This is a genomic window from Leucobacter tardus (genome assembly GCF_017583045.1).
In the GTDB taxonomy this organism is placed as follows: Bacteria; Actinomycetota; Actinomycetes; order Actinomycetales; family Microbacteriaceae; genus Leucobacter; species Leucobacter tardus.
In genome coordinates this window covers 228684-690056 of the sequence record NZ_JAGFBF010000005.1, presented here as the reverse complement: position 1 = coordinate 690056, position 461373 = coordinate 228684, and the positions used below count along the sequence as shown (strand labels likewise).

Below are 461373 nucleotides of genomic sequence, written 5' to 3'. Positions count from 1 at the left end.
GCCGGTGGTGGGGGACCCCGGCGCATCCGGCGCATCCACTTCCACCTCGACGACGTCGCCCGGGAGCACCACGGATGATCCGGCCGGCGTGCCCGTGAGGATCACATCCCCGGTCTCGAGCGTCAGGTGCTGGGAGAGGTCGGCGACCAGGCGACCGAAGGGGAAGAGCAGGGTGTCGGAGGTGTCGTCCTGGACGAGCTCACCGTTGACCCACGTGCGCACCCGCCACGCGTCCTCGCCGATGCCATCGGTCGGGATCGCGACCGGACCGATCGGGGTGTACCCGTCTCCGCCCTTGTTCCGCACATTCGAACCCTTGTCGGCGGCCCGCAAATCGTAGAGACCGAAGTCGTTCGCTGCGGTCACCCGGGCGACGTGCGCCCACCCGTCTTCGGGGGAGACCCGCTTCGCCGGAGCACCGATGACGATCGCGATCTCGCCTTCGAACGCGAGCAGTTCAGTCCCGGCGGGACGCTCGATGGTGCTGCCGGTCGGTGCGAGCGACGACGCCGGCTTGAAGAAATACGACGGTTGTGCCGGAGTGCGGCCGCGCTGCGCGGCGCGCGACGGGTAGTTCAGGTGCACGGCGATGATCTTGCCTGGCGTCTCGATGCCGATGGTCATGTCTGCGATTCCTTCGCGGTCGTGGTGCAGTGCGGGGGTCGGGATCAGTAGGACGAGCGCGGGGCAGTGTCCGCGTTCGGAGGCGCGTCACCCGATGCGGCACTGCGCGGTGCCGTAAAGCGGTCGGCGAGCGCCTCGGTCTGCCTGGCGAGGATCGCGACATCGGCACCCACCGCGACGAAATCCGCGCCGGCATCGAGGTACCGCTCGGCGTCCTCGGGGACGAAGGCGTTGACCCCGACGGGAACGTCCGCGGCGTTCGCCGCTCGGATCGCGGTCAGCACCGCCTCGACCACGTCGGGGTGTCCCTGCTCGCCGAGGTGACCCATGGACGCGGCGAGATCCGACGGGCCCACGAAGATGGCGTCGACGCCGTCGACGGCGACGATGCGCTCCACGTTCGCAACCGCCGCCGCTGACTCGATCTGCACCGTCAGACTGATGGTGTCATCGGCGCGGCCGAGGTAGCCGTCGACCCGGTTCCAGCGCGCTGAGCGCGCGAGCGCCGAGCCGACGCCGCGCACCCCACCGCGCGCCCCGCCCGGGTAGCGGACGGCGCGCACGATCTCTGCGGCGTGCTCGGCAGAGTCGACCATCGGGATGAGGAGGTTCTGCGCTCCGAGGTCGAGCACCTGCTTGATGGTGACCGGGTCTCCGAACGGCGGCCTGACCACCGGGGCTACGGGATACGCCGACATGGCGTGCAACTGGGCGAGGATCGACTCGAGACCGTTGGGGGAGTGTTCCGCGTCCAGGAGCACCCAGTCGATGCCGCTGCCGGCGACGATCTCTGCGGCGACCGGGCTGCCCGAGCAGACCCACAGTCCGGCCAGGGGGCGATCGGCGGCGCGGATCCGGGTCACGAAGGGGTCGGGGAGGGTCAGACGAACCGGCATGACACCGCTCCCAACGTTCCGTAGTCGGCGTGGATAGTGTCGCCGCGCTCGACCCACATCGGCCGGGTGAAGGAGCCGGCGAGGATGATCTCGCCGGCGTCGAGCGACTGCCCGTGCTGGGCGAGCTTGTTCGCGAGCCAGGCGACGCCCATCGCCGGGTGGCCGAGTACGGCGCCCGCGACACCCGACTCCTCGATCGTCTCGTTCCGGGAGAGGAGCGCCGATGCCCACCGCAGGTCCACTGCGTCCGGTCTCACCGGACGCCCTCCGATGACCATGGCACCCATGGCGGCGTTGTCGCTGATGGTGTCGACGATGGTGCGCCCCTCCATCTCGAGGTGCGAGTTCAGCACCTCGAGCGCGGGAACGACGTAGTCCGTCGCGTTCAGGACATCGAAGATGGTGACGCCGGGGCCCGCGAGCGGATGCGCCAGGACGAACGCGAGCTCGACCTCGATGCGCACGTTCGAGAAGCGGTCGAATTCGAGCGCTGTTCCCGATTCGACCACCATGTCATCGTGGATCACGCCGTAGTCCGGCTCGGTGATGCCCGTCGCGACCTGCATGACTTTCGAGGTGAGTCCGATCTTGTGACCGACGAGGCGCGCGCCGTTCGCGATCCGACGATCGGACCAGAGCTTCTGGATCGCGTACGAGTCGTCGATCGTCATGTCGGGGTACCGCTGCGTCAGGCGCGGCAGGACCGTCCGTTCGCGATCGGCTCGGACCAGCTCATCGGCGATGGTCTCGATCTGCGCTTCGGTGAGCACGTGCCCTCCGTCTCCTCGATGAATACGTATCTGAGATCGTATATGATTTTTCTGGAATTGACCAGCGGTATTCGGTCCGTCGCAGGAAGCCCCTATACTCGTCCGCAACGGAAGGGGTTCCATGGGATCGACCGCGCTCGATGACCTGAGCGAGCGGCTGGGAGCCGCCGTGCTCACCGACCCGGAGGCGATCGCTCCCTATGCGCGCGACACCTCCCGTGCGGCGCCCGAGGGCGAGCCGATCGCGGTGGTACTCGCGGCGTCCACCGAGGACGTGTCGGCAGCGCTCGCCTGGGCGTCCGCGCAGGGGGTGCGCGTCTCCGTGCGCGGAGCGGGCACCGGACTCGCCGGTGGAGCGGTCGGGTACCCGGGCGGCCTCGTCATTTCGCTCGCAGGCATGAACCAGATCATCACGATCGACCCCGCGAACCGTCTTGCCGAAGTCGAAGCCGGCGTGATCACAGCCGACCTCGATCGCGCCGCGCAGGAGCACGGACTGTTCTTCCCGCCCGATCCCGCGAGCGCGAGAATCTCCACCGTCGGCGGCAACATCGCCACGAACGCGGGCGGTCTGCGCTGCGTCGCCCACGGCGTCACCACCGACTCTGTGGCCGGTCTCGAGATCGTGCTCGCCGACGGTCGCATCATGCGCACCGGCGGTCGCACGATCAAAGACGTGACCGGGCTCGACCTCACGAGCCTCTTCACCGGATCCGAGGGCACCCTCGGAGTCATCACACGCGCCACCGTGCGTTTGAAGCCCGTGCCCGAGGGGGCGCCGCGCACATTCCGTGCGAGCTTCGCGAAGATCGAGGACGCCGGGGCTGCCGTCGCCGCCATCGTGTCAGGACCCGCGAAACCCGAAGTACTGGAGTTGCTCGACGCGTTGAGCGTCGAGATCATCGAGTCGTTCCATCCGAGCGGGCTGCCCGTCGGCGATGCGGCGATCCTCGTCGGGCAGACGGTGGGGCCGCGCGCCGAAGCGGACGCGGCCGCGATTCTCGAGGTGTGCGCGGCGCACGGAAGCGTCGCATCGGAGATTTCCGAGACCGATACGCTGCTCGAAGCACGTCGGCTCTCCAACCCCGCGCTCAACGCGCGGGGCCTGCGCGTCTCCTGTGACGTCGGGGTGCCGATCGCGGCGCTCGCCGAGATGTTCCTGGGAGTCGAGGCCGTGGCCCGCGATCACGGCCGACGCGTGTCGACGGTGGCGCACGCCGGCGACGGCAACCTGCACTGCACCGTCGAAGCCGGGGAGTCAGCCGACGAGTACGCGGCAGCGGAAACCGTGATCGACGACATCACCCGCCTCGCGCTCTCCTTGCACGGCACCGTCACCGGCGAGCACGGCATCGGCTCCGTGAAACGGCACGAGCTCGCGTGGCAACTCGACCAGACGGCGATCGACGTGCAGCGCGCCATCAAGCACGCGCTCGACCCCTCCGGGATCCTCACCCCCGACCGCGGCATCTGAGGCGGGGGGCCCTGCGCGGTGCCCCGCAGCGCCCCGTGCCGGGCCTCCGCCGTGCCGAGTCCCCGCCGTGCCGGGCCCCCGCCGCTCCGCGTCCGTCCCGTCCCGTCCCGCGCCCGCCATCTCGCCGAGAGCGCAGTTTCGCTGGCTTCAAGGGACGCGAAGCCAGCGTTCGGGGGATCTCGGCGTGCGGGCCGGCGGGGCGGGCCGGGCGCACGGGCGCACGCGGCGGCGGCCGGCGGGCCCGCCCCGCCCCGCTACTCGCGGAGGTACACGCGTCGCCCGGCGAACCAGGTTTCGGTGACCGTGGTGGACGCGAGGGCGTCGGCGGGGTGGGCGAAGGGATCGCGATCGAGCAGGATGAAGTCGGCCGACTTGCCGATGGTGAGCGACCCGGTCTCCTGCTCGAGACCGAGCGCCGTGGCTGCACCGATCGTGAAGGCAGTGATCGCTTCATCGAGGGTCATCGCCTGTTCGGGCCAGAGCACGCCGGGGAACTGACCACTGGGGTCGGCGCGCGTGACGAGGCCGTGGATCCCTTCCCAGGCGTTCGGGGAGACGGACACCGGCCAGTCGGACCCGCCCGCGATGATCGCCCCCGCGTCGAGGAGGTCGCGGTTCGGGTGCATGCGGTCGGCCCGGTCGGGCGGCAGGACCGCGCGGATCGCTTCGACGATCGGTCCGGGCACCCAGATGAAGGGCGAGATCTCTGCGACGACGTCGAGTTTCGCGAAACGGGGAATGTCGTCCGGATCGACGAACTGTCCGTGAGCGATGTGGATGCGCGCCTCGGTGAACCCCTCGCCGCGGAGCGTCTCGGTCGCATTCAGCACCGCGTGCACCGACGCGTCGCCGGTGCAGTGGATCTTCGCCGACAGGCCGTGCCCGGCGATGCGACGCAACCAGTCGGTGAGCGCGTCGTGCGGCAGCAGGGTGTCGCCGTGGTGATGGGCGCCGTGCACGTCGTCCGGCAGGTACGGTTCGATGAACGCTCCGGTGCGGGTGGGCGGGATGCCATCGAGGAAGATCTTCACGAAGTCGGGGCGGTGATGCTCGGTGCGGAAGCGCTCGCCGTCGAAGACGAGTTCTTCGCCGATGGGGGTGTAACCGAATATCTCGTCGTTGATGAGCATCGACGACATGACCCACGCGGGGAGGTCGCCGTCGGCGTCGAGCGACCGGAGCGCCTCGAGGGTGGGGGTCGAGACGGCGGCGTCCTGGAAGGCGGTGATGCCGAACGAGTGCAGCATCTCGATGCCGCGCCGGGAAGCGAGGCGATCCTGTTCGGGGGTCAGCGCCCCGGCGGCGCGATGCGCGCGGGCGACGGGGATCCCCGCGGCCTCGAAGAGCACTCCGGTCGGACGGCCATCGGCGTCGACGGCCACGCCGTCACCCGCGGTGATGTCGGCGACCTCGAGGGCGCGCGAACTCACCCAACGATTGTGGTGCGAGTCGTCGGTGAGCATCACGGGGCGTCCGCCGGCGGCCTCATCCAACTGGGCGAGGGCGTCGGCGGTGCTGAGTTCGCCCAGCCGATCGCTCGCCCAGGGCCCGCCGACGATCCACGCGTCTTCCGGAAGGTCCGCCGCGTGCTCGCGGACCGCCCGCACGATTCCGTCCAGGTTCGCATTGATCGGCAGGGGCACGTGGAAGAGGTCTTCTTCGCCGGCGATCGCGTGGTGGGTGTGCGCATCGATCAGGCCGGGCATGACGAATGCCCCACCGAGATCTCTGATCTCCGTGTCAACACCGGCGAGGCGGGCGAGTTCGGCACTGCTCCCGAGCGCGGAGATGCGGCCGGCCGTGACCGCGATGGCGGCAGCGGAGGGGTGCGCCGAATCCGCGGTGTACACGGTTCCGCCGGTCAGGATGAGGTCGGGGTGCGTCATCGGTGGCTCCGTTCGGGGGTGTCGACGCTGAAGCGCTCGAGATCGTTCGACAGACTGGCGTACACGTCCGGACGACGGGCGCGCAGGTACGCGGCGTAGATCAATCCGCCGACGAGGGCGACGAGCAGGAGCAGGGGCAGCAGATTGACCGCCAGCGCCTCGGAACCGGCCACGATGTCGAAGTTGGCGAATGCGAGCACCGCGATGCAGAGGAGCCCGAGGAAGCCGATGCCGGGTGCGACGAGCGTCGACATGATGCGAGGATCGCGTTGCCTGCGGAACGCGACGACCACCGAGAGCGCGGCGAGTCCCTGCAGCACGATGAGACTCAGCGTACCGAACCCGAGCATCGCCGGAACGAGCGTCGAGATCGGATCGACGCCCGCGAGCGCGAACAGCAGGGCGACCACTGCCGCGAATCCTGCCTGGATGACGCCCGCGAGCTGCGGTGCGCCGTTCTCACGGGTGCGCGCGAGAGCTGAGGGCAGGATCCGCGCCCGACCGAGGGCGAACAGGTAGCGCGTCGCGGCGTTGTGGAACGCGAGCATCGCCGCGAACAGGCTGACGAGCAGGAGCAGCTGCATGACGATCACCGCGGGGCCCCCGAGATACTGCTGCGCCAGCGCGAAGATGAGGTCCCCGCCTTCGAGGTGCGCGAGTGCTTCGTCCTGAGCCTGAGCGACGCCGGTGGCGCTGACGACCGACCAGGTGGTCCACGCGAGAATCACCCCGATGAGGATGATGGCGGCGTAGGTCGCGCGTGGGATGGTGCGCTGCGGATCGCGCGCCTCCTCGCCGAAGAGCGCGGTGGCTTCGAACCCGAGGAAACCGGTTGCAGCGAGCAGGAGGCCGATGGGAAGCGATCCGGCGAAGACGGCCGACGGTGAGAAAGCCGCGACGTCATATCCGGTCTGTACCAGGACCGAGATGTTGAAGACCACGAGCATCAGCACCTCGAGCACGAGCGCGACGCCGAGGATCTTCGAGCTGAAGTCGATCCCGCGTCGGCCCATGAGGAACGACACGACGATGGACGCGAGTCCCCATACGGCCCAGTGCAGGTTCACACCCGTGAGGTCGGCGATGACGATCTGCATGAAGAAGCCGCTCGTGCCGATCGTGCCCACGACGAAGAAGTTGTAGCCGAGGGTGGCGATGAGTCCGGCGACGAGTCCGCCGGGACGACCGAGGCCCTTCACGACGAAGGCGTAGAAGCCGCCGGCGTTGACGAGCTGCTTCGACATCTGCGCGTAGCCGACGGCGAACAGCAGCAGGATGACGGCGACGATGAGGAAGGACATGGGCGTGCCGCCGCCGTTGCCCAGCGCGATGGCGAGTCCGGCGACCACGATGGTGCCGGTGAGCGGCGCGACTGCGGCGAGCACGAGGAACACGATGCCGGCGACGCCGAGCGCGTTCTTCCGCAGGGCGGTGTTGACGTGGGATTCTGACATGGAGGGCTCCTTTGCCGACCGGGGGTGAACCGGGTGTTGCAGCGATTATGTCCCCGCCGGGCTTGACCATGGGGGCAGGCGACTATGACGTCAGCGAGTGGATCGACCGGTACGGGTCGTGCAGCGCGCAGACTGGCGTCACGGTGGGCGATGAGGCCACCCGATGCGGAGCGAGAGGCGGATCATGGTCGCGAGGGACGAGTCAGTGCGGGGACGTGTCGTCGCGGTCACCGGTGGCGGCACGGGGATCGGCGCCGCGATCGCCGAACGGTTCGCGGATGACGGCGCGACCGTGATCGTGCTCGGTCGCCGGTTGGCCCCGCTCGAAGAGGTTGCGGATCGGATCGGGGGTGACGCTGTTGTCGCAGACGCGTCCGATACGGCGTCGGCCCGCGCGGCGATCGAGACGATCCTCGCGCGGCACGAACGGCTCGACGTGCTCGTGGCGAATGCCGGCGGGCACGGCTTTTCGGCCGTGGGGGAGACCTCCGATGACGACTGGCAGGCCGCGATGACGGTGAACCTCTCCACGGCGTTCGTCATGGCACGGGAGGCGCTGCCGTCGCTCGCGGCCCACGGCGGCGGCGAGATCGTGATCGTCTCGTCGCTCGCCGGCCTGTTCGCCGGCCCCTCGGTTGCGGGGTACACCGTCGGTAAGCACGCCCTCATCGGCCTCACGAAGAGTCTCGCGCGCGACTACGGTCGTCGCGGGGTGCGGGTGAACGCCATTTGCCCCGGGTGGGTCCGCACGCCGATGGCCGACGCAGAGATGGCGGAGTTCGCGCGCCACGCGCCCGGTATCGAGAGCCCGGATGACGGGTACGCGGCCGTGACGGCGGACGTGCCGCTCGGACGGCCGGCGGATCCCGAGGAGATCGCGGCGATCGCCCGCTTCCTCGGTTCACGTCAGTCGTCGTACATGACGGGAGCCGTGCTCGTCGCCGACGGAGGCGCGCACATCGTCGACCTGCCGACGCTCGCGTTCGCGCACGCGGGGATGTGAGTCAGCCGTGCCGCAGATCGCTCGGGGAGACGCCGTAGGCCGACTTGAAGACGCGACTGAAGTGCGCGGCATCCGTGAAACCCCACCTGGCGCCGATCGCCGCGACCGTGCGCTCGTGCAGCACGGGATCGACGAGGTCGGCGCGGCAGCGCTCGAGTCGGCGCTCGCGGATCCATCGCGACACCGTGGTGTCACCGCGTTGGAACAGCGCGTGCAGATGCCGGGTCGAGATGTAGTGCACGGCGGCGATGGTGCCGGGCGACAGGTCGGGCGACGCGAGGTGCTGATCGATGTAGCCGGTGATCTTCTGCAGCAGGACCTGATGCGGGTCGCGCTGCCCGGGCGTCGCATCGAGGATGCTCGAGAACAGCGTGCCCATGAGGTCGAGACTCGTGTGGCCGAGTTTGGCGCGGACCGGTCGGGTGAGGTGGGTGAGCTGACTCGGGAACTGCGACAGGAACGCCGTGAGCACCGGGGCGATGCCCTGGTGCTCCTGACTGAGCGACACCGCGGTCAGTTGATCGGTGAAGGCGCCGGGCAGCTCGAGTCGATCCTTCGGGAACATCATGATGAGGTTCCGGAAGTCCTCGCCGAAGAGCAAGGAATAGGGTCGGGAGGTGTCGTAGACGGAGAGGTCGCCGGGACGCATGATGAGCTCTTTCCCGTCCTGCACGAGGATGCTGCTCCCGGAGAGCAGCAAGCTCACCTTGTAGTAGCCGCTGCCCCCGCTCGCGATGGTCTCGGTCGTCCGCTCCACGAGGTGCGGCCGGGCGGTCACCTCGGTGAAGACGACGTCCTCGGCGTCCGCCGAGGTCAGCCGCGCCATGAACGGACCATGATGGTCTGAGCTGATCTCCAGGGGAACGAACGCGTTCGAGACCATGCGGCGGAACGCGCCGATGCTGTCGACACGGGTCGGGCGTGCGTCGTCCCGAGACACATTCCGCTGATCGGCAGTGGGCATGTCGTCTCCCTCTCTTCATGATGCAACGACGTTGATGCAGCATCTGACCCGAGGATAGCCGCTCGAACCGGGTCAGTGCCCGGGCGGCACCGTTGCCGCGTCCAGCGATGCGGCGAGCGCATCCAGCAGGATCGGCAGTTCATCGGGGCCGAAGGCGAGCGGGGGGCGCACCTTGAGCACGCTCTCGTCGCGTCCGATCCGGGAGATGAGCACGTTGCGCCGTTTCATCTCCTCGACCACGCGCCGCGCAGCAACAGGATCAGGAACCCCATCGATCGCGAAGTCGAGTCCGAGGAACATGCCGGCGCTCTTCGCCGAGCGGACGACATCGTACTGCTCGACGAACGCGTCGAAGCGCGCCCGCGCGGTCTCGCCCAGGGAGCGTGCGCGCGCCATGAGGTCGTGCTCCTCCATCTCGAGCAGCACGGCTTCGCCGACGGCCGCGGAGACCGGATTGCCGGCGAACGTGTTGAAGAACTCGTTGCGCGACCCGAAGGCGTCGAGCACCGCCTCGCTCGTCACGACGCCGGACATCGGGTGCCCGTTGCCCATCGGCTTGCCCAGGGTGACGATGTCGGGCCGCATACCCGCGTATTCGTGTCCCCACATGTGCGTGCCGGTGCGCCCGAATCCGCTCTGCACCTCATCGGCGATCACGAGTCCTCCCGCCGCGCGCACACGGTCGGCGATTCCTGCGAGGAGCCCGGAAGGAACGCGCGGCATGCCCTCCGTGGAGAAGAGCGGGTCGAAGAGACTCGCCGCGACGCCGTAGCCCGCGTCGTGCAGTGAGACGATCGCCGCATCGATGTCCGCGAGCGTCTCACTCAGCACGTCGGCTTCGGGCCGAGGGTCGGCATCGAGATCGGGGATCCGTATGGAGCGCACGTGCGCGCCGAGCGGTTCGCGCGTTCTGAGCCCGGTGGTGAGTTCGGCGAGCGCGATCGTCGTTCCGTGGTAGCTGTAGTCGGAGACGATGACGCCGGTGGAGCCGGTCAGCTGCCGGGAAATGCGCAGTGCGAGCTCGTTGGCCTCGGAGCCGGAGTTGCCGTAGAGCACACGGTCGAGTTCGGGGGCGAAGGTCGCGAGCAGGCGCTCGGAGTAATCGATCACCCGTTCGTTGAGGTAGCGGGTGTGGATGTTGAGCGTGCCCGCCTGTGCGCAGAGCGCGGCGACGACCCGTTCGTTGGCGTGACCCACGTGCGGCACGTTGTTGTAGCCGTCGAGGTAGCGTTCGCCGTTCGCCTCGGTCAGCCAGACGCCCCGAGCGGACACGAAGTGCAACGGCTCGGCGTAGAAGAGCGGAGAGTACGGTCCGATGGTCGCGTTGCGGCGGGCGATGAGATCGGTGTGGGCGGTCATGCGCGTGCTCCTGAGGAGGTCGGGGTGGTGGACGCGGTGTTCACGGCGCGCGCGAGGCGAACGGTGTGGGGCAGTACGTCGGAGACGAGCCACTCGGCGGTCGGTTCGCCGCGACGGTCGGCCGCCCACCCCAGGTATGTGAGACTGCGGGCGAGGAGCATCGCGGGGAACACGGCGTAGTCGCGGTCGTCGAGCGGGCGCACCGAGGCGTACCCGGCGAACAGCGCGTCCCGGTACTCGGCGAACCGCGGATGCGGTGCGTAGAAGTGGAGAGCCGTCGCGAGGTCGAAGAGGTGCCACCCCGCTGCGAAGTCGTCGAAGTCGATGAGCACGAGCCCGTGGTCGGTGCGCAGAACGTTCTCGGGCGTGAGATCGGCGTGGATCGGCCCGAATCTGTCGTCGGGTGTTCCGTACGCCTCGAGCTGTTCGCGCAGGCGGGGGAGCGCCGCGACGATGTCGTCCCGACCCCGACCCGTGAGCTCGGCGATCCGCAGCGGGTCGCCCCAGGCCGGTGAGGCTCCCACGAGACCCTCGGTGTCCCAGTCGGCGCGGGGTACCGCCATACGGTATCCGCAGCGCACCGTGGCATCGTGCGCCTGCGCGACGAGTCGTCCGAGGTCGGCGAAGTCGGCGGGGTCGATGCGCGCCGTTCCATCGACGCCGGTCTCCTCGCTGCCGAAGGTGCCGTGATTGTCGAGGAATCGCTGCACGTCGACCTGATGGGGCTCATCACGGTGGTCGCTGCCGACCACTGCGAATCCGCGTCCATCGTTCGCGGCGAGGAAGTCGGGCACGGCCACTCCCGCATCCCGCAGTGCGCGCACGAACGCCACCTCGCACGCGAGCTCGGCATCGGAGTGGTATCCGCGGCGGTGCACGCGGGCGACATACCTGCGGCCGTCCGCGGTGAAGGCGAAGACCGAGTTCTCGCGCTGCTTCAGCAGGCTCAGCTGCGGGTCTGCGGCGAAGCCGAAGCGCGGCAGCGCCTCACGGACGAGGCGGATGACTGCGGCGCTCGGATCAGCGGTGACCATGGCGCTCCTCTCGGGTCGGGCGGCGATGCGCGGAGGGATCGGGGCACACGCTAACACGGGAGTCGGTCGAAAACTATACTCAGAGTCCAGTATCTGCACTCATGGTCTACTTCGGGTGCGTGCAGGTCCTAGACTGACGATGTGACCACGATCGACAACGACGGCCCGCCCACGCTCCGGCAACGCCGCCGCGAACGCACACGCCGCGAGATTGCCGCAGCAGCGCTCGACGTGATCGCCGATGGGGGCGTCGAGCTCACCACGATCGACCGCGTCGCCGAGACCGCCGGCGTCGCACGCGGCACCATCTACGCGCACTTCCCCGAGGGCCGGGACGAACTCCTGCGCGCCGCATACGCGGAACTCGGCAGCAGAGTGGCGGACCGCACGCGCGCCGCAGCGGATGACGCGGAGACCTGGTCGGAGCGCATCGCCGCCCACGCCGAACCGCTCTTCGCGCTCGCCGCGGACGCGCACCTCGGTCGTTTCTACCATGTGTCGGGTCCCGCGATCGTGCACGGCCGACCGGAGCAGGGCATCGGCTCCGGGGCGAGTGCCATGTTGATCCGCGACGCGCTCGACACTGCCCGGGATGCCGGAGCGGTTCCCGCGGACACCGATTCGGGGCTCGTCGCCGCGATGCTCATCGGGGCGCTGCGCGAGGCCGCGATCGGGGTCGCCGCGGGTCAGTTGGATCAGGATCGTGCCCGCACGGCGTTCGCGCGCCTCGTCTCGGGGCTCGCGGCGAGCTGAGACGCGGGGAGCGTCAGCGGTAGTTCTGCGCGATGCGATCCGCGGTGCGCCGCACCTGCTCGGCGACCGCAGGCACGTCCTCCGGGGTGCTGAAGTGGACGACGGCGACGGCCGCGGGGGGTTCCCCGGCGATGGTGAGGGGGACCGCGATCGCCACGACTCCGTCGATCACCTCGCTCCGGGTGATGGCGTATCCGGTGCGCTGCGCTTCAGCGGCCGCGGCACCGAGTTCGGCGGTGCCGAAGAGCCGCACGTGCTCGTCACGCGGCAGGGCGGCCTCGATCGCGTGGCCCGGGGCGCCTCGTCCGATCGGGTGCCGCACCCCCGGGCTGCGCGAGATCGTCGCGGGCACGCTCGCGGGCTCCGCTGAACCGAGCGTGATCACCTCGTCCGCGTCGAGCACGGTGATGAATGCGGTCATGCCGACGGTCTCGGCGAGTTCGGCGAGCGGGTGCTGGGCTGCGGTGGTGAGCGAGGGGGCGACACCGCGAGCGAGCGCGGTCAGTTTCGGTCCCAGTCGAATCAGTCCGCCCGCATCGCGCACGGCGAACCGGTGCTCCTCGAGCGCGCGGAGCAAGCGGTACGCGCTCGAGCGATGGACCTCGAGGGCGCGGGCGAGGGCATCGATGGAGAGCGGTCCGGGTGCGTCGGCGAGGATCTCGATGGCGCGCAGCCCGCGCGACAGCGTCTGCGAGCCGCCGGCGTTCGCGGGTGCGGATGATGTGCTCGTCATCGTTGTGGTCCTTCTCCGGTTGTCGCGCCGCTGCGTCAGGCGCCCCGGCTGCTCGTCAGTACGGGGTGCTTGTCAGTACGGGGCACTTGTCAGTTCGGGGCGCACCGCATAGTCTGAGTGCGCACTATTCGAATATAGAATTCAAATAGTGAACATGCAACAAGGGAGATGCAGTGCAGTTTCACCACCACGGGTACGTGTCCACCGATCCTCGGATCGCGCCGGCCGCCGGCGTCGGCCTCGATCGGCCCGACGAGCTGCCGAGCGAGATCGACGTGCTCATCGTCGGTTCGGGCCCGGCAGGTATCGTTGCAGCGGCACAGCTCGCGCAGTTCCCCGGAGTCGTGACCCGCATCGTCGAGCGCCGCCCCGAACGGCTCGCCATCGGTCAGGCGGACGGGATCCAGGCGCGCAGCGTGGAGACGTTCCAGGCGTTCGGGTTCGCGCAGCAGATCATCCAGGAGGCCTATCAGATCACCGAGATGGCGTTCTGGAAGCCGAGCGTGGATGAGCCTGGCCGCATCACCCGCACCGCGATCGCGCCCGACGACCCGGCGGGGATCAGCGAGTTCCCGCACCTCATCGTGAATCAGGCACGCGTGATCGACTACTTCGCGGAGTACGCCAGGCGTTCGCCCGCCCGCGGCGACATCGACTACGGGTACGAGTTCGTCGATCTCGTCGTCGAGGAGTCGGGGGAGTACCGCGTGCGGGTCACGCTCCGCCGCACCTCGGGGCCTGAGGCGGGCACCGATGTCACGGTGCGCGCCAAGTACGTGGTCGGCGCGGATGGCGCGCGTTCCGGGGTGCGCCGTGCCATCGGGGGCACCCTGGCCGGGGACCAGGCGTTCCACGCGTGGGGGGTCATGGACACCCTGGCCGTCACCGACTTCCCCGACATCCGGAAGAAGTGCGCGATCCAATCCCACGACGGCGGCAATATCCTGCACATCCCGCGCGAAGGAAACCATCTGTTCCGCATGTACGTGGATCTCGGCGAGGTCGATGAGACGGACGGCGGACGCGTGCGCGACACCCCGCTCGAGGCGATCATCGCTCGGGCTCAGGCGATCCTGCACCCCTACACGCTCGACGTGAAGCACGTCGCGTGGCACAGCGTGTACGAGGTCGCGCATCGGCTCACCGATCGCTTCGACGACGCCGAGACCTCCCCGGACGGTACCCCGCGTGTCTTCCTGCTCGGCGACGCCTGCCACACGCACAGCGCCAAAGCCGGACAGGGCATGAACGTGTCGATGCAGGACGGGTGGAACCTCGCATGGAAACTCGGGTACGTGCTCGAAGGCCGCAGCGCGGAGTCGCTGCTGCGGACGTATTCCGACGAGCGTCAGGTGGTGGCGCGGAACCTCATCGACTTCGACCGGGAATGGTCGACGATGATGGCGAAGCGCCCCGAAGAGTTCAGCTCGCCCTCCGAGCTCGAAGACTTCTACGTCGCCACCGCAGAGTTCCCCGCGGGATTCATGACGGAGTACACGCCGTCGATGATCACGGGCGACGCCGCGCATCAGGAGTTGGCGACGGGCTTCCCGGTGGGGAAGCGGTTCAAGTCGGCACCGACGGTGCGGGTCGCCGACGCCGTCTCGATCCACCTCGGCCACCATCACCGCGCCGACGGCCGGTACCGGGTGTACGCCTTCGCGGATGCCGCGGGAACCGCGATGGAGCGGTGGGCGGCCTGGGTCGACGAGGACGACGCGTCGCCGGTGCGACGCTGCACGCCGGAGGGCGCCGATCTCGACGCCCTCGTCGACGTGAAAGCGGTGTACCCGCAGGAGCATCACGAGATCGACGTCACGCGCGTCCCGCAGATCTTCCTGCCCCGGAGCGGACCCTTCGGCCTCATCGACTACGAGAAGGTCTACGCCACCGGGGGCGGGCACGACATCTTCGCCGAACGCGGCATCGGAGCCGACGGCGCGGTCGTCGTCGTGCGACCGGATCAGTACGTCGCGGCCGTCCTGCCGCTCAGTGCGCCGGAGGCGCTCGGCGAGGTGCTCGATCGCGTGCTCCTCGCGCACTGACCCGGCGTGTCGCCATGTCGGAAATCGCGGACCTGCGGTGATGGGCGTAAGCTTGTATGATGACCTCTTCTGAGCACGCACCGCACACTCCGTCCGGCGACCCTGAACACACGACGCCGGACGAGACCGCCGAGACGGTCGACGCGGGCGATCAGAACGCCGCGAAGGCGGAGGGCCAGCTCACCTTCTCGGACCTCGACCTGAGTGCTGACGTGCTCAAGGGTCTGAAGGATGTGGGATACGAGACGCCGTCCGCGATCCAGGCGGCGACGATTCCCGTCCTGCTCGAGGGTCGCGACGTCGTCGGCCTCGCGCAGACCGGAACCGGCAAGACGGCGGCGTTCGCCCTGCCGATCCTCTCGCGTCTTGATGTCTCGCAGAAGACGCCGCCGCAGGCCCTCGTACTGGCACCGACACGCGAGCTCGCGCTGCAGGTGTGCGAGGCATTCGAGAGCTACGCCGCGCGCATGAAGAACGTGCACGTCCTCCCCGTCTACGGCGGACAGGGCTACGGCGTTCAGCTGTCGGCCCTGCGTCGTGGCGTGCACGTCGTCGTCGGCACCCCGGGTCGCATCATGGACCACCTCGACAAGGGAACGCTCGACCTCTCGGAACTCAAGTACCTCGTGCTCGACGAGGCCGACGAGATGCTGAAGATGGGCTTCGCCGAAGACGTCGAGACGATCCTCGCCGACACTCCCGACGATAAGCAGGTGGCGCTGTTCTCGGCGACCATGCCGGCGCAGATCCGCCGCATCTCGCAGCAGCACCTCAATGATCCTGCAGAGATCAAGATCGCGGGTAAGACGCAGACGAGCGCGAACACCACGCAGCGCTACGTCGTCGTCTCGTACATGCAGAAGCTCGACGCGCTCACCCGCATCCTCGAGGTTGAGAACTTCGACGGTTTGATCGTCTTCACCCGCACGCGCAACGACACCGAGCAGGTTGCCGAGAAGCTGCGTGCGCGCGGTTACTCCGCCGCCGCGATCAACGGCGACGTGGCCCAGGCGCAGCGCGAACGCACCGTCAACCAGCTGAAGTCGGGCAAGCTCGACATCCTCGTCGCGACCGATGTCGCCGCACGCGGGCTCGACGTGGAGCGCATCACCCACGTCGTCAACTACGACCTGCCGATCGACACCGAGTCGTACGTGCACCGCATCGGTCGTACCGGCCGCGCCGGCCGCTCGGGCGACGCCATCAGCTTCGTCACGCCGCGCGAGCGTCGCATGCTGAAGTCGATCGAGAAGGCGACGCGGCAGCCGCTCACCCCGATGCCGCTCCCCGGCGTCGAAGAGGTCAACGCGACGCGTCTTTCCCGCTTCGACGACGCCATCACCACGGCGCTCTCCGAGACGGATCGTGTCGAGCGCTTCCGCGACATCATCGCCCACTACGTGCGTCACCACGATGTTCCCGAGACCGACGTCGCCGCGGCGCTCGCGGTCGTCGCGCAGGGCGAGACCCCGCTGCTGCTCGACGAGAACGACGACAAGAAGTTCGCGAGGGATCGTGCGCAGGCCGCTCGCTTCCTCGAGGAGGGCGATGGCAACCGTGACCGTCGCGACGACCGCGAGCGCGGCGAGCGTCGCAGCCGGCCGAGCGGATCCCTGAGCACCTACCGCATCGAGGTCGGCAAGCGCCACAAGGTGGATCCGCGCCAGATCGTCGGCGCGCTCGCGAACGAGGGCGGCCTGAACCGCGACGACTTCGGCAAGATCACGATCCGACCCGACTTCTCGCTCGTCGAGCTGCCGGCGGATCTGTCCGACGATCTGCTCGGCCGTCTCTCCGACACCCGCGTGAGCGGTCAGCCGATCCAGATCAAACGCGACAACGGTCCGCGCCGCGGACGCGACGACGACCGCGGTGGCTCGCGAGGCTACGGTCGTGACCGCGACGGTAGCCGGGACGGCGGCCGGGATCGCGACGGCGGCCGCGGACGCTACGATCGTGACGACCGCGGCGGCAACCGCCAGGATCGCCGCGGACGGGACTTCGGCGGCGACCGCCGCGGCGGCGGCTCCGAGCGGGGCGGACGTTCGTGGGATCGCGACGACCGGGGCGGCTCGGGTCGGGGCGGCCAGTTCCGCGGCGACCGCGACGATCGCGGCGGACGGGATGATCGCGGCGGTCGGGACGACCGTCGAGGCCGCGATGATCGTGGCCAGTCGGACGGCAAGCGCAAGCCGCGCTGGTAAGGCGGCTCGCGGCGCTTCCGCCCGACGGGTGGGAGTGGCAGACTGTTCTGCATCGTGAGCACCGGGACGAGGGCGTGCCGGGCGATGAAGAGGAGTCGCTATGGCGCTGCACCCGCTGGATTCACTGACCGCAGCAGAACTGACCGCCACCTCGTCGACCCTCGCGCGTGAGCGCGGCGTCGACGGGGGCTGGCGGTACGCGTCGATCGTGCTGCGCGAGCCCCCGAAGACTGAGGTGCGCGCCTGGCGGGAGGGCGACGCGGTCGAGCGCCGATCCTTCGCCGTGCTCTGGGAGAAGCGTTCGAACGCGGTCTTCGAAGCCGTGGTGAACCTCACCGAGAACGTCGTCGAATCGTGGACCGAGAAGCCCGGTGTGACATCGAACTTCACCGTCGACGAGTACCACGAGTGCGATGAGGCGCTGCGCCGAGATCCGGCCGTCCGTGCCGCCATCGAGCAGCGCGGCGTGAACATCGACCTGGTGCTCTTCGACCTCTGGACGTACGGGCGCGCGGTCATGCCGCCGCAGTGGCGCGATCGCCGTCTGGGCTGGGTCGACATCTGGGTGCGCGCGACACCGCAGGGAAACCCGTACGCGCACCCGCTCAGCGGCATGAAGATCATCGTCGACGTGAACACCATGGCGGTGCTCGAGATCGACGAGGGGCACGATCGCGGATTCCCCGCCGTGGATGCGGAGTACGTGCCAGAGCTCCGCAATGAGGCCCCCCGCACCGATCTCGCGCCGCTCGAGATCACCCAACCCGACGGCGTCTCGTTCAATCTCGACGGTGCACGGCTGCGCTGGCAGGACTGGGAGTTCCGGATCGGATTCACCTACCGCGAGGGCCCTGTGCTGCACCAGGTGCGGTTCAAGGACGGCGACGAGTATCGCGACATCGCCTACCGCATGTCGCTCGCCGAGATGATCGTGCCGTATCGCGACTCCAGCTTCGATCACTACCGCCGAACCGCGTTCGACATCGGCGAGTGGGGGCTCGGGTACATGTGCACCTCCCTCGAGCTCGGCTGCGACTGCCTCGGCGAGATCCGATATCTCGACGGTGTGCTGCCCGACACCGCGGGGCATCCCAGGGTCACGAAGAATGCCATCTGCCTGCACGAGGAGGACGACGCCGTGCTCTGGAAGCACGTCGATCCCGATGCCGGCACGGAGGTGCGCCGCATGCGACGCTTCGTGGTCTCGGTGCACGCCACCGTCGCGAACTACGAGTACCTGGTGTACTGGAGGTTCTATCCCGACGGGAACATCGAGTGCGAGATCCGGGCGACCGGCATCATGGTGTCGACGCCGATGGAGGACGAGACCGCGATTCACCCGACCGGGACCGTCGTCGATCGCCGCACTTACGCGCCGTTCCACCAGCACTTCCTCGTCGCCAGACTCGATCTCGACATCGACGGTGACGGCAACACGGTCGTCGAGTCGGACTCGATGGCGGCTCCCATCAGCGACGCGAACCCGTTCGGGCTCGACCTGCACACCCGAGGCACGGTGGTCGCCTCGGAGGCGGAGTCGGGCCGCGACTACGACTGGTCGCTGCAGCGGTCGTGGAAGGTGCAGAACCCGAACCGGTTGAACGCCTGGGGCGCGCCGACGGCGTACAAGCTCGTGCCATCGGCATCGTTCCCCGCGATGTTCGATGAGGCCTCGCCGATTCTGCAGCGCAACCCCGTCATCGGGAAGACGCTGTGGGTGACACGGCACCACGATGACGAGCTGTGGCCGGCCGGAGACTATCCGACGCAGTCCGCCGACGACCGCGACACCGGGATGAGCGCCTGGATCGCGGACGACGAGAACCTCATCGACACCGACGTGGTGCTCTGGCATGTGTTCGGCATCCACCACATCACGCGCACCGAGGACTGGCCGATCATGCCGGTCGATACGGTCGCCTTCACCCTGAAGCCGTTCGGGTTCTTCGACAGCAACCCGTCGCTCGACGCGCCGCGTTCGACCCCGTACGGGGTCGCTGGCGGGGGCGGGGCGTGCGCTGGCGGGGGCGGAGGTGCGGGTGCTGCGGCTGGTGCTGCCGGTGGTGCTGGTGCGGGTGCTGGTGCGGGTGCGGGCTGCACCTGCGAGCACTGATGCCACCCGCCGCGCCCGGTTCGCCCGCTTCGCCCGCTTCGCGCGCTTCGCGCGGTTGAGTGCGGGATTCCGTGCTTTATCGTGCTCCATAGAACACAGAATTCCGCACAGAAGCGGATGCCGGGACACCGGGACGCCGGGACACCGGACGCCGGACGCCGGACGCCGGGACGCCGGGACGCCGGGACGCCAGGCGGCGTGGGAGCGTGCGCCGGCGAACGCGCTCAGCCGCGGGGGAGGACCCGGTGCGCGAGCGCGCCCCCCAGTGCCGTCGCGAGGCCGAACGCCGCGAAGAGCAGTGCGGGCCCCCACGAGCCGCCACTCGACCAGCCGAGCGACGCCTGCGCGGCGAGCGGCAGGAACCCGCCGACCACAGCCGCGAGGTTGTAACCGAGGCTCACGCCCGAGTAGCGCAGCTCGGTCGGGAAGAGCCCAGCGAGCGCGGATCCGGCGACGCCGTAGGCGAGGATGACCGCCGAGAGTCCGAGGCTCAGCGCCGCGATCGCGGCGACCGGGTGCTGGGTGTCGACCAGCCAGAAGACGGGGAAGGCGACGACGGCGGTCGCGAGTCCACCCCACAGGGTGACGCGGCCGGGGCCGAATCGGGTGGCGAGGCGCCCGGACCAGAGCGTGACCCCGGCCTGCACGACTGCGGCGACGAGCATGGCGTTGACCATGATCTGTCGGTCGATGCCGCGCTCGTTGGCCCCGAAGTTCACGAGGAAGGTGTTCATGAAGTAGAACCCGCCGACTCCGAGCATGGAGACCAGGATCGCGATCCCCAGGCGGCCGGGTGCGCGCCGGAAGAGCGCGACGAACGGGACGCGGGGTCGTGTTCCGGCTTCGGCGATGCGCGCGAACTCGGGGGACTCCTCGATCTTGGACCGCATGATGAGGGCGATGATGAGCATCGGGAGCGCGGCGATGAAGGGGAGTCGCCATCCCCAGGCGTCGAACGACTCTTCGGGGAGCAGCAGCACCAGCGTGAACGCGCCGCTCGAGAGCAGGGTGGCGATGGGGGATGAGAGCTGCACGAGGGCGGCGAGCTTGCTGCGCTGGTCGGCGGGGGCGTGTTCGACGGCGATCGTCATGGCGCCGCTCCACTCGCCGCCGACTGCCACACCCTGCACGAGGCGGAGGAGCACCAGGAACACCGGCGCCGCGACGCCGATGGCGGCGAAATCCGGGAGCAGGCCCATGCAGACGGTTGCGGCACCGATGAGTGTGACGCTCAGCAGGAGGGCGGGCCGGCGGCCGATGCGGTCGCCGATCGAACCGAAGAGGATCGCGCCCAGCGGGCGCGCCACGAACCCGACGCCGAACGTGGCGAACGCGGCGAGGGACGCCGCTCGTGGGTCGAGTGTCGTGAAGTAGAGCCGGTTGAAGACGAGCGCGGCGGCGAGGCCGAAGAGATAGTAGTCGTACCACTCCATCGCGGTTCCGGCGAGCGCCGCGTACGCCACGCGGCGCGCGGATTTCGCGGAGTTCTGCGGAACCCGAGTCGTGGTCTCGGCGTCTCGGATCATCGTTCGCTTCTCGGTTTCTCGCTCGGGGACATCCGAGATCATCGTAATCCGTCGGCCGGTGTCGCGTGCGCCACCGCGGACCTCCGGCGACGGCGAGCGCCGCGGTCACTGCTCAGGCGTCAGGGGAGTCAGCTTCGCAGCCTCCGCACTCGTCGTGCGCCTCGTCCGAGCCGGCCGGCTCCCGGTCCGGGGTCTCGGTCGTGAAACCGGAGAGTTTGTGCGTCCCGTCGCACCAGGGTTTGATCGCGGACATGCCGCATCGACACAGCGCAGCGGTCGCGCGGGGCTGCTCCACGGAGGCGCCGTGCTCATCGACGAATCGGACCCGTCCGCGAACGATGAGCGGTCCGTTCGGGTACGCGGTGATCGTTGCGGGTGCGTCATCGTTGCGCATGCAGGTCCTTCCTCAAACGGGCGAGTGGGTGCGCGGCGGTGATGCGCGCATCGTGGGAGCCGACGCCTCCGGTGAGGCGTGCGTATGCGTCATCGTGCCGCACGCAGCGAGCTCTCGCCCCGCTCCCACGAGCCGAGGATGTGGTCGCCGACCCGTCCGTCGACCTCCAGGCAGGCGAGCGCGCCGAACAGGATGTCGTGCAGCAGCTCGGGATGCTCCTCGGCGAGTGCTCCGGCGAGATCCCGACCCGCGATCTGCTCGTGCACCGCGTCGGCTTCGACGTGCTCATCGAAGTACCGGGTGACGTCGTCGTCGAATCCGTGCCGGCGGAACCCGTCGCCGTACTGTCGGTTCGGAATCGACGACGTCATCTCGAACGCCGCGAGGTGCCCGACGATGGCGCCGCGGAGTCGTCGATTGAGTCCGAACATCGACATCATGTTCTGCGAGGCCAACGTGACCGCGGGAACCCGGTCGAGGTACGCACCGTAGGTGTCGTCCAGTCCCGCACCGCGCAGGGTGCGGCCGAAGATCGCGGCGTGCATCCGCTCGGGGTTGCCGCCGCCGTACTCGTCGGCCTGGATCTCCACGAGCGCGGCCTTCGGGCGGCCAGTGAGGCGGGGGATGGCCCAGGAGTGCGGGTCGGCTTCGCGCAGCGTGTAGATGCTGCGCTGCATGAGGAACTCGTGAAGCTGTTCGAGCGTCGCGGTCTTCGCGACGAAACGGGCGAGGCTGGGCCCGGCGGTCGGCGCCGTCGCGGCGAACAACCACTCCGCGACCGCTTCGGCGTTCGGGGTCGGCGGGCGGTCGACGGTGATCGCCGAGCGGAGCTCGTGCTCGAACGCTCGCTCGATCGACGCACGCGCGCGAAGTGTTTCCGGGTCCCATTCCCACGATTCGTGCAACCAGGGCAGAGCGCCGGTGTGCAGACCGTACATGAGGAACAGGGAGAGCTGCAGGTCGTCGTCGCCGGCGACGTCCGAGGTATCCGCGATGGCGCGGGCCGTGAGGGATCGCAGCTCTGCGTCGACATCGTCCCCACTCGGAGACTCCTGCGGTGTCGCGTGCTGTGTGCACAGGTACGCACTCAACGGGCCTCTCGGCTCGACGGGCGTCTCAGTGCGGGCCGCGCCTGCGCGGTCCGATCGTGTCGTTTCCAGACTGTGTCCCTTCGGCGGGGTGCGCGCGCTCGGTTCCCGAGCGTCGTGCGGCTCGGGTTCCGGAGGGCGGCTCGACCGTGCCGAGCCACTGCAGACTACGGATGCGCGGTGCGGTTCGTCGAGTCGGTTGACCCGTCTCCCGCTCCGATGCTAAGTGCGCGGGGATCCGTGGTCCCGTCGGCGTCGTCCGCATCGCCGGTTTCGTCTGAGTCGGACGCGGAATGCCGGGCAGTGGGCGTGAGCGCCCTACCCGGAGAAGACGCGGATGGCCCGCACCACGAGAAAGCTCACGTTGGTGATGAGGCCGAGGGAGGCGAGCACGAGTCCGAGGATCGCCGCCCACAGCAGCGGTCCGCGGTGACGGACGGCCCGCTGGCCGAAGACCAAGGCGATCAGCGCGATGCCGACCATGACGGCGTACGTGACGACGCCTCCGGGCAGGAGGAAGAGGACGACGACGGCGCACAGACCGAGCGCGAGTGCGGAGATGTGGCGCGCGCGGTGCTGGCCGGGGTGTTCAGTCACAACGTCGAGCATACTGGCGACACGAGACGCACCCCCGGCACGCACGAGGGGTCGGGATCCCGCAGGACCCCGGCCCCCTGAAAGCGCACGAGACGCGCGTCGGTGATCAGCCGGCGAAGCGGAACAGCTTCTTGTTCGCGAACTCCTCCATGCCGCCGCGGCCGAGTTCACGGCCGTAGCCGGAGCGCTTCACGCCGCCGAAGGGAACGTCGGCACCCTCGAGCCCGGCACCGTTGATGAAGACCATGCCCACGTCGAGCTGGTTGCCGATCTGCTCGGCGCGCTCGAGGTCCTCGCAGATGACGATCGAGCCGAGGCCGTAGGGCGTCGCGTTGGCGAGCTCGATGGCTTCGGCGTCGCTCGAGACGCGGTACAGCTGGGCGACGGGGCCGAAGAGCTCCTCGGTGTAGACGTCCATCGACGGCGTGACGCCGGTGATGACGGAGGGGGTGTAGAAGTTGCCCTCGGGGTCGTTGTCGCCGACGAGGATCTCGGCACCCTGCTTCACGGCGCCGGAGACCTGCTTCGTCAGCGTCTCGGTGGCCTTGGAGGAGGAGAGCGGACCGAAGTCGTCGTTGTCCGCGGACAGCCCGCTGACCGCCTGCTTGAACTTCTCGGCGAACTCGTCGAAGTACTGGTCCATGACGATGATGCGCTTCGAGCCGTTGCAGGCCTGACCCGAGTTCTCCATGCGACCGGTGACGGCGTGCTGCACGGCCGAGTCGATGTCGCTCGTGTCGAGCACGAGGAAGGGGTCGGAACCGCCGAGCTCGAGCACGCACTTCTTGAGGTGCTTGCCGGCGTGCGCGGCGACGATGGCGCCGGCGCGCTCGGAGCCGGTGAGAGAGACGCCCTGCACGCGGTCGTCGGCGATGATCGTCTCGATCTGGTCGTGCGAGGCGAAGACGTTCACGTAGGCGCCCTCGGGGAACCCGGCATCGCGGAAGATCTGCTCGATCGCCAGCGCCGACTCGGGGCACTGCTCGGCGTGCTTCAGCACGATGGTGTTGCCGAGCACCAGGTTCGGCGACGCGAAGCGCGCGACCTGGTAGTACGGGAAGTTCCACGGCATGATGCCGAGGATCACGCCGATGCCCTGCTTGCGGACGAAGGTGCGGAGGCCGTCGTCGACCTGCAGCTCCTCGTCGGCGAGCCACTCGGGAGCCATCTCGCCGAACTTCGCGGTGATCTCACCGGCGAACTCGGCCTCGCCGATGGAGTCGGCGAGCGGCTTGCCCATCTCGCGCTGAATGATCTTGCCGAGCTCTTCCTTGCGCTCGATGAAGAGTTCACCGGCCTTCTGGGCGAGCGCGCATCGCTCGGCGAGCGTGGTCTGACGCGACCACTCCTGATAGGCCTTCTGGGCTGAGGCGATGGCCTCTTCCACCTGCGCGTCGGTCGCGGTCGGGTACTCGGCGACGACCTCCCCTGTTGCCGGGTTGGTCACTGCATAACTCGTCATGATGAGATTTCCTCCTGGAACTGCATCGGTGGTGATCACGTGTCAGTCTGACACATGCGACCCGGCAGCATTGGGGAGCTGCACAGGTTCGGTATCGGGGATCGGTGTGGCGTTGCGCCCCTGGAGATCGGGGATGATCCGCATGCACGAGGCGGAGAGAATGACGGTCGCCATGAGGAACACGATCGACACGATGATCGCGCCGATCGGACCGTACTGGTCGATCGCAACGCCGGCGAAGGCGGACCCGAGTGCGACGCCGACGAGCTGTCCGGTGCCGACCCAGCCGTACGATTCTGCGGTCTCCGAGAACTTCACCGTCGCGCTCACCGTCGTCGAGAGCGCGGCGAACATCGGGGCCGTACCGAGTCCGCCGAGGAACAGCACGACGGAGAGCCACCAGGCTTCGAAACTGAACAGGCAGAGCGCCGTGCCGATGAGGACGACGAGCGAGCGCAGCAGCATCGACCACGGCCGCATCTGGCGGTGCCCGATGAGGAGGCCGCCGAGCAGGGAGCCGCCCGCGAAGACGGCGAGCACGACACCCGCCTCGAGTGCCCCGTGCCCGAAGATCGCGACGATACCCGCCTCGAGCGCGGCGAACGAGGCGACGAACAGGAAACCGGCGACGGTCGCGATGACGACGGTGGGATGCCGGAGGACGGCACCGAACCTGCGGCGCGCCTGCGGGATCCGTACCCGGCCGACGGCCTTCGTCGCGATGAACCACAGCCCGCCGAAGAGCATGAAGGTCGCAGCGACCATCAACCCCCACTCGGTACCGAACTGCGACGACACGAAGACCGCGACGACCGGGCCGAAGACCCAGATGATCTCTTGCGCCGAGGCGTCGAGCGAGAACAGTCCGGACAGCTGGTGGCCGGGCACCATCTTCGGGTAGATGGTGCGGACGGCGGGGGTGACGGGCGGGGTGGCGATCCCCATCGCGAAGGCCATGGCCGCCACGACGGCGAGCGGCAGATGGACCCAGGCGATCGCGATGAGCAGCGCGGAACAGACGAGCGTGGTGATGGAGAGCACCGGACGCATGCCGAAGACGCCCATCAGGCGTCCCATGAGCGGTCCGGCGATGGCCTGTCCGAAGCTCTGGCAGGCCAGCACGATACCGGCGTAGGTGTACAGCCCGTACGCCTGCTCGATGTGCAGCAGCAGGATGATCGAGAGCATCCCGAACGGGAAGCGCGCAGTGAGCTGTGCGAAGAGGATGCCGAAGACCCCAGGGCTGCGACCGAGATCACGATAAATGCCCATCAGAGGAGTATACGGGCGAAATGGTCGCCGTTTCTAGAGGAATGCGACGGAATTCGACGCGAAACCGGGCGAAGGGTGGGGGATCAGCGGGCGGCCAGTCGCGCGGCGCCCACAATTCCGGCGTTATTGCGGAAGTGGGCGGGGATCACCTCGGCGCGCACGCTCGCGAACGGCAGGTACTCGTCGCTCGACTTGCTGATGCTGCCGCCGATCACGATGCGGTCGGGCCAGAAGAGCTGCTCGATGTGGACGATGTAGGCGCGCACGCGTTCCGCCCATTCGCCGAGCGAGATGCCCTCCCGCTCGATGTTCTTCGGAGAGGCGTACCGCTCGTAGTTCCGGTGCTCGCCGAGGTCGAGGTGTCCGAGCTCGAAGTTCGGGACGAGGACGCCGTCGTGGATGAGCGCGGCACCGATGCCCGTGCCGAACGTGAAGACGAGCGTCACGCCCGAGAGGCCCGCGACGGCGCCGAACGCGCTCTCGGCGATACCCGCCGCATCGGCGTCGTTCACCACGTACGCCGGCGCTCCGATCGCATCGGTCATGAGCGCGACGGCGTCGAGATCGATCCAGCTCTGATCGATGTTGGCCGCGGTGCGCATGATGCCGTGCTGCACCACGCCGGGGAGGGTGACGCCGATCTTCGGCGTCACCGATCGCGCAAGCAGACCGGTGTCGTCGAGCTCGTCGCGGATCGCGTCCACCATCTCGGCGACGCTCGCTGCGACGGGCCCGGGCAGCCCGCCTTCGGGGGTGAGCGACTTGTGCCGCTTCGTCAGCTTCTCACCGGTGTCGAGGTCGACCGCCGCGCCCTTGATCCCCGTGCCACCGACGTCGATGCCGATCGCGAGGCGCGGCGATTCACCCGTGTGCTGTTCCATGGCGTCAGCATAGCGAGGTCGCCGAGGGTCATGCGAGTGCCCGTTGGATGCGGGAGAGGGAGGCGGGTTCGGCGGTCCGCAACTGCTGCGCGAACAGGCTGACCCGGAGCTCTTCGATGAGCCAGCGCGCTCGCGTCAGACGTTCAGCGGCATCGTGCGGGAGCGGGATCTCGCCCCCGGCATCGGTGAAGGCCGCGAGCGCCCGGTCGACGTCGTTCTGCCTGACCCGGTCACGTCCGGCGTCGCCGCTCAGCGCCTCCATGCGCAGGCGCACCGCTTCGAGGTAGACCGGCAGGCGCTCGAGCTGCGCGAGCCCCGTGCGCGAGACGAAGCCGGGGAAGACGAGTCCGTCGACCTGCTGCGCGGCGCCGGCGACCTGACCGAGTACCTGCAGCGACTTCGCCCCGTCGACCGCCTTGCGGGCGCGCCGCGCGGCATCGAGGACGCGGGCGGTGAGGGCGATCGCCCGGTAGATCTCATCGATGAGCGATCGTGCGTAGTCATCGGCGAGTGCCTGGAAGGCGCGCTCCGTCCGGATGAGCCCGTCGGGGGCGTGCCTGAGGATGACCGCGTCGGCCACTGCGAGCGAGACGTCGGCGATGGTGTCATCGAGACCGCGGTAGGGGCCGGCGCCGAGGAGTAGCTTCTCCTGATTGGACAGGTGGTCCCGCACGTAACTCGCGGGCGAGGGGGAGCTGAGCGCTACCAGTCGCCGCAGGCCGCGCCGGCTCAGGCGCGCCTGCTCTCCGGCGTCGGCGACGAGTGCAAGATCGACGTGCGTCCGACGATCCACGAGCGCCGGATAGGCGCGCACCACGCCGCTTCCGGTACCCCGCTTGCCTTTCGCGTACGCGGAGTCCACGTGCTGCGGGATATCGCCGAACACCCACGTCGTCGCGCCGCTCTGCTCGAGGTCGCTCTTCGGCATGGCGGCAGCGGCGACGCGCGCCACACCGGCGGTGGCTCGCGACTGATGCGTGCGCTGCAGTTCGCCGAGGTCCTTGCCGGTGCCGATCGTCCGGCCGCGGCCGTCGATGACGCGGAACGTCGGGGTGAGGTGCGCGGGCAGCCGAGCGGGATCGAAGTCGTCGGCGGACACGCGGATGCTCGTGCGCCGCTGGATCTCGGATGCGAGGAGCGCGGTGAGGCCGGCTGCGGGATCCTGACCGGCGCCGCCGCCGGGACGTGCGGCGTCCAGCTGCGGTCCGACGGCCTCGAGCAAGGTGCGGCCCCAGTCGGCTGCGGGGACGACGTGCTTGCGGATCGCCTTCGGCAGCGTCTTGATGAGCGCGGTGACGAGCTCGTGCCGCAGGCCGGGGACGAGCCGCTCGAACTCGGCGCCGTTCAAGCGCGGGAGCAGGGGAAGCGGCACGGTCACCGTGACGCCGTCATCCGCTGCAGTCGGATCGAAGCGGTACTTGAGGCGCAGCGTCTGGTCGCCCGATCGCCACTCGCGCGGGAACTCGCTCTCGTCGACCGGCGTCTCCGCGTCGGCGAGCAGGTCGTCGCGGCGCAGCTTCAGCAGGTTCGGCGTCGTGCGCTGCGCCTCTTTCCACCACCCCTCGAACGATCGGGTGCTCGTGACGTGCGCCGGAATCCGGGCGTCGTAGAAGGCGTAGATCGCGTCGTCATCGGTGACGAGGTCGCGTCGCCGCGTCCGCTCTTCCAGCTGCTCCAACTCGGTGCGCAGTTGCCGGTTGGCACGGTCGAACGCCTGCTGGGAGTCCCAGTCGCCGTCGACGAGCGCGTGGCGGATGAAGAGTTCGCGCGCGTGCGCCTCATCGAAGCGCGACAGCTGCACGCGTCGCTGCGAGACGATCGGCACCCCGTAGAGCGTGACCCGTTCGTAGGCGACGGCGGCGCCCTGCGACTTCTCCCATCGCGGTTCGCTGATCTGTCGCTTCGCGAGCGGCCCGGCGAGCTCCTCGGCCCATTCGGGCGTCACGACGGCGTTGCTGCGGGCGAAGAGTCGGCTCGTCTCGACGAGCTCGACGCTCATCACGACTTCGGGCGGCTGCTTCGCCAGCACCGAACCCGGGTAGAGCACGAAGCGGGTGCCGCGCGACCCCAGGTACTCCTGGGCGGGACGACGCTTGGGTGCGCCGCGGCCGCCGGCGCCGCGCGGCGCTCCGCGATCCTGCCGCTCGTCGCGCACGCCGAGCTGCGAGAGGAGACCGGCCAGCACCGAGCGGTGCACGGCCTCGCCGGTACCGCCACCGGACGCCGTCTCCGGCGGGCGCGACCCGCGGGCGCCCCGTGCGATCCGCTCCAGCTGCCGTACGAGATCCATCCACTCCCGCACACGCAGAAAGTTCAGATACTCCGCTTTGCACATCCGGCGGAACGCGCTCGAGGAGCGTTCGCGCTGCTGCTCCTGCAGATAGTTCCAGAGGTTGAGAAGGGTGATGAGATCGCCCTGCGGATCGGCGAACCGGCCGTGCAGTTCGTCGGCCCGTCCGCGCACCTCGGCCGGACGCTCGCGCACGTCCTGGACGGTGAGTCCCGCGACGATCGCCAGCACCTCGGGCACCACGCCGTGGCGGCGCGCCTCGACGACCATGCGGGCGAACCGCGGCTCGATGGGCAGGCGCGACAGCTCGCGTCCGACCTTCGTGATGCGGTGGCGGGCCGGTTGGCCCCGCCGACCGCGTCCGGTGGCCGTGCCGACCGGTGCGACGGCGCCGAGTTCGGTGAGCAGGCCGATGCCATCGGCCACTCCGCGCGGGTCCGGCGGGGTGAGGAACGGGAAGTCGGCGACCTCGCCCAGGTCGAGCGAGAGCATCTGCAGGATCACCGACGCGAGGCCGGTCCGCGTGATCTCGGGGTCGGTGTAGACGGGGCGGGCGAGGTAGTCGTCCTCCGCGTAGAGCCGGATCGCGATGCCGGGACTCGTGCGCCCCGAACGACCGGAGCGCTGGTTCGCGCTCGCCTGCGAGATGGCCTCGATCGGAAGGCGCTGCACCTTCGACCGCGAGCTGTACCGTGAGATCCGTGCGGTGCCGGCATCGACGACGTAGCGGATGCCCGGCACCGTGAGCGAGGTCTCGGCGACGTTCGTGGCGAGAACGACGCGGCGGTGACCCGGGGTGCCGGGTTCGAAGACGCGATGCTGCTCGGCGGCCGACAGGCGTCCGTACAGGGGAAGGATCTCGGTGCGGCTGCCGCGCAGACGCGTCCCCAGCGCATCGGCGGCATCGCGAATCTCTGCCTCGCCCGACAGGAAGACGAGGATATCGCCCGGTTCTTCGCGCGTCAGTTCGGCGACCGCATCGCCGATGCCCTCGAAGAGGTCCCGCTCCTCGGTCACCGTCTCAGTGGTCCCGTTCTTGCGCTGCACGTCGCGTTCCCGGGTGAGCGGACGGTAGCGGAGCTCGACCGGGTACGTGCGCCCGGACACCTCGATGACCGGCGCGGGTTCCCCGGTCTCGGGGTTCGCGAAGTGCCGCGCGAACGAGGCGGGATCGATCGTCGCCGAAGTGATGATGACTTTGAGGTCGGGGCGGCGCGGGAGCAGCGTTCTCAAGTACCCCAGTAGGAAGTCGATGTTCAGGCTGCGTTCGTGCGCCTCGTCGATGATGATGGTGTCGTAGGCGGAGAGGTCGCGATCCCGATGAATCGCGTTCAGCAGGATCCCGTCCGTCATGAGCCGGATCCGCGTCTCCTCGGAGACGCGGTCGGTGAAGCGCACCTGATAGCCGACGAGCCCGCCGAGTTCGGAACCCAGCTCCGCGGCGACGCGCTCGGCGATGGTGCGAGCCGCGATGCGGCGGGGCTGCGTGTGCGCGATGCGCTCGCGGCCGAGGGAGAGGGCGATCTTCGGCAGCTGCGTCGTCTTTCCGGACCCGGTCTCGCCGGCGACGATCACGACCTGGTGCTCGGAGATCGCTTCGGCGATCTCCTCCCGCATCTGACTGACGGGCAGCTCACCCGGGAACTCGATGCTCATGATGCCCCATTATCCTCCGATCGTGCCGCGCGCCCCAATACGGGGCACGGGGCCGCCGTCCGCGTACACTTGCCCCAGCAGGCACGCGAGCATCGCATCCGCCTGCCACCATCGATTCGGAGGGATCAGCGAAGACATGACAGTGATACCAGCACCCCGCATCCAGCTGAACGACGGCCAGAGCATTCCCCAGCTCGGACTGGGCGTCTTCAAGGTCGAGGCCGGCGAAGCCGAGCGCGTGACGAGCGATGCGCTCGAGGTCGGATACCGACACATCGACACGGCATCCTTCTACGGGAACGAGGCCGAGGTCGGCCGCGCCATCGCCGCCTCGGGGGTCGCGCGCGACGAGATCACGGTCACCACGAAGCTCTGGAACACCGATCAGACGCGCGCTCATGAGGCGTTCGATGAGAGTCTCGAGCGCCTCGGGCTCGAGTCGGTCGACCTCTACCTCATCCACTGGCCGCAGCCCATGTACGGGGAGGCGCTCGGCGCCTGGCGATCGCTGATCGAAATCGTCGGTTCCGGTCGCGCGAGCTCCATCGGCGTCTCGAACTTCGAGATCGAGCACCTGCAGCAGCTCCTCGAAGAGACGGGTGTCGTCCCCGCAGTCAACCAGATCGAGCTGCACCCCATGCATCAGCGGCGCGAGCTCGTGCAGTTCTGCCGCGAGCACGACATCGCCGTGGAGGCGTGGGGGCCCCTCTCGCAGGGGAAGTCGGATCTCCTCGAGCGCGACGCGGTCGTCGAGGCCGCGGCGGCGCACGGGAAGACTCCCGCCCAGGTCGTCATCCGCTGGCACGTGCAGCACGGGACCATCGTGTTCCCGAAGACGTCGAAGCGGGAACGCATGGTCGAGAACGCCGATGTCTTCGACTTCGCGCTCACGGACGCGGAGATGGCGGCCCTCGACGCCTACGAGACGGGGCGCGGCTTCGGCGCCGACCCCCGGACCTTCGACCTGCGCTGAGCGGAGAACCGATGAACGACACCAGTCACGCTCCCGTTACCGTCACGCTCACCGGCGCCGGCGGGCAGATCGGGTACGCTGCACTGTTCCGGATCGCCGCGGGCGACATGCTCGGCCCGGACCAGCGGGTCCGCCTGCGCCTGCTCGAGATTCCGCAGGGCATGCGGTCGGCCGAGGGCACCGCACTCGAGCTCGCGGACTGCGCCTTCCCGTTGCTCGACAGCGTCGAGCTGACCGACGACGCGAGTATCGGGTTCGACGGGACCAATATCGCGCTCCTGATCGGATCGCGCCCGCGCACCGCGGGTATGGAGCGGGGCGACCTGCTCGAGGCGAACGGCGCGATCTTCGGGCCGCAGGGTCGGGCGATCGGTGCGGCGGCGGCGGACGACGTCCGCGTCGTCGTCGTCGGCAACCCCGCGAACACGAACGCCCTCATCGCCCAGCAGCACGCCGGGGGAGTCCCGGCCGAGCGCTTCACCGCGCTCACCCGGCTGGATCACAACCGCGCGGTCGGGCTGCTCGCGGCCGAGGCCGGTGTCGCCGTGCCCGAGGTCGCGGGCATCACCATCTGGGGCAACCACTCGGCGACCCAGTACCCCGACGTCAGCGGTGCGACCATCGGCGACCGGCCCGCACTCGACGTGGTCGACGCCGAGTGGGCGCGCGGCGCGTACATCGACCGCGTGGCCAAACGCGGAGCCGAGATCATCGAGGTGCGCGGGGGATCATCGGTCGGATCCGCGGCGAACGCCGCGATCGAGCACGTGCGCGACTGGGTGCTCGGCACCGGAGAGCGCCGCACGAGCGCAGCCGTCGTGTCGCGCGGCGAGTACGGCGTGCCCGAGGGCCTCATCTCGTCGTTCCCCGTGCGCGCCGTGGACGGCGCCTGGAACGTGGTCGAAGATCTCGAGATCGACGCGTTCTCGCGGGAGCGGATCGATCGGTCGGTGGCCGAACTGGTGTCGGAGCGCGACGCCGTCAGGGGCCTCGGACTCATCGGCTGAACGCCGCATGGCCGCCATCCCACGGGGCGGCGGGCATGCGGTCCGAGTGCTCCCGCGTCACCCCTAGGATAGAGAGCATGTCCAAGGTTCTTTCATCTCTTCCCGTGGGCGAGCGCGTCGGCATCGCCTTCTCCGGCGGTCTCGACACCTCGTGCGCGGTCGCGTGGATGCGCGAGAAGGGCGCGGTGCCCTGCACCTACACCGCAGATATCGGTCAGTACGACGAGCCCGACATCGACGGAGTCGCCGATCGCGCCAAGGAGTACGGCGCCGAGATCGCGCGCCACGTCGATGCCAAGCGTCCGCTCGTCGAGGAGGGGTTCGTCGCGCTGCAGTGCGGTGCGTTCAACGTCCGCTCGGGCGGCAAGACCTACTTCAACACGACGCCGCTCGGGCGCGCGGTGACCGGCACGCTCCTCGTCCGCGCCATGAAGGAGGACGGCGTCGACATCTGGGGCGACGGCTCCACCTACAAGGGCAACGACATCGAGCGGTTCTACCGGTACGGTCTCATGGCGAACCCGGCGCTCCGCATCTACAAGCCCTGGCTCGATGCGGACTTCGTGACCGAGCTCGGCGGACGCCACGAGATGAGCGAGTGGCTCGTCGCTCACGGATTCCCGTATCGCGACGCGACCGAGAAGGCCTACTCGACCGACGCCAACATTTGGGGCGCGACGCACGAGGCGAAGAAGCTCGAGTTCCTCGACGCCGGTCTCGACATCGTCGAGCCGATCATGGGCGTCGCCGCCTGGCGCGAAGACGTGACGGTGGAGACGGAGGAGGTGTCGGTGCGGTTCGAGGCCGGCCGTCCGGTCGCGATCAACGGCGTCGAGTACAGCGATCCGGTCGCACTCGTCTTCGAGGCGAACGCCATCGGAGGTCGCCACGGCCTCGGCGTCTCCGACCAGATCGAGAACCGCATCATCGAGGCGAAGTCGCGCGGCATCTACGAGGCGCCGGGCATGGCCCTGCTGCATATCGCCTACGAGCGGCTGGTGAACGCGATCCACAACGAGAACACGCTCGCCTCGTACCACGCCGACGGCCGCAAGCTCGGTCGCCTCATGTACGAAGGCCGCTGGCTCGACCCCGAGGCCCTCATGCTGCGGGAGGCGCTGCAGCGGTGGGTCGGCTCAGCCATCACGGGCGAGGTCACCCTGCGTCTCCGTCGCGGCGACGACTACACGATCCTGAACACCACGGGCGACAACCTCAGCTACCACCCCGAGAAGCTCTCGATGGAGCGCACGGTCGGTGCGGCGTTCGGTCCCGAGGATCGGATCGGTCAGCTCACGATGCGGAACCTGGACATCGCGGATTCGCGTCAACGACTCGAGCAGTACGCGCAGCTTGGGCTGGTCGGCGGCCAGACCGCTGAGCTGGTCGGCGAACTCGAGGCCGGTGGTGCCGAACAGATCGCCGACGCGGTCTCCGGCATCGACGAGGAGGGCGATGCGCTCGGGCTCTCCGCCGCGTTCGACGCCGGCACAGACTAGGCCGTCAGCGCCGCGTGCCTGCGCCCCCCTCGCGAGGGTGGAGGCACGCGGGCGGCAGCCGATGAGCGCATGGGCATGACGAAGGCCCCGGGAGCACTCCCGGGGCCTTCCGTCTCAGCGTCGCGCGATGCGACTCAGGAGGCGCGGCGCGCGCGAGCGGCGCGACGCTTCAACGCCCGGCGCTCGTCCTCGCTCAGACCGCCCCAGACGCCCGAATCCTGACCGGTGTCCATGGCGTACTGCAGGCACATCTCGGTGACGGTGCACCGTGCGCATACCGACTTCGCGCGCTCGATCTGGTCGACGGCCGGTCCGGTGTTGCCGACCGGGAAAAAGAGCTCCGGGTCAACCGTGAGGCAAGCTGCCTGCTCGCGCCAATCCATACTGTGTCCTCCTCATGTGCATTGCACGCACGCGAAGATACCAGTGGCTGGGTAGCCTGATCTCGCGCCGTAACTGTTCAACGTGGCTGAGTATGCTCACGTCGGCGTGCGCGAAACTCGACTGCATATATGGTTTCACGGAACATCAGTCAAATCAATAGTGAATTTTTGAAATGTGAGACCATGCTGGGGGTGCGCCGCACGGGTGCGCCAGGGAGGAATCATCCATGCAGCAGGGGCCGGAGCGTCACGACGGTGCAGAGGTGTGCTCGCGCACGGCGTGGCGGGTGCTCGTCGCGGTGCTGATCGTCGAGGCCGTTGGAGGCGTCGCGCTCATGTGGCCGGTGGTGCAGGCGGTGTTCGCGCCGACGCACGACACGCTCGGAGCGCGCGTGAGCGTGCTGCTCGCCGTGGTGCTCGCCTGGGCATGGGTCTGCGTGACGCTGGCGGGTGCGGTCGTCAAGCGGGCGCCATGGGCGCGCGGTTCGGCGATCACGATCCACGTGCTCATGTTCGCGGCCGGAACCGGTGTGCTCCAGGGAATTCTCGGCACCCCGCTGCTCGGCTGGGCGCTCGTGCTGCTCGCGTTCCTCGGCTTCTTCTCGGCGCTCCTGGCGCGGCCCACCGTGTCGGATGCGGCAGGATCGCTCGGCGCGACCGAGCACCGCTGAGCGCCGGCGGATCGCTGCGGCCTAGGCTCCGAGCAGCTTGCGCACGCGTGCGACGTGGCCGGTCGCCTTCACATTGGTGAGCGCGTGCTCGATGCGGCCGTCGGGGTCGATGACGAAGGTCGATCGGATGACCCCGTTCACCACCTTCCCGTAGAGCTTCTTCTCGCCGTACGCGCCGTAGGCGTGGTGCACTGCGTAGTCGGGATCGCTCAGCAGCGGGTAGGGGAGCCCGTCGCGCTCGGCGAAGCGCTTCTGCTTCTCCGGGTCGTCGTGCGAGATGCCGAGCACCCGGATCCCTGCGGCGAGCAGCGGTTCCACGGCGTCGCGGAAATCGCACGCTTCCGTCGTGCAACCGGGGGTCATCGCCTGCGGGTAGAAGAAGACGACGACGCGCTGCCCGCGGAGATCGGACAGCGCGACCGTGCCGCCGTCCTGGTCGGTCAGGGAGAAGTCGGGGGCGGTGTCACCGGTGTCGAGCATCACGCGATCAGTCATGGGACCAGCCTACCCAGGGTCCGCGCGACCGCGCACCGCAGGGGACGCGCGCGACGACTCAGCGCTCGCTCGAGCGCTCGGACGACCGGTCGTGCAGGAGTCTTCTGAGCGACTCGACGCGCTCGGCGCCGACGGCGTCGAGTCGTCCGTCGGCGATCGCCGCGTCGAGCTCGCAGTCGGGAGCGTCGGCGAGGTGGGTGCATCCGCGCGGACAGGCATCGATGAGCGGGGCGAGGTCGTGGAAGCTGCGGAGAATGGCATCCGCTTCGACGTGACCTAGGCCGAAGGAGCGCACCCCGGGGGTGTCGACGACCCAGCCGGGAACGGCATCGAGGCCTACGAGCGCGGGATCGGTGCGCAGCGCGATCGACGACGACGACGTGTGACGGCCCCGGCCGGTGACCTCGTTCACGTGCCCGGTGGCGCGATCGGCGTCGGGCACCAGCGCGTTGATGAGCGTCGACTTGCCGACACCGGAGTGTCCGACGAAGACGGTGGTGCGCCCGGCGAGCGCGTCGTGGATCTCGGCCAGCGGTTCGGCTCCGACGCGCGAGCGGAACACCGGGATCTCGAGCGATGCGAACGTCTCGAGAAACGGCCCGGGGTCGGCGAGGTCGGTCTTCGTCATGACCAGGAGCGGGGTAATACCGGCGTCGTACGCCGCGGCCAGGTAGCGGTCGACCAGCCGGACCCGCGGCTCGGGATTCGCCGCGGCGATGACGATGAGCATCTGGTCCGCGTTCGCGACGATCACGCGCTCGACCCGATCGGTGTCGTCCGCGCTGCGTCTCAGGAGGGTGCGCCGGTCGCCGAGACTGACGATCCGCGCGAGCGTCCCCTCGTCACCGCTGACGTCGCCGACGAGCTGGACGCGGTCACCCGTGACGATGGCCTCGCGCCGCAGTTCTCGTGCGCGGCTCGCGACGATGGTGCGTTCGCGCGCGTCATCGGGGTCTGCGCCGGTCGCGATCAGTACGGCGTATCTGCCGCGGTCGACGCCGGTGACCATGCCGCCGACCGCATCGGCGTGCTCGGGCCGGCGCTTGGTGCGCGGCCGGTTCGCCTTCGGATTCGGGCGCGCGCGGACCGTGTGGTCGGCGTACTCGCCGTACGGCTCGTCGCCGTCATCGTCGTCGAAGTTCAACCAGCTCATCGCGTCGCGTGCCCGTCACAGTCCGAGCATCGAGAACGGGGAGCCGAACGGATCGGGTGAGGGCTCGGCGTCGGTGCGGGCCGGTTCATCGACGCCGAGCATCCGGTGCCAGAGTTCGGAGAACTGGGGCAGGGTCTTGCTCGTGCTCTCGATGTCGTCGACGGTGACTCCGGGCACGCGCAAACCGATGAGCGCACCCGTGGTCGCCATCCGGTGGTCGGCGTAGCTGCGCCACAGGTCGCCGCGCAACTCGGCCGGTTCGATGGCGATGCCGTCGTCGAGCTCGCGCGCCCGGCCGCCGAGCCGGTTGATCTCGGCGACGAGGCCGGCGATGCGGTCGGTCTCGTGGTGCCGGATATGACCGATGCCGGTGATCTCGCTCGGGCTCTCGGCGAGCGCGGCGAGGCCCACGAGTGTCGGTGCGAGCTCCCCGGCTTCGGGGACGTGCAACCGGACCCCGCGCACCGCACCGTCGCCCGAGACCGTCAGAACATCGCCGGTGAGCGCGACGTCGGCGCCGAACTCGGGCAGCAGCGCGCGCAGGTGATCGCCCACCTGCGTCGTGTCCGCCGGCCAGTGCGGCACACTGACCCGTCCGCCTGCGACGAGCGCTGCCGCGAGGAACGGGGCGGCGTTCGAGAGATCGGGTTCGATGATGAGGTCGCGCGCGCCGATCGGACCGGGGGCCACGCGCCACTCGTTCGGCGCGGGCGACGTCGCGTCGACGCCGCGCGCCCGAAGGGCCGCGAGCGTCATCTCGATGTGCGGCAGGCTCGGAACACGATCGCCGACGTGCACGAGGTGCACCCCTTCGACGAACCGGGGCGCCGAGAGCAGCAGGCCGGAGACGAACTGGCTCGACAGCGAGGCGTCGAGCTCGACGCGGCCGCCGCGCAGCCCGCCCGACCCGTGGACCGTGAACGGGAGGACCCCGCGCCCCTCGTCCGAGATGTCCGCGCCGAGAACGCGCAGCGCTTCGAGGATCGCTCGCATCGGACGCTTCCGGGCGTAGGTGTCGCCGTCGAACGCCGTGGGGCCGAGCGCGAGTGCCGCGACGGGCGGCACGAACCGCATGACGGTCCCGGCGAGACCGCACGCGATGCTCGTCGAACCGGTGAGCTCATCGGCGGGACGGATGCGGAGGTCGTCGCCGAACGGCTGGTCGGTCGGGATCTCGGTGATCTCGGTGCCGAGGTTGCGCAGCGCGTCGATCATGAGCGCGGTGTCGCGGGAGTGGAGCGGCGCGCGCAGACGGCCGACCTCGTCGGCGAGTGCGGCGAGAACCAACTCGCGACCCGTCAGAGACTTCGACCCGGGGAGCGGTACGCGGGCGTCGAGTCGACCCGGCGCAGTGGGCGCGTCCCAGGGCGGCGGGGCGTCGTCGGCGGTCTCTCCGCCCCGTACCTCGTCGCCGTCTTTTCCGGGGTTCATCTTTCCAACCAGCATCGTGTTCGAGTGTAGCGGGGGAATACCGCGTCCCACCGACGGGTTGCACTCGGCGAGCAGGTCCGGGCGGCGGACCGCGATCGACCGCGGAGGTGGCTGTGTCAGCAGTGGGGCTCTTGGAGCGCCTAGGATCGGGGAGTGTGAGCGGACCCGATGACACCCCGATGGCGCCGAGCGCGCGTTTCGAGCGCGATGCCCTCCCGCTGCTGGACCAGCTGTACGGAGCCGCGATGAAGATGACGCGGAACCCTCAGGATGCGCAGGATCTGGTGCAGGAGACGTATCTCAAGGCCTACGCCGCCTTCGACAGCTTCACGGAGGGAACGAATCTCAAGGCGTGGCTGTATCGGATCATGACGAACTCGTACATCAACGGCTACCGCAAGAAGCAGCGGGAGCCGTTCCTCGGTGCCGTGGACGACCTCGAGGACTGGCAGATGGGCGGCGCCGAGTCGACCACCGCCATGTCTTCGCGGTCGGCCGAAGCCGAGGCGATCGATCGCGCCCCCGACTCCGTCGTGACGACGGCGCTGAACGCGCTGCCTGAGGACTTCCGGATGGCCGTGTACCTCGCCGACGTGGAGGGCTTCAGCTACCAGGAGATCGCCGACATCATCGGCGTCCCCATCGGAACCGTGATGAGCCGCCTGCACCGCGGCCGCGGTCGCCTCCGGACCGCGCTGCGCGAGTACGCGATGGAGCAGGGCGTGAGCGTCGAGCGCACGGGCCGCGCGGGCGCGCGGTCGCGCGGCGCGGCGACGGGAAGCGGCAGTGCCGAGAGCGAAGGAGGAGCGGAATGACCGAGAACGAGTGCGCGCAGGCGCGGGCGAACATCGAGGAGCTCATCCGGGGCGAGCAGTGCGCCGGTCAGCGCGAGGCGCTGATGCGTCACCTCGACGAGTGCGATGACTGCCGGTCGGAGGAGCAGGTGTGCCAGCGACTCACGGAGGCGGTGAAGCGGGCCTGCGCCGAATCGGCCCCGCAGTCGCTGCGCGAGGCGATCCGGATCGGTCTGCGCGACTTGCACCGCGCCTAGCGCCCGACGCTGATCCCTTCGAGCGGGATGCGGGAGTTGGTGTTGCACTCCGGGAATCCGGTGACGTGCGATGCGACGACGTTCGTCGGCGTGTAGTTGTACAGCCACTTCGCCGGTGCGTCCTCCGCCACCCGCTGCGCGGCCTCGGCGAGCAGGCGTTCGGTTTCGGCGCCGTCCTCCGCAGCGATGGCGTCGGCGTAGAGGTCCTGCACCCGTGAGCTGTCGTACCCGAGATAGGAAGTCGGGTCGGCGTAGCGCTGAATGTCGCGCGCATCGGCGTGATCGACGTAGCTCAACTGGAAGTCGCGATTGGTGTACACCTCGTCGAGCCAGGCCGAGAACGGGATGCGCTTGACGCGCACGCTCACCCCGACATCGGCGAGCTGCGTGGTGATGAGATCGAGCGGTGCCGAATCGTAGAACTCGGGTGCCGTGAGCGTGAGGCTCAGATTCGTCTGGCCGGCTTCGGCGAGCAGTGAGCGTGCCGCCGTCGGGTCGTACGCGTTCACCGAAGTGAGGTCTTCGTACCCCGGCTCGGGCTCGGGGATCGGGCCGCCGAGCGGTTTCCCGTCGCCGTTCTGGGACGCGATGATCGCATCGGGGTCGATGGCGCGGCTCAGCGCCTCGCGCACCCTCGGGTCGTCGAGCGGCGGTCGATCACTGTTGAACGCGAGCGTGAAGACATCGCTGCCCTCGGCGCGCACCATCCGGAACGTCGAGTCCTCCTCGAACTCGGGCCGCAGCGACGGCAGCAGCGCGGTGTGGACGTCGACGTCGCCGTCGCGGAGCGCGGCGACCGCGTCCCGTCCGTCGACGAGGAAGCGGAATGTGGCGCGGCGAATCTCGGGCTCGGCGCCCCAGTAGTCGTCGACGCGGGTGAGCGTGAGATGCTCGCCGCGCACCCAATCATGGAAGCGGTAGGGGCCGGTCCCGTTGGTGTCCTGGGTGAGGTCGGTGTGATCTCCACTCTCGAAGATCAGTCCCTCGCGTCCGGCGAGGGTCCAGAGCAGCGTGTTGTCGGGCTGATCGAGCGTGATCGTGACGTTGCGTCCCTCACCGGTGACCTCGGCCCAGTTCTCGGCGCCGAGCGTGCCGTCGTTGAGCGTCGTCTCGAGGGATTCGGTGACGTCTGCGACCGAGAGCTCGGCTCCGGATGCGAACCGCACCCCGTTGCGCAGTTCGAACGCGTACTCCCGGCCATCGGCGCTCACCTCGGGCAACGCCGTCGCCAGTACCGGACGGTAGGCATCGATCGACCCGACGTCGAGCCCGATGAGACCCTGGTAGACGTTGTCGATGAGGATCTGATCGAGCGGCGTCCCCGGCGTGCTGCGAATGTCGAGATTCTGCGGCTCCGCGATGAGTCCGATCGAGATCCGATCGCCCACGGCCTTCGCGATAAACGCCCACACGACCGAGGCGATCAGGGCGATCACGAGCACGGCGGCGATCGTGAGCACGGTGCGTCGTCGCGGCCGACGTCGCGGCGCGGACGACGTCGCCGCGGCTGCGGCGGTGGGTGACTCCGACACGGTGAGGGCTCCTCCGGGGACGTGCGCGGATTCCTTGGGGCGCGCAATACAGGGGTACGGTGCTGTTTCACGCGCGCCGGTGCACGATCATCGGTAGCCGACATTACGCCCCGCGCCGGGGTTCCCGTGCCCAGAAACCGGGTTTGTTGCGGTGTTGTTATGCGCCGATCACATCGCGGACGTGAGGGCTGCGAGGATCCGGAGCACCGTCGGCTGGTCGTCCGCTGCGGTGGAGGCACTGGACGGGGCGAACTCGGTGATGTCCGCGCCGCACAGAGGCAGCGTGCCGACGGCCGCGCGGATCGCCGCGGTCAGCTCGGTGACGGTGGCACCGAACGGCAGTTGCGCGTGGACCGAGGAGAACTCCGCGGGGTCGATCACTCCGAGACCGACGTGGACGTAGACGTGCGTGGCACCCGTCTCCGCCAGTCTCGAGCTGACACGCTCGGCGAGCGCATCAGCACCGTCGACGCCGTCCGGTCCGATGTCGATGGTCGCGAGCCCGCGCTGCTCGATCTCGGCGAGTTCGTCGGCGTCGAGATCACGCGCACCGACGAGCGTCACCGCAGCGGACGAGACCGGGTGCGCAAATGCGAGGTCGGCGATGCCGTCGCCCAGAGCGTGGCGCAGCGTCATACAGGCAGCGGCACCCGTGGCAGACGTGCTCGGGTGCTCGAGCCCGGCGTCGGCATCGCACCAGAGGACGGCGAGTCGATCGCCGTGGGCCCGAACCGCGGCGTCGAGACCCGCGAGGCTCGTGGACGTATCCCCGCCCACGATGATCGCCGGTTCCGCGACGGCGGCGAGCACATCGAGCGCGGCGTCGCGCGCCGCGAGCACGCTGCTCAGGCGCGCGACGGGCGTACCGAGCGCATCACCCGCCTTGTCGGGCACCGCGACGTCGTGCCGCGCACGGCTCGGCAGGTCCTCGCCGAGCGCCTGCGCCCCGTCCATGAGTTGCATGGCACGAGAGGACGGTGACCCCTGCCACTGTGGCATCCAGAGATAGACCGGCTTCGACATACCCTCATCGTACGCTCGGCGCGGCCGCTTTTCAGCCGGTCTGCGGGACGGTGACGAAGTCGATGAGGTGCTCCACCCGTCCGATGAGCTCCGGCTCCAGATCGCGCACGGTACGGACCCGACCGCGGATGCGCGACCACGCCTCGGCGATGTCCGCGGGTTCGTCGCCCGGCCACCCGAGCGCGCGGCAGATGCCGGACTTCCACTCGATGCTGCGCGGAATCTCGGGCCACCGTTCGAGCCCGACGCGAGCCGGTTTCACTGCCTGCCAAATGTCGACGAACGGGTGGCCGACGATCAGGACGTGGTCCTTCCACGGCCCCCGCTCGATGGCAGATGCGATACGGGTCTCCTTGCTGCCCCTGACCAAGTGGTCGAGCAGGACCCCCGCGCGTCGGTCGGGCCCCGGCCCGAAGTCTGCGAGTACGTCCTCGAGATTGTCCGCGCCCTCCAGCAGTTCGACGACAACGCCCTCCACGCGCAGGTCGTCGCCCCAGATCTGCTCGACGAGCTCGGCATCGTGCTTGCCCTCGACGAAGATGCGACTCGGCATCGCGACCTTCGCGCGCTGCTCGGCGACGGCGACGGACCCTGATGCCGTGCGACGTGGCCCACGGGGCGCCGCCTGCGGCATCTGCAGCGTCACCGGCTTTCCCTCGATCATGAAGCCGTCGCGCAGTGAGAACGCACGCACCTTGCCCCGACCGTTCTCGAGCTCGACCATGCCCTGTCTGACGCCGACGACGGCGCCGCACCACTCGGTCTCGGAGTGCTCGACGATCAGGCCGCGCTTCAGCGTCACCAGGGCCCGCTGCACGGGCCCGCGCTGCGGTTTCATATCGGCCAGCACATCGCGGTCGTAACGGGGGTCGTGCATGCGGACGAGCCTATCGCGCGGGCGGTGATACGGTGCTCGAGTGAGCTCAGGGGATCCGACGGATGCGCAGCCCGGCGCGCGTCGAACCGGACGACTCACGGGTCTCCTCGTCGATATCAGTCCGCTCAGGCAGAGCCCGGCCTTCGCGCGCCTCTGGATCGGCACCTCGGTCGCGCAGATCGGCGCGCAGCTGACCGTCGTGGCGGTCGGACTCCACGTCTATGCGCTCACGCACTCCACGCTCGCCGTCGCGCTCGTCGCGCTCTGGGCGCTGGGCCCGATGATCCTCGCCGGCTTTCTCGGCGGATCCCTGGCCGACACCTACGACCGCAGGCTCGTGGCGCTCGGCACCTCGGTGGTCGCCTGGGTCGCGATCGGCACTATGACGACCATCGCGTTCCTCGGAGTGACCGCGACGTGGCCGTACTACGCGCTCGCGGCTGTGAATGCGGCGTCCGCGACGATGATGGGCACCGCGCGCGGCGCGATCCTGCCCCGGATCCTGCCCGCTCAGCTGCTCCCCGCGGCCGCGGCCCTGAACGGCATCATGATGGGAATCGCGGTCACAGTCGGTCCCGCGCTCGCCGGCGTCTTCGTCGCCTCCTTCGGATTCGCCTGGACGTATCTCGTCGATGCGGTGCTGTTCACCGCCGCGTTCATCGGCATCCTCAGCCTGCCGTCCGTGAAGCCCGAGCGCGGCGCCCATGCGTCGCGCGGGCTGGGGTTCTCCGCGGTGACTGCGAGCCTGCGCTTCCTGCGGCACGCCCCCAACGTGCGGGCCACCTTCATCTTCGATCTCATCGCGATGACCTTCGGGCAGCCCCGCGTCGTGTTTCCGGCGGCCGGCGCGCTCGTGCTCGGGGGCGAGGCCGTGACAGTGGGAGCGCTCACGGCCTCCTTCGCGGCGGGCGCACTGCTGAGCGGCCTCGTCTCCGGCCCCCTCGGCCGGGTCAGACGGCAGGGACGCGCCGTGACCGGCGCGATCCTCTCGTACGGCATCTGCACCGCGCTGTTCGGCGTCGTGCTCCTCGTCACGGAAGCCGTGCAGACCGGCACCGCCACCCCGGAGGACCCGCGCGATGTCGTGTGGCCCGCCCTGATCCTCGCGTGCGTCGCGCTCGCCGGCGCCGGGGCGAGCGACAACGTGAGCGCCGTGTTCCGCACCACCATCCTGCAGGCTGCCGCACCCGACGACGTGCGCGGACGCATGCAGGGGCTCTTCTACGTCGTCGTCGCCGGGGGGCCGCGCGTGGGCGACCTGTTCGCGGGAGCGCTCGCCGCGGTACTGGCGCTCTGGGCGCCCGCACTCATCGGGGGTCTCGTCATCGTCGCGCTCATGGTGGTGATGTTCCGCGTGTACCGTGGGTTCCAGCAGTACGACGCGGCCGCACCGGTTCCGTGAGCGCGGTGCGCGACGGGAACCCGCAGGTTGGCGCGCCCACCGAGCCGAAGGAGAACCCGTGACCGAACCCACCGCCGCTTCGACCGCTACGGCGCCCACCGTGCTGACGCGTCTGGCCGGATCGGCCCTGCACGTCACGCTGAACCGGCCGCGGGCGATCAACGCGCTCACGCTCGAGATGTTCCGGCTGCTCGACGGTGCACTGACCGAGGCGGTGGACGGCGGGGCGCGCCTGATCCTGCTGGACGGGGCAGGAGAACGCGGCTTCTGCGGCGGCGGAGACATCAAGGCGATGTCCGCCGACGGGGCGCGCGATGCTCACGAGATCCTCTCCACCGAGTACGACGTCGACCACCGCATCGCGACCTCGGCCGTTCCGGTCGTCGGCATCATGGACGGTGTCACCATGGGCGGTGGACTCGGCCTCACCGCGCACGCCGCGCTGCGCGTCGTGACCGAGCGCAGCCTGCTCGCGATGCCCGAGGCGCGCATCGGAATCGTTCCGGATGTCGGCGGCAACGTGCTGTTCGCACGCGCACCCGGCCGCATCGGCGAACTGCTCGCGATCACGGCTGGCACCATGGACGCGGGCGATGCGATCGCTCTCGGGTTCGCCGACGCGTTCGTGCGATCCGAACGGCTGCCAGACCTGTACGCCGCGCTTGAGGCGATCCCCGACGCGGGTGACGCGCTCGTCGCCGCGCGAGCCGCGGTGCAGCGCTTCGCCGAGCCGGCACCGGAGTCCGCGCTGCTCGCCGCACGCACCTGGTTCGATCCGCTCGCCGACGCCGCGCTCGGCGACGCCGTACCGTCGGCGTCGGCGACGATCGCGTCCGCGCGGGCACTCATCACGGCGCTCGAGGCGTCGGCTGACGCGCGAGCGACGGAGACCGCTGCGACGGTCCGGGCGATGAACCCGGTGTCGGTGGCGGTGGCCATCGCGCGCATCGCGGCGACCCGTGCGCTCGATGCGGGGACGGGCGGGGAGCAGGACGATCCGGCGCGCACCGTCCTGCGACGCGTGCTCGACGAGGATCTGCGCGTGCTCACCGCGCTCGCGACGCACCCGAACTTCGCGGAGGGGGTGCGGGCGCAGGTCATCGACAAGGATCGCCGACCGCGCTGGCAACCGACGCGCATCGAGGAGCTCGGTCCGGACGACCTCGCCGTTCTGGGATCGACGGATGCGGAGTCGCCGCTACGATCGAGGGGTGACAGCGCCCTGGAATCCTGAGGACGCCGCCACCGTCTACCTCGGCGACAATCTGCCGATCCTGCGCGCACTGCCGAGCGCGGCCGTCACCGTCGCCTACCTGGATCCGCCCTTCAACACCGGGCGCATGCGGCAGGCAGAGCGCGTGCGCGGCGTTCCGCTCGACGAGGGCGGCAATCGTCTGGGCTTCCGCGGACTGGGGTACCGGGTCACTCGCCAGATGACCTTGGCGTACGACGACCGCTTCGGGGCCTACTGGGACTTCCTGGAACCGCGACTGGCCGAGACCTGGCGGCTGCTCGCCCCCGATGGGACGCTCTACCTGCACCTCGACTACCGCGAAGTCCACTACGCGAAGGTGCTGCTCGACGCGCTGTTCGGTCCGGAGTGCTTCTTGAACGAGATCATCTGGGCCTACGACTACGGCGCTCGGGCGCGGAACCGTTGGCCCACGAAGCACGAGAACATTCTCGTCTACGTGAAGGATCCGGAACGGTACCACTTCGATGCCGAAGCCGTCGACCGGGAGCCGTACATGGCGCCCGGCCTGGTGACCCCGGAGAAAGCGGCCAGGGGCAAGCTGCCGACCGACACCTGGTGGCACACGATCGTGTCGCCCACGGGAGCGGAGCGCACCGGCTATCCGACGCAGAAGCCGGTGGGCATCGTGCGCCGCATGATCCAGGCGTCGTCGCGGCGCGGGGATGTCGTGCTCGACCCGTTCGCGGGCAGCGGCACGGCCGGGGCCGCGGCCCGCCAGCTCGGTCGGCGGGCGGTGCTCATCGATGACAACGCCGAGGCGTTCGAGGTCATGCGACAGCGGTTCGACGCCAGCGGGACGCGCTTCGTCCCGTGACGGAACCGCGCGCCTCGATCTGATCGAGGAGCATCCGATGCAGCGTGGGATCGCCGCTCACCTCGGGGTGGAAGGCCACTCCGGTGATCGGCAGCCGTCGCGCCTGCGCACCGACGATCGCGTTGCCGGAGCGGGCGAGCGGACGCGCCTCCGGGCCTACGGCCACGATCTCGGGGGCTCGGATCAAGGCGCCTCGCAGGCTCGGCGCCGACGCATCACCCGATCGCGAGGCGTCGAAATCGAGCCGGAACTCGGCCTCGTGCGAGGCGATCTGCGCGCCGAACGCATTCCGCCGCACCGCGACGTCGAGGACTCCGAGCGAGTGCTGACCCGGGGCGGGGTCCTCGATGCGATCGGCGAGCATGATCAGTCCGGCGCAGGTGCCGAGCGTCGGCACCCCCGCCCGGATCGTTTCGCGCAGCGGGTCCGCGAGCCCCAGTCGGCGGCTGAGCCGGTCGATCACGCCCGACTCGCCGCCGGGCAGGACGAGCGCATCGACTCTCGGCCCGTCCGGTCCGCTGACCTCTGCGGCTCGGCGCAGGAGCGTCACTCTGGCGCCCAGCGCTTCGATGACCCGCGCGTGCTCGGCCACGCCGCCCTGCAGCGCGAGCACGCCGACGACGGGGGTGTGCGGCCGTGTCACCAGCCGCGCTCCGCGAGACGGTGTGGCGCAGGCAGGTCGGCCACGTTGATGCCGACCATCGCCTCGCCGAGTCCGCGCGACGCATCGGCGACCGCTCGGGGGTCGTCGAACTGGGCCGTCGCGGCGACGATGGCGGCGGCTCGCCGTTCGGGTGCACCCGACTTGAAGATGCCCGATCCGACGAACACGCCATCCGCACCGAGCTGCATCATCATCGCGGCGTCGGCGGGAGTCGCGACCCCGCCCGCCGTGAACAGCACCACCGGCAGCGCGCCGGTCTCGGCGACCTCGCGGACGAGTTCGACGGGGGCCTGCAGTTCTTTCGCCGCGACGTAGAGCTCGTCGGGGGTGAGCGTGCGCAACCGGTTGATCTCGCCGCGGATGGTGCGGATGTGCTTCGTCGCCTCCGACACGTCGCCGGTGCCCGCCTCGCCCTTGGAGCGGATCATCGCCGCGCCTTCCGTGATGCGGCGGAGCGCTTCGCCGAGGTTCGTCGCCCCGCACACGAAGGGGACGGTGAACCCCTGCTTGTCGATGTGGTTGACGTAGTCGGCGGGGGAGAGGACCTCCGACTCGTCGATGTAGTCGACCTCCAGGGCCTCGAGCACCTGCGCCTCGACGAAGTGGCCGATGCGCGCCTTCGCCATGACCGGGATCGAGACGGCGGCCTTGATGCCGTCGATGAGATCGGGGTCGCTCATGCGTGCGACACCGCCCTGCGCGCGGATGTCGGCCGGGACGCGCTCCAGTGCCATGACGGCGACCGCGCCGGCGTCCTCGGCGATACGGGCTTGCTCGGGCGTGACGACGTCCATGATGACGCCGCCCTTCAGCATGTCGGCGAGGCCGCGCTTGACGAGGGGCGAACCGATGGCGGACGTGGGAACGGAGTGTGCAGTGGTCATGGCATCAGCTTGGCGGAGGAGCTTGGTCCACGACAAGATCCAATCGGGCGTAACTCAAGTGAACCACGCGCGGCGCACGTGGCAGAATGCTGTCGTGCGCAGAACCGGGGCCGGAGGGCCGAGCGAGATCCCCCTGCACCTGGACCGATCCGTCGAGACCACGCTTCCCGTCCAGCTCGCCGCCGGACTCCGCGACGCCATCGACCGCGATACGCTCCGCGGCGGCGAGAGCGTTCCGCCGACGCGAGAACTCGCCCGCCGAGTCGGCGTCGCCCGAGGCGTCGTCGTCGCCGCGTACGAGCAGCTCATCGCCGAGGGCTACCTCAGTGCGGGTCACGGGCGCGGTACCGTGGTCAATCCCGATCTGGGGCGATCGACGGCGCCCAAACGACCGGTCGATGAGACCGCGGGCCGCGACACCGCGACGACCCGCCTCCGACCTCCGCTCGCGCCGGGAGCACCGCTCTCCGACGCGACGATGCGCCCGGCGTGGCGAGCCGCCTGGCGCGATGCGGCGAGCCTCCCGCTCGGGGGATCCCCGCCCGACGGCGACGCGCGCCTCCGACACGAGATCGCGGAACATCTCAGGCTCATGCGCGGCACGGCGCGCTCGGCGGACGACGTGCTCGTCACGGCCGGCGCACGCGAGGGGCTCGGGCTGGTGCTCACCGCGCTCGGAACGACCCGCGGTCACGGGCTCGTCGTCGGAGTGGAGGATCCCGGCTACCCCTCCCTCCGCGGCGTCGCCGCGCGGCACGGCGCGCGGATCGTGCCCCTCCCGGTCGACCAGGACGGTCTGCGCACCGCCGACCTTCCGATCGGGCTCCTCGACGTCGTCATCGTCACCCCGAGCCACCAGTACCCCGCCGGCGGATCGCTGCCGCTGCAGCGCCGGCGCGAGCTCCTGGAGTGGGCCGGGCGCACCGGCGTCGTCATCGCCGAGGACGACTACGACTCCGAACTGCGGTACTCGGGCAGCCCGCTTCCGGCTCTCGCCGCGCTCGACGATCCGGTCTCCGGATCCGTGGTCACCCTCGGGACCTTCTCGAACACCGTGAGCCCCGCCCTGTCGGCAGGCTTCTTGCTCGCCCCGGCGAACCTCAGGGCGCTGCTCGCCCCCATCAGGGCGGACCTCGGCGCACCGGTCTCGAGCGTCGTGCAGGTTGCGCTCGCCGCCTATCTCGCGGCGGGGGAGCTCCGGCGCAACATCACCCGCGTGCGGCGCCGGACGAGCGCGAGACGAGACGACCTCTCGGAGACGCTGGCCGGCATCGACGGCATCCGGGTCCGCCCGATGAGCGGAGGGTTGAATGCGGTGCTCGAGTTCACCGGCGCGCCGGACGCCGGCGCAGAGCGACGTCTCGTCGCACGCGCGGCGGCACCGTCGCCGCGATTCCCCTCCGGACTCGGCGTCGCCGCGCTCGGGGACTACTGGCAGGATCACCGTGGTGCCGCGGGCGCGGGACTCGTCCTCGGGACCGGCGGGCCGGATGAGGAGGAGTTCCGCGCCGCGATCCAGCAACTCCGGACCCTCCTCGACGCTGAGTCCCGTAGCCTGGACTCGTGAGCGTCGACACCCTGACCCCGAGCATGCAGAACTACCTCAAAGTGATTTGGGGGCTGCAGGAGTGGAACGACGCCCCGGTGTCGAACTCGGCGATCGCCGAAAGCGCCGGCGTGCGGCTCTCGACGGTCTCCGACGCGCTGCGGAAGCTCGCGGAACAGGGGCTCATCGGGCACGCCAGGTACGGCGATGTGTCGCTGACGGCGGAGGGTCGTGAGTACGCGATCTCGATGACCAGACGGCACCGGTTGCTCGAGACCTACCTCGTGCGGAATCTCGGCTACCTGTGGGATGAGGTGCACGACGAGGCGGATCGGCTCGAGCATGCCGTCTCCGACGAGCTGGTGAACCGTATCGACCACGCACTCGGGTACCCGACACGCGACCCGCACGGCGACCCCATCCCGACGCGCGAGGGCGAGGTGCGCCGGCCCGACGCCGTGCTCCTGGGAGCGGTCGAGGCGCCCAGCCGCGTGCGGATCGAACGGATCTCGGACGCCGACAACGAGATGCTGCAGTACTTCGCGAGTCGCGGACTCATCGTGGACGCCGTGCTCGACATCGGGCCGAGCGCGCCCTACTCGGAAACAGTCGAGGTCACCGTCGACGGGGGAGACGCCGGCGCGTCCGACCCCGTCACCCTGGGTGCCGCGGCGGCCGGTGCGATCTGGGTGTCGCCGGTCGGTCCAGCGCCCGCAGCGTGAGCGTCGGGATCGCGCGGGGGTGCATCGCCCGCGAATTTGAGCCCGAGCACGCAGCCGACGATGCCGGCGAGGAAGACGATCTTCAGCACTGACACCGGTTCGGTGCCGAGCGCCATGGAGACCGTCACGGTGAGGGCGGCTCCGAGTCCGGTCCAGACGGCGTATGAGACGCTGACCGGGATCGCCCGCATCGCGTAGCCGAGGCCGAGCATGCTGAGCGGCAGGGCGATGGCGAAGACGATCGCGGGGCCGACAATCGTGAACCCTCGGGACTCGTCGAGCGCGATGGCCCACGTCGCCTCGAGCGCGGCGCTCAGGAGCAGGACGAGCCAGTGCCGGCCGCCTGCCGCGCGGGACTCTGACCGCGCCGCCACGCTCAGCTCACCACCTTGAGGCCGGCGACGCAGGCGATGAGCCCGAGCAGCAGACAGACCTTGAGCACCGTCGCGCGTTCCTGTCGCGTGATGAGCGCCCAGGCCGCGGTGAGCACAGCGCCGATGCCGACCCAGACCGCATACGCGGTGCCGACGGAGATCTCGAGCATCGCGACCGCGAGTCCGACCATGCTGGCCGCCAACGCGACCACGAAGATCAGGCTCGGCCAGAACCGGCGGAACCCGCGTGACGCGCCGAGCGCCGTGGCCCAGACGGCCTCGAGCATTCCGCTGACGATGAGGATCACCCAGGCGAGCGACACGTTGCACCTTCCGTGGCAGTCTTGTCGCTGAGCGGGTACTGCTCCCTCGTCCGCGCCCCGCCGTCGCGAAGCTGACGCCAGTCTCTCACACCGGGACGTGCGCGGTCAGCGTCCGGTAGGGGATAATCGACGGAGCAGAGGTCATCACGGAGGGAGCGCAGTGTTCAGCAGGTTCTTCAAGCGCGACCGCAAGCGCCGCGCTCCCCGTCGCCTGCCCCGCCGCGTGCTCGCTCCGGTCGAAGAGATCGTGGAGCAGGGGTTGCTGGTCGACGACGTCGCCGTCCGCATGAACGTCAAGAACGCCGTGATCATGAACGCGTTGAAGCGCGGCGTCGACTACGACGAGCAGCAGATCGCCGGTATGGTGCGCACCACCCTGACCGATCTCGCCGATGAGCGCGATCAGGACGCGCAGCACATCGGTCGCATGCTCGGCGAGATCCGCGACACCGGGTCGAGCGCTTCGAGCGACTCCGAGTACGGCAACGACGATAACCGCACGCTGCGGCACCGGCGCGAGGTCTATGAGACGATCGCGAGCGCGCTGCGCGATCGGGCTGCGGACGAGGAGTACGTCGCCCGGATCGTCGAGCGCGCGAGCGAGGCGGCGTGGTCGGAGATCAGCGACTCGTTGAAGGAGCGCGCGTCGCACCCGTACTACGCCGGAGGAGCGAGCCCGGAGTACCAGGCCGCGCGCGACGACCGCATTCAGCAGCTCATCGAGCGGGATCTCACCGCGCTCGTGCAGCAGCAGAGTCCGAAGAGCGGGAAGTCGCCGCGCAAGTGGGGCAAGAAGCGCGACGCCGACTGAGCGGACGACTCACGCCACGTCGGGGTGGTCCCTGAGGTACGCGGCGACGAACGGGCACGACGCCGCGATCGTGCGGCCGCGCGCCAGATCGCTCGTGACCGCGGCGTGCACGAGCCGCGACGCGATCCCCTGACCGCGCGATGCGGTCGGCACCCAGGTATGATCGAAGTCGATCCCGTCGTCGCCCAGCAGCCGATAGTGCGCTTCGCCGACGTGCGCCCCATCGCTCGCCCGCACCGCCGTGAAGCGATGCTGATCCGGTTCGTGCGTGAACTCGATGTCTGCGGCCATGCCGTCAGCCTAGCGATGCGACGCCGATCGGGATAGACTGCAACCTTTGCCTGAGAGGACCCCACCATGTCTGCCCCCGCCAACGCGCAGCCGTCCACCGGTCCGATCGACGTGCCTGAAGCATCGGACCCGCCGCAGTTCGGAGCCGCCGAGAAGCTCGCGATCTGGTTGCTGCTCGGCTCGGCATTCGTCGTGATCCTCAACGAGACGATCATGGGTGTGGCCCTGCCGCACCTCATGACCGACCTCGACATCACAGCCGCCGCGGCGCAGTGGCTGACGACGGTGTTCCTGCTCACGATGAGCGTCGTGATCCCGATCACCGGCATGCTCATTCAGCGCTACCGGACGCGGAGCCTCTTCATCACCGCGATGTCGCTGTTCACGCTGGGAACGCTGGTCGCGGCCATGGCGCCCGGCTTCGGCGTGCTCGTCATCGCGCGAGCGGTGCAGGCGAGCGGCACGGCGATCATGATGCCGCTGCTCATGACCACCGTCGTGACGCTCGTTCCCGAGCGTCAGCGCGGCAGGCTCATGGGTCGCATCGCGATCGTGATCTCGGTGGCGCCCGCGCTCGGCCCGACGATCTCAGGCCTCATCCTGCAGTGGCTGACCTGGCGTTGGATGTTCATCCTCGTGCTGCCGATCGCCGTCTTCGCCCTCGTCGCCGGCACCGTGCGGATGCCCAATGTCGGCACGCAGCGCCGGGCGCGCATCGACCTCATCTCGGTGGTGCTCTCGGTCGTCGCATTCGGCGGACTCGTCTACGGCCTGAGCCTGGTCGGCGAAGCGGCCAGCGCCGATGAGCTGGTGCCGCCGTGGGTGCCGGTGGTCGTCGGTGCCGCCGCGCTCGCACTGTTCATCTGGCGCCAGCTGCGCCTGCAGCGGGAGGATCGAGCGCTGCTCGACCTCCGCACCTTCCGGACGCGTCCGTTCGCGCTCTCGACGATCCTCTTCGGGTTCTGCTCGATCGCCCTGTTCGGCACCCTGATCCTGCTGCCCATCTACATGCAGAACGTGCTCGGGTACGCGACGCTCGAGACGGGGCTGATGCTGCTGCCCGGCGGGTTGCTCATGGGTCTGCTCGGCCCGGTCGTGGGTCGCGCCGTCGACGCGAGGGGCGCCCGCTCCATGCTGCTCCCCGGAACGGTGCTCACGGCGCTCGCCCTGTGGGCGATGACGCTGCTGGGCGACCAGACGTCGCTCTGGCAGGTGCTCGCGACGCACCTGCTGTTGAGCGTCGGACTGGCCGGCACGTTCACCCCGCTCTTCTCCGTCGCTCTCGGCTCATTGCCTCCGAAGCTCGCCTCCTACGGCAGCGCGACGATCTCGACGGTGCAGCAGGTCGGGGGCGCCGCGGGAACCGCGCTGTTCGTCACGATCATGACCCTGGTGTCCACGACCGCGGCGGGATCGCCCGAGGCCGTCGACCCGCACGCGCTCGCGGCGGGAACGCGCGCGGCGTTCATGGTGGGCGGGATCGCTGCCACCGCGTCGATCGTGTTGGCGTTCTTCATCCGCGAGGAGCCGCGCCGCGTCTCCTGATCTCAGCGCTCGGACGCGGCGAGCCGGCGCAGCGCCCCCTGCACGGCGTCGGTGACGTGACGCGTCGCCGTCGGGGGGAGCCTCGGGTTCGCCTCGCGCGGTGTGGCGAGCAGCAGCGTCCGGGTGAACACCGGGTCATCGATCGGAACGAGCGACACGCCAGGCGCTTCGGACTCGCGGGCGAGTCGGGAGACCAGGCCGATCACCATGCCGGCGGCGATCATGCCGAGCATGACCGAGAAGTCGTCGGTGCGCATCGAGACGTCGATGGTGCGTCCGGCTTCGGCGAACGCGTCGATGATGACGGTGTCCATGGGGTCTTGTCGCGTCGCCCCGAGAAGCCAGCGCTCGTCGGCCAGGCTCACGAGTTCGGCGCGATCGATCGCCGCGCGTCCCGCCAGCCGGTGCTGATCGGGAAGGGCGAGGTACAGCGGATCCTGCCAGAGCTCCACCGTCTCCACGCCCGGCCGGAGGGGGAGCTCATACCCCGGAACCGAATAGAGCAGCGCGGCGTCGAGTTCGCTCTGGTTGAGGTGCGCGACGAGCGGGGCCACCTCGGCGAGCGTGACGTCGAGGGTGAGGCCCTGGTCGCCGAGCGCGTGGACGACATCGGGGAGCAGCCGAGCGGCCGCGGTCGGGAAGGTGCCGAACCGCAGTCGCGCGTGTCCGGAGACGGCGTAGCTGCGGGCGTCCTCGAGCGCGCGCTCCGACAGAGCGAGGATCTCGAGCGAGCGCTCGAGCAGGAAGCCGCCGAGCGGCGTGAGGGTGCTGCCGCGCGACGTCCGGGTGAGCAGGGCTGCCCCGATGAGACGTTCGAGGTTCGCGAGGTGGTAGTCGACGGTCGGTTGACTCCACGACAGCGCGCGCGCCGCCCCGGCCACCGACCCTGCCGTGTCGACGGCTCGGAGGGCCTCGAGCTGTCTGAGGTCGATCATGGCGTCCTCCTGTGTCTGGTGCCTGGGTCGATCAGCACCGGTCTGCTTCAGAGAGTATATGTCGGGCGGGAGAGACTTTGGGGGTTCCGAGGGGTGCTCGGGTGCGGGACGATGGTCGCATGCTCGAAGCCGATGTTCCCGACGCTGCCCACACGCTCGCCGACACCCGTGACGCGCGGGTCTCCGAGGACGCTCCGGAACTGTCGCAGGAGGAGACGCCCTACGCCGATGCGCTGCAGGCGTTCGTCGATCAGCAGCCGGTCCACCTCATGGTGCCCGGGCACGGCGGCGACGCGGACGGCCTGAGCCGGAAGCTCGCCGACTTCATGGGGGAGCGCACGCTCAAGCTCGACGTGCCGATGCTCATCGAGGGGATCGACCTCGGAGAGGATCCGCCGCTGACCCGTTCCCTGCAGCTCGCGGCCGAAGCGTGGGGCGCACGGCGCACCTGGTTCCTGACCAACGGCGCCTCGCAGGCGAACCGCACCGCAGCCCTCGCCATCCGCGGCCTCGGCCGCAGCGTGCTCTCGCAGCGGAGCGCCCACTCGAGCTTCAGCGACGGCGTCCTCGTCTCCGGTCTCATCCCGTCGTTCGTGCAGCCGTCGGTGGATCACGTGAACGGGATGGCGCACGGGGTCTCGCCCGAGAGCCTCGACCGCGCGCTGCGGGAGGCCGACGAGCAGGGTCGCCCCGCGGCAGCGGTCTACGTGATCTCGCCGAGCTACTTCGGCTCGGTCTCCGACGTGCGCGGACTCGCCGAAGTGGCGCACGCGCACGGAGCCCCGCTCGTCGTCGACGGCGCCTGGGGTCCGCACTTCGGTTTTCATGCCGACCTGCCCGAATCGCCCGCGCGTCTCGGCGCGGACCTCGTCATCTCGAGCACGCACAAGCTCGGCGGGTCGCTGACGCAGTCGGCGATGCTCCACCTCGGACACGGGCCGTTCGCCGACCGCCTGGAGCCGCTCATCGAGCGCGCGTTCACGATGACCGCGTCGACCTCGACCAGCGCGCTGCTCAGCGGCTCGCTCGACATCGCCAGGCACGCGCTCGCGACGGGTGAGGCGGAGATCGGTCGATCGATCGAGGCCGCGCGCGCGTTCCGGCAGCGCCTGCGTGAGGATCCGCGATTCGGCGTCGTCAGCGACGTGTTCGATCAGTTCGACGACATCGTCGACACCGACCTGCTCCGCGTGCCGATCGACGTGTCGGCGAGCGGCGTGACGGGGCACTGGATGCGCCGGCAGATGGTCGCCGAGCACGACATCTACTTCGAGATGGCGACCGCGACGTCGGTGGTCGCGGTGATCGGCGCGGGTAAGGTGCCCGACTACGACCGCGTCTACCGCGCGCTGGTCGCTGCGGTCGAATCCGATGCCGCGGTCTTCGAGCGCGCCGCCAACGATGCGGAGGGCGCCTTCCCGGCGCTGCCCGTCCCGGGGGAGCTGCGCATGCTCCCGAGCGAGGGGTTCCTGGGGGAGACGGAGCTCGTCCCCGCGGCGGAGGCCGTCGGACGCGTCTCATCCGACACCCTCGCGGCGTACCCGCCCGGGATCCCGAACGTCATTCCCGGCGAAGAGATCACCGCCGAGACCGTCGCCTTCCTTCAGGCCGTCGCCGCCTCGCCGACCGGGTACGTCCGCGGCGCCGCCGACCCCGCGGTGTCACGGTTCCGCGTCGTCAAGAACGACCGCGTCTGACGCACTACGATGTTGTGGTCGCCGCCCGGCGGCCGCAACGACTCCTGCCGTTTTTCGGCTCCACGAGACAAGGAAGTCGCACCACATGACCACACCGAGCCCCACGGTGCCGCTGCGCCAGCAGCTGTTCCGAGTGAAACCCGTGCCGAAGCCGGGTGCCGAGGGAAGCGAGCTGAAGCGCAGCATCGGACTGTTCCAGTTGACGATGATCGGCGTGGGCGGCACCATCGGCACCGGAATTTTCTTTATCCTGTCCGAAGCGGTGCCGATCGCCGGCCCAGCGGTCATCTGGTCGTTCATCATCGCGGGCGTGGTGGCCGGGCTCTCGGTGCTCTGCTACGCCGAGCTCGCGGGGGCGGTGCCGGTGTCCGGATCCTCCTACTCGTACGCCTACACGACGCTCGGGGAGCTCCCCGCCATGGGTGTCGCGGCGTGCCTGCTGCTCGAGTACGGCGTCTCCACGGCGGCCGTCGCGGTGGGCTGGTCCCAGTACGTGAACCAGCTGCTCAACAACCTCTTCGGCGTGCAGCTGCCTCACGCCCTGTCCTACGCTCCCGAGGAGGGCGGTGTCGTCAACCTGCCCGCCATCGCACTCATCGCGATGTGCGCGTTCATCCTCATCCGCGGCACCTCGCACTCCGCGATCACGAACACGATCATGGTGGTCATCAAGATCGCGGTGCTCCTCTTCTTCATCGCCGTCGGCATGACCGGATGGAACGCCGATCACTTTGCGAACTTCGCGCCCTTCGGCTTCGCCGGGGTGATGACCGGTGCCGGCCTCATCTTCTTCTCCTTCGTCGGCTTGGATGCCGTCGCCACCGCGGGCGATGAGGCCAAGAATCCGCGTCGCAACCTGCCGATCGCCCTCATCTCGGCGCTCGTCATCGTGACCACCGTCTACGTGCTCGTCGCGCTCACGGGACTCGGCGCGCAGGAGACGGATAAATTCGCCGGCCAGTCCGCCGGGCTCTCCGCGATCCTCGAGAACATCGTCGGCGCGAGCTGGCCCGGCACGGTCGTCGCGGCCGGCGCGGTGATCTCCATCTTCAGCGTCACCCTTGTGGTGCTCTACGGGCAGACACGCATCCTCTTTGCGATGTCGCGCGACGGCATGGCGCCGAAGATCTTCCAGCGGGTCCACCCGCGCACCAAGACCCCGGTCGCGAACACCATCATCGTCGCGGCCATCGTCTCCGTGCTCGCCGGAGTCCTGCCGATCAACTTCCTGGCCGAGATGACGAGCATCGGCACCCTCGCCGCGTTCCTCGTCGTGTCGATCGCGGTGATCGTCCTGCGGCGGCGCGAACCCGACCTCGACCGATCGTTCCGCGTGCCGCTGTACCCCGTGATCCCGATCCTGTCGATCATCGGATGCCTCTGGATCATCAAGGATCTGCGTCCCATCACCATCATCGTCTTCGTCATCTGGACCGCGATCGTCCTCGTCTGGTACTTCTTCACCGGACGAAAGAACTCGGCGCTGGCGCACCGACCCATCGACACCCGAACGGAGGACGCGCTGTGAGTATCGTCGTCGGAGTCGCCCCGGGGCACTCGGCCAGCGCGCCCGTGCACCTCGGCGTCCTCCTCGCCCGGTCATACCGTCAGGAACTCGTCGTCGTATCGATCTGCGCCTCGACCTGGCCGCCGCGCATCGGTCGTCGAGACGCCGCGGTGCAGGAGGCGCTCGTCGCCGGAGCCGACGCCGTGCTCGACGAGGCCCGCGCCCTCGTGCCGGCCGACCTCACCGCGACGTACGAGACGCGCACCGCATCCTCGGCGCGCCGCGGGCTGCTCGACGCGGCTGCGGCGCACGGTGCCGTGCGACTCGTCGTCGGTGCCGCGGGTGTCGCGGTCGAGGGGGTCATCGCGGTCGGCTCGGTATCGACCGGTCTCCTGCAGAGCGCCGACGTGCCGGTCGCGATCGCCCCCCACGGCTTCACCGCAGGCCCGAAGGATCGCCTCGAGCGGGTCACCGCGGCCTACAGCGGCTCCGAGACCTCTGCCGAGCTCGTGCTCGGAGCGGCCGCCGTGGCTGCGGACGCCGGCGCAGACTTCCGCGTCGCCTCGTTCGCGACGCGTCCGCAGGCGGTCACCGAGGCGGCTATCGGGTTCACCGTCGAGGAGGACGTCATCGACGAGTGGGCCGAGGTGATCCGCGCCCACACCGAGGAGATCCTCGCCGACATCGCCGAGTTCGCCGAACGACCCCGATCCGTCGATGTCGTCGTCGGCGCCGGCGACACCTGGGCCGACGCGATCAGCGCGGTCGGCTGGCGCGCGGCTGAGGTACTGCTCGTCGGCTCGAGCAGCCTCGGCCCGCTCGCGCGCATCTCGCTTGGCTCGCACGCCATGAAGATCGTGCGGCACGCGCCCGTGCCCGTGGTCCTCGTGCCGCGACGAGCCGCCGAGGCCTACGCCGCCCGCGCCGGGACCCAGTGAGGCGACTGGCGTCCAGCCCCGGCGCTCCGCGCCGTTCCACATCGACACTCACGGAGGACACGTGACACCGGTACCCGCCCCCTCGCTCGATGCGCTGTGGTCGATCCTTCCCGAGAACGCCGCGATCGACGACGCGACGCCCGAGGTGCTCAGCATCGGCGGGGTGACCGTCACGGAGCTGGCCGAGCAGTACGGAACGCCGCTCTACGTCTACGACGAAGTCGGGTTGCGGCGGCAGATCCGCCGCTTCACCGAGGGACTGCGTGAACGATGGCCGAACTCCGAAGTGCTCTTCGCCTCGAAGTCCTTTCCGGCGGTCGGCATGTATCGTCTGGCGCAGGAGGAGGGCCTGTCGGTCGATGTGGCCGGCGGTGGAGAGCTGCAGATGGCGCTGGCCGCAGGCGTCGACCCGGCCCGCATCCACATGCACGGCAACGCGAAGACCGATGCGGAGCTCGCGATGGCGCTCGAGGCGGGCATCGACACCATCATCGTCGACAACGCCGACGAACTGGACCGGCTCGAGCGTCTGCTGCCGCAGCACACGGGTGCACGCGCATCGATGCCTCAGCAGCTGCTGTTGCGCGTGATCCCCGGCGTCGCGGCGAAGACGCACGCCTCGCAGGCGACTGGCGGGGCCGAGTCGAAGTTCGGGCTGCCGCTCGACCAGGCGGCCGAGGCGATCGCGCGCATGCGCGCCCACCCGCTCATGGACTTCGCGGGAGTGCACCTGCACATCGGCTCGCAGATCCTCGACGTCGCGCAGTTCGCCGAAGCCGTCTCGAAGCTCTCGAACGTGACGGACGACGTCTCGGGTGGAACGGCGTTCCGCACCTACGACGTGGGCGGTGGACTCGGCGTCAAGTACACCACCACCGACGACGCCCCCTCCGTCGACGCGTACCTCGATGCCATCGTCGCGGCCGCAAGGGAGCACCTGCACCCCGACGCGCGCCTCCTCATCGAGCCGGGACGATCGCTCGTCGCACGCGCCGGGGTGACGCTCTACCGGGTGACCTCGGTCAAACGGACCGGACGGACGTTCGTCGCCGTCGACGGCGGCCTCGCGGATCAGATGGACGCTGCACTCACCGGCCAGCGCTTCGAGGCGGTGCTCGCGAACCGGCTCGCGGACGACTGGTCCGAATCGGTGCAGCTGGTGGGCCGCCAGTGCGAGTCGGGCGACCTGCTGGTCGACGGTGCGCCGATGCCCGAGGCGAACGTCGGCGACCTCGTCGTACTCGCCACGACCGGAGCGTATGGATACACGCTCGCGAACAACTACAACGGTGCGCTCAAACCGGCGATCGTCTTCGTCGGTGACGGGGGATCGCGACTCGTCGCCCGCCGCGAGACCTACGCCGACCTGCTCGCCACCCACGAGCCGTCCATCGGTTCGACGGTCTGAGTCCGGCTCTCAGACGCGCAGAGCGCGGCAGCCCAGTGGGGCCGCCGCGCTCTGCGCGTTCCTGGAGCGTCTCCGACCGCGCGTCGGTGACCGCACGGTCGTGCCGGTCAGTCCTGCTTGTCGAACAGGCGGCCGACCACGATCGAGGTGGCGATCACGATCACCGCGAGGATGATGATGACCGCGAAGATGGCGCCGTACTGGAATGAGTCGTTCGCGCGGGAGAACATGCTGTCGAGATCGTTGCCGCCGTGTCCGCCTTCGGCCGCGAACGCCGGCGCTGCCACGAACAGCGAGAGCAGGGCGGTCGTCACTGCGGTGGCGATGCGGGTGCGGGTCTTCACGTCGGGTTCTCCTCGCGTGTGATTCGGGACCGCGGACGGCGGCCCATGTGTGCTGATCCTATTCTGCCGTCTCGGGGGTGCTCTGCGCCAACCGGCGCCCGATGTGTCGCTCGATTCGTCGTTCCAGCCCGACGCGCACCCCTGCCCACTCCGGGGCGGTGATCGAGAAGACGACGGTGTCCCGCAAGTATCCCGGCATGCGCAGATGCGCACGGAGCACCCCGTCCTGTCGCGCTCCGAGACGCTCGATCGCGGCGCGCGACTGCACATTGTGAAAGTCCGTGCGGAACTCGACCGCCGGGCACCCCCACGTGTCGAACGCGTGCTCCAGCATGAGCAGCTTCGCGTCGGGATTCGTGCCCGACCCCTGAGCGCTCACCGCGTTCCACGTCGAGCCGATCTCCACACGGGGAACCCCCGCATCGATGTTCATGAACGTCGTCATGCCGATGATCGCACCGGTGTCGTTGCGGCGGGACGTGAACGGGATCATCGACCCCGAATCTTGCAGGCTCAGACGGCGGTCGATCTCGGCGCCCATGCCATCGGGAGTCGGGACCGCGGTGTACCAGAGGTTCCACAACTCGCCGTCGCGCGCCGCATCCACGAGTCCGTCGTGGTGGGCGTGGCTGAGCGGCTCGAGCGTGACGAGTCGGCCCGTGAGGGTGCCGGGGAGCGGAAGCGCCATGCGCTCATCTTACGTCCGCGCGCGCCGGGCGCGTGCGTGCGTGCCCGGCGCGCGTGCGCCGTTGCGTGCCCGTGCCGCGCCCGACCCGTGCGCGTGCCCGCCGCGCGCCCACGCCCAACCCCCGCCGAGATTGCAGTTTCACGCCTTTCGCGTCGGCTGAAGCCCGCAAAAGTGCAATCTCGGCGCACGCGGCGGGGCGCACGCGGCGGGGTGCCCGCGCCGCGGGCTACGCGCCCGAGGAGCTCGTCGAGTAGACGGTGCCGCCCGAGCTCTGCGCGCGACGGCCCGAGCGACGGCGGCCGCCCTGGCCTTCGCCGCCTTGGCTCTGACCTTGACCGCGACCGCTCTGGCCCTGGCCGCCCTGTCCACGGGCGCCCTGGCCCTGGCCTCCGCGACCCTGGCCGCCCTGACCACCGCGACCCTGGCCGCCCTGGCCGCGCCCCTGACCCTCGCCCTGGCGCTGCTGACCCGAGCGCTGCTGACCCGAACCCTGGCCGTCGCCGCCCTGAGCCTGTCCGCGTCCGCGTCCGCCGCGTGAGCGCTTGCGCTTGGCGTTGGCGCCCTGGGACTTGCCCTGGCCGGGTGCGCTGGCGTTGCCGCCCGCTGCGCGTTGCTGCGCGGTCTGCGCTTCTGAGCGGCGGTGCTCGGTCACGCGGGGATCGACCCGCGGTGCGACGTCTCCGATGAGTGCGAGCACTTCGGGGTCGACCTCTCGCGCGTTCGGGTTGACTCGACGCGGCGTCACGCGGATCTTCGCGGCGCGCATCAGCTGCTTCATCTCGCCGCGCTGCTCCGGGAGCACGAGGGTGACCACGTCGCCTTCCGCGCCGGCGCGCGCCGTGCGGCCGGAGCGGTGCAGGTATGCCTTGTGCTCGACGGGCGGATCGATGTGCACGACCAGTTCGACGCCGTCGACGTGGACGCCGCGCGCGGCGACGTCGGTGGCGACGAGCACGCGCGCGTCGCCGTTCACGAACTCGGCGAGGTTGCGGTCACGCGCGTTCTGCGACAGGTTGCCCTGCAGTTCGACGGCGGGGATCCCCGCTGAGGTGAGCTTCTTCGCGAGGCGCTTGGCCTGGTGCTTCATGCGGGTGAACATGATGCGGCGACCGGTGCCGGAGGCGAGCGCCTCGATGAGCGCGTCCTTGTCATCCTTGTCACCGACCTCGAAGACGTGGTGGGTGAGCTGCGGCACCGGTGACTCGGCGGAGTCGACGGAGTGCAGGATCGGGTCGTGCAGGTACTTCTTGACGATTTTGTCGACCCCGTTGTCGAGGGTCGCGCTGAAGAGCAGGCGCTGTCCGACCTTCGGGGTCTTGTTGAGGATGCGGGTGACGACGGGCAGGAAGCCCATGTCGGCCATGTGGTCGGCCTCGTCCAGGACAGTGATCTCGACGCCGCTGAGGTCGACGAGTCCCTGCTTCATGAGGTCGTCGAGGCGTCCGGGTGCGGCGACGACGATGTCGACGCCGCGCTCGAGCACTTCTTCCTGTCGGCGCTGGGAGACGCCGCCGAAGATGGTGGTCACGCGGATCTTCACCGGATCGGCGAGCAGCTTCACCGTTTCGGCGATCTGAGTGACGAGTTCGCGGGTCGGGGCGAGCACGATGGCGCGCGGACGGTTACGGCGACGCTTCGCGTCCGCATCCTCGGTGAGGTTGGCGACGAGCGGGATCGCGAAGGCGATCGTCTTGCCCGAGCCGGTGCGTCCGCGCCCCAGGACATCCCGGCCCTGCAGGGTGTCGGGCAGCGTGTCGCGCTGGATGGGGAACGCTTCGGTCTTGCCGTTCTTCGCCAGCGCATCGGCGAGGGGAGCGGGAACGCCGAGGTCGGCGAAGGTGGGTGTGTTGTCAGTCACGTGTGATGCTTTCGGATCGGGCGCGAACGGGCGCGGCACACGCTCGGAGGCGGTGCGGGGCCGTCGCAGTGGTTCGGCGGGCGCGCTGTGCTGCGCACCAATTCGCCGCAGAAAACCTGGTGGCGCACGCGGGTTGCGGCTGCCGGAGATTCGCGACGCGATGGCGGTCGCTGGGGACCGCCGCACACCATCCTACAGGGCGAACGCCCGGTAGGCTCCGAAGATATGACCGAGATGCAGTGCCCGTGCGGGCGGGGAGTGTGGTTGGCAGCGTGCTGCGGGCCGATCCTGAGCGGTGAGACCGCGGCCTCGACCGCCGAGCGGTTGATGCGGTCGCGGTATACCGCGTTCGCGATCGGTGATTCGGAATACCTGTTGCGGTCCTGGCACCCGAGCACGCGTCCGGAGTCCGTGGAGATCGATGCGCGCACCGCGTGGCAGCGCCTGCTCATCGAGAGCACTGCAGCCGGCGGGCCGTTCGACGACCAGGGTCTGGTGACGTTCACCGCGATCGCCAGAGTCGACGGAGCGCGGTTCGTGCAGCGCGAGCGCAGCCGGTTCGCGCGCGTCGACAGGCGCTGGGTCTATGTCGATGGGGACCCGCTCGATCCCGAGGCGTGACGCGCGCGTACTCGGGACACCCGGCCTCGATGTCGGTGGGTGCCGGTAGCGTCTGAGTGACACCCGGAGAGAGGATTCTCGATTGTTCCTGCAGCAGGCACGGCTGGTGACGAGCGCCAGCGATCTCACCGCCGCCAGCGCATGCGAATTCGCGTTTCTGCGCCGCGTGGATGCGAAGCTCGGTCGCGATGTCGAGGTTCCACCGGATGACGACCCGATGCTCGCCCGCGCGGCCCGCCTGGGAGACGCGCATGAGGCGCGCGTGCTCGAAGAGTACCGGAGGGCGCGTCCGGGCGCGGTCGTCGAGATTCCTCGTCCCGAGTCGATGCGCGAACCCGATCTCGTCGAGGTCGCCGAGCAGACGGTGCACGCGCTGCATGCCGGCTCCGATGTGGTGTTCCAGGCGACCTTCTTCGAGCCGGTACAGCGCGCACCTCAGCACGCGGACGAACCCGAGATCGCATTCGTCGGGTTCGCCGACTTTCTCGTGCGAACCGCCGAAGGCCGGTACGAGGTGCAGGATACGAAGCTCGCTCGTCGCGCGAAGGTCACGGCGCTGATGCAGCTCGCGGCGTACGCCGAGCAACTCGAGCGAGTGGGGGTTCCCGTCGCCGCGAACGCTGCGCTGATCCTCGGCGACGGATCCCGATCCGAGCACCGGATCGCGGACATCGCGCCCGTGTTCCGTGCCCGGCGGGCCCGACTTCACGAGGTGCTGCTCGCTCGCGTCGCCGCGTCCGCGCCCATCGACTGGACGGAGCCGGGGATCACGCGGTGCGGCCGGTGCGAGGTCTGTGAACCCGAGATCGAACGGACGCGGGATCCGCTGCTCATCGCGGGCATCCGCGCGTCCCAACGCGACCGACTCGTCGCTGCCGGGTACGCGACGATCGACGAGGTCGCACAGTGGAGCGGAGGTCAGGTCGATGGTATGCCGACTGCTGCCGTCGCGAGGCTCGCGGCTCAGGCGACGGCCCAAGTGCGCACTGAGCGCGAGAGAGTGCTCGTCGTGGAGACTCACGACGCGTCGGCGCTCGCCGCGATCCCCGAGCCGGATCCGGGCGACCTGTTCTTCGACTTCGAGGGTGATCCGCTCTTCCGCGATCGCACGGGCAAGTGGGGCATCGACTACCTCTTCGGCATGGTCGATTCCGCTCAGCAGTTCACCCCCATCTGGGCGCACGATCTCGACGAGGAACGACGCGCCCTCGAGCGCTTTCTGCATCTCGTCGGCGAGCGACGCCGGCGATTTCCCGGCATGCACATCTACCACTACGCGGCCTACGAGCGCACCCACCTGCTCAGCATCGCCGCGCGGCACGGCGTCGGTGAGGCCGCGGTCGATCAGCTCCTGCGCGACCACGTGCTCGTCGATCTGTACCCGATCGTGCGCCGCGCACTCGGCGTCGGTTCGCGCTCGTACTCGATCAAAAAACTCGAACCGCTGTACATGGGGGCGGAGCTGCGCGACGAGAGCGGTGTGACGAGCGGCGCGCAATCCGTGGCGGAATACGCGGATGCGATGGCACTGCGCGCCTCGGCGAACCCCGAGGATCGCGCCGAGGGGCAGCGTCGGCTCGACGGCATCGGCGACTACAACCGCTACGACTGCGTCTCCACCCTGCGACTTCGGGACTGGCTGCGCGGCATCGCCGTCGACCACGGGGTCGTGCCGTACCCTCCGGAGGAATCGGCGGAGGACGGCCCCGAACTCGTGCTCAGCCGGATCGGCGCCCGACTGACCGAGCAGTCCGCTTCTGCGACGGACCCCGCGGACCGCCGTGCCACGGCACTCGCCGCCAGTGCGATCGACTATCACCAGCGCGAGCAGAAGTCGTTCTGGTGGGCGCACTTCGCGCGACTCATCGACCCGATCGAGGAGTGGGCGGACACGCGCGACGTGCTCGTCGTCGACGCGGCGCTGAGTCGGGTCGACGAAGGATGGCACGTGCCGCCGAGAGCGCGGGCCCAGCGACGCATCGTGAGACTCGGCGGGACCTTCGCGCCTGGCAGCACCGTCAAGGTCGGCGGGCGCGGCTTCCTGGTGTACGACCATCCCGGGCCGTTCCGTCAGCGCGGTGGCGCTCCGGGCGCTCGGGTCGCCCGCGAGGTGACCGTGGTGGAACGCCATGCGGATGGTGTCACGGTGATGGAGACGCTGCCGCCGGACACTCGCCCGTACGACCGGCTCCCGGTCGCACTCACACCCGGAACTCCGCCGCCGGCGGGAGCGCAGAAGAGCGCGATTGAAGAGTGGGGGAGCGCGTACTCCGCATCGCTCGATCTCGACGCCTCGGGCGGAGCGACTCGGGATCCGGTCGTCGACCTGCTGAGGCGGACGCCGCCGCGTCTCGTCGGCGGACGTCAGCTCATCGACGCCGCGACCGAGGAGGCGCTGCGATCGGCAGCAGGAGACGAGGAGGCGCGCACGGTCGCCGCGGTGACCGAGAGTGTGCGTCGGCTCGATCGTTCCGCGCTCGCCGTCCAGGGGCCGCCGGGCACCGGGAAGACCTACCTCGCCGCGCACGTCATCAGGCGTCTCGTGTCGGAGCACGGATGGCGTATCGGCGTCGTCGCGCAGTCGCACAAGGTCGTCGAGCACGTACTGGGCGCCGTGACGGCGGCCGGACTTCCGAAAGCGCAGGTCGGCAAAGTCCCGCAGGTCACTCCCGACGATCCGGACGACCTGCCGTTCACCGCGATCAGACGCGGGGGCCACGCCTCGTTCGTGACGGCGCACCTGCGGGCCGGTCGCGGATGCGTGATCGGCGGCACCGCTTGGGATTTCAGCAACGAAACCCGATTCGCACGACGCAGCCTCGACCTCCTCGTGATCGACGAGGCGGGTCAGTTCTCACTCGCACCGACCATCGCGGCCTCCGTCTCAGCGCAGCGCCTGCTCCTCCTGGGCGACCCCCAGCAGCTCCCGCAGGTCTCGCAGGGCAGTCATCCCGAGCCGGTCGACACGTCGGCACTCGGGTGGCTGCTCGACGACCACGGCACGATGCCGTCCGAGCTCGGCTACTTCCTCGCAGAGACCCGGCGCATGCGGCCCGAGCTCGCGACGGTGGTGTCCGAACTGGCCTACGACGGTCGGCTGGTCGCCCACCCGACCGCGACCCGACGCGAGGTCGTCGGGGCGGGCCCGCCCGGCCTGACCTGGCATCCGGTGGGGCACACGGGCAACGCGACGTCGTCGGTCGAAGAAGCCGCCGAAGTCGTGCGGATCGCGCGTCACGCCCTCGAGAGCGACGCGGTTGCGCCGCGCGACATCATCGTGGTGGCCGCGTACAACGCGCAGGTCGAGTGCCTCGTCGAGGCGTTGGAGCGGGCGGGACTGCCCGAGATCCCGGTCGGCACTGTCGACCGGTTCCAGGGCCAGGAGGCCGTCATCGCGATCGTGAGTCTCGCCGCGTCGAGTGCACAGGACGCCCCACGCGGTCTCGACTTTCTGCTCATGCGCAATCGCCTGAACGTCGCGATCAGTCGTGCGCAGTGGGCGACGCACCTCGTGGGATCCGCGACCCTCGGCGATGGCCTGCCGACCACGGCCGAGGGCGTCGCAGCGCTCTCCGGGTTCCTGCGCCTGACGGAAGCCGGATGAGCCGGTACCGTGGTGCCATGGACCCGTCGTCGACGCCGCACTCTGCCCCGCCCCCCGCTCCGTCGGATCGGTCGCGCATTCCCCCGTTCCAGGTCATGCGCATCACCGACGCCATCGCACGACGCCGGGCCGCTGGTCACGACGTCGTCTCCCTGTGCGCGGGGGAGCCGAGTGCGCGTCCGGTACCCGGATCGCTGCAGCCGGCCGGGTATACGGGGCCGCTCGGCACGGCGCCGTTGCGGGAGGCGATCGCCGGCCATTACCGGGGCTGGTACGGCGTCGCCGTCGATCCCGCCTCCGTCGCCGTGACCACGGGATCGTCCGGCGCATTCCAACTGGTCTTCCTCGCAGCGTTCAACCCGGGGGATCGGGTCGCGCTCGCGAGTCCCGGGTACCCGGCATACCGGAATATTCTCACCGCGCTCGGCGTGCAGGTGATCGAACTGCAGACCGGTCCCGAAACGCGGTATCAGCCCACCCCGGCTTTGCTCGACGCTGCCGAGGTCGAGTTCGGGGCCCTGCGCGGACTCGTGATCGCGTCGCCGGCCAACCCGACCGGCACCATGCTCGGCCGTGACGAGCTCACCGACCTCGTCTCCTGGTGCGGTGCGCGCGGCGTGAGACTCATCAGCGACGAGATCTATCACGGCATCACGTTCGGCGACCCTGCCGACCCCGATCGCCGCGGTGTCAGCGCCCGCGCGCTCGACCCGGGCGCCATCGTCATCAATTCCTTCTCGAAGTACTGGGGCATGACCGGCTGGCGGCTCGGGTGGGCGCTGCTCCCCGAAGATCTCATCGCGCCGATGGAGGCGCTCGCCTCGAACTTCGCGCTCTCCCCGCCGGCGCCCGCGCAAGAGATGGCGCTCACCGCCTTCACGCCGGAGACGTACGCCGAACGCGACGCGATCGTCGCCGACTTCGCCCGGGCGAGGCAGTTGATCCTCGATGCCGAACGCGACCTGGACTGGGGCGTCGCTGCGCCCGCGGACGGGGCCTTCTACTACTATTCCGACCTCGGACCCCAGCTGGAGCGGTTCGGGTCGGCAACGGGGTACGCGGCCGAACTTCTCGAACGCGCGGACGTCGCCGTGGTCCCCGGTCTCGACTTCGATCCGGTGGCGGGGGACCGTGCGGTGCGGCTCTCGTACGCGGCCGGAGAACCGGCGATCGTCGAAGCGCTCGAGCGCATCCTCCGCTTCCAACGGAGGTGACCGGGCGCACCTGATCGGACGGGCTCGGCCCGTCGGGTGCGGTCAGGCGGAGGCGAGGGTGACCGGCGTTCCGGCGCTCACCCCGGTGCGGCGCTGGAAGGCGTCATCGGTGACGAACTCGACGGCACCGTTCTCGGACTCGCGCGCGGTCGGGAAGAGCGTGGCGATCACATCGGGACCCTCATCGCCCACCGCGATGGTGATGCCGGTCACCGCTTCACCGAGCGGGCCCTCGAGTTCGGCGACGGCGCGCGAGATCGCGGAGCGCACGGTGTTCGCCAGGACGCCGCCGCTATCAGAGACCTGAGCGCGCGCGTAGGTCACGCCGTCGCCGGAGACGGCTTCAGCCACGAGGGCAGCCGGTTCGCGTCGCACCTGGATCTCGAGCACGCTGCTCGTCGACGACGGGCCGGTCGTGAACGGCAGGGGAATGCCCTGCGCTGCGGGGGCGCCGGTCGCGTGTCCGTGGTCGTGCGCGTCCCCGTCGCTCGAGCCGCCGTTGAAGGAGAACTTCAGATCCATACCCACCAGCCTACGCCCGTGCGGGAACGGGAGAAGCCCGCCCGGCCGAACTCTGTCGGCTGGACGGGCTTCTCCGGAAACGACGCGGATCGGCTACGCGTTCGCGGCGAGCACCTCGTCGACGGGTGAGTAGGCGAGCTCGGGGAATGCGTCGGCGACGCCGCGGTAGGTGAGGACGCCGTCGTGGGCGTTCAGGCCCTTGGCGAGCGAAGCGTCGTCCTGCAGCGCCTTGACCCAGCCCTTGTCCGCCACCGCGACCACGTAGGGAAGGGTCGCGTTGGTGAGCGCTGCAGTCGACGTCTCGGGAACAGCGCCCGGCATGTTCGCGACGCAGTAGTAGATCGAGTTGTGCACCGGGAACGTGGGGTCGTCGTGGGTGGTGGGGCGCGAGTGCTCGAAGCACCCGCCCTGGTCGATCGCGATGTCGACGAGCACCGAACCCGGCTTCATCTGCGACACCATCTCATCCGTGACGAGCTTCGGCGCCTTCTCGCCAGGGATCAGCACCGAACCGATGACCAGGTCGGCCTCCTTGAGGGCCTCGGTGATGTTGTGGGCGTTCGAGGTTCGGGTCTGGATGCGACCGGAGAACTCGTCCTCGAGCTGCTTGAGGCGGGGGATCGAGATATCGATGACCGTGACCTCGGCACCCATGCCGAAGGCGATGCGCGCCGCCTGCTCTCCGGCGGCGCCGCCGCCGATCACGACGACCTTGCCGCGACGCGTCGCGGTGACGCCGCCGAGCAGCACGCCACGGCCGCCGTTGGCCTTCATGAGGCTGTAGGCGCCGACCTGTGCGGACAGGCGCCCGGCGACCTCGGACATGGGGGCGAGCAGCGGCAGGCCGCGGTTCGGCAGCTGCACCGTCTCGTAGGCGATCGCGGTGGTGCCCGAGGAGAGTACGGCATCCGTGCAGTCGCGCGATGCCGCGAGGTGCAGGTAGGTGAAGAGCACCTGGTCCTTGCGCATCTGCGCGTACTCGGCGGCGATCGGCTCCTTGACCTTCAGGATCATCTCCGACTGCGCCCAGACCTCGTCCGCGCCCTCCACGATGGTCGCACCGGCGGAGACGTACTCCTCATCGGTGATGGCCGATCCCAGACCGGCTCCGGCCTGCACGAGCACGTCGTGCCCGCGTCGAGCGAGTTCGAAGACCCCCGCCTGCGTGATCGCGACGCGGTTCTCGTTGTTCTTGATCTCGGTGGGGATTCCGACGCGCATGCGTGCTCCTTTGAAACATATTCGACGCGGTTTGTACCATCCGATTGTGCAGCATATTCGGGTTTCACGCATGAAAGATGAATTCTGTGCGGTATGGAGTCGTAGACTGTGGTCTGTTGCGTCATACCGGGAAGGAAAACAGTGGACAATTCGAAGAATCTGCAGGGGCAGGTCGACCTCGATGAGATCGACCGGAACATCATCGCCGAACTGCAGGCGAACGGTCGGGTCACGAACGCCGAACTCGCCGAGCGAGTCGGGGTCGCGGCATCGACGTGCATCGCGCGCGTGCGCAGCCTGGTGAGCCGCAAGATCATCACGGGGTTCACGGCGACGGTCGATCCCCGCGCGCTCGGCATCGGGCTGCAGGTGCTGATCAGCGTCACGGTGCGCTCCGGCGCCCGGCAGGGCATCATGGCGCTCTCGGACGAGTTGCGCGCGCTTCCCGAGGTGATGGAGCTGTACTTCCTCGGCGGTGTCGAGGACTTCATCGTGCACCTCGCGGCCCGTGACTCCGATCATGTGCGCGACTTCGTCGTGGAGCACCTCTCCGCTCACCCCGCGGTCTCATCGACCCGCACCAGCATCGTCTTCCATCACTACCAGAACCCGGTGCGACCGACCTAGACTCGAGCACATGGTGCGGGCGTTGCTGATCGTGGATGTGCAGAACGATTTCACCGAGGGCGGCGCTCTCGGGGTCGACGGAGGCGGCGCGGTGGCTCGCCGGATCACGGATCTGCTGCGCGGACCCGAGGCGTACCGCTTGGTGGTGGCGTCGCGCGATTGGCACGAGGCGGAGAGTGACAACGGCGGGCACTTCGCCCCTCCGGGGGTCGATCCCGACTTCTCGACGACCTGGCCCGTGCACTGCGTGCGCGGAACGACCGGGGCCGACTATCACCCGGCGCTCGATGTCGATCGCGTGGACGTTCACGTCTGGAAAGGAACGGGAGAACCGGCGTACTCCGCGTTCGAGGGCGCCAGTACCGACGGCCTCCCAGTGCGCGCGGTGCTCGCGGAGGCGGGGGTCGACGCGCTCGACGTAGTCGGACTCGCGACGGATTACTGCGTCCGGGCGTCCGCGCTCGACGCCGTGGCCGCAGGCTACTCCGTGCGGGTGCGCACCGATCTCGTCGCCGGAGTCGCTCCCGAGTCCACGGTGGCGGCGTTGAAAGAGCTCGCGACTGCGGGGGTGGAGTTCATCTGAGCGCTGCTCAGTGCGACTCGGTCGGCGGCGTCAGCCGCGTCTCGTGCGCATCGAGCGCCACCTCTGCGGCCCGGAGCGTCTGGGAGCTGTAGCGGCCGATCGCCTGCTCCTCGATCAGGGTCTCGCGCTGCGCCTGCAGCACCGTTCGTGCGAGTCGCAGGTAGGCCTGAGCCGGGGTCTCCGCTGCAGAGTCGCCTGACGCGGTTGCGGAGGACGCCGAGAGAGCGAGCGGCGCGAGGGCGGCTTTGCTCGTCTGACGCACGCGATCGATGAGCGCCGGATCGAGGTCGCTCGATGCGCCCCCGGACTCGTCGCCGGACAGTTCGTCCTCGAGCGCGGTGTCGCCGGCCTCGAGCAGGTCGGTGCGCAGCGCCGCGAGTTCGCGAGCGGTGTGGGATCCGGCGTTCTGACCGGGCCACAGTCTGCGGATCATCATCGGCAGGGTGAGGCCGTGGAGCAGCAGGGTCGCGATAGCGACGATGAACGCGATCAGGACGACCTGCGCGCGGTAGGGGACTTCGGTCGGGATCGTCTGCGCAGCCGCGAGCGTCACCACGCCGCGCATGCCGCTCCACGAGAGCACCGCGCCGTCGCGCCAGCCGAGCGCCTGTTCCTGCTCGTGCGCGAGGTCGGCTTCCGAACGCTGACGCATGAGTTCGACGCGCTTCATCTTCGACGGGTCGACACGGTCGCTGCCTTTGGCTCGCGCGGCGAAGAGGCCGATGGTGCGACTGCGGTGCTCGAGGCGATCCGCGTCGCCGCGCATGCTCCACAGGAGCGGCGCGAGGAAGAGCGCACGGCAGAGGATCAGCACCAGCACCACGCCCAAGCCGATCAGCGTGAGGTGCTGAAACTTCCACGGACTGTCGCTGACCTGCTCGACGAGCGAGTGGAGCTGCAAACCCATGACGAGAAAGACGCCGTTCTCGACGACGAACTGCAGCGTTCGCCAGTTGAGGCGTTCGTTCACCCGGGCCGTGGCACTGAAGCGCTTGGCGGAGTGGTGACCGGTGTAGAGCCCGGTGACGACGACCGCGAGCACGCCGGACGCCCCGACGTACTCGGCGGGGATGAACGCGACGAACGGCACCGTGAACGAGATGACGGTGTCGTAGACGGGGTTTCGCAGGTGGGAGCGCAGCCAGACGGTGATGATCCCCATGACGAAACCGATGAGCACGGCCGCGGCAACCGCGAACGAGAAGTTGCCCACGGCGTCCCAGAAAACAAAGCTGCCTGCGGCGACGGCCGTTTTCAGCAGGACCAGTGAGGTGGCGTCGTTGACCAGGCTCTCGCCTTCGAGGATCGACACGAGCCGGGACGGCATGCCGAGCTTCTTGCCGATCGAGGTCGCCGCGACTGCGTCGGTGGGACTGACGACGGCGCCCAGCGCGATGCCGACGGGCAGCGGGATCGCTGGAATGATGAGGTGAAGCAGCACGCCGACGATGACGGCGGACAGGATGACGAGGACGACCGAGAGGCCGATGACCGGCTTGAAGTTGCGGCGGAAGTCGACGAACGGCACGTTGACCGCCGCAGCGTAGAGCAGTGGGGGCAGCACGCCGAGCAGGATGATCTCGGGGTCGATCTCGACCAGCGGTACGAACGGCAGGTAGCCGATCCCGATCCCGGCGACGACGAGGAGGAGGGGCGCGGCGACGCCGATCCTGCTCGACACGATCGCGACCGCGACGACCAGGACGATTCCGACGACAGCGACGAGCCCGATCTCCATGTGCCAAGTTTACGGGGCGGTGGCTGGGGTCGGATCCGGTCTCGCAAAGGCCCGCCACCGATCGACCGCCGCCGCGACGCCCGATTCGCTGAGGCGGTGGCCGGGGAACGGGGTCGTCTCGACGGGAGCGGAGGCGGTGGTCCCGCGTTTCCAGGTACCCACGACGCGACCGTCATGCACGACGGTGGCGAGAAACATCCCGTTCTTTCCCGGTACGATGCGGTCGAAATGCTCGGGATCGAGCTGGGCCCCGCGTCCCGCATATCCGAGCAGGTGCTCGTCGAAGGCCGGCAGGACCAGCCACGGGGCGATCCCGTCCGCGTCATCCAGCGCCTCCCCGGTCGCCCAATAGGTGGCGGGGTCGTCGTGCACCGCGACGGGAACGAGTGCGCCGGACTCGGTGGCGTGTGCGAGCGCCGATCGCGCCTCGCGCAGGGTGAGCCCGGTCCACCAGGAGAGATCCTTCGCCGTGATCGGGCCGCGGGCCGCGGTGTACCGCGTCGCGAGCTCGACGAGTGCCGCGTCCCCCGTCACCGAACGGGGGTGACGGATCCACTCATCGGCCAGCACGAGTTGCGGCTCTCGATCACCGCCGTCGACGGGGCCGAACGTGGTGATGCCGTTCTGGCACATCCACCACAGCACGTGATAGCGCCAAGCGCTCTCCCAGGCGATGCCGGCTGCTGTCCAGAGATCGGAGACCTCGGCTCGGCTCAACCGACCGCCCTCGCGCAGCGCCCCGACGGTCGTGTCGATGAGACGGTCGAGCGTGCGGTCGTCGAGACCGAGGAAGGCGCGCCGCTTCGGCGCACCGGGAAGCACGCGGTGATTGGTGGCCCGCTGCATCCAGCCGATGTCTGCAGCGGGAACCACGTGCAGCGTGCCGCGCATGGGCCAGGCACGCACCACGAGCCCCGCGTCGAAGGCGCGCAGCACATCAGTGTCGCGGGTTCCGGGAGCCCGGACGCCGAGCGCCCAGCGTGACGACCGCCAGTCCTGTCCCTGCACCGCGAACATGTAATGCGCCGCCTCGGCGATCCGGGCCGGACCATCGGCGGTCGAAGCCGTGCCGTTCGGGCCGGTCCGCGCAGCGACCGCATCGCGTGCGATGAGCCGCTGCGCGCGCATGCGCACGCGTCGCACGTCTGCGACGCTCAACGTGCCCGCACGCAACGGTTCGGTCATGCGAGCAGTGTACGTCGCACGACCGACACCATTGCGAGGGACAGGTTAGAACTGCGCCCTGGCGTACTGCCCCGGAACGAGCTCGTCCGCGTTCGGGGCTCGGAGTTCGTGCGCCCACGCGAGCGGGAGGTGCGGGTTGACGAGGAGGGGTCGCGCGAGCGAGACCACGTCGGCCTGCCCGGTCGCGAGGATGCCCTCCGCCTGCGCGGCCGACGTGATGAGGCCGACGGCACCGACCGGCAGCGGCCCGCGCCTGACCTGGGCGGCGAGCCCGACCTGGTACGACGGACCGATGCGCGGGGGCAGGGTCGGGGAGTTGCCGCCCGACGACACGTCGACGAGGTCGGCGTCGTCCTCGGCGAGCCACCCCGCGAGCGTCTCGGCCTCGTCGACGGAGAAGCCGCCCGCGACCCAGTCCTCGGCGGAGACGCGGACGACGATCGGCAGAGCGGGGTGCTCCGCCCGGATCGCCCGGACGATCTCGCGCACGATCCGTGCACGTCCCGCGAGGTCGCCGCCGTAGTCGTCGTCACGCCGATTCGAGAGCGGCGACAGGAACTCGTGCAGCAGGTAGCCGTGCGCCGCGTGCACCTGTACGACATCGATACCGGCGCGCACGGCGCGCGTCGCCGCGTCGACGAAGGCCGCGATGAGCGGCTCGAGCTCCGCCCTGTTGAGCGCGCGCGGCTCGTCGAAGCCCTCGAACGCCACGGCGGAGGGAGCGACCGTCTGCCAGCCGCCCGCGCCCACCGGTACGCTGCCGCGATCGAAGCCAGGCAGCGCCGGGAAGGTGGATGCCTTGCGGCCGGCGTGCGCGAGCTGCACTCCGATGCGGGCTCCGTGCGCGTGCACGGCGTCGGCGATGCGGGCGAACGCCGTCTCCTGCTCGTCGTTCCACAGGCCGAGGTCACGCGGTGAGATGCGACCCTCGGGCACCACGGCGGTCGCCTCCGTCATCACGAGCCCGGCGCCGCCGCGGCCGAGAGCCGACAAGTGGGCGAAGTGCCAGTCCACCGGGACGCCGTCTTCCGCGTCGGCCGAGTACTGGCACATCGGGGCGACCCAGAGTCGGTTGCGGATCTCGAGGTCGCGGAGGGTGAACGGCTGGAAGAGGAGGGGATTGGCCATAGCGCACCAGCGTACTCGCGTGACGTCAGCGGATGCGGGGTTCCGGCACCGCTGAGAGCGAACGGCGATCGGGAAGAATCCCGGCCGCGTAACGTTGAACCCCTCAGACCCTTCTGGAGGCCCTCGCACGTGAACACTCTGCTGCGCATTCTGCGGTTCACCCGCAGTCTCACCCCGTACTACATCGGCATCATGGTGGCCGCCGCCGTCGTGACCGCCGCGGGGCTGACGGTGCCGTTCATCACCGGTCGCGCGACCGACGTGATCGTCGATGCCGTCGGTGCGGCCACTGACGGGGGTGCCGGAGCCGACGATGTCGTCGGCTCCGCGATCCGGACCGTCGTGCTGCTCGCGCTCGCGCTGCTGGCCGCGAGTCTCGTGGAGTCGGTCGTGAGCAATGTCGGCGGGTACTGGGGCGATGTCATGAGCGCCAAGATGCGGCTCATCCTGTCGAATCGGTATTTCGCGCAGCTGCTGGCCCTGCCGCAGCGGTATTTCGATAGTGAGCTGACGGGCACGATCGTGGCGCGGTTGAACCGCTCGATCTCCGAGGTCACGAACTTCATGAAGACGTTCTCGAACATGTTCGTCACCATGATCATGACCACCGTCGCCGTGCTCGCGATCAGCGCGTGGCACTACTGGCCGCTCGCCGCACTGCTGCTGCTCGCGTACCCCATCTACCTCTGGTTGACGGCGCTCACGAGCAAGCGCTGGCAACGGCTCGAGGGCGAGAAGAACGATCACATCGATGTCGCCTCCGGTCGCTTCGCCGAGGTCGTCGGCCAGATCCGGGTGGTGAAATCGTTCGTGCGCGAGAAGCGCGAGCTCGATCACTTCGGCGATCACCTCGACGACACCGTCGAGATCACCGGCCGGCAATCGCGGCACTGGCATGTGATGGATGCGTTCCGGCGCGGCGTGCTCAACGTCATCTTCTTCGGCCTCTACCTCATGATCTTCATCCGCACCGTGACGGGAGATTTCAGTCCGGGGCAGATGGTGATGCTGATCCAGCTGATGGCGATGGCGCGTCAACCGGTCACGACGCTCAGTTGGATGGTGGACGCGGCGCAGCGCGCGATCGCCGGATCGAAGTCGTACTTCGAGGTGATGGATCTCGACCCCGCGCGCGTCGACGGAGGCGGCGGACGCCCCTCGGAACCGCGTGGGACCGCCGCGACGGATGCCACTGACACCCCGCGCACCGCGGTGTCCTTCCGCGACGTGCGATTCGGGTACGACGACGACCACGATGTGCTCTCGAACATCACGTTCGACGTCGCAGCGGGGGAGCGCATCGCGTTCGTCGGCGAATCCGGCGGCGGCAAGACGACGCTGACGAGTCTGCTCATGGGGCTCTACGGCACGCGATCGGGCGACATCGAGATCGTCGGCGCGGGTGATGACCTCGCGACGCTCCGGGAGAACATCGGTGTGGTGTTTCAAGACGCGGCGCTGTTCTCGGGCACGATCGCCGAGAACATCGCGTACGGCAACCCCGCGGCGACCCGGGACGACATCGTCGCGGTCGCGCAGCGCGCCGCCGTCGACCGGTTCGTCGAGAAGCTGCCACGCGGGTACGACACCGTCATCGGTGAACGGGGCATGAAGCTCTCGGGCGGGCAGAAGCAGCGCATCGCGGTCGCGCGAGCGATGCTGAAGGACGCCCCGATCCTTGTGCTCGACGAGGCGACGTCGGCGCTCGACACCCGATCCGAGCGCCTCGTTCAGGAAGGGCTCGAGGATCTCATGCGCGGCCGCACCACCTTCATCATCGCGCACCGGTTGTCGACGATCGCGGAGGTGGACCGCATCATCACGCTGCGCGACGGACGCATCGACGAGATTGGGTCCCCGGCCGAACTCGCGACATCAGGCGGCATCTACGCCGAACTCCTCGCACTGCAGCACGCGGACTCGAAGGCCGGCCGCAAACGTCTCAAAGACTTCGAGGTGGTCGGCTAGCCGGTCGCGCAGCGACCCCGATCACACGACCAGGATCGCCTTCCCCGGCGCGAGGGTGCGGTCTGCGTGGGCCCGATGCAGCGCGCTCGCCTCGCCGAGCGGCATGCGTGTGGTGGGCGCCGTGCGGAGACGGCCGTTCACGATCAGCGGCCAGACGGTGGCCTCGACGGCGCACACGATCTCGGCTTTCGAGCCGACCCCGTCGACGGGCCGCGCCCGGAGCGTCGTCGCCGAGATCGTGAGCCGGCGCTGCATCATCGCACCGAGGTGCACCTCGGCCTTCGGTCCGCCGAGCACCGAGATGACGGCGAGCCGGCCCCCGATGGCGAGGGAGCGCAGATTGTCGCTCAGATACGGGCCGCCGACCACATCGAGGACGAGATCGACCCCGGCGCTGTCGGTCTGCGCGTGCACGAAGTCGGCGAACGAACCTTGGTGGTAGTCATGCGCGGCGTCGGCACCCGCCGAGAGCGCGTGCGCGATGCCCTCGGACGTGCCCGCGGTCGCGAGCACCCGGCAGCCGAGCGCTGCGGCGAGACCGATGGCGAACGCCCCGAGCCCGCCGCTTCCGCCGTGCACGAGCACGGTCTGACCGGGTCCCGGAGGGCGGGGGGCGGCGAAGTTCGACAGGACGGTGCAGGCCGCTTCCGGGATGGCTGCGGCGTCGATGAGGGCGACGCCGGCCGGCACGTGCAGCACCTGCACTTCGGGAACGACGACGAACTCGGCGTAGCCGCCGCCCGCCAGCAGCGCGCACACCTCGTCGCCGAGCGCGAAGCGCTGGGCGCCCGCTCCGCGCGCGGCCACGGTGCCCGAGCACTCGAGACCCGGAAGGTCGGAGGCACCGGCCGGTGGTGGGTAGGTTCCCGCCCGCTGGGCGGCGTCGGCCCCGTTGAAACCCGTGGCGGCGACCTTGATCAGGATCTCGCCGGGCCCCGGCTGGGGCACCTCCCGTTCCGCGGTCACGAGCACTTCGGGCCCGCCGGCCTCGCGGATTTCGACGACGCGCATGTGCTCGGGAAGTTCGTGCGTGCTCATGCGTGCCACCCTACGCCTCGCCGCGAGGACGGACGCCGTGTCGGTGGTGTGTGCCAAGCTGGAAGCGTTCCGGCGGGCCGACACGCATGCCCGCCCCTGTCGCCGATCGTTCCGGGAGGGTCGATGCGCATTCTGCACACTTCCGACTGGCATCTGGGGCGCAGTTTCCACGGTGCCTCGACGGTGCCGCAACTGCGCGAGGTGCTGCTGGCGATCCCCGGCATCGTGCGTCAGCGGGCGATCGACACGGTCGTCGTCGCGGGCGATGTCTTCGATCACGCGGCTCCCGCAGCCGAGCTGTACGAGCTGCTGGCCGAGGTGATCCGCGGCATCCGCGAGGCCGGAGCAGTGGTGGTCATCACGAGCGGCAATCACGACAGTGCGGCTCGACTCGGGTTCCAGTCGGAGTGGGCGGCGATGGGCGGTGTGCACGTCATCACCCGTGCCGACGCGTTCCGCACGCCGCTGACGCTGCGCGACGATGCCGGAGACGTCGACTTCTACGGCATTCCCTACCTGGAACCCATGCTGCAGCGCGAGCTCTTCCCCGGGGAGCGGTTCCGCGCGCACGGCGAGCTGCTCACCCGGGTGCTCGGCGAGGTCGACGAGCTCCGCGCGGGGCGCGCCCGTCGCAGCGTCGTCGTCTCGCACTGCTTCGCGGTCAGCGGCGGCGGCCGTGCCGATGCGCTCGGCGCCGACGAACTCGGCGCCGACCTGGTCTGGGATCTGACGGCCGGGGGACTCGACCTGGTTCCGGCCGGGATCTTCGCGGGTGCAGACTATGCGGCGCTCGGTCATCTGCACGGACGCGGCAGCCCGCTGCCGAACGTGCGGTACAGCGGAGCCCCGTTGCACTTCTCTTTCAGTGAGGCGGCGAAGCCGCGCGGTGGCTGGATCGTCGATCTCGACGCCGACGGGCTCTCCGAAGTGGAGTGGTGTCCGTTCCCCGTGCCCCGTCCGCTCGTGCGCCTGCGCGGCACGATCGATGCGCTGCTCGACGACACCGCGTTCCGCGAGCATGAGCGCAGTTGGGTCGAGGCGGTGGTGACCGATCGGGTGCGGCCGATCGATGCGATGCGTCGGTTGCGCGAGCGCTTTCCGCACTGCGCGCACATCGAGTTCGATCCCGAGGGTGGCACGGGCCCCGAGAAGCGCAGCTACGCCTCGCGCGTGAGCCGCCGCAGCGACGTCGACGTGGTCGACGAGTTCCTGCGGCACGTGCGGTCGGGTGACGCCCTCGACGACGGCGAGTGGGCGCTCGTCCGCGAGGCGATCGCTGAGGCTGGAATCGCCGACGTGTCGCGCCGTGAACGGCGGAGTGGCTGACGATGCGGATCCTGGAACTCGAACTGGAGGCCTTCGGCCCGTTCCGCGACCGGCAGCGGGTCGACTTCGCGCGTGCCTCCGAGAGCGGACTCATGCTGATCGCCGGCCGAACCGGGTCCGGAAAATCGAGTCTCCTCGATGCGATCAGTTTCGCCCTGTACGGTTCGGTGCCGCGCTACGACGGCCGCGTCGGCCGGGTGCGCAGCGATCACGCCGACCCGTCCCAGGCGACCCGAGTCCGGCTCGACTTCGAGATGGGGGACGACCGGTACCGGGTGGAGCGGTTGCCCGAGTGGCAGCGACCGAAGCAGCGCGGCGAGGGAACGACCCTGCAGAAAGCCGAAGCGCGCCTGTGGGCATGGGACCGCACCGCCGGTTCCGACGGAGGCGGGGACTGGCGGGGGCTCGCGTCGCGTCCGGCCGACGTCGGGCCCGAACTGCACGCCATCATCGGCCTCTCCCTCGACCAGTTCCTGCAGGTGGTGCTGCTCGCGCAGGGCGGCTTCCAGCGGTTCCTCCACGCCGACGACCAAGAGCGGCAGGCGACCCTCCGAACCCTCTTCCGCACCGAACGCTTCGCCGACATCGAGCGGGTGCTCGTCGAACGGCGCAGCGCGCTCGGCGAACGCGTCGGACAGGCTCAGGCACGCATCGACGCGTTCCTCGAACAGGCCGAGTCGGCTGCGACCGATCCCGAGGGATCGGCACCGGATGCGTCCGAGGCGAAGGACGCCGCGACCGGCAGCAGTGCGACGGCGCGCCGCGAACGCGTGGCGGCATCGATCGCGCAGGAACGACTCGCCTGCGACCGCCTGCGTGCCGATGCCGCCGAGAGTGTCGCTGCCGCCGACCGCGCGGACCACGCGGCCCGCGAGGCGCGACGCATCGCCGAACGGCAACGGCGACTCTCAGCGGCGCGTGCGCGCGCCACCGAACTCGACGCCCGGGCGTCAGACATCGCTGCGGCACGCGAGCAACTGGCCGCAGCGGAGCGAGCCGAGCGCGCGCTCGATCGTGTGCGCCGAGCCGAGCAGGCGGAACTCCGTCGGACGGTTGCCAGCGCGTCGCTCGACGAACGTCGAGACCGGTTCGCCGCGGCGCGATCCGCTGCGGGACGAACCGCGGAGGACGCGGGATCCGCGTTGCGCGACAGCGTGGCAGGCACGCTCGCGCTGCTGGAGGAGCGGCGCGCGGATGAAGCAGCGCTCGAGGCGTCCGCTCAGCGCTGCGACGACCTCGAGCACCGGATCGAGACGCTCGCGACGGCGCACGCGCGCATCGAGACTCGGGCGCACGAGCTTCCGCAACTGCTCGTATCGGCCCAGGAGGCCGTCGCTGCAGCAGAGCGACGCGCCGCGCCGCTCGCCGAGCTGACCGTCGCACGCGATCGCGCCCTGACGGTGCGTGACGCAGCGAGACGGGTGCCCGAACTCGTCGATCAGCTGACGTCGGCGCAGCAGCGCTCCGCCGATTCCGCCCAGACGGCGGCGACGGCAGCGGCCACCGTTCGCGATCTGCTCGCGCGACGTCTCGGCGGCATGGCCGGCGAGCTCGCGCAGCAGCTCGCCGCGGGCGAACCGTGCGCCGTCTGCGGTTCGCGCGAGCATCCGGCGCCCGCCGTTCAAGACGACCCCGTTGCGCCCGAGGCGATCGACCGAGCCGAGCACGCCGCCGCCGATGCGCAGGCCCGGCTCGAGTCGGCGCGCGCCGCCGAGCGCGAGGTCGACACCGTTCTCGCCGAAACGCGCGCACGCGCCGAGCACGCGTCGCCGGACAGTGCCGAGGAGCGCGCGCACGCAGCCGAGACCGCCCTCGCCGACGCCGTCGCGTCGGCCGAGTCTCTCGCGAGCGTGCGCGACCGCGCGACCGAGCTCGATCGAGAGCTCGCCGGCGTCGCGGAGGAGACGCGTCGCACCGCAGAGCAGCTCGCGGAGGCCAGGCGAGAACTCACCACGGCGCAGGCGCAGCACGTCGATCGCACCGCGGCGGTCGAGCGCGCACGCGAGGGTTTCCCCTCCATCGCCGCGCGCATGGAGGCCGAACGGGCACTGCGCGACGCCATCGACGCCGTGATCACCGCTACGGCCGATCTGCGCGCGGCTGAGGCCGCCGCCGCGCAGGCCGGCGACGAGCAGACGGCGATCCTCACCGAACTCGGGTTCGCCGACGTCGCCGACGTCCGCGACGCGGCACGCTCCGCCGAGAAGCGGACCGCACTCCGCGACCGGATCTCCGAGCACGAGGTCGCGACCGAACGGAACGCCGGCGTGCTCGCCGATCCCGAACTCCAGGATCTGCCCGAGGCAGCGGTCGCGCTGGACGAGGCGGAGGCCGCCCTCGCGTCCGCTCGCGACACCGCGCGGCGACACGAAACCGCCGCCTCGACCGCCGAGCAGCGGGTCGCCGCACGTGAGGACGCGCTCGCCAGACTCGATGCGGCTCTCGAAGCGGGCGCCGCGGGCGAGGCGGAACTGCTCCATCTGCGCCGGCTCGCCGACACCGTGCAGGGCAAGGATCCGAACACGCGGCGCATGCGTCTCGAAGTCTTCGTGCTCGCCGCACGCTTGGAAGCGATCGTCGCCGCGGCGAACGGACGACTGCGACGCATGGTCGGCGGTCGATACACCCTCGAGCACGACGACGATGTGCGCAGCCGAGGCCGCCAGTCGGGGCTCGGGCTGCGCGTCATGGACGAGTACACCGGTCGCTCGCGGAGTGCGGCCTCGCTGTCGGGAGGCGAGACGTTCCTCACCTCGCTCGCACTGGCGCTCGGACTCGCCGACGTCGTGACGGCGGAGTCCGGAGGCATCACGCTCGATACGCTGTTCGTGGACGAGGGTTTCGGTTCGCTCGACCCCGGCGCACTCGACGAAGCCATGGCGACGCTCGACGGACTGCGCGAGGGTGGACGCACCGTCGCCCTCATCAGCCACGTCGCCGAGATGCAGGAGCGGATCCCCGCGAAGCTCGAAGTCGTGGTCGACGGACGCGGAGTCAGCAGTCTCCGCGGTGACGGGGTCGAACCATCGAGTGCCCCCCGTCGCACCGCGAGGCCGCCGTCGGAGCGTCGATGACCGCAGCAGAGAGGAGCACAGCGAGCACATGAGCCTGGGCAGCATACTCGACCGCACGATCGCCGGACCGGAGGCCGTCGCCGGGTCCGTCGTGGAACCCGACGAGAGCTTCACCGTCTTCGAACAGTGGGTCCGCGACGACCGCGGCCTCGACCTGTATCCGGCTCAGGAGGAGGCCCTGCTCGGCCTCGCGCTCGGCAGCAACGTGATTCTCGCCACCCCCACCGGGACCGGCAAATCGCTCGTCGCTCTCGGGGCGCACTTCATCGCGCTCGTCGAAGGACGACGCACCGTCTATACGGCCCCCATCAAAGCCCTCGTGAGCGAGAAGTTCTTCGACCTCGTCGACGTGTTCGGCGCCGACCGCGTCGGCATGGTCACGGGCGACACCTCGATCAATCCCGACGCGCCGATCCTCTGCTGCACCGCCGAGATCATGGCCAACCTCGCGCTGCGCGATGCCGACGCCGACAACCCGGACGCGGGCGGTATCACGCAGGTCGTGATGGACGAGTTTCACTTCTACGCCGAGAAGGATCGCGGGTGGGCCTGGCAGGTGCCGCTGCTCCTGATGCCGCGCGCACAGTTCCTCCTGATGTCGGCGACGCTCGGCGACGTGACCGAACTCGGCGCCGATCTCACCCGGCGAACCGGGCGCGACACGACGCTCGTCACCGGTGTCGAGCGCCCGGTGCCGCTCGCCTTCGGGTACGCCGTCGCCACGGCGCACGAGACGGTCGAAAGTCTGCTCACCGACGGCAAGTCGCCGGTGTACATCGTGCACTTCAATCAGTCGCACGCCGTCGAACAGGCACAGGCGCTCTCGAGTATCAAACTCGTCGACCGAGCGGGTCGCGACCGCATCGCCGAGGCCATCGGCGACTTCAAGTTCTCCACGGGCTTCGGCGCCACGCTCTCACGACTCGTGCGTTCGGGCATCGGCGTGCATCACGCCGGCATGCTCCCGCGGTACCGCCGTCTCGTCGAGCAGCTCGCGCAACAGGGTCTGCTGCGCGTGATCTGCGGAACCGACACGCTCGGTGTGGGGATCAACGTGCCGATCCGCACCGTGCTCATCACCGCGCTCACCAAATTCGACGGCGAGAAGATGCGGCGGCTCTCGGCGCGGGAGTTCCACCAGATCGCGGGCCGCGCCGGGCGAGCCGGGTACGACACCGAGGGCGATGTGCTCGCACTCGCCCCCGAGCACGAGGTCGAGAACGCGAAAGCGGCCGCGAAGGCCGCGGCGAAGGCGACGGGCGGCAAGAAGGCGAAACCCGCGAAGAAGAAGTCGGCGCCGCAGGGGTTCGTCTCCTGGAACGAGTCGACGCTCGAAAAGCTCGTCGGGTCGCAACCGGAACCGCTCGTGAGCCGAATGAGGATCACCCACGCCATGGTGCTCGGTGTCATCGGTCGCGGCGAAGCGCACGAGGGCGAGGCGCTCGCAACCATGCGCACCCTCGTGTTCGACAGCCACGAACCGCGACCTGCGCAGTTCGCACACGCCAGGCGGGCGCTCGAGATCTTCCGCACGCTGCGGCGCGGCGACATCGTCGAGGTCCACGAGAACACCGCAGGGGAACAGCTCCTGCGTCTGACCGTAGACCTTCAGGCGAACTTCGCGCTCAACCAGCCGCTGTCGCCGTTCGCGCTTGCGGCCATCGAGCTGCTCGACCCGGAATCGCCCGACTACGCCCTCGACGTCATCTCGGTCATCGAGGCGACACTTGAGGATCCGCGCCCGATCGTGCGCGCCCAGGAGCACCGCGCCCGCGGCGAGGCGGTCGCGGCCATGAAAGCCGAGGGCATCGAATACGAGGAGCGCATGGAGCTCCTCGAAGAGGTCACTCACCCGCAGCCGCTTCGGGAACTCCTGACCGAAGCCTTCGACGCCTACACGACCGAGGTACCCTGGGCTCGAGACTACGAGTTGCGCCCGAAATCGGTCATCCGCGACATGGTGGAGCGCGCCTTCGGGTTCCGCGATCTCGTCTCGTTCTACCAGCTCGGACGATCCGAGGGCGGGGTGCTGCGCTACCTCAGCGACGCCTACCGCGCCATCTCACGTACGGTGCCCGAGCAGGCCAAGACCGATGAACTCGAAGACCTCATCGAGTGGCTCGGCGAAGTGGTGCGCCAGGTCGACTCGAGCCTCCTCGACGAGTGGGAAGCGCTCGCGCATCCCGACATCGACGCCGATGGAGCCGAAGGTGCCGCCGCGCCCCAGGGTGCCGGCGGTCCGCCCAGTCGCGGACCGCTCAGCAGTCAGCGCGCTTTCCAGGTGATGCTGCGCAACGCACTCTTCCGGAGGGCGCAAGCCGCCGCGTTCGAGCGGTACGCCGAGTTGGCAGAGCTCGACGGGGCGCAAGGCTTCGGGGAGCAGCGTTGGCGCGAAGCGCTCGACGGCTACTTCATGGAGCACGACGAGATCCGGGTGGACGGCGACGCGCGATCCGCTGCCCTGGTCGAGCTCGACCGGTCGAACGCCGATGCCTGGAGATTCAGACAGGTGCTGCTCGACCCCGACGAGGATCGTGACTGGGGCATCGAGGGGCGCGTCGACATACCGGCGTCCGATGAGGCCGGAGAACCCGTGGTGATCGTCGAGCGCGTCGGCCCATTCATGGGCTGACGGCGAAGTGGACGGGTAGCTTCGGCGAGGTCCTGCTCATCCCGCCACCTCGCCGAGATTGCGCTTGTGCGGGTTTCGGGGCGCCTGAAGGGCGCGTTTGCGGGATCTCGGCGTGCACGCGGCGGGGGAAGAGCGCGCAAGCGGGATCTCGGCGTGCGCGAGGTGGCGGGGGCCCGCGAGGTGGCGGGGGCCCGCGCGGTGGCGGGGCCCGCGGAATCTGGCGGCCGCGCGCGACCGCAACGGGTTCGCCGAGCGGTGCTCCGCTACGATCGACGCATGACCGCAGCTTCGACTTCAGCCCAGACGCGCAATCCCGATGAGCTCACCGCCGAGCACTTCCTCGAGATCGCCGATCACACCCTGCTCGCGAGCGGGACCACGCCGGACGAGCTCGACGCGTTCCTCGCCGACGCCGCCGATCTCGGGGTGAAGCGGGTGTGCGTGAGTCCGTCGCTGCTGCCTGCGAAGGATCGCGGCCGCGAGATCGTGACCGTCGTCGGGTTCCCGTCGGGTGCGCACCACGCCGATGTGAAGGCGGCCGAGGCGACCCGTGCGATCGGCGATGGGGCGGAGGAGATCGACATGGTCGTGAACCTCGGCCTGGTGCGCGCCGGACGCTGGGACGACGTCGCCCTCGAGGTGCGCGCCGTGCGCGATGCTTGCCCGGGCCGGGTGCTGAAGGTCATCCTCGAGACCGCGTCGCTCACCGACGATCAGATCGTCGGCGCGTGCCGCGCGGCGGAGACCGGGGGAGCGGACTTTGTCAAGACCTCCACCGGGTTCCACGCGGACGGTGGTGCGAGCGTGCACGCCGTGCGACTGATGGCGGACACCGTCGGGGGCCGCCTCGGCGTGAAGGCGTCGGGCGGCGTGCGCACGGCGGCAGCCGTGCGGGAGCTCTGGAACGCCGGCGCGACGCGCTTCGGCGTTTCGGGTACCGCAGCGATCCTCGCCGGCTGGGACGCCGACGCCGATACCGGCGCGGATGTCAGCTCGGCGGGCCCGAGCGCGTACTAGTCGCGACGGACGGACGGACGCAGCGCAAGCGCCCGTAACGCTCAGGCGGTGCCAGATTTCGGCGGCAGCGCCTGCACGGCGTCGGCGAACATCTCGCGCGAGCGCTCCGGGTTCACGCCGAGTTCGCGCATACGAGCGGCGGCGTCGAGGGCGACGCGTCGGGCGGCCGCGCCGACCGGATCCTCGTCGAGAGACACAAAGGTTCCGGCTCTGCCGCGACCCTCGATGACGCCGGCGTCTTCGAGTGAGCGGTACGCGGCGGCGGCGGTGTTGACGGCCACGTCGACGTGTCCGGCGAGTGCTCGGATCGTGGGGAGCTTCTGTCCGGGCAGCAGGCGTCCGTCGGCGAGGGCGCGCATCACGGCGTCGTGCATCTGGCGGAACGGCGGTGATTCTGCAGTCGGGTCGATGGAGAAGACGTGGAGAGGATCGTGATCGTGCGCGGCATCGGGCATGCTCTCCAGGGTAGGTGATGGCGCACTAGACTCGTGCGCATGCGACTCGGCGTGATCGATGTGGGATCCAACACCGTCCATCTGCTCGTGGTGGACGCCCACCCCGGGGCCAGCCCGAACCCGTATCACTCGCAGCGCAGCACGGTGCGTCTGATGCGCTACCTCGATGCCGATGGTGCGATCACGGAGGAGGGCGTCCGCCTCATCATCGCGGCGATCACCGAGTCTCGGGTGAAGGCGCAGGAGATCGGCGTCGACGATCTCATCTCGACGGCCACGTCCGCGCTGCGCGAGGCCGCGAACGGCGAGGAGGTGCTGGCGCGGATCACGCGCGAGACCGGCATGGTGCTGCGGGTCCTCTCGGGCGAGGATGAGGCCCGGATCACGATGCTCGCGGTGCGGAGATGGCTCGGCTGGTCGGCGGGCGAGGTGCTGCTGTTCGACATCGGCGGCGGCTCCTTCGAGATCGCGCAGGGCGCCGACGAGTATCCCGATGTGCAGGTGTCGTTGCCGCTCGGTGCCGGCCGGTCGACGATCAATTTCCTCCGTGAGGATCCGCCCCAGCGCGAGGCCATTTCGGCTCTGCGCGCTCACGCACGCGCCGAGTTCACGCGGGTGCGCGACGAGATGTTCGCCGATCGGCCGAAGCCGAAGCGGGTGGTGGGCACGTCGAAGACGATCCGGTCGCTGGGACGTCTCATCGGCGGCCCGTCGGATCCGGTCACGGGGGATCTGTCGCAACTGCACTACACCGGTCTCCGCGAGTGGGAGCCGACGCTTCGTCAGATGCCGGGGGAGGTGCGCGAGTACCTGCCAGGCATCACTCCGGAGCGGGGATACCAGATTCTTGCGGGCGCGGTCGTGCTGCGGACGGCGATGAAGGTGTTCGGGGTGTCGACTCTGACCGTCTCACCGTGGGCACTGCGGGAGGGCATCGTGCTCAGGTACATCGACGCGCTCGACGGTCGCGGAGCGGACCCGGTGGCAGACCACGGCTGATCGTCGCGCCGTGTCCGTTTGTAGGAATGCGACGGACGCGTGTCCGTCGATGCCCCGGCCAGGTGTCAGATTGGCATCGGTTCTGCGTGCCGCTTTCGTCTGAGGAAACGCACCTGGAATGATGTTCGAGTAGCGCGGTGTGCGTACGTTCGATAGAAGACTTGCGAGGGAGCAGGGTGTTGAAAATCTCCAATACGACCAAGGTGCTGGGTGGCGTTGCCGCCGCAGGACTGGCCTTCGGCCTCGTCGGCTGCGGGCAGGCCCCCGAAGAGTCGGGTGGCGAGGCGTCGGCAGACGTCGTCGAGGGCTTCAAGCCCTGCATGGTGTCCGACGAGGGCGGGTTCGACGATCGCTCGTTCAACCAGCTCGGTTTCGAGGGGCTGACGAAGGCCGCTGACGAGCTCGGCATCGAGTACACCCAGACCGAGTCGCAGAACTCCAGCGACTACGCGGGCAACCTCGACGGTCTCGTGTCGGAGGGCTGCACTTTCATCGTGTCGGTCGGCTTCATGCTGAGCGCACCGACCGTCGAGTCGGCGAACGCGAACCCCGATGTCGAGTACGCGATCATCGACGACTGGGCAGACAACGACGGCGACGGCGAGACCGACGCGCCGAACATCAAGCCCCTCGTCTTCGACACGGCGCAGGCCGCGTTCCTCGGCGGGTATGCAGCGGCCTCCTACTCGGAGTCGGGTGTCGTGGGCACGTTCGGCGGCGCGAAGATTCCGCCGGTCACTATCTTCATGGACGGCTTCGCCAAGGGCGTCGACTACTACAACGAGGAGAAGGGTGAGGACGTTCGCGTCACCGGCTGGAACGTCGACTCGCAGGACGGCCAGTTCACCGATGAGTTCGCCGCGAACGATGTCGCGAAGCAGATGGCGCAGGGCCTCATCGACCAGGATGCCGATGTGCTGCTGCCCGTCGGCGGCCCGATCTACCAGTCGGCTGCCGAGGCGATCCGCGATTCGGGCGGCGATGTCGCGCTGATGGGCGTCGACGCCGACGTGTACGAGAGCGACCCGAACGTGTCGGATCTGCTGCTCGTCTCGATCCAGAAGTCGATGGATCAGGCCGTGTACGACGCGGTGATGATGGCCGCCACGGGCGACACCGACACCGAGGCGTACGTCGGAACGCTGGAGAACGAGGGCGTGGGCCTGTCCAGCTTCCATGACTTCGAGGACCAGGTCGACGCCGATCTGCAGGCCGAGCTCGACGATATCCGCGCGGGTATCATCGACGGGTCGATCGAAGCCGAGTCGGTCTCCTCACCGTAATCCGTGGACCGGCGGCCTGCGGGCCGCCGGTCGCACCCTGTCCATCCCACCCCTGATCCGCGAGAGCCACGTATGACACTCGAACTGCGCGGGATCACGAAACGTTTCGGATCCCTCGTCGCGAACGACCGCATCAACCTCGAAGTGCGCCCCGGAGAGATCCACGCGCTGCTCGGCGAGAACGGTGCCGGCAAGTCGACGCTGATGAACGTCCTGTACGGGCTGTACGACGCCGAAGAGGGGGAGATCCTCATCGACGGCGTGCCGCAGCGCTTCCGCGGACCCGGCGACGCCATGGCGGCGGGTATCGGCATGGTGCACCAGCACTTTATGCTCATCCCGGTCTTCACGGTGGCCGAGAACGTGATGCTCGGTCACGAGGAGACGCGGTTCGCGGGCGCGCTCGATCTGCCCGCGGCCCGGAAGCACGTACGTGCGGTCGCCGACCGGTTCGGGTTCCACGTCGACCCCGACGCGCTCGTCGAGGATCTGCCGGTCGGCGTGCAGCAGCGCGTCGAGATCATCAAGGCGCTCTCCCGCGACGCGAAGATCCTGATCTTCGATGAGCCGACGGCGGTGCTCACCCCGCAGGAGACCGATGAGCTGATGGGCATCATGCGCCAACTGCGCGACGAGGGCACCGCGATCGTGTTCATCACGCACAAGCTGCGCGAAGTGCGCGAGGTCGCCGACCGGATCACCGTGATCCGTCACGGCAAGATCGTGGCCGAGGCGCAGCCGGACTCCACGAACAGCGAGCTCGCCTCGCTGATGGTCGGGCGCGCGGTCGAATTGACGGTGCAGAAGGATCCGCCGCGCATCGTCGAGGGATCGGGTCTCGCGGTCACCGGACTGAGCGTGACCGACAGCACCGGTCACGTCGTGGTCGATGATGTGAGCTTCGAGGTGCAGCCGGGCGAGGTGCTCGCCATCGCCGGGGTGCAGGGCAACGGGCAGACCGAGGTCACCGAGGCGCTCATCGGCCTGCAGTCCGTCTCGCGCGGCAGCGCGAAGCTCGAGGGCAACGAGCTGCTCGGGCGCTCGGTCAAGCAGGTGATCGACGCCGGTGTCGGGTTCGTGCCCGAGGACCGCACCGTCGACGGTCTCGTCGGCGAGTTCACGGTCGCCGAGAACCTCATGCTCAACCGCTCGGGCGACGCGGCGTTCGTCTCGGGCGGCACCGTGCGCCGTGCGACGCTCCGCGAGTTCGCGCAGGAGAAGATCGACGAGTTCGACATTCGCACCCAGGGGCCGGATACGGCTGCCGGTCGCCTCTCGGGCGGCAACCAGCAGAAGGTCGTCATCGCGCGCGAGCTCAGCCGCGACCTGCGGCTGCTCATCGTCTCCCAGCCGACGCGCGGCGTCGACGTGGGGTCGATCGAGTTCATCCACAAGCGGATCATCGCGGCCCGCGACGCCGGAGTTCCGGTCGTGCTCGTCTCCACCGAGCTCGACGAGGTCTCGGCGCTCGCCGACCGTATCGCAGTCATGTACCGCGGCAGCATCATCGGGGTCGTCCCCGGCGATGCGTCGCGCGAGACGCTCGGCCTCATGATGGCGGGCGAGCGCATCGAGGAGGCCGCCGCGTGAGCGACACCACAGCCACGGCCGGACGCGGGTCGGGAACCCCGACGTCCGGCGCTCCGGTTTCCGAGACTCCGGAGGCCCCGCAGCAAAACAAGCTGCTCGCGCAGATCTTCAACGCGAGTGTGCTGACGACGGTCCTTGCGATCGTCCTGTCGATGATCATCGGCGGGATCCTGATCGCTGCGACCGACGAGGGGGTGCAGGACGCGCTCGGATACTTCTTCGCTCGTCCCGCCGACCTCTTCGTCGCTCTGTGGGACGCCATCGCCGGCGGGTACGCCGCGCTCTTCCGCGGTGCGATCTTCAACTACGATTCGCCGACGTTCATTCGCGCGATCAAGCCGCTGAGCGACACCCTGAACTACGCGACGCCGCTCATTGCCGCGGGTCTCGGCGTCGGGCTCGCCTTCCGCGTGGGACTCTTCAACATCGGTGGCCGCGGCCAGATGCTCATGGGTGCGGCGGCCGCAGGTGCCGTGGCGTTCACGGTGCAGGCGCCGTTCATCATCCACCTCCCGCTCACGATCCTCGCCGGTGTCATCGGTGGAGCGATCTGGGGCGGAATCGTCGGGATCCTGAAGGCGCGCACCGGTGCGCACGAGGTGATTCTCACGATCATGCTCAACTTCATCGCCCTCTACTTCGTCGCGTGGCTCCTGTCGACGCCCGGGCTGCTGCAGCGGCCGGGCGGCAACCAGCCGATCTCACCCGCGACCCCTGAGACGGCGCAGTTCCCCCTCCTGTTCCCGGCCCCGCTCACCACGAACTGGGGCTTCGTCGTCGCGATCGCGGCGACCGTGTTCGTGTGGTGGCTCATCGAGCGTTCGGCGCTCGGCTTCCGCATGCGAGCGGTGGGCGAGAACCCGCACGCCGCACGGGCGGCCGGCATCTCGGTCGGGCGCATCATCTTCTACGCCATGGCGTTCGCCGGGGGTCTCGCCGGTCTCGCCGGGGTGAACCAGATGGCGGGGACCATCACGAGCGGCTTCGCGAGCCACATCGACGCCGGTATCGGGTTCGACGCCATCACGGTGGCGCTGCTCGGTCGCAGCCGGGCCTGGGGCGTGTTCGCCGCCGGTCTGCTCTTCGGCGCACTGAAGGCGGGCAGCTTCACGATGCAGATCGCCGAGGGCATCCCCGTCGACATCGTGCTGGTCGTGCAGTCGCTCATCGTGCTCTTCATCGCCGCGCCCCCGCTCGTGCGCACGGTGTTCTTCATGAATGGAAAGCGGATGAAGCGCGCGCAGCGCCTCTTCGCCGCCAAGGAGGTGCAGGCATGAGCGCCCCCGCCATCGCCGTGAACCAGGACTTCGGCCAGCCCGTGGTCCGCACGCGCAGTCTGAAGGCACCGATCTCGTTCGGCATCGCGTCGGTCTTGATCCTGCTTCTCGCGTTCCCCGCGGGGCGCGAGGGTCACAGCAACTTCCGCCTCGCCGACCGCTCGTCCGACGTGCCGCTGCCCGATCTCGCGATGCCGACGGCGCCAACGGTCACGGTGTGCGCGCTCCTCATGGTGCTCGGGACGGCATTCGCGTTCCTGCAGTGGAGCAGGTACCGCCCCACGCCGCTCTGGTTCGTGTCGCTCTTCTCGGTGACGGGCGTCTTCGCGTTCCTGGTGTGGTCCTCGGCCGATGGGCTCGTTCCGGTGACCGGTCTGCTCTTCGGCGCCGTGTCGCTGTCGGTACCGCTCATCTTCGGCGCCCTCGGCGGCGTGATCGGCGAGCGGGCCGGTGTCGTGAACGTCGCGATCGAGGCGCAGTTCCTGTTCGCGGCGTTCTCGAGCGCGCTGATCGCGAGCCTCACCGGGAGCTACGTCGCCGGCCTCATCGGCGCCATGGTCGCCGGACTGCTCGTCGCTGCCGTGCTCGCGGCGTTCTCGATCAAGTACCTCGTGCAGCAGATCATCGTCGGCGTCGTGCTGAACGTGCTCATCACCGGCCTCACGAGCTTCCTGCACGGCGCGCTCATGGTGCCGAATGCGGCGCTGCTGAACTCGCCGCCGCGGTTCCCGCGCTGGTCGATCCCGCTCCTCAGCGACATCCCCGTCCTGGGCCCGGTGCTCTTCAACCAGACGCTGATCGTGTACCTCGCCTACATCGTCGTGCCGCTCGTCGCCTGGGGCATCTACCGCACGCGCTGGGGCCTGCGTCTCCGCGCGGTCGGCGAGCACCCGAAGGCCGCCGACACGGTGGGCATCCGGGTGAACCCGACCCGCTTCTGGAACGTGCTGCTCGCCGGTGCGATCGCCGGCATCGGCGGCGCCTACTTCACCCTCGGCGCGGTCGGCTCGTTCGACAAGGAGATGACCGGCGGTCTCGGCTTCATCGCTCTCGCCGCCATGATCTTCGGCGGCTGGGATCCGATCAAGGCGACGCTCGCGGCGCTGCTGTTCGGGTTCGCCAGCAACCTGCAGACGCTCCTCGTGAACCTCGGCTCGCCGATCCCCGGCGAGTTCATGTCGATGCTGCCGTACCTGGTGACGGTGCTCGCGGTCGTCGGGTTCACGGGTCGTTCCCGCCCGCCGGCGGCGAACGGCACCGCCTACGTGAAGGAGTGAGCGTGACCGACGCGAACCCCGTGGACTGGGATGCCCTGCGCGCTGCGGCCGCGGAGGCGGGCCGCCACGCCTACGTGCCCTATTCGCAGTATCCCGTCGGCGCCGCTGCGATCACGGACGATGGACGTCTCGTGACCGGTTGCAACGTCGAGAACGCCTCCTACGGCCTGACGCTCTGCGCCGAGTGCGGACTCGTCTCCGAGCTGCACCGCAGCGGCGGCGGACGTCTCACGGCGTTCGTCTGCGTCAACGGAGCGGGCGAGATCATCATGCCCTGCGGCCGATGCCGTCAGCTGCTCGTGGAGCACGCGGCGCCCGGCATGCAGTTCGAGACCGTGTCGGGGATCCGATCCCTCGACGAGGTGCTGCCTGACGCCTTCGGGCGCGGCGACATCGACGACTACCGAGACACTCAGAGGAGCCATTCGTGAGCCCAGAACCCTTCGACGCCGTCGATGTGATCCGAGCGAAGCGCGACGGGGGCGACGTGCCCGAGCCGGCGCTGCGCTGGATGGTGGACGCCTACACGCGCGGATACGTCTCCGATGCGCAGATGGCGTCGTTCGCGATGGCGGTCTTCCAGCGCGGCATGAGTCGCGAGGAGATCCGGGTGCTGACCGATGCGATGATCGCCTCGGGGGAGCGCCTGAGCTTCGCCGATCTCGGCAAGCGCACCGTCGACAAGCACTCGACCGGGGGCGTGGGCGACAAGATCACGCTGCCGCTCGCGCCGCTCGTCGCGTCGTTCGGCGTCGCGGTGCCGCAGCTGTCGGGTCGGGGCCTCGGTCACACCGGAGGCACCCTCGACAAGCTCGAGTCGATTCCGGGGTGGCGCGCCGCGCTCTCGAACGACGAGTTCTTCGCCCAGCTCGCCGGTGAGGTGGGCGCTGTGATCTGCGCCGCCGGGTCGGGGCTCGCTCCGGCGGACAAGAAGCTGTACGCGCTGCGCGACGTGACCGGGACGGTCGACGCGATCCCGTTGATCGCCTCGAGCATCATGTCGAAGAAGATCGCCGAGGGCACCGATGCGCTCGTGCTCGACGTGAAGTTCGGATCGGGCGCCTTCATGCAGCGGCTCGAGGACGCCCGCGAGCTCGCCGAGACGATGGTGGCGCTCGGCACCGACTCCGGTGTCACGACGACGGCGCTGCTCACCGACATGTCGACCCCGCTCGGTCTCGCGATCGGCAACGCGAACGAGGTGCGGGAATCCGTCGAGATCCTGGCCGGTGGCGGCCCCGCCGATGTGCGCGAGCTGACGGTGGCGCTCGCCCGCGAGATGCTCGCCGCGTCGGGCCAGCCCGACGCCGACGTGGAGGCCGCGCTCGACGACGGCCGCGCCATGGACACCTGGAACGCGATGATCCGCGCTCAGGGCGGGGATCCTTCGGCGGCGCTGCCCACGGCGCCCGAGACGCACACCGTCGTGGCGCCCACTTCGGGTGTTGTCACCCGGATCGAAGCGCTGCCGTTCGGCATTGGTGCGTGGCGTCTCGGCGCCGGGCGCGCTCGTGCCGAGGACGCCGTGGTGTTCTCCGCCGGCATCGATCTGCACGCGAAGCCGGGGGATCGGGTCGAAGCGGGTCAGCCGCTCTTCACCCTTTCGGCGGAGGATGCGGCGCGGTTCGACCGCGCCCTCGAAGCGGTCGACGGTGCGTGGGAGATCGGGGACGCCGCTCCCGAGCGCGGCTCGCTCGTCCGGGAGCGCATCACGGCGTAGGCGGACGATCCTCGCGGCGCCGCACCAGCGAGATCGGTGCGAGCGCTGCGCGGATCCGATGCGCCCGCGTGCTCGTCCGGGTGAGCTCCGTGGTGGCCGTCGCGCACTGCTGCGGCAGCGCGCTCGACGTGTCCGTATCGGTGCCGCCGGTCCCGTATCGCTCGGCGGTCACGGCAGCCGCCAGCGACCAGGCGGCGTCGATCGCCGAGCGGTCGATGAGCGCTCCGCTCGCGACGAGATGCTCGACCCAGGCCTCCGGCGTGCGCGCGCGTGGCCGTGCGGTGTCGTTCATTCGATGCGGATGCCCCGCACCGAGGTCTCGCGCCCGCGCGCGGAACTCGTGCCACGCGGCGGCAGCGGGGCCGCGAACGCCGCGCATCCGGGCCCGCCGCACTGCGCCGATCACCTGCCGAGCTCCCGCCGGGGCGAGCAGGACCAGGAGGAGCGCACCGAGCACCGCCGCACTCCACGCCGCCCACGGTGACCCGTCCGTCGCGGAGGACGCCGCGGTCGCTGCGTCGTCGTCCTCGGGTGCGGCGGTCTCCTCCTCCGCAGGCTCGTCGGTCTCCTCGGGGGTCGGCTGCGCGTCCGGCGTCGCCTCGCCACCCTCCTCCTGCGCGTCCTCGGTTCCCGGTGTCGCGGCGACGTCTTCACCCGTGTCGGCGCGGAACCCCGCTCCGCCCGGCGTCGGTTCGAACGGCACCCATCCCTCGTCCGAGACGTACACCTCGGGCCAGGCGTGCAGGTCGCGCCCGCGCACCGTGGTCTGCTCGGAGGACTCGGCGCGGGCCGCGTATCCTACAGCGACCCGCGTCGGCACCCCGAGTTCTCGCGCGAGGACGCCGAACGTCGAGGCGTAGTGCACGCAGAATCCGCTGCGCGAGTCGAGGAACGTCTCCATGATCGCGTAGGGGTCGTCCGCATCAGTTCCCGGTGCGACCGGCGCCGATTCGTCGTACGCGAACTCTCCCGAACGGAACCAGCGCTCGACGGTCTCGGCGATGACGAGACGGTCGTCCGTGCCGGCGTTCGACCGAAGCCGCTCCGCGGTGTCGCGGATGCTCTGCGGCACCTCGCCGGGCAGCTCGAGGTACTGCTGCACCTCGTCGGGGGCTGCTGCGGGATCGGTGTAGCGGGGCTCGCTCGTCGCGGGTGGCAGGGGGAGTGCGTTCGCCGCGTTCCGGCCGCCATCCGGCCGCGGCGACACGGGGAATCGGTCGAGCGGGGTGTACCGCGCCACGTACGCGTCACCGCGCTGCGTCGCGCTGCGATCCGATCGGGATGCCGCGGCCTCGTCGAGCCACAACCACTGCTCGGTCTCGAAGCTCTCGGCCCGCGCCGTGCCGACGACGGAGGTCGACTGCGGCAGCGGAAGCCACTCGCTCACGAGGCCGTCGATCGTGATGCGCACCGTGACCGCGTCATCGTCGGCGTCGGATTCGGCGAGCTGCGGGGGCACCTGCGCCGGATCGCGGGCTTCGCCGACATCGAGGCGGTCGTCGGTGAGGGCGTCCTGCGGCTGCCACCGCCCGCCGCTGAAGTCGGAGACCGTCGCGAGGGTGAAGCGGAGGGGTGCGCGGTCGTCGGCGACGAAGCTGAAGGCCGGGGTGTTGCTGCGTTCCCGGAGGTCGTCGGCGAGCGCGAGGCTCACGTCGGGGGTGTTGCTGCCGACGGGGGCGGTGAGGTTGGCCGAGTTCCAGACGCGGTCACGGGTGGGCGGTGCGAGGGCGACGGCGCCCGCCGCGACCGCGACGGCCACGCCGGCGGCGACGAGCCCGCTCCACCGGAGGGTCGGCGTCGCCGCCCAGACGACCACGGCGAGCAGCAGACCCGCGAGCGCGAGCGTGAGGGAGTCGATGCCGCGCGTGGTCACCAGCGGGGTGGCGAGCAGCAGGATCGCGACCAGGATCCCGCTCAACAGAAACGCGCGCAGGGCGAACAGCAGTGTCACGATCGCGGCGACGATGAGGACCGCCGTGCAGATGAGGTCGCCGAGCTCTGGCGAGGGCCGCACGGGGGCGGCGCCGACGGTGAGCTCGAGCGAGACCTGTTGCAGCAGCGCTCCCGGCAGCTCGAGCCAGACTCGAAGTCGGCCGCTCAGCACGATCGGCGTGGCCCAGATCGCGGTGCCGAGCATCACCCCGACGAGGGTCGAGATGATGGCTCCGCTGCGGCGCGAGGTCCCGTTCGTCACCAGTGCACGGATGCCCGCCGCTGCCAGCAGAGTTCCCGACGCGATACCGAGGGCGCGCGGCATCCAGGCATCCGCGGCGAAGACGGCGGTGCAGGCGACGATCGCGAGTGCGAACAGCGCGACCAGGGCTCCGCCGGTGATCAGGATCCGCGCGCGGTCGCGCGCAGCCGTCTCGCGGTCGGGTGCGCCCTGACCGGATGTCGGCCGAGGCGCCCTACCGATCGACATCAGTGCTCCCTGCAGCATCGATCCGGTAGACCGCGACGCCGGAGTCGGGAAGCGCCTTCCAGGAATCCGAGTTCGTCACACCGGTGACCACGGCGTCGATGCGGGGTCTGGGCCTCTCGTGGGTCGGGCTCTCGAAGACGGCTCGGGCGAGGAGCATCAGCGCGTCGTCCCGTGTCGCCACGGGTCGGGGGTCGCCGCTCCCGACGATCAACCGCACCGGGTGCCCGTCGCCGAGCCACTGCACCGCGAGGGTCGCCGCAGTGGAGACGGCCCGTTCGAACCGCTCGTCGCGCGCCGCAGCGACGCGCTCGTCTCCGTAGTGCGACGGATCCGTATCGAGCAGCAGGGTCCGTTCGGCGGCCTCGGCATCCTCGGGCAGGTTGACGAGCAACTGGCCTTGTCGCGCGCTCTGCTTCCAGTGCACCTGTCGGATCGCGTCACCCGTGCGGTACTCCCTGACCGACCCGCTCGGCTCACCCGAGACCTGCCCGACGCTGCGCCCCGCGGGCGCCGAGGACGCGCCGTGCGCGCTCACGCCGCCGAGCGGTTCGGGCACGTGCTGCAGCAGGGCGGGGAGCACGAGGACGTCGAGACCGGCACCGCTCGGGACGCGACGACGCGCGAGTGCGAGCGGGTCCTTCACGAGCAAAGCGCCCACCCCGACGGTGAGCGGCCCGCGCCGGTGCGCCGTGCACGTGACGGCGCGAGCCGAGGGATCACTGCGCGCGGCCAGGAGCCGGTGACGCCCCCCGCCGGACGCCCACTCGAGTTCGACCGGGATCGGGACGGGGAAGCGCTGGTGCACGCGGACCGTCACCGGGAAGCGGGCACCGACCATCGGAGTGGGATCGATGGTGCTGAGGGTGGGCGAGAGGCGCGCGGTCAGCGGCAGCACGAGCACGGTCACCACGGCGATCGCGACGAGCGCGAGCAGGAAGGCGGAGAGGTACCAGAGATCACGGATCCCGACCGCGAACCAGGCGGCGCCGATCGCTGCACCCGAGAGCAGTACGCCGATGCCGCGACGCGTGAGCAGCACCGGAGACCGCGCCCACCGGCGTCGGTGCCGTCCGCCCGCCGACCTGCGACGCGCTCGTCTCCCGCTCATGGTGCTGGACTCACGGCACCGGCGTGCGGGCGATGATCTCGGCGACGAACTGCGACGCCGCGTCCATCGATGCGGCGACGGACTCGAACCGCCCGCGCGGCACGAGGCGGTGCGGCAGCACGATGCCGGCGAGCGCGGCGACATCGTCGGGGGAGACGAAGTCTCGGCCGCGGATCGCCGCACGCGCTCGAGCCATGCGCGCCAGGTGCAGTGTCGCTCGGGGGCTGCCGCCGAGCGAGATGCCCTCGTGGCGTCGCGTGCCCCCGACGACGGCCACGAGATACTCCTGCACCGGATCCGACAGGTGCAGTCCGGCCACCTCCTGTCGCGCGCGCAGCACATCGGCGACGGTCGCGACGGGGGAGACGGCGTCGAGCGGGTCGGAGGCTCCGCGGTTCGCGAGCATCGCCCGTTCGGCGGCGGCGTCGGGGTAGCCGATCGAGATCTGGGTCATGAAGCGGTCCCGCTGCGCCTCGGGCAGCGGGAAGGTGCCGGCCATGTCCTGCGGGTTCTGCGTCGCGACGACCATGAAGAGGTCGGGCAGTCCGTGCGTACGACCGTCGACCGTCACGGACCGCTCGGCCATCGCTTCGAGCAGCGCGGACTGGGTGCGCGGGGTCGCGCGATTGACTTCGTCGCCGATGACGATGTTCGTGAAGATCGGACCCGGATGGAAGGTGAACGCGTGCGACTCCTGGTCGAAGATCGACAGTCCCGTGACGTCGGTGGGCAGCATGTCCGAGGTGAACTGGATGCGATGACTGTCGGCACTGATGGCGCGCGAGAGCACCGACGCGAGCGTCGTCTTGCCCACCCCCGGCACGTCCTCGATGAGCAGGTGCCCACCCGCGAGCAGGGTGAGGATCGCGGACTCCGCGGCTTCGGCCTTGCCGGTGACGACGCCGGAGATCGAGCGCGCGATGCGTTGAGCCAGCGCTCGCGTCGGGGTGTCCGGATCCGCCATCGTCGACCGCCCCTCGATTTGCTTGTCGGTTCCACCATACGGGGCGGCGGTCGCGGCATGCCAGGATTTGGTGTTCGTTCCGCTTCCCGGTAGAGTGATCTCTCGGTGCGAACGACGCGGAAGTAGTTGATCCGGGTCGATTGCCACTCCTTTGGGGTATGGTGTAATTGGCAACACGACGGTTTCTGGTACCGTTATTCTAGGTTCGAGTCCTGGTACCCCAGCCATCTGGCAGCCCTGATCTTCCGTGAAGGTCGGGGCTTTTGTCATGCCCGGCGTCGCCTGTCACTCGGAGGTGTGCTCAGAGCGATGTCGTCAGATACACGCTGTGCGGATCCTCGCGATACTCACCGAATGGAGCCGTGTCGATGAACCCGGCGCGGCGGTACAGTGCACGCGCCGCGGCGAAGAAGTCGCTGCTGCCGGTCTCGAGCGAGACCCGGGTCGTGCCGCGCCGTCGAGCGTCTTCGAGCGCGTGTGCGAGCAGCCGTGATCCAACGCCCTGACTGCGGTGCGTCGGTGCGGTGCGCATGCTCTTGAGCTCTGCATGACCGGGTGCCAGGTCCGCGAGCGCGACGGTGCCGACCAGCTCGTCGTCCGCGTGGGCGGTCCAGAGACGGACTCCGTCGCGCTGCAAGGCGCCGAGGTCGAGGGCGTGCCGGGATTCGGGCGGTGCCGTCGGTTCCATGTCCGCGAGATGCGCGGACAGAAATGTCGCGAGTGCCGGATCCCTGAAGTCGGCGCGTGCCAGAGTGATCATCAGTGCAACCTGTCAGCTTCTTGCGTCCGCGCCCCGCGGCGGCGCTGCTCGAGCGCCGAGATGAGGGTGCGCGCGTCAAAGCTGCCGAGGTGACGGCGTCCGTCGACGAAGAACGTCGGTGTGCCCCTGGCACCGCTCGCGTCGGCGCCCACGGCATCGCGCTCCACCCGAGCGGCCACGTCGGCGCGCTCGAGGTCGTCGATGAACTGCACGGCATCGAGACCGAGCTCTTCGGCGTAGCGCACGAGGTCCTGCAGCTCCAGAGCGTCCTGGCGGGGAAAGACGTAGTCGTGCCAGTCCCAGAACCGGTTCTGCCTGGCGGCCGCCTCCGCCGCGTGCGCCGCGAGCAGTGCGTGCGGGTGGACGCTTTCGAGCGGAAGGTGTCGCACGACGTAGCGCAGATCGTCACCGAAGTGGCGCTGCAGATCCGCCCACGACCCGGTCGTGTGCGCACAGAACGGGCACTCGAAGTCGATGTACTCGACCAGGGTGAGCTGCGCGTCCTCCGGACCGCGGATGTGATCGACCTCGGGGTCGACGGGTGGATCCAGCACCATCGGGAGGTCCGCGGTCTCCTCGCCCCACCGGCGAGCAGCCACTCTGAAGATGACCCATCCGAGTGCGGTCGCCACCACCATCGAGACCAGCACCCCGACGGTCGCTTCGCGCCCCAGGTCCGAGGTCGACCCGAACGCCAGGCCGATGATGAGCAGCGACACGGTGAACCCGATCCCGGAGAGCGCGGCCCCGCCGACGACGCTGCCCTGGCCGACGCCGTCGGGCAGTCGGCCGAACCCCAGACGCACCGCGATGAGGGTGACCACGCCGATGCCGAGCAGCTTGCCGACGACGAGCCCGATGATCACGCCCCACGTGACCGGAGAGGCGAACGCCTCACCCAGCAGCCCGCCCCGCAGATCGACTCCGGCGTTGGCGAGAGCGAAGACCGGCACGACGATGAGCGCTGTGGGCATGCGCAGCACCTCGTGCAGCCGTTCATTGACCGAGATGCCCCGTGCCAGGCCGCGATCCATGGCCCGAGCCGATGCGGCGCTCGGCGACTGCCAGAAGTCCCGGAACAGCGCCTTCGCCGCCACGACCTTCTGGCGCTGCGTCGCGAACGACGGGATGAGCAGTCCGGCCAGCATGCCGGCGAGCGACGCGTGCACACCGGATTCGAGCGTCGCGATCCAGAGGACCACGACGAGCACCACGTACGGGGCCGCGTGCCACTGCCGTGCGCGCCCGAGCAGCCACAGCCCGAACAGGCACGCCAGCGCGATGAGTATCGGCACGAGCCGGATCTGCTCGCTGTAGACGAATCCGATGATCGAGACCGCGAGAAAGTCGTCCACCACGGTCAGGGTGAGGAGGAAGACGCGCAACTGGCCCGACAGCCGCGGACCCACGACCGCGAGCGCACCGAGCATGAACGCGGTGTCCGTGCCGACGACGGCACCCCACCCACTGAGCCCCTCGCCACCCGAGGCACCCACCACCAGCACGTAGATCACGGCGGGCAATGCCACCCCCGCCACGCCCGCGATCACCGCGAGCCGGGTCCGGCTCCGATCGCGGAGCGATCCGTGAGCGAACTCCTGACGCACCTCCAGACCGATGACGAAGAAGAAGATCACCATGAGGCCGTCGTTCACCCAGTGGTGCAGGTCCATGTGCAGCCCGAAGGGGCCGAGATCGAATCCCACGCCCGCATGCCAGAGGTCGACGTAGGCCGCCGAGGCAGGGGAGTTCGCCCACACGAGCGCCACCGCCGTCACGCAGACGAGCAGCAGCGCGGATCCCGACTCCGTGCGCAGCCATCGGGTGAGCCTGGCCAGACCTCGAGCGGGCCGCGCGTTCTGCATGGAGGCATTCTAAGCCCGCGAAGCGGTCGATCCACGACCGGGAATAGCGCGCGTGCGGCCGCGGTTGCACCGTTCGTGACTGACACCATCCGCGTCGACATCTGGTCCGACATCGCCTGCCCCTGGTGCTACATCGGCAAGCGCCGCTTCGACGCAGGAGCCCAGCTCTTCGCCCAGCAGCACCCCGACGTCGCCCTCGAGGTCGAGACCCACAGCTACGAACTCGCCCCCGACGCCCCCGAAGACTTCGCGGGCGACGAGATCGACTTCCTCGTGAGACATAAAGGCATGCCGCGCGCCGACGTCGAGTCGATGCTCGGACAGATGACCGAGCTCGCCGCATCCGAGGGACTCGAGTACCACTTCGACCGACTGCAGCACGTCAACACGCGCCGCGCCCACCGCCTCCTCCACCTCGCCAAGAACCATGGCCTCCAAGCCGAGATGTCCGAGCGCCTCTTCGCCGCCTACTTCACGGAGGGCAAGAACCTCGCCGACCCCGACGTGCTGGCGGCGCTCGCCGCAGACGCGGGACTCGATGCAGACGACGCCCGCGCGGCGCTCACCGACGAGGCCTACGGTGACGCCGTCGATCGCGACACCACGCGTGCGCGCATGCTCGGCGTCACGGGAGTACCGTTCTTCCTGTTCGACCAGCAATACTCGATTCCGGGTGCCCAGTCGGCCGAGATCTTCGCCGACGCGCTCGGCCGCGTCCTGCAGCTGCGCGAACAGACCCCGACCGAGTGAACCGCACCGCACCATCGAGAGGACCCATCATGACCGACGAGCAGCAGCCGAAGACCGAGTCCGCGCCGAGTGAGCCGGGGTTCATGAGCGCCGCGGGGTTCGCCGACGCCGAATCGCGCGAGATCCTGAACCTGCTGGGTCAGGGCGACAGCGGAGGATCCTGCTGCGGCGGCTCCTGCTGCGCCTGAACCGCTGAAGGGGCCGGCCGGGCCCGAACAGCTCGCAGCACATCCACGGTTTGACGAGGGTTGCGTCCGCGTACGATGAGGAATCGATGAGCGATTCTCCGCAGTTCTACCGGCACGGGCTCCGCCGCATGCTGGCGCGGGATCCCGATGAACGACAGCGCTCAGCGAGCCCGCTCGAGCTGTTCTTCGACCTGACGTTCGTCGCCGCGTTCCTCACCATCGGTGAACAGGTCGCACTCGGCGTCGCCGATGGCCTGGTCTGGCCGGTGGTGCTCGGGTTCGTCATCGCGACACTGCCTGCTCTCTGGGCCTGGATGGAGTACACCTGGCTGGCGTCGGCGTTCGACAATGACGACTGGGTGTTCCGGGCGCTCACGCTGCTGCAGATGGCCGGCGTCATCATCTTGACGATCGGCATGCCCGCCCTCTTCGCCTCGCTGGTCGACGGCGGCGAGATCGACGGCAGGGTGCTGGTCGCCGGGTACGTGGTCATGCGGACCGCCATCACCCTGCAGTGGATGCGGGTCGCGCGACACGATCCCACTTGGCGTCGATTCGCCCTGGGACATGCCGTCGCGGTCGGGGTGGTGCAAGCGCTCTGGGTGGCGTGGATCGTCGTGCCACTGGCGTTCACCCCTGCGCTCGTGTTCCTCGCCATCGTCTGGGTGCTCGATCTCGCCGTGCCCACGACCGTCGCGCGCCTCAGCAAGCCGGGAGGGCCGGCTGCCCTCCCGTGGCACCCGTCGCACCTCGCGGAACGGTACGGGCTCATCACCATCATCGCCCTCGGAGAGACGGTGATCGGAACCGTGACCGCAGCGCGGCACATCACCGATACCGAGGGATGGAACGCGGACACGGTCGTGGCGGTCGGCATCGGCGTCGTCATCTCGTTCGCGCTCTGGTGGACGTACTTCCTGATGCCCTCGGCCCGGATCCTGGAGGTCAGACGCGACAAGATGATGCCCTGGGCGTACGGGCACCTGCCCATGCTCGCCTCGGTGGTCGCCGTCGGCGGCGGACTCCACGTGCTCGGGTATCTGCACGACAGCCGGTACCCGGCGAGCATCCTCACGGCGGTCGTCTCCGTCGCGATCCCGACGCTCCTGTTCCTCATCTGCGTGCACGGCATTCACGGGTGGCTCGTGTCCCGGCTCATGCGGAGTCCTGCGCACATCGTCGCGCTCGGCGCGCCGCTCGTCGCCATCGCGACCGCGGCGATCGGGTGGCCCGTCTGGCTGTGCCTGATCCTCGTGCTGTGCGGGCCGCTGACCATCGTGGTGTCCTACGAAGTGCGGGACCATCGGCGACTGGAATCTACGCTGCGCAGTGCGATCGCCCGAGCCGAGCGGGAACCCGCGGCCTGAGCATCCGACCGGTCGCCTGACGTTCATTCCCCGGCCACATTCGGCAACTTCGGGGACACTCGACCTCACTACGCTCCTGAACCGTGCGCGGCGAGTGCTTCGTCGCGCGCATTCGAGTTCGGACACCTGAGAGGGAACACCTTGCAGTTGAAGCAACACGCAGCACCGCTCCTCGCCGGCGGCTTCGCCATCGCACTGGCGGTCGGGGGGACCGCGGCCGCCGGCAGCGCGCCCGCGGTCGCAGCCGAGACGGAGACGTCACCGAAGAACGTCATCGTGCTGATCGGCGACGGGATGGGGTACAACCACATCGACTTCCTGAACGCTCAGACGACCGGTGAGACGCACTGGCAGGTGGAGCGCGGGGGAGACGACAAGGTGATCCCGTCGGGCCAGAACACCGATCCGACCGAGGGGTGGCAGTCGTGGAACCACCTCGGCATGTCGACGAACTGGCATGACGGCCCGGTGTACGATCCCGCGAAGTCGTGGAGCGATTTCGAGTGGAACAAGGACAACCCGACCGACTCCGCCGCTGCGGGCACGGCGATGGCGACGGGTGTGAAGACCTACAACGCCGGCATCGGCGTCGACATGGCCGGCGCCGAGGTCGAGAACCTGTCGGAGCGCGCGCAGCAGCTCGGCAAGAGCGCGGGTGTCGTCTCGTCGGTGCCGTTCTCGCACGCGACTCCCGCGGCGTATTCGAGCCACGATGAGAGCCGCAACAATTACCACAGCATCGCGAACCAGCAGGTGACCGGGGACCTCGATGTCGTGATCGGCGCGGGCCACCCGTTCTACGACGACAACCACCAGCCCATGACGCAGGGCGACTTCTCGTACATCTCGCAGGCGGACTGGGAGGCCGTGTCCACCGGACAGACCGACCGCGCCTTCCTCGAGTCGCGCGCCGATTTCGAAGCGCTCACCACGGGCGAGACGCCTGAGAAGGTCTTCGGAGTCCCGCAGGTGGGCTCGACGCTGCAGCAGGGACGCGACTCCGGCGCCCCGATGAACGACGTGCCGAACCTGGCAACGCTCGCGCAGGGCGCGATCAACACCCTCGACGCGAACGAGGAAGGGTTCTTCCTGATGGTCGAGGGCGGAGCGATCGACTGGACCGGGCACGCGAACGAGAGCGACCGCAACCTCGAAGAGGTCGCCGACTTCGATACGGCAGTCGACTCGGTGATCGACTGGGTCGAGACGAACTCGAACTGGGATGAGACGCTCGTCGTCGTCACCGCTGACCATGAGACCGGATACCTCTACGGTGAGCAGGAGGGCGACTTCAGCTCGATCATTCCGGCGGGTGCCGACGCAGAGGAAGGCACGCTGCCCACGCACACGTGGAACAGCGATAACCACACCAACCAGCTCGTGCCGTTCTTCACGAAGGGAGCGGGTACCGATCAGCTCAATGCCCTCGGCACCGGCCTCGACCTGGTCCGCGGACACTACCTCGACAACACGTCGATGGCCGCCTGGCTGCTCGACGACGCGTGGGCTGTTGCCGAGGAACCGGAGCCCCCGGCGGCAGACGCCGACGCCGATGCGGGCGGAGCAGCTGATGCGGCCGGCACGGCTGATGCCGGTGCTGCGGCCGATGCCGCGGGCGGCGCTGACGGCTCAGCCGGTGCGGGTGCCGATGGCGCGGCAGGTGTCGGCGGCGCGGCGGACGGCGGCGACACCGCCGCGGGCGCATCGGGCGGCGCCGACAGTGGCGGGCAGGTCGAGACGAGCGCCAAGGGTGGCAATCTTGCGCGCACGGGTGCGGAATCCCTGGCGTTGCCGATCGGACTCGCTGCCGGAGCGCTCGTGCTGGTGGGCGGCGTACTGCTTGCGTTGCGCGCGCGCAAGGGTGCATCGATCGAGTAGCACGCACATCGATCCTCGCTAGGCTCGGGCGTATGGCACGTAGCAGAACGCTCGAACAGCACATCGCCGTGTTCGGCGAGAGCGGCAGCGGCAAGACCGTGCTGCTCTCGTCGTTCTTCGGTGCCACGCAGGAGCCGCAGTACGTGCGCGACAGTCTGTACCACGTGGTCGCCGATCAGCAGAGCCAGGGCACCGCGCTCATGCGCAACTATCTGGGGATGCGGGATGGGGCGGAGGTGCCGATGGCGACGCGCTTCACGGCGACGAGCTACCCCTTCACCCTCCGGCTGAAGGACGCGGGGAGTCGGCGGTCGCATGATCGTCCGTTCGATGCGTTGCGCCTCGTCTGGCACGACTATCCGGGCGAGTGGTTCGAGCAGGACGCGTCCGGTCCCGAGGAGGCGTCGCGCCGGGTCGATACCTTCCGTTCCCTCTTGGGTTCCGATGTGGCGCTGGTCCTGGTCGACGGCCAGCGCCTCATCGACAACGCGGGGCAGGAGGAGCGCTACCTGCGGTCGCTGCTCACGAACTTCCGGAACGGGCTGCTCTCGATGAAGAACGAGTTGCTCGTGAAGGGCAAGCCGCTCGTTCGATTTCCGCGCATCTGGATGTTCGCGCTGTCGAAGGCCGACCTCTTGCCGCAGACCGATGTGTACGCGTTTCGCGATCTCGTGCTCGCGAAAGCCGGCGATGATGTCATTGAGCTCCGCAACGTCATCGCCGGCCTGATCGAGGGGCAGGACGCGCTCTCGGTCGGTGAGGACTTCATGCTGCTGTCGTCGGCGAAGTTCGATCCGGATCGCATCGAGGTGCACCGCCGCATCGGCGTCGAGCTGATTCTGCCGATCGCGTCGACGCTACCGCTGGAGCGGCACGTGCGCTGGGCGCAGATGCAGCAGTCGTCAGGGCGCGTGGCGGAGAATCTCGTGCGCAGCGCCGGCGGGCTCGGCGACGTCGTGGGTGCGATCACCGGGGTGCTGAGCAAGGTGCCGCTGCCCGGTCGGCTGGGCATGGCGAAGCGTCTGGCGGTGACCGTGCTGTCCGGGAAGGCGATCAAGCGGGTCGCCGATCTGAGCGGCGACAAGCTCGCCCGGATCAACGCGCAGGCGCTGGCGAAGCGCGACTACCTCACCGCAGTGCTGACGAGTTTTCGCATGTCGCTGGATCACGGCGAAGCCGCCCGGGTGCTGTTGAGGAGCCGTCGATGAACCCGGACGAGCTGATCTGGGCGACGCGCGGCAGAACGTGGGGCTTCCGCTTCCTCCGCGACGGGGGAGAACCCGACCCGCTGCCCGTGTACGAGTCGGCCTTTCGCGGCGTGGGCGGCGACTCCGAGGTGTGCCGCGCCGCGGGCGACCGGATCGCGGTCCGCTTCGCAGACCCCGAGGGGCGCATCGATCGCGCGGGCCGTGTGATCCCGCACGAGTTCGTGGTTCCCGGTGCGCAGGCCGAAGCGCTGACATCGATCGATGCCGCACGCGCACTCATCTGGCCGCTCGTCATGGACGAGTACGCGCGGGCATGGGACACTCAGGCATGATCGATCACCTGCTCGCCCAGTGCACCGTCACCGACCTGGATCGCGCGGAGCGCTGGTATCGCGATCTGTTCGAGCGCGGTCCCGACGCGCGCCCGATGTCCGGGCTGCTCGAGTGGCACCTGGGCCACGGGTTCGGGTTGCAGGTGTGGTCGGAACCCGAGCGGGCCGGGGGATCAACGGTGGTGCTGGGTGAGTCCGAGTTGGACGCCGCTGCGACACGACTCACGGCCGGAGGGTTCGTGCACGACGGTCCGCAACCGGGCGGCGGGGCGCGGATCCTGCAGCTGACCGATCCCGACGGGAACCGCGTGGTGCTCTTCGGGGCCTGACTGAGAGTCTGCCGGGCCCTGGGAACTGTGATTCCGCATTGACGTCGACTTCGATACTTGTCAATATAGAAATGTGTCGAATCAGACGGTAACGGTCTCGTCAGCTTCGGGTGTTCGCCTCTCGCCACTTGACCGCTGGCTTCCCGTGTGGATCGGTCTGGCGATGGGCGCGGGCATTCTGCTCGGTCAGTTCGTACCGGCGGTCTCCGTGCTTCTTGCGCGCCTCGAGGTCGGGGGTGTTTCGGTACCGATCGGGCTGGGTCTGCTCGTGATGATGTACCCGGTCCTCGCGAAAGTGCGTTACGACCGCGTCGCCGCCGTGACGGGTGACCGACGCCTCCTGCTCAGCTCGCTCCTGCTCAATTGGATCGTCGGGCCGGCCGTGATGTTCGTTCTCGCTTGGGTGTTCCTGCCCGACCTGCCGGAGTACCGCACCGGACTCATTATCGTGGGCCTTGCCCGTTGCATCGCGATGGTCGTCATCTGGAACGACCTCGCATGCGGTGATCGGGAGGCTGCGGCGGTACTCGTCGCGATGAACTCCGTGTTTCAGGTCATCGCATTCTCCCTGCTCGGCTGGTTCTACCTCACAGTTGTACCGGGGTGGCTCGGTCTCGATTCGCAGGGACTCGACGTGTCTATCGGGCAGATCGCTGTGAACGTGCTCGTCTTTCTCGGCATTCCTCTGCTCGCCGGGTTCGCCTCGCGGTGGATCGGCGAACGGGTCTGGGGTCGGCACCAGTACGAGGCACGGTTCCTGCCCCGCGTGGGCCCCTGGGCACTGTACGGACTGCTGTTCACGATCGTTCTGCTGTTCGCGTTGCAGGGAGAGGCGGTTGTCGCCCGTCCGGGCGATGTCGCGCGCATCGCGGTGCCCCTCCTCATCTACTTCGCGATCATGTGGTTCGCGGGGTTCGCACTCGGCCGCGCCATGCAGGTCGGATACGCGCGTTCCGCGACACTCGCCTTCACCGCCGCGGGCAACAACTTCGAGCTCGCGATCGCCGTCGCCATCGGCGCATTCGGGGCGACGTCCGGGCAGGCGCTCGCCGGGGTGGTCGGCCCACTCATCGAGGTGCCGGTGCTCGTGGGGCTTGTGTACGTGTCGCTCTGGTTGCGTGGCCGATGGTTCGGATGAGCGATCAGAGCGCAGCCGACCTCGCCTCGGTGTTCCGCGCTCTTGCCGATCCACTTCGACTGCGCATGCTCGCTCAGGTGGCGAGCGACCCGCGGGGCGAGTGCTGCGTCTGCGACCTTGCCGAGCTCGGTGCGGTTTCGCAGCCGACAGTCTCCCATCACCTCCGTGTGCTGCGCGAGGCGGGTCTGCTTCGCGCTGAACGACGGGGTACGTGGGTGTGGTACCGCGTCACCCCCGGCCGCGAGCCGCTCGTGGCGGCGCTGCTCAACGCGGTCGAGGGCGCGGGCGTCGGCCCGTCTTCGATCTCGACCACTCCTGAAAGGACCTCTGCATGATCGCATCGACACCATCGGTACTCTTCGTCTGCGTGCACAACGCCGGCCGGTCGCAGATGGCCGCCGCATACCTGCGGGCGTTCGCCGAGGGGCGTATCGAGGTCCGTTCGGCCGGGTCGATCCCTGCCGATGAGATCAACCCGGTCGCCGTCGCCGCGATGAGTGAGGACGGAATCGAGATGAGCGACGCGTCTCCACAGGTGCTGACCACGGACGCGGTGCAGCACTCCGACGTGGTCATCACGATGGGCTGCGGTGACGCGTGCCCCATCTTCCCGGGGAAGCGCTACGAGGACTGGCAGCTCGACGACCCGGCCGGCCAGGGGATCGCGGCGGTGCGACCGATTCGTGACGAGATCAAGCGGAGAGTGCGCGTGCTCGTCGACGAGCTGCTCGGCGACGAGCACACGCACTGACGCTTAATTCGGTCCTCAGTCGCGGTCCGTGTTCAGTACCTGCAGGTTCGTGCCCAGGTCGATGTCGATGTCGTCGCCGTAGCCCATGTCGACCGTCACCTCGTATGCGACTGATCCCGTGTCCGTCGAGATGGACTCGATCGTGCCGCCGCCTGCCTCGCCGAGCGCCGCATCGATGATGTCACCCATCTTGGATGTGTCGAGCAGCGGATCCTCGTCCGTGTCGGAGTCGCCCTCGCGCGCTGTAGCGGTACCGTCGAGTGCGACCCGCACCTCGAGTTCGCTGCCGTCGGCGAGCTGCACGTCGACGTCGTACCCGTCGCGTTCCACGTCGATGGCGGTGGCGCCCTCGCCGTTCGCCTCCGCGATCGCGGCGTCGATCGCCTCGGTCAGCGCCGTGGCGTCCGCGGGTACGGCGCCGGTACCGGCTCCGGCTCCGGCTCCGCTCTCGCTGTCGTCCTCCGCGTCGTCGTCTCCGGGGGCGGCCGACTGACCGGAATCGTCGGACTGCACGCCGGGGGAGCTCTCCGAGTTCGTCAGCGAGACCTGGTCATCCTCGTCGTCGTCGGACAGAGCGGCCCCGATGGCGATGCCGCCTCCGCCGAGCAGCAGGACCGCTGCGGCGGCTCCCGCGCCGATCAGGATGGGGCGCGCCTTGCGGCGACGCTCCTCGCGCTCCGCTGCAGCTGCAGTCGGGGCAGCCGGGGGAGTCGCAGCAGTCGGCGGGGTATGAGCGCCGGCATTCTCGGCGGCCGGGTGCGCGGCCGGGTGCGCGGCCGGGGCGGCCGGCGGCGTGGTCGGTGCGTCGGGGAGACGCGTGGTCTCCGCCTGGTCGGGGTTCTGGTCGGGGTCGCGGGGCTCGTTCGTGTTCATGCGGCAAGCATGCCGCGTCGGCACTGACTCCCATCTGAACGCACCTGAACCGGGTGTCAGGTGCGGGCACGGCTGTTGCGTGCGAGGCGGCTACTCGGCGCTCGCGGGCAGCACGATCACGAATCGTGCCCCACTCAGGGGAGCGGTTTCCACGCGCACGGTCCCGCCGTGCGCCCGGACGATCTCGGCGACGATCGCGAGGCCGAGCCCGCTGCCGCCGGCATCGCGCGATCGCGCGTCATCGAGTCGGGTGAAGCGTTCGAAGACGCGCTCGCGCTCCGTTTCGGGAACTCCCGACCCGTCATCGTCGACCCAGAGCATCGCGGCGCTCCCCGCGGTCGAGGTGCCGACCGAGATGGTGCTGCGCGCGTGGCGCACCGCGTTGTCCACGAGGTTGCGCACGGCACGGGCGAGCAGGCGTCCGTCACCGCTGACGCGCGCGGGTCCGATGCCACCGCCGTCGGTGGAGGCCGTGCCGAGAGCACGGATCCGGCTCACCTCCGCCAGTGCGAGATCGTCGAGGTCGACGTCGCCGCGGGCGCCCGACTGCGCGGATCCCTCATCGAGTTTCGCGAGCAGCAGGAGCCCTTCGACGATCTCCTGCATGCGGGCGCCCTCCCCGAGCACGACGTCGGCGAGTTCGTCGGGCGGGGCGCTGGTCGGGTGGGCGCGGGCGAGTTCGGCGTACTGCCGCATGGTCGCGAGCGGCGAGCGCAACTCGTGCGAGGCGTCGCTGACGAAGCGCTGGCGCGTGCGGTACCCCTCTTCGACGCGATCGAGCATGCGGTTCATGGTGGACGCCAGTCGGTCGATCTCGTCGTCGTTCCCCGTACGGGGCACGCGCTGGTCGAGCGTGTCGGCGCCGACCTGGTCGACCTGTCGTCGGATCCGGTCCACGGGTCCGAGCGCCCGCGCCGCCACACCCCACACGACGATGCCGATGAGCGCGACCGCGACCGGCACGGCGACCGCGAGCACCATGGTCGTGGCGCGCACGGCGTCGCCGACCTCCTCGGTGGAGCGGGCGATGACGAGCGTTCCGAGGTCGCCGCCGAGTTCTTCGGTCAGGATCAGGACCGGATCGTCGTCGACCTGCCCCTCGGTGCGGTCTCCGATGTCGTTCGGCGCAGGCAGGTCGATCGCGTCTTCGTCGTTCACGACGGTGCGTGCGCCGGTGTGCAGGGCGATGAGCACATCGTCGTCCTGATCACTGACCGCGGAGGCGCCGCCGGCTTCGACCGCGTCGGCGATCGCGTCGAGATCCTCATCGAGTTGGGCGGAGATCTGGTCGGTGAGCACGCGGTCGATGGTCCACACAGTGCCGACGGCACCGATCCCGAGCAAGGCGGCGACGACCGCGACGGCGACCACCGTGATGCGGGTGCGCACCGACCACGCTCGGCGTGGTCGCCGCTCAGCCACCGTCGGCCGCCAGACGGTACCCGGCGCCCCGCACGGTCTCGATGGCGTTGCGCGTGTACGGCCGGTCAACCTTGCGGCGCAGACGGCCGATGTAGACCTCGACGATGTTCGGATCGCCCTCGAAATCATCGGCCCACACGTTGTCGAGCACGTCGTACTTGGTGACGACCTCACCGCGGCGTCGCATCAGGAACTCGAGCACCGACATCTCGCGGGCGGTGAGGTCGAGTCGGGCGTCGCCCCGGTGCGCCGTGCGCGCGGCGGGATCGAAACGCAGGTCGCCCGCCTCGAGCACGGTCGGGCGCTCCCGTCCGCCGCGACGCACGAGCGCCCGAAGCCGGGCGAGCAGCACCGGGGGAGCGAACGGCTTCGTGAGCCAGTCGTCGCCGCCGGTGTCGAGCCCCTCGACCTCGTCCCACTCGCCGTCCTTGGCGGTGAGAAAGAGCACGGGCGTCCAGTCGCCCTCCGCGCGCAGGGTCTGGCAGACGAGGTATCCGCTCATGCCGGGCATCATGACATCGAGCACGATCACGTCGTATCGAAACTCCCGCGCCCGCCACAGCCCGTCGACCCCGTTGTGCGCGACATCGACGGCGCACCCCTCCGCCTCGAGGCCGCGCCGCACGCCTTCGGCGAGACGCACCTCATCGTCCACGAGCAACACACGCATGGACACAGTCTGCACGGAAGGCGCTGACGCTGGGCTGAACTCGCGGGTGCGCACCGAGCCGCTCGCGCCGTGCACACGCCCCTGCATTCTCAGTAAACTTTTTTGAGATTTCAGTAAAGCCGTGTTAGATTCCTCGCATGTCATCTCTCGATGTCAATGAAGCATCAGCGTCCCCCTCCGAGTCGGGCTCCACCGAGCCAGGCATCGGCGACCGTCTGCGCCGTCGTCGCAAGGCGCTCGGCCTGACCCTCCGCGACGTCGCCGAGGCGTCGGGGCTCACCCAGGGCTTCCTGTCGCAGATCGAACGCGGTCAGGCGAATGCCAGCGTCAAAGCACTGCAGAGCATCTGCTCGGTACTGAAGCTCGACGTGGGCGCCCTCTTCCGCCCCGTCGACGAGTACGGACGCGGTCGCGTGCAGCGCTTCGCCGACGCGCAGGGCTTCTCGTTCGGCGACGGGGCGACGAAGATCAAGCTCACGCCGTCGGCGTTCGACCACCTCGAAGTGCTCATGGGGCTCTTCGAACCGGGCGGCTCCACCGGGGTGGCGCCCTACACGCACGGTGCGTCGGAAGAGGTGCTGCTCGTGCTGGCCGGAACGGTCGAGGTCACGGTCGGTGATGACACCTACCGGCTCGGCGAATTCGACTCCCTGCACTACCACAGTGATGAACCGCACCGAGTGGCTGAGGCCACCGGCGAAGCCTCCGCCCGCGTCCTCTGGACGATGGCGCCCCCGACCTACTGAGCGCGCGGCTCGCGCCGCACGCGCCGCGTGAGCACCCGCACCACGACCCCCACCGAATACGACGGAGTACCCGATGCATGATTTCGTGAACGGCAGCATCTCGCACTGGATGACCCAGGCGAGTGCCGCGAACACGCCCGACCATCCGCACCGCCACGCGAGTCTGCCCGAGACGGAGCAGGATCTCGTCATCGTCGGCGGCGGACTGACCGGTCTGTGGACCGCCTACTACGCGATCACGCAGCACCCCGAGTGGAAGATCACCGTGCTCGAGGCGGAGCAGGTCGGGTACGGCGGCTCCGGTCGCAACGGCGGGTGGCTCTCGACCCTGATCCCGGGCAACCGCGCAGTGTACGCGCGTGACGCAGAACGGCAGGGACGTGACGGGTCGGCAGCGGTACGCGCGTTCCAGCGCGAGATGTCCGGCGCGATCGATGAGACCCTGCGCGTCGCCGATGTCGAGGGGATCGCCGCCGATCAGCATCGTGGTGGACAGTTGCAGGCGGCCACCACGCCCGCCGCGCTGAAGCGCATGCGCGGCACGTACGCCGCGAATCTGCGGAACGGCTACGCCGAGGACTCCCTCGAACTGCTGAGTGCGGACGAGCTGCAGCAGCGCATCAACATCGCGCCCGCACTCGGCGGCATGTTCTACCGGGACACGGTGCGCGTGGATCCCGCGAAACTCACCCTCGGGCTCGCGCAGGTCGTCGAAGCGAAGGGTGTGCAGATCTTCGAGCGCGCCGCGGTGAAATCGATCGCCCCGGGCACGGTTGTCGCGTCGCGCGGCGTGGTCCGCGCGCGCACGGTGCTCAGCTGCGTCGAGGCGTACACCAGCGAGATCGAGAGCGACGCTCCCGGGTTCGGCAGCCGCCAGCTGATTCCCGTCAACTCCTCGATGATCGTCACGGCTCCGCTGAGCGACGCCGACTGGGAGCGGATCGGCTGGAACGGTCTCGAGTGCCTGAACGACGGCGCGCACACCTTCGTCTACGCGCAGCGCACCGCCGACGGGCGGATCGCGATCGGCGGGCGCGGCACTCCGTACGCGTACAACTCGGGGACTCCGGGGCGCGGCGCGGTCGACGACGCCACGATCCAGACGCTCAAGGATCGCCTCGACTACTTCTTCCCCGGTACCCGCTTCACGATCGACCACGCCTGGCGCGGGGCGATCGGCGTGACCCGCGACTGGTGCGCCGGCATCTTCTTCGATCCCGAGACGCGCATCGGCACGGCGCGCGGCTACGCGGGCCACGGGCTCACGGCCACGAACCTCGCGGCGCGCACGCTGCTCGATCGCGTGAGCGGCGAGTGGACCGAGCTCACCGCCCTGCCGTGGAACGACCACGAGTCGGGCGTGTGGGAGCCGGAGCCCATCCGCTGGACCGGCGTGCACACCATGTACCGGCTGTTCGGCGTCGCCGACCGCTGGGAAGAGGCACGGCACTCGGAAGACACCTCACTTATCGCACGATTCGGATCACGACTGGCGGGACTGCACGAATGACCACTCACCCCTCGACGACGACGTCGATCGACACCGATCAAAGCGCTCCGCGTCGCGGTGGATTGCCGCGCGGCGTGTGGACGCTCGCGTTCACCGAACTCTGGGAGCGCTACTCCTTCTACGGCCTGCAGGGCATCCTGTCCTTCTACCTGCTCTACGCCCTCGTCGACGGCGGCCTCGAGGTCGCGCCCGCTGCGGCCGCCGGCATCGTAGGCGCCTACGGCGGCTCGGTCTATCTCGCGCAGATCCTGGGCGCGTGGCTCGGCGATCGACTCGTCACGCCGAAGAGCATGGTGCTCTGGGGTGCCGTCGTCATCACCGCCGGGCACATCGTGCTCGCGTTCGTGCCCGACTTCCTGGGACTCGCGATCGGGCTGATCCTCATCGTGCTCGGCACGGGAGCGTTGAAGACGAACATCACCTCGATCGTCGGTTTCATCGTGGAGGGCCGGTCACAGCAGACGCGCGACGTCAGCTTCTCCTACTTCTACATGTCGATCAACATCGGTGCGGTCGTCGGACCGTTGTCGACCGGGTTCGCGCAGAACGAGTGGGGATTCCACTTCGGCTTCGGGCTCGCCGCGATCGGCATGATCGCGGCCCTGATCCAGTATCTCGTCTCGATGAAGAACCTTCCCGAACGAGCGCGCATCGTGAACAACCCGCTGCCCTCGCGGCGCTTGCCGATGGTGATCGGGATCGGTATCGCCGCGGTCGCCGTCATCGTGATCGCGGCGCTCAGCGGGGTGCTGCGCGCCGAGAATCTGTCGACCACGACCACGATCCTCGCGCTCGTCGCCGCCGCGGCGTACTTCATCACGATGTCGACCTCGAAGCAGGTGACCGCCGACGAGCGGCGTCGCGTGCTCGCGTTCCTGCCGCTCTTCCTGGCTGCCGGCATCTACTTCGGTCTGCTGTTCCAGAAGTTCACGGCGATCTCGATCATGATCACGGAGCGCATCGACCTGTCGATCGGCGGCTGGACGTTCCCGGTCGCGTGGATCACGACGGCGAGCCCGCTCGCCGCGGTCCTCATCACGCCGCTGATCGCCCGACTCTGGAACCTCATGGGCGACCGTCAGCCGTCGCCCGTGACGAAGTTCGCGATCGGTCTCATCCAGATCGGGTGCGCCTACTTCTTCCTGCTGCTCGTCTCCGAGCTCGCGGGCGACGCGTTCATCCCGCTGGCCCTCATCATCCTGTTCATGGCGATGGCGGGGTCTTCGGAGGTCTTCGTCGGCCCGATCGGGCTCTCCGTCGCGACTCGCATCGGCCCGCAAGCCTTCAAGTCGCAGGTCGTCGGTCTGAACTTCTTGACCCTCGCGCTCGGGTCGTCGCTCTCGGGTCTGCTCGGGCAGCTGTTCACCCTCATCGATGAGCCCACCTACTACATCATCGTCGCCGTGACCGGTGCGGTGCTCGGGTTCGCGCTGTTCCTCACGAGGAAGCCGCTGTCGACCGCGCTGAACTCGGGGCTGTGAGTCGCCGACAGTGATCCGCGGACGGTCCTTCCCTGACTAGGCTGGTGCCCGAACAGGGAAGGGCCGGTGCGGAGATGATCTCGTTCGCCAGGTGGCGCAGCCCGGTCGCGAGCGGTGGCAACCGCTACGACGACGAGGTCGTCGGTGCGCTCGGCGGGCTGGGCCTCGAGGTGCGCGAGCGGTTCGTCGACGGTCCCTGGCCGGTGCCGGACCCTGAGGATCGCGCGGCCCTCGCCGAGCTCCTGCAGACCGAGCGCGTGTGGCTGATCGACAACATCCTCGCCGCCGCCGCGCCCGAGGCGATCTCAGCGGCGACGCAGCGGGGGATCCGGGTCACGGTGCTCGTCCACTACTTCCCATCCGACGACCCCGTGCATTCCGCGGACGAGCGCACGCGGTTGGCCGCGTCGGAGCGCACGGCGATCCTGGCCGCGTCGTCGGTCGTGGCCACGAGCGCCTGGACCGCCGACGAACTCGCTCGCCGGTACGGTCGCGCAGACGTCGTCGTCGCGGTGCCGGGGGTCGAGCCGGCGCCGCTCGCGACCGGTTCGACTGACCATCCGCACCTGCTCTGGCTCGGACGCGTCACCGCGACGAAGGATCCGCTGACCTGTGTCGAGGCGCTTCTTCGGGTGCGCGATCATGCGTGGTCCGCGCAGCTCATCGGGCCGGACGACCTGGACCCCGACCTGTCCGCAGCGGTCCGGCGACGCATCGCCGACGCCGGGATGAGTGATCGGATCAGACTCACGGGGCCGCAGCACGGCGAAGCGCTCGCGCGGACCTGGACGCGCACGGACCTGCTCGTCCACACCGCCCGCAGTGAGCCGTACGGCATGGTGGTCACCGAGGCGCTCGCGCGCGGCATTCCGGCGATCGTTCCGCAAGACACAGGTGCCGCGGAGGCGCAGCAGGGTGCCGGAGCCCAAGTGCCGGTGGAGGACTCCGCTGCGCTCGCGGATGCACTCGAGGACTGGCTGCTCCACGCCGCGACCCGCACCGCCTGGAGCACCGCGGCACGCTACCGTCGTGATCGCCTCCCGACCTGGGCCGACACCGCCGAGATTATCGCCGGACTTCTCTCGGACTCCGATGCGGGAGCCGGCTCGACCTAGCGCTGTCGACTCTCGTCGCCCCTGAGACCGCGTCTCACGCGACCTGGTGCAGCACGAACGCGGCGACGAAGCCGACCGAGGCCCAGACGCCGGTCATGAAGTGCTGGGTGCTGAACGCTTCGGGGATCACGGTGTTCGCCACCATCGCGAACAGTGCTCCCGCGGCCACCGTCGTGATGACGGCGATGAATTCGGGCGGGGCGTCGGCGAACAGCAGGAACCCGGCGACGGCCGCGATGATGCTCGCGACGGCGATGGATCCGAAGATGACGAAGGGCCGAAGAGCCCCGGAGCCCTGCCGCCGCATCGCGGCGGTCGATCCGAGGCCCTCGGGAATGTTGCTGATGGCCACAGCCACCACGACCGGGATGCTCAGCGCGCCGCCCTGCAGCACCGCGAGTCCCATGACGATCGACTCGGGGATCCCGTCGATGAGCGCGCCGATCGCGATGGCCGCGCCGCCGCTCCCGCCTGCCGCCTGCGTGCCGGACCCTGCGCGCGAGCGACCCCGTCGCGCAACGATGTTGGGGTCGCCCGGCCCGGCCCGGTGCGGCCGACTGACGAACCAATCGGCCATCACGTACAGGATCGCGCCTCCGAAGAATCCGGCCGCCGTCGCGAGCGTGCCCCCGGTGTCGGCGGCCTCGGCGACGAGTTCGAAGGCGAGCGTCGCGATGAGGACTCCGGCGCCCAGCGCCATGATCGCGGAGATCACGCGCTGCGGAATGTCGGCGAACCAGGCGATCGCGGTGCCGACGAGCAGCGAGCCGCCGCCCAGCAGTCCGCTGATCGCTGCGAGCCACACCCCGTTCATGCGCTCATGCTCTCACGGGTGCACTGTTTACTGCAGAGCGGGCCGCACTGGTCTCGGGAGTGCTCGGAGGGCAACGGCCTGGCTGACGGCGAAGAGTGCGATGTCGACGGCGACGGTGATGATCGCGACGACGATGAGCGCCGTCGCGGCGGTGACGGAGACCAGGCCGACCGCGAGCGCGGCCAGCAGGTTTGCCGTCATCACGAGTCGGAGCGCTCGGCGCAGCAGGATCCGTGACAGCATCCACAGGACCCCGCCGGCCCACACCACTACCGCGATGCCAATGGCCGCGACGAGCCAGGGCGCGAGCGCGATGCCCGCTGCGATGCGCTCCGCGAAGAGCGCGACGCCGAGCCCGAGCAGCACGCAGTACGCGGCGTCGAGTCGGAGACTCCAGCGTCCGAATTTCTCACCGTTGATGCGCCGCATGAGATCAGACTCCCGGGACGAGGTAGGACCGCACTTCGGCGATCTTCGCCGTTTTCGCAGTGCTGGCGAAGCGGAATGCGTGGCTGAAGTCCAGGCGTGCGTCTCCGGCTGTCACCGTTCCGTCGCAGGACGCCAATCGACCGTGGGTGATGACGGAGCGGATATCGACGTGCGCGACGGTGAAGGGCGGCACGACGGATTCGAGGTCGAGGGCGCCTTCGGCCGGTTTCTGACCGGCGATCGTCCAAGATGCCTCATCCGTCAGCCACTCGCCGAGATGCTCAGTGTCGCCACCGGCCCACCAGGTGATGAAGTCGGTGACGATGCCGATGCGCGGCGCGTTGCCGCAGTCGTTGGGTGCGGTGATCTTCATAGCGGTGCTCGGCTTTCGGGGGACGTGAACGGTCAGGCGACCTCGGGGTCACCGATCAGTCCAGCGGATCTTCGCGTTGCCGTCAACCTGCTCGGGCCGGTGCGTTCACCAGCGCGTCTGCTCGGGCGCGACGACGCGCAGCACGCGCTGTTCGACGAACTCGATGAGCGCGTAGGCGAGCAGAGAGACCACCGTGACAATGACCACGGTCGACCAGAGCGAGGTGTAGCGGCTCGTCGCCGCGTCGACGGCCATGAGGTTGCCGAGTCCCGTGCCGGTGGCGAGCCACTCGGCGACGGTCGCGGCGAGGATCGCCGAGGGAGCCGCGATCCTGGCCGCGGCGAAGAACGCGGGAGCCATCGCGGGAATCCGCCCGAGCAGCAGCACCTTCGTCGATGAGGTCGCGTAGGTCGCGAACACGTCGGAGACCTGCCCGGGCAGCTGCCGCAACCCGTACAGGCACGACACGAGGGTCGGGAAGAACGTCATGATCGCGACGACGACGGCGGTGCCGAATGCGCCGCGCCCGAGCGCGCCGACGAGGAGCGGAGCGATCGCGATGATCGGCACGCACCGCAGCGCCACGGCGACCGGGGTGAGGGTCTGCCGCACCCGGTTCGAGAGGGAGAACGCGGTCGCGAGCGCGAGCCCGAGCAGGAGTCCGGCGAAGTATCCCGGGATCGCGACGGCGACCGTCTGCCCCACGGCGTCGAAGATCTCGGCGCGGTGCACGCCGGCGTCGGAGGAGGTGATGAGCCAGTCCCAGACGTCCCAGGGGCGTTTCGCGAAGTAGGCGTTCAAGTCCAGTGCTTCAAAGATCAGGATCCACGCGCCCAACACGATCACCGTGGTGAGCGCGACGCCGCCGATCCCGCGCGCCCAGCGCTGCCAACCCGCCAGTCGTCGCGCCGAACCCGGAGGGGTCATCAGTACATCGGGTCGGTCGGGGGAAACGTGGCGCGCGATCCAGGAGATGATGCCGTATCCAATGAGAGAAACCACTGTGCTCAGAAGCATCAATGCCCAGAGGCCATTGGTGTCGAGGCTGCGCAGGGCGAGGATCGACAGCACGCCGAGACCCCGCTCGGCGCCGGTGAACTCGCCGACGAGCGCGCCGAGGAACGCGGCGGGCACTGACACCTGCAGTCCCGCCATGAGGTAGGGGAGCGCCGCCCGTGCTCGCACTGTGATGAGCGTCGTCCAGCGGCCGCGCCCGTAGGTGGCGGTGAGGTCGAGCCAGGTGCTCGGCAGGGCGCGGAGCCCAACGAGCAGCGGCACGAGCGTGAGGTAGAACACCGCGATCGCGGCGAGCGTGATCTGTGGACCGTCGGTGAAGCCGAACGTGAGGCGCAGCAGCGGACCGAGCGCAACGAGCGGCAGACAGTAAACGACGAGCGCGATGCGGAGCACCTGGCGCTCGAGGCCGGGCAGCAGCACGACGACCACCGCGAGGAAAGCTGCCGCGAGATTGCCGAAGAGGTAGCCGAGTGCGGCCTCGTTCGTTGTGAACATCAGACCGCGGCCGTATACCTCAGCGTTGTCGACGAGCTTCGCGACGATGCCCGACGGGGTGCCGATGAGATACCGGCCCTCGAGCAGCGTGCGACCAATGAGCTCCCAGAGCGCGACGATGACCACCCAGCCGAGGACGCCGCGGAGGATCGAGGCCCAGCGGTTTGACGCCCTGTGTGTTCGCGCCTTGCTTGCGGGGTCCGGCTCGCGCGTGCGAGCCGGCGCGTCGCTCTGGATCGCCACGGTCAGGATCCGTCGGTGGTGACCGGAGCGTCGACCCCGAGCAGGGTGCCGATCTCGTCGACGAGCTCGGTGAATCGGGGGCTGTGGAGGTGTTCCATCGTGCGCGGGCGTGCGAGGTCGACGGGGAGGTCGGCGACGATGGTGCCCGGGCGCGGCGACATGACGAGCACGCGGTCGGCGAGCAGCACGGCCTCGGAGATGGAGTGGGTGACGAGCAAGGTCGTCGTCTGCGCCCCCGACCAGAGCGGCGGCAGTTCGATGTTCAGGCGACGGCGGGTGAGTTCGTCGACGGCGCCGAACGGTTCGTCGAGCAGCAGCAGGCGGGGTTCGGTGATGAGACAGCGGGCGATGGCGGCGCGCTGACGCATGCCGCCGGAGAGCTGAGCGGGGCGTGCCTGCTCGAAGCCCTTGAGTCCGACGGTCTCGAGCAGCTCGGCGATGCGCGTCTGATCGACGGGCTGCTTCGCGAGCTTCTGCGCCAGCGCGACGTTGCCGGCAGTCGTCCGCCAGGGGAGCAGCGACGCGTCCTGGAACGCGATCGCGAGCTCGCCGCGTTTCCGCAGTTGCGCGGGAGAGTCACCACCCACCGTGACCGTGCCACCATCGTCCGGGGTCTCGAGACCGGCGATGATGCGCAGCAGGGTCGACTTGCCGCACCCGGACGGCCCGACGAGGGCCGTCACCGATCCGGCCGCGAGGGTCAGGTTCTGCGGTTCGAGCACCGTCAGCGGCCCGCTCGCGGCGGGGAAGGTCTTGCCGACAGTGCGGCAGACGACTTCGGGTGCTGGGGTCACGCGGTGGGTCCGTCGGCGTAGATCTCGTCGAGGATTGAGTGGTCCCACATCTCGGGGGTCGCGCCCTCAATGCCCAATCGGTCGAAGAGGTCGAGGCTCTCGAGTACCTGCTCGTCGGTGTACCAGGCGAAGCCGAACTGCTCAGTCGCGTCTGAGAACATGATGTCGAGCTGCACCTTGGCCTGTTCCTTCTGGGTGTCGAGGTCGAGCCCCGCGTCGGGGTATTCGTCGACGACGAGTTCGGCGGCGGCGATCGGATCCTGCTGGTACACCTGCCACCCTTGCGCGTCGCCGCGGATGAGGCGGACGATCTGGTCGCGGACGGCTTCGTCGTCGAGGCTCTCGCGGAGCACCGTGTACACCTGACTCATCGGGTTGTACCCGAAGTCGGCGAGCAGCATGGAGTAGGCGTCGACGCCCTGGACCCGCAGGGCTACCGGCAGGTCATTGTAGAAGCAGAAGAGTCCGTCGACCTGTCCGGCGGTGAGAACCGCGGGGTCGTACTGGCTCGGCACGTACTCGACGTCACCCTTCGCGATGCCGTTGATGTCGAGGAACGCGTCGAGTGCGGGAACGTTCGCCCCGGCGACGCCGATCTGCTTACCGACCATGTCTTCGGGCGACTCGAGCGGCGCGTCGCCGAGCGACAGGATCGTGTTCGCCGCGCGCTGGTACTGCGCACCGACGATCACGAGGTCGGCGCCTTCCGCGTTGGATCGCGCCACGCCGTCGCCGCCCGAGATGTTCATGAGCGCCTGCCCGCTGACGGTGTTGGTGTCACCGGCGACGTTCGGTCCGCCCGCCGCGAGTGCGACGGTGAGGTCGAGGGCGTCGAAGAACCCCTCGCTGTGCGCGAGATAGGTGCCGCCGAACTGCACCGAGTGCGTCCACGACAACTGGTACGTGACGTCAGCGGGCCCGCCGACGTCACCGCCACCGCGACTGCAGGCCGTCAACGTGCTGAGCGCGGCGGCTCCGAGGCCGGCGCCGAAGGTGCCGAGGAGGGCACGTCGGGAAAGTTGGGGAGTGGTCATGCGTTCGGGCCTTCCGTGTTCGCGCCGGTATTCCGTGGCTGCGCTGTCTCGAGGGAGATCGCATCGAGGGACTCCGGTGTCGCTGGGACTTTCGTCTAGCCTAGCGAGGGGGTGGCTTGTGCGCCGCGTGTTGACGCCGCTGGCGATAGCGACGCAGGCGAGTGCCCGTAGTAGAGGCTTTCTTCTCAGTTGTTCTTGGTTCGAGTCGTGCCTCGGAGTTCCGTTTAAGACTGCGTCAGTGGACGTGGAGGCAGACCAGGCCTCTAACACTGGATCCTTCGAAGCAAACCCGACTCGCCTCAGTGCCCGGCCCGCAGGAACCCCCCGGCTCGCCGCCCGGTCCAAGTTCCCGCCTCGACAACTCGCACCCCGTTGACGAACACGTCGCGCACGCCGGACGGACGCCGCATCGGGTCGGCGAAGGTGGCATGGTCGACGATGTCGCCCGGCGACAAGAGCACCAAGTCTGCGGCGTACCCTTCGAGCACCCGCCCGCGACCGGTCAGGCCGAACACCTCAGCCGGCAACGCCGTCATTCGGCGGATCGCCTCCTGCAGGGTGAGCACGCCCTCCTCGGCAACGTAGTGCTGCAGCACCCGCGGAAACGACCCGAACGCCCGCGGGTGCGGCCGTCCACCGGTGCCGGCGGGCAGGCCGTCGGTGCCGATCATGGTCCGCGGGTCGGCGAGTGCGGTGCGCACGTCCTCCTCCGCCATGGCGTGCACGATCATCGTTGCCTGCAGTTCTTCCTCGACGAGGATCCGCCCGACCGCCTCCACGGGCTGCAACCCGAGTCGGTTCGCGATCGACGCCAGCGACTCGCCCTCGAACCGGTGCGAGCCGGTACTCGCGATGACAACGTTCTCCCACCCCGCCTGTAGGGCATAGTTCTCGAAGTCGAGCGATGCATCGGCCACATCACGTGCAGCACGCTCGAGCTCGGCGGCCGACCCCAGCCGTCGCAACAGCGCCACGGACCCGCCATCGTGCATCCACGGTGGCAGCAGCGCAGACAGCATGGTGCTCGCGGCCGTGTACGGGTAGATGTCTTGCGTGATGCGCACGCCTGAGGCGCGACGATCCGCGAGATAGTCGAGCGCGGTACTCATTTCGCCCGCCCGACGGAGGTCTGCGAGCTTCAGATGCGACACATGGCAGCGCACCCCGGCAGCTTCGGCGACCTCCACGGTCTCCGCCAGGCTCCGCAGCAGGAAGCGGCTCTCGTTTCGCATGTGGCTCGAGTACACGGCGTCGCGGGGGAGTCGTCGCGCCAGCCGCACGACCTCCGGAGTCTCGCTGAAGACACCGGGCGGGTAGATGAGTCCCGTCGAGAGGCCCGCGACTCCGTGCTCGAGTGCCTGGTCGACGAGCTGTTCCATGGCTTGCAGCTCGGCCTCGTCGGGCTGACGGTTCTCGGTGCCCATCGCGGCGATCCGAATCGTGTTGTGCCCGAGCAGCGTCGCGAAGTTCGTGACGAACTCACCGCGCCGCAACTCCTGAAGGTACTCCGCGAAGCTTCTCCAGTCGTGGCGGAAGCTCGGGAAGATCCGGCGTACCAGCGACGCGTAGTCGCTCTCAAAATCGGTCGCGATCGGCGCGAGACTGAACCCGCAGTTGCCGTTCACCTCGGTGGTCACGCCCTGCATGATCTTCGAGGTGTCGTCCTCGGCCATGAGCGGTGTGTGATCGCTGTGCGCGTGGGTGTCGATGAAGCCCGGTGTCAGCAGCAGTCCAGCGGCGTCGACGCGCGGGATCGCGCCTAGATGATCGAACGAACCGGGTGGCGCGATCCGCTCGATGTGGCCATTCAACAAGAGGACGTCCTGGGGGTGATCACCGATGATCTCGCCATCGGCGATGATCGCTCCGGCAATGAGGGTGTGCGTCACTGCAGCTCCGCCTCGGTCGCGAACGAGGAGCTCAACGCGTCGCCGTCTTCGATGTACTGCGCTATTTCCTCCTCGGGAACCATGCTTCCACCGGTGAGCCACACGAGATGCGTGGTGGTCGGAGCATCGAGCGCGTCGCGCAATTCACCGGCCTGCACCCCCCGCGCGATCCGCCACGGCACCGTCAGCCCGGCGGTCGCCGAGGGTTCAACGGCAATACCCTCGGTGCGCGACAGCAGCCCCACCGCCGCGCGCATCACGTTGTCGTCCACGGTCGCGAACCCGTCGATGAGTTGGCCGATGCGTTCGCCCACGAACCGTGACGGGCGGGCGACGGCGAGTCCGTCGGCGGCGGTGCGGCCGGAGAGGCCGATGTCTTGCACGCAGATGTCGCTGTGCTTGCCGGTGCGCACGCCGAGCGTGACCGATGGCACGTCGACGGGTTCCGCGAAGACGCAGTGGACAGCGTCGCCGAACTCCTGCTTGAGCCCATACGTCACGCCTCCGGGCCCGCCGCCCACGCCGCAGGGGAGCGACACCACGAGCCGATGCTCAGCGTCGACCACGATGCCCGCATCGGCGAGCTGCTGACGCAGGCGCCGCGCGGCGACCGCGTACCCCGCGAACAGGCTGCGCGAGTCCTCGTCGTCGACGAAGTGGGTGCGGGCGTCGCCCTCGGCAGACTCGCGCCCGGCGGCCACTGCCTCATCGAACGGGCCCTCGTGCTCGATGACGGTGGCGCCGCGTTCGCGCAGCAAGTCCTTCTTCCAGGCTCGTGCATCGACCGACATGTGAACGTCGACGGCGAAACCGAGGGCGGCGCTCAGGATCCCGATCGACAGGCCGAGGTTGCCCGTCGACCCGACGACCACTCGGTGCGCACGGGCCAGCTCGAGAAACTCGGGGGAGTCGTAGGTGTGCCAGTCATCGGCGTCGAGTCCGGCTTCCGCGGCGACCTGTTCGGCGAACTCGAGTACCTCGTGGAATCCGCCTCGCGCTTTGATCGAACCGCTCACGGGAAGCGAGTCGTCCCGCTTCACCCACAGGGAACCCGACAGAGTCACACCCAGTGCGTTGACTTCGTCCCGCGCGCGATCGATGCGGACGACGGGTGACTCGATGATGCCCCCGTTCGATGCAGCCTCCGGGTAGTGCTCGGCAAACCACGGGGCGAACCGGGTGAATCGCTGATCCGCGTTGTCGACCAGGCGGTCATCGATCCTCGAAGCCTCGATCACCGCCTGGGATGCCGGGAGGTCGCTGCGCCACCAGGTGAGTGGTCGCCGACCGCTGAGAGCGCCGAGTACCGGATCCTCATTCCTGTCCGAGTGCTTCACGTTGCTGGACCTCCTTCGCCATGCGCTTGGGCAGAATCAACAGGCTGACCGCCGAGATCACGAGCAGGCCGACCATGGTGAGCAAACCGCCCTGGGTGCTCCCGGTGACCTCCTTCACGAATCCCATGATGGTCGGTGCGACGAATCCGCCGAGAATCCCAATGGTATTGATGAACGCGATGCTGCCAGCTGCGGCGACTCCGCCGAAGTGCTGCGCGGGCACGGCCCAGAAGACCGTGTACGCACCCCACACTGCGGCGATGGCGACGGTGAGCGCCACGAATGAGACCATGAAACTCGACGAGGTGAACGCGGCCACCGTGAGACCCACGAGCGCGATCACTGTTGGCACGAACGCGTGCCAGGTGCGCTCACCGAAGTGGTCGGAGCTCCGGGTCAGCAGGATCATGACGGGAATCGTGATCGCGTAGGGGATCGCCGAGACGAGCCCGTTCACGAAGTTGTCAGTGATGCCGTTCTCCTGCAGGATCGTCGGGAGCCAGAAGCTCACCGCGTAAATGCCGCACATGATGCCGAAGTAGGCGCCCGACATCACGTAGACCGTCGGGTTCTTCAGCGCGGTCGCGAAGCTGTTGGTGTGCTTCTGCGCCGCAGCGGCGTCGAGACGCTTCGCGAGCAGCGCGCGTTCGTCGGCGGTCAACCAACCTGCCTGGTTCGGGCGATCGGTCATGTAGCGCCAGAAGATAATGCCGAGCAGCACGCAGGGCAAGCCCTGTACCGCGAACATCCACTGCCACCCCGAGAGACCCGCGATCCCGTCGGTAGCCTCAATGATGAGGGCGGATCCGGCGGAACCGATGATCGAGCCGATCGGACCGGCGAGCATGTACACGCCCATGACCGCCGCCATGCGCTTCGCGGGGAACCAATACGTGAGATAGAGGATGATGCCCGGCGCGAACCCCGCCTCGAAGATGCCGAGGAGGATGCGCAGAACGTAGAACATGGCCTCGTTCTGCACGAACATCATCGCTGCCGAGGCGAAGCCCCAGAGCACCATGATGCGCGTGATCGTCTTGCGCGCACCGATGCGGTGCATGAGCAGATTGCTCGGAATCTCAAGGCCCGCGTACGCGAGGAAGAAGAGGCCGGCGCCGATGCCGAACACCACTTCCGTCAGGGCTGGGATCTCCGCCTGCATGTGCAGTTTGGCGTAGCCGATGTTCACCCGGTCCAGGTAGGCGAACGTATAGCAGAGCAGCAGGAACGGGAGCAGTCTCTTACTGATCTTGGTGAACAGCTCTTTCTCTTTCGGGTCTTCGAGATCGAGCCTGTTTGTACGAAACTTCGATGTCACGTGCAATCCTTCCGGTCGCGAGCCACGATAGTCAGCGAATGCGATGACGCCTGCGGATGCTGAAAACCACGCTTTCATCGACGTGCAAGCCGGAAAGCAATCGTCTCGCCGACTAGAATGCAGGAATCATGCACTCCGCTGTTGATGCCACCGATCTTGAACTCGTGGATGCGGTCCAACTGCAGCCACGTGCTCCGTGGAGTGCGATCGCCGAGAGATTGGGACTCACCGAGACCACCGTTGCACGGCGCTGGAAGCGTCTGCATCGAGAGCGTCTGGCCTGGACCGGAGTGGCATTGCACCCCGCGGCGTCGAAGGGCGCGTTCATCGAGATCCGCTGCCGCATCGAGAACGTCGACGCCCTCACCGAGGCGCTCTGTGCCATCCCCGACGTCATTACTGTGGGGCACACAACGGGTGACTTCAACCTGTACTGCATTGTGATCGGTGTCTCGCTGGACGGGGTGCTCGCGCGCGTGGAATCCGGCCTGCCCGACCTCGTGCGCTCGGAGCGGGTGCGAGTGAATCTGTTCCATCAGATTGCAGGTGGTGTGGACTGGCGTCAGGGCCTCTTACCGATTCCCGAGAATCCACCAGCGGATCGTCGCCAGGCGTCCATCGCACCGGGTGAGGACATGCGATCGCTCCTGCTCGCGCTGGGTGAGGATGCCCGGATAACGGTGCAGTCTGCTGCCGAACGACTCGGCACGTCGCCGGCGGCGCTCGCGCGTCGCATCTCACGGCTGGAGGATCAGCGGCAGATCGTGTTCCGATGCGATGTCGCGCGCCCGGCATTCGACTATCCGATCGCCATGCTCCTGTCGTTCCGCGTTCCGCCGCTGCTCGTCGAGCAGTTCGCGTTACAGGTGGGGTCGTGGCGCGAGGTCCGCTTCTGCGCATCCGTCGCGAGTACGGCGAACTTCATCGTCATCGCAGGCCTGCGCGACCTGCCCGACGGAGAACGCTTCATCGCTCGAGTTCTGCAGCTCGAGATCCCCGCTGAGCTGGTCGGTCGCGCCATCAATACGCGCATGTCGAAGGTCTACGGCCGCCTGCTTGATCGCGACGGGCGAGCACGAGCGTGCGTACCACCCGACCCATGGGCGGGCGCGGCAGTGACGCCATAGGGGAGTGCGCCGGGTGCGCGCGAAGGCTTCACCCGAAGTGCCGTTGCTGCACAAACCCGACGCACTTGTTCGGCCGCCTAGCCCGTCGTCTCCGACGCCTCCGCTGAAGCCACCCGACGCCGTCCCTCAGCTTCGTCTTCGGCGACGACATACTCGCCGGGTTCGATGACGCCCGACTCCCGGTCCTCCTGCTCAAGACGCCGCGCCTGTGGAATCACGAGCCACAGCGCCAAAAAGACCGCGAGCACGCCGCCGAAGAGTTTGCCGCCCATGAGGGCCGCGATCATCGACGGTTGGAAGTTCGCGGTGAAGGCGAGGTGGTCGCCGATGAGGAACGCGGCGCACACGGCGAAGGCGATCGTCAGCACTTTCTCTTTCGGTGGCATGACCCGGATGATGCGGAACAGTGCCAAAATGTTCGCCGACGCGGCGAGGAAGCCGCTCATGCCCTCGGGCGAGATTCCGATCTTGCTGCCGAGTGCACCGAGGGGCTTGGCGAGTCCCTTGCGGATCGCGTAGACCATCGGGAACGCACCGGCCAGCATGACGCCGATGTAGCCGGCGATCTCGAGCGCGCGGAACTGATCGTCTGCGTCCGCGATGAACGGGTCGAGCGGCCAGAACCCGAAGATGGTGGAGAAGATGCCGGTGAAGTACTCGACGATCGACACGGCGAGCGCCGCCGTCAATACGATCTCGAGTCCGCGACCGAGAATCAGGAACACCTTGATGGTGACACCCGTGAAGAAGCGGAGCGCGAGCGCGATGAGCAGCATCACGAGTGCGAGCGGCACGAGGTTGAGCACGATCTCGCCGAGTGGCAGATCGAACGGTCGTGTTCCCGCGCCGCTCGTGTTGATCTCTTCGCGCAGCAGCACTCCCGAGTTCAGCACGATGAGCGTCGCCACGAACACGCCGAACGGGATCGCGAGCAGACCCGACATGACCCCGAGTGCCAGGAACTTGTGGTCGCGACGATCAGTCATCGCGAGACCGACGGGAATGGAGAACACGATGGTCGACCCCGCCATGAAGCTCGCGATGAACGCCATGATCCAGGCACCGTGCGAGTCGGCGAGTTCGAACGCGAGGTTGTAGCCGCCCATGTCGCCGGCGATGAACGTGCCGGCGGCGAGCGCCGGGTCCGCGTGGAACCACGCGTACACGGGTGCGGCGGTGGCGTTGACGATCTGCACGAGCACCGGCACCAGGGTCATGACCCCGGCGACGGGCAAGAAGATGTGACCGATCGAGAGAATCCCTTCTTTGAATTCCCGACCGAGCGCAGACGTGGGTTTCGAGATGTACGCTCCGGCTCCGATGAGCACGAACGCCATCATGATGTAGATGATCACTTGGCCGACGACTTCCATGTCGTCTCCTTTCGCAGTGGCGGCAGCGGTGCCGCCGAGAGCAGGGTTACGCGAGCAACGCACGGGTGTGGTCGTTCAAGAAGACGCCGTGGGGATCGAACTCGCGGCGCACTGAGAGGAACTGATCGAACTGCGGGAACAGTCGCTCCATGCGCTCGCGAGTCATGAAGTGGATCTTGCCCCAGTGCACGCGCGCGTCGTACTCGGCCAGCAGGCCGTCGACGTCGCGCAGGTAGGGCCAGTAGTCCGATCCCGGGGCGCCCGAGACGGAGAGCACCATGGTGTCGCGGTGGCTGAACGGCGAGATATACCCCTCGTCTTGTTTCACCCAGCGTGTCTCGATCGGGTACTTCTGGTCGGTGTGAGTGTGCAGGATGAGATCCTGCAGCTGCTCGATGGCCTCCAGGCCGCGTTCCGCGGGCACGTAGTACTCGAGCTCGTGGAAGGGGAGCATGAAGCCGCCGGGGTAGATGCGGTACGAGCGATCCCGCCGTTGACCTTCGGTGTGGTCGACGCCGCGCTCGTCAGGGTCCATGTCGATCGCGTTGTAGCGCTTGGTGTAGCTGCGCCCCGACATCGCTTCGCCGGCGGGCGTCGGCAGTTCGTAGAGTGCAGCAGATTCTTCCGCCTGGCACCAGAGGAACGAGTAGTGCCGGTTCTCGGCAATGTCCTTGTCCCACGTGGCCTTCGTCTCCGCCCATGTCGGGTAGGTGATCTGCTCCTGCAGGTAGTACCGGTCGACCACCTGCAGCTCGACTTCGAGAAAGACGCCGAGGGTGCCGATGGCGGTCTGCGCCGCGCGGAGCTCGTGCAGACGATCCTCGCCGATCTCCACGATGTCGCCGCGGCCGTCGACGAGCCGCACCCAGCGCAGTGCCGAAGAGAAGCTTCCGAGATCTTTGCCCGACCCGTGGGTGCCGGTGGCAATCGCGCCCGAGATCGACTGCTTGTCGATGTCACCCTGGTTCACGAGGGCGAGGCCGTGCTCCCAGAGCGGATCGCCGATCTGGTGGATCGCGGTGCCGCCGCGCAAGCGCACCCGGCGTCGCGCGGTATCGACGCCGGTGATTCCGGTGATGGCCGAGAGGTCGAGCAGGATCCCGCCGGTCTGCACGACGGGAGTGAATGAGTGGCCGGCGCCGACGACGCGCACCTGCAGGCCCTCGCGAATCGCGAAGCGCACTGTGTCGACGACTTCATCGTCGGTGCGGGGGTGAACGGTGTAGGCCGGGGTCGCGGTCTGGTTGCCGCCCCAGTTGGTCCAGGGCTTGTGGGTGTCGAACGGTGCGGCCGGTCCGGCCGAGTGGGTGCTGTTCATGGCTGTTCCTTCAACGCTGAAGAGGTCAGGATCCGTGGTGCATCATGACGTGCTTGGTGCGGGAGAAGTCTTCGAGGGAGTAGAGCGAGAGGTCGCGGCCGTAGCCGGAACCCTTGAAGCCGCCCCAGGGCACCTCGCAGGCGAGCGTGAGGTGCGAGTTCACCCAGACGGTGCCGAAGTCGAGTTGGCGGGGCACGGTGAGGGATCGCGCGGCGTCTCGCGTCCACACCGAAGCGGCGAGCCCGTACGGCGTCTCGTTGGCGCGTTCGACGGCCTCCTCGCTCGTGGAGAACGTTTCGACCGAGATGACGGGTCCGAACACTTCGTGCTGGGTGATCCAGGATCCCGCGGGGACGTTGGTGACCACCGTGGGTTCGATGAAGTACCCGGTTTCGGCGACGGCGGAACCGCCGATGGCGATGTCGAGGCCCTCGTCGGCGACCCGACGCAGGACCTCCTGCACACGCCGGAAGTGGTTGCGAGAGATCATCGGACCGATCTCGGTGTCGTCTCCGGTTCCCGGCCCGCCGAGGGTCATGTCGGCGACCTCGCGCACGAGCAACTCCGTCAGTTCGTCGGCGACCGACTCGTGGACGAGGACCCGGCACGCGGCGCCGCACTCCTGCCCCGAGTTCCAGAAGCCCGCGTTCCGCACGCCCTGAGCGACGGCTTCGAGGTCGGCATCGTCGAACACGACGACGGGCGCTTTGCCGCCGAGTTCGAGGTGGACGCGCTTCAGCGTCGTTGCGGCTGCTGCGGCGACCTTGTGGCCGCTGCCCACGCTGCCGGTGAGTGCGACGAGGTCGACACCGGGATGCTCGGAGATCGCCTGGCCGACAACGGATCCGGTGCCGGTGACGACGTTGAAGACTCCTGCTGGCAGGATCTCCGCGATGAGTTCGGCGAGCTTGAGCGTGGTGAGCGGCGTATCCTCCGACGGCTTCAGCACGAGCGTGTTGCCCGCGGCGAGGATCGGGGCGATCTTCCACGCTGCCATCAGCAGGGGGTAGTTCCACGGAGTGATGACGCCGATCACGCCGACGGGCTCGCGCAGGATCATCGATGTGTGACCTTCGGCGTAGTCACCTGCGGCAAGTGACGTCAGGGTGCGCGCGGCTCCCGCGGAGAACCGGAAGGTATCGATGGCGCTTGCGATGTCGTCGGCAGACACGGGGTCCGGCTTGCCGGTGTTCGCGGCTTCGAGCTGTTCGAGCGTCTCGTGGTGTGCCTCGATGGTGTCGGCAATCCGGAGGAGCATGTCGGACCGGTGCTTCGGGGTCGTCGCAGCCCACGCCGGAAGTGCGTGGCGTGCGGCTGTGACCGCGGCGTCCACGTCTGCCGACGTGCCCGCGACGACTTCGGTGACGACCGTCTGCGTCGCAGGGTTCTCGACGCTCAGAGTCTCGGTGCCGGATCCGGCGGAGAATGCTCCGTCGATGAAATGCCCGAAAGGCGGCAGGTTCGGTGCGGGAAGCGGGGAGTGGGGGCGGCGAATGGCGGGTGTCCTGCGGGACATGGTGCTCCTCCTGTGCGGGTGCGCCCGATTCGGGGCGGGCCGTCATCGTCGATGGCCTGATCCCTACCTCAGCAACCCCGGCGCCAAAGATCAATAAAGTGTTTTTAAATCTTTTAGCGGAGGTGAAGGAGTCGCCACGGATCCTCCGGGGGTGCACCGTGCGCCACTGCGGTCGACGCGGCGATGTCGAGTGTGGTCTCCGGGAAGAGCGTGCCCGGAGGATGCTCGGCGGAAGTGGAGGCGATCACGCGGCCCGCTCCGTTGACGAGCACACGCGGGAGCGGAAGGGGCCCGGGGTGCTGGCCGCGGACGAGATACCGCTCGAACCGAGAGGCGATGACGTCGGCGCCGGCGACCCCGACGATCCGGCCGGCGACCTCGATGGGCACCGCGATCGTCAGCGTGTAGGCGTTGGTGCCGCCCATGTCGACGTAGGGGCCCGTGACGATGGTGCGCCGTTCGCTGATTGGGCGGGCGAACCAGGGGCGCGACTCGTAGTCGTAGAACACGTCTTGTTCAGGGTTCAGACTGTGGACCACGAACTCGACCCGTCCGCGTGGGCCCCGCCTCCACCACTCGAGCCAGTGCTCCGAATCCTGCAGGTACCCGGTCGCCGTGGCGATCCCGATCCCGTCCATCATCGCTGCCGAATCACGGAGAGCGCCCCGCAGAAACCCGCTGAGCTGTGTGAGATCGGCGCGCACCACGCCGGTGCTTCGGTGATGCACATCGCGAATCAGCGTCGTCACGTGATCGGTGAGGAGCACCAACTCGCTGGTGATCGCTGCGAGCCGCTCGGACAGAGCGTTCGCGATCGTCTCCAACTCGTCGACCGATGCGCTCACGACGGCACCTCCGTGCTCGGTGCGCTCATCAGACGCAGGTGCTGTTCGATGAGGGCGCGGCTCTCGGACTCCACCAGACGGTGGGCGGTGTCACGGGCGCTCGCCGCATCGCGACGCTCGATAGCCGCGAGCAGCGATCCGTACCCCGCGGTGTCGACCTCGAGCACGGACACCTGCGAGTTCCACAGTGGCGCGGCGATCTCACCGAGGAGTTGCGTGGTGGCCTGCGCGAGACGAGGGGATTGCGCCGCCACAGCGATCTCGATGTGCAGTCGGCAGTAGGCGCGTCGCCGACCATTCGCGTGATCGGCAGCCTCGAGCGCGTGAAGGATCCGCTGGAGTCGATGCGTTTCGCTCGGTGAGGCGCGGAAAGCGCCGAGCCACGCCGACCGGCTGACGATCGCCGAAAAGAGGTCACCGAGATCTCGGAGCTCGTCGGAGCTCATCGCGCGGAGCGTGCGTTCCGCTTGGGTCGCGTTCACGCTCTGACTGTCTCTGATGTAACTGCCACCGCTGCGCCCGCGACGCGTCTCGATGATGCCGCGGTCACGGAGCGTCGCGAGGGCTTGCCGCAGGGTGATGGTGGAGACGCCGAGCTGGTCGGCTAAGCGGGCCTCCGGGGGCAGCTTCTCGCCGTCGTGCAGGAGCCCGACCGTCAACGAGAGCTCGATGTGACGCACAACGCTGTTCGCGAGACCACCGAGGTCGCCGGAATCGCCGGAGACGAGTCCTCCTAAGCCGTGGGAGAAGAGTCCCTCGCCGATGCTTCGCATGTGCTCATTGAATCATTTGTCGCGGAGATTCGGCGTGCACGCGAATTCGACCCCGAGAAACACCTCAGGGGACGCATCCGGCCGCGGATGATCCGCGATGCGTCCCCTGGGGCGGTCTAGGTGAGGTTCAGAGCGAGCGGCGGAACTCCTGCGCTGCGGTGATGAGCTCGGTGACCCGGGCGGCGTCGACCTCGTTCTCGAAGACGCCGTCCTTCTTGAACGTGGTACCGACGATGGCGCCGTCGGCGATCGAGAGCTGCTCGGCGATGTTGTGGGAGCGCACACCGGTGTTGACGAAAACGGGAACGTCGCCCGCGGCGGACTTCGCGATCGCAAGCGTCTGGGTGTCGGTCGGGGCACCGGCCGTGAGTCCCGACACGCAGAGCGCATCGGGGAGCGTCGCGAACACCGTCGACCGGGTGAGCGACTCGAGGTCGCGCTCAGCGAGGTAGGTCGCCGATTCGGGCACGATGTTGAAGAAGAGCTTCACGTGATCGGCGCCGATGCGGTGCCGGTGCCGTGCGACCTCGCCGACATTGGTGTTCCACAGTCCGAAGTCGCTGGCGTAGACGCCCGTGAAGATCTCGCGCACGTACTGCGCGCCGGTCGCCATCGCGAGGTCGATCGAGGCGCGGCCGTCCCACAGCACGTTCACGCCGTAGGGGATTTCGATCTCGTCGACGAGCTCACCGATGATGCGTGCCATCGAGATCGCGGTGATCGGTTCCGTCTGCGTGAGGTAGGGGAGGCTGAACTCGTTGGAGATCAGCACACCGTCGACGCCGCCCTCCTGCAGCGCGTGCAGTTCGCGCCGCGCACGCTCGACGATCGCACGCATTCCGGCCGCGCTGTCGTAGAGCGTGTCTCCCGGCAACGCCGAGAGGTGCAGCATTGCGATCACGGGTTTCGGGTTGTCGAACGCGTCCTTGAGCCAACTCGCCATGTCGATCCTTTCAGAAGTGATAATTCCTCACATCATGATGCCATGAAAGCTGTGAAATGCGAACATTGGGGTGGTGGGCGCCTCCACCGTGTTCGGATCTCGCACTCCGCGGTCATCCGCGGTCCAGAGCGACATATTGCTCCAAAGCGCAGCTTTGTGCGCGAGTTTCTCGACGACGCGCGAGAAACATATTGACGTCAGCACCCGCGATACCCTTTACTTATTCTCATCATCAGCGAGAGGTTTTCTCACTCTAGCGGTGAGTGTGAGGAAAAGTGACACGAGGGAGTGTGTGTGAAATGAAGCGGAAGCTCATGCAGGGCGTCGGAGTCGGCGCTGTGGCAATGCTGGCACTGACCGGCTGCGGACAGGTCGGCGGCTCGGGTGGCGGTGGCTCCGAGGGCGAGTCGAGCGGCGATGACCTCTCGATGGTCACGGTGGTGAAGGTCTCGGGCGTCGGCTGGTTCGATCGCATGGAGGTCGGTGTCAACGAGTACGCCGAAGAGACGGGCTTCGACGTGCGCCAGGAGGGCGCCGACGATGCGAGCCCGGAGAAGCAGATCCAGATCGTCCAAGACATGATCGCGCAGGCTCCCGACGCCATCACGGTGGTGCCGAACTCGCCGGAGGCGCTCGAGAACGTTCTCGGTCAGGCGCGCGATCAGGGCATCGTGGTCGTGGCCCACGAGGCTGCCGGCATTGAGAACGCCGACATCGACATCGAGGCCTTCGACAACGCCTCGTACGGATCGCAGATCATGGACAACCTCGGCGAGTGCATGGAGGGCGAAGGCGAGTACGTCCAGTTCGTCGGCGGCCTCACCGCGAAGACGCACATGGAGTGGGTCGGCGGTGCGCTCGACCAGCAGGAGGCCGAGTTCCCCGACATGACGCGGGTTGAGGATCCCGTGGAGTCGAAGGAGGACGAGAACGTCGCCTACGAGCGCTCGAAGGAGCTCCTCGCGAAGCACCCCGACCTCAAGGGCATCCAGGGCTCGGCGGGCACCGATGTCGCAGGAGCCGCGCGCGCCGTGCAGGAGGCCGGCCTCGAGGATCAGGTGTGCGTGATGGGCACCAGCATCCCCTCCGTCGCGAAGCAGTACATCGAAGACGGCTCGATCGACAAGATCTTCTTCTGGGATCCGGCGCTCGCCGGCAAGGCGCAGCTGAAGATCGCCGAGCTCCTCGTGTCGGGTGAGGAGATCACCGCGGGCACGGACCTCGGCATCGAAGGCTACGACTCGCTGCAGCCGCTCGACGGCACCGACAACGTGTTCGTCGGAGACGCGGCGGTCATTGTCGACGCCGACAACGTGGACGAGTACGACTTCTGAGGCTCGCCGCTGCGGCGGTGCGGTGCAGACGCCGCACCGCCGCACGCGTACCCGGACACCCGACAGGGGATGGAGAGAAGATGACAGCGGACAGCGTTTCCGCGCCGAGCGCTCCGGTGCTCGAAGTGACAGGGATCAGGAAGACGTTCGGCGGCGTCGTCGCGCTTGACGGCGTCGGCATCGAGCTCCAGCCGGGGCGGGTGCACTGTCTCGCCGGTGAGAACGGGTGCGGCAAGTCCACGCTCATCAAGATCATCAGCGGCGTCGAGGCACCGGACTCGGGCGAGATCCGCATCGACGGCGAAGTCGTGACGAAGATGACGCCGACTCAGGCGCTCCGCGCCGGGATCCAGGTCATCTACCAGGATTTCTCGCTCTTCCCGAACCTCTCCGTCGCCGAGAACATCATGCTGCCCGCCGCGATCGCCGCGCGCAGTCGCCTCTATCGTGCGAAACGCCTCCGGCCAGAGGCCGAGCGCATCGTCGACGAGCTGGGCTTGCGTCTCGACCTCGACGCCGAGGTGGGCGGCCTCTCGGTCGCCGATCGGCAGCTCACCGCCATCTGCCGCGCCCTCGTGCAAGACGCGCGCGTCATCTTCATGGACGAGCCCACGACGGCGCTCACCCACACCGAGGTCGAGCGGCTCTTCGGCCTCGTGCGACGGCTGCAGGATCGCGGCGTCGCGCTCGTGTTCGTGAGCCACAAACTCGAAGAGGTGCTGGCGGTGTCGCAAGACGTCACGGTGCTGCGCAGCGGCAGGCTCGTGGCGACGGGGCCCGCGACCGAGTTCGATGTCGAATCGCTCACGGAGGCGATGACGGGGCGCGCGGTCGACAGTTCGCGCAACGTGGTCGAGGTCGATCCCGACCAGGCGCCGATCCTCGAGGTCGAACAGCTCTCGCTCGCGGGCGCCTTCGCCGACATCACGTTCGACCTCAGGCCGGGGGAAGTGCTCGGCATCACCGGCCTGCTCGGCTCGGGGCGCGGTGAGATCGCCGAGGCGCTCTTCGGCGTGCTGAAAGCCGATACGGGATCGGTGAAGCTCGACGGATCGACGGTGGCGCCGGGGAGCATTCCCGGTGCGGTCAAGGCCGGGTTCGGCTATGTGCCCGAGGATCGACTGACCCAGGGGCTCTTCCTCGACAAGCCCATCTCCGACAACATGGTCGCGAGCTCGCTGTGGACGCACACTCGAGCCAAGATCTTCCTGAGCGGACGCCGCATCGGCGCGACCGTCGCCGATCTCTTCGGACGGCTCCGCATCAAAGCGCCGAACGTCGAGGCGCCGGTCCGGTCCCTATCCGGCGGCAACGCGCAGCGGGTCGTGCTCGCCAAATGGCTCGACACGCACCCCCGCGTGCTGATCCTGAACGGCCCCACGGTCGGCGTCGACGTCGGGTCGAAGGAGGAGATCCTGTCGATTCTGCGCGCCGTCGCGCGTGACGGCACCGGCGTCATCATGATCTCCGACGACGTTCCCGAACTCGTGTCCATCTGCCACCGGGTGCTCGTCATCCGCCGAGGCCGGATCGTCGCCGAAGTGGTCGGCGACCAGATCGAACCGCAGCACATCCAGGAGGTGATGGCGGCATGACCGCGCTGACCCAGACGCCGACGTCCCGATCGCGGGCGAATCGTCCGAAAACGTTCCGCACGACCAGCGAGTGGGTGCTCGTGGGCATCATCGCGCTCCTCGTCCTGGTGATGAGCCTCGTGAACCCCGATTTCTTCTCGGTGCACACCCTGTTCTCGATCCTGCGCTCCGCGCTCGTGCCGACGGTGTTCGCGCTCGCGGTGCTGCTCATCATCATCTCGGGAGGCATCGACGTCTCGTTCCCGGCGATCGCGATCTTCGCCGCGTACACGACGATCTCGCTGTCGCAACGCGGCGGCATCGATCCCGGCGTCATCGGCGTACTCGTGATCGCGATCGTGATCGGTGCGACGCTGGGGCTCGTGAACGGGGCGGTAATCGCGCGATTCAAACTGCCGACGCTGATCGTGACACTCGCGACGCAGGGTATCTTCAAAGGCGCCCTGCTGGCGTACGTCGGTTCGACCTACATCGCCGGTCTGCCCGCCAGCGTCGCCCCGTACTCGACCGCGAACCTCATCGCCATCGAGTCGCCCCGCGCCAACCTCCCGCTCCTCATCGTGCCGGTCGCCCTGCTCGTGGTCGGCGTCTGGCTGCTGCTCAGCAAGACGATGTTCGGTCGCGGACTGTACGCCATCGGCGGAGACACGGAGAGCGCTCGGCGCGCGGGGTTCCCGGTCATGCGGTTCCAGGTGACGCTCTACGTGCTCGCCGGGGCGATCGCCGCGGTCGGCGGCCTCATCCACGTCGTTCTCGGGCGCAGCGCGAACCCGCAGGATCTCGTCGGCACCGAACTCGATGTGATCGCCGCCGTCGTGCTTGGCGGCGCGTCGATCTTCGGCGGACGCGGCAGCGTCATCGGCACGGTCCTCGGCGTGCTGCTCGTGCAGATCATCAACAACAGCCTCATCCTCATGGGCGTGCCGACCGCCTGGCAGCGTGCCTCCGTCGGCCTGCTGCTCGCGGTGGGCGTCGGCGTCCAAGCGGTGATGGCCAAGCGCGCTGCGAAACGCACGTTCGTGCTCGACACGGAGAAGGAGTGACCCATGCTCGCCCAGCTGAACAGTGACGTCGACCGGTCATTCCGGGGCGTACTCGGCCGCATCCACCTCGAACGCGGCATCGGCCGCATGGTGCTGCTGCTCATCATCGCGATCTCGTTCTTCGGAGTGCTGCGCGGCGACGTCTTCCTGAACCCCATCAACATCCAGAACATGATGGTCGCCTCTCCCGAGATCGGGGTGCTCGCGGTGGCCATGGCGCTCGCCATGCTCACGGGCGGCATCGATCTCTCGCTCGTCGCCATCGCGAACTTCACCGCCATCACGGTGAGCACCGTCTATTCCGCCGTCGCGGCGAACGACCCGTCCCAGGCGGAGGCGCTCGCGCCCCTCATCATCCTGCTCGGAATCCTCGTGGGCGTCGCCGGGGGAGCGGTGAACGCCTTCCTCATCTCGACGGTCGGCATCGCGCCGATCCTCGCAACGCTCGCGACGATGCAGATGTACAACGGCATCGCCATCGTGTGGACCGGCGGATCGACGCTCTACGGCGCTCCCGAGGTGCTGAGCGCGCTCGGCACGTCCACCGTCGCGACGATCCCGATGCTGTTCATCGTCTTCGTGCTCATCGCCGTGCTCGTCGGTGCGATGCTCAGCAAGACGCCGTTCGGCAAGAGCATCATGCTGCAGGGGGCGAACGTCGTGGCGGCGAAGTACTCGGGCATCCGCAGCGCGAGCGTGCTCTACGGGACCTACCTCACGACCGGTCTGCTCGGCAGCTTCGCCGGGCTGCTGATCCTCGCCAGGAACCCCACCGCGAGCGCCGACTACGGCGCCTCGTACGTGCTGCTCGTCATCGTGATCGCCGTGCTCGGCGGAACGAACCCGGCGGGCGGCTACGCCACCGTCACCGGTGTGGTGCTCGCGACGCTCGTGCTGCAGGTCGTCCAGTCCGGCTTCACCTCGCTCCGGCTCTCCGCCTACGAATACGCCATCGCACAGGGGGTGATCCTGATCGCGGTCATGGTCTTCGACCAGGTGCGCATCAAGCGCTGGAGGCGCAAGGTGCCCGACACCCAGACCCGTGCCGTCGCGGTCGCGGATCACGCCCCGGCCGACGAAAGGGCGTGACATGTCGCGGCTGCTCATCGGGGTCGACATCGGCACCTACGAGACGAAGGGAGTGCTCGTCGACGCGGCGGGCGTTGTCCGCGCGGAGGCGCGCCGTCGCCACGGGGTGAGCACGCCGAAGCCGGGCTGGGTCGAGCACGACGCCGAGACGGTGTGGTGGGCCGACCTCGTCGCCGTGACGCGTGAGCTGACCGCGCAGGTGCACGCCGATGATGAACTGATCGGATTCGGGTGCAGCGCCATCGGCCCGTGCGTGCTGCCCGTGGACGCCGAGCTGCGGCCGCTCAGGCCGGCGATCCTGTACGGGGTCGACACCCGGGCGACTGAGGAGATCGCGGAGATCGAGCAGCTGCTCGGTCACGACGAGATCCTGCGACGCTCAGGCAACGTGCTGACGAGCCAGTCGTCCGGCCCGAAGATGCGATGGGTCGAGCGCCAGGAGCCCGAGATCGCCGCGCGCACGCGCTGGTACCTGACGAGCCAGAGCTTCCTCGTCGCGCGCCTCACCGGGCGCGTCATCATGGACCACGCCACCGCGGGTTATGCGCACCCGTTCTACGACCTGTCCGAGCTGCGGTGGAACACTGAAGGGCTCGAATCACTGGTGCCCCCGGAGAAGCTGCCCGAGCTGGGCTGGTCGTCGGAGATCGCGGGCGGGGTCACGCCTGAGGCCGCCGCGCTCACCGGGCTCCCGGTCGGCCTGCCGGTCACCGTCGGCACCACCGACGCACCTGCCGAGGCGATCGGCTCCGCCGTGATCGAGACCGACGACCTGATGCTCATGATCGGATCGAGCGGGTTCCTGATCCGGGTGTGCGATCGGCCCGTGTCCGACCCGCGCCTGTGGTCGGCGCCCTGGGTGCTTCCGGGCAGGTATGTGCTCGCGGGAGGCACCTCGACGGCGGGAACGGCGACCCGGTGGATCGCCGAACAGCTCGGCCTCGACGAGTCGGCGGGGGATCCGGCCCTGTTCGCGGAGCTCATGGCGCTCGCCCGATCGGCTCGACCCGGTGCGGGAGGCGTGATCCACCTGCCGCACTTCAGCGGCGAGCGGACGCCGTTCCACGACCCGGACGCCCGGGGCGCGTTCCTCGGTCTGAGCCTGTCCACCGGTCGCGCCGAGCTGGCGCGCGCCGTCTCCGAGGGCGTCGGGCACTCCCTCGGACTCGCGCTGCAGACCTTCGCGGACGCCAGTGCGACCCGGCCACGGGTCTCCGCCGTCGGCGGGGGCACGCGCAACGAGATCATCACGGGGGTGGCGAGCGATGTCAGCGGCGTCGACCTCCTCGTCCCCGAAACACTCGGGGCCGCTTTCGGGGACGCCATGCTCGCCGGTATCGGCGTCGGGGCGCTCACGGAAACGGACGCCGCGGGCTGGGTGCGCCAGCGCGAGGTCGTGCGCGCCCGAGCGGCCGACGACCCCGAGGCGCAGCAGACGCGAGCGCAGCACCGCACCTTCCTCGCCGCCTATCGGGCGCTGCGAACGATGAGAGAGGACCAGACCGCATGAGTCGATGGCGCGAGCTCGCCCACCACCTCGCCGAGGTGAACGAGGTGGGTACAGGAACCCGGGTCAGCATCTTCGCGACCTCGGCATCGGTGCTCGATGCGGTCGCCGAGTTCGTCGACGAGGTCTACCGTCGCGGCGGAATGCCCCAGGTGCAGCTCGTCGAAGAGCGGTACGACCGCTCGGCACTCGCCTTCGCGGACCCCGAGACGCTGCGCGCTCCGGCGCCGATGGAGCTCGCCTCGATGCAGTGGGCGGACGTGCACGTCTCGTTCCGCGGCATGGAGGCGCCGGCCGCCGACCTCGACGGGACACGACTGGGATGGCAGCGCGAAGGGAAGGGCGTGGTCTCCACGGCCCGCTGGCAGGGAACTCGATGGACCCTGGTGCGCATCCCGAGCCCGGAGTGGGCCGATCTCATCGGAGTGCCGTTGGCGCAGCTCGAATCCGAGTTCTTCGCCGGGACGCTGGCCGACTGGGCGGCGCACCGCCGGCACCTCGACCGGCTCTGCACACGCCTGAACGATGTCGAAACGGTGCGCATCGTCGATCGCGACACCGACCTGACGCTCCGCTGCGCCGGGCGCACGTGGGTTCCCTTCGCGGGCGATGCGAACCTCCCCGACGGAGAGGTGGCGACCGCCCCGCACGATGACGGTGTGGACGGGCACATCGCGTTTCCGGGGAGCTTCTGGTTCGCGGGCACCGAGATCGCGGACCTGCGCCTGACGTTCGCCGGTGGCAAGGTCGTCGACGCTGCGGCGACCAGGGGTGCGGAGTTCGTGGGCCGCATGCTCGACGCGCCCGGTGCGCGTCGCGTCGGCGAACTCGGCATCGGCACGAACCCCCACGTGCGCACGATGACGGGCGATCTGCTCATCGACGAGAAGATCCTCGGCACCGTGCACATCGCGCTCGGGCGCTCGTACCCCGAGTGCGGGGGTACGAACGAGTCCACGATCCACTGGGACATCATCAAAGACCTGCGGCGAACCGGCCGTCTCGAAGCCGACGACCTCACGCTGATCGACGGCGAGACCATCGCGCCGATCCTCTCGGGTCGGGAACACTGAAGGAGCACCATGCGCAAGATCATCAACGCGGCCGACACGTTCGTCGACGAGGTGCTCGATGGGATTCTGCTCGCGCACCCCGATGAGCTGCGGGCGGTCACGGCCGACCGTCGCGCGCTCGCCCGAACCGATGTGCAGGGTTCGGGGCGCGTCGGCATCGTCACCGGCGGAGGATCGGGTCACCTCCCGTTCTTCCTCGGCTACGTCGGCCGCGGCCTCTGCTCCGCGGTCGCGGTGGGCAACGTCTTCTCGTCGCCCAGTGCCGCGCAGATCCACGCCGCCTCGCGGGCGGTGGACTCGGGTGCGGGACTGCTGTACCTCTACGGCAACTACGGCGGAGACGTCGTGAACTTCGACATCGCGGGCGAGCTCTGCGCGAGCGAGGGGATCGAGGTGCGCACCGTGCTCGGCACCGACGACCTCCAGTCGGCCCCGGCGGATCAGGCCGAGACGCGACGCGGCGTCGCGGGTCTCGTGCTCGTCTACAAGGCGGCGGGCGCCTGCGCCGAGCAGGGTGCGTCGCTCGACGAGGTCGAGCGCGTCGCGCGCAAGGCGGTCGCTGCCACACGCACCATGGGGGTCGGCCTGTCGCCGACGATCCTGCCGGCGGCGGGGGAGCCGACCTTCGCGCTCGACGACGGCGAGATGGAGATCGGCGTGGGGATCCACGGGGAACGCGGCACCCATCGCGGACCGTTGGAGAGCGCAGACCGCATCACCGACCGGTTCATCGCCGAGATCGAACAGGAGATCGACCTGACGGCCGGGTCGCGGGTCGCCGTGCTCGTGAACGGCCTGGGCGCCACCCCCCTCGAGGAGCTGTACGTCATCTACCGGCGCGTGCACCGCGTACTCGAGGAGCGCGGAGTGGAGATCGCGTATCGACTCGTCGGCGAATACGTGACGAGCCTCGAGATGGCCGGCGCCTCCGTGTCCATCATGGCGGTCGACGACGAACTCGCCGAATTGCTCCACGCGCCCGCGGGCTCACCCTTCTTCCGGCAGGGGGACGCGCCGGTGACGACCGCACCGTCCGCCGATGCCGCCACGGTTCTCGACGCGCCGGTCGCCGTGGACGCGGTGCTCGCCGACGGGCCGAGCGCACTGCGCGCAGCACTGGTCACGGCACTGCCGCGCATGGCCGGGCACCGCGAGGAACTGCGCGACCTCGATGCGGCGCTCGGCGACGGGGACCTCGGCATCACGGTGGCCGAGGGAAGCCGTGCGGCGGCCGAGGCGTTGACCGCACTGCCGGAGGCGGCGGACGCGCGCAGCGTCCTGCGTGCCGCTGGACTCGCGTTCTCGTCGGCGAACCCGTCGACGTTCGCCGCACTGGTCGGCGCCGGCGTCATGAGCGCGGCGGAGACCCTCGAACCGGGCACCCACGCCACGGCGACGCAGGCCGCCCCGCTGCTCCGCGCCGTCGCCGCGCAGATCGCCGAGCGCGGGGGAGCGCGGTTGGGCGACAAGACCCTGCTCGACGTCCTGGATCGGGTCAGCGCGGCGATCGAATCCGGATCAGGCGCGGACGAGCTGCAGCGCGTCGCGGCTGATGCGGTCGAGGAGACGGCGCAGTGGCAGTCGCGTCGCGGACGCGCCGCCTGGCAGCAGGAGCGGTCCATCGGCCAGCGGGATCCCGGTTCGGTGGCGGTGCAACGGTTCGTCGACGAGATCGGCGCCGACCTCGCGGGCCCGGCCCAGAGCTGATCGATCAAAGATGTGAGTTTTCAACAGTGAGGATCTAGGCTCGACAGCATGAACGCGAATGCACGCCGTGAGCGGATCGGAGAGATGCTGCTCCACCGGGGCGAGGTGTCCCTCGTCGACCTCGCCGAGGAATTCGGTGTGTCGGAGATGACGGTGCGCCGCGACCTCGACGTGCTGGAGGAGGACGGGGTCCTGCGCAAGGTGATGGGCGGGGCGATCTTCACCGGAGGCAAATCGACGGAGCCCTCATTCCACGCACGCGCGGCCGCGGCGGCCGAGGAGAAGAGTCACCTCGCCGCCATCGCGGTGAGCCTGTTGAAGCCGAGGCAGACCGTGATCCTCGACAGCGGCAGCACCATCCTCGCGGTCGCCAGGGAGATTCGCGGCAGGAAGCTCGGACTCACGGTGGTCACGCCGAGCGTGCTCGCGGCGCTCGAACTCGTCGACGAGCCGGACACCACCGTCCTCGTGACCGGAGGTCGACTCCGGCCGGGCGAGCTCTCACTGATCGGGTCTGAGGCGGAAGACGCGTTCCTGCGCTACAACTGCGATGTGTACCTGATGGGCGTCGCGGGTGTGGACGCGCAGCGGGGGGCCTCCGAGTACCACCGCGAAGAGGGCGCGGTGAAGCGGTACGCCGCCCGAGCGGCCGATCAGGTCATCGCCGTCGTCGATCAGAGCAAGCTCGCCAGGGTGCAGCTCATCAACGTGGTCGACACTCACGACATCGACGTCGTCGTCACCGATGCGCAGGATGACCACCCGACGGTCACCGAGCTGCGCGCCGCGGGCGTGACCGTGCACCGAACCGCGCCGCCGCGCTGACCGTCGGAGTCACGCAAACCATCTTTTTTCCGTACACCTGTCCGGAAAATCGCGTAGGATCAGATCATGCCTCGTGCCGACGACCCGCGCCCTGCTCGCACCCGGGCGGCGATCGCGACTGCGGTCGAGTCGCTGAGCCTGCGGGGTGCCGAAGTCACGGTCCCGGCTCTGGCTGATGCGGCGGGTATCAGCCGATCCACGTTCTATGCCCAGTACCGCGATCTGGACGCGCTCGCGGTGGCGATCCTCTCCGAAGCGTTCGCGGCGATCGAAGCCGAAGATCTCGAGATGCGCCAGAGCGATCGCGCCAGGAGCGCGGCTGCAGTGGCGACTCGACGGTTGGTCACCGAGTTCTCCCGGAGGCGGGCGCTGTACGCGGGTGTGCTCGGCAGCCGGGCGAGCGCGACGGCGATGCGAGCGGTGCAGTCCGCCTTCGCCGAGCAGGCGCTCGGCACGATCCGCCTCCTCGCCCCGGCGCATATCGATCACCGCATGGCCGCCGACCATCTGGCGGGAGGCACCCTCGCAGTCATCGCCGCGTGGTTGCTCGCCGATGACCCTCCCGACCCCGAATACCTGCAGCAGCAACTCCTGGCGCTGCTTCCCGCGTGGCTGATCGCCGACGACAGCCCAGACGAAAGGAATCCATCATGAGCCGCACCTACGTCGTGACCGGCACCGCATCCGGCATCGGGAAGATCACCGCCGAGAAGCTGCGCGCAGACGGTCACCGCGTCATCGGGGTCGACCTCCGCGACGCCGACATCGAGGTCGATCTGACGACCGCTGAAGGCCGCGAGGCGCTCGTCGCGCAGGCGACGGAACTCAGCGGTGGTGTCGTGGACGGCGTACTCGCGATCGCGGGACTCGTCGTCCCCGCCCCGGTCACCGTCGGCGTGAACTACTTCGGTGCGGTCGCGACGCTCGAAGGCCTCCGCCCCTTGCTCGCGGCCTCCCCGGCACCGCGCGCCGTCGTCGTCGCGTCCCTCGCCGCACTCGAAGACGTGAACGACGACCTGCTGCGCCACATCGAGAGCGGAGACGAAGCCACGGCCCTCGACTATGCGGACTCGCTGGGAGCCACTGCCAATGCAACGGGATCGAGCGTGCTCTACACCACGTCGAAGCTCGCGATCGCCCGTTGGGTCCGAGCGCACGCTGCGACTGACGAGTGGGCGCGGGCGGGTATTTCACTCAACGCGGTTGCCCCGGGGGTGATCCTCACCCCGATGACCGCCGCCGCTCTCGAGACTGAGGAAGGGCGCGCCGCGCTCGACGCCGGAGCGCCCGCGCCGTTCGGCGGTCCCGCGGCAGATCCCGGTGCCGTCGCGAACCTGCTCGCGTGGCTCACGAGCCCCGACAACCTCTACGTGACCGGACAGGTGATCTTCATCGACGGCGGAGCAGAGAGCATCAGGCGTCCCGAACTCGTGTGAGCGGGCGCACCGGGGGGATCGTCGGATCAGACGCGCGTCCCCCGGTGCTCGCGCGGCGTGCGCCCGTAGGTCGCCTTGAAGAGCTTGCTGAAGTGGCTGAGATCGGTGAACCCGACAGACTGCGCGATTCGCAGCACGGTGCGCTCATGCAGAGCCGGGTCCTCGAGCGCGATTCGACTCCGCTCAAGGCGCTGCGATCGAATGTACCCGGCGACGGTGAGCCCCTCTTCCTGAAACAGGTACTGCAGCTGCCGCGTCGAGATGTAGTGGGCGCGGGCAATGGCATCGGTGCTGAGGCGCGGGTCGGGGAGGTGTGTATCGATGTACATGCGGACCGATTCGAAGGCCACGCCCTGCTGCTCGTGCGCGGGATCTCTCTGCAGCTCGGCGGAGAGCAGCGCTGTGATGAGTTCGAACGCGCTGTGCATGATCCGTGCACCGTTCGCGCCCTCGAGCTGGTCCAGGTTCTCGGCCATGTGCTGCATGAACGGGCAGATCATGCGGCCGATACCCTCGTCGCCCGCAAGACGTTGAGCGGTCACGGTGTGGATCATGCTCGCCGAGAGCCCGAGCATCTCATGCGGGAACAGCATGACGAGGGAACGCATGGCCCCGTCGTACTCCAGCGTGTATGGCCGGGAGGTGTCGTAGATGGCGGCGTCGCCCGGGTTGAGGTGCGCGCTCCGACCGTCCTGCATGACCATGCCCGTACCCTCGAGCTGCAGGCTCAGTTTGAGATGGTCGCTCTGATCCCGGTGGATCGCGCGGGAGAGACGATGCACACTGTGCGACGACGCGCGGATGTCCGTGACGCAGATGCCGCCGATCGTGCGGCTGCGCAGGGTACCGGTGAAGGTCTCCGGATCACCCGTGGCGAGCGTGAGCGGCACGAAGCGGTTGCCGACGAGTCTCACCCACTCCTCGAACCCCACGGATTCGACTGACTCCACTGAGCGCCCGGGACTCTGCTCCGACATTCGTTCGCCTCCTCGCGATGATGAACCTCTTCGTCCGACACGACTCAGGATAGAGGGTGTTCCGGCCGATTGCGCGAACTGCCACCTGCACTGCGGGGACGCACAAGTCGGGACATCGACCCCTCCGGCAGACTGAGCAGCGGGCGCACTCGCCGTGCCCATCTGCGAAGGAGGAGATCTTGATCACTGACGACCTGTACGAGACCGGTCTGCGGCAGCGACGCGACATGTTCGGGCCGGATGGCGCCGAGAACCAGGTCGAGCACACCACTGACCTCAATCACAAGCTGCAGGAGTTCGTCACTCGAACCTGCTTCGGTGACATCTGGCAGCGCGATGGACTCGTACTCCAGGAGCGCAGCCGCATCACCTTCGCGATGCTCATCGCCCTCGGCAGCACGCATGAGCTCCGCATCCACGCGCGTGGCGCACTCGCCAACGGGGTGACGCCGGTCGAACTGCGCGAAATCGCGGTGCACTCGATCCTGTACTGCGGGATTCCCGCCGCCGTCGAGGGACTGCGGGCGCTCGAGGAGGTCTTCGCGGAGCGCGGCGTCTCGCTCGACCTTGACGGGGAGGCCGATCGTGCGTGACACCGCCCGTATCCGAGTCGGATTCATCGGGCTCGGCACCATGGGGGAGCCGATGGCGAAGCACATCGCCGCCTCCGACGCGTACGACCTCACCGTCTTCGATGCGAACACCGAGCAGACGACTGCGGCCGCCGAGCGGATCGGCGCACGGCCCGTCCCGGACATCGCCGATCTGGCGGACCGCGACATCATCGTCACCATGCTGCCGACGAGCGCCATCGTCCGCAGCGCCCTCCTCGATGACGCGGGCGCACCGCGCATACCGGCCGCACCCGGCACCGTATTCGTCGACATGAGTTCATCCGACCCCTCCGAGACCACCGAGACGGGTGCACGGCTCCGCGATGCGGGCTACGCCATGGTCGATGCTCCTGTCTCCGGCGCTCGTGAGCGCGCCATCGCCGGCACACTCGCGATCATGCTCGGTACCGACGACGACACCGCCGCGGAGAGAGCGATCCCGGTCATTGAGACCATGAGTGCGCAGATCTTCCGTACCGGCAGGCTCGGCACCGGCCACGCGATGAAGGCACTCAACAACTTCGTCGCCGCTGCCGCGTTCACGGCGGCTGCCGAGGCCCTCATCGCGGGCGCCGACTTCGGCCTCGACGCCGGCGTCATGGTCGATGTCTTCAACGCGTCGACGGGTCAGAGCTTCGTCACCACCCACGTGCTGCCTGACCACATTGTCGGCGGACAATACGCGAGCGGATTCGCGCTCCCGCTCTTCACGAAGGACGTCCGGGTGGCGCAGAGTGTGCAGCGCGCCGCCGGCCGCCCCTCTCCGGTATGCGATGCCGTGACCGGCGCGATGGGCGAGGCGCTCGAGGCGCTCGGGAACGTTGATCACACTCGGGCCGTCGAGTTCTGGCGGGAGCGGTCGGAAGAGGGTGTGCGCCATGACCCAGCCCGTCGCTGAGGTGTCGACCGCGGCATCCCCGAACACGACAGCCCGTTCGACATTCGACCGTGTGCTCCAGAAGTGCAGTGCTGCGCTCGGCGTCATCGCCGCGGGCAGCCTCGTGGTGCTCATGCTCGCGACCGTCGCCGATGTGCTCGTTCGCTGGATCACTCGGTCGAGCCTGCCGGGCATGATCGAAATCGCGGAGACGGCGCTCGTCACCTCCGTCTTCCTCGGGCTCGCCTGGACGTCGATCCAGGGCGGTCACGTCGCCGTAAGCATCGTCACCGATCGGCTCTCGCCGCGATCCGCCCGCGCCGTCTCGACGCTCGTCTGGGCGCTGAGCGCGGGGATCCTCGCGTGGATGTCCGTCGCCCTCTTCGTGCGCGCCGCCCAGTCGACCAGCGCGAGCGAGACCCGGTTCGGTCTGGTGCAGTGGCCGATCTGGCCGATGCGCTGGATCATCGCCGTCGGGGTCGTGCTCTGGACGGTCGTCGCGATCGTCAACCTCGTCCGCGCGCTGCGGGGCCGCACCCCGTACGGCGAAGCGACCGAGGCGGTGCTCGATGCCTGACACCCGGTCTCTGCTCGCCCCGTCACCCGGAGGGTTCCCATGCTCCTCACGATAATCGTCCTCACTATCGTTGTTCTGCTCCTCGTTCTCCTGATGATGCGGATGCCGGTGGCGCTGTCGCTCGCGCTCTCGGGCGCACTCGGACTCGGAATCCTCCAGGGCACCGACTACGCCTCGAACGTGATGGGCTCGGTGCCGTTCAGTGCGACCGCCAGCTTCTCGCTCACCATCATTCCGATGTTCATCCTCATGGGGATGTTCGCCATGCGTGCGAAGATCGCCGAGCACGTCTTCGCCGTCGCGAACCACATGGTCAGCCGGTTCCCCGGCGGTCTGGGAGTCGCAACGGTCATGGCCTGCGCCGGCTTCTCCGCAGTTTCCGGCTCGAGTATCGGCACCGCGGCCACGATGTCGAAGCTCTCCGTCGGGCAGATGCGGGCGTACGGGTACCCGGCCGCGCTCGCAACGGGGATCGTGGCAATCGCCGGTACGCTCGGCGTCGTGATCCCTCCGAGTACGTTTCTCGTGCTCTACGCCATCATGACGGGGGAATCGGTGGCGCAGATCCTTGCCGCGGGAATCATTCCGGGGTTCCTCTCCGCGCTGGGGTATATCGTCTTCATCCTCGTCATGGGGCATCGGCAGATCGTACGCCCCGAATCGACACTCGCCGAGACCGTCTCCGAGGCCCACGCCTCCGCGGCTACTCGCGCAGGCGGGTCGAGCCGCGTCGGCACGCGCACCACCGGATCGATCGACATCGGCGAGGGGAGCGCCGCGCCGCTGCCCGCAGGCACCCCGAACACGGAAGCGGTCCAGCAGGTCTACGGGCGCACGCTGCGGACGCTGCCATGGCGCGGCTTGATGCGCCTCTCGCTCATCTTCCTGATCATCCTGGGAGGGATGTTCTCGGGTATTTTCACCTCGACCGAATCGGCCGCTATCGCCGCGTTCGTCGCCCTGGTGATCCTGATCTGGGAATTCCGACGCGACGGGCTCAGCACCATCTGGAGCAACGTGAAGGGCGCTCTCCTCGACACCGCGCAGACGACGTCGATGGTGTTCATGATCCTGGTCGGGTCGACGGTATTCTCGACGTTCCTCATCGCGGCGCACGTTCCGGATACCGTCACGACGTGGGTGGCGGGACTCGACGTGCCTCCATTGCTGACGATCGGTCTGCTGCTGCTCTTCCTGCTCCCGCTCGGCACGGCGCTCGACGAGATCTCGGTGCTCATCATCACGATCCCGATCATCTACCCGATCGCGATGGAGCTCGGCTTCAACGGGATCTGGCTCGGCCTCATGATCGTGAAGCTGACCGCGATCGGCATGGTCACACCACCCGTCGGTATGACCTGCTTCGTGGTCGCCGGGGCGACCGGGGTGCGCACCGAGACCGTGTTCAAGGGGGTCCTGCCGCTCATGCTCATGGACCTCGTGGTCTCGGCGATCCTGTTCTTCTTCCCCGCCATCACACTCTTCCTGCCGTCACTCGTGGCGCAGGGAGCGGGATAGCCGGGGGCGTGCCACCGAATAGCCCCGGGGCGTGCGCGAACTGCTGACCGACGTGCGCCCTTCACCAACCACGTGGCCGTGAGGCTGCAGAACAATCAGAATCAGACGCCTCGACGCCGAGGTGAATCATCAGAAAGGACAACGATGTTCTCGACATCTCATCGCCGGACTCGCGGCGGCCTCCGCACGAGCGGACTCGCCGTCGTCGCCGTCGCCGGCCTGGCACTCACCGGCTGCGCCGGTATCAACAATTCGTCAGGATCAGGTGAGGGCGAAACCGTCACCTGGACGCTCGTCACGGGTGCGCAGGCAGACACCCCGAACGCCGCCGTGCAGGACTGGTTCATGGACCGCGTGGAGGAGGAGACCGACGGCCGTCTCTCTTTCGAGCGGACCGCCACCGAGTCGCTGTGCAAGGCGCCCGAGGTCGCCGACTGCGTGCGCGACGGACGCGCGCAGATCGGGGTGACGGTGCCCGACTACACGCCGCAGTACTTCCCGTCCACGAGTATGGTGAGCATCCCGTTCCTGAGCCAGAACGCGCAGGCGGCAATGCAGTCCATCTACGATCTGCACCAGAACTATGCGCCGGCACAGGAGATCATGGAGCGCAACGGGCTGCACCACGTCGCCACCTGGCCAGTGGGGCGCTTCCTCCTCGGCGGACACGATGCGATCACGAGCACCGACCAGTTCCAAGGCGCGCAGGTGCGTGTCTCGGGCCCGATCATCCAGCAGGCGATCGGCGACGAGGGGGCGAACATCGTGGCGGTCACCGCCCCAGAGACTTACGAGTCGGTCGAGCGCGGAGTCGTCTCCGCGATCGGCGGCGCCATCGACTTCCCCGTGAACTACGGACTGATGGAGCTGCTGCCCGAGTGGACCGACCCGGGCGTGGGGCAGTACTCCACGTTCGGCATGTGGGTGAACGCCGGAGCCTACGAGGATCTGCCAGACGACCTGCGCGAGGCGCTCGACCGCGTGACCGAGGAGCTCAACACAGGCGAGGGGATCGCCGCGTTCAACGAGGTCGCGGCGGGTCAGTGCGAGCAGATGCTCGAGGCGCCGACCGTGCGCTCGCTCAAGGCGTGGGACGAGGAGCAGACCGCCGAGTGGCGCGACTCTCTCGGCGACACCGGTGAGCAGATGTGGGTCGATCTCGCCACCGAGCAGGGTCTCGACGACGCGCAAGGGGTGCTCGACGAGTACAAGGCCGGGCTTGAGACCTACGACGATGTCGCATACGACGACGCCACCGTCGCCTGCGTGTCCTCGTTCGCCGACCGCTGAGCCGCGTTGGCGCGCCCCGTACCCGAGACCAGAGGATCAGGAACCATTGTCATGACGAACACAGAATCACCGACCACAGCAGCACCCACCGCGGCGCCATCGAGCAGCCCACTGCTCGACGCCATCACCGTCGACCCCGAACAGGGCCGGGCGATCCCGGACGCCGCGACCGGTGAGACGATCGGGTACGCCCCGGTCCACACGATCGTCGATCTCGACGCGGCGGTCGACGCCGCTCGTGCGGCGCAGACCGGCTGGGCCGCGCTCGGCCACGAGGAGCGCTCGCGCATCCTCCACCTCGCCGCAGACGAGATCGACGCCCACGCCGAGGAGCTCGCCCGCATCATCGCGAGCGAGCAGGGCAAACCCCTGAACGGCGCGGGGGCGCGCTTCGAAGCCGCCGGGTGCGCCGTGTGGGTGCGGAACGCCGCAGACACCATCATCGAACCCGAGCTGCTGTTCGAGGCCGAGGGCACCCGGTCCGAGCTCCACTACGTGCCGCTCGGCGTGGTCGCCGCAATCGGTCCGTGGAACTGGCCGGCACTCATCGGCATCTGGCAGATCGCACCGTCCCTGCGCATGGGGAACGCGGTGGTCGTGAAGCCGAGCAGCTCGACGCCGCTGAGTGTGCTCGCGGTCGTCGAGCTCATGAACCGTCATCTCCCGGACGGCGTGTTGACCGTCGTGTCGGGCAACCGAGAGGTCGGTGCGCGGATCGCCGGGCACCCCCGCATCGACAAGGTCATGTTCACCGGCTCCACCGAGACGGGGCGCGAGATCGTGCGGAGCTCCGCCGACAACCTCGCGCGCCTGACTCTGGAGCTCGGCGGCAACGACCCGGGCATCGTACTCCCCGGCGCGAACGCTTCGGAGATCGGCGAAGCGCTCTTCTGGGGCATCTTCATCAACACCGGGCAGACCTGCGCCGCCCTGAAGCGGCTCTACGTCCACGAGTCGGTCCACGACGAGGTGGTGGCCGCGCTGGCTTCTCTGGCCGAGTCGATCCCGATGGGGCCCGGTGCTGATGAGGAGAACCTGCTCGGCCCGCTGACGACCCCGCAGCAGTTCGACATCGTCAGCCGGCTCGTCGACGATGCGCGGCAACGCGGCGCGACCGTCGTCACCGGCGGCGAGGCGGCGCCCGAGCTCGGACCGCGCTTCTACCGCACCACCATCGTGACCGACATCAGCGACGGCGCCGACCTCGTCGAGCAGGAGCAGTTCGGCCCCGTCATCCCGGTGATCCGCTACACCGATCTCGACGACGCGGTGGCACGCGCGAACGCATCCGCCCAGGGGCTCGGCGCGTCGGTGTGGGGCGATCCCGCCGAAGCCCGTCGTGTCGCCGACCGCTTGGAGGCCGGCACCGTCTGGATCAACCAGCACGGCACGCTCAACCCCATGGTGCCGTTCGGGGGAGTCAAGGCGTCGGGGTACGGCCTCGAGTTCGGCGCGCACGGCCTGAAGTCGGTGGCGGCGCCGAAGGTGATCACGGTCTAAGCCGCGCCCCAGTCCAGTCCTCGCGCGAACCCGATGAGTGCTCGGGTGCGTGCGGGGACCGGGCGGTTCGGAGCCCAGATCATATCGATCGCCACCGGTGCGACCGGGGGATCGATGGGCTTCACGACGAGCGGAAGGCCTTCGTAACTGCGCGGGTTCGTCACCCGCGAGACGAGGATCCCGTAGCCGAGCCCGCGGGCGACGAGCGTGCGGACCACTTCGTAGCTCGAGGTACGGTGTCGCACGCGTGGAGTGAGCCCCTGCGCGTCGAACACCGAGAGGGTGTGCTCGCTCGACGGGGGAGCGTCGAGGAGGATGAGATCGTCGTCGACAAGGTCTGTCAGCCGCACCGTGTCGCGGTCGGCGAGCGCGTGGTCGGCGGCCAGTACCACGTGCGCGGGAAACGCAGCCAGCTGCACCCGCTCGGTCTCGGCCGGCACGAGCATGTCGTAGACGAATGCGACGTCGACTCGTCCGGCGGCGATGTCCTCGGCGAGCTGGTCCTGCGTCGCCTCTCGGATCGTGAGATCGACCTGCGGGTGCTGGGCACCGAACTCGCGGAGGAGGCGCGGCAGCACGATCGGCGCGAGGGTCGGGTAGCAGCCGATCACGATCGGCCCCGAGAGCGTGTCGGTGCCGCCGACGGCACGAGTGAGTTCATCGGCTTCGGCGAGCACGCGCCTCGCGTGCGCCACGATGCGTTCGCCGCTCGGGGTCAGCGTGAGTCCGTGGGCGCGCCGGCGGATGCACAGCTGTTCCTGGATCGCCGACTCGAGTTCGGTGATCGCGTCGGAGAGTGCCGAGGAGGACACGTTGAGCCGGGTGGCGGCCCCCGTGATGGTCCCGACCTCGACAGCGGCGACGAGGTAGGCCAGCTGCTTCAGGGTGAATGCGGGAACGACCCGGGCGGCGATGCTCATCGTCCCATTATCCGGTATTTCCGATGAAGTACTACGACTAATTCCGCTTTCGTAACTGTTCGCGCCGCTCCATACTCGAAGCAACACCGATGAAGTTGTGAGGACGACTACGATGAGTACCGAAGCACCGATCGCCGACTGGGTCACGATCCCCGATCTGTACCGGGATCCGTTCCCGATCTACGAGCGTCTCCGCGCCGAGGGAGGAGTGCACTGGGTGCCGAGCGTCAACCGGTATCTGGTGACTTCGTACGCCGCGGTGCACGCGACTGAGCTCGACCAAGTGGTCTACTCGGCCGACGAGGAGGACTCGCTGCAGATTCGGGCGATGGGTCACTCGATGCTTCGGCGCGATGACCCGGAGCACTACCTCGAGCGCAAGGCCTGGCAGCCCGCGCTGCGCCCCGGGGCCGTGCAGCGCGTCTGGAAGGCGAAGTTCCAGCGCAACGCCGAGCGGTATCTTGATGAGCTCATCGTGAAGGGCCCCGGAGCCGACCTCGTCTGGGACTTCGCCGCCCCCTTCGCGGCGGAGAGCCTGCGCGAGCTCATCGGCCTCCACAACGCGACCCAGGAGGACCTGCAGCGGTGGTCGCAGACCATGATCGATGCGACCGGCAACTACGCCGATGATCCCGAGGTGTGGGCACTCGGCAAGCAATCGTTCGACGAGGTCGATGTCGCCCTCGACGAGATGCTCGCCTGGCACGCAGCCAACCCCAACGAGTCGCTGCTGTCGCAGCTGCTGCAGATTCCGGACTACCGGATGCCGTTGGAGCGGATCCGGGCCAACGTCAAGATGACGATCGGCGGCGGCCTCAACGAACCCAGGGACGCCCTGGGCGTTGCCGCGTGGGGCTTGCTCTCGCACCCGGAGCAGCGAGCGGCGGTCGAAACCGATCCGGCGCTCTGGAACGCGGCGTTCGACGAGACGATCCGCTGGGTCGCCCCCATCGGGCTGTACTCGCGCCAGGTGAAGCACGACACCGTACTTGCCGGCGTTCGGTTGCCCGCCGGTGCACGACTCGGCATCTGCATCCTGTCGGCGAACCGGGATGAGCAGGTGTGGGACGAGCCGGATCGCTTCGATGTGCGCCGAGAAGCGAAACCGCACCTCGCGTTCGGCAAGGGCGTGCACGTGTGCCTGGGGGCCTGGGCGGCACGCGCCGAGGTCGCGGAGGTCGCGCTGCCGCTCCTGTTCTCGTCACTGGAGGGTCTCGCGCTCATCGATGAGGATCCGCCCGAGATCGGCGGCTGGGTGTTCCGCGGCATGACGAAGCTGCCGATCACGTGGACGGGGCGTCGCTCGACACCCATTGGAGAGCCGACAGGGCAGACGTCGCCTGCCCCACGCATCGCGGTGGTCGGGTCGGGGCCGTCCGGGTGCTTTTCAGCGCAAGCGCTCAAGCGCACGTTCCCCGAAGCGCCCATCGAAGTGTTCGACGAGCTTCCGACCCCCTACGGGCTGGTCCGCTACGGCGTCGCCGCCGACCACCAGGGCACCAAGGCGGTCGCCCGCCAGTTCGATCGGCTGTTCAGTGCTGAGGGCGTGCGATTCCGCGGCAATGTTCGCCTCGGAACGGACGTCACCCTGCGCGAACTGGAAGACGCGTACGACGTCGTCGTACTCGCGACCGGACTGCATGCCGACGCGCAGCTCCAGATTCCCGGTGCGGAACGGGGTCGTGTGCGAGGCGCGGGTGAGGTGACCCGCTTCCTGAACGGGTACCCGGACGCACCTGAGCCGGAACCACTCGGCGAGCGCGTCGTCGTCGTCGGGCACGGCAACGTCGCCATGGACCTCGCGCGCATCATCGCTCGCGACGCGGCCGGCTTCGTCGGATCAGATATCGATGACGCTGCGCACCACCGCTTCACCGAACGGGTGCGGACGATTCACTTGCTCGGTCGGAGTGCCCCGGCGGACGCGAAGTTCGATCCGGTGATGGTGCGTGAGCTCGCCGGGCTGTCGGGGGTGGCGCACCGCGTGCACGGCGCGGGCGCTCTCCCGGACGACGGCCGAGATGCCCGTATCGACGCCGTGCGGGCGTTGGCCGAGTCCGATCTCCCCGAGTCCCGCGTCACGATCCACTGGTGGTTCGGTGCGACACCCGCGGTGATCATGGGAACAGGCGCGGGCACCGACGCCGTCACAGCGGTCGAGGTGCGCGGCGCTGACGGTGAGGAGCTGCTCCCGGCCGACGACGTCATCACCGCGATCGGCTTCGCGGGTGACGTCGACGCCGCGCGCGAACTGCAGCCGGGGGCGCACCCTGATGGGAGGATCGCGGCGGGGCTGTACACGGCGGGCTGGTTGCGACGCGGCCCGCGCGGGACCATCCCCGATCAGCGCACCGATGCCAGGGAACTCGCGCAGAAGGTCGTCGCCGACCTGCGGTCGGGTGCGGTCACGACGACGGCTCCGGGACTGCCGGCGCTCGAAACCGAGATCGACTTCGAGGGGTGGCGGCGCATCGACCTGCGCGAACGCCTGACGGCGGCCCCCGGTCGTGAGCGGTCGAAGCTCCGGAGCCGCGCGGCGCAGTTGGAGGCCGCCGCGGACGCAACCCTGGAGCTGCCGCCGCTGCCCAGCGCCGACGGCGAGGCGCTCGACCCCGGCATCGGCACGACTGTGCTGTTCGGCACCGAGTCGGGCGGAGCGGAACTCGTTGCGGAAGATCTGCGTCAGCTTTTCAGCGACGACACCGACGTCGAGGTGCGCGACCTCGGCGAGACGGGCATCGATGACCTCGATCCTGACCGCCTGTACCTCCTCGTATGCGCAACCTACGGCGACGGGGAGGTGCCGACATCCGCCCGACCGTTCGTCGCGCAGCTGCTCGCGGAACGACCTGACCTGTCGGAACTCCGGTTCGCGGTGTTCGGCATGGGGGATCGGAGCTACGATCGCACCTATTCGCGTGGCAGTGAACTCATCACCGAGGCGCTGCGCGCGTGCGGCGCCCGTCAGATCGGGGAGTACGGGCGGCACGACGCGGGCGGCCCGATTCCCGCGACCGAAGCTGCTCGCGACTGGGCGACGGGGGTGTGCGCGGCGCTGCCGTCACCGGCCCGAGGCTGAACGGGGCGTGTCGAGGGACCACTCGTCGGCGGCCCGCCCGGAGGCGTCAGCCCAAGAACCGGCGCGCCAGGTGAAACGCGCGACGGCACAGGCCGGCATGTGGTCGATGGCGCCGCCTGAGCATCTGGAGGCGAGCTCGGAGAGTCCGGGATCGTGCGCCACGACCATCACGGACTCGGCCCCACAGGCGGCCGCGGTCGCCATCAGCGTCTCAGCCGTCGCAAGATACAGGTCGGGATCGAGTTCCGGCGCGAGGCCGAGCGTTTCGCCGAAGATCTCGGCGGTGGTGCGGGCGCGTACGGCGGTGCTCGACAGGAGCCGCTCGATCCCGACGCCCGACCCGGCGAGGCGCGCGGCCATGCGGGGCGCATCGCCGCGCCCCCGGTCGTTCAGTGTGCGCTCGTGATCGGCCAGACCGGGGTCGCCCCAGTCCGACTTGCCGTGACGCACCAGTACCAGCTCTGGCATGGTCTGCTCCTTCGAGTCTCGAACGGTGCCACGCTACTCGGTCAACTCGGGGCGGAGGTCACGCAGCTGAGCGACCGCTTCCCGGCCCGGAACGTCGTTGAGTGAGACGGCCCAGGCATCGCCGATGAATGCTTGCCAGAGTCGCGAGTCTCCGAGCGGCATGGATCCCTGCGGGGGGACGCCGAAGGCGATCATGTCCTCGTCCGGAAGTTCGTTGAACACGGAATCACGGAGTTCCGCGATCAGCTGATCACGTGACTCGCTCGGCAGGACGCCGATGAACACCGAACCGAACTCCGATCCATCAGACTTCAGCGTGGTGCACCACCGGTGGCTCTCCGTGTCGTCGAACGTTGCCACGGTGACCGGGCCGAATTCGGAGACGAAGCGCTCGCGGACATCCTCGGGCGATTCGACGGCGGACCAGTCCTCACCGAGGTACTCGGCGGCGAATTCAGGTCCGATGAGCTCCTCGCAGGCGGGGATCGAGCGATCAGGGGACTCGGTCACATCCGACGCGTCGGTCGGCGTGGGCGTGGGTGAGCTCGCAGGTTCCTCGACCGTGGGGTCGGGTGTCGGCGATGCCGCGGGCTCGGGTTCCGGGGCGCACCCGGAGAGGAGCGCGGCGATGATTGCCGCGCTGAACATGAGTCCGATGGTGCCCGTGCGTGTCTCCATCTCAGAAACGTATCGGACGCGAAACGGGGCACGCCCGGCGAGATTTGAGTCGAGAGGGGATCGTGATCAGAGGGTGCGTGCGAGTTCCTCGACCTCAGTGCGCAGGTTGACCCGCGCCCGCGCCTCCCACAGCTGCTGCGCAGCGGGGCTCCGGTAGATGTTCGGCTCGGCGAGATACTGGGTCAGGATGGCCCGGCGTCCACTCGCGAAGGCGGCGTCGGCGACGTGCGCGTACTCCTGCCGCACCGCCGTCGTGTATGCCACATAGCGCTCCGACGAGGCGGCGAAGATCGACAGGTCGGCGTCGAGCAGATGGATGAGGGACGGAACGGGTGCCGTCACCTCGTGACCCGGTGTCGTGGCGACGATGTGCTCTGCCACCGCGGTGACGAGGTCTGCCGGCGCGGCGACCGCGGTGAGTGCCCGGGTCGCGAATGCTGCCGACTCCTGCTCATCGGCGGCGGTGCCCCGGTAGACGGCGTCGTGGAACCAGGCCGCGAGCAGCGTGATCGGGGAGATCCGTTCCCCGCGCACGCCGAGGTGGTTGAGCGCGAGCAGCACGTCTTCGAGGTGCCGCTCGTCGTGATAGGCGCGATGCACCTCGTTCCAGCGCTCGATGAGGTCATCCCCGAGCGCGATCCACGCCGCACTCGCGAGTCCGAGGTCCGCGCCGAGATCGGCCCACGCGTCGCGCAGGTACGCGCGGCGCCGCACGGGTGCGAGCTTTGGCTTATCGACTTGGCGCACCCGCAGACCCGAGTCGCGCAGCCGATGCACGACCTCTTTCGCGGTGACCGCCTGAGCGCCGAGCGCGATCGCATCGTCGTAGCGCGCAGCGGGAACGTCGTAGTGGTCGAGGTCGAAGCTGCGGCGGGGCACCGCGAGACGCGCGGCGAACGCGTGCAGTTCGGCGTAGTCGCGGTCGGAGACGAGGTGGCTCCAGAGCGTGCCGTGCGCGGGCCACGCGGGCGGGTCGATGAGGATCGCCATCAGATTCGAGCGATCTCCTGCCGCGGCCGCACGGCGACATCGGTGAGGTGCACGTCGGCAGGGGCGTCGATCACGAAGCGGACGGTCGCCGCCACCGACGCGGGCTGGATGTAGCGCTCCGGCTGGTACTGATCCTCGGGAATCATGCTGCGGAGCATGTCGGTGTCGGTCTGGCCCGGTGCGACGGTCGCCACGCGCACGCGGTGCGGCTCCTCGTCGATGCGCAGCACGTCGGCGACGGCTCTCAGCGCGTGCTTCGAGGCGGCGTAGACGACGCTTCCCGGCACGGGTCGCGTTCCCGCACCCGAACCGATGAAGACGACGGTCCCAACGGAGGCGCGGAGGAGGGGCAGTGCGTGCCGGGTCAGCACCGAGGGTGCCGTGACGTTCACGGCGAGGGTGCGGTTCCAGTCGTCCGCACTCGCCTCGGCGACGGAGCGCTTCGGTGCGACCGCCGCGGCGTGCACCAGCACGTCGAGCCGATGCAGGGCCCCGATGCGCGTGCCGATCTCGGCCTCGTCGGTGCTCACGTCGAGCTGCCAGGTCTCCGCGCCGGTCTCCTGCGCGACAGCGTCGAGACGCTCCGCGTTCCGACCCAGGGCGATCACGCGGTGCGTGCGCGCGAGGTCGCGCGCGATCTCGCGGCCCATACCGCTGGAGGCTCCGGTCACGAGTGCGACGGGTCGGGCGTCAGGCATGGAGGGCTCCTTCGAGATCGTTCGGAGCCGGCGCACCGGCATCCTCGTGTGCGGCCGCGGCGATGCGCAGCGCACTCCGCGCGACGCGATCGGTCTCGCGGAGCATCGGCGGGTCGGTGCCGGGCATCGGGCTGATGATCATGCCGTGCAGTTGCTCGTCGATCGGGATCCCGGCGACGTGGATCGCCGCGTCCCGATCGCCGTCCGCCCCGATGAGTAGACCCGTCTCCGGGTCGATGGCGAAGCCGCCGGTCGGGATCACGGCATCGCTCTCGCGCATCGCCACAGTGAAGACCCGAGCCCGGCCCGACGCGAGCAGGCCAGCGGCGAGCGAGTCGGCCGTCTCCGACAGGTCGTGGAAGTGCATCCACGCGTCGATGAGCACGCGAGTGTGCAGCGCCGAACCCGAAACCGCGAGCGACTCCGCGCGGAAGCCGGACTCGTCGACCTCGACCTGCGCGCGCGGTCCGATGAAGTGCACGAGTCCGGCGTCGACGAGCGCGAGCAGCTGCCGATTGCGGAACGCGGGCGGGCCCGATCCGGCCATGCCGCCCACCGACATGAGCGTGGCGAACCCGGTGCGCCGCGACTCGGCGTCGAACCCGCCGTTCGCGCCGATGGCCCCGGCGGCGCCGCGTGCCGCGCTGATCGACCAGAGGCCGGCTTTCACGGCGCTGTCCCAGCCGAGTTCGGCCTCACGCAGGTCGGCGGCGGTGCGCGCCGCGACCCAGGCGTCGAATGCGGCGGGCGAGTCGAATTCCTCGTGCACGGGCTGCATCTCGCCCGGCAAACCGAAACGATCGGCGGGATCCGCGAGATACACCGCGACGGCGTCCTCGATGCGCATCGCGGTGGCCGCGAGGTCGTTGCCCGCGCGGAGGCGCTCGCCAGCGTCCTCAGTTCCCAGCAGCTCGGCGAGCGCCTGCTCGATCGCGGTGCGCACCTCGTCGAGGGCTACGCCGTCGAACGCCTCGGGTCGGGTGCGGTGCAGCACGGTGGCGTGGTCGAGGTACGCATCGGCCACGATCCGCGGCCAGACCTCGCGGTTGAAGTCGATCGGACGCCGGCGTGCCGCCCAGTCCTCGCCGCGCAGGAAGCGCTGCTCGGGCGCGGGTGGGAGTGAGCCGTACAGCGTCTTGGCGCGGAACGGCACGCCGCGGTGCGATGTCGCGTGGAGCACCGGCTCGGCGCCCGAGGCGATGTAGCGCAGGCCGGAGGCGGCGTCCGGATCCGGAACGAACCGGCCGCCCCGCTCGATCGTGAGCAGCGACATCGTGTCGAAGAACCCCATGCCGAGGCCGCGGATGATGACGTGCTCACCCGCTCCTACCCCGGAGAGATCCTGGTCCACGGGACTTGCGGGCCGCACCCAGGTGAGCTCGGGACGGTCGACGATCGTCCGCGAGAAGACCGCCTCGATCGGTGTCTCGGTGCGGGGCATCCAGCCGGTGGCGAGGATCACGGTGTCGACGTCGACGTGACGCCCGTCGGCGAGGGCGATCCGTTCGCGCGTCCGGTCGGACCGGGCGTTCGTCCGCTCGATGCCGACCGCGCGCGTCCGGTGCCGGACGAGGTGCACGCCCGCGGGCAGGTGCGACACCGCCCGGTCGTAGCACCACGCGAGGTATTCGCCGTAGAGTGCGCGACTCGGGTGCGATTCCGGGCGCGTGGTCTCGAGCTCGGTGCGGTAGTCGGCGGCGAGACCGGCGCGCACCGGGAAGGCGTGGAACGCGTGCGCCCGCACCTCGGGAATCTCCGCGACGACAGCGGCCGACGCGGGGGAGGGGAAGGCGTCGTGCAGCGCGAGCAGGCTCCACTCGTACAGCGTGGGGCCCTCCACGACCGGGCCCGTCACCGTGCTCGACGGTTCCGTGAAGAGCGTCACGGCATCGGAGAGCGTGTTCATGCAGAGTTCGCGCGTCTGGTCGGTGCGCCAGATCGCACCCGCGCCGTCCGGGGCGTCGTCGACCACGTGGAGATCGAATGTCGCGTCCGCCGGGGCGTTGGCACCGATCCGCTCGATGAGTGACGCGCCGCGAGGTCCGGCGCCGATCAGCGCGATCGCGGGTCGAGGTGCAGCGAGCATCTCTCCGTTATAGGCCGAAGAGGAGGCAGGGGTGAAGTCTGAAGACTGAATGTGACGCTCCCGGTGAGGATGGGCGGGTGTGAAGCCGTATGACGCACAGGATTTCACAAAGCCTTATGCGAGGTATAAGAATATCCTGAGTGCATCTGGAACGCACGCAGCGCCTACCGAGGAGAACCCCATGAAGAAACGCCGGCTTGCCTGGATCGGTGCCATTGCGGCGACAGCGATCGCGCTCACCGGGTGCTCGGGGGGCGGCGGCTCGGAGGGTGACGGCGAGGACGGTACCCTGACCTACCTCGAGCCGCAGACCTGGATCACGCTGTACCCGCCGGCCGGCGGGTTCTACCCCAACGGCGGCGTGATCAACCAGATCACGGACCGGCTGCTCTACCAGAACCCGGAGACCCTCGAGCTCGAGCCCTGGATCGCCGAGGAGCTGCCCGAGGTGAACGAGGACGCGACGGAGTACACCTTCACGCTGCGCGAGGGCGTCACCTACTCCGACGGGACGCCGCTCGACGCGGAGAACGTCGTGAAGAACTTCGACCTGTTCGGTAAGGGCGATCCCGATCGCGCGCTGCCGGTGTCGGAGGCGATCAACAACTACGACCGCGGCGAGGTCATCGACGAGCGCACCGTGAAGTTCACCTTCAACGACTCGTCTCCGGGCTTCGCGCAGGCGGTCTCGACGATCAACTCCGGCCTCGTCTCGAACGACACCCTCGACCGCACGAGCGAGGAGTTCGGCCCGGGCAACGCCGCGGAGATCATCGGATCGGGACCGTTCGTGGTCGCCGATGAGGAGATCGGCAGCGAGCTCAACCTCACCACGCGCGAGGACTACGACTGGGCGCCGCCGACGCGCGAGCACCAGGGCGCGGCCCAGATCGACGGCGTCGACTTCATCGTCGCGGGTGAGGCGAGCGTGCGCGTCGGCACCGTGACCTCGGGTCAGGCCGACATCGCGCGGACGATCCCCGCCCCGGATGAAGGGCAATTCGACGCCGACGGCCTCGAGCTCGTCGCCGCGGCGACCAACGGTGTGAACAACGGCCTGAACCTCCGCTTCGGCCACCCGCTACTGCAGGACATCAAGGTGCGTCAGGCGATCATTGCCGGCGTCGACCGGCAGGAGATCATCGACACGCTGTTCACCGACAGCTACCCGCTCGCGACGGGCGTCCTCGCGAAGACCGCTCTCGGGTACACCGACACCTCGTCGGCGTACGCGTACGATCCCGACCGTGCCAACGAACTGCTCGATGATGCCGGTTGGGAGACGGGATCGGACGGCATCCGAGAGAAGGACGGCGAACGTCTCGTCCTCACCTTCAACGAGGCGCTGCCGCAGCCCCGCTCGAAGGAGGTCGTGACGCTCATCCAGGAGCAGCTGGCCGAGGTCGGCATCGGCGTGGAGATCTTCCCGGGCGACCAGGTGGCCCAGGATGAAGCGCAGCGCAGTCTCGACACGATCCAGGTGTTCCACTCCATGGTCGGTCGCGCCGACTTCGACGTGCTCAAGTCGCAGTACTTCTCGGGCAACCGCAACGCGCTCGTCAATCTGAACCCCGACACCGATGAGATCTTCGATCAGGAACTCGACGACCAGCTCGCCGAGATCGCCTCGGTGCCGACGACCGAGGAGCGCGAAGCGGCATCCGCCGCGGCGCAGCAGCGTCTCACGGATCAGGCGTACGTGCTTCCGCTCTTCGAGGAGCCCCAGGTGTTCGGACTGCGCAGCGAGGTGCAGGGCTTCATGACCGAGTCGATCGGTCGTCCGTCGTTCTACGAAGTCACCCTCGCGCAGTGAGTCCACTCGCCTTGTTGCGACGTGTGGGCCAGGCAGTCCTCGTACTGTTCCTGGCCTACACGGCTGCGTACATCCTGCTCGCGGCGCTGCCCGGCGACGCGATCTTGGCGCGGTACGGGGCGCCCGAACTGGGGCTCACGAACGAGCAGATCGCCGAGATCCGTGCGTCGTACGGGGTCGACCGCCCGCTCGTGCTCCGGTATCTCGACTCGATCTGGGCGTTCGTGCGCGGGGATTTCGGCTACTCCGTGCAGAGCGGTGCGAAGGTCTCCGATCTGCTCGCCGAGTCGCTGCCCTCGAGCCTCACGCTGGCGGCGGTGGCACTGGTCGGCTCGGTGTTCCTCGCCGTCGTGATCGCCTTCACCGCGAGCTACGGCAAGGGCGTGTGGCTGCGCCGACTGTTCCGCAACATCCCGCCGTTCTTCATCTCGCTCCCGGTGTTCTGGGTCGGCATCATGCTCATCCAGGTCATCTCGTTCCAGCTCGGGTTGATCCCCGTCATCGGTGCGAGTGAGGCCGAGTCGCTGGTTCTCCCGGCGCTCACGCTCATGGTGCCGATCGCGGCGCCGCTCGCGCAGGTCTTCCTGCGCAGCATCGACGAGGTGCGCGAGCAACCGTTCGTCGCGGTCGCCCGAGCCAGGGGAGCGAGCACCAGCTGGTTGCTCTGGCGCAACGTCGCGCCGAACGCGCTGCTGCCGGTGATGACGATGGCCGGCCTGCTCTTTGGCGAACTGATCGGCGGCGCGATCGTCACCGAGGCCGTGTTCGGTCGCACGGGCGTCGGCAACCTCACCGCCCAAGCGGTCGCGAACCGCGATACGCCGGTCCTGCTCGCGGTGGTCGTCATCGCGACGGTCATGTTCGTGACCATCAACCTCATCGTCGACCTGCTGTACCCGGTGCTCGACGCCCGCCTGCGTCAGCGCGGCGGCAGGGGATCCGGATCCGCGGTCCCCGTCATCGCCACCGCGGCGGAGGCGACGTCGCTGACCGAGCACGCTTCCGCCGACGGTGCGGACCACCGGACGAGTCCCGAGGAGGACCCCCGATGACCGCCGTCGATCTCACCCGAGAGCCGCGCGACGCGGGTGACCGTGGCGAATCGCGTCTGCTGCGCATCTGGCGCGCGGTGCGGCGGTCCGGCGTGCTCGTGCCGCTGCTGATCCTCGTCGTGGCGCTGCTCTGGGCGGTCGCCCCGGGCCTCTTCACCTCGATGAGCCCGACCGAGACCGTCGGTCCCGCACTGCAGGGTCCGAGCGGACAGTTCTGGTTCGGCACCGACGCGACGGGTCGCGATCTGTACGCTCGCGTGGTCTACGGGGCATCCGAGTCGATCTCGGCTGCGCTGCTCGCCGTGCTCGTCGGCCTGGTGTTCGGTTCGCTCATCGGCGTGATCGCCGGAGCGGTCGGCGGCGGTATCGACGAGGCACTCATGCGGTTCGTCGACGTGCTGCTCGCGATCCCGACGCTGCTGCTCTCCCTGAGCATCGTGATTCTGCTCGGCTTCGGCACCGCCAACGCGGCGATCGCCGTCGGAGTGACCTCGGTCGCGGTCTTCGCGCGTCTCTCGCGATCCCAGGTCGTGAGCGTGCGCGCCAGTGAGTACGTCGAGGCGGCGTACGGGTCGGGCGGGACGTTCTGGTCCGTGCTCGGCCGTCACGTGCTGCCGAACTCGCTCACACCGGTGATCGCCCTCGCGGCGCTGCAGCTCGGATCCGCGATCCTGCAGATCTCGACCCTCGGATTCCTCGGCTACGGTGCCCCGCCGCCCACGCCCGAGTGGGGGCTGCTCATCGCCGAGGGGCGCAATTACGTCGCGACCGCGTGGTGGCTGACGACGCTCCCCGGCCTGGTCGTGGTGTGCATCGTGCTCTCCACGAACCGCCTGAGCCAGGCCATCGGATCGGACACCCGCAACGGAGGCACGCGATGAACGCCGGCACCACCGGAGCATCCACGCCGCTCCTCAGCATCCGCGACCTCGCGGTCCAGTACCGCACGGGGCGCGGCCTCGTCGACGCCGTGCGCGGGGTGAGCTTCGACGTCGCACCGGGTGAAGTGACGGCGGTCGTCGGTGAATCGGGATCGGGCAAGACCACGATCGCGCAGTCCGCGATCGGCCTGCTCGCCGCGAACGGCGTCATCCCCCGGGGAAGCATCACCCTCAACGAGCGACGCCTTGGCACCACCGAGCTCGTCGGACTGCCCGAGCGTCGCTGGCGCGATCTCCGGGGACTCTGCATCGGCCTGATTCCTCAGGATCCGGGCAACTCGCTGAACCCCGTCCAGTCGGTCGGCAAGTCGATCAGCGAGTCCCTGCGCATCCACGGTCGTCCGAGCCGCGACGAGGTGCGCGATCGGGTGCATGCGCTGCTCGAGCAGGTCGGCATCGACAATCCGATCACGCGAGCGAAGCAGTACCCTCATGAGTTCTCGGGCGGCATGCGCCAGCGCGTGCTCATCGCGGCGGCCATCGCGAACAGTCCCGAGCTCATCATCGCCGACGAGCCCACGTCGGCGCTCGATGTAACGGTGCAGCGCACCGTGCTCGACCTGCTCGACCGTCTGCGGGAGGAGACGGGCACCAGCATCCTCTTCATCACCCACGACCTCGCGGTCGCCGCCGACCGTGCCGACTCGGTCGTGGTCATGCGCGACGGCGAGGTGCAGGAGAGCGGGCCGAGCGCCCGGGTGCTGGCGCGCCCCGAGTCGACCTACACCCGGCAGCTCATGCAGGACGCGCCGTCGTTCGCGCAGACGACGGTGCGAGACCGCGCGTCGAGCCGGACGCCCGAGTCTCCCGCCGCGTCTGCTCCTGCGCTCCCGGGTTCCGCGCCGCTGCTCGAGGTCCGTGGCCTGCGTCAGGAGTTCGGTCGCGGCTCCGATCCGTTCGTGGCGGTCGACGACGTCTCGTTCGTGGTGCCGCGCGGAACGACGCACGCGATCGTCGGGGAGTCGGGATCGGGCAAGACGACGACCGGACGCGCGATCGCCGGTTTCGCCCGTCCGACAGCGGGATCGATCCGGGTCGATGACCTCGAGGTGACCGGTCTGCGCGGTCGTCAGCTCCGCGAGTTCCGAGGGCAGACGCAGATGGTCTATCAGAACCCGTACGGTTCGCTCGACCCGCGCCAGACCTTGGGTCAGGCGCTCGCCGAGCCGCTCCGCAACTTCGGCATCGGGTCGCGGAGCGAGCGTTCGTCGCGCGTCGCCGAGGTGCTCGATCGCGTGGCCCTGCCGGTCGACTACGCGCACCGGCGTCCGCGCGAGCTGTCCGGCGGGCAGCGCCAGCGCATCGCGATCGCTCGTGCGCTGATCATCGAGCCCGAGCTCGTCGTCCTCGATGAGGCCGTCTCGGCGCTCGATGTGACGGTGCAGGCGCAGATCCTCCGCCTGCTCGCCGACCTGCAGTCCGAGCTCGGACTCACCTACGTGTTCATCTCGCACGATCTCGCGGTGGTGCGCCAGATCTCCGACACCGTGTCCGTGCTGCAGCGCGGCCAGCAGGTCGAGCACGGCGTGACCGAGCAGGTCTTCACCGCGGCCGCGCACCCGTACACGCAGCGACTCATCGACGCCATCCCCGGACGCTCACTGGCCTCGGGAAACTGGATCATCTGAGCGCTCGAGCCTCCGCACGAACCGTTCACCGACAAGGAGTACGACATGACCAGCACGGACGCCGCACCGGCCGGCACCACGACCGCCGACATCATCGACGCCCTGGCCGATATCAGCGGGGGTGATGCGCTCGATGCGGCACGTCGACGCCGTCATGATGCTCGTGAGCACGCTCAGGGATCGTTTGCCGCATTCTTCGTGCCCGACGATGTCACTCAGGTCTCGCTCGCCGAGCGCGCTGCCGTCGCGCTCTTCGTCGCGCGCTTGCACGAGCAGGAGGCGGCGATCGCCTTCTACGGGGCGCTGCTGCGCGAGACCGGACGCGATCTCGGAGCGGGCGCCGGCGAGGCGCTCGAGCCGTTCATCGTCGCTGAAGCGGCGCGCGCCTCGGGTCAGGGGCCGTTCGGCGCGTTCCGTGCCGAGAACGTGTCGGAGAGTACGACGGGGCCGGAGTACCGCGTGTCGTCGGTCGACGCCGCGTACGCGCTCGGCGACCGGCTCGCGGCTGCGCTCGAGCACGCGCACCTCCTGGTCCTGCATCCCCGTGACGGGAGTCGTGGAGCGCTGGGGACGCTCCTCGACGCCGGATGGAGCACGACCGGGGTCGTCACCATTTCCCAGCTCATCTCGTTCCTCACGTTCCAGTTGCGCGTCGTGCACGGCCTCGGTGCCGTACGCGGCTCGGTCGTCGCGCCGGGAGTGGCGCTGGAGCCGGGCCGCTCGGAGGCGCTGGCCGAGCTCGCCGGCTCAGTCGCGCGTGCCGCCGAAGCGCGGGTCGCCGCCGCCGGCGGATCCGTGACGACGCTTCCCGAGCACGCCACCGAAACACTGCCGGCCGCTCCGAGCGTGCATGAGCCGCCGCGGTTCACGCAGGATCAACTCGGCTGGAAGTCGTGGATCGAGCCCCTGCCCGCTGCGGATTTCACGGAGCGGCACTACGCAGCACTGGTCGAGCGCGACCGCGTGCACATGCCGTACTTCCGTCTGCTGGCCCGGGATCCCGAGGCGCTGCGCGAGCGCACGCTGACCGACCTCGACATCTTCCACAACCCCGATGCGGGCCTGCCGCGCGCTGAGCGCGAGCTCGCCGCAGCCGCGGCGTCGCGGTTCAACGGGTGCGTGTTCTGCGCGTCCGTGCACGCGCGCGCCGCAAGCGAGAACGGTCTTGCGTGGGACGACGTGCAACGCGTGCTCGACGAGGGGGTCTCGGCACGTGTCTCGACCCGACTCGACGCGGTCATCGACGCGACCGTCGCGCTGACGGCGACACCGATCCGGTTCGGTGCGGCGCACCTCGACGCGCTGCGCGATGCCGGGCTCGATGAACTGTCTCAGCTCGACGCGATCCAGGCCGGGTCATTCTTCAACTGGGCGAACCGGCTCATGCTGTCACTGGGGGAGCCGAGCGTCTAGGGCGCGTTCGCGCCCTCAGCGTCGCGGCACGTATCGGGTCGCGACCGCACCCGAGGTGAACGCGGTGCGGTCGGTGGGCTCGAGATCCAGTGGCTCGGGCAGGCCCGCGAACAGCGTCGGCCCGTGCCCGGCGAGGCGCGGGTGGACGATGAACTCGAACTCGTCGATGAGACCGGCAGCGGCGAGGAGCGTCGGCAGGGTGACGCCGCCCACGTAGATGCCGTTACCCGGTTCGGCTTTCAGTGCGCGGACCGCATTGATGATGTGGGACTCGTCGCCCGAGATGAGGCTGGCGTTCCAGTCGACACCGTCGAGCGTGTTCGAGACCACGTGCTTCCGCGCGCGATCGATGGTGCGTGCGAACGGTTGCGTCCAACCGGGCATCGTATCTGATGCGGGCGGGCGCCACGCGCGCTCCATCAACTGGTAGGTCACCCGGCCGAAGAGCAACGCGTCGGCGCGAGCGATCGTCGCCTCTGCGTGCTCGTGCATGTCGGTGTTTGGCTCGATCGCGGTGTGGTCGACGCACCCGTCCAGCGTCACGTTGATGGAGTACCTGAGGGGGCGCATGCGGGTATCGTAAGCCTGCGGCGCCGCCGTGGCCAGCCCCGCGCAACGAGTATCTAGAGGAAGATGCCGTCGATCGCGGGGATACCGATTCCGGTGGCGCCGTCTCGGAAGAAGTGAAGTAACAGGCGTGGAACTTCTCGAAATCACTCGAACAGAGATTCGAGATGTGAGATCATTGAGGCATGCAGCAACACCTCGATTCGCCCCCTCGAGTCGCTCGCCACGGCGCGCAGATCGAGCGTGACGAATCGACTAAGTCTGTACGTTCGGGTGATCCGAGTGCGCTCGATGCGTCGACCGCGATGACCGATTCACTCGAGACGATCGAGCTCGTGGCGCGAGCGCGTCCCGGCAGTGCGTCCTACCTCCCGTTCTCGTGCGAAACGGCGCAGGCGGCGCTCGGTCAGCTGGTGGAAGAGTTGCAAGCGGTCCGTGCCGCCCGGAATCGCCTCGACGCCGAAGAGGCGGCGCTCTTCGAGTGGGCGAGCCGCTTGGCTGAGGCGGAAGCCGCGAAGATGCCGAACGGCAGTGAGCGTGCGATCGCGCATCGCGCCGCCAACGCCGAACTCGGTGCCGCGATCCAGGTGAGTGACCGCACGGTCGAACGGCACGTTGCACAGGCGGTGAGTCTCGTGCGTGACTTCCATGGGGTGCACGACGCACTCGCGCACGGACGTATCGATCGGGCCAGAGCGGTCGCCATCTGCGAGGCGGGGGTGATCGTGCGCGATGAGGTGAAGCGCGCACGGTACGCGGTTCAGGCGCTGGAGTTCGCCGAGTCCGAGTCGGTCAATCGGGTGAGGCCCTTCGTCGCGCAACTCGCCGAGAGATTCGCCGATCGAACCATCGATGAGCGCCATCGCGAAGCTCTTGAGGAGCGTCGAGTGTCCGTGGCTCCGCTCGCCGACGGCATGGCACTGCTGCAAGCCGTGCTCTCGGCGCGCGACGCGAAGCTCGTGCACGCCCGACTCACTCAGTGCGCGCTCGAGTGTCAGGCAAACGGGGAAGCCGGCGCGAACGGAGGTTCCGGCGCGAGCGACGCCCCCGACTCTCGCACGATGGACCAGCGTCGCGCAGATGCGCTCGTCGACGTCGTCACCCACACGGATCCCGGCCACGCGCTTGCGAACGCAGAACCGCCGTTCCGGGCCAAGGTGCAAGTCACGGTTCCCGTTTCGACGTTGCTCCGCGCTCGCGGAGAGCGGAGCGCCGCCGGCTCACTCGAGAACGCGGACGCCGCGATGCTCGCCGGGCACGGGGTGATCGACACCGAGAGTGCGCACTGGTTCGCGGCGATCACCGAGCACTGGGACATCCTGGCGATCGACGAGTCGAATGGGAACGTGCTCGAGGTTGATCGGTATCGCCCGTCCGAGCGGATGCGTCGCAGACTGGCTGCACGCGATCAGCACTGCCGGTTTCCGGGGTGCCGCATCCCGGCCGTGGCGTGCGACCTCGACCATACGATCGACGCGGCACTCGGTGGACCCACCGCGACCGACAATCTCGCGCACCTGTGCCGCTGGCATCACACACTGAAGCATCACTCTCCGTGGCGCGTGGAGCAGCGCCCCGGGGGAGACCTCGACTGGACCAGCCCGACGGGACGCACCTACCGGGATCGACCCGCAAGTCGCGTGAGATTCAAGTGGACAGGGGAATCAGCCGAGCCTCATAGGTCCGACCGAGGCGCCGAGCGCGCGCGGGGGCCGGGTGGAGTCCCGCGCCACCCGTTCTGACCCGGATCGCACCCCTTCCCGACCCGGACTCGATTCATTCGCTGTAACAATGGGTCACATTGGTTGAGGTTCGGTGTCGTCGGATGATTGCCTGGCGTGATGATTCTCACCGGCCTGCTCCTCGGAACCGTGCTCGGCTTCGTCTTCCAGCGCGGACGATTCTGCGTCACCGGCGCGTTCCGCGACATCTTCACGCTGCGCAGCACCCGCTGGCTCACCGCGTTCATGGTGGTGGTCGCCGTGCAGTCGGTCGGCGTCTTCGCGCTCGACCTCTTCGGCGCGATCTCCCTGCAAAGCGGAACCTTCCCGTGGCTCGGGACGATCCTCGGCGGATTCATCTTCGGGTTCGCCATCGTCCTCGCGGGCGGCTGCGCCACCGGCACCTACTACCGCGCCGGCGAGGGACTCGTCGGATCCTGGCTCGCTCTCATCTTCTACATCGCCGGGGCGGCCGCGTTTCGTTTCGGGCCACTCGCGGGAACCACCGAAGCCGTGCGGTCCGTCGAAGCGACGAACGGCAGCTTCCACGAGACGCTCGGTGTGAACCCCTGGATCCTCGTACTCCTGCTCGTCGTCGGCGTGGGCATCGCTGTCATGCGACACCTCGCACGGGAGCGGCGCGTGACCAAGGTCCGGCTTCCGGCGTCGAAGACGGGCATCGCCCATGTGCTGACCGAGAAAGCCTGGCACCCCTTCGTCACGGCGGTCATCATCGGACTCATCGCGATCGCGGCATGGCCACTCTCGTGGGCGACCGGCCGGGAATCGGGGCTCGGCATCACCGGGCCCTCGGCGAACATCGGGGTGTTCCTGGGCAATGGCGACCTGCAACTCGTGGACTGGGGCGTCATGCTCGTCCTCGGGCTCCTCATCGGCTCCTTCATCGCCGCGAAGACGTCGGGCGAGTTCAAGATCCGCGTGCCCGACGCTCGCACCGCGGTACGGTCAATCGTCGGCGGAACCCTCATGGGGTGGGGTGCCGCCTGGGCCGGTGGGTGCACCATCGGCAACGCCATGGTGAACACCGCGACGTTCAGCTTCCAGGGTTGGACCGCGCTCGTCTGCATGATCCTCGGTACCGGCGTCGCCACGCGCATCTTCATCATGAACCACCAGCGCGCGGGCGGCAGCGCACGCCCCGTCGTCAGCCCGGCGTCCGCGAGCCCGGCGCCCGCGTCCGCCACGCGCTGAACACCCGCTCAACCGCGAACTGAACACATGCTCTACCGCGCACTGAACCGCACGTTCATCCGCACGACCCGAAAGGAACTCGCACCATGACCAAGCACGTTCTCGAAACCGTCGGCCAGGTCTGCCCCTTCCCGCTCGTGGAGGCGAGGCGCGCCATCGCCGAGATCCCGGTCGGCGATGAACTCGTCATCGACTTCGATTGCACCCAGGCCACGGACTCGTTGCCGCAGTGGGCGGCGGAGAACGGATACCCGGTCACGGAGTTCGTGAAGCGTGGGCCGGCCGAGTGGTCGATCACGGTCCAGAAGGTCTGAGCACGCGGCTCAGTCGACGAGCGCACCACCGGTCCGCCAGTACCCGAGAAACGCGACGCGATCCTTCGGGATCCCCGCTTCACCGGTAAGCATGCGACGGATCCGGGTCGTCGACCCCGCCTCCCCGGCGATCCAGGCGAAGAAGCGCGGATCTTTGGCAGCACGGGCCCCGTTCCGAGCCGTCCACGCGCGCGCCGCTCGTTCCACACCGGACTCCTCGAGTGCGCCGCGCTGCGCCACCGCGACGCGCGCACCTGCGGGTGCCGACCGGGAGAGGATTTCATCGGCCGCGTCATCGACCTCGATCAGCAGGTCGATGTCGGCGTCGGCGGGGAGCGTCGCCAGAATGTTGCGCGCCGCCGGGTACGCCGTCTCATCCGCCACGAGGAGGAAGCGTCGCGCGTCACCCGGCTTCCAGTGCAGACCGTACCCGGTGTAGCCCATGCGCACGTCGGGCCCGGTCAGGACGAGTGATTCCCCGATCGTGGCGTCGATCGCCCAGGCGGAGGCGGGCCCTGCAGGGGTGTGCAGGAAGAAGTCGACGTCGATCTCCCGGGCCTCCGGGCGGATCGCGGCGGGCGTGTAGGTCCGCAGCACGTTGCGCGCGTCCTCGGGCAGCGCGCGCCACCTGGCGTACCACTCGGAGGGGTGCGGCGTCGGATCGTCGAGCAGGCCGAACTCCGGGACGGAGCCGTCGGCCATCGGCAGGAAGAGTTTGATCCGTTGATCAGCGCCCCAGGGGGCGAAGTGCCGCAGATCGGGCCCGCCGAACGTCAGTCGGAGAAACCGCGGGCTCAGCTGACGTCGGGCGCGCACCTCGACGCGGAAGGCGCTGTAGGCCCAGGGACGTGGAGTGGTCATGATCGCTCCTCTCGGTGCGAGACTCCTCCGAGCGGGACGACCAGGGGTCCTCCCGTCACGGGGTCGGGAATGACGACGTTGTCGAGGCCGAACACCTCGCGCACGCGGTCGCTCGTCACGACCTCGGACGGAGGGCCCTCGGCGATGATACTGCCGTCGCGCATCGCGATCACGTGACTCGCATAGCGTGCGGCCTGGTTGAGATCGTGCAGCACCGCGACGACGGTGCGTCCCGCCGCGTTGAGCGACGCGAAGAGTTCCATGAGTTCGACCTGGTGGGTGACATCGAGGAAGGTCGTTGGCTCGTCGAGCAGGAGCAGGTCCGTCTGCTGGGCGAGCACCATGGCCACCCAGACCCGCTGCCGCTGACCGCCGGAGAGCGCGTCGACGGGTCGTGCGGAGAGCTCTCGCGTTCCGGTGGCCTCGAGTGCTTCGATCACCGCCTGCTCGTCCGCATCGGTCCAGCGCCGAATGAGATGCTGATGCGGAAACCGTCCGCGCGACACGAGGTCGGCGACGGTGATCCCGTCGGGCGCGATCGCGCTCTGCGGCAGCAGGCCCAGACGACGGGCTACCTCTTTCGCCGAGTAGGCGCTGATCGCGCGCCCGTCGAGCACGACGGAACCGCGGGCAGGCGTCATGAGTCGCGAGAGCCCGCGCAGCAGCGTCGACTTGCCGCAGGCGTTCGGGCCGATGATGACGGTGAACGAACCGGGAGGGACCGCGACCGAGAGGTCGCCGATGACCTCGGTGCGGTCGTACGTCAGGGTGAGCCGCTCAGCCCAAAGGCGCGGTCCGTCGGTGAGGGTGAGGTCAGACACGGCGGCGGATCTCCAGAATGATCATGAGGACGAGGTACGTGCCGCCGACGGACACCGTGACGACGCCGACGGGCAGCGAGGCGGGCAGCACATGCTGGGCGACGAGGTCCGAGGCGGCGAGCAGGACGGCGCCCGTGAGCGCCGAGAGTGCGAGGGAGAGGTGCGGTGTCGCGGCGCACCGGCGAGCGATCTGCGGCGCCGCGAGCGCGATGAACGCGACCGGGCCGACGACCGTGGTCGCGGCGGAGACGAGGGCGACGCCGCAGAGCAGAGCCAGCGTGCGCACGACGTGCGCGCGCACCCCGGTCGCCGCCGCGACGTCGTCGCCGAGGTCGAGCTGCCGCAGACGCGGGGCGAGTATCGCCGCTCCCACGACGAATGGCGCGGCGCAGACGAGCGCACCCGCAAGGGGACCGGCGGTCACTCCGTTGAGCGATCCGGCGCCCCACGCGGAGGCGAACATCGCCGTCTCGAGTTCGACCTGCAGCAGCAGCCAGGTGTTCAGCGAGGCGAACATCGCCGACACCCCGATGCCCACGATGATGAGCCGGAAGCCCTGAATGCCGCCTCGGACGGACAGTACCCAGATGAGTGCGGCGGTCAGTGCCCCGCCCGCGAGCGCCCCGAGTGTTCGCGCCTGCCAGCTCGCCGACACCAGGGCGAGCGTGAGCAGCATTCCGCTGAACGCTCCATTCGAGAGGCCGAGCACATCGGGGCTCGCGAGCGGGTTGCGGGTCGCCGTCTGGAATAGTGCGCCGGCGATGGCGAGCAGGGCGCCCATCGAGATCGCCGCGATCGCGCGCGGCAACCGCCAGTCCCAGACCACGGTGCGATCCATGGCGTCGCCGCCGCCGCGCAGCACCTCGATGACGGTGCCGGGTGCGACCGGGTACGTTCCGAAACCCAGGGAGCACACGGCGACGGCGGCGATGAGGATCACGAGCGCGACGCCGCACACGACGCTGCGGAGACGCCAGGACCACACGGCCCGGCCCACGCGGACCGTGCAGCGTCGGTAGCCGACGTCGAGGCCGTGGCCGAGGTGGGGAACGGGGAGGCCGCTCACAGCGCGCTCGCCCGTCTGCGCCGCGCCAGCACGATCAGGATCGGCGCGCCGACGAACGCCGTGACGATACCCACCGGCACCTCGGCCGGCGCGATGATGACGCGCCCCAGCATGTCGGAGAGCAGCACGAGCACGGGGGCGAGAAGCGCGGAGAACACGATGATGAGGCGCTGGTCCACGCCGAAGATCCAGCGCACGATGTGGGGCACCATGAGGCCGACGAACGCGATGGGACCCGCGAGTGCGGTGGCGGATCCCGCGAGCAGGGTGACGGCCGCGATCACGCCCCATCGAATCCCGAGGACCCGCGCGCCCTGGGCCCGCGCGACATCGTCCCCGAGCGCCAGCGCATTGAGTCCGGGAGCGAGCACGAACGCGAGCAGGAGCCCGATCACGATGAAGGGGGCGACCGTTCCGGTGACCTCCAATCCGCGTCCGAGCACGGATCCGGCGTTCCAGCTGCGCATCGAGTCGAAGGCGTCGGGATCGCTGAGGGTCATGCCCGTCGTGATGCCCGAGAACACGGCGCCGAGGGCGACTCCCGCGAGTGTGAGGCGCAGCGGGTCGGCGGCACCGCGCCCGGAAGAACCGATCAGATACACGGCGACGGTGACGCAGAGCGCCCCCGCGAACGCCGGCCACACGAAGGCGGAGGCGTCGCGCAGACCGAAGACGGCGACGCCGAGCGCGATCGCGAGCGCGGCCCCGGAGTTGACGCCGAGGATCCCCGGGTCCGCGAGCGGGTTGCGCGTGAACGCCTGGATGAGGGCGCCGGCGACACCGAGCGCCGCCCCGGCGACGACGGCGGCGACGGTCCGCGGGATCCGGAGATCAAGCACGATGTAGGCGGTTTCCGTCGTGCCGGATCCCCGCAGGGCGTCGCGCACCTGGTCCCAGCCGAGCGGGTTCGCCCCGATCATGAGCGAGAGCGCACCGGCACCGACCAGCGCGATCAGCAGTGCGCCGGCGCCGATCATCGTACGCCTGGCCGACGCGGCACGCGGCACGCGCTCGCGGGCCGGAGCGGGTGCCGCGTCGGGGCCTGGAGCGAGGCCAGGAGCAGCAGCGGCGGTCACTGCCGCGCGTCGAGGAAGGCCTCGATGTCGTCGAGCACCGCGTGCGCACCCTTCGGGCCGACGCCGGCGACCCACGTGCTCGTGTCCACCAGTGTGACGTCGGGGAAGGCGTCGTCGTTCTGCGTGATCGCGCTCGGGACCGTGGACGCGTCGGAGACGTCGTCCGTCGTGACGAACACCTCATCGGCGCGCGCGTCTGCGATGTTCTCGGGTGAGATGTCGGCCTGGAGGCCGTCCTCCCAGACCTGGTCGGGGATCGTGTAACCGGCGCACTGCAGCAGGCTGCCCGCGAACGAGGTGGGTCCGTAGAGGCTCAGCGTGGTCTCGTCTCGGGGTCGGATGAGGTTCGCCGTCTCGCCTTCCACATCGTGCGTCTCGGCGATCGTCGCGCAGCGCTCATCGACCTCGTCGAGCAGGGACGCGACGGCGTCCGGTTGTCCGAGGGCCTCGCCGATGACCGCCGCATTGTCGCGCCACGCATCGGCGTGATTCTCGATGAACACCGTCGGGGCGATAGCGTCGAGCTGGTCGTAGAGGGCGGAGTGCCGGGACTCGGTGCCCAGGATCAGGTCGGGTTCGAGCGCGGCGATGGCCTCCAAGTCGGGTTCGGGGACGGTGCCGACCGGTTCCACTCCGGAGACCTCGAGGTACGCGGGCACATCGGCGACATTGCTCGCGACCGCTGTGCCGACGGGAGTGACGCCGAGCGCGACCGCCGTGTCGAGTTCCAGCGGTTCGAGAGTCACGACGCGCTCCGGAGCGACGGGCACGGACGCGGTGCCTCTCGCGTGTGCGACCTCGTGCGTTTCGGCGCTGTCGTCCGCGGCGCCTCCCGATGCCGGAGCGGATCCGCTGCACCCCGCGAGGAGAAGCGCGCCGACGGCGATCGCGGCGGGAGCGAGGAGGGAACGGCGGAGAGCAGCAGCGGACATCGTCACCTTTTCGTCGAGTGCACCGGGCGATCCGGTGACCAAGGGCAGCCTAACTAACATCGGATGATAAGCTCAAGTGGATCCGACCGGAACGCGCGTACCGAGGTACGCTGAAGCATGGCGCGCACCGGGAACGAGCACGAGCAGCGGATCGACACCGTCGTCATCGGGGCGGGGGTCGCAGGACTCACCGCCGCGAGACTCCTGGCCCGAGCGGGGCAGCGGGTGGTGGTCCTCGAGGCTCGGGATCGCGTCGGCGGACGCGTCCACACGGAGCGCACCCACGGCCGGGCGACGGATCTCGGGGCGTCATGGATCCACGGCGTCGACGGAAACCCGCTCGCCGACGCCGCACAGGCGTTCGGCATGCCGACGGTCGAGTTCACGGTCGGAAGCTACCAGCCGGGAGGCAGGCCGATGGTCTACTTCGGACCGGGCGGCAAACGTCTCAACAGGTCCGCAACCAAGGCATTCGTCACGGATGTGCAGTCGTTCGACGTGGTCCTCGCGAGAACGATCGCCGCGTCGGCGCATGGCGCCTCGTACGCCGACGCCGTGGACGCGGCGCTGCGCGAGCTCGCCTGGGGTGCGGATCGTGCGGAGCGCGTGCGCGAGTTCGTGCGCCATCGATCGGAGGAGCAGTACGGGGTGAGCGCCGATCTGCTGGACGCGCACGGACTCGACGATGACACGATCGAGGGGGACGAGGTCGTGTTCCCACTGGGCTACGATGCACTCGCACAGCACCTCGTGAAGGGCCTCGATGTCCGGCTCGCGCGCGCGGTGCGACGCGTGGACTGGGGCGCCGACGGGGTCATCGCGCACACCGATGACGGCGACGTCTCGGCAGCGCGCGCGATCGCGACCGTGCCGGTCGGCGTGCTCCGATCGGACGGTTTCGTTCTCGCGCCTCCGCTGCCCGAGACGCACGCCGCGGCACTGGCGGGTCTCGAGATGAACGCGTTCGAGAAGATCTTCCTGCAGTTCCCCAGCCGGTTCTGGGACCGTGACGTCTCGGTGATCCGGCGCCAGGGGCCGGCGGCGGACTGGTGGCACTCCTGGTACGACCTCACCGAGGTGCACGGCGCGCCGACGCTGCTCACCTTCGCGGCCGGGCCGTGCGCCATCGCCACTCGGGACTGGTCGGATGCGCAACTCCAGGAGTCCGTGCTGGAGGCGCTGCGCGAGATCTACGGGGACGCGGTCGAGGATCCGGACGCGATCACCGTCACTCGCTGGCAGGACGATCCGTTCGCACGGGGATCCTATGCCTACAAGTCCGTCGGCGCGCGCACGGAGGATCGCGAGACCCTCGCGGAACCGCTGGGCGCCGGCGCCCTGCACCTCGCGGGTGAGGCGACCTGGGCGGAGGACCCCGCCACCGTCACCGGGGCGCTCTGCTCGGGGCACCGGGTCGCTGAACGGGTGCTCGGCCGGGCGGTGCGCGTCGCCGAGCTCTGGGAGTGAGCGAGCGATCCGACTCTGGGCTCCGGATCCGTCGGGGGAAGGACGCCTATGCTGGGCTCATGATCATCGCCGGACTGGTGCTCACGGGGCTTGCCGCCCTGGTGCACGTCTACATCTTCTTCCTCGAGTCGTTCGCCTGGACCTCGCCGCGCGGCCGCGCGACGTTCGGCACCTCCGAGAGCGAGGCCGAGGCCACGCGCGAGCTGGCGTTCAACCAGGGGTTCTACAACCTGTTCCTCGCGGTGACGGTCTTCGTCGGGATCATCGCATTCGCCGTCGGGAGTGCTCCCGTGGGCGCCGCGCTCGTGTTCGTCGGCGCGGGGTCGATGGTCGCCGCGAGCCTCGTCCTGCTGCTGTCGAGCCCCGAGAAGCGCGGTGCGGCGTTGAAGCAAGGGGTCGTTCCCGCGCTCGGGATCATCGCCCTCGTGATCGGCATCGCCGTCTGATCGTACGCGAGCGCCCGGGGTCCGCGTGCAGCGGATCACCCGGGCGCTCGGTCGCCGGAATTCCTCGGCTTATGCGCTGACGCGCGCGACGAGGTCGATCTCGACCAGGATGTTCGCGAGCTGCGACCCGACGGTCGTGCGCACCGGGTACGGCTCCGAGAAGAACTCGCGGTACGCTGTGTTGAACTCGTCGAAGTTCGCGAGATCCGACAGGTGCACCGTCACCTTGAGAGCGTCGTCGAGGGTCGCACCGTGCTGGGCGAGGACCGCCTGCACGTTGCGGAGGGTCTGACGGGTCTGATCGGCGACGTTGTCGGCCTTCTCACCCGTCTGCGGGTCCTGCGGGCCGAAACCGGCGGTGAAGAGCAGGTCTCCGCTCAGGATCCCCTGACTGTAGGGGCCGGCCGGCTGGGGCGCGTCGCTCGTCTGAATGGCTTGCTTGGTCACGTGGGTCATGTGTTCTCCCTCTCGATGGTGGTGGTGGTGATGGTCGTTCACGTCAGTTCAGGGATCGCCGGTGGCTCGCGTCCGCTCGGATCCCGCCGCCCGGTCGCGCTCCGGTGAGCCGTCCGTTCATGAGCACCGGGCGGCCGGCGACGAGCACGTCATCGATGCCCACGGCGAGTTCCGTCGGCTCCGCGTAGGTCGCGGTGTCGCGCACGCGCTCGGGGTCCACGATCGCAATGTCGGCGATGCTGCCGGGTCGGAGTCTACCGCGAGCGCCCAGCTGGAACCGGTCCGCCGGGCGCGTGGAGAGGTGGCTGACGGCTTCGGCCCAGTCGAGGTAGGCGTGGTCCCTGACGTAGGTCGCGAGGTACGTCGCGAAGGTGCCCCTGGCCCGCGGATGCGGATGCGCGCCGATGAAGATCCCGTCGGATCCGCCGATGTGCGCTGGGTGCGCGATCAGGCGTCCGAGATCGGCGACGGGGCGCTGATTGCGCACCGCCATGACGACGTTCGCGTTCAGGCGTGCGGCGGCGAGGACGTCGAGTGCGGCGTCGATGGGATCGGTGCCGCGAGCGTCGCCGATCTCGGCGAGGGTGCGGCCGTGGGCCCATGCCCAGTCCTCGGCGGCCGTGTGCGCGAGCGTGACGAGGTCGGGCCACTCCGGCCCGAGGCTCGGGTTGCGCGCAACGCGGGGGAACCAGTCGCGACGCAGATGCTCCCGTACGTCGGGGTCCCCGAGTGCGGCGACGGTCTCGGCGACCGGAGCGGCGTTCATCTCGGGCGGAAGCATCGTCATGCCGAGGATCGAGGAGCCGCGGGTGTAGGGGTACGCGTCGAAGGTGGCGCTCACACCCTCCGCCGCGAGCCGGTCCATGAGGCGCCATGCCTCGTCCGCAGGGGTGTGGAAGTGGGAGATGTGCACCGGCACCCCGGCTGCACGACCGATGCGCGCGACCTCGTCGACACCGAATTCGGCGTTGTCCTCGTACCCGCCGCGCATGTGGGTGACGTAGGGGAGTCCCGCGTCCGCCAGGGGCGCGCAGAGCGCTGCGATCTCATCGGCATCGGCGAAGATGCCGGGCACGTAGTCGAGGCCCGTGGAGAGCCCGACCGCGCCGTCGTCGAGCGCCTCGCGGACCAGGGTGACCATTCGCGCGCGCTCATCGGGCGTCGCCTGCCGCTGATCGGCTCCCATCACCTCGTGGCGGACGGTTCCGGCGGGGACCACGTAGGCGACGCCGAGGGGGATCTCGCCGTCGTACGTGCGCAGCAGGTCGGCGACGCGACTTCCGCGGTACGTCGGATGCGGGCCGTTGATCGCCGCGAAGTACTCGGAGGCGTAGCGGCCGTCGCCGGGGGCGTACGAGACGCCGTCCTGGCCGCCGATCACGGTGGTGATGCCCTGCCGCAACAGTGCGAGCTGCACCTCGGGATCGAACACGGCACCCTCTGCGTGCGCGTGGGCGTCGATGAACCCCGGCAGCACCAATCGATCGGTGGCGTCGATGACCGTGTCGTCGGGGCCCACGGTCAGATGCTGCACGGAGACCGCGACGATCCGGTCGCCCTCGATGAGGACATCGGCCCGCACGGGGGCGGCGGACTCGCCGTCGACGACGAGCCCACCGCTGATGAGGACCCGCGTCACTTGCTGTCCAGCTTCAGTTCGTGGATGCGGCCCGCGTCTTCGGTGGCCGGGCGGATCGTCGCCGCCGCGGTGGTCACCGCGCCGATGAGGCAGATCACGCCGGCGTACACGGCGACGGGCCAGAAGGATCCGCTCGCCCAGCCGACCAGCGCCGTCGCGATGAGCGGCGCCAGACCGCCGCCGAGGGTGTTCGAGAGCTGGTAGCCGATGTTCACGCCGGTGATGCGCTGCTCGACATCGAACATTTCCGTGAGCATCGTGTGGAGCGTCCCCTGCATCGCGACGCCGGGGATCACGAAGCCGATGATCATGCCGAGCCAGATGAGCCACTGGTTGTGGGTCTCGTAGAGCAGGAACGTCGGCCAGATCAGAATCGCGAAGCCGATGCAGCCTGCGATGTAGACCGTTCGACGCCCAAGTTTGTCGGAGAGTGCGCCGTAGGCGGGAGCGACGAAGATCTGCAGGAATCCGACGATCATGGTGCCGATGAACCCGACCTGTGCCGCAGTGCCTGACGAGACGATGAAGGCGAGGCCGTAGGTGAGCACGATGTACCCGGCGATCGACTGGGGGAGGCCGATCAGGATTCCGAGGATCGTGTTCTTCGGGTGGCGGAACACCTCGACGAGCGGTGATTTCGGCTTGACGCCCTGCACCTGCAGGGTCTTCGTGTGCGACTTGAACTCGTCGGACTCCTCGAGCTTGCTCCGCAGCAGAATCGCGATGATGGCGAGGACGAGCGCGAACCAGAACGGGATGCGCCACCCCCACGTCATGAAGAAGGACTCGGGTCCGGCGCCGAGCGCCGACATGGCACCCGCGGATGCGAGGTTCGCGATTCCCGCTCCGGAGATGAGGAATGCGCCGAAGAGTCCGCGTCGCTTCGGCGGTGCGTGCTCGACGACGATCGTGGCGGCGCCGCCCATCTCGCCGCCGACGAACAGGCCCTGGAACGAGCGCAGCACGATGAGCAGGATCGGGGCGGTCGCGCCGATCATCGCCTCGGGCGGGATCAGGCCGATGGCCGCGGTGGTGAGGCCCATCCCGATCACCGTGATGAGGAGCGCAGGTTTGCGTCCCATCCGATCGCCGATGTACCCGAACACGATGCCGCCGAGCGGGCGGAAGAAGAACCCGACGGCGAATGTGCCGAACGAGTAGATCTGCGCGAGGAACGGGTCGTTCGAGGCGAAGAAGATGGCGGGGAAGACCGCCGCGGCGGCGAGGCCGTAGAGGTAGTAGTCGAAGTACTCCATGAGCGTGCCGATCGAGCCTCCGGCGACCGCGCGCTTCTGCTGCTTCGTGAGCGGGGTACGCTTGCCCGTCGACTGCGGCGCGCTCATGCGCGGATCTCCGCTCGCCGAACCTCGACGCGTGTTCGTGTGGTGTTCACCGGGGCCTCCTCGGGTGACCGCTGCGGCGCGGCCGAACTGACTCAGGGGTGTGTCCCGGTCGGCAGCGACCGGTTCAGAGAAAAAGTAGCATGAGATTGACAGGGTTTCTACGTGCTTGGCAGAAATTATGGAAACTGGTGTCGCGTGCCATGGCAGAATGGACGGACACAGAGATCGGAGTGCCCGTGACCAGCCTGATGCCCGACAGCGACACCACCTTCGCCGACATCGATGAGGCCCGTCGCACCCTCGAGCCCGTGATGCACGCGATCGCCGGGGTCGTCGGCGATCACTGCGAGATCGTGCTGCACGACCTGAGTGCCGGCGACCTCGATCACTCCGTCCACGCGATCGTGAACGGTCACGTCAGCGGCAGAAGCGTCGGCGGTCCATCGACGAACCTCGGCGTCGAAGTGCTGCGCGACCCCGAAGCCGATCACAACGCTTTCGGATACCGCGGGCGCACCTCGGATGGACGCGAACTCATCAGCTCGTCGGTCTACTACCGCAATCCCGAGGGGCGCATCATCGCCGCCTTCTGCATCAACCTCGACCTGACTCCGATGCAGACCGCGGCGAACGCGATCTCGACGCTCCTTCCCGGGGTGGAGTCATCCGTGAGCGCGGTGCCGCACGAACTGGTCGGTCCCGATGTCTCCAGCGTGCTCGACGACATGATCTCCGAGGCGATCGCCATGGTCGGCAAACCGGCTCCCGGCATGAGCAAGGCCGATCGCATAGAGGTGCTGCGCCTGCTGGAAGCACGCGGTGCGTTTCACATCAAGCGGGCTGCCGACAAGGTATCGGCGCGACTCGGGGTGTCCCGTGTGACGGTCTACGGCTACTTGGACGAGGTGCGACGCGGCTAGACGCGCCGTCATCGGACCCGCGCTCAGAAGAACGTCTCGACGGCCTCCGTCACGACGCCGTGAGCGTCGACGATCGGCACGAGCCGCCACTTGTCGAACGCGGTGCAGGGGTGCGAGAGTCCGAGCTTCACGACGTCGCCGATCCTGACCGGTGCCGCGCCCGACCAGCGCAGGAAGGTGTGCTGGTCGTTCAGCGCCGTGATCTCCGCCTCGAGGCCCCTGGCGTGCCCACCGAGGTCATCCGAGACGCCGACCGGGACGGGAAGCCCCTCGTCGAACGGGATGTCGCGCTTCCCGGCATCGAGCAGTGCCAGCCCGGGCTCGGGGATCGACACCACGCGGGCGTACCCGAACATCGCGGGCACGAGCGGGGTATCGTCTCCGGTGTCGCGGGAGCGATCGATGGGGGAGATGCCGCGATAGAACCCGCTGTCGTGAACGAGGTAGGCGCCGGAGCGCAGGATCGCCCGCACGTCGGGGACCGCGGAGAAGCTGTCGGCGACCAGGTCGAAGAAGGCGCTCCCGCCCGCCGTCACCCAGGGGGTGCCGCTGACGAGCGGTCGTACCCGGTCCACGAGCGAGGCGAGACGGTCGCAGTACGCGCCGACCGACGCGAGCCCCGCGGGGGAGCGGTCGTGCGCGAGCGCCCCCTCGTACCCCGCGACGCCGCGCAGTGTCAGTCGGTCGGAAGCGGCGACGCGCTCGGCGATCGCCACGGCGTCGCCCTCGTCCCGGGCACCGGTGCGGCCGCCGCTCGCGCCGAGCTCGACCAGCACCCCGATGCGGGACTCGGCCGGCAGGACGCGCTCCATGAGGTCGATCGTCGCGACGGAATCCGCCCAGCAGACGAGTTCCTGATCCGCGTGCGCGTCGAGCCACGCGGTGAGGCGCAGGAGGAGGTGTGCATCGGTGCAGGCGTTCGCGATCTGCACGGTGGGCACTCCGGCGCGCAGCGCGACATCCGCCTGCCATCCGGTCGCGACGGTGATGCCGGTCGCGCCCGCCGCCAGTTGACGGTTCCAGAGCACGGGGGACATCGTCGTCTTGCCGTGCGGCATGAGTTCGAGGCCGCGTCGCTCGGTCCACGACGCCATCGCGTCGAGGTTGTGCTGCACGGCGTCCGCCTCGAGCACGAAGATCGGCGTGGAGAACTCGGCGAGTGGTGCTCCGAGGTGGTCGATCTCGCGGCCGACGAGGCCGAGCGGAAACGACTTGTCGTTCGGGGTGACGGTGCGCGCGCTCATCGGGGCATCACCTCGGCGAGTCGCGCGAGCTCGTCGGGGTCGGCGAGGGCCGAACCCACTGCGACCACGCGTACACCCGCGTGCAAGAACTGCGGTGCGTTGCGGGCGTTCATCCCGCCCGTGGCGATGAAGTGCACGTCCGGGAAGGGCCCGCGCATGGTGGTGAACCAGTCCGTGCCGAGGACGGATGCGGGGAAGGCCTTGAGCCAGCGGAGTCCGGCGAGGCGCGCGAGCTGCACCTCGGTCGCCGTCGCCACGCCGGGGAGCGCGGGCATTCCCGCCGCTTCGCTCGCGCGGACCACGTCGATGTCGAAGCCCGGGCTCACCGTGAAGGCGGCGCCGGCTTCGGCGGCGAAACGTACGGTGGCGTCGTCGACGACCGTTCCCGCGCCGACCTGCTTTCCGCGCTCGCGACCGGCCGCGACCACCGCCGCGAGGGAGTCGCGATCCTCATCGGACTGGATCGGCACCTCCACGGCGTCGATTCCGAGATCCCAGGCGACGTGCGCGAGCTCGAGGCTGCGCTCCACGCCCATGCCGCGCAGGATCGCCATGATGGGCGCCTGGGCGAATGCCGCTGCGAACCACTGGTCGCTGGCTGAAGGGGTGTCGGTCATCGTGCGGGTCCTTCCATAGGGGTCGGGGTGTCGTGCTCACGGTGCGCAGGCACGTCACGGGTGCTCGAGAGCGCGCGAGCGGCGAAGGCGTGCCCGTGCGCGATGCGGTCGACGGGCGATGCGTCGCGGAGGAAGCCGTGCAGCCACCCGGCGGCGAACGCGTCGCCCGCTCCGACGGATTCGACGACGTCGACGCGCAGTGCGGGTACGGAGCAGCGGCCCGCTGCGCTGAACTCGACCGCTTCGATGTCGGCGTCCTTGACGATGAGGTGCGGGGTATTCGGGAAGAGCGTTCGAATCTCTTCTGCGGTGGCGGCGCTCCAGAGTGCTTCGGCCTCGTCCCGACCGACCAGCACGATGTCGGCGAGGTTCGCGATGTCGCGGATCACCTCGGCAGCGCTGGCGCGGTCCGGCCACAGTGCCGGGCGATCATTCACGTCGAAGCTGACGGTGGTGCCCGCGGCCCGGGCCGCATCGATGGCGGCGTCGACGAGTGCGCGGCACGAGTCGGACAGCGCAGGCGTGATTCCGGAGAGATGCAGGATCCGGACCGCACCCCAGTCGATGCCCGTGAGGTGCTCGGGGGAGAGAAGCGACGCCGCAGAACCCCGTCGGTAATACGTCACTCCGGCGCCGGGATCCTTGACATAGAGTCCCGTCGGCGCGTGCGGATGCAGGCGCACCCGGCCGGTGGCGACCCCGTGCTCGGCGACCCGCGCGAGCGTGCGGCGCCCGAGCGCATCGTCGCCGAGAGCGCTGAACCACTCGGCTCGGTGGCCCGCCGCAGCGAGGTGGCATGCGACGTTCGATTCGGCGCCCCCCACCTCGAGGCGGAAGTCCGTCGCGTTCTCGACGGGCTCAGCGGCGGCGGGCACCACGAGAGCCATCGTTTCACCGATGCAGAGGACATCGATCGGTCGTGTCGTCTCGGGATCGCGTCCTCGCACCTGCCACCTCGATTCGTTCGTGTGAACTCAAATTATCTGTGCTTGACGAAAATAATGCAAGCTGGTGCAGCGGAGGATCAGCCGCACTGACGGTTCGGCTCGAAGCTGTCAAGGGGGCTGCTCACACCTAATCTTTACGCGTTCGTTACTGATTACGCCCTGCAGTGCATCGCGGCCCTCCGGTGCGGGTCACCCGGGCCGGGGAGAAACCCAATCACCGTATGCGATGCGCGGGAATACCGCGGCTGAGACCGACGCGCTCTCGCGCCCGCGCGGGCGAGCGTGAGGAAACGGGAGAATTTCGCGGAACGCCGCGAATCGGTGGAGATGCGACCGCTGGCTCGCTAGCGTTAGTGCTCACCATTCTTCCCGACCTAGTTGTACGCCCCCGTCACTCTTCACGAACGGACGACTTCGCAGTCACCACGCCATGATCGAATTCTCTGATGTCACCAAGGTGTACGACGATGGCACCACCGCGGTCGACGACCTCTCCATCACCGCGCCGACAGGGAAGATCACCGTACTCGTCGGTCCGTCGGGCTGCGGCAAGACCACGACGCTGCGCATGGTGAACCGCCTCATCGAACCGACGCGCGGCAAGATCCTGCTCGGAGGCGAGGACAGCGGTGAGATCGATCGCATCCAGATGCGGCGCCGCATCGGGTATGTCATTCAGAACGCCGGCCTGTTCCCGCACCAGACGGTCGTCGACAACATCTGCGCCGTCCCCTACTTGAACGGCGTGAAGCGCGGCGAGGCGCGGCGTCGCGCCCAGGAACTGCTCACGCTCGTGGGACTCGACGAGACGTACGCGAAGCGCTACCCGTGGCAGCTCTCCGGCGGGCAGCAGCAGCGCGTCGGCGTCGCGCGCGCCCTGGCGGCCGACCCGCCGTACATGCTCATGGACGAGCCGTTCAGCGCGGTCGACCCCATCGTGAGGAAGCAGCTCCAGCAGGAGTTCCTGCGCATCCAGGGCGATCTCGCCAAGACGATCCTGATGGTGACCCACGATATCGATGAGGCGCTCCGTCTCGGTGATCAGATCGTCGTGTTCTCGGAGGGGGGCGTCGTCGCGCAGAGCGGGAGCCCGGCCGAGATCCTCGCTCGACCCGCCAACCGCTTCGTCGCCGACTTCCTGGGCGCGTCGCGCGGGTATCACGCGCTTGGTTTCGAGACCATCCGCGGACTCGATCCCCAGCAGACGCCGACGTTCACGTTGGGCGAACCGTCGGCACCTGCTGGTGAACCGTGGATCGTCGCGATCGATCACGATCATCGTCCCCTCGGCTGGGTGCAGCCGGGGCGCGTCAGTGATCGCACGCGCGCCGACGATGTTCAGACGGCGACAGCGGTGTCGCTCGACAGCGGGTCGCGGCGCGAGCTGCTCGACGCGGCGCTCGCGAGCCCGGGAGGATCCGCGATCCTCGCGCACGACGACGGAACCTACGCCGGCACGGTGCACCTCGACGAGGTCATCAGATCAGCGGTCGACGCGCTCGGCGAGGAACGAGCGGCGCGGTGAACTTCGACTGGGTCGTCTCGAATGCGAACCAGATCTGGAGCCTGACCCTCACTCACATCTGGCTGACCCTCCTGCCGACCGCGATCGGTCTGCTGATCGCGGTGCCGCTCGGGTACGTCGCGCACCAGTGGCGTCGCTCGTACCTCCCGATCGTCGGCGGCACCAGTCTGTTCTTCACGCTGCCGTCGCTCGCGCTCTTCATTCTGCTCCCGCAGTTCCTCGGCACCCGCATCCTCGACCCGATCAACGTCGTCGTCGCGCTCGTCATCTACAGTGTCGCGCTGCTCACCCGGGTCGTGGCGGACGGACTGGGCGCCGTGCCGACGGAATCGGTGCAGGCGGCCGAGGGGATGGGGTTCAAGCGCACTGAAACGCTCTTCAAAGTGCAGCTGCCGATCGCGGTGCCCGCCATTCTCAGCGGCCTGCGGGTCGTGGTGGTGACGAACATCTCGATCACGACCATGGCGGCGATCATCGGCGTGGAGCAGCTCGGCACGCTCTTCACGCTGGGGTTCACCCGCAACCTGCTCGTCCCCATCATCACCGGTCTGGTGATCTGCCTCCTGCTCGCGCTCGTGCTGGACCGTCTGCTCGTCCTCCTGGGGCGCATCCTGACACCCTGGGCCCGGAAGGGAGCGCTGTGATGGACGTCTTCTCCTGGCTCACCGACCCGGCGAACTGGTCGGGGAGCGGCTCGATCCCGTTCCAGACCGTCACCCACCTCTGGTACTCCGCGGTCACGGTGCTCGTCGCTGCAGCGATCGCGGTCCCGCTCGGCGTGTTCATCGGTCACACGGGCAAGGGCGAGAGTCTCATCATGGGGTCGGTGAATGCGATGCGTGCGCTGCCCACGATCGGCCTGCTCATCCTGCTGGTGCTGATCTTCGCCCCGATTCTGGCGAATCGACTCGCGTTCGTGATTCCTGCGCTCATCGTGCTCGTGCTGCTCGCAGTGCCGCCGATCCTGAGCGGCGTCGCGAGCGGCATCCGTGCGATCGACCGCTCCGCGATCGATGCGGCACGCGGCATGGGGTACTCGACCTGGCAGATCGTCTGGAAGATCGAGCTCCCGTGCGCCCTTCCCCTCGCGCTCTCGGGGATCCGCGCCTCGACGCTGCAGGTCGTCTCCACGGCGACCGTCGCGGCGTTCGTGTCGCTGCAGGGGCTCGGCAGATTCATCATCGACGGCCGTGCGGGCAACAATTACGCCGAGATGGCGGGCGGAGCGATTCTGCTCATCGTTCTCGCCATCGTGCTCGAGGGCGTGTTCGCACTCGTCGCGCGCATCAGCATCTCACCGGGGCTCACTCCCGGTGTTCCGACCACGACAAGGAGAAACTCATGAACACACGTATGAAGGGCCTGACGGCCGGGATCGCCATCGCGGCGCTCTTCGGGCTGACCGCCTGCGGCGGCGGCGATCCGCTCGCGAACGACGGGGGCGACTCGGAGGGTTCCGGCGGTTCCATCACGGTCGGTTCCGCCGACTTCGCGGAGAGCCAGCTGCTGGCCACCATCTACTCGCAGGCGCTCAGCGGTGCCGGCATGGAGGTGCAGGAGCAGCTGAACATCGGCAGCCGCGAGGTCTACATCACCGCCCTCGAGGACGGTTCGATCGACCTGATCCCCGAGTACAACGGCTACTTGCTGGAGGAGCTGGACCCCGAGGCGGACACGACGGATCGTGACGCCATCGCCGGTCAGCTGGAGGAGACGCTGCCCGACGGGCTGATGGCTCTGGACGCCGCGAGCGCCGAGAACACCAACACGCTCGTCGTGACGCAGGAGTTCTCCGACGAGCACGGCGGCCTTGAGACGATCTCCGACCTGGCTGCGGCCGATGACGGCTCCTTCACCCTCGCCGGGCCGCCCGAGTGGAAGACGCGTCCCAACACCGGTCTGCCGGCGCTCGAGGAGTCGTACGGCATCGACTTCTCCGACCGGTACGAGACCCTCGACGGCGGCGGACCGCTCTCGCTCTCCGCAGTGGTCAACGGCCAGGTCGACGTCGCGATGCTGTTCAGCAGTGATCCGGCGATCGCGGAGAACGACCTGGTCGCGCTCGAGGATGACGAGGTCATCTTCCCGCCGGCGAACATCATCCCGCTGATCAGCTCCGACAGCGCCTCGGACGAGGTCGTCGACGTGCTGAACGAGGTGACGGCCGCGCTCACGATCGAGGACCTCATGGAGATGAACGGGCGGGTGAACGCCGGTGACGACCTCGGCCAGATCGCGACCGACTGGCTGGAGTCGGTCGACCTGGCATAGTCGGCACTGCAGTGCCCGAGAGGGGCGTCGGATGTTCCGGCGCCCCTCTCGGCGTTCCCACAGGGTGATGGGCTTCCGGAGGCGCCTGGCGAGCGATATATTGCTGAGTATCGTTCGTACACAACCTCTGGAGGTCCTCATGAACGGTCAGTTCCCATCGCGTGGTTTCGGCGAGTCCGGCTTCTGGGACGCCATGGAAAACCTGCGTCACGGTTTCGAGCAGCGGGTCTCGGGGCCGCGCATGCCTCGGGGCGAGGTGCGGGCTGCGGTGCTGGCGCTCCTCGCAGAGCGCCCCATGCACGGGTATCAGATCATCCGCGAGATCGAGCAGCGCAGCGGTGGCGCCTGGAAGCCGAGTCCTGGATCGGTCTATCCCACGTTGCAGTTGCTGGCCGACGAGGGACTCATCACCGCCGAAGAACTCGGGGGACGCAAGACGTACACCCTGACGGAGGCGGGCCGCGCCGAGGCCGAGGCTGCCGAACGAACGCCGTGGGACTCCGCTGCGCCGAAGGAGAAGCCGTCTGCGGGCCGACTGCCGAGGGCGGGATACGACCTCGCGCAGGCCGCCGCACAGGTGCAGCGCAGCGGGACCTCTGAGCAGGTGGACGCTGCGGTCGAGGTGCTCGCCGAGGCGCGGCGCAAGCTCTATGCGATGCTCGCCGAGAGCTGACGGTGACGGAACACCGGAGACGCTACCGTCGCATCCTGCGGTTCGCCGCCCGGTATCTCGCACAGTCGTGGTGGTACGAGATCGCCCTGCCGAAGCTCGGCCTCGCACGGCTCGCGGAACGGACGCGCGCGCGGCGGATGCAGCGGATCGCGGAGCGCTTCCACGCGCTCGCGATCGAACTCGGCGGGCTGATGATCAAGGTCGGGCAGTTCCTCTCGTCGCGTCTCGACGTGCTACCCCCCGAGATCACCTCGGAACTCGAAGGACTGCAGGACGAGGTGCCGCCGGTCCCGTTCGACCGGATCCGCGAGCTCGCCGAGCGCGAGCTCGGTGTCCGACTGGACGAGGCGTTCGCGCATGTCGACGCGGTGCCGGTGGCCGCCGCCTCGCTGGGGCAGGCGCACCGAGCGGTCCTCGCCCCTGAACTGGCCGATGACACCGGGTTCTCGGCGGTGGTGCTGAAGGTGCAACGTCCCGGGATCGATGCGATCGTCGACGTCGATCTCGCCGCGCTGCGGCGCGTGGGCGGCTGGTTGCGGCGGGTGCGCATCGTCTCCGACCGCGTCGACGCGCCGCAACTGGTCGAGGAGTTCGCGCAGACGAGCCTCGAGGAGATCGACTACCTCGCCGAGGCTGCGCACGGCGAGCGATTCGCGCAGCTCTTCGACGGTGACGACCGGGTCTCGACGCCCGAGATCGTGTGGGAGCGCTCATCGCGACGCGTGCTCACGCTCTCCGATGTCACCGCGATCAAGATCACCGATGTCGACGCGTTGCGCGCGGCGGGGATCGATCCTCAAGCGGTCGCGCAGTGCTTCGCGGACGTCATGTTCGACCAGCTGTTCACTTTCGGGTACTTCCACGCCGACCCGCATCCGGGCAATATCTTCGTGGCGCCGCGCGCGGAGGGCGGGTGGTCCCTCGCCTTCATCGACTTCGGCATGATGGGGTCCGTTCCCGATGAGATTCGTCGTGGCCTGCGCGCATTGATGATCGCCGTCGCCTCACGCGATAGCACCGGCGTGGTGGCGGCCGTCGAGGATATCGGCGTGCTCCTGCCCTCGGCGGACACGCGTGAACTCGAGCGCGCCATGTCCGCGCTCTTCTCGCGTTTCGGCGGGATGGGCTTCGCCGAACTGCGCGATGTGGACCCCCGGGAGTTCCGGGATTTCGGGCTCGAGTTCCGCGATGTGATCCGCACGCTCCCGTTCCAGCTGCCGGAGAACTTCCTGCTCATCGTCCGTGCCATGTCGCTCACCTCGGGGGTCTGCACCTCGATCGACCCGGCCTTCAATCTGTGGGACGCCGTGGAGCCGTACGCGTCTCAGCTCCTGCGAGACGAGCGCGGCAACCTCATTCGCGAGTTCTCCGAGAACGCGGTCTCCACGCTCGGTACGTTGGCCGCACTGCCCCGTAGGGTGGACGCGCTCCTCACGAGTGTCGATCAGGGGCGCCTGGTGTTCGACACGTCGAGCGTGGAACGCAGGCTCGCTCGGCTCGAGCAGCTCGGCCGCCGCATCATCTCGGCGGTGCTCTTCCTGGCGCTGCTCGTCGGGGGCATCCTCGTGATGCCCGAGTACCCCGTGATCGGCACTGTCATGTGCGTCGCAGCCGCGCCGCTCCTGCTGCACGCCCTGCTCGCAGGAGCCTTCGGTCGCCCGCCGCGATGACCGACTCGACACGGCCGGGATCGTGGCCTCGACGCTCGCAGTCTGGGATGATCGACACGTGGTGGACCAGCAGGAAGCAGGAGCAATGACCGAGCAGGCGGGTGTCCCGGGGTCGCGGCGCACGTTGCTCGTCGGCGCCGGGAAGGTCGGGACGCGGCTGGGGCAACGTCTCGTCGAACGCGGCGACCGGGTCTTCGCGTTGCGGCGCGATCCGAGTTCCCTGCCGCCCGCCTTCACGCCGATCGCCGCCGATCTGAGCGCCCCGCTCACAAGCGAGCTTCCCGACGTCGACGCGATGGTGATCACGCTCACCCCGGGCCGTCCGGCGCCGACGCTCGATGACAGCGCCTATCTGGCGTCGCTCAGGCACCTCGCCGACGCCCTCCCGTCCCGACCCGACCGGGTCGTGTTCGTCTCCTCGACCGGCGTGTTCGAGGGGCGCCCCGAGGGTGCGGAGCGGTGGGAGGGCGACGTCCCAGAACCCGAGACCGATCGCGGACGGCTCCTCCTGGCGGGTGAGCGCACGGCGGTCGACCTGTTCGGCGCCGCCGTCGTGCGACCGGCGGGGATCTACGGGCCAGGACGCGAGTTCTTGCTGCGGAAAGTGCTGCAGGGGGAGGCCATGGCGATGCGGAAGGGCACCAACCGGATCCATGAGTTCGACCTGGTGACGTTGCTCGAAACGCTCATCGCCGCCGACGGGCCGCGCCCCGCACTCGTGCATGCCGTGGACCGCGCCCCTGCTCCGATGGGCGAGGTCGTCGGCTGCATCGGAGAGCTCCTCGGGGTCGCGCCGCCGCCCGCACTCGACCCCGACCCGGGCGGGGGAGCGATCCTGCGAGGACGTATCGAGGAGTTCACCGGACCGCTGCGGTTCCCCACCTACGTCGAGGGGTACGCCGACATCATCGCCCGCAGGTCCCCCTGACCCGTGATCACCGCTCCCAGCGATCGAGACGCATCTGGGCGGTCGCCTCGTGCGCGGCCATCCCCTCCGAGCGGGAGATGGTGACGGTGGCGGGAGCCACCAGGCGCGTCGCCTCCCGCTCCACGCGCTGGTAGGTGAGCGGCTTCATGAAGCGCGACACCGAGAGACCAGCGCTGTGCTTGGCGCCTCCCGCCGTGGGCAGCGTGTGGTTGGTTCCGGCCATGCCCTTGTCGGAGTATGCGACGGTGCTCCATTCGCCGAGGAACACCGACCCGTAGTTCCGCAGGCGGTCGTGGTACCAGGCATCGTCCGCGGTGAGCACTTCGAGGTGCTCGGGGGCCAGATCGTCCATCAGCGCGACGGCGACCTCGGGGGAGTCCGCGACGGTGACGGAGCCGTGATCCCGCCACGCCGGGCCGCAGATGTCCGCCGTCGCGAGCGTCGCGAGCTGCCGCTCGACCTCGGCGATCACCGCGGCGCCGTGATCGGCATCGGTGGTGACGAGCGCTGCCGGCGAGTTCGTGCCGTGCTCAGCCTGCCCGAGCAGGTCGGCGGCGACGATGGCCGGGTCGGCGCTCGCGTCCGACAGCACCGCGACTTCGGATGGGCCGGCGGGCAGATCGATCGCCACGCGTCCGAAGAGCTGTCGCTTCGCCTCCGCGACATAGGCGTTCCCCGCCCCCACGAGCATGTCGACGGGCAGATCGTCGATCAGCCCGAGGGCCATCGCGGCGAGTGCCTGCACCCCGCCGAGCACGAACACTCGGTCCACGCCCGAGACGTGAGCCGTGTAGAGCACGGCGTCGTTGGCTCCGCCGTCCGGCTGCGGCGGGGTGCACGCCGTCACATGCGGTACACCGGCGGCTTTCGCGACGCCGACCGTCATGAACGCGCTGGCCGTCAGCGGGAAGCGTCCGGCGGGCAGATAGGCGCCGACCCGGCCGACGGGGATGTACCTGACCCCGGTGTGGAGGCCCGGCTCGAGCTCCACATCGAAGTCGACGAGCCCCTCGCGCTGGCGGCGGGCGAAGGCCTGGGTCCGTTCGGCTCCGAGCTCGATGGCGGAACGCAGCTCGGGATCGAGCCGATCACCGCTCTGCGCCACCCGATCGGGCGCCAGCGAGAAGTCCTCCCGCGTCCATCCGTCCAGGTCGCGCGCGTACTCGCGGACCGCATCGAGTCCGCGGCGCTCGATGTCGAGCAGCATGCGCGATACGGTCGCGACGACCTGGGGATCCCGCTGGGCGGCGGGAGTGTCGAGCGGTGTTTTCAGGCGGGTGAAGCGGCCGGTGTGCTGGGCGAGGAGCGCGGGAGTGAACTGCATGACGCCATCCTAGAAATGGCGAGGTGCAGAGCACCACTGGGCGGTGGTCTTCTCAGGGCATAGGGTGAAGCTATGACGTTGACCCAGCTCCGCGCGTTCATCGCCGCGATCGACGACGGCTCGTTCACGGGTGCGGCCGGACGGCTGGGCATCGCCCAACCCACCGTGTCCGCACTCATCCGGAAGCTCGAGGAGCATCACGGGCTGCCGCTCTTCATCCGCACCGGACGACGTCTCGAGCTGACCGCCGCCGGCAGCGAGCTCGTCGGGTGGGCGCGCCAGATCGTGGAATCGGCTGACCGCGCCGATGAGGCGCTCGTCGAGCTGCGCGGTCTCGAACGCGGATCGATCTCACTCGGGGTGCTGCGGAACGCGAACTTCTACTTCTTGCCCGACGTCGTGGAGACCTTCCGTCGGCGTCGACCCCACGTGCAGCTCCGGCTCTTCGGGCAGAACTCCTTCGAGGTCGTCGAGGGGGTGAAGGCGGGGCGGTTCGAAGCCGGGATCGTGGTGCTCCCGGTGCCGGATGACGAACTCGAGGTCTTCCCGCTCCTGCGCGACGAAGTGCTGTGGGCCAGTGCGGATCCGACGCGAGTGTCGGCCCCCGTCACCGTCGAACAGGTGGCGGAGGGCCCTGCGGTGCTCTACGACGCGAGTCACAGCTGGAACGATCCGACACGACGCCAACTGAGCGAGCGCGCGCAGGAGCGCGGGCTCCGCATCGAGCCCGTCGTCGAGGTCGAGTATTTGGAAGCCGCGCTCGAACTCGTGCGTCGGGGGATCGGCGACACCATGGTGTCCAGTGCGGTGGCGAGCAGCGCCGCGTTCCCCGACGGCATCTGCACCGCGCCGTTCGCCGAGCCCCTCTTCGATACCATCGCGGTCATTCGACGGGCGAACAGCGTGATGTCTCCCGCGATCCTCGAGGTGGTCGACCTCGTGGGCGCGGTGCTGCGCGAGCGTTCGGCGGCGGCTGCGCGGGTCAGCGCTTCCGGCGACGTTCCCGAAGCGTATTGAGCAGGATCGCCTCGGTCCGCACGCCCGCCTCGATCCCGCGCGGGATCCGGAACAGGAACACCATGCCGATCGCCCACCACAGCAGGCACAGCACGTACGACATCGGATCGATGCTCGCCGGCATACCCGGGATGTAGAGGGTGAGCAGACCGAAGGTCAGGATCGCGCCCAGCACGCCGAACATGACACCGATCTTCCCCCGGCCCGAACGGAACGGGCGCTCCATCTCGGGTTCCCGTCGGCGGAGCATCAGGAAGACGATGCAGACGAGGAAGTAGGTGACGACGATGCTGGGCGATCCGGAGTCCACGAGCCAGCCGAGCATACCGGTGCCGAAGAACGGCGCGGCGACCGAGAGCGCCCCGATGAACAGGATCGCGTTGCTCGGGGTGTTGAAGCGAGGGTGGAGCTTGCCGAACCAGCGCGGCAGCATGCCGGAGTGACCCATGGCGTACATGAGTCGCGAGGCGCCGATGAGCAGCGCGATCCACGAGGTCAGGATGCCCGCGATGCCGCCGGCGAGCAGGATGTTCGCCATGAACTGGCTGTTCCAGAGCGCACCCATCGCGTCTGCGGTCGCGAGGTCGCTTGCGGCGAGTGCCTCGCGACTCATCGCCGACGACGAAGTGAAAATGACGAGCACGTACCAGAGCGTCGCGATGAACACCGAGACGACGATCAAGCGGCCGATGCGGCGCGGGCTCATGTTGAGCTCTTCTGATGCCTGCGGGATCACGTCGAAGCCGACGAAGAGGAAGGGGACGACGACGAGCACCGTGAACAGGCCCGCGGAGTCCGTGAAGAACGGCTCCATGTTGCTCACCGTGCCGTTCATGAAGCTTCCGGTCGCCAACAGGATGCCGACGATGACGAGGAAGAGCACCACGAAGGTCTGCACGACGCCCGCGACCTTGATCCCGATGTAGTTGATCGCTGTGATGACGACGGCTGAGACGGCGCCGATGAGCGCCCAGGTGAGCGCGACCTCCGATCCGAAGATCGAGTACATCGGATTGTCGAGGATCTCCGGCCAGATGTAGGAGATGGTGCGGGGGAGTGCGACCGCCTCGAACGCGACGATGCTGATGTACCCGCCGGTGATACCCCACGAGCCGACGAACGCCCACCGGGGACCCATGCCCCGCATGAGGTAGTGGTGCTCGCCGCCGGCCTTCGGCATCGCCGACGTCAGTTCCGCGTAGAGGTAGGCGACGAGTGCCATGATGAGGCCGCCGCCGCCCATCGCGATCGCGGCGCCGAGCGTGCCGGCGTCCTCGAGCCAGCCGCCGGAGAGCACCACCCACCCGAAACCGATCATCGCGCCGAAGCCCAACGCATACGAATCGAAGGCGTTCAATGCTTTCTTGAATCCGGGGCCACTCTGCTCGGAAGTCTGCACGGGTGTTCCTTTCACCGGGTGAGGGGAGTTCTCCACACCGTATTGCACCGTTCGTCGTGGAACAATGCGGTGCCGCGCACCGGGGCTCATAGGCCGAGGCTATAGCGTACGTCACTGACTCCTGCATCGGCGTCGAGCAACCCGTCCCGCAGAGTCGCCGCCGACCTGTCAGACTGGGGTCGTGGCAGAAACACAGAACGGCCGGGTCGCCGTCTACCTCGACTTCGATAACGTCGTGCTCTCCTGGTACGACCGGGTGCACGGCAGGAACGCGTATTCCCGGGACCGGCAGCGCATCGCCAACGAGCCGGACAACACCGAAGTCGCTGCTCGTCTGCAGGCGGCGGTGGTGGACGTCGGAGCGATCATCGACTACGCCTCGTCGTTCGGCACGCTCGTGCTGACGCGCGCGTACGCCGACTGGTCGGCGCCCGTGAACGCCGAGTACCGGTCTCAGTTGGTCGCTCGAGCCGTGGACCTCGTGCAGCTGTTCCCCGCCGCGGCGTATGCGAAGAATGGTGCGGATATCCGGTTGGCGGTCGATGCGGTCGAGGATATGTTCCGTCTCGACGATCTCAGTCACGTCGTCATCGTCGCCGGCGACTCCGATTACGTGCCGCTGGCGCAGCGCTGCAAGCGACTGGGCAGGTATGTCGTGGGGATCGGCGTGGCCGGCTCGACGGCGAAGGCACTGACGGCGGCCTGCGATGAGTTCGCGTCGTACGATTCGCTTCCCGGGGTGGAGCGCCCCGAGCGCGAGGCGCAGGCGAAGCCTGAACGTCAGCGGAAGCGCGAGGCGAGCACGCGCGAGGCGGCGGCCGTCAGCCGTTCCGAGGCGCCCGTTGCGGCCCGCACCGAACCGGTCGCCGCGGCGCGCGCGGACGATGATGGGGACGAACCCGTCGAGGACCCGGAGATCGCCGTCACCGGTCTGTTGATCCGCGCGCTCTGGTTGGGGCAGGCGAAGGACGATTCGGGTTGGCTCTACAGTTCGGCGGTGAAGCAGCAGATGCGCCGCATGGACCCGTCGTTCAACGAGAAGGCACTCGGCTTCAGTTCGTTCTCCGACTTCTTGAACTCCCGCTCCGACGTGGCGGAGCTCGAGGAGGAGGGGCACGAGCGCCTCGTGCGACTGCGCGACCAGGTCGGGTGAGGCTCAGGCGGAGCGGAGGATCTTCTCCATCGCCTTTCCCCGCGCGAGTTCGTCGATGAGTTTGTCCAGATAGCGAATCTCCTGCATCAGCGGATCCTCGATCTCTTCCACGCGGATGCCGCACACGACGCCGGTGATGCGTCGTCGTACCGGATTCGGTGCGGGGGCTTCGCGGAAGAAGTCGGTGAAATCCGTCTCGGCCTCGAGGGTGCGCTCGAGGTCGTCCTGCGAGTACCCCGTGAGCCAGCGGATGATTTCATCGACCTCGGCGCGGGTCCGTCCCTTCCGTTCGGCTTTCGTCACGTAATGCGGGTAGACGCTCGAGACGGGAGCCGCGAAGATGTTGTATTTCGCCATGAGAAGCCGATCGTGAGGGGACTCGATGGCGGTAGCGTAGCTCATTCGGTTGGGTCAGCGGGCCCCGCGTTCGGTACGCCGGCCTCCCGGGCCAGGAGCGCGGCCTGCAGTCGCGAGCGGACGCCGAGCTTGGCGAGCAATCGCGTGATGTGAGATTTCACGGTTCCCTGTCGGATGCCGAGACGCTCGCTGATCACGGCGTTCGGGTGTCCGGCGCCGATCTCGCCCAGCACCTGCCACTCCCGCTGCGTCAGCGTGATTCCGTTGATGCTCCGCGCACCAGCCGCGGGGTGCCGGCTTCGCCCGGCGCGCTGCGTCTTGGCGGGTGATCGGAGCGCTGAGAACACCCGGTCCGTCACCTCGGGCGCCAGCGCGCCCGCTCCCGCCGAGACCTGTCTCACGGCGGCGATGAGGCTCGGCGCATCGGTCGACTTCAGCACGAACCCTTTCGCTCCGGCGCGAATCGCGCCGAACACCGATGCATCATCGTCGAACGTGGTGAGCACGAGCACGTGGGTGCCCGATCGACGAAGCGCGCGGGTCGCCTGCTCGCCCGACATGCCGGGCATCCGGAGATCCATCAGGACGACATCGGGTCGCAACTCTGCTGCGAGCGTGATCGCGTCGCTTCCGCTCTGCGCCTCACCGACGACCGTGACATCGGGTGCGGTCCGCAGGATCATGCTCAGTCCGGCCCTGACCGCCGCGTGGTCGTCCACGATGAGCACACGGATCGGCGGGACGCCGCCGTCCGCCGATGTCGACTCGGAGGCGGGGGACGAGTCCGGAGAGACGCACATACGCTGAATTGTTCCAGGCGGCGCTATCGACCGCGTCCACCCGCGGTGCCATTCGAATGTGCACCAAGGTCGTAAGTGACCTAGGCGGAGCGGAGTTCGCTCACCGCGCTCGCGACCGTGCGTCGGACGAATGCGTCGTCGACGGGCAGACCGAGGGGCAGGAGCAGTCGCGAGAGCAGCGGTCCGGTCAGCACATCGCAGGCGTAGTCGTCGTCGCCTCCGTGACCGATGTCTCCCCGATCCCGCGCCGCCGCAAAGAGTTCCTTGAGTCTGTCGCGACGCGGCTGCACCAGCTTGTTCACGGTGAAGTCGCGAATCGCCTCGTGGGTCCGCGCCATGTCGAACAGCGCCGGCAGGTTGTGCCGCACGAGCGGCGAGTCGTACACCTCGACCTCGTGCTGCTGGAAGACGAGCAGATCCGATTCGAGGTCACCGGAGTCTCCGATGCGGACGTCTCCGAAACGTTCCGTGATGACGGTGACCGCGAGTTCTGCGAGGTTCGCGTACCTGCGGTAGAACGCCGGGGCCGTCGTGTTCGCCGCGGACGTGATCGAGTCGACACTGAGTTCGGAGAAGCCGCGCTCCTCCATCATCGCCTGTGCAGCTTCGAGAAGCTTCCTGCTGATCTGAGTGTCGAACGGTCGACCACCACTTGTCGGGCTCATTCGGGTAACGTTATCAGGTCAAAATAAAGTCCCGCTATGGGTTGCGCCTCGGGCACCCCACGTGGTGTCATCCGGGTGAACGAAAGTACGGGCGGTCGTCGTCTCGACGAGCGACACTATCCGAGAGGTCTGCGCGCGCTAGCGGAAACATTCGTGCGCTCGCAACCCCCATCGGACTCGGGATCGCTCGGGTACGGTGGAGGAGAACGTTGTGCACACCAACCGAGGAGGTATGACATGTCAGCAGACGACAAGGCCGACAACAAGGCCGAGAAGTTCGGCGGCAAGATCAAGGAAGCCGCTGGCAAGGTGACCGGTGACAAGGAGATGCAGGCCGAAGGCGCCGCTCAGGCGACGAAGGCCGACGTCAAGGACACCGTGAACGATGCTTCCGACTCGGTCAAGGGCGCATTCAAGGGAGCCAAGGAGGAGTAAGCACTCTTCTCCGATGAGGGGCCGGATCGAGTCATCGATCCGGCCCCTTTTTTCGTGCGCGGTCGCGCGATGCTACGCCTCGCGAGGCGGCATCGGCGGGCCGTCGGGGTAGTCGGAGCGCGTGAGGTCCATGAGCAGTCCGTCCTGCAGCCCGCCCCCCGGGCGCACCTGATAGTCGCGCAGCACTCCGACCCGCGCGAACCCGAGCCGTTCGTAGCTGCGGATCGCGCCGACGTTGTGCACGTTCGGGTCGAGCGTGACCCGGCTGACCCCGGCTGCGAACTCGTGCGCGATGGCGAGTGCGAGCGCCTCCTCACCGATCCTCCGTCCCCGCGACGCGGTGCTGATGAAGATGTGCATCACGGTGGTCGGGTACTCGGGATCGTCGGCGCGGAACACGCACAGGACGCCGACCGTCCGCCGCTCCACCTCGATCACGCGGGTGACGTCCGGATGCGCGATGAACTCGTCGCGAGTCCGCGCCTCGTCGTAGCCGACCCACCACTCCGCGACCTCCGGCTCGGAGAGGATCCGGCGGAGCGGGGTGAGGTCGTCAGCGCTCGGATCGCGGAGGGTGACGAGCGGGCCATGCAGCGTCGGCTGCGCGTCTCGTTTCGATGACATGCTCACATTCTGCTCCCTTTTCGGCGCGGGCGGGAGAGGATGAGGTCATGAACGCCATCGATCTGCTGCTCGACCTCGCGGCGCGGCCGCTCGAGTCCGCTCGCGAACTCCGTCCGTTGCTCACGTCCGAACTGCTGAACGCGCACCCGCACCACGACAACTCCATCGCCTGGCTGCTCTGGCACTCCGCTCGAGAGATCGACGCGCAGATCTCCGAGCTCTCGGGCGAGGAGCCCGTCTGGACGAGTCAGGCCTTCGACAGTCGATTCGAATTCTCCGCGGGACCAGATGACATGGGGTACGGACACTCCGCGACTCGAGCGCGCGAGGTCGTCACTGCGGACGCATCGCTGCTCATCGCGCACCTGGAAGCGGTGATCGATGCCCAGTGCGCCTACATCGGCGGACTGACCCCGGACCAGCTCGACGACGTGATCGACGATACATGGGATCCGCCCGTGACCCGGGGCTCCCGGCTCATCAGCATCTCCGGCGACGCGATGGCGCATCTCGGTCAAGCCGCATATGTGGCCGGCATGGATGAGGACGCCTTCGAGTGATTTCCTCGCGAACGGGCGCGGATGCCGTCCGCGCCCGTTCGCCGTGCATCAACGGATCAGCGACCGCAGCTGCCGCAGCGCCACCGACAGCGCGGCGATCCCGGGAGCATCGAGCGAGTGCACCGTCTCCAACGCGTCGAGCGCTCGTTCGGCCTGCGTGCCCCCCGCATCGACCCACGCGGTCACGCGGGACGCGGCGTCGTCGTCGCTCGTGGTCTCGAGCACTGAGGCCGTCAGTGAGACGACCACCGCGTAGAGGTCGTCACGCAGCGCGGCGCGGGCCATCGAGTCCCAGCGATCCTCTTGGGGCAGGCGGGTGACACTCGTGAGGAGCTCGTCGAACCGGATGAGCGCCGAGAGCTCGAAGTAGACGTGCGCGACGGTCGACGAGTCCCACGACCTGACCCGCGCGAGTTCGGCGATGTCGAGGAGCGAGAGCGAGGCGAGCAGACCGGCTCCGGTGCGAGCGAGCGCAGGATCCATGCCTGCGGCCTCGAATTCGGCGACCTGCTCCTGGAACGCGGCGAGCTCATCGCCGCGGAGCAGGTCGTCCATGCAGTGGGCCGCCGTCGACACCTGATCCTGGAACATCGTGATCTCGGTGCCGACATCGATGCGTTCCGGACGGTGCTGCACGAACCAGCGCGCCGACCGGTCCAGCAGTCGCCTGAACCCGAGATAGAGCCCGGTCTGCGTCGCGGTGTCGACCACGGTGTCCGTCGCTTCGACCTGCTCCACGAAGCCGCGGAGGTCGAAGACCTCGCGCGACACGACGTAGGCGCGAGCGATCTGTTCGCTGCTCGCCCCGGTCTCGTCCGCGGCGCGGAACGCGAACGTGATGCCGCCGCGATTCACCATCGAGTTCACGACCGAGTTCACGATGATCTCGCGGCGCAGCGGGTGGGAGTGGAGTTCGTCCCCGTACGCCTCGCGGATCGCGGTCGGGAAGTAGTCGGCGAGCGTGCGCGCGAACCAGGGGTCGTCGGCGAAATCGGTGTCGGCGAGATCCGACTTGAGCGCCAGTTTCGCATACGCGACGAGTACCGCGAACTCGGGTCGGCTGAGTCCGACCCCCTGCTCGATCCGCGCGGACACCTCCGCCGCACTCGGCAGGTACTCGAGCTCGCGGTCGAGCTCGTCGCGCCCCACCAGCCAGTCAATGAGGCGCTGATGCAGTGGCAGCATCACGGCGGCATTGGCCCGGGAGTTGCCGAGCAGCACGTTCTGCTCGTAGTTGTCGCGCAGCACCTGCGTGGCCACCTCGTCGGTCATCGACCGCAGGAGTGCATTGCGGGCCTCGAGATCCATGCGGTTCGCCTGCACGAGACCGTTGAGCAGGATCTTGATGTTCACCTCTTTATCCGAGGTGCCGACACCGGCCGAGTTGTCGATGGCGTCGGTGTTGATCTGGATGCCCGCCTGTGCGGCCTCGATGCGTCCCCGCTGGCTGACGCCGAGGTTGCCGCCCTCGCCGACCACCCGCACTCTGAGGTCCGCCCCGTCGACGCGGATCGCGTCGTTACCGCGATCGCCGATCTCCGCATCGGATTCGGCGCTCGACTTCACGTAGGTGCCGATGCCGCCGTTCCAGAGCAGGTCCACCGGAGCGAGCAGGACGGCGCGCTTCAGCTCGGTGGGGGTGAGCTTCGCGACCGAGGCGTCGAGTCCGAGCGCTTCGCGCATCTGCGGCGTCACCCGAATGGACTTCGCCGTCAGCGGGAACACGCCACCGCCCTCGGAGATGAGTGCTGCGTCGTAGTCGTTCCAGGACGACCCGGGCGTCTCGAAAAGACGTTGACGCTCGACGTACGATGCGGCTGCGTCGGGCGTCGGATCGATGAAGACGTGACGATGGTCGAAAGCCGCGACCAGACGAATGTGCTCCGAGAGCAGCATCCCGTTGCCGAACACGTCACCGGACATGTCACCGACCCCGACCACGGTGAAGTCCTCGGTCTGCGTGTCGTGCCCGAGTTCGCGGAAGTGACGCTTCACGGATTCCCAGGCGCCGCGCGCCGTAATCCCCATGCCCTTGTGGTCGTACCCGGCTGAACCGCCCGATGCGAAGGCGTCGTCGAGCCAGAACCCGTACTCCGCAGAGATGCTGTTCGCCATATCGGAGAAGGATGCGGTGCCCTTGTCGGCCGCCACCACGAGGTAGGGGTCGTCGCCGTCGTGCCGGACGACGCGCGCGGGCGGCACGATCTCGGCACCGTCGCGGTTGTCGGTCACGTCGAGCAGTCCTCGGATGAAGGTGCGGTACGCCGAGCGTCCTTCGGCGAGCCACGCGGCGCGATCACTCAGGTCGGGCAGCTGCTTCGCGACGAAGCCCCCCTTCGAACCGGTGGGCACGATCACGGCGTTCTTCACCATCTGCGCCTTCACGAGGCCGAGGACCTCGGTCCGGAAGTCTTCGCGGCGGTCGCTCCACCTGAGACCGCCGCGCGCCACCTTGCCGAACCTCAGATGCACACCCTCGACCTGTGGCGCGTACACCCAGATCTCGGCCATCGGGTGAGGTTTGGGCAGACCGGGGACTCGAGCGCAGTCGAGCTTCATCGACACCCAGGGCTTCGGGGATCCCGACTCGTCGCGGGTGTAGAAGTTCGTGCGGAGCGTCGCTCCGATGACCCCGATGAACGAGCGCAGGATCCGATCGTGATCGAGGCTCGCCACGTCGTCGAGTGAATCGAGCAGTGCGGCGGAGAGTTCGGCGGTCCGCGCGGCGCGCGCGGCGCCGCTCGCCGCAGCATCCGGATCGAACGCGGCACGGAACAGTGCGACGAGTCCCGCTGCGGTTTCGGGATTCGCCGTGAGTGCTGCGTCGATGTACTCGGTGGAGAACGCCGAGCCGATCTGCCTGAGGTAGTGACCGATCGCGCGCAGCACGACGATGTCGCGCCAGTCGAGGCCGGCGCGCAGCACGAGTGCGTTGAGTCGATCGCTCTCGGCTGCTCCCGACCATGCGGCGCGGAAGGCGTCTTCGAATGCCGCGCCGCGCGCTCCATCGCCCCAGAGCTCGGCCTCGGTGACGGTCAGCCCGAAGTCGGAGAGGTGGCGCGTCTCACCGTTCGGGAGTGCGATGGAGTACGGCCGCTCATCGATCACATCGACGCCGAGGGCGGTGAGCATCGGCAGCACCCGGGTGAGCGGGTACTCGCGCATCGCGGCGACGGACAGTCGGCGCACCGTCGAGTCGGCGCCCACCGGAGCGTACAGATGCACCCTGATGTCGCTGTCGTCGACGAGTCCTTCGAGCCTCGCGATGTCGCCGACGGCGTCCGCAGGGGCGACCGCCTCCTTGTACGCCTCGGGGAAGGCCGAGCTGTAGCGACTGAGGATCTCGCCGGCCTCCTCCTCCCCGTACGACTGATGCAGGGCGTCGACGAGACCGGACTCCCACGTGCGGATCGCGTGCTCGAGTTCCCGCTGCAGTCGATCCTCGTCGACCTCGGGGATCGAGACGCCCTTCGGCATCCGCACCACGAAGTGCAACTGCGCGAGCGGCGCGTCGCCGACCCGGGTGGTGTGCTCGATGCGCTCCGCACCGAAGGTCTCGCGCAGCAGCGCCTGGATGCGCAGACGGACCGTCGTGTTGTAGCGATCCCGCGGGAGGAAGACGACCGCGGACAAGAGCCGGCCGAACTCATCCCTGCGGAGGAACGCGCGTGCTCGACGGCGTTCATGCAGACGGCTCACCTCGGTCGCGACCTCGAGGAGGTGGGCGACCGAGTCCTGGAACAACTCGTCGCGGGGGTACTGCTCGAGCGTCTGCAGAAGATCCTTGCCCGAGTGCGAGGTGAGTGAGAATCCGGAGGCGTCGATAACGTCGCGCACCTTCTGGCCGGCGATGGGGAGGGTGAGCACTGACGTCGCGTACGCGGCCGACGTGAACATGCCGAGGATCCGTCGTTCGCCGGTGACGTTGCCCGCGTCGTCGAACGTGCGCACGCCGATGTAGTCGAGGTAGACGTCGCGGTGCACCGTGGCCCGCGAATTTGCCTTCGTGATGGTGAGGAGGCGGGGTTCGCGCGCCGTGCGTTGCGCCTCCGGGCGCAGATGCACGATGTCGGACGACTGCTTGCGCAGGATCCCGAGGCCGGTGTGCGGGAGCGGCTTCAACACCTCGGTCCCATCGACGGTGTCGAGGGCGTACTCCCGGTATCCCAGGAAGGTGAAGTGGTCGTCGGCCAGCCAGTTCAGAAACTGGACGGTCGGCTCGACCGAGGTCGGGTCGACGGTGGCGGGCGGCTGCGTGCGGAGATCGGTCACGATGTCGAGACAGGCGCGCCGCATCGGTCGCCAGTCCTCGACGGCGCTGCGCACGTCGCCGAGCACCTTGCGCAGGTGGGAGACGAGCTGCTCGCGATCCTCCTCGGTGGCGAGCCGGTCGATCTCGAGGTGCATCCACGACTCGAGCTGACCGCCGTGCGCCGCCGTCTCGATGAGCGCACCGCGGTGGTCGCGCCTGACCGAGACGAGCGGGTGCACCAGCAGGTGGACCGTCGAGCCGAGGCGGGCGATCGCCGCCGTCACCGAATCGACGAGGAACGGCGAGTCGTCGGTGCAGATGTCGACGATGGTGCGTCGCGACGTCCAGTGGTGCTCGCGGAGTGTCGGCGTGAAGACGCTGATGAGCGTCTCGCCCGGCTCGCGTCGCGCGCCGAGCTCGACCATCGACCGGATCGCGCCGACGACGTCGCGCGGCTCGCGCTCGCTCAGGGTCTCCGTCGCGACCTGTCCGAGCAGATGCTCCACCCCCCTCCGCACATCGGGGTCGAGGTCGCCGGCGGCCTCGAGAATCTGAGCGCGGACCTGGGCGGGGGCAGACACGGTGCGTATCGACCTTTCCTCGTATGTGAGTGACAGACATCGCCATCCTACCGTCCGATACGATGGCGATGCGGGTGCACGAGCACCGCACACCGAGGGGTTGAGGAGCGTACGCCGATGAGTCCGAGTCCCTGGTCAGAGGCGATCCCGCTGGGGCGCGACCTCCGCCTGGTCGTCTGCGACATGGATGGCACCCTGCTCGACGGCGACCAGCGCATCCCCGATGAGTTCTGGGCCGTCTCCGAGCGTCTCGCCGAGCGCGGCATCGCCCTTGTGCCCGCGAGCGGACGCCAGTACGCCACACTGCAGCAGATGTTCGCCGACGAGCGCAGCATCACCACGTTCATCGCCGAGAACGGCAATCTCGTCGTCCGCGACGGCGAAGCCGATGTCGTCGGCAGTCTGCCGCAGGAACTCGTCGGGCGCGTCGCCGAGCGGGTACGCGGCGCCACGGACCGAGACCTCGGCCTCGTCTACTGCGGCCGCCGGAGTGCGTACATCGAGCGACGCGACGCGGCCTTCGTCGCCGAAGCGGAACGGTATTACGCCGAGCTGCAGCAGGTCGACGACATCACGGAGATCGACGACCTGCCGCTCAAACTCGCCGTCTACGCCTTCGATGGGGCGGAGTCGGCGGCACGAGACGTGCTGATCGGCATTCCGGGAGATCACGAGATCGTCGTCTCCGGCGAGCACTGGGCGGACATCATGAATCCCGCGGTGAACAAGGGCGTCGCGCTGCGCGCGCTGCAGGAATCGCTCGGCGTGACCCCCGCGCAGACGGCGGCGTTCGGCGACTATCTGAACGATCTCGAGATGCTCGAGGCGGCCGAGCTCTCCTTCGCCATGGAGAACGCGCACGCGCGCGTCGCCGAGGGCGCCCGCTTCACCGCTCCATCCAACCGCGCCCACGGAGTGGTCCGGGTGCTCGAACACCTGCTGGAGGCCTGAATGAGAATCGTGATCGGCGGCGCATCCGGCATGATCGGAACCGCGCTGCAGCAGGAGCTGCGCGCCCGCGGCGACGAGGCCATCGCTCTCGTCCGGCGGCCGGCCCGGCGACCGGAGGAGCGCACCTGGAACCCGGGGGAGCGGAGTCTCGATCCCGCTCACCTCGCGGGTGCGGACGCGGTCGTCAACCTCTCGGGGGCCTCGCTCTCGAAGCTGCCGTGGACGCGGGCGTACCGCGAGGAGATTCTGAACTCGCGTGTCGATGCCACCGCCACACTGACGTCCGCGCTGCGCACGCTCGCCGAGGCCGGCGATGCGGTGCCGACCTTCGTCAGTGGTTCGGCGGTCGGGATCTACGGGGACCGCCCGGGGGAGACGCTCGACGAGCGCTCGGTGCGGGGCGACGGGTTTCTCGCCGATGTCGTGGACCGCTGGGAGCGCGAAGCGCGTTCGGCGCCCGCGGCAACCCGACTGGCGCTCATTCGCACCGGCATCGTCATGGGCGACGGCGGGGCCGGGCGAGTGCTGCGTCGGATCGCACGACTCGGTCTCGCGGGCCCCATCGGACCGGGCACGCAGCACTGGCCGTGGGTGAGTCTGCGCGATGAAGTCGCCGCGATCATCCACCTCATCGACGGCGATCGCGAGGGTGTCGTGAACGCCGTCGGGCCCGAACCGGCGACCGCGGCCGAGATCGTCCGTGCGGTGGCGGGCGCGGCGCACCGGCCGTACTGGGCGCCGCTCCCGGCGCCCATCCTCGCGGGGGTGCTCGGCACCGGCGGGCGCGAGATGCTCCTGTCTGATCAGCGGACCCGACCTGCGGTGCTCGAGAGCACCGGCTTCGAGTTCAGGCACCACACCATCGAGGCGGCGATCCGGTCCGAGTTGGCCCTGCGCGCGTGAGGTTGTGGTCGCTGCACCCGGAACAGCTCGACCGTGTCGGTCTCGTGGCGTGCTGGCGGGAGTCGCTCCTCGCGCAGAATGTACTGGCCGGCAACACTCGCGGCTATCGGAACCACCCTCAGCTCATCCGCTTCCGCGGTACGGCCCATCCGCTCGGCGCGATGGGCACCTACCTGTCCGCGCTGCAGCAGGAGGCCACCGAGCGCGGCTACCGCTTCGATGCGACGAAGATCCGCGAACCCGAACCGCCGTCGGCGCCGCTCCCGGTCACCGACGGTCAACTCGCCTTCGAATGGGACCATCTCGGTCGCAAGCTCGCCGAGCGCGACCCGGAGCGGTGGGAAGCGTGGCGCGTGGCGGCGCCGAAACCGCATCCGCTCTTCCGCATCGAGAGCGGCGACATCGAATCCTGGGAGCGCCCCTGATCTGGGCGCCGCGTCGTGCGGCACCGTCCGCTCGGATCATGGGATAATGGCGGACAATGTCTCCACGCACCGCACATCCCCCAGCCCCGGCCGCGACCGAGCCGGCGGTGATTCGCAACTTCTGCATCATCGCGCACATCGATCACGGCAAGTCGACGCTCGCGGACCGCATGCTGCAGATCACCGGCACCGTCCCCGATCGCGAGATGCGCGCGCAGTATCTCGACCGGATGGACATCGAGCGCGAGCGCGGCATCACGATCAAGTCTCAGGCGGTGCGGATGCACTGGGACACGGACGGCACCGCGTATGCGCTCAACATGATCGACACGCCGGGTCACGTCGACTTCAGCTACGAGGTCTCCCGCTCGCTCGCCGCGTGCGAGGGCGCGATCCTGCTCGTGGACGCGGCGCAGGGGATCGAGGCGCAGACGCTGGCGAACCTGTACCTCGCGATGGAGCACGATCTCGAGATCATCCCCGTGCTCAACAAGATCGATCTGCCTGCCGCCGAGCCGGAGCGCGTGGCCCGCGAGATCACCGACCTCATCGGCGGCGACCCGTCCGAGATCCTGGCGGTCTCCGGGAAGACCGGCGCGGGCGTGGAGGAGTTGCTCGATCGCGTGGTCGAGCGGGTGCCGGCACCGGTCGGCGACGCCGACGGCCCGGCACGCGCGATGATCTTCGACTCGGTGTACGACTCCTATCGCGGTGTGGTGACCTACGTGCGCATGGTCGACGGGCGGCTCGCGCCGCGCGAGAAGATTCAGATGATGTCGACGGGGGCCGAGCACGAGGCGCTCGAGATCGGGGTGTCCTCACCCGAGCCGCAGGCGACGCAGGGCCTCGCGCTCGGCGAGGTCGGGTACCTCATCACCGGTGTGAAAGACGTGCGGCAGTCGAAGGTGGGCGACACCGTGACGGCGAAGCGGCAGCCCGCGACGGAGGCCCTGCCGGGGTACACCGACCCGAAGCCGATGGTGTTCTCGGGCCTGTACCCGCTCGACGGGAGCGACTACCCGATCCTGCGCGAGGCGCTCGACAAACTGAAGCTCTCCGACGCGGCACTGCAGTACGAGCCCGAGACCTCGGTGGCGCTCGGCTTCGGGTTCCGCTGCGGCTTCCTCGGCCTCCTGCACCTCGAGATCATTTCCGAGCGGCTGCGGCGCGAGTTCGATCTCGATCTTATCGCGACCGCGCCGAGCGTGATCTACGAGGTCACTCGCGAAGACGGGGGAGTGGTGACCGTCACGAACCCCTCCGAGTACCCGGACGGCAAGATCGGCAGTGTACGCGAGCCCATGGTGCGCACGGCGATCCTCGTGCCGAAGGATTACGTCGGCACCATCATGGACCTCTGCCAGTCGCGGCGCGGCAATCTGCTGGGTATGGAGTACCTCGGCGAGCGGGTCGAGCTGCGGTACGCCATGCCGCTCGGCGAGATCGTGTTCGACTTCTTCGATCATCTGAAGAGTCGGACGCAGGGATACGCGAGCCTCGATTACGAACCGATGGGGGATCAGGAGGCCGATCTCGTGAAGGTCGACATCCTGCTGCAGGGCGACAAGGTCGACGCGTTCAGCGCGATCGTCCACCGCGACAGCGCGTACCACTACGGCACGATGATGGCCGAGCGCCTCCGCAAGCTCATTCCGCGGCAGCAGTTCGAAGTGCCGATCCAGGCGGCGATCGGCGCGCGCGTCATCGCTCGGGAGACGATCAGAGCGATCCGCAAGGACGTGCTCGCGAAGTGCTACGGCGGCGACATCAGCCGGAAGCGCAAGCTGCTCGAGAAGCAGAAAGAGGGCAAGAAGCGGATGAAGATGGTCGGGCGCGTCGAGGTGCCGCAGGAGGCGTTCATCGCGGCGCTCTCCGGCGATGTGGAGGGCAAGGAGGTTAAGAAATGAGCCCAGCAGCGCAGCGGAACGAGCCGGTCCGTCGTCGGAGCACGCACCAGCGCATGCCGATGGCCTACGCGGCTGTCGGAGCATCGAGTGCCGCCGACCTCATGCGTTTCCCGCCCGAGGACACCACGCCGTACGAGGACGAGGTGAAGCTCGGCAGCGGACAGGACCGGTTCCTCGTGGCCTCGAGTCTCCTCATGACCTGGGGAGCGCAGCGGGGGGCCGGCTACACGGTCACCGATATCGATCCGGGCGAGGGCGAGCGCTACACCGGGCTCACCTTCGACGATCAGGGCCGTGCCGAGAGCGGCGGCCACGCCGAGCACCAGTACGGTCCGGATGGCGAGCCGTACCTCACGGCGGGCACCACCGCCGTCGTCGACCGCGGTGCGGGCGAGGCACCGCACGCGATCATGGTCGTCTACACCGTTGACGAACCGCGCCGAGTCGGATTCGCGTGGGGCGCCGGTGATGAGACCGGCGCGATCGGTGAACAACTCCTCACGGTCGAGCACCGCGAGGACGATTCCGTGTGGGCGTGCGCGCGCGGGTTCATGGCCGCCGCGCAGAACGGTCTCCTCGGTCTCAAAGGACGGGCGACACTCAAGTCGGAACTCGCCGCGGCCCACGCGCAGCTGCGCGCCCTCGCGCCGCACGCGGTCGTCGAGGCCGGGCTGCTGCCCGTTGAGGCGGAGTCCGCGGCCGTCACTGACGATCAGACGTCCGCGTCCGAGTCAGCGTCCGCTGCCGAGCGCGAGCTGCCGTAAGCCCGTGCCGAGCATTCTGCCGGACGGCGAACCCGCGCCCGAAGACGGTTCGCTTCCCCCGTCGGTGCGCGCGGGAGCGGAGGACCGGCCGTTCGGCGTGTACGTGCATGTCCCCTATTGCCGAGTGCGATGCGGGTACTGCGACTTCAACACCTACACGGCGAGCGAGCTCGGCGGCACCAGTCGAGCCGAGTACGCGGCGCAGGCCGAGACGGAGATCTCGTTCGGAGGAGAGGTGCTGCGCCGCGCGGGTCTTCCCGAGCGCGAAGCCTCCACCGTGTTCTTCGGGGGTGGCACCCCCACGCTCCTTCCTGCTGCGGACCTCGTCCGCATGCTCGACCGCATCCGGAGCGTGTGGGGGCTGGCCTCCGGGGCGGAGATCACCACCGAGGCGAACCCGGACTCCGTGGACAGCGCCTACTTGAACACCCTCGCGGACGCCGGTTTCACACGGGTGAGCTTCGGCATGCAGTCGGCCGTGCCATCGGTGCTGGCAACCCTCGACCGCACGCACGCGCCCGAGCGGGTGCCGCTCGTCGTGGAGTGGGCGCGCTCTGCCGGGTTGCAGGTGAGCGTCGACCTGATCTACGGAACACCGGGAGAGACGATCGACGACTGGACGCAGTCGGTGGAGGCGGCGCTGGAACTGGCGCCGGATCACCTGTCGGCGTACGCGCTGATCGTCGAAGCGGGAACCAAGCTCGCCGCTCGGATCCGCCGCGGTGAGATCGTCGCGCCCGACGACGATCTGCACGCCGAGATGTACGAGCTCGTCGACGACCGCTTCACCGCAGCCGGATACTCCTGGTACGAGATCAGCAACTGGTCCACTTCAGACGCGACGCGCTCGCGCCACAACCTCTCGTACTGGACCGGCTCCGACTGGTGGGGTGTCGGTCCGGGCGCGCACAGCCACGCGGGCGGCGTGCGGTGGTGGAACGTGAAGCACCCGCGCGCCTACGCCGAGCGCATCGCCGCGGGAGTCTCGCCTGCGTTCGCGCGCGAGATTCTCGACGACGAAGCGCGGCGGAGCGAGCGGGTCCTGCTGGAGACCCGCATCGCGGACGGACTGCCGACCGACGTCCTGCAGCCCGATGAGCGGCGCGCGATCCCCGAACTCATCGCCGCAGGACTCCTCGATGGACGCGCGGCGATCCGTGGGCGCGTCACACCGACACGGCGCGGGCGCCTGCTCGCCGACACGGTCGTCCAGCGACTCCTGCGATAGGGCGCGACACCTGCGGTAAGATTGGCACTCGGACTTCGCGAGTGCCAGACCCGTCAGGGCGGACCCGCGAGCGAACACGACGAGGAGAGGAAGACGCATGGTTTCCGGACGCAGTCTGGACGTGCTGCACGCGATCGTGAGCGATTACGTGTCGTCCAACGAGCCCGTCGGATCGAAGTCGATCGTGGCGAGGCACCAGTTCGGTGTCTCCGCGGCGACGATCCGGAACGACATGGCGCTGCTCGAGGAGGAAGAGCTCATCGCCGCGCCGCACACCTCCTCGGGTCGCGTGCCGACCGACAAGGGATACCGGACCTACGTGGACACCTTGGCGCGCATCCGCCCGCTCAGCCAGGCTCAGCGAGCGGCGATCGAGGTTTTTCTGCACGAGTCCCGCGACCTCGACGACGTGATGGTGCGCACTGTGCGCCTGCTCGCGCAGCTCACCAATCAGGTGGCGGTGGTGCAGTACCCGTCGCTGCGCAAGACGACGGTGCGGCACCTCGACCTCGTCGCGGTGGGAGAGGATCGCGTCCTCAGCGTCCTGATTCTCGGCAGCGGGGTCGTCGAGCAGCGGATCGCACGACTTCCCGCCGATCAGGTGACCGAGGCATGGGTGCACGGGCTGCGGCAGCGGATCGCGGGCTCCATCGTGGGCAGTGACCTGGAATCCGCCGTCACCGGCCTGCAATCCCTGGCCGAGACGCTCGGCGACTGGGCGGCGCCCGAGGAGTCCGAGTTGGTTCGGCGGGTGCTCGATGTCGTCGTCGATCAGCTGCGCGCCAATCGCACCGACCGCATCGCGATCGCCGGGGCGGCGAACCTGACGCGACCCGGAGAGTTCACGGGCGACCTGCACAGTGTGCTGGAAGCGATCGAGGAGCAGGTCACGCTGCTCAGGCTGTTCGGCGAGCTGGCGCACGGCGACGGGAATGTGGCGGCCTCCATCGGTCGCGAGAACGCTCCGTACGGGTTGAGCGCGGCCGCCGTGATCGCGTCGAGCTACGAGAACGACGGCGACTCCGTGTCGCGGCTCGGCGTGCTCGGGCCGACGCGCATGGACTACGCCGGGAACATCGCGGCCGTGCGCGCGGTTGCACGGTACCTGAACCGCGCACTCGGCGACGAATGAACTTCGGGTGCGGCGTCGGAGACGCGGCACCCGTGACCAGACGCAACGAACGACCGATCAGAGGAGCTGCAACCGGTGGCTGACCACTACGAAACACTGGGACTGTCGCGCGAGGCGAGCGCTGACGAGATCAAGAAGGCGTACCGCAAACTCGCACGCCAGCTGCACCCCGATGTGAACCCGAGCGATGATGCGGCGGAGCGATTCAAGAGCGTGACGCACGCGTACGACGTGCTGAGCGATCCCGATCAGAAGCGCCGCTACGACATGGGCGGCGGCGAAGGCGGCGGCGGTGCCGCCGGGTTCAGCGACATCTTCGAGACGTTCTTCGGCGGGGGCGGGTTCGGTGGGGGATCCGCCGGTCCCCGGTCGCGTTCGCAGCGCGGCGACGACGCGCTGATTCGCGTCGACGTGACTCTCGACGAGGTCATCTTCGGTGCGCAGCGCGACGTGACCGTGAACACGGCGGTCATCTGCGAGACCTGCCAGGGCACGTGCTGCCAACCGGGGACGCATCCCGTCACCTGCGAGATCTGCGGCGGCCAGGGTCAGGTGCAGCGCCAGGTGCGGTCGCTCTTCGGCAACGTCGTCACGATGCACCCCTGCGGCAACTGCTCCGGGTTCGGCACCGTGATCGAGCACCCGTGCGTCGAGTGCGGCGGCAAGGGGCGCGTGCGGGAGCGGCGCACCATGTCGATCGATGTCCCGTCCGGAGTCGACACGGGCACGCGCATGCAGATGCGGGGCGGTGGAGAGGTCGGCCCAGGCGGCGGCCCGAACGGCGATCTGTTCATCGAGTTCCGCGTCGCCCACCACGACATCTTCAGTCGCGACGGGGACGATCTGCTCTCGACGATGCACACGAGCATGGTCGATGCGATCCTCGGCACGCAGGTCACCGTCGAAGGGCTGGACGGTGAGATCGTCGTCGACCTGCCGGCCGGTTCGCAGTCAGGCGACGTCATCACGGTGCGCGGGCGGGGCATCCAGGGCCTGCAGACCACGAACCGCGGCGACCTGAAGGTGGCACTCCAGGTGCACACCCCGACTCGGTTGTCCAATCGGGAGAAGGATCTCGTGCGGCAGTTCGCCGCGCAGCACGGCAACGAGTCGCCGGCCCTCGGCGAGTTCCAGCAGAGCTTCTTCGGCAAGATCCGCGACCGCTTCTTCCGCCAGGGCTGACACCCGTGGCGAACCTCTACCTCGTCCCGACCGGATCGCTCGACGCGCTCGGCGACGGCGACGTGGTGCGCGTCGATGGCGATGAGGGGAGGCACGCGGTCAGGGTGAGCCGACTCCGGCTGGGCGAATCGATCGCGGTGGCAGACGGAGACGGGGTGCGGAGCACGGGGACGGTGGAGCACGTCGGCATTGACGAGTTCTCGGTGAGGATCGGCGCCCCCGAACGCGCCGCCGCGGCCACGCCGACCCTGACGCTCGTGCAGGCGCTCGCGAAGGGCGACCGTGATGAGCGGGCAGTCGAGCAGGCGACCGAATTCGGGGTCGATGCGATCGTCCCATGGCAGGCGGAGCGATCCGTCTCTCGATGGCGCGGCGATGCCGCGAAGGTCGCGAAGGGCGAGGCCAAGTGGCGACGGATCGCTCGCGAGGCGGCGAAGCAGTCGATGCGCTCCCGAGTGCCGTCGGTCGAGCCGCTGGCCACCCTGCCCGACCTGTGCGCGAGCCATGAGCCGGGCGTGCGCGAGACGATCGTGCTCCACCCGCGCGGCTCGGCGCCCGCGACAGCGTGGCGACCCGCCGCCGACACCCGCGCCGCAGACCTTCGAGAGGTCCGCCTCGTCGTCGGCCCGGAGGGCGGTCTGACGGACTCCGAGCTCGCCGCGCTCGCAGATGCCGGGGCGCACGTGATGACGCTGGGGAGTGCCGTGCTGCGCACCTCGAGCGCCGGCCCGGCCGCGCTGGCGGTCCTCAACGTGACCCTCGGTCGTTGGTGACGGTCGTGGCGCGGAAGGTACACTGAAGGCATGGCAGCAGAGACGGTATTCGGCAAGATCGTGGCGGGCGAGATCCCCGTCGAGATCCTCATGGAGACGGAGCGCGTCATCGCGTTCCCCGACCAGTCGCCGCAGGCGCCCGTCCACGTCCTGGTGATCCCGAAGACGACCGAGTACCGCGATGTCGCCGCCCTCGCCGCGGGCGATCCGACGCTGCTCGCGGAGATGGTCGACGTCTCGCAGAGGATCGCCGCCGCCCACGGCGACGGCGACTTCCGCCTGCTCTTCAACAACGGCGCCGGAGCCGGGCAGACGGTGTTCCACGTCCACGCCCACGTGCTCTGCGGCGGCCTCGAGGAGCGCAGCCTCGTTGGATCCTGAGCTGCAGCGGACGATCTCGCTCACCGGCGTCGACCTCGCCGCCTTCCTCGGAGACCGGGAGCAACTGATCGGTCAGCTCGAGACCGAGCATCCGGCCGTGGTCTTCCACGTCCGCGGAGACCTACTCACCGTCCGCGGGCCAGTGGACGCCGTCCGCGACGTCGAGCAGGGTGTGGGCGAGATGCTGGAGCTGGCTCGGCGCAACGGCGCCGTCAGCCGCTCCGATGTGAAGGAGGTGGGCCGGATGGTCCGCGAGGGGAACGGCCCGGGTGCGGCGCAGATGCTCGCCGAACCGATCCTCACGGTCCGCGGTCGTTCGGTGCGACCGCAGACTCAGGGTCAGCGGGAGTACGTGCGCGCCATGGACGACCACACCGTCGTCTTCGGCATCGGCCCGGCCGGCACCGGGAAGACGTATCTCGCGATGGCCAAGGCCGTGCAGTCGCTGCAGCGTCGTGAAGTGTCGAAGATCATCCTGACGCGTCCCGCCGTCGAAGCGGGCGAGCACCTCGGGTACCTGCCTGGCACGCTCGAGGACAAGATCGATCCGTATCTGCGCCCCCTGTTCGATGCGGTCGGCGCCATGATGGAGCCCGACCTGGTGCCCCGACTGATGGCGAGCGGCACCATCGAGGTCGCGCCGCTCGCGTATATGCGCGGACGCACGTTGAACGAGTCGTTCGTCGTTCTGGACGAGGCGCAGAACACGACTCCCGAGCAGATGAAGATGTTCCTCACGCGACTGGGGTACGGTTCGAAGATGGTGGTGACCGGCGACCTCACCCAGGTCGACCTCCCGCACAAATCGAGCGGACTGCGACAGGTCAGCCGGATCTTGCGCGGCGTCGAAGACATCCACTTCTCAGACCTCACGGCGGACGACATCGTCCGCCACAGCCTCGTCGGCCGCATCGTGGATGCGTACGACACCTACGACGCCCGGAGCTCGGGCGGTCACGACCCACGGAGCGCAGACGCATGACCGTCGAGATCAACAACGAGGCCGGCGCCGCGATCGACGACGCGAAGCTGCTGCGGCTCGTCGCGTTCGTGCTGGAGTCCATGCACGTGCACCCGGATACCGAACTCGGTGTCATGCTCGTCGATGAAGCGGCGATGGAGCGTTTGCACCTGCAGTGGATGAACGAGCCGGGCGCAACCGATGTCCTCAGCTTCCCGATGGACGAGCTGCGTCCGGGCCGGCCGGATGCCGTGACGCCGCTCGGCATTCTCGGGGACATCGTGGTGTGCCCGCAGGTCGCCGAACGCCAGGCCGAAGCGGCGGGGCACGACACCGAGCGCGAGATCATGATCCTGGTGACGCACGGCATGCTGCACCTGCTCGGGTTCGATCACGCGGCGCCCGATGAGGAGGCCGAGATGTTCGGTCTGCAGCGCGATCTGATCCTGAGCTTCGCCATGCGCGAGCGTTCGCGATGAGCGGTCTCGTCGTCGCGCTGCTGCTCATCGCGGCGTTCGCGCTCCTGGCGGTGGGTGCGCTCCTCGCTGCCGCCGATGCGGCACTGAGTGCGCGGTCGAAGGCCGAACTGCTCAATCTCGCCGATGACCACCAACGCAGCAGCCGCGCCGTACGCGCCATCGCCGAGGACGAGAGCACGCACCGCAGCGCTCTGAGCTTCGCCCGCGTCTTCGCCGAGACGTTCGCGGCGGTGCTCATCACGCTCGTCGTGGCCTACAGCCTGGCCTACCTCTGGCTCGAGCTCGTCATCGCCACGATCGTGATGACGGGCCTCTCGTTCGTGCTGGTCGGGTCGAGTCCGCGATCCGTCGGCACACTGTATCCCGATCAGGTGATCCGGTTCTGCGCTCCGACCATTCGCGCGATCCGCGTGCTGCTCGGGCCTCTGGCGACGGCACTCATCAGGTTCGGCAACCGCGTGACCCCCGGCGTCGCGGGGAACGCTCCGATCCGCGACGAGCAGCAGCTGCTCTCGATGGTGGATCAGGCCGCCGAGCAGGAGCTGCTCGAGGATGACGACCGCGATTACATCCACTCGATCGTGGAATTCGGCGAGACCCGCGTCAAGGAGATCATGGTGCCGCGGATCGACATGATCACGGTGGATGCCGACGAAACAGTGCGCGAGGCCCTCGAGCAGCTGCTCGCGTCGCGTCACTCGCGGCTGCCGGTGGTGTCGGACGACTCCGACGACGTGATCGGCATCGTCCACCTGCGCGACGCGAGCGGATACGTGCTGCGTCGCCCCGATGAGGCCGAGCAGTCGGCCGTCACCCGGATCATGAAGCCCGCAATGTTCGTCCCCGAGGTGCAGGTCGCCGACGACCTCCTCAAGCAGATGCAGCTCGAGGCGAATCACCTGGCGCTCGTCGTCGACGAGTACGGCGGCATCTCGGGCCTCGCGACGCTCGAGGATCTGATCGAGGAGTTGCTCGGCGACATCACCGATGAGCACGACCGCGAGGTGCCAGAGGCTGTGGAGCAGCCGGACGGATCCCAGCTGGTGAGTGCGCGCATGCCGGTCGATCGGCTGGGAGAACTGTTCGGCATCGAGCTCGACGACGACGACGTCAACACCGTCGGCGGACTCGTCTCGAAGTATCTCGGCCGACTCGCCGAGGTCGGCGACCGGGTCGAGGTGCACGGCATCGCGTTGACCGCCGTCGATACCGAGCGGCGCAGGCAGCGGCTCGTCACCGTGCGCGCCGAATGGGTCGGCGCGCCGTCCACCGGGCCGATCTCCGGACTCATCGATGCCATGGACTCCCGATCCTCCACTCGGGACGACCGCGCGGGATCCCCGAACCCGCACCACCGAGAGGATCGCCCGTGAGCGACACACCGTACCGCGCCGGCTTCGTCACCTTCGTCGGGCGCCCGAACGTCGGCAAGTCGACACTGACGAACGCGCTCGTCGGCGAGAAAGTAGCCATCACGAGCCCGAAGCCGCAGACGACCCGTCGGGCGATCCGGGGCATCATGCATCGACCGGACGGCCAGCTCATCATCGTCGACACCCCTGGGGTGCACCGTCCGCGCACGCTGCTCGGCGAACGGCTGAACGCGCTCGTCGAGTCGATCCTCGGCGACGTCGACGTGATCGGATTCTGCGTGCCGGCCGACGAGAAGCTCGGGCCGGGCGACCGGTTCATCAACGAGCGCCTCGACGACTTCCCGAGAGCGAAGAAGGTCGCCGTGCTCACCAAGACGGACCGTGCGAGTCGCACCGAGATCGTCGATCAGCTCGCGCGGCTCGGAACGCTGAGGGAGTGGGACGCGGTGGTTCCGCTCTCCTCGGTGGCCGAGGAGCAGTTGGACGTGCTCTCCGACGTGCTGCTCGACCTGATGCCGGAGTCGCCCCAGCTCTACGAGGACGCGCAGGTGACGGACGAGAGCGAGGACGACCGCATCGCCGAGCTCATTCGCGAGGCCGCGCTCGACGGTGTGCGCGACGAGCTGCCGCATTCCCTCGCCGTGACCGTCGATGATCGCGTCGAACGCGAACCCGACGGCGACGCGCCCGGACTGCTCGAACTGTACGCGAGCCTCTACGTCGAGCGCGATAGCCAGAAGGGGATCGTGATCGGGAAGGGCGGATCCCGCTTGAAATCGGTGGGCGAGCGCGCGAGACACGAGATCGAGGCGCTGCTGGACCGGCGCGTCTACCTGTCGCTGCGGGTGAAGGTGCTGAAGGAGTGGCAGCGGGATCCGAAGTTCCTCGGCCGTCTCGGGTTCTGAGGTCGGCTGCTATAGTGGCGGCATGCTGTTCGGCTCGCTTCTTCTTAGCCGCCGCGACGAGACCTAGTTCCCAGGCCTCCCTCGTCGCGGCGTTCGTGTTGGCTGAACCACTCCATTCCGAGAAGCGAGAAGAACGAGTCCCATGAAGAACACGCAGAAGCCCTCAGGCATGCCGGTCCACCGGTACCGTCCGTTCCACGAGATCATCGATGTGGAACTGCACGATCGCACGTGGCCCGACCGTCGCATCGAGCGCGCCCCGCGCTGGTGCGCCGTCGACCTCCGCGACGGCAATCAGGCGCTCATCGATCCGATGAGCCCGGAACGCAAGCGGATCATGTTCGATCTGCTCGTGAAGATGGGGTACAAGGAGATCGAGGTCGGATTCCCCTCGGCGAGTCAGACCGACTTCGACTTCGTCCGGCACCTCATCGAGGACGGAGCGATTCCCGACGACGTCACGATCCAGGTGCTGACGCAGGCCCGCGAGCACCTGATCACCCGCACCTACGAATCGCTCGTCGGTGCGAAGCAGGCGATCGTCCACCTCTACAACTCGACGAGCATCCTGCAGCGCGATGTCGTCTTCCGATCGGACCGCGAGGGGATCAAGCGCATCGCGGTCGAGGGCGCGAAGCTGTGCCGGGCGAGCGAATCGATCTGCGCCGACACCGAGGTGTTCTACCAGTACTCGCCCGAGTCGTACACGGGCACCGAGCTGGATTACGTCGTCGAGGTCTGCAACGAGGTGCTCGAGGTCTTCGAGCCGACCGCCGAGCGCAATGTGATCATCAACCTTCCGGCGACGGTCGAGATGTCGACGCCGAACGTGTACGCCGATTCCATCGAGTGGATGAGTCGTCATCTGGCGCACCGCGAGCACGTCATCCTCTCGCTGCACCCGCACAACGACCGCGGGACCGCCGTCGCCGCAGCCGAACTGGGGTACCAGGCTGGAGCGGACCGCATCGAGGGCTGCCTCTTCGGCAACGGTGAGCGCACGGGCAACGTCGACCTCATCGCGCTCGGCATCAACCTGTTCACGCAGGGCATCGACCCCGAGATCGACTTCTCCCGTCTCGACGAGATCCGTCGCACCGCCGAGTACTGCAATCAGTTGCGCGTGCACGAGCGCAGTCCGTGGGCGGGCGACCTGGTCTACACCGCGTTCTCCGGCTCGCACCAGGACGCCATCAAGAAGGGTCTCGAGCGCATGGCCGAGCGGGCCGACGAGTCCGGTCGCGCGATCGAGGACACCGAGTGGGCCGTACCGTACCTGCCCGTCGACCCGAAGGACCTGGGACGGTCCTACGAAGCCGTGATCCGCGTGAATTCGCAGTCGGGCAAGGGCGGTGTCGCCTACCTGCTGAAGACGGACCACCACCTGGATCTGCCGCGGCGTCTGCAGATCGAGTTCAGCTCGGTCGTGCAGGCGCTGACGGACACCGAGGGCGGCGAGGTGTCGAGCGACGAGATCTGGCGGATCTTCCAGGACGAGTACCTGCCGTCCCGGAATGCCGATGCCGAGCGCTGGGGTCGGTACGAGGTGCTGCGAACCGCGACGACGAGTGCCGGTGACGGCGTCACGGAGCTCACCTTCGACTTCCGCGACGGTGACGACGAACGTCAATCGACCGCGCGCGGCAACGGCCCGGTCGACGCGTTCCTGAACGCGCTGAACGGCGCGGGGCACGACGTGACTCTCCTCGACTACGTGGAGCACGCGATGAGTGCGGGCGGCGACGCCGTCGCCGCCGCATACGTCGACCTCGAGGTCGACGGTCACCGGCTCTGGGGCGTCGGCATCGACCCCGACACGAGCCGGGCGACGCTCGAGGCCATCGTCAGCGCCGTGAACCGTGCGATCCGCGGTGGCACAGCCGCGGACATCGCGAACCACTCCGACGACTCGGTGCCGCAGCCCGCATGATCGCTTCGGTGCAGGGTGAGGTGCTCGCGGTCGGTGCGGGATGGGTCGTGGTCGCCGTCGGCGGGATCGGCATGCGCGTCGAGGTGCCCGCCGGCGGGCGGGCACCTCAGGCGCACGTCGGCGACGTCGTCGCGCTACAGACCTCCCTCATCGTTCGCGAGGACTCCCTGACGCTCTTCGGCTTCGCCACGGCGCCGGAGCTGGAGGTGTTCGGTCACCTGATCGCGGTCTCCGGCGTCGGGCCCCGCAGTGCGCTCGGCGTGCTGTCCGCGCTGACGCCCGGCGAGATCGCGCGTGCGGTCGCCGCTGAGGACGAACGGCCGTTCAAGCGTGTCTCGGGCATCGGCCCGAAGACCGCGAAGCTGATCACCGTGTCTCTCGCCGGAAAACTCGCAGCGGTCGAGACGAGCGACGACGCGCCGGCATCGGCGTCCGGTTCCGAGAGCGCCGGCGCGTCCGGAGCCGTGCAACTCGCGCTCTCCGGCCTCGGCTACAGCGATGCGGATGCGGCGCAGGCCGTTCAGGACGCCGCGACCGCCGGAGCACCCGTTGACGAGGCGGGGCTGCTGCGTGCAGCGCTCCGGCTGCTGCAGAGCGACCAGGCTTCGGCTCGCGGGCGGGGACGATGACGGGCGAACTATCGGGTCAGGCGACCACGGGCGAGCTCGGGTACGAGGGCGCGCTCCGCCCGGGCTCACTCGAGGAGTTCGTCGGTCAGTCCCGAGTCCGGCAGCAGCTCCGGCTGCTGCTCGACGCCGCCACCATGCAGCAGCGCACGCCCGACCACATTCTGCTCGCGGGCCCTCCGGGACTCGGCAAGACGACGCTCTCGATGATCGTCGCAGCCGAGCTCGAGAAGCCGCTCCACCAGACATCGGGTCCCGCGATCCAGCACGCCGGTGATCTGGCGGCGGTGCTCTCGGCGCTCACTCCGGGAGAGGTGCTCTTCATCGACGAGATCCATCGCATGGCGCGCAGTGCCGAGGAGATGCTCTACCTCGCGATGGAGGACTTCAAGATCGACATCATGGTCGGCAAGGGCGCGGGCGCGACATCGATTCCGCTCGAGATCGCGCCGTTCACGCTGGTCGGTGCCACGACTCGTGCCGGCCTGCTGCCGAACCCGCTGCGCGATCGCTTCGGGTTCACTGCCCACCTCGAGTTCTACGCCGACGACGAGCTGGAGAGCGTGGTCACCCGCGCGGCGCGACTGCTGGAGTTCGACATCGCTGCCGCGGGCGTGAGTGAGATCGCCCGACGGTCGCGCGGCACACCGCGTATCGCCAACCGCCTGCTGAGGCGTGTGCGCGACTACAGCCTGGTGCACGGCGTCGCCGGGGGAACGGACGCCGTGCAGGCGGCCCTCGCCCTCTACGACGTGGATGCGCAGGGCCTCGATCGGCTCGATCGCGAGGTGCTGCGCGCCGTGGTCGAGCGGTTCGGGGGAGGCCCCGTCGGGCTTTCGACGCTCGCCGTGTCGGTCGGTGAAGAGGCGGAGACGATCGAGTCGGTCGTCGAGCCCTTCCTGGTCCGGGCCGGCCTGCTGTCGCGGACGCCGCGCGGCCGCACCGTCACCCGGATGGGCTGGGAGCACACAGGCATCCCCATGCCTCCCGTCAGCTAGACTGGGGTGGTTTGCGTCCGACGGGCGCTCCCTCAGACCCCCGATCGAAAGGACCACCGTGGATCCGATCTCACTCGTCATGATCGCGCTCATCGGCGTGCTCATCATCTTCATGTTCCGCAATGGCAAGAAGCGTCGTCAGGCGATGGAGCAGCTGCAGAGCGGTCTGCGACCCGGCGCCGGCGTGATGCTGCAGTCCGGCATCTTCGGCATCGTCGAGTCGGTGGACGAGGAGAACAGTCGGGTCACGATCCTGAGCGGCGACAGCACGCTCGTGGTGCACCGCAACGCGATCGGTCAGATCACGGAGCCGGTCGATGCGCCGGTCGTCGAGGAGACCGTTGTCGCGCCCGACGATGACCCCGAGTTCAGCCCGAAGGTGGTCGAGGAGGAGAACGTCGTGATCGACGAGGATCGCCGCGTCGCCGACGCCGACCCCGCTGTCGAGCGTCCGGCCGACGAAGGCGACGACCGCCCGAACGGCGGAGCACCGAAGGCCTAGGCCGGCTCCACTCACTCCTCCTCACTGTTCCCGGAAAGCGGTTCACTTTGGCGTCATCACCTGCCGTGAAGAAAGCGTGGCGTTCGCTCACCCTCCTCCTCGTCCTCATCGTGGGTCTCGTCGGCGTCATCGCGATCGGCGTCGCACGGGGTGAGACCGGGTGGGCGCCGAAGCTCGCCCTCGATCTGCAGGGCGGAACGCAGATTCTGCTCGCCCCGCAGCTGACGGACGGCGGCGGTTCGGTGAGCGGAGAGCAGCTCGACCAGGCCGTCAGCATCATCCGCGATCGTGTCGATGCCTCGGGCGTCTCCGAGGCGGAGGTGACGACTCAGGGAAGCCAGAACATCTCCGTCGCCATTCCGGGCCAGGCCGACGAGGAGACGCTCGCGCGCATCTCGGCCTCGGCGAAGCTCGACTTCCGGCCCGTCCTGGCGATGGACGCGGCCGGTACGCTGACCCCCGAGGGCGAAGAGGACGACGCTGCAGCCGAGAGCGAGCCGGTGCCCGCCGAAGATCGCGATCCCGATCCGCTTCCGGACGGTGCCGGAGATCTGGAGTGGATCACGCCGGCATTGCAGCAGGAGTTCGACGACTTCACGTGCGACTCGGAGGCCGCGCTCAACGCCGGTGAGTCCGCGACCGATCGTCCGCTCGTCACGTGCGACGAGACCAATCAGGTCAAGTACATCCTGGGGCCGGTCGAGCTCGACGGTGACGTCATCACCGATGCGACGGCGCAGGCCGAGACCACTCAGCAGGGTGCGACGACCGGCGGGTGGGCAGTACAGCTGCGCATGACTGATGCCGGCGGCCAGGCCTTCGGCGAGATCAGCTCGCGGATGTTCGGCGCGCAGCCCCCGCTGAATCAATTCGCATTCGTACTCGACGGCCGCGTGGTGTCCGCGCCCACGATGAACGCGCAGATCCTCGACGGTCGCCCGTCGATTTCGGGCAACTTCACGCAGGAGTCCGCCGAAGTGCTGGCCGATCAGCTGAAGTTCGGTGCGCTGCCGATCGGATTCGAGACGCAGAGCCAGGAGGACATCTCGGCGACGCTCGGTTCGAACCAGCTGCAGGCGGGTCTCATCGCCGGCATCATCGGCCTCGCGCTTGTCGTGGTCTACTCGCTCTTCCAGTACCGTGTGCTCGGCACCGTGACGATCATGTCGCTCGGCATCGCCGCGGTGCTCACATACCTGCTGCTGACCTTCTTCTCATGGCGGCAGGGGTATCGATTGAGCCTGGCCGGCGTTGCCGGCATCATCGTGGCGGTCGGGTTCACCGCCGACTCGTTCATCCTGTACTTCGAACGTGTGAGAGACTCGATTCGAGACGGATTCGCGTTGAACTCCGCCGTCGATCACGGCTGGAAGAAAGCGCTGCGCACGATCCTCGCCTCGGATGCGATCAACATCATGGCCGCGGTGATCCTCTTCATCTTCGCCGTCGCGAACGTGCGGGGCTTCGCGTTCACGCTGGGGCTCACCACCCTGATCGACATCATCGTCGTCATGGCGTTCACGCACCCGCTCATGACGCTGCTGGCGCGCACCAAGTTCTACCGCGAGGGGCACCCGGCGTCCGGGTTGGACCCGCGTCGACTCGGCGCGGTGTACCGCGGACGTTTGCAGTTCCGCGCACCGGTGGCGACCGGCGGACGCGGGAAGAGCAAGAAGAACCTGGGCAGCCGCAAGGAAGCCGAGCGCCGGCAGACGATCGCCGAGCGCAAGGCTGCGGACGCGGGCGTCGAACCCGTCGGAAAGGAGAGCTGACATGGCACGCTCATTCTCCGAGTGGGGCAATGCGATCTACACCGGCGAGCAGTCGGTGGAGTTCGTTCGTCGGCGGAAGCTCTGGTACACCATCGCCATCGCGCTCGTCATCGTCTCCATCGTCGGGCCGTTCCTCCGCGGCGGATTCGTCTTCGGGATCGAGTTCACCGGCGGCAGCCAGTTCCAGGTGCATCTCGACACGTCCGTCGAGAACGACCAGCAGATCGCGGAGGAGGCTGTCGCGGAAGTACTCCCGTCGAGCACTCCGCGCGTCAGCCACGTCGGACAGACCGACGTCAGGATCCAGCTGGAGGACCTGAGCGAGACGGAGAACACCGAGGTCTCGGCAGCATTGCAGGAGGCGTTCGACGTCGGTGAGACCGACGTCACGTACTCGTTCGTGGGACCCGCGTGGGGCCAGGACATCACCAAGCAGGCGATGATCGGCGTCGCGGTGTTCCTGGTGTTCGCCGCCCTCGTCATGGCGGTGTACTTCCGCACCTGGAAGATGGCCGCCGCTGCGTTGGTCGCGCTGCTGCACGACCTCATCATCACGGCGGGCATCTACGGGATCACCGGCTTCGAAGTGACGCCGGCGGCACTGATCGGATTCTTGACGATCATGGGCTACTCGCTCTACGACACCGTGGTGGTGTTCGACAAGATTCGCGAGAACACGTCGCCCGGCGCGCTCAACGAGACGCGCACCTTCTCCGAGTCGGTGAACCTCGCGGTCAACCAGACGCTGGTCCGGTCGATCAACACCTCCGTCGTGGGTCTTCTGCCGGTCGGCGGCATTCTCTTCATCGGCGGGTACTGGCTCGGTGCGGCGACGCTGCGCGACATCTCCCTCGCCCTGTTCATCGGCATCCTGGTCGGAGCGTACTCGACGATCTTCGTGGCCGCGCCTGTGTACGCGGACATGCGTTCGCACGAGCCCGCGCTCAAGAAGCGCGACGCGCGAGTGCGTGAGATCCGCGAGCAGCATCTCCGGGAGGGCGACGGTGCCGAGCACCCGAACGACGTGCTCGCGGGTGACGCGGAGAGCGGGCGGAGCACGGGCGTCTGAGCGTCTCCGCCGAGGACGACCCCCGATTCGTGATCGACGCTGACCTGGTGTAACGTTCAATCATTCATTCCAAGGGGGTGGCACATGGCAACGAGTGACGTCACAGGAACCGGGACGTCGTCGCTGCGACGCCTCGTGCCGCGCATCTTCTCGCGCGCGAGTGCCCCTGGGGCGGTGGAAGAGGTGATCCGCACCGTGCGCGCGGCGCACCCGAAAGCGGATCTCTCGGTCATCGATCGCGCGTACGTCGTTGCCGAGCAGGCGCATCGGGGCCAGAAGCGCCGCAGCGGCGAACCCTACATCACCCACCCGATCGCGGTCGCCCAGATCCTCGCCGAGCTCGGCGTCGCACCGGTCGCGGTGGCGGCGGCCCTCTTGCACGACACGGTCGAGGACACCGAGTACTCGTTGACGGAGCTGTCGCACGAGTTCGGTGAAGAGATCGCCATGCTCGTCGATGGCGTGACCAAGCTCGACAAAGTGAAGTACGGGAGTTCCGCGCAGGCGGAGACCGTGCGCAAGATGGTGGTCGCGATGTCGAAGGACATTCGCGTCCTCGTCATCAAGCTTTCCGATCGCCTGCACAATGCGCGCACCTGGGGGTTCGTCTCGTCGGACTCCGCGAAGCGGAAGGCGCAGGAGACGCTCGAGATTTACGCGCCGCTCGCGCACCGCCTCGGGATCCAGTCGATCAAGACCGAGCTCGAAGACCTGTCGTTCGCGGTGCTGAAGCCGAAGCTGTACGCGGAGATCGAGAATCTGGTCGTGCAGCGCAATCCGCAGCGCGACGAACTCGTCGGCGTCGTGATCGGCTCGATCGAGCAGGACCTCCGCGACGCGCGCATCCGCGGAGAAGTGACAGGGCGCCCGAAAGAGTTCTATTCGATCTACCAGAAGATGATCGTCCGGGGTCGCGACTTCGACGACATCTACGACTTGGTCGGCATCCGTGTGCTGGTGAACTCGATCCGCGACTGCTACGCCGTGCTCGGTGCCGTGCATGCGCGGTGGACCCCGATCCCCGGTCGCTTCAAGGACTACATCGCCTCCCCGAAGTTCAACCTCTACCAGTCGCTGCACACCACGGTGATCGGACCGGACGGGCGCGCCGTCGAGATCCAGATCCGCACCTTCGAGATGCACCAGCGCGCCGAGTACGGCGTTGCGGCGCACTGGAAGTACAAGCAGCAGAGCTCACAGAAGCAGTCCGGGTCGCAGGCCGCGACGGCGCCCTCGTCCGACATGGCGTGGCTCGCGCACATCTCCGACTGGCAGGCCGAGACGGAGGACCCTGGCGAGTTCCTGGATGCACTGCGGTTCGAGATCGGTGCGAAGGAGGTCTACGTCTTCACGCCGAAGGGGCGCGTGATCGGGCTCCCGGAGGGCGGTACGACCGTCGACTTCGCCTACGCGGTGCACACCGAGGTCGGGCATCACACGATGGGCGCCCGCGTGAACGGACGACTGGTGCCGCTCGAGACGCCGCTGCAGAACGGCGACGTCGTCGAGGTCTTCACCTCGAAGGATCCGGAGGCGGGTCCGAACCAGGACTGGCTCCGGTTCGTGAAGAGCAAGCGGGCGCAGAACAAGATCCGGCAGTGGTTCACCAAAGAGCGGCGCGATGAGGCGATCGAACGCGGCAAGGACGAGATGACGCGCGCCCTGCGCAAGCAGGGGCTGCCGCTGCGGCAGTCGCTCAACTCGGAGTCGCTGCAGCAGGTCGCACTGCAGCTGCACTACACCGACGTGACAGCGCTCTACGCCGGCATCGGCGAGGGGCATGTCTCCGCGCAGTCCGTGATCGAGAAGGTCGGCGCGCTCGTCGCTGAAGACCAGGCCTCCACCGAGCCCGCGGTGACCGCGCAGCAGCCCGATCGGATCTCGCGCCCCGCCGAGCCGAAGACGGACTCGAACAGCGGTGTCGTCGTCAAGGGCGCCTCCGATGTTCTGGTGAAGCTCGCGAAGTGCTGCACACCGGTACCGGGTGACGAGATCCGCGGCTTCATCACCAAAGGGCAGGGCATCTCGGTGCACCGCACCGACTGCCAGAACTTCCTCGCTCTCGAGTCCCAGCCCGACCGTATCGTCGAGGTGGAGTGGGCGCCGACCGCGAAGAGCGTCTTCCTGGTGCAGATCCAGGTCGAAGCCCTCGACCGGTCCGGGTTGCTGCTCGACGTCACGCGGGTGCTCAGCGAGCATCACGTGAATATTCTGTCCGCATCGGTGCAGACCTCTCGGTCGCGCCTGGCGATCAGCCGCTTCATCTTCGAAATGGCGAACTCGACGCACCTGGACCGGGTGCTCAATGCGGTACGACGCATCGATGGCGTGTACGACGTGTACCGTACGCATACGAACTAGGGCGACACGGCGCAGCGGTCGGGGGTCTGGCGATCACAGTCTCGCCAGACGTGCTTCGATGCGTGCGCGGCTCGACGCACGACCGGCGAGGATCTCCGTCAGGGGAATCGCATCGATGCCCCCGGGAGAGGATCGACTCAGCAGGCGGCAGGCGACGCGTGCCGTATGCGGAAAGCCGTCTTCGGCTCCCGGCTCGTGCAGAAGATCGATGAGGGTGCGCCGTGGAGTCGTGACCGCTGTGGCGCCGAAGCGCACCAGATCGAGCTCGGGGACCGGACGGTGGTGCAGGGCGAGCGCGGCGTCGCGCACCGGATCGCGCCGGCGGCGGTCCGTGACCGTGGCGTGGAGCGGAGCACCGGGGTGACGTGCGGCGCCCCACACCCAGGCGGCGGTGAGGTGCGACGCGACTCGGCCAGGAGCGAGTGTCAGCGCGTGGGCGCGTACGCGGGGCGTGTCCGGCCATCCGATGGGTCGGACACCCGGACCGCACCGTACGATGTCGCCGCGCAGGAGTGCGGCGCGGATCACGGAGCTCGGCAGATGATCGAGGGTCGGCGGGTTCGGGAGTGGCGAGGTCATCCTTCCAGCATGGCGCCCCGCTGCGGGCCCCGCACGCGCTGCGCGGCCCCTGTGGAGAACGTCAGTCGCCGATGGCGGCGAGCCAGCTCTGCTGAGTCTGCAAGGCCCCCTCGGCCTCCTCCAACGCGCGACGGTCGCCGGATGCCCGCGCCGCGTTCACCTGAGCCTCGAGCTCGGCGATCGACGATTCGAGCTGGCCCCGCAGACCCTCGCTCCGCGCCTTGGTCTCCGGATTCGTGCGGCGCCAGTGCTCCTCCTCGAGTCCCTTGACGTGATCCTCGATGCGGCGGAGTCGACCCTCGACCTCGCGGAGCGACTCCCGGGGAACGCGACCGATCTCGTCCCAGCGCCGCTGGACCTCGGCCAGACGCTTCCGAGCCACCGCGTGGTCGGACTCCTGCAGCAGCGGCTGAGCCTCGTCGAGCAGCGCCTGCTTGGCAGCCAGATTGCCGACCTGCTCTTCGTCGGCCTGCGCGTCGATCGACTTCTTCGCATCGAACAGCACATCTCCGGCCGCCTTGAACCGCGCCCAGAGCTGGTCATCGAGCTTCCGACTCGCGCGTCCGGCGGCCTTCCACTCGTCCAGGAGCGTGCGGTACGCGGGAATGCCGTCCGCGCCCTTCGGAGCCAGTGCCTCCGCGGCACCGATGATCCGTTCCTTGCGCTGCTTCACGTCACGGTTGTTCGCGTCCATCTGTGCGAAGTGAGCGCGACGGGCGGAGTCGAACGACTGCCGGGCGGCACGGAAGCGCTTCCAGAGCGCGTCGGCCTGCGACTTCGGAATCTGAGGGCCGCTCTTCTGCGCCCGCTGCCAATCGGTGAACAGCTGCTCGAACGCCTGTCCGGTCTCCTTCCAACGGATCGAGGACTCGGGCTGAGCGGCGAGACGCTCGGCTTCAGTCACGATGGACTCCCGCTGCGCTGCGGCCTCCTGCTTCGCGGCCTCGCGCTCAGCGCGCTGCTTCTCCGTGAGTTCCTCGGCGCGACCCGAGAGCTTCTCGACGCGATCCCGCAGTGAGGCGAGATCGCCCACGGCGGCGGGCTCGACGAGCTGCGCCTGCAGCTTGGCGACGGTGTCGCTCACGTCGGCGGGCGCGGTGCCGCGCCTGATGCGCTGTTCGAGCAGCGTCACCTGACCCTCGAGATCCGCGAACTTGCGCGTGAAGTAGGCGAGCGCTTCCTCACTGGTGCCATCGGGGAACTCGCCCACGGCCCGCTCGGTGTCGCCCTCGCGCACGTACACCGTGCGGTTCTCGTCCACTCGGCCCCAGGGCGTCTCATTCGTCGCTTCGCTCACCGTGCTGCTCACCTGTCGTCTCGGGAGTCGGCGGACGCCGACCGGGCATTGACCCATCCCACTATGCCACACAGGCGCGTTTCTGGCCGGTGTCGGAGGTGGTCGGTAACATGGCGGCGTGACTCCCTCTCGTCCTCTCGTGCACACGGCACCGCTCGCGGTGCGCATGCGCCCACGCGCGCTCGACGAGGTGGTGGGTCAGCAGCATCTGTTGAAGGCGGGATCGCCGCTGCGGACCCTGGCGTCGTCGGAAGGTGGTGGAGGCGGCGCGGTCTCGATTATTCTGTGGGGTCCTCCCGGCACGGGGAAGACGACGCTCGCGCAGGCGATCGCGCACTCGAGCGGGCGCAAGTTCGTCGAGCTCTCCGCCGTCACTGCCGGCATCAAAGACGTCCGCACCGTGATGGAGCGCGCCCTCAACGATCGCGATCTCTTCGACACCTCGACGGTACTCTTCCTCGACGAGATTCACCGGTTCACCAAGGCTCAGCAGGACGCACTGCTGCCCGGTGTCGAGAACGGGTGGGTGACGCTGGTCGCGGCGACGACGGAGAACCCGTCCTTCTCTGTGATCAGCCCACTCCTGTCCCGCTCCCTTTTGCTGACGCTGGAACCGCTCGACGACGACGACCTCCGCGAGCTGGTGGGGCGTGCGGTCGCCGAACCGCGCGGGCTCGACGGGGCGGTCAGTCTCGACGAGGAGGCGATGACCGCGATCGTCCGGCTCGCGTCGGGAGATGCGCGGCGCGCCCTCACGGCGCTCGAGGCGGCGGCCGCATCCGCGCTGGGCGCTGCCGCCGAAGAGGGTGACGCTGGCGACGAGGGAGACCGACGCGACATCGAAGTCCCTGCGGTCGTGACGGCGGAGATCGTCGCCGAGTCGGTCGATCGCGCACTGCTGCGCTACGACCGCAACGGGGACCAGCACTACGACGTGATCAGCGCGTTCATCAAGTCGATGCGCGGGTCCGATCCCGATGCGGCGCTCCACTATCTGGCCCGCATGATCGAGGCGGGTGAGGATCCGCGGTTCATCGGCCGCCGTCTCATCGTGCACGCGGCAGAAGATGTCGGCATGGCGGACCCTCACGCACTGGAGGTCGCCGTCGCCGCAGCGCAGGCCGCGCAGCTCATCGGTCTGCCCGAAGCCCGCATTCCGCTGGCCGAGGCCACGATCTACATCGCCACCGCACCGAAGTCGAACGCGACCATCACCGCGATCGACTCAGCGATCGCCGACGTGAAAGCGGGCAAGTTCGGTCAGGTTCCGAAGCATCTCCGCGACGCGCACTATCCGGGGGCGAAGCGACTCGGTCACGGCAAGGGGTATCGGTACCCCCACAGCGACCCGCGCGGCGTCGTCGGCCAGCAGTACCTCCCCGATGAGCTCGCGGACCGCGTCTATTACCAGCCCGCTGCGCACGGGCACGAGCGCGACCTTGCGGAGCGCCTGGAGAAGATCCGCCGGATCACACGAATCTGATAGACTCTTCGCTGGCCAACATCTCCTCCGCGGCTGGCTGCACGCGGGGGATGGGTGGCAGGGTCCCCGTAGCCGGGTTTCTGCACTGGTCGTTCCCTCACCGAAGACGGTATGTTGCGTCGCGTGCATTGCGCGAGAGTTCGCGTGAATGCGGGCGCAGCGAGGCCGAGAGAACAAGAAATTCTGTACAGAACCCCGAAAGGATCCCCGTGTCGACTACGTCGCGTACTCGCTCACAGACCCGCCGCTCACGCGCGCTGGGCATCGCCCTCACCCCGAAGGCCGCACGCTACCTCGAGAAGCGTCCCTACGCTCCCGGTCAGCACGGCCGCACCAAGCGCAAGAGTGACAGCGACTACGCTGTCCGTCTCCGCGAGAAGCAGCGTCTGCGGGCGCAGTACGGCATCCGCGAGAAGCAGCTGACGATCGCGTTCGCCGAGGCGCGTCGCCAGGACGGGCTGACGGGTGAGAACCTCGTGGAGCTGCTCGAGATGCGTCTCGACGCGCTGGTGCTCCGCGCCGGCTTCGCCCGCACAACGGCGCAGGCGCGTCAGATGGTGACGCACCGCCACATTCTGATCGACGGCAAGATCGTCGATCGTCCGTCCTTCCGCGTGAAGCCCGGTCAGCTGATCCACGTGAAGCAGCGCTCCGAGGCCATGGAGCCCTTCCAGGTCGCGGCCGCCGGCGGTCACGCCGAGGTCCTGCCGAACGTCCCCGGGTACCTCGAGGTCGAGCTCGACAAGCTCCAGGCGCGTCTCGTGCGCCGCCCGAAGCGCGCCGAGGTTCCGGTGACCTGTGAAGTCCAGCTGGTCGTCGAGTACTACTCGGGCCGCTAAGGTCTGATCCGCAAGAGGGGGTGCCGTGAGGCGCCCCCTCTTGTCATAGGCGGGCGCTACACTGTTCCCTATGTTTTCCCTGCGCCGAAACGGGGCGGGGTCGGCACTCGTTGGAAGGAATACCGTATGGGCAAGCTGTTCTGGCTGATCGTGGGCATCGGTCTCGGGTTCGTCGGGGCGCACTTCGTGAACCAGACGCCAGAGGGGCGGCGCTTCTTCGATCGTGTGAGCCAGGGTGCTCGCGAGATCTCTGACGCCGTGTCTGCCGGGTACCACGAGGTCGAGTCCGAGGCCAAAGAGGTGCTCGATCACGTCGAGCAGACGCTGGCCGACTCCGATGCGCGACCGAACAACTGACCCCTCCCTCCCGCACCTCCTCTCCCCGAAGGACACCATTCATGCAGACCGCTGACATTCGTCGCCGCTGGCTCGACTACTTCGAACGCAACGGGCACACCGTCGTTCCGTCGGCCTCACTCGTGAGCGACGATCCGAGTCTCATGTTCACGGTGGCGGGCATGGTGCCGTTCGTGCCGTATCTCTCGGGTCTCGTTCCCGCACCGTACCCGCGCGCGACGAGCGTGCAGAAGTGCATCCGCACCAACGACATCGAAGAGGTGGGCAAGACACCGCGTCACGGCACCTTCTTCCAGATGTGCGGCAACTTCTCGTTCGGCGACTACTTCAAAGCCGGTGCCATCCGCTACGCGTGGGGCCTGCTCACGTCGTCCGAGGCCGACGGGGGGCTCGGGTTCGATCCCGAGGATCTGTGGGTGACGGTCTACGAGGAGGACGACGAGGCGCGCGGGATCTGGCGCGATGAGATCGGCCTGCCCGACGAGCGCATCCAGGGGCTCGGCAAGGACACCAACTACTGGTCGACCGGTCAGCCCGGGCCGGCGGGACCCTGCTCCGAGATCTTCTTCGACCGAGGCCCCGCCTACGGGATCGACGGAGGGCCGGCGACCGATGACGATCGCTACGTCGAGATCTGGAACCTCGTCTTCATGCAGTACGAGATCGCCGATGTGCAGTCGAAGGTCGACTTCCGCATCGTCGGCGAGCTGCCGAAGCAGAACATCGACACCGGCATGGGTCTCGAGCGCGTGGCGTTCCTGAAGCAGGGCGTCGACAACATGTACGAGATCGATCAGGTGCGTCCGGTGCTCGACCGGGCCGCCGAGCTCGCGGGCAAGACCTATGGTGCGAACCACGACGATGACGTGCGTCTGCGCGTCGTCGCCGACCACGTGCGGTCCGGACTCATGCTCATCTCGGACGGCGTCACGCCCTCCAACGAGGGTCGCGGATACATCCTGCGCCGGCTGCTGCGTCGAGTCATCCTCTCGATGCGGCTGCTGGGTGTCGAGGGGGCCACGTTCCCCGAACTCTTCCCCGTGTCGCGCGACGCCATGCGTGACGGCTATCCCGATGTGGAGCGGAACTTCGCGTTCATCTCGCGCGCGGCGTACGCGGAGGAGCGGACCTTCCTGCGCACACTGCACTCGGGTATCGAGATCCTCGATGACGCGGTCGGTCGCGCGCAGGCGGATCGGACCGATCTCGCCGGGGACACGGCATTCCTCTTGCACGATACCCACGGATTCCCCATCGAGTTGACGCTCGAGATCGCGGAAGAAGCGGGAGTGGCGGTCGACGAGGGCGTGTTCGCGTCGCTCATGCAGGAGCAGCGCGACCGCGCCAAGGCCGATGCGAAGGCGAAGAAGGGCCAGCGCGCCGACCTGTCCGTCTACAAGGAGTTGCGCGGCCTTGGCGAGACGCTGTTCACGGGCTACTCGGAGCTGCGGCATGAGAGTCGCGTGCTCGGCCTCGTCGTTGACGGCGCGACCGCTCGTGAGGCGCGCGAGGGGGAGATCGCGGAGCTGGTGCTCGCCGAGACCTCGCTCTTCGCCGAATCGGGCGGCCAGGACTCCGATCAGGGACTCATCGTCGGCGACGGATTCGAGGCCGAGGTTCTCGATGTGCAGAAGCCCGTACCCGGACTGATCGTCCACACCGTGAAGGTGACGGTCGGCACCATCGGTCTCGATGCTCGCGCCGAAACCCGCGTGGACGCCGACTACCGACGCGGAGCGACGCAGGCGCACTCGGGGACGCACGTCGTCCACGCAGCGCTCCGCGATGTGCTCGGCCCCAACGCGCACCAGTCGGGCTCCTACAACAAGGCGGGGTACCTCCGGCTCGATTTCACGCACTCGGACGCGCTGTCCGCAGAGACGAAGAGCGAGATCGAAGAGATCTCGAACCTCGCGATCCGATCCGACTACGATGTCGTGACCCGAGAGATGGATCTCGACGAAGCGAAGTCGATCGGCGCCATGGCGCTCTTCGGCGAGAAGTACGGCGACCGTGTCCGCGTCGTCGACATCGGGGGCCCGTGGTCGCGCGAACTGTGCGGCGGAACGCACGTGTCGAGCTCCGCCGAGATCGGCATGATCAACCTGGTGTCCGAGAGCTCGGTCGGCTCGACCAACCGCCGTGTCGAGTCGCTGGTCGGGCTCGAAGCGTTCCGCAACTTCGCGGCAGAGCGCGCCATCGTGCAGCAGCTCACGAGCGGTCTGAAGGTGCCGCGCCTCGAGGTGGTCTCGAAGGTGCAGGATCTGTCGGCTCAGCTGAAGGCGGCCGAGAAGAAGATCGCCGCGTTCGAGGCGCAGCAGCTCGCGCAGCGCGTCCCCGATCTCATGGCGGGTGCGGAGCGCGTCGGTGACGTGCGGGCCGTGATCGCGTCGCTCGGATCCGTCGGATCCGCCGATGACATCCGCGGACTTGCATTGAAGCTTCGCGAGCAGTTCGGCAGCGAGGCGGGGGTCGTCGCCCTCGCCGGAGATGCGGCCGGCAAGCCCGTGGTGATCACCGCGACGACGGCGGCCGCGCGCGACGCCGGTGTGAAGGCCGGTGATCTCGCGAAACTCGGTGCCGGAGTGCTCGGCGGCGGCGGCGGCGGGAAGCCGGACCTCGCGCAGGGCGGCGGCACCGACCCCGCACGTATCGACCCCGCACTCGCCGAGATCCGGCGCAGCCTGCAGGGGTAGCGTGCGCCCAGGAACGCGGCTCGGCGTGGACGTCGGCAAAGCGCGTGTGGGGATCGCGCGCAGCGATCCGCACGCCATGCTCGCCACGCCGGTCGAGACGATCACCCGAGACCTCAGCGGCGATACCGACATCGGTCGGATCATCGAGATCGTCGCGGAGACCAGCGCCGTCGAGGTCGTCGTCGGCCTGCCGCTCAACCTCAGAGGCGAGCACACGCCGTCGACCGACGACGCCGAAGCGTTCGGCGACCGCATCGCTGCGGCGCTGCGAGAGCAGGGCGTACCCGTTCGGTTCGTCGACGAGCGCCTCTCGACCGTGTCCGCTCAGGGGCAGTTGCGCCAGGCCGGACGCAAGACGAGGCAGAGTCGCGCCGTGATCGATCAGGCTGCGGCCGTGGTGATCCTGCAGCACGCCATTGACACCGAACGCTCGCGCGGCAGCGCGCCGGGGCGCCTGGCTGCGGCCGGATCGCCCGAGAGGGGAGACGAACGATGAATCGACGTGCACAGCGAGACCGTCGCCAGACCCGCAATCGCCTCTTGATCTCGCTCGGTGTCGCCGTCGTGCTGCTCGGAGGCCTCGCTGCGGCCGGAGGGTACCTGTGGTCGCACTACGGGTCGCAGGTCTCACTGGCGCTCGGGTGGACGAGCAACGACTACGAGGGCGAAGGCAGCGGAGAAGTGGTCGTCGTCATCCAGGAGGGCGAGATCGGTCAAGACATTGCCGCGACGCTCGAGGACCACGATGTCGTGAAAACCTCGGACGCCTTCTACTCGCTGCTCCTGGAACGGCCGACGGTCGAGTTCCAGCCGGGCGCGTATCAGCTCCGGGAGCAGATGAGCTCCGCCGCGGCACTCGACGCGCTGCAGGATCCTGAGAACCGGGTGCCCCTGACGGTGACGATTCCGGAGGGCTTCACGGTCGAGCAGACGCTCGAGCGCATCTCGACCTCCATCGACATGCCGCTCGAGGACCTGCAGGCCGCAGCCGAGGATCCCGCGGCGTTCTCGTTGCCGAGCGGCGTCGACTCGCTCGAGGGATGGTTGTTCCCCGCTACGTACGAGTTCGAACTCGACACGACCCCGACGGAGGCGATCCAGCGGCTCGTCGACGAGCAGCGGGCGGTGCTCGACAGCCTCGATGTGGCGGTCGACGACCGCGAGCGCGTGCTGAACATCGCCGCGATGGTGCAGAAGGAGAGCGGTATCGCCGACGACTTCGGCAAGGTGTCGCGCGTCATCGCGAACCGGCTCGATGACGGCATGCGTCTGCAGATGGACTCCACCGCCCAGTACGGGATGGGGGAGCACAGCGACGGCAGTGTCTGGTCCACCGACGAGGCGCTGCAAGACGACAACCCGTGGAACACCTACGTGCACACGGGACTGCCCGAGGGGCCGATCTCGAACCCCGGTCGGGCGGCCATCGAGGCGGCGCTGCAGCCCACGAAGGGCGACTGGATGTACTTCGTGGTGTCCCCGGGCGGCACGGGCGCATCGACCTTCTCGGTCACCGCCGCGGAGCACGAGCAGGCGGTCGCCGAGTACCGCGAATGGTGCGACACCACCCCAGACAGCGGGTGCTGATGGGCGTTCCCTCCGGCGCGCGCCGCGTGGCGGTCCTCGGTTCGCCGATCGCGCATTCGCGGTCGCCGGTGATCCACGCCGCGGCGTATCGCGCACTGCAGCTGCCGTGGGACTATCGCGCGATCCGGGTCGGCGAATCCGGCTTGCGCTCGTTCCTCGATGGGCGCGACGAGCGCTGGATCGGGTTCTCGCTGACCATGCCGCTCAAAGCCGAGGCGCATCGCATCGCGGCCTCGCTCGACGCCGTGGCGATGGAGAGCGGTGTCGTGAACACGCTGCTGCGCGTCGGGACTGCGGGCGAGGTACCGCACTGGTCCGGCTTCAACACGGATGTCGTCGGCCTGGCGCGCGCGATCGACCGGGCGGGCCTCGACGCGACCCGGACGGTCGTGCTCGGCTCCGGATCGACGGCGGTCTCCGCCGTTCTGGCGGCACGTCGTCTCGCGGCCGAGGCGGTGACCGTGCTCGGCCGGCGAGCGGAGGCCGCTGCGGAGCTCGCGCGGCGGTTCGACGTCATCGGTCAGGCGCTCGACAGTGACGCGGCTGCAGCGGCGATACGCGATGCCACGCTCATCGTCTCGACGCTGCCAGGCCCTGCCGGCACCGCGCTCGAACTCCCGTCGCACGCGTTCGACGTACCGCTCTACGATGTGGCGTACGATCCGTGGCCGTCGCCGCTCGCGCGGCGCTGGACGGCCGCGGGCGGCAGTGCGCACGCCGGTCTCGACATGCTCGTCGAGCAGGCGATCGTGCAGGTGCGCATCTTCACCACGGGCGACCCGGCAGCGCCGCTCCCGGTCGAGGAGCGCGTCCGCGCGGAGATGGTGGCCGCCGCCGTGTCATAGGATGGTGCCTATGCTGCGTTGGCTCACCGCCGGGGAATCCCACGGCCCCGAACTCATTGCTGTGCTCGAGGGGCTGCCCGCGGGCGTGCCCGTGACCCTCGACGGGATCCGCGAGGATCTCGCCCGACGCAAGCTCGGATATGGACGCGGTTCGCGCATGAAGTTCGAGCAGGACGAGCTGCATCTCTCGGGCGGCGTGGTGCAGGGCGTCAGCATCGGCGGGCCCGTCGCGATCCGCATCGGCAACACCGAGTGGCCGAAGTGGGCCGAGGTCATGAGCGCCGAGCCCACCGATCTCTCCGAACGGTCGCGGGGTCGCGGTGCACCGCTGACGCGCCCGCGTCCGGGTCACGCCGATCTCGCAGGCATGCAGAAGTACGGGTTCGACGAGTCGCGTCCAGTGCTCGAGCGGGCGAGCGCGCGCGAGACCGCCGCACGGGTCGCGCTCGGCGCGGTCGCCCGCGCGTTCCTCGCCGAGCTCGGCATCCGTCTCGTCAGTCACACCGTGTCGATCGGCGGAGTCGCAGTTCCCGACGGGACGCCGCTGCCGAGGCCCGAGAATGTCGCGACGCTCGACGCCGACCCGTTGCGCTGTGCGGATCCCGAGACGAGCGCGCGCATGGTCGCCGAGGTCGATGACACGAAGAAGTCGGGCGACACCATCGGCGGCGTCGTCGAGGTGCTGGCCTATGGACTTCCCCCGGGGCTCGGATCCTATGTCCACTGGGACCGCCGTCTCGACTCCCGGCTCGCCGGAGCCCTCATGGGGATCCAGGCGATCAAGGGGGTCGAGGTCGGTGACGGCTTCGAGACCACGCGCCGCCGCGGCTCCGAAGCCCACGATGCGCTGCACGCCGGTGCGGACGGCATCACCCGAGACACCGGCCGTGCCGGGGGCATCGAGGGCGGCATGACGACTGGCCAGGTCGTGCGCGTGCGCGCCGGGATGAAGCCCATCGCCACGGTGCCCCGGGCGCTGCCCACCGTCGATGTCGCGACGGGTGAGGACGCGAAGGCGCACCACCAGCGCAGCGATGTATCCGCGGTACCGGCATCCGGAGTGGTCGCCGAAGCGATGGTCGCGCTCGTCATCGCGGATGCCGTCGCGGAGAAGTTCGGTGGGGACAGCGTGTCGGAGACGCGGCGCAACCTCGAGGCGTACGTCGCGAACATCCCCGAACGGCTGCGGGCGCCGATCGACTCGTGAACGAGCCACGCCGCGCCGGCCGCCCGGTCGGCCCACCCGAGACGCGACCCGTACCGACGCCGCCGAGCTTCGCTCCGGCGGCGCGGCGTGAGCGCGCCCGGTCCGCGGGCGGCGTCAGACCGGCGCGTCGCAGACGGGGCGGTCAGCGCCTGCCCGAGCGCGCCATCGTCTTCGTGGGCCCGATGGCCGCGGGGAAGACGAGTCTCGGCAAGCGGGTCGCACGTGAACTCGGCATCCCCTTCGTCGACACCGATGCCCAGTTCGTGCGGAAGTACGGTCCGATCGCGGAGTTCTTCGTCACGCACGGGGAGGACGAGTTCCGGCGGCGCGAGGCCGAGGTCATCGCGCACGAACTCGCCGAGACGGGTGCGCGTATCGTCGCGCTCGGCGGCGGCGCCGTGATCCACGAGGGCACGCGTGCGCTGCTCGCCGAGCACCCCGTCGTGCTGCTCATGACGACGCAGGAGGCGGTGCTGCGCACCGCGAATCTGGCGAAGCGTCCGCTGCTGCGCGATGACCCCTCCGCCTGGGGACGCATTCTGCGCGAGCGCCGCCCGCTCTACGACGCCGTGGCCGATGTCACGTTCCGCACCGACCGTGCGACGAAGGACCAGCTCACCGAACGCACATCTCGGTGGGTGGCGGCGCAGGGCCGCAAGGCATGGCGCGAGCGGAACCGCGCGCGCCCGCACACTCCGAGTTCCGAACCCGTAAAGGAGTCACGATCCGATGACTGACGCCCCCACTCGCATCCCGGTGACGGGATCCGCTGCGTATGAGATCACCGTCGGCAGGGGGATCATCGGAACCGTCGCGGACGCTCTCGATGAGCGCGTCGCGAAGGTGCTCATCGTGCACACCCCGACCGTCGGAAGGATGGCCGAGGAGTTGCGCGCGTCGCTGCAGGATCGGTACGACCAGGTGCTGCTCGCCGAGGTGCCCGACGCCGAGTCGGCGAAGCGGGTGGAGGTCGCGGCGTTCTGCTGGCAGATCCTGGGGCAGGCCGATTTCACGCGGAGCGACGCCGTGATCGGATTGGGTGGTGGCGCGGTCACCGACCTCGCCGGGTTCGTGGCGGCGACGTGGTTGCGCGGCGTGCAGGTCGTCCAGATCCCGACGACGGTGCTCGGCATGGTGGATGCGGCCGTCGGGGGCAAGACCGGGATCAACACGGCCGAGGGGAAGAACCTCGTCGGAGCCTTCTTCGCGCCTCGTGCGGTGATCTGCGACCTCGATCTCCTGGAGACCCTGCCGAAGAACGAGGTCCTGGCCGGCTTCGCCGAGGTCGCGAAAGCCGGGTTCATCGCGGATCCGGCGATCCTCGACCTGATCGAGGCCGATGTGGACCGCGTCAGCGACCCGTCGACCTCCGAGTTCCGTGAGGTCATCGAGCGCGCGATCGCGGTGAAGGCCTCCGTGGTCTCGGAGGACTTCCTCGAGGGCGGCGCGCGCGAGATGCTCAACTACGGGCACACGCTCGGTCACGCGATCGAGCACGCCGAACGCTATCAGTGGCGGCACGGCGTCGCTGTCGCCATCGGCATGATGTTCGCCGCCGAGCTGGGCCGCATGGCCGGATCGCTCTCCGACGAGGCGGTCGAGCGTCACCGACGCGTGCTGACGCTGCTCGGGCTTCCGCAGTCGTATCCCGCCGGCCGCTGGCCCGGTCTGCTCGCCACCATGCAGCGCGACAAGAAGGCGCGTGCGGGCATGCTGCGCTTCATCGTGCTCGACGACATCGCGAAGCCGCGTGTGCTGGCCGGCGTCGATCAGTCGGTGCTGCAGTTCGCGTATCAGGAGATCGCGAACTGATCGCGAACGTCTGACCGGGGCGACCCGGAGACGCGGCACCGCAGCGCCGGTTCAGAGGTCGAAGCCCTGACCCTGGATCACGAGCGTGAGCACGCGGCGATCCTCCTGGTGCATGATGCCTGCGACGAAACGACGCAGCGCCTGGTCGAGGGTGACCCCGCCGCCGCTGCCCGCGACTTTCTGCAGGATCGCCACGAGGGTGCGCGGCGCGAGCACGGATTCCTCGAGCCCCGGGCGCCCGTCGATATCGCGTTCGGTGCTGACGTAGGAGTCGAATCCGGTGCCGTGCGTTCCGGCGAAGACCTGTTGGCTGATGAACGCCGCGCGGCAGACGCGCGCCAGCTCGGCGTGGGTGAGTCCGGTCGGCAACTCCCCGTGCCGGTCGACGACGGACGCCGTCGCGAGGAGCACGTTCTCGGCGGGGAAGTCGGTGTAGTCGTTGCCGGTGTCGGGGTAGTGCACGCGGTAGGCGTTCGCCCCGAATCGGTTGATGAGCTCGGCGCTCAGGCGGTCGAGTCCGCGATACCGGTGCGGGGTCTGCTCGTTCGCGGTCGCGAGGATCGCGAACCCCGGTGCGATCGTGACGACCCGGCCGGCGTTCTCCTGCACGGCGTACCGGTCGCCCGGCCGAAGCTGCAGGATCCGGTTCAGTCGCTTCAAGAACTCGGCGGGCATGGCGTTGATCTCGTCGAGGATCAGGGCCCGGCCATCGGTCATCGCGCGCAGCAGCGGTCCGTCGACGAACGCGCTGACAGTGGCTCCGGCCTCGGATCGCAGTTCATGGGCCCCGATGACCTGTGCGCCGGTGATGTCGCCGTATCCGGAGATGAACTCGGGGGCTGTGCCGGTGGCGCGGTGCGCGAGCGACTCGGCCAGCGCCGTCTTCGCGCCCCCGGTCTCGCCCAGCAGCAGCACCGGGTCCCCGCGTCGGGTCGCCGGCAGCGCTTCGGCGATGATCTCCCGCATCTGCGCGGTGAGGAGCACGCCGGTGCGCAGTTGCGCGGCGGCGTCGCGGAGACGGAGCGTCGTCAGCGCTTCGAGGACCTCGTCCCTCACCTGCGAGGAGACGATCTCGGCCTCCCAGTCGTCGGCGGGGCCGTTGCCGTGCGATTCTGCGAGCAGCTCGGCGACCCGATCGCGCTCGGCCGTTGTGATCGATCCGCCGCGCGCCGCCGCTGCGGCCGTCAGCGCGGCCGCCGCGACCCCGGCTTCGGCTCGCGCGTCCTCCGCACGACGCGCGGCGACCGCAACCCGCAGGGCACCGGCCCTGGCATCGAGCGCACGCGCGATCGCCCGGGCGTGCGCGGGATCCTCGAGCACATCGGCGAGTTGCGTCTCGAGGCGCGCTTCCGCAGTCCGGAGCGCCTCCGTCACCTCCGTACCGGGAATGTGCACGGCGGCGCGACGGGCGCGTCGCGTGAGGCGGAGCTCGCGACGCAGGCGAGCGGCTTCGTGAACCACGGGATCGGCGGCGACGGGCAGCATGTCGTCACGCTATCAGGCCGATGAGGCGCGTCAGGGACGTCGGCGTGACGCGCCGGTAGGGTGGGCGCATGGGTGAGTCGTCCGCGGAGCGACGCGCATCATTGAGATCGCGCTTCGAAGCAGCCGGGCGTGTGCTCGGGGCGCGAGTGATCGTCGACGACGGCGAGGAGTGGCGCGTCGACGACGGCACGATCGAGGTGGGCCTGGGGTACTTCGCCGCGCGGGGTCATCCGGACGCCGAAGCCGAGGCGCTCGCACTGCTCGAGCTCTGGGGGGTGGTCCGTGAGGCGAGGATCGATCCGATCCGCGTCCGCAGGCGGCGTTCGATCGCCGCGGCGCACCCGGAGCTCGAACCCCTGCTCGCCGCGCTCGATCGGATGCAGGCGGCGAGCGGCCTGCTCACCGCGCTGCCAGCGGTCCACGGGAGCGTCGCGGCGGCGGTGCGTCGGAGCGTGCCGCCCGATGTCCGATCGTGGCCGAGGCATCTGCAGTGGGTGGTGCTCGTGCTGACCCTGCAGCTCGCGCCTGATGGCCGCCCGCGGGTCGCCCCTGAGGTGCAGGCCGTCGCCGACACCGCGTTCGGCCCGGGCGATGCGGCACGGGCGGGGGAGGTGCTCCGTGTCGCGGTGGCGCCGCGATCCGGCCGGTCCTCGCTGCAGCGGCTCGAACGCGGTCTCGCCCTCACGCTCGAACCGTACCGGCGGCTTCTCGAGCTCGATCAGCACGATACTGGTCTCGCCGTAGCGGGCGGGGAGACGGATCCCGCAGCGGATGATCCGCTGGACACTTCCGCCGCACCACTCGGAACGGGCGCCGACGCGACCGACGAGTCCGAGGAACCCGATGAGGATGCGGTGCCGGATGCGGGCGATTCCGCGTCGAGCACCGTGCCCGAGAACCTGTTCGCGGCCGCGCACTCCGGCTTCCTGGACCGCGTGCTCGCCACGCCGATTCCCGCTCACGGGGCCCTCGTGTCGGCGGTGCTCGCCGACGCGACGCAGCTCGAGGCGGAGGCGGGCGATGCCGATCGCGTTGCGGGAGGCACGGGTCGTGACGCGATCGCGCTCGCGGAGTACCGGCGACGCACGGTCGATCGGTCGGAGGCGATCGACCGGATGCGGGCGGTGTGGCAGGACGTGATCGCCGAACGCACGGCGCCGCGGCGCGCGGCGAGTCGGAACCCGGACGCCGACGGGGAGGAGCTGCACACGGAAGCGCTCGCCCGTGCCGTGGCCGAGGTGCGTGCCGGTGCCCCCCGGCCCGCGGCGTTCCGGCGACGATCCCGGGTGCCCAGGCGCACCGAACGCCCCGGCAACACCGACTACGTGCTCGCCGTCGATCGTTCGGGTTCGATGTGGGGCCGCCCGGCGGAGGCGGCCGCGGACGCCGCGCTCATCATGCTCGAGGGTCTGGCGGGGGCCCAGCGCGACATCGAGCACGCCGAGCGAACCGCGGGGGAGTCGCTCGAACTCGGGATCCGCACCGCTCTGATCGCGTTCGATGCGATCGCGCTTCTGGTGAAGCCGCTGGCCGGAGCGCTCACCGATCAGGCCCGCCTCGCACTCCAGGCCGAGATCCGGAGCCCGGCGGGAGGGACGAATGATGCCGCCGCGCTGCTGCTGGCCGGACGCCTGTTCGGGATCGACGCCGGCTCTCCGGAGACGCATCCACCGGGCTCGGGCGAGGCGGGCGACGGCATCGCCCGACGGCGTATTGTCATCGTCGTGAGCGACGGCGACTCGAACGACCCCGGGGCCGCGGACGAGCGGATCCGTGCGCTGCGCGCCGCAGGCATCGAGGTGTTCGGCATCGGCATCGCGGCCGACGAGCTGGTGCGCCGGTACGCGCCGACGAGCATCGGCGTGGCAGACGCCGGAGAGCTGCCCGCCGCGGTGCAGTCGCTGATCGAGCGGAGCGTGAGCGGCCTGCGCGTCGACTGAACGGCCTGCGACACGCGCGACCCGGCACGAGATCGCCGGTTCGCGTGGGATGATCGGGGCATGCAGCACTGGGACGACGGCGGGGATCGGTTGCGCAACGCTCGCGGGATGTTCCCGGATCTCGCCGCCCGTCTCGATGCGGCGCTCGCGCGTCATGGACGTGCATCCGACTCGGATCCGGCCGTCGGAGGGACGTCGGATCGCCGCACGGACGACATCGATGCCTGGCTCGACGCGGGTGCGTCCCGACTCCGCGCGTCGGAGTTCCAGGCCACCGGATTCGCCGAGATCATCGATGATGCCGCACGGTCGAGCATGGAGGCGAGCTTCACCGCCGCACGCGCGGTGGCGGGGTGGGCGGGAATCGCAGTCCCCGAGCCCGAGGCCTTCGCCGCCGCGGGCGCCGATCTCATGCGGCTCGGCGAGCGGATCGCTCAGGATCCCGCGCTCGTGGCCGTCCCCGCTCCGTACGGCCTGGGGAGAACGGCGTGGAGCGCGCTGTTCGCCGATGCGGCCCGACGGTTCCCCGAGGTGTTCCGCGGCACGGCGGGACTCGTGCTGTCGCACGAGGCCGAGCGCGAGTTCGCCCTGCTCGATCAGCCTCCGATGGAGGCCGAGGTCCGGGTCGGGGGCGCGTCGGACGGTCGCGGGACCCGCGCGCCGGTCTGGACCCTGCGACTCGTGCCCGCGAGTGACGCGCCCCCGCTCCTCGGGCTCGGCTTCGCCCACGGACCCCACGTCTCATTGACGGAAATGTTCATGCTGCAGCTCGGACGACTGGCTGCGGGCGAGCGCGAGCCGCTGGACGCGAACAGCTTCACCTGGCTCGCCAACGCGCTCGGCGAGGGGCGGCTAGGTGCGCGTCACATCTTCGACGACTCGGAGGGCGTGGTGCGGGTGAGTACTCGCGGGGTCTTCAACCAGGGGCCGCACATGGGGGCGCGGCAGCCGTACTGCTGATCGTGCGGTCGATCACTCCCAGACGCTGAGCGCTTCGGCACGCGTCGCCGGGAGGCGCACCGCCTCAGCCCAGTCGAGGATCTCCCGCGGCACCGCGAGGGCCGAGGCGTCTGCACCCGTCCGTTCGATCACCTCGGCCATCGGCACCGTGCCGCCCGAGCGGCGGAGGATCCTGGCGCGCACCACGGCCCGCGCGTACACCTCTGGTCGTCGATCGCCATCCGGCCGCACGAAGCGCTGCTCCATGTAGACGGCGCGGTCGTCGAACCCGAGGATGCGCGACTCGATCCAGAAGCGCTGCCACGGGTTCAGCGACTTGCGATACGAGACGGTCTGGCTCACGACCACCGAGTACCAGCGCTCGCGCTTGAAGATGTCGAGCACGCCGTTGCGCTGGATCAGGTCGAACCGTGCCACATCCATGATCGACAGGTACTTCCCGTTGTTCATGTGACCGAGCACATCGAGATCCGTCGGCCACACACGGAAGCGCGAGCGCGAGACCTCGTCGAAACCGAGCCGGCGACCGCGGGGTCCGACGAGGATGAGGTGCCACAGGGTGCGGAAGAGCATGTGCATGGGGTGAGCCTAGCCGCCCGGCGGACGGCGGTCCGAGCGCACTGTGGGATCGGCACAACCCCACGCGCTGGAAGTCGCGCGGGCGCGAGGATGTAGAATGGTCTGGCGCGATCCTGCGCCCGAATCGTACTGAACCGGAGAGCATACGGCACATGGCATCCTCGAACGACATCAAGAACGGCACCGTCATCAAAGAGAACGGTCAGCTCTGGAGCGTGGTCGAGTTCCAGCACGTCAAGCCGGGCAAGGGCGGAGCGTTCGTGCGCACGAAGCAGAAGAACGTGCTGTCGGGCAAGATCATCGATAAGACCTACAACGCGGGTGCCAAGATCGAGACCGCCCTCGTGGATCGCCGCGACTACCAGTACCTGTACCAGGACGGCAACGACTTCGTCTTCATGGACCAGGCCGACTACGATCAGCTGACCGTCTCCGGAGCTGTCGTCGGCGACGCCTCGAAGTACATGCTCGAGAACCAGCAGGTGCAGATCGCCCTGCACGAGGGGGATCCGCTCTACGTCGAGCTTCCCCCGTCGGTCGTGCTCGAGGTCACCTACACCGAGCCCGGACTGCAGGGCGACCGTTCCACGGGAGGCACGAAGTCCGCCACCGTCGAGACGGGTGCCGAGATCCAGGTGCCGCTGTTCCTCGAGACCGGCACGCGCGTCAAGGTCGACACCCGTACGGGTGACTACCTCGGTCGCGTCAACGACTAGGCGCGGGAGTGAGCGCACGCACCAAAGCCCGGAAGCGCGCCCTGGACATGCTGTTCCAGGCCGACGTCCGCAACGAGCGGCTCTCCGCCGTCGTCCACGCGGAGGCGCAGCGCGCCGCGGGCGAACCCGACCGGATGGCCTCGTGGCTGTACGCGCGCGAGATCGTCGACGGCGTCGATGATCATCGCGAGGAGATCGACGAACTGATCACGACCTACGCGCAGGGGTGGACCCTCGAGCGCATGCCGAACATCGATCGTGCCCTGTTGCGGCTCGCGAGCTGGGAACTGCTGCACAACGCGGACGTCCCCGCTGCGGTGGCGATCGACGAAGCCGTGGAGCTGGCGAAGGAACTCTCGACCGAGGATTCGGGCAGGTTCGTGAACGGCGTCCTCGGCCGGATCGCGGAGCACCGGGCGGCATAGCGGACGATCGGTGCGGACCCTCGAACGGTGCGCTATGATCGTCGGAGGCTTTTCTTTAAGAGCCGTCCAGTGAGGCGGAGAAGGGGGGCGAGTCGTGGGAACGCGAACGGTACTCGAGGGTGCCGAGATTTCGCGGGCATTGACCCGAATCTCGCATGAAATCATCGAGTCGAACAAGGGCGTCGACGGTCTGGTGCTGGTCGGCATTCCGACCCGCGGTTCGAGCCTCGCTCATCGCATCGCCGCGACGATCTCTCGTATCGAGGGCGCGGACGTCCCGGTCGGCAGTCTCGACGTCACGATGTACCGCGACGATCTCGCGCATCAGCCCACCCGCGCGCCGCAGCCGACGGATATGCCGGTCGGCGGTGTCGACGGCGCGACCGTCGTGCTCGTCGACGACGTGCTGTTCTCGGGGCGCACCGTTCGCGCCGCTCTGGACGCCGTGAACGATCACGGTCGCCCCCGCGCCGTCCGTCTGGCCTCGTTGATCGACCGTGGACACCGGGAGTTGCCGATCCGCGCCGACTTCATCGGGAAGAACTTGCCGAGTGCGAAGCACGAGCGCATCTCGGTGCGGCTCGAGGAGCACGACGGCGTCGACGAGGTCACGATCTCCGACGCATCGGGGGAGGCCGGCGCGTGAGGCACCTGCTCGACACCAGGACCCTCGGCCGTGAGGACGCGATCATGATCCTCGACACCGCCGAGGACATGTCCGCGACCCAGCAGCGGGAGGTCAAGAAGCTGCCGACGCTGCGTGGCAAGACGGTGGTCAACCTCTTCTACGAGGATTCGACGCGCACCCGGATATCGTTCGAGGCCGCCGCGAAGCGACTGAGCGCTGACGTGATCAACTTCAGCGCCAAGGGATCATCGGTCTCCAAGGGCGAGTCGCTGAAGGACACCGCGCAAACCCTCCAGGCGATCGGAGCGGACGCGGTGGTGATCCGGCACCCGGCGAGCGGCGCGCCCGATCGACTGGCGCGGAGCGGCTGGATCGAGGCCGGCGTGCTGAACGCCGGCGACGGCATGCACGAGCACCCGACGCAGGCGCTGCTCGACGCGTTCACGATGCGTCGGCGGCTGTTCGGCGACGCGAGCCGGGGCCGGGATCTCGCGGGCATCTCCGTGGTGATCATCGGGGACATCGTGCACTCCCGGGTGGCACGATCCAATCTCTGGCTGCTCACCGCGCTCGGCGCGCGCGTCGCGTTCGTCGCGCCTGAAACGCTGCTGCCGTTCGGCACCCGCGAGTGGCCGGTCACGGTGCACCACTCGCTCGACGCGGCCATCGCCGAGGAGCGGCCCGACGTGGTGATGCTCCTCCGCATCCAAGCGGAGCGCATGCACAAGGCGTTCTTCCCGAACGAGCGGGAATACGCGCGCAATTGGGGACTCGACGAGCCGCGTCTCGCGCGCCTCACCGAGCACGCCCTCGTGATGCACCCCGGTCCCATGAACCGCGGCCTCGAGATCTCGTCCGCCGCCGCCGACTCGCCGCGCGCCACGGTGCTCGAACAGGTCGCGAACGGTGTATCGGTGCGAATGGCCGCACTCTACCTACTACTGTCGGGCGAACGAGGAGGAACCGCATGAACGCTCCAGTCACGAGTCTGCTGATCCGGGGTGCGCGCCTCGCGGGCGACCTCACGGAGCGCGGGTCGCAGGGGGTCGGCCCCGTCGTGACGACCGCTCCCGTTGTCGATCTCCGCATCGAGGGCAGCGTGATCTCCGAGCGCAGCGCACCCGGCGCGCGACTCGATGCGCGTGAGGGCGAGCGGGTCATCGAGGCCGACGGGCTCGTCGCGCTGACGGGTCTGGTCGATCTGCACACCCACCTGCGCGAGCCGGGATTCGAGCAGTCGGAGACGGTGCTCACCGGCACGCGGGCGGCTGCGGCTGGCGGGTTCACCACGGTCTTCCCGATGGCGAATACGAGTCCGGTCGCCGACACGGCCGGGGTCGTGGAGCAGGTGCAGGCGCTCGGCGACGCCGCGGGATACGCGACGGTGAGGCCCATCGGCGCGGTCACGGAAGACCTTGCAGGCGAACGCCTGAGCGAGATCGGTGCGATGGCGCAGTCCCGAGCGGCCGTGCGCGTCTTCTCCGATGACGGCAAGTGCGTGCACGACCCGCTGCTCATGCGACGTGCGCTCGAGTACGTGAAGACGTTCGACGGCGTCGTCGCCCAGCACGCGCAGGATCCGCGGCTGACCGAGGGCGCGCAGATGAACGAGGGCGCGCTCTCGAGCGAACTGGGTCTGCAGGGCTGGCCCGCGGTCGCGGAGGAGTCGATCATCGCTCGCGACGTGCTGCTCGCCGAGCACGTCGGCGCGCGCCTCCACATCTGCCATCTCTCGACCGCCGGATCCGTCGAAGTCATCCGCTGGGCGAAGGCGCGGGGGGTGCAGGTCACGGCCGAGGTCACGCCGCACCACCTCATCCTCACCGACGAGCTCGCACGGACCTACGACCCCCGGTACAAGGTCAATCCGCCGCTCCGCAGTGACCGCGATGTGCGCGCGCTGCGGGCGGCGGTCTCCGACGGTGTCATCGACATCATCGCGACGGATCACGCGCCGCACCCCGTCGAGGCGAAGGAGTGCGAGTGGGATGCGGCTGCATTCGGCATGGTCGGGCTCGAGTCGGCACTGCCGATCGCGATCCTCACCCTCATCGAGGGCGGGCACGCCAGCTGGGCCGAAGTCGAGCAACTGCTCTCGCAGCGACCCGCCGCGATCGGCCGTCTCGCCGGACATCCCGCCGAACTCGCCGAGGGTCACTCCGCCGATCTCGTGCTCGTGAACCCCGCGGCATCGAGCGTCTTCGATCTTGCGCGCCTGCACGGACGCAGCACGAATTCGCCGTTCCTCGGGATGGAGCTGCCCGGCCGCATCCACACCACGATTCGTCGCGGCATCCTCACCGTCGATGACGGGGTGCTCGTCGACGCCGCACAGGTCGCCGCTGCCGCCGAGAGCGCCCGATGAACGCCACCGCACTCGCGACGATCATGGGGGTGTGCGCACTCCCCATTCTGGCGGGCATGTGGTTCGCCTGGCGTGCGCGCCTGCGCCGCGATCGTGCGGTGCCGACCGGGCAGCAGGCACCGGTCGGCCGCGTGATCGCCGAGATCCCGCGGATCAGCTACATCTCGACGACCCCGGCGGGCGCCCCCTTCGAGCGCATCGCGCTGCCCGGCCTCGCGTACCGCGGGTATGCCTCCGTCACGGTGCGCACCGACGGTCTCACGGTGACCGTCACGGGTGAGCCGTCCGTGCACGTGGCCGCCGCCGATGTGATCCGCACGGCGACCGCGCGAGCCCGGGTCGGCAAAGCCGTCGAGCGCGACGGACTCGCCCTCCTGATCTGGCGCTCAGGGGACCGCGAACTCGAATCCGGCTTCCGGGCCCTGACCTCCGCCGACCAGCACACCTTCACCACGGCGATCGATCAGATCGCCGCCCACACCTCGGACACTCCACGGCCGCACCCGGCCGACGATCCACACACCACCCAGGAGGATGCGTGACTCCCACACCCACCGCGGCGACCCCCGCCGCCGTGCTCGTTCTCGAGGACGGCACCCGCTTCACCGGAAAGGCCTACGGCGCGACCGGTCAGACGCTCGGAGAGGTCGTCTTCTCGACGGGTATGACCGGCTACCAGGAGACCCTCACGGACCCGTCGTACGCCGGGCAGATCGTCCTGATGACGGCCCCCCACATCGGAAACACCGGTGCCAACGACACCGATATGGAGTCGCGCAAGATCTGGGTCTCGGGATTCATCGTCCGAGACCCCGCACGTCGGGTCTCCAACTTCCGTTCGCAGCGTCCGCTCGACGACGATCTCGTCGCGGACGGCGTCGTCGGGATCTCGGGGATCGACACCCGAGCGGTGACCCGGCACATCCGCTCGGCCGGCGCCATGCGCGCCGGGGTGTTCTCCGGTGCGGCGCTCGACCTCACCGACGACGAGCAGCTCGCTCTCGTGACGAGCCAGGAGGGCATGGCAGGCAAGAACCTGTCCGCCGAGGTGACGACACCCGAGCGGTACGACGTGCCGGCGGCCGAGGGCGTGCCGCGCGTCGGATCGATCGCCGTGCTCGACCTGGGCGTGAAGCGGGCGACGATCCAGTACCTCTCCGAGCACGGCTTCGACGTCATCGTCCTCCCGGCGACGACCTCGCCGGACGAACTGCGCGCGATCGCACCCGATGCGCTGTTCTACTCCAACGGCCCGGGCGACCCCGCCGCCAGCGATGCGCAGGTCGAGGTGCTGCGCGAGCTGCTCCGCGACGGCGTGCCCTACTTCGGCATCTGCTTCGGCAACCAGCTGCTCGGCCGCGCCCTCGGGTTCGGCACCTACAAGCTGCCGTTCGGTCACCGGGGCATCAACCAACCGGTGCTCGACAAGCGCACCGGTCGCGTCGAGATCACGGCGCAGAACCACGGCTTCGCCGTCGACGCCCCGCTCGACGGCGAGCTCGAATCCGCGGAGGGCTTCGGCCGAGTGCAGGTGAGCCACTACAGCCTGAACGACCACGTGGTGGAGGGTCTGGAATGCCTCGACATCCCCGCCTTCTCCGTCCAGTACCATCCCGAGGCGGCGGCCGGACCGCACGACGCCTTCTACCTCTTCGACCGCTTCCGGGCGCTGGTCTCCGACCGCGCCGCAGGCACCTCGACCCAGGAGACCAAGTAAATGCCGAAGCGCGCTGATATCACCTCCGTCCTCGTCATCGGATCGGGTCCGATCGTCATCGGCCAGGCCTGCGAGTTCGACTACTCCGGCACACAGGCCTGCCGGGTGCTGCGCGAGGAGGGCGTCCGCGTCATCCTGGTGAACTCGAACCCCGCGACGATCATGACCGATCCCGACTTCGCCGACGCCACGTACGTCGAGCCCATCACCCCCGAGGTGATCGAGTCGATCATCGTGAAGGAGCGCCCCGATGCGATCCTGCCGACCCTCGGCGGGCAGACCGCGCTGAACGCGGCGATCGCGCTGCACGACCAGGGCATCCTCGAGAAGCACGGCGTCGAGCTCATCGGCGCGAACGTCGACGCGATCCAGCGGGGCGAGGATCGCCAGATCTTCAAGGATCTCGTGCTCGAATCGGGCGCCGATGTCGCTCGCTCGCACATCGCACGGACGATCGACGAGGCGAAGAAGTTCGCGAAGGACCTGGGCTACCCCCTCGTCGTGCGTCCCTCCTACACGATGGGCGGACTCGGCTCGGGCTTCGCCTACACCGAAGAGGATCTCGTCCGGATCGCGGGCGACGGCCTCCACTACAGCCCGACCACCGAGGTGCTCCTGGAGGAGTCGATCCTCGGTTGGAAGGAGTACGAGCTCGAGCTCATGCGCGATCAGGCCGACAACACGGTCGTGATCTGCTCGATCGAGAACGTCGACGCCGTCGGCGTGCACACGGGCGACTCGATCACCGTGGCGCCGGCGCTCACGCTCACCGATCGCGAGTACCAGAAGCTCCGTGACATCGGCATCGACATCATTCGTCGCGTGGGTGTGGACACCGGCGGCTGCAACATCCAGTACGCCGTCGATCCGGAGACGGGCCGCATCATCGTGATCGAGATGAACCCGCGCGTCTCACGGTCCTCGGCGCTCGCCTCGAAGGCCACGGGCTTCCCGATCGCGAAGATCGCGGCGAAGCTGGCGATCGGCTACCACCTCAATGAGATCCCGAACGACATCACCCAGAAGACGCCGGCGAGCTTCGAACCGTCGATCGACTACGTGGTCGTGAAGACCCCGCGGTTCGCGTTCGAGAAGTTCCCGGCAGCGGACGACACGCTGACCACGACCATGAAGTCGGTCGGCGAGGCGATGGCGATCGGCCGCAACTTCACGACGGCGCTGCAGAAGTCGCTGCGCTCGCTCGAGAAGCGCGGCACCTCGTTCCACTGGGACCCGGTGCCGGCGGACGCGCGCGAGTCCCGCGTCGCGTCGCTCCTCGAGTCGATCAAGCGACCGACCGACGGCCGGATCGTGGACGTGCAGCAGGCGCTTCGGCTCGGGGCGACACTCGAGCAGGTCTTCGATTCGACCTCGATCGATCCCTGGTTCCTCGATCAGATCGTGCTCATCAACGAGGTCGCCGAGCGCATCGCCGGGGCCGCGCAGCTGACGCTCGAGGTGCTCTCCGAGGCGAAGGACCACGGGTTCTCGGACGCCCAGATCGCCGCCATCCGCGGACTCTCCGAGTCCGAGGTGCGCGGGCTGCGGCACGGGCTCGGGTTGCGGCCCGTGTTCAAGACCGTGGACACGTGCGCCGGCGAGTTCCCGGCGCTCACGCCGTACCACTACTCGTCGTACGATCTCGAGACCGAGGTCGCGCCGTCCGATCGCCGGAAGGTCGTGATCCTCGGTTCGGGTCCGAACCGCATCGGCCAGGGCGTCGAGTTCGACTACTCCTGCGTGCACGCCTCGTTCGCGCTCTCGGAGGCCGGCTACGAGACGATCATGATCAACTGCAACCCGGAAACGGTGTCGACCGACTACGACACCTCCGACCGCCTGTACTTCGAGCCGCTCACGCTCGAAGACGTGCTCGAGGTGATTCACGCCGAGCAGCAGTCGGGCGAACTGCTCGGGGTCGTCGTGCAGCTCGGCGGCCAGACGGCGCTCGGACTGGCGCAGCCGTTGAAGGACGCCGGCATTCCGATTCTCGGCACCACGCCGGAAGCGATCGATCTCGCGGAGGAGCGCGGAGCGTTCTCCGACATCCTCACGCGCGCCGGGCTCACGGCCCCGCGCAACGGCACGGCCATCGATGAGGCCGGAGCGATCCGGATCGCCGAGGAGATCGGCTACCCGGTCCTCGTGCGGCCCTCCTTCGTCCTCGGCGGACGCGGCATGGAGATCGTCTACGACACGCCGTCGCTGCGCGGCTACTTCGAGCGCATCGACGGGCACGCCCTCGTGGGTCCCGGGCACCCGCTGCTCGTCGACCGCTTCCTGGACGACGCGATCGAGATCGATGTCGACGCGCTGTTCGACGGCGACGACCTCTACGTCGGCGGCGTCATGGAGCACATCGAGGAGGCGGGCGTGCACTCGGGCGACTCCAGCTGCACGCTGCCGCCGGTGACGCTCGGCCACAACGAGATCACCCGGGTGCGCGAGGCGACCCGCGGCATCGCGGAGGGCATCGGCGTGCGCGGCCTGTTGAACGTCCAGTTCGCGATCGCGCAGGGGGTGCTGTACGTGCTCGAGGCGAACCCGCGCGCCAGCCGGACGGTGCCGTTCGTGTCGAAGGCACTCGGGATCCCGCTCGCGAAGGCGGCGTCTCGCATCATGGCGGGGGAGACCATCGCCTCGCTCATCGCGGGCGGTCTGCTGCCCGAGCGCGACGGCTCGCGTGCACCGATCGACTCGCCGATCGCCGTGAAGGAGGCGGTGCTGCCGTTCAAGCGCTTTCGGACGAATGCCGGCCGTGTCGTGGATTCGCTGCTCGGGCCCGAGATGCGCTCCACCGGCGAGGTCATGGGCATGGACCGCGACTTCCCCCGCGCCTTCGCGAAGAGCCAGTCGGCCGCCGGCAGCGCGCTGCCCGCGAGCGGTACCGTGTTCCTCTCGGTGGCGGACCGCGACAAGCGTGAGATCGTGCTGCCGGCGCTGCGTCTGCAGGAGCTCGGGTACACGCTCGTCGCGACCTCGGGCACGCAGGTCGTGCTCGCGCGCAACGGCATCGAAACGCGCACGGTGCGGAAGTACTCCGAATCGGGGGAGGAGGTCAGCATCGTCGACCTCATCGACCGCGGCGAGATCGACATGATCGTCAACACCCCGTCCGGTAGCTCGGCGCGCGCCGATGGATCGGAGATCCGCGCTGCGGCCGTTGCCGCCGACAAGCCGATCTTCACCACGGTGTCCGAGCTGTCGGCCGCCGTCGGAGCGCTGTCGCGCGACTCGAGCGGGTTCGACGTGAAGTCGCTGCAGGACTACGCGCGGGATCGGGCTGCGGCGCTGTGACCGTCGCCCCGTTCGGTGACCGGCTCGCCGCGCAGTTCGCGGCGGGCCGCCACCTCTGCGCCGGCATCGACCCGCACGCCGGCCTGCTCGACCTGTGGGGTCTGCACGATGACGCTGCGGGTGCCGAGCGGATGGGCCGCGACGTCGTGGCCGCAGCCGCCGGCGTCGCGGCGTGCGTGAAGCCGCAGATCTCCTTCTTTGAGCGCTTCGGCGCCGCGGGGTTCGCCGCCCTCGAGCGTGTGCTCGCCGACGCGCGTGCGGCGGGCCTCCTGGTGATCGCCGACGCGAAGCGCGGCGATATCGGATCGACCTTCGCGGCCTATGCCGAGGCGTGGCTGAGCCCGGGATCCCCATTGGAATCCGATGCCCTCACGGTGTCTCCGTACATGGGTGTCGGCATGCTCGACGACGCAGACACCGCGGTGCGGGAACACGGCAAGGGACTCTTCGTGCTCGCGGCGACCTCGAACGCCGAGGCGCGTCCCGTGCAGACCGCGGTACGCGCGGACGGGCGGACCGTCGCAGCGGCAATGGTCGACGAGGCCGAGGCACGCAACCGCGCCGCTGACGCGCGCGCCGCAGTCGGGACCACCGGTGTGGTGCTGGGTGCGACACTGCGGCTCGCGGACTTCGGCATCGACCGCCATCGAGCCGAGGGCGGGCCGGCGCTCCCGGTGCTCGCGCCCGGGTTCGGACACCAGGGCGCGCAGATCGAGGACGCTCGGGAGATCTTCGGCGGATTGGGTCGCGCGCTCCTGGCGAACGAGTCGCGGAGTATCCTCTCGGGAGGGCCCGGCGGCATCGCCACTCGGGTGGAAGAGCGCGCCGCGAAGATCGCGGCGGCGTTGCACAACGAGAAAGGACTGGCATGAGTGGTCAGCAGGCTCCGGCGATGCCGGAAGTCGATCGCATCGCTGCGAACCGTGCGGCGATCGACGCACGACGTGCGCGCGCTGAGCTGAAGCGCCGGCTGCGCGCCGGGGAGGTCTCACCCCTGCTCGTGCTGGGGCAGTCCGCAGAGGTCGACAGTCCGGCCGCGCGGCTGCGGGTCACCGACTACCTGCTCTCCTTCCCGGCGATCGGCCCGACGAAGCTGGAGCGGCTGCTCGAGTCCCTGGCGATCTCCCCGAAGAAGCGACTCGGCGGCCTCGGTCGTCAGCAGCGCGCGCGGCTGGAGACCTTCGTGCGCGAGCGGCTCGGCGTCACAGCGGGTGTCGGAGCGCCGCTGACGGTACTCGCCGGACCGACCGCGGTCGGCAAGGGGACCGTCGCCGCGTACATTCGCGAGCACTTCCCTGAGGTGAAGCTGTCCGTCTCGGCGACGACACGAGCGCCGCGCCCGGGAGAGGTGGAAGGCCAGCACTACTTCTTCGTCGATGATGAGGGGTTCGACCGCATGCTCGCCCAGGACGACCTGCTCGAATGGGCGACCGTGCACAACTCGCACCGGTACGGGACGCCGCGCGGACCGGTGCTCGACGCGGCCGCGCAGGGCGAACTGGTCCTGCTCGAGATCGATCTGCAAGGCGCACGACAGGTGCGCGCGAGCATGCCGGACGCGCGTCTGGTCTTCCTCGCCCCGCCCTCATGGGAGGAGCTGGTGGATCGCCTGGTAGGGCGGGGGACCGAAGGCGAGGCCGAACGAACGCGGCGGCTCGAGACGGCGAAGGTCGAACTCGCCGCAGCCGACGAGTTCGACGCCGTCATCGTGAACGACGAGGTGCCGAAGGCCGCTGCTCGTCTCGTGGAACTCATGCGAGGCGACGGATAGCTCGATGATCCTCCTCGCCGAGACCGAGCTGCAAGGGGTGACCTCGATGGCCATCGGGATTCCGATGGCGCTCATCGGAGCGGTCCTCTTGGCGTTCGGTGCCCAGTTCCAGTCGCGCGGATTGAACAAGGTCGAACGCATCACGGGGCAGAGCGCCGGATCCGGCCTGTCGATCCGGCACGTGCTGAGCCTGCTGAAGCGCCCGTCGTGGGTAATGGGCACCCTGTTGCTCGGGCTCGCGGTGGTCTTCCAGATCGGATCGCTCTCGTTCGCTCCGTTGATCGTGGTGCAACCGATCGGCGTCGTGGCGCTGGTGATCACGGCGACCATCAACGCGCGGATGTCGCGCGTCGACATCGGCCAACGTGCCCGCGTCTCGCTCGCGATGTGCGTCGTCGGCATCGTCGCCTTCGTGACCATCGCCGCGTTCAGTGCCACGAACCGGGAGGTGACGGACGTGAAACTCGTCACCATTCTCATCGCGTTCTCGGTCGTGCTCGTGGCCGCGGTGGTGATGTTCCTCGCGGTGCGGCACCGTCGGGTCGCCCTCTTCTACATCGTCGGCGCTGGTGTGCTCTACGGCTTCGTGGTCACGTTCGCGAAGTCGGTGATCGGGCGACTGCAGCAGGGGGAGTTCGAGTGGCTCACCTGGCTCTGCGTCGCCGCACTGCTCATCGGAGCCCTGCTCGGCATGGTGTTCGTGCAGAACGCCTACTCCTCCGGACCGCCCGACCTTGTCGTGGCGGGGCTGACCGTCATCGACCCGCTGGTCGCGGTCCTCATCGGCATCGTCGTGCTGAACGAGGCCGCGGATGCCGCGTGGTGGGCGGTCGCGCTGTGGGGGCTGTCTGCCGTGGTCGCCGTGATCGGCGTGCTCGGGCTCGCCCGGTTCCACCCGCAGGTCGGCAAGACCCACACCGACCCGACCGGGCCGGTGCAGGTTCCCCGGTAGGGATCCCGCACCGGCCCGGACGGTGCGCGCGCGTGGGGTGTCGGCTCAGCGCTCTTCGTTCTGCAGCGCGAGGCCCAAGGCGAAGAGCGTCGGGGCTGCCGCGCACGCCGTCCGCTGGGTGCCGCTCTCGCTGCGGTTCTTCGAGAAGAGCCATCCGAGTCCCGCGAACGCCAGTGCGACCAGGCCGGCAGCGAACGCGTGGTTGCTGCGGATGCCGAAATCGCCCAGCGTGCGGATCGGGTTCAGATCCGCAGCCTGCTCGGCCCGCTTCCGAGCCTTCTTCAGTGCCTTCTTCGCGTCTTTCCGAGTGCTCATCCGCAATGCCTCCGTCGTGGGTCAGGGCGCGGACGGGTGTGCCGCGCCTCGCCCTCCATTGTGGCGTACCGGTCTGGACGCGAACACACCCTTGCGGCGCGCCGCAGGTTCGGGCAGCGCTGTGGAGGCGCGCGAAACAACGGAGCACACGCACGGGCAGTAGGGCGTGCGGGACTTGAACCCGCGACCGACGGATTATGAGTCCGCTGCTCTAACCGGCTGAGCTAACGCCCCGCACAACCGTTCCAGTTTAGCGGAGCGGGGCGAGAGGCCGCGCGTTGCGCACCGCGACGGCATCTCGACTGCGGGGGAGCGCGTCAGCGCTTCCGGACACCGGGTCGCGACCGGGTGACCGAAGCGAGCGACGTGCGCACCGGTGTGCCGAGCGTGAGGCCGAGGGAGGCCCCGGTGGCGAGGGCGAGTCCGATCGTCATCGCCGCGATGAGCGACCCGCCCGCGATGAGCATGCCATCGGTGGACCCGTCGGAGTGCACGACGGCGAGGAGGCCGCGGAACACCGCCGCTCCGGGGACGAGGGGAATGATGGCCGCCGTCGTCACCGCGACCGATGGGACGTGCAGGCGATGCGCGACGAGAGCGCCGACGAAGCTCGCGCAGAACGCTCCGATACCGCTCGCGACGGCGTCGCCGAGGTTGAGCGAGGTCGCGATGAGGAAACCGCCGATGCCGATGCAGCTGAGGAGCCCCGAGGCGATGAGCGTGCGCAGTCCGGCGCCGTTGTACACCGCGACCGAGACCGAGGCGATGACGGCGCCGACGAGCACCGATCCGACCGTGGCGAACTGCAGCGGCTCCGACGGCAGCGGCATCGGGTACCCGAGCACCCGTCCGACCTCCAATCCGAACAGGATGCCGAGCACGACCCCGAGCGTCTGCATCGTCAGGTCGAGGATCCGCCCGGTCGCGGTCAGCGCGAATCCGTCGATGGCGTCCTGAGCGGCTCCCACGACCGCCATGCCCGCGAGCATGAGCATGATGCCTGCGGACACGATGATCGACGCCCGCACGCCGGTGAAGGGGGCGATGCCCGCCGCCCCGAGCGCGCTCACGAGCACTGCGACGGCGGTCACGGCGAACCCCCCGGCGATCTGGGTGAAGAAGATCGGCACGCGGCTCCGCGACATCGCCGCCTGCACGAGCGACGCGCACAGTGCGGCGAAGAACGTCAGCGCCATGATCGTGACCGATGCCCCGAACATCACCGCGACGCCGGTCGCGAGCACCGCCCGCGAGAGCAGCACGATCGCGGAACGGTACAGAAACGGCGTGCGGCGGATCGCCCGGTACGTGATGCGCGCCTCGTCCAGCGGCATGCCGCCCTCGATGTCGACGAGCAGTGCCTGCAGACGCTGCAGCTTCAAGTGATCGGGGATTCCGGATTTGATGACGCGCATGAGCGTCGTGGGCCACTCGTCCTCGGAGCGATGATGGGACACCGTGATCGACGTGTAGGTGACGTTGACGTGCACGACACCGAGGCCGTACGCCCGCGCGACCCGGGAGACGGCGACGGTGACCTCGTGCGCCGACGCCCCGGCGACGAGCATCGAATCGCCGATGCGCATCGAGAGGTCGAGGACGCGAATGATGGTGCGCTCATTGACGACCTGCAGCACTTCGGTCTGCGGGCTCTCCTGCATCGAGGTGTGGAAGACTCGACTCACCGCGGAGAACATGCGGAGGGGGCGCATGGGCACGTCCTATCGGGGCTGCGGGTCGTAGCCGGCGTCGATGAGCGACGTCGCTCGCTCCGTCTGCGGTGCGAAGTCGAGCATGTCGGTGGCGAGACCGAGATCGCGGTCGACATGCAGGGCCATCGAGTGCGCGGCATCGCGCACGTCGCGCGCGGCGATCGCCTCGTAGACCGCGCGATGATCGAACTGCATCGTCGCCGCCGTGGTGCCGAGGATCACCTGACCGGTGCGGTTCGCGTTCTGCAGCACCGTCATCACCCCCATGTAGAGGTCGAGCAGCAGGGTGCTCCCGCTCGCCTCCACGATGATGTGATGGAACGCATCGGTCTCGGTACTGGCCTGGCATCCCTCGGAGGCGATGCGATCGGCGTCCTCCCCGCGCGCGAGTGCCGCCCGGAGCCGCGACAGATGATCCTCAGTGCGATGCACCGCGGCGTGCTGCGCCGCCTCGATCTCGAGGGAGCGTCGGTAGACGAGCACTTCTTCGAGGTCGTGGTCGGCGAGGAACTGGGTGAGGATCGAGGTCACCGGGGTCCGCGCGCGAACGAACGTGCCGCTCCCTGGGATCGCTTCCAGCATTCCCAGGTTCGCCAGCGTCCGCACCGCCTCGCGCACCGTCGACTTGCCGACGCCGATCATCTCCATGAGCTCGGGCTCTTTCGGAATCGGCGCGTTCAGCGGCCACGCGCCGCTCGTGATCCGCTCGCGCAGGTACTCGAGCGTGTCTCGCGACTTCTGCGATGCGCGGGGGGCGTTCGACATGCGGTCCTCGGGGCTGCGTGCGGGCGTTGGGCGTCTCAACTATACCGACCGCGCATGCGAACCGTGTGGACGGCAGGCCTGCCGTCCACGCGGTTCGTCGAGCGGAGTCAGACCGAGCGGAAGGCGGCGACGGCGTTGTGCCCGCCGAACCCGAACGAGTTCGAGATCGCCAGCTGCGGTCCATCCGAGAGCGCCTGCCGCTCGCCAGAGACGGTGAGCGGGATCTCCGGGTCGCGGTCCACGAGATTGATGGTGGGGGGAGCGGTGCGCTCGGCGATGGCGAGCACGGTGAAGATGGCTTCGAGTGCTCCGGTGCCGCCGAGCAGGTGGCCGGTCGAGGCCTTCGTGGCCGAGACGGGGATGTCATTGACCCGATCGCCCAGTACGGTCCGCAAAGCCGTGTACTCGGCGATGTCTCCGACGGGCGTCGACGTCGCGTGCGCGTTGATGTGGGTCACATCATCCGGTGTCGCACCGGCCTGCGCGAGCGCGAGCTCGACGGCGCGGCTCGCACCGCGGCCCTCGGGGTCGTTCGCGGTGATGTGGTACGAGTCGGCGGTCACGCCGCCACCGGCCAGTTCCGCGTAGATGCGCGCGCCGCGGGCCAAGGCCCGCTCCTCGGTCTCGAGGACGAGTGCGGCGGCGCCCTCGGCCATGACGAAACCGTCGCGGCTCGTGGTGTAGGGACGCGACGCGGTGGCCGGGTCGTCGTTGCGGCGCGACAGCGCCTGCATCGAGTTGAACGCGGCGAGCGTGATGGGATGAATCGCCGCCTCGGAACCTCCGGCGATGACGACGTCGGCGAGCCCGCTCTGCAGGTGCTCGTAGGCGTTGCTCAGGGACTCGGTGCTCGACGCGCAGGCCGAGGCGACGGTCCGCGCGAAGGCGCGAGCCTCGAAGTGCATGGAGACCGCGGCCGATGGGGCATTCGGCATGAGCATCGGGACGGTGAGCGGCATGACGCGTCGCGCGCCGCGCTCACGGAGGGTGTCCCAGGCGTTGAGCAGCGACCAGACGCCGCCGATGCCGGTCGCCCAGTCGACGCCGAGCCGTTCGGGCTCGACGTTCAGATCGCCGGCGTCGGCCACGGCCTCCATGGCCGCGACGAGGGCGAACTGGCTCGAAGGATCGAGACGCTTCGCCGTCGGTCGCGCCAGGACCTCGGTGGCTGCGACCTTCGCCTCACCGGCGAAGGTGACCGGGATCTCGTACTGCGAGACCCAGTCGTGCTCGAGCGAGCGGATCCCGGACTCTCCGGCGAGGAGGGCGTCCCAGCTCTCACGTGCCGTGCCGCCCAGAGGGGAGGTGGCACCGATGCCGGTGACGACGATCTTCTGATGACTCATTGCTGCTCCGAAGGGGTGTCCGAGGGGGTCACAGTCTGTGGGGGTGGGTGGGAGGGCGCACGGCCCTCCCACCGCGATGAGGCGTGCGCCTTACGCCTGGGCCTTCTGGATGAAGTCCACGGCGTCGCCGACGGTCTTCAGGTTCTTGACCTCTTCGTCGGGGATCTTGACGTCGAACTTCTCTTCGGCGTTGACGACGATCGTCATCATCGAGATCGAGTCGATGTCGAGGTCATCCGTGAAGGACTTGTCGAGGGCGACGACGTCGGTCGCGATCCCGGTCTCGTCGTTGATGAGCTCCGCGAGACCCGCGAGGACCTCTTCGTTGCTGTATGCCATGTGTGATTCTCCTTGTGTTGTGGTTCGGGTCAATGAAATCTCAAACGATCATGCCATAGCTAGGGCAGCTCGACGACCTGGGCGCCGTAGACGAGACCGGCGCCGAAGCCGATCTGCAGCGCGAGTCCGCCCGACAGGGACGGGTCCTCGGCGAGCAACCGGTGCATCGCCAGGGGGATCGATGCCGCGGACGTGTTGCCCTGCAGTTCGATGTCCCGCGCGATCGCGACGGTCTCGGGCAGCTTCAGCTGCTTCGCGAACTCGTCGATGATGCGCATGTTCGCCTGGTGAGGAATGAAAGCGGCCAACTCGTCGGGTCGGATGCCGGACGCTTCGAGCGTCTGCCGCGCGACCTTCGCCATCTCCCAGACCGCCCAGCGGAAGACGGTCTGCCCGTCCTGACGCAGCGTCGGCCAGGCGACATCCGCCGGCGAGTCACGAACCTCACGGAACGTATGGGTCATGCGAATGGTGTCCCACTTCTCGCCGTCCGAACCCCACAGGGTCGGACCGATCCCGGCATGATCGCTCGGGCCGACGACGACGGCTCCTGCGCCGTCGCCCAGCAGGAAGGAGATGCTCCGGTCGGTCGGATCGACCATGTCGCTCATCTTCTCCGAACCGATGACGAGGACGTTGCGGCAGACACCGGCGCGCACGAGCGCGTCCGCCTGGCCGACGCCGTAGACGTATCCGGCGCACGCAGCGGAGATGTCGAACGCCGCGGCAGGGGTGAGCCCGAGGCGATGCGCCGCGAGCGATGCCATGGAGGGCGTGGCGACGGTATTGGAGATCGTCGAGATGATCACGCCATCGATCTCGGCGAGATCGAGTCCGCTGCGGGTGATCGCTTCAGCGCCGGCCTCGACGGCGAGATCGACGGCACCGATCCCGGCACTGGCCCGTCGCCGCTGGACGATCCCGGTACGCTGACGGATCCACTCATCCGAGGAGTCGATCGGTCCGACGAGGTCGTCGTTCGGCACGTTGAGATCGCCTCTGGCCGCACCGACCGAGAGTATGCGGGTGTGCGCCGGGCCGGTGGGCTGAACGAGCGTGGGCATAGTTCGGTTCCTTACTGTTCCGAGGAGGTCGAGGCGTCGGCGATCATGGCGACCGCCGCGTCCAGATCTTCAGGAGTCTTCACCGCAACGGTCGGCACACCGCGCAGTCCGCGCTTCGCGATGCCCGTCAGCGCGCCCGCCGGGGTGAGTTCGATGAGGCCGGTGATGCCGTTCGCCTGGAAGCTCGCCATGCAGGCGTCCCAGCGCACCGGGTTCGCGATCTGCGAGACGAGCAGCTCGAGGTACCGCGCGCCGTCGTCGACGAGCGAACCGTCCGCGTTCGTCCAGAGACGACGTATCGGGGTAGAAATCTGCACCGATTGCGCCGCCTCGGCGAGCACGGGGACGGCCGACGCCATGTACTCGGTGTGGAAGGCGCCCGCGACCTGGAGGGGGATCACGCGCGCACCCCGGGGCGCGTTCTCGCCGAGCGCTTCGAGCCCGGGAAGATCGCCCGCGGCGACGATCTGTCCGCCGCCGTTGCGGTTCGCAGCGGTCAACCCGTTTGCCGCGATCTGCTCGAGCACGTCGTTCTCGGTGCCTCCGACGACCGCGGCCATGCCGGTCTCAGTGAGCGCGGCCGCCTCGGCCATCGCGCGACCACGCGTACCGACCAGCGCGAGCGCATCGCTCTCGTCGAGCACTCCGGCTGCGGCGGCGGCGGCGAACTCGCCGACGGAGTGGCCGGCCACGCCGACGCTCTCGAGTCCAGTGCGGGCGCCGAGTGCGCGCCACGCCAACAGGCTCGCCGCGACGATGAGGGGCTGCGCCACCGAGGTGTCGCGGATCGTGTCGGCGTCGCTCTCGGTACCGTGCGCGATGAGGTCGATACCGATCCGCTCGGACGCTTCGCCGAGGAACGTGCGCGACGCCGAGTCCTCGAGCCACGGCTGCAAGAATCCGGGAGTCTGTGAGCCCTGTCCAGGGCAGGCGATGACAATCACGTCTTCCAGTTTCTCAGATCGAGTCCGGAATCCCTGCATATGGGGCACCACAAATTCGATCGATCGTTGGAGGAATCGTGAAATCGATCAGGGCTTCGCGCGCTGCGGACCGCGTTTCACGCCGTGCTCCGCGATGGAACCGACGATGAGCGCAGCCTGCAGAATCAATGCTTCACGCGCTCCCGTCGCGTTCCAGCCGATCAGGTCGGTGACCTTCTTCAAGCGGTACCTGACGGTGTTCGGGTGCACGAAGAGCTCACGTGCGGTGGCTTCGAGCGACCGACCGTTGTCGAGGTAGCACCACAGCGTTTCGAGCAGTTCGCGCGGCTGATCCTGGAGCGGTTCGTAGATCTGCTCGATCAGACTGCGCCTGGCGAGTCCGTCTCCGGCGAGGGCGCGTTCGGGCAGCAGGTCGTCCGCGAGCACCGGTCGCGTCGCGCGTCGCCACGACCGCGCCACCGCGACACCGGCGAGCGCGGCGCGGGCACTTCGCGACGCCGAGACGAGGTTGGGGACCGTCGGCCCGAGCACCAGCGGACCGTCCGAGAATCCCTCGGCGAGACGTGCCGCGATCTCCGGGAAGTCGAGGGGTTCCGGAGCCGATGCGTTCGTCTCGCGCTGCGCGACCTCCATGCGTCCGAGCACCAGGACCAGGCGGGTGCCCTGGAGGCCGATCAGCACGTCGGCTCCGGCGTGTCGCGCGGTTCGGCGCAGCTGATCGACGTCGACGACGCGTTCCGACGTGCCGACGAGCACCGCGGACTCGCCGTGGCCGTGCCACCCGAGAGCGGCGATGCGGCTCGGCAGCTCGTCGTCGGACTCGCCCGTCAGGATCGAGTCGACCACGAGGGCCTCGAGACGGGCATCCCAGAGGCCCCGTGCCTCTGCGGCTCGGGCGTAGACGTCCGCCGCCGCGAACGCGACATCGCGCGAGTAATGGAGGATCGCCTCGCGGAGGTCCTCGCTGCGCGTCGCGACCCGCTCTTCGACGACGGACACCACGACCCGGATGAGCTGCAGCGTCTCCTGGAGGCTGATCGATCGGAGCAGCTCGCGCGGAGCCGAGCTGAAGACGTCCGAAGCGATCCACGGCGTCGAGGTCGGATCCTCATACCACTGGATGAACGAGCTGATCCCGGTCTGCGCGACGAGACCGACCGCGGAACGCCGCCCCGGTGGCATATCGCTGTACCAGGGCAGCGTCGCCTCGAGTCGCGCCACGGTCTGCGTGGCGAGCTCACCCGAGATGAGCCGCAGCCAGTTGAGCTCCTGCTCCTTCTCCTGGGCCATAGACGTCGGCGACCGCCTTACGCGTCTCCGCCAGCGCCGCCGGTGGAACCGGCGTTGACGTCGAGCAGACGGTATTTCTCTGCAGCCTTCCGCGGTACGTCCGCGTCGATCTCGCCCTGCGCCGCAAGCCGCTGCAGCACGCGCACGACCACCGACTCGCGGTCGATCGAGAAGTACCGACGCGCAGCTGCACGGGTGTCGGAGAAGCCGAAGCCGTCTGCGCCCAGTACGGTGTAGTCACCGGGCACGTAGGGACGAATGAGATCGGGGACCTGCGTGGACCAGTCGCTCACGGCGACGATGGGCCCATCGGCGTCCGCGAGTCGCTCGGCGAGGTACGGGGTGCGCGCGGTCTCCTCCGGGTGAAGGAAGTTGTGACGCTCGGCCTCGACACCATCGCGACGCAGCTCGCCCCAGCTCGTGACACTCCAGACGTCGGCCGCCACGTCCCAGTCGTCGGCGAGCAACTGCTGCGCTTCGCGCGCCCACGGCACGGCGACGCCCGATGCGAGAATCTGCGCCCGGTGCGTGCCCGTGCCGGCTGCGCTCACCAGGTGCATACCCCGCACGATGCCATCGACATCGACATCTTCCGGCTCGGCCGGCTGAAGGATGGGCTCGTTGTAGACCGTGAGGTAGTACATGACGTTCGGGTCGTCGTGCTCGCCGCCGTACATGCGCTCGATGCCCGAGCGCATGATGTGGCCGATCTCGTACCCGTACGCGGGGTCATACGCGAGCACGGCGGGGTTGGTCGACGCGAGCGCGAGCGAATGCCCGTCTGCGTGCTGCAGGCCCTCTCCCGTGAGCGTGGTGCGTCCAGCGGTCGCCCCGATCAGGAACCCGCGCGCCATCTGATCGCCCGCCGCCCAAATGGCGTCGGCGGTGCGCTGGAACCCGAACATCGAGTAGAAGATGTAGATCGGGATGAGCGGCTCGCCCTGGGTCGAGTACGTGGTGCCGATCGCCGTGAACGCCGCCGTCGCTCCCGCCTCATTGATGCCGACGTGCAGCAGCACACCCTGCGGGCTCTCCTTGTAGGCGAGCAGCAGGTCCCGATCGACGGACGTGTAGTTCTGCCCGTGCGGATTGTAGATCTTGGAGGTCGGGAAGTACGAATCCATGCCGAAGGTGCGCGCCTCATCGGGAATGATCGGGACGAACCGCGAACCGAAGTTCTGGTCGCGCATCAGGTCCTTGAGCAGTCGCACGAACACCATGGTGGTCGCGGCCTCCTGCTGGCCCGACCCCTTCTTCGCGATCGCGTAGCTCTTGTCCTCGGGCACCGAGAGGTCGGTGTGCCGCGAGCGGCGCTCGGGCAGATAGCCGCCGAGCTCGCGACGGCGCTCGTGGATGTACTGAATCGCCTCGTCGTCGTCGCCCGGGTGGTAGTACGGGGGAAGGTAGGGGTTCTCCTCGAGCTGCTCATCCGTGATCGGAATGTGCATCTGATCGCGGAACTGCTTCAGATCCTCGAGCGTCATCTTCTTCATCTGGTGGGTCGCATTGCGGCCCTCGAAGTGCGGTCCGAGGCCGTAGCCCTTGATCGTCTTCGCGAGAATGACCGTCGGCCGTCCCTTGTGCTCGGTGGCGGCCTTGAACGCGGAGTACACCTTCCGGTAGTCGTGGCCCCCACGGCGCAGACCCCAGATCTCGTCGTCGCTGTAGTCCTCGACGAGTTTCGCCGCGCGCTCGTCGCGACCGAAAAAGTGCTCGCGCACGAACGCGCCGCTCTCGGCCTTGTACGTCTGGAAGTCGCCGTCCGGCGTGGTGTTCATGAGGTTCAGCAGCGCGCCGTCCTGGTCGCGCTCGAGCAGGTCGTCCCACTCGCGACCCCACACGACCTTGATCACGTTCCAACCGGCTCCGCGGAAGTAGCTCTCGAGCTCCTGGATGATCTTGCCGTTGCCGCGAACCGGTCCGTCCAGACGCTGCAGGTTGCAGTTGATCACGAAGGTGAGGTTGTCGAGTCCCTCGTTCGCCGCGACCTGCAGCTGGCCGCGGCTCTCGACCTCGTCCATCTCGCCGTCGCCGAGGAACGCCCACACGTGCTGGTCCGAGCAGTCCTTGATGCCGCGGTTCGTGAGGTACTTGTTCGCCTGCGCCTGGTAGATGGCGTTGATCGGGCCGATGCCCATGGAGACCGTCGGGAACTGCCAGAACTCGGGCAGCAGACGGGGGTGGGGGTAGCTCGGCAGCCCTCCGCCATCGTGCGACTTCTCCTGTCGGAAGCCGTCGAGATCGTCCTCGGAGAGGCGGCCCTCCAGGAACGCGCGGGCGTACATGCCGGGGGAGGCGTGGCCCTGGAAGAAGATCTGATCGCCGCCGCCGGGGTGGTCCTTGCCGCGGAAGAAGTGGTTGAGGCCGATCTCGTACAGTGAAGCGGCCGATGCATAGCTTGAGATGTGTCCGCCGACGGCGATGTCGGGGCGCTGCGCGCGGTGCACGGTCATCGCGGCGTTCCAACGGATCCAGCTGCGGTACTTGCGCTCGAGTTCTTCGTTGCCCGGGAAGTCGGGCTCGTTCGCAGAGGCGATGGTGTTCACGTAGTCCGTGGTCGGCACCTGGGGCACGCTGAGGTGCAGCTCGCGCGACCGTGCGAGGAGGCTCGTCATGATCTCGCGGCCCCGACCCGGTCCGCGCTCCTCGACGACGGCGTCGAGCGACTCGCGCCACTCCGCAGTCTCCTGAGGGTCCTGGTCGTCGTGATCCGGTGCGTAGGGATCCTGCGTGTTCACAGCCACGTTCGTTGCTCCTCACATGGGTCCGTACTGCCTGAGCTGCGGCGGGGGTAGTTCCGTCGACGGACAGCACGTCGGTGCCCGCGGGTTCGCGAGCAGTCCCAGACTAGCGAACAAATCGCTCGGTCCGCACCGCGTGCCGGGTGCGGACCGAGCGGTCGGTTCAGGCGTTCGTCTGGCCGATGCTTCCCGCCGCGAGACTCGGGTCGAGGACGACCTTGATGCACCCGTCGGTCTTGCCCTGGAACATCTCGTAGCCGGTCGGCGCGTCCTCGAGCGACAGCCGGTGGGTGACGAGGTCGTCGAGACCGAGCGGGTCCCGGCTGTCCTCGACCAGCGGCAGCAGATCGGAGATCCAGGACTTGACGTTGCACTGACCCATGCGCATCTGCACCTGCTTGTCGAACAGGCTGAGCAGGGGCATGGGACTGGCCTGCCCGCCGTACACCCCGCTCAGCGAGAGGGTCCCGCCCCGGCGGACCAGATCGATCGCGGAGTGGAGCGCGGCGAGCCGGTCGATGCCACCCGTCTCCATGAGTTTGCGGCCGACGGCGTCGGGCATGAGTGCCGTGACCCGGTGAGCGAGCTTTCCCACGGGTGAGCCGTGGGCCTCCATGCCGACGGCGTCGACGACGGCGTCGGGTCCGCGTCCGTCCGTGACGTCTCGGATAGCGTCCGCGGTCGAGTCTTCCGCATCGAACACTTCGACCCCGTGCCGCGCGGCCATCGCCCGGCGCTCGGGCTCGGGATCGATGCCGAAGACCCGGGCGCCGAGGTGCACACCGATGCGCGCGCACAGCTGACCCACGGGTCCGAGTCCGTACACGGCGAGCGTGTCTCCCGCCCGGGTGCCCGCGTACTGCACGCCCTGCCAAGCCGTGGGCAGGATGTCGCTGAGGAAGAGATAGCGGTGGTCCGGAAGGTCGGACCCGACCGGGATGAGCCCGTATCCCGCGTGGGGGACGCGGAGGTACTCCGCCTGACCGCCGGGGACGGAGCCGTAGAGTCTCGAGAATCCCAGGAGGGCGGCTCCGGATCCGTACTCGCGCACCTGCGTCGTCTCGCACTGGGACTGCAGTCCACGCGTGCACATCCAGCAGTGCCCGCACGAGACGTTGAAGGGCACGACGACGCGATCTCCGGCGCGCACCCCCGCTTCTGGGCCGGCGTCGACGACCACCCCCATCGGTTCGTGTCCGACGATGTCGCCCGCATCCATGTACGGTCCGAGAACCTCGTAGAGATGCAGATCGGAGCCGCAAATGGCGGACGACGTGATCTGCACGATTGCGTCGTCGGGTTGCTGCAGTACCGGATCGGGGACGGTTTCGACGCTGACCTTACGGGTGCCCTGCCAGGTGAGTGCGCGCACTGAGTTCCTCCTCGGGGTTCGGTGTGTTGCGGTGTTCGGTCCTCCACCCTCTCGGCGCGACGGGCGCCCGGACAAGGGGGTTGCGCGACCGGAGCGTCACTCCGGAAAGACGTCGCGGTCCGAACGGAAGGCGCGACGTCTGGCGTACTCGTGGACCTCGCTGTACATGTCGGCTTGCGCTTCCGCGCGGCCGGCGAGGTCGACGAACACCTCCGGGTCCCACCCGAGATGTGGCGCGTGCTCCTGGAGCACGCGCCACATCCCGAGCTTCGCGAGGACGGCGCTCCGCATGATCTCGGATTCGAGCACGAGGGTCAGCGGCGAGCGGCGGACGACCGCCCCGTTCGCCTTCAGCCGTCCCAGGTGCTCGGCGAACCAGCCTGCGAACTGTCGGTGCCTGCGCCGCGGCACGCCGAGTTCGGAGATCAGGCGCTTCACGAACGCTCGCTCGAGACGGATCTCGCGTGCCGCTTCGGAGAGGCGCGCGTACACGGGGGTGTCGATCGCGTCGGCACTCATCCGCTCGGCCCGCTCCGCCCCGGCGGTTGCCCCCGTGAGGTGATCGGAGAGATACAGACCGAGGAGACCGGCGTCGATCATCGACGCCGCGAGCTGATCCCTGGCGCTGCGCTCGCCTGGGGCGGTGTCCCCGGCGTCGCGTGTACGATCGGAGCTCGTGAACATGCCGTTCGAACCCGGTAGGTGACGCTGCTGGGGGCGCCGGGGCATGAGCGGGGCGGAGTCTCCGCCCTCCCCGGATCGAATGGCGTCGACGAGCTCGGACAGTGCCGCGGCGGCCGTGACGCGCGGCGCCCAATCGAGCTCGGCGCGCGCGCGACGGGTGTCCATGAGCGGCGCGCTGAGCCCCAGATCGAGCCATCCCGGATCGGCGGCCAGAATCCTGAGTCGATAGGCGACCGTCATCGCGCTTCGCACCCACGCGGTCGGCAGCGTGGCAACCCGCCCGTGATCCAGAATCTTCGCCAGCTCCTCCCGCCCGAGCACGTCATCCGCAGCGAGATTGAACGCTCCCGCAACGTCGCGGGTCGCGGCCGCGGCGAAAGCGCGCCCCACGTCGTCCGCGTGCACCGCTTGAACCGAGCGGAAGTCGCTCGGGAGCGGAAGCACCGGTGGCTTCCCAGCGCGGAGTGCGCCGGCCCACGGCCCGAGGAACAGGCGCTGGATCCCCGATGCCGCAGTGCCCTGGAAGACGAGTGCTGGGCGCATCCGCACGATGCGCATATCGGGGTGCGCGGTCTCCACGGCGTCGAGCACGCGCTCCTGCGCCACCTTATCTGCGCTGTAGTGGGACGTCCGGATGCCGTCGGTCGGCCACTGTTCGTCGCGGAACGCGCCCTCGGGATCCGCGGAGTAGGCGCCGACGGACGACGACACCAGGAGCCGGGGTACGCCCGCCGCGGCCGCTGCCCGTGCGACACGCTCCGTTCCAGCGACGTTCACCCGCCTGAGCAGAGAGCGGTCGGTGTTCGGCTGGATCAGCCAGGCGAGATGGATCACCGCGTCTGCCCCGGTGAAGACCGACTCGAGCGCCGCGCGGGCATCGAGTTCCGTGCTTGCCGCAGCGATATCGATGCTGTGCCACGCCACATCGGCGTACGGCACGACGCCGGAATCGGGTCTCCTCCGGGCGACTCCGACGACCGAGGTCACCTCATCGGTCTCGTGCAGCGCTCTGAGTACCGCCGTGCCGATGTTTCCCGTTGCTCCCACTACGACCACGCGCATGTGCTCGACCCCCTTCGTGCCGCGGCGCCGCGGTGACGCCGACGCGTCCACCGTAGGGGCTCGGCGGAAGCCGGTCGACGGGGTTGCGTCGTCGACCGGATCCCGGGCGCAGTCGCTCCGGAGTGTCGGGGTGGACATGGACTCGAATGTTTGTTCGAATGGTGAGATGAGGTGGGACGGCCAGCGCGTACGCAGCGAGAACGAAGACAACTCGGTACTTTCCGGGATGGAGCGGAGTACGCTCGCGGCCATGCCCGGGCATCTTCGTTCCGTCCGGACGCCGGAGTTCGCCGGGATGGTCTTCCATGAGGTCCTCGCCAAGAGCGCGCTGAACCGAGTTCCCGCATCATCGTCGATGCCGTTCGCATGGACGGTGAATCCGTACCGGGGGTGTTCGCACGCGTGTGTGTACTGCTTCGCCCGCGGATCCCACCGGTACCTCGAGATGAGTCCCGGACGGGACTTCGATTCGCAGATCGTCGTGAAGACGAATGTCGCCGAGGTGCTGGGTCGGGAGGTGTCCCGACCCAGCTGGTCCCGCAAGCTCGTCGCTCTCGGCACCAACACCGACCCCTACCAGCGTGCGGAGGGTCGGTACCGGTTGATGCCCGGCATCATCCGGACGCTCGCGATGTCGCACACACCGTTCTCGATACTCACCAAGGGCACACTGCTGAGACGTGACTTGCCGGAGCTCGCCGAGGCGAGTGATCGCATACCGGTGTCGCTGGCGATGTCGATCGCCATCGGCGAGGACCCGCTGCAGCAGGTGATCGAGCCGGGCACCCCGACCACGCGGGCGCGACTCGAAACCGTCGCCGCGGCGTCGGCCGCCGGGCTTCCGTGCGACGTCTTCGTCATGCCGGTTCTGCCGGGTCTCACCGACTCGCCGCAGCAACTCGATCACCTGCTTCGTGAGATCAGCGCGGCGGGGGCGCGATCCGTCGTGTACGGACCGCTCCACCTCAGGACCCACGTCAAACCGTGGTTCTTCGATTGGCTGGAGCAGTACGACCGCGGACTCGTCCCGCGGTATCGCGCGATGTACCCGGGGATCGTCAGTCAGGCACCCCGGGAGTACCGGAGCGCGCTCGCCGGTCGGATCCGCCCGCTGCTGCGCAAGCACGGTCTTGAGCGACCGGCCGCGTCGCGCGCCCGCGGAGCCCGCAGCGACCCTCCCGTACCAGTGCGCGTCGACGATGTGCCTGGCGCACCCACACTGTTCTAGGTCCTAGTGTGGTGAGGGGTCCAGTGGGCCCCGCACGATTCGATCGGCGCGACGCGCGCCAGACAGAGGAGAAGCATGGTCATCGCACCCGGTACCCAGGCCCCCGAATTCACGCTGTCCGATCAGCACGGCACCGAGCTGACGCTCAGCGACCTCGTCGCCGACGGCCCCGTGGCGCTCGTCTTCTTTCCGTTCGCATTCTCGGGCATCTGCCAGGGCGAGCTCTGCGAGCTGCGCGACAATATCTCGCTGTTTGAAGACGCCCAGGTGCGACTCGTCGGCATCTCGATCGATTCCGTATTCACGCTGAAGGCATGGGCCGATCAGGAGGGCTTCGAGTTCTCGCTGCTCTCCGACTTCTGGCCCCACGGCGCGGTGGCGGAGCAATACGGAGTGTTCATCGAGGAGGCCGGCATCGCGACGCGTGCGACGGTGCTCATCGGCCGCGATGGCGCCGTGGCCGCGTCGTTCGCGACCGCGCCGGGTGAGGCTCGCGACCTCGGTGCGTACCGCGAGGCGCTGCAGCACCTGAGCTGACGCGCCGATTCGGTGCCGCTGTCGCTCGTCCCGTAGGATGATCAGGTTGCGGCGCCGAGCCGCGTCACGCGCCCTTAGCTCAGTTGGTTAGAGCATCTCGTTTACACCGAGAGGGTCGGGAGTTCGAGTCTCTCAGGGCGCACCGAAGTTCGCGGCGCCGCTCCAGTGCAGTTCGGCCAGCGCGACTCGTGTCGTCGCGATGGCGGTCTCATCGGTGATCGGGTTCAGCGACGGATACGTCGCTCGTACCGAGAGCGGTGCGGTGAGCAGATCGCAGATCCACTCCAGGTCGCGGGGGATCGGAATCTCGCCCCGCATCACGGCTCGCCCGATGACATCGGTGATGGCGGTCCGCCGCACTTGGAAGAAGTCGTTGACGAAGCGTCGGCAGAGGTCGTCGTCGGTGCGCAGTGCGTCGAGGAATCCCGGCAGGCATCGTTGCAGCAGCGGGTCGCTGAACATCCGGACCTGCTCGCGCTGGATCGCGAGCAGGTCGGCGTCGAGGGACCCCGCGTCCGGTACGTGCAGGTTCGAACTGTACCGCAGCTCGAGCATGTCGAGGAGCAGTTCGGCGATCCCGCCTTCGTACCTGCGGTAGAACGACGGGCGCGTGGTCTTCGCACGGACGACGACCGCGTTGATCGAAAGGGCGTGAAAGCCGGACTCGAGCAGAATCTCTTCAGCCGCCGCGATGAGAGCGGTTTTGACACCGCTCGTCCGCGGTCGCCCCATGGGTTTCGACATGAGAGAACTGTAACGTACCGCGACGGTCCCGAACCCCTGGTTCAGGCTGTGGCGATCGCGAAGAGCGGATCGGTCGTCGGGGCTCCGGTGGGGGAGCCTCCCGCCGGTTCAACCGTGACAGCGATCAGATCTCCCTCAGCCATGTCACCCCCGAGCACGGCGACAGTGCTGTCGTCGCCGGTGGTGAACGTGCCGGCCGAGACCGGCGTCTCCCCGCGCACGTACCAGAGCTCGTATGTCTCCGCGTCGGAGAGCTCGGGAAGACCGTCGACCTCGAGCACCGCGCTTCCGAGATCGGCCGACCAGTGCGCCGTCGCCGTCCCTCCATCGGAGAGCTCGGCCGTCGCCGACTGGGCGTCGGGTGCGCCTTCAACGCGTTCAAGCGCTTGCTGCTCCGCCGAGGGCGGCGAGATGGTGTCGGCGACCCAGGGGCCGACGCCGATCCCGACGACCACGATCAACGACGCCGCCAGCGCGAAAGCACCCGCGCGCCGTTTCCGTGCGGCCCGCTTCGGGTCCACGGCGTCATCCTGCGCGTCATCGGCCGGGGCAGACTCGCTCCGAGCGCCGTCGGTGACCGTGTCACCCGGACCGGAGTCCGGCGCGGTCGACGAAATGCGCTGCTCCGCGGATCCCGTGATCGCGGCGAAGAGCACGGACTTCACCGACGCCGGAGGTTCGACCGGATCGACAGATACCGCAAGGTCGGTCGCGGTCGCTCGATCCTCATCGACGATCCACCGCCACTCGGGATGAGCAGCGAGGGACTCGACGAATCGCAACTCGTCCTCGGTCTCCAGCGCATCGACGGCATACGCCGCTGACAGCTCCGCAAACTCCTGCTGATTCATCGTTCCACCTCCATGACTCGTCGCAGTTTCGTCAGTCCATCTCGCATTCGGGTCTTGACCGTCCCGAGCGGGGCATCGACCAGCACGGCGATCTCGCGCTGACTGTACCCGCCGAAGTACGCGAGGACCAGGGGTTCCCGCTGCGCCTCGGGGAGTTCGGAGAGAGCCCGTGTCGCACGACCGCCGTCGATGCGGACCTGCGCCAGCTCATCGACAGCATCCGGATGGCTGTGCGCATCCCGCACACCGATCCGTTCATCGCGCGTCGTGCTCGCCTGCGCCGACCGGACGCGGTCGACTGCTCGGCGGTGCGCCATGGTGAGCACCCAGGTGCGCGCCCCGCCGCGGGCGGCATCGAACGTGCCCGAGGTCTGCCAGATCTCGAAGAAGACCTCCTGCAGCACCTCTTCGCTCTGCGACCGATCGACGAGCACGCGCAGGATCAGACCGAAGACGCGCGGCGCTAAAAGATCGTAGAACTCTGCGAACGCCCGCTGATCGCCGTCTGCCGAGTCAAGGAGCAGCACCGTCAACGGATCGTGGCCGTCCCCGTCTTCGGAGACCTCGACGCCATCAATCACCATATGTACTAGCATGCCCTATCACCTCCTCATTTTCTCGATACGAAACGCCGTCCGCGAGACTCCCGTGTGCCCGAAGGTGAACGAGTGGGCCTCGACGCCCTGGGGCAAGGTGACCTCCAACATCTCGGAACTGGACTCCGACTCCTTCAGCAGTTCAGAGGATCTCGGCTCTCCCGAGATCTCGCTGCGTCCATGATGTGCTCCCTCTGTCAAAGGGTCATTCGGAGAGAGCGTCGTAACGGATTGGTCACAGGCGACGAAAAAAACTTTGAAGAAATTCCCATCCGGTTCCCACCCCTCTCCGAATGACCCATCAGACCACCGATCAGGGTGGTTCCAGAAGACCACCGATCGGGTGGTTCCAGATGGCAAGGAGGACATCATGTTCGCACAGAAGAAGAAGCTCGGTGCCGCATTCGCAGTGACCTTCGCGGGGGCTCTTGTCCTCGCCGGCTGCTCGACCGGTGGCGATTCCGCTTCGGATGAAGGAATGGAGGAGACGGCTCCTCAGGAAACCCAGACGGAGGAAATGGATCCGGCGGCGAACCTCGTCGGCCCCGGCTGCGAGATGTACGCCGAGCAGGTTCCGGATGGTGACGGCTCCATCCAGGGCATGGCGCAGGATCCGGTCGCGGTTGCCGCGTCGAACAACCCGATGCTGACCACGCTGGTCTCGGCGGTGAGCGGCGAGCTCAACCCCGATGTGAACCTGGTCGACACCCTGAACGGTGACGAGTTCACCGTCTTCGCTCCCGTGGACGATGCATTCGCGAAGATCGACGAGGGCACGATCGACACGCTGAAGACGGACAGCGATCTGCTGACCAAGATCCTCACGTACCACGTTGTCCCCGGCCAGATCGAGCCCGCTGACATTGCGGGTGAGCACGAGACCGTTGAAGGCCAGATGGTCGAGGTCACCGGTGAGGGCGACGAGCTGATGGTGAACGACGCCAACGTCGTTTGCGGCGGGGTCCAGACGGCGAATGCGACCGTCTACCTGGTCGACAGCGTCCTCATGCCGCCGGAGGAGTAAACCAGTATTAGGAACCGCTCCGCATGAGAGGCCGGCGCATCCGTCTGGAGTGAAGACGAATGTCGCCGGCCTCCATGCTGCGGTGGGTGCAGCGGTGCGGGTGTGTACGCCGAGAGCAGAACTGCGCCGATACCCAGCCCCGACCGGTGGTGAGGATCGTAGGCTCGGGTCATGGCACGCATCATTATCATCGGCGGACACGGACACATCGCGCAGCACCTCACCACGCTGCTCGCTGAACAGGGGGACCAGGTGACCTCGGTCATCAGGAACCCCGAACAGACCACCACGGTGACGGACCTCGGCGCTCAGGCGCTCGTGGCCGACATCGAACAGCTCGGCACCGCCGAGATCGCAGCCCTGCTGGCGGAACACGACGCGGTTGTGTGGTCGGCCGGTGCGGGCGGGGGAGACCCGGCGCGAACCTACGCGGTGGACCGAGACGCCGCGATTCGCACCATCGACGCGGCGGAGCAGGCAGGGGTCGACCGGTTCGTCATGGTCTCCTACTTCGGGGCGAGTGCCGATCACGGTATCGACCCGGAGAACTCGTTCTTCGCCTATGCGGAGTCGAAGGCTCAGGCCGACGAACATCTGCGGGCTTCCGGGCTCGCCTGGACCGTGCTGGGGCCGAGCGGCCTCACTCACGACGAGCCGACCGGCGCGATCGATGCGGCGGCCGCAGAGGCCTCCGATGTGCCGCGGGCGGACGTCGCGGCCGTCATTCGCGCGGCGCTCGTCGAGCCGCGCTCCATCCGGCAGACCATTCGGTTCAATGCGGGAGAGACCTCAATCGGCGAAGCGTTGCGCACCGTCTAAGACGGCCGATCGATCCAGATGGCGGGTCGGGGCCTCGGCGAATCAGCCGGGGTCCCGACTTGCGTCTTTCCTCCGCACCCGCGATGGTGGATAGTTGTATCAATCGTCAACGGAATGGATATTCTGCATGGTTCCCCATCAGGAGAACGAACAACACGACGGGGAGACCAGTGCCGCATCGGCTGAAGTCGATGCCCCCACAGGAGAGACGGTCGCGCTGTTCGCGGGTGACGACGACCTCCCCGAGACCGTGCACCTGCACCGTTCGATACAGATCGAGGAGGAGGACTCCGACGAACGGATCTCGGCGAAGCTGCGAAGCCAGGGAGTGCGCATCGGCCGCGGCATGATCGCGCCGGCGGTCTTCTGGCCCGCATTGATCATTATCTTGGGCGTGACGATCTTCTCCATGATCTTCCCGGACAGCGCTGCGGATGGCTTCCAAGGGGTTCAGAGTTGGATCGTCGAGCACCTCGGCTGGTACTACATGCTCATCATCGGCGCATTCATCGGTATCGCCGCCTTCATCGGGTTCTCGCGCCTGGGTCGCATCAAGCTCGGACGTGATGACGACGAGCCCGAGTTCGGTGTGCTCTCCTGGTTCTCGATGCTCTTCGCCGCCGGTATGGGGATCGGTCTCGTCTTCTACGGCGTGGGCGAACCGCTCACGTACGCGACGGTCTCCCCGAAGCCGGGGTGGGACGGCAGCGAGGCGGAGCTCGCCGGCCTGGCGATGGCTCAGACGTTCGTGCACTGGGGTCTGCACCCGTGGGCGATCTATGCCATCATCGGCCTCGCAGTCGCGTACGCGATCCATCGACGCGGTCGACCCGTCTCGATCCGCTGGGCACTCGAGCCGTTGTTCGGCGAACGCGTCAAGGGATGGGTCGGAGACATTATCGATGTCCTGGCGATCGTCGGTACGGTGTTCGGGGTTGCGACGTCGCTCGGACTCGGTGTGCAGCAGATCTCTGCCGGCCTCTCCGAGATCGGCATCGTGGACCGTCCGAGCAATACCCTGCTCGTCGTGCTCATCCTCGTCATCTCGCTCATCGCGATGATCTCCGTCGTCAGCGGCATCGGCGCGGGCATGAAGTGGCTGTCCAACATCAACCTCTCGATGGCGGGGATCCTGCTCATCAGCGTGCTCCTTCTCGGGCCCACGCTGTTCCTCTTCCAGACGCTGACCGAGTCGATCGGCTACTACCTGGCGAACTTCATGGGAATGACCTTCGATGTAGGCGCCTTCCAAGCCGGTGAGGCGAACAGCTGGTTCGCCGACTGGACGATCTTCTACTGGGGATGGTGGATCTCGTGGTCCCCGTTCGTGGGCATCTTCATCGCACGCATCTCACGAGGTCGTACGATCCGCGAGTTCATCGCGGGCGTGATGCTCGTGCCGACCATCGTGGGCTTCATCTGGTTCTCGGTGATGGGAGGGAGCGGGCTGTTCCGCCAGCTCTTCGGCGAGGGGGACCTCGTCGAGGACGGAGCGGTGAACGTCGAGAGCGCACTCTTCCAGATTCTCGGAGACCTGCCGTGGGGCACGGTCTTCTCGGTCATCGGCATCCTGTTGGTGGCGATCTTCTTCGTCACCTCGTCGGACTCCGGCTCTCTCGTGGTCGATATGCTCGCCTCGGGCGGTCACCCCAACCCCCCGACCTGGTCGCGTGTGCTCTGGTCGCTCATCGAGGGAGCCGTGGCGATCGCTCTGCTGCTCGCGGGAGGCCTCCAATCATTGCAGGCCGCCGCACTGGCGACCGCGCTGCCGTTCAGCATCATCCTGCTGCTCATGAGCTGGGCGACGCTCCGAGCGCTCCGTATCGACGACAAGGTCCTCGCGCGTGCGCAGCTGCAGGAACGACTGGAGCTGGTGACGCAGCACGTCACCGATGAGTGGGCGAGCACTATCGCCGACCGACAAGAGGTCGAACAGTACGTCGACGACCGCATCGACTACCGTTTGTCGCGCTCGCGGGGCGCGCGCCCGAAGCGGCCGCCGCGCAGCTGACACGGTGACACGACGGCGCCGGTGCGATCCCCGAGAGGATCGCACCGGCTCTGTCGTCTGCGCGAGCGGCTCGCGGGATCAGCCGCGGGTCACGACCGTGGGGCAGGGCAGAGCCTGCAGCACGCCGTGGCTCACGGAGCCGAGGAGCAAACGAGAGATCCCGCCGCGCCCGCGGCTGCCGACCACGAGCATCTCGGCGCCTTCTGCGGCCTGGACGAGCGCGGCGACCGGCGGTGCCTGCACGATTTCACGTCGCACCTCGAGGTCGGGGTACTCCGATGCGAGTCCGGCCGTGCCGATGGCGATCGCCTCCTCCGCCGCGGTCCGCTGCGACTCGACGAGCTCCTCGCTCCAGAGATACTCCAGGCCCGGGGTGAGCGGAGGCATCCAGGCGTAGACCGCGATCAGCGGAAGCCTGCGACGGGAAGCCTCTTTCGCGGCATAGGCGATCGCGTGGCGAGCGGCCTCCGAGCCGTCGATTCCGACGACGATGCCCGCGTTGGGAGCGGGGTCGGTCTCGGGAACGACGGCGACGGGGCAGTGCGCCACGGCCGCGACCTTCACCGCACGGGTGCCGAAGAAGGAACCCGCGAGGCGTCCGCCCTGGTGTGCGCCCAGCACGAGCAGATCCGCACGCTTCGAGGCTTCTTCGACTTCGGCGATCGGGTGTCCGACGACCGCCGTGCCCGAGACCTCACCGGTGAATCCGAGCGACTTCGCGTACTCGCACTCGGTCTGCAGCATCTGCTGGGAGGCCTGCTGCGCTTCGGAGAGAAACGCCACGCTCTCCGAGAGGAAGGAATCATCCGCGACGTGGAGCAACTCCACGCTCGCTCCGCGCTCCGTCGCACGGGCGAGACCCCATGCCAGAGCGACACGGCTCTGCTCGGAGCCGTCGACCCCGATGATGTATTTCTCCGACATGGTGTCTCCTTTCGATGCTGCCCGATCTAGGGGGTGAGCTGCGGACGGTGCGCGGGATGCGAACCGGCGAGCTGCTCGATGATGCGGATGACCTGGCAGCTGTAGCCGTACTCGTTGTCGTACCAGACGTAGAGCACGGCGCTGTCGCCGGTCACGATCGTCGCGAGTCCGTCGACGATGCCGGCGCGGTTGCTGCCGACGAAGTCCGTCGACACGATCTCCGGCGACTCGACGAAGTCGATCTGCGTGCGCAGGGCCCCCGTCAGCGACACCTGCCTGAGGTGATCGTTCAGTTCATCGCGCGTGGTCTCGGTGCCGAGCTGGAGATTCAGGATGGCGAGCGACACATCGGGGGTGGGCACGCGGATCGCATTGCCCGTCAGCTTCCCGGCGAGCTCGGGCAGCGCTTTCGCCACGGCCTTCGCCGCACCGGTCTCGGTGATGACCATATTGAGCGCGGCCGAACGACCGCGGCGATCGCCCTTATGGAAGTTGTCGATCAGGTTCTGATCGTTCGTGTACGAGTGCACCGTCTCGACGTGGCCCTGCGTCACGCCGTACGCGTCGTTCAGCACCTTGAGCACGGGCGTGATCGCGTTCGTCGTGCAGGAGGCCGCGCTCAGGATCGTCTCATCCGCGGTGATGCGATCGTTGTTCACGCCGTACACCACGTTGAGCATGTCGCCCTTGCCCGGAGCCGTCAGCAACACGCGCGCGATGCCCTGGTTCTGGAGATGCTGGCCGAGGCCCTCGGCATCCCGCCAGCGCCCGGTGTTGTCGACGAGGATCGCGTTCTCGATGCCGTACTGCGTGTAGTCGACCTGCGACGGATCATTCGCGTAGATCACCTGGATGCGGACACCGTTCGCGAGGATCACATCCTCCTCGGGGACGACCTTGATCGTGCCGTTGAACGGTCCGTGCACCGAGTCGCGGCGCAAGAGGTTCGCGCGCTTCACGAGATCGCTCTCACTGCCCTTGCGCACCACGATGGCGCGCAGGTTGAGCGTGTTCCCGCTCCCTGCGTGGTCGATGATGATGCGCGCGAGGAGACGGCCGATCCGTCCGAAGCCGTAGAGGACCACGTCGGTGCCGCGTGCCGGCTGCGCGTCGACGCTGTCGCCGAGCGCGTCGCGCAGGTAGGACTCGAGATCGGAGGAACCCGACGCCCGGAAGCCGTTTGCGAGCAGTGCGAGATCGACCGAAACGGGTCCGGGCTGGATCACGCTGAGCGCCTCGACGACAGCGCAGGTCTCCGAGAGCGGCAGCTCCACCTCATCGATCTTGCGTGCGAAGCTGTGCGCACGGATGATATCGATCGCCGAGCGGCCGACCAGGCTGCGACCGTGCACCGACATCACGACGTCGTGGTTGCGGTAGAGCTGGCCGATCAGCGGAATCATTCGCTCCGCGAGTTCCTGCTTGTTCTTCCACTCTTCGAGGTGAGCGTTCGCCCGCTGGATCATGTGATCGGGTGGTCCTTCCGTGGTGAGGAGTTTCGGCCTGCCCGCCGGTGCCGTCTGGCATCCATTCCAGTATCCCATGTCCTCGACGTCACGTGGCGTCATCGAAGTTTTGCGCGCGCCGGGCGGTGCACCATGCTGGTGCGGTGACCGTGCGCGTGCGCGCGCACCCAGATGCTCAAGAGGAGAGACACATGGCATTCACGAGAAGCGGCCGGATCGCCGCATCGATCGCAGTTCTCGCGCTCGGCACGGCCGGGCTCGCCGGCTGCGCCGGAAACGACGGCGGAGGCTCGGGTTCGGGCGGTGGGGACGACGAGACGGTGACCATCGGCGTGGTGGGCGCCAGCGACCCGTACTGGCAGACCTTCACGGATGCCGCTGCGGAGGAGGGCATCACGGTCGAGCTGCAGGACTTCGCCGAGTACACGCAGCCGAACCCGGCGCTCTCCGAGGGCGAGCTGGACCTCAACCAGTTCCAGCACCTGCAGTACCTCGCCGATTACAACATCTCCAACGAGGACGATCTCGTCCCGATCGGTGCGACCGCGATCTATCCGCTCGGCCTCTTCTCGACCACGCACGACTCGCTCGAGGAGATCCCGGACGGTGGAACCGTCGCGATCCCGTCGGACCCCAGCAACCGGGCGCGCGCACTGAACGTCCTGCAGGAGGCCGGACTGGTCGAACTCAGCGACGGCGGTACCTTCGCGTCCGAGCCGAGCGATGTCGAAGACAGCTCGCGCGTCGAGGTCATGGAGATGGACGCGTCGTTCACGGCGACGTCGCTCGCCGACGTCGACGCCGCGGTCGTGAACAACGACTTCGTGACCGATGCCGGCCTCGAGTTCGATGAGGCGCTCTTCCAGGACGACCCCGAGGCGGAGAGCGCGCAGCCGTTCATCAACGTCTTCGCGGCGCGCGCGGACGACGCGGAGAACGAGACGTACCAGAAGCTCGTCGAGATCTACCAGACCAACCAGGACGTGCAGGACGGCGTCTACGAGAACTCGGGCGACAGCGCTATCCTGCTGGATACACCGGTCGAAGAGCTCCAGCAGATCCTGCGGGATGCCGAAGACCAGATCCGAGAGAACTAGGGCTCATCGCAGCCACTGAGCGAAACACCGGCGGGGGAGATCGATGACGCGTGTGCAATTGCGCGGGGTGGGAAAGATCTACCCCGGCCGGCGGGGGAGCGACCCCGTCGTCGCGGTGGAAGACGTCTCGATCGACGTCGCCTCCGGTGAGATCCACGCGATCATCGGCTACTCCGGGGCCGGGAAGAGCACGCTGCTGCGCCTCGTGAACGGTCTCGAGGCCGCGACCTCGGGCACGATCCTCGTCGGCGACGACGACATCACGGGTCTGCCGGAGTCGCGGCTTCGCGCCGTTCGCGGGAAGATCGGCATGATCTTCCAGCAGTTCAACCTCTTCCACGCCAAGACCGTTGCGAAGAACGTCGAGTATCCCCTGATCGTCGCGGGTATGCCCGCCGCCGAGCGACGCGCTCGCGTGGCGGAACTGCTCGACTTCGTCGGTCTCGGCGGGCGAGCCAAGGCGTACACCGACCAGCTCTCCGGCGGGCAGAAGCAACGGGTGGGCATCGCACGCGCGCTCGCCACCAACCCCGGTGTGCTGCTCGCCGACGAGGCCACCAGCGCGCTCGACCCGGAGACGTCGCGCGAGGTGCTGCGTCTGCTGAGCCGGGTGAATCGTGAGTTCGGAATCACGATCCTGCTCATCACGCACGAGATGGAGGTCGTCCGGGAGATCGCCCACCGGGTGACCGTGATGGATGACGGGAAGGCGGTGGAGCAGGGCAGCGTCTTCGACGTCTTCTCGAACCCGCAGGCCCCGACATCGCAGCGGTTCGTCGCCACGGCCCTGCCCACGACGCCAGCGGAAGAGCACCTCGCCGATCTGCGCGCGCGACACCGCGGGTCCCTCGTGTCGGTCACGCTCCGAGACGGCGGCGTCGATCAGCCGGTCATCTTCTCGACGCTCGCGGCGCGAGGAGTGAGTGTCAGCATCGTGCACGGCGGCGTCACCGAGGTCGGTGGGCGCAGCTTCGGTCGCGTGACGCTCGAACTCATCGGTGAGGAGACCGCAGTGGCCGAGGCGATCACCGCACTGCAAGCCGAAGCCGAACTGGAGGTACTGAGCTGATGGACAGTCTTGTCGGCCTCGGCCCTCAGATCTGGGACGCCACACTCGAGACCCTGACCTATGTCGCGATCGCCATGGTCATCGGCGGCCTCTTCGGCCTCGTCTTCGGCGTCCTGCTCACCGTGTGCCGCCAGGGCGGCATCCTGCAGAACCGACCGGTGTTCTGGGTCCTGAACCTGGTGGTGAACTTCTTCCGGCCGATCCCGTTCGTCATCCTGATCGCGGCGCTGCAACCGCTCGCCCGCGTGGTCGTCGGCAAGGGCATCGGCGATGCCGCCCTCATCTTCACGCTGTCCTTCGCAGCTGCGTTCGGCATCGCCCGTCTCGTGGAGCAGAACCTGCTGACGGTCGCCCCGGGCGTGATCAAGGCAGCTCGAGCGATGGGCGCCGGTCCGATCCGGATCATCCTGACGGTCTTGATTCCCGAGGGCCTCGGTCCGCTGATTCTCGGCTACACCTTCGCTTTCATCGCGGTCATCGACATGACCGCGATCGCCGGAGTGATCGGCGGTGGCGGCCTCGGTAGCTTCGCCCTGCAGTACGGCTATCGCCAGTTCGAACCGGTGGTCACGTGGACGGCAGTGGCGATCATCGTGATCATCGTGCAGCTGGTCCAGCTGCTCGGAAATGTGCTCGCGCGGAAGATCCTGAGGAGATAGCCGATGCCCGACCAGCAGCACACGCTCGCCGACCTGCGGCGCGTCGCCGAGCAGTACTGGCCGGAGGCCTCCGCCGAAGCGTGGGATCGCGTCGGACTGGTGAGCGGACGGGATACCGACCCGCTCCGTCGGATCCTCCTCGCCGTCGATGCCGTCGATGCGACGATCGATGAGGCGATCTCGACCGAATCCGATGTCCTGCTGACGCACCACCCGCTGCTGCTCAGGGGGGTGCACAGTGTCGCCGAGGACACCGCGAAAGGCGCCCTCCTCGCGAGACTCATCAGAGGCGGATGCGGACTGCTCGCCGCCCACACCAACGCCGACATCCCGGCGGACGGCGTCTCCGATGTCATCGCGACGCGTCTCGGGCTCCGGGAGACCCGCCCGATCGTGCCGAGCGAACGGCTCGCGGACGCGAGTGTCGGACTCGGACGGATCGGCCGCCTCGCCGACCCGATCACGCTCGAGATATTCGCCGAACGCATCGCCGATGCGCTGCCGCCGACGGTGAGCGGGGTCCGTGTCGCGGGCGATCCAGACCGATTCGTGCAGCGCGTCGCACTCTGCGGTGGAGCCGGCGACAGCCTGCTCGACCACCCCGCAGTGAAACAGGCGGACGTGTTCGTGACGAGTGATCTCCGTCATCACCCCGCGCAGGAGTCGCTCGAGCAGAGCCTCGTCGGAGGCGGCCCGGCGCTGATCGATGTCTCCCACTGGGCGAGCGAGTCGCTGTGGCTCGAGGGAGCGGCCGAGCGCATCGGAGCAGCGCTCCCCGGCGTCGACGTGCGTGTGAGTGCCACGCGCACCGATCCGTGGACATTCGCGCGAGGCGCAGAGGTCTGACCTGTGAACGTCCGCGCACCTTCGAGTGCGCAGTTCGTCGGGCGTGATTGCATCTGAAGCCAGAGGACGTGCGATCTCGACGCGGGCGACACCGGTGCGACCGGTAGGCTGGACGCTATGAAGGCCAGTCCCCGCCAGCAGCTGCTGCTCCTCGACCTGCAGGATCTCGATACGGGCACGGCCCGTCTGATGCGCAAGCGCCAGCAGATCCCCGAACGAGCCGAGTTGGAATCGTTCTCGGGGGAGATGTCCGATGTGCGCGAGCAGTTCATGACGGCGCAGCGGGAACTCGATGGGCTTCGCGCCGATCTCGCGCGCAGCGAATCCGACGTCGCCACCGTCGCGGAACGTCGTCGGCGCGACGAACGACTGCTCGAAGCGAGCACCTCGAGCAAGGAGGCGCAGGCCCTGCAGAGCGAGCTCGAGACGCTCGCGCGACGCACCGCAACGCTCGAGGATCGCGAACTCGAACTCATGGAGGCGGTCGAGGCATCGGAGACGCGTTTCGCCTCCGCAGAGACGGCGCTCTCCGAACTCAACGAACGGCGCGGCACCCTGCTGGCAGCGATCGCGGCCGCCGAGCGGGCCATCGACGCCGATCTGGCCAGGACGGCGAAGGAGCGGGACGGGGTCGCCGCAGAGCTGCAGCGCGACCTGCTCGATCTGTACGAGATCACGAGGAAGCGCGTCGGCATCGGCGCAGCGCGGCTGCGCGGAAACGTTTCGGAGGCGAGCAACATGGCGCTGGCCCCGGGCGAGCTCGCGAATATCCGCGCGGCGGCACCCGACGATGTCGTGTACTGCCCGGGCACGGGGGCGATCCTCGTTCGGGTGGACGAGTCCGCATCTTGAGCTCCGCTAGACTGGTGCGCGGAATGGGTCGGTGAGACGGTCGCGTCACGGTGCTGCTTCGGCGGACCGTGCCGAGGAACGTCCGGGCTCCGCAGGGGAGAACGGTGGGTAACACCCACCCGGGGCAACCCGCGAGAAAGTGCAACAGAGAGTAGACCGCCCGCACGGTTCGCCGGAGCGGGTAAGGCTGAAAGGGTGGTGTAAGAGACCACCGGCGCCCGTGGCGACACGGGCGGCCAGGTAAACCTCGTTCGGAGCAAGGCCAGACAGAGGATGACGACGCGCCCCGCCGAGTCCTCGGGTAGGCCGCTAGAGGGTGCCGGCAACGGCGCCCCGAGAGAGATGACCGTCACCCCGGGGTCGAGAGATCACCGGGGGACAGAACCCGGCGTATGATCCGGCCCATTCCCCTCACTGCCGCCGCCCGGTCACTCCGAGACGGTCAGCAGCTCGAATCCGCTGTCGGTGATGTGCACGGTGTGTTCGAACTGCGCGGTGATACTGCGATCACGGGTGGTCACCGTCCAATCGTCGCTCCACATGTCCCACTCGTGGGTGCCCAGTGTGAGCATCGGCTCGACCGTGAAGACCATGCCCGCGCGGATCACATCGTCGTACTGCGGGGCGGAGTCGTAGTGCGGAATGATGAGACCGGTGTGAAACGCGGCTCCCACGCCGTGACCGGTGAAGTCGCGCACGACGCCGTACCCGAACCGCTTCGCATAGGTCTCGATCACGCGCCCGATGATGTTCACCTGCCGGCCAGGCCGTGCGGCCTTGATGCCGCGCATCATCGCTTCGTGGGTGCGCTCGACGAGTGCATCGACCTCTTCCCGCACGTGGCCGACGCGGAAGGTGCGATTCGTGTCGCCGTGCATCCCCTCGAGATACGCCGTGATGTCCACGTTGACGATGTCTCCGTCTCGCAGGACCGTGTCGTCCGGGATCCCGTGGCACACGACCTCGTTGACCGATGTGCAGCAGGACTTCGGGTATCCCCGGTATCCGAGCGTGGACGGGTAGGCACCCGCAGCCACGACGAACTCGTGCGCCACCCGGTCGATCTCCTCGGTCGTGACGCCGGGCCGGATGACGGCGCCGACCGCGTCCAGCGCCTGCGACGCGATGCGACCCGCTGCGCGGATGCGACCGATCTCCGCCTCGGTGTAGGTGTTGCCGCCCGAGTACGGCGGGGGTGTCGACAGGCCCACGTACGGGGGCCTGTCGATCGATCCGGGAACTGATCGCTCGGGGGACACCCGTCCCGGGACGAGGTGATCGTGTGCATCGAAGGGCATGGGTCTAGTCTAGGAGGCGAGCAGCAGCCGATCCTTGAGGAGGGACCCGTGAGCAAGCGCGATTGGGGCATCGACGACCCGCAGGAGACGTACTGGTACAACACGCGGACCGGGGAAGTCGAGGACGGGCCGCAGTCGCTTTCGAAGGACCGCATCGGCCCGTTCGCGAGTCGTGAGGAGGCGTCTCGCGCCCCGCAGGTCGTGGAGGAGCGTGCGCGCGAGTGGGCCGCGGAGGACGCGCGAGAAGACCGGTGAGACCAGTAGGCTGACAGGACGACCGTACGGAAAGGGGCTCGCGTGAGCAAACAGCGTGATTTCGCACTCCGCACCATCGAAGAGCGTGGCGTCAGGTTCGTACGCCTCTGGTTCTCAGATGTGTCGGGCACGCTCAAGTCAGTCGCCCTCGCCCCCGCCGAGGTCGAAGGGGCTTTTAGCGAGGGCATCGGTTTCGATGGGTCGGCGATCGAAGGGCTGACGCGCGCCTATGAGTCTGATCTGCTGGCGATTCCGGATCCGTCGACGTTCCAGTTGCTGCCGTGGCGCAGCACGACCGAGCCGACGGCTCGCATGTTCTGCGACATTCGCACGCCGAACGACGAGCCCGCGGTGGCCGATCCCCGGAACGTCCTGAAGCGGACATTGGCGCGCGCGGCGGAGCTCGGGTTCACGTTCTACACGCACCCCGAGATCGAGTTCTATTTGCTGCAATCGCAGCACTTCGGCCCGGAGGGGCCGGTGCCGGTCGACCGCGCGGGGTACTTCGACAATGTCCCGGGCGGGACCGCTCACGACTTCCGCCGCGAGAGCGTGAACATGCTCGAGGAGCTCGGCATTTCGGTCGAATTCAGTCATCACGAGGCCGGACCCGGCCAGAACGAGATTGACCTCCGCTACGCCGACGCGCTCACGATGGCCGACAACATCATGACGTTCCGCACGGTGGTGAAGGAGGTGGCGATCTCGCAGGGCGTGTACGCGACCTTCATGCCGAAGCCGTTCGCCAATCATCCCGGATCGGGGATGCACACCCACTTCTCGCTGTTCGAGGGCGACACGAACGCGTTCTACGATCCCGGTGCGAAGTACCAGCTTTCGCAGACGGGCCGTCGATTCGTCGCAGGCTTGCTCCGCCATGCGCCCGAGATCACCGCGGTGACGAACCAGTACATCAACTCCTACAAGCGCCTGTGGGGCGGCGACGAGGCACCGTCCTTCGTCAGCTGGGGGCACAACAATCGCTCCGCCCTGGTGCGCGTGCCGATGTACAAGCCGGGCAAGGGCGGCGCCGCCCGAGTGGAGTACCGTGCACTCGACAGCGCCGCGAACCCGTATCTCGCATTCTCGGTGCTGCTCGCGGCTGGACTGAAGGGCATCGAGGAGGAGTACGAGCTCCCCCCGGAGGCCGAGCACAACGTGTGGGAGCTCAGCGACGGCGAACGTCGCGCACTCGGATTCGATGCGCTGCCGAACGGCTTGGATCACGCGCTGGCGGTCATGGAGCGGTCGGAGCTCGTTGCCGAGACGCTCGGAGAGCAGGTCTTCGCCTACTTCATCCGCGATAAGCGACAGGAAGTCGCCGCGTACCGCAATCAGGTGACGCCGTTCGAGCTCGACTCGATGCTCGGTACCGTCTGAGGTCGGTTCGCGCATGATCCCCGAGCGCTCGCACAGGCTCTCCGATCTCGCCCGCGCGGGATTCCAGGAGCTGACGGAGGCGCAGACCCGTTTGCAGGCGCTCCTGGAGCACACGTCCGGCGTGTCCTTGACAGAGATTCTCGACGACCTCTCGTGCGCCGCCGATCCGGATGCCGCCCTGATCCGTTGCAGCGCGTTCGCCGAGCGGCATCCCGGCCGACTGAGCGCGCTGTCGCCTGAGCAGCGGCGGCGCCTGGCGATCCTCGTCGGGGCCTCGCCTGCGCTCGGGGACTTCTTCTGCAGAGTGCCCGATCGTCTGGAGGAGATCCTCGCCGCAGAGGGCCGAGTGATCGATGGTGCCGAAGCCACGCGCGAACTCTCCGCGGCGGTCGACGGCATGGTCGGGGAGCAGGGGTGGAACGCCCTGAGATCGCGCTACCGGCAGTTGCTCGCCGAAGTCGCACTGTTCGACCTGCTCGCGGGCTGGTCCGGCGACGCCACCGATGTGTTCGAAGATGTCGCCCGTTCGCTGGCCGCGCTCGCGGACGGAGCGATGGAGGCGGCGCTCTCGCTCGCGCGTGCGTCGCTGGTCGCCGGGGAGAGCGGCCCGCCCGTCCCGCAGAAGCGCATCGATGCGGTGCGCCTGGCGGTTGTCGCGATGGGCAAGTGCGGCGCGGAGGAGCTCAACGTCGTGTCCGACGTGGACGTGATGTTCATCGTCGACACCGCCGACGCGGACGTCATCGATGACGAGGCGCTCATGAGGCTCGGGACGCGGCTCGCGCGCGAGATGATGCGCGCGATCCACGATCCCGCACTCGAGCCTCCGCTCTGGCAGATCGACGCGAACCTGCGTCCCGAGGGGCGCCACGGACCTCTCGTGCGCACGCTGTCATCGATGACCGCCTACTACGACCGCTGGGCGAAGGCCTGGGAGTTCCAGGCGCTGCTGAAGGCTCGACCTGCAGCGGGCGACCGCGACCTGGGCGGTGAGTTCGTCGCGCGCACGCGACCGCTCGTCTGGGCCTCGGCGACGCGCGAGGACTTCGTGGGCTCGGTTCAGCGCATGCGCCAGCGCGTGACCGAGCACATCGACGATGACGACCTCGAGGTGCAGCTGAAGCTCGGTCCAGGCGGGCTGCGCGACATCGAGTTCAGCGTGCAGCTGCTGCAGCTGGTGCACGGGCAATACGATGAGCGACTCGATGTCCGAGGCACCATTCCCGCGCTCGAAGCCCTCGTGACCGAGGGGTATGTCGCTCGGAGCGATGCGACGCGCCTCGCGGCAGATTACCGCTTCCTCCGCGTCCTCGAGCACCGACTGCAACTGCGCGAGCTGCGTCGCACGGCGCTCATGCCTCGTGATGAGGAGGGTCTGCGAGTCCTGTCGAGAGCGAGCCGTCTGGCGCGCACGGGCTCCGCGCTCAGGGAACGGTGGCAGATCGTGAAGCGCGACGTGCGCGAACTGCACCTGAAGATCTTCTACGCCCCGCTGCTCAGCGCCGTTGCCGCATTGCCCGAAGAGGAGCTGGTGCTCGGCAGCGCGGAGGCGCGCGCACGACTGACGAGCATCGGTTTCCGCGATCCCGATGGAGCGATCCGACACCTCGCGGCACTCACCAGGGGAACATCGCGGCGTGCCAAGATCCAGCGCAACCTCATGCCCGTGCTGCTGCAGTGGCTGTCAGACGGCACCGACCCCGACTTCGGCCTCCTGGCCTTCCGCCGGGTGAGCGAGGCCAATCAGGACACCCCGTGGTATCTGCGGCTCCTCCGCGACGGAACGGTGGCGGGCGAGCGTCTGATGCGGGTACTGTCGTGCTCGCGCTTCGTCGCCGATCTTCTCGAGAGCATGCCGGAGTCCGTGGCCTGGCTCGAACGCGCGGAATCTCTTGAGCCTCCGGCACTGCAGGCGCTGCTCGACGAGATGCGCGCCCTCGCCTCGCGGCGGGACTCGATCGACGATGCGGCGTCGGCGCTGCGCATCGTGCATCGGCGTGAGATCTTGCGCCTGGCGATGGGCCGCGTCATCGGAGTGACCGATGATGACGAAGTCGCACGGGGCCTGAATGCGGCGCACACCGCGCTCCTCGATGGCCTGCTTCTCGCGCTGCGACGCACGCGCCCCGATGACGACGCGATCGAGCTCACGCTGATCGGCATGGGCAGGTTCGGCGGAGGAGAGATGGGATTCGGCTCCGATATCGATCTGATGGCCGTTTGCCGGGCACCAGAATCCGGCGCGCCGGACGACACGTTGAAACGGGCCTCCGGACTCGTCGCCGAGCTCAGACGTCTCATCTCGGATCCGCGCTTCCCGGTCGATCTCGACTTCGATCTTCGGCCCGAGGGCAAGAATGGGCCTCTCGTCCGCAGCCTCGAATCCTATCGTGCCTACTATGCCCGGTGGTCGGTCACCTGGGAGACTCAGGCGCTCCTCCGCGCGCGCCCGGTCGCAGGCTCCGCCCAGCTGGGGCGCGACTTCGTGGCCCTCGCCGATGAGCTCAGGTACCCCGCCGAGTTCCCCGAGCAGTCGATCCGAGAGGTACGACGCATCAAAGCCCGCGTCGAGTCCGAGCGCCTGCCGCGCGGCGTCGAGCCGAACCGGCACCTGAAGCTCGGCCCTGGAGGCATCAGCGATGTCGAATGGCTCGTGCAGCTCATCCAGCTGGAGCATGGATCCAGGCATCCGGACCTGCGCACCGTGTCGACGCTCGGGGGGCTCGCCGCTGCGGTGTCGCTGGAGTACCTCAGCGACGAGTCGGGTGAGCACCTGGAGGAGTCCTGGCGCTTTGCCAGCGAGATCCGCTCCGCCGGACGCCTCTGGTCGGGGAAGTCGTCGAACGTGCTGCCGTTCGCGCGCGAGGACCTCGAGGGGATCGCCGGCGTGCTGGGACTGCCGAGCGGGCAGACGACCGAGCTGGAGGAACGCTGGCTCTCTGTCGCGCGCCGCGCGCGAGCGGTCTTCGAGCGCGAGTTCTTCGGGTACTCGGAATCTGACGAACGTTTTCCCTCGCACAGCACGCCGATCCCTACGGGGTGGGGCGACCAGCGGCGGGATCGCTCCGGCGCTCAATGAGCCTCGGAGCGATCCCGCGTACGCGCTTCAGCGTGTCGATCGAGCAGCTGCCGCCCGCGTCCCCCAGGACAGTGATTCTCCTGGAGCGCTCCGGGCTGGCGTCGTGCCGCCCTGCTCCGCATCCGTGTGATCTCGCAGTTCCGGGGGGAGGAACGCCGGGGGCGCATCCTGGTACGCGACGGGCCGCAGGAACCTGGTGAGTGCGGCGGTACCGACGGACGTGCTCGTGTCGAGGGTCGTCGCCGGCCACGGGCCGCCGTGCTGCTGGGCCGGAGTGACGGCGACACCGGTCGGCCACCCGTCGAAGAGGACGCGTCCGGAGTGTGTCGCGAGGGCGTCGACGAGGAGATGCAGGTCGTCGTCGGCGGGCGGGCGGGCGGCCTCGTCTGCGCTCAGATGCAGCGTGCCGGTGAGGCTGCCCTCGATGAACTCGCTCACGAGGGGGGCGAGCGGCGTGTCTTCGGGAACGTCGATCACGAGGGAGAACGGGCCGAACACTTCGTCTGCAAGGATCTCCCGGTGGGAGCGCAGGACCGCCAGCGGTACGCGAAGCAGCGTTGGCGTCGCCCATCCCTGACCGTTCTCGTCGCGTCGGAACGATCCCGCGATGACCGGGTCGACCCCGTCGATGGCCTGAGCCGCCTGGACAGCGACTTCGTAGGTATCGGCGACGCGCTGATTGAGTAGGCGGTGCTCGGCAAGCGGCGCGTCGGGGGCGTCGGCGGCAGCCCGCACGGCCGTGATGAACCGATCTGCCACCGGTGCGGGTACGAAGAGCAGTCCGGGCTTGGTGCACAGCTGACCCGCGGATCCGGCGACACTGGCCACATACCCTGTGCCGAGCGCATCCGCCCGTTCCTCCACCGCGTCGGCGGTGATGAAGACGGGGTTCACACTGCCGAGCTCGCCGTAGAAGGGGATGGGAGCGGGGCGTGACGCCGCGACATCTGCGAGGATGCGGCCGCCGTGCGTCGAACCCGTGAAGGCACCGGCACGGATACGGGAATCTCGAAGCGCTGCGACTCCGGCGTCCTGACCGAAGATGATTTGCAGCGTGCCGTGCGGCAGACCCCGATCGGCGATCACGCGCTGAGCGACTGCGGCGGTCGCCTGAGAGAGCTCCGGGTGTCCGGAGTGCGCCTTCACGATGAGCGGGCATCCTGCGGCGAGGATCGACGCGGAATCGCCGCCGAGCACCGAGAACGCGAACGGAAAGTTCGATGCCGCGAAGTTCAGCACCGGCCCCAGCGGGAGGTGGGTGCGGCGCAGGTCGGGTCGCGCGCCGAGCACGTAATCGGGGTCTGCTGCGTCGATGCGCGGGTCGAGGAATGCGCCGGCAACCGTCTCATCGGCGAAGAGCCGGAGTTGCACGATGGTACGAGTGACCTCGCCGTTCAGCCGAGTCTCCGTGAGGCCGGTCTCGCGCTGCGCGATCGCGACCAGCGGCGCCCGCTCCTCGTCGAGCGCGTCGGCGAGCGCGAGCAGGAGGTCCGCTCGAACCGGAGGTGTCAGTGCTGCGAGCAGCGGCGCCGCTTGCGCGGCGTGTTCGAGGAGAGTGCCGAGTTCGGCTTCGGTCGTGTGCATGGAGCTCCGTTCTGGATCGGTCGGGGAGAGGACGGTTCGATTCACCGAACGACAGCGGTCGGGTCGGTGGGCCCGGGTGAGGTGGCGAGGGCGAGGTCGATCTCGACCGTGGCGTTCTTCGGGAGGCGAGGAACTCCGATGGCGGTGCGCGCGTGGCGTCCGGCTTCGCCGAGCACCGCTCGCAACAGCAGGGATGCGCCCTCGGCGACTGCGGGCTGATCGTCGAACTCTGGGGCACTGGCGACGTACACCGTCAGTTTGAGGAGGCGCTCGACGCGGTCGAGGCCGATGGAGTGGTCGATGTGTTCGAGTGCGTTCACCGCGCAGAGCTCAGCTGCAGCGATCGCCTCTGCAAGGTCGGAACCGTGCGGCACGGCGCCGGTGTACACGACGCTTCCCTCCCATTTCGGGATCTGACCGGAGACGAAGGCGACTCCGTGCGCCTCGGCGACCGGGTCGTAGGCGTACGGCCCGCTGCGCGGCGCACCGAGTGCGAACCCCAGTTCCGCGAGTCGCGCTCGCGGGTGCTCCGAGGACCCGTGCGGCAGGTGGGTCGAAGTACGGCTCATGAGATCGTCCCTTCAGGTCGGTTCAGGTGCGCATCCGGTGTCCGGATACCCGGTAGTCAACCGGTGTTCGATGATCACGTCCAGCATCAAAGGAGTATGCAATGATGTCTGATCAGCATCGTTTCTTCTACTGGTCAATCATCGCTTAAGGAATACCTTCAGGGAATCGATGAATGCCGAAAGTGAGTTGCACCGGTATCCGCAGCGCTCCAATACTGAGGATCACGGTTCATCCTCGACCGTCGTGGCGCATCGCCATGAGATGCGCGTGTTTCCCGGCCAATGGCGCCCACCGCCAGTTATCGAACATGGGAAGGTCATGAACATCGATACTTCGAAGCACACCGCCGTCAGGCACGATCAGAGCATTGCCGCTCCATCGAGTCTGACCCAATCGCTCACCGTCACTCCGCCGGTTCGCCGTTCGCTGCCACCCGGCGTGGTGACGACCCTCAAAGCCGCCACCGGCATGCTCGGCATCTTCGCGGTCTGGGAGCTCATTGTGCGCGCTTTCCAGATTCCGACGTATCTCCTCGTCGGCCCGATCGCGGCGGTCACCCAACTCGTCGAGCAACCGGGTTATTTCGCGCAACATGCCGGAGTCACTGTCAGTGAGGCGCTGGCGGGCTTCGCACTGGGGACGGCCCTCGGCGTGATCTGCGGTGCCACGCTCTTCTACATTCCCGCGGTGCGACATTTTCTGTACCCGGCACTGATCGCGCTCGATACCATCCCGAAAGTGGCACTTGCTCCGCTGTTCATCGTCTGGTTCGGATTCGGATTCGAATCGAAGGTGTTCGTAGCCATGGCGATCGCGTTCTTCCCGCTGGTCATCAACACGTTCGACGGACTCTCCGCCGTTCCGAACGAGCTGAAGGAGCTGGCTCGCATCAACAACGCCAGCACTTGGATGCGGATGCGCAAGATCGAGTTCTGGTATGCCCTCCCCTCCATCTTCTCCGGTGCGAAGATCTCGATCTCCCTCGCGGTGGGTGGTGCGGTCGTCGGCGAGTTCATCGCCGGAACCGATGGTCTCGGCCAGGTAATTCTGCGGGCCAATGCTCAGAGCGACCTCGCAACGATGTTCGGCGCGTTCATGGTGCTGGCCGCGATCTCCCTAATTCTCTTCGCGTTCATCAGCTGGCTCGCCCAGCGACTGCTGCCGTGGCGCAACCACGTGAAATAAGTCTCGATCGCCGTTGATCACCCGCTGTACATTCAGAAAGGACCCCTCTCATGCGTGTCAAGACCTCCGGTGCGGCCGCCATGCTCGCCGCCGCCGCACTCGTCGCCACCGGTTGCTCCGGCTCCGGAGCAGCCGCCGACGGCTCCGATCAAGCCACCCTCATGCTCGACGTCGCGGTCCTCCCGAAGCACGCGCCGTTCTACGCCGCTGTCGACGCCGGCTTCTTCGCAGAGGAAGGCATCGATCTCGAGATCATGCCGGGCTCGGGATCGGCGAACACAGTTGCCTCCGTCGACACCGGGCGCGTCGATTTCGGATGGGCCGACTTCAATGTCTCTCTGCTGAATCGGGCGCAGGGGTCGTCGATTCAGCAGATCAATCTCGTGCAGGCTCAGTCCGCGTACGCAGCGCTCGCCCTTCCCGACTCCGGAATCTCCGACTGGGACGACCTCAAGGGGAAGACGGTCGCCACCGAGGGAAATGGCGCCATGGTTTCGATGTGGCCGGCCGTACTCGACACGTTGGGCTGGGACGACGACGAGGTCACCATCGTTTCCGCCGCCGGTGAAGCGAAGATCCCCGGTCTCATCTCGCAGCAGTGGGACGCCAACCTCGCGCTCTCCGTGTCGGACGGTCCGATGCTCGTCGCGGAGGGATACGACCCCGTGATCCTGCCTTGGGCCGACCTCGGTCTGCTCTACTACGGCAACGGCATCATCGCCTCGGATCAGACGATCTCCGAGGACCCAGAACTCGTGGAACGATTCAACCGAGCACTGCAGCGAGGGTTCGCATGGGCATGCGCGCATCAGGATGAGACGGCGCAGTCATTCACCGACGCCGTTCCAGGGTTCGACGAGGCCGCGCTGCAGAGCGCCATTGACGGGCAATGCGAGCTCATGTGGAATGACGAGAACGTCGAGACCGGCTTCGGCACGATGAGCGATGCGGGAGTCGAGAAGCAGATCGAGGTCGCTGTCGAATACCTCGGGCTGGAAAACCCCGAGTCGATCTCGCCCGACGACATCTACACGAACGACTTCTTGGAGCCGCTCGTGCCCGAGGACGTCGTCGAGGCGCCGGCCGAGTGACCCTCGGCGAACGTGAGGAAAGGATGAGGACCGTGACGACCGAAGCACCTGTCATCAGCGTCAGAGACGTCGGGATGACCTACACCGCACGACGCGGAGCCGGCAACACCGTACTGCGCGGCTGCGACTTCGACATCGCGCCGGGGGAGTTCGTCTCGATCGTCGGCCAGTCCGGCGGAGGCAAGACGACGCTCCTGAAGATCATCTCGGGACTGCTCGAGAACACCGAGGGCGAAGTGCTCGTGCGCGGGCGCGGCGTCAAGGAGGCACTGCGCGACATCGCCATGGTCTTCCAGGGGCCCGTGCTGCTGCCCTGGCGGAACAATCTTGCGAACGTCATGCTGCCGATGGAGTTCCGGAAGCGCGTGACGCCGGAGACTCGGGCGTACGCCCGAGAACTCCTCGAACTGGTGGGGCTGGGCGACAAGGCCGAGAGCTACTCGTACGAGCTGAGCGGAGGTATGCAACAGCGTGTCTCCATCTGCCGAGCCCTCGTCTCCCACCCTGAGATCCTGCTCATGGACGAGCCGTTCGGCGCACTCGACGCGATGACCCGCGACTCGATGAACTTCGAGCTGCAGCGCATCTGGCAGGAGACGAAGCGGAGCGTGCTCTTCGTGACGCACAGTATTCCGGAGGCGGTGTGGCTCGCCGATCGCGTCCTTGTAGTCGGAGACCGCCCGGGGCGCATCATCGCCGACATTCGCATCGACCTGGCTCGTCCACGCACGAAAGAGACGCGGTACACCGATACGTTCGCCGAAATCGTCGCCGATGTCGAGCAACTGCTCGGTGTCGAAGCCGGTATCAGCTGAACGTGGTGCTCGAATCGCACCGCAACACCCGTACCCCGAGAAGTGAGGAAGCACCCCATATGGCACGCATCATCTTCGACCCTGAAGTCCTGACCGAGCGTTACGGATTCGTCGCCCGAGAGCGTCTGCTGTTCGCCGCGATCCGCCGCGATTCCCACCCGTTCGTCACCCCGCTGATCTTCGAGAGCGATGATGCGGAGGTCCTGCTCGCTCGGCAGCAGGATCAGGGAAACCTGATCACGGGTGCCGGAATCGATGCAGATCGCATCCGGTTCTACGAACCCTGGGTAACGATCGACCCCCGTCCTGTCGCGGACGTGCCGGCCGCGGCGAACCTGGCTGCGTTGGTGAAGGACCTGGTCGGCGACGAATCGGTCGACCTGGACCCACGAGCTCCCTACACGCACTTCCTCAAGCTGACCGGCGAGGTCGATGTGCGCGTGACCCTGCCAGATGAGCGTCCGGTCCAGGTATTCGAAGTCGACCAGTCCGCGGTGCTGGACCGGATGGCACGATGGCGCGGCACGGCGATCCCGGTCGCCGAGCGGCTCATCGCCACCGAAGCGCACCTCTCGGGACTGGAGCGGGACCTCACCGCCGATGCCGACACCCGGTTCTCGGCGCTGCCCGAGGTGGGGGAGCAGCTCGGTGTCGAGGCGATCCTCTTCTCGTCCACACCGAACTTCACCGAAGTGACCGGAACTCCGCACCGCCCCGGCACGCTGGCGCTGTGGGTCGGCGATCGTCTCTTCGTCATCGCCGACGCCCAGACCCGCGACGTGGTGGGAACGCCGATCGGAACCTTCCCGTCACCGTCGGCAGCGATTCTGGACCTCGCACCGGGTGCTCGCATCGCGTTCGAGGAGCAGTGGGAGTCGGCGGCGCTCGGCCTCCGCCTGACCGATGCCGGTTCAGTACTCGTGTCTGCCTCGCGAGCCCTCGGGTCTTGGCGCGACGAGCGGGACAGCGAGGATCTGGCATTTCAGATCATCGCCGCGCGCGCATCGACCACCGCGATCGAGCAAACCGTGGACTGGTCACACGAGCAGCTGGACGCCGGCGCCGCATTCACCGAGAACGAACTGTACGCTCGCTATTTGGCCTTCCTCGACGGGTTCCGTGGTGACCAGAGCATCCCCTTCGGCATCGAACCCTATTTCACCAACCTGCACTCATCGCAGCGCATGCTCTTCCCTGGGCCGCCCACGGACTTCGTCATCGATGAGTCCACCACCTGCGTGCAGCTCGACGCCGGAGTGCAGGTCGTAGTGGACGGAGTAGTCGTTGCGACATCGGACATGGCGCGCTCGGTGTTGCGCACCTCCGAGGGTCGTGAAGCATACGAGACGCTCACCCGGGTCGTGCGCGACGAGATCATCCCGCACCTCCGACCCGGTGTCGTCTGCGAGGACGTGCACGCACGGACGCTCGCGCATCTCGCAACGGTGCGCCCGCGCATGCAGGAGATCGGCCTACTCGGCGACGAAGTCGACTTCGATGCCGAATATAGTAAGCGCAATGTCGGTCATCTGATGGGCAAGCAGGAGTCGTTCGCGAATGAACTGCGACCGGGATATCGCTTCGTCCTCCGAGAGGGATCTTACGGCGCCGCAGAGATTCCCTGGCGCTACGATCGGCACGCGATCGGCACCGAGGATCTCTGGTACATCGGCGCGGATCGCACCTACAATCTGACGCTCCGCGACCACTAGCTCACGCGCGCCCCGGGGCCTCGGCCCCGGGGCTTCGTCTGCCGAAGCCGCTCAACAGTCCTCGGTCGCGCGCCGCAACTCGTGAACGATGCGTCGTGTGAGCGGACGGGCGTCATCCGCGCGCCAAACGGCGTGCAGCTCGATCGGCCGCGGTTCGCTCGTCACGACCGGAGCGTAGGTCACGCCGGAGACCCCGAGCGCAGCGGCCGATTCGGGGACCAGTGCGACTCCGCATCCGGCGGCCACGAGCGCGACCATCGTCGACACCTGGCTCACGGTATACCGTTGCTTCCAGCGCGTGATGGGCATCATCCGCGTCGCGATGTCCGAGAAGTATCGGGCTTCGACAGGAGAGTGCATGATGATGTCCTCGTGCACCAAATCTTCGACCCCGATCGGGCTGGTGCGTCGTGCGAGCAAATGCCCGAGGGGCAGTGCGGCGAGCAGTCGTTCCCGATGGATCCGCGTCGAGGCGAAGATCGCGGGGTCGAAGGGCGGGCGTCCCACCGCGACGTCGATGGTGTTCTGGGTGAGCGCCTCAAGCTGATGCTTCGTGACCATCTCGCGCAGCTCGATCGTGACGTTGGGGAGCGACTCGGAGATGCGTGCGAGCACCGGACCAAGCAGCGTGAAAGCACTGGACGCGGTGAACCCGATGCGCACTACTCCGGAAAGCCCTGCGGCGATCGTGCGGGCGATCTGCGGCGCCCCGTCGGCGATCGCGATGATGCGACGCGCCTCGTCGAGGAACGCGCGCCCCGCGTCGGTGAGTTCCACGCGACGGTTGCTGCGAGTGAGCAACGGCACTCCGACCGCGGCTTCGAGTCGCTGAATCTGTCGGCTCAGCGGAGGTTGGGTCATCTGCAGGCGCTCCGCGGCCCGGCCGAAGTGCAACTCTTCGGCGACCGCGACGAGCGCGCGAACCTGGTCCAGCGTGTACGACATGACCCTCCACCATTCTGACGCGGACCGCGTTGCGGTCGATGCTGACACGGTATCAGACCATGCTACTTGAATGTTGGACAGGTATGAGTGGGCGGCGTAGCGTCTCTGGTACGGAATGTTTTTCCACCGCCTCAGGTGGTGTCGCCAATGAACAACGGAGGTTGATCGACGTGTCCACTATCGAACCCCAGGAACTCGCGAGTCGCATCGGATCGGGTCTGCTCTCGTTTCCGGTAACGCACTTCGACGATCAGCTCGCCTTCGCGGAGGACCCCTACCGGGAGCACATCGAGTGGTTGAGCAACTACCCGGTCGCCGGTCTCTTCGCCGCTGGCGGAACCGGCGAGTACTTCTCGCTCACCCTTGATGAGGTCTCACGGGTGGTTTCGGCAGCGGTGCAGCAGGTGAACGGCCGCACGTCCGTGCTCGGACCAGCGGGTGGATCTGTCGCCGCCGCGGTGGCGCAGGCGCGCGCGGTGGAGCGGGCCGGCGGGTCAGGCATCCTCCTCTTCCCGCCGTACCTGACGGAAGCCGGCCAGGCGGGCCTCGGCGCGTATGTCGAGGCTGTGTGCTCCGCAACCTCGCTCGGCGTCATCGTCTATCACCGTGCGAATGCGCAGTACTCTGCGGACACGCTGGTGCGCCTCGCCGAGCGGTGCCCGAACTTCATCGGTTTCAAGGACGGGGTGGGCTCGATCGAGCAGATGACGCAGATCGCGACGACGCTCGGGGACCGGCTCACCTACATCGGAGGTCTGCCCACGGCCGAGACCTTCGCGCTGCCCTACCTCGAGCTCGGTGTGACGACCTACTCGTCGGCGATGTTCAACTTCGTGCCCCAGTTCGCCATCGATTTCTACGGCACGGTCCGCCAGCGCGACCATGCAACGGTGTTCGCGGCGTTGCGTGACTTTGTGCAGCCGTACCTTGAGGTGCGCAATCGCGTCCCCGGGTATGCGGTGTCCATCGTGAAGGCCGGCCTCGACGCCGTGGGACGACAGGGTGGTCCGGTACGACCGCCGCTCCAGAACTTGTCGCCCGAGGATCACGCCGATCTCGAGCGCATCGTCGAGCGAGCGGTCGTGCCAGCACTCGTGTAGCGGGGTGCGCCCGGCGCGCAGTCATCGCTGGCGGAGGCGGCCAGCATCGGGTGGCGTGACCGGGTCCCAGCCTCGCCGCGCCGGCCGAGATCTCTCCTGCATCGCATCGCGCGAGCGGTACACGATGTACGGGCGCACCAGGTACCCCAACGGTGCCGAGAAGACGTGCACCAGCCGGGTGAACGGCCACAGGGCGAAGAGGAGCAGCGCGGTGACGACGTGCAGCTGGAAGAGCAGCGGGACCTCGAGCATCAGCGTGGGATCCGGGGAGAAGGTCAGCAAGTGTCGAAACCACGGAGAGACGGTCTCGCGGTAACTGAATCCTCCGCCGAACACCTGATGCACGACGGTCGCGAGCGTACCGAACAGCAGGGTGGCTCCCAGGAAGAGGTACATCACCTTGTCCATGACGGACGTCGCGAGCAACACGGGACCGACGGTGAGGCGCCGATAGATCAGGATCGCCAACCCGGCGAGCGTGAGGACTGCTGCGGCCGTGCCGAGCACCGTCGCACCGATGTGGTACAGGTGCTCATCGATGCCGATCGCGTAGAGCCATTCACGTGGAATGAGCAGGCCCACCACGTGCCCTGCGATGACCATGAGGATCCCGAGGTGGAACATGGGGGATCCCCAGCGCAGCAACCGACTCTCGTACACCTGGCTCGATCGGGTAGTCCACCCGAATTTATCGGACCGATACCGCCACACATGACCGATGACGAAGATCGCTCCGCAGACGTATGGCAGTGCGACCCAGAGCACGATGTTGAGCGGATTCATGCGGTCCCCTTCGGACTGAATGGCGGGAGATTTCCGAGGAAACTCAGTCCGACCGTCTCGGTCGGCGGGCCCTCGGTGACCAGGTCGAGTACCCGCTCGCGCGTGGCGCGGTCGACAACGGGCAGTGAGCGCACGACGGCGCGCACGATGCTGGCCCACGGGCTCCCCATGTCCTCGAGCGCTGCGCGGAGCACCTCGATGCCCTCGAGGTGGGCGGTGAGCATTGCCGCGGAGACGTCGTCGCCCGATTTTGCCGAGAACTCGAGCAGCATCGGCAGGTAGTCGGGCAGCTCGTCTTCGGTCGGCGCCCATCCGGCGGCCCGGTATGCCTCGATGAAGGTGACCAGCGCCGAACCGCGCTTCCGCGTGTCGCCCGTGGCGAAGTAGCTGAGGTACAGGCTGCACTTGCGCTTGAGGTCGAACGTCGTCACGTACTCCCGCTGCCACGCCAGAGGGCCGGCAGAGCGAGCGCGGTCGATGAAGCCGACGAAGGCCGTGCCGATCGGATCGGGCAGGGAATCGGAGGCGTGCTCAAGAGTGTCGATCCTCGTGAACCAGAGCTCATCCGGGTAGTCGAGCAGCAGCGAAGCGATCATGTGCGTGCGCGTGCGCTGCCCGTCCGTGAGCTCAAGCGGTTCCAACGCCGCTGGCAGCGATCGTTGCCGTGTCACACGATTGCGCAACGTGGTGACCGCCATCAGTCCTTCCCCTGCTTTCCGGTCTTGCGCAGCGGACCGAGGTCGCCCTGCGGAGGGAACAGGCCGTCGGGGGAGCCGTTGCCGTCCCAGTTCAGCAGGTTGACTCTGCCGGGGGTCGACGGACGGTCGGCGGTCTGCCGATCCTGCAGCGCGGTGACGTTCTCCACCGCGACCGGTGCCGGTGTGCCGCTCGAAGATCCGAATGGACCGACGCCGCCCATACCCGGCCCGCCGTCGAATTCGAGCGAGCAACCCATCTCTTCGAGGTCGTGGGCCTGTTCGGCGTGCGCCGACGGGATGACATAGCGTTCCTCGTATTTTGCGATCGCGAGCAGACGGTACATCTCTTCGATCTGCGATCCGGTCATGCCGACGGCGTTCGCTATACGCTCGTCGCGCTCGTCGTCGATACTCACCCCACGCATGTACGAGCGCATCGCGGCGAGCTTTCGCAGTGACCGGTCGACCGGGGCGGGATCGCCCGCGGTGAAGAGCTCCGCGAGATAGCCGATGGGAATCCGCAGCTTGTCGATCGCCGCGAAGAGTGTTCGCGCGTCCTCTCCGTCGTTGCCCGAACCGGTGACGACATCGACGATGGGTGAGAGCGGGGGGATGTACCAGACCATCGGCATCGTGCGGTATTCGGGGTGCAGGGGCAGCGCGATCTCGTACTGTTGGATCAGTTTCCAGATCGGACTTGCCTGAGCCGCCGTGATCCAGTCTTCGGGAATCCCCTCGGCGCGTGCCGCGTCGACGACCCCAGGATCGAACGGGTCGAGCAGCACGGATCGCTGCGCCGCGAGCAGTTCATGAGGGTCTTCAACACTCGCCGCCTCCGCGACCCGGTCCGCGTCGTAGAGCACCAGGCCGAGGTACCGGAGTCGTCCGACGCAGGTCTCGGCGCAGACGGTGGGCATACCCACCTCGATGCGGGGGTAGCAGAAAGTGCACTTCTCGGCTTTGCCCGTGCGGTGGTTGAAGTAGACCTTCTTGTAGGGGCAACCGGACACACACATGCGCCAGCCGCGGCACGCGTCCTGGTCGACGAGCACGATCCCGTCTTCTTGACGTTTGTACATCGCACCCGAGGGGCACGAGGCGACGCAGGAGGGGTTGAGACAGTGCTCGCAGATGCGCGGCAGATAGAACATGAACGCGCGCTCGTACTCGGCACTGACCTGCTCGCTCATCTTCTGCAGGATCGGATCCTCGTGCATGGTCTCCAGCGAACCGCCGAGATTATCATCCCAGTTCGCCGACCAACCGATCTTCATGTCTTTACCAGTGAGCAAGCTCTTCGGCCTCGCGACCGGAGTGTGCTCACCCTGCGGCGAGTTCAAGAGCATGTCGTAGTCGTAGGTCCACGGTTCGTAGTAGTCCTCGATCTCGGGCAGCTTCGGGTTCGAGAAGATTCGCGAGAGTTTGCGCAAGCGCCCACCGTCGTTCAGCCGAAGTCGACCGCGCTTATCGCGAATCCACCCGCCGCGCCACGCGTCCTGATCTTCGTAGCCGCGTGGATACCCGACGCCGGGACGGGTCTCAACATTGTTGAACCAGACGTACTCGACGCCGGTTCGGTTCGTCCAGGTCTGCTTGCACGTGACCGAGCAGGTGTGGCACCCGATGCACTTGTCGAGGTTCATGACCATCGACATCTGGGCCATCACTTTCATGAGTACTGCACCTCCTGGTTGCGGCGACGGATCGTGGTGACCTCATCGCGCTGGTTGCCGGTCGGTCCGAGATAGTTGAATGCCCAGGCGAGCTGCGCGTAGCCGCCGATGAGGTGGCTCGGCTTCATGAGGATGCGCGTGAGCGAATTGTGGATGCCCCCTCGCAGCCCGCTCGTCTCACTGAGGGGCACATCGACGGTGCGGTCCTTGGCGTGATACATGTACACGGTTCCCTCCGGCATGCGGTGCGACACGATGGCTCGCGCGACGACGACACCGTTGCGGTTGTACGATTCGATCCACTCGTTGTCGCGCACCCCGATCTTGGCGGCGTCTTCGACGCTCATCCAGATAGTCGGGCCGCCTCGTGAGAGCGAGAGCATGAAGAGGTTGTCCTGGTACTCCGAGTGGATCGACCACTTCGAATGCGGGGTGAGGTAGCGCACGACCACCTCGGCACCGCCGGAGAAAGCGTCGACGCCGTGCGCACCCAGCCGCGCATCGCCGAACAAACGGTGCATGTCAAGCGGGGGCCGGTATGTCGGCAGCGATTCACCCAGATCTTCCATCCAGTCGTGGTCGAGGTAGAAGTGCTGCCGGCCCGTCAGCGTGTGCCAGGGCTTCAGGTGCTCGACGTTGATCGCGAAGGCGGTGTACCGGCGGCCGCCGTGTTCGGAGCCGGACCATTCGGGCGAGGTGATGACGCTGCGCGGCTGCACCTGCACGTCGCTGAAGGTGATCTGCTTGCCCTCGTGCTCCGAGGCGAGAAAGGCGAGGCGTTGTCCGGTGTGTTCCTCGAGCGACGTGAATCCCTGCGTGGCGAGACGGCCGTTGGTGGTACCCGAGAGCGCGAGGATCAGTTCGCAGACCCGCTGATCCGTGTCGAGGCGCACCGCTCCGGCGAAGGGTCCGCTCGGCACAGCGCCATTCACCCGGCGCAGCTGCTCGATTTCGGGCTCCGCACGGAAGGTGACTCCCTTGGTCGTCAGCCCGAGCTTCTCCGTCAGCGGGCCGAGTGAACGCCAGCGGTCGAAGAGCTCGGGGTAGTTCCGCTCGACTACAGTGAGCTTCGGCATCGTTACTCCCGGTACGAGCGGCAGGTCACCTGCGGGATCGTACGGCGCGACGCGACCTTTGGGCGTGCTCATCACATCTGGGGTGTCGTGCTGCAGGGGCGTCGCGACCAGGTCGCGCCGCACACCGAGGTGATCGGTCGAGAACTCGGCGAATCGCTGAGCCATGAGACCGAACAGCTCGAAGTCGGTCTTCGTCTGCCATGGCGGGGCGATCGCGGGGTTGAACGAGTGTACGAACGGATGCATATCGGTCGACGAGAGGTCGTGCTTCTCGTACCAGGTCGCGGCCGGAAGCACGATGTCCGAGAAGAGCGTGGTGCTCGTCATGCGGAAGTCAGCGGTCACCAGCAGATCGAGTTTGCCTTCGGGAGCATCCTCGTGCCAGCGCATGTCGCGCGGCCTCGAGTCGGGCTCTGCCTCCGGTGCCCGCACTGCGGCATCGGTGCCGAGCAGATGCTTCAAGAAATACTCATTGCCTTTGCCCGATGAACCGAGGATGTTGGCGCGCCACACGAGCACCACACGCGGAAAGTTCTCGGGTGAGTCAGGGTCCTCGCAGGCGTACGAGAGCGACCCTTCGACCAGTGAGTCCACGACGTACTGCTGCGGCTCCTTGCCGACCGCATCAGCCTCCTCGCAGAGATCCAGCGGATTGCGGTTGAAGGTCGGGTAACTCGGCATCCATCCCCGCCGCGCAGACTCCACGAGGCAATCGGCGGTCGTCTTCTCGGTGAAGACCCCCCTGGCGAGCGGAGACGCGAGCTGGTCGGCAGGCAGTCCGTCGTATCGCCACTGGTCGGTCGCGAGGTACCAGTACGCGGTGCCGATCATGTGTCGCGGGGGGCGATTCCAATCCGCTGCTGCCGCGTACTGCTGGTAACCGGTGATGGGCCGCACCTTCTCCTGACCCACATAGTGCGCCCAACCCCCGCCGTTCACCCCCTGGCAGCCGGTCATCGTGGTCAAGGCGAGGAACGTGCGGTAGATCGTGTCGGAGTGGAACCAGTGGTTCGTGCCGGCGCCCATGAGGATCATCGATCTGCCCCCCGAACGATCCGCGTTGTCCGCGAATTCCCGAGCGATGCGAATCACCTGTTCCGCCGGTACCGAGGTGTGCTCCTGCTGCCACGCGGGGGTGCCGACCACGGTGGGGTCGTCGTATCCGGTAGCCCACTCGCCTGCGAGGCTGTCACGACCGACGCCGTACTGCGCGAGCATGAGGTCGAAAACTGTGGTCACCTGCTGGCCAGCGACCGTGCGCACCGGCACGCCGCGGCGCATCGTGCCCGAGCCGCCGGCGTGCGCCTGTCCATGGGCGCCCTCGGCCGGGGCGAGATCGAATCGCGGGAGCAGGATCTCGGCGCTCGCGCCATCCCAGGACTCGAGGTCGGCGATCGACAGCGGCGGGACGACGTCTTTCAGGTCGAGATTCCACGATCCTCGATCTTCCGGCGCGAAGCGGTGCCCGAGCGACCCGTTCGGTACGACCGCCTCACCCTCTTGGTCGAGAAGCAGCGGCTTGAAGTCGGCCTTAGGCACCGCGTTGCGATCGTCTGCGAGGTCGGCGGCGGTGAGGAACTTTCCGGGAACGAGACCCCCATCCGGGTGCTCGGCGAGAGCGACCAGATAGGGGGCATCGGTGTACCGACGCATGTAATCTTCGAAGCGCGCCGTCCGACGCTCCACGTAGTGCTCGCGCAGAATGACGTGCCCCATCGCAAGGCCGAGTGCCGCGTCGGTTCCGGGGTGCGGTGCCACCCACTCATCGGCGAACTTGGTGTTGTCGGTGTAGTCGGGAGAGACGGTGACGACCTTCTGCCCGCGGTACCGGGCTTCGGTCATGAAGTGGGCATCGGGGGTGCGCGTGACCGGAACGTTCGAGCCCCACATGATGAGGTACCCCGAGTTCCACCAGTCAGCGGATTCGGGCACGTCGGTCTGATCACCGAACACCTGCGGACTGGCGACGGGGAGGTCGGCGTACCAGTCGTAGAACGAGAGCATGGTCCCGCCGACGAGGTTCAGGTAGCGAGCGCCCGCACCGTGCGAGACCATCGACATCGCTGGAATCGGTGAGAACCCAGCGATGCGGTCGGGGCCGTACCGCTTCACCGAATAGACCTGTGCGGCCGCGGCGATCTCCATCGCTTCGTCCCACGTTGCCCGGATCAGACCGCCTTTGCCGCGCGCCCGACGATACTCTTTCGCCAACTCGGGATCTTCGACGATCGATGCCCAGGCGTCCACCGGATCGTGGTGCTTCTGCTTCGCCTCTCGATACAGCTTCGCCAGGACACCGCGAATGTAGGGGTAGCGCACGCGGGTGGGCGAGTACGTGTACCAGCTGAACGCGGCACCGCGCGGACATCCGCGGGGTTCGTACTCGGGAGAATCCGGCCCGACCGACGGATAGTCCGTCTGTTGCGTCTCCCAGGTGATGATGCCGTCCTTGACATACACCTTCCATGAGCAGGATCCGGTGCAGTTCACACCGTGCGTCGAACGGACGACCTTGTCGTGGGACCATCGGTCGCGGTAGAAGGCGTCGCCCTGGCGACCGCCCTCCAGGAACAGAGCTCGGAGATCGGGCGAAGCCTCCCCTCGACGCACGAAGCGCCCCATGGTGAGCAGCGAGTCGGCGAGCGCGCCGTCGGTGGCCGGACGGGTGGGACGGTCGGGCGTACGTGCCACGGCTGACTCCTCTGCAAGCGAAAGTGGTCTGTCCAGTGTTGCGGCGATGGTTGCGTGAAAGTGTGCGTTTCGACCGTGTTTAATGCGGATGCCGCTGGTCTCTTCGCGTGAACCGTCGAAACGATCGGCGTGGAGCGGAATAAACACGGGCAATCGCCCCTCACCGCCCTTCCGGCTGCGATTACGGTCAAACCAGTAGCCGAGAGACGTCGTCATGAGGCGCCGGCTCGACCCGCGAAGGAAACGATGAACACCACAACACGGTCACAAGCGTCCACACTGAAGGGGAAGTTCGTACAGGTGCTCCTGGCCACCTGCGCGTCGACCCTCGGGTTCTGGGCATGGATGCTGATTGCCCCGATCCAACGGTTCTACGCGGAGGGGATGAGTCTGAGCGAGGGACAGATATCAGTGCTGCTCGCCGCCCCAGTGCTCGTGGGAGCAGTGGGGCGCGTAGTGACCGGCGCGCTCACGGACCGTTTCGGCGCCCGCATCATGTTCACCGTGATTTTGCTCGCCTCGATTCCCGCTGTGTTGCTCGTGGCATTCGCCGGTACGATCGGCAGCTACCCACTGCTGATCCTGGCGGCCACATATCTCGGTGTGGCCGGCACAGTGTTCGCGGTCGGAGTGCCGTTCGCCGGCGCGTGGTACGCGCCGCATCGGCGTGGATTCGCCACCGGTGTGTTCGGCATGGGCATGATCGGTACGGCGATCGCCGCGTGGCTCACGCCGCGACTGCTCGGCGCCCTCGGGTTCGTCGAGACGCACGTGCTCGTGGCCGGAGCCCTGCTCGCGATGGCAGTGCTCGTCTGGTGCTTCATGCGGGAGTCGCCGCAGTGGTCACCGAATCGTGTCCCCCTCTTGCCGAAGGTCGTCGGCGCCCTCAAACTGCGCGTGACGTGGGAGATGTCGTTCCTATACGGCATCGTGTTCGGCGGGTTCGTCGCCTTCTCGACCTTCCTGCCCAAGTACCTCGTCACGATCTACCCTGAGGACGTGGACCCGGTGGGGGCAGGTACGCGCACCGCGATTTTCGCAGCTGCGGCGGTAGTCGCCCGCCCGATCGGCGGCGTTCTCGCCGACCGATTCGGCCCGAAGATCATCTCCCTGATCTCGCTCGCCGGAATCGTTTCACTGGCCTACGTCGTCGGGCAGCAGCCCGCTGAGGGGGTGCTCACGGGCGCGACGTTCATCACGATGGCCGCTGCGATGGGGCTGGGAATGGGGGCCGTGTTCGCCTGGATCGGCCCCTCGACACCGCCCGAGCAGGTCGGTGCTGTCAGTGGGGTCGTCGCTGCCGCGGGAGGTCTCGGCGGGTACTTCCCCCCGCTCGTGATGGGGGCGACGTATCATCCGGAATCCAATTCCTATTCGCTCGGGCTGTGGCTACTCGTCCTCGTCGCCGCACTCGCACTCGTCGTCGGCGGAATGTTGCGAGGCACCGCACGCACGTCATGAGGTCACGCACTCGGGGAGGCTTCATCCTCCGCAATAATCGCCGCGCCCGTTCGAGAGTGCCGCGGTCGGGTGGGGATCCAGGTGTGCTCCTCTGCCTCGTCCGTGCGTCCTCCCGACGCGAGCGTCACACGGCAGGCGTGGGGTGTCACGAATGGCAGCACCTCTACGATGCGGAGTGGCCCCGGCACCTGTTCGAGTTGCTGACGCACCAGACGCCCATGCACACTGCAGACGACTTCACCGTGCTCGTTGATGAGTTCGTGGTAGCGGCACGGGCGCACCTCAATCTGCAGCGACTGCGGGTCGAAGTGAGGTTCGAGCCCCACTTCGTCGAGGTGAGCGTAGAGCGCATCAACCTGATGCTGCGCCGCATCGTTCAGATCTGCGCTCAGGTCGAGCGTGGGGCGGATGCGCCGCAGCATGTCGCCCCGATGGAGAGATTGCTTGAGACGACGTTCTGCGTTCGGGTTCTCGTCGGAGGATCGGACGGGATCGTAGACGACGGGCGGCCGGCCTCGCGTGCCGGTCGCGACGGCGCGACTGACCACGAAACCCTCGTCCTCCAACACGTGAAGGTGCTCTCGCGCCGTGTTGACGTGCAGGCCGGCCTCGCGAGCGAGCTCGGGCAACCGGCGACCCGGTTCCGCGTGTACGGCATGCAGCAATCGCAGCCTGCTGAGCTGAGTCAGACCACGAAAATCTTCGACACGCCTCGGCATACCGACATCATACGTGTGGCGCACGGCGGCTCGACGCGACGGTCGTCTCGGCGGCACAGCGACTGCCGATGCGCCCGAGATCTCAGCCCTGATTCGCATGGTGCGCGCGACGCCGACCTTCACGTCGCACGCGCGACTGCCACGGCAGCGGCGGCGGGTCATGAGTCGCCGAGATGGGCTCGGTCGCCCCGTGTACCAGGTAAGGAAGACCTGACGATCGTGAATCGACTATCGACCAATCCTGAAAGCTCCGATCGAGCGCCGTCGCGCGGGTTCTGGGTGATGCGCGATGTTCCGACGGTGCTGTGGCTGTTGATCGTCGTCATCGCGGCCTTCGCGCACCGATGGGTGCCCGCTCCGCGCTGGCTCATGATCCACCTGACTCTGCTGGGGGCCGTCACCCACGCGATCCTCGTCTGGAGTCAGTACTTCTCGTTCGCCCTCTTGCGCAGCGCCGCCACGCGTCGCGAGCGGCGCGCACAGAACCTCCGCCTGGTACTCGCCAATACCGGTGCCTCGCTCGTGATGATCGGCGTGCCGACAGTGCTCTGGATGCTCACCATCACCGGAGCGACACTGATCGCCGTAGCCGCGAGCTGGCACGGTGCGAGCCTGGTGCTGCGCGCGCGGCGAAGTCTTGCGGGACGCTTCGGACACACCGTTCACTATTCGATCGCCGCCGCTGCGCTGCTCGTGCTGGGTGTCGCCCTGGGCGGGTGGCTTGCGGTCGACGGCGCTCCGCCGCAGTGGGTGATGGCGCACGCGCTGGTGAATGTGCTGGGCTGGATCGGCTTGACCGTGGCCGGCACCATCGTCACCCTGTGGCCCACGATCCTCGGCACTCGCGCCGAAGAGCGCGCCCCGCATGGCGCCGCTCTCGCGCTCCCCGTGCTTACCGGCGGCGTGGTCATCGCGGCGGCGTGAGCCGCGAGCGCCTGGCTCCCGGTCGCCCTCGCGGGTCTGTTGTGCTATCTCTCCGGACTCGTCGTTCTCGGCGCTTCTCTCGTCCGTACCACCCGTGGCTCCGCACCGACCACGTTCGCTGCGCTCTCCGTCGGCGCGGCCCTCACCTGGTGGGCGGGCTGTGTGATCGCGATCCTGATCGGCGGTGCGACCGCTCTCGCCTCAGACAGCGGATTGACGGACCTCACGAGGATCGTACACGCCACGGTGCCGTACCTCGTCGCCGGATTCGCGGCACAGGTGATGCTCGGAGCACTCAGCGCTCTCGTGCCGGTCGTCCTGGGAGGAGGGCCCGGGCCGGTGCGCGTCGGCGCCGCGGCCTTCGACCGCGCGGGTCAGCTGAGAGTCGTCGTGGTCAACACGGCGCTGATCGTCTGCGCACTCCCGGTTTCGAGCCTGATTCGCGTGCTGGCTTCCGCGCTGTACCTCGGCGCTATGGCTTCATTTCTCGTCGTCATGCCCCGGGCGATGCGTGCGCAGCGTCGCGCGAAACACTCGATCACCGATACGGGCGTGATCCCGAGACCCGGACCGGAACGCTCTTTCACCCGTCGCCGGGCGGGACAAGCCGTCGCCGGCCTGCTGGGCGTGCTCCTGGTAACGGCAATCGGCGCTGCAGTCGACCCGGTCTCGCTCGGGTGGAGCACGCCGCCCAACAGGTCTGCCGACGGGCCCGTGCATACCGAGCGCGTCGAGGCGACCGATATGCGGTTCACGCCCGCGGAGATCGAGGTGCCGGTCGGAACGCATCTCGTCATCGAGCTCACGAATACCGACCCTGTGCAGCCCCACGATCTCGTCTTCGAGAACGGGGTGGTCGGGGAGCGTCTGGCACCGGGGGAGTCGACGCGCATCGATGTCGGGGTGATTACGGCTGACGTCGCGGGATGGTGCTCCATCATCGGGCATCGAGAGATGGGCATGGCGCTGACGATCGTCGCCTCAGGCAGCCCGGAGCACGGCGGATCGCCGAGCACGCACGCGCGCGGCGACGATGGCGGTGGCTCCGAGCCCATCGATTTCAGTGCGTCACCGGGTGCCGACTTCGCCCCATACGACGCCGTGCTGCCGCCGCTGCCCTCCAGAGGGCCGACGACCCACCGTTTGACGCTCGAAGTGGAGGATACGCGGCTCGAAGTCGCTCCCGGAGTCTGGCAGACCCTCTGGACGTACAACGGCACCGCCCCGGGGCCCGTGCTGCACGGTCGGGTCGGTGACACGTTCGAGGTGACACTCGTCAATCACGGACGCATGGGCCACTCGATCGACTTCCACGCTGGTGCCCTCGCACCTGATCGACCGATGCGCACGATCGCGCCGGGGGAGCAGCTCACCTACACGTTCACCGCGGAGCGCTCGGGCATCTGGCTCTACCACTGCTCGACGATGCCGATGTCTGCTCATATTGCGAACGGCATGTACGGCGCCGTCGTGATCGAGCCGAACGAGCTGCCTTCGGTGGATCGCAGCTATGTGCTCGTGCAGGGGGAGTACTACCTCGGCGGCCACGACGGGGGCGAGGTAAATATCGAGGCGGTGCAGTCCGAGCGGCCCGACCTGGTCGTGTTCAATGGCCACGCCACCCAGTACGATCACACCCCGCTCGAGGCCACGACCGGGAAGCGAGTGCGATTCTGGGTACTGGATGCCGGACCGAACCGGGCATCGAGTTTTCACATCATTGGCGGACAGTTCGACAGCGTAAGGAGCGAAGGTGCATTCGTGATCGATCGCGTTCCCGGCATCGGTTCACAGGCTCTCGGATTGCAGCCCGCACATGGCGGTTTCGTTGAACTGGTCTTCCCGGAAGCAGGACACTTTCCGTTCGTGTCGCACATCATGGTCGATGCCGAGCGCGGGGCCCACGGTATCGTGCGTGTCCGCGACGAATAAGTGCGGGCGGGGCGGATCGAGATGACCCGACCCGCCCCGCCCGCACTCAGACGCTGTCGAATTCAGACGCCGTAGTAGAGCTCGAATTCGAAGGGGTGCACGCGAACGGCCATCGGCTGCAGCTCGAACTCCCGCTTGTACTCGATCCAGGTCTGCACGAGCTCTTCGGTGAACACATCGCCCTCGAGCAGGAACTGGTGATCGGCCTCGAGCGCCTCGAGCGCCTCGCCCAGCGAGCCAGGGACCTGAGGAATGTTCTTGGCCTCCTCCGGGGGGAGCTCGTAGAGATCCTTGTCGATCGGCTCCATCGGTTCGATGCGGTTGCGGATACCGTCGAGGCCGGCCATGAGCTGCGCCGCGAAGGCCAGGTACGGGTTACCCGATGCATCCGGAGCCCGGAACTCGATGCGCTTCGCCTTCGGGTTCGATCCCGTGAGCGGGATGCGCACGGCGGCCGAACGGTTGCCCGCGGAGTACGCGAGGTTCACGGGAGCCTCGTATCCCTTCACCAGACGGCGGTAGCTGTTGATGGTCGGGTTGGTGAACGCGAGGACCGCGGGGGCGTGCTTCAGGATTCCGCCGATGAACCAGCGCGCGGTGTCGGAGAGCTGCGCGTACCCGTTCTCGTCGTAGAAGAGGGGCTCGCCGTTCTTCCAGAGCGACATGTGCGTGTGCATGCCGGATCCGTTGTCACCGAACACCGGCTTCGGCATGAACGTCGCCGTCTTGCCCCACAGTTCAGCCGTGTTCTTCACGATGTACTTGAACTTCAGCACATCATCAGCGGCGCTCACCATGGTGTCGAATCGGTAGTTGATCTCGGCCTGACCAGGAGCACCGACCTCGTGGTGCGATCGTTCGAGCTCGAGCCCGGCTTCGATCAACCGAAGCGAGATGTCGTCGCGCAGGTCCGCCTGCTTGTCGACCGGGGAGACCGGGAAGTACCCGCCCTTGGCCGAGGTCTTGTGACCGAGGTTGCCGCCCTCCTCCTCGCGCGCCGAGTTCCAGTGCGCCTCTTCCGAGTCGATGGCGTACATGGTGCGGTGGCCGGTGGTCTCGTAGCGCACATCGTCGAAGATGTAGAACTCGGCTTCGGGAGCGAAGAACGCGGTGTCCGCAATGCCGGTCGACGTGAGGTAGCGCTCAGCCTTCTTGGCCACCTGGCGCGGATCCTTCGAATAGATCTCTCCGGTGCGCGGGTTGTAGATGTCGAAGAGCATGATCAGCGTGCGCTCGGCGCGGAACTGGTCGAGGTACGCGGTCGTCACATCGGGGATCAGCTGCTGGTCGGACTCGGCGATGCCGGCGAAGCCGCGGATCGAGGAGCCATCGAACATCTGCCCGACCTCGAAGAAGTCCAGATCGACCGTAGCGGCCGGAATGTTGAAGTGCTGCTGCACACCGGGGAGATCCGTGAAGCGCACGTCGAGAAACTTGACGTCCGTCTCCTTGATGAAATCGATGACTTCCTGGGGGGTTTGAAACATGCTGCTCCTATTGCCAGTGCACCTCGGGCGGTGCCGAACGGTCATGACCACCCTACGCGAGACTGGTTTCAGTTCGGTGAGACGAGTGTTTCCCGCGTGTTACAAACTAGGATGATGGATATGCCTCATTCTCCCCAACCGCAGCGCTTCGGAGATCTCGAACCCAGCGAATGGCCGGGTGAGCGTCTCGGGCTCCCGGCGGAGGGACCTCGTTCGGTCGGTCGTATCGGTCGCCGCACGCTTGCAATTCTGCTCGACTGGGGGATCGCCGGCGTCATCGCAGCGCTTGTCGCGGGCGGCGACCCGCACCCGTTCCTGCCGCTCGGGATATTCGCACTGATGCAGATCGTGTTCATTCCGACGATCGGAGGGTCCCTCGGCCACCGTGTGTTCGGACTCCGCGTCGTTCCGATCAGCGGCGGCTGGGTCGGGATCTGGCGACCACTGGTGCGCACCCTGCTCCTGGTGCTCGTGATCCCGGTACTGGTCTGGGACTCCGATCAGCGCGGTTTCCACGACAAGATCGCCGGGACCGTCCTCATCCGCTGGTAGAAGCCTGTCGACACGTACAGATCTAGCGGGGGCGCTGCGAGCGGATCTTGTTCGGATCGATGCCCTTCGGAATTCCGACGGGCGCCTGCTTCAGGGAGACGAGGCGATTGTGCACCGCCTGCACCTCGGCGCGACGCAGGGTCGGCTTGAGCTTGACGAGCGTGCGTGACAACTTGTGCAGCGGCACGCTGTCGGCGTCGGGACCCACGAAGAGCTCGGTGATCTCGACGTTGCGCAGCACGGGTCGGATGCGGCGCTTCTCCTCCGCGATCATGCGCGCCGTCCGCTGCTGAGGACCCTCGCCGATCAGCACGACACCGCCGCGTCCGACGACCCGATAGACGGCATCCTGCTGACGATTCATGGCCACCGGCACCTCGGAACCGCGCCAGGACCGGCGGAGCGCACTCTGAACGACGGCACCGACGGCGCCGGGCTGACCGGCGATCTGACGGTACGCGGTACTCTCGGCGCGCCGACCGAGGATAATCATCGCCAGGAGGAGTCCGACCAGGATGCCGGTAATCGGCCAGAGGATCCAGGAGAACACCCCGCCACCGAGCAGGAACGCGAGCAGCACGGATACGAGGATCGGCCCCACGATCGCGAGCAGCATGAGCAGGGGGAGCTTCCGGTCGTGCTGCTTGGTGGTGCGGTACACCTGCACCATCTGCTTGATGCGACCGGGCTCCTTCGCCGCCTTCTGCTGCTTCTCTTTTGCCATACCCTCTAGCGTATCGCGTCAGTGGGCTGCTGAGTGACGCTCACACGCTCTCGTGCGTCGTTCACAGGGCCGGCACGGGCGGGATCGCTCCACCCAGGTGCCGGACCGTCACATCCGGACGGGGAGATGGCGCATGCTGAGCAGATGCAGGTGAGAGAGGACCCGACGTGAACGGACCGGGCACATCGTGAGCCGAGGCAGATCCGTGGCCGGCCGGGAGCCACCGACCCCGATGAGCGTGCCCGAGCTCGCCTGGCTGGTCGAGCACCTGTGCCTGCTGGGACTCCGTGCGCGCATGCGGGGCTACTGCTGGGGCCTGCTGTCCCGCGACGACCTCGTGCTGCAATCGAGAGGAATCGAGATCCGGATGGTCGGCGGTCGGCGGGGTGCGCGATCGCAGTCGGCACGAGCGCGTCGGCACCGTGACACCGGACATGATGCGGGATGCGCTGCGGTCGGAGTTCCGCGAGAAACGATCGTGAGCGTCCTTGCCACGTCGGATCATCCGGGTGGGAGCGCGCTCCTGTTGGAAGGGTTGGACGAAGCCATCGCGATCATCGGTGAAGGACCGACAGTGAATGAGGATGCCGCCCGGGAAGCGGTGCATTTCTCGATCGCACGCCGGATCACGTCACGCGCGCCCGTCTCAGACGCCACTGGCCGCGCTGTCCAGGACGGACAACACGGCCAGTGGCAAAAGCAGAACGTTACATTCCGAGGTCGTCTGCGAAGTCGCCCTCTTCGAGACGGTTCTTGATCTGCGAGAGGAATCGCGCGGCGTCGGCCCCATCGACGATGCGGTGATCGTAGGAGAGCGCCAGATAGACCGTCGAACGGATCGCAATGGAATCGCCCTCGGGACCCGAGATGACGAGCGGCTTCTTCACGACCGCTCCAGTGCCCAGGATGGCGACCTGCGGGAGGAACACCAAGGGCGTGTCGAAGAGCGCTCCGCGGGATCCGGTGTTCGTCAGCGTGAACGTGCCGCCACTCAACTCGTCAGGCGTGAGCTTGTTGTCACGCGTGCGAGCCGCGAGATCGGCGATCTCGCCCGCGATCTCCGCCATGTTCTTCTCACCCGCATCGCGCAGCACCGGAGTCAGCAGGCCGCGTTCGGTATCGACGGCGATGCTGATGTTCTCGGTGTCGGGGTACGAGATGCTGCCGTCCTCGACCGTCGCGTTGATGACCGGGTAGGTCCGCAACGCCTCAGCGGCAGCGACCGCGAAGAACGGCAGGAAGGAGAGCTTCGAACCGGTGCGCTTCTGGAACTCGTCCTTGTTCGCAGCGCGGAACTGAGCGACCCGAGTCACGTCGACCTCGACCACCGTGGTGAGCTGAGCGGTCTGCTGCAGCGAAGCGACAGCGCGCTCGGCGATCACCTTGCGCAAACGGCTCATCTTCGCGGTGGTACCGCGAAGATCCGAGACCTCGACCGGCTGCTTGGCCTTCGACTCCGTCGCGGGAGCGGCCGACGAGGATGCGGCCGAACTCGACGATTGGGCGGCAATCGCCGACTCCACGTCTTCCTTGCGAATGCGCCCGCCGACGCCCGAGCCCTGCACCGACGACAGGTCGATCCCAGCGTCGTTGGCGAGCTTCCGGACGATCGGCGTGACGTAGCCCGACGACGACTGCTGCCCCTCGGACTGACCGTGCCGGGGCTTCTCCGCCTCCTGCTGGGGGGCCTTTTCCTGCTTCGGAGCCTCCTCCTGCTTCGGAGCCTCTTCCTGCTTCGGAGCCTCTTCCTGCTTCGGAGCCTCTTCCTGCTTCGGAGCCTCTTCCTGCTTCGGAGCCTCTTCCTGCTTCGGAGCCTCTTCCTGCTTCGGAGCCTCTTCCTGCTTCGGACTCTCTTCCGGCGCACCGCTGCCCACCCGGGCGAGCACGGCGCCGACCTCGGCGGTCTCGTCCTCTTGAACCAGGATCTCCTGAACCACACCCGCGAACGGCGAGGGTACTTCAGTGTCGACCTTGTCGGTCGAGACCTCGAGCAGCGACTCATCCACCTCAACGGAGTCGCCGACGCTCTTCAGCCAGCGCGTCACGGTGCCCTCGGTCACGCTCTCGCCGAGCGCGGGAAGCACGACGTCCTGGCTCTCACCCGAGTCATCGCTCGATGAACCCGCGGCGGCTTCTGCTGACACCTGCGCGGGGGCTTCTTCGGACTGCTGCGGCTGCTCGGCCTCTTCGGGTTCAGCGTTCTCCGCCGGCTCCTCATCAGAGGTCGACTCGGACGTGCCGGAATCGCTGTCGCTGTCCGCACCGCCCTCTCCGGAACCGATGCGCGCGAGCTCCGCACCGACTGCAGCCGTCTCATCCTCATCGACGAGAATGGCCTCGAGCACTCCCTCGACCGGCGAGGGGACTTCGGTGTCGACCTTGTCGGTCGACACCTCGAGCAGTGGCTCATCGACGGCCACGTGATCGCCGACGCTCTTCAGCCAGCGGGTCACCGTGCCCTCGGTGACGCTCTCGCCCAGTGCGGGGAGGACGACCGATTCACTCATGGTGTGTTTCTCCGTTTCGTTGTCAACGTCAGCGGCAGCGATTAAATCGCGTGCAGCGGCTTGCCGGCGAGCTTCAACATCACTTCGCCGATGGATTCGTGCTGGGTGGGGTGGCCGTGGATCAACGGTGCCACATCCTCCGGGTAGGCTTCCCATCCGACGATCAGCTGCGCTTCGCCGATCAGCTCGCCGACCCGGCCACCGATCATGTGCACGCCCACCACGGGGCCGTCCTTCACCCGGACCGCCTTGACCGTACCGCTCGTGCCGATGATCGAGCTCTTCGCATTGCCGGCGAGGTTGTACTCGTAGGCCTCGACCTGGTCGTCGCCGTACTGATCCTTGGCCTTGGCCTCCGTCAGTCCCACCGAGGCGACCTCGGGATCGCAGTAGGTGATCTTCGGGATGTTGACGTCTTCGACGACGACCGGCTTCAGGCCGGCGATCTCCTCCGCGACGAAGATGCCCTGCTGGAATCCTCGGTGGGCGAGCTGCAGACCCGGAACGATGTCGCCGACGGCGTACACGCCGGAAAGACTCGTCTCGAGACGTTCGTTGACGGTCACGAAACCGCGGTCGAGAGTGACGCCCGCCTCCGCGAAGCCGAGACCGTCGGTGACCGGACCGCGACCCACGGCGACCAACAGGTAGTCGGCGGTCAGCTCCGTGCCGTCCTCGAGCTTCACCGTGACACCGTCATCGGTCTGGGTCACGGACTCGAAGCGCACGCCGAGCGAGAAGTTGATCTTCCGCTTCTTGAATGCACGCTCAAGCTGCTTCGAGATGGACTCTTCCTCGTTCGGAACGAGGTGGGGGAGCGCTTCGACGATGGTCACATCGACGCCGAACGAGCGCCAGACGCTCGCGAACTCGACACCGATGACGCCGCCACCGAGAATGATCGCTTTCTGCGGAATCTCAGAGAGTTGCATCGCGTGCTCGCTCGTGATGACCCGGCCGCCGATCTCCAGGCCGGGCAGACTGCGGGAGTAGGACCCGGTCGCGAGCACGACGTGCGTACCGGTGAGACGATCGGAACCGACCTCGACGGTGTGCGCGTCGACGAGACGACCCTCGCCCGCGAAGATCTCGATCTTGTTCGCCTTCAGAAGTCCCTGCAGACCCTTGTACTTCGAAGACACAATGCCCTCGCGGTACGCGTTCACCGCATCGATGTCCACACCATCGACCGTCGCCTGCAAGCCGTACTTCGCGCCCTCGCGGGCCACATCGACGACCTCGGCGGAGTGCAGAAGCGCCTTCGTCGGGACGCACCCGCGATGCAAGCACGTTCCGCCCAACTTGTCCTTCTCGACGATCGCGGCGCTCAATCCGAGCTGCTGCGCCCGGATCGCTGCGGCATAGCCGGCGCTGCCGCCGCCCAGAACAACGATGTCAAACTGCTGATCGGCCAAGTGGCATCTCCCTCGGGTTGTGCGCGATGGAATGGACTGCGTCGGACGATCTGCCCTGACGCGGCGAACACCAGCCTACTACTCGTTGCGTCGTCGTGCTGGCGGTGCAGCGACAGCTGCCGACGAACTACGGGAGCACCCGCTTACTCCCTGTGCGGTTCGCTCTCGGCGTCACGGTTCGGGTGGGCTCCGCGAGGCAGGTTTCGTAAACTGGTGTCGTGAACAATCCGATCTTCTCCGCTGAGTTCCCTGAGCGCCGCGCTGCGGTCCCGAGGGGTCTGCCACTGATCGTGGCACTGCTCGGCGTGACGGATGCGGGAACTGCCGTGGGTCAGCTCGAGACCTACCTCTGGGAGCACTCCTCACCCGAGGAGATCGTGCGCTTCAGCGCTGACGAGTTGCTGGATTACCGCGCGAGACGGCCCGTCATCACCTTCGACGAGGACCACCTGCTCGATTACGCGCCCGAGGAGCTGAGTCTGAGCCTCGCCCACGACGAACTCGGCGCGCCGTTCCTGCTGCTCAGTGGCTACGAACCCGATTTTCGGTGGGAGCAGTTCATCGATGCGGTCCTCATGCTTGCGCACGAGTTCGAAGTCGCACGCACGGTGTGGGCGCATGCACTGCCGATGCCGGTGCCGCATACCCGACCGATTCGGGCCACGGTCAGCGGCTCTCGCGAAGATCTCATCGCGGACCGCTCGGTCTGGAGGCCGACGACGAAGCTCGCTGCGTCCGTGTCCCACGTGCTTGAGTACCGGTTGCACAGCCTGGGGGAAGAAGTGACGGGCTTCGCACTCCTCATTCCGCACTATCTGGGCAATACGGAGTACCCGGATGCGTTGCTCGCGGCACTCGATGGAGTGATGGCGGCCGCGGGCCTCTTCTTCGCGACAGATGATGTGCGCCAGAAGGCTGAAGCGTTCCGAGTGCAGGTCGACAAGCAGATCGCTGATAACGCTGAGTCCGAGGAAATGGTCCGCACGCTCGAGGATCGCCATGATCGGTACATGCAGGACCGTTTGGAGTCCTCGCCGCTCATCGATGAGGACGGGGCGATTCCCACGGCGGATCAGCTCGCGAGCGAGCTCGAGAACTTTCTGGCGAACCGCCCGGACAGCGAGGGCGGCGAGTTCGGGTTCGACGACGGGTTGGGCGGCCGGAACTGACGCGTCACCCTGCGCGGATCACCAGGGAAAACGTGCAATAATCGTCGTGATAACCCATTCAGTCCGGGTCCGCAACCGTTGTTCGGGAATGCGCCGGGGTTGACATGGGTTTTCATGCTGTGAGCAGGTGCCGACCCTACGGCACCGCACAGAAGTGAGAACGAGGAGAGAGGCGGCCGCGTGGCAAAGGCACCCACGACCAAGACTCGTACGCAGGCGAAGAACGCCGAAGAGAGCAGCGAGAACGAGACGGTGAAGTCCGCCCCGAAGAAGGCGGCAGCGAAGAAAGCCCCCACTCAGAAGCCCGCGGCGAAGAAGCCCGCGGCGAAGAAGGGTGGCGGGCGTCGCCCGAAGGAAGAGAACGATCCGCTCGACATCGTCGATGGGATCGCGCCGGACACGCCCGAGCCCGAGGAAGCAGAGGACGCTACGGCGAAGTCGAAGCCTCGCGAGTCGGCCGAGCCGCTGCCGACCGGAGCGATCGTGCTGCGACCCTCCGACGAGGAGGAGGTGCCCACGGTCACGACCGCGATCTCGGGCGCGACCGCGGACCCGGTGAAGGACTACCTCAAGCAGATCGGTAAGGTCGCCCTGCTGAACGCTGCTGAAGAGGTCGAACTCGCGATGCGCATCGAGGCCGGACTCTTCGCCGAAGAAAAGCTGGCGACCGAGAAGAGTCTTCCGAAGAAGCTCGAGCGCGAACTGAAGTGGGTCGCTCGTGACGGTCAGCGCGCGAAGAGCCATCTGCTCGGGGCGAACCTCCGTCTCGTGGTGTCGCTCGCCAAGCGGTACACGGGGCGTGGCATGCAGTTCTTGGATCTCATCCAGGAGGGCAACCTCGGACTCATCCGTGCGGTCGAGAAGTTCGACTACACGAAGGGCTTCAAGTTCTCGACTTACGCGACGTGGTGGATCCGGCAGGCGATTACGCGCGCCATGGCCGATCAGGCGCGCACGATCCGTATTCCCGTGCACATGGTCGAGGTCATCAACAAGCTCGCCAGGGTCCAGCGTCAGATGCTGCAGGATCTCGGCCGCGAACCGACTCCGGAAGAGCTGAGCCGCGAGCTCGACATGACCCCTGAGAAGGTCGTCGAGGTGCAGAAATACGGTCGCGAGCCGATCTCGCTCCACACTCCGCTCGGTGAAGACGGCGATAGCGAGTTCGGTGACCTCATCGAGGACACCGAGGCGGTCGTCCCCGCGGACGCCGTTGGCTTCACGATGCTGCAACAGCAGCTCGAGCAGCTCCTCGATTCGCTGTCGGAGCGCGAAGCGGGAGTGATCCGGATGCGGTTCGGGCTCGGTGACGGGATGCCGAAGACACTCGATCAGATCGGCGACACCTTCGGCGTGACGCGTGAGCGCATCCGACAGATCGAGTCGAAGACGATGGCGAAGCTGCGCCACCCGTCACGCTCGCAGCAGCTGCGCGACTACCTCGAGTAGACCGTCCCGATCGGCAGCTGATGCACGAAGGGCGGGGAATCACATCAGTGGTTCCCCGCCCTTCGTCGTCTTACTGAGCGTCAGTCCTCGATCAGCTTGTGGCTCTCATCGTGCCACGCTTCGGCAACCGGACGCAGCTTGGCCTCGTGCTTCCGGGCGTGATGTGCACAGAAGAGCAGTTCGCTGCCCCCGAGGAGAGCGCGGACATACGCCTGCGCTCCGCAGCTGTCGCAGCGGTCGAGACCGGTGAGGGGGCGGTCGGCTGCCTGGCCGGCCTGCTCGTCGGCCGATGCGTCCACAGCGTGTTCGTGCTCGATCGTGGTCATGGCAACCTCCTTCTCGCTGTTTCAAGTGTGTCCAGTCAACCATGCTCGAGTGGAAACCTCGGTCAGGTGCCCCCAGGTTTCGCTGTACGCGTATCGGCGGCGGTTCCGGCACGCGCCGCGACGCTCCGCTCGAGTGTCGGTGCCAGCGGATACAGTGGACGAGTCATCTGAAACCAAGGAGCAGTACGTGGCAGCATCCCCGTCGCAGGAGTCCAGTTACTCGGCCAGGCACCTCACCGTGCTCGAGGGACTCGAAGCCGTGCGCAAGCGTCCAGGCATGTATATCGGCACGACCGATTCACGTGGCCTGATGCACTGCCTGTGGGAAGTCATCGACAATTCTGTCGATGAGGCACTGGCGGGTCACGGCAATGACATTCGAGTGACGCTGCACGATGACGGCAGTGTGACGGTCTCCGACAACGGACGTGGCGTGCCGGTGGACATCGAGCCGAAGAGCGGACTGACGGGCGTCGAGCTCGTCTTCACGAAGTTGCACGCCGGCGGGAAGTTCGGTGGCGGCGGATACGCATCCGCCGGTGGCTTGCACGGCGTGGGTGCATCGGTCGTCAATGCCCTGTCCTCACGACTCGATGTCGAGGTGGATCGCGACGGCAAGACGTGGGCCATGTCGTTCCGACATGGCGAGCCGGGCATCTTCGACGGCGATTCGCCGGACAGCCCCTTCACGCCGTTCGAGCGTTCGTCAGAGCTGCGAGTCATCGGCAAGGTGAAAAAGGGTGTCTCTGGTACACGGGTCCGGTACTGGGCGGATCCGCAGATCTTCCTGCGGGAGGCCCGTTTCGATTCCGAATCGCTCGTCGCTCGTGTCCGCCAAACCGCGTTTCTGGTGCCGGGACTCGCGATCGAGATCCGTGACGAGCGCGCGGCTTCGCTCGACGAGTCCGGTCAACCGAGCGTGCACCAGTTCCAGTTCGATGGCGGGCTCGGCGAGTTCGTCGATTTCCTCGCCGTCGATGCGCCCATCACCGATACCTGGAGCGTTACGGACTCGGGAACCTTTACGGAGACCGTTCCGGTCATGGACGAGGAGACCGGACACCTCGTCTCCCGCGACGTCGAGCGTCGTTGCGATGTTGACATCGCGCTGCGCTGGGGCACCGGATACGACATCGAAGTGCAGAGCTTCGTGAATATCATCTCCACGCCCAAGGGCGGGACGCATCTCGCCGGCTTCGAGCAGGGCTTGGTGAAATTCTTCCGCAAGCAGATCGAGTCGAACGCTCGCAAACTGAAAGCGGGCAGCGATAAGCCCGAGAAGGACGACATCCTGACCGGGCTGACCGCGGTGGTCACCGTTCGGGTCCCCGAGCCGCAGTTCGAGGGCCAGACGAAGGAGGTGCTGGGCACGGCCGCGGTGCGCCAGATCGTCTCGAAGGCGATCACCCGCGGCATGGAAGAACGCTACGCCTCGTCGAAGAAGACCGAGAAGACGCAGACCGCAGCGCTCCTCGAGAAGATGGTTTCCGAGATGAAGTCTCGGATCGCCCTCAGGGCCCAGCGCGACACGCAACGGCGCAAGACCTCGCTCGAGAGTTCATCACTTCCCGCGAAGCTGATCGATTGCCGATCCAAGAACGTCGAGGAAACGGAACTTTTCATCGTGGAGGGCGACAGCGCCCTCGGCACCGCGCGGCCCGCTCGCGATAGCGAGTTCCAGGCACTTCTGCCGATTCGCGGGAAGATTCTCAATGTGCAGAAGGCGTCCATCGCCGAAATGCTGAACAACGTCGAGTGCGGGGCCATCATCAAGGTGATCGGCGCGGGCTCCGGGCGCGACTTCGATCCGGAGGCGGCTCGGTACGGCAAGGTCATCCTGATGAGCGACGCTGATGTCGACGGGGCGCACATCCGCACACTGCTCCTGACGCTGTTCTTCCGATACATGCGTCCGATGATCGACGCGGGACGGGTTTACGCCGCAGTGCCGCCGTTGCACCGCGTCGTCGTGCAGCACGCCGGCCGCAAGCCGAATGAAATCGTGTACACCTACAGCGAACGCGAACTGAACGCGCTCCTGGCGGATCTCCGCAAGCGCGGGAAGAAGTACCAGGAGCCGATTCAGCGCTACAAGGGTCTCGGTGAAATGGACGCGGACCAGCTTGCGGAAACCACCATGGATCGGGAGCACCGGACGCTGCGCCGCGTGCGACTGGAGGACGCTCACGCGGCCGCCCAGATGTTCGAACTGCTCATGGGGAACGAAGTCGCACCCCGGCGCGAGTTCATCGTGGACAACGCGGACGACCTCGATCGCGAGCGCATCGACGCCTGAGAACGACCGTGAAGCGTGACCGGTCACGCTTCACGGTCGCTGCACTTCAAGTGTCGCTGTGCGCGGGAGCGTGCGCTCAGGGAGCCGCACCGACGTGCGCCGCAGCACCGTCGAGCGGGTAACCCGATCCGTCGCGACGGCCGAGTTCTGTGGGCAGCGTCAGGGCGCGTCCGTCGATCGTGAGCGCCCGAGGTTCTTCCGTTCCCACCCAGGCGCACGCGATCTGGTCCTCCCATTTGAGGAACCGCTGCGCGCGCACGCCCCCGGTTGCTCGGCCCTTTGCCGGGAACTCGGCCCAATCAGAAACCTTCGCGGTGGCCACATCGGTTCCGGGGAGCGTGATGGAGCTGTCGGCAACGGTGACGACACGTGCGTAAATGCCCACCCGAAGTGCGCCAGCGAAGACCACCCGAGCTTCGGCGCCAAGCTTCATCCCGGCCATACCGCCCGCCGCCCGGCCCTGCGGGCGCACCGAAGCGGCGGGGAATCGCAGCAATTGGGCGTCGCTGGCCACGGCCGCGAACTCGGAGTCGTCGGGAGCGGGGAACGCGGCGACCACCGAGTCACCCGTCTTGAGCGAGATGATCTCGAGATCGGGCCTCATCGGGAGCTCGGTGAGCACCACGCGTTTGACCACGCCCTGCCGCGTGAAGATGCCCACCGGCTCGGGAGACTCAAGCGGGACGATGCCGACGACGCTGAGCTTCGGATTCGCGACGCCGATGTAGTCGATGAGCTTCACGCCGGCGGAGAACGCGATACTGGTCGCCGGAACGAGCGGGAGGTCGACCGGGGTGAAACGATGCAGGGTTCCGTCGGAGAGCACGGCTCCCAATTCTCCGCGAACGGTGCCGTCGACCGCCGCGCTCACCGCGCCGTGCTTCGTCGCTCGGCTGGCTCGACGGGGTTCGCCCTGGGTGTCGGGATCGCGATCGATGCGCAGCGCTCGCCCGGTGCAGGAGAGCAGCACGGTGCACGGCGTATCGGCGACCTCGAGGGATGCGCCCTTCGCCGCCCGCGCAGGTCGCACGACAGCCCCGGTGAGGACGGTGCGACGCGGCGTGCCGTAGGACTCCGCCACCGCGTCGAGTTCTTCGATGACGACTGCGTGGAGTCGATCGTCGCTGCCGAGGATCTCGAGCAGCTGCTCGATCTCGCGCTGCAGGTCGTCTCGTTCGGCTTCGAGTTCGACGCGCGAGAACTTGGTGAGACGGCGGAGTCTCAGTTCGAGGATGTACTCAGCCTGGAGCTCTGACAGGTCGAACACCTGCATGAGGCGGGTGCGAGCCGACTCGGCGTCGTCGCTCGAGCGGATGAGCTGAATCACCTCGTCGATGTCGAGGATCGCGATCAGCAGGCCTTCGACCAGGTGCAAGCGTTCCCGCCGCTTCTTGAGCCGGTGCTGCGATCGCCGCGTGATGACGGAGATGCGGTGGTCGAGGAACACTCGGAGCATCTCCTGAAGACCGAGGGTCTGCGGCTGCCCTTCGACGAGCGCGACGGAGTTGATGCTGAACGAATCCTCCAGTGGCGTGTACCGGTACAGCGCCTCGAGCACGGCTTCAGGAGAGAAGCCGGTCTTCAGCGTGACGACGAGGCGCAGGCCGTGCTTCCGGTCCGTGTAATCGGCGACATCGGCGATGCCCTGCAGCTTCTTGCCCTCAACGCCCTGCTTGATCTTCTCGATGACTCGTTCGGGGCCGACGAGGTACGGCAGCTCGGTGACGATGAGACCGGTGCGCCGAGGCGAAATCTGCTCGACCGAGACCTTCGCACGGGTGCGGAACGCTCCGCGCCCCGTGCGGTAGGCGTCTTTGACCCCGTCGAGGCCGACGATAATGCCGCCACCGGGAAGATCGGGGCCCGGGATGAAGTCCATGAGGTCATCGGAACTCGCCTCGGGGTGCTGCAGCAGATGCTTCGCCCCCTCGACCACCTCGATGAGGTTGTGCGGCGCGAGGTTCGTCGCCATGCCCACAGCGATGCCGCTCGCACCGTTGACGAGGAGATTCGGGACAGCGGAAGGCAGTACCTCTGGCTGGAAGATCTGGTTGTCGTAGTTCGGGACGAAGTCGACGACGTCCTCGTCGAGCGAGGCGGTCATGGCGAGCGCGGCGCCGGCGAGCCTGGCCTCCGTGTACCGGGATGCCGCCGGGCCGTCGTCGAGGGATCCGAAGTTGCCATGCCCGTCGACGAGGGGAAGGCGCATGGCAAAACCCTGCGCCAGTCGGACCAGGGCGTCGTAAATCGAGGCGTCCCCGTGCGGGTGCAGCTTGCCCATCACTTCGCCGACCACTCGAGCGGACTTCACGTGCCCCTTTTCGGGGCGCAGACCCATGTCGGTCATCATGAAGAGGATGCGTCGCTGCACCGGCTTCAGTCCATCGCGAGCGTCAGGAAGTGCCCGAGAGTAGATCACCGAATACGCGTACTCGAGGAACGAGGCTTCCATCTCTTGGGAGATGTCGATGTCTTCGACGCGTCCGGAGACGATCGACTGGTCGTTGGGTGCGTCGCTCACAGCCTCGGTCACGTGCCTTTCGTTCGGGAAGCGCGCCAGGGCGCGGATACGATGGATCTCATGCTACCTCCGACCCCCGACAACGGTGCGAGGCTGGCCGCGATTCTGCCGATGGGACTCGCCGGTCTCGCTGCCGCTCACGGTGGCGACCCGGTCGAGACGCTTGAGCGCGCGACGGGTCGGCCGCTCGCGAACATCTCGACGGGGATGACGGACCGCGTCGTACCGATGCAGTCGTTCGTCATGGTGGTGGTGGACGGGCTCGGACACGCCAATCTCCGCGAGCGCGCCGCCTACGCGCGCACGCTCTCCCGGTTGCAGCAGCGGCGGATCGAGACGGTCATCCCCTCGACCACGGGCGCAGCGCTCACGACGCTGACCACCGGTCGTCTGCCGGGGGAGCACGGTCTGCTCGGCTACCGGATCCTCCACCCCACGGCCGGGCTCGTCTCGACGCTGAAGGACTGGGACGCGGTCGACGATCCGCGCTCCTGGCAACGGTCGGAGCCGCTGTTCGGGCTCGCAGCGAGCCTGGGTGTCAGGCCGCTGGTCCTGGGTCGTCCCGCGCACCGCACCGGGGGCCTGACCGAAGCGATCCTGCGCGGTGCCGACTACGTGGCGGGGCAGCGCATCGACGATCGATTCGCCGAACTCTCCCGGATCCTCCGCGGCGGAGAACGCGTATGCGCGTATCTCTACGTCGACGAACTCGACCGCGCCGCGCACCGGTACGGTGCCGGCAGCGATGAGTGGGCGCGCGCACTGGAGTCGCTGGACGCCGGGCTCGATGCGCTGCTCCGGTCGCTCCCCGGCGGCACCGGGCTCGTGGTCACCGCGGATCACGGGATCGTCGACGTGCCGTCCCACGCTCACGTCATGCTCGACGACGTGCCCGAAGCACTCGATCACGTCGTCGCGGTGGGCGGTGAGCCGAGATTCAGATCGCTCTACCTGCGCGACGGCTCGGATGCCGCCGCGATCGCGGCTCGCATCGGCGCCAGCGAGGGTCACCGGGCCGTAGTCGCCACGCGCGAGCAGGCCGCCGCTGCCGGATGGTTCGGTCCGGTGGACGCCTCTGGGCTGGCGCGCCTCGGCGATGTGCTCATCGCCGCTCGCAAGCGCGTCGCCTACTACTCGTCGCACGACGATCCGAAGTCGCTCGCCATGGTGGGTCAGCACGGCGGCCTCAGCGAGGAGGAACGCGGAGTGCCCCTCGCGGTCGCCGGGGCACTCGACGGTACCGGTTTCGTCAGCGCGGTCGCGGCGGTCGCGCAGACCGCCTGAGACCTCCGACGGTCTCAGCGCGGATCTTCGTCGCTCTTGGTCCCGAACAGGATGTCGTCCCAGCTCGGGATCGAGGCGCGTCGCCTGCCGCGCGTCTGCCGATCCGCATCCCCGGTAGGGGCCGGTCCGATCACCGGACGATCGGAGCGCGAGGAGGGGACCGTCTGGTCCGCTCGTGCGTCGGAGGCGGCGTCCACGTCCCGCGTCCCGGGGTCATGGGGTGCTGCTGAGTTCGCAGGGGCCGAGTCTGGTGCCCGACGGTCCTGTCGATGCACGGGAGCCGTGTCATCGTCGACCGCGATCGGAGCCGGCGCGTGCGATCCGGGGTCGGTGTCGCCCGAGCGCGAGGACTGGGCGGACGTGTCGTCCTCCCAGGCACCCTCCGGGCGCTCATGCTCTCGCTGACCGCGCCGTCGCCTGAGGGCGTCGAGCAGATCGGCGGTCTGACCATAGTCGGTTTCCGCGTCCGGGCCGGTCCGAATACTGCGCTGCTCGATCTCGCGTCGCCTGGTGTACTCGTCGACGGGCTCCCGACGGGGACCCCGCGCATCCGTTTCGGAAACAGCTTCGGTCTGGCCGTCTTCGCCGGTCTCGTCGACTGACGGCGCACCGGCCGTCTCGGCCGCCTGCTGCGCTTCCGCTTCGACTGCACGCAGACGCGGGATCAAGCGGTCACCGACATCCTCCTGACGCGACAGGGACGCTGCGTCGGACGTCTGGGGGGAGAGGAGGCTCTTCCGGTGATCGAACGACCACACCGCGCGGTGAGCGATGTCGTGGGAGACGAAATCGAGTCCGACCAACCATCCCTGCTCGTCGTCACGCCAGGAGGACCACGAGGCGTCCGAGGCGGAGAGCCCCTCCAAGCGCTCGGCGATGACGGAGCCGAACTGTTCCAGACCGTCCGCTTCGTTCGCAGTCCGCACCGGCACCGCCTGCGCGCGCTCGAGAATGTAGCGTCGCTCGGCGAGCACCGGCTCTTCGTAGCGCTCGATGTCGGCGTCGGCGAGTCCCGTGATCTCGGCGACCTCGGAGCGAGACTTACCCGCTCGCACGAGGGCCTGAATCTCTCGGGGCTTCACCTTGCGATTCGTCTCTCGACGACTGAGGTGCCGCACCTCGCTCGCGACGGTGTCGTCGACGATGAGCCGGAACTCCTGTCCCGTATCCGTCGCGACGATGAGCGACTGCTCTTCGCGCCGCACCAATCGAAGTTCGTCCATGATCACTTCCTCCCGCACACTCGCGAACAGCCTTGCACAGAGCCACCCGGTCGGCGGGGATTGAGCCGGGCGATGCGCCGAAATCGGGGAGGCGGATCGCCGTGTCCAGCGAGATTTCAGCGCGGGTTTGCATTCACAGGCGGACGTGGGGCAGACTATGGCCGCTTAGGACGTGAAGTGCCATGGTGCACGGGAATGCAGGAGAGAATGGCTACCGACTACGACGCCCCCCGCAAATCCGAAGAAGAGACCGATTCGATCGAGGCTCTGAAGGAACGCGTTCCCGCGAAGGGCGGCACCGCGATCGACTCGGAGGACGCCGACAACCCCAGTTTCGACCTCGGAGGTTCCGACTTGTCGGATGTCGAGCTCGACGTGGTGGTCCTTCCGCAGCAGGACGACGAGTTCACCTGCGTCAGCTGCTTCCTGGTGCGCCACCGCTCGCAGGTCGACCATGAGACCGATCTCGGTCCCATCTGCCGGGAGTGCGCGGCCTAGTCTGCGACGCAGCGCGTCGCGGACCGGTCGCGGCGCCACCCGCGGTGGCGGCCCACGGAGCGAAGCGCGGGGCGGCGGCCTAGTCTGCGACGCAGCGCGTTGCTGACCGGTCGCGGCGCCACCCACGGTGGTGGCTGAACCTACCCGTTGCGGATCGCGGAGGCGAGGGCCTGCGGTCGTCGTGAGGTGATGATCCAGTAGGGCGCCGGATCCCGATCGTCGAGATTGGGGATACGGAGTCCCTCACGGATCCATCCGCGGACGACGAGGTGTGCTCGTGCGTCGAGTTCGATCCCGATGGCACGACGCAGCTCATCGCGGCCGAGATGCTCGGGCTCGCCGAGCATCTCGAGCGGAATATGGGCTCGGCCGCCCAGGAGCTCTCCGTTCTCCACGCGCACGGTGGGGCTGAGCGCCGCCAGGATCGCGAAGACGATCGCGTAGACGGTGATCGCTCCGGGCAGCGCGATGGCCGCGTCGATCGGGGTGAGCACGAGCGTGACCGCGGGGATGAGGAAGACCGCGGTGATGATGAACATGACCGTGCTGGGCCAGAGTCGTTCACGATACCGGGTGGTGGTTTCAGCCATTCCTCCATTATCGGCCACTCCGGTGTGCGTTCACCGTTCGCGTCGCTCGTGCGCCGGTTCAGCCGACGCGTGGTTCGATCGGATACCCTTGGCGGGTGAGTGAAGTCGTAGAGATCGAGATTGTCGCCGACCAGGTGCCCGCGTACGCCCTCCCCGGCGACGCCGGCGCAGACCTCCGATCGAACGAGACGGTGACCGTGGGACCCGGTGAGCGCGCAGTCATCGGTACCGGTGTCTCCTTCGTCATGCCCGAAGGTGTGGCGGCGTTCGTGATGCCGCGCAGCGGACTCGCGGCGAAGCACGGCATCACGGTGCTGAATGCTCCGGGTACGGTCGATTCCGGATACCGCGGTGAAGTGAAGGTCACGCTGCTGAATACGGATCGCGACGCCGCGTTCGAGGTGCGTCCGGGTGACCGGATCGCGCAGGTCGTGTTCATGCGGGTCGCTCGCGCGGCGTTCACCAGCGTTGATGCACTGCCCGAGAGCGTTCGCGGTGCCGGGGGATTCGGGTCGACCGGCTTCGGCGCGCAGTCGCGCGAACCGGGGACTCCCGGCGCATAATGGAACACTGCACGAACTGAATACGAGTTTCGAGGAGGATCGACGGAGCATGGCAGACGCAGAGGGCACCGAGCCGCAGACCGAGCACGAGGAGACGGAGAACGCCGTCGAGGTGCGTGAGGATCGACCCGAGGAGATCGACGAGTCGAAATCGGGCCCTGAGGATCGCGCGACCGCCGGACCGTTCGACGTTTCCGAAGTGACGGCGATGCGTCCTTACGTCGACCTGGGCGGTATCAAAGTGGCCCCGCGTGAAGGTCTGCAAATGCGACTGGACGTCGACGACCGACAGAAGCGCGTGGTCGCGGTGACGTTGACGTTCGGAGCCTCGGCGATGCAGGTCCAGGCCTACTCCGCCCCGAAGTCCCTCGGCCTCTGGCACCAGATCCGCTCCGATATCGCGAAGCAGGTCGGCGGGCAGGGTGCGAAGACTTCGGAGGACACCGGAACGCTCGGTCCCGAGCTGGTGGTGGTCACCCAGCTTCCCGAGGCGCAGGGCGGAGGCGAGCGGACCATCCGTTTCGTCGGCGTCGATGGGCCCCGGTGGGTACTGAGAGGTGCGGTCATGGGTGAGGCGGCGACGGATGCGGCGGCGCGCGAGCAGATCTTCGAGCTGTTCCGCGACCTCGTGGTGGTGCGCGGCGACCAGCCCATGCCTCCGAATGAACTGCTGCCCCTCAAGGTGCCGGCCGGAGCGCAGCAGGGCGGCACCGCGCAGGCCGGGCCGCAGGCGAGCACGCAGAGCGCATGACGCTGCCGCGCGAGAGCGACCCGGACAGCGACGGTCTCCCCGATCGTCGGTCGACGGAGCCCGGCGAGGGGGAGTCTGCGCACCGTGCCCAGATCGTGGGTGATCAGCTCTCGCGGACGGTTCGTGCGGGCCTCGAGGGGGAGCGGGTCACCTCGCAGGGAGTGCTCGACGCCATCGGCGGATGGAGGGGTGTCCTCGAGGCCGTCGTGCCCGGCGCCGTGTTCCTCGGCGTCTACACGTTCACCCAGGACCCCAGGGTCTCCGCCATCGCTCCCGCGATCCTCGCGCTGATCGCGGTGATCGTCCGCTTGGTGCGCCGTGAACCCCTGGCGTCCGCCTTCTCCGGGGCGATCGCGGTCGGCGTGTGCGTGCTCGCGACGCTCGTCACCGGCCGGGGGGAGGACTACTTCCTTCCCGGGTTCTGGACGTCGGGCGCCTGGGCGGTCGGATTGCTGATCTCGCTGCTCGTCGGGTGGCCGCTCGTCGGCTTCGCGTTCGGCGCGCTGCGGGGCGACTTCACCGCGTGGCGTCGCGATCCGTCGCTCAAGCGGGTCGCAACGGTCTGCACGCTGATCTGGTTCGCGATGTTCGTCTCCCGGCTCGCGGTGCAGCTGCCGATGTACTTCGGGGGCCACGTGGAAGCTCTCGGTGTCGCGCGACTCGTCATGGGCGTTCCGCTCTTCGCGCTCGTCATTCTGCTCACCTGGCTGATCCTCAGTCGGTTCCCCGCATCATCAGATGAATCTGAGACGTTATCAGGGAACGACGCGCCCTCCGCATGACCGAACGGGCAGGGCGGACCGTGTAGAATTATCTCGACATCGAGATAAATCGGTCTCAGGTGCGGCGCCCGTCGGAAAAGGTGCGCGACGGCCGCATCAGGTGCACACTAGAACTCAGCAGCACCCATCACGAAGAGGAGAGCGGCCGTGGCAGCAGTCAACAGTTTCAACGCCCGGAGCACACTCGCCGTCGGCGAGAACGAATACGAGATCTACCGGATCGACCAGGTTCCCGGTCACGAGCGTCTGCCTTACAGCCTGAAGGTGCTGCTTGAGAACCTGCTGCGCACGGAGGACGGCGCCAACGTCGCTCGCGAGCACATCGAGGCGCTCGGCAACTGGGATCCCAATGCCGATCCCGACACCGAGATCCAGTTCACTCCCGCCCGCGTCATCATGCAGGACTTCACCGGTGTGCCCTGCGTGGTGGACCTCGCCACCATGCGCGAAGCCGTGGTCGAGCTCGGTGGCGACGCCAGCAAAATCAACCCGCTGGCCCCCGCGGAGCTCGTCATCGATCACTCGGTCATCTCCGACGTCTACGGCACGCCGGACGCCTTCGCGAAGAACGTCGAGATCGAGTACCAGCGCAACGGTGAGCGCTACCAGTTCCTCCGCTGGGGTCAGGGCGCGTTCGACGACTTCAAGGTCGTTCCCCCCGGCACCGGCATCGTGCACCAGGTGAACATCGAGTACCTGGCGCGCGTCACGTTCACACGCGAGGTGGAGGGGACGCTGCAGGCGTACCCCGACACCTGTGTCGGCACCGACTCGCACACCACCATGGAGAACGGCATCGGCGTGCTCGGCTGGGGCGTCGGCGGTATCGAGGCCGAGGCCGCGATGCTGGGCCAGCCGATCTCGATGCTGATCCCGCGCGTCGTCGGTTTCAAGCTCTCCGGTCAGATCCCCGCCGGCGTGACGGCGACGGACGTGGTACTGACCATCACGCAGATGCTCCGCGCACACGGTGTCGTCGGCAAGTTCGTCGAGTTCTACGGCGAGGGCGTCGGCGCCGTTCCGCTGGCGAACCGCGCCACCATCGGCAACATGAGCCCCGAGTTCGGCTCGACCGCCGCGATGTTCCCGATCGACGACGTCACGCTCGACTACCTGCGTCTCACGGGCCGCCCGGAAGACCAGATCGATCTGGTCCGTGCGTACGCGCAGGAGCAGGGCATGTGGCACGACCCCGCGAAGGAACCCGAGTTCAGCGAGTACCTCGAGCTCGACCTCTCGACGGTCGTCGCCTCTATCGCCGGACCGAAGCGCCCGCAGGACCGCATCGAGCTGACCGATGCCAAGTCGCAGTTCGAGCGGGACCTGCGGAACTACGCGGAGTCCGCCAACCCGGCGAAGGTGAAAGACATCACGGGTCGCGAGTTCACCCTCGATCACGGCGCGGTCACCCTGGCGTCGATCACGTCGTGCACGAACACCTCGAACCCGTCTGTGATGCTCGCGGCCGGCGTGCTGGCGAAGAACGCGAACGAGCGCGGGCTGAAGGCGAAGCCGTGGGTGAAGACCACGCTCGCTCCCGGGTCGAAGGTCGTCACCGACTACTACGAGAAGTCGGGGCTGACCTCGCACCTGGAGTCGCTCGGGTTCTACCTCGTGGGGTACGGCTGCACCACCTGCATCGGCAACTCGGGCCCGATCATCCCCGAGGTCTCACAGGCCGTCAACGACAACGACCTCGCGGTCACGGCGGTGCTCTCGGGCAACCGCAACTTCGAGGGGCGCATCAACCCCGACATCAAGATGAACTACCTCGCGAGCCCCCCGCTCGTCATCGCCTACGCGCTGGCGGGGTCGATGGACTTCGACTTCGACAGCGAGCCTCTGGGCGAGGATTCCGAGGGAAACGATGTCTACCTGCGCGACATCTGGCCGGATCCGACCGAAGTCGAGGAGATCGCCGGAGCGTCGATCGACTCCGACATGTTCACCGAGAAGTACGCCGGCGTGTTCGATGGCGATGAGCTGTGGCGGTCGTTGCCCACCCCGGCCGGCGACACGTTCGAGTGGGACGGCAAGTCGACCTACGTGCGGAAGCCCCCGTACTTCGAGGGCATGTCGCTCGAGCCGTCGCCCGTCACCGACATCTCGGGCGCGCGCGTGCTCGCGAAGCTCGGCGACTCGGTGACGACCGACCACATCAGCCCCGCCGGCAACATCAAGGCCGACACCCCCGCCGGCCAGTACCTGTCGGAGAACGGGATCGCCCCGAAGGACTTCAACTCCTACGGCTCGCGCCGTGGCAACCACGAGGTCATGATTCGTGGCACGTTCGCCAACATCCGGTTGCGCAATCAGCTCCTGGACGGTGTCGAGGGCGGGTACACCCGCGACTTCACGCAGGAGGGCGCACCGCAGTCGTTCATCTACGACGCTTCGCAGAACTACCAGGATGCGGGCATCCCGCTCGTCGTGCTCGGCGGCAAGGAGTACGGTTCGGGCTCGTCGCGCGACTGGGCGGCGAAGGGCACGAGCCTGCTCGGCGTGAAGGCGGTCATCACCGAGAGCTTCGAGCGCATCCACCGTTCGAACCTCATCGGCATGGGCGTGCTGCCGATGCAGTTCCCGGCGGGCGAGAACGCCGAGTCGCTCGGCCTCACCGGCACCGAGACCTTCGACATCTCCGGCATCGAGGTGCTGAACGAGGGCTCCACGCCGAAGACGGTGCATGTCACGGCGACGCGCGAGGACGGATCGACGGTCGAGTTCGACGCCGTCGTGCGCATCGATACCCCGGGCGAGGCCGATTACTACCGCAACGGCGGCATCCTGCAGTACGTGCTGCGGTCGCTCGTGTAACGTTCGCGCGCGGTATCGCGGTGAGGGGGCGTCGGATCCGATCCGGCGCCCCCTCGCTCTGTCCACCCCCGCCCGGTTGCGCGTACCGATAGATCGACGGGAGTAGGATGAAAGGATGAACTCGGGAGCGACCCGAGACGAAATGCGAGGGCAGCCGGTGACGATTCTCGACCGTATCCAGGGACCTCGAGACCTCGATGCCCTGTCGCTCGATGAACGCCGCGCCTTGGCGGCGGAGATCCGCGAGTTCCTCATCGCCGAGGTCGCGAAGACCGGTGGACACCTGGGGCCGAATCTCGGCGTGGTCGAACTCACGATCGCCATGCACCGCGTGTTCCAATCGCCGCGCGATCCGATGGTGTTCGACACCGGTCATCAGAGCTACGTCCACAAGATCCTCACCGGCCGCCGCGATTTCAGCGAGCTCCGCCAGCGTGAGGGGCTCGCCGGGTATCCGCAGCGCTCCGAGTCCGAGCACGACATCGTGGAGAACTCGCACGCCTCGACGTCGCTCAGCTGGGCCGACGGCATCTCGCGTGCATTCGCCCAGACCGGTCAGCGTGACCGCACCGTGGTCGCCGTCGTCGGTGACGGTGCTCTGACCGGAGGAATGACCTGGGAGGCACTCAACAACATCACCGATGACAACGCCCGAGGTCTCGTCATCGTCGTGAACGACAACGGTCGGTCGTATGCGCCGACGATCGGCGGCATGGCGCGCTTTCTGAACTCGGTGCGCACGCAGGACACCTACCTCGATCTGCAGGAGGGGAGTGAGAAGCTCTTCTCGCGGCTCGGCAAGCCCGGCAGATCGCTGTACCGAGGCGTCCGCGGCGGGTTGCACGGCTTCCTCAGCCGAGCGAGCAACAACGATCATCTGTTCTCGAATCTGGATATCAAGTACCTGGGTCCGATCGACGGGCACGACCTGGAAGCCGTCGAGCAGACACTCCGTCAGGCACGGGAATACGGCAGGCCGGCGCTCGTGCACGTCATCACCGAGAAGGGTCGCGGGTACGCGCCGGCGGAGAACGACGAGGCCGACCAGTTCCACGCCATCGGTCAGATCGACCCGGGAAGCGGCACTCCGCTGTCGGCCTCCTCGGGACGCAGCTGGACCTCGGTGTTCCGAGATCGCATCGTCGAACTGGCGGACCAGCGACCCGAGATCGTCGGCATCACGGCGGCGATGCTCGCGCCGACCGGTCTGGACCGGTTCGCCGAGCGGCACCCCGACCGCGTCTTCGACGTCGGTATCGCCGAGCAGCACGCCGTCACCTCGGCCGCGGGCCTGGCCTTCGGTGGTCTCCACCCGGTCTTCGCCGTATACGCCACCTTCATGAATCGCGCCGTCGACCAACTCATCATGGATGTGGCGCTGCACCGGGCTGGTGTCACCTTCGTGCTCGATCGCTCCGGCGTCACCGGCCCCGATGGTGCGAGTCACAACGGCGTCTGGGATCTCGCGATGCTCCAGATCGTGCCAGGCATCCGCATCTCGGCCCCGCGCGACGAGGCGACACTGAACGAACTGCTGGGCGAAGCGGTGGCGATCAATGATGGACCCACCGTGGTGCGGTATCCGAAGGGCGCTGTGGGCGAGGATCTCCCCGCGCTCCGGCGCACCGAAGACGGTGTGGATGTGCTCCGCGAGGGGAGCGACGTGCTCTTCGTCACGGTCGGACCCATGGCGCAGGTCGCGCTGGATGCGGCGGCGATCCTGGAGCAGCACGGCATCACGGCATCCGTCGTCGATCCGAGGTGGGTGGTTCCGGTCGCCGACTCGGTGATCGATCTTGCCCGCGAGCATCGGCTGCTCATCAGCATCGAGGACGGCATCCGCGTGGGCGGCGTCGGGACGCGCATCCGTCAGGCTCTGCGCGATGCCGGCGTCGACACGGCGGTGAGCGAACTCGGCACTCCCGATGAGTTCCTGCCGCACGCCAGCCGGAGCCAACTGCTCGCCGACGCGGGGCTGACGGCCGAGCAGATCGCGGATGATGTCGCGGCACAGGTGCGCGGCACGAAGATTCCCGTCGCTCGGCCGAGTGCTGACGATCCCGCATAACTGACGAGTGGGCGGGAGCCCCACCGGCTCCCGCCCACTCGTCAGTCGTGCACGCTACCGCGCTCCGGCGATCCTCGGCTCGTGGAAGTCCGCGTCACGCACGCGTCGGGTCGCTCCGACACGGTCCAGATACGGAGTCGCCCCTCCGGCTTGGAACGGGAATCCGGCCCCCAGAATGAGACAGAGGTCGATGTCCTCCGCCGCCGCGACCACACCCTCGTCGAGCATGATCGAGATCTCTCGCGCGAGCTCGTCTTCGACGCGATGCAAGATCTCCTCGGGCGCAGCTGCGCGCTTGCCCACGCGAATGCGCTTGCGCGCAGCCTTCGAAAGATCAGTCACCTTGCCGTGCCGGTTCTTGTCGAGCGGCTCAGCGATCTCCGCCAGAGCATGCAGGTTCTCCGACGCGTAGAACCGGTCCGGGAAAGCCCCCACCATGGTGTCCTGCACGTGCGCGGCGACCTTCCACCCGACGAGATCGATGAGTTCGAACGGCCCCATGGGCAGGCCGATGGGGCCGAGCGCGCGTTCGACGACGGGAAGAGGAGTACCCTCATCGAGCGCACGTGCCGCTTCTCCCATCACCTTCGCGAGCAGACGGTTGACGACGAATCCGGGTCGGTCCGCCGTGATGACGGCGCTCTTCCCGAGTTGCTTCGCCGTCGTCATTGCGGTGGCGAGCGTCTCGTCATCGGTGCGCGCCGCCTGCACGACCTCGATGAGCGGCATGACGGCGACCGGATTGAAGAAGTGGAACCCGACCAGGCGCTCCGGGTGCGCGAGATGCGCGCCGATCTCGTCGACCGACAGGGACGACGTGTTCGTGGCGAGAATGGCGTCCTCGCGCAGGATCGGCTCAAACTCGCCGAACACCTGCTGCTTCACGCCGAGTTCTTCGAACACCGCCTCGATCACCCAGTCGCAGTCGGCGAACTGCTTCCGGTCGGTGGTGCCGGTCACGAGCGCGGTGACCTGGTTCGCGGCATCCCGCGACAGCCGACCCTTCTCGTGCATCTTCTCGATCTCCCCGCGGATGTGGGCGATGCCGGCATCGACGCGCGCCTGATCGAGATCGGTGATCACGACTGGCACCCGCAGTTTGCGCGCGAACAGCAGCGCGAACTGGCTCGCCATCAGGCCCGCCCCGATGACGCCGACCTTCTGCACCTTGCGCGCGAGGTCCTTGTCCGGAGCCCCGGCCGGTCGCTTCGCACGCTTCTGGACCAGATCGAACGCGTAGATCGAGGCGGGGAACTGATCGCCCGAGATGAGTTCGGTGAGTGCATCATCCTCGCGGCGGAATCCGGCGGCGCGGTCGTTGTCGCGTGCCGCCTCCAGCAAGTCGAGCGCCACGTAGGGGGCGCGAGGCGCCGGTCCGATCCGCGACTGCAACGTCTCACGAGCGATCTTGATCGCGGCCGGCCACTTCACCGTGCGCTCGATCTTGCCGGGTACGTGCGCGCGCTTCACCTGCACGTCGCCCGTGAGCACATGATCGGCCCAGAGAATCGACTGCTCCAAGAAACGTGCGGCGCCGAAGATCTCGTCGAACAGACCCATGTCATGCGCCTGCTGCGGCTTCATCATCCGGTTGTTCTTCAGCGGGTTCGAGACGATGATCTCGATCGCACGCTCGATGCCGATGAGGTTCGGGACGATGGAGGCGCCGCCCCACCCGGGGATGATGCCGAGGAACACTTCGGGGAACGCGAGCGCCGCCGCCGAGGCGTCCACGGTGCGGTAGTCGCTGTTGAGCGCGATCTCCATTGCGCCGCCGAGCGCGAGTCCGTTGACGAACGCGAACGACGGCACGCCGATCGAGCCCAGCTTGCCGAGCACGTGATGACCCAGCTGGGCCATGAGCCTGGCGTTGCTCTCGGTGGCGAGGGTCGACACCCGTGAGAGATCGGCACCGGCGGCGAAGATGAACGGCTTGCCGGTGATCGCCACCGCTCGAATCTCGCCGTGCGCCGCGCGCCCGGTGAGCCCGTCGAGGACGCCGTTCAGTTCGTCGAGCGTGCGCGGGCCGAGCGTGTTCGGGCGCGTGTGGTCCCGGCCGTTATCGAGCGTGATGAGCGCCAGTGTTCCCCCCGAGGGGAGTGCGACATCACGGACGTAGGAGTGCGAGACGACCTCGTCGGGATCCGCCGCGAGCAGCGGTGCGAAGTCGATGGAGCCGTAATCGGTCATGCGGTGCCTCCCGTGCGCTTCCGAGCCGACTTCTTGCCGGTGTAGTGGGGGTTCTCCCAGATCATGCTGCCGCCCTGGCCGAGCCCGACGCACATCGCGGTCACGCCGAACTGCACATCCGGGCGCTGCTCGAACTGCCGCGCGAGCTGGGTCATGAGTCGGACGCCCGAGGCCGCGAGAGGGTGGCCGAACGCGATGGCGCCGCCCCAGGGGTTCACACGCGGGTCCTCATCATCGATGCCGAAGTGATCGAGGAAGGACAGCACCTGCACGGCGAACGCCTCGTTCAATTCGAAGAGCCCGATATCGTCGATCGACATGCCGGCGCGGCGCAGCGCCTTCTCAGTGGCAGGGACGGGGCCGAGACCCATGACCTCGGGCTCGACTCCGGCGAACCCGTACCCCACGAGTCGCATCTTGGTGCGCAGACCCAGTTCCTTGGCCGTATCGCCTCCCGCGAGGAGCGACATCGTCGCACCGTCGGTGAGCGGCGACGAGGTTCCGGCGGTGACCCGTCCGTGCGGACGGAACGGCGTCTTCAGCTGAGCCAGTCCCTCCATGGTGGTCTCGGGTCGTCGACCCTCATCCTCGGTCGCCATCGACCAGCCCTCGGCCGAACGGATGGCGACGGGCACGAGGTCGGCCTGAATATCGCCACGATCGTACGCGGCCTGCACACGATGCTGACTGTTCATACCGAAGCGATCGGCGCGCTCCTTGGTGAGATGCGGGAGCCGATCGTGGATCCGCTCGGCCGTCACTCCCATGTTCAGTGCCTCGGCGCTGACGAGCTTCTCGGCCACGAACCTCGGGTTGGGATCGGCATCGAGTCCGAGCGGATGCCGCCCCATGTGCTCGACACCGCCCGCGACGGCGAGGTCGTACTGGCCCGCACCGATCGCGCTCCCCATGAACGAGGCTACCGTCATCGCTCCGGCGCACATGCGGTCGAGTGCGAAGCCGGGCACCGACTGCGGGAGTCCCGCCAGCAGGGAGACGGTGCGCCCGAGCGTCAGGCCCTGGTCGCCCTGCTGCGTGGTCGCGGCGATGCCGACGTCATCGATGCGGTCGAGCGGCACTTCGGGATTGCGCTCGAGCAGTCCCTGCAGCGCCTTCACCGCGAGATCGTCCGCTCGCGTTCCCCAATACATGCCTCTTTCGCCGGCGCGTCCGAACGGGGTCCGCACCCCGTCCACGAAAACGACGTCTCTCTTTGTGGCCACTGTGCCTCCATCAGATCGGGTACCCATACGCCATCCATCTTAGGAAAGCGACAGCTGGAAGGGTCTCCAGTTATTCGGTTCCTACAAAAGCTTCCGTGAGAATCGGGGCGGTGATCGAGCGCTGCCACTCCCGCGCACCGAGCTCCTCCATCCGCTGGTCGACGGCGTCGACGGTGAGCGGTTCCGGCGGTTGCCAGGCGAGTCGCCTGAGCACTTCGGGGGTCAACAGATTCTCGCGCGGGATCCGCAGACGCTCGCATTCGGTGTCGAGTGCCTCGCGAGCCGCTTGCAGGCGAGCTGCGGCGTCCGGATGCCGGTTCGCCCATGAACGATGCTGGGGAAGCGTCCCCGGTTCCCGGAAGCGCAGGTCCGGGAGATCGGTGGTCGTCTTGCCCTGCATGATCGCCTGCCACCAGCGATCGAGCTCTGATCGACTCGTGCGCCCCGAGAAGGTGCGGAGTCCTGCGAGCGCCCCGGCGGACCGGGGGCCGGCAGCGGCGGCAGCGACGATGGAAGCGTCGGGCAGCAGTCTGCCCGGCGCGATATCGCGCTCGCGGGCGAGGGCGTCTCGTGCGAGCCAGAGTTCGCGCGCGACCGCGAGATCTCTCGGAGAGCGGAGCTTGCTGAGCCCGGAGAGCCTGCGCCAGGGCTGCACCGCGGCCGACTTCGGTTCCCGCGTCAGAATATCCGCGAACTCCTGCACCGCGAACTCTGTCTTCTGCGCCGCTCTCAGATCTGCGGAGATGGCGTCGCGCAGGTCGGGCAGCAGGGCGACGTCCAACGCGGCGTACTCGAGCCAGGACTCGGGGAGCGGGCGCTTCGACCAGTCCGCCGCCGAATGCGCCTTCGCGAGAGTGATCCCCAGCGTCGATTCGACGAGTGCACCGAGTCCCACGCGCTCGTAGCCCAGCAGCCGGGCGGCGAGCTCCGTGTCGAAGAGCTCCGGGGGTCGGAGCCCCAACTCATCGAGGCAGGGGATGTCCTGCGTCGCGGCGTGGAGCACCCACTCGGTGCCGGCGAGGGCGCGCATCAACGGGGCGAACGAGGTGATCCCGAGCGGATCGAACAGGAACGTCCCGGCGCCTCTGCGGAAGACCTGCACCAGGTACGCGCGACCTCCGTACCGGAACCCCGATGCGCGCTCGGTGTCGATGCCGATCGGTCCCGTGCCTGCGGCGAGACGGTCGGCCACCTCGAGCAGCGTCGCGTCGTCGGCGACCATCGTCCAGGTGAGTGCAAGGTCGGTCTGATCAACCACGGGAGCGGAGCCCCCGATCGGATCCGGGTCGCCGATTCGCGGCGTGGGCCTGCAGCGACGCCACGCCCTCATGATGCGGAAGACCGGCGAGCAGGCACAGCAACTCCGACCACGCGCCCGCGTGGTCGTCGAGGTTCTCGCCCAAGGGGGTCCAAGACGCACGCAGCTCGAGCTGAGCGCCATCGCCCTGCGACGCGAGCGTGCCGAATCCTGACGACAGCGTTTTCGTGGCGGTCCCGGACGCCGCAGTGTACTCGGCATCACGGGAGGCCAGTGCATCGATCAACCAGGACCATGCGACATCGACGATGAATGGATCGACACCCAGCTCGATCTCCAGCGGTGCCTGGGCGTAGCAGACGATCCGGAACTCTCCGCCCCACTCGGCCACCGAATCCGGGTCGTGGAGGAGCACGAGTCGGCCCGCGCCATCGGGCGAATCGATCGTCGCGTGCGCGTCGACGGCGCCGGACCTGACCCCGGCCGCGAATGCGATCGCGTTCGGGGCGATGTTCTCGGGTGCGGCGATCTCGCGGACGAGCAACTCGCTCCGGTACCGCGCACGGCGCAGCTGTTCGGAGGCACCGGCGAACGCTTCCGGAAGACCTCGGTCAGTCGTTATCACACTCGGAACACTAGAGTTCCCTGAGAGTCCCATGAGCGTGCCACGCCGTGAAGCGAAGATCCGACCCGACCACGCGCCGCCCCCCGAGCAGCGGTTAAGCTGGCTCCGATGGCTTCAGACGCTCAGCACAGCTCCGCACGACTCGTCCAACGTTCCCCCCGGATCTCCGGGCCCGAACTCGTGGCGACGCTCGTGCCCCCGCCCCAGTTCGATCGGGCGACGTTCGAATCGTACCGCCCCGACCCCGAGCACCCCTCCCAGGAGGAGGCGCGGGATACGCTGCGCGCGTTCGCCTCGCCCCCTCCCGCCGTCTCCCGCGGTGGCTTCCTCGGATTCGGCAAGAAGAAAGCGGAGCCGCGCCCGGGCGCGCCGACACGTCCGGGCGTGTACCTCGACGGCGGGTTCGGCGTGGGCAAGACCCACCTGCTCGCCGCGACCTGGCACGCCACCGCGGGACGCAAGTACTTCGGCACGTTCATCGAGTACACCGCCCTCGTGGGCGCGCTCGGGTACACGGGTGCGCTGGGCGTGCTGCAGGGTGCGAAGCTGATCTGCATCGACGAGTTCGAGCTCGACGATCCGGGCGACACCATGCTGATGACCCGCATGATCGGCGATCTCACCTCGACGGGTTCGCGCATCGTCGCCACCTCGAACACACCGCCCAACGCGCTCGGGGAGGGGCGGTTCGCCGCCGCGGACTTCATGCGCGAGATCCAGGCCATGAGCGATCGGTTCGTGACGATCAAGATCGACGGTTCCGATTACCGGCAGCGCGAGCTCGACGGCGATGCCGTCGTCCTCGGCGACGACGCGTACCAGTTCGCCCTCGCCGACGCGTCGGCGGCGGGCGAACGGATGACGGACGACGACTTCAGCGAACTCATCGCCCACCTCGCGACGGTGCACCCGTCGAGCTACCCCGGGTTGCTGAACGGAGTGCAGGCCATCGGGCTGCGCGACGTGCACGAGCTCACCGACCAGTCGGCGGCACTGCGGTTCGTCGCGTTCGTCGACCGCGTGTACGACGCGCAGATTCCGATCGCCGCGACCGGGACGCCGCTGACGACCATTTTCGGGGGAGGCATGCTCGACGGCGGATACCGCAAGAAGTATCTGCGCTGCATGTCCCGTCTCAACGCGCTCACCGCCGAGCAGGTGACGGCGTAACCGTCACCCCCGTCCCTCATCGGACGCGGCGGACCTCGAACTGCATCTCCGGGTGGGCGTAGTGCTCCTGCGCCTCGATGAGCTGCAGCTCTTTCGCCCCGGCCCGAAGCGTCGTCTCGAGGAGCCCGTAGACGCTCGAGGTCGTGCGGGCCAGCGCGTTCGCGAGGTCGCCAGAACCTCGGAAGTGAGCGGCGAACAGTGCCGCGGTCACGTCACCCGACCCGTTCGCCTTGAAGGGCAGATGGGGCGTCTGCACGATCCATGCCTCGTCGCCGCTGACGGCGAGCATCTCGATGGTCCCCTCGGGACGATCCGGACGTTCGACGCTCGTGACGAGCACGGTGCTCGGCCCGAGACCGCGGACGATGTCGACCGAGGCCAGCACGTCGTCCAGGGTCTCTGGGGAGGTGCCGGTGAGGAAGCCGAGCTCGAACTGGTTCGGCGTGATCACGTCGGCTTTCGGTACCACCCGGTCACGGATGAGATCTTGCACCTCCGGGGCGACGAAGCATCCCGACGTCGCGTTGCCGAGCACGGGGTCGCAGCTGTAGATCGCGTCGGGGCTGTGACGCTTCACCCGCTCCACGGCGTCGAGGATCGCATCTCCGATGTCGTCGCCGCCCTGGTAGCCCGAGATGACGGCGTCCACGCCGGCGAGTCCGCCTCGATCCTCGATCCCCGAGACGATGTCGCGGACGTTGTCGCCGGTCAGCATCGGCCCCTGCCACGACCCGTACCCCGTGTGGTTCGAGAAGCAGACCGTGTACACCGGCATGACCTCGACGCCGATGCGCTGGAGCGGGAACACCGCTGCGGAATTGCCGACGTGTCCGTACGCGACCGATGACTGAATCGAGAGGATCTTCATGCACCGATCCTCTCACCGGTCCAGACCGTGGTCCACTCGTGCACGATGCGAGTGGACCACGTGTCGATCACTGCTCGCCGGCGCGAATGAGGTCAGCGCACTTCTCGCCGATCATCATCACCGTGATGTTGGGGTTCACCGTCACGATCTCCGGCATCACCGACGCGTCTGCGACGCGCAGTCCCGTCACACCTTTGACCCGCAACTGGGGGTCGAGCGGTGACCCCGCGTCATCCGCGGCACCCATGCGCACCGTCCCGACCGGGTGGTAGACGGTGTTGTGCGTCGCCCGCACGTACGCGGCGAGCTCCTCGTCGGTCTGCGCCTCGCGGCCAGGCGCGAGCTCCGGCCCGGCCCACTCCGCCATCGCCGGCTGGGCCATGATCTCGCGCGCCGTGCGAATGCCCGCGATCATGACCCGCATGTCGTGCCCGTCGGCATCCGTGAAGTACCGGGGATCGACCTTCGGCTTGTCCCGGAAGTCGCGGGACCGCAGGCGGACGGTGCCGCGCGACCGCGCATGCGTCACATTCGGCGTGAGACAGATCATCTCGTCGGCGGTGGGGTAGCCGGCACGGTAGGTGTGCATATCGAAGGGCACCGACCCGTAGTGCATCATGAGATCGGGTCGATCGAGTCCCTCCTCGGTGTCCGCGAAGATGCCGATCTCCCACCACTGCATCGATTCGCGCACCATCGGCCGCTTCGACTCCCACTGCACGACGCCCTCCGGGTGGTCCTGCAGGTTCGACCCGACCCCTGGCGCATCGACGCGCACCGCGATTCCGTGCTCCTCGAGATGCTCGCGCGGCCCGATGCCCGAGAGCATGAGCAGCTGCGGCGTATTGATGGCGCCGGCGGAGAGGATCACCTCGCGGTTCGCCGCGATCCGGGATGCGCGGCCGAACGCGTTGTCGACGACATGGACGCCCGAGCACGCCCCGGACGCGTCGAATTCGAGCTCGCGCACCCAGGCATCGGTGAGGATCGTGAGATTCTCACGATCGGCGATCGGATGCAGGTAGGACACGGAGGATGAGGATCGGGTCCCATCGCTCTTCCGGTTGATCTGGAAGAAGTTCGCGCCACGGATCACCGTCTCGCCGGTGTTGAACTGGGCCCTCGGGATCCCCGCTTCCGCGCAGGCATCGAGCAGTGCGACCCCGCACGGATCGGCGGGCGGGATGTTCATGAGGTGCACCGGACCGTCGTGCCCGTGCAGCGGGCCCTCGTCCTCGTTGCTCTCGAGACGGGTGTAGAGCGGGAACGTGTGCTTCGACTCCCACCCTGCGGCACCGTGCGTGTGCGCCCACTCGTCGAGGTCCTCGGCCGGCGCCCAGAACGCGATGCACGAGTTGTGGGAGGAGCATCCGCCGAGCACCTTGGCTCGGGCGTGACGCATGAACGAGTTGCCGTTCTCCTGCGGTTCGATGGGGTAGTCCCAGTCGAACCCCGATTCCAGCAGTTCCATCCAGCGGTCCAGCTGCATCACGACGTCATGATCGCCGTCGTGCGGCCCGGCTTCGAGCAGCCCGACGGTGACATCGGGATCTTCACTGAGTCGTGCGGCGACGGCGGCCCCCGCGGAGCCGCCTCCGACGACGACGTAATCGAACGTGTGCGCGGTCTTCACGATACTGCTCCTGCTTCGTCGTCATCGGTGTGCTCGGCGAACCACCCCGTCACGGCGGGGGAGAGGTTCTGATAGATGTGCTTCTGCTCCTGGTACTCGGCCAACCCCGTCGGCCCGAGCTCCCGACCGAATCCCGACTGGCCGATTCCGCCCCACTCGGCCTGAGGGAGGTAGGGGTGGAAATCGTTGATCCAGATCGTTCCGTGTCGCAGACGTCGAGCGATGCGCTGCACCCGGCCGGCGTCCTGCGACCACACCGCTCCGGCGAGCCCGTAGATCGTATCGTTGGCCGTCGCGATCGCCTCGTCCTCCGTGGTGAACGTTTCCACGGTCACCACCGGGCCGAAGGCCTCATCCGCGACGACCGACATGCCGCGTTCGACGCGGTCGAGGACGGTCGGGAGGTAGTACATCCCCGACGCGAGATCACCCTCCCCCCAGGTGCCGCCGCAGCGCAGGCGCGCACCCTCCGCCACGCCCGCCTCGACGTACGCCGTGACCTTGTCGCGATGTGCGGCCGAGATGAGCGGACCGCTCTCGGCCCGATCATCGAACGGTCCGCCGAGACGGATCGCCTGAGCGCGCTGCACCAGCGCATCGGTGAAGCGTTCGGCGATCGACGCTTCCACGATCAACCGCGCCCCGGCCGAGCACACCTGGCCCGAGTGAACGAACGCCGCATTGAGCGCGTTGTCGAGTGCGGCATCGAAGTCCGCATCGGCGAAGACGACGTTCGGATTCTTTCCGCCGAGCTCGAGCGCCACCTTCTTGACGGTCGCGGCCGCGTTCTTCGCGATCAGCCGACCCGTGACGACGCCGCCGGTGAACGACACCATGTCCACATCCGGGTGCGTCGAGAGCGGCGTGCCGCACTCGGATCCCACACCCAGGACGAGGTTCGCGACGCCGGCCGGCAAGCCGAGATCCGCGAGCAGGCGCATCGTAAGAATCGCCGTGTGGGGCGTCAACTCGGCCGGCTTGAGTACGAAGCTGTTGCCGGCGGCGAGCGCCGGTGCGATCTTCCAGGCGGCCTGCAGCAACGGGTAGTTCCACGGAGTGATCAGCGTGCAGACGCCGACGGGTTCGGCCACGATCTGCGAGACCACGTTCGGGTCGTTGGCGTCGACGACGCGTCCGGCGTCCTGACCGGCGAGCTTGCCGAAGTAGTCGAAGCATGCAGCGATGTCGTCCATGTCGATTCGTGATTCGACGATGCGCTTGCCGGTGTCCAGCGACTCGGCTCTGGCGAACTCCTCCTTTCGGTCTCGCAGTCCGGCGGCGACGCGCAACAGGAAGTCTCCGCGCTGCGGCGCGGGCACATCGGCCCAGACGCGGGAGTCGAACGAGCGGCGCGCGGCCTGGATCGCCGCGACGGTGTCGCGGTCATCCGCCTCGTCGACGGTGGCGACGAATGAACCGTCCGCTGGACAGTGGATGTCGCGTGTTCCCGCGCCGATGGCCGAGGTCCACGCACCGTCGATGAACAGGGTGTCTGGCATATCCGTCTACTCCTTCGAACTGGTCTGATCGGGGTCCGGCAGTGTGAAATCATCTTGCCAGTCGGTGACGATCGCTTCATCCTCGCCGATCGACGCGTCGACCGCATGCTCAGAGATCCGCAAGTACTCCAGGTGCGATTCGAAGTGTCCGATGACGTCGGCGATAAGGCGCTCGGAGCTGTAGCCGTACACGTCGTACCCGTGCGATCCTGATGCCGAGAACACCTCGAGCCGGTAGTAGTGCTGGGCGCCGCGCTTCCGCGCCGGGGCGAACGAGGGGACCTCGTGGGCCACGGGGTAGATCTGGTAGCTGAAGGCCTGGTGATCGTCGAGTTTCGCGCTGATCACGATCGAGTCGATGCCCGGGACGGGGCAGTCGCTTCGCTCGACGGTGCAGTCGACGTCGGCACGGGCCAGTTCGGCACGGACCTCTTCCAGTGCCGGAGCCGCTATGCCGTTCAGGTATTGGGACACCTGCTCCGGGGTGGGATAGACCGTGGACTGCCGCAGTCGGGTCCGCCAGTTCGACTCGGCGTGTCCGAAGCGGATGGGCATGGTCGCGGTGTATCCCTCGCGATGCTGCGATTCGTTCCGCAGTGCCCGGAACATCGAGATCATCACCAGGTAGAGCAGCAGCGAGACCGGCAGTCCGATGATCACGGTGGCCTGCTGCAGCGTGGGCACACCGCCGACCAGCAGCATGGCGAGCGTCAGGAGCCCGGTGGCGATCGACCAGAAGATCCGCAGTCCCTTCGCCGCATCCTGCCGCGGGTCGTCGATCTTCGATGACAGGTTGGCGAGCACGAGCGCCCCCGAGTCCGCGGACGTCACGTAGAAGAGCAGTCCGGTCAGCAGTGCGACCGCCACGACGGCCGGGGCCGCCGGATACTGCTGCATGAGGTCGAAGAACGCCTGCTCGGGCACCGCCACCGCGGTCTCTGCGAACGCACGGTCGCCGCCGACGACGAGCTCGAGTGCCGAGTTGCCGAGGATGGAGATGAAGACCGCGATGAACGCGAACGGGATGACGAGCACGCCCAGCACGAACTGGCGCAGGCTGCGACCGCGGGAGATCCGCGCCAGGAACAAGCCCACAAAGGGCGCCCACGCGACCCACCACGCCCAGAAGAACAGCGTCCAGGCCTGCATCCAGTCGTCGGGCTGGTCCCAGGCGTACGTGTCGAGCAGCATGCTCGGGAACCGTGAGACGAAGTCACCGATGTTCATGACGAGGCCGTCGAACAGTCGACGGGTCTCCCCGGTGATCAGGATCCAGACCAGAAGGAGGACGGCGAGCACGACGTTCGCCTCCGAGAGCCGCCGGATCCCCTTCTCGACCCCGGAGACGGTGGAGATCGTCGCCATCGCGACGGCGAGGACGATGAGCGCGATCTGCATGCCCACGCTGTTCGGCGTTCCGATGAGCACGTGTAGCCCGTAGGCGAGCTGCACCACTCCGATCCCGAGCGTGACCGAGATGCCGAACACGGTGCCCAGCACGGCCATGATGTCGACCGAGTGCCCGGCCCATCCGTCGAGGCGCTTGCCGAAGAGCGGGGTGAGCAGTGACCGGATGTTCAACGGCAGGTTCCGCCGGTAGGCGAAGTATGCGAATGCACCGCCCATGAGGGCGTACATGGCCCAGCCCACCGGCCCGTAGTGGAAGAGTGTCCACACGATGGCCTGACGGGCGGCCTCGACGGTCTCCGCTTCTCCGGCCGGGGGACCGGTGTACTGCGCCACGGGCTCGGCGACGGCGAAGAACATGAGGTCGATGCCGATGCCGGCGGCGAAGAGCATCGATGCCCAGGTGAAGAGGTTGAACTGCGGCTTCGAGTGATCGGGACCGAGCTTCGTCTTTCCCGACGCGGAGAACGCGAGGAACAGCGTGAAGGCGACCACCACCCCCGCGGTCAGAATGAAGTACCATCCGAAGGTCGTCGACGCCCAGACGACCACGCTGCCGATGACGGCTCCCGCCTGGTCCGGCGCGATCATCGCCCAGAAGGCGATCGCGATGATGGCGGATCCCGATCCGATGAGGACGGGCCAGCGAACTCGGGCTTCTGCGGTCGGCACGGGCCCGGTCGGGCCATGCTGCGTCGAGATGCTCTCCATATTGGGCATAGTGCCTTCCCACCGCCCGGAGGGGATCGAGGCGGCTGTGCCGATGCTGCAATGAACATAACAGAGTCCTGAATCATCGCTCCCGCTCAGACGAAACCGTTGCCGATCGGTGACCGCTGCCGCTGCGGGTAGCCTGGACGCATGACGAGCGGCGGGGCAGTGGCGGGTGCTGGACGCTACGCGCCGAGCCCGTCCGGCAATCTTCACCTCGGGAATCTGCGGACCGCGCTGGTCGCTTGGCTCTGCGCACGCACATCGCGCCGAGCCTTCCGGGTGCGCGTCGAAGATCTTGACCGTGCCCGCGACGCCGGGACCGCGAACCAGCAGCTCGACGACCTCTCGGCCATCGGCATCGACTGGGATGGCGCGGTCGTGTATCAGACCGATCGGGGCGCGTCGCATCAGGCGGCGATTCGGCGGCTCGACGACGCCGGACTCGTCTACGAGTGCACGTGCACCAGGCGAGAGATCCTGGCGGCACCGTCCGCACCGCACGGTGCGCCAGGGGCATACCCGGGAACGTGCCGGGATCGTACGGACGCCGAGCGACGCGCCGCACGCGATCGGATCGCCCCGCGCCTCCCGGCGCTGCGGCTGCGTTCACCGCTCGCCGACCTGCGCGACGGGGTGGAGTTCCGGGATGTGGTGCTCGGCGCCCAGCGCGGCGAGGTCGACGATCTGGTGCTGCAGCGCGGTGACGGAACGGTCGCATACAACCTCGCCGTGGTCGTCGATGACCACGGCACCGGTGTCGATCAGGTCGTGCGCGGCGACGACCTCGCTCCGTCCACGCCGCGTCAGGTCATGCTGCAGCGTCTGCTGGGGCTGCCGACCCCGGAGTACGCGCACGTTCCCCTCGTGCTTGGACCGAGCGGCGCTCGTCTGGCGAAGCGCGATGGGGCCGTCACCCTGGGCGAGCTCGCGTCGGCGGGGGTGGGGCCCGAGGAGGTCGTTGCAGTGCTCGCTCGCTCGCTCGGCCTGGCGGCGAGCGGCGAACGCCCGACGGCGGCAGCGCTCGCGGAGCGCTTCGACCCCTCAGCGCTGCCGAGCGCGCCCTGGACGTTCAGTCCGGACGCGCTCGGCAGCGACGCGTGAGCGAACTCAGCGCTTGCCGCGCAGGCCGCGCAGAATGCGCCCGATCGCACGTCCGGTCACCCAGACGAACGGGATCCCGACCGCGAGCAGTGCGATGGTGTTGGGCTCGAAACGGGTGCGTCCGTCGCGGGTGACGTACGCACCGACGGGCACCGACGCGCCGCCGCCACCGCCGCCGGCGCCCTCGCCCTTGCCGGAGTCGTTGCCCGCGTCGCCTTCGCCGCCGCCGAAGCCGTACCAGGTGGCGGCGACCGGAACGATGGTCGTCCCGTCCACATCGACGGGGTCGCCGTACGCGGAGGAGACCCCGACGGTGGACACGGTGTCTGCGATTTGCTGCGTGAGATTGGCCATGACCTCAGCATACGGGCTCGCCGCCCGCAGGGATAGGCGCGCTACGCCTCCGAACGCTCGCCGCCCGGAACGGCCTGAGCCGCGTCCGCGGGATCGACTGCATCACCGTGCCGAGCGCTGCGCAGGCTCGTCGCATCAGGCCGCTTGGGCTCGATCCCATCGCCGGACGACTGGTGCCTCATGCGGCGCAGCACCCAGGGGACGAGGTGCTCGCGCGCCCAGACGATGTCCCCGCGCCGCGCTTGACGCCAGGTCAGAGCGGGGAGCGGTGGCGGATTCAGCGGCGCCAGGTCGTGCGGCACGTTCAGGGCGTCGAGCGCGGCCCGAGCGATGGTGTGGTGGCCGAGCGGATTGAGATGCAGTCGATCACCCGCCCAGTAGCGGGCATCCTGCAGTTCCTCGATCGCCCACTGATCGACGATGACGCAGTCGTGGCGGCGCGCAATACGCCTGATGTTCTCGTTGTAAATGGCGACCTTGCCGCGGATGGAGCGAAACACCGGTTGGAACGCGACGTCCACCCCGGTGAAGAGCATCACGGTCGCCCCTCCCGAGCGCAACCGCTCGACCGCGCGTGCGAGCTCGGCAGCCACCTCATCCGGATCCGTGTTCGGGCGGATCACATCATTGCCGCCGGCGCAGAGACTGATGAGATCCGGCCGGAGTTCGAGTGCCGCATCGATCTGCTCATGGGCGATCTGCGCGATGAGCTTGCCGCGAACCGCCAGATTGGCATAGGCGAAGTCCTCATTGTGCTGAGCCATCACCTCTGCGAATCGATCGGCCCACCCGCGAAGGCCGCCCCGGCTCTCGGCTTCAGGATCGCCGACCCCTTCCGTGAACGAGTCGCCGATGGCGACGAAGCGGCTCCACGGGAGCTCGACGGGGTCCGGCACCGTGACTGGTGAGTCGTCCATTGCGTTCCTCTCGGTCGCCGCCCACGGGGAGCGACGTGGTCCTTCCGGTCCGCTGGCAACGCTCGTCAATGATCACTCGCTCTGGAGACGCTGTCCGCGCGCACCGGTCATTACCGGTATTCTAGAACGTTGTGACAGACGCGGAACTCGAACTCCATCTTCCGGGGACGAGTGCCGCCGAACACCTGCCTCCCGCCTACCCGGAGCGTGCGGCCAGAGGAACCGCGGGCAACCTCCGCGCCTGGCAGGAGGAAGCGATTCGGCGGTACCTCGACGCCGAACCCCGAGACTTCCTCGCGTCTGCGACGCCCGGCGCAGGCAAGACGACCTTCGCACTGCGTCTCGCTGCGATCCTGCGCGCGAACCGGACGATCGATCAGATCATCGTCGTCGCCCCCACCGAGCATCTCAAGACCCAGTGGGCGGACGCGGCGTCGCGAGCGGGCATCAGATTGAATCCCGACTACTCGAACAGCGGTGGACTGAACTACGGCGGCCACTTCCACGGGGTGGCGGTGACCTACGCTCAGGTCGCGATGAAACCGGTGCTCCATCGCCTTCTGACGGAAGCCACCGACACCCTCGTGATCCTCGACGAGGTGCACCACGGCGGAGACGCGCTGAGCTGGGGGGATGCGATCCGCGAAGCGTACGGCACCGCGAAACGACGCCTCTCGCTCACCGGAACCCCGTTCCGGTCGGACGATGCGCCGATCCCGTTCGTCGAGTACGCACCGCAGGGCGACGGCTCCAGGGTCTCCGTGACCGACTACGACTACGGCTACGGGCGAGCGCTCGCCGACGGCATCGTGCGGCCCGTCATCTTCATGGTCTACGCGGGGAAGATGCGCTGGCAGACCTCCGCGGGTGAGGAGATGGAGGCGAGTCTCGGCGAGGGCAACACGAAGGACATCACCTCGCAGGCCTGGCGCACGGCGCTCGATCCGAACGGCGACTGGATCGCGAAGGTGCTGCAGGCCGCGGATCGCCGTCTGAGCGAGGTCCGCCATCAGATTCCGGACGCCGGCGGACTCGTCATCGCGACCGATCACGCGTCAGCGAAATCGTACGCGGCGCAGTTGCACGCGATCACGGGGGAAGAGGTGGCCCTCATCCTCTCCGACGACGCGGGCGCCAGCGAACGCATCGACGAGTTCGCGGCGGGGAGCGCGCGCTGGATGGTCGCCGTGCGCATGGTCTCCGAGGGGGTCGACGTGCCAAGACTCGCCGTCGGGGTCTACGCGACCAGTTCGTCGACACCGCTGTTCTTCGCGCAGGCCATCGGCCGCTTCGTGCGGTCGCGACGCCGCGGTGAGGTCGCCTCGGTCTTCATCCCGAATGTTCCGGCGCTCATGCTGCTCGCGGCGGAGCTCGAGAAAGAGCGCGGCCACGTGCTCGAGGGGCCGAAGAGCGCGGAAGAGATGTGGGACGCGGAAGCGGCGCTCATGGCGGAGGCGGAACGCGAGGATCGGGCGTCGGCCGAACTGGATGCCGACGAGCGCGTCTATCAGGCGCTCGGGTCGGACGCTCACTTCGATCGCGCGGTATTCGACGGTGCCGAGTTCGGGGGATACGCGGAGGTCGACACCGAGGAGGAGCTGGACTTCCTCGGTTTTCCCGGTCTCCTCGAGCCGCAGGACGTGAAGGCGCTGCTCCAGCAGCGCCAGGCGAAGCAGGCGAGGCGGAGTGCGGCGAGGCAAGGGATCGTCGAGCACGCACCGGAGCGATCCGAAGCCCCGCAGGCATTGCACCGCACACTCGGCGAGCAGCGGAAGCTGCTCAACAGCCTCGTCGGCATGTGGTCGCGCGCCTCGGGCGAGCCGCACGGCGCGGTGCACACCGAGCTGCGTCGCGTCTGCGGGGGGCCACCCGTCGCGCAGGCCTCGGTCACGCAGCTCCAGAAACGTATCGAACTGCTGCGCCGCAGACTCGGTCAGCACTGACGGCGCGCCCGGCTGACCGGGCCCACCTCTCCCGATTCGATCCGCCCCGGGATCCGTGCTAAGTTATTCTCTGTTCGGCCGATGGAGGTTCCGGATCATTCGCGCGGGTGGCGGAATAGGCAGACGCGCTAGCTTGAGGTGCTAGTGCCCGTATTAGGGCGTGGGGGTTCAAGTCCCCCCTCGCGCACGAATGGAAAGGGCCCCGATTGAGATCACGATCTCGATCGGGGCCCTTTTGCATACCGTGACATCTCTGGATCCTGGAGCGTTCACCTGATGCCGTTCGGCCACCCTGGCGCAGGAGTTCGTGGCACGCTACACTCAAAGTTCGATGCACCGAACTTTTTGATTCGTCGAGTCTCATGGAGGCGCTGTGATTCGTTCTCGTCCGTTCGTCCGCCGTGCCGCAGCGGCGATCCCGATCGCTATTGCCCTCGCGGCCACCGGCTGCACGGACGGCGGCTCGGTCGCTCCGGAGGGCGGCCCGCTCCGGGTCTACGCCACCACCGGATACCTGGCGGACGCTGTGGCCAACATCGCCCCTGAAGCGACGGTTACGACGATGGTGGGCCCCGGGGGAGACCCGCACACCTATCAACCCTCCACGCGAGACATCACGACGATGCAGGAGGCCGATCTCGTCCTCTGGAACGGATTGCATCTCGAGGCGCAGATGATCGACCAGCTCGCGAGCCTCGGGGACCGCCAGCTCGCCGTCGGGGAGGAGGTTCCCGAAACGCTCCTGCTCTCCTGGCCCGAAACCGATGACGCGGGCAACCCGCTCTTCGATCCGCACATCTGGAACAGCCCCGAGGCGTGGAAGGTCGCCGTCGCCGCCGTGACCGACAAGCTCATCGCGATCGATCCCGACCAGGCCGCCGCATACGTCGAGCGCTCGAAAGCCTACGTGGCGGAGATCGATGCCACGGCCACCGAGGCGCACGCGCTGCTCGCGAGCGTGCCCGAGCCGCGCATGCTCGTCACCGGTCACGACGCGTTCAACTACTTCGGTGAGGAGTTCGACCTCGACGTGCACGCCACCGACTTCGTCTCCACCGACGCCGTGATGAGCGCCGAGCAGATCAGCGAGCTCGGCGCACTCATCGCGGCGCACCGCGTGCCGGTGATCTTCCAGGACAATCAGGCGAATCCCCAGGCGGTGACGAGTCTGCGTGAAGCCGTCGCCTCGCGGGGGTGGGATGTCGAGATCTCTGATGACGCGCTCTACGCCGACTCGCTCGGCGCCGAACCGGGAGTCGACACCTATCTCGGCGTGTTCGCGCACAACGCGCGCACGGTGGCCGCAGCACTCGACGTGGCGGAGGACGCATCGTGAACGCGCCGGCGCCGGCGTGCCGCGCTGAACGGTTGAGCGTTGCGTACCGGTCGGAACCGGTGCTGCGGAACGTCGATCTCGCCGTTCCCACGGGCGTCGTGATGGGCATCGTGGGCCCGAACGGAGCCGGCAAGTCGACACTGATCAAGGCGATGCTCGGACTGGTCGCTCCGCTCACGGGACGGTCGGAGTTCTTCGGCGCACCGCTGCGACGAGTCCGTCAACGCGTGGGGTACATGCCGCAGTCGACGTCGGTCGACTGGGACTTCCCGACCACGGTGCTCGATGTCGCGATGATGGGCACCTACGGCCGGCTCGGTTGGATCCGCCGACCGGGCGCGGCTGAACGCGCCCGCGCCGGTGAGGCGCTCGAGCAGACCGGCATCGCCGACCTCGCGGTCCGTCAGATCGGCGAGCTGTCGGGCGGACAGCGCCAGCGCGTCTTCCTCGCCCGGGCGCTCGCCCAGGACCCGGACCTCTTCTTCATGGACGAGCCCTTTCAGGGCGTCGACGCGAAGAGCCAGGGCGCGATCGTCAGCGTGCTGCACCGTCTCCGCGAGGCGGGGAAGACGGTGGTGATCGTGCACCACGACCTCGCCACCGTCCGGGAGTACTGCGACCACGTGACGCTCCTAAACGGCCGCGTCATCGCCTCGGGGCCGGTCGACGAGGTCTTCACGACCGAACTCATCCGCGCGACCTACGACCTCGGTGCGGATGACCCGGGAGCGGCGGGCCGGGACGGGGTGTCGCGGCGATGACTCCCGTCGAGTTCTTCGCGAACCACACCTTCCGAATGGTGTTCTTCGGTACGACCGTGATCGGCCTGGTCGCCGGGGCTCTCGGCGCATTCGCCTACCTGCGGAAGCAATCGTTGATCAGCGACGTGATCTCGCACGCGGCGCTGCCCGGTACGCTGCTCGCGTTCCTCGCGGGAGTGGCGGTGCTCGGCATCGACGGGAGGAACATGATCGCTCTCGTCATCGGAGCGGTCCTCATCGGCACCGGAGCGGTACTCGCGGCGAACGGCGTCTCGCGGCGGTCCAAGATTCGTATCGACACGGCGATGGCGATCGCGCTCACCGCGACCTTCGGTGCCGGCATGCTTCTCCTCCGCGTCATCGCCAACGGCACGTTTCCGGGCAAGGGCGGCATCCAGGACTATCTCTTCGGGAACGCATCGGTGATCACGCTCGCAGATCTCGTCACGAGCATCACCATCGGGGCGATCGCGCTCGCGCTCATGCTGGTGTTCTGGAAGGAGTTCGCGATCGGCACCTTCGACCCCGGCCACGCGGCGGTGCTGGGTTTCCGGCAGCGCACCGTCGACGCGCTGCTCTTCACCACCATCGTGATCGCGACGGTCATCGGCGTGAAAGCGGTCGGCTTGGTGTTGATGGTCGCCTTCGTCGTCACGCCTCCGGCCGCAGCCAGGCAATGGACGCGCACGCTCGGAGGGACGGTCGCTCTCTCGGGAGCGTTCGGTGCAGTGGGCAGCGGAGTCGGGGCGTATCTCTCGATCCAGTGGGGCGGGGTTCCGACCGGTCCGCTCATCGTGCTCACACTCTTCGCGATGCTCCTGGTGTCGCTGCTCGGGGCACCGCGTCGCAGTCTCATCGCTCGCGGCGTGGCCCGGCGTCGTGCGCGAGCGGTGCTCCGGCGCGAACTGCTGTCGGAAGGAGCCGCGGGATGAGCTTTCTGGTCGGCACCGTCCTGCTCGCCGTGGTCACCGCAGTGGCCTGCGCCCTACCGGGCGTGTTCGTCGTCCTCAGGCGCAATTCGATGCTCGTCGATGCGATCAGCCACGCGGTGCTCCCCGGCATCGTCGTCGGGTACTTCTTCACCCGGTCGTTCGACTCGCCGCTGCTCATCGTCGGGGCGGCGCTCGCCGGGCTGGTCGTCGTACTCGGCAGCGAGTGGCTGACCCGTACCGGCCTCATCACCGGTGACGCTCCGCAGGGTCTCGTCTTTCCGGCACTCTTCAGTGTCGGTGTGATCCTCGTGACCACGAATTTCGCCAACATCCATCTCGATGTGCACGCCGTCCTCGTCGGAGACCTCAACCTGGCGGCGTTCACGCCGATCCTGGTGCAAGGGGTCTCGATCGGGCCGGCATACCTCTACGTCATGCTCGGAGTACTCGCACTCAACAGCCTGTTCATCGCCTGCTGCTACCCGAGACTGAAGCTCGTCACGTTCGACCCCGAGTTCGCCAGTACGATCGGCGTATCGCGCGGGAGCTGGGGGATCGCCTTCATGTTCCTGGTCTCCGTCACCGTGACCGCCGCGTTCAACGCCGCGGGAGCGATTCTGGTGGTGGCGCTGGTCGTCATCCCGGCGGCGACCGCGTATCTCGTGAGTTCGCGACTCTCCGTGATGATCGGGCTCACCGTTGCGTTCGCTGCCGGGGGCGCACTCGTCGGATTCTGGCTCGCATACGTTGCGAACGCCGCGACGAGCGCGGGCATGGCCGTCCTGTACGGGCTCATGTTCGCGGTGGCGTTCACGGCCACGCGATGGACCGGGGGTGCGCGGCGGCGCCGTGCCAGGGCCGCGGCTCACCTCCGGTCCGCCGATCGAGCGGGGGCTTCTGGCCCCGCGACTCAGTGATCGCGCAGGTCGTCCTTCAGTTCGTTCCGCTTCTGGACCGAATCGCGTTCGGCCTCCGCCCGCTTCACCTCGGCCTCGGCACGAGCCTCATCGGCCTTGTCCTGCAGCTTGTCCACGCCATCCTCCACGGCACGACCGACCTTCTTGGCCGCAGCGCTCGCCGTCTCCTTGGCGTCGTCGATGAATCCCACAGTGCACGTCCTCTCGTCGCGTTTCAATCGGTGTGCTTACTGTAGCGCCGGAGGACGCTCGAGGTGTGGAGATTCTGCTGTGATCTCGCCGGGCGGCGACGCGCGGTCCGACGTGTAGAATCGACGCAGCGACGATGATCCACGATCACTGGGGAGTCCCCGGAAGAACCGCGCCCGCTTCGGCGAGCGCCCAGTAGAACCGGGCGGGTCGGCCCGTCACAGCCGGAAATGAGTGGCCTCCCTCCCGGGGGGAGGCAAGCGGGGTGGTACCGCGGGACCTGCGACTGCGCAGGGCTCGTCCCGGCGATCCGATGTGCACGCAGAACGATCAGGATCAGGACCCCATGGCGTACCCCCAGCAGCAGACCCCCGCTTCGCAGCCGTCCTCGACGGACGCCGGCGCCGCATTCGGCATCACCGCGTCGCCGCGGTTTCCGGAGATCGAGCAGGGCGTGCTCGATTTCTGGCGCGAAGACGACACGTTCCGCGAGTCGATTCGCCGGCGCGAAGGCGCGGAGGAGTGGGTTTTTAACGACGGTCCGCCGTTCGCCAACGGTCTGCCCCACTACGGACACCTGCTCACCGGGTACGCCAAGGACGTCTTCCCTCGATTCCAGACGATGCGCGGTAAGAAGGTGGAGCGCCGGTTCGGCTGGGACACGCATGGTCTCCCCGCCGAGCTCGAAGCGATGAAGCAGCTCGGGATCACCGAGAAGAGCGAGATCGAGTCGATGGGCGTCGCGGCGTTCAACGCCAAAGCGCGCGAGTCGGTCCTGCAGTACACCCGCGAGTGGGAGGAGTATGTCACCCGGCAGGCACGCTGGGTCGACTTCGCGCACGACTATAAGACGCTCGATCTCAGCTACATGGAGAGCGTGATCTGGGCGTTCAAACGGCTCTACGATCAGGGTCTGGCATACGAGGGGCAACGGATCCTCCCGTACTGCTGGCGGGACGAGACGCCGCTCTCGAACCACGAGCTCCGTATGGACGACGACGTGTACCAGATGCGTCAGGATCCGTCGGTGACGGTCACGTTCCCCCTCGTCGGCGACCGCGCCGCCGAGCTCGACCTCACGGAAGTCCGCGCCCTCGCGTGGACGACGACTCCGTGGACGCTGCCGACCAACGCCGCACTGGCAGTCGGCCCAGGGATCGCGTACGCGATCGTGCCGGCAGGACCGGAAGGTGCGAGCGACGGCGGCACTGCGGGAGAGACGCGCTACCTCCTCGCAGCCGACCTCCTCGGCGGCTATGCGAAGGACCTCGGGTACGCGTCGGCCGACGACGCGCAGCAGGCGGTCGCGCAGACGGTCGCGGGCGCCGATCTCGCCGAGGTCGAGTACACCCGCCTCTTCGACTACTTCGCAGACGCGGAGCAGTGGGGGACCGAGCACTACTGGCGGATCCTCGTCGACGACTACGTGACCACCACCGACGGCACGGGCATCGTCCATCAGTCGCCCGCCTACGGCGAGGATGACCACAGGATCACCACCGCCGCTGGCATGCCCACGATCCTGAGCGTGGATGACGGCGGGCGGTTCATCTCGGCGGTCACCGACGTCGCTGGTGAGCTCTGGATGGACGCGAACCTTCCCCTCATCCGCCTCCTGCGCGGATCGCAGCGCATGCTGCGCGAGCAGAGCTACGTGCACTCGTACCCGCACTGCTGGCGCTGCCGCAATCCCCTCATCTACCGCGCCGTGTCCAGCTGGTTCGTGCGCGTCACGGACATCAAGGAGCGTATGCTCGAGACCAACGAGCAGATCACCTGGGTCCCTGGGAACGTGAAGCACGGGCAGTTCGGCAAATGGCTGGAGGGCGCGCGCGACTGGTCGATCAGCCGCAACCGCTACTGGGGCAGTCCGATTCCCGTGTGGAAGAGTGACGACCCCGAGCACCCGCGCATCGACGTCTACGGCTCCGTGGAAGAACTCGAACGCGATTTCGGCCGGCTGCCCCGCAACGCCGGAGGCGAGGTCGATCTGCACCGGCCCTACATCGATGAGCTGACCCGTCCGAATCCCGACGATCCGACCGGACGGTCGACGATGCGACGCATCGAGGACGTGCTCGATGTCTGGTTCGACTCGGGCTCGATGCCGTTCGCACAGGTGCACTATCCGTTCGAGAACCAGGACTGGTTCGAGACGCACCAGCCGGCCGACTTCATCGTCGAGTACATCGGTCAGACGCGCGGGTGGTTCTACGTACAGCATGTGCTTGCAACCGCGCTGTTCGATCGTCCGGCGTTCACCAACGTCATCAGTCACGGCATCGTGCTCGGTTCCGACGGCAACAAGATGTCGAAGTCGCTGCGGAACTACCCCGATGTGAACGAGGTGTTCGATCGAGACGGATCGGACGCGATGCGCTGGTTCCTCATGGCATCGCCCGTGGTGCGGGGCGGCAACCTCGTCGTCACGGAGGAGGGGATCCGGGAGGGTGTCAGGCAGTTCCTGCTGCCGCTCTGGAACACCTGGTACTTCTTCAGCCTGTACGCCAACGCCGATGGTGCGGATGCACGATGGCGCACCGACTCCGCCCACCCCCTCGACCGTTACATCCTCGCCAAGACCGGCGCCCTCGTCCACGAGGTCGAAACCCATCTCGAGGGACTCGACACGACGTCCGCGGCCGAGTCGTTGCGCGGATATGCCGAAGTCCTGACCAACTGGTACGTGCGGCGCTCCCGGGATCGCTTCTGGGAGGGCACGTCCGGTGAGAACGGCAAGCCGGCGCACGCCGACGCCTTCGACACCCTGTACACCGTCCTCGAGACGGTGTCCCGAGTCGCCGCGCCGCTCGCGCCGCTCACCGCCGAGGCGCTCTGGCGCGGCCTGACGGGTGAACGCTCGGTCCACCTCACCGACTGGCCCGACGCGGCCGCCTTCCCGGAGGACCTCGCGCTGGTCGACGCGATGGACGAGATCCGCCAGGTCACGTCGCAGGCGCTCGCGCTCCGCAAGGCGCGCCGGTTGCGCGTGCGCCTTCCGCTCGCACAGCTCACCGTCGTCACGGCGCAGCCCGACGCGCTCGAATCGTTCGCCTCGATGCTGCAGGACGAACTCAATGTGAAGCACGTGCGTTTCGCTCAGCAGACCGAGTCGAGCGCCGCGGAGCACGGCATCGTGCAGACGCTGGCGGTGAACGCGCGAGCCGCCGGACCGCGTCTCGGCAAGCAGGTGCAGGTCGCCATCGCCGGCGCGAAGTCGGGAGACTGGTCCGAGCAGGACGGCGTCGTCGTCGCGGGCGGCATCGCCCTCGAACCCCACGAATACGAGCTCACGCTGCAGACCGCCGGCCGTGCTGAGGAGAACGCCGCGCTCGCGCTCCTGCCGGGAGGCGGCTTCGTGATCCTGGATACCGAGACCACGCCCGAACTCGCGGCTGAAGGAATCGCCCGCGACGCGATCCGTGCGGTGCAGGAGGCCAGAAAGAATGCCGGACTCGAGGTCACCGATCGCATCGTGCTGGCCCTCAACGCGGCGTCCGAGCACGCGCCGGCGCTCGAGACGCACGCCGATCTGATCGCCGCGGAGACTCTCGCGGTGGCCTTCGCGGTGCGCGCGACCGAGGATCTCGAAGCCGTGCACGCCGCGCCCGACCACGGCCTCGATGGCCAGGTGTTCTTCAGCACCGCCGAGGCGCTGGGGGCTGCGAAAGCGCCGCTTGCGATCACCATCGACGCCGAGGGTGCGCGTCTCAGCGCCCGCGCAGGGGAGGGGAGCGCATGAGTCCGCTCGAGATGAACGGTTCCACGGCGGCGTCGCCCGCACGCGCGGTGTACGAGGAGCTGCTGCTCCGCGTCGGCGAGGCGCACCCGAGACCGCGGATCGAACCGGTGCGGCGACTCGCCGAACTCGCCGGTTCGCCGCAGCTGTCGTTCCCGGTCGTGCAGATCGCCGGGACGAATGGCAAAACCTCGACGAGCCGAGCGATCGAGTCTCTGCTGCGCGCGCACGGACTGCGCACCGGACTGTTCACGAGCCCGCATCTCATCGACTTCACCGAGCGTTTTCAGATCGACGGAGAGCCAGTAGACGGCAGCGCGCTGGCCGAGGCCTGGAGCGATCTGCGTCTCCCGCTCGAAGTCGTCGACCGTGAACTCGCCGAGGCGAGCCTGGGGCCCATCACCTTCTTCGAGGCGCTCGCTGTGCTCGCCTATGCGGTGTTCTCCGATGCACCGGTCGAGGTCGCCGTCATCGAGGTCGGCATGGGCGGAGAGTGGGACGCCACCAACATCGCGGATGCAGCGGTCGCCGTCTTCACCCCGGTGGGTCTCGACCATACCGACGTGCTCGGTCCCGACATCGCGACGATCTCGCGGACGAAGTCCGGCATCGTCAAGTCGGGAAGTGCCGTCGTTTCCGCCGCTCAGGATCAGTCGGCTCTCCCCGCCATCCTGGCCGCCGCCGAGCGTGTCGGGACCACCGCACGCGTCGCTGAACGCGACTTCGCGCTCGTCGAGGACCGACTCGCGGTCGGCGGCAGGCAGATCCAGGTGCGCGGCACCACCGGCCATACGTACGATCCCGCGTTCGTCCCGCTGTTCGGACACCACCAGGCCGAGAACATCGCCCTGGCCATGGCGGCGGTCGAGCTCTTCCTCGGCGGGGAGCGGCCGATTCCCGAGGAAGTCCTCGACGAGGGCCTCGGACAGCTCACGACGCCCGGACGATTCCAGCTCATCAGCAGCGACCCGGTCGTCTATGTCGACGCGGCCCACAACCCTCACGGTGCTGCCGCCTTCGTGCGGACCGTCGAGGAGTCCTTCCAGTTCGACGAGATCGCTCTCGTCGTCGGTGTGCTGGGGGAGAAGGACGCGGGCGGTGTGCTCGCGGCACTCGCACCCGTCGCCCACGAGGTCTTCGTGACCGCGGTGGATTCGCCGCGCTCGCTCACGGTTGCCGATCTGCAGCACCTCGCGGAGGAGTCGATCCCGGCCACGCCCGTTCACGTCGCCGCCGGGCTCCCGGATGCGCTGGAACGCGCGCGCGCCTGGGCCAGCGGCGCCGCGGGACGAGCGGTCTTCGTCGTGGGGTCGGTGCTGCTGGCCGGTGAGGCCATCGCGCACGCTCGAGCCGAGAAGTGGAACACCTGATGCCGGAGGAAGAGCCCGAACTGGAATTGTCTCCGTCGGAGCGCATGGCCCACAACTCGGCCATGCGCATCTCCGGCGCCGCCGCGGGTCGGCATCGCACGCAGCACGCCCTCGCCTCGATCGTGCTCGGCTTCGAACTCATCATCGTCGTGCTCATCGGGCTCGCGATGTTCGGGCTGAGCGTGCTCGAACCGCGAGAACTCGGTCTGATCATCGGCGGCGGACTCGCGATCCTCATCATCCTGGGGCTGGTGCTGATGCGGCGTCAGCGCGCCGGCATCATCGTCGGGTGGGTCGTGCACGCGCTGATGCTGGCGACGGGCATCGTGCTGCCGATGGCGCTCATCGTCGGGGTGCTCTTCACCGCGCTCTGGATCTTCTGCATGGTGAAGGGGGCGCGGATCGATCGCGACCGTACCGCGTGGATGGCGCGGTTCGAAACGGGTGCGGCGGCCGGTGAGTAGACTGGAATGCGTATCTGACCCCTGCAGAAGGAGCGCAATTGTCCGCTGATGCGACGACTGAAGAGACCCTCATCCTGGTGAAGCCCGATGGGGTCGAACGCGGCCTCACCGGCGAGATCCTCCGCCGTATCGAGGCGAAGGGCTATCGTCTCGTCGATGTCCGCCTCGTGCGGGCCGACCGCGCGCTGCTCGCCGCGCACTACGCGGAGCACGAGGGCAAGCCGTTCTTCGAGCCCCTCGTCGACTTCATGATGTCCGGCCCCACCGTCGCCGTTCGGGCCACCGGCCACCGCGTGATCGAGGGCTTCCGCTCGCTCGCGGGAACCACGGACCCGACGACCGCGGCACCCGGAACCATTCGTGGCGACCTCGGACGGGACTGGGGGCTCAAGGTGCAGCAGAACCTCGTGCACGGATCGGACTCGGTCGAATCGGCGGCGCGCGAACTCGGCCTCTGGTTCGCCTGAGCGTTCGAAGCGCCTGGAGGGGCGGGTGCCTGATCGGTTGACGGGCACCCGCCCCTTCCCTGTCTGAGGCACCCGCTAGCGTGGATGCATGCCCACACCGACTCGTGTTTCGCTGAGCGCCGCCGAGGCACGCCGTATCGCGCTCGCGGCGCAGGGGTTCACCAACGCTCCCCGCTTGCGGAAGCGCCGGCCGTTCGACGCTGCGCTCGAGTCCCTGCACGTCCTGCAGATCGACTCGGTGAACGTCTTCGCACGCAGCCACCACCTTCCGGTCTTCTCGCGGCACGGCGCGTACGCACCCGCCGCACTGGATGCTCATCTCTGGGAGACCGGGCAGTTCACCGAGTACTGGGCGCATGAGGCCGCGTTCATTCCCATCGGGGATCGGCCGCTGTTCGGGTGGCGCATGGACGAGTATCTGGAACGGCACCGGCGAACCGGACGAACGTCCGAACTCGGCCCCGAGCTCGAGCGCGTGCGTGCTCACCTGCGCGTAGAGGGACCGCAGCTGGTGCGCGAGCTCGAGAACGGACCGTCGGGCACCCGAGGGCCGTGGTGGGATTGGAGCCGCACGAAGCGCGCCGTCGAGATACTCTTCGCGACCGGTGAAGTCGTCGTGGCGGGACGACAGTCGTTTCAGCGCCGCTACGCGCTCGCGGAGCACGCGTTGCCCGAGACGGCACTGCAGCGCGTCCCGAAGGCTGAGGCGCAGCGGAAACTCGTGGAGCGAGCCGGACGCTCCCTCGGCGTCGGCACGCTCGCCGATCTCGCGGACTACCACCGCCTGAAGATCGGGGATGCGCGGAACGCGGTCCCTGCGCTCGAGGAATCGGGAGCGCTCGTCCCGGTAACGGTGCAGGGATGGGTGGACGGGCGAGGGGATCCCGAGCCGGCCTGGATGCATCGCGACGCCAGGATTCCCGGACGCCTCGCCCCGGACGCGCTGGTCACGCCCTTCGACCCGGTGGTCTGGTTCCGACCGCGCGCCGAGCGCATGTTCGATTTCCACTACCGCATCGAGATCTACACGCCGAAGGAGCGGCGGATCTACGGGTACTACTGCCTCCCGTTGATGGTCTCCGGGCGTCTCGCGGGACGCATCGATCTGAAGGCCGACCGACAGAACCGCGAGCTCCTGGTGCAGGCGGCGTGGCAGGAACCCGGTGCGCCGGCTCGCGCCCCCGAGACCGCGGTGGCGCTGCTCGCGAGCGCAGCCGCCTGACAGGGGCTCGAACGCGTGCGCTGGACGGGCGTGGGCAACCTCCCGCTGCCCGGGCTCGCGATCGGTTGAGTCGCGGCATCGCGCCCCGTCTCGGCCACGCGAATGTCAGACCCCCGGAGTAGGCTCGACACCATGGAACCGACCCGCAGCGTGCGCCCCTTCGAAGTGGTCTCCGAATACGAGCCGAGCGGCGATCAGCCGGCCGCGATCGAGGAGCTCGCCAAGCGCGTGAACGCGGGTGAGACCGATATCGTGCTGCTCGGGGCGACCGGCACAGGCAAGTCGGCGACGACGGCGTGGCTCATCGAGGCGATTCAGCGCCCGACGCTGATCCTCGCCCACAACAAGACGCTCGCCGCCCAGCTCGCGAGCGAGTTCCGCCAGTTGATGCCGCACAACTCCGTCGAGTACTTCGTGAGCTACTACGACTACTACCAGCCCGAAGCGTACGTGCCGCAGACGGACACGTTCATCGAGAAGGACTCCTCGGTGAACGCCGAGGTCGAGCGCCTGCGCCACTCCACGACGAATGCGTTGCTCAGCCGCCGAGACGTCATCGTGGTGTCGACGGTGTCCTGCATCTACGGACTCGGCAAGCCCGAAGAGTACTACGAGGCCATGGTGCCGCTGGTCGTGGGCGACCGCATCGACCGTGATGTGCTGCTCAGACGGTTCGTGGACATGCAGTACCAGCGCAACGACATCGAATTCGTGCGCGGCAACTTCCGCGTCCGCGGCGACACCGTCGAGATCATTCCGATGTATGAGGAACTCGCGGTGCGCATCGAGTTCTTCGGCGACGAGATCGAATCCCTGTACTACCTGCACCCGCTCACCGGTGAGGCGATCAAGCAGGTCGATACGGTGTCGGTCTTCCCGGGGTCGCACTACGTCGCGAGCCGGCAGGTGATGAATCGGGCCATGGGCAGCATCGGCGAAGAACTCGACCGGCGTCTCACCGAGCTGAAACGGGAGAACAAGCTCGTCGAAGAGCAGCGTCTGCGCATGCGCACCACGTTCGATCTCGAGATGATGGAGCAGATCGGATTCTGCTCAGGCATCGAGAACTACTCGCGCCACATCGACGGCCGTGCCCCGGGCGAGGCTCCGCACTGCCTCCTCGACTACTTTCCGGACGACTTCGTCGTCGTCATCGACGAGTCCCACGTCACCGTGCCGCAGATCGGAGCGATGTACGAAGGGGACGCCTCGCGCAAGCGCACACTCGTCGATCACGGATTCCGCCTGCCCAGCGCGCTCGACAACCGTCCGCTGAAGTTCAGCGAGTTCACCGAACGCGTCGGCCAGACGGTGTATCTCTCGGCGACCCCGGGCACCTACGAGCTCGACCGCGCGGACGGCGTGGTGGAGCAGATCATCCGTCCGACCGGCCTCATCGACCCCGAGATCGTCGTGAAGCCGAGCAAGGGGCAGATCGACGACCTGCTCGAAGAGGTCAGGGCGCGCGCGGAGCGCGACGAGCGCGTGCTCGTCACCACGCTCACGAAGAAGATGGCCGAGCAGCTGACCACGTTTATGGAGGAAGCCGGCGTCCGGGTGCGCTACCTGCACTCCGACGTCGACACGCTGAAGCGCGTCGAACTCCTCACCGAACTGCGCGCAGGCGTCTACGACGTGCTCGTCGGCATCAACCTGTTGCGCGAGGGCCTCGACCTGCCCGAGGTCTCGCTCGTCTCAATCCTCGACGCCGATAAAGAGGGGTTCCTCCGATCCTCGACGTCGCTCATCCAGACGATCGGACGAGCGGCGCGCAACGTCTCGGGTCAGGTCCACATGTACGCGGACACCATCACCCGATCCATGCGAGAAGCGATCGACGAGACGAATCGTCGTCGTGAGATCCAGGTCGCGTACAACACGGAGCACGGCATCGACCCGACTCCGCTGCGCAAGAAGATCGGTGACATCACCGAGATGCTCGCCCGCGAGGCCGCCGACACCGACGAGGTGCTCGAGTCGCGCGGCAAGTCCGGTCAGAAGGGGTCGTCGCAGCGCACGAAGGGCAAGGCCTCGCAGCGCAGCGGCGCGATCGCCGAGGAAGGCGCAACGCAGCTCGAAGCGCTCGTCGCCGACCTCACCAGCCAGATGCTCGCAGCATCGGAAGAGCTCAAATTCGAGCTTGCGGCACGCCTCCGCGATGAGGTCGCGGACCTGAAGCGCGAATTGCGCAGCATGGATGCGGCCGGGCACCGGTAACGACGGTCACGACGCACCCCGCGGCACCCGACTGGTCACGGTGACCGGTCCGGTCGTCGAGTCGACGCCCTCGACCTCGACGAGCGCCGTCTGCGCGGACGACCCCTGTCCGAGCCTCGAGGTCCCCCGATCGCGGGTGAGGACATTCGGGTTGCCGTGCACCTCCAGCGGACGATCGGCGCCGTCGTCGGAGGTCGACGCCTCGTACCAGGCCCCGGTCGAGAGTTGCACGACGCCCGGCCGCACATCGGTGCTCAGCACCGCGCCGGCCAGGCAGCTCCCACGATCGTTGCTGAGCTTCACGACGTCCCCATCGGAAATGCCGCGGAGTGCAGCATCCTCCGGGTTCATGCGGCAGGGCTCGCGCCCCGATACCTTCGCCGACCGCGCCGGTGCCGCCATGTCGAGCTGACTGTGCAGACGGTGCGCCGGTTGATTGGTGATGAGATGGAGCGGGTGCCGGTCCGCCTGCGCAGCGCCGAGCCATTCCTCCGGCTCCATCCACGACGGGTGTCCGAGGCAGTCGTCATAGCCGAAGCCGTCGACAACGGCTGAGAAGAGCTCGATCCTGCCCGAGGGCGTGCGGAGCGGGTGCCGCTCCGGATCACGGCGGAACTCCTCGAGCAGCACGAAGCTGGTCGGCTCGATCTCGACCGAACCGCGCGCCCAGAACTCGTCGAAGGCCGGCAGGGCGATGCCCTGAGTCGCTGCGTCAGCGCGCGAGGTCTCGTACAGGTGAGCGATCCACTCCATCTCGGTCCTGCCCTCGGTGAACGCCTCCCGGACGCCGAGCCGGTCGGCGAGAAACGCGAAGATATCGGAGTCGTGACGGGACTCATGCAGCGGTGCGACCGCCTGCCGCATCGCGACGATCGCGGTGTCCTGCGAGGCGGCGCCGATATCGTTGCGTTCGAGTGTGGTGGTCGCCGGGAGCACGATGTCGGCGTGGCGCGCAGTCGCCGTCCACCACGGTTCATGGACCACGACCGTCTCCGGTCGCCGCCACCCCCGGATCAACCGGTTCAGATCTTGATGGTGGTGGAACGGGTTGCCGCCCGCCCAGTACACCAGTCTGATGTCGGGGTACTCCCTCCGCTGCCCGTTGAAGTCGTACGAACTCCCCGGATGGAGGAGCATGTCGGTGAGTCGGGCGGCGGGTATCGCCGTCTGAACCGGATTCGTGCCGACCGGCATCCGCGGCGCGGCGAACGGGTACCTCGGCTGCCCGGTGGTACCCGTGGATCCGTACGCGAACCCGAAGCCGCCGCCCGGCAGTCCCACCTGACCGAGCGCGGCCGCCAGGGCAATCGCGGCCCAGTAGGTCTGCTCGCCGTGATCGGCGCGCTGCAGCGACCAGCTCACGGAGACCAGTGTGCGCCGGGCCGCCATCCGGCGCGCGAGATCGCGGATCGTCCCTCCGGGCAGACCCGTGATCGCCGCAGCCCAGTCCGCGTCTTTCGGGATGCCATCGTCCGCGCCCCGCAGGTATGACGCGAAGCGGTCCCACCCGACGCAGTACCGCTCGACGAAGACCCCATCAAACAGGCCCTCGTCGATGAGCGTGTGCGTGAGCGCGAGCATGAGGGCGGTATCCGTGCCCGGGCGGGGGGCGAGCCACTCCGCGCGCGCTTCGGGGGGCGCATCGTCGCGCAACGGGGATACGGAGACGACATCGGTCCCGCTGCGCACGATCCTGGACACCCAGTCGCGCGCCGTGTGCTGCGTCATGCCTCCCGATTCGAGCTGGGTGTTCTTGAGCGGCAGTCCGCCGAAGAGCACCCACAGTTCCGTTTCGCGTTCGATGACGTCCCAGCTCGTGGTCCTCCCGGCAGCCATCGCCGCCGATCCGACGACGTGCGGCAGGATCGCGGCGGCCGCGCCGAAGCTGTAGTTGCCGACCTGATCGGTGTGTCCGCCGATGACGTTCAGAAAACGGTGCAGCTGTGTGCGCGCATGATGAAACCTCCCCGCGCTCGACCAGCCGTACGAGCCCCCGAAGATCGCGGCGTTCCCGTGGTCGCGGCGGACGCGCTCGAGCTCTTCGGCGACGAGGTCGAGCGCTTCATCCCACGACACCTCGACGAACGCCTCGCGGCCGCGCCGCTCCGTCCCCGGATCGTCGCCCGCGCGCCGTGCCCGCAGCCAGCTCTCACGCACCGCAGGTCGCTTCACCCGGATCGACGCGTGGAGCCCATCGGGAATTCCGTGCACCACGGGCGACGGATCGGGATCGGGGGAGTAGGGTTCCACACCGACGACGGAACCATCCTCGACGATGGCTTCGAATCGGCCCCAGTGGGAGCTGTGGGAAACTCTGTTCGCGGGTGAACCCATGCCTTCAGGCTAGCCGACCGCCCGAGCGAGCTCTTCGGACATATATTCGACTTCCCATCTCGGCTCGCGTAGAATGCACTGGTGACTTCGCAGACTCCCGCACCCGTCCGCTCGTCCGCCGCTCACGCTCACATCAGCGTGCAGGGCGCCCGCGTCCACAACCTTCGCAACCTCGATCTGGATATCCCGCGCGACTCGATGGTCGTGTTCACCGGTCTGTCCGGAAGCGGGAAGTCGAGTCTCGCGTTCGACACCATCTTCGCCGAGGGGCAGCGACGGTATGTCGAGAGTCTGAGCGCCTATGCTCGGCAGTTCCTCGGTCAAGTGGACCGACCCGATGTCGACTTCATCGAGGGGCTCAGCCCTGCGGTGTCGATCGATCAGAAGTCGACGAACCGCAATCCGCGCTCCACGGTGGGCACGATCACCGAGATCTACGACTACATGCGACTGCTGTGGGCGCGCATCGGTGTGCCGCACTGCGCCATCTGCGGAGAACGCATCGCCTCGCAGACGGTGCAGCAGATCGCCGACCAGCTCATCGAGCTTCCCGAGCGCACCCGCTTCCAGGTCCTGGCGCCGGTCGTTTCGCAGAAGAAGGGCGAGTTCGTCGACCTCTTCCAGGATCTCGCGGCCAGTGGCTACTCTCGCGCGGTGGTCGACGGCGAGATGGTGCAGCTCTCCGACCCTCCGAAGCTGAAGAAGCAGATCAAGCACGATATCTCGGTCGTGGTCGATCGACTCGTGGCGGACCCGGCCGGACTCGGGCGCCTGACCGACTCCTTGGAGACGGCGCTCAAGCTCGCGAGCGGTGTCGTGCTCATCGACTTCGTCGACCGCGAGACCGACGCGGACGATCGGCAGCAGCTGTTCTCGGAGCATTTGTCGTGCCCGAATCAGCACCCCGTGCAACTCACCGAGATCGAGCCCCGCACGTTCTCGTTCAACGCACCGTTCGGAGCGTGCGCGACGTGCTCCGGACTCGGAACCAGCATGCAGGTGGACGAGGACCTCGTGCTCGGCGATCCTGAACTCTCGCTCACGGAGGGCGTGATCGTGCCGTGGACGAGCCAGGGGAGGAGCCTCTACCAGTATTACGAACGGCTCCTCACCGGCCTCGCGAAAGATCTGGACTTCTCACTCGACACCCCCTGGGGTGCACTCCCCGAGAGCGTCCGCGAAGCGGTACTGTACGGCAACGACTTCTCGGTCAACGTCCGCTGGAAGAACCGGTTCGGTCGCGAGGTGAAGTACACCTCGGGATTCGAAGGGGTCATCCCGTTCATCGAGCGGCAGTACGCCGAAGCCGAGTCCGACAACAAGCGGGATCGGTGGTCCGAGTTCCTCCGCGAGGTGCCCTGCCACGCCTGCCACGGACAGCGGCTGAAGCCCGAAGTCCTGGCGGTGACGGTGGATGGCGAGTCGATCGCCGGCGTCACCGAGTACAGCCTCACCGACGCGCAGGCGTTCTTCGACCGGGTCGAGCTCACGGAGCGCGAGGCCCGGATCGCGGCGCAGGTGCTGCGCGAGATCCGACTCCGGTTCGAGTTCCTGATCGAAGTCGGGCTCGGGTACCTCACCCTGGCGCGCGCGGCGGGAACGCTCTCGGGCGGGGAGGCGCAGCGAATCCGGCTCGCGACCCAGATCGGATCCGGACTCACCGGAGTGCTGTACGTGCTCGACGAGCCCAGCATCGGACTCCATCAGCGTGACAATCGTCGTCTCATCGAGACGCTGCTGAAACTGCGCGACCTCGGCAACACCTTGATCGTGGTGGAGCATGACGAGGAGACGATCGAGTCGGCCGACTGGATCGTCGACATCGGGCCGGGAGCCGGTGTCGAAGGCGGGACGGTGGTCCACTCCGGCGAGTACGCGAGCCTGCTCGAGAACCGCGAGTCGATGACGGCCGATTACTTGGCCGGACGACGCGAGATCGAGACGCCGAAGCGCCGTCGCAAGCGGGAGAAGGGCCGGGAGCTCAAGGTCGTCGGTGCGCGATCCAACAATCTGCAAGGCGTCGATGCGACGTTCCCCCTCGGTGTCATGACTGCCGTCACCGGCGTGAGCGGTTCGGGCAAGTCCACGCTGGTGAACGACATCCTGTACCGGGTGCTGGCGAACCGCTTGAACGGTGCCCGTATGGTCCCGGGCAAGCACACGCGCGTGACCGGCCTCGAGCACCTCGACAAGGTGGTGCACGTGGATCAGGCGCCGATCGGTCGTACGCCGCGGTCGAATCCCGCGACGTACACGGGCGTCTTCGACAAGATCCGCACCCTCTTCGCCGAGACCCAGGAGGCGAAGACCCGCGGCTACTTGCCGGGACGCTTCAGCTTCAACGTCAAGGGCGGCAGGTGCGAGGCCTGCGCGGGTGACGGCACGCTGAAGATCGAGATGAACTTCCTGCCCGATGTGTACGTGGCCTGCGAGGTGTGCGGCGGGAAGCGATACAACCGCGAGACGCTGCAGGTGCGCTACAAGGGGAAGAACATCTCCGAGGTCCTCGAGATGCCGATCGCCGAAGCCGAGCAGTTCTTCGAGCCCATCTCCAGCATCCATCGGTACATGAAGACCCTCGTCGACGTCGGACTCGGGTATGTCCGACTCGGTCAGAGCGCGACGACGCTCTCGGGAGGCGAAGCGCAGCGCGTGAAGCTCGCGACCGAGCTTCAGCGCCGCTCGAACGGTCGCAGCATCTACGTGCTCGACGAGCCCACCACGGGACTGCACTTCGAAGACGTCCGCAAGCTCCTCCTGGTGCTGAACGGTCTGGTCGACAAGGGCAACACCGTGATCACCATCGAGCACAATCTCGATGTGATCCGGAGCGCCGACTGGGTGATCGACCTCGGACCCGAAGGCGGTTCGGGTGGTGGCACGATCCTGGCGACGGGAACTCCCGAACAGGTGGCCAAGCTGCCGGAGAGCCACACCGGCAGGTTCCTCGCCGAGGTGCTGAACGGTCACGCTGCGAAGTCACGAGCGGCTGCCGAGCTGAAGTCGGCGTGACGCCATGATGGCGGCCACCGACCATCGCGCATCGTTCCGACCCGCGGCGGGCGAGATTCCGACGAGCCCAGGCGTCTACCGGTTCTCGGACCGCCACGGCCGCGTGCTTTACATCGGCAAGGCGAAGAACCTGCGTGGGCGACTCTCGAACTACTTCCAGCCGATGCACGCGCTCATGCCGCGTACGCAGCGGATGTTGACGCTCGCGGCACGCGTCGACTGGACGGTCGTCGCCACCGACACCGAGTCGCTCGTCCTCGAGCACACGTGGATCACCGAGTACAAGCCGCCCTTCAACGTGCAGTTCAAGGACGACAAGTCGTACCCGTACCTCGCGGTCACGTTGAAGGATGAGGCCCCCCGGCTCATCATCACCCGGAACGAGAAGATCCGGGGCGCGCGGTACTTCGGTCCGTATCCCAAGGTCTGGGCGCTCCGTGAGACCTCGTCGCTCCTCCAGCAGGCGTTCCCGATCCGGACCTGCAAGGAGAGCGACTACCGTCGCGCGATGGACACCGGGCGCCCGTGCCTCGCAGGTCAGATCGGTCGGTGCCACGGGCCGTGCTCGCAGTTGGTCACCGTCGAGGAGCATCGGGCCAGGGTCGTCGAGCTGGTGTCGTTCCTCGCGGGGAACGACACCTCGCACCTGCGATGGCTGCAGCGCGAGATGCGGGATGCGGCGGCGGAGCAGCGCTACGAGGACGCGGCGCGTCTCCGGGACCAGGTGCAGGCCGTCGAGCACGTCATGGAGAAGAATGCGATCGTGCTCGGTCACGACGTCTCACTCGATGTGTTCGGCCTCCGCGCCGACGAGCTCTCGGCCGCCGCCCACCAGTTCATCATTCGCGGCGGTCGCATCAGGGGTGAGCGCAGCTGGATCGTGGATGTCGAACTCGACGACTCCCCGAGCACCCTGCTCGAGCAGGTCCTGCAGTCGGCGTACGAGGAGACTGACCCGCCGCCCCAGATCCTCCTGCCGCAGATTCCTGAGAACAGTGCACCGTTGGAAGAAGCACTGAGCGAGAAGCGACCGCGTCGCGGACGGGTGCAGCTGCGCGTCCCCGAACGCGGCGACAAGGCGCAGCTCATGGATCGTGCGGTGCGGAACGCGGGGGAGCACCTGCTCAGGCACAAGTTGAAGCGCGCGGCCGACCTGACCGCACGCACCGATGCTCTGGCCGAGCTGCAGAGCGCCCTCGGCATGGAGGAGGCACCGCTGCGCATCGAGTGCATCGACGTCTCCCACCTGCAGGGCACCGGTGTCGTGGCATCGCTCGTCGTGTTCGAGGACGGCCTGCCCGCGAAGGGCGCGTATCGGAAGTATCGCGTCGAGAACACCAGGGACGACACCGAGTCCATTCACCAGGTGGTCAGCCGACGTGCCGCGCAGTTGAACCAGATCGCCGCGTCCGGAGAGCAACCGTCAGGCGTCTACCGCGATCGACCGCAGCTCCTCATCGTCGACGGTGGAGCCCCGCAGGTACAGGCCGCGGCCCGCGCCCTCGCCGAAGCGGGGATCACCGATGTCGCGCTCTGTGGTGTCGCGAAGCGTCTTGAGGAGATCTGGATGCCCGACGACGCATTCCCGCTCATTCTGCCGCGCACGAGCGAGGCGCTCTTCCTCGTGCAGCGTATTCGCGACGAGGCCCACCGTTTCGCGATCACCTTCCAGCGCCAACGACGAAGCACGTCCATCTCGACGCAGCTCAGCGATGTGCCCGGGCTGGGCCCGAAACGCGTGCAGGCCCTCCTGAAGCACTTCGGATCCGTGAAACGCCTGAAAGCCGCCTCGGTGCCGGAACTCGCGACGGTCGCGGGACTCGGGCCCCGTCTTGCCGAGCAGGTGCACGGGTTCCTGCGTGGAGGAGAGGAGGCGACTCAGGGTAAACTGGACCCGGAGCCGGACACGACGCACGAGGGAGGGCCGAGCCAGTGAGCGAACGCACGCCTGAGCAAGAGATCCTCATCGTCACCGGCATGTCGGGCGCCGGGCGGAGCACCGTGGCGAACGTTCTCGAAGATCTCGGCTGGTACGTCGTCGACAACTTGCCGCTCGCAATGGTGAAGACGCTCGCCGATATGGCCGACCGCTCCGGCGGAGCGCTCCCGCGCATCGCCGCCGTCGTCGACGTGCGCGGTCGCGACCTGTTCGCCGACATCCAGGAGACGGTGCGCGACCTCAGGCAGCATGCCACTGTGCGGGTCGTGTTCCTCGATGCCACTGACGACATTCTCGTGCGGCGCTACGAAGCGGTGCGACGCCCCCACCCGCTGCAGGGTGAGGAATCGCTGCTCGACGGCATCAGGCTCGAGCGCGAGCGGCTGCAAGAACTCCGCGCGTCGAGCGATGTCGTCATCGATACGTCGCGGTACAACGTTCACGACCTGTCCACTGCGACGCGGGACCTCTTCAGCGACGAAGATACCCCCGGTCTGCAGCTCTCGGTCATGAGCTTCGGGTTCAAGTACGGTGCTCCGACCGACGTCGACCTCATGGCGGACATTCGATTCTTGCCGAACCCGTTCTGGGAGCCCGACCTGCGGCCGCTCACCGGCGTCGATGCCGAAGTGAAGGATTATGTGCTCAGCCGCGAAGGCGCCGCCGAGTTCCTCGACCACTATGTGGCAGCACTCACTCCAGTGCTCGCCGGCTTCCAGCGCGAGAACAAGCGTCTCGCCTCGCTCGCAGTGGGCTGTACGGGCGGCAAGCACCGCTCCGTCGCCATGGCTCGCGAGCTTGCCGATCGGTTGGCCGGCCTTCCCGGAGTCAGCGTGAACCTGCGGCACCGCGACCTCGGTCGCGAGTAGTGCCGCACGCCGTTCCGCTTTTTTGTTTCCCTACGTGAGAGGATCATCTGTGCCTTCGACCCCCGACGTCAGAAGCGAACTCGTTCGCGTTCCGGTGCAGCACACCGGCGAACGAGTCGCCGAGGTCGCCACCGTGCTGCGCTTCGCAGGCGGGTTGCACTCCATCTCGGGCCGTATCGCGCTCGAAGCGGAGCTGTTCACCCCGCAGATCGTGCAGCGGGTGCGGAAGGACCTCGCCGAACTGTACGGCGTCCGGTCGGAACCCAAGCAGCTGTCCCCGTCATCGACCCGAGCCGGGGCACCGCAGTTCCTCGTGCGCGTACTCGACGGTGAGACGCTGGCCCGTCAGCTCGGCCTGCTGGATCAGCGCCGCCGACAGATCCGCGGTCTGCCGAACCGTCTGACCACCGGCGCACCAGCCGAGCTGGCGGCGATCCTGCGTGGCGCGTTCCTCGCCCGCGGCACGCTCACGCCTCCCGGTCGCTCGGCGAGCCTCGAGATCGTGTGCCCGACCAACGAGGCCGCCATGGCCCTGCAGGGTGCGGCGTCGCGGATCGGGGTCCAGGCGAAGAATCGGGAGATCCGCGGGCAGCACAAGCTCGTCATCCGCGACAGCGAGATGATCGGTGAGGCGCTGGGCGCCATGGGCGCCGCCGAGAACCGGGCGACATGGGATGAGCTGCGACTGGCACGCGAGACGCGCGCCACCGCGAACCGCCTCGTCAACTTCGACGACGCAAATTTGCGCCGCTCCGCTCAGGCCTCCGTCGCCGCGTGCGCCCGCGTCGAGCGCGCGCTCGAGATCCTGGGCGACAGTGTGCCCGAACATCTGCGCTACGCGGGTGAACTGCGGTTGAAGTTCCGGGAGGCGAGCCTCGACGATCTCGGTGCACGGGCCGATCCGCCGCTGACGAAGGACGCGATCGCCGGTCGGATCCGCAGGCTGCTCGCCATGGCCGACAAGGAGGCGCAGGTGCGGTCGGTGCCGGGCACTGAGGCCAGCCTGCCGGACGAGCTCGACGCGATGTAGCGCGGCCTGAGCGGTCCCTCAGGATCCCGCCCTCCGTTGCCCCTGAACGGGTGTCGAGGCATAGACTTGAGAGCACATCAACGGAATCCAGAACGAAGGAGACATATGTCCAAGTACACACTTCCCGAGCTTCCGTACGACTACTCGGCACTGGAGCCTCACATCAGCGGCAAGATCATGCAGCTGCACCACGATAAGCACCACCAGACCTACGTGACGGGCGCGAACACGGCGCTCGAGCAGCTCGAGGCCGCCCGCGATGCGGATGATCTGGGTGCCGTCAACAAGCTGGAGAAGGACCTCGCGTTCAACCTCGGTGGACACGTCAACCACACCGTCTTCTGGAACAATCTTTCACCCGAGGGCGGCGGACGTCCCGAGGGCGAGCTCGCCGCGGCCATCGACGAGTTCTTCGGCTCGTTCGAGAAGTTCCAGGCGCACTTCACGGCGAACGCCACCGGCATCCAGGGTTCGGGTTGGTCCGTGCTCGCGTGGGATGCGGTCGGCCAGCGCCCCGCGATCTTCCAGCTGTTCGATCAGCAGGGCAATGTGCCGCTCGGCCTCACCCCGCTGCTGATGCTCGACATGTGGGAGCACGCGTTCTACCTCGATTACCTCAACGTCAAGGCGGACTACGTCAAGGCCTTCTGGAACATCGCGAACTGGCAGGACGTCGCACAGCGCTTCGAGACCGCTCGGTCGCAGACCCCCGGTCTCATTCAGGCCAGCGCCTAGTCGCGAGCGGGCCGGTCGCAGGACCGGCCCGCTCATCGGTTTCCGGTGCCGCACGGCATCGGTCGCCCGGTCACCGGGCACCCCGTTCGACGACCGTCGCACGGATCACCCTCCAGTTGAAAGGCACGTGAATGGGCACACGTATCGCAGTCAACGGCTTCGGCAGAATCGGCCGGAACTTCCTTCGAGCTGCACTCGAGCAGCGGGCAGATATCGAGTTGGTGGCGGTCAACGACCTCACCGACACGGCGACGCTCGCGCACCTCACCAAGTACGACTCGGTCGGGGGCGTACTCGCCGTCGACGTCTCTCATGACGACGAGTCGATCACGGTGGACGGTCGCCGCATTCGGGTGTACTCCGAGAAGGATCCCGCTCAGCTGCCCTGGGGTGACCTGGGCGTCGACATCGTCATCGAGTCCACAGGACACTTCGCCAAGCACGATCAGGCGGCGGCGCATCTCACGGCGGGCGCGAAGAAGGTCATCATCTCGGCCCCCTCGGTCGATTCGCCGACCTTCGTCATGGGCGTGAACGAGCAGAGCTATGACCCGAAGACCGATGACATCATCTCCAACGCGTCCTGCACCACCAACTGCCTCGCCCCTGTGGCCGATGTGTTCAATCGCGCCTTCGGCATCGAGCGCGGCTTCATGATGACGGCGCACGCCTACACGGCGGATCAGCGCTTGCAGGACAGCCCGCACTCCGATCTGCGCCGCGCTCGCGCCGCTGCCCTCAACATCGTGCCCACCTCGACTGGCGCCGCCAAGGCGATCGGCCGCGTGATCCCCGAGCTCGACGGCAAGCTCGACGGCACCTCGTACCGCGTTCCGATCCCGACCGGGTCCATCGTCGACCTGACGCTCGTGACGCGAGACGGCCTGACGATCGACGAGGTCAACGCCGAGTTCGCCCGTGCTGCGGCGACCGACGAGCTCTCGCGGTACCTGCAGTATTCGGAGGATCCGCTGGTGTCGAGCGACATCGTGCACAACCCGCACTCGGCCATCTTCGACGCGGGGCTGACGAATGTGTCGGGTGGCCTCGTCAAGATCTCGGCCTGGTACGACAACGAGTGGGGATACTCCAACCGCCTCGTCGACCTCGCCCGCTACGTGGCCGACCGCGCCGCAGAGTAAGGAGCTCATCACCGCCATGCGCACCATCGACACCCTGGGTCCGCTCCGATCACGCACCGTGATCGTGCGCTGCGACCTCAACGTGCCGCTCTCCGAGGGCGAAATCACCGACGACGGGCGCATTCGCGCGTCGCTCGGGACGATCGCCGAACTTCGTGAGGCCGGAGCGCGGATCGTGCTGATCAGTCATCTCGGACGCCCGAAGGGTGAACCCGATGACCGGTACTCGCTGCGGCCGGTCGCGGTGCGCATGGCGGAACTGCTCGGCGCCCCCGTCGAGTTCGTCGGTGAGACAGTGGGATCCGAGGCGGAGGCGGCTGTTGCCGCACTCGCCGACGGCGATGTCCTTCTCCTCGAGAACCTGCGTTTCAATCCCGGCGAGACGAGCGCGGACGACGCCGAGCGTCGCGCGTTCGCCGAGCGGATCGCGGCGTTGGGCGACGCGTTCGTGTCGGACGGGTTCGGCGTGGTGCACCGCAGGCAGGCGAGCGTCACCGACCTCGCGGAGCTGCTGCCGAGCGCCGGCGGCCGGTTGGTCGCGGATGAGCTCGCGGTCCTGCGCCGTCTCACCGATGCGCCCGAACGTCCGTTCTCGGTCGTGCTCGGCGGGTCCAAGGTCTCCGACAAGCTCGGCGTCATCTCGCACCTCATCGAGCGTGTCGACACCCTGGTCATCGGGGGCGGTATGCTCTTCACTTTCCTCGCCGCTCAGGGCCACGACGTCGCCTCGAGCCTGTTGGAGTCCGATCAGATCGACACGGTGCGCGATGCGCTCCAGCGCGCGAAGGAGCGCGGTGTGAGGATCGTGCTGCCGACCGACATCGTGGTGGCGGAGCGCTTCGCAGCGGACGCCGAACACGAGACGGTCGCCGCGGATGCGATCGCCGCGTCGCGGTTCGGCGCTTCAGGCATCGGTCTCGATATCGGCCCCGAGTCTGCTCGGCGTTTCGCGGAGGTGATCGGCGCCTCCGCCACCGTCTTCTGGAATGGCCCCATGGGGGTCTTCGAGATGGAGGCCTTCGCAGCGGGGACGCGGACCGTCGCGCGGGCGCTGACCGAGACGGACGGGTTCACCGTCGTCGGAGGCGGCGACTCGGCGGCCGCGGTGCGCGCGCTCGGTTTTTCCGATGACCAGTTCGGTCACATCTCCACCGGCGGCGGTGCGAGTCTTGAATTTCTCGAGGGGAAGTCGCTTCCCGGTCTGGAGGTGCTGGCATGAGCCGCACACCGTTCATCGCAGGCAACTGGAAGATGAATCTCGATCATCTGCAGGCAATCGCTCTGGTGCAGAAGGTCGCCTGGGCGCTGAAGGACGCGCGTCACGACGCATCCGAGGTCGAGGTCGCCGTGTTCCCGCCGTTCACCGACCTCCGCTCGGTGCAGACGCTCATCTCTGCCGATAAGATCCCGCTCGGACTCGGCGCGCAGGATGTGTCCCCGCACGAGTCGGGCGCCTACACGGGCGACGTTTCCGCGCGGTTCCTCGCGAAGCTCGATGCTCAGTACGTCATCGTGGGCCACTCGGAGCGGCGCGCCGGCCACGGCGAGACCGATGAGGTCGTCTCGGCGAAGTCGGTAGCCGCTCAGGCAGCAGGCATCGTTCCCGTGATCTGCGTCGGCGAGACGGCTGAAGACCTCGAGGAGCACGGAGCCGCCGCGATCCCGGCTGCGCAGTTGCGCGCAGCGATCGCCGATCTGCCCGATGGAGCGGAGTTCGTGGTCGCCTACGAGCCGGTGTGGGCGATCGGCACCGGGAACGCGGCGACGCCCGAACAGGCACAGGAGGTGTGCCGCGCGTTGCGCGACGTGCTCCGTGAAGCGTGCGGTGACGACACGGCGGACGCGACCCGCGTGCTCTACGGCGGCTCGGTGAGCAGTCAGAACGTGGCTGCATACATGCGCCAGGCGGATGTCGATGGCGCCCTGGTGGGCGGTGCGAGCATCAAGGCGGACGAGTTCTCACGGATCGTCCAGTTCAAGAAGCATGTCGCGGTATGATGGTCGTTGGTATCCATTCCGCCCCGCGTGAAAGGTAAGCAAGCTTGCTTGTTCTCAACATCGTGTTGATCAGTCTGCTCGTGATCACGAGCCTGCTGCTCATCCTCTTCATCCTCCTGCACAAGGGCAGGGGCGGTGGCCTCTCCGACATGTTCGGTGGCGGCGTCACGTCGAGCCTCGGTTCTTCGGGTGTCGCCGAGCGGAACCTCAATCGCATCACCATCGTGGTGGCTCTGGTCTGGTTCCTCTCCATCGTGGCGCTCGGCGTCATCGCACGGTTCTCCGTCGCGTGAGTTCCGGGTCGCGGCACCTCCCGACCCCACGCGCCACGGCGCAGTACACGGCACGTTTCGTGCAGCAACTGAGATAGGAAGTATTTACGTGGCAGGCAGTAACGCCATTCGCGGCGCACGCGTCGGATCCGGACCGATGGGTGAGATGGACCACGGGTCCCGCGCCGAGCGCATCGAGATCTCCTACTGGGACGAGCTCGGCAACGAGACCGTTCGCTTCTTCTCGGCCGATGTGCCCGATGAGGAGATCCCGGAACAGATCGATTCGCCGACGAGTGGACTGCCGGCCGGACGCGATCGGAAGAACCCGCCGTCGCTTTCGAAGAACGAGCCGTACAAGACGCACCTCGCCTACGTGAAGGAGCGTCGCACGCCCGAAGAGGCCGAAGAGTTGCTGGAGCAGGCGCTGCAGAAGCTGCGCGAGCGCCGCGGTACCGCACGCAAGAGTTGAAGCGTTCACACGTCGAACACCTGTGCGGTTCGGCGTGAGTCAGGCGCCGAGCGCCAAGCGATCGGTCCAGACGACGGTTTCTGCGCGTCCTTCGACGATGGCAGCCGGAAGCCCCTGCTCTGCGGAGAGAATACCGCGAACGGCAGGGGCTTTCTCTGCGCCGGTCGCGAGCAGCCACACGGACTCGCCGCGCTGCAGCGCGGGGATCGAGAGGGTCACGCGCTCCGGAGGCGGCTTCGGGGAATTGCGGACCGGGAGTGCGGCCGGAGCTTCGGTGCCGAGGAGATCCTCGCGACCGGGGAAGAGCGAGGCCACGTGCCCGTCGGGTCCGACCCCGCAGAGGACCACGTCGATCCGGTCGATGCCGTCGACGACCTCAGCGTACGCTCGAGCCGCGTCGTCGAGTGAGCGTCCGGAATCCGATGATCCGATGCGGTGGACGAGTGCCGCGTCGACATCTCGGTGTGCGAACAGCAGCTCGTCGGCCAGCCGATCGTTCCGATCGCTCGAACGCGCCGGCACCCAACGCTCATCGCCCCAGAGGAAACGCACACGATCCCACGCGATGCGGTCGCCGTCCGGGTGCGTGCCCATCGCGCGCAGCGAGGCTTCGCCCATGCCGCCCCCGGTGAGCACGATGCACGGAATCTCGCCGAGGTCTTGGCGTGCGGCGAGCACCTCGAAACACGATTCGGCGATGTCGTTCGCGAGTCGGTTCCGGTCCTCAGCGGTGTGGACGCGCATCAGTGCTCCTCACCGAATTCGGAGTCGAGGAGGGGGAGGCCCTCGGTGATCACGCGACCGTAGAGCGTATCGGGTCGCAGGAGACGGAGATCCTCGATGAGGCACTCGGGCACGCTGCGGCGGGGGAGCGGAACCTCGAGACGCGGATGCCCGGGTTGGGTGATCGCTGCGAAGACGCCGCGGGTCCGTGCGATCGCGATATCGCCGGCGGACGTGTGGATCTCCACCGAGTGGATGCCCCAGGCGCGACGGTCTGCGTCGGGTCCCTGCTCGGGCATCTCCTCCTGACTCACCGGAACACCCAGTTGCAGGCGGAGCCACGCGGCCAGGAGAAGCGTCGACGACGATCGGGGAGTGCCTCGCACGGTGGCGCCGGTGATGTCGTGCCGCTCGGATCCGACAGGCACGTTGTCGAGCGCGGCGGCGAGCTGCGCACGCCAGAGGGTCAAGCGCGACCAGGCCAGGTCGGTGTCACCCGGCCGGTACGAGGCCGAGGTCGCCCGCAGCCGGGCGGTCGCGTCACCCACGCCCCCGCTGTCGACGACGCGTCGCTGCGCGAGACGGCCGAGCGACGTCTCCGATGCTCTCGGCGGCGCTTCACCTGCCCACCAGACCACCACGGGGGCGTCGGCGAGCAGCAGGCCGCTCAACAGCTGATCGGGATCGCGGCCGGCGTCGCCGTGGGGATGGAGCACGATGACGTCACCCGCACCGGCGTCGGCGCCCACACGGATCTGGCCATCGAGACGCGACGATCCGCCCGACCCTGCCGCAGCGTGCGCGGTGGGCTCGGCGAGCGCGATGATGCGCATCGGGTGCTCGCGCGACGCCACGTTCGCGGCGGAGATCGCATCCTCCACACGATCCGAGGGGGCGACGATGACGAGTGTAAGCACGCGACCGAGCGTCGTCGCTCCGCCTTCGCGGCGGAGCAGGACAAGTCGCTTGCTGATCCCGCTCACGGTGGTCTCGGGCAGGTCGACGATCACGGTTGCCTCCAGCTCCGGCCATCACGGCTCAGCATCCGTTCCGCGCCCGGCGGCCCCCAGCGACCGGGGGAGTACTGCTCGGGGGCTCCAGCGGACTGCCACCCTGCGACGATCGGGTCGAGAATGCGCCAGGACAGTTCGACCTCGCGCTGGCCGGGGAACAACGGCGGGTCGCCCAGCAGCACATCGAGGATCAAGCGCTCGTAGGCCTCGGGGCTCGCCTCGGTGAACGCGTGCGAATAACCGAAATCCATCGTGACCTCGCGAGTATCCCGGCCCGGCCCGGGAACCTTCGAATTGAATCGGATCGTGACGCCTTCATCGGGTTGCACGCGTATGACGAGTGCATTCGCGCCGATGTCGTCCCGCTCGCCGAGCGGCGCAGCAGACTTCTTGAAGACGACGGCGATCTCCGTCACGCGTCGTGCCAGGCGCTTCCCCGTACGCAGGTAGAACGGGACACCACGCCAACGGTCCGTGTCGACGCTGAGCGTGATGGCGGCGAACGTCTCGGTGCGCGAGTCGGGCGCCATGCCGTCCTCATCCAGGAACCCGGTGACTTCCCGGCCTCCCTGCCACCCCCCGCTGTACTGCCCCCGCGCAGTCGTGCTGGCGAGATCGTCGGGGACGTGCACTGCGGCGAGCACATCCTCCTTCGCGGCGCGCAGATCATCGGGGTCTGCCGACGCCGGGCGTTCCATCGCGGTGAGCGCGAGGAGCTGCAGCAGGTGGTTCTGGATGACGTCGCGCGCGGCTCCGATCCCGTCGTAGTACCCGGCGCGCCCTGCCACGCCGATGTCCTCGGCCATGGTGATCTGCACGTGATCGATGTACGACGCGTTCCAGATGGGTTCGTAGAGCACATTGGCGAAACGCAGCGCGAGAATATTCTGCACCGTTTCCTTGCCGAGGTAGTGGTCGATCCGGAAGACGTGCTCGGGCGGGAACACGTCGTCGATCGCGGCGCCGAGCTCGCGGGCGCTCTCCAGATCGTGCCCGAACGGCTTCTCGATCACGACGCGACGCCAAGAAGCGTCCTCCGATGTCGCGAGGCCCGCATCGCGCAGATGCGCGCTCACGGTCTGGAACGAACGCGGCGGGATCGAGAGATAGAACGCAGCGTTGCCCTCCGTGCCGCGGTCACGCGCGAGTTCAGCGAGCGTGTCGCTCAATCGCTCGTACGCATCGGCATCGTCGAACGCGCCGCTGACGAACCGGATACCGGTGCGGAACTGCTCCCACACATCCGCATCGAACGGGGTCCTCGCATGCGCATCCACTGCCTCGCGTACGACTTCGACGAAATCGGCATCGCTCCAGCTGCGGCGCCCGAATCCGACGAGCGCGAACCCCGGAGGCATGAGACCCCGGTTCGCGAGATCATAGATGGCAGGAAGCAGTTTCTTCCGGGCCAGGTCGCCCGTCACCCCGAACAGCACCAGCGCGCTCGGCCCGGCGACTCGAGCGAGCCGGCCGTCGTCGGACGACCGCAGCGGGTTGACGGCCTCGCTCATGCCCCGGTCACACCCGCGCTGAGCAGCTCGTTCACGAGCTCCGCCGGGTCCGCTGCCCTGAGCGCGAACACCGGTCGTCCGGCACCGGCGAGGACTTCTCGATCGCCCTGCGCCTGCGCCGAGAGGAGTGCGGCGAATCCACCCTCCGCACCGGGGATCTCGAGATCGGGTGAGGCGTCGTCGAGCACCTGCACGAAGACCCCGCGACGCGGACCGCCCTTGTGGAACTGTCCGGTGGAGTGCAGGTAGCGCGGCCCGAACCCGAGCGCCACGGGTACGCCGAGGGCAGCGGCGAGCCGCGCACGCAGGTCGGCGAGGGGCGCCGCAGCCGGACCCTCACGGTCCAGGTAGGCCTGAACGACGAGATAGTCCTCGGGCCCGACCGTCTCCCGAAGCGCTGCGAGCAGGCTCGCGGCGTTGGTCAGCACGGACCCCGACGGGGCGGCCAGCAGCGACACCGGGCTGCCGCTCGACAGCGTGCCGATGGCGGGCGCGCTCCCGGCGGACGCGCCCATGACCTCGCGAGCAGCGACCTTCGCGGACTCCACATCCGGCTGGTCAAAGGGATCGATCGCGAGCAGGCGGCCGAGTACCGCCGTCGCGACCTCCCAAATGAGCAGCTGAGCTCCGAGGGGTGCGGTCACCACGACCGCGCGCTCGGGCGCCGACGCTGCCGAACCGCGCGGCCCCACGAGCGTGAGCGGCACCGGTCCGGAATACGAGGAGTCGACCTCCGGGTCCTCCGCGCGAACGGCGATGGGGAGGAGACCACGGCCGTTCTTACCCGTCGACTCGGCAATGAGCTGCTCGATCCAGTCCGCCAGTCCCCAGGCGGATCCGTGCGCCATCTCGGCGACTGCGGTCGTGATGATCTCGGGAGTCAACTGCGCGAGGGCGGCCGCCAGACGGAGGGCGGGGTTCCCGGCGTCGTCTGCAGCGACGGTCTGCACGGCGGCACCGGCATCGGCGACGATGGTCTCGACATCGGCACCGGCGAGTGCGCTGGGCACCAACCCGAACGCGGTGAGCGCCGAATAGCGGCCTCCGACGTGAGGATCGGCGAGGAACACCCGCTCGCCTCGTTCACGCGCGTGCGACTCGAGAGCTGATCCGGGATCCGTCACCACGGCGATGCGGTCCGCCGGGTCGATGCCCGCGTCCGCGAAGGCGCGTTCGAAGACCGCGAGATGGCTGCGCGTCTCGATGGTCGAACCCGACTTGGAGCTCACGACGACAGCGGTGCGCTGCAGGTCCGTCTCCACGGCGCGCCTCACCTGTACCGGGTGGGTGGAGTCGAGGACGACGAGACGAACCTGGGCCGCCCGGGTCATGACCTCAGGAGCGAGGCTCGACCCTCCCATGCCGCAGAGCACGATGCGGTCGACACCGGCCGCAGCCAGCTGCGAGCGGAAGTCGAGCGCCTCGGAGATCAGGGCATCCGCCCCGTCGAAGACGTCGGTCCACCCGAGTCTGATCTGCGCCTCCGCTTCGGCGTCCGCACCCCAGAGCGTCGCATCCTGCGCGAAGATCCGGCTCGCGACGCGCTCGCCCACGAGCTGCTCGACGACGCGATCGACCGCTGCACCACCGCGCGGGGTCCGCACCTCGATCGTCATCGCGCGGCCCTCAGCGCATCGTCGACGGTGGCGAGCAGTTCGTCCCAGGAGGCGTCGAACTTCTGCAGCCCCTCCTTCTCGAGCTTCGTCACGACCTCGACGTAGTCGATACCGAGGCTGTCGATCGCGCTCAGCACGCGATCCGACTCGCGGTACTGGCCGCGCACGGTGTCGCCGGTGACCTCGGCGTGATCGAACGTCGCCTCGAGCGTCGCCTCGGGCATGGTGTTCACCACTCCAGGGGCGACGAGTTCGGTCACGTACAGGGTGTCGGGGAGCGACGGATCCTTCACGCCTGTCGAGGCCCAGAGGGGGCGCTGCGGCTGAGCTCCCTGCTCGAGGAGCAGTCGTGCGCGCTCAGTGTCGAAGGCCTGCTCGAACACCTCGTAGGCGAGCCGCGCGTTTGCGATAGCGGCCTGCCCGCGCAGCGCCAGCGCCTCATCGGAGCCAATCGCCGCGAGTCGTCCATCGATCTCGGTGTCCACACGGGAGACGAAGAAGGAGGCGACGGAGTGGATCGTCCGGAGATCGATGCCGGCCGACCTTGCTCGCTCGAGACCGGTCAGGTACGCGTTGATCACCTGACGGTAGCGCTCGAGGCTGAAGATCAACGTGACGTTCACGCTGATGCCCGCGGCGATCGTCTCCGTGATCGCCGCCAGGCCCTCCTCAGTCGCGGGAATCTTGATCATCGCGTTCGGACGGTCGACGCGATCCCAGAGACGACGGGCTTCGGCGGCGGTGCCCTCGGCATCGCGCGCGAGCCCCGGCTCGACCTCGATCGACACCCGCCCGTCGCGCCCATCGGTGTCCGCGTACACGTCGGCCAGCAGGTCGCAGGCCTGGGACACATCGTTCGTCGTGAGCTCGATGACGGTGTCGGCGGCGTCGAGTCCGCGAGACGCGCAGTCGGCGATCCGCTCCTCGTAGCCTTCTCCGCGCCCGATAGCGCCGGCGAAGATCGTCGGATTCGTGGTGACGCCGACGACGTTGCGTTCGGCGAGCAGCGTACGAAGATTGCCGGAGGAGATTCGGCTCGCGGAGAGGTCGTCGAGCCAGATGCTGACGCCGGCGGCGCCGAGCGCTGCGGTCGGGGAGGTCATATGCTCACCTTTCGATTGCGGGTGTCTCGATTGCGTGGGTATGGCCGGCGCGGACACCGTCAGGCGTCGAGCGTCTGCCGTGCTGCGGCCACCACGGCGTCTGTCGTGATGCCGAACTCGCGGAACAGGGTCTGATAGTCCGCGGACGCTCCGAAGTGCTCGATGGAGACCGCTCGCCCGCGGTCGCCGAGGTAGCGGTCCCAGCTGAGCGACAGGCCCGCCTCGACGCTCACGCGCGCGGTCACCTCTGACGGGAGCACGCTCTCGCGGTACTCGGGCGACTGCTCGTCGAACCATTCGAGGCAGGGGACGGACACGACGCGGGCGCCCACACCTTCTGCGGCGAGCTGGGCCCGCGCTTCGACGGCGAGCTGGACCTCGGAGCCCGTGGCCAGAATGACCAGGTCGAGCGCGTCGGTGGGGGAGTCGGCGAGCACATACGCTCCACGGCGGACGCCCTCAGCAGAGGCGAGCGCCTCGCTGCCGTCCGAAGATTCGGGCCCGTCGACCCTCGGGAAGACCGGAACGTTCTGCCGCGTGAGCGCGAGCCCCGCGGGGCCGCCTCGACGGGTGAGCAGCTCGCTCCACGCCACGGCGACCTCGGTCGCGTCTGCCGGGCGCACCACCGACAGGTTCGGGATCGCCCGAAGCGACGCGAGCTGCTCGATCGGCTGATGCGTCGGGCCGTCCTCGCCGAGGGCGACCGAGTCGTGGGTCCAGACGAAGATGCTCGGGATGTTCATCAGTGCGGCCAGGCGGACCGCCGGACGCATGTAGTCGCTGAAGATCAGGAAGGTGCCGCCGTACGCACGCGTCTTGCCGTGCAACTGGATGCCGTTGAGGATCGACCCCATCGCGTGCTCGCGAATGCCGAAGTGCAGCACCCGGCCGTACGGGTTGCCCTGCCACGACGAGGTGGAGCGCTCGACCGGGACGAACGACGGCACGTCGGGGATCGTCGTGTTGTTGGAGCCCGCGAGATCGGCGGAACCGCCCCACAGCTCGGGCATGACCGGCCCGAGGCCCGCCAGCACCTTGCCGCTCGCGGCACGGGTCGCGACGCTCGAACCGGGTTCGAAGGTCGGGAGCGCGTCGGCGAAGCCTTCGGGGAGTTCGCCGGACTCCAGTCGATCGAGCAGCACCTTTCGCGCGGGCTCGCGCTCGGCCCACGCGTCGAAGTCGGACTGCCATGCCGTACGTGCCGCTCGGCCGCGGTCGACGGCCTGACGCGTGTGGGCGAGCACCTCGTCGTCCACCGCGAAGTGCTGCTCGGGATCGAACCCGAGTCGCTCCTTCAGCGCCGCGAGCTCGTCGGTGCCGAGCTTCGCCCCGTGGATGCCACCGGTGTTCTGCTTGCCGGGGCTCGGCCAGCCGATGATCGTCTTCAGCACGATGAGCGACGGCTTCGACGTCTCGTCCTGAGCGGACTGGATCGCCGTCGTGAGCTCGGCGAGATCTTCGACGTACTCGCCCGTCCGCTTCCAGTCGACGGTGATGACCTGCCACCCGTACGCCGCGTAGCGGGCCGCGACGTCTTCAGTGAAGGAGATGTCGGTGTCGTCCTCGATGGAGATCTGGTTCGCATCGTAGATCGCGATCAGGTTGCCGAGTTCCTGATGGCCGGCGAGCGAGGACGCTTCGCTCGTCACCCCCTCTTGCAGATCGCCGTCGCTCGCGATCACGTAGATCCGGTGATCGAAGGGGCTCGCACCCGGCGCCGCCTCGGGATCGAACAGACCGCGCTCGTAACGCGCCGCGTAGGCGAAGCCGACGGCGGATGCGAGTCCCTGACCCAGGGGACCGGTGGTGATCTCGACACCGGGGGTATGCCCGTACTCGGGATGTCCGGGGGTCTTGGAGCCCCAGGTACGCAGCGCCTCGAGATCGGAGAGCTCGAGGCCGTAGCCGCCGAGGTAGAGCTGCACGTACTGCGTGAGCGACGAATGACCGGCGGACAGGATGAAGCGGTCTCGTCCGATCCACCCGTGGTCGGACGGATCGTGGCGCATCACCTTCTGGTGGAGCAGATACGACACCGGTGCCAGGCTGATCGCGGTTCCGGGGTGGCCGTTGCCGACCTTCTCCACCGCGTCAGCCGCGAGTACTCGCGCCGTGTCGACGGCCCGGTCGTCCAGCTCATTCCACTGCAGGTCGATTGCCAATAGCCCAGCCTCTCTCGCTCGGTACGCACCGCCGCGGTGCACACCCTGTCCAGCCTACAGGGGAGCACGGTAGTATAGACATGATGTCCACTGAGATTCCCACCTCGTCTCCGGTACGCGCGACACCCGCCCGTCCGACCTTCGGCCGCACGCTGAAGGCGTACGTGGCTCTCACGAAACCGCGCGTCATGGAGTTGCTGCTCGTCGTCACGGTGCCGGCCATGATCCTCGCCCAGCAGGGCCTGCCGAATCTCTGGCTCGTCGTCGCGACGCTCATCGGCGGCGCGATGAGCGCAGGGTCGGCCGGCGCGTTCAACTGCTACCTCGACCGCGACATGGACCGCAAGATGCGTCGCACCAAGAATCGCCCGCTGGTCACCGGGGAGATCTCCGACCGCAGCGCCCTGGTGTTCGCCTGGGTGCTCGGCGCCGCGTCCATCGTGTGGTTGTACGCCACGACGAACTGGGTCGCGGCAGCCCTCTCTGCAGCCGCGATCTTCTTCTACGTCGTGGTGTACACGGTGCTGCTCAAGCGGCACAGCGAGCAGAACATCATCTGGGGCGGCATCGCCGGGTGCTTCCCGGTGCTCATCGGGTGGGCCGCCGTGACCGGTGACGTCGGCTGGCCGGCATGGGCGTTCTTCCTCATCATCTTCCTCTGGACGCCCGCTCATTACTGGCCGCTGTCAATGCGCTACCGCGAAGACTACGCGGCGGCGGGCGTGCCGATGCTCGGCGTGGTCCGGGGCCGTGTGACGGTCGGGCTGCAGATCATCCTCTACGCGTGGGCGACGGTCGCATCCAGCCTGCTGCTCATCCCCGCCGCGGGCATCGGGTGGATCTACACCATCGTCGCCGTGCTCTCGGGCGGCTACTTCATCCTGCAGGCGCACCGGCTGTACGGCAGTGCGATCCGCGGACGCGAGGGGAAGCCGATGCAGGTCTTCCACGGCTCCATCTCGTACCTCTCGATCCTGTCGATCGCCATCGCCGTGGACCCGCTGCTCCCGTTCTGACCATCTTTTGGTCCGAGGCGACCGCGATCGTCCGATCCGGTTCCTGAATACCGACTGAGAGTCCGCTGGTCTCTCGGCACCCTCCGGGTCCGTCTGCTCGTGGCGGGCGTACCGTATCGCTGTGATCAGGAGTGAGGTCGTCGCCGGGACTGCACCGGCACCTGTGGGGTCGCTGCGACGCTGGCTGCTCGCGTCGACCGTTGAGGATCCCGGCAGCCACACCGGGCCGCACGGGCGCCCCCGGCCCGACCAGGGCCGTCCGTGGTGGCAGGTCATGTGCCTCACGGGAGTGGACTACTTCTCCACCCTCGGCTATCAACCCGCCCTGGCGGCCGTCGCGGCCGGAGCGATCGCGCCGGTCGCCACGCTCGTGCTGGTCCTCGTGACGCTCTGCGGCGCGCTCCCGGTGTACCGGCGCGTCGCTCGGGAGAGCCCGCACGGCACCGGCTCCCTCGCCATGCTCGCCTCCCTCTTCCCGCACTGGCGCGGCAAGCTCATCGTGTTGGTGCTCCTCGGTTTCGTCGCCACGGACTTCATGATCACCATGACGCTGTCCGCCGCCGACGCCACGGCTCACCTCGTCGAGAACCCTGCGGTCGCGCGAGCGCTCGGCACCGCGGACTCCGGAACGACCCCGGCGGGGGAGAGTCCGATCGGGATCGGGATCACGATCATCTTCCTGCTCGCCCTCGCGCTGGTCTTTCTGCGCGGCTTCTCCGAGGCGATCCGACTCGCATCCGTACTGGTCGCGGGGTTCCTCGCGCTGAACGCCGTGGTCATCGCCGTGTCGCTCGGCCGCCTGGTGGACGATCCGCCGATCGTGACCGACTGGTGGGGCGCGCTCACGACCCAGCACGGCGACCCCTGGTTGGTCGTCGCGATCGCCCTGCTCGTCTTCCCGAAACTCGCCCTCGGACTGTCGGGGTTCGAGACGGGGGTCGCCGTGATGCCGCAGATCCGCGGGAACCGCATCGCGGGGGCGCGCAAGCTCCTGGCCACGTCTGCCGCGATCATGAGCGTCTTCCTGATCACGTCGTCGCTCGTAACGGTCACGCTGATCCCGGCGAGCGCATTCGGCCCCGAGGGCGAAGCGCACGGCCGCGCCCTGGCCTACCTCGCGCACGAATACTTGGGTGAAGGATTCGGCAGCGTCTACGATGCCACCACGATCGCCATCCTCTGGTTCGCCGGCGCGTCCGCGCTCGCCGGCCTCATCAATGTCGTCGGCCGGTATCTGCCGCACTACGGGATGGCGCCGGCATGGACCCGCGCGACGCGTCCGCTCGTACTCGTTCTGCTCGGCGTCGCCATCGTGGTGACGCTCGCCTTCGGCGGAAGCGTCGAGGCGCAGGGCGGTGCATACGCCACCGGCGTGCTCGTGCTCATCTGCTCCGCGGCCCTCGCGGTCACCGTCTCCGCGCATCGCGCGGGTCAACGGGTGGCGACGCGGGTGTACGCCGGGATCACCGCGGTGTTCGCCTACACCGCCGGTGCGAACATTGTGGAGCGGCCGGATGGGATCAAGGTCGCGGCGTGCTTCGTCGGCGGGATCCTCATCGTCAGTGCGGTATCCCGCATCGCGAGGTCGACGGAGCTCCGCGCGACCGCCGTGCATCTCGACGACGTCGCGAACGCGATGGTCGCGGCTCCGACCGACCGGCCTCTCCTGCTCATCGCGCACGATCCCCGCGACTGCTCCGCCGAACGGTACCGGGCGAAGCTCCGGCACGCTCAGGCCGCCCACGGTCTCTGCACCGACGGTGCGATCTTCCTGGAGGTATCGGTGACCGACAGCTCGGAGTTCGAGGAGGAGCTGCAGGTGAGCGGCACGCAGCGTCACGGCTTCCCGGTACTCGAGGTGAACGGGCCGACCGTGCCGAATGCTCTCGCCGCCGTCGCGCTGAGCCTGCGGGACCAATCGGGACGCGAGCCGCATCTGTTCTTCCACTGGACCGAGGGCAATCCCATTCTCGAGGGTCTGCGCTTCTTCGTGCTCGGCGAGGGCGAGATCGCCGCCGTCACCCGCGAAGTGCTCCGCGCCGCCGAGCACGACCCGGCCAGGCGACCCTGGGTGCATGCGGCGTGATCGAGCCGTTCCCGTCTCGCGCTACTGTGGGCCCATGAGTTTTCCGGATGACGTCCACCCCGATACGCGGCTCGTCGGGCTCGGCCGACCCCCGGCGGAGCCCGACGGTTCGGTGAACCCGCCGATCGTCCTGACGTCCACGTTCCGGGGTTCCGGACACCCAGCGGTGGGCGACCGCGTGTACGCCCGGTACACCAACCCATCCTGGGAGCCGCTCGAAGCCGCCATCGCCGATCTGGAGGAGAGCGCCGTGCCCGGGCTCGCCTACGCCTCGGGGATGGCCGCGGTGGCAGCGGCCCTGTCACTCGTGCCGGTCGGCGGCGTCGCACTGGTGCCCGCCGCCTCGTACAACGGCACCATCAGCCTCGCCCGCGACCTCGCCGCAAGCGGCGCGTTGACCCTCCGCGAGATCGATCCTCTCGATCTCGCGTCGACTCGGACGGCACTCGAGGGTGCCGACCTGCTCTGGGTGGAGTCGCCGACGAACCCCTTGCTCGATGTCGTCGACCTGCCTGCGCTCATCGCGGCGGCGCGGGAGCGCGGAGTCGTGGTGGTCGTCGACAACACCTTCAGCACGCCCCTGCGTCAACGGCCGCTCACGGCGGGCGCCGACGTCGTGGTGCACTCCGCGACGAAGTACATCTCCGGTCACTCCGACGTGATTCTCGGCCTTCTGGTCGCGCGCGAGGACGCCGTGCGCGAGCGTCTCCTGCGTCAGCGCACGCTGCACGGCGCGATCCCCGGTCCTTTCGAGGCATGGCTCGCCCTCCGTGGCCTGCGCACGCTCGGCCTGCGACTCGATCGTGCCGAGGCGAATGCGCTCGAACTGGCGCGCCGCCTCGACGGCCACGACGGGGCGCCCCGGGTGCGGTATCCGGGATTGCCCACGGATCCGAACCACACCCGCGCACGCGCGCAACTCGACGGATTCGGCGCCGTCGTCTCGATCGAGCTGCCGACAGCGGAGGAGGCCGATGCGGTCGTGTCGGCACTCCGCGTGTTCACCCCGGCGACGAGTCTCGGCGGCGTCGAATCACTCGTCGAACGACGACGACGCCACCCGGCGGAGCCGTGCGAAGTGCCCGAGGGACTCGTTCGCCTGAGCATCGGTATCGAGCACGTCGAGGACCTCTGGGCGGACCTGGAGCAGGCGCTCGATCGCGCCATCCTCACTACGGCAGGCTGACCTCGGCGACCGGTCGCTTGAGCCGCAGCACGTTCATCGTCATCGCCGCAGCGGTGAGCGCGGCGAGCACCATGTGCACGCCCACGGCGAACGGGGGCAGACCCGCATTCGCCTGATAGATGCCGACCGCGATCTGCACCAGGAGCATCGCGAGCACGAGCACCCCCGATCGCAGGGTCCGCAACCGCTTCGCTGCCGACCACGACGCCAGCGCGATCACGAGCGCGAGGGTGATGTAGCCCGGCCAGGCGTGCAGATGACTCAGCAGTGTCGCGTCGAATCCGTCTCGGACGACGCTCTCGTCGCCGGAGTGCGGTCCGTTCGCGGTCGTGAGCACCCCCATGAGCACGACGATGGCGACGAACAGGGTCGTCACGTGGGTGAGGATCGCGTACCCCTTCGGCACCGCGCGCTCGCGCGGACCACCCGGTTCTCGCATGCGAACCAGATAGGCGGCGGTGATGCACACGAGGATGAGTGAGACCGTGTAGTGGAAGCCGACGAGCGCGGCGTGGAGTCGCTCCCAGACGACGATGCCGCCGACGATCGCTTGCAGGGCGACGAGGCCCAGCACGACGGCCGAGATCACGAACAGATCGCGACGCTCGCGACGGATCCGGAAGCTCAGCACCACGACGATGATCGCGGCGAGCAGAAGCGGACCGCTGATGGTGCGGTTGCCGAACTCGATGAGGCCATGGATCCCCATTTCAGGCGTCGGCGTCAGCGAGCCGGGCACGCAGGACGGCCATTCGCTGCAGCCGAGTCCTGACCCGGTCAGGCGAACCGCGCCTCCCGTGGCGATGATCGTCGCGTTGAGGACGAAGGAGATCCACGCCGTGACCGATAGGAAGCGGCTGATCCGCGGCCCCGTCGCACCGGCGGATGGGCGCGTCGCTACTGAGGGTGATGTCACCGGGTCTCCTCTCGAAGCACGGCATTCCCAGGAGGTACTCCGAGAGTCCCTCACTATTTCGCGAGGAATTCTGTAGAATGGGAAGCTGTGGTTGCGTTCCGTGGCCCCGCGATTCGGGCGAAATCCCGAAGCACCGGAGCCCGTTCGCATCCAGAATACTGCACCGCTGCAGGGAGCTCGTCGCATACCGGATCGATCCCGCCGACGCGGACCGACCCGGCGGAGCGGGCTCCCGAAGCGGGAACGATCGAGGGATGGAAACGATGCCAGAGGTACTGATTGATCGGCCAGAGCTGGAAAGCCTGGGCCAGTACGAATTCGGGTGGCACGATGCCGACGAGGCCGGTGCCATTGCGAAGCGCGGCCTCAGCGAGCAGGTCGTGCGCGAAATCTCCGCGCTGAAGGACGAGCCGGAGTGGATGCTGCAGCGGCGTCTCAAGGCGCTGCAGATCTTCGGCCGGAAGCCGATGCCGACGTTCGGTGCGGATCTCTCGGAGATCGACTTCGACAACATCAAGTACTTCGTGCGCTCCACGGAGCAGCAGGCGACCAGCTGGGAAGACCTGCCCGAGGAGATCAAGAACACCTACGAAAAGCTCGGGATCCCGGAGGCGGAACGCCAGCGTCTCGTGGCGGGTGTCGCCGCCCAGTACGAGTCCGAGGTGGTCTACCACCAGATCCGCGAGGATCTCGAAGAGCAGGGCGTGCTGTTCCTCGACACCGATACCGCGCTGCGCGAGCACCCCGAGATCTTCGAGGAGTACTTCGGCACCGTGATCCCGTCCGGTGACAACAAGTTCGCCGCCCTCAACACGGCTGTGTGGTCGGGAGGCTCGTTCGTCTACGTGCCGAAGGGCGTCCACGTCGAGATCCCGCTGCAGGCCTACTTCCGGATCAACACGGAGAACATGGGCCAGTTCGAGCGCACGCTCATCATCGCCGACGAGGACAGCTACGTCCACTACATCGAGGGCTGCACCGCTCCGATCTACAAGTCCGACTCGCTGCACTCGGCCGTCGTCGAGATCGTCGTGAAGAAGAACGCCCGCGTGCGCTACACGACGATCCAGAACTGGTCGAACAACGTGTACAACCTCGTGACGAAGCGGGCGGTCGCCGAAGAGGGCGCGACGATGGAGTGGGTCGACGGCAACATCGGCTCGAAGGTCACCATGAAGTACCCGTCCATCTTCCTCACCGGCGAGCGCGCCAAGGGCGAGACCCTGTCGGTCGCCTTCGCGGGCCCCGGGCAGCACCAGGACGCCGGCGCCAAGATGATCCACCTGGCCCCCCACACGAAGTCTTCGATCCTGTCGAAGTCGATCGCACGGGGAGGCGGCCGCACGGGCTACCGCGGTGAGGTCCGCGTCGACGCGAACGCGCACCACGCCGCGAACTCCGTGGTCTGCGACGCGCTACTCGTCGATACGATCTCGCGCAGCGACACGTATCCGGCCATCGACATTCGCACCGACGACGCCGTCCTCGGCCACGAAGCCACGGTGTCGCGGGTGAGCGAGGAGCAGCTCTTCTACCTGATGAGCCGCGGACTGGCCGAAGAAGAGGCCATGGCGATGATCGTGCGCGGCTTCATCGAGCCGATCGCCCGAGAACTGCCCATGGAGTACGCACTCGAACTGAACAAGCTCATCGAGATGGGCATGGAAGGATCCGTCGGATAATGACCGAAGCTGTCGCAACGAAGACTGCGGAGACCCCGGGCGGCACCGCCCAGCACGGACTGCAGGCGCACTCCGACGGCGGGTGGGACTTCGGCGCTCCGGTGCAGACGCGCTCTGCGCGGTTCACCTCGACGGACGTCGCCGATTTCCCGACCGTGACGGGCCGCGAGGCGAACTGGAAGTTCACTCCGGTCGCCGAGCTCGGCACGCTGCTCGACGGGGAGCTCGACGGCTCCCAGCCGAGCGATGACGCCTCGGGCATCGATGGACTCTCGCTCGAGTGGATCGACCGCACTTCGGAGCTCATCGGCCGCGCCGGGACGCCGGAGGATCGCGCCGCGGCGAATGCGTGGACGCAGTTCGAGAAAGCACTGTACGTGAACGTCAGCGGTGAGCACACCGATGCGATCACGCTCGACCGTCGTGGATTCGGCACCGAGGCGCGCGCAGCGCACACCGTCATCGAGGCGGCGCCGCAGGCCAGGGCCGTCGTGATCCTGAAGCACACGGGGCCCGCGCACCTCACCGAGAACGTCGAGGTCGTGGTCGGCGAGGGCGCACAGCTCACGCTCGTCTCGCTGCAGCAATGGGATGAGGGGGCGATCCATCTCTCGAGCCACTTCGCGCAGGTGGGCCGGGACGCGAGCCTCAAGCACATTGTAGTCTCGCTCGGGGGCGGCATCGTACGCGTCAACCCGACTGTTCACCTCAATTCCGAGGGCGGCAACGGCGAGGCGCTCGGCGCGTACTTCGCCGACGCCGGTCAGCACCTCGAGCACCAGGTCTACATGGACCACAATGCGCCGCATACGCGCAGCCGAGTCACCTACAAGGGCGCGCTCCGCGGCGAAGGCGCACACACCGTGTGGATCGGCGACGTGCTGATCCGGAACAGTGCGAGCGGCACCGACAGCTACGAGCAGAACCGCAACCTGGTGCTCTCCGAGGGCACGCGCGCCGACTCGATTCCGAACCTCGAGATCGAGACGGGCGACATCGCCGGGGCGGGTCACGCGTCGGCGACCGGCCGGTTCGACGATGAGCACCTGTTCTACCTCCAGAGCCGGGGCATCTCCGAAGAGGAGGCGCGTCGTCTGGTCGTGCGTGGATTCCTGCTCGAAGTGATCCAGCAGATCGGCGATGCCGACATCGAGGCGGAGCTGCAGGCGGCAATCGAAGCCGAGCTCACCGAAAGCGCCGCGTAAGCCGTGGCCCGGCACAAGGCACTCGCACTGAGCGACCTCGTCCAGGATCAGGCCACCCGTGTCGTGATCGATGACGTCCCGATCGCCGTCGTGCTCGACAGCGCGGGAGCGGTGCACGCCATCGGCGACACCTGCAGCCACGGGCAGATCAGCCTGGCCGAGGGGTTCGTCGAGGGTGACACGCTGGAGTGCTGGGCTCACGGCTCGGCCTTCTCGCTCTGCACCGGCATCCCGCAGAACCTTCCGGCGTACGAGCCGGTTCCCGTCTATGTCGTCGAGATCGTCGACGGCGATGTGTACATCGACCCCAACGTTACGAAAGAGATTCAACAATGACCTCCGTTCTGGAAATCAAGGACCTGCACGTCAGCGTCGAGACCGACCAGGGGAGCAAGCAGATCCTCAAGGGCGTGAACCTCACGCTGCGTCAGGGTGAGACCCACGCCATCATGGGCCCCAACGGTTCGGGCAAGTCGACGCTCGCCTACGCCATCGCCGGTCACCCGCGCTACACCGTCGACAGCGGATCGATTCTGCTCGACGGCGAAGAGGTGCTCGAGATGGAGGTCGACGAGCGCGCGCAGGCCGGTCTGTTCCTCGCGATGCAGTACCCGGTGGAGATCCCCGGTGTGACGAACGCCAACTTCCTGCGGACCGCCAAGACCGCGGTCGACGGTGAGGCCCCGCCGATCCGTACCTGGATGAAGGACGTCAAGGGTGCGATGGAGAACCTTCGCATGGACTCGTCCTTCGCGGAGCGCAACGTCAACGAGGGCTTCTCCGGCGGCGAGAAGAAGCGCAACGAGATCCTGCAGCTCGAACTGCTGCAGCCGTCGTTCGCCGTGCTCGACGAGACTGACTCCGGCCTCGACGTCGATGCCTTGAAGATCGTGGCCGAGGGCGTGAACCGCGCCAAGGAGACCACGGGTCTCGGCGTCATGCTCATCACCCACTACACCCGTATCCTGCGCTACATCAAGCCCGACTACGTGCACGTGTTCGTCAACGGACGCGTCGCCGAAGAGGGCGGCCCCGAGCTCGCCGACCGCCTCGAGGAAGAGGGCTACGACCGCTTCCTCACCCCGGCGGCGTAGACTCGTCGACGCGAGTTCCGCAGCCGAAGCCATCCGAGGAGGACCGCATGAGTGACACCATTCCCGCGACATCGATCGCTCCCGAGTTCCGGGAGCAGGCGATCGAGGCGTTGAAGGACGTCGCCGACCCCGAACTCGGCGTGAACATCGTCGACCTCGGTCTCATCTACGACCTGGCGTTCGACGAGGAACACGATGCGCTCGTCATCAGCATGACGCTGACGAGCGCCGGGTGCCCGTTGACGGACGTGATCGAGAACGACATCGCCGAGGCCCTCGACGGTCTGGTCACGGCGTTCCGCATCAACTGGGTGTGGATGCCGCCGTGGACCCCCGAGCGGATCACCGACGACGGCCGCGATATGATGAGGGCTTTGGGGTTCGCGATCTAGTTCTGATCGCCAGACCCCCTCGATTCGGGTCAGTTCGGCACAGCGTTGCGCAAGAGCAACCTGCCGAACTGACCCGAATCTGCGTGTGCACACCGAAACCAGAGGAGAAGTTCCGTGATTATCGTCGAGGACCTCGCGATCGATGTCGGCGCCCGCCGACTCATGTCCGAGGTGTCGTTCCGGGTGAACCCCGGCGACAAGATCGGACTCGTCGGTCGGAACGGTGCCGGAAAGACGACGCTGACCCGCACCCTCTCCGGTGAGTTGCAGCCGGCGGAAGGTTCGGTCTCCGTGAAGGGTGAGCTCGGGTTCCTGCCGCAGGACACGCGCACCGGCGACCCCGAGCAGCTCGCGCGTCACCGCATCCTGGACGCACGCGGTCTCGGGTCGCTCACGCAGAACATCGCGCGTGCCACCGAGGAGATGGGATCGGACGATCCAGTGAAGGCCGAAAAGGCGATGAAGCGCTTCGGCAATCTGACGGACCGCTTCCAAGCGCTCGGCGGCTACTCCGCCGAAGCCGAGGCCGCATCGATCTCGCACAACCTCGGTCTGCCCGACCGGATCCTCGACCAGCCGCTGAAGACGCTCTCCGGCGGGCAGCGTCGACGGATCGAGCTCGCGCGCATCCTCTTCTCCGACGCCGACACGATGATCCTCGACGAGCCGACGAACCACCTCGACGCCGATTCGATCGTCTGGTTGCGAGAGTTCTTGAAGGGCTACAAGGGGGGCGTGATCGTGATCTCCCACGACATCGACCTCGTCGGCGAGACGGTGAACCGGGTGTTCTACCTCGACGGCAACCGCCAGGTCATCGATGTCTACAACATGGGATGGAAGTTGTACCAGCGTCAGCGCGCCGCTGACGAGGAACGTCGCCGCAAGGAACGCTCGAACGTCGAGAAGAAGGCGTCGGCGCTGAAGGATCAAGCGGCGAAGTTCGGCGCGAAGGCGTCGAAGGCGGCGGCCGCGCATCAGATGGTGGCGCGCGCCGAGCGGATGCTGTCCGGTCTCGACGATGAGCGTCAGGTCGAGCGGGTCGCGAAGCTGCGCTTCCCGGAGCCGTCGCCCTGCGGCAAGACTCCACTGCAGGCGGAGGGTCTGTCGAAGTCGTACGGATCACTCGAGATCTTCGCCGGCGTCGACCTCGCGATCGACCGCGGATCGAAGGTCGTCATCCTCGGTCTGAACGGTGCGGGCAAGACGACGCTGCTCCGACTCCTCGCCGGTGTCGATGCCCCGGATACGGGCGGCATCGTGGCGGGGCACGGTCTGAAGGTCGGGTACTACGCGCAGGAGCACGAGACCCTCGACCACCGTGCCTCGATTCTGCAGAACATGGTGTCCGTCTCCCAGCATCTGACGGAGACCGAGGCGCGCAAGGTGCTCGGCTCGTTCCTGTTCACCGGCGACGACGTTCACAAGCCCGGCGGCGTGCTCTCGGGGGGCGAAAAAACGCGTCTCGCACTCGCGATGCTCGTCGTCTCGAGCGCGAACGTGCTGCTGCTCGATGAGCCCACGAACAACCTCGATCCGGCGAGCCGCGAGGAGATCCTCGACGCCCTCGCGCATTTCTCCGGCGCCGTCGTGCTCGTCTCGCACGACCAGGGTGCCGTCGAGTCATTAAATCCGGAACGGGTGCTCATCATGCCCGAAGCGACGGAGGACCACTGGTCGAAGGACTATCTGGAGCTCATCGAACTCGCCTAGGGCAGGGGAGGGGCGGGTCCCCGACGCTCCTCCAACCGCGCACGCGCGCCCTCCGACGGGGAACCGTCGGCTCACCCGTCGAGGATCGCGTCCTCCTCGTCGGCGTCCGAGGGCCCTCGGCGGTGCCTGCGCTCGGCCCGACGGCGGTCCTGCCGATCGACTTCGCTGCTGCCCACGTTGAGATTCCGGTATTCCTGACGTGCGGCGTAGACGACCCCGGAGACGGCGATCACGATGAAGACGTACCACTGCAGGGCGTAGGAGAGGTGCGGCCCCTCGTCGCGTTCCGGGGGAGCCGGGAGGACACCGTGGTCGGCTACTGGCGATTCGGAGATGAGCATGCCGTAGGCGTCGATATAAGTCGCCCCCTCGGTATCGGCGAGCGCGGCGAGTTCGGGAAGGTTGATGCTTCCCACCGTCTGCCCGACGGCGCTTCTGCCGGGTACGTCCGGCTCGCTGGCGCGAAGCCGCGCTTCCACAGTTACCGGTCCGTCAGCGGGACGCGGGATCTCGTCGGGTTCGGTGCCGTCGGCACCCACGGGCGCCCACCCGCGATCGATGAAGAACACGTCGCCGCTCGCGGTGAGCAGAGGTTGCATCAGAGCGACGCCGACGCCCTCCGGGCCCGGCCGGTTGCGTGCGAGGAACGTGTCGTCGAGATACTCTCCGGTGACCTCGACGGTGCGCCACTTCTGCACCCCGTCGTCGTAGCTCTCGAGCGTCGGCAGTTCGTCGGCCAGCGGCACCGCGGGCGCACCGTAGTTGGCGTCGATCCTCGCGATCTCGGCGCGCGCCTCAGCGCGTCGGTCGAACTGCCAATCGGCGAGCAGCACGCAGGCCACGGCAAAGACGAGGAGCATGGCGTAGTAGCCGAGCCACCGTCGACTGCGGAGGAACGACCACCCGATCGGCGGACCCGTCGCCCGATCCGGCTCGGTCTCGCGAAGCTCCTCCGTGGGAACCGTGGTCATGCATCCTCCAGTTCCGTCACCGGGACGACACGCAGCGGGAAGTCTCTGGCCGAGAGGAACGCGACGAGCGTCTCACGGTGCTCGGTGCACGCCAGCCAGGTCTTCTGACGTTCGGGGGAGTGGATCTTCGGGTTGCGCCAGAGCAGCGCCACCTCGGCGCGTTCCGAGCACCCGGCCCGCGAACAGGTGAAGCGCTCGGTCGGATCGCCGCCGAGCATTCCGCCGAGCGGTCCGCCCCACCCGCTCACGAGGCGGATCCCGGGGAATCGTCCGATGCGTCCGGCGACGGATCGGCACGCCGATGGGCATCGGCGTCGATGACGATCGTCACACCAGACGGACGCGAAGCCTCCTCGGACGGCGCCTCGGGGGGCATCAACTCGGCCGGGCTCGGCGCGTCGGGTCGGGTCCCATCGCTGGTCGGCCCGACAGCGTTGCCCACCATCACCGCGATGTACGGGAACACGACCGCACCGACGATGCAGACGATCGCCCAGAACCAATCACGGACGAAGAACAGCGAGGCCACGCACACCACGCGCAGCGACATCGAGATGAAGTAGAAGCGCATCCGGTGCGCGCGATCCTCGGCTGCCGACTGGCCCGCCGAGGTCACGCTGTAGCTCCTGGCCATGTGCTCCTTCTCGATTCTCCATCCTCAAGCCTACGCCCGGCGCCTGGGGACGTGCACCGAATCGGGCCGACTCTCCTCTAGGCTGGATGCGACATTCCGACGGAAGGACGCCCCATGACGACTCCCCGCACCGTGCTGATCACGGGTGGCAACCGCGGCATCGGTTACGCGATCGCCGAGCGCATGATCGCCGACGGTCACCGCGTGGCCGTGACCTCTCGCTCGGGGGACGGGCCTGCGGGCTCACTCACGGTGCGCGCAGAGATGACCGATGCAGCATCGATCGACGCCGCGTTCACGGAGATCGAGGCGAAGCTCGGCTCCGTCGAGGTCGTCGTGGCGAACGCCGGGATCACGCGCGACACGCTGCTCCTGCGCATGAGCGAAGAAGAGTTCAGCAGTGTCATCGACACGAACCTCACCGGCACCTTCCGCGTGGTGAAGCGCGCCGCGAAAGGGTTACTCAAGGGCCGTTTCGGCCGGGTCATCCTGCTCTCCAGCGTCGTCGCGCTCTACGGCTCGCCCGGGCAGATCAACTACTCCTCGTCGAAGGCCGCTCTCGTCGGGTTCGCTCGGTCACTCACGCGCGAATTGGGTGCGCGGAACATCACCGCGAACGTCATCGCACCCGGTTTCATCGAGACCGATATGACTGCTGCGCTGCCGGAGGAACAGCAGGCGCAGTATCGCGCGTCGATCCCCGCGGCGCGTTTCGGAACGGTTCACGAGATCGCCGGAGTGGCATCCTGGCTCGCCGGCGACGACGCCTCCTACGTCTCAGGAGCAGTCATCCCGGTGGACGGCGGCCTGGGGATGGGCCACTAAGCCGACAGGCGATCCAGCAGCGGGATCACGAGCGCGAGGTCGTCGTCGATCGAAACGTCCGCGCGCTCGCGCACCACGGGCTTCGCGTTGTAGGCGACGGAGAGGCCGGCGATCGCCATCATGTCGAGGTCGTTGGCTCCATCGCCGATGGCCACCGTCGCACTGAGCGGAATCCCGGTGGCGCTCGCCCATTCGCGAAGGGCGTCCGCCTTCGCCGCGGCATCGATGACCGGTCCGACCGTCGTTCCAGTCAACTGCCCGTCGCGCACCTCGAGCCGATTGGCACGCCAGTGATCGATGCCGAGGTCGCGTGCCAGCGGATCCAGTACCTCGTGGAAGCCCCCGGACACGACGCCTACGCGACCCCCGCGGCGGTGGACCTCAGCGATGAGCTCCCGGATGCCGGGAGACGTGCGAATGCGCCGATACGTATCGCCGAACACTGCATCGGGCGTGCCCGCGAGGGTGGCCACCCGCTCGGCGAGACTCTCGGCGAAATCGAGCTCCCCGCGCATGGCGCGCTCGGTGACGGCGGCGACCGCCTCCCGGGATCCGGCCGCATCCGCGAGCAACTCGATGACCTCATCGCGGATCGTGGTGGAGTCGCAGTCGAGAACGACGAGGGGGCGCGAAGCGGCGGCGTCAGGCATGACTCAAGTGTAGGCGGCGGCGGGGTAGGCTGGACGCCATGGTCAACGTGCTGCGCTTCTCCGACGTCACCTATGTCCGCAACGGCCGCTCGATTCTCGGGGGCGTCGACTGGAGCGTGGAGAGCGATGAACGCTGGGTGATCCTCGGACCGAACGGTGCCGGAAAGACCACGATGCTGAAGCTCGCCACCACGGGGGACTACCCGACCACCGGCGCGGTCGACATCCTCGATGAGCGACTCGGTTCGGTCGACATCTTCGAGCTGCGCACGCGCCTCGGTTTCGCAGGCTCCGCCACCGCGAAGCGGATCCCCGACAGCGAGACCGTGCGCGACGTGGTACTGACGGCTGCATACTCGGTCGAGGGCCGCTGGAACGAAGCGTACGAGGCCATCGATGTGCGCCAAGCAGACCGCATTCTCGCCGAATGGGGCCTCTCAGCACTCGCCGACCACCGCTTCGGCACCTTGAGCGACGGAGAGCGGAAGCGCGCCATGATCGCCCGCGCGGTCATGACCGACCCCGAGATGCTGCTGCTCGACGAGCCGAGCGCGAGTCTCGATCTCGGTGCCCGCGAGAACCTGCTGCAGATGCTCTCCGGCTTCGCCGCGTCCCCGATGTCGCCCGCGATGGTCATGGTGACCCACCACGTGGAAGAGATCCCACCGGGCTTCACGCACGCCTTGCTGCTTCGTGACGGCCGCGTCCAGGCTGCGGGACCGCTCGCAGAGACGTTGACCGCCGAGCATCTCGAGGCTACGTTCGGCATGACCTTCGACCTGAGCGTGCGGGACGGCCGGTACGCCGCCGTGGCGCGCGTGTGACTCGAGCGCCACTCTGCTACGATAGATCTTTGGTGCGACATCGCCTCGCAACACGCGCATCATCCGATCGCGCCCCACGAACCAACCTGAAGGACAGCCATGCAGACCGACATCCACCCCGAGTACAACGCCATCGTGTTCCGTGACTTGGCGTCGGGCGAGACGTTCCTCACCCGTTCCACCCGCACGAGCGAGAAGACCATCGAGCTCGACGGCACCACGTACCCGGTGATCGACGTCGAGATCTCCAGCGCATCGCACCCGTTCTACACGGGCAAGCAGCGCATCATGGACTCGGCCGGACGTGTCGAGAAGTTCAACAAGCGCTTCAAGGGGTTCGGCGCCTAAGCACCGAACCCGACCGGCACCGCCAGGCTCCGGTCACGACCCCTCGGTCATCGCAGCGGCCATCCGCCGTCCGCGACGAACGAGGGGTTTTTGCTGCGCCGCATGTAGGCCTGGAAGTTCTCGGCCTGATCGCGCGCCCACTGCACCTGACTCCGGTGCAGATCATCGAGGTCGGCGGGAATCACATCGACGAACTTCTCGGTGAGACGGTGCAGCACCCGACCGGCCGCGATCGCATCGTCTCCCGCGTCGTGCGCCTGACCGATCTCCACGCCGTAGTGAGCCGCAACGGCCGCCAGCGTGCGCTTGCCGCGCCGGAACCGGTCGAACTGCTTATCGAGCACCAGCGGGTCGATCACCGGCGCGACCGTCTCGGGCCATGCAATTCCGTAGCGCGCGGCCTCGGCGCGCAGGAGCGTGAGGTCGAACGGCGCGTTGTACGCGACGATCGGAAACCCGCGCGCGAGCATCTCTGCGACCTGCTCCACGATCTGCGCGATCCCGACCTCGGCATGGATCCCGCTCGCGCGCGCCACATCGGTCGAGATGCCATGCACCTGGACGGCGGGAAGGGGGATCTCGACGCCGGGGTCGAGCAGCCAGTCGTACCGCTCCGCGATCTCTCCGTCGCGGTTCAGGAGCGCGATCGCGGCGGTGACGATCCGCGCCTCGCGCGGATCGACCCCCGTCGTCTCGGTATCGAAAACGGCGATGCGTTCGGTCCACAGGGGGAGGTGAGTGGTCACGCTGGATCCTTCCGGTTCCATCCAGGCTATCGCCAACGGCAGCCTCCGCCGACCGGGGGCTCCCCACCCAGGCGCGGTCAGTACGATTGCGGGGTGAACGAAGCTCCACCAGATCTCCTCGTCCCGACGCTCGGAATGACGACGCGCGCCTGGAGCAGTGGGCCGTCCGATGGCGCACCGCTCATTCTGGTGCACGGGTTCCGCGGCGACCATCACGGTCTGGACGGTATCGGACACGCCGTCGCCGGACTCCTGCCGGAGGTGCGCGTCATCGTTCCGGACCTTCCGGGCTTCGGGCTCACTCCCGCGATCCCCGGGCGGACGCACGATCTCCCACTCTACGGGGAGTGGTTGCGCGCCTTCGCAGCCGGTGTCGCGCCGAGCGGCTCCGGCGTCCTCGGGCACTCGTTCGGCTCGCTCGTGGTCGCCGCCGGCATCGCCGGAGGGTTCACCCCGGGGCGCACGATCCTCGTCAACCCGATCTCAGCGCCCGCCCTCGACGGACCCAACGCAGTGATGACCCGCCTCGCGGAGCTCTACTACCGGACGGCGCGCGTGCTCCCCGAGACCGGCGCCAGGCGTTTGCTCGGCAACCCAGCGATCGTTCGACTCATGAGCGGGGTCATGGCGAAGACGCGCGACCGTGCGCTTCGGGCCTGGATCCACGATCAGCACGACCGCTACTTCAGTTCGTTCGCCGATCCGACGACGCTGCTGCAGGCGTTCCAAGCATCGGTATCCCATACCGTGGTCGACGTCGCGGACGCGTTCACGATGCCGACCCTCGTCATCGCGGGGGAGCGGGACGACCTCTCGACCCCGACCGACCAACTCGGGCTCGTTCGTCGGCTGCCGGACGGGCGGCTTCGGGTGATCCCCGGCGCCGGCCACCTCGTGCACTACGAGGCCGTCGCGGATACGGCCGCCTGGGTCGCGACCTTTCTGCGAGACACACAACTCGCGGAGTGCACGGCAGCTCATCACAGGCCCGCGGACGCGCACGCCGGCACGGAGACGGGGGAGGTGCACCCATGAGGATCGAACGCGTCCAGGATCTCGACGCCCCCGAGCTCGCCGACTACACCCGCCTCACCGACGTCGCGCTGCGCCGCGTGCGGGAACCCGAGGAGGGACTGTATCTCGCGGAGTCCACGAAGGTCATCGGCCGCGCACTGCGGGCCGGGCACCGGCCGCGGTCGGTGCTGCTGCTCGAGGAGTGGATCCCGCGCATCGAGGGTCTCCTCGACGGCCACCCGGAGGTACCGGTCTACGTCGGCAGCTCCGAACAGCTCGAGCGACTGACCGGATTCCACCTGCATCGCGGCGCGATCGCCTCGATGCACCGACCCGCGCTCCGGGATCCGGCCGACCTGATCGCCGCTGTGCGCCGGACCGGACGCGCGTCCGACGGATCGGCCATGGGCGACGGCTCCCGCTCGCGCATCGCGGTGCTCGAGAACCTCGCCGACCACGCCAACGTGGGGTCCTGCTTCCGGAATGCCGCGGCGATGGGCTTCGATGCGGTCCTCGTCACCCCCAGCTGCGCCGATCCGCTGTACCGTCGCTCCGTCCGCGTGTCGATGGGAACCGTGTTCCAGGTGCCGTGGACACGGATCGACGCCTGGCCCAGGGGAGGGGTGGAGCTGCTGCAAGAGCTCGGGTACGTCGTCGCGGGGATGACACTGGGAGAGGGAGCGATCTCGCTCGACGCGCTCGTCGCGGAGGATCACCGCGATCTCGCGCTGGTTTTCGGATCCGAGGGGCACGGGTTGCAGTCGGGTACGGACCGTCGTCTCGACCGTCGTGTCACGATCCCGATGATGGGCGGCGTCGATTCGCTGAACGTCGCGGCATCGTCCGCGGTCGCCTTCTATGCGACCCGTGACGGGCGCTCCGTCGGCACCCCCTCCTGAACGTCACTCGAGTGTCCGCTGGCAAGATCCTGGACGGATTTGTTATCCGTTCGTGACCTTGCGTAGTGTGGCGTGCTGAACCGCGAAGGATCGCTGCCACACTCGCCCCGCATCCTTCGTTCCATGATTTCGATTGGCATGGTCGGGCGAGAGCAGCGCTCAGCGCGGTGCGGCAGGGCCTCTGGAGTTCACACATGGCTTTCACCACCACCGATCGCACCAGCAGCTTCGCCTCACGCTTCTCGCGGGGCGGCTTCCTCGCCGTCGGCGCGATCACCCTCGCCGCCGGTGCCGCGCTGGTTCCGTCGGCCGCGAACGCGGCGGACGACTCGAAGTGGGACGCCGTCGCGGAGTGCGAGTCCGGCGGCAACTGGGCGACCGATACCGGAAACGGCTACTCGGGCGGCTTGCAGTTCAACCAGGGCACCTGGGAGGCGAACGGCGGCTCGGGCAACCCGGCCGACGCTTCGCGCGGCGAGCAGATTCGCGTCGCCGAGAACGTGCTCGACTCGCAGGGCTGGGGCGCCTGGCCGACCTGCGGCAGCCAGGGCGGCGGGGGAGGCGCTGCAGCGCCGACTCCCGAGCAGGCACCGCAGCAGGCACCGGTCGAGAACACCTGGACCGAGGCGGCCCCCGCACCGCAGGCGGCCGTCGCCCAGGCACCGGTCGAGCAGGCGCCGGCACTCGACCTGCCCGACGTGAGCCCCTCGGATGAGACCTACACGGTCCAGGAGGGCGACACGCTCGCCAGCATCGCCGAGGAGCAGAACATCGAGAGCGGATGGCTCGGCCTCTTCGCGGTCAACCAGGACACCATCACCAGCACCGACCTGATCTTCGCGGGTCAGGACCTCGTGCTGCCCGCCGAGTAATTCGCAGCGCGCATCGGGGATCGTCCCCGCACCGAGCGGGCCGGGTCTACGGATCCGGCCCGCTCGCTGTGCCCACGGCGAGGCGTCGATCGCTGCGGCTGCGCCGCCGCCCTGGCTCGGCGCTGCACCCGGGTGCAACACAGCGAATCTCCGCGCGAGGACAGTACATTGATGAGGGACACACAGGATCAAGCGTCGCAGGGGAGTCGCATATGAGTACGGGGGCCGTGACGCAGGTGCTCCGCGCGCAGGGGTCGACCGCGAGCCGGTCGCGCGCGCTCATTATCGCCGTGCTCGCCGGGATCGTCGGAGTCTCCTCGTACGTGGTCGGCGTGCGGAGCGCGATCGGACAGCGCGCGGAGGCGCTGGTGCTCGGAGAGGCCGCCTTCAGCACGACGCCACCGCCGCCGCTGAACCTCGTCTCGATTCCGAGCGTCGCCGTGGTGTTCCTCGTGCTCGGCTTCATCGCGTTCCTCGTGCACGGCCCGGTGCGCGCGATCGGTGTCACCGTGGTCCCGGCGATGGGCATCATCGCGGCGCAGTTCTTGAAGCAGCAGTTCCTGGTGCGGCCGGGCCTGTTCGAGCTGGATGCTCCGAACACCTTTCCCAGTGGACACATGTCGATTTTCGTGCTGTTCGTCGCGGCGTGCATCTGGACGGTCCCGGAGCGCGCGCGGGCGTTCGTCGCGCTCGGCGGGTCGGCGCTCATGGGCGTCGTCGCCTGGCAGCTGCTCGAGTACGGCTGGCACCGGCCGAGCGATGTGCTCGGTGCGATGATGCTCGGCGTCCTGACGTTCGCGGTGCTGACGATCGTCGCGCCCATCCGCATGTCACGCAGGCCCGCGGGCATCGTCGGTGTCCGCGTGGTGCTCATCGGCGTCGGCATGCTGCTCGTCATCGCCGCTCTGATCGTCGCGGCATCGACCTTCTGGATCGAGACGGACGGCATGATGATCCTCGCCGGCAGTCTCGGGGCCATCGGCGCCGCGGCATTGAGCGGGCAGGCGCTGATCACGTTGAGTTCGTAGCCGAACGGTCCACAGCACCCCGTGCGTTGATAATGTATATTATGTCAGTTCGTTCGCCCCGGCACTGCAACCGGTCAACTTCGTCGATCCCCTGGTACACTCAACTCCCAGCAAGGGAGTATCCCCCCTCTTCGTAAACGTCAACACGTTCGGCACCTGGCCGGACCGGATGCGGAGGCTGATCCACCTCGGGTGATCGGCGGGAGAGACTTGCGTGGATCACGACACCCACGGGAGGCTCTTTTGGAGATCAACGGATGGACCTGGGCGATCACCATCGCCGTCATCATCGGACTACTGCTCTTCGACTACTTCGTGCACGTGCGCAAGGCGCACACCCCGCACATCCGCGAGGCGGCCATCTGGTCGGCGATCTACGTGGGCCTCGCGCTCGTGTTCGGTCTCGTCTTCTTCGTCTTCGGCGATACGCAGCACGCCATCGAGTACTACTCGGGCTACATCACGGAAAAGGCGCTGAGCGTCGACAACCTCTTCGTGTTCCTCGTGATCATGTCATCCTTCCAGGTTCCTCGGGATTACCAGCAGAAGGTGCTGCTCTTCGGCATCACGTTCGCACTCATCTCGCGCACCGCGTTCATCCTCGTCGGTGCCGCGATCATCGAAGCCTGGTCCGACGTCTTCTACCTCTTCGGCATCGCGCTCCTGCTCATCGCCGGACAGCAGCTCAAGGGCGAACTGACGGGCGACAAAGACGGCAAGGACGAAGCCGACAACGTCATGGTCCGCGCCGCGAAGCGATTCCTTCCCGCCTCCGACGAGTACAACGGCGACCGTCTGACCGTCGTGAAGAACGGCAAGCGCCTCATCACGCCGATGCTGCTCGTCATGGTCGCGATCGGCGCGACCGACCTGCTGTTCGCGTTCGACTCGATCCCCGCGATCTTCGGGCTCACGCAGGATCCCTACATCGTCTTCACCGCGACGGCGTTCTCGCTCATGGGTCTGCGTCAGCTGTACTTCCTGATCGATGGACTCCTCGACCGCCTCGTCTACCTGTCGTACGGGCTCGCGGCGATCCTCGGCTTCATCGGCGTCAAGCTCATCCTCCACGCCCTGCACGAGAACAACCTGTTCTTCGTCAACGGCGGCGAGAACGTTCCCGTGCGCGAGATTCCGACCGAGATCTCCCTGCTGGTCATCGTCTGCATCCTCATCATCACCGTGGTCGCATCGCTCGCCAGCCCGAAGGGTCGAGCACTGCGCGCGCTGCAGAACGCCGAGCGATTCGCGCACCGATACACCGAACTCGGCGAGGACGCCCCCGAGCAGGAGCGCCGCGAGGCCGCCGCGCTGATGGACAGCTGGACGCAGCGCGCGGAGTCGGTCCCCCAGAAGTACCGCGAGGACCTCATCGAGCACAAGGACCGGTACTCCCGGATCATTCGCACCGCGCACGAGTCGCGCCTGCAGGCCGCCAACGCCGCGGGCGTCGACGCGCCCGTCTCCGAGCGAATCGTCGACCAGGACGGACCGACCGTCTAAGTCCCGTTCGGGACCGCACGCAGCAAGCGCCGGGGGGCTTCCGCTCCCCCGGCGCTTGCTCTGTCTCCGACCCGCCTCTCAGCGGACCCCGGTCACCGGTCGATCGCTTGCGGTGCGGGTCCGCTCTTCAGCGCGGCGAGGCGCGCCTCCACCTCGGTGACCTCGCCCAGATTCTCGAGTTCTATGAACTGCTGGTCGAGACTCGAGGCCGCGAGCTCCTGCTTGCCCTGCGCCAGTGCCTCCTGGCGACGAATCTTGTCCTCGAAGCGTCCAAGCTCGCTGTTCGGGTCCAGGAAGTCGACCGACTTCACCGCATCGGCAACGCGGTTCTGCGCCTCAGCGACCTTGGCGCGAGCGACCAGCTCGTTCCGCTTCGCCTTCAGCTGCTCGAGCTTCTCCTTCATGCCCTGGAGGCCCGCTTTCAGGCGATCGACGACCTCCGTCTGCGTCGCGATCGTCGGAGCGGCCTCCTTGGCCTCGTTCTCGGCACTGATCTGCCGCTGCAGTGCGACCTTCGCCAGGTTATCGAACTTGTCCGCGTCACCGGAGTTGCCGCTCGCGCGCATCTCGTCCGCCTTGCGGCTCGCCGCGATGGCCTTCCGACCCCACTCGTTCGCGGTGTCCACGTCTTCGGCGTAATCGCGTTCCAGCAGACGCAGGTTGCCGATCGTCTCGGCGATCGCGGACTCGGCGTCGGCGATGCTGGAACTGTAATCGCGAACGAGCTGGTCGATCATCTTCTGCGGGTCCTCCGCAGCATCGATCGCAGCATTGACATTGGCACGCACCAGGGCGGAGATGCGGCCGAAGATGGACTGCTTCGTCATGGGGTTCCTCTCGTTTCCACTGACTGTATATGTGAACACACTAGGATCGGAATATGGTGGGTTTCTGGGGGCGGCGCAAGCGAGAGGCCGACGAACGCCAGGGTCAGGCCGACGACGCGCTCTCGGGACGTGCGCGGACCGCGCTGGTCACTGCGGACGAACGGATCCGCGCGACCGATGACGAGCTCGCGTTCGCGACGGCGGAACTCGGGGACGCGGCAACGGAAGATCTGCGAGCAGCCCTCGCGGCCGTGCGCCAGCACCTCGGTGAGGCGTTCCAACTGCACCAGCTCAACCACGACGAGATCCCGGACACCCCCGAGGAGCTCCGCACCCGCAATGCCCGTATCGTGCAACTCTGCGATTGGGCCGAGGATCTCCTCGACGAGCGGACCGAGGCCCTCCGCGTGCAGGTCGAGCGCGTCCGCGAGGCGCCCAGGGTCGCGCAGAACGTGCGCGACGACGTCGACCGTCTGCGCAACAGGCTTCCCGAGACTCGCGACACCATCGCCCGTCTCGGTGAGCGGTACAGCTCCTCAGCGCTCCACCGGATCCGACTGACCGCCGATGAGGCCGAACAGCTGCTCGATTTCGCGGTGCAGTCGGTCGAGCTCTCCGAGCGGCGACGCACCGCCGGTCGCGCCGAAGACGCGAACCTCGCGCTCGAGACCGCTACCGAATCGGTCCGTCGCGCGACCTCCGTGCTCGATGGCGTGGACGGGTTCGAGGTGGAGGCGATACGCGCACAGTCAACGCTCGCCGAGGTGATCGACGACTCACGAGAGGACCTCGTCCGCGCGGCACGGCTCCCCCGCACACCCGCGCTCGACGCGGCCATGCGCGATCTCGACGCCGCGCTCTCGACGGTGTCCGGCGCTCGAGAGGCTCGCGATCCTCACGCCGACCTCTCCGCCGTGTCGCAGGCGAACGCGGCGCTCGACGCCGCGGTGGAGCGCGCCCAACGCCCGCTCCCCTCCCTCGAGCACGTACGGCACGATGTCAACGCGGCCGACCGCGCGCTCGGCGTCGCCGACCAGCTCATCAACGGACACCGGGGATGGATCGGAGCAGACGCCCGCACACGATTCGCCGAAGCGCAGCGTCTACGCAGCGAACTCGATCCGCTCGTGGCTCCCGAGGACACGCGCGAGCGGGCTCAGGAATTGGCGCGGCGCACCACACAGCTGGCCGATGAGGCGGTGCGTCTCGCGCAGCGCGACATCGACTCCGCTCGGCCGGACGACGATGACTGGGGCGGATGGGGCGGCGGACGCGGGCACCGCGGCGGCGGACCACTCGGTGGCGGAGGTGCCAGCGTACTCGGACCCGTGCTCGGCGGAGTGCTCCTCGGCGGTCTGCTGGACGACATCTTCGACTGACCTGCGGCGCACCGATGATGTTCCGGGCCGATAGGGTCGGAGTCATGGCTGCACAGCGATCAAGCGCTCCCGACCTCGCCCGCGGGGTAATGCTCCTCCTCATCGCCATCGCGAACGTCTCCTTCTACCTCTGGGGGCACGAGGCGCCCATGACATCGGCGCATCCGCTGGACGGCAGTGCCATCGACCGCGCGCTCGCAGCCATCGCGATCGTGCTCGTGGACGCCAGGATCTACCCGATGTTCGCCTTCCTCTTCGGCTACGGCATCGTGCAGTTCTCGCGATCCCGCTACGCGAGAGGCGTCCCCGAGCCGGCGATCCGCAGCATGCTGTTCCGCCGGCACTGGTGGCTCATCGCATTCGGGTTCGTGCACGCGCTGCTGCTGTTCGCCGGAGACATCCTGGGCACGTACGGTATCGCCGGCCTGATCCTGACCGCGATCTTCTTCAGCCGATCGGACACCGTTCTCCGCATCACCGTCTGGGTGCTCCTCGGTGTGCTTGCAAGCGGCGCGGTCCTCATGTTCGGTGCGGCGATGCTGCTGGGCGCCGCCTTCCCCGACCTCGCCGGGCTCGCCGACCAGGGCGACGCCTGGCAGTCCAACGCCGACTTCATGAACGGCGTCGCGTCGTTCTGGCTGGCCATGCTCATCCGCGTGGGAGTCTGGATCTTCTCCGCGCCGGGAGCTGTCTTCGGGTTGACCATACCCGCCGCGATCCTCATCGGCATGCTCGCCGGCCGGCACGCGTGGCTGGAGACCCTCTCGAGTCGCATCAGTCTGGGCGCCGTGGCGCTCGGGGGCATTCTCATCGGCGCAGTCGGCGGCATCCTTCCGGCGCTCGGGTACCTCGGGGTCTCGCCGCTCCCCGACACCGCCGAGTGGGGCACGATGGGCATCGCACAGGTCACGGGCATCGCCGGCGGTGTCGGGTACGTCGCACTGTTCGGCCTGATCGGCCAGCGGCTGTCCACTCCCCTGTCCGGCGTGCCGCGCGCCATCGCGGCTGTCGGCAAACGCTCGCTCTCCTGCTACCTGTTCCAGTCGGTCGTCTTCGCTCCGCTCCTCGCGGCATGGGGCTTCGGGCTCGGAGCGCGCATCAATACGACTGCGGCCTTCGGCATCGCACTCGGCGTGTGGCTCGTCTCCGTGATTCTGGCGTCGCTGCTCGAGCGGAGCGGCGTGCGCGGTCCGGCCGAGATCCTGCTGCGCCGACTGACTACAGGCGGCCTCGACCGCGCGGCGCCGGCCGCACCCGAACGGCAGGTCGGCTGATGTACGTCAAGGTCTGCGGCATCTCCGACCCGGCGGTCGCGCGATTCTCCGTCGAGCGAGGCGCGGACGCGATCGGCGTCGTCATGAGCGCGCCGAGCCCGCGCCACGCGACGCCCGAGGTCGCCGCCGCCGTCGTCCGCGCGGCTCACGAGACCGCACCGGCGACCGACACCGTGCTCGTCGTTCGCGAGATGGATGCGCGCGAGGCAGCGGACACGGCAGTGCGACTGGGGTTCGACGTACTGCAGCTGCACGGAGCGTACTCCCCCGAGGACTTCGCAGCCGCGATCTCGCGCATCCCCCGCGTCTGGAGGGCGACCTCCCTCGCTCGTGAACCCGACGTCCGCGCGGGAGCGCTCGGCGAAGAACGGCTCCTCCTCGATGGCGTCGCCGCCGGATCAGGCGAGAGCTGGGATCTCACGGCGATCGATCACCAGCGCATCGGCGATGGCTGGTTGCTCGCGGGCGGACTCGACCCGGAATCGGTTGCCACGGCTGTGCGATCCGCACGACCCTGGGGCGTCGATGTGTCGAGCGGCGTGGAATCTCAGCCGGGCGTCAAAGACCTCGACCGGATCGTCCGCTTCATCGCTGCGGCGCGATCCGCCTGAGGGTCGCCCGCCCGCGGTCAGTCGTCCTCGGATCGACGGTCGCGCGGAGGTGCATCGGTGATGATCGTCACATCACCGGGGTCGATCCGCCCCGAACCGCCCTGACCGGGGAACGGCCCCTGGCCGGGGAACGGCGTGTTCCCGAATACCGCTCCCCCCGCGATCTCCTTGCGGAACTGCGCGAGCGAGAGCCAGAACACGATGAGCGCGGCGGCGATCGCGGCAGCGAGTGCGACCCCGAACCATCGCTGCGAGTACAACCCGACGAGCACGGTGAGCACGTGCCACAGGCCGAAGCCCGCGACGTCGAGCCACGACACCGCGCGGTCACGCTGCACCGAGGGGCGCGCGCGCACCAGCAGCGCTGACACGAGCTGCGCCACCGCGACCGACGGGATGGCGATGAAGAGGACCCACAGGAACGCCCATCCACCGGCCTCGAACACGCCCCAACCGACCAGCAGCCAGAGCGGGAGCACGATGACGGACGGGAACAACCATCGGAAGAATGCGCGTCGAAGCCACATATGGACGAGCATACGCTCTGCTCGCCTGAGAATGCCGAGCGCGCACTGTGTAGACTGATCTGTCTACACGCTCGTCGACACCTCCGGGAGGACACCATGCCCGCACGGCCCGCGCGCGAACGCATCCTCGGCGCCGCCGCGAAGCGCTTCGCAGCCGACGGCATCGCCGCCACCGGGATCGACGCGATCGTCGCCGAGGCGGGAGTCGCGAAGATGAGCCTGTACAACAACTTCGCCTCGAAGGCCGCACTCGTCGAGGCGTACATCGAGGCGCGGCACGAGGAGCTTCTGAGCCTCTACGCGCTCCGTGTCGCGCGGGCCACCGGTCCCGTCGATGCATGTCTCGCCATGTTCGACGCCTACCTCGACCACGCCGACAGCGCTCCGGACGCCACGTTTCGCGGGTGCGGCCTCTTCAACGCCGCGGCGGAGTTCCCGTCGGGCGACCCCGCCCGCGCCTCCGTGCGCGACCACAAAGCCGAGATCGAGGCCATGCTGCGCGCGCACCTCGCCGAGATCCTGGACGACACGCGCGCGCACGAGATCGCCGAGCACCTGACCTACGTATTGGAAGGTGCGATGGCGCGCGCCGGGCTCGACGGACGCACCGAGCGCATCGCGAACGGCAGGCGCATCGCCGCGGCGATCCTGGACGCAGAGACCACCGCAGTCGCTGCATGAGTCATTCCGCTTCATCGCAGGTCGCCCACCATGGTCGGACGCTCGGTGCGCTCGCCGTGCTCACGACCGCAGTCCTCTGGGGCACGACCGGCACAGCGGCGACCTTCGCCCCTGAGGTGGGGCCGCTCGCGATCGGGGCGGCCGCCCTCGGCATCGGCGGACTCCTGCAGGCCCTCATCGCCGTCCCGCACCTCCGGAAGCGACGACACGAGTTGCGTCGACGCCCTGCACTCGTCTGGTCAGGAGCGTGCGCCGTGTTCGTCTATCCGCTCGCGTTCTACAGTTCGATGCATCTCGCCGGGGTGGCGATCGGCACTGCAGTCTCGCTGGCCACCGCTCCCCTGGCGTCAGGGGCTCTGGAATGGGTTCTCGAGCGACGGCCGCTGTCACGGCGCTGGGCCATCGCGGCGGCGCTCGGCATCGGTGGCGGAGCCCTCCTCACTCTGGCGAAAGTCGGCGACGACGCGGCTTCGGCCGCCGACACCGCACTCGGGATCGCCTGCGGCCTCATCGCCGGGATCGCCTACGCGGCCTACTCCTGGTGCGTCCATCGACTGCTGCAGCACGGCATGGGACGGGCCGCTTCGATGGGTGCCGTCTTCGGCATCGGCGGGCTGCTCCTCATTCCCGTTCTCCTGGTGACGGGGGCGCCTCTCCTCGCAAACGGAACGAATCTCGCCGTCGGCGCGTACATGGCGATCGTGCCGATGTTCATCGGTTATCTCCTTTTCGGGTACGGTCTGACGCGCGTCTCCCCGAGCACCGCGACGACCCTCACGCTCAGCGAGCCGGCCGTCGCCGCACTCCTGGCAGTCCTGGTCGTCGGGGAACGCCTCGGCGGACTCGGGTGGCTCGGCATGTGCGGCATCGGCGGCGCCCTCATCGTCATCACCGCTGCCCCGAGGACCGCACGACCCCGTTCGCCGTGACCGTTTCGTGATAACGTGGGTCTCCACTGACCCCCGGACACAGGACTCGCATGCCCCGAACCCTTCCGTCACCTGACGAGCGTCGCCCCAGTAGCGACCCCGGGACCGGATCGTCGGACGGCGAGGACGCGGTGGCGATGACCCTCCTTCCCGAGCTCCGCTTCGATCGCGATGAGCTCGCTGTGCCGCGGACCCGTCAGCGTCGGTTCATCCATCGGGCACTGCGCGTCACAGCGGCCGCGAGCGTGGTCGGCCTGGTCGGAGCCAGCACGATCCCGATGCTCGCGTCCGGGGGTGAGACCGAAGCATCGGCTGCGGTGCGACAGAATCTCGTGGTGGACACCTCAGCGGAACCCGACCTCTCCGCGTTCAGCGCGACAGCTGCAAGCCTGAAGCCCTCGGGGGCGACGTACACGAACGTCGCGTCGTCGGCCGTCCAGTTCCCCTTCGCCGACGGCATCGCCTCGCTCACCGATGGGTTCGGCTACCGCAGCGCCCCGGTCGCGCAGTTCCACGACGCGCAAGACTTCGCTGCTCCGGCGGGCACGCCGATCTCGATCATCGCCGATGGCACGGTCGCTGAAGCCGGGTACAGCGACGACGGATGCGGCTTCGGCCTCATCGTCGACCACGAGATCGATGATGAGGCGGTCAGCAGCCGTTACTGCCACATGGAGCTCGCATCACACACCTACGCGGTGGGCGACGCGGTGAGCGCGGGTGACCCGGCAGGCCGGGTCGGGAACACCGGAATGTCGTTCGGGCCGCACCTGCATCTCGTAATCAAGGTCGACGGCACTGCGGTTGATCCGCTGCCGTTCCTGAACCGTCACAACGACGAGGACTGAGGCTCCTCAGCTGGCGAGCGCCGCAGTCGATGCGGCCCAAGCGTCGAGCTTCGTCGCCGCCGCTCCGCTGTCGATGGCGTCCGCCGCACGCGTCATCTGAGCGTCGAGACGTTCGAGGATCGGTCGCTCGGCCGATTCCGGAGTCGTGAACAGCTCGTATGCGACCAAGCCGGCCGCCGCGTTCAACAGCACGATGTCACGCACCGGTCCGACGTCTCCGGCGAGCGTCCGACGCACCGTCTCCGCGTTCTCGACGGGCGTTCCACCCAGCAGATCGCCGATATCGGCACGGGCGATCCCGAGATCCCGCGGATCCAAATCGTGCTCGGTGAGCGATCCGCGACTCACCTCCCAGATCCGCGAGTGCCCGGTCGTCGTCAGCTCGTCGAGTCCGTCGTCCCCACGGAAGACCAGAGCCGAAGCCCCTCGGATCCGGAAGACGCCGGCGATCAACGGCGCCCGGTCGGCATCCGCGACGCCGACGGCCGACGCCTCGGGCCTCACGGGGTTGCAGAGCGGCCCGAGGAAGTTGAACACCGTCGGGATCCCGATCTCCTTGCGCACGGGGGCGACATGCCGGAACCCCGGGAGGAACCGGGCCGCGTGCACGAACGCGATCCCCGTCTCGGCGAACGAGGAGATCAGTGCCGGCGCATCGAGCGACAGGTCGATGCCGAGCGCCGAGAGCACATCCGAGGATCCGGACTTGCTGCTCGCGGCGCGGTTGCCGTGCTTCACGACCGGCGCACCCGCAGCGGCGGCGACGATCGACGCCATCGATGACACGTTCACCGTGCCGAAGCGATCCCCGCCGGTGCCGACGATGTCGAGCGATGCGGCTGGGAGATCCAAGGGAAGCGCTTCGGCGAGGATCGCGTCTCGGAATCCGACGATCTCATCGACGGTCACCCCCTTCGCCCGGAGTGCGACGAGGAACGAGCCGATCTGCGCCGCGGACGCTGAGCCGGTCATGATCTCCGCCATCGCCCACTCGGCCTGCGACACGCTGATGTCGTCGCCACTCAGGAGCGAGGTGAGAATGGTCGGCCAGGTCCGTGCATCCGTCATGACTCCCATTCTATCCGCGCGTCCGCGCCGACGAGACGCGTGGGAGTACGCGCGTGCCGGGTGGCAGTCGGATCACGAGATGGTTGCGCGCGCGTTCGGATGCTCAGGAAACGGTAGGGTGGTCTGAGGACACCGATGGAAGTTCGGCGCGCCGATTCCAAATGGAATTCGCACACCCAACTTTCAGCCATAATGGAGGAGTGACGACGACCACTATGAATACCCAGTCAGCCGTGCCCACGGTGCAGCGACCGAATACGGTCGCCGTCGGTACGATCGTGTGGCTCGGCAGCGAGGTCATGTTCTTCGCGGGGCTCTTCGCGATCTACTTCACGCTGCGCGCCATGAACCCAGAGCTCTGGGCCGAGCAAGTCGAGAAGCACAACTTCACGTTCGCGCTGATCAACACGTTGATCCTGGTGGCTTCCTCATTCACCTGCCAGGCCGGTGTCTTCGCCGCCGAGCGCGGCCAGCCGCGTGCGACGGGCGCCAGCCCCCGTAACTGGGGCACCGTCGAGTGGTTCTACTTGACCTTCTTCATGGGCGCGGTCTTCGTGTCCGGGCAGGTGTGGGAGTACGCCACGTTCGTCTCGGAGGGCATCACCCTCCCCTCGGATCCCTATGGCTCCGCGTTCTACATGACCACCGGCTTCCACGGCATCCACGTGGCGCTCGGGCTGATCGCCTTCCTGCTGGTCATCGGACGCATCTATGCCGTGAAGAACTTCGGCCACAAGGAGGAGACCTCCGCCATCGTCGTGTCGTACTACTGGCACTTCGTTGACATCGTGTGGATCATCCTGTTCTTCGTCATCTACGTTCTCGACATCCTCTAGACCGGTCAGGAGAAATCGACATCATGGCTCGCGCCAAGAAAAACGTTCGAAAGTCAGGTCGACGGCATCCCCTGGCCACCGCCGCACTCGTCGCGGTCGGCCTGCTCGTCACGGGCGCCGCGTATGCAGGTTTCAGCCAGACCTCCGCCACCGCCGAGGTCGACCTGACCTCGCAGCAGACCATCGAAGAGGGTCGCAAGCTTTTCGGGGCGAACTGCGCGACCTGCCACGGCACGGGAGCGCAGGGCACTGAAGAGGGCCCGTCGCTCATCGGCTCGGGCGCCGCATCAGTGCACTTCCAGGTCGACACCGGCCGTATGCCGCTCGCCTACCAGGGCCCGCAGGGCATGGTGAAGCCGAAGCAGTTCACCGAGGAGCAGACGCTCCAGATGGCGGCATACGTCGCCTCGCTCGCCCCGGGACCCGGACTGCCCGAGGCGCAGTACCTCACCGCGGACGACTCCAACGACATCGCCAACGGCGGCGTCCTCTTCCGGATCAACTGCGCGATGTGCCACAACGTGGCCGCCGCGGGCGGCGCCCTGACGGAGGGCAAGTTCGCTCCCCCGCTCGGCGGCGTCGAGCCATCGCACATCTACGAAGCGATGGTCACCGGACCGCAGAACATGCCCGTCTTCAACGATGCCAACCTGTCCCCCCAGGACAAGGCGGACATCATCTCGTACCTCAAGTACCTCGAGAACGAGCCCACCGTCGGCGGCTTCTCGCTCGGTTCGATCGGCCCGGTCGCCGAGGGTATGTTCATCTGGGTGCTGGGCCTCGGCGCGATCGTCGGCCTCACCGTGTGGGTCACCGCGAAGTCGAACTAGTCATCGGAGTTCGCAGAGTTTCATGAGTCAGGAATCAAGGAGCAACATGGCAGAGGAAGAGCAGAACAACGGCACCGACGGCGCCGTTGTCGCCGCTCATGGCCACGGTGACGGCGGGGTGTCCGCTGGTACGGCGGTCATCGCGGCCGATGCTGTGCAGAACCCGGGTCTTCCCCCGCACCGTCAGCGCGTCACCGACACCAATCCGAAGAAGGCGAAAGGTGCCGAGCGCACCGTCTACACCCTCTTCTACGTGTCGATCGTCGGGAGCCTGGGCGCAGTGCTCGCCTACATGTTCTTCCCGATGGAATCGGGCGAGCTGCTCGACATCCGCCTGCACACGCTGTTCGTGGGCCTCGGCATGGCCCTCGGTCTGCTCGCTCTCGGTATCGGTGCGGTCCACTGGGGCAAGGCGCTCATGGCCGACCACGAGTCGATCGACGAGCGCCACCCGGTCTCGAGTTCGGAAGAGGTCCGTCAGGACTCCGCCGAGGTCTTCCGGATCGCCGACGAGGAGTCCGGCTTCTCGCGACGCTCGTTGGTTCGCAACAGCCTCATCGGCGCGCTGATCGCGTTCCCGCTTCCCGGCGTCACCCTCCTGCGCAGCCTCGCGCCGCAGGACCGCGACCCGGTCCAGCTGCTCAAGCACACGATGTGGGAGTCCGGTGTGCGACTCGCTCGCGACCCCTCGGGTGTCCCGATCCGCGCGAGCGAAGTCACCATCGGTTCAGCGTTCCACGTGATTCCCGAGACCCTGAACCACAGCGACTTCGAGGAGCTCAGCCTCGACGAGCGCGGCGGCAGTGCCACGCTGCTGGATGCCAAGGCGAAGGCCATCGTCCTCCTCATGCGTCTCGACCAGTCGGACCTCAAGGAAGACGACGACCGCAAGGACTGGTCCTACAACGGCATCGTCGCCTACTCGAAGGTGTGCACGCACGTGGGCTGCCCGGTGGCGCTCTACGAGCAGCACACGCACCACCTCCTCTGCCCCTGCCACCAGTCGCAGTTCGACGTCTCCGAGCACGCGAAGGTCATCTTCGGTCCGGCGAAGCGTCCGCTCCCGCAGCTGCCGATCACGGTGGACGATGAGGGCTACCTCGTCGCCCAGAGCGATTTCCACGAACCTGTCGGCCCGAGCTTCTGGGAGCGCCTCAAGTGAGCAGCACCGCAACTACGAAACCCGCCGCGAGCAACTCGAGCCGTTTCACCTCGAAGGCCGCGACCTACATCGACGACCGCACGAAGGTCGGCGTCGCCGTCAAGGAATTCGGCCGCAAGGTCTTCCCCGACCACTGGTCGTTCCTGCTCGGTGAAGTCGCCCTGTACAGCTTCGTCGTCATCCTGATCTCGGGCACGTTCCTGACGCTCTTCTTCCAGGCCTCAATGGCCGAGGTGCACTACAACGGCCCGTACACCCCCATGAAGGGTGTGGAGATGTCGGTCGCTATGGCATCGACACTGGACATCTCGTTCTCGGTGCGCGGCGGTCTGCTCATGCGACACGTGCACCACTGGGCGGCGCTGCTCTTCGTCGCCTCGATCGGGCTGCACATGCTTCGCATCTTCTTCACGGGTGCGTTCCGCAAGCCGCGCGAGCTCAACTGGGTCATCGGATTCGTGCTCTTCGTGCTCGCCATGGCCGAGGGCTTCACGGGATACTCTCTCCCCGATGACGTGCTCTCGGGCAACGGTCTCCGGATCATCGACGGCATCATCAAGGCGATCCCGGTCGTCGGCACCTATCTCTCCTACTTCTTCTTCGGAGGAGAGTTCCCCGGAACCGACATCGTCGGACGTCTCTATATGCTGCACATCATGGTGCTCCCGGCGCTGGTGATCCTCTTCATCGCGTTGCACCTCGCGTTCGTGGTGATTCACAAGCACACGCAGTACCCCGGCCCGGGCAAGACGCAGCAGAACGTCGTCGGCTTCCCCGTGCTCCCCGTGTACGCGGCGAAGGCCGGTGGCTTCTTCTTCATCGTCTTCGGTGTGATTTTGCTGATCGCTTCATTCTTCGGCATCAACGCCATCTGGGACTATGGTCCCTACGACCCCTCCCCCGTTTCTGCCGGTACCCAGCCAGACTGGTACATCGGCTTCGCCGACGGCATGCTCCGCCTGGTGCCGCCGGGTCTCGAGACCGAGTGGTTCGGCTACACCTGGTCGTGGAACATGCTCATCCCGCTGGCCCTCATCGGTATCTTCCTCGTCCTCGTAGCGGCATACCCGTTCATCGAGGCCTGGATCACCGGCGACAAGCGCGAGCACCACATTCTCGACCGCCCGCGCAACGCGCCGACCCGCACCGCCATCGGTGCGGCGGGTGTGACGTTCTACGGCGTCATGTGGGCGGGTGCCAGTTCGGACCTCATGGCGACGCACTTCCAGCTTTCGATGGAGGGCGTGATCCACGCGCTGCAGTTCTGCCTGGTGTTCGGGCCGTTCATCGCATACTTCCTCACCAAGCGCATCTGCCTCGGTCTGCAGAAGAAGGATCGTTCGATCGCCCTCCACGGGTATGAGTCGGGTCGCATCGTCCGCCTTCCCGGCGGCGAGTACATCGAGGTGCACAAGCCGGTCAGCGAGTACGAGCGCTGGGAGCTTGTCAGCTACTCCGACTACGCGCCGCTGATGCTGCGGCCGAACGACCAGGGTCGCATTCCGCTCACGCAGCGACTGCGCGCCGGCTTCAGCCGCTGGTTCTTCGAAGATCGCATCGTCCCGCCGGGACAGGGCGAGATCGACAGCCAGGATGGTCACCACTAGGAATTGAGCTCCTCAGGAGGGGGTGGGCGGCGCACATGCGCAGCCCACCCCCTTCGTCGTACCACTGCAGCAGTGTCATACGCGCACCGCGCGCCTCGTCGTCGACGAGCCGAGGGTATCGCCCCCCACCGCCCGCACCGACCACCGGTGCGGGCGGCCGCATGAGTCGATCTGCGGGCCAGCCAGTGAGGGACGCTCCCCGGCCTCGTCCCCCCACCGCGGGCGTGGAGCTCCGATCGCGCGTCTTACCACCGGTCGGCACCGCGCAGTACTCGGCCCTGGTCGTGACTGCCGGGTCGAATGGGGTCCGCACCACGGGGCGCGACGACGGGTGCGCGACCCGATGCACTGGTGCCCGGGGCGCAAGCGGATCATTGCCGCTCCGTACAGAAGGCCGCGTCGCCGTCACGGGCGACCTCGAAGAAACGATCGCGAACGACGGGGTCGGCGTCCGGTCACGGCAGGAGGTCGTGCGCTCCTCTGGTGAGATCTTCGGCGAAGTCGTCCGACTGAGACTGGGCGAGGTAGGTCCTCAGGAGCGGTGTGAGTGCGTCGCTGAGCTGCGGGTTGCGTGCGGCTGCGAATGCCTGCAGGAGGAAACGGGAGCGTACTCGTGCGGGTGCTGGGAAGCGTCGAGGCATGTCCGTGGACGGCACTTCCCGGTCACTCGGCGCTGTCAGCGCCCGGGCGCAGCAGGCGACAAAGAGCTCCTGCTTGGTGGCGAAGCTCGCGTAGACATGCGGCTGAGGCACTTCAGCGCGCGCGGCGATCGCGGCTGTACTGGCGCCGTGGTAGCCGAAGAGGCCGAACTCGATGAGTCCGGCCTCCAGGAGACGCTCCCGGTTCTCTCCGGGCTTGCGTCGTGGTCGACGCGGTGACGTGGTCACTCGAGATCGAGCACCTTCCGGTAGTGCTCGCCCTGGACCTCGAACCCGCGATGGTTGAAGAACGAACCGATGCGCGAGGTCGATGCGGAGAGCTGTCGCACGCCTCTGCCCATGCAATAGTGCTCGTTGGCCTGCACGAGACGGTCGCCGACTCCGTGGCCGCGAGCCGACTCGTCGACGACGATCTCCTGCAGATGCGCGGTGAGGCCCGCGGCGTGCAGCAGGCGCGAGACGGTCATCAGCGAGTAGCCGACGACCGTACCGTCGATCTCTGAGACGAAGAGCACGTTCGTCTCGTGATCGCGCTTGCGCAGCACATTGTCGAGAGCGATGTTGAACTCGTCGCGACCGATCGCGTCGCGCCCGGTCTGATACTGCAGCGCAAGGTCGAACAGCGCCTGAGCGTCGTCGGGCACACCCCGCCGGATTTTCACTGTCATGTTCGAACCGCCTTAGCGCGCGAAGTACCCGCGGTAGTACTCGTACACCCAGCCGACGACCGCGACCAGGACGAGGGGTGCGGTGAAGAAGCTGAGCCAGAAGAAGCCCCAGCTCATGCAGAGACCCAGCACGACGACCGAACAGGCGAAGGCGAGAACGAGCGGCCACCAGCTCCAGGGGCTGAACTCGCCCTGCTCGGGGTCGCCGTCGTCGATGTCCGCGTGCTCCATGTCCTCGACCAGCTGCCCACCCTGCTTGCGCTTCGCCAGTCCGAGGTAGAACGCGATGAACGCTGTGAGGGCGCCCGACAGCAGAATCGGAACGAATACGGGCCACTGGAACGCGTTGCCTTCCAAGTGATTCCATACGGCGTACACGCCTGCGACCAGGACCAGGTACGCCGTCAGGATCCAGAAGATGACGATGTTGGACTTCATATCGGGTGTCTCCTCGGAGCCTTAGTGCTGGGCCGTGACCGGGCGTGCCGGCTGCTCGATGCCGCTGACCTCAGGGTGGTTGAGATCGAACGCCGGCGACTCGGTGCGGATACGCGGGATCGAGGTGAAGTTGTGGCGCGGCGGCGGGCACGACGTCGCCCACTCCAGCGAGCGGCCGAAGCCCCACGGGTCGTTGACCTCGACCTTCGGCGCGCGACGCGCCGTGATGTACACGTTCAGAAGGAACGGGATCATCGACGCGCCGAGGATCATGGCACCCACCGTGGACACCTGGTTGCCCCACGTGATGCCGTCCTCGGGCAGGTACGTGTAGTAGCGCCGCGGCATGGCCATGACGCCGAGCCAGTGCTGCACGAGGAAGGTGGTGTGGAAACCGACGAACAGAATCCAGAAGTGGATCTTGCCGAGGCGCTCGTTGAGCATCTTGCCCGTCCACTTCGGCCACCAGAAGTAGAAGCCGGCGAACATCGCGAAGACGACGGTACCGAAGACCACGTAGTGGAAGTGCGCGACCACGAAGTAGGTGTCGGAGAGGTGGAAGTCGAGTGCGGGCGACGCCAGGATGACACCGGTGAGTCCACCGAAGACGAACGTCACCAGGAAGCCGAGCGACCAGAGCATCGGAGTTTCGAACGTGATCGACCCGCGCCACATGGTTCCGATCCAGTTGAAGATCTTCACACCCGTCGGCACGGCGATGAGCATCGTCATGAGGGCGAAGAACGGCAGGAGGACCGAACCGGTGACGTACATGTGGTGCGCCCAGACCGTCATCGACAGCGCGGCGATCGCGATCGTCGCGTAGATGAGGGTCTTGTAGCCGAAGATCGGCTTGCGGCTGAACACCGGGAAGATCTCGGAGACGATGCCGAAGAACGGCAGCGCGATGATGTACACCTCGGGGTGACCGAAGAACCAGAAGAGGTGCTGCCACAGAATGGCTCCGCCCTCTCCGGTGTAGATCTGCGCGTGGAAGATGCGGTCGGCCGCGAGGCCGAACATCGCAGCCGCGAGCACCGGGAACGCGAGGAGCACGAGGATCGAGGTCACCAGCGTGTTCCAGGTGAAGATGGACATACGCCACATCGTCATGCCCGGCGCGCGCATCGTGATGATCGTGGTGATGAAGTTGACACCGCCCATGATCGTGCCGAACCCGCTGATACCGAGCCCGAGCACCCAGAGATTGCCGCCGACGCCCGGAGAGAATGTCATATCGGAGAGCGGCGCATAGGCGAACCATCCGAACGAGGCCGCGCCCTGCGGGGTCAAGAAGCCGCCGACGGCGATGAGCGAGCCGAACGTGTACAGCCAGAACGCGAAGGCGTTGAGTCGCGGGAAGGCGACGTCAGGGGCGCCGATCTGCAACGGCATCATGACGTTCGCGAAACCGGCGAAGAGCGGCGTCGCGAACATCAGCAGCATGATCGTGCCGTGCATGGTGAAGAGCTGGTTGTACTGCTCCTTAGTGGGGATGATCTCCAGTCCGGGCGCGAACAGCTGCGCACGGATGAGGAGCGCCATGAGCCCGCCGATGAGGAACCACACCACCGAGCTGATCAGATACATGTATCCGATCACCTTGTGGTCTGTGGACGTGATCCACGAGACGACGACGTTACCTTTTTTCATGATCCAGCGTCTCTCTCGTTACTCGTTGTGCGCCTCGGCCTCGTCACCGAAGAAGCGATCCTGATTCGGGTTCAGGTCGGCAGGGGCCAGGCCCTGGTTCTCCGGGTTCGCACGAAGCTCGGCGATCTTCTGCTCGTACTCGTCCTGCTCGAGCACCTGCACCTCGAAGAGCATCATCGAGTGGTACTCACCGCAGAGCTCGGCGCACTTCCCGGTGAAAGTACCGGTCTTCTCGGGCGTGAACGTCATGTAGTTGGTCTGGCCGGGGATCATGTCCTTCTTGTAGAGGAACTCGACCACCCAGAAGGAGTGGATTACGTCGCGCGTCTCGAGACGGATCTCCGTCGTCTGGTCGACCGGCAGGTAGAGGACCGGCATGGTCTCTTCCTTCGGCGATCCTTCGCTATCGGTCTCCACCTGAACGCCGGAGAAATGCACGTCGTCGTTCACATAGTTGAAGTCCCACGCCCAGCGCTTGCCGAAGACCTCGACGATGTTGTCGGGGTTCTCCTCGCGCGTCTCGATCTTCGTCTGCTCCTGAGCGGTGAACGCGAAGAAGCCGAGCACCAGGATGACGGGGACGACCGTGAAGAACACCTCGATCGGCATGTTGTAGCGCATCTGCACCGGCAGGCCCGTCTGGCCCTTCCGACGGCGGTACGCGACCGTCGCCCAGATGATGAGGCCCCACGTGATGACGCCGACAGCGAGCAGCACGATCCACGAAGTCACCCACAGACCCGTGATGCCGTCCGTGTGATTGGTGGCTCCCTCGGAACCCTCCGGCAAGAAGCCGCGCTGCTGCTCGGGGGTGCAGCCGGCGAGGGCGAGCGCAGCCGCCAATGCCACCGGGGCCGCAACCCATTTCATTCGACGATTGGAACGCACCGCATACCTTTCGAAACGTTTCTCGCCTGCGCTCGGGCAGGCAAAGCTGATGACTCCCTGACAGCTTAGCGTGCTGAGCAGGCCCGTCAGAACTCGGCACCGGGCGTGGTGAAAATTCTGACGGGCTCGCGCGTCAGCTGAAGCTGTCGCCGCAGGCGCAGCTGCCCTGGGCGTTGGGGTTGTCGATGGTGAAGCCCTGCTTCTGGATCGTGTCTTCGAAGTCGATCTGCGCACCGCTGAGATACGGGATGCTCATCTGATCGACGACCACCTCGACGCCGTCGAAGGCGACGACGGCGTCGTTCTCGAGCAGACGCTCGTCGAAGAACAGCTGGTAGATCAGGCCCGAGCAGCCGCCCGGCTGCACGGCGATGCGGAGGCGCAGGTCATCGCGACCCTCCTGGTCGAGCAGACTCTTGACCTTCTGCTGTGCAGCGTCGGACAAGCCGACCTGGTGTGCCGGCGCCGTATCGGTCGTCGGTGTGATGGTTTCGGTGCTCATTACACGCTCCTCTGTCATCGTGGAACCGTCTGCACCAGTCTACCTTCCGTCGACCGATCCTGAGCCCCTGCCGCGCGGCGCTCCGCACCACGCAGACGCTGCCCGCCCGCGCACGGTATCCTGGTCGGGTATGCACGCGGAACGATCCGCGTCGAGAGAGAGGAATTGCGTGGCGAAGAAGGACTCTGCCGGTGGCGCACCCGCGGACGGACAGCCCGAAGCCGACCGGCAGGCCCAGCTCGGCAAGGGCCGCGCGACCCCGAGTCGGAAACAGTCGCAGGCCGCACGAGCACAGCCGCTCGTCGGCGGTCGCGACAAGGCGGCGACGAAGGCGCAGCGCCAGCAGCAGGCATCCGCACGCGAGCGTGCGCGCGTCGGCATGATGCAGGGCGACGAACGGTACCTCACGGTGCGCGACCGCGGGCCGCAGCGCCGATACGTGCGCGACTACGTGGATGCCAGGTGGAGTGTCGGCGAGCTGCTGATCCCCGCCATGCTCCTGGTCCTGCTGATGACGTTCATCCCCGGACCGATCCAGGTCTACAGCATCTTCATCATCTGGGGCTTCCTCGGCCTCGCGATCCTCGATGCGGTCCTGCTCGGCGTCCGACTCAAGGGGAAGCTCGCGGCCAAGTTCGGCGGCGAAGAGAAGGTGCAGCGGGGCTTCCGCTGGTACGCGGCCATGCGCGCGTTCCAGTTCCGCCCGCTGCGGATGCCGAAGCCGCAGGTGAAGCGCGGCAAGTTCCCGGAGTAGTGCCTCGCGTCTCGAACGGAGGAGGGGGTGCCGACCAGCGCGGTCGGCACCCCCTCCTCCGTCTTCGGAGCGTTACGCCCCGGCGGCGTTACCGGCCCAGCCGGACCTGAGGAGTCCGGCGTTCACCGCGCGAGCCCAGAAGGGCCCCTCATAGACGAACGCCGTGTACCCCTGTACGAGCGTCGCACCGGCGTCGAGTCGCTCGCGCACATCAGCGGCGCTCGTCACTCCCCCGACCGAGATGACGCACCAGTCGTCCGGAGCGATCTCACGGATGCGGTGCAGCACTTCGAGCGAACGCTCACGGAGGGGCGCACCCGAGAGTCCGCCGGCACCGAGTGCGTCGACTTCGGCCTGCGAGATCGTGAGTCCGTCGCGCGCGATCGTCGTATTCGTCGCGATGATGCCGTCGAGTCCGAGTCGGAGCGCGAGCTCGACGATACCGGTCAACTGCTCATCGTCCATGTCGGGGGCGATCTTGACGAGCAGCGGTGTGCTGCCGGCAGCTTCCTGCACCGCGGTGAGCAGCGGCTCGAGCAGCGACAGCTCCTGCAAGCCGCGAAGTCCGGGAGTATTGGGCGAACTGACATTGATGGCGAGGTAGTCGGAGACCGGGGCGAGCCGCTGCGCGCTCCAGACGTAGTCGGCGGTGGCATCCTCCACCTCCGTCACCCGACTCTTGCCGATGTTCGCACCGATGATCGGCCGGTGGCGCGACAGACGAGCCCGCTCGATACGGGGCACGGCCGCCGCAGACCCCGCGTTGTTGAAACCCATCCGGTTGATGACGGCGCGGTCCCTCACGATGCGGAACATGCGGGGCTTCGGGTTGCCCGGCTGCGGGTGTCGCGTCAGCGTGCCGACTTCGACGTGCCCGAACCCGAGCGTTTCGAGTCCGGAGATGGCCTCGGCATTCTTGTCGAATCCCGCGGCGATACCGAAGGGGCTCGGAAACTCGAGACCCAGCGTGCGCACCCGCAGATCACCTGCCGGAGCGGTCCAGCGGCGGACCAGCGCTCGCATCAGTGGCGCCGCTCGAATGACGCGGAACGCCGCGTGGTGGATCCATTCGGGATCGAGGTGTCGGAAGACGGTCGAGAACAGTACGGGATACACGCGCATGCTCAGGCCCCCGATCGTCCGCCGGCGCCGGCCGGCGCCGATCCCTGCGAAGCGGCGCCGGGGTGCGTCCGCAACTCGGCGATCGCGCCCTCGAAGTCGGCGAGGTTCTCGAACGCCTGGTAGACACTCGCGAAGCGCAGGTACGCGATCTCATCGAGATCACGGAGGTGCGGCAGGATCGCCAGCCCGATGTCGTTGGCATCGAGCTGGGCCACTCCCGTCGAGCGGACGGACTCCTCGACCTGCTGCGCGAGCAAAGCCAGGTCGGCATCCGTCACCGGACGCCCCTGGCACGCCTTGCGCACTCCGGAGACGACCTTCTCACGACTGAACGGTTCCACCACACCTGACCGCTTGATCACGGTGAGACTCGCGGTCTCCGTGGTGCTGAACCGGCGGCCGCACTCGGGGCACTGGCGTCGGCGTCGAATCGCGAGACCGTCATCCGAGGTGCGCGAGTCGATGACGCGCGAATCGGGGTGCCGGCAGAAGGGGCAATGCATCAGAGCTCTCCGGAAGAATCGGTGTCGGTGACGAAACGGGCGGCGACGGCCTGCCCGTGCGCAGGGAGGCCCTCGGCGTCCGCCAGCGCGCCCAGCGGCGCGGCAGTGTCGGCGAGTGCGGCGCGATCGTACGCGATGATCTGCTGCGGGCGCAGGAACGAGTGCGCGCCGAGCCCCGCAGCGAACCGCGCCGTGCCGCCGGTCGGCAGCACGTGGTTCGACCCTGCGAGATAGTCACCGAGACTGACCGGGGTGTAGGGCCCGATGAAGATCGCACCGGCATCGTCGATGAGGTCGAGAACCGCATCATCATCCCGGGTCTGGATCTCGAGGTGCTCCGGCCCGTAGGCGTTGCTGACCCTGGCGGCGGTCTCCAGATCGTCGACCAGGATCACCCCGGACTGCGCCCCGGCGAGCGCGACACTGATGCGCTCGGACCAGCGCGCCTTCGGCACCTGCGTCGCGAGCTCGGCGGCGACGCGCTCGGCCAACTCGGCTGAATCGGTGACGAGGACCGATGCTGCCGCTTCGTCGTGCTCGGCCTGACTGATGAGGTCGGCGGCGACGAACGCGGGGTTCGCCGTCGCATCCGCGATGACGAGGATCTCCGTCGTGCCGGCTTCGGCGTCGATCCCGACGATGCCGTTGACCGCGCGTTTGGCGGCTGCGACGAACACGTTGCCCGGTCCGGTGACCACGTCGACCGGGGCGAGATCGATCTCGGCGACACCGTAGGCGAAGGCGGCGACCGCACCGGCGCCGCCGATGGCGTAGACCTCGGTCACACCGGCGAGAGCGGCGGCCCACAGCACGGACTCGTGGGGCGCGCCGTCGTTGTCGCGTTGCGCGGGCGAGGCGAGCGCGAGACTCGGCACCCCGGCCGCCTGTGCGGCTACCGCGTTCATGATGACCGAGGAGGGGTACGCCGCCTTCCCGCCCGGGGCGTAGAGTCCGACGCGCGACACGGGCTGCCACCGCTGTCGCACCGTCGCGCCGTCGCCAAACGTGGTGATCTGCTCGGCCGGCACCTGCGCGGCCGACGCGCGCCGCAGTTTCTCGATGAGCTGCTCGAGCGCCGCCCGTGTCTGCGGCGGGCACGTTTCCAGCGACGCCGAGATCCGCTCGGCCGGGACCCGGAGCGCATGACGCTCGACACCGTCGAAGTCGCGCCCCTGCTCGCGCAGTGCCGCTTCGCCGCGGTCGCGGACCGCTTCGACGAGCGGTCGCACGCGTTCGACCGCTGTGCCGATGTCGACCGCGGCTCGGGGAACGAGGTCCAGTAGCTCGGCGCGGGAGAGGTCGCGCCCCCTGAGGTCGAGTGTTCGCATCACCGGACCAGTCTACCGGGAGGCGTCGCTCTCCGACGGCGATACGGCGCCCAGCCAGGCAAGCTCGCGGATGCCGGCGATCAACGCCTCCGCAGCGGCCGACGCCTCCACGTCGAGGAGCGTCGCGAGCGCGTCGGCGATCTGCCCGAGGCTCAGGTCGCCGTCGCAGGCGCCGAATGCCGCCGCCAGGAGTGGGTCGGCACTGATCCGTCGCGCGATCGGACGTTCGACGACCAGCGTGATCGCGCTCGGGGCCTCCTGGCCCGGTACGTGCTGCCGCTCCTCCATCACCGACGGATCACGCACCCAGTGCTGCGCCAGGACGTCGGCATCATTCAGAGATGCGGCAGCGGTTCCCGCTCGGAACGCCGCGTCCAGGGCACTGCTGAGCGCGTCGGGAGCCCAGGCGCCTGACGCGTGCTCGATGCGCACGATCGGATCCGCGTCCTGCGTCTCGCTTCGCCGTGTCACGCGGATCGACCCGAGGCCGACGGCCGTGATCCGACGTTCCGAGAAGTCGGCGAGCCACGCGGAGACGAGTTCGTCGAAGGCCGCATCGCCCTGGCGTGCTCCCCCGTCCCGCGCCCACGTCTCCGCATACTGCGTCGGCTCGACGCGATCGCGCTCGATCGCCCACGCGGCGATCGACCCCGCCGCGGCTCCGGCGTTCGCGATCCACGTTTCGACGCGGGTCAGACCTGGCGTGCCCCACGGTGACTCCCAGTTCGCCAGGCAGAGCAGCGTTCCTCCGACGGTGAGGTGCGCCGGACCGGCTTCGACGACCGACGCCGCGAGGGCATCGCCCGCCAATCCCCCGTCCCGATAGACGTATCGCTCCCCCTCGTCGTCGCCGCGGGGCGTGATCACGAACGGAGGATTCGCCAGGATCAGATCGAACTGTTCACCTGCGACCGGCGCGAACCGGTCCCCCGAGCGGAGTTCGAGCCCCGCCTCCATTCCGTTGAGCCTGGCGTTCACCCGTGCGAATGCCAGGGCCCGTTCGGACACATCGGTCGCGACCACACGGTCGGCGCGCAGCAAGAGGTGCAGGGCGACGATGCCGCAGCCTGTTCCCAGGTCGAGCGCGGTATCGACATCGCCTGCGGGCGCCTGGGCGATGAGCGATCGCGTGGCGCCGCCCACGCCCATGACGTGGTCAGGCCGCGCCGGCCCGCGGCGCAGCGCATCATCGAGATCGGAGACGATCCACCAGTGGATCGGAACATCTCGGACGGCGTCTCGCATCTCGACGGGGGTGAGCGAGAGCGCGGCTCTGCAACCGTCGCGATCCGCACCCTCATCACGGACGATCAAACCGAGTTCCGCCGCACCCGCGGCACCCAGCATCGGCAGGGACGCATCGAGTGCTTCCGCGGACAGCGTCTCCCCGAGCAGGAACAGCCGCGTCAGCGTGCCGAGGGCCGAACGATCGCGCGTCTCGAGCACGCGTCGCGCTGGCACCAGTACCCCGCGCGCTCGGGCACGATCGGCCTGATCTCCGAGCAACGCCGTGATGGCGGAGGCCCGATAGTCAGCGGCGTCGAGGTCGGCACGCAGGCGGTCGAGTCGGACGAGATCCATCGTTCCACCCTACCGGCGCGGTTCCTGGCCCGCGGTCCCGGCGCACAGCTGCGGACGGGACCGCGGGTGCTACGCGAACGCCCGGTCTCGCGCCGTGACCGGTGAGGGCAGCACGGTATCACCGGTGAGGTAGCGGTCGACGGAGGCGGCCGCGGCACGGCCCTCGGCGATGGCCCACACGATGAGCGACTGACCGCGCCCGGCGTCCCCGGCGACGAACACCCCGGGAAGTTCAGTGGCGTAGTCCGCCGAGCGCGAGAAGGCACCGCGAGCGTCGTGGGCCAGCGTGAGCTGCGGATCCTCGACGGGCTGAGGCCCGGTGAACCCCATCGCGATGAGCACGAGATCAGCATCGATATGACGCTCGGTGCCCGCTTTCGGCACGCGCCCGGACTCCGTGTACTCGGTTTCGGCGACCACGAGCGTGCGCACGTTGCCCGATTCATCGCCGAGGTACTCGACGGTCGATGCGAGGTAGGTGCGCTCGCCGCCCTCCTCGTGCGAGCTCTGCACCTCGAACAGAGTCGGGTGCGTGGGCCAGGGCTGGGCGTCCGACCGCTCGGTCGGCGGCCGCTTGCCGATCGCGAGGTTCGTCACCGACAGCGCGCCCTGTCGATGCGCGGTACCGATGCAGTCCGATCCGGTGTCGCCGCCGCCGATCACGACGACGTGCTTCCCCGCCGCATCGAAGGGAGTGCGCTCGAGCGAGCCCCGCTGGACGCGGTTCGCGGCCGTCAGGTACTCCATGGCCGGCATGACTCCCGTCAACTCCCGGCCGGGCAGGTCGAGGGGACGCGCCACGGAGGCGCCGGTGGCGACCACGACGGCGTCGTACCGCCGCCGCAGCTCGGCCCAGCTCATGTCGCGCCCGATCTCGATGCCTGTGCGGAAGCGGGTGCCCTCGGCCTTCAGCTGCGCGATCCGGCGCTCGACGAGTGCCTTCTCCAGCTTGAAGTCGGGGATGCCGAACGTGAGCAGTCCGCCCGGCTCCTCATCGCGCTCGTACACGGCGACGGTGTGCCCGGCGCGCGTGAGCTGCTGGGCGGCGGCGAGGCCCGCCGGGCCCGATCCGACCACTGCGACGGTCTTGCCCGAGAGACGCTCGGGCGGCTGCGGTTCGACCCACCCGTGCAGGAAGCCCTGATCGATGATGCTGTTCTCGATCTGCTTGATCGTCACGGCCGGCTGATTGATGTTCAACACGCACGCCGACTCGCAGGGAGCCGGGCAGGCTCGGCCGGTGAACTCGGGGAAGTTGTTCGTCTCGTGGAGGCGGTCGAGCGCCTCCCGTTCGCGGCCACGCCACACGAGATCGTTCCACTCCGGGATCAGGTTGCCGAGCGGGCACCCCTGGTGGCAGAACGCCACCCCGCAATCCATGCAGCGCGAAGCCTGCCGCGCGACCACGGTGGGATCGGCGGGATCGACGACCTCGCTCCAGTCCTTGAGTCGGATCGGCACCGGTCGCTTGGGAGCGAGCTCGCGCTCGCGAACCTTCAAGAAGCCTCTCGGATCAGCCACGGGTCGCCTCCAGGATCTGGGTCCACGCTTGCTCGCCGTCGGGATCGATCCCGTCGAGCGTCGCGCGCTCGCGGATGTCGAGCACGCGTGAGTAACCGTGGGGGATGAGTCGCGTGAATCGTGCGAACGTCGCGTCCGGGTCGATGTCGATCCCGCGCAGCAGCTCGCCCGCCACCTGAGAACCGGTCTGCTCCTCGTGCCGCTTGAGCAAGGCCGCGATCTTCTCGCGCATCTCGTCCTCGCCCTTCGGGAACTCGTCGCCACCCAGGCGCTGCAGCATCAGCGCGCCCGATGCGAGCTCGGCGGCGTTCACATTGTCGCGATCGAGGTCGAGGATCACGGCTTCACCGCCCGACATGCCCGCGCCGATGTTGCGACCGGTCTGGCCGAGGATCAGCGCGAACCCGCCGGTGAAGTACTCGAGCGCATGGTCACCGGTGCCCTCGACGACGGCGATGGCGCCTGAACCGCGCACGAGGAAGCGCTCCCCCACGGTTCCCGCGATCCAGAGCGAGCCGCTGGTGGCGCCGTACCCGATGGTGTTGCCGGCGATCACGTTGCCCGCCGCCGGGTGACCGGAGTCGGGGTGGGGCCTGACGACGATCTCACCCCCCGAGAGGCCTTTGCCGACGTAGTCGTTCGCATCGCCGATGAGCCGGAGCGTGATCCCCGATGGGATGAATGCGCCCAGCGACTGACCGGCGGAACCGGTGAGCGTCACGTCGATCGTCGCGTCGGGAAGTCCGTCGGCGCCGAACTGCTGCGTGACGGCGTGTCCCAGCATCGTTCCGACGGCGCGATCCGTGTTGCGGATCGGCAGATCGAAGACGACGGGCTCGCGCCGCTCGAACGCGTCGCCCGACGCCGCGATGAGCTGCTGGTCGTAATGGACGGCGAGCTCGTGGTCCTGATCACGACCGTGCCGGCGCAGATCGGTCTCGGGGAACTCAGGCCCCCGCAGGATCGGGGTGAGGTCGAGTCCCTCGGCCTTCCAGTGCCGGATCGCCGCGTCGACGTCGAGTGCCCGAGTGTCGCCGACCGCTTCGTCGAGCGTCCGGTAGCCGAGCTGCGCCAGAAGCTCGCGCACCTCTTCCGCGACGAACGTGAAGAAGTTGACCACGTGCTCGGCCTGACCCGAATACCGTTTGCGCAACTCAGGGTTCTGCGTCGCGACGCCGACGGGGCAGGTGTCGAGGTGGCACACGCGCATCATGATGCAGCCGGACACCACGAGCGGTGCGGTCGCGAAGCCGAACTCCTCGGCGCCCAGAAGCGCCGCGATGACGACGTCCCTGCCGGTCTTCAGCTGTCCGTCGACCTGGAGCACGATGCGGTCGCGAAGACCGTTGAGCATCAGGGTCTGCTGCGCTTCGGCGAGGCCGAGCTCCCATGGCGATCCCGCGTGCTTCAGCGAGTTCATCGGGCTCGCACCGGTCCCGCCGTCGTGCCCCGAGACGAGGATCACATCGGAGAGCGCCTTCGCCACGCCGGCCGCCACCGGACCGATGCCGCTCTGCGCCACGAGCTTCGTGCTGACGCGCGCGGACGGGTTGGCCCGCTTCAGATCGAAGATGAGCTGCTTCAGGTCTTCGATCGAGTAGATGTCGTGGTGCGGGGGCGGCGAGATGAGCCCGACACCGGGGGTGGCGTGCCGCGTCGCGGCGATCCAGGGGTACATCTTCGCCGGGGGCAGCTGCCCGCCTTCGCCCGGCTTCGCCCCCTGAGCGAGCTTGATCTGGATCTCGTCGGCGTGCGTGAGATACATGCTGGTCACACCGAACCGACCGGACGCGACCTGCTTGATCGCGCTGCGGCGCTCGGGGTCGAGCAGCCGCTCGGGCGCTTCACCGCCCTCGCCCGTGTTCGACTTGCCGCCGAGACGGTTCATCGCGATGGCCAGTGTCTGGTGCGCTTCCAATGAGATCGATCCGTAGCTCATCGCACCGGTCGCGAACCGTCGCACGATGCGCTCGACCGATTCGACCTCGTCGAGGGGCACCGGCGCGCGGTACGGCTCGAAGCGGATCAGGCCGCGGAGCGTCATCAGTCGCTCCTGCTGCTCGTTGACGCGCTGCGTGTACTCCGAGAAGATCTCGCGGCTCGCCGTGCGCGTTCCATGCTGCAGCTTGTAGATGGTCTCGGGATCGAAGAGGTGCGGCTCCGCGCCTCGACGCCACCGGTACTCGCCGCCGCTGTCGAGGCGCTGGTGCGCGAGCGCGGCCGGGTCGTCGGGGTAGGCGGCGCGGTGGCGGGCGGCGACCTCGCGGGCGAGCACGTCGAGTCCGACGCCGCCGAGGCGCGTCGTCGTCCCGGTGAAGAACCGTTCGACGATCTCCGAGGCCAACCCGATCGCCTCGAAGGTCTGCGCTCCGCAGAACGACGCGACCGTCGAGATACCCATCTTGCTCATCACCTTCAGCAGGCCCTTGCCGAGCGACTTGATGAGACGCGCGATGGCCTCTTCTTCGGCAAGACCCTCGATCTCGCCCGAACGGACGAGCAGGCCGACCGTCTCCATCGCCAGGTAGGGGTTCACCGCGGCCGCGCCGTACCCGATGAGGGACGCGACATGGTGGACCTCGCGCACGTCGCCCGCTTCGACGATGAGGGTCGCCCGCATGCGGGTGCCCTCGCGGATGAGGTGGTGATGCACGGCCGAGACCGCGAGGAGCGAGGGCACGGGGGCCAGATCCTTGTTGGAATCGCGATCCGACAGGATCAGGAACTCCGCCCCGGCTTCGATCGCCGCGCTCGCCTCCCAGCACATCTCCTCGATGCGGTCGGCGAGGCCCTTCGACTCGTAGTCGACCGGGTAGAGCCCTCGGATCGTGACCGAGCGCTCGCGTTCGGGATCGTCGCCGAGGTGCTGGATCCGTGCCAGCGCGTCGTTATCGATCACCGGGAAGTCGACGATGATCTGACGCGCGTGGTCGGCCGACTGCTCGAGCAGGTTCGCCTGCGGCCCGATACCGGTCTGCAGGCTCGTGACCAGTTCTTCACGCAGGGCGTCGAGCGGCGGGTTGGTCACCTGCGCGAACTGCTGCACGAAGTAGTCGAACAGTAAGCGAGGCCGATCGGACAGCACGGCGATCGGGGTGTCGGTGCCCATGGCCGCGATCGGTTCGATGCCTTCGCGCGCCATCGGGGTGAGCAGCAGACGCAGCTCCTCCTCGGTGTAGCCGAAGGTTCGCTGCCGTCTCGTGATCGACGCCGGCGGATGGACGAGGTGCTCGCGCTCGGGCAGGTCGGCGAGCCGGATTCGGCCCTCTTCCAGCCACTCCCCCCACGGGGCGAGGTTCGCGAGTTCCGCCTTGACGTCGTCGTCCTCGCGGATCTCGCCCGTGTCGAGGTTCACTGCGAGCATGCGCCCCGGCTGCAAGCGCCCGCGCTGCACGACGCGCGACGGTTCCACGTCGAGCACACCGGTCTCGCTCGCCATCACGAGCAGGCCGTCCTCCGTCACCTGGAAACGTCCGGGACGGAGACCGTTGCGATCGAGCTGGGCCACCAGATGGGTTCCATCGGTCCCGATCATCGCGGCGGGGCCGTCCCAGGGCTCCATGATCAAGGAGTGGTACTCGAAGAAATCGCGCACCTTCGGGTCGAGTCCGCTCTCCGACTCCCATGCCTCGGGCACCATCATCGCCAGGGCGTGCGGCAGCGAGCGGCCCGAGATGACGAGCAGTTCGAGTACCTCGTCGAAGCTCGCGGAGTCGCTGCCCGACGGCGAGCAGATCGGCAGCAACGGACGCAGGTCGCCCAGCGCTTCCGAGGCGAGCTGAGATTCGCGGGCGCGCATCCAGTTCCGGTTTCCACGCACCGTGTTGATCTCACCGTTGTGCGCGAGGTAGCGCAGCGGCTGCGCGAGATGCCACGAAGGGAAGGTGTTCGTCGAGTACCGCGAGTGGACGATCGCGAACCGCGACGCGAAGCGCTCATCGGTGAGATCCGGGTAGAACCGGGAGAGCTGCAGGGTCGTGACCATGCCCTTGTACACCATGGTGCGCGCGGACAGCGACGGGAAGTAACTGCCGAGTTCGCGCTCGATGCGCTTGCGGGTGCGGAACGCGCGCCGCTCGATGAGCAGCGTGTCTCCGCGTGCCCCGCCGGTGGACACGAGCACCGGCTGTTCGATGGTCGGGCTCACCGCTCGGGCAGAGCCGCCGAGCACATCGGGGCGCGTCGGAACCTCGCGCCAGGTCAGTACCTTCAGGCCTTCATCGCGCGCGATCGCTTCGATGCGGTACTTCGCCGCGCGGCGCTCGGTCGTCGACTGGGGCAGGAAGCCGAGGCCCGTAACGTACTTCCCGGCCTCGGGGAGTTCAACCGAGGGCTCGCTCTCCGCGAGCACCGCCCGCAGGAACGTGTCGGGGATCGCGCAGAGGATACCCGCGCCATCGCCGGTTCCCGCGTCGGAGCCCACGGCACCTCGGTGCTCCAGGTTCTCCAGCGCTTCGAGCGCCAGGGCGACGATCTCGTGCGTGGCCTCGCTGCGCAGCGAAACGACCGATGCCAGGCCGCAGGCATCGCGTTCGTCGGCCGGATCGTAGAGCCCGACTTTCTCAGGAAGGTTCGACCCGGGTGGCGTCAGCGGGGTTGCGCGCATCGACGTCCTCTCTCCTCTGGCGGACACCCTGCGCATTCATGCCTGGCCGGTCCTCGAAGAGACGAAGGTCGGAGCCCGGCATCGCAGCGGGCCCGCGATCACGGAGTCTGAGAGTACCACTCATTTCTTCGGCTAAACGAATCCACGGACGCACCTTCTACGTCAGATTCGGGCGTCTGGCGTAGGATCCCGCAGAATCTGCGGCTGGCGGGCGTACCGACCGAACAGTGACGAGCCCTGAAACACCCCGGAAACACGACTGGAAACGCTCCCGAAACACTGGGGGCATACCCCGTCAGCCGGAGAAGCCCTCGGTCGAACCGACGAGCTTGGTGTGATCCGCCGGTACCGGCTCGTGCACGGCCTTCGCCACCTCGGCCGCGAACTCCGACACGTTGTAGAGCCGGCCGGCCTCGGCACGGCGCCCCTCGAGCGCGCCCGGATTCGAACGCTCGAGCAGGGTCGCCGTCACGGTGCCCTCGATCATGTCGCCGGACACGACGACGAATTCGATGCCCCGCGACGTGAGCTCAGCGATACGATCGCGCAGGGCGTCCTCGCCCGCTCGCTTCGAGAGTGCGACGGGTTCGTACTCCGGCATGGTCGGCGTCGTCCGGATGAAGTGCGCCTGGTGACTGGTGACGAACACCACGCGCGACCCCGGTCCCATCAACGGGAGCGCGGCGTTCAGCACGTTCAGCTGGGCGTCACGGTTCAGGCGGAGCGCGTAGTCCTCCCCCATTCCGCTCTCCATGCCGCCCGAAGCGTTGAGCACCAGGACGTCGAGGCCGCCGAACTCCACCCGGATCGCGGTCATCATGTCTTCGACCGACCCGCCGTCGGTAAGATCAGCCCCCTGGGTGAGGGCCTGAACGCCCAGCTCGCGCACCTCCGTCGCGAGCTTCTCGGCGCGGGGCGCCTTGTTCCGGTAATTGATGACGACATCAGCACCCGCCTGCGCGAGATAGCGCACCGTGTCCGCACCGATGCCGCGCGAGGACCCGGTCACGAGGGCTCGTCGGCCTTGGAGGCTCAGGGGCTGCAGGGGCTGGGTCACGGGAACTCCTCTATCGGTCTGCTGTGGGAACGCCTCCAGGGTACTGGACGCGCCCGAGCATTCCGGGAGAGAAGCGGATACGGGGTACCGGCGGGCACCGCGATGAGAGTACGCTGCTCTGCAAGGCCGAGTGGTGCCGGCCTCCGAGCGATCGGAGCCGGCGGACGGGAGGTACACGGTGGCCGAAAGGACATTGCGCGGAGCGCGGATCGGGTCGACGAGCCTGCAGGGCGACGAGGGCATCGAGCTCTCGCCGAGACTGCGCATCGAATATCTGACCGACAAGGGCACGAGATTCGGTGTGATGTTCGACGCCGATGCCGAACCCCCGGCCGAGTGGGTGGATCAGCGGACCGGGGAGCTCGGATTTCTCGATGACGAAGCCGGTCGAGCGGCGCGCGCCGAGTTCGAGGGCAAGGAATCGTCGCAGCGCACCCACTGGGACATGCTGATCGAGCGTCGGAGCCGTGAAGAGCTCGAAGAACTGCTGCAGGAGCGGCTCGCTCTCCTCAGGTCTCGGCGCGGCGAGAAGACGAAGTAACCCGCTCGCCCCGAACCCTGCGCCCCACTCCGGCAGCGAGTGCGAGCGCGAGTGGCGCGACGCCGAACGCCACCCAGGCGGACGCGATGCCGACGCCCCAGAGCATCGCGGGAGTCGCTCCCTGCCGCAGCGGCACGTCGGCGACCATCCAATCCGCCGTGTAGGGCGTGAGTCTCGCGATGTCGCTGCCATCGGGGGCCACGATCGCGCTCGTACCGACCGTCGAGACGTTGACCAGGCTCCGTCCCATCTCGATCGCGCGGAGCCGCGCGATCTGCAGCTGCTGCGCACTCTCGTCCGTCCGCCCGAAGTCGGCGTTGTTCGTGGGGGCGAAGATGATCTCCGCACCGCTCGACTGCAGAGCGCGCGCGTGCTCGTCGAAGATGATGTCGAAGCAGATCGCCACTCCGGCGCGCACCATCCCGGAGGGCGTGTCGATGTCCACCGAGGCCGGAAGCCGGCCGGCCTCGTACTCCAGCTGCACGAGGTCCACGAGTTCGGGGGCGAGCGCGTGGAAGAACGACCTGTTCGGCATGTACTCGGCGAACGGGACGGGACGCCGCTTGTCGTAGCGCACCCCCGTGTCGCCCTCCGCGTCCCACACCACCGCACTGTTGGTGTACGTCTCCTCCGGCGCCTCGCTCGACTCGTCGCCCGAGCTGCGTGCCGTGCGATCACGCAGGACGGACCCCGCCATGATCGGCGCGTCGGCTCGAGAGGAGAGCTGGGCCACGCGTGCCGAATTCAGCACGTGACCCGGCAGATCGAACTCACCGCTGTTCTCGGGCCACACAATGACATCGACCTGCTCCCCGCGTGCCTCGAGATCATCGAGCATGCGTCGCGTGGTGTCGACGTGCGCGCGCAGCACGTCCCCAGACTCGCGATCGTCGAAGATTCCCGCCTTCGCGTTGCCCTGCACCGCGGCGACGGTCACCGTCCGCGCCTCGCCGTCCACCGGCTCCCCGATCAGAGGCGCGGCGGGGACCAGACCCAGGACCACGAGACCGGCGATCGAGCCGCCGACCATCCGGAGTCCCACGGAGCGGAGAAGACTGGCCACGCTCACGTCACGGCGCAGGGGAAGTCCCGCGATGAAGACGGCCGCTACTGGAACCGCGCAGAGCACCACGAGCAGACCCGAGAGCCCCGCGCTCCCCGTCCAGGAGACGGACTGCGCGAGCGGTCCCTCCGCCTGCGTCTGCGCGAGTCTCCCCCAGGAGAATCCGCCGTACGGCCAGGACGACTGCAGCTGCTCGCGGGTCACCCAGAGTCCGGAGACGGCGATGGCCTGGGCCAGCCCGATCCATCGCAGACGCAGTCTGCGGGCGCCGAGCACTCGACGCAGGAATCGTGTGGCCAGCGCCGCGCAGCACCCGAAGAGCGCGAACCAGATGATCATCACGGTGCTGAGCGCGAGCCAGGGCACCGGGCCGAGGTAGAGCGTCAACCATGAGATGTGCGGCAGCCAGAATGCACCACCGGCGACGGCACCGACGAGCGTGGCGAAGCCCGCACGCTGCTGCCAGACGGATGCGAGTACGAGGGGCACGGCGATGAATGCCACAGGCCACCACGCGAGTCCCGGGGTCGCGACATCGAGCAGCAGGCCTCCCGCGACGGCGCACCCGAGCGCCGCCCACCACGGCAATCGCCGCTCAGCTGCCACTGGAGGCTTCCACGATGCCGCGAAGAATGAGCCGCTTCGCGTCACGAGCGAGCTTCGCGAACGCGCGCAAGCGCTCGATCTCGAGTTCCGCCGCGACACCCGCTTCGCTCGCCTGAGCCAGCTGATCGAGCAGGTCAATCGTCTGCTTCGACCACCGCACGAAGTCCCCGGCGCTCGCCCAACTGATCTCGAGCACGCGCTCGAGCGAACTGCCGGTCGCCCACGCGTGCATCGCGAGCGCGAGGCCGGGGTGGGGAGGCTCCGTCTGCGGCAACCGGTGCGATGCCGCCAGATCGTCGATCTCGACCCAGACGTCGAGCGTCGCTTCGAAGACCCGGGGGAAGACCCCTCCAGGCACACGCGGATCCCCATCGTCGTCGCGACGCGGTTCGTAGGTGAGCGCGCAGCAGAGCGCCGCCAACCCGGCCGCATCGATCCCGGCCCAGACATCACGGCGCACGCACTCGGCGATCAGCAGATCGCGGTCGCCATAGATGCGCCTCAGCACCGCGCCCCACGGCAGCACGGTCACCCGCGTGCGGTCTCCGGTGCCGGTCACGGCGAGGTACTCGAGTTCGGTGAGCGCGTCGACCACGTGCTCGAAGGTCCTGGCAACGGTCCCGGTCCGAGACGCGATCTGCCGACGACGTCGTTCGATACGCCGTTTCAGCTTCCGGGTGCGGTCTTCCCAGCGCTTGCGGTCGGACCCACGCGCGCGCTCCACAGCCGCCTCGTACCCGGCGAGCGACTCCTGTTCCGCACGGAGTTCGTGCGCCTCGTCGACGACGGCTCGATCCGCTTGGAACTGAGCGAATGAGAGTTCCAGCGTCTCGCGAGCGGTCGCCAGGTCCATCCGTTCGAGCAGGTTCACCGCCATGTTCGCCGTCGGCCGGAAGCTCGACCAGACCGGGAACGAACGCGTCGAGGCGAGCTGGGCGAGCGCCTCGAGGTCGACCGCGTCGCTCCACACGACCACGGCGTGTCCCTCGGGATCGATGCCCCGACGCCCGGCGCGGCCGGTGAGCTGCGTGAACTCTCCGGAACTGAGCGGCACCCGCTGTTCGCCGTTGAACTTGTCCAGCCGCTCGATGACGACGGCCTTCGCGGGCATGTTGATGCCGAGTGCGAGCGTCTCGGTGGCGAACACGAGTTTGACGAGCCGCCGCTGGAACAGCGCCTCCACGACCGACTTGAAGACGGGGAGCATGCCGGCATGGTGCGCGGCGACGCCGTGCTCGAGTCCGGCAATCCACTCGGACACACCGAGCACCCGCAGGTCTTCATCCTTCATGCCGGTGAGCTCTCGGTCGACGACCGCACGGATCTCGCGGCGTTCCTCCTGCGAAGTCAATCTGACTCCCGAGAAGAGGCACTGCCGCACCGCCTGGTCGCACCCGTTGCGGCTGAAGACGAAGACGATGGCGGGCAGGAGACCCGTTTCTTCGAGCCCGCGCGCGATATCGGCCCGGGAGATGCGTTCGGTCCGCTTGCGCTGCGGCGGGCCGCCGCGGCTGCGCCCGTTGCGGCCGCGATGGGCACGAGCGCCGCCGTTCCGCCCACCGTCCCGGTGATCGCGGCGTGCGTCACCGCCGCGCCCCCCGGCACTGCCATCGAGCCTGCGCAACTCGGGATTGATGCGCCCGCGCACCGCGAGCTCACCCTCACCGTCGATGATGAGCGGGAGGAGCGCCTTCGGCGTCAGCACGTGCTGGTATAGCGGCACCGGCCGATGCTCGGCGAGGATGACATCGGTGTCCCCCCTGACCGTGTGCATCCAGTCGCCGAACTCCTCGGCGTTGGAGACGGTGGCGGAGAGCGCCACGATGCGGACGTGCTCCGGCAGGTGCAGGATGATCTCCTCCCACACCGCTCCACGGAACTTGTCGCCGAGGAAGTGCACCTCATCGAGCACGACGAACGCGAGGTCGGTGAGCGCGTCGGAGTCCGCGTAGATCATGTTGCGCAGCACTTCGGTCGTCATGACCACGATCGGCGCGTCGCCGCGGACGTTCACATCGCCGGTCAGCAGTCCGACCTCGTCCTCACCGTACTCATCGCAGAGTTCGTGGAACTTCTGGTTCGAGAGCGCCTTGATCGGCGTCGTGTAGAAGACTCTCGCATTCCGCTCGCGGCGCGCCAGCGTGACCGCGAACTCGGCGACCACGGTCTTGCCCGAACCGGTCGGCGCCGCGACGAGGACGCTGCGACCGGCCTCGAGCTGTCGGCACGCCGTCCGCTGGAACTCGTCGAGCGGAAACTTCACCCGTGACTCGAAGTGCTCGAGCGCCGTCACTCCGCGACCTCGCGGGAGTCCTCGATGCCGTACTCCTGCAGTTCGGCGTTTCGGCGTCGATCCACGATCCGATCGTGAAGTATCGCGATGAGCGCGGCTCCGAAGTACAGCACCACCATCGGGGATGCGAGCAGGAACATGCTCATCAAGTCGGCGGCCGGGGTCGCGATCCCGGCGAACAGGATGATCGCGAGGATCGCGCCGCGCCAACTCTTCAGGATGCTGGTGCCGCGTAGTACGCCGAGGAAGTTGAGGGCGACGAGCAGTACGGGCATGACGAACCCCGCTCCGACGGCGAGCAGCAGCTTGACCGAGAAGTCGAGATAGCTCCGAGCCGTCAGGAAGAACGCGTCCTCCTCGGGCTGGAAACTCGCGAGCAGCCGCACGATGTTCGGGATCACGAGCCACCCGGCGTACGCGCCGAGGAGGAAGAGCGGCACCGCTGATCCGACGAATCCGATGGCGTACCACTTCTCGCGACGCGTGAGACCGGGAACCAGGAACGCCCAGATCTGGTAGAGCCAGACAGGGCTCGCGATGATGATCGCGATGAACAGGGCGATCTGCACCTTCGTGTCGAAACCGCTCGTGACGTCACCGTACGCGATCGTCGCCTGACGGCCGATCGCATCGATGTCGAGCACGGGTTGCCGCAGGACGTCCCACACCCAATCCGACAGGAACCATCCGGCGACGAGGCCGACGGCGATCGCGATCGCGGAGATGATCAGCCGATTGCGGAACTCGACGAGATGTTCACCCAGCGTCATCCGACCGCCCGTGCGGCGGGATCGGCGGGTTCTCCAAGACACGGCCACAGTGTATCCCAGCTCAGTCCCCGTAGACCGAGAGCGCGCGCCCGGCCCAGTCGCGCACCGCCTCGCGGGCCGCAGCGGGGGCTTCGATCTCGATGTCGCCCGGCACGGCCTGCACGAGCGTCACCGCCGCGTTCGGATGGCCGAGACGGAGCCGGATCCGGACGCGTCCATCGGCCGTCTGCTCGAGGACCTCAGGAAAGGCGTCGCGCAGGCGCGGCAGCGCGGACTCGCGTGCGAGCGCGATCACCGTCACTCCCCCGCGGTCGTTCGCCCGGTCGCGTCGATCGCGAGGCGCGGGATGAGCCACCGCCTCCTCGCGCACCCGGATCCCGGACATGCGATCGATGCGGAACAGGCGCTCATCCCCGCGCGTCCGGCAGTAACCGCGGAGGTACCAGGCTCCGCCGTTCTGTGTCAACGACCACGGATCGACCATCCGCTCCGTCACGCTGCCAGCGGCGTCCCGATACGCGAACTCCACGAGCCGACCCGCGTCGATGGCGGACACCACGTCGGGCAGACGAGGATCCTGCGGATCGGCCGTCACCGACAGCGGAGAGGTGGCTCCCGAGGTCGCACCCAGCTTCGCGGCCGCGCTCATCGCGATCTCGGCGTCCGGACCGGGGAGCATGCTCGTCAACGCATGCAGTCCGGCGAGCAGCGCCGCCGTTTCGACCGAGGAGAACCGGGGCGCATCGTCGACGGCCACCGCCTGCACGAGGGAGACGGTATCGTCGCGTTCCAGGGCGTCCCAGTCGATATCGAAGAGATCCTCGTGCTGGTAGCGCAGCGTCTCGCCCGGCACGCCGGCGGTCCCGAGGAAGCGGACGAGGTCGCGCAGCATCTTCGGCTCGGCATCGAAGGCGAGCGAGAGTTCAGTGATCGTGGTGGGCCCGTGCTCCTGCAGATACGGCACCAACGAGAGCAGCAGGATCACTCGATCGGGAGTCGGGAGCTGCTCAGCCATGCGCACCCTCCTCATCAACGGACAAACGCTCATGAGACGCCGCGATTGCGCGCAATCGGTGGACGACCGCCGCGCGGAGTTTCGGAGGGTCGAGCACCGTGACCTCGTCGCCGTAGGTCACGAGCTCGTCGGCAAGCGCGTACTCGAAGTAGTCGAGGGTGCCGAGGGTCAGGGTCTGGCCCTCGGCAGCGCGCGCGCGCGGCGCCAACCGAGCCTCCGCGACGGACCCCTCGCGGACGACGATCGTGGCGAGTTGCCGGGACTCGCGCTCCAACAAGCCGGCGACCACCGCCTCTGCCGACTCCAGCATGTCGGAGGTGAACCGTTCGGAGGTCACCGCGACATCGCCGACGATGCGCGACAGCAGGAACACGCGGTCAGCCGCTCGGTCGAGATCGCGGCCGATGAGATGCCAACGTCCGTCGGCCCGATGCAACCTCAGCGGTGCCACGCGGCGGGTCAGCGAGTGATCGCGCGACGGAAGCCGGTAATCGAACCGCACGACACGCAGCTCCTCGATCGCGCGCCAGAGCACCTGGGCTACCGGATCAGGCGGACCGATACGCGGCGCGACACCCAGATGACGGACGTCGACATCGGCGCCGATGGCCTCGAGCTTCATGGCGGCACGGCGGGACTCGGCGGTCAGACTGCCCTCGGCCCAGGCGAGCGCCGCCAGGCGCAGCAGCGTGAGCTCGCGCGGAGAGAACCTCAGCTCCCGCGGCATCTGCAGGAGCTCCTTGGTGATGCGGTATCGCGCGAGCTGGGTGTTACCAGGCTCCTGCGGCGAATCGATCGTCTCGACCGGGACGCCGAGCGCGCGAAGCTGGTCCTTGTCCCGCTCGAACTGCCGATCGAGCGCCGCGTCGGGCTTCGACGCATCGTATCGATCGGCGTACCCGTAGACGCTCGAGAGCAGACCGCGCTTCGTCACGCCTTCGGGACTCGCGACCAGCGCCAGCACGAGGCTGAAGATCCGCTGCTCCGCCGGGATTCTGCGGCGCTGCGTCATCGTCACCTCCGAACGACCGAACTACCCAACGCTCACGATGTCCACGACGACGACGCGGGCGTTCTCGCCGCCCTCGACGATCACGACCTGCGAACCGACGGTGTGCCCCGTCAGTTCGGCGCGGTAGGTCGCACCGCTCGCCGCGATGTCGTCCTCCGTGCCGATCGGCTTCGGTCCACCCTGACCCGCCATCGTGTCCCAGCTGTTGTTCTGCGGATCCACGGTGCCGTTCCACCCGACCGCGAGCACCTGCGCGATCACCGCGTCGTCAGCCTCAACCTCGGGACCGTCGCCGACGATGCGGTCAGCCGAACGACTCCCGTCCGGAGCGGGTCGAGGCGGCAGCACCACACCCGGGCGCCCGGACTCGTCGGTGACGACGGCGGGGAATCCGGACGGCAGGTTCCGCGTCTTGCCCGATGCGACGAGGTCGTCGACCGTGACGACATCGATGACGCCGACGATCGACTCGCCCTCGGCGATGGTGCCCTGACCGGCGAGCAGCGCGCTGTCCTCGGGGTTGAACGCCGCGACCACACGGTCGCCTGCGACGGCACAGCGCAGCGATTCGGCGAGCGGGTTCTCCATCTCGGGGTCCATCAGCACGAAACTCGCGCCTCGATCGGCATCCCAGGTCGGGCTCGACAGCAGCTCGGAACCGGTACCGCTCTCGAAGAGCGCCAGGTTCACGGCGACGAGCGTGTCGTCATCGGCGACCCGTGCGTCGCCACGGTCGCCGTCCGCGCCGTCGTCGGTGATGAGCGAGCGCTGGGACTGCTCGGCGGTGAGGCCCTCGGGAACCTGCACCCGCGGCCCTTCGCCCGCGCCACCGGTCACCTCGACACTGCTGCTCATCGCTCCGGGCCCGAACGAGGCGTCGCAGTCGTTCGCGGCCGAGCCGCTCGCGCTGCACCCGGTCACGCCGGCGAGCAGAAGGACTGCAGCGGAAACCGCTGGGACGGTACGACGGCGCATAAAAACCTCTCGCAGTGGTGTGCTGACCTCAGACATCCTAACGGACCTCGTCTGTGCCGTCGGCGGTGTCGTCACCGGGAAGCGCTGCTCGGCCGGACTGCTCGTCGCCCGACCCGCCGTCTCGGCGCTGGTCGGCGAGTTTCCGGGCCTCCCTGACCTTCTTGCGGAGCACCTTATCGCTCTTGCCGCGCTCACCGACGACACTCGGCGTCCAGATGCCGCCGTCCCCATCGACCAGGTCGGGCAACCACGCTTCGAGGTCCGCGTCCGCGAACTCGCTCTTCGATGCACGCCGCTTCATCTGGGGGGCGGCGGTCTGCGGTGCGAGTCGTCGCGCCGTGATGAGGAACCCCGTGTGCGCCACCATGCGATGATCCGGGCGCACCGCCAAACCCTCGACGTGCCACCCGCGCACCATCGTCTCGGACGATTGCGGGTGGGTGAACTTCTCGGAGCGTCGCAGCCCTTCAGCGACCCGCGAGAGCTGTGTCACCGTGGCGACGTAGCAGATCACGACGCCGCCGGGCGCGAGCGCGTCCGCTGCGACGTCGATGCACTCCCACGGCGCGAGCATGTCGAGCACGACGCGGTCGATCGATCCGCTCGGGCAGGTCGCGGGGAGCGCCTCCTGCAGGTCTCCGACCGTCACCGTCCAGTTCTCCGGAGCGGCACCGGCGAACGCGACCGCGTTGGCCTGGGCGATCTCGGCGAACTCCTCTCGGCGCTCGAAGGAGAACAGCGACCCCTGCGGTCCGATGGCGCGCAGCAGATGCAGCGAGAGCGCACCCGAGCCGACCCCGGCTTCGACGACGCGGGCTCCGGGGAACACGTCGGCGAGCGACAGGATCTGCGCGGCGTCCTTCGGGTAGACGATCGCCGCCCCGCGGGGCATCGACATCACGTAGTCGGAGAGGAGCGGGCGCAGCGCGAGATACTCGTCTCCGCTACTGCTGCGCAGCACGGAGGCGTCGGGGAGCCCGACGATTGCCGCGTGCGCGATCATGCCGCGGTGACTGTGGAACTCGCCGCCCCGCACGAGCGTGATCGTGTTCAGACGCCCCTTGGGTCCGGTCAGCTGCACGCGATCGCCGTACTGGAACGGACCCGACACGGCGGGACCGTCGATGTGCTCCGGTTCGCCGACCGTCCGCGGACCCGGAGTCTCCCCGCGCAGCCGAGCGAACTCCGCGCGGACGGTTCGCGCGTCCACACCCTCGAGCGTCGGCCAGAGGGCGTGTGCCGCGACCTCTTCGAGGGGCACCTCGTGCGGCACACCGATCGCGACCGCGCCGGACGCCGCAGCCGAACGCAGGCCCGTACGGGAATCCTCGAGCGCGAGGCACTCGGCGATATCGACGCCGATCGCCGCGGCTCCGCGCAGATAGGGATCGGGATGCGGCTTCTCGTGCGCGACCTCGTCACCGGGCAGAATCGCGGCGAACGCCGGGAACGGCAGCAACCCGACGACGTGTTCCGCGAGTCGGCGCACCGACATCGTCACGAGCACGCAGGGAATCCCGGCGTCGGCGAGCGAGCGCAGGGCCTCGAGCGCACCCGGGCGCCATGCCGGCCCCGTCCGGTCGAGTCCGGCGATCACGCCGTCGATCCACTCATCGATGATGGTGTCGACATCGAGGGGCACCCCGAGCGAGCGGAAGATCTCCGCACCCGTGCGCAGCCCGCACCCGATCAGCTGCTCGCGCACCTCGTCGGAGAGCGAAATGTCGTAGCGGGACAGCATCGCCGTCTCGGCCTCCAGCCACAACGGCTCGGAATCGATGAGGGTTCCGTCCATGTCCCAGAGCACTGCGCGCAGATCAGGGGTTCCGTGGCGTGGCGTCGTCATTCGGACCAGTCTACCCAGTCCGGCTCCCCCAGCCGCGCAGGATACGCTAGGTGCGACACTCCACCCCCTCCGAAGGAGCCGAACCCCACGTGACCGAGTCCGCCGACCAGCGTCCACCCCGCCCCCGCATCATGATCGCCGCCTTCGAGGGCTGGAGCGATGCCGGAGCGGCGACGACGACCGTGCTCCAGCACCTCGCGGAGCTCATCGACGCCGAAGTCCTGCACGCGATCGGCGCCGAGGGATACGTGGACTTCCAGGTGCACCGGCCGAAGCTCATCTTCGACGACCAGGGCGAGCGGATCCTAGATTGGCCTGACACTCGTCTCTACGGCAAGATCCAGCGCCCGGGCGCTGAGCCCGTGGATGCGGAGACGGAGACGGTGCGTCGCATCGACGGCACCCCGGTCACCGACCTGTTCCTGCTGGCCGGCGTGGAGCCGGCGCGCGATTGGTTGTCGTTCGCGGAAGAGATCGTCGAGCTCGTCGATGTCTGGGACATCGATTCCGTCATCCTGCTCGGATCGATGTTCTCGGACGCCCCGCACTCCCGACCGATCGCGATCTCGATGTCTTCCGAGAATCCCGCGCGACGTGCTGAGACCGGCGCCGAGCGCAGCACCTATGAAGGCCCGGCCGGGATCTCCACGGTCGTGGACCTGGCACTCGCGGCAGAAGGCATCGAATCGCTCTCGCTCTGGGCGCAGGTGCCCCACTACGTGCACAGCGCCCCGTCCCCGAAGGCGACGCTCGCGATCCTCGACCGTCTCGAGGAGCTGCTCGACATCGTCATCCCGCGCGGCGCTCTTCTGGACGAGGCCACCGAATGGGAGGCGAACATCGACCGCATTGCGGCGACCGATGAGGAGATGACGCAGTACATTCGTCGCCTCGAGGAGTCGCGAGATGCGAACATGGCCGCCGAGACGACGGGGGACGCGCTCGCGCTGGAGTTCGAGAAGTTCCTCGAACAGCCCCGCGCGGACCACACGACGTTCGCGCCGGCCCCGGGCGAACCCGGAGAACCCGATGCGATTGACGGGGCCGACGAGCCCGACGAAGACGCCCCTTCGACGGATCCCGTCGATGACGGGGATGGCACGGACCCCGGCGCGGCGCCGGACGCGTCAGACGAGCCTGACACCGATCCGCGCGGATAGCGCGAGCGGGGTCCGGCCCGGCGGCGATCAGTCCTGGCGCTCGATCAACCGCACCCCGAGCAGCGCCTCGACGGCGTCGGCGATGAGCGCCGGACGATCCACGCCGCGGTCGAGCGCCGCATCGAGCGTGGCAAGCATGACGGGGGTGTCGAGGTCGTTGGCGAGGGCGCTTCGCAACTGCGAGAGCACCGTAGCCGCGCTCGCGGGTTCATCGCTCGTGCGCTCGAGCCCCTCGCGCCAGGCGCGCAGACGGCGACCGGCCGTGTCGAGGTCGCTGTCGCGCCACTCCCACTCGGAGCGATAGTGATGCGCGAGCAGCCCCAGCCGGATCGCCGACGGGTCGGCGCCCGAGTCGAGCAGCTTCGATACGAACACCAGGTTGCCCCGAGACTTCGACATCTTGAAGCCGTCGTACCCCACGAGGCCCACGTGGCAGTAGGCGTGCGCGAGCGGCACGCCCGTGTCCGCGGTGGCGTGCGCCGCGGTGAACTCGTGATGCGGGAAGACGAGGTCGGCTCCGCCGCCCTGCACGGTGAAGGGGCATCCGAGCGCGCGTGCCGCGATCACCGAGCACTCGACGTGCCATCCGGGACGACCGGAGCCGAGGACCGTCTCCCAGCTCGGCTCGTCGGCTCGGGCGGCGCGCCAGAGCAGCGGATCGAGCGCGTCCCGCTTCCCCGGGCGGTCGGGGTCACCGCCGCGCTCGGCGCTGAAGCGGAGCATGAGTTCGCGGTCGTACGGCGCGACATCGCCGAGCCGCCACTGCGAGCGCTCGGAAGCGCCCACGGTGTCGAAGTAGAGGTCGTCCTGGTCGGCGTCCTCGGTCGGCACGGTATAGGCGTAGCCCATCTCGCGCAGGCGGGCGACCGCGGCGGCGATCTCGGCGATCTGCTCCGTCACCGCAACGAAGTGATCGGGCGGAACGAGGCCGAGTCGGTGCATGTCCGAGCGGTAGAGGCCGATCTGCTCATCGGCGAGTGCGCGCCAGTCGACACCGGTCGCGTTCGCCCGCTCGAGCAGCGGGTCGTCGATATCCGTGATGTTCTGCGCGTACACCACCTCGAGGCCGGCGTCGCGCCAGGCGCGCACCAGGATGTCGAACGTCACGTAGGTGAACGCATGACCGAGGTGCGTGGCATCGTAGGGCGTGATGCCGCACACGTATAGCGAGGCTCGCCCCGCGTTGGTCGCGGGAGTCTCCTGCCGTCCCGTGGCGGTGTTGAACAGGCGCGGGGCGGTCCCCGCTCCCGGCAGCTCGGGCAACTGCGGCGGTGTCCAGGTTCTCACGGGGTTCCTCCGGAGGTCGCGGCGACGGCTGCGCCGTCGTGTGGGCTGAGCACTCCCGTGCTCAGCAGAACGATGATGGTGATGCCGAGCAGGACGCGGTACACGACGAACGGCATGAAGCTGCGCTTCGAGATGTACCGCAAGAAGAGTCCGATGACGACGAGCGCGACGAGGAACGCGACGACGGTGGCGACGGCCGTGGGGATGGCGGGCGTGGCGGTGGGGTCGCCGATCGACGAGACGAGCTTGTAGCCGCCCGATCCGAGCACGGCGGGAATCGCGAGCAGGAACGAGTACCGTGCCGCCGCCTCACGGGTGTACCCCATGATGAGGCCGGCGGTGATCGTGCCTCCCGAGCGGGACACTCCGGGGATGAGGGCGAGGGCTTGCGCGAACCCGTAGATGAGGCCGTGCTTCCAGGTCAGCTGTTCGATCGGTCGCACCTTACGGCCGAACCGGTCGGCGACGCCGAGCAGGAGGCCGAATCCGATGAGCGCGAAGGCGACGAACCACAGCGACCGGAGCGTCGAATCGATCGCATCCTCGAAGAGCAGACCGAGCACGACGATCGGCAGTGTGCCGAGAATGATCCACCACCCCATCAGTGCGTCGGGATCGCGGCGCGGCACCGCCCCGGTGAGTGAGCGGAACCACCGACCGATGATGCGAACGATGTCGCGCCAGAAGTACACGATGACCGCGGCTTCGGTGCCGATCTGCGTGATCGCGGTGAACGCGGCTCCCGCGTCGCCGATGCCGAGCAGCTCGCTCGAGATGCGCAGGTGCGCGCTCGACGAGACCGGCAGGAACTCCGTGAGCCCCTGCACGATCCCGAGGATGATGGCCTCGAGAATCCCCATGTCGCCTTTCCGCTGCAGCCCCGTTCGGGAGCAGACCGCCGTCTACCCTATCTGTTCAATAGCTGCGAAGCAGGTCGACGAGCACGCGGTGCCCGAAGTCGAGCGCGTCGAGCGGCACGCGCTCGTCGACGCCGTGGAACATTCCGGGGAAGTCGAGATCGGCGGGCAGTCGGAGCGGAGCGAAGCCGTATCCGACAATCCCGAGACGCGCGAGCGACTTATTGTCGGTGCCGCCCGAGAGCAGGTACGGGAGCACCTTCGCATCCGGATCGGACTTCAGGAGGCTCGCCGTCATGGCGTCGACGAGTTCGCCCGTGAACGGGACTTCGAGACCGATGTCCGAGTGCAGCGTCTCGATCTCGATGTCTTCGCCCACGATTTCGCGCACGAGATCCATCGCCTCCTGCTGCCCTCCCGGAACCGCGCGGATATCGACGAGCGCCTCTGCAGTGTCCGGGATCACGTTGTGCTTGTATCCCGCCTGCAGCACCGTGGGATTCGACGTGTTCCGCAGGCTCGCCTGAATGAAGCCCGCGCCCTTCCCGGCGCGCAGCACCAACTGCTCGGGGTCGATCTCGTGCGGGTTCTCGCCGTAGAGTGCAGCGATCTCATCGATGAGCTCACGCGTGGTGTCGCAGAGCGCGAGCGGCCACTCGTGACGGCCCAGCGCGGCGATGGCCTCGGCGAGTCGGGTGACGGCGTTGTCGTGCCAGACGCGCGAGCCGTGCGCGGCGGTTCCTCGGGCACGCAGGCGCACCCAGTCCAGCGACTTCTCCCCGGTCTGCACGAGATAGGCGCGCTGACCGTTCAGGTCGATCGAGTAGCCGCCGACTTCGCTGATGGCGGTACCGGCACCCGCGAACAACTCGGGGTGCTCGGTCACGAGGTACTGAGCACCGTACACGCCACCGTTCTCCTCATCGGCGAAGAACGCGAGGATCACGTCTCGTCGGGGACGCTCCCCCGCGCGGAGCAGCTCGGCGATTGCCGTGAGGATCATGGCGTCCATGTCTTTCATGTCCACGGCGCCGCGGCCCCAGAGCATCCCGTCCTTCACGACTCCGGCGAACGGGTCCACGGTCCAGTTCGCCGGGTCAGCCGGGACGACGTCCAGGTGTCCGTGGAGGACCAACGCCGGCAGGTCCGGATCCTCGCCCGACACGCGTGCCACCACGCTCGCGCGTCCCGGGTCCGACTCGTAGATGCCGGGTTCCAGGCCCAGCTCTCGCAGGAAGTCGGCCACGTACTCCGCCGCGGGACGCTCGGCATCGGCGTCCCCTCCTCCGCGATTGGAGGTGTCGAAACGGATGAGGTCTCGCGCGATGCGGGCCGTCTCGGACAGTTCGGGTTCGGGCTGCGGACCAGCCGTCGTGTCGTTCGCCATGTCGTCCAGCGTATCGAGGAACCCGGTCTCGCGTCATCCGCGTGACGCCGTGCTGCAGGGTCAGCGAGGCGACCCTGGGGTTCCGCGTCCCGGCCGGAAGGCGGACACCGTCGGATCGCCGTCGATCCAGAACCGCCAGGGGAACGCCGGGCCGCCGGCTTCCCCGGCGACACCGACGCGCGGGCCCGAGCGGATGGTCGAGACATCCGGGAGCGGCTCGAGTTCCACCGCGAACGGGGCCGCGAAGAGGTCGAGCCCGTCGTGCAGGGGTCGAGTGACGCCGAGCGCCGCAGCGAGGTTGCCCGGACCGCGCGCCAGGTGGGCATCACGTGGAACGGTGCTGCGGCGCACCGCACGTCGTCTGCGCGCGAGATCGATGCCGCGGATCACCTCCCCAGATCGGATCAGTACTCCGGACGCCACGCCGTCCGGCGAGCACACCATGTTGATGGCGAAGTGCATGCCGTACGAGAAGTACACGTAGGCGTGGCCGGGAGGGCCGAACATCGACGCATTGCGCGGCGTGCGGCGATGCTTCGAGTGGGACCCGGGGTCGAACACTCCAGGCGTTCCGACACCGTGGTACGCCTCCACCTCGGTGATGCGCACCGCGACCTCGCCCTCGGGGCCGGCGAGCGCGAACCGGGCGCCGAGTAATCGCGGCGCCACCGACAGCGCGTGATCGGCGAACATCGAGCGCGGGTCGTCGGAGGAACTACTCACGCGTCTTCGGCTTCGCTTCCGAATCCGAATCGGGCTCTTCCTCCGAGTCCGATTCGGACCCTGACGCGCGGGCCTCCGCCTCGGCCTCTTGAGCGGCCAGCAGTTCCGATCGTGCCGCCTCGAACTTGTCCTCGGCGCGCTGCCGACGTCGCTGCGCGAAGTTCTCGGCACCGAACTTCGCGCGCACGCGATCCTGGGATTCGGCCGCCGCCGTCACGATGTAGCTGCTGGCGATGAGGATCACCTGCGCCGACAGGTTGAACCAGAGGAGGAGCGCGATGAGCGCGCCGAACGTGGCGAGCAGCGGGTTCGACGTCGCCCCGCGCACGAAGAGCCCCGAGAGTTCCTGCAGCACGGTCAGGCCGACACCACCCAGCATGGCGCCGACCCACAGCGCGCGAGCCGGCGCGGAGATGCCCGAGAGGAGCCGGAACACCAGTGCGATCGCGACGGTGTCGATGATGAAGACCACCGCGATGCCGAACGCGCGCGTCAGCGTCTGAGCGACGGGACTGCCCGCATCGAACCCGAGCCACCCGGACACGGTGTCGATGCCCACCGATCCCAGGAACGAGGCTGCGGCGGCTGCGATCAGGAGTCCGCCGAAGGCGATGCCCACCATCAAGTTGCGCAGGATCACCCAGACGAACTGCTGAGTCTCGGTGACCTGATCGCCGATCATGCGGATCGCGGACCGGAGGCTGCCGATCGCGCTGATCGCGGCGAACAGCAGACCACCCATCGACACGATGCCCGCGATGGTGAACCCGGTCGGCGCTTCGATAGCTTCGGGGTCGACGAAATCCCCGATTCCGGGGATGACCGAGTCGAGCGAGGCGATCAGCGACTGCATCGCCTCGGGGTTTCCGGCCAACCAGAGCGCCGCGATCGAGAACCCGAGCAGCACCGCGGCGAACACGCTGAAGAGTGCGCGATAGGTGATGCTGTCGGCGAGCATCGACCCCTTGTGCTCGCTGTACAACAGGAACGCGCGAACGAGCCGCAGCTCGAGAGCCCGCGAGATGAGCTTCGGAACGAGGCCGCGCTTCTGTTCTGGCATACCCCCACATTAGCCACCACCTGCGGGCGACCCCAACCGTGGCAGACTGGAATGATGAGTCACGGTCGGAGGTTCGGGGGCGCGCTCATCCCCCTCGTCGGCGCGACCTTCTTCGCCCTGATCAACTATGCGGCGCTGCTGCCGGTGCTGCCGATGTGGGCGGTCGAACAGGGAGCGGACACGTTCGCCGTGGGGACGGTCACGAGCGGCATGATGGCCGCGACGGTGGCCGCCCAGTTCCTCATGCCCTGGCTCATGCGCCTGCTGCCGCTCCGATCGCTGCTCATCATCGGCGCCGTCCTGCTGGGTGCGCCGACACCGCTCTATCTGCTGCCGGGTGACTTCACCTGGCTAATGCTCGTCACGATGATCCGCGGACTCGGGTTCGGTCTCGTCGTGGTGGCGGGAGGTGTGCTCGTGACCGAACTCGCGACACCGGGGCGTCTGTCATCCGCAGCGTCGCTCTACGGCTTCGCGACCGCAGCACCGACCGTCGTCGGTCTCGCCGGCGGCGTCTGGTCCGCCGAGCACCTCGGCTTCAGCACGGTGTTCTGG

Annotated in this window: 401 protein-coding genes, 4 tRNA genes, 1 other RNA gene, 2 pseudogenes and 1 riboswitch (2 of these 409 running past the window's edge); of the genes and pseudogenes, 228 read left to right on the top strand and 180 right to left on the bottom strand. The window is 68.2% G+C overall.

What is annotated here, in order from left to right:
• The 3 genes in view from J4H85_RS10180 to hpaH are tightly spaced (at most 44 nt apart) and all read right to left on the bottom strand, a layout consistent with a single transcriptional unit that may run on beyond the window.
• Positions 1 to 624: the start of a fumarylacetoacetate hydrolase family protein gene (locus J4H85_RS10180; protein ID WP_208239283.1), read on the bottom strand. Its footprint begins 882 nt before the window's first position; 624 of the gene's 1506 nt are visible here — the first part of the coding sequence; its start codon is at positions 622 to 624; the stop codon falls past the left edge of the window.
• A gap of 44 nt (positions 625 to 668) precedes the next feature.
• Positions 669 to 1520, bottom strand: a complete 852-nt coding sequence (locus J4H85_RS10175) for an HpcH/HpaI aldolase family protein (protein WP_208239281.1) — start codon at positions 1518 to 1520, stop codon at positions 669 to 671.
• Entirely contained in the window at positions 1505 to 2290 is a 786-nt protein-coding gene (hpaH, locus tag J4H85_RS10170) for a 2-oxo-hept-4-ene-1,7-dioate hydratase (protein ID WP_208239279.1), read from the bottom strand. Before hpaH ends, J4H85_RS10175 begins: the two co-directional genes overlap by 16 nt.
• 121 nt (positions 2291 to 2411) lie before the next feature.
• On the opposite strand from hpaH, the gene J4H85_RS10165 reads away from it, so the two are divergent.
• The gene (locus tag J4H85_RS10165) at positions 2412 to 3764 is read left to right on the top strand and encodes an FAD-binding oxidoreductase (protein WP_208239277.1); all 1353 of its coding nucleotides are present in this window, start codon (positions 2412 to 2414) and stop codon (positions 3762 to 3764) included.
• Between the two features lie 254 nt (positions 3765 to 4018).
• Here the strand turns inward: J4H85_RS10165 and J4H85_RS10160 are convergent, their stop codons facing one another.
• A complete protein-coding gene (locus J4H85_RS10160) occupies positions 4019 to 5650 on the bottom strand; it encodes an amidohydrolase (protein WP_208239275.1) in 1632 nt (543 codons plus the stop codon).
• On the bottom strand, positions 5647 to 7104 hold the full coding sequence (locus J4H85_RS10155) for an APC family permease (protein ID WP_208239273.1): 1458 nt from the start codon (positions 7102 to 7104) through the stop codon (positions 5647 to 5649). The genes J4H85_RS10160 and J4H85_RS10155 overlap by 4 nt, the downstream gene beginning before the upstream one ends.
• Before the next feature lie 184 nt (positions 7105 to 7288).
• On the opposite strand from J4H85_RS10155, the gene J4H85_RS10150 reads away from it, so the two are divergent.
• Positions 7289 to 8107, top strand: a complete 819-nt coding sequence (locus J4H85_RS10150; RefSeq protein WP_208239271.1) for an SDR family NAD(P)-dependent oxidoreductase — start codon at positions 7289 to 7291, stop codon at positions 8105 to 8107.
• Position 8108: 1 nt separating this feature from the next.
• On the opposite strand, the gene J4H85_RS10145 is transcribed toward J4H85_RS10150, so the two are convergent.
• From J4H85_RS10145 to J4H85_RS10135, 3 genes are all read right to left on the bottom strand, one after another.
• Positions 8109 to 9071, bottom strand: a complete 963-nt coding sequence (locus J4H85_RS10145) for an AraC-like ligand-binding domain-containing protein (protein ID WP_208239269.1) — start codon at positions 9069 to 9071, stop codon at positions 8109 to 8111.
• Positions 9072 to 9143: 72 nt separating this feature from the next.
• Positions 9144 to 10430, bottom strand: coding sequence for an aspartate aminotransferase family protein (locus J4H85_RS10140; RefSeq protein WP_208239267.1), 1287 nt, complete (start codon positions 10428 to 10430; stop codon positions 9144 to 9146).
• Entirely contained in the window at positions 10427 to 11464 is a 1038-nt protein-coding gene (locus J4H85_RS10135) for a phosphotransferase enzyme family protein (RefSeq protein ID WP_208239265.1), read from the bottom strand. Before J4H85_RS10135 ends, J4H85_RS10140 begins: the two co-directional genes overlap by 4 nt.
• A 141-nt stretch (positions 11465 to 11605) precedes the next feature.
• Between J4H85_RS10135 and J4H85_RS10130 the strand changes: the two genes are divergently transcribed.
• Complete coding sequence (locus J4H85_RS10130) at positions 11606 to 12217, top strand: TetR/AcrR family transcriptional regulator (RefSeq protein WP_307863599.1); 612 nt, start codon at positions 11606 to 11608, stop codon at positions 12215 to 12217.
• 13 nt (positions 12218 to 12230) lie between these two features.
• Here the strand turns inward: J4H85_RS10130 and J4H85_RS10125 are convergent, their stop codons facing one another.
• Positions 12231 to 12950: an IclR family transcriptional regulator gene (locus J4H85_RS10125; RefSeq protein WP_208239263.1), complete on the bottom strand. Its 720-nt coding sequence runs from the start codon at positions 12948 to 12950 to the stop codon at positions 12231 to 12233.
• A 173-nt stretch (positions 12951 to 13123) separates the two neighbouring features.
• Here J4H85_RS10125 and J4H85_RS10120 point away from each other — a divergent pair, with 173 nt between their 5' ends.
• From J4H85_RS10120 to J4H85_RS10110, 3 genes are all read left to right on the top strand, one after another.
• On the top strand, positions 13124 to 14995 hold the full coding sequence (locus tag J4H85_RS10120; RefSeq protein ID WP_208239261.1) for an FAD-binding monooxygenase: 1872 nt from the start codon (positions 13124 to 13126) through the stop codon (positions 14993 to 14995).
• A 56-nt stretch (positions 14996 to 15051) separates the two neighbouring features.
• Positions 15052 to 17199, top strand: a complete 2148-nt coding sequence (locus J4H85_RS10115) for a DEAD/DEAH box helicase (protein WP_372440200.1) — start codon at positions 15052 to 15054, stop codon at positions 17197 to 17199.
• Positions 17200 to 17299: 100 nt separating this feature from the next.
• Positions 17300 to 19312, top strand: a complete 2013-nt coding sequence (locus tag J4H85_RS10110) for a primary-amine oxidase (RefSeq protein WP_208239257.1) — start codon at positions 17300 to 17302, stop codon at positions 19310 to 19312.
• Positions 19313 to 19536: 224 nt separating this feature from the next.
• Here the strand turns inward: J4H85_RS10110 and J4H85_RS10105 are convergent, their stop codons facing one another.
• From J4H85_RS10105 to hrpA, 8 genes are all read right to left on the bottom strand, one after another.
• Positions 19537 to 20838, bottom strand: a complete 1302-nt coding sequence (locus tag J4H85_RS10105; RefSeq protein ID WP_208239255.1) for an MFS transporter — start codon at positions 20836 to 20838, stop codon at positions 19537 to 19539.
• 112 nt (positions 20839 to 20950) lie between these two features.
• Positions 20951 to 21232 (bottom strand): CDGSH iron-sulfur domain-containing protein, encoded by a 282-nt coding sequence (locus J4H85_RS10100; protein WP_208239253.1) that lies wholly within the window; start codon positions 21230 to 21232, stop codon positions 20951 to 20953.
• A gap of 89 nt (positions 21233 to 21321) precedes the next feature.
• The gene (locus J4H85_RS10095; protein WP_243893606.1) at positions 21322 to 22323 is read right to left on the bottom strand and encodes an iron-containing redox enzyme family protein; all 1002 of its coding nucleotides are present in this window, start codon (positions 22321 to 22323) and stop codon (positions 21322 to 21324) included.
• Between the two features lie 315 nt (positions 22324 to 22638).
• Positions 22639 to 22917 carry a hypothetical protein gene (locus J4H85_RS10090; RefSeq protein ID WP_208239251.1) on the bottom strand — a complete coding sequence of 93 codons (279 nt, stop codon included), beginning with the start codon at positions 22915 to 22917 and terminating at the stop codon, positions 22639 to 22641.
• 106 nt (positions 22918 to 23023) lie between these two features.
• Positions 23024 to 24379, bottom strand: a complete 1356-nt coding sequence (locus J4H85_RS10085; protein WP_208239249.1) for an NAD-dependent succinate-semialdehyde dehydrogenase — start codon at positions 24377 to 24379, stop codon at positions 23024 to 23026.
• Between the two features lie 42 nt (positions 24380 to 24421).
• The gene (locus tag J4H85_RS10080) at positions 24422 to 25651 is read right to left on the bottom strand and encodes an MFS transporter (protein WP_208239247.1); all 1230 of its coding nucleotides are present in this window, start codon (positions 25649 to 25651) and stop codon (positions 24422 to 24424) included.
• 83 nt (positions 25652 to 25734) lie between these two features.
• On the bottom strand, positions 25735 to 26532 hold the full coding sequence (ppgK, locus tag J4H85_RS10075; protein ID WP_208239245.1) for a polyphosphate--glucose phosphotransferase: 798 nt from the start codon (positions 26530 to 26532) through the stop codon (positions 25735 to 25737).
• 28 nt (positions 26533 to 26560) lie between these two features.
• Complete coding sequence (gene hrpA, locus J4H85_RS10070; protein WP_208239244.1) at positions 26561 to 30478, bottom strand: ATP-dependent RNA helicase HrpA; 3918 nt, start codon at positions 30476 to 30478, stop codon at positions 26561 to 26563.
• Positions 30479 to 30614: 136 nt separating this feature from the next.
• Between hrpA and J4H85_RS10065 the strand changes: the two genes are divergently transcribed.
• From J4H85_RS10065 to argG, 3 genes are all read left to right on the top strand, one after another.
• Positions 30615 to 31451: an aldo/keto reductase gene (locus J4H85_RS10065; RefSeq protein ID WP_208239243.1), complete on the top strand. Its 837-nt coding sequence runs from the start codon at positions 30615 to 30617 to the stop codon at positions 31449 to 31451.
• A gap of 11 nt (positions 31452 to 31462) precedes the next feature.
• The gene (locus J4H85_RS10060) at positions 31463 to 32458 is read left to right on the top strand and encodes a malate dehydrogenase (protein WP_208239242.1); all 996 of its coding nucleotides are present in this window, start codon (positions 31463 to 31465) and stop codon (positions 32456 to 32458) included.
• Between the two features lie 77 nt (positions 32459 to 32535).
• Positions 32536 to 33957, top strand: a complete 1422-nt coding sequence (argG, locus tag J4H85_RS10055) for an argininosuccinate synthase (RefSeq protein WP_208239241.1) — start codon at positions 32536 to 32538, stop codon at positions 33955 to 33957.
• Between the two features lie 134 nt (positions 33958 to 34091).
• On the opposite strand, the gene J4H85_RS10050 is transcribed toward argG, so the two are convergent.
• Positions 34092 to 34340 (bottom strand): WhiB family transcriptional regulator, encoded by a 249-nt coding sequence (locus tag J4H85_RS10050; protein WP_208239240.1) that lies wholly within the window; start codon positions 34338 to 34340, stop codon positions 34092 to 34094.
• Positions 34341 to 34567: 227 nt separating this feature from the next.
• Between J4H85_RS10050 and J4H85_RS10045 the strand changes: the two genes are divergently transcribed.
• Positions 34568 to 35011: a hypothetical protein gene (locus tag J4H85_RS10045; RefSeq protein ID WP_208239239.1), complete on the top strand. Its 444-nt coding sequence runs from the start codon at positions 34568 to 34570 to the stop codon at positions 35009 to 35011.
• A gap of 21 nt (positions 35012 to 35032) precedes the next feature.
• Here the strand turns inward: J4H85_RS10045 and bcp are convergent, their stop codons facing one another.
• The 3 genes from bcp to aroA are packed head-to-tail and all read right to left on the bottom strand — an operon-like array spanning position 35033 to position 38105.
• Positions 35033 to 35506, bottom strand: coding sequence for a thioredoxin-dependent thiol peroxidase (gene bcp / locus J4H85_RS10040; protein WP_208239238.1), 474 nt, complete (start codon positions 35504 to 35506; stop codon positions 35033 to 35035).
• Between the two features lie 58 nt (positions 35507 to 35564).
• Positions 35565 to 36659 carry a ribosome small subunit-dependent GTPase A gene (gene rsgA, locus J4H85_RS10035; protein WP_208239236.1) on the bottom strand — a complete coding sequence of 365 codons (1095 nt, stop codon included), beginning with the start codon at positions 36657 to 36659 and terminating at the stop codon, positions 35565 to 35567.
• Positions 36660 to 36674: 15 nt separating this feature from the next.
• Entirely contained in the window at positions 36675 to 38105 is a 1431-nt protein-coding gene (gene aroA / locus J4H85_RS10030) for a 3-phosphoshikimate 1-carboxyvinyltransferase (RefSeq protein WP_208239234.1), read from the bottom strand.
• Positions 38106 to 38269: 164 nt separating this feature from the next.
• Here aroA and J4H85_RS10025 point away from each other — a divergent pair, with 164 nt between their 5' ends.
• Together J4H85_RS10025 and J4H85_RS10020 are read left to right on the top strand one after the other, a co-directional pair.
• A complete protein-coding gene (locus J4H85_RS10025; protein ID WP_208240412.1) occupies positions 38270 to 38905 on the top strand; it encodes a sigma-70 family RNA polymerase sigma factor in 636 nt (211 codons plus the stop codon).
• Positions 38902 to 39141 carry an alpha-ketoglutarate decarboxylase gene (locus tag J4H85_RS10020; RefSeq protein WP_208239232.1) on the top strand — a complete coding sequence of 80 codons (240 nt, stop codon included), beginning with the start codon at positions 38902 to 38904 and terminating at the stop codon, positions 39139 to 39141. The genes J4H85_RS10025 and J4H85_RS10020 overlap by 4 nt, the downstream gene beginning before the upstream one ends.
• Here the strand turns inward: J4H85_RS10020 and J4H85_RS10015 are convergent.
• The 3 genes from J4H85_RS10015 to J4H85_RS10005 all read right to left on the bottom strand — a co-directional run bounded on the left by J4H85_RS10015 (position 39138) and on the right by J4H85_RS10005 (position 42573).
• A complete protein-coding gene (locus tag J4H85_RS10015) occupies positions 39138 to 40673 on the bottom strand; it encodes an ABC transporter substrate-binding protein (RefSeq protein ID WP_208239230.1) in 1536 nt (511 codons plus the stop codon). The two genes, J4H85_RS10020 and J4H85_RS10015, sit on opposite strands and share 4 nt — an antisense overlap.
• Before the next feature lie 168 nt (positions 40674 to 40841).
• Complete coding sequence (locus tag J4H85_RS10010; protein ID WP_208239228.1) at positions 40842 to 41696, bottom strand: arginase family protein; 855 nt, start codon at positions 41694 to 41696, stop codon at positions 40842 to 40844.
• Positions 41697 to 41727: 31 nt separating this feature from the next.
• Positions 41728 to 42573, bottom strand: a complete 846-nt coding sequence (locus J4H85_RS10005; protein ID WP_208239226.1) for a DUF3097 domain-containing protein — start codon at positions 42571 to 42573, stop codon at positions 41728 to 41730.
• Positions 42574 to 42613: 40 nt separating this feature from the next.
• Between J4H85_RS10005 and J4H85_RS10000 the strand changes: the two genes are divergently transcribed.
• The 3 genes from J4H85_RS10000 to J4H85_RS09990 are packed head-to-tail and all read left to right on the top strand — an operon-like array spanning position 42614 to position 46044.
• Positions 42614 to 43975 (top strand): MFS transporter, encoded by a 1362-nt coding sequence (locus J4H85_RS10000; RefSeq protein WP_208239224.1) that lies wholly within the window; start codon positions 42614 to 42616, stop codon positions 43973 to 43975.
• Between the two features lie 58 nt (positions 43976 to 44033).
• Entirely contained in the window at positions 44034 to 45209 is a 1176-nt protein-coding gene (locus tag J4H85_RS09995) for a 3-hydroxyisobutyryl-CoA hydrolase (RefSeq protein ID WP_208239222.1), read from the top strand.
• Positions 45160 to 46044 carry a DNA-methyltransferase gene (locus J4H85_RS09990; protein WP_208239220.1) on the top strand — a complete coding sequence of 295 codons (885 nt, stop codon included), beginning with the start codon at positions 45160 to 45162 and terminating at the stop codon, positions 46042 to 46044. The genes J4H85_RS09995 and J4H85_RS09990 overlap by 50 nt, the downstream gene beginning before the upstream one ends.
• Here the strand turns inward: J4H85_RS09990 and pdxT are convergent.
• Both pdxT and pdxS read right to left on the bottom strand, forming a co-directional pair.
• The gene (pdxT, locus tag J4H85_RS09985) at positions 45998 to 46687 is read right to left on the bottom strand and encodes a pyridoxal 5'-phosphate synthase glutaminase subunit PdxT (protein ID WP_307863595.1); all 690 of its coding nucleotides are present in this window, start codon (positions 46685 to 46687) and stop codon (positions 45998 to 46000) included. The two genes, J4H85_RS09990 and pdxT, sit on opposite strands and share 47 nt — an antisense overlap.
• The gene (gene pdxS, locus J4H85_RS09980) at positions 46684 to 47592 is read right to left on the bottom strand and encodes a pyridoxal 5'-phosphate synthase lyase subunit PdxS (protein ID WP_208239218.1); all 909 of its coding nucleotides are present in this window, start codon (positions 47590 to 47592) and stop codon (positions 46684 to 46686) included. Before pdxS ends, pdxT begins: the two co-directional genes overlap by 4 nt.
• A gap of 94 nt (positions 47593 to 47686) precedes the next feature.
• On the opposite strand from pdxS, the gene pdxR reads away from it, so the two are divergent.
• On the top strand, positions 47687 to 49159 hold the full coding sequence (gene pdxR / locus J4H85_RS09975; protein ID WP_307863594.1) for a MocR-like pyridoxine biosynthesis transcription factor PdxR: 1473 nt from the start codon (positions 47687 to 47689) through the stop codon (positions 49157 to 49159).
• Complete coding sequence (locus tag J4H85_RS09970; RefSeq protein WP_307863593.1) at positions 49156 to 49860, top strand: metal-dependent transcriptional regulator; 705 nt, start codon at positions 49156 to 49158, stop codon at positions 49858 to 49860. Before pdxR ends, J4H85_RS09970 begins: the two co-directional genes overlap by 4 nt.
• Positions 49861 to 49937: 77 nt before the next feature.
• On the opposite strand, the pseudogene J4H85_RS14045 reads toward J4H85_RS09970, so the two are convergent.
• Together J4H85_RS14045 and J4H85_RS09960 are read right to left on the bottom strand one after the other, a co-directional pair.
• Positions 49938 to 50234: pseudogene (locus tag J4H85_RS14045) on the bottom strand (DMT family transporter); the annotation flags it as partial.
• 2 nt (positions 50235 to 50236) lie between these two features.
• A complete protein-coding gene (locus J4H85_RS09960; protein WP_208239214.1) occupies positions 50237 to 50557 on the bottom strand; it encodes a DMT family transporter in 321 nt (106 codons plus the stop codon).
• Between the two features lie 9 nt (positions 50558 to 50566).
• Positions 50567 to 50632, bottom strand: a riboswitch (guanidine-III (ykkC-III) riboswitch).
• A gap of 85 nt (positions 50633 to 50717) precedes the next feature.
• On the opposite strand from J4H85_RS09960, the gene J4H85_RS09955 reads away from it, so the two are divergent.
• On the top strand, positions 50718 to 51368 hold the full coding sequence (locus J4H85_RS09955) for an asparagine synthase (protein ID WP_208239212.1): 651 nt from the start codon (positions 50718 to 50720) through the stop codon (positions 51366 to 51368).
• Between the two features lie 9 nt (positions 51369 to 51377).
• Here the strand turns inward: J4H85_RS09955 and J4H85_RS09950 are convergent, their stop codons facing one another.
• Positions 51378 to 51659 (bottom strand): GNAT family N-acetyltransferase, encoded by a 282-nt coding sequence (locus J4H85_RS09950; RefSeq protein ID WP_208239210.1) that lies wholly within the window; start codon positions 51657 to 51659, stop codon positions 51378 to 51380.
• Positions 51660 to 51725: 66 nt separating this feature from the next.
• Here J4H85_RS09950 and J4H85_RS09945 point away from each other — a divergent pair, with 66 nt between their 5' ends.
• The gene (locus tag J4H85_RS09945) at positions 51726 to 53204 is read left to right on the top strand and encodes an MDR family MFS transporter (RefSeq protein WP_208239208.1); all 1479 of its coding nucleotides are present in this window, start codon (positions 51726 to 51728) and stop codon (positions 53202 to 53204) included.
• A 2-nt stretch (positions 53205 to 53206) separates the two neighbouring features.
• Here J4H85_RS09945 and J4H85_RS09940 read toward each other — a convergent pair whose 3' ends face one another.
• Positions 53207 to 54139 (bottom strand): LysR family transcriptional regulator, encoded by a 933-nt coding sequence (locus tag J4H85_RS09940; protein ID WP_208239205.1) that lies wholly within the window; start codon positions 54137 to 54139, stop codon positions 53207 to 53209.
• Between the two features lie 119 nt (positions 54140 to 54258).
• On the opposite strand from J4H85_RS09940, the gene J4H85_RS09935 reads away from it, so the two are divergent.
• The 4 genes from J4H85_RS09935 (at position 54259) to lysA (ending at position 59689) form a co-directional block, all read left to right on the top strand.
• Positions 54259 to 55836 carry an aminotransferase class I/II-fold pyridoxal phosphate-dependent enzyme gene (locus J4H85_RS09935; RefSeq protein ID WP_208239204.1) on the top strand — a complete coding sequence of 526 codons (1578 nt, stop codon included), beginning with the start codon at positions 54259 to 54261 and terminating at the stop codon, positions 55834 to 55836.
• Between the two features lie 85 nt (positions 55837 to 55921).
• A complete protein-coding gene (locus J4H85_RS09930; protein ID WP_208239202.1) occupies positions 55922 to 57364 on the top strand; it encodes an amino acid permease in 1443 nt (480 codons plus the stop codon).
• The gene (locus J4H85_RS09925; protein ID WP_208239199.1) at positions 57361 to 58281 is read left to right on the top strand and encodes a universal stress protein; all 921 of its coding nucleotides are present in this window, start codon (positions 57361 to 57363) and stop codon (positions 58279 to 58281) included. The genes J4H85_RS09930 and J4H85_RS09925 overlap by 4 nt, the downstream gene beginning before the upstream one ends.
• Positions 58282 to 58342: 61 nt before the next feature.
• On the top strand, positions 58343 to 59689 hold the full coding sequence (gene lysA / locus J4H85_RS09920) for a diaminopimelate decarboxylase (RefSeq protein ID WP_307863589.1): 1347 nt from the start codon (positions 58343 to 58345) through the stop codon (positions 59687 to 59689).
• 107 nt (positions 59690 to 59796) lie between these two features.
• On the opposite strand, the gene J4H85_RS09915 is transcribed toward lysA, so the two are convergent.
• The 3 genes from J4H85_RS09915 to J4H85_RS09905 form a co-directional block, all read right to left on the bottom strand.
• Entirely contained in the window at positions 59797 to 60033 is a 237-nt protein-coding gene (locus J4H85_RS09915) for a TrbC/VirB2 family protein (RefSeq protein WP_208239197.1), read from the bottom strand.
• Positions 60034 to 60091: 58 nt separating this feature from the next.
• Positions 60092 to 60721: a GNAT family N-acetyltransferase gene (locus J4H85_RS09910; RefSeq protein WP_208239195.1), complete on the bottom strand. Its 630-nt coding sequence runs from the start codon at positions 60719 to 60721 to the stop codon at positions 60092 to 60094.
• Positions 60722 to 60947: 226 nt separating this feature from the next.
• On the bottom strand, positions 60948 to 62579 hold the full coding sequence (locus J4H85_RS09905) for a DEAD/DEAH box helicase (RefSeq protein ID WP_208239193.1): 1632 nt from the start codon (positions 62577 to 62579) through the stop codon (positions 60948 to 60950).
• Positions 62580 to 62804: 225 nt separating this feature from the next.
• Here J4H85_RS09905 and J4H85_RS09900 point away from each other — a divergent pair, with 225 nt between their 5' ends.
• From J4H85_RS09900 to J4H85_RS09890, 3 genes are all read left to right on the top strand, one after another.
• Positions 62805 to 63200, top strand: a complete 396-nt coding sequence (locus J4H85_RS09900; RefSeq protein WP_208239191.1) for a YchJ family protein — start codon at positions 62805 to 62807, stop codon at positions 63198 to 63200.
• 82 nt (positions 63201 to 63282) lie between these two features.
• On the top strand, positions 63283 to 66804 hold the full coding sequence (locus J4H85_RS09895; protein WP_208239189.1) for a TM0106 family RecB-like putative nuclease: 3522 nt from the start codon (positions 63283 to 63285) through the stop codon (positions 66802 to 66804).
• Complete coding sequence (locus J4H85_RS09890) at positions 66801 to 68018, top strand: pyridoxal phosphate-dependent aminotransferase (RefSeq protein WP_372440198.1); 1218 nt, start codon at positions 66801 to 66803, stop codon at positions 68016 to 68018. Before J4H85_RS09895 ends, J4H85_RS09890 begins: the two co-directional genes overlap by 4 nt.
• A gap of 42 nt (positions 68019 to 68060) precedes the next feature.
• Here J4H85_RS09890 and J4H85_RS09885 read toward each other — a convergent pair whose 3' ends face one another.
• Together J4H85_RS09885 and ald are read right to left on the bottom strand one after the other, a co-directional pair.
• The gene (locus tag J4H85_RS09885; protein ID WP_208239187.1) at positions 68061 to 68540 is read right to left on the bottom strand and encodes a hypothetical protein; all 480 of its coding nucleotides are present in this window, start codon (positions 68538 to 68540) and stop codon (positions 68061 to 68063) included.
• Positions 68541 to 68633: 93 nt separating this feature from the next.
• Positions 68634 to 69761 (bottom strand): alanine dehydrogenase, encoded by a 1128-nt coding sequence (gene ald / locus J4H85_RS09880; protein ID WP_208239185.1) that lies wholly within the window; start codon positions 69759 to 69761, stop codon positions 68634 to 68636.
• 141 nt (positions 69762 to 69902) lie between these two features.
• Between ald and J4H85_RS09875 the strand changes: the two genes are divergently transcribed.
• Both J4H85_RS09875 and J4H85_RS09870 read left to right on the top strand, forming a co-directional pair.
• Complete coding sequence (locus J4H85_RS09875; RefSeq protein ID WP_208239183.1) at positions 69903 to 70388, top strand: Lrp/AsnC family transcriptional regulator; 486 nt, start codon at positions 69903 to 69905, stop codon at positions 70386 to 70388.
• Positions 70389 to 70398: 10 nt separating this feature from the next.
• On the top strand, positions 70399 to 70971 hold the full coding sequence (locus tag J4H85_RS09870; RefSeq protein WP_243893605.1) for an isochorismatase family protein: 573 nt from the start codon (positions 70399 to 70401) through the stop codon (positions 70969 to 70971).
• Positions 70972 to 70978: 7 nt separating this feature from the next.
• Here J4H85_RS09870 and J4H85_RS09865 read toward each other — a convergent pair whose 3' ends face one another.
• Genes J4H85_RS09865 through J4H85_RS09855 form a run of 3 tightly spaced genes read right to left on the bottom strand, consistent with a single transcriptional unit; the run spans position 70979 to position 75022 of the window.
• The gene (locus tag J4H85_RS09865; protein WP_208239181.1) at positions 70979 to 72709 is read right to left on the bottom strand and encodes a cation:proton antiporter; all 1731 of its coding nucleotides are present in this window, start codon (positions 72707 to 72709) and stop codon (positions 70979 to 70981) included.
• 9 nt (positions 72710 to 72718) lie between these two features.
• Positions 72719 to 73894 carry a winged helix DNA-binding domain-containing protein gene (locus J4H85_RS09860; protein ID WP_208239179.1) on the bottom strand — a complete coding sequence of 392 codons (1176 nt, stop codon included), beginning with the start codon at positions 73892 to 73894 and terminating at the stop codon, positions 72719 to 72721.
• A 45-nt stretch (positions 73895 to 73939) separates the two neighbouring features.
• Positions 73940 to 75022 (bottom strand): NADH:flavin oxidoreductase/NADH oxidase, encoded by a 1083-nt coding sequence (locus J4H85_RS09855; RefSeq protein WP_208239177.1) that lies wholly within the window; start codon positions 75020 to 75022, stop codon positions 73940 to 73942.
• Positions 75023 to 75151: 129 nt separating this feature from the next.
• On the opposite strand from J4H85_RS09855, the gene J4H85_RS09850 reads away from it, so the two are divergent.
• Positions 75152 to 76990 (top strand): ABC transporter ATP-binding protein, encoded by a 1839-nt coding sequence (locus J4H85_RS09850; RefSeq protein WP_208239175.1) that lies wholly within the window; start codon positions 75152 to 75154, stop codon positions 76988 to 76990.
• 21 nt (positions 76991 to 77011) lie between these two features.
• On the opposite strand, the gene J4H85_RS09845 is transcribed toward J4H85_RS09850, so the two are convergent.
• Positions 77012 to 78028, bottom strand: a complete 1017-nt coding sequence (locus tag J4H85_RS09845; RefSeq protein WP_208239173.1) for an NAD(P)H-quinone oxidoreductase — start codon at positions 78026 to 78028, stop codon at positions 77012 to 77014.
• A gap of 123 nt (positions 78029 to 78151) precedes the next feature.
• On the opposite strand from J4H85_RS09845, the gene J4H85_RS09840 reads away from it, so the two are divergent.
• The 4 genes from J4H85_RS09840 to deoC all read left to right on the top strand — a co-directional run bounded on the left by J4H85_RS09840 (position 78152) and on the right by deoC (position 86077).
• Complete coding sequence (locus J4H85_RS09840; RefSeq protein WP_208239171.1) at positions 78152 to 79354, top strand: exonuclease SbcCD subunit D; 1203 nt, start codon at positions 78152 to 78154, stop codon at positions 79352 to 79354.
• 2 nt (positions 79355 to 79356) lie between these two features.
• Positions 79357 to 82428 carry an AAA family ATPase gene (locus J4H85_RS09835; protein ID WP_208239169.1) on the top strand — a complete coding sequence of 1024 codons (3072 nt, stop codon included), beginning with the start codon at positions 79357 to 79359 and terminating at the stop codon, positions 82426 to 82428.
• 28 nt (positions 82429 to 82456) lie between these two features.
• Entirely contained in the window at positions 82457 to 85060 is a 2604-nt protein-coding gene (locus tag J4H85_RS09830; RefSeq protein WP_208239167.1) for a DEAD/DEAH box helicase, read from the top strand.
• 276 nt (positions 85061 to 85336) lie between these two features.
• Complete coding sequence (deoC, locus tag J4H85_RS09825; protein ID WP_208239159.1) at positions 85337 to 86077, top strand: deoxyribose-phosphate aldolase; 741 nt, start codon at positions 85337 to 85339, stop codon at positions 86075 to 86077.
• 41 nt (positions 86078 to 86118) lie between these two features.
• Here deoC and J4H85_RS09820 read toward each other — a convergent pair whose 3' ends face one another.
• Complete coding sequence (locus J4H85_RS09820; RefSeq protein ID WP_208239157.1) at positions 86119 to 86532, bottom strand: GntR family transcriptional regulator; 414 nt, start codon at positions 86530 to 86532, stop codon at positions 86119 to 86121.
• 39 nt (positions 86533 to 86571) lie between these two features.
• Here J4H85_RS09820 and J4H85_RS09815 point away from each other — a divergent pair, with 39 nt between their 5' ends.
• The 7 genes from J4H85_RS09815 to J4H85_RS09785 all read left to right on the top strand — a co-directional run bounded on the left by J4H85_RS09815 (position 86572) and on the right by J4H85_RS09785 (position 94678).
• Positions 86572 to 87531 (top strand): Ppx/GppA phosphatase family protein, encoded by a 960-nt coding sequence (locus J4H85_RS09815; RefSeq protein ID WP_208239155.1) that lies wholly within the window; start codon positions 86572 to 86574, stop codon positions 87529 to 87531.
• 179 nt (positions 87532 to 87710) lie between these two features.
• On the top strand, positions 87711 to 88814 hold the full coding sequence (locus J4H85_RS09810; protein ID WP_208239153.1) for a BMP family lipoprotein: 1104 nt from the start codon (positions 87711 to 87713) through the stop codon (positions 88812 to 88814).
• A gap of 72 nt (positions 88815 to 88886) precedes the next feature.
• The gene (locus J4H85_RS09805) at positions 88887 to 90404 is read left to right on the top strand and encodes an ABC transporter ATP-binding protein (protein WP_208239151.1); all 1518 of its coding nucleotides are present in this window, start codon (positions 88887 to 88889) and stop codon (positions 90402 to 90404) included.
• On the top strand, positions 90401 to 91681 hold the full coding sequence (locus J4H85_RS09800) for an ABC transporter permease (RefSeq protein WP_307863586.1): 1281 nt from the start codon (positions 90401 to 90403) through the stop codon (positions 91679 to 91681). The genes J4H85_RS09805 and J4H85_RS09800 overlap by 4 nt, the downstream gene beginning before the upstream one ends.
• The gene (locus tag J4H85_RS09795; protein ID WP_208239149.1) at positions 91678 to 92958 is read left to right on the top strand and encodes an ABC transporter permease; all 1281 of its coding nucleotides are present in this window, start codon (positions 91678 to 91680) and stop codon (positions 92956 to 92958) included. The genes J4H85_RS09800 and J4H85_RS09795 overlap by 4 nt, the downstream gene beginning before the upstream one ends.
• Entirely contained in the window at positions 92955 to 93389 is a 435-nt protein-coding gene (locus J4H85_RS09790; RefSeq protein ID WP_208239147.1) for a cytidine deaminase, read from the top strand. Before J4H85_RS09795 ends, J4H85_RS09790 begins: the two co-directional genes overlap by 4 nt.
• Complete coding sequence (locus J4H85_RS09785; protein WP_208239145.1) at positions 93386 to 94678, top strand: thymidine phosphorylase; 1293 nt, start codon at positions 93386 to 93388, stop codon at positions 94676 to 94678. The genes J4H85_RS09790 and J4H85_RS09785 overlap by 4 nt, the downstream gene beginning before the upstream one ends.
• On the opposite strand, the gene J4H85_RS09780 is transcribed toward J4H85_RS09785, so the two are convergent.
• From J4H85_RS09780 to J4H85_RS09770, 3 genes are read right to left on the bottom strand one after another with little or no spacing between them, the layout of a single operon-like run.
• On the bottom strand, positions 94668 to 97100 hold the full coding sequence (locus J4H85_RS09780; RefSeq protein ID WP_208239144.1) for a transglutaminase domain-containing protein: 2433 nt from the start codon (positions 97098 to 97100) through the stop codon (positions 94668 to 94670). The genes J4H85_RS09785 and J4H85_RS09780 overlap by 11 nt on opposite strands.
• Positions 97087 to 98208: a DUF58 domain-containing protein gene (locus J4H85_RS09775; protein WP_208239143.1), complete on the bottom strand. Its 1122-nt coding sequence runs from the start codon at positions 98206 to 98208 to the stop codon at positions 97087 to 97089. The genes J4H85_RS09780 and J4H85_RS09775 overlap by 14 nt, the downstream gene beginning before the upstream one ends.
• Before the next feature lie 10 nt (positions 98209 to 98218).
• Complete coding sequence (locus J4H85_RS09770) at positions 98219 to 99172, bottom strand: AAA family ATPase (RefSeq protein WP_208239142.1); 954 nt, start codon at positions 99170 to 99172, stop codon at positions 98219 to 98221.
• A gap of 152 nt (positions 99173 to 99324) precedes the next feature.
• Between J4H85_RS09770 and J4H85_RS09765 the strand changes: the two genes are divergently transcribed.
• Positions 99325 to 99399: transfer RNA gene (locus tag J4H85_RS09765), tRNA-Gln, on the top strand.
• A gap of 74 nt (positions 99400 to 99473) precedes the next feature.
• On the opposite strand, the gene J4H85_RS09760 is transcribed toward J4H85_RS09765, so the two are convergent.
• A complete protein-coding gene (locus tag J4H85_RS09760; RefSeq protein ID WP_208239141.1) occupies positions 99474 to 99932 on the bottom strand; it encodes a GNAT family N-acetyltransferase in 459 nt (152 codons plus the stop codon).
• Positions 99932 to 101797 carry a Na+/H+ antiporter NhaA gene (nhaA, locus tag J4H85_RS09755; protein ID WP_208239140.1) on the bottom strand — a complete coding sequence of 622 codons (1866 nt, stop codon included), beginning with the start codon at positions 101795 to 101797 and terminating at the stop codon, positions 99932 to 99934. Before nhaA ends, J4H85_RS09760 begins: the two co-directional genes overlap by 1 nt.
• 75 nt (positions 101798 to 101872) lie before the next feature.
• Here nhaA and J4H85_RS09750 point away from each other — a divergent pair, with 75 nt between their 5' ends.
• The 10 genes from J4H85_RS09750 to J4H85_RS09705 all read left to right on the top strand — a co-directional run bounded on the left by J4H85_RS09750 (position 101873) and on the right by J4H85_RS09705 (position 109738).
• Positions 101873 to 102547, top strand: a complete 675-nt coding sequence (locus J4H85_RS09750; protein ID WP_208239138.1) for a DsbA family oxidoreductase — start codon at positions 101873 to 101875, stop codon at positions 102545 to 102547.
• Positions 102548 to 102576: 29 nt separating this feature from the next.
• Positions 102577 to 102735: a hypothetical protein gene (locus J4H85_RS09745; RefSeq protein ID WP_208239136.1), complete on the top strand. Its 159-nt coding sequence runs from the start codon at positions 102577 to 102579 to the stop codon at positions 102733 to 102735.
• 86 nt (positions 102736 to 102821) lie between these two features.
• Positions 102822 to 104102 carry a low temperature requirement protein A gene (locus J4H85_RS09740; RefSeq protein WP_208239134.1) on the top strand — a complete coding sequence of 427 codons (1281 nt, stop codon included), beginning with the start codon at positions 102822 to 102824 and terminating at the stop codon, positions 104100 to 104102.
• 147 nt (positions 104103 to 104249) lie between these two features.
• The gene (locus J4H85_RS09735) at positions 104250 to 105980 is read left to right on the top strand and encodes an alkaline phosphatase (RefSeq protein ID WP_208239132.1); all 1731 of its coding nucleotides are present in this window, start codon (positions 104250 to 104252) and stop codon (positions 105978 to 105980) included.
• A 32-nt stretch (positions 105981 to 106012) separates the two neighbouring features.
• Positions 106013 to 107188, top strand: a complete 1176-nt coding sequence (locus J4H85_RS09730) for a TRAFAC clade GTPase domain-containing protein (RefSeq protein WP_208239130.1) — start codon at positions 106013 to 106015, stop codon at positions 107186 to 107188.
• Complete coding sequence (locus J4H85_RS09725) at positions 107185 to 107520, top strand: hypothetical protein (protein ID WP_208239128.1); 336 nt, start codon at positions 107185 to 107187, stop codon at positions 107518 to 107520. The genes J4H85_RS09730 and J4H85_RS09725 overlap by 4 nt, the downstream gene beginning before the upstream one ends.
• Entirely contained in the window at positions 107517 to 107849 is a 333-nt protein-coding gene (locus tag J4H85_RS09720) for a VOC family protein (RefSeq protein ID WP_208239126.1), read from the top strand. Before J4H85_RS09725 ends, J4H85_RS09720 begins: the two co-directional genes overlap by 4 nt.
• Positions 107850 to 108012: 163 nt before the next feature.
• Positions 108013 to 108987: an ACR3 family arsenite efflux transporter gene (arsB, locus tag J4H85_RS09715; RefSeq protein ID WP_243893726.1), complete on the top strand. Its 975-nt coding sequence runs from the start codon at positions 108013 to 108015 to the stop codon at positions 108985 to 108987.
• Positions 108984 to 109322 carry an ArsR/SmtB family transcription factor gene (locus J4H85_RS09710; protein ID WP_208239123.1) on the top strand — a complete coding sequence of 113 codons (339 nt, stop codon included), beginning with the start codon at positions 108984 to 108986 and terminating at the stop codon, positions 109320 to 109322. The genes arsB and J4H85_RS09710 overlap by 4 nt, the downstream gene beginning before the upstream one ends.
• Positions 109319 to 109738, top strand: coding sequence for an arsenate reductase ArsC (locus J4H85_RS09705; RefSeq protein WP_208239122.1), 420 nt, complete (start codon positions 109319 to 109321; stop codon positions 109736 to 109738). Before J4H85_RS09710 ends, J4H85_RS09705 begins: the two co-directional genes overlap by 4 nt.
• Positions 109739 to 109753: 15 nt before the next feature.
• Here J4H85_RS09705 and J4H85_RS09700 read toward each other — a convergent pair whose 3' ends face one another.
• From J4H85_RS09700 to J4H85_RS09690, 3 genes are all read right to left on the bottom strand, one after another.
• The gene (locus tag J4H85_RS09700; protein ID WP_208239121.1) at positions 109754 to 110611 is read right to left on the bottom strand and encodes a hypothetical protein; all 858 of its coding nucleotides are present in this window, start codon (positions 110609 to 110611) and stop codon (positions 109754 to 109756) included.
• Positions 110612 to 110701: 90 nt separating this feature from the next.
• Positions 110702 to 112000, bottom strand: a complete 1299-nt coding sequence (locus tag J4H85_RS09695; protein ID WP_307863585.1) for a sensor histidine kinase — start codon at positions 111998 to 112000, stop codon at positions 110702 to 110704.
• A 25-nt stretch (positions 112001 to 112025) separates the two neighbouring features.
• Positions 112026 to 112703 (bottom strand): response regulator transcription factor, encoded by a 678-nt coding sequence (locus J4H85_RS09690; RefSeq protein ID WP_208239119.1) that lies wholly within the window; start codon positions 112701 to 112703, stop codon positions 112026 to 112028.
• A 137-nt stretch (positions 112704 to 112840) separates the two neighbouring features.
• Between J4H85_RS09690 and J4H85_RS09685 the strand changes: the two genes are divergently transcribed.
• The 4 genes from J4H85_RS09685 to J4H85_RS09670 all read left to right on the top strand — a co-directional run bounded on the left by J4H85_RS09685 (position 112841) and on the right by J4H85_RS09670 (position 117555).
• Positions 112841 to 113449, top strand: coding sequence for a helix-turn-helix domain-containing protein (locus J4H85_RS09685; RefSeq protein ID WP_208239118.1), 609 nt, complete (start codon positions 112841 to 112843; stop codon positions 113447 to 113449).
• Between the two features lie 73 nt (positions 113450 to 113522).
• On the top strand, positions 113523 to 114959 hold the full coding sequence (locus J4H85_RS09680; protein WP_208239117.1) for an NAD(P)/FAD-dependent oxidoreductase: 1437 nt from the start codon (positions 113523 to 113525) through the stop codon (positions 114957 to 114959).
• The gene (locus J4H85_RS09675; protein ID WP_208239116.1) at positions 114956 to 116440 is read left to right on the top strand and encodes a peptide MFS transporter; all 1485 of its coding nucleotides are present in this window, start codon (positions 114956 to 114958) and stop codon (positions 116438 to 116440) included. Before J4H85_RS09680 ends, J4H85_RS09675 begins: the two co-directional genes overlap by 4 nt.
• Positions 116441 to 116484: 44 nt before the next feature.
• Positions 116485 to 117555, top strand: a complete 1071-nt coding sequence (locus tag J4H85_RS09670; RefSeq protein ID WP_307863583.1) for a glycosyltransferase family 4 protein — start codon at positions 116485 to 116487, stop codon at positions 117553 to 117555.
• Positions 117556 to 117589: 34 nt separating this feature from the next.
• Here J4H85_RS09670 and J4H85_RS09665 read toward each other — a convergent pair whose 3' ends face one another.
• The 9 genes from J4H85_RS09665 to J4H85_RS09625 all read right to left on the bottom strand — a co-directional run bounded on the left by J4H85_RS09665 (position 117590) and on the right by J4H85_RS09625 (position 127298).
• Positions 117590 to 118369: a ZIP family metal transporter gene (locus J4H85_RS09665; protein ID WP_208239115.1), complete on the bottom strand. Its 780-nt coding sequence runs from the start codon at positions 118367 to 118369 to the stop codon at positions 117590 to 117592.
• A 27-nt stretch (positions 118370 to 118396) separates the two neighbouring features.
• Complete coding sequence (locus tag J4H85_RS09660; protein WP_208239113.1) at positions 118397 to 118798, bottom strand: hypothetical protein; 402 nt, start codon at positions 118796 to 118798, stop codon at positions 118397 to 118399.
• Between the two features lie 4 nt (positions 118799 to 118802).
• Positions 118803 to 119171 (bottom strand): nuclear transport factor 2-like protein, encoded by a 369-nt coding sequence (locus tag J4H85_RS09655; RefSeq protein WP_208239111.1) that lies wholly within the window; start codon positions 119169 to 119171, stop codon positions 118803 to 118805.
• A 105-nt stretch (positions 119172 to 119276) separates the two neighbouring features.
• A complete protein-coding gene (locus J4H85_RS09650) occupies positions 119277 to 120926 on the bottom strand; it encodes an ABC transporter permease (RefSeq protein WP_307863581.1) in 1650 nt (549 codons plus the stop codon).
• Positions 120927 to 120928: 2 nt separating this feature from the next.
• Entirely contained in the window at positions 120929 to 121720 is a 792-nt protein-coding gene (locus J4H85_RS09645; RefSeq protein WP_307863580.1) for an ABC transporter ATP-binding protein, read from the bottom strand.
• A complete protein-coding gene (locus J4H85_RS09640) occupies positions 121717 to 122754 on the bottom strand; it encodes an ABC transporter substrate-binding protein (RefSeq protein WP_208239107.1) in 1038 nt (345 codons plus the stop codon). The genes J4H85_RS09645 and J4H85_RS09640 overlap by 4 nt, the downstream gene beginning before the upstream one ends.
• A 299-nt stretch (positions 122755 to 123053) precedes the next feature.
• On the bottom strand, positions 123054 to 124643 hold the full coding sequence (locus tag J4H85_RS09635; RefSeq protein WP_208239105.1) for an N-acyl-D-amino-acid deacylase family protein: 1590 nt from the start codon (positions 124641 to 124643) through the stop codon (positions 123054 to 123056).
• Positions 124640 to 125980, bottom strand: a complete 1341-nt coding sequence (gene dsdA / locus J4H85_RS09630) for a D-serine ammonia-lyase (protein ID WP_208239103.1) — start codon at positions 125978 to 125980, stop codon at positions 124640 to 124642. The genes J4H85_RS09635 and dsdA overlap by 4 nt, the downstream gene beginning before the upstream one ends.
• Entirely contained in the window at positions 125958 to 127298 is a 1341-nt protein-coding gene (locus J4H85_RS09625; protein ID WP_208239102.1) for an MFS transporter, read from the bottom strand. The genes dsdA and J4H85_RS09625 overlap by 23 nt, the downstream gene beginning before the upstream one ends.
• Before the next feature lie 128 nt (positions 127299 to 127426).
• Between J4H85_RS09625 and J4H85_RS09620 the strand changes: the two genes are divergently transcribed.
• Positions 127427 to 128425 (top strand): Lrp/AsnC family transcriptional regulator, encoded by a 999-nt coding sequence (locus J4H85_RS09620; RefSeq protein ID WP_208239100.1) that lies wholly within the window; start codon positions 127427 to 127429, stop codon positions 128423 to 128425.
• A 77-nt stretch (positions 128426 to 128502) separates the two neighbouring features.
• Here J4H85_RS09620 and J4H85_RS09615 read toward each other — a convergent pair whose 3' ends face one another.
• The 6 genes from J4H85_RS09615 to J4H85_RS09590 form a co-directional block, all read right to left on the bottom strand.
• Positions 128503 to 129798 (bottom strand): ethanolamine utilization protein EutH, encoded by a 1296-nt coding sequence (locus tag J4H85_RS09615; RefSeq protein ID WP_208239098.1) that lies wholly within the window; start codon positions 129796 to 129798, stop codon positions 128503 to 128505.
• A 46-nt stretch (positions 129799 to 129844) separates the two neighbouring features.
• Positions 129845 to 131116: a D-arabinono-1,4-lactone oxidase gene (locus J4H85_RS09610; protein ID WP_208239096.1), complete on the bottom strand. Its 1272-nt coding sequence runs from the start codon at positions 131114 to 131116 to the stop codon at positions 129845 to 129847.
• Between the two features lie 25 nt (positions 131117 to 131141).
• Positions 131142 to 132632 carry an aminobutyraldehyde dehydrogenase gene (locus J4H85_RS09605; RefSeq protein ID WP_208239094.1) on the bottom strand — a complete coding sequence of 497 codons (1491 nt, stop codon included), beginning with the start codon at positions 132630 to 132632 and terminating at the stop codon, positions 131142 to 131144.
• A 113-nt stretch (positions 132633 to 132745) separates the two neighbouring features.
• Positions 132746 to 133477, bottom strand: coding sequence for a cache domain-containing protein (locus tag J4H85_RS09600; RefSeq protein ID WP_208239092.1), 732 nt, complete (start codon positions 133475 to 133477; stop codon positions 132746 to 132748).
• The gene (locus J4H85_RS09595) at positions 133474 to 134250 is read right to left on the bottom strand and encodes a FadR/GntR family transcriptional regulator (protein ID WP_208239089.1); all 777 of its coding nucleotides are present in this window, start codon (positions 134248 to 134250) and stop codon (positions 133474 to 133476) included. Before J4H85_RS09595 ends, J4H85_RS09600 begins: the two co-directional genes overlap by 4 nt.
• 127 nt (positions 134251 to 134377) lie before the next feature.
• A complete protein-coding gene (locus J4H85_RS09590; RefSeq protein WP_208239087.1) occupies positions 134378 to 135193 on the bottom strand; it encodes a BtpA/SgcQ family protein in 816 nt (271 codons plus the stop codon).
• 299 nt (positions 135194 to 135492) lie between these two features.
• On the opposite strand from J4H85_RS09590, the gene J4H85_RS09585 reads away from it, so the two are divergent.
• The 10 genes from J4H85_RS09585 (at position 135493) to J4H85_RS09540 (ending at position 146802) form a co-directional block, all read left to right on the top strand.
• Positions 135493 to 136527, top strand: a complete 1035-nt coding sequence (locus J4H85_RS09585) for an autoinducer 2 ABC transporter substrate-binding protein (RefSeq protein WP_208239085.1) — start codon at positions 135493 to 135495, stop codon at positions 136525 to 136527.
• Positions 136528 to 136607: 80 nt separating this feature from the next.
• Complete coding sequence (locus J4H85_RS09580) at positions 136608 to 138122, top strand: sugar ABC transporter ATP-binding protein (RefSeq protein ID WP_208239083.1); 1515 nt, start codon at positions 136608 to 136610, stop codon at positions 138120 to 138122.
• Positions 138119 to 139165 carry an ABC transporter permease gene (locus tag J4H85_RS09575; RefSeq protein WP_208239081.1) on the top strand — a complete coding sequence of 349 codons (1047 nt, stop codon included), beginning with the start codon at positions 138119 to 138121 and terminating at the stop codon, positions 139163 to 139165. Before J4H85_RS09580 ends, J4H85_RS09575 begins: the two co-directional genes overlap by 4 nt.
• Before the next feature lie 3 nt (positions 139166 to 139168).
• Positions 139169 to 140254: an ABC transporter permease gene (locus tag J4H85_RS09570; RefSeq protein ID WP_243893603.1), complete on the top strand. Its 1086-nt coding sequence runs from the start codon at positions 139169 to 139171 to the stop codon at positions 140252 to 140254.
• 1 nt (position 140255) lies between these two features.
• On the top strand, positions 140256 to 141764 hold the full coding sequence (locus tag J4H85_RS09565) for an FGGY-family carbohydrate kinase (protein ID WP_208239078.1): 1509 nt from the start codon (positions 140256 to 140258) through the stop codon (positions 141762 to 141764).
• Positions 141761 to 142834 carry an aminopeptidase gene (locus J4H85_RS09560; RefSeq protein ID WP_208239075.1) on the top strand — a complete coding sequence of 358 codons (1074 nt, stop codon included), beginning with the start codon at positions 141761 to 141763 and terminating at the stop codon, positions 142832 to 142834. Before J4H85_RS09565 ends, J4H85_RS09560 begins: the two co-directional genes overlap by 4 nt.
• 9 nt (positions 142835 to 142843) lie before the next feature.
• Positions 142844 to 144541: a dihydroxyacetone kinase family protein gene (locus J4H85_RS09555; RefSeq protein WP_208239073.1), complete on the top strand. Its 1698-nt coding sequence runs from the start codon at positions 142844 to 142846 to the stop codon at positions 144539 to 144541.
• A gap of 48 nt (positions 144542 to 144589) precedes the next feature.
• The gene (locus J4H85_RS09550) at positions 144590 to 145366 is read left to right on the top strand and encodes a DeoR/GlpR family DNA-binding transcription regulator (RefSeq protein WP_208239071.1); all 777 of its coding nucleotides are present in this window, start codon (positions 144590 to 144592) and stop codon (positions 145364 to 145366) included.
• A gap of 66 nt (positions 145367 to 145432) precedes the next feature.
• Positions 145433 to 146020 (top strand): TetR/AcrR family transcriptional regulator, encoded by a 588-nt coding sequence (locus J4H85_RS09545; protein WP_208239069.1) that lies wholly within the window; start codon positions 145433 to 145435, stop codon positions 146018 to 146020.
• Positions 146017 to 146802: an SDR family oxidoreductase gene (locus tag J4H85_RS09540; protein ID WP_208239067.1), complete on the top strand. Its 786-nt coding sequence runs from the start codon at positions 146017 to 146019 to the stop codon at positions 146800 to 146802. The genes J4H85_RS09545 and J4H85_RS09540 overlap by 4 nt, the downstream gene beginning before the upstream one ends.
• 26 nt (positions 146803 to 146828) lie before the next feature.
• Here the strand turns inward: J4H85_RS09540 and J4H85_RS09535 are convergent, their stop codons facing one another.
• Positions 146829 to 147779, bottom strand: a complete 951-nt coding sequence (locus J4H85_RS09535) for an AraC-like ligand-binding domain-containing protein (protein WP_208239065.1) — start codon at positions 147777 to 147779, stop codon at positions 146829 to 146831.
• Between the two features lie 179 nt (positions 147780 to 147958).
• Between J4H85_RS09535 and J4H85_RS09530 the strand changes: the two genes are divergently transcribed.
• The 6 genes from J4H85_RS09530 to J4H85_RS09505 all read left to right on the top strand — a co-directional run bounded on the left by J4H85_RS09530 (position 147959) and on the right by J4H85_RS09505 (position 154155).
• Complete coding sequence (locus J4H85_RS09530) at positions 147959 to 148372, top strand: carboxymuconolactone decarboxylase family protein (RefSeq protein ID WP_243893602.1); 414 nt, start codon at positions 147959 to 147961, stop codon at positions 148370 to 148372.
• Positions 148365 to 149291: an NAD(P)-dependent oxidoreductase gene (locus J4H85_RS09525; protein WP_307863579.1), complete on the top strand. Its 927-nt coding sequence runs from the start codon at positions 148365 to 148367 to the stop codon at positions 149289 to 149291. The genes J4H85_RS09530 and J4H85_RS09525 overlap by 8 nt, the downstream gene beginning before the upstream one ends.
• Entirely contained in the window at positions 149272 to 149847 is a 576-nt protein-coding gene (locus J4H85_RS09520) for a TRAP transporter small permease (protein ID WP_243893601.1), read from the top strand. The genes J4H85_RS09525 and J4H85_RS09520 overlap by 20 nt, the downstream gene beginning before the upstream one ends.
• 39 nt (positions 149848 to 149886) lie before the next feature.
• On the top strand, positions 149887 to 151365 hold the full coding sequence (locus J4H85_RS09515) for a TRAP transporter large permease (protein ID WP_208239063.1): 1479 nt from the start codon (positions 149887 to 149889) through the stop codon (positions 151363 to 151365).
• A 144-nt stretch (positions 151366 to 151509) separates the two neighbouring features.
• Positions 151510 to 152655, top strand: a complete 1146-nt coding sequence (gene dctP, locus J4H85_RS09510) for a TRAP transporter substrate-binding protein DctP (RefSeq protein WP_208239061.1) — start codon at positions 151510 to 151512, stop codon at positions 152653 to 152655.
• Positions 152656 to 152706: 51 nt separating this feature from the next.
• The gene (locus J4H85_RS09505; RefSeq protein ID WP_208239059.1) at positions 152707 to 154155 is read left to right on the top strand and encodes an aldehyde dehydrogenase family protein; all 1449 of its coding nucleotides are present in this window, start codon (positions 152707 to 152709) and stop codon (positions 154153 to 154155) included.
• Here J4H85_RS09505 and J4H85_RS09500 read toward each other — a convergent pair.
• Positions 154152 to 155075, bottom strand: coding sequence for a LysR substrate-binding domain-containing protein (locus J4H85_RS09500; protein ID WP_208239057.1), 924 nt, complete (start codon positions 155073 to 155075; stop codon positions 154152 to 154154). The two genes, J4H85_RS09505 and J4H85_RS09500, sit on opposite strands and share 4 nt — an antisense overlap.
• 112 nt (positions 155076 to 155187) lie before the next feature.
• Between J4H85_RS09500 and J4H85_RS09495 the strand changes: the two genes are divergently transcribed.
• On the top strand, positions 155188 to 158154 hold the full coding sequence (locus tag J4H85_RS09495; RefSeq protein WP_208239055.1) for a cytochrome P450: 2967 nt from the start codon (positions 155188 to 155190) through the stop codon (positions 158152 to 158154).
• Here J4H85_RS09495 and J4H85_RS09490 read toward each other — a convergent pair.
• The 5 genes from J4H85_RS09490 to J4H85_RS09470 form a co-directional block, all read right to left on the bottom strand.
• Positions 158137 to 158622, bottom strand: a complete 486-nt coding sequence (locus J4H85_RS09490; protein ID WP_208239048.1) for a SixA phosphatase family protein — start codon at positions 158620 to 158622, stop codon at positions 158137 to 158139. The two genes, J4H85_RS09495 and J4H85_RS09490, sit on opposite strands and share 18 nt — an antisense overlap.
• Positions 158623 to 158655: 33 nt before the next feature.
• A complete protein-coding gene (locus tag J4H85_RS09485) occupies positions 158656 to 159300 on the bottom strand; it encodes a hypothetical protein (RefSeq protein WP_208239046.1) in 645 nt (214 codons plus the stop codon).
• A gap of 66 nt (positions 159301 to 159366) precedes the next feature.
• A complete protein-coding gene (locus J4H85_RS09480) occupies positions 159367 to 160290 on the bottom strand; it encodes a DUF4031 domain-containing protein (protein ID WP_208239044.1) in 924 nt (307 codons plus the stop codon).
• A complete protein-coding gene (locus J4H85_RS09475; protein WP_208239042.1) occupies positions 160290 to 160988 on the bottom strand; it encodes an SDR family oxidoreductase in 699 nt (232 codons plus the stop codon). The genes J4H85_RS09480 and J4H85_RS09475 overlap by 1 nt, the downstream gene beginning before the upstream one ends.
• Positions 160981 to 163074: an FAD/NAD(P)-binding protein gene (locus tag J4H85_RS09470; protein WP_208239040.1), complete on the bottom strand. Its 2094-nt coding sequence runs from the start codon at positions 163072 to 163074 to the stop codon at positions 160981 to 160983. Before J4H85_RS09470 ends, J4H85_RS09475 begins: the two co-directional genes overlap by 8 nt.
• Positions 163075 to 163255: 181 nt before the next feature.
• Between J4H85_RS09470 and J4H85_RS09465 the strand changes: the two genes are divergently transcribed.
• The 5 genes from J4H85_RS09465 to J4H85_RS09445 are packed head-to-tail and all read left to right on the top strand — an operon-like array spanning position 163256 to position 169921.
• On the top strand, positions 163256 to 164887 hold the full coding sequence (locus J4H85_RS09465; protein ID WP_208239037.1) for a TIGR04028 family ABC transporter substrate-binding protein: 1632 nt from the start codon (positions 163256 to 163258) through the stop codon (positions 164885 to 164887).
• Positions 164884 to 165939, top strand: coding sequence for an ABC transporter permease (locus tag J4H85_RS09460; RefSeq protein ID WP_208239036.1), 1056 nt, complete (start codon positions 164884 to 164886; stop codon positions 165937 to 165939). Before J4H85_RS09465 ends, J4H85_RS09460 begins: the two co-directional genes overlap by 4 nt.
• Entirely contained in the window at positions 165936 to 166820 is an 885-nt protein-coding gene (locus tag J4H85_RS09455; protein WP_208239034.1) for an ABC transporter permease, read from the top strand. The genes J4H85_RS09460 and J4H85_RS09455 overlap by 4 nt, the downstream gene beginning before the upstream one ends.
• Positions 166817 to 168508: a dipeptide ABC transporter ATP-binding protein gene (locus J4H85_RS09450; protein ID WP_208239033.1), complete on the top strand. Its 1692-nt coding sequence runs from the start codon at positions 166817 to 166819 to the stop codon at positions 168506 to 168508. The genes J4H85_RS09455 and J4H85_RS09450 overlap by 4 nt, the downstream gene beginning before the upstream one ends.
• A gap of 45 nt (positions 168509 to 168553) precedes the next feature.
• Complete coding sequence (locus tag J4H85_RS09445) at positions 168554 to 169921, top strand: alkylhydroperoxidase domain protein (RefSeq protein WP_208239032.1); 1368 nt, start codon at positions 168554 to 168556, stop codon at positions 169919 to 169921.
• Positions 169922 to 169936: 15 nt separating this feature from the next.
• On the opposite strand, the gene J4H85_RS09440 is transcribed toward J4H85_RS09445, so the two are convergent.
• Entirely contained in the window at positions 169937 to 170491 is a 555-nt protein-coding gene (locus J4H85_RS09440) for a dihydrofolate reductase family protein (RefSeq protein ID WP_208239031.1), read from the bottom strand.
• A 302-nt stretch (positions 170492 to 170793) separates the two neighbouring features.
• Between J4H85_RS09440 and J4H85_RS09435 the strand changes: the two genes are divergently transcribed.
• From J4H85_RS09435 to J4H85_RS09425, 3 genes are all read left to right on the top strand, one after another.
• Positions 170794 to 172230 (top strand): HNH endonuclease signature motif containing protein, encoded by a 1437-nt coding sequence (locus J4H85_RS09435; protein WP_208239030.1) that lies wholly within the window; start codon positions 170794 to 170796, stop codon positions 172228 to 172230.
• 99 nt (positions 172231 to 172329) lie between these two features.
• Complete coding sequence (locus J4H85_RS09430) at positions 172330 to 173421, top strand: YeeE/YedE family protein (RefSeq protein WP_208240385.1); 1092 nt, start codon at positions 172330 to 172332, stop codon at positions 173419 to 173421.
• Between the two features lie 86 nt (positions 173422 to 173507).
• Positions 173508 to 173735: a sulfurtransferase TusA family protein gene (locus tag J4H85_RS09425; protein WP_208239029.1), complete on the top strand. Its 228-nt coding sequence runs from the start codon at positions 173508 to 173510 to the stop codon at positions 173733 to 173735.
• A 9-nt stretch (positions 173736 to 173744) separates the two neighbouring features.
• Here the strand turns inward: J4H85_RS09425 and J4H85_RS09420 are convergent, their stop codons facing one another.
• The 5 genes from J4H85_RS09420 to J4H85_RS09400 are packed head-to-tail and all read right to left on the bottom strand — an operon-like array spanning position 173745 to position 178491.
• Positions 173745 to 174596, bottom strand: coding sequence for a siderophore-interacting protein (locus J4H85_RS09420; protein ID WP_208239028.1), 852 nt, complete (start codon positions 174594 to 174596; stop codon positions 173745 to 173747).
• Positions 174593 to 175417 carry an ABC transporter ATP-binding protein gene (locus J4H85_RS09415; RefSeq protein ID WP_208239027.1) on the bottom strand — a complete coding sequence of 275 codons (825 nt, stop codon included), beginning with the start codon at positions 175415 to 175417 and terminating at the stop codon, positions 174593 to 174595. The genes J4H85_RS09420 and J4H85_RS09415 overlap by 4 nt, the downstream gene beginning before the upstream one ends.
• Positions 175410 to 176483, bottom strand: a complete 1074-nt coding sequence (locus J4H85_RS09410; protein WP_208239026.1) for a FecCD family ABC transporter permease — start codon at positions 176481 to 176483, stop codon at positions 175410 to 175412. Before J4H85_RS09410 ends, J4H85_RS09415 begins: the two co-directional genes overlap by 8 nt.
• On the bottom strand, positions 176480 to 177559 hold the full coding sequence (locus J4H85_RS09405; RefSeq protein ID WP_307863577.1) for an iron chelate uptake ABC transporter family permease subunit: 1080 nt from the start codon (positions 177557 to 177559) through the stop codon (positions 176480 to 176482). The genes J4H85_RS09410 and J4H85_RS09405 overlap by 4 nt, the downstream gene beginning before the upstream one ends.
• Positions 177556 to 178491 carry an ABC transporter substrate-binding protein gene (locus J4H85_RS09400; protein WP_208239024.1) on the bottom strand — a complete coding sequence of 312 codons (936 nt, stop codon included), beginning with the start codon at positions 178489 to 178491 and terminating at the stop codon, positions 177556 to 177558. The genes J4H85_RS09405 and J4H85_RS09400 overlap by 4 nt, the downstream gene beginning before the upstream one ends.
• Before the next feature lie 117 nt (positions 178492 to 178608).
• Here J4H85_RS09400 and J4H85_RS09395 point away from each other — a divergent pair, with 117 nt between their 5' ends.
• Complete coding sequence (locus J4H85_RS09395) at positions 178609 to 179958, top strand: flavin monoamine oxidase family protein (protein WP_208239021.1); 1350 nt, start codon at positions 178609 to 178611, stop codon at positions 179956 to 179958.
• 59 nt (positions 179959 to 180017) lie between these two features.
• Entirely contained in the window at positions 180018 to 180404 is a 387-nt protein-coding gene (locus tag J4H85_RS09390; protein WP_208239019.1) for a DUF1304 domain-containing protein, read from the top strand.
• Positions 180405 to 180473: 69 nt separating this feature from the next.
• On the opposite strand, the gene J4H85_RS09385 is transcribed toward J4H85_RS09390, so the two are convergent.
• From J4H85_RS09385 to J4H85_RS09375, 3 genes are read right to left on the bottom strand one after another with little or no spacing between them, the layout of a single operon-like run.
• Positions 180474 to 180860, bottom strand: a complete 387-nt coding sequence (locus J4H85_RS09385) for a RidA family protein (protein WP_208239017.1) — start codon at positions 180858 to 180860, stop codon at positions 180474 to 180476.
• A 43-nt stretch (positions 180861 to 180903) separates the two neighbouring features.
• Complete coding sequence (locus tag J4H85_RS09380) at positions 180904 to 182499, bottom strand: N-acyl-D-amino-acid deacylase family protein (RefSeq protein WP_208239015.1); 1596 nt, start codon at positions 182497 to 182499, stop codon at positions 180904 to 180906.
• Positions 182496 to 183842: an MFS transporter gene (locus J4H85_RS09375; RefSeq protein ID WP_208239013.1), complete on the bottom strand. Its 1347-nt coding sequence runs from the start codon at positions 183840 to 183842 to the stop codon at positions 182496 to 182498. The genes J4H85_RS09380 and J4H85_RS09375 overlap by 4 nt, the downstream gene beginning before the upstream one ends.
• 200 nt (positions 183843 to 184042) lie before the next feature.
• Between J4H85_RS09375 and J4H85_RS09370 the strand changes: the two genes are divergently transcribed.
• Entirely contained in the window at positions 184043 to 184762 is a 720-nt protein-coding gene (locus J4H85_RS09370; RefSeq protein ID WP_208239011.1) for a helix-turn-helix transcriptional regulator, read from the top strand.
• A gap of 23 nt (positions 184763 to 184785) precedes the next feature.
• Here J4H85_RS09370 and J4H85_RS09365 read toward each other — a convergent pair whose 3' ends face one another.
• From J4H85_RS09365 to J4H85_RS09355, 3 genes are read right to left on the bottom strand one after another with little or no spacing between them, the layout of a single operon-like run.
• Positions 184786 to 186006 carry a type III PLP-dependent enzyme domain-containing protein gene (locus J4H85_RS09365; RefSeq protein ID WP_208239010.1) on the bottom strand — a complete coding sequence of 407 codons (1221 nt, stop codon included), beginning with the start codon at positions 186004 to 186006 and terminating at the stop codon, positions 184786 to 184788.
• Positions 186003 to 186623, bottom strand: a complete 621-nt coding sequence (locus J4H85_RS09360) for a bifunctional 4-hydroxy-2-oxoglutarate aldolase/2-dehydro-3-deoxy-phosphogluconate aldolase (RefSeq protein ID WP_208239008.1) — start codon at positions 186621 to 186623, stop codon at positions 186003 to 186005. The genes J4H85_RS09365 and J4H85_RS09360 overlap by 4 nt, the downstream gene beginning before the upstream one ends.
• Positions 186620 to 187570 carry a sugar kinase gene (locus tag J4H85_RS09355; protein WP_307863576.1) on the bottom strand — a complete coding sequence of 317 codons (951 nt, stop codon included), beginning with the start codon at positions 187568 to 187570 and terminating at the stop codon, positions 186620 to 186622. Before J4H85_RS09355 ends, J4H85_RS09360 begins: the two co-directional genes overlap by 4 nt.
• Positions 187571 to 188000: 430 nt before the next feature.
• On the opposite strand from J4H85_RS09355, the gene J4H85_RS09350 reads away from it, so the two are divergent.
• The 7 genes from J4H85_RS09350 (at position 188001) to J4H85_RS09320 (ending at position 194637) form a co-directional block, all read left to right on the top strand.
• Positions 188001 to 189095, top strand: a complete 1095-nt coding sequence (locus J4H85_RS09350; RefSeq protein WP_208239006.1) for an ABC transporter ATP-binding protein — start codon at positions 188001 to 188003, stop codon at positions 189093 to 189095.
• Positions 189092 to 189739 (top strand): ABC transporter permease, encoded by a 648-nt coding sequence (locus tag J4H85_RS09345; protein ID WP_208238996.1) that lies wholly within the window; start codon positions 189092 to 189094, stop codon positions 189737 to 189739. Before J4H85_RS09350 ends, J4H85_RS09345 begins: the two co-directional genes overlap by 4 nt.
• Positions 189739 to 190440 (top strand): ABC transporter permease, encoded by a 702-nt coding sequence (locus J4H85_RS09340; RefSeq protein ID WP_208238994.1) that lies wholly within the window; start codon positions 189739 to 189741, stop codon positions 190438 to 190440. Before J4H85_RS09345 ends, J4H85_RS09340 begins: the two co-directional genes overlap by 1 nt.
• Complete coding sequence (locus J4H85_RS09335; RefSeq protein WP_208238973.1) at positions 190437 to 191366, top strand: ABC transporter substrate-binding protein; 930 nt, start codon at positions 190437 to 190439, stop codon at positions 191364 to 191366. Before J4H85_RS09340 ends, J4H85_RS09335 begins: the two co-directional genes overlap by 4 nt.
• 139 nt (positions 191367 to 191505) lie before the next feature.
• Positions 191506 to 192039, top strand: coding sequence for a PadR family transcriptional regulator (locus tag J4H85_RS09330; RefSeq protein ID WP_208238971.1), 534 nt, complete (start codon positions 191506 to 191508; stop codon positions 192037 to 192039).
• Positions 192040 to 192041: 2 nt separating this feature from the next.
• Positions 192042 to 193709, top strand: coding sequence for an ABC1 kinase family protein (locus J4H85_RS09325; protein ID WP_307863575.1), 1668 nt, complete (start codon positions 192042 to 192044; stop codon positions 193707 to 193709).
• Between the two features lie 85 nt (positions 193710 to 193794).
• Positions 193795 to 194637: an NAD(P)H-binding protein gene (locus J4H85_RS09320; RefSeq protein ID WP_208238969.1), complete on the top strand. Its 843-nt coding sequence runs from the start codon at positions 193795 to 193797 to the stop codon at positions 194635 to 194637.
• 7 nt (positions 194638 to 194644) lie between these two features.
• Here the strand turns inward: J4H85_RS09320 and hisD (J4H85_RS09315) are convergent, their stop codons facing one another.
• Positions 194645 to 195961: a histidinol dehydrogenase gene (gene hisD, locus J4H85_RS09315; RefSeq protein WP_208238967.1), complete on the bottom strand. Its 1317-nt coding sequence runs from the start codon at positions 195959 to 195961 to the stop codon at positions 194645 to 194647.
• Positions 195962 to 196033: 72 nt separating this feature from the next.
• Between hisD (J4H85_RS09315) and J4H85_RS09310 the strand changes: the two genes are divergently transcribed.
• Entirely contained in the window at positions 196034 to 196978 is a 945-nt protein-coding gene (locus J4H85_RS09310) for a LysR family transcriptional regulator (RefSeq protein WP_208238965.1), read from the top strand.
• Here the strand turns inward: J4H85_RS09310 and J4H85_RS09305 are convergent.
• A complete protein-coding gene (locus J4H85_RS09305) occupies positions 196944 to 198377 on the bottom strand; it encodes an APC family permease (RefSeq protein WP_307863574.1) in 1434 nt (477 codons plus the stop codon). The genes J4H85_RS09310 and J4H85_RS09305 overlap by 35 nt on opposite strands.
• A 181-nt stretch (positions 198378 to 198558) precedes the next feature.
• On the opposite strand from J4H85_RS09305, the gene J4H85_RS09300 reads away from it, so the two are divergent.
• Positions 198559 to 199530, top strand: a complete 972-nt coding sequence (locus J4H85_RS09300) for an NYN domain-containing protein (protein WP_208238960.1) — start codon at positions 198559 to 198561, stop codon at positions 199528 to 199530.
• Between the two features lie 3 nt (positions 199531 to 199533).
• Here the strand turns inward: J4H85_RS09300 and J4H85_RS09295 are convergent, their stop codons facing one another.
• The 3 genes from J4H85_RS09295 to J4H85_RS09285 all read right to left on the bottom strand — a co-directional run bounded on the left by J4H85_RS09295 (position 199534) and on the right by J4H85_RS09285 (position 201352).
• The gene (locus tag J4H85_RS09295) at positions 199534 to 199887 is read right to left on the bottom strand and encodes a DUF2200 domain-containing protein (protein WP_208238958.1); all 354 of its coding nucleotides are present in this window, start codon (positions 199885 to 199887) and stop codon (positions 199534 to 199536) included.
• A gap of 41 nt (positions 199888 to 199928) precedes the next feature.
• Positions 199929 to 200687, bottom strand: a complete 759-nt coding sequence (locus tag J4H85_RS09290) for a response regulator (RefSeq protein WP_208238956.1) — start codon at positions 200685 to 200687, stop codon at positions 199929 to 199931.
• Between the two features lie 80 nt (positions 200688 to 200767).
• Positions 200768 to 201352 (bottom strand): TetR/AcrR family transcriptional regulator, encoded by a 585-nt coding sequence (locus J4H85_RS09285; protein ID WP_208238954.1) that lies wholly within the window; start codon positions 201350 to 201352, stop codon positions 200768 to 200770.
• Positions 201353 to 201589: 237 nt separating this feature from the next.
• On the opposite strand from J4H85_RS09285, the gene J4H85_RS09280 reads away from it, so the two are divergent.
• The gene (locus tag J4H85_RS09280; protein ID WP_208238953.1) at positions 201590 to 201787 is read left to right on the top strand and encodes a CsbD family protein; all 198 of its coding nucleotides are present in this window, start codon (positions 201590 to 201592) and stop codon (positions 201785 to 201787) included.
• A gap of 72 nt (positions 201788 to 201859) precedes the next feature.
• Here J4H85_RS09280 and J4H85_RS09275 read toward each other — a convergent pair whose 3' ends face one another.
• Entirely contained in the window at positions 201860 to 202411 is a 552-nt protein-coding gene (locus tag J4H85_RS09275) for a GNAT family N-acetyltransferase (RefSeq protein WP_208238951.1), read from the bottom strand.
• Positions 202412 to 202458: 47 nt separating this feature from the next.
• On the opposite strand from J4H85_RS09275, the gene J4H85_RS09270 reads away from it, so the two are divergent.
• Positions 202459 to 202971 carry a mycothiol transferase gene (locus tag J4H85_RS09270; RefSeq protein ID WP_208238949.1) on the top strand — a complete coding sequence of 171 codons (513 nt, stop codon included), beginning with the start codon at positions 202459 to 202461 and terminating at the stop codon, positions 202969 to 202971.
• A gap of 48 nt (positions 202972 to 203019) precedes the next feature.
• Here J4H85_RS09270 and J4H85_RS09265 read toward each other — a convergent pair whose 3' ends face one another.
• Positions 203020 to 207804: an NAD-glutamate dehydrogenase gene (locus J4H85_RS09265; protein WP_208238947.1), complete on the bottom strand. Its 4785-nt coding sequence runs from the start codon at positions 207802 to 207804 to the stop codon at positions 203020 to 203022.
• A 117-nt stretch (positions 207805 to 207921) separates the two neighbouring features.
• Here J4H85_RS09265 and J4H85_RS09260 point away from each other — a divergent pair, with 117 nt between their 5' ends.
• From J4H85_RS09260 to J4H85_RS09160, 21 genes are all read left to right on the top strand, one after another.
• Entirely contained in the window at positions 207922 to 208755 is an 834-nt protein-coding gene (locus J4H85_RS09260) for a Cof-type HAD-IIB family hydrolase (protein ID WP_208238945.1), read from the top strand.
• Positions 208756 to 209658 (top strand): TIGR01777 family oxidoreductase, encoded by a 903-nt coding sequence (locus J4H85_RS09255; protein WP_208238943.1) that lies wholly within the window; start codon positions 208756 to 208758, stop codon positions 209656 to 209658.
• Positions 209655 to 210083, top strand: a complete 429-nt coding sequence (locus J4H85_RS09250; protein WP_208238941.1) for a pyrimidine dimer DNA glycosylase/endonuclease V — start codon at positions 209655 to 209657, stop codon at positions 210081 to 210083. The genes J4H85_RS09255 and J4H85_RS09250 overlap by 4 nt, the downstream gene beginning before the upstream one ends.
• Positions 210084 to 210139: 56 nt before the next feature.
• On the top strand, positions 210140 to 211990 hold the full coding sequence (lepA, locus tag J4H85_RS09245) for a translation elongation factor 4 (RefSeq protein WP_208238939.1): 1851 nt from the start codon (positions 210140 to 210142) through the stop codon (positions 211988 to 211990).
• On the top strand, positions 211987 to 212754 hold the full coding sequence (locus tag J4H85_RS09240) for a DUF1990 family protein (RefSeq protein ID WP_208238937.1): 768 nt from the start codon (positions 211987 to 211989) through the stop codon (positions 212752 to 212754). Before lepA ends, J4H85_RS09240 begins: the two co-directional genes overlap by 4 nt.
• A 4-nt stretch (positions 212755 to 212758) precedes the next feature.
• Positions 212759 to 213982 (top strand): radical SAM family heme chaperone HemW, encoded by a 1224-nt coding sequence (gene hemW / locus J4H85_RS09235; protein ID WP_208238935.1) that lies wholly within the window; start codon positions 212759 to 212761, stop codon positions 213980 to 213982.
• A 97-nt stretch (positions 213983 to 214079) separates the two neighbouring features.
• Positions 214080 to 215114, top strand: coding sequence for a heat-inducible transcriptional repressor HrcA (gene hrcA, locus J4H85_RS09230; RefSeq protein WP_208238932.1), 1035 nt, complete (start codon positions 214080 to 214082; stop codon positions 215112 to 215114).
• A 75-nt stretch (positions 215115 to 215189) separates the two neighbouring features.
• On the top strand, positions 215190 to 216296 hold the full coding sequence (gene dnaJ / locus J4H85_RS09225; RefSeq protein WP_208238931.1) for a molecular chaperone DnaJ: 1107 nt from the start codon (positions 215190 to 215192) through the stop codon (positions 216294 to 216296).
• 5 nt (positions 216297 to 216301) lie between these two features.
• Positions 216302 to 217069 (top strand): 16S rRNA (uracil(1498)-N(3))-methyltransferase, encoded by a 768-nt coding sequence (locus tag J4H85_RS09220; RefSeq protein WP_208238930.1) that lies wholly within the window; start codon positions 216302 to 216304, stop codon positions 217067 to 217069.
• Between the two features lie 30 nt (positions 217070 to 217099).
• Complete coding sequence (locus J4H85_RS09215) at positions 217100 to 217450, top strand: HIT domain-containing protein (protein WP_208238929.1); 351 nt, start codon at positions 217100 to 217102, stop codon at positions 217448 to 217450.
• On the top strand, positions 217440 to 218432 hold the full coding sequence (locus J4H85_RS09210) for a PhoH family protein (protein WP_208238928.1): 993 nt from the start codon (positions 217440 to 217442) through the stop codon (positions 218430 to 218432). The genes J4H85_RS09215 and J4H85_RS09210 overlap by 11 nt, the downstream gene beginning before the upstream one ends.
• On the top strand, positions 218429 to 218890 hold the full coding sequence (gene ybeY, locus J4H85_RS09205; RefSeq protein WP_208238925.1) for an rRNA maturation RNase YbeY: 462 nt from the start codon (positions 218429 to 218431) through the stop codon (positions 218888 to 218890). The genes J4H85_RS09210 and ybeY overlap by 4 nt, the downstream gene beginning before the upstream one ends.
• Positions 218887 to 220263, top strand: coding sequence for a hemolysin family protein (locus J4H85_RS09200; protein WP_208238923.1), 1377 nt, complete (start codon positions 218887 to 218889; stop codon positions 220261 to 220263). Before ybeY ends, J4H85_RS09200 begins: the two co-directional genes overlap by 4 nt.
• Positions 220260 to 221168 carry a GTPase Era gene (gene era, locus J4H85_RS09195; RefSeq protein WP_208240507.1) on the top strand — a complete coding sequence of 303 codons (909 nt, stop codon included), beginning with the start codon at positions 220260 to 220262 and terminating at the stop codon, positions 221166 to 221168. Before J4H85_RS09200 ends, era begins: the two co-directional genes overlap by 4 nt.
• Before the next feature lie 142 nt (positions 221169 to 221310).
• Positions 221311 to 223098: a 2-isopropylmalate synthase gene (leuA, locus tag J4H85_RS09190; protein WP_208238921.1), complete on the top strand. Its 1788-nt coding sequence runs from the start codon at positions 221311 to 221313 to the stop codon at positions 223096 to 223098.
• Complete coding sequence (gene ruvA / locus J4H85_RS09185) at positions 223095 to 223727, top strand: Holliday junction branch migration protein RuvA (RefSeq protein ID WP_208238920.1); 633 nt, start codon at positions 223095 to 223097, stop codon at positions 223725 to 223727. The genes leuA and ruvA overlap by 4 nt, the downstream gene beginning before the upstream one ends.
• Positions 223724 to 224722, top strand: coding sequence for a Holliday junction branch migration DNA helicase RuvB (ruvB, locus tag J4H85_RS09180; protein ID WP_208238918.1), 999 nt, complete (start codon positions 223724 to 223726; stop codon positions 224720 to 224722). The genes ruvA and ruvB overlap by 4 nt, the downstream gene beginning before the upstream one ends.
• 58 nt (positions 224723 to 224780) lie before the next feature.
• Complete coding sequence (gene yajC, locus J4H85_RS09175; RefSeq protein WP_307863573.1) at positions 224781 to 225224, top strand: preprotein translocase subunit YajC; 444 nt, start codon at positions 224781 to 224783, stop codon at positions 225222 to 225224.
• 47 nt (positions 225225 to 225271) lie between these two features.
• Positions 225272 to 226996, top strand: a complete 1725-nt coding sequence (secD, locus tag J4H85_RS09170) for a protein translocase subunit SecD (protein ID WP_208238915.1) — start codon at positions 225272 to 225274, stop codon at positions 226994 to 226996.
• Between the two features lies 1 nt (position 226997).
• A complete protein-coding gene (gene secF / locus J4H85_RS09165) occupies positions 226998 to 228065 on the top strand; it encodes a protein translocase subunit SecF (RefSeq protein ID WP_208238912.1) in 1068 nt (355 codons plus the stop codon).
• 84 nt (positions 228066 to 228149) lie between these two features.
• Positions 228150 to 230426, top strand: coding sequence for a RelA/SpoT family protein (locus J4H85_RS09160; protein WP_208238910.1), 2277 nt, complete (start codon positions 228150 to 228152; stop codon positions 230424 to 230426).
• 33 nt (positions 230427 to 230459) lie between these two features.
• Here J4H85_RS09160 and J4H85_RS09155 read toward each other — a convergent pair whose 3' ends face one another.
• Positions 230460 to 231005, bottom strand: coding sequence for a hypothetical protein (locus J4H85_RS09155; protein ID WP_208238908.1), 546 nt, complete (start codon positions 231003 to 231005; stop codon positions 230460 to 230462).
• Between the two features lie 61 nt (positions 231006 to 231066).
• A complete protein-coding gene (locus tag J4H85_RS09150) occupies positions 231067 to 232302 on the bottom strand; it encodes a DUF349 domain-containing protein (RefSeq protein ID WP_307863572.1) in 1236 nt (411 codons plus the stop codon).
• A gap of 166 nt (positions 232303 to 232468) precedes the next feature.
• Here J4H85_RS09150 and J4H85_RS09145 point away from each other — a divergent pair, with 166 nt between their 5' ends.
• The 10 genes from J4H85_RS09145 (at position 232469) to aroB (ending at position 243128) form a co-directional block, all read left to right on the top strand.
• Entirely contained in the window at positions 232469 to 233785 is a 1317-nt protein-coding gene (locus tag J4H85_RS09145; protein WP_208240375.1) for a replication-associated recombination protein A, read from the top strand.
• Between the two features lie 209 nt (positions 233786 to 233994).
• On the top strand, positions 233995 to 234624 hold the full coding sequence (rpsD, locus tag J4H85_RS09140) for a 30S ribosomal protein S4 (RefSeq protein ID WP_208238904.1): 630 nt from the start codon (positions 233995 to 233997) through the stop codon (positions 234622 to 234624).
• A gap of 126 nt (positions 234625 to 234750) precedes the next feature.
• Entirely contained in the window at positions 234751 to 234981 is a 231-nt protein-coding gene (locus J4H85_RS09135) for a hypothetical protein (RefSeq protein WP_208238903.1), read from the top strand.
• A gap of 41 nt (positions 234982 to 235022) precedes the next feature.
• Positions 235023 to 237677 carry an alanine--tRNA ligase gene (gene alaS, locus J4H85_RS09130; RefSeq protein ID WP_208238902.1) on the top strand — a complete coding sequence of 885 codons (2655 nt, stop codon included), beginning with the start codon at positions 235023 to 235025 and terminating at the stop codon, positions 237675 to 237677.
• 1 nt (position 237678) lies between these two features.
• On the top strand, positions 237679 to 238173 hold the full coding sequence (ruvX, locus tag J4H85_RS09125; RefSeq protein ID WP_208238901.1) for a Holliday junction resolvase RuvX: 495 nt from the start codon (positions 237679 to 237681) through the stop codon (positions 238171 to 238173).
• A complete protein-coding gene (mltG, locus tag J4H85_RS09120) occupies positions 238170 to 239264 on the top strand; it encodes an endolytic transglycosylase MltG (protein WP_208238900.1) in 1095 nt (364 codons plus the stop codon). Before ruvX ends, mltG begins: the two co-directional genes overlap by 4 nt.
• Positions 239264 to 240109 carry a shikimate dehydrogenase gene (locus J4H85_RS09115; protein ID WP_208238899.1) on the top strand — a complete coding sequence of 282 codons (846 nt, stop codon included), beginning with the start codon at positions 239264 to 239266 and terminating at the stop codon, positions 240107 to 240109. The genes mltG and J4H85_RS09115 overlap by 1 nt, the downstream gene beginning before the upstream one ends.
• Positions 240110 to 240119: 10 nt before the next feature.
• Positions 240120 to 241316 carry a chorismate synthase gene (gene aroC / locus J4H85_RS09110; RefSeq protein WP_208238898.1) on the top strand — a complete coding sequence of 399 codons (1197 nt, stop codon included), beginning with the start codon at positions 240120 to 240122 and terminating at the stop codon, positions 241314 to 241316.
• The gene (locus J4H85_RS09105; RefSeq protein WP_208238897.1) at positions 241313 to 242053 is read left to right on the top strand and encodes a shikimate kinase; all 741 of its coding nucleotides are present in this window, start codon (positions 241313 to 241315) and stop codon (positions 242051 to 242053) included. The genes aroC and J4H85_RS09105 overlap by 4 nt, the downstream gene beginning before the upstream one ends.
• Positions 242046 to 243128, top strand: coding sequence for a 3-dehydroquinate synthase (gene aroB / locus J4H85_RS09100; protein WP_208238895.1), 1083 nt, complete (start codon positions 242046 to 242048; stop codon positions 243126 to 243128). Before J4H85_RS09105 ends, aroB begins: the two co-directional genes overlap by 8 nt.
• 51 nt (positions 243129 to 243179) lie before the next feature.
• Here aroB and J4H85_RS09095 read toward each other — a convergent pair whose 3' ends face one another.
• Complete coding sequence (locus J4H85_RS09095; RefSeq protein WP_208238893.1) at positions 243180 to 244613, bottom strand: AAA family ATPase; 1434 nt, start codon at positions 244611 to 244613, stop codon at positions 243180 to 243182.
• 68 nt (positions 244614 to 244681) lie between these two features.
• On the opposite strand from J4H85_RS09095, the gene J4H85_RS09090 reads away from it, so the two are divergent.
• Positions 244682 to 246553: a VWA domain-containing protein gene (locus J4H85_RS09090; protein WP_208238891.1), complete on the top strand. Its 1872-nt coding sequence runs from the start codon at positions 244682 to 244684 to the stop codon at positions 246551 to 246553.
• A gap of 60 nt (positions 246554 to 246613) precedes the next feature.
• Positions 246614 to 247513, top strand: a complete 900-nt coding sequence (locus tag J4H85_RS09085) for a hypothetical protein (RefSeq protein ID WP_208238889.1) — start codon at positions 246614 to 246616, stop codon at positions 247511 to 247513.
• Between the two features lie 12 nt (positions 247514 to 247525).
• On the opposite strand, the gene J4H85_RS09080 is transcribed toward J4H85_RS09085, so the two are convergent.
• Positions 247526 to 248092 carry a thioesterase family protein gene (locus tag J4H85_RS09080; protein WP_208238887.1) on the bottom strand — a complete coding sequence of 189 codons (567 nt, stop codon included), beginning with the start codon at positions 248090 to 248092 and terminating at the stop codon, positions 247526 to 247528.
• A 152-nt stretch (positions 248093 to 248244) separates the two neighbouring features.
• Between J4H85_RS09080 and efp the strand changes: the two genes are divergently transcribed.
• The 11 genes from efp (at position 248245) to J4H85_RS09025 (ending at position 259963) form a co-directional block, all read left to right on the top strand.
• Positions 248245 to 248808 (top strand): elongation factor P, encoded by a 564-nt coding sequence (gene efp, locus J4H85_RS09075; protein ID WP_208238886.1) that lies wholly within the window; start codon positions 248245 to 248247, stop codon positions 248806 to 248808.
• Positions 248809 to 248816: 8 nt separating this feature from the next.
• Complete coding sequence (gene nusB / locus J4H85_RS09070) at positions 248817 to 249233, top strand: transcription antitermination factor NusB (protein ID WP_208238884.1); 417 nt, start codon at positions 248817 to 248819, stop codon at positions 249231 to 249233.
• 94 nt (positions 249234 to 249327) lie between these two features.
• Positions 249328 to 249879, top strand: a complete 552-nt coding sequence (pyrR, locus tag J4H85_RS09065) for a bifunctional pyr operon transcriptional regulator/uracil phosphoribosyltransferase PyrR (RefSeq protein WP_208238882.1) — start codon at positions 249328 to 249330, stop codon at positions 249877 to 249879.
• The gene (locus J4H85_RS09060) at positions 249876 to 250832 is read left to right on the top strand and encodes an aspartate carbamoyltransferase catalytic subunit (RefSeq protein ID WP_208238880.1); all 957 of its coding nucleotides are present in this window, start codon (positions 249876 to 249878) and stop codon (positions 250830 to 250832) included. The genes pyrR and J4H85_RS09060 overlap by 4 nt, the downstream gene beginning before the upstream one ends.
• Positions 250829 to 252226, top strand: a complete 1398-nt coding sequence (locus J4H85_RS09055; RefSeq protein ID WP_243893600.1) for a dihydroorotase — start codon at positions 250829 to 250831, stop codon at positions 252224 to 252226. Before J4H85_RS09060 ends, J4H85_RS09055 begins: the two co-directional genes overlap by 4 nt.
• Positions 252223 to 252768, top strand: a complete 546-nt coding sequence (locus J4H85_RS09050) for a PH-like domain-containing protein (protein WP_208238878.1) — start codon at positions 252223 to 252225, stop codon at positions 252766 to 252768. The genes J4H85_RS09055 and J4H85_RS09050 overlap by 4 nt, the downstream gene beginning before the upstream one ends.
• Positions 252765 to 253943: a glutamine-hydrolyzing carbamoyl-phosphate synthase small subunit gene (carA, locus tag J4H85_RS09045; protein WP_307863571.1), complete on the top strand. Its 1179-nt coding sequence runs from the start codon at positions 252765 to 252767 to the stop codon at positions 253941 to 253943. Before J4H85_RS09050 ends, carA begins: the two co-directional genes overlap by 4 nt.
• On the top strand, positions 253944 to 257240 hold the full coding sequence (gene carB, locus J4H85_RS09040) for a carbamoyl-phosphate synthase large subunit (RefSeq protein ID WP_208238875.1): 3297 nt from the start codon (positions 253944 to 253946) through the stop codon (positions 257238 to 257240).
• A complete protein-coding gene (gene pyrF / locus J4H85_RS09035) occupies positions 257237 to 258112 on the top strand; it encodes an orotidine-5'-phosphate decarboxylase (RefSeq protein WP_208238874.1) in 876 nt (291 codons plus the stop codon). The genes carB and pyrF overlap by 4 nt, the downstream gene beginning before the upstream one ends.
• Positions 258109 to 259011, top strand: a complete 903-nt coding sequence (gene gmk / locus J4H85_RS09030) for a guanylate kinase (protein ID WP_208238871.1) — start codon at positions 258109 to 258111, stop codon at positions 259009 to 259011. The genes pyrF and gmk overlap by 4 nt, the downstream gene beginning before the upstream one ends.
• 4 nt (positions 259012 to 259015) lie before the next feature.
• On the top strand, positions 259016 to 259963 hold the full coding sequence (locus J4H85_RS09025; RefSeq protein ID WP_208238870.1) for a DMT family transporter: 948 nt from the start codon (positions 259016 to 259018) through the stop codon (positions 259961 to 259963).
• 45 nt (positions 259964 to 260008) lie between these two features.
• On the opposite strand, the gene J4H85_RS09020 is transcribed toward J4H85_RS09025, so the two are convergent.
• The 12 genes from J4H85_RS09020 to J4H85_RS08965 form a co-directional block, all read right to left on the bottom strand.
• Positions 260009 to 260278 carry a hypothetical protein gene (locus J4H85_RS09020; protein WP_208238868.1) on the bottom strand — a complete coding sequence of 90 codons (270 nt, stop codon included), beginning with the start codon at positions 260276 to 260278 and terminating at the stop codon, positions 260009 to 260011.
• A gap of 160 nt (positions 260279 to 260438) precedes the next feature.
• Positions 260439 to 260512, bottom strand: a tRNA-Ile gene (locus J4H85_RS09015).
• 83 nt (positions 260513 to 260595) lie between these two features.
• Positions 260596 to 261990, bottom strand: coding sequence for a threonine/serine exporter family protein (locus J4H85_RS09010; protein ID WP_208238866.1), 1395 nt, complete (start codon positions 261988 to 261990; stop codon positions 260596 to 260598).
• A gap of 9 nt (positions 261991 to 261999) precedes the next feature.
• Positions 262000 to 262755 (bottom strand): FadR/GntR family transcriptional regulator, encoded by a 756-nt coding sequence (locus J4H85_RS09005; protein ID WP_208238864.1) that lies wholly within the window; start codon positions 262753 to 262755, stop codon positions 262000 to 262002.
• Between the two features lie 107 nt (positions 262756 to 262862).
• Positions 262863 to 264101, bottom strand: a complete 1239-nt coding sequence (locus J4H85_RS09000) for a beta-ketoacyl-[acyl-carrier-protein] synthase family protein (protein ID WP_208238863.1) — start codon at positions 264099 to 264101, stop codon at positions 262863 to 262865.
• Between the two features lie 90 nt (positions 264102 to 264191).
• Complete coding sequence (locus tag J4H85_RS08995; protein ID WP_208238861.1) at positions 264192 to 264440, bottom strand: acyl carrier protein; 249 nt, start codon at positions 264438 to 264440, stop codon at positions 264192 to 264194.
• A gap of 59 nt (positions 264441 to 264499) precedes the next feature.
• Positions 264500 to 265504 (bottom strand): beta-ketoacyl-ACP synthase III, encoded by a 1005-nt coding sequence (locus tag J4H85_RS08990; protein ID WP_208238859.1) that lies wholly within the window; start codon positions 265502 to 265504, stop codon positions 264500 to 264502.
• Positions 265505 to 265515: 11 nt separating this feature from the next.
• Entirely contained in the window at positions 265516 to 266448 is a 933-nt protein-coding gene (locus J4H85_RS08985; RefSeq protein WP_208238857.1) for an ACP S-malonyltransferase, read from the bottom strand.
• Positions 266449 to 266535: 87 nt separating this feature from the next.
• Positions 266536 to 267738 carry a PucR family transcriptional regulator gene (locus J4H85_RS08980; protein WP_208238855.1) on the bottom strand — a complete coding sequence of 401 codons (1203 nt, stop codon included), beginning with the start codon at positions 267736 to 267738 and terminating at the stop codon, positions 266536 to 266538.
• 17 nt (positions 267739 to 267755) lie between these two features.
• The gene (gene aceE, locus J4H85_RS08975; protein WP_208238853.1) at positions 267756 to 270482 is read right to left on the bottom strand and encodes a pyruvate dehydrogenase (acetyl-transferring), homodimeric type; all 2727 of its coding nucleotides are present in this window, start codon (positions 270480 to 270482) and stop codon (positions 267756 to 267758) included.
• A gap of 160 nt (positions 270483 to 270642) precedes the next feature.
• Positions 270643 to 271851, bottom strand: a complete 1209-nt coding sequence (locus J4H85_RS08970) for an alcohol dehydrogenase catalytic domain-containing protein (RefSeq protein ID WP_208238851.1) — start codon at positions 271849 to 271851, stop codon at positions 270643 to 270645.
• A gap of 96 nt (positions 271852 to 271947) precedes the next feature.
• The gene (locus tag J4H85_RS08965; RefSeq protein WP_243893599.1) at positions 271948 to 273735 is read right to left on the bottom strand and encodes an NAD-dependent epimerase/dehydratase family protein; all 1788 of its coding nucleotides are present in this window, start codon (positions 273733 to 273735) and stop codon (positions 271948 to 271950) included.
• Between the two features lie 28 nt (positions 273736 to 273763).
• Here J4H85_RS08965 and J4H85_RS08960 point away from each other — a divergent pair, with 28 nt between their 5' ends.
• The 3 genes from J4H85_RS08960 (at position 273764) to J4H85_RS08950 (ending at position 275504) form a co-directional block, all read left to right on the top strand.
• A complete protein-coding gene (locus tag J4H85_RS08960; RefSeq protein ID WP_208238849.1) occupies positions 273764 to 274825 on the top strand; it encodes an Rv2578c family radical SAM protein in 1062 nt (353 codons plus the stop codon).
• A 75-nt stretch (positions 274826 to 274900) separates the two neighbouring features.
• A complete protein-coding gene (locus J4H85_RS08955) occupies positions 274901 to 275362 on the top strand; it encodes a peroxiredoxin (protein ID WP_208238847.1) in 462 nt (153 codons plus the stop codon).
• 68 nt (positions 275363 to 275430) lie between these two features.
• Positions 275431 to 275504, top strand: a tRNA-Val gene (locus J4H85_RS08950).
• On the opposite strand, the gene J4H85_RS08945 is transcribed toward J4H85_RS08950, so the two are convergent.
• Genes J4H85_RS08945 through sigK form a run of 3 tightly spaced genes read right to left on the bottom strand, consistent with a single transcriptional unit; the run spans position 275495 to position 277541 of the window.
• Complete coding sequence (locus J4H85_RS08945; protein ID WP_208238845.1) at positions 275495 to 276106, bottom strand: TetR/AcrR family transcriptional regulator; 612 nt, start codon at positions 276104 to 276106, stop codon at positions 275495 to 275497. The two genes, J4H85_RS08950 and J4H85_RS08945, sit on opposite strands and share 10 nt — an antisense overlap.
• 41 nt (positions 276107 to 276147) lie before the next feature.
• Positions 276148 to 276957, bottom strand: coding sequence for an anti-sigma factor (locus tag J4H85_RS08940; RefSeq protein ID WP_208238843.1), 810 nt, complete (start codon positions 276955 to 276957; stop codon positions 276148 to 276150).
• Positions 276954 to 277541 carry an ECF RNA polymerase sigma factor SigK gene (sigK, locus tag J4H85_RS08935; protein ID WP_243893598.1) on the bottom strand — a complete coding sequence of 196 codons (588 nt, stop codon included), beginning with the start codon at positions 277539 to 277541 and terminating at the stop codon, positions 276954 to 276956. Before sigK ends, J4H85_RS08940 begins: the two co-directional genes overlap by 4 nt.
• Before the next feature lie 382 nt (positions 277542 to 277923).
• Between sigK and J4H85_RS08930 the strand changes: the two genes are divergently transcribed.
• The 3 genes from J4H85_RS08930 (at position 277924) to J4H85_RS08920 (ending at position 281407) form a co-directional block, all read left to right on the top strand.
• Complete coding sequence (locus tag J4H85_RS08930) at positions 277924 to 278577, top strand: fasciclin domain-containing protein (RefSeq protein WP_208238839.1); 654 nt, start codon at positions 277924 to 277926, stop codon at positions 278575 to 278577.
• Between the two features lie 171 nt (positions 278578 to 278748).
• Positions 278749 to 279396, top strand: a complete 648-nt coding sequence (locus tag J4H85_RS08925; protein WP_208238837.1) for an SDR family oxidoreductase — start codon at positions 278749 to 278751, stop codon at positions 279394 to 279396.
• Positions 279397 to 279523: 127 nt separating this feature from the next.
• Positions 279524 to 281407 carry a BCCT family transporter gene (locus J4H85_RS08920; RefSeq protein ID WP_208238835.1) on the top strand — a complete coding sequence of 628 codons (1884 nt, stop codon included), beginning with the start codon at positions 279524 to 279526 and terminating at the stop codon, positions 281405 to 281407.
• Positions 281408 to 281485: 78 nt separating this feature from the next.
• On the opposite strand, the gene J4H85_RS08915 is transcribed toward J4H85_RS08920, so the two are convergent.
• Both J4H85_RS08915 and J4H85_RS08910 read right to left on the bottom strand, forming a co-directional pair.
• Positions 281486 to 282331 (bottom strand): universal stress protein, encoded by an 846-nt coding sequence (locus tag J4H85_RS08915; protein ID WP_208238833.1) that lies wholly within the window; start codon positions 282329 to 282331, stop codon positions 281486 to 281488.
• Between the two features lie 26 nt (positions 282332 to 282357).
• Positions 282358 to 283797, bottom strand: coding sequence for a glyceraldehyde-3-phosphate dehydrogenase (locus J4H85_RS08910; RefSeq protein WP_208240360.1), 1440 nt, complete (start codon positions 283795 to 283797; stop codon positions 282358 to 282360).
• A gap of 191 nt (positions 283798 to 283988) precedes the next feature.
• Between J4H85_RS08910 and J4H85_RS08905 the strand changes: the two genes are divergently transcribed.
• The 6 genes from J4H85_RS08905 to rnpB all read left to right on the top strand — a co-directional run bounded on the left by J4H85_RS08905 (position 283989) and on the right by rnpB (position 288729).
• Positions 283989 to 284894 carry a MetQ/NlpA family ABC transporter substrate-binding protein gene (locus J4H85_RS08905; protein ID WP_208238831.1) on the top strand — a complete coding sequence of 302 codons (906 nt, stop codon included), beginning with the start codon at positions 283989 to 283991 and terminating at the stop codon, positions 284892 to 284894.
• A gap of 43 nt (positions 284895 to 284937) precedes the next feature.
• Positions 284938 to 285963 (top strand): methionine ABC transporter ATP-binding protein, encoded by a 1026-nt coding sequence (locus J4H85_RS08900; RefSeq protein WP_208238829.1) that lies wholly within the window; start codon positions 284938 to 284940, stop codon positions 285961 to 285963.
• Positions 285963 to 286622, top strand: a complete 660-nt coding sequence (locus tag J4H85_RS08895; RefSeq protein ID WP_208238828.1) for a methionine ABC transporter permease — start codon at positions 285963 to 285965, stop codon at positions 286620 to 286622. Before J4H85_RS08900 ends, J4H85_RS08895 begins: the two co-directional genes overlap by 1 nt.
• A gap of 3 nt (positions 286623 to 286625) precedes the next feature.
• Positions 286626 to 287468 carry a Nif3-like dinuclear metal center hexameric protein gene (locus J4H85_RS08890; protein ID WP_208238826.1) on the top strand — a complete coding sequence of 281 codons (843 nt, stop codon included), beginning with the start codon at positions 286626 to 286628 and terminating at the stop codon, positions 287466 to 287468.
• 117 nt (positions 287469 to 287585) lie between these two features.
• A complete protein-coding gene (locus J4H85_RS08885; RefSeq protein ID WP_208238824.1) occupies positions 287586 to 288320 on the top strand; it encodes a zinc ribbon domain-containing protein in 735 nt (244 codons plus the stop codon).
• Positions 288321 to 288344: 24 nt separating this feature from the next.
• Positions 288345 to 288729: RNase P RNA component class A (gene rnpB / locus J4H85_RS08880), an RNA gene on the top strand.
• Between the two features lie 19 nt (positions 288730 to 288748).
• Here rnpB and map read toward each other — a convergent pair.
• Complete coding sequence (map, locus tag J4H85_RS08875) at positions 288749 to 289618, bottom strand: type I methionyl aminopeptidase (RefSeq protein WP_208238822.1); 870 nt, start codon at positions 289616 to 289618, stop codon at positions 288749 to 288751.
• A gap of 48 nt (positions 289619 to 289666) precedes the next feature.
• Here map and J4H85_RS08870 point away from each other — a divergent pair, with 48 nt between their 5' ends.
• From J4H85_RS08870 to J4H85_RS08860, 3 genes are read left to right on the top strand one after another with little or no spacing between them, the layout of a single operon-like run.
• Complete coding sequence (locus tag J4H85_RS08870) at positions 289667 to 289873, top strand: methionine aminopeptidase (protein ID WP_307863566.1); 207 nt, start codon at positions 289667 to 289669, stop codon at positions 289871 to 289873.
• A gap of 42 nt (positions 289874 to 289915) precedes the next feature.
• A complete protein-coding gene (gene glnA / locus J4H85_RS08865; protein WP_208238821.1) occupies positions 289916 to 291253 on the top strand; it encodes a type I glutamate--ammonia ligase in 1338 nt (445 codons plus the stop codon).
• A 13-nt stretch (positions 291254 to 291266) separates the two neighbouring features.
• A complete protein-coding gene (locus tag J4H85_RS08860; RefSeq protein WP_208238820.1) occupies positions 291267 to 294332 on the top strand; it encodes a bifunctional [glutamine synthetase] adenylyltransferase/[glutamine synthetase]-adenylyl-L-tyrosine phosphorylase in 3066 nt (1021 codons plus the stop codon).
• A gap of 27 nt (positions 294333 to 294359) precedes the next feature.
• Here J4H85_RS08860 and J4H85_RS08855 read toward each other — a convergent pair whose 3' ends face one another.
• Complete coding sequence (locus J4H85_RS08855; RefSeq protein ID WP_208238819.1) at positions 294360 to 295916, bottom strand: aldehyde dehydrogenase family protein; 1557 nt, start codon at positions 295914 to 295916, stop codon at positions 294360 to 294362.
• A gap of 41 nt (positions 295917 to 295957) precedes the next feature.
• Positions 295958 to 296485: a RidA family protein gene (locus J4H85_RS08850; RefSeq protein ID WP_208238818.1), complete on the bottom strand. Its 528-nt coding sequence runs from the start codon at positions 296483 to 296485 to the stop codon at positions 295958 to 295960.
• Positions 296486 to 296804: 319 nt separating this feature from the next.
• Here J4H85_RS08850 and J4H85_RS08845 point away from each other — a divergent pair, with 319 nt between their 5' ends.
• Genes J4H85_RS08845 through J4H85_RS08830 form a run of 4 tightly spaced genes read left to right on the top strand, consistent with a single transcriptional unit; the run spans position 296805 to position 301289 of the window.
• The gene (locus tag J4H85_RS08845; RefSeq protein WP_208238817.1) at positions 296805 to 297671 is read left to right on the top strand and encodes an ABC transporter permease; all 867 of its coding nucleotides are present in this window, start codon (positions 296805 to 296807) and stop codon (positions 297669 to 297671) included.
• Positions 297672 to 297721: 50 nt separating this feature from the next.
• Positions 297722 to 298762: an ABC transporter substrate-binding protein gene (locus tag J4H85_RS08840; RefSeq protein WP_208238816.1), complete on the top strand. Its 1041-nt coding sequence runs from the start codon at positions 297722 to 297724 to the stop codon at positions 298760 to 298762.
• A 32-nt stretch (positions 298763 to 298794) separates the two neighbouring features.
• Positions 298795 to 299577, top strand: coding sequence for an ABC transporter ATP-binding protein (locus J4H85_RS08835; protein ID WP_208238814.1), 783 nt, complete (start codon positions 298795 to 298797; stop codon positions 299575 to 299577).
• A gap of 59 nt (positions 299578 to 299636) precedes the next feature.
• Positions 299637 to 301289, top strand: a complete 1653-nt coding sequence (locus J4H85_RS08830) for a M24 family metallopeptidase (RefSeq protein ID WP_208238812.1) — start codon at positions 299637 to 299639, stop codon at positions 301287 to 301289.
• Between the two features lie 51 nt (positions 301290 to 301340).
• On the opposite strand, the gene J4H85_RS08825 is transcribed toward J4H85_RS08830, so the two are convergent.
• The gene (locus J4H85_RS08825) at positions 301341 to 302234 is read right to left on the bottom strand and encodes a LysR family transcriptional regulator (RefSeq protein ID WP_208238810.1); all 894 of its coding nucleotides are present in this window, start codon (positions 302232 to 302234) and stop codon (positions 301341 to 301343) included.
• A 170-nt stretch (positions 302235 to 302404) separates the two neighbouring features.
• On the opposite strand from J4H85_RS08825, the gene kdgD reads away from it, so the two are divergent.
• Complete coding sequence (kdgD, locus tag J4H85_RS08820) at positions 302405 to 303334, top strand: 5-dehydro-4-deoxyglucarate dehydratase (protein WP_208238808.1); 930 nt, start codon at positions 302405 to 302407, stop codon at positions 303332 to 303334.
• Between the two features lie 21 nt (positions 303335 to 303355).
• Here kdgD and narI read toward each other — a convergent pair whose 3' ends face one another.
• Genes narI through J4H85_RS08800 form a run of 4 tightly spaced genes read right to left on the bottom strand, consistent with a single transcriptional unit; the run spans position 303356 to position 310186 of the window.
• The gene (gene narI, locus J4H85_RS08815) at positions 303356 to 304117 is read right to left on the bottom strand and encodes a respiratory nitrate reductase subunit gamma (RefSeq protein WP_208238806.1); all 762 of its coding nucleotides are present in this window, start codon (positions 304115 to 304117) and stop codon (positions 303356 to 303358) included.
• Positions 304114 to 304815, bottom strand: a complete 702-nt coding sequence (gene narJ, locus J4H85_RS08810; RefSeq protein ID WP_208238804.1) for a nitrate reductase molybdenum cofactor assembly chaperone — start codon at positions 304813 to 304815, stop codon at positions 304114 to 304116. Before narJ ends, narI begins: the two co-directional genes overlap by 4 nt.
• Positions 304815 to 306488, bottom strand: coding sequence for a nitrate reductase subunit beta (narH, locus tag J4H85_RS08805; protein ID WP_208238802.1), 1674 nt, complete (start codon positions 306486 to 306488; stop codon positions 304815 to 304817). The genes narJ and narH overlap by 1 nt, the downstream gene beginning before the upstream one ends.
• Complete coding sequence (locus J4H85_RS08800; RefSeq protein ID WP_208240356.1) at positions 306485 to 310186, bottom strand: nitrate reductase subunit alpha; 3702 nt, start codon at positions 310184 to 310186, stop codon at positions 306485 to 306487. Before J4H85_RS08800 ends, narH begins: the two co-directional genes overlap by 4 nt.
• A 315-nt stretch (positions 310187 to 310501) precedes the next feature.
• Between J4H85_RS08800 and J4H85_RS08795 the strand changes: the two genes are divergently transcribed.
• Positions 310502 to 311716 carry an MFS transporter gene (locus J4H85_RS08795; protein WP_279592039.1) on the top strand — a complete coding sequence of 405 codons (1215 nt, stop codon included), beginning with the start codon at positions 310502 to 310504 and terminating at the stop codon, positions 311714 to 311716.
• Positions 311717 to 311718: 2 nt separating this feature from the next.
• On the opposite strand, the gene J4H85_RS08790 is transcribed toward J4H85_RS08795, so the two are convergent.
• Positions 311719 to 312435 (bottom strand): helix-turn-helix domain-containing protein, encoded by a 717-nt coding sequence (locus J4H85_RS08790; protein WP_208238800.1) that lies wholly within the window; start codon positions 312433 to 312435, stop codon positions 311719 to 311721.
• A 282-nt stretch (positions 312436 to 312717) separates the two neighbouring features.
• Here J4H85_RS08790 and J4H85_RS14040 point away from each other — a divergent pair, with 282 nt between their 5' ends.
• Positions 312718 to 313359: a hypothetical protein gene (locus J4H85_RS14040; RefSeq protein WP_243893597.1), complete on the top strand. Its 642-nt coding sequence runs from the start codon at positions 312718 to 312720 to the stop codon at positions 313357 to 313359.
• 162 nt (positions 313360 to 313521) lie between these two features.
• Complete coding sequence (locus J4H85_RS14035) at positions 313522 to 315291, top strand: multicopper oxidase domain-containing protein (protein ID WP_307863565.1); 1770 nt, start codon at positions 313522 to 313524, stop codon at positions 315289 to 315291.
• A 62-nt stretch (positions 315292 to 315353) separates the two neighbouring features.
• Here the strand turns inward: J4H85_RS14035 and glnA (J4H85_RS08780) are convergent, their stop codons facing one another.
• Positions 315354 to 316778, bottom strand: a complete 1425-nt coding sequence (gene glnA / locus J4H85_RS08780) for a type I glutamate--ammonia ligase (protein ID WP_208238798.1) — start codon at positions 316776 to 316778, stop codon at positions 315354 to 315356.
• 120 nt (positions 316779 to 316898) lie between these two features.
• On the opposite strand from glnA (J4H85_RS08780), the gene J4H85_RS08775 reads away from it, so the two are divergent.
• A complete protein-coding gene (locus J4H85_RS08775; protein ID WP_208238796.1) occupies positions 316899 to 317330 on the top strand; it encodes an RDD family protein in 432 nt (143 codons plus the stop codon).
• A 22-nt stretch (positions 317331 to 317352) separates the two neighbouring features.
• Here the strand turns inward: J4H85_RS08775 and J4H85_RS08770 are convergent, their stop codons facing one another.
• The 3 genes from J4H85_RS08770 to lpdA form a co-directional block, all read right to left on the bottom strand.
• Positions 317353 to 318054, bottom strand: a complete 702-nt coding sequence (locus J4H85_RS08770; RefSeq protein WP_208238794.1) for a DUF4191 domain-containing protein — start codon at positions 318052 to 318054, stop codon at positions 317353 to 317355.
• A 707-nt stretch (positions 318055 to 318761) separates the two neighbouring features.
• Positions 318762 to 320561 carry a 2-oxoglutarate dehydrogenase, E2 component, dihydrolipoamide succinyltransferase gene (gene sucB, locus J4H85_RS08765; RefSeq protein ID WP_208238792.1) on the bottom strand — a complete coding sequence of 600 codons (1800 nt, stop codon included), beginning with the start codon at positions 320559 to 320561 and terminating at the stop codon, positions 318762 to 318764.
• Positions 320562 to 320602: 41 nt separating this feature from the next.
• The gene (lpdA, locus tag J4H85_RS08760) at positions 320603 to 321976 is read right to left on the bottom strand and encodes a dihydrolipoyl dehydrogenase (RefSeq protein ID WP_208238790.1); all 1374 of its coding nucleotides are present in this window, start codon (positions 321974 to 321976) and stop codon (positions 320603 to 320605) included.
• Positions 321977 to 322194: 218 nt separating this feature from the next.
• On the opposite strand from lpdA, the gene J4H85_RS08755 reads away from it, so the two are divergent.
• Both J4H85_RS08755 and J4H85_RS08750 read left to right on the top strand, forming a co-directional pair.
• Positions 322195 to 323145 carry a proteasome assembly chaperone family protein gene (locus J4H85_RS08755; protein ID WP_208238788.1) on the top strand — a complete coding sequence of 317 codons (951 nt, stop codon included), beginning with the start codon at positions 322195 to 322197 and terminating at the stop codon, positions 323143 to 323145.
• 180 nt (positions 323146 to 323325) lie between these two features.
• Entirely contained in the window at positions 323326 to 324594 is a 1269-nt protein-coding gene (locus tag J4H85_RS08750; RefSeq protein WP_208238786.1) for an RNA polymerase sigma factor, read from the top strand.
• An 80-nt stretch (positions 324595 to 324674) separates the two neighbouring features.
• Here the strand turns inward: J4H85_RS08750 and J4H85_RS08745 are convergent, their stop codons facing one another.
• Complete coding sequence (locus tag J4H85_RS08745; RefSeq protein ID WP_208238784.1) at positions 324675 to 324920, bottom strand: DUF7455 domain-containing protein; 246 nt, start codon at positions 324918 to 324920, stop codon at positions 324675 to 324677.
• Positions 324921 to 325107: 187 nt separating this feature from the next.
• On the opposite strand from J4H85_RS08745, the gene J4H85_RS08740 reads away from it, so the two are divergent.
• A complete protein-coding gene (locus tag J4H85_RS08740; protein WP_208238782.1) occupies positions 325108 to 327216 on the top strand; it encodes a DNA gyrase/topoisomerase IV subunit B in 2109 nt (702 codons plus the stop codon).
• A gap of 76 nt (positions 327217 to 327292) precedes the next feature.
• On the opposite strand, the gene J4H85_RS08735 is transcribed toward J4H85_RS08740, so the two are convergent.
• Positions 327293 to 329749 (bottom strand): DNA gyrase/topoisomerase IV subunit A, encoded by a 2457-nt coding sequence (locus J4H85_RS08735; protein WP_372440196.1) that lies wholly within the window; start codon positions 329747 to 329749, stop codon positions 327293 to 327295.
• 48 nt (positions 329750 to 329797) lie between these two features.
• Between J4H85_RS08735 and J4H85_RS08730 the strand changes: the two genes are divergently transcribed.
• Positions 329798 to 331021 carry an alkaline phosphatase family protein gene (locus tag J4H85_RS08730; RefSeq protein ID WP_208238780.1) on the top strand — a complete coding sequence of 408 codons (1224 nt, stop codon included), beginning with the start codon at positions 329798 to 329800 and terminating at the stop codon, positions 331019 to 331021.
• Between the two features lie 14 nt (positions 331022 to 331035).
• Here J4H85_RS08730 and sepH read toward each other — a convergent pair whose 3' ends face one another.
• Positions 331036 to 332244: a septation protein SepH gene (gene sepH / locus J4H85_RS08725; protein ID WP_208238778.1), complete on the bottom strand. Its 1209-nt coding sequence runs from the start codon at positions 332242 to 332244 to the stop codon at positions 331036 to 331038.
• Between the two features lie 207 nt (positions 332245 to 332451).
• On the opposite strand from sepH, the gene J4H85_RS08720 reads away from it, so the two are divergent.
• Positions 332452 to 332742 (top strand): DUF4193 domain-containing protein, encoded by a 291-nt coding sequence (locus tag J4H85_RS08720; protein ID WP_208238776.1) that lies wholly within the window; start codon positions 332452 to 332454, stop codon positions 332740 to 332742.
• Between the two features lie 140 nt (positions 332743 to 332882).
• On the opposite strand, the gene J4H85_RS08715 is transcribed toward J4H85_RS08720, so the two are convergent.
• Complete coding sequence (locus J4H85_RS08715) at positions 332883 to 333332, bottom strand: DUF3093 domain-containing protein (RefSeq protein WP_208238774.1); 450 nt, start codon at positions 333330 to 333332, stop codon at positions 332883 to 332885.
• 95 nt (positions 333333 to 333427) lie between these two features.
• Here J4H85_RS08715 and dut point away from each other — a divergent pair, with 95 nt between their 5' ends.
• The 5 genes from dut to dxs all read left to right on the top strand — a co-directional run bounded on the left by dut (position 333428) and on the right by dxs (position 340313).
• The gene (gene dut / locus J4H85_RS08710; protein WP_208238772.1) at positions 333428 to 333895 is read left to right on the top strand and encodes a dUTP diphosphatase; all 468 of its coding nucleotides are present in this window, start codon (positions 333428 to 333430) and stop codon (positions 333893 to 333895) included.
• 49 nt (positions 333896 to 333944) lie between these two features.
• On the top strand, positions 333945 to 334646 hold the full coding sequence (locus tag J4H85_RS08705; protein WP_208238770.1) for a DUF3710 domain-containing protein: 702 nt from the start codon (positions 333945 to 333947) through the stop codon (positions 334644 to 334646).
• Positions 334643 to 335428: a DUF3159 domain-containing protein gene (locus J4H85_RS08700; RefSeq protein ID WP_208238768.1), complete on the top strand. Its 786-nt coding sequence runs from the start codon at positions 334643 to 334645 to the stop codon at positions 335426 to 335428. Before J4H85_RS08705 ends, J4H85_RS08700 begins: the two co-directional genes overlap by 4 nt.
• 147 nt (positions 335429 to 335575) lie before the next feature.
• Positions 335576 to 338245 carry an aconitate hydratase AcnA gene (acnA, locus tag J4H85_RS08695; protein ID WP_208238766.1) on the top strand — a complete coding sequence of 890 codons (2670 nt, stop codon included), beginning with the start codon at positions 335576 to 335578 and terminating at the stop codon, positions 338243 to 338245.
• A 157-nt stretch (positions 338246 to 338402) separates the two neighbouring features.
• Complete coding sequence (gene dxs, locus J4H85_RS08690; protein WP_208240351.1) at positions 338403 to 340313, top strand: 1-deoxy-D-xylulose-5-phosphate synthase; 1911 nt, start codon at positions 338403 to 338405, stop codon at positions 340311 to 340313.
• Positions 340314 to 340367: 54 nt separating this feature from the next.
• Here the strand turns inward: dxs and J4H85_RS08685 are convergent, their stop codons facing one another.
• The 4 genes from J4H85_RS08685 to J4H85_RS08670 form a co-directional block, all read right to left on the bottom strand.
• Positions 340368 to 342503, bottom strand: coding sequence for a 3-hydroxyacyl-CoA dehydrogenase NAD-binding domain-containing protein (locus J4H85_RS08685; RefSeq protein WP_208238764.1), 2136 nt, complete (start codon positions 342501 to 342503; stop codon positions 340368 to 340370).
• Entirely contained in the window at positions 342500 to 343726 is a 1227-nt protein-coding gene (locus tag J4H85_RS08680) for a thiolase family protein (RefSeq protein ID WP_208238762.1), read from the bottom strand. Before J4H85_RS08680 ends, J4H85_RS08685 begins: the two co-directional genes overlap by 4 nt.
• Before the next feature lie 70 nt (positions 343727 to 343796).
• Complete coding sequence (locus tag J4H85_RS08675; RefSeq protein ID WP_208240350.1) at positions 343797 to 344948, bottom strand: HRDC domain-containing protein; 1152 nt, start codon at positions 344946 to 344948, stop codon at positions 343797 to 343799.
• 28 nt (positions 344949 to 344976) lie between these two features.
• A complete protein-coding gene (locus J4H85_RS08670; protein ID WP_307863561.1) occupies positions 344977 to 345609 on the bottom strand; it encodes a DUF3000 domain-containing protein in 633 nt (210 codons plus the stop codon).
• Positions 345610 to 345717: 108 nt separating this feature from the next.
• On the opposite strand from J4H85_RS08670, the gene zapE reads away from it, so the two are divergent.
• A complete protein-coding gene (gene zapE, locus J4H85_RS08665) occupies positions 345718 to 346779 on the top strand; it encodes a cell division protein ZapE (protein WP_208238758.1) in 1062 nt (353 codons plus the stop codon).
• 16 nt (positions 346780 to 346795) lie between these two features.
• On the opposite strand, the gene pdxY is transcribed toward zapE, so the two are convergent.
• From pdxY to betT, 4 genes are all read right to left on the bottom strand, one after another.
• Positions 346796 to 347647, bottom strand: coding sequence for a pyridoxal kinase PdxY (pdxY, locus tag J4H85_RS08660; RefSeq protein WP_208238756.1), 852 nt, complete (start codon positions 347645 to 347647; stop codon positions 346796 to 346798).
• Positions 347648 to 347714: 67 nt separating this feature from the next.
• Positions 347715 to 349280 carry a GMC family oxidoreductase gene (locus J4H85_RS08655; RefSeq protein WP_208238754.1) on the bottom strand — a complete coding sequence of 522 codons (1566 nt, stop codon included), beginning with the start codon at positions 349278 to 349280 and terminating at the stop codon, positions 347715 to 347717.
• On the bottom strand, positions 349277 to 350779 hold the full coding sequence (locus tag J4H85_RS08650; RefSeq protein WP_208238752.1) for an aldehyde dehydrogenase family protein: 1503 nt from the start codon (positions 350777 to 350779) through the stop codon (positions 349277 to 349279). Before J4H85_RS08650 ends, J4H85_RS08655 begins: the two co-directional genes overlap by 4 nt.
• Positions 350780 to 350785: 6 nt before the next feature.
• The gene (betT, locus tag J4H85_RS08645; RefSeq protein WP_208238749.1) at positions 350786 to 352897 is read right to left on the bottom strand and encodes a choline BCCT transporter BetT; all 2112 of its coding nucleotides are present in this window, start codon (positions 352895 to 352897) and stop codon (positions 350786 to 350788) included.
• 150 nt (positions 352898 to 353047) lie between these two features.
• Between betT and gluQRS the strand changes: the two genes are divergently transcribed.
• Positions 353048 to 354001 (top strand): tRNA glutamyl-Q(34) synthetase GluQRS, encoded by a 954-nt coding sequence (gene gluQRS, locus J4H85_RS08640; protein WP_208238747.1) that lies wholly within the window; start codon positions 353048 to 353050, stop codon positions 353999 to 354001.
• Positions 354002 to 354007: 6 nt separating this feature from the next.
• On the opposite strand, the gene J4H85_RS08635 is transcribed toward gluQRS, so the two are convergent.
• Both J4H85_RS08635 and J4H85_RS08630 read right to left on the bottom strand, forming a co-directional pair.
• Positions 354008 to 354355, bottom strand: coding sequence for a spore germination protein GerW family protein (locus J4H85_RS08635; protein WP_208238746.1), 348 nt, complete (start codon positions 354353 to 354355; stop codon positions 354008 to 354010).
• A 41-nt stretch (positions 354356 to 354396) separates the two neighbouring features.
• Entirely contained in the window at positions 354397 to 355272 is an 876-nt protein-coding gene (locus tag J4H85_RS08630; RefSeq protein ID WP_208238745.1) for an SGNH/GDSL hydrolase family protein, read from the bottom strand.
• A gap of 131 nt (positions 355273 to 355403) precedes the next feature.
• On the opposite strand from J4H85_RS08630, the gene J4H85_RS08625 reads away from it, so the two are divergent.
• The 6 genes from J4H85_RS08625 (at position 355404) to J4H85_RS08600 (ending at position 361161) form a co-directional block, all read left to right on the top strand.
• Positions 355404 to 357215, top strand: coding sequence for a DEAD/DEAH box helicase (locus tag J4H85_RS08625; RefSeq protein WP_208238744.1), 1812 nt, complete (start codon positions 355404 to 355406; stop codon positions 357213 to 357215).
• Positions 357216 to 357316: 101 nt separating this feature from the next.
• A tRNA-Leu gene (locus J4H85_RS08620) sits at positions 357317 to 357402 on the top strand.
• 186 nt (positions 357403 to 357588) lie between these two features.
• Positions 357589 to 358551 carry a metal ABC transporter substrate-binding protein gene (locus J4H85_RS08615; protein ID WP_307863556.1) on the top strand — a complete coding sequence of 321 codons (963 nt, stop codon included), beginning with the start codon at positions 357589 to 357591 and terminating at the stop codon, positions 358549 to 358551.
• Positions 358548 to 359312, top strand: coding sequence for a metal ABC transporter ATP-binding protein (locus J4H85_RS08610; RefSeq protein WP_307863554.1), 765 nt, complete (start codon positions 358548 to 358550; stop codon positions 359310 to 359312). Before J4H85_RS08615 ends, J4H85_RS08610 begins: the two co-directional genes overlap by 4 nt.
• Positions 359309 to 360244 (top strand): metal ABC transporter permease, encoded by a 936-nt coding sequence (locus J4H85_RS08605; protein WP_208238743.1) that lies wholly within the window; start codon positions 359309 to 359311, stop codon positions 360242 to 360244. The genes J4H85_RS08610 and J4H85_RS08605 overlap by 4 nt, the downstream gene beginning before the upstream one ends.
• A complete protein-coding gene (locus J4H85_RS08600) occupies positions 360241 to 361161 on the top strand; it encodes a metal ABC transporter permease (protein ID WP_208238742.1) in 921 nt (306 codons plus the stop codon). The genes J4H85_RS08605 and J4H85_RS08600 overlap by 4 nt, the downstream gene beginning before the upstream one ends.
• On the opposite strand, the gene J4H85_RS08595 is transcribed toward J4H85_RS08600, so the two are convergent.
• Entirely contained in the window at positions 361155 to 361352 is a 198-nt protein-coding gene (locus J4H85_RS08595) for a hypothetical protein (protein ID WP_208238741.1), read from the bottom strand. The two genes, J4H85_RS08600 and J4H85_RS08595, sit on opposite strands and share 7 nt — an antisense overlap.
• 344 nt (positions 361353 to 361696) lie before the next feature.
• On the opposite strand from J4H85_RS08595, the gene ileS reads away from it, so the two are divergent.
• From ileS to uvrB, 6 genes are all read left to right on the top strand, one after another.
• Positions 361697 to 365092 carry an isoleucine--tRNA ligase gene (gene ileS, locus J4H85_RS08590; RefSeq protein WP_208238740.1) on the top strand — a complete coding sequence of 1132 codons (3396 nt, stop codon included), beginning with the start codon at positions 361697 to 361699 and terminating at the stop codon, positions 365090 to 365092.
• On the top strand, positions 365089 to 366459 hold the full coding sequence (locus J4H85_RS08585) for a bifunctional folylpolyglutamate synthase/dihydrofolate synthase (protein WP_243893593.1): 1371 nt from the start codon (positions 365089 to 365091) through the stop codon (positions 366457 to 366459). Before ileS ends, J4H85_RS08585 begins: the two co-directional genes overlap by 4 nt.
• Positions 366459 to 366923, top strand: coding sequence for a DUF4233 domain-containing protein (locus J4H85_RS08580; protein ID WP_208238739.1), 465 nt, complete (start codon positions 366459 to 366461; stop codon positions 366921 to 366923). Before J4H85_RS08585 ends, J4H85_RS08580 begins: the two co-directional genes overlap by 1 nt.
• Before the next feature lie 38 nt (positions 366924 to 366961).
• Positions 366962 to 367390 carry a nucleoside-diphosphate kinase gene (ndk, locus tag J4H85_RS08575; RefSeq protein WP_208238737.1) on the top strand — a complete coding sequence of 143 codons (429 nt, stop codon included), beginning with the start codon at positions 366962 to 366964 and terminating at the stop codon, positions 367388 to 367390.
• A gap of 88 nt (positions 367391 to 367478) precedes the next feature.
• A complete protein-coding gene (locus J4H85_RS08570; RefSeq protein ID WP_208238735.1) occupies positions 367479 to 368612 on the top strand; it encodes a winged helix-turn-helix domain-containing protein in 1134 nt (377 codons plus the stop codon).
• Positions 368613 to 368744: 132 nt separating this feature from the next.
• A complete protein-coding gene (uvrB, locus tag J4H85_RS08565) occupies positions 368745 to 370829 on the top strand; it encodes an excinuclease ABC subunit UvrB (protein ID WP_208238733.1) in 2085 nt (694 codons plus the stop codon).
• Between the two features lie 6 nt (positions 370830 to 370835).
• Here the strand turns inward: uvrB and J4H85_RS08560 are convergent, their stop codons facing one another.
• A complete protein-coding gene (locus tag J4H85_RS08560; protein ID WP_208238731.1) occupies positions 370836 to 373163 on the bottom strand; it encodes a molybdopterin-dependent oxidoreductase in 2328 nt (775 codons plus the stop codon).
• Positions 373164 to 373244: 81 nt separating this feature from the next.
• On the opposite strand from J4H85_RS08560, the gene uvrA reads away from it, so the two are divergent.
• From uvrA to J4H85_RS08510, 10 genes are all read left to right on the top strand, one after another.
• The gene (gene uvrA, locus J4H85_RS08555) at positions 373245 to 376175 is read left to right on the top strand and encodes an excinuclease ABC subunit UvrA (RefSeq protein ID WP_208238729.1); all 2931 of its coding nucleotides are present in this window, start codon (positions 373245 to 373247) and stop codon (positions 376173 to 376175) included.
• 7 nt (positions 376176 to 376182) lie between these two features.
• Positions 376183 to 378111 (top strand): excinuclease ABC subunit UvrC, encoded by a 1929-nt coding sequence (gene uvrC, locus J4H85_RS08550; protein ID WP_208240340.1) that lies wholly within the window; start codon positions 376183 to 376185, stop codon positions 378109 to 378111.
• Positions 378108 to 378983, top strand: a complete 876-nt coding sequence (rapZ, locus tag J4H85_RS08545) for an RNase adapter RapZ (RefSeq protein ID WP_208238727.1) — start codon at positions 378108 to 378110, stop codon at positions 378981 to 378983. The genes uvrC and rapZ overlap by 4 nt, the downstream gene beginning before the upstream one ends.
• 49 nt (positions 378984 to 379032) lie before the next feature.
• Positions 379033 to 380013 carry a DNA-binding protein WhiA gene (whiA, locus tag J4H85_RS08540; protein ID WP_208238725.1) on the top strand — a complete coding sequence of 327 codons (981 nt, stop codon included), beginning with the start codon at positions 379033 to 379035 and terminating at the stop codon, positions 380011 to 380013.
• Positions 380014 to 380118: 105 nt separating this feature from the next.
• Positions 380119 to 380748, top strand: coding sequence for a superoxide dismutase (locus tag J4H85_RS08535; RefSeq protein WP_208238723.1), 630 nt, complete (start codon positions 380119 to 380121; stop codon positions 380746 to 380748).
• A gap of 131 nt (positions 380749 to 380879) precedes the next feature.
• The gene (gene gap, locus J4H85_RS08530; protein WP_208238721.1) at positions 380880 to 381890 is read left to right on the top strand and encodes a type I glyceraldehyde-3-phosphate dehydrogenase; all 1011 of its coding nucleotides are present in this window, start codon (positions 380880 to 380882) and stop codon (positions 381888 to 381890) included.
• 16 nt (positions 381891 to 381906) lie between these two features.
• A complete protein-coding gene (locus J4H85_RS08525) occupies positions 381907 to 383109 on the top strand; it encodes a phosphoglycerate kinase (RefSeq protein ID WP_208238719.1) in 1203 nt (400 codons plus the stop codon).
• Positions 383106 to 383888, top strand: coding sequence for a triose-phosphate isomerase (tpiA, locus tag J4H85_RS08520; protein ID WP_208238717.1), 783 nt, complete (start codon positions 383106 to 383108; stop codon positions 383886 to 383888). The genes J4H85_RS08525 and tpiA overlap by 4 nt, the downstream gene beginning before the upstream one ends.
• Positions 383889 to 383932: 44 nt before the next feature.
• A complete protein-coding gene (secG, locus tag J4H85_RS08515; protein WP_208238715.1) occupies positions 383933 to 384181 on the top strand; it encodes a preprotein translocase subunit SecG in 249 nt (82 codons plus the stop codon).
• Positions 384182 to 384269: 88 nt separating this feature from the next.
• Entirely contained in the window at positions 384270 to 384632 is a 363-nt protein-coding gene (locus J4H85_RS08510) for an RNA polymerase-binding protein RbpA (protein WP_208238713.1), read from the top strand.
• A gap of 39 nt (positions 384633 to 384671) precedes the next feature.
• Here the strand turns inward: J4H85_RS08510 and pgl are convergent, their stop codons facing one another.
• Genes pgl through tkt form a run of 6 tightly spaced genes read right to left on the bottom strand, consistent with a single transcriptional unit; the run spans position 384672 to position 392760 of the window.
• Positions 384672 to 385376 (bottom strand): 6-phosphogluconolactonase, encoded by a 705-nt coding sequence (pgl, locus tag J4H85_RS08505; RefSeq protein WP_208238711.1) that lies wholly within the window; start codon positions 385374 to 385376, stop codon positions 384672 to 384674.
• Positions 385376 to 386365: a glucose-6-phosphate dehydrogenase assembly protein OpcA gene (locus tag J4H85_RS08500; RefSeq protein ID WP_208238709.1), complete on the bottom strand. Its 990-nt coding sequence runs from the start codon at positions 386363 to 386365 to the stop codon at positions 385376 to 385378. Before J4H85_RS08500 ends, pgl begins: the two co-directional genes overlap by 1 nt.
• Positions 386362 to 387879 carry a glucose-6-phosphate dehydrogenase gene (gene zwf / locus J4H85_RS08495; RefSeq protein ID WP_208238707.1) on the bottom strand — a complete coding sequence of 506 codons (1518 nt, stop codon included), beginning with the start codon at positions 387877 to 387879 and terminating at the stop codon, positions 386362 to 386364. The genes J4H85_RS08500 and zwf overlap by 4 nt, the downstream gene beginning before the upstream one ends.
• A complete protein-coding gene (locus J4H85_RS08490) occupies positions 387876 to 389495 on the bottom strand; it encodes a phosphoglucose isomerase-related protein (protein WP_208238705.1) in 1620 nt (539 codons plus the stop codon). Before J4H85_RS08490 ends, zwf begins: the two co-directional genes overlap by 4 nt.
• Positions 389492 to 390598: a transaldolase gene (gene tal / locus J4H85_RS08485; protein ID WP_208238704.1), complete on the bottom strand. Its 1107-nt coding sequence runs from the start codon at positions 390596 to 390598 to the stop codon at positions 389492 to 389494. The genes J4H85_RS08490 and tal overlap by 4 nt, the downstream gene beginning before the upstream one ends.
• A 59-nt stretch (positions 390599 to 390657) precedes the next feature.
• Positions 390658 to 392760: a transketolase gene (gene tkt, locus J4H85_RS08480; RefSeq protein WP_208238702.1), complete on the bottom strand. Its 2103-nt coding sequence runs from the start codon at positions 392758 to 392760 to the stop codon at positions 390658 to 390660.
• Between the two features lie 83 nt (positions 392761 to 392843).
• Here tkt and J4H85_RS08475 point away from each other — a divergent pair, with 83 nt between their 5' ends.
• The 3 genes from J4H85_RS08475 (at position 392844) to J4H85_RS08465 (ending at position 397048) form a co-directional block, all read left to right on the top strand.
• The gene (locus J4H85_RS08475) at positions 392844 to 393776 is read left to right on the top strand and encodes a heme o synthase (RefSeq protein WP_243893592.1); all 933 of its coding nucleotides are present in this window, start codon (positions 392844 to 392846) and stop codon (positions 393774 to 393776) included.
• Between the two features lie 274 nt (positions 393777 to 394050).
• A complete protein-coding gene (locus tag J4H85_RS08470; protein WP_208240338.1) occupies positions 394051 to 395862 on the top strand; it encodes an APC family permease in 1812 nt (603 codons plus the stop codon).
• Between the two features lie 34 nt (positions 395863 to 395896).
• A complete protein-coding gene (locus J4H85_RS08465; RefSeq protein WP_208238697.1) occupies positions 395897 to 397048 on the top strand; it encodes a trans-sulfuration enzyme family protein in 1152 nt (383 codons plus the stop codon).
• Here the strand turns inward: J4H85_RS08465 and J4H85_RS08460 are convergent.
• Positions 397035 to 397964 (bottom strand): COX15/CtaA family protein, encoded by a 930-nt coding sequence (locus J4H85_RS08460; RefSeq protein WP_307863549.1) that lies wholly within the window; start codon positions 397962 to 397964, stop codon positions 397035 to 397037. The two genes, J4H85_RS08465 and J4H85_RS08460, sit on opposite strands and share 14 nt — an antisense overlap.
• 263 nt (positions 397965 to 398227) lie before the next feature.
• Between J4H85_RS08460 and sufB the strand changes: the two genes are divergently transcribed.
• The 6 genes from sufB to J4H85_RS08430 all read left to right on the top strand — a co-directional run bounded on the left by sufB (position 398228) and on the right by J4H85_RS08430 (position 404050).
• Positions 398228 to 399646 (top strand): Fe-S cluster assembly protein SufB, encoded by a 1419-nt coding sequence (gene sufB, locus J4H85_RS08455; protein WP_208238693.1) that lies wholly within the window; start codon positions 398228 to 398230, stop codon positions 399644 to 399646.
• Complete coding sequence (gene sufD, locus J4H85_RS08450) at positions 399646 to 400851, top strand: Fe-S cluster assembly protein SufD (protein WP_208238691.1); 1206 nt, start codon at positions 399646 to 399648, stop codon at positions 400849 to 400851. Before sufB ends, sufD begins: the two co-directional genes overlap by 1 nt.
• 3 nt (positions 400852 to 400854) lie before the next feature.
• A complete protein-coding gene (locus J4H85_RS08445) occupies positions 400855 to 401187 on the top strand; it encodes a non-heme iron oxygenase ferredoxin subunit (protein ID WP_208238689.1) in 333 nt (110 codons plus the stop codon).
• Positions 401184 to 401945: a Fe-S cluster assembly ATPase SufC gene (gene sufC / locus J4H85_RS08440; protein WP_208238687.1), complete on the top strand. Its 762-nt coding sequence runs from the start codon at positions 401184 to 401186 to the stop codon at positions 401943 to 401945. Before J4H85_RS08445 ends, sufC begins: the two co-directional genes overlap by 4 nt.
• Before the next feature lie 47 nt (positions 401946 to 401992).
• Positions 401993 to 402337: a metal-sulfur cluster assembly factor gene (locus J4H85_RS08435; RefSeq protein ID WP_208238685.1), complete on the top strand. Its 345-nt coding sequence runs from the start codon at positions 401993 to 401995 to the stop codon at positions 402335 to 402337.
• A gap of 114 nt (positions 402338 to 402451) precedes the next feature.
• Positions 402452 to 404050, top strand: coding sequence for an ABC-F family ATP-binding cassette domain-containing protein (locus tag J4H85_RS08430; protein WP_208238683.1), 1599 nt, complete (start codon positions 402452 to 402454; stop codon positions 404048 to 404050).
• Positions 404051 to 404121: 71 nt separating this feature from the next.
• On the opposite strand, the gene J4H85_RS08425 is transcribed toward J4H85_RS08430, so the two are convergent.
• Genes J4H85_RS08425 through J4H85_RS08415 form a run of 3 tightly spaced genes read right to left on the bottom strand, consistent with a single transcriptional unit; the run spans position 404122 to position 405655 of the window.
• Positions 404122 to 405021: an SURF1 family cytochrome oxidase biogenesis protein gene (locus J4H85_RS08425; RefSeq protein ID WP_208238681.1), complete on the bottom strand. Its 900-nt coding sequence runs from the start codon at positions 405019 to 405021 to the stop codon at positions 404122 to 404124.
• Complete coding sequence (locus J4H85_RS08420; RefSeq protein ID WP_372440195.1) at positions 405018 to 405269, bottom strand: hypothetical protein; 252 nt, start codon at positions 405267 to 405269, stop codon at positions 405018 to 405020. Before J4H85_RS08420 ends, J4H85_RS08425 begins: the two co-directional genes overlap by 4 nt.
• Positions 405266 to 405655 carry a DUF3099 domain-containing protein gene (locus J4H85_RS08415; RefSeq protein ID WP_208238679.1) on the bottom strand — a complete coding sequence of 130 codons (390 nt, stop codon included), beginning with the start codon at positions 405653 to 405655 and terminating at the stop codon, positions 405266 to 405268. Before J4H85_RS08415 ends, J4H85_RS08420 begins: the two co-directional genes overlap by 4 nt.
• Before the next feature lie 114 nt (positions 405656 to 405769).
• Between J4H85_RS08415 and fabG the strand changes: the two genes are divergently transcribed.
• Positions 405770 to 406480, top strand: a complete 711-nt coding sequence (fabG, locus tag J4H85_RS08410) for a 3-oxoacyl-ACP reductase FabG (RefSeq protein WP_208238676.1) — start codon at positions 405770 to 405772, stop codon at positions 406478 to 406480.
• On the opposite strand, the gene serB is transcribed toward fabG, so the two are convergent.
• Positions 406477 to 407130 (bottom strand): phosphoserine phosphatase SerB, encoded by a 654-nt coding sequence (gene serB, locus J4H85_RS08405; protein ID WP_208238674.1) that lies wholly within the window; start codon positions 407128 to 407130, stop codon positions 406477 to 406479. The two genes, fabG and serB, sit on opposite strands and share 4 nt — an antisense overlap.
• 38 nt (positions 407131 to 407168) lie before the next feature.
• Here serB and J4H85_RS08400 point away from each other — a divergent pair, with 38 nt between their 5' ends.
• Complete coding sequence (locus J4H85_RS08400) at positions 407169 to 407954, top strand: ABC transporter ATP-binding protein (RefSeq protein WP_208238672.1); 786 nt, start codon at positions 407169 to 407171, stop codon at positions 407952 to 407954.
• Positions 407955 to 408053: 99 nt separating this feature from the next.
• Complete coding sequence (locus J4H85_RS08395; RefSeq protein WP_208238670.1) at positions 408054 to 408302, top strand: type B 50S ribosomal protein L31; 249 nt, start codon at positions 408054 to 408056, stop codon at positions 408300 to 408302.
• 47 nt (positions 408303 to 408349) lie between these two features.
• Here J4H85_RS08395 and J4H85_RS08390 read toward each other — a convergent pair whose 3' ends face one another.
• Positions 408350 to 409048 carry an exonuclease domain-containing protein gene (locus J4H85_RS08390; protein ID WP_208238668.1) on the bottom strand — a complete coding sequence of 233 codons (699 nt, stop codon included), beginning with the start codon at positions 409046 to 409048 and terminating at the stop codon, positions 408350 to 408352.
• A gap of 93 nt (positions 409049 to 409141) precedes the next feature.
• Here J4H85_RS08390 and J4H85_RS08385 point away from each other — a divergent pair, with 93 nt between their 5' ends.
• The 5 genes from J4H85_RS08385 (at position 409142) to J4H85_RS08365 (ending at position 414364) form a co-directional block, all read left to right on the top strand.
• Positions 409142 to 410083 (top strand): alpha/beta fold hydrolase, encoded by a 942-nt coding sequence (locus J4H85_RS08385; protein WP_307863542.1) that lies wholly within the window; start codon positions 409142 to 409144, stop codon positions 410081 to 410083.
• Entirely contained in the window at positions 410080 to 410961 is an 882-nt protein-coding gene (locus tag J4H85_RS08380; protein WP_208238666.1) for a TrmH family RNA methyltransferase, read from the top strand. Before J4H85_RS08385 ends, J4H85_RS08380 begins: the two co-directional genes overlap by 4 nt.
• A 194-nt stretch (positions 410962 to 411155) precedes the next feature.
• Complete coding sequence (locus tag J4H85_RS14175; RefSeq protein ID WP_208238664.1) at positions 411156 to 411833, top strand: LysM peptidoglycan-binding domain-containing protein; 678 nt, start codon at positions 411156 to 411158, stop codon at positions 411831 to 411833.
• Between the two features lie 212 nt (positions 411834 to 412045).
• A complete protein-coding gene (locus J4H85_RS08370; RefSeq protein ID WP_208238662.1) occupies positions 412046 to 412861 on the top strand; it encodes a phosphatase PAP2 family protein in 816 nt (271 codons plus the stop codon).
• A 243-nt stretch (positions 412862 to 413104) separates the two neighbouring features.
• A complete protein-coding gene (locus tag J4H85_RS08365; RefSeq protein WP_208238660.1) occupies positions 413105 to 414364 on the top strand; it encodes a TerC family protein in 1260 nt (419 codons plus the stop codon).
• Between the two features lie 92 nt (positions 414365 to 414456).
• Here J4H85_RS08365 and J4H85_RS08360 read toward each other — a convergent pair whose 3' ends face one another.
• On the bottom strand, positions 414457 to 415191 hold the full coding sequence (locus J4H85_RS08360; RefSeq protein ID WP_208238658.1) for a PspA/IM30 family protein: 735 nt from the start codon (positions 415189 to 415191) through the stop codon (positions 414457 to 414459).
• Between the two features lie 53 nt (positions 415192 to 415244).
• Between J4H85_RS08360 and J4H85_RS08355 the strand changes: the two genes are divergently transcribed.
• The 3 genes from J4H85_RS08355 to J4H85_RS08345 are packed head-to-tail and all read left to right on the top strand — an operon-like array spanning position 415245 to position 418455.
• On the top strand, positions 415245 to 416570 hold the full coding sequence (locus tag J4H85_RS08355) for a coiled-coil domain-containing protein (protein WP_208238656.1): 1326 nt from the start codon (positions 415245 to 415247) through the stop codon (positions 416568 to 416570).
• Positions 416571 to 416614: 44 nt separating this feature from the next.
• Positions 416615 to 417844, top strand: coding sequence for a DUF418 domain-containing protein (locus J4H85_RS08350; RefSeq protein ID WP_243893590.1), 1230 nt, complete (start codon positions 416615 to 416617; stop codon positions 417842 to 417844).
• A complete protein-coding gene (locus J4H85_RS08345) occupies positions 417844 to 418455 on the top strand; it encodes a phosphoribosylanthranilate isomerase (RefSeq protein WP_208238654.1) in 612 nt (203 codons plus the stop codon). The genes J4H85_RS08350 and J4H85_RS08345 overlap by 1 nt, the downstream gene beginning before the upstream one ends.
• Positions 418456 to 418472: 17 nt before the next feature.
• Here J4H85_RS08345 and J4H85_RS08340 read toward each other — a convergent pair whose 3' ends face one another.
• Positions 418473 to 418982, bottom strand: a complete 510-nt coding sequence (locus J4H85_RS08340) for an MFS transporter permease (protein WP_208238652.1) — start codon at positions 418980 to 418982, stop codon at positions 418473 to 418475.
• A 96-nt stretch (positions 418983 to 419078) separates the two neighbouring features.
• Between J4H85_RS08340 and J4H85_RS08335 the strand changes: the two genes are divergently transcribed.
• From J4H85_RS08335 to J4H85_RS08325, 3 genes are read left to right on the top strand one after another with little or no spacing between them, the layout of a single operon-like run.
• Positions 419079 to 419663: a TetR/AcrR family transcriptional regulator gene (locus tag J4H85_RS08335; protein ID WP_208238650.1), complete on the top strand. Its 585-nt coding sequence runs from the start codon at positions 419079 to 419081 to the stop codon at positions 419661 to 419663.
• The gene (locus J4H85_RS08330) at positions 419660 to 420592 is read left to right on the top strand and encodes a DMT family transporter (RefSeq protein ID WP_208238648.1); all 933 of its coding nucleotides are present in this window, start codon (positions 419660 to 419662) and stop codon (positions 420590 to 420592) included. Before J4H85_RS08335 ends, J4H85_RS08330 begins: the two co-directional genes overlap by 4 nt.
• A 50-nt stretch (positions 420593 to 420642) precedes the next feature.
• Entirely contained in the window at positions 420643 to 421440 is a 798-nt protein-coding gene (locus J4H85_RS08325; RefSeq protein WP_243893589.1) for a M23 family metallopeptidase, read from the top strand.
• Positions 421441 to 421446: 6 nt separating this feature from the next.
• Here the strand turns inward: J4H85_RS08325 and trpD are convergent, their stop codons facing one another.
• The gene (gene trpD, locus J4H85_RS08320; protein WP_208238646.1) at positions 421447 to 422508 is read right to left on the bottom strand and encodes an anthranilate phosphoribosyltransferase; all 1062 of its coding nucleotides are present in this window, start codon (positions 422506 to 422508) and stop codon (positions 421447 to 421449) included.
• A gap of 215 nt (positions 422509 to 422723) precedes the next feature.
• Here trpD and ctaE point away from each other — a divergent pair, with 215 nt between their 5' ends.
• The 4 genes from ctaE to qcrB are packed head-to-tail and all read left to right on the top strand — an operon-like array spanning position 422724 to position 426943.
• On the top strand, positions 422724 to 423344 hold the full coding sequence (gene ctaE, locus J4H85_RS08315; protein ID WP_208240328.1) for an aa3-type cytochrome oxidase subunit III: 621 nt from the start codon (positions 422724 to 422726) through the stop codon (positions 423342 to 423344).
• Between the two features lie 23 nt (positions 423345 to 423367).
• The gene (gene qcrC / locus J4H85_RS08310; protein ID WP_208238644.1) at positions 423368 to 424174 is read left to right on the top strand and encodes a cytochrome bc1 complex diheme cytochrome c subunit; all 807 of its coding nucleotides are present in this window, start codon (positions 423368 to 423370) and stop codon (positions 424172 to 424174) included.
• A 46-nt stretch (positions 424175 to 424220) separates the two neighbouring features.
• Positions 424221 to 425336: a cytochrome bc1 complex Rieske iron-sulfur subunit gene (qcrA, locus tag J4H85_RS08305; protein ID WP_208238642.1), complete on the top strand. Its 1116-nt coding sequence runs from the start codon at positions 424221 to 424223 to the stop codon at positions 425334 to 425336.
• The gene (gene qcrB, locus J4H85_RS08300) at positions 425333 to 426943 is read left to right on the top strand and encodes a cytochrome bc1 complex cytochrome b subunit (RefSeq protein ID WP_208238640.1); all 1611 of its coding nucleotides are present in this window, start codon (positions 425333 to 425335) and stop codon (positions 426941 to 426943) included. The genes qcrA and qcrB overlap by 4 nt, the downstream gene beginning before the upstream one ends.
• A 455-nt stretch (positions 426944 to 427398) precedes the next feature.
• On the opposite strand, the gene J4H85_RS08295 is transcribed toward qcrB, so the two are convergent.
• From J4H85_RS08295 to erpA, 6 genes are all read right to left on the bottom strand, one after another.
• Positions 427399 to 427830, bottom strand: a complete 432-nt coding sequence (locus J4H85_RS08295; protein ID WP_208238637.1) for a TetR family transcriptional regulator — start codon at positions 427828 to 427830, stop codon at positions 427399 to 427401.
• A complete protein-coding gene (locus J4H85_RS08290) occupies positions 427827 to 428270 on the bottom strand; it encodes a GNAT family N-acetyltransferase (RefSeq protein ID WP_208238635.1) in 444 nt (147 codons plus the stop codon). The genes J4H85_RS08295 and J4H85_RS08290 overlap by 4 nt, the downstream gene beginning before the upstream one ends.
• Before the next feature lie 12 nt (positions 428271 to 428282).
• Positions 428283 to 428708, bottom strand: a complete 426-nt coding sequence (gene ctaF, locus J4H85_RS08285) for an aa3-type cytochrome oxidase subunit IV (protein ID WP_208238633.1) — start codon at positions 428706 to 428708, stop codon at positions 428283 to 428285.
• A gap of 21 nt (positions 428709 to 428729) precedes the next feature.
• Entirely contained in the window at positions 428730 to 430361 is a 1632-nt protein-coding gene (gene ctaD / locus J4H85_RS08280; protein ID WP_208238630.1) for an aa3-type cytochrome oxidase subunit I, read from the bottom strand.
• Between the two features lie 18 nt (positions 430362 to 430379).
• Positions 430380 to 431231, bottom strand: coding sequence for an aa3-type cytochrome oxidase subunit II (gene ctaC / locus J4H85_RS08275; protein ID WP_208238627.1), 852 nt, complete (start codon positions 431229 to 431231; stop codon positions 430380 to 430382).
• 151 nt (positions 431232 to 431382) lie between these two features.
• The gene (gene erpA / locus J4H85_RS08270) at positions 431383 to 431751 is read right to left on the bottom strand and encodes an iron-sulfur cluster insertion protein ErpA (protein WP_208238624.1); all 369 of its coding nucleotides are present in this window, start codon (positions 431749 to 431751) and stop codon (positions 431383 to 431385) included.
• A 169-nt stretch (positions 431752 to 431920) separates the two neighbouring features.
• Here erpA and J4H85_RS08265 point away from each other — a divergent pair, with 169 nt between their 5' ends.
• Positions 431921 to 432505, top strand: a complete 585-nt coding sequence (locus J4H85_RS08265) for a DUF3043 domain-containing protein (RefSeq protein WP_307863537.1) — start codon at positions 431921 to 431923, stop codon at positions 432503 to 432505.
• A 72-nt stretch (positions 432506 to 432577) separates the two neighbouring features.
• Here the strand turns inward: J4H85_RS08265 and J4H85_RS08260 are convergent, their stop codons facing one another.
• From J4H85_RS08260 to J4H85_RS08230, 7 genes are all read right to left on the bottom strand, one after another.
• Complete coding sequence (locus J4H85_RS08260) at positions 432578 to 433621, bottom strand: quinone-dependent dihydroorotate dehydrogenase (RefSeq protein ID WP_372440205.1); 1044 nt, start codon at positions 433619 to 433621, stop codon at positions 432578 to 432580.
• An 8-nt stretch (positions 433622 to 433629) separates the two neighbouring features.
• Entirely contained in the window at positions 433630 to 434130 is a 501-nt protein-coding gene (gene nrdR, locus J4H85_RS08255; protein ID WP_208238618.1) for a transcriptional regulator NrdR, read from the bottom strand.
• The gene (gene hisD / locus J4H85_RS08250; protein WP_208240326.1) at positions 434130 to 435458 is read right to left on the bottom strand and encodes a histidinol dehydrogenase; all 1329 of its coding nucleotides are present in this window, start codon (positions 435456 to 435458) and stop codon (positions 434130 to 434132) included. The genes nrdR and hisD (J4H85_RS08250) overlap by 1 nt, the downstream gene beginning before the upstream one ends.
• Positions 435459 to 435470: 12 nt before the next feature.
• Positions 435471 to 437039, bottom strand: coding sequence for a DUF7059 domain-containing protein (locus J4H85_RS08245; protein WP_208238616.1), 1569 nt, complete (start codon positions 437037 to 437039; stop codon positions 435471 to 435473).
• A 69-nt stretch (positions 437040 to 437108) separates the two neighbouring features.
• A complete protein-coding gene (locus tag J4H85_RS08240) occupies positions 437109 to 438560 on the bottom strand; it encodes a glutamate synthase subunit beta (protein ID WP_208238614.1) in 1452 nt (483 codons plus the stop codon).
• Positions 438553 to 443166, bottom strand: a complete 4614-nt coding sequence (gene gltB / locus J4H85_RS08235) for a glutamate synthase large subunit (protein ID WP_208238611.1) — start codon at positions 443164 to 443166, stop codon at positions 438553 to 438555. The genes J4H85_RS08240 and gltB overlap by 8 nt, the downstream gene beginning before the upstream one ends.
• Positions 443167 to 443461: 295 nt before the next feature.
• Positions 443462 to 444223 carry an SDR family oxidoreductase gene (locus J4H85_RS08230; protein ID WP_208238609.1) on the bottom strand — a complete coding sequence of 254 codons (762 nt, stop codon included), beginning with the start codon at positions 444221 to 444223 and terminating at the stop codon, positions 443462 to 443464.
• A 178-nt stretch (positions 444224 to 444401) separates the two neighbouring features.
• Here J4H85_RS08230 and J4H85_RS08225 point away from each other — a divergent pair, with 178 nt between their 5' ends.
• The gene (locus J4H85_RS08225) at positions 444402 to 444764 is read left to right on the top strand and encodes an RNA polymerase-binding protein RbpA (protein WP_208238607.1); all 363 of its coding nucleotides are present in this window, start codon (positions 444402 to 444404) and stop codon (positions 444762 to 444764) included.
• Here J4H85_RS08225 and lnt read toward each other — a convergent pair.
• The 8 genes and pseudogenes from lnt to J4H85_RS14005 all read right to left on the bottom strand — a co-directional run.
• The gene (gene lnt, locus J4H85_RS08220; RefSeq protein ID WP_208238605.1) at positions 444733 to 446433 is read right to left on the bottom strand and encodes an apolipoprotein N-acyltransferase; all 1701 of its coding nucleotides are present in this window, start codon (positions 446431 to 446433) and stop codon (positions 444733 to 444735) included. The two genes, J4H85_RS08225 and lnt, sit on opposite strands and share 32 nt — an antisense overlap.
• The gene (locus tag J4H85_RS14270; protein ID WP_208238603.1) at positions 446423 to 448726 is read right to left on the bottom strand and encodes a DEAD/DEAH box helicase; all 2304 of its coding nucleotides are present in this window, start codon (positions 448724 to 448726) and stop codon (positions 446423 to 446425) included. Before J4H85_RS14270 ends, lnt begins: the two co-directional genes overlap by 11 nt.
• Positions 448723 to 449496 (bottom strand): twin-arginine translocase subunit TatC, encoded by a 774-nt coding sequence (gene tatC, locus J4H85_RS08210; protein WP_208240324.1) that lies wholly within the window; start codon positions 449494 to 449496, stop codon positions 448723 to 448725. The genes J4H85_RS14270 and tatC overlap by 4 nt, the downstream gene beginning before the upstream one ends.
• A gap of 61 nt (positions 449497 to 449557) precedes the next feature.
• The gene (locus tag J4H85_RS08205) at positions 449558 to 450511 is read right to left on the bottom strand and encodes a helix-turn-helix transcriptional regulator (RefSeq protein ID WP_208238601.1); all 954 of its coding nucleotides are present in this window, start codon (positions 450509 to 450511) and stop codon (positions 449558 to 449560) included.
• Positions 450504 to 451523: a helix-turn-helix transcriptional regulator gene (locus J4H85_RS08200; RefSeq protein WP_208238599.1), complete on the bottom strand. Its 1020-nt coding sequence runs from the start codon at positions 451521 to 451523 to the stop codon at positions 450504 to 450506. The genes J4H85_RS08205 and J4H85_RS08200 overlap by 8 nt, the downstream gene beginning before the upstream one ends.
• A 21-nt stretch (positions 451524 to 451544) precedes the next feature.
• Positions 451545 to 452444, bottom strand: coding sequence for a peptidylprolyl isomerase (locus tag J4H85_RS08195; protein ID WP_307863533.1), 900 nt, complete (start codon positions 452442 to 452444; stop codon positions 451545 to 451547).
• 91 nt (positions 452445 to 452535) lie between these two features.
• On the bottom strand, positions 452536 to 453624 hold the full coding sequence (locus J4H85_RS14010) for a tRNA (adenine-N1)-methyltransferase (RefSeq protein ID WP_307863687.1): 1089 nt from the start codon (positions 453622 to 453624) through the stop codon (positions 452536 to 452538).
• A 156-nt stretch (positions 453625 to 453780) separates the two neighbouring features.
• Positions 453781 to 454344: pseudogene (locus J4H85_RS14005) on the bottom strand (HAD family hydrolase); the annotation flags it as partial.
• A gap of 89 nt (positions 454345 to 454433) precedes the next feature.
• On the opposite strand from J4H85_RS14005, the gene J4H85_RS08185 reads away from it, so the two are divergent.
• Positions 454434 to 455504, top strand: a complete 1071-nt coding sequence (locus J4H85_RS08185) for a proteasome assembly chaperone family protein (RefSeq protein WP_307863532.1) — start codon at positions 454434 to 454436, stop codon at positions 455502 to 455504.
• A gap of 27 nt (positions 455505 to 455531) precedes the next feature.
• Here J4H85_RS08185 and mshC read toward each other — a convergent pair whose 3' ends face one another.
• From mshC to J4H85_RS08160, 5 genes are read right to left on the bottom strand one after another with little or no spacing between them, the layout of a single operon-like run.
• Positions 455532 to 456791 carry a cysteine--1-D-myo-inosityl 2-amino-2-deoxy-alpha-D-glucopyranoside ligase gene (gene mshC, locus J4H85_RS08180; RefSeq protein WP_208238593.1) on the bottom strand — a complete coding sequence of 420 codons (1260 nt, stop codon included), beginning with the start codon at positions 456789 to 456791 and terminating at the stop codon, positions 455532 to 455534.
• Complete coding sequence (locus J4H85_RS08175) at positions 456788 to 457651, bottom strand: undecaprenyl-diphosphate phosphatase (RefSeq protein ID WP_208238591.1); 864 nt, start codon at positions 457649 to 457651, stop codon at positions 456788 to 456790. The genes mshC and J4H85_RS08175 overlap by 4 nt, the downstream gene beginning before the upstream one ends.
• A gap of 55 nt (positions 457652 to 457706) precedes the next feature.
• Positions 457707 to 459035, bottom strand: a complete 1329-nt coding sequence (locus J4H85_RS08170) for a M20/M25/M40 family metallo-hydrolase (RefSeq protein WP_208238589.1) — start codon at positions 459033 to 459035, stop codon at positions 457707 to 457709.
• A gap of 60 nt (positions 459036 to 459095) precedes the next feature.
• Positions 459096 to 459728: a DNA-3-methyladenine glycosylase gene (locus tag J4H85_RS08165; RefSeq protein WP_208240320.1), complete on the bottom strand. Its 633-nt coding sequence runs from the start codon at positions 459726 to 459728 to the stop codon at positions 459096 to 459098.
• A 22-nt stretch (positions 459729 to 459750) separates the two neighbouring features.
• Positions 459751 to 460818: a YihY/virulence factor BrkB family protein gene (locus J4H85_RS08160; RefSeq protein ID WP_208238587.1), complete on the bottom strand. Its 1068-nt coding sequence runs from the start codon at positions 460816 to 460818 to the stop codon at positions 459751 to 459753.
• A 54-nt stretch (positions 460819 to 460872) separates the two neighbouring features.
• On the opposite strand from J4H85_RS08160, the gene J4H85_RS08155 reads away from it, so the two are divergent.
• Positions 460873 to 461373, top strand: the start of a protein-coding gene (locus tag J4H85_RS08155; RefSeq protein WP_208238585.1) for an MFS transporter. It continues 696 nt past the right edge of the window; 501 of the gene's 1197 nt are visible here — the first part of the coding sequence; its start codon is at positions 460873 to 460875; its stop codon lies beyond the right edge, outside the window.

Bases quoted from the DNA above. Each gene is read 5' to 3' on its own strand.
- J4H85_RS08335 (WP_208238650.1), top strand. From the start codon at position 419,079: ATGCCCGCACGGCCCGCGCGCGAACGCATCCTCGGCGCCGCCGCGAAG.
- J4H85_RS09445 (WP_208239032.1), top strand. From the start codon at position 168,554: ATGACCAGCACGGACGCCGCACCGGCCGGCACCACGACCGCCGACATC.
- J4H85_RS09540 (WP_208239067.1), top strand. From the start codon at position 146,017: ATGAGCCGCACCTACGTCGTGACCGGCACCGCATCCGGCATCGGGAAG.
- J4H85_RS08345 (WP_208238654.1), top strand. From the start codon at position 417,844: ATGTACGTCAAGGTCTGCGGCATCTCCGACCCGGCGGTCGCGCGATTC.
- J4H85_RS09820 (WP_208239157.1), bottom strand. From the start codon at position 86,532: ATGCCCGATGCCGCGCACGATCACGATCCTCTCCACGTCTTCTCCATC.
- J4H85_RS09655 (WP_208239111.1), bottom strand. From the start codon at position 119,171: ATGAAGATCACCGCACCCAACGACTGCGGCAACGCGCCGCGCATCGGC.
- J4H85_RS08925 (WP_208238837.1), top strand. From the start codon at position 278,749: ATGGCACGCATCATTATCATCGGCGGACACGGACACATCGCGCAGCAC.
- J4H85_RS09385 (WP_208239017.1), bottom strand. From the start codon at position 180,860: ATGACCCACGTGACCAAGCAAGCCATTCAGACGAGCGACGCGCCCCAG.
- ruvB (WP_208238918.1), top strand. From the start codon at position 223,724: ATGACGGGCGAACTATCGGGTCAGGCGACCACGGGCGAGCTCGGGTAC.
- J4H85_RS09010 (WP_208238866.1), bottom strand. From the start codon at position 261,990: ATGCGCCCCCTCCGCATGTTCTCCGCGGTGAGTCGAGTCTTCCACACC.
- J4H85_RS10165 (WP_208239277.1), top strand. From the start codon at position 2,412: ATGGGATCGACCGCGCTCGATGACCTGAGCGAGCGGCTGGGAGCCGCC.
- sufD (WP_208238691.1), top strand. From the start codon at position 399,646: ATGACCGAAGCTGTCGCAACGAAGACTGCGGAGACCCCGGGCGGCACC.
- J4H85_RS10085 (WP_208239249.1), bottom strand. From the start codon at position 24,379: ATGACGAGTTATGCAGTGACCAACCCGGCAACAGGGGAGGTCGTCGCC.
- rsgA (WP_208239236.1), bottom strand. From the start codon at position 36,659: ATGAGCTGGTTGAACTTCGACGACGATGACGGCGACGAGCCGTACGGC.
- J4H85_RS08290 (WP_208238635.1), bottom strand. From the start codon at position 428,270: ATGACAGTGAAAATCCGGCGGGGTGTGCCCGACGACGCTCAGGCGCTG.
- ald (WP_208239185.1), bottom strand. From the start codon at position 69,761: ATGCGCGTCGGAATCCCCACCGAGATCAAGAACAACGAGAACCGCGTC.
- J4H85_RS09115 (WP_208238899.1), top strand. From the start codon at position 239,264: ATGGGCGTTCCCTCCGGCGCGCGCCGCGTGGCGGTCCTCGGTTCGCCG.
- ruvA (WP_208238920.1), top strand. From the start codon at position 223,095: ATGATCGCTTCGGTGCAGGGTGAGGTGCTCGCGGTCGGTGCGGGATGG.
- J4H85_RS09805 (WP_208239151.1), top strand. From the start codon at position 88,887: ATGACACTCGAACTGCGCGGGATCACGAAACGTTTCGGATCCCTCGTC.
- J4H85_RS09690 (WP_208239119.1), bottom strand. From the start codon at position 112,703: ATGCGTGTGTTGCTCGTGGACGATGAGGTGCGTCTCGCCGAAGGCGTG.
- J4H85_RS08415 (WP_208238679.1), bottom strand. From the start codon at position 405,655: ATGGCCAGGAGCTACAGCGTGACCTCGGCGGGCCAGTCGGCAGCCGAG.
- J4H85_RS09935 (WP_208239204.1), top strand. From the start codon at position 54,259: ATGCTCGAAGCCGATGTTCCCGACGCTGCCCACACGCTCGCCGACACC.
- J4H85_RS10025 (WP_208240412.1), top strand. From the start codon at position 38,270: ATGGCGCCGAGCGCGCGTTTCGAGCGCGATGCCCTCCCGCTGCTGGAC.
- alaS (WP_208238902.1), top strand. From the start codon at position 235,023: ATGCAGACCGCTGACATTCGTCGCCGCTGGCTCGACTACTTCGAACGC.
- J4H85_RS09495 (WP_208239055.1), top strand. From the start codon at position 155,188: ATGAGTACCGAAGCACCGATCGCCGACTGGGTCACGATCCCCGATCTG.
- J4H85_RS09585 (WP_208239085.1), top strand. From the start codon at position 135,493: ATGAAGCGGAAGCTCATGCAGGGCGTCGGAGTCGGCGCTGTGGCAATG.
- J4H85_RS09535 (WP_208239065.1), bottom strand. From the start codon at position 147,779: ATGTCGGAGCAGAGTCCCGGGCGCTCAGTGGAGTCAGTCGAATCCGTG.
- J4H85_RS09710 (WP_208239123.1), top strand. From the start codon at position 108,984: ATGAGCGATCAGAGCGCAGCCGACCTCGCCTCGGTGTTCCGCGCTCTT.
- J4H85_RS09590 (WP_208239087.1), bottom strand. From the start codon at position 135,193: ATGGCGAGTTGGCTCAAGGACGCGTTCGACAACCCGAAACCCGTGATC.
- tal (WP_208238704.1), bottom strand. From the start codon at position 390,598: ATGACCTCCCCGACCGCAGCGCTCGGCGCCGCCGGCGTCAGCATCTGG.
- J4H85_RS08895 (WP_208238828.1), top strand. From the start codon at position 285,963: ATGGACAGTCTTGTCGGCCTCGGCCCTCAGATCTGGGACGCCACACTC.
- J4H85_RS08425 (WP_208238681.1), bottom strand. From the start codon at position 405,021: ATGACCACGGTTCCCACGGAGGAGCTTCGCGAGACCGAGCCGGATCGG.
- J4H85_RS14040 (WP_243893597.1), top strand. From the start codon at position 312,718: ATGCGCGATGTTCCGACGGTGCTGTGGCTGTTGATCGTCGTCATCGCG.
- dctP (WP_208239061.1), top strand. From the start codon at position 151,510: ATGTTCTCGACATCTCATCGCCGGACTCGCGGCGGCCTCCGCACGAGC.
- J4H85_RS10045 (WP_208239239.1), top strand. From the start codon at position 34,568: ATGCAGCAGGGGCCGGAGCGTCACGACGGTGCAGAGGTGTGCTCGCGC.
- J4H85_RS09025 (WP_208238870.1), top strand. From the start codon at position 259,016: ATGATCCTCCTCGCCGAGACCGAGCTGCAAGGGGTGACCTCGATGGCC.
- sufB (WP_208238693.1), top strand. From the start codon at position 398,228: ATGCCAGAGGTACTGATTGATCGGCCAGAGCTGGAAAGCCTGGGCCAG.
- J4H85_RS09665 (WP_208239115.1), bottom strand. From the start codon at position 118,369: ATGAACGGGGTGTGGCTCGCAGCGATCAGCGGACTGCTGGGCGGCGGC.
- lepA (WP_208238939.1), top strand. From the start codon at position 210,140: ATGTCTCCACGCACCGCACATCCCCCAGCCCCGGCCGCGACCGAGCCG.
- J4H85_RS08170 (WP_208238589.1), bottom strand. From the start codon at position 459,035: ATGGCGAACGACACGACGGCTGGTCCGCAGCCCGAACCCGAACTGTCC.
- hisD (WP_208238967.1), bottom strand. From the start codon at position 195,961: ATGCAGTTCACTCCCGCGCTCCTCGCCCAGCACACCGGCCGCTTCACC.
- J4H85_RS09135 (WP_208238903.1), top strand. From the start codon at position 234,751: ATGGGCAAGCTGTTCTGGCTGATCGTGGGCATCGGTCTCGGGTTCGTC.
- J4H85_RS09020 (WP_208238868.1), bottom strand. From the start codon at position 260,278: ATGAGCACTCGGAAAGACGCGAAGAAGGCACTGAAGAAGGCTCGGAAG.
- J4H85_RS09330 (WP_208238971.1), top strand. From the start codon at position 191,506: ATGAACGGTCAGTTCCCATCGCGTGGTTTCGGCGAGTCCGGCTTCTGG.
- J4H85_RS08570 (WP_208238735.1), top strand. From the start codon at position 367,479: ATGCCCACACCGACTCGTGTTTCGCTGAGCGCCGCCGAGGCACGCCGT.
- J4H85_RS09700 (WP_208239121.1), bottom strand. From the start codon at position 110,611: ATGAACACGAACGAGCCCCGCGACCCCGACCAGAACCCCGACCAGGCG.
- carB (WP_208238875.1), top strand. From the start codon at position 253,944: ATGCCGAAGCGCGCTGATATCACCTCCGTCCTCGTCATCGGATCGGGT.
- ctaE (WP_208240328.1), top strand. From the start codon at position 422,724: ATGAATACCCAGTCAGCCGTGCCCACGGTGCAGCGACCGAATACGGTC.
- J4H85_RS08400 (WP_208238672.1), top strand. From the start codon at position 407,169: ATGGTCAACGTGCTGCGCTTCTCCGACGTCACCTATGTCCGCAACGGC.
- J4H85_RS08475 (WP_243893592.1), top strand. From the start codon at position 392,844: ATGTCCACTGAGATTCCCACCTCGTCTCCGGTACGCGCGACACCCGCC.
- J4H85_RS08175 (WP_208238591.1), bottom strand. From the start codon at position 457,651: ATGGGGATTCTCGAGGCCATCATCCTCGGGATCGTGCAGGGGCTCACG.
- J4H85_RS09680 (WP_208239117.1), top strand. From the start codon at position 113,523: ATGCATGATTTCGTGAACGGCAGCATCTCGCACTGGATGACCCAGGCG.
- J4H85_RS08900 (WP_208238829.1), top strand. From the start codon at position 284,938: ATGACGCGTGTGCAATTGCGCGGGGTGGGAAAGATCTACCCCGGCCGG.
- J4H85_RS08850 (WP_208238818.1), bottom strand. From the start codon at position 296,485: ATGAGCCGTACTTCGACCCACCTGCCGCACGGGTCCTCGGAGCACCCG.
- J4H85_RS09420 (WP_208239028.1), bottom strand. From the start codon at position 174,596: ATGACCACTCCACGTCCCTGGGCCTACAGCGCCTTCCGCGTCGAGGTG.
- nhaA (WP_208239140.1), bottom strand. From the start codon at position 101,797: ATGCAGAACGCGCGGCCCGCTCGAGGTCTGGCCAGGCTCACCCGATGG.
- J4H85_RS09310 (WP_208238965.1), top strand. From the start codon at position 196,034: ATGACGTTGACCCAGCTCCGCGCGTTCATCGCCGCGATCGACGACGGC.
- J4H85_RS08775 (WP_208238796.1), top strand. From the start codon at position 316,899: ATGCCTCATTCTCCCCAACCGCAGCGCTTCGGAGATCTCGAACCCAGC.
- J4H85_RS09275 (WP_208238951.1), bottom strand. From the start codon at position 202,411: ATGTCATCGAAACGAGACGCGCAGCCGACGCTGCATGGCCCGCTCGTC.
- hrpA (WP_208239244.1), bottom strand. From the start codon at position 30,478: ATGAGCATCGAGTTCCCGGGTGAGCTGCCCGTCAGTCAGATGCGGGAG.
- J4H85_RS09335 (WP_208238973.1), top strand. From the start codon at position 190,437: ATGAACACACGTATGAAGGGCCTGACGGCCGGGATCGCCATCGCGGCG.
- J4H85_RS09320 (WP_208238969.1), top strand. From the start codon at position 193,795: ATGACCGAGCAGGCGGGTGTCCCGGGGTCGCGGCGCACGTTGCTCGTC.
- J4H85_RS08840 (WP_208238816.1), top strand. From the start codon at position 297,722: ATGCGTGTCAAGACCTCCGGTGCGGCCGCCATGCTCGCCGCCGCCGCA.
- qcrC (WP_208238644.1), top strand. From the start codon at position 423,368: ATGGCTCGCGCCAAGAAAAACGTTCGAAAGTCAGGTCGACGGCATCCC.
- J4H85_RS09570 (WP_243893603.1), top strand. From the start codon at position 139,169: ATGCTCGCCCAGCTGAACAGTGACGTCGACCGGTCATTCCGGGGCGTA.
- J4H85_RS08905 (WP_208238831.1), top strand. From the start codon at position 283,989: ATGGCATTCACGAGAAGCGGCCGGATCGCCGCATCGATCGCAGTTCTC.
- J4H85_RS09605 (WP_208239094.1), bottom strand. From the start codon at position 132,632: ATGTCCCGCAGGACACCCGCCATTCGCCGCCCCCACTCCCCGCTTCCC.
- J4H85_RS08705 (WP_208238770.1), top strand. From the start codon at position 333,945: ATGGCAGACGCAGAGGGCACCGAGCCGCAGACCGAGCACGAGGAGACG.
- J4H85_RS09455 (WP_208239034.1), top strand. From the start codon at position 165,936: ATGACCGCCGTCGATCTCACCCGAGAGCCGCGCGACGCGGGTGACCGT.
- J4H85_RS08930 (WP_208238839.1), top strand. From the start codon at position 277,924: ATGTTCGCACAGAAGAAGAAGCTCGGTGCCGCATTCGCAGTGACCTTC.
- J4H85_RS08940 (WP_208238843.1), bottom strand. From the start codon at position 276,957: ATGAATCAGCAGGAGTTTGCGGAGCTGTCAGCGGCGTATGCCGTCGAT.
- J4H85_RS09400 (WP_208239024.1), bottom strand. From the start codon at position 178,491: ATGTCCGCTGCTGCTCTCCGCCGTTCCCTCCTCGCTCCCGCCGCGATC.
- J4H85_RS08825 (WP_208238810.1), bottom strand. From the start codon at position 302,234: ATGTCGTACACGCTGGACCAGGTTCGCGCGCTCGTCGCGGTCGCCGAA.
- J4H85_RS09440 (WP_208239031.1), bottom strand. From the start codon at position 170,491: ATGCGCCCCCTCAGGTACTCCATCAACGTGACGCTGGACGGGTGCGTC.
- J4H85_RS09580 (WP_208239083.1), top strand. From the start codon at position 136,608: ATGACAGCGGACAGCGTTTCCGCGCCGAGCGCTCCGGTGCTCGAAGTG.
- J4H85_RS09910 (WP_208239195.1), bottom strand. From the start codon at position 60,721: ATGGCGCTTCCGCTCCCCGGCACCCTCACGGGCCGACTCGTCACGCTC.
- erpA (WP_208238624.1), bottom strand. From the start codon at position 431,751: ATGAGCACCGAAACCATCACACCGACGACCGATACGGCGCCGGCACAC.
- J4H85_RS10100 (WP_208239253.1), bottom strand. From the start codon at position 21,232: ATGCGCAACGATGACGCACCCGCAACGATCACCGCGTACCCGAACGGA.
- J4H85_RS08730 (WP_208238780.1), top strand. From the start codon at position 329,798: ATGCTACCTCCGACCCCCGACAACGGTGCGAGGCTGGCCGCGATTCTG.
- uvrC (WP_208240340.1), top strand. From the start codon at position 376,183: ATGGCGGCCACCGACCATCGCGCATCGTTCCGACCCGCGGCGGGCGAG.
- J4H85_RS09545 (WP_208239069.1), top strand. From the start codon at position 145,433: ATGCCTCGTGCCGACGACCCGCGCCCTGCTCGCACCCGGGCGGCGATC.
- J4H85_RS09370 (WP_208239011.1), top strand. From the start codon at position 184,043: ATGGCAGAATGGACGGACACAGAGATCGGAGTGCCCGTGACCAGCCTG.
- J4H85_RS09095 (WP_208238893.1), bottom strand. From the start codon at position 244,613: ATGCTGCCCGTCGCCGCCGATCCCGTGGTTCACGAAGCCGCTCGCCTG.
- J4H85_RS09395 (WP_208239021.1), top strand. From the start codon at position 178,609: ATGGCGCGCACCGGGAACGAGCACGAGCAGCGGATCGACACCGTCGTC.
- J4H85_RS09840 (WP_208239171.1), top strand. From the start codon at position 78,152: ATGCGCATTCTGCACACTTCCGACTGGCATCTGGGGCGCAGTTTCCAC.
- J4H85_RS09950 (WP_208239210.1), bottom strand. From the start codon at position 51,659: ATGGCCGCAGACATCGAGTTCACGCACGAACCGGATCAGCATCGCTTC.
- J4H85_RS09465 (WP_208239037.1), top strand. From the start codon at position 163,256: ATGAAGAAACGCCGGCTTGCCTGGATCGGTGCCATTGCGGCGACAGCG.
- J4H85_RS08675 (WP_208240350.1), bottom strand. From the start codon at position 344,948: ATGGTCGCCGACGACGCGACGCTGCTCGAGGTGGCCGACCGTCTCGCC.
- J4H85_RS08165 (WP_208240320.1), bottom strand. From the start codon at position 459,728: ATGTTCGCCGATCACGCGCTGTCGGTGGCGCCGCGATTACTCGGCGCC.
- J4H85_RS10105 (WP_208239255.1), bottom strand. From the start codon at position 20,838: ATGATCCGAGACGCCGAGACCACGACTCGGGTTCCGCAGAACTCCGCG.
- J4H85_RS09740 (WP_208239134.1), top strand. From the start codon at position 102,822: ATGAGCGATTCTCCGCAGTTCTACCGGCACGGGCTCCGCCGCATGCTG.
- J4H85_RS08350 (WP_243893590.1), top strand. From the start codon at position 416,615: ATGGCTGCACAGCGATCAAGCGCTCCCGACCTCGCCCGCGGGGTAATG.
- sufC (WP_208238687.1), top strand. From the start codon at position 401,184: ATGACCTCCGTTCTGGAAATCAAGGACCTGCACGTCAGCGTCGAGACC.
- argG (WP_208239241.1), top strand. From the start codon at position 32,536: ATGTCCAAGGTTCTTTCATCTCTTCCCGTGGGCGAGCGCGTCGGCATC.
- J4H85_RS08205 (WP_208238601.1), bottom strand. From the start codon at position 450,511: ATGGCTGAGCAGCTCCCGACTCCCGATCGAGTGATCCTGCTGCTCTCG.
- J4H85_RS09500 (WP_208239057.1), bottom strand. From the start codon at position 155,075: ATGAGCATCGCCGCCCGGGTCGTTCCCGCATTCACCCTGAAGCAGCTG.
- J4H85_RS08855 (WP_208238819.1), bottom strand. From the start codon at position 295,916: ATGCACACGACCGAAGCCGAACTCGGCACTCTCCTCGAACACGCCGCG.
- J4H85_RS10110 (WP_208239257.1), top strand. From the start codon at position 17,300: ATGGCGCTGCACCCGCTGGATTCACTGACCGCAGCAGAACTGACCGCC.
- J4H85_RS08980 (WP_208238855.1), bottom strand. From the start codon at position 267,738: ATGGCCCAGGAGAAGGAGCAGGAGCTCAACTGGCTGCGGCTCATCTCG.
- J4H85_RS09775 (WP_208239143.1), bottom strand. From the start codon at position 98,208: ATGAGCGGGAGACGAGCGCGTCGCAGGTCGGCGGGCGGACGGCACCGA.
- J4H85_RS09390 (WP_208239019.1), top strand. From the start codon at position 180,018: ATGATCATCGCCGGACTGGTGCTCACGGGGCTTGCCGCCCTGGTGCAC.
- zapE (WP_208238758.1), top strand. From the start codon at position 345,718: ATGGCTTCAGACGCTCAGCACAGCTCCGCACGACTCGTCCAACGTTCC.
- J4H85_RS08965 (WP_243893599.1), bottom strand. From the start codon at position 273,735: ATGTCCACCCCGACACTCCGGAGCGACTGCGCCCGGGATCCGGTCGAC.
- ybeY (WP_208238925.1), top strand. From the start codon at position 218,429: ATGACCGTCGAGATCAACAACGAGGCCGGCGCCGCGATCGACGACGCG.
- J4H85_RS08915 (WP_208238833.1), bottom strand. From the start codon at position 282,331: ATGTCGGAGAAATACATCATCGGGGTCGACGGCTCCGAGCAGAGCCGT.
- J4H85_RS08580 (WP_208238739.1), top strand. From the start codon at position 366,459: ATGCCGGAGGAAGAGCCCGAACTGGAATTGTCTCCGTCGGAGCGCATG.
- J4H85_RS08830 (WP_208238812.1), top strand. From the start codon at position 299,637: ATGGCACGCATCATCTTCGACCCTGAAGTCCTGACCGAGCGTTACGGA.
- qcrA (WP_208238642.1), top strand. From the start codon at position 424,221: ATGGCAGAGGAAGAGCAGAACAACGGCACCGACGGCGCCGTTGTCGCC.
- J4H85_RS09200 (WP_208238923.1), top strand. From the start codon at position 218,887: ATGAGCGGTCTCGTCGTCGCGCTGCTGCTCATCGCGGCGTTCGCGCTC.
- J4H85_RS09155 (WP_208238908.1), bottom strand. From the start codon at position 231,005: ATGACCTCGCCACTCCCGAACCCGCCGACCCTCGATCATCTGCCGAGC.
- J4H85_RS09360 (WP_208239008.1), bottom strand. From the start codon at position 186,623: ATGACCGACACCCCTTCAGCCAGCGACCAGTGGTTCGCAGCGGCATTC.
- J4H85_RS08395 (WP_208238670.1), top strand. From the start codon at position 408,054: ATGCAGACCGACATCCACCCCGAGTACAACGCCATCGTGTTCCGTGAC.
- hisD (WP_208240326.1), bottom strand. From the start codon at position 435,458: ATGCGAACACTCGACCTCAGGGGGCGCGACCTCTCCCGCGCCGAGCTA.
- ileS (WP_208238740.1), top strand. From the start codon at position 361,697: ATGGCGTACCCCCAGCAGCAGACCCCCGCTTCGCAGCCGTCCTCGACG.
- J4H85_RS09505 (WP_208239059.1), top strand. From the start codon at position 152,707: ATGACGAACACAGAATCACCGACCACAGCAGCACCCACCGCGGCGCCA.
- J4H85_RS08370 (WP_208238662.1), top strand. From the start codon at position 412,046: ATGAGTACGGGGGCCGTGACGCAGGTGCTCCGCGCGCAGGGGTCGACC.
- J4H85_RS09160 (WP_208238910.1), top strand. From the start codon at position 228,150: ATGGCAACGAGTGACGTCACAGGAACCGGGACGTCGTCGCTGCGACGC.
- J4H85_RS08470 (WP_208240338.1), top strand. From the start codon at position 394,051: ATGTGCCTCACGGGAGTGGACTACTTCTCCACCCTCGGCTATCAACCC.
- J4H85_RS09610 (WP_208239096.1), bottom strand. From the start codon at position 131,116: ATGAACAGCACCCACTCGGCCGGACCGGCCGCACCGTTCGACACCCAC.
- gmk (WP_208238871.1), top strand. From the start codon at position 258,109: ATGAGTGGTCAGCAGGCTCCGGCGATGCCGGAAGTCGATCGCATCGCT.
- efp (WP_208238886.1), top strand. From the start codon at position 248,245: ATGGCATCCTCGAACGACATCAAGAACGGCACCGTCATCAAAGAGAAC.
- J4H85_RS08890 (WP_208238826.1), top strand. From the start codon at position 286,626: ATGCCCGACCAGCAGCACACGCTCGCCGACCTGCGGCGCGTCGCCGAG.
- J4H85_RS09930 (WP_208239202.1), top strand. From the start codon at position 55,922: ATGACCACACCGAGCCCCACGGTGCCGCTGCGCCAGCAGCTGTTCCGA.
- map (WP_208238822.1), bottom strand. From the start codon at position 289,618: ATGCCCTTCGATGCACACGATCACCTCGTCCCGGGACGGGTGTCCCCC.
- J4H85_RS09990 (WP_208239220.1), top strand. From the start codon at position 45,160: ATGCGGAGTCGCCGCTACGATCGAGGGGTGACAGCGCCCTGGAATCCT.
- J4H85_RS09615 (WP_208239098.1), bottom strand. From the start codon at position 129,798: ATGGAAGTCGTCGGCCAAGTGATCATCTACATCATGATGGCGTTCGTG.
- J4H85_RS09255 (WP_208238943.1), top strand. From the start codon at position 208,756: ATGAGAATCGTGATCGGCGGCGCATCCGGCATGATCGGAACCGCGCTG.
- J4H85_RS09470 (WP_208239040.1), bottom strand. From the start codon at position 163,074: ATGCTCGCTGCACCTCGACCCGCGATCGCGCTGATCGGCGCCGGACCT.
- narJ (WP_208238804.1), bottom strand. From the start codon at position 304,815: ATGGCGGTCACCACGTTGCGCAATCGTGTGACACGGCAACGATCGCTG.
- J4H85_RS09900 (WP_208239191.1), top strand. From the start codon at position 62,805: ATGACCGAGATGCAGTGCCCGTGCGGGCGGGGAGTGTGGTTGGCAGCG.
- J4H85_RS09295 (WP_208238958.1), bottom strand. From the start codon at position 199,887: ATGGCGAAATACAACATCTTCGCGGCTCCCGTCTCGAGCGTCTACCCG.
- glnA (WP_208238798.1), bottom strand. From the start codon at position 316,778: ATGTTTCAAACCCCCCAGGAAGTCATCGATTTCATCAAGGAGACGGAC.
- J4H85_RS10135 (WP_208239265.1), bottom strand. From the start codon at position 11,464: ATGGTCACCGCTGATCCGAGCGCCGCAGTCATCCGCCTCGTCCGTGAG.
- J4H85_RS10125 (WP_208239263.1), bottom strand. From the start codon at position 12,950: ATGACGAGCACATCATCCGCACCCGCGAACGCCGGCGGCTCGCAGACG.
- J4H85_RS09830 (WP_208239167.1), top strand. From the start codon at position 82,457: ATGAGCCTGGGCAGCATACTCGACCGCACGATCGCCGGACCGGAGGCC.
- J4H85_RS08380 (WP_208238666.1), top strand. From the start codon at position 410,080: ATGAGGATCGAACGCGTCCAGGATCTCGACGCCCCCGAGCTCGCCGAC.
- J4H85_RS09870 (WP_243893605.1), top strand. From the start codon at position 70,399: ATGGTGCGGGCGTTGCTGATCGTGGATGTGCAGAACGATTTCACCGAG.
- sigK (WP_243893598.1), bottom strand. From the start codon at position 277,541: ATGGTGATTGATGGCGTCGAGGTCTCCGAAGACGGGGACGGCCACGAT.
- J4H85_RS08635 (WP_208238746.1), bottom strand. From the start codon at position 354,355: ATGGCCAATCTCACGCAGCAAATCGCAGACACCGTGTCCACCGTCGGG.
- J4H85_RS09595 (WP_208239089.1), bottom strand. From the start codon at position 134,250: ATGCGAAGCATCGGCGAGGGACTCTTCTCCCACGGCTTAGGAGGACTC.
- J4H85_RS08960 (WP_208238849.1), top strand. From the start codon at position 273,764: ATGAGGTGGGACGGCCAGCGCGTACGCAGCGAGAACGAAGACAACTCG.
- J4H85_RS09290 (WP_208238956.1), bottom strand. From the start codon at position 200,687: ATGTGCGTCTCTCCGGACTCGTCCCCCGCCTCCGAGTCGACATCGGCG.
- J4H85_RS09815 (WP_208239155.1), top strand. From the start codon at position 86,572: ATGCGACTCGGCGTGATCGATGTGGGATCCAACACCGTCCATCTGCTC.
- J4H85_RS08525 (WP_208238719.1), top strand. From the start codon at position 381,907: ATGCGCACCATCGACACCCTGGGTCCGCTCCGATCACGCACCGTGATC.
- J4H85_RS09860 (WP_208239179.1), bottom strand. From the start codon at position 73,894: ATGACCGAACCGTTGCGTGCGGGCACGTTGAGCGTCGCAGACGTGCGA.
- J4H85_RS09620 (WP_208239100.1), top strand. From the start codon at position 127,427: ATGCACTCCGCTGTTGATGCCACCGATCTTGAACTCGTGGATGCGGTC.
- J4H85_RS09055 (WP_243893600.1), top strand. From the start codon at position 250,829: ATGAACGCTCCAGTCACGAGTCTGCTGATCCGGGGTGCGCGCCTCGCG.
- J4H85_RS10115 (WP_372440200.1), top strand. From the start codon at position 15,052: ATGATGACCTCTTCTGAGCACGCACCGCACACTCCGTCCGGCGACCCT.
- J4H85_RS10140 (WP_208239267.1), bottom strand. From the start codon at position 10,430: ATGACCGCCCACACCGATCTCATCGCCCGCCGCAACGCGACCATCGGA.
- J4H85_RS09080 (WP_208238887.1), bottom strand. From the start codon at position 248,092: ATGCACATGCTCTTCCGCACCCTGTGGCACCTCATCCTCGTCGGACCC.
- J4H85_RS08435 (WP_208238685.1), top strand. From the start codon at position 401,993: ATGAGTGACACCATTCCCGCGACATCGATCGCTCCCGAGTTCCGGGAG.
- pgl (WP_208238711.1), bottom strand. From the start codon at position 385,376: ATGCGCGTCCACACCGCTGAGGACCGGAACCGACTCGCGAACGACATC.
- tpiA (WP_208238717.1), top strand. From the start codon at position 383,106: ATGAGCCGCACACCGTTCATCGCAGGCAACTGGAAGATGAATCTCGAT.
- deoC (WP_208239159.1), top strand. From the start codon at position 85,337: ATGACCGCAGCTTCGACTTCAGCCCAGACGCGCAATCCCGATGAGCTC.
- J4H85_RS09560 (WP_208239075.1), top strand. From the start codon at position 141,761: ATGAGTCGATGGCGCGAGCTCGCCCACCACCTCGCCGAGGTGAACGAG.
- gluQRS (WP_208238747.1), top strand. From the start codon at position 353,048: ATGACGAGCGGCGGGGCAGTGGCGGGTGCTGGACGCTACGCGCCGAGC.
- J4H85_RS09945 (WP_208239208.1), top strand. From the start codon at position 51,726: ATGTCTGCCCCCGCCAACGCGCAGCCGTCCACCGGTCCGATCGACGTG.
- J4H85_RS08630 (WP_208238745.1), bottom strand. From the start codon at position 355,272: ATGGACGACTCACCAGTCACGGTGCCGGACCCCGTCGAGCTCCCGTGG.
- J4H85_RS08845 (WP_208238817.1), top strand. From the start codon at position 296,805: ATGAACATCGATACTTCGAAGCACACCGCCGTCAGGCACGATCAGAGC.
- J4H85_RS10020 (WP_208239232.1), top strand. From the start codon at position 38,902: ATGACCGAGAACGAGTGCGCGCAGGCGCGGGCGAACATCGAGGAGCTC.
- J4H85_RS08860 (WP_208238820.1), top strand. From the start codon at position 291,267: ATGATCCCCGAGCGCTCGCACAGGCTCTCCGATCTCGCCCGCGCGGGA.
- J4H85_RS09835 (WP_208239169.1), top strand. From the start codon at position 79,357: ATGCGGATCCTGGAACTCGAACTGGAGGCCTTCGGCCCGTTCCGCGAC.
- J4H85_RS08535 (WP_208238723.1), top strand. From the start codon at position 380,119: ATGTCCAAGTACACACTTCCCGAGCTTCCGTACGACTACTCGGCACTG.
- J4H85_RS08340 (WP_208238652.1), bottom strand. From the start codon at position 418,982: ATGTGGCTTCGACGCGCATTCTTCCGATGGTTGTTCCCGTCCGTCATC.
- J4H85_RS09285 (WP_208238954.1), bottom strand. From the start codon at position 201,352: ATGAGCCCGACAAGTGGTGGTCGACCGTTCGACACTCAGATCAGCAGG.
- serB (WP_208238674.1), bottom strand. From the start codon at position 407,130: ATGCCTGACGCCGCCGCTTCGCGCCCCCTCGTCGTTCTCGACTGCGAC.
- J4H85_RS08490 (WP_208238705.1), bottom strand. From the start codon at position 389,495: ATGACGATCGAGGTGCGGACCCCGCGCGGTGGTGCAGCGGTCGATCGC.
- ctaD (WP_208238630.1), bottom strand. From the start codon at position 430,361: ATGAAAAAAGGTAACGTCGTCGTCTCGTGGATCACGTCCACAGACCAC.
- J4H85_RS09725 (WP_208239128.1), top strand. From the start codon at position 107,185: ATGAACCCGGACGAGCTGATCTGGGCGACGCGCGGCAGAACGTGGGGC.
- J4H85_RS09780 (WP_208239144.1), bottom strand. From the start codon at position 97,100: ATGTCGATCGGTAGGGCGCCTCGGCCGACATCCGGTCAGGGCGCACCC.
- ctaF (WP_208238633.1), bottom strand. From the start codon at position 428,708: ATGAAGTCCAACATCGTCATCTTCTGGATCCTGACGGCGTACCTGGTC.
- sepH (WP_208238778.1), bottom strand. From the start codon at position 332,244: ATGGACGAACTTCGATTGGTGCGGCGCGAAGAGCAGTCGCTCATCGTC.
- aroA (WP_208239234.1), bottom strand. From the start codon at position 38,105: ATGCTGGTTGGAAAGATGAACCCCGGAAAAGACGGCGACGAGGTACGG.
- J4H85_RS09435 (WP_208239030.1), top strand. From the start codon at position 170,794: ATGACCGATTCACTCGAGACGATCGAGCTCGTGGCGCGAGCGCGTCCC.
- J4H85_RS08465 (WP_208238697.1), top strand. From the start codon at position 395,897: ATGAGTTTTCCGGATGACGTCCACCCCGATACGCGGCTCGTCGGGCTC.
- J4H85_RS08685 (WP_208238764.1), bottom strand. From the start codon at position 342,503: ATGACCGATTACGGCTCCATCGACTTCGCACCGCTGCTCGCGGCGGAT.
- J4H85_RS09555 (WP_208239073.1), top strand. From the start codon at position 142,844: ATGCGCAAGATCATCAACGCGGCCGACACGTTCGTCGACGAGGTGCTC.
- mltG (WP_208238900.1), top strand. From the start codon at position 238,170: ATGAATCGACGTGCACAGCGAGACCGTCGCCAGACCCGCAATCGCCTC.
- J4H85_RS08795 (WP_279592039.1), top strand. From the start codon at position 310,502: ATGAACACCACAACACGGTCACAAGCGTCCACACTGAAGGGGAAGTTC.
- J4H85_RS09675 (WP_208239116.1), top strand. From the start codon at position 114,956: ATGACCACTCACCCCTCGACGACGACGTCGATCGACACCGATCAAAGC.
- leuA (WP_208238921.1), top strand. From the start codon at position 221,311: ATGAAGAACACGCAGAAGCCCTCAGGCATGCCGGTCCACCGGTACCGT.
- pdxS (WP_208239218.1), bottom strand. From the start codon at position 47,592: ATGACCACTGCACACTCCGTTCCCACGTCCGCCATCGGTTCGCCCCTC.
- J4H85_RS09685 (WP_208239118.1), top strand. From the start codon at position 112,841: ATGTCATCTCTCGATGTCAATGAAGCATCAGCGTCCCCCTCCGAGTCG.
- J4H85_RS10010 (WP_208239228.1), bottom strand. From the start codon at position 41,696: ATGTCGAAGCCGGTCTATCTCTGGATGCCACAGTGGCAGGGGTCACCG.
- secF (WP_208238912.1), top strand. From the start codon at position 226,998: ATGGCACGCTCATTCTCCGAGTGGGGCAATGCGATCTACACCGGCGAG.
- J4H85_RS09490 (WP_208239048.1), bottom strand. From the start codon at position 158,622: ATGCCAGAGCTGGTACTGGTGCGTCACGGCAAGTCGGACTGGGGCGAC.
- J4H85_RS09660 (WP_208239113.1), bottom strand. From the start codon at position 118,798: ATGCGGCGCATCAACGGTGAGAAATTCGGACGCTGGAGTCTCCGACTC.
- J4H85_RS08945 (WP_208238845.1), bottom strand. From the start codon at position 276,106: ATGTCGAAACCCATGGGGCGACCGCGGACGAGCGGTGTCAAAACCGCT.
- ppgK (WP_208239245.1), bottom strand. From the start codon at position 26,532: ATGGAACAGCACACGGGTGAATCGCCGCGCCTCGCGATCGGCATCGAC.
- uvrB (WP_208238733.1), top strand. From the start codon at position 368,745: ATGGAACCGACCCGCAGCGTGCGCCCCTTCGAAGTGGTCTCCGAATAC.
- J4H85_RS10150 (WP_208239271.1), top strand. From the start codon at position 7,289: ATGGTCGCGAGGGACGAGTCAGTGCGGGGACGTGTCGTCGCGGTCACC.
- pdxY (WP_208238756.1), bottom strand. From the start codon at position 347,647: ATGAAGATCCTCTCGATTCAGTCATCGGTCGCGTACGGACACGTCGGC.
- J4H85_RS10050 (WP_208239240.1), bottom strand. From the start codon at position 34,340: ATGGATTGGCGCGAGCAGGCAGCTTGCCTCACGGTTGACCCGGAGCTC.
- J4H85_RS09350 (WP_208239006.1), top strand. From the start codon at position 188,001: ATGATCGAATTCTCTGATGTCACCAAGGTGTACGACGATGGCACCACC.
- J4H85_RS09890 (WP_372440198.1), top strand. From the start codon at position 66,801: ATGAGCCGGTACCGTGGTGCCATGGACCCGTCGTCGACGCCGCACTCT.
- J4H85_RS09280 (WP_208238953.1), top strand. From the start codon at position 201,590: ATGTCAGCAGACGACAAGGCCGACAACAAGGCCGAGAAGTTCGGCGGC.
- J4H85_RS14175 (WP_208238664.1), top strand. From the start codon at position 411,156: ATGGCTTTCACCACCACCGATCGCACCAGCAGCTTCGCCTCACGCTTC.
- nrdR (WP_208238618.1), bottom strand. From the start codon at position 434,130: ATGCATTGCCCCTTCTGCCGGCACCCCGATTCGCGCGTCATCGACTCG.
- J4H85_RS09430 (WP_208240385.1), top strand. From the start codon at position 172,330: ATGATTCTCACCGGCCTGCTCCTCGGAACCGTGCTCGGCTTCGTCTTC.
- J4H85_RS09640 (WP_208239107.1), bottom strand. From the start codon at position 122,754: ATGACCACTCCCCAACTTTCCCGACGTGCCCTCCTCGGCACCTTCGGC.
- J4H85_RS09720 (WP_208239126.1), top strand. From the start codon at position 107,517: ATGATCGATCACCTGCTCGCCCAGTGCACCGTCACCGACCTGGATCGC.
- J4H85_RS09515 (WP_208239063.1), top strand. From the start codon at position 149,887: ATGCTCCTCACGATAATCGTCCTCACTATCGTTGTTCTGCTCCTCGTT.
- J4H85_RS08800 (WP_208240356.1), bottom strand. From the start codon at position 310,186: ATGGGGCGCTTCGTGCGTCGAGGGGAGGCTTCGCCCGATCTCCGAGCT.
- J4H85_RS09340 (WP_208238994.1), top strand. From the start codon at position 189,739: ATGGACGTCTTCTCCTGGCTCACCGACCCGGCGAACTGGTCGGGGAGC.
- J4H85_RS08355 (WP_208238656.1), top strand. From the start codon at position 415,245: ATGGTGGGTTTCTGGGGGCGGCGCAAGCGAGAGGCCGACGAACGCCAG.
- J4H85_RS08790 (WP_208238800.1), bottom strand. From the start codon at position 312,435: ATGCCGAGGCGTGTCGAAGATTTTCGTGGTCTGACTCAGCTCAGCAGG.
- J4H85_RS08585 (WP_243893593.1), top strand. From the start codon at position 365,089: ATGAGTCCGCTCGAGATGAACGGTTCCACGGCGGCGTCGCCCGCACGC.
- J4H85_RS08360 (WP_208238658.1), bottom strand. From the start codon at position 415,191: ATGACGAAGCAGTCCATCTTCGGCCGCATCTCCGCCCTGGTGCGTGCC.
- J4H85_RS09050 (WP_208238878.1), top strand. From the start codon at position 252,223: ATGAACGCCACCGCACTCGCGACGATCATGGGGGTGTGCGCACTCCCC.
- aroB (WP_208238895.1), top strand. From the start codon at position 242,046: ATGACTGACGCCCCCACTCGCATCCCGGTGACGGGATCCGCTGCGTAT.
- J4H85_RS09865 (WP_208239181.1), bottom strand. From the start codon at position 72,709: ATGGAGATCGGGCTCGTCGCTGTCGTCGGAATCGTCCTGGTCGTCGCG.
- J4H85_RS08330 (WP_208238648.1), top strand. From the start codon at position 419,660: ATGAGTCATTCCGCTTCATCGCAGGTCGCCCACCATGGTCGGACGCTC.
- narI (WP_208238806.1), bottom strand. From the start codon at position 304,117: ATGAATCCGCTCAACATCGTGCTCTGGGTCGCACTGCCATACGTCTGC.
- J4H85_RS09425 (WP_208239029.1), top strand. From the start codon at position 173,508: ATGACCAAGCACGTTCTCGAAACCGTCGGCCAGGTCTGCCCCTTCCCG.
- J4H85_RS08160 (WP_208238587.1), bottom strand. From the start codon at position 460,818: ATGCCAGAACAGAAGCGCGGCCTCGTTCCGAAGCTCATCTCGCGGGCT.
- J4H85_RS08650 (WP_208238752.1), bottom strand. From the start codon at position 350,779: ATGCCAGACACCCTGTTCATCGACGGTGCGTGGACCTCGGCCATCGGC.
- J4H85_RS09375 (WP_208239013.1), bottom strand. From the start codon at position 183,842: ATGAGCGCGCCGCAGTCGACGGGCAAGCGTACCCCGCTCACGAAGCAG.
- J4H85_RS09795 (WP_208239149.1), top strand. From the start codon at position 91,678: ATGAGCGCCCCCGCCATCGCCGTGAACCAGGACTTCGGCCAGCCCGTG.
- trpD (WP_208238646.1), bottom strand. From the start codon at position 422,508: ATGACGGATGCACGGACCTGGCCGACCATTCTCACCTCGCTCCTGAGT.
- J4H85_RS09090 (WP_208238891.1), top strand. From the start codon at position 244,682: ATGGGTGAGTCGTCCGCGGAGCGACGCGCATCATTGAGATCGCGCTTC.
- J4H85_RS08200 (WP_208238599.1), bottom strand. From the start codon at position 451,523: ATGACGCAGCGCCGCAGAATCCCGGCGGAGCAGCGGATCTTCAGCCTC.
- J4H85_RS08910 (WP_208240360.1), bottom strand. From the start codon at position 283,797: ATGATCCAGCGGGCGAACGCTCACCTCGAAGAGTGGAAGAACAAGCAG.
- J4H85_RS09215 (WP_208238929.1), top strand. From the start codon at position 217,100: ATGGCAGCAGAGACGGTATTCGGCAAGATCGTGGCGGGCGAGATCCCC.
- J4H85_RS09085 (WP_208238889.1), top strand. From the start codon at position 246,614: ATGCAGCACTGGGACGACGGCGGGGATCGGTTGCGCAACGCTCGCGGG.
- betT (WP_208238749.1), bottom strand. From the start codon at position 352,897: ATGGAGAGCATCTCGACGCAGCATGGCCCGACCGGGCCCGTGCCGACC.
- J4H85_RS10065 (WP_208239243.1), top strand. From the start codon at position 30,615: ATGACAGTGATACCAGCACCCCGCATCCAGCTGAACGACGGCCAGAGC.
- J4H85_RS08560 (WP_208238731.1), bottom strand. From the start codon at position 373,163: ATGGGTTCACCCGCGAACAGAGTTTCCCACAGCTCCCACTGGGGCCGA.
- J4H85_RS09485 (WP_208239046.1), bottom strand. From the start codon at position 159,300: ATGGAGACACGCACGGGCACCATCGGACTCATGTTCAGCGCGGCAATC.
- tatC (WP_208240324.1), bottom strand. From the start codon at position 449,496: ATGACGCTGGGTGAACATCTCGTCGAGTTCCGCAATCGGCTGATCATC.
- J4H85_RS09270 (WP_208238949.1), top strand. From the start codon at position 202,459: ATGAACGCCATCGATCTGCTGCTCGACCTCGCGGCGCGGCCGCTCGAG.
- J4H85_RS09145 (WP_208240375.1), top strand. From the start codon at position 232,469: ATGCGCCCACGCGCGCTCGACGAGGTGGTGGGTCAGCAGCATCTGTTG.
- J4H85_RS09855 (WP_208239177.1), bottom strand. From the start codon at position 75,022: ATGGCCAATCCCCTCCTCTTCCAGCCGTTCACCCTCCGCGACCTCGAG.
- fabG (WP_208238676.1), top strand. From the start codon at position 405,770: ATGACGACTCCCCGCACCGTGCTGATCACGGGTGGCAACCGCGGCATC.
- J4H85_RS08245 (WP_208238616.1), bottom strand. From the start codon at position 437,039: ATGGATCTCGTCCGACTCGACCGCCTGCGTGCCGACCTCGACGCCGCT.
- J4H85_RS09450 (WP_208239033.1), top strand. From the start codon at position 166,817: ATGAACGCCGGCACCACCGGAGCATCCACGCCGCTCCTCAGCATCCGC.
- J4H85_RS09885 (WP_208239187.1), bottom strand. From the start codon at position 68,540: ATGGATCTGAAGTTCTCCTTCAACGGCGGCTCGAGCGACGGGGACGCG.
- J4H85_RS08715 (WP_208238774.1), bottom strand. From the start codon at position 333,332: ATGGCTGAAACCACCACCCGGTATCGTGAACGACTCTGGCCCAGCACG.
- J4H85_RS09565 (WP_208239078.1), top strand. From the start codon at position 140,256: ATGTCGCGGCTGCTCATCGGGGTCGACATCGGCACCTACGAGACGAAG.
- narH (WP_208238802.1), bottom strand. From the start codon at position 306,488: ATGAAAGTGATGGCCCAGATGTCGATGGTCATGAACCTCGACAAGTGC.
- J4H85_RS10005 (WP_208239226.1), bottom strand. From the start codon at position 42,573: ATGCACGACCCCCGTTACGACCGCGATGTGCTGGCCGATATGAAACCG.
- gap (WP_208238721.1), top strand. From the start codon at position 380,880: ATGGGCACACGTATCGCAGTCAACGGCTTCGGCAGAATCGGCCGGAAC.
- J4H85_RS09845 (WP_208239173.1), bottom strand. From the start codon at position 78,028: ATGAGCACGCACGAACTTCCCGAGCACATGCGCGTCGTCGAAATCCGC.
- gltB (WP_208238611.1), bottom strand. From the start codon at position 443,166: ATGCGCGCAACCCCGCTGACGCCACCCGGGTCGAACCTTCCTGAGAAA.
- J4H85_RS09745 (WP_208239136.1), top strand. From the start codon at position 102,577: ATGACCGACGAGCAGCAGCCGAAGACCGAGTCCGCGCCGAGTGAGCCG.
- J4H85_RS09475 (WP_208239042.1), bottom strand. From the start codon at position 160,988: ATGCCTGACGCCCGACCCGTCGCACTCGTGACCGGAGCCTCCAGCGGT.
- J4H85_RS09730 (WP_208239130.1), top strand. From the start codon at position 106,013: ATGGCACGTAGCAGAACGCTCGAACAGCACATCGCCGTGTTCGGCGAG.
- sucB (WP_208238792.1), bottom strand. From the start codon at position 320,561: ATGAGTGAATCGGTCGTCCTCCCCGCACTGGGCGAGAGCGTCACCGAG.
- J4H85_RS10160 (WP_208239275.1), bottom strand. From the start codon at position 5,650: ATGACGCACCCCGACCTCATCCTGACCGGCGGAACCGTGTACACCGCG.
- J4H85_RS08990 (WP_208238859.1), bottom strand. From the start codon at position 265,504: ATGCCCACGCTCGTTCAGCCCACCGGCCCGGCGCACACCCGCATACTC.
- J4H85_RS10060 (WP_208239242.1), top strand. From the start codon at position 31,463: ATGAACGACACCAGTCACGCTCCCGTTACCGTCACGCTCACCGGCGCC.
- J4H85_RS08920 (WP_208238835.1), top strand. From the start codon at position 279,524: ATGGTTCCCCATCAGGAGAACGAACAACACGACGGGGAGACCAGTGCC.
- J4H85_RS09705 (WP_208239122.1), top strand. From the start codon at position 109,319: ATGATCGCATCGACACCATCGGTACTCTTCGTCTGCGTGCACAACGCC.
- J4H85_RS08995 (WP_208238861.1), bottom strand. From the start codon at position 264,440: ATGGCATACAGCAACGAAGAGGTCCTCGCGGGTCTCGCGGAGCTCATC.
- bcp (WP_208239238.1), bottom strand. From the start codon at position 35,506: ATGACTGATCGCGTGATGCTCGACACCGGTGACACCGCCCCCGACTTC.
- J4H85_RS09260 (WP_208238945.1), top strand. From the start codon at position 207,922: ATGAGTCCGAGTCCCTGGTCAGAGGCGATCCCGCTGGGGCGCGACCTC.
- J4H85_RS09000 (WP_208238863.1), bottom strand. From the start codon at position 264,101: ATGAGTCATCAGAAGATCGTCGTCACCGGCATCGGTGCCACCTCCCCT.
- J4H85_RS10175 (WP_208239281.1), bottom strand. From the start codon at position 1,520: ATGCCGGTTCGTCTGACCCTCCCCGACCCCTTCGTGACCCGGATCCGC.
- J4H85_RS08700 (WP_208238768.1), top strand. From the start codon at position 334,643: ATGACGCTGCCGCGCGAGAGCGACCCGGACAGCGACGGTCTCCCCGAT.
- J4H85_RS09240 (WP_208238937.1), top strand. From the start codon at position 211,987: ATGAGCCCAGCAGCGCAGCGGAACGAGCCGGTCCGTCGTCGGAGCACG.
- J4H85_RS08885 (WP_208238824.1), top strand. From the start codon at position 287,586: ATGAAGGCCAGTCCCCGCCAGCAGCTGCTGCTCCTCGACCTGCAGGAT.
- J4H85_RS09550 (WP_208239071.1), top strand. From the start codon at position 144,590: ATGAACGCGAATGCACGCCGTGAGCGGATCGGAGAGATGCTGCTCCAC.
- ctaC (WP_208238627.1), bottom strand. From the start codon at position 431,231: ATGAAATGGGTTGCGGCCCCGGTGGCATTGGCGGCTGCGCTCGCCCTC.
- J4H85_RS10080 (WP_208239247.1), bottom strand. From the start codon at position 25,651: ATGGGCATTTATCGTGATCTCGGTCGCAGCCCTGGGGTCTTCGGCATC.
- aroC (WP_208238898.1), top strand. From the start codon at position 240,120: ATGCTGCGTTGGCTCACCGCCGGGGAATCCCACGGCCCCGAACTCATT.
- J4H85_RS10155 (WP_208239273.1), bottom strand. From the start codon at position 7,104: ATGTCAGAATCCCACGTCAACACCGCCCTGCGGAAGAACGCGCTCGGC.
- J4H85_RS09365 (WP_208239010.1), bottom strand. From the start codon at position 186,006: ATGAGCGCGCGCACCGTCACCCCGAACGACAAGTCGTTTCCGCTCGGC.
- J4H85_RS09480 (WP_208239044.1), bottom strand. From the start codon at position 160,290: ATGGCGATCCTCATCGACCCGCCCGCGTGGCCCGCGCACGGCACGCTC.
- J4H85_RS08600 (WP_208238742.1), top strand. From the start codon at position 360,241: ATGAGCTTTCTGGTCGGCACCGTCCTGCTCGCCGTGGTCACCGCAGTG.
- J4H85_RS09005 (WP_208238864.1), bottom strand. From the start codon at position 262,755: ATGTCGAACGCCCCCCGCGCATCGCAGAAGTCGCGAGACACGCTCGAG.
- hrcA (WP_208238932.1), top strand. From the start codon at position 214,080: ATGGTTTCCGGACGCAGTCTGGACGTGCTGCACGCGATCGTGAGCGAT.
- J4H85_RS09520 (WP_243893601.1), top strand. From the start codon at position 149,272: ATGACCCAGCCCGTCGCTGAGGTGTCGACCGCGGCATCCCCGAACACG.
- J4H85_RS08745 (WP_208238784.1), bottom strand. From the start codon at position 324,920: ATGACCACGATCGAGCACGAACACGCTGTGGACGCATCGGCCGACGAG.
- J4H85_RS08770 (WP_208238794.1), bottom strand. From the start codon at position 318,054: ATGGCAAAAGAGAAGCAGCAGAAGGCGGCGAAGGAGCCCGGTCGCATC.
- J4H85_RS08605 (WP_208238743.1), top strand. From the start codon at position 359,309: ATGACTCCCGTCGAGTTCTTCGCGAACCACACCTTCCGAATGGTGTTC.
- J4H85_RS09760 (WP_208239141.1), bottom strand. From the start codon at position 99,932: ATGATCACTCTGGCACGCGCCGACTTCAGGGATCCGGCACTCGCGACA.
- J4H85_RS09940 (WP_208239205.1), bottom strand. From the start codon at position 54,139: ATGATCGACCTCAGACAGCTCGAGGCCCTCCGAGCCGTCGACACGGCA.
- J4H85_RS08325 (WP_243893589.1), top strand. From the start codon at position 420,643: ATGCCCCGAACCCTTCCGTCACCTGACGAGCGTCGCCCCAGTAGCGAC.
- J4H85_RS10145 (WP_208239269.1), bottom strand. From the start codon at position 9,071: ATGCCCACTGCCGATCAGCGGAATGTGTCTCGGGACGACGCACGCCCG.
- arsB (WP_243893726.1), top strand. From the start codon at position 108,013: ATGGGCGCGGGCATTCTGCTCGGTCAGTTCGTACCGGCGGTCTCCGTG.
- J4H85_RS09575 (WP_208239081.1), top strand. From the start codon at position 138,119: ATGACCGCGCTGACCCAGACGCCGACGTCCCGATCGCGGGCGAATCGT.
- J4H85_RS08955 (WP_208238847.1), top strand. From the start codon at position 274,901: ATGGTCATCGCACCCGGTACCCAGGCCCCCGAATTCACGCTGTCCGAT.
- J4H85_RS09770 (WP_208239142.1), bottom strand. From the start codon at position 99,172: ATGGCGGATCCGGACACCCCGACGCGAGCGCTGGCTCAACGCATCGCG.
- J4H85_RS08720 (WP_208238776.1), top strand. From the start codon at position 332,452: ATGGCTACCGACTACGACGCCCCCCGCAAATCCGAAGAAGAGACCGAT.
- zwf (WP_208238707.1), bottom strand. From the start codon at position 387,879: ATGAGCGAGGCCGTCAACCCGCTGCGGTCGTCCGACGACGGCCGGCTC.